The sequence below is a fragment of the Rhodococcus sp. NPDC019647 genome, assembly GCF_044389235.1.
In the GTDB taxonomy this organism is placed as follows: domain Bacteria; phylum Actinomycetota; class Actinomycetes; order Mycobacteriales; family Mycobacteriaceae; genus Rhodococcus_F; species Rhodococcus_F oxybenzonivorans.
In genome coordinates this window covers 1-455,191 of sequence record NZ_JBIRXS010000003.1, presented here as the reverse complement: position 1 = coordinate 455,191, position 455,191 = coordinate 1, and the positions used below count along the sequence as shown (strand labels likewise).

Annotated in this window: 437 protein-coding genes, 5 tRNA genes, 1 other RNA gene and 8 pseudogenes (1 of these 451 cut by a window edge); 204 read left to right on the top strand and 247 right to left on the bottom strand. The window is 66.0% G+C overall.

Translation table 11 applies throughout. From position 1 onward, the window contains the following. Positions 1-874 carry the 5' portion of an ROK family glucokinase gene (locus tag ACH49N_RS09745; protein WP_358271512.1) on the bottom strand. 131 nt of this gene lie to the left of the window's left edge, so only the first 874 of its 1,005 coding nucleotides appear in the window; its start codon is at positions 872-874; its stop codon lies off the left edge, out of view. Positions 875-1,020: 146 nt separating this feature from the next. Between ACH49N_RS09745 and ACH49N_RS09740 the strand changes: the two genes are divergently transcribed. Continuing rightward, complete coding sequence (locus ACH49N_RS09740) at positions 1,021-2,226, top strand: low temperature requirement protein A (RefSeq protein ID WP_358271514.1); 1,206 nt, start codon at positions 1,021-1,023, stop codon at positions 2,224-2,226. 42 nt (positions 2,227-2,268) lie between these two features. Here ACH49N_RS09740 and ACH49N_RS09735 read toward each other — a convergent pair whose 3' ends face one another. Next, positions 2,269-3,681, bottom strand: a complete 1,413-nt coding sequence (locus ACH49N_RS09735) for a hypothetical protein (protein WP_358271516.1) — start codon at positions 3,679-3,681, stop codon at positions 2,269-2,271. A gap of 19 nt (positions 3,682-3,700) precedes the next feature. Between ACH49N_RS09735 and ACH49N_RS09730 the strand changes: the two genes are divergently transcribed. Genes ACH49N_RS09730 through ACH49N_RS09715 form a run of 4 tightly spaced genes read left to right on the top strand, consistent with a single transcriptional unit; the run spans position 3,701 to position 6,912 of the window. Further along, positions 3,701-4,507 (top strand): S-methyl-5'-thioadenosine phosphorylase, encoded by an 807-nt coding sequence (locus ACH49N_RS09730; RefSeq protein ID WP_358271518.1) that lies wholly within the window; start codon positions 3,701-3,703, stop codon positions 4,505-4,507. Beyond that, positions 4,504-5,571 carry an NAD-dependent epimerase/dehydratase family protein gene (locus ACH49N_RS09725; protein WP_358271520.1) on the top strand — a complete coding sequence of 356 codons (1,068 nt, stop codon included), beginning with the start codon at positions 4,504-4,506 and terminating at the stop codon, positions 5,569-5,571. The genes ACH49N_RS09730 and ACH49N_RS09725 overlap by 4 nt, the downstream gene beginning before the upstream one ends. Continuing rightward, positions 5,564-6,238, top strand: a complete 675-nt coding sequence (locus ACH49N_RS09720) for a glycosyltransferase family 2 protein (RefSeq protein WP_358271522.1) — start codon at positions 5,564-5,566, stop codon at positions 6,236-6,238. The genes ACH49N_RS09725 and ACH49N_RS09720 overlap by 8 nt, the downstream gene beginning before the upstream one ends. Further along, a complete protein-coding gene (locus ACH49N_RS09715; protein ID WP_358271524.1) occupies positions 6,235-6,912 on the top strand; it encodes a DUF2064 domain-containing protein in 678 nt (225 codons plus the stop codon). The genes ACH49N_RS09720 and ACH49N_RS09715 overlap by 4 nt, the downstream gene beginning before the upstream one ends. Here ACH49N_RS09715 and ACH49N_RS09710 read toward each other — a convergent pair. The 3 genes from ACH49N_RS09710 to ACH49N_RS09700 form a co-directional block, all read right to left on the bottom strand. After that, on the bottom strand, positions 6,909-8,057 hold the full coding sequence (locus ACH49N_RS09710; protein WP_358271525.1) for an alpha/beta hydrolase: 1,149 nt from the start codon (positions 8,055-8,057) through the stop codon (positions 6,909-6,911). The two genes, ACH49N_RS09715 and ACH49N_RS09710, sit on opposite strands and share 4 nt — an antisense overlap. A gap of 37 nt (positions 8,058-8,094) precedes the next feature. Continuing rightward, positions 8,095-8,988: a phosphatase PAP2 family protein gene (locus ACH49N_RS09705; RefSeq protein ID WP_358272040.1), complete on the bottom strand. Its 894-nt coding sequence runs from the start codon at positions 8,986-8,988 to the stop codon at positions 8,095-8,097. Between the two features lie 153 nt (positions 8,989-9,141). Next, positions 9,142-9,933: a crotonase/enoyl-CoA hydratase family protein gene (locus ACH49N_RS09700; protein WP_358271526.1), complete on the bottom strand. Its 792-nt coding sequence runs from the start codon at positions 9,931-9,933 to the stop codon at positions 9,142-9,144. 79 nt (positions 9,934-10,012) lie between these two features. On the opposite strand from ACH49N_RS09700, the gene ACH49N_RS09695 reads away from it, so the two are divergent. From ACH49N_RS09695 to ACH49N_RS09685, 3 genes are read left to right on the top strand one after another with little or no spacing between them, the layout of a single operon-like run. Next, positions 10,013-10,624 (top strand): TetR/AcrR family transcriptional regulator, encoded by a 612-nt coding sequence (locus ACH49N_RS09695; protein ID WP_159918938.1) that lies wholly within the window; start codon positions 10,013-10,015, stop codon positions 10,622-10,624. Then, positions 10,621-12,258: an acyl-CoA dehydrogenase family protein gene (locus ACH49N_RS09690; protein WP_358271528.1), complete on the top strand. Its 1,638-nt coding sequence runs from the start codon at positions 10,621-10,623 to the stop codon at positions 12,256-12,258. Before ACH49N_RS09695 ends, ACH49N_RS09690 begins: the two co-directional genes overlap by 4 nt. 23 nt (positions 12,259-12,281) lie before the next feature. Further along, on the top strand, positions 12,282-13,277 hold the full coding sequence (locus tag ACH49N_RS09685) for a crotonase/enoyl-CoA hydratase family protein (protein ID WP_397504496.1): 996 nt from the start codon (positions 12,282-12,284) through the stop codon (positions 13,275-13,277). 64 nt (positions 13,278-13,341) lie between these two features. On the opposite strand, the gene ACH49N_RS09680 is transcribed toward ACH49N_RS09685, so the two are convergent. The 3 genes from ACH49N_RS09680 to ACH49N_RS09670 form a co-directional block, all read right to left on the bottom strand. Continuing rightward, positions 13,342-13,641, bottom strand: coding sequence for a DUF4193 domain-containing protein (locus ACH49N_RS09680; protein ID WP_358271531.1), 300 nt, complete (start codon positions 13,639-13,641; stop codon positions 13,342-13,344). Between the two features lie 422 nt (positions 13,642-14,063). After that, complete coding sequence (locus ACH49N_RS09675; RefSeq protein WP_358271532.1) at positions 14,064-16,451, bottom strand: glutamate--cysteine ligase; 2,388 nt, start codon at positions 16,449-16,451, stop codon at positions 14,064-14,066. A gap of 10 nt (positions 16,452-16,461) precedes the next feature. Next, on the bottom strand, positions 16,462-16,653 hold the full coding sequence (locus ACH49N_RS09670) for a hypothetical protein (protein ID WP_109326290.1): 192 nt from the start codon (positions 16,651-16,653) through the stop codon (positions 16,462-16,464). A gap of 110 nt (positions 16,654-16,763) precedes the next feature. Here ACH49N_RS09670 and ACH49N_RS09665 point away from each other — a divergent pair, with 110 nt between their 5' ends. Then, complete coding sequence (locus ACH49N_RS09665) at positions 16,764-17,774, top strand: LLM class flavin-dependent oxidoreductase (RefSeq protein ID WP_358271534.1); 1,011 nt, start codon at positions 16,764-16,766, stop codon at positions 17,772-17,774. Positions 17,775-17,780: 6 nt separating this feature from the next. Here ACH49N_RS09665 and ggt read toward each other — a convergent pair whose 3' ends face one another. Both ggt and ACH49N_RS09655 read right to left on the bottom strand, forming a co-directional pair. Further along, positions 17,781-19,766 (bottom strand): gamma-glutamyltransferase, encoded by a 1,986-nt coding sequence (gene ggt / locus ACH49N_RS09660; RefSeq protein ID WP_358271536.1) that lies wholly within the window; start codon positions 19,764-19,766, stop codon positions 17,781-17,783. 86 nt (positions 19,767-19,852) lie between these two features. Next, a complete protein-coding gene (locus ACH49N_RS09655) occupies positions 19,853-20,623 on the bottom strand; it encodes a putative protein N(5)-glutamine methyltransferase (RefSeq protein ID WP_358271537.1) in 771 nt (256 codons plus the stop codon). A 260-nt stretch (positions 20,624-20,883) separates the two neighbouring features. On the opposite strand from ACH49N_RS09655, the gene ACH49N_RS09650 reads away from it, so the two are divergent. Together ACH49N_RS09650 and ACH49N_RS09645 are read left to right on the top strand one after the other, a co-directional pair. Next, the gene (locus ACH49N_RS09650; RefSeq protein ID WP_317745195.1) at positions 20,884-21,291 is read left to right on the top strand and encodes a DUF732 domain-containing protein; all 408 of its coding nucleotides are present in this window, start codon (positions 20,884-20,886) and stop codon (positions 21,289-21,291) included. Positions 21,292-21,446: 155 nt separating this feature from the next. Next, on the top strand, positions 21,447-22,412 hold the full coding sequence (locus ACH49N_RS09645; RefSeq protein WP_358271539.1) for a pirin family protein: 966 nt from the start codon (positions 21,447-21,449) through the stop codon (positions 22,410-22,412). 59 nt (positions 22,413-22,471) lie between these two features. On the opposite strand, the gene ACH49N_RS09640 is transcribed toward ACH49N_RS09645, so the two are convergent. Together ACH49N_RS09640 and ACH49N_RS09635 are read right to left on the bottom strand one after the other, a co-directional pair. Next, complete coding sequence (locus ACH49N_RS09640; protein WP_358271541.1) at positions 22,472-22,822, bottom strand: hypothetical protein; 351 nt, start codon at positions 22,820-22,822, stop codon at positions 22,472-22,474. Position 22,823: 1 nt separating this feature from the next. Beyond that, positions 22,824-23,840: a hypothetical protein gene (locus tag ACH49N_RS09635; protein ID WP_317767692.1), complete on the bottom strand. Its 1,017-nt coding sequence runs from the start codon at positions 23,838-23,840 to the stop codon at positions 22,824-22,826. A gap of 230 nt (positions 23,841-24,070) precedes the next feature. Between ACH49N_RS09635 and leuA the strand changes: the two genes are divergently transcribed. The 3 genes from leuA to ACH49N_RS09620 all read left to right on the top strand — a co-directional run bounded on the left by leuA (position 24,071) and on the right by ACH49N_RS09620 (position 32,342). Continuing rightward, complete coding sequence (gene leuA, locus ACH49N_RS09630; protein WP_159918928.1) at positions 24,071-25,879, top strand: 2-isopropylmalate synthase; 1,809 nt, start codon at positions 24,071-24,073, stop codon at positions 25,877-25,879. A 445-nt stretch (positions 25,880-26,324) separates the two neighbouring features. After that, the gene (locus ACH49N_RS09625; protein ID WP_358271543.1) at positions 26,325-31,811 is read left to right on the top strand and encodes a biotin carboxylase N-terminal domain-containing protein; all 5,487 of its coding nucleotides are present in this window, start codon (positions 26,325-26,327) and stop codon (positions 31,809-31,811) included. Positions 31,812-31,964: 153 nt separating this feature from the next. Then, a complete protein-coding gene (locus ACH49N_RS09620; RefSeq protein WP_159918926.1) occupies positions 31,965-32,342 on the top strand; it encodes an SHOCT domain-containing protein in 378 nt (125 codons plus the stop codon). Between the two features lie 52 nt (positions 32,343-32,394). On the opposite strand, the gene ACH49N_RS09615 is transcribed toward ACH49N_RS09620, so the two are convergent. Continuing rightward, positions 32,395-33,288, bottom strand: coding sequence for a LysR family transcriptional regulator (locus ACH49N_RS09615; protein WP_358271545.1), 894 nt, complete (start codon positions 33,286-33,288; stop codon positions 32,395-32,397). Positions 33,289-33,360: 72 nt separating this feature from the next. Between ACH49N_RS09615 and ACH49N_RS09610 the strand changes: the two genes are divergently transcribed. The 5 genes from ACH49N_RS09610 to ACH49N_RS09590 all read left to right on the top strand — a co-directional run bounded on the left by ACH49N_RS09610 (position 33,361) and on the right by ACH49N_RS09590 (position 37,315). Next, positions 33,361-34,278 carry an EamA family transporter gene (locus ACH49N_RS09610; protein WP_358271547.1) on the top strand — a complete coding sequence of 306 codons (918 nt, stop codon included), beginning with the start codon at positions 33,361-33,363 and terminating at the stop codon, positions 34,276-34,278. Positions 34,279-34,303: 25 nt separating this feature from the next. After that, positions 34,304-35,557, top strand: a complete 1,254-nt coding sequence (locus tag ACH49N_RS09605; RefSeq protein ID WP_358271548.1) for a MurT ligase domain-containing protein — start codon at positions 34,304-34,306, stop codon at positions 35,555-35,557. After that, the gene (locus tag ACH49N_RS09600; RefSeq protein WP_358271550.1) at positions 35,550-36,260 is read left to right on the top strand and encodes a glutamine amidotransferase; all 711 of its coding nucleotides are present in this window, start codon (positions 35,550-35,552) and stop codon (positions 36,258-36,260) included. Before ACH49N_RS09605 ends, ACH49N_RS09600 begins: the two co-directional genes overlap by 8 nt. A gap of 288 nt (positions 36,261-36,548) precedes the next feature. Then, positions 36,549-36,992: an SRPBCC family protein gene (locus ACH49N_RS09595; RefSeq protein ID WP_358271551.1), complete on the top strand. Its 444-nt coding sequence runs from the start codon at positions 36,549-36,551 to the stop codon at positions 36,990-36,992. Beyond that, positions 36,989-37,315: a metalloregulator ArsR/SmtB family transcription factor gene (locus tag ACH49N_RS09590; protein WP_159918921.1), complete on the top strand. Its 327-nt coding sequence runs from the start codon at positions 36,989-36,991 to the stop codon at positions 37,313-37,315. The genes ACH49N_RS09595 and ACH49N_RS09590 overlap by 4 nt, the downstream gene beginning before the upstream one ends. A gap of 125 nt (positions 37,316-37,440) precedes the next feature. On the opposite strand, the gene ACH49N_RS09585 is transcribed toward ACH49N_RS09590, so the two are convergent. From ACH49N_RS09585 to ACH49N_RS09565, 5 genes are all read right to left on the bottom strand, one after another. Next, positions 37,441-38,919, bottom strand: a complete 1,479-nt coding sequence (locus ACH49N_RS09585) for an MFS transporter (RefSeq protein WP_358271553.1) — start codon at positions 38,917-38,919, stop codon at positions 37,441-37,443. Between the two features lie 76 nt (positions 38,920-38,995). Continuing rightward, a complete protein-coding gene (locus tag ACH49N_RS09580; protein WP_250766513.1) occupies positions 38,996-39,565 on the bottom strand; it encodes a TetR family transcriptional regulator in 570 nt (189 codons plus the stop codon). 17 nt (positions 39,566-39,582) lie between these two features. Beyond that, complete coding sequence (gene recR / locus ACH49N_RS09575) at positions 39,583-40,191, bottom strand: recombination mediator RecR (protein WP_109326261.1); 609 nt, start codon at positions 40,189-40,191, stop codon at positions 39,583-39,585. A gap of 9 nt (positions 40,192-40,200) precedes the next feature. Beyond that, entirely contained in the window at positions 40,201-40,515 is a 315-nt protein-coding gene (locus tag ACH49N_RS09570) for a YbaB/EbfC family nucleoid-associated protein (RefSeq protein ID WP_236603360.1), read from the bottom strand. Between the two features lie 157 nt (positions 40,516-40,672). Then, positions 40,673-41,107, bottom strand: coding sequence for an SRPBCC family protein (locus ACH49N_RS09565; RefSeq protein WP_358271556.1), 435 nt, complete (start codon positions 41,105-41,107; stop codon positions 40,673-40,675). 244 nt (positions 41,108-41,351) lie between these two features. Between ACH49N_RS09565 and ACH49N_RS09560 the strand changes: the two genes are divergently transcribed. Together ACH49N_RS09560 and ACH49N_RS09555 are read left to right on the top strand one after the other, a co-directional pair. Next, positions 41,352-42,803 (top strand): FAD-binding oxidoreductase, encoded by a 1,452-nt coding sequence (locus ACH49N_RS09560; RefSeq protein WP_358272042.1) that lies wholly within the window; start codon positions 41,352-41,354, stop codon positions 42,801-42,803. Further along, positions 42,800-44,101: a class I SAM-dependent methyltransferase gene (locus ACH49N_RS09555; protein ID WP_109326246.1), complete on the top strand. Its 1,302-nt coding sequence runs from the start codon at positions 42,800-42,802 to the stop codon at positions 44,099-44,101. The genes ACH49N_RS09560 and ACH49N_RS09555 overlap by 4 nt, the downstream gene beginning before the upstream one ends. A gap of 32 nt (positions 44,102-44,133) precedes the next feature. On the opposite strand, the gene ACH49N_RS09550 is transcribed toward ACH49N_RS09555, so the two are convergent. The 3 genes from ACH49N_RS09550 to ACH49N_RS09540 form a co-directional block, all read right to left on the bottom strand. Continuing rightward, positions 44,134-45,171, bottom strand: coding sequence for a type IV toxin-antitoxin system AbiEi family antitoxin domain-containing protein (locus ACH49N_RS09550; RefSeq protein WP_358271558.1), 1,038 nt, complete (start codon positions 45,169-45,171; stop codon positions 44,134-44,136). A 153-nt stretch (positions 45,172-45,324) separates the two neighbouring features. Continuing rightward, positions 45,325-47,463, bottom strand: coding sequence for a 3-hydroxyacyl-CoA dehydrogenase NAD-binding domain-containing protein (locus tag ACH49N_RS09545; RefSeq protein ID WP_358271559.1), 2,139 nt, complete (start codon positions 47,461-47,463; stop codon positions 45,325-45,327). Positions 47,464-47,491: 28 nt separating this feature from the next. Then, positions 47,492-48,706: an acetyl-CoA C-acetyltransferase gene (locus ACH49N_RS09540; RefSeq protein ID WP_159918915.1), complete on the bottom strand. Its 1,215-nt coding sequence runs from the start codon at positions 48,704-48,706 to the stop codon at positions 47,492-47,494. Between the two features lie 234 nt (positions 48,707-48,940). Between ACH49N_RS09540 and ACH49N_RS09535 the strand changes: the two genes are divergently transcribed. Beyond that, positions 48,941-50,584, top strand: coding sequence for an amidase (locus ACH49N_RS09535; protein ID WP_358271561.1), 1,644 nt, complete (start codon positions 48,941-48,943; stop codon positions 50,582-50,584). 9 nt (positions 50,585-50,593) lie between these two features. Here ACH49N_RS09535 and ACH49N_RS09530 read toward each other — a convergent pair whose 3' ends face one another. The 4 genes from ACH49N_RS09530 to ACH49N_RS09515 form a co-directional block, all read right to left on the bottom strand. Then, positions 50,594-51,268, bottom strand: a complete 675-nt coding sequence (locus ACH49N_RS09530; RefSeq protein WP_159918913.1) for a response regulator transcription factor — start codon at positions 51,266-51,268, stop codon at positions 50,594-50,596. Beyond that, positions 51,265-53,223, bottom strand: coding sequence for a sensor histidine kinase (locus ACH49N_RS09525; protein ID WP_358272044.1), 1,959 nt, complete (start codon positions 53,221-53,223; stop codon positions 51,265-51,267). The genes ACH49N_RS09530 and ACH49N_RS09525 overlap by 4 nt, the downstream gene beginning before the upstream one ends. Before the next feature lie 38 nt (positions 53,224-53,261). After that, positions 53,262-53,954 (bottom strand): hypothetical protein, encoded by a 693-nt coding sequence (locus ACH49N_RS09520; RefSeq protein WP_358271563.1) that lies wholly within the window; start codon positions 53,952-53,954, stop codon positions 53,262-53,264. A 65-nt stretch (positions 53,955-54,019) separates the two neighbouring features. Beyond that, the gene (locus tag ACH49N_RS09515) at positions 54,020-56,311 is read right to left on the bottom strand and encodes a DNA polymerase III subunit gamma and tau (protein WP_358271564.1); all 2,292 of its coding nucleotides are present in this window, start codon (positions 56,309-56,311) and stop codon (positions 54,020-54,022) included. Between the two features lie 221 nt (positions 56,312-56,532). On the opposite strand from ACH49N_RS09515, the gene ACH49N_RS09510 reads away from it, so the two are divergent. Continuing rightward, a complete protein-coding gene (locus ACH49N_RS09510) occupies positions 56,533-57,867 on the top strand; it encodes an ammonium transporter (protein ID WP_358271566.1) in 1,335 nt (444 codons plus the stop codon). Between the two features lie 3 nt (positions 57,868-57,870). Here the strand turns inward: ACH49N_RS09510 and ACH49N_RS09505 are convergent, their stop codons facing one another. The 3 genes from ACH49N_RS09505 to ACH49N_RS09495 form a co-directional block, all read right to left on the bottom strand. After that, positions 57,871-58,464 (bottom strand): HhH-GPD-type base excision DNA repair protein, encoded by a 594-nt coding sequence (locus ACH49N_RS09505; protein WP_358271568.1) that lies wholly within the window; start codon positions 58,462-58,464, stop codon positions 57,871-57,873. Positions 58,465-58,611: 147 nt separating this feature from the next. Further along, positions 58,612-59,895 carry an ArsB/NhaD family transporter gene (locus ACH49N_RS09500; RefSeq protein WP_358271569.1) on the bottom strand — a complete coding sequence of 428 codons (1,284 nt, stop codon included), beginning with the start codon at positions 59,893-59,895 and terminating at the stop codon, positions 58,612-58,614. A 41-nt stretch (positions 59,896-59,936) separates the two neighbouring features. Continuing rightward, on the bottom strand, positions 59,937-60,434 hold the full coding sequence (locus tag ACH49N_RS09495; RefSeq protein WP_236603359.1) for a CBS domain-containing protein: 498 nt from the start codon (positions 60,432-60,434) through the stop codon (positions 59,937-59,939). A 190-nt stretch (positions 60,435-60,624) separates the two neighbouring features. Here ACH49N_RS09495 and ACH49N_RS09490 point away from each other — a divergent pair, with 190 nt between their 5' ends. The 5 genes from ACH49N_RS09490 to ACH49N_RS09470 all read left to right on the top strand — a co-directional run bounded on the left by ACH49N_RS09490 (position 60,625) and on the right by ACH49N_RS09470 (position 64,083). Continuing rightward, entirely contained in the window at positions 60,625-61,668 is a 1,044-nt protein-coding gene (locus tag ACH49N_RS09490; RefSeq protein WP_397504495.1) for a histidine kinase, read from the top strand. Continuing rightward, positions 61,665-62,321: a response regulator transcription factor gene (locus ACH49N_RS09485; protein ID WP_358271575.1), complete on the top strand. Its 657-nt coding sequence runs from the start codon at positions 61,665-61,667 to the stop codon at positions 62,319-62,321. Before ACH49N_RS09490 ends, ACH49N_RS09485 begins: the two co-directional genes overlap by 4 nt. A 173-nt stretch (positions 62,322-62,494) precedes the next feature. Beyond that, positions 62,495-62,701, top strand: coding sequence for a hypothetical protein (locus tag ACH49N_RS09480; protein ID WP_358271577.1), 207 nt, complete (start codon positions 62,495-62,497; stop codon positions 62,699-62,701). A gap of 187 nt (positions 62,702-62,888) precedes the next feature. Next, a complete protein-coding gene (locus ACH49N_RS09475; RefSeq protein WP_358271578.1) occupies positions 62,889-63,161 on the top strand; it encodes a hypothetical protein in 273 nt (90 codons plus the stop codon). An 85-nt stretch (positions 63,162-63,246) separates the two neighbouring features. Beyond that, the gene (locus ACH49N_RS09470; RefSeq protein WP_358271579.1) at positions 63,247-64,083 is read left to right on the top strand and encodes a DUF1206 domain-containing protein; all 837 of its coding nucleotides are present in this window, start codon (positions 63,247-63,249) and stop codon (positions 64,081-64,083) included. Between the two features lie 27 nt (positions 64,084-64,110). On the opposite strand, the gene ACH49N_RS09465 is transcribed toward ACH49N_RS09470, so the two are convergent. Continuing rightward, entirely contained in the window at positions 64,111-65,409 is a 1,299-nt protein-coding gene (locus ACH49N_RS09465; protein ID WP_358271580.1) for an aminotransferase class I/II-fold pyridoxal phosphate-dependent enzyme, read from the bottom strand. Positions 65,410-65,452: 43 nt separating this feature from the next. Next, positions 65,453-65,547: signal recognition particle sRNA small type (gene ffs / locus ACH49N_RS09460), an RNA gene on the bottom strand. Positions 65,548-65,663: 116 nt separating this feature from the next. Here ffs and ACH49N_RS09455 point away from each other — a divergent pair. The 4 genes from ACH49N_RS09455 (at position 65,664) to ACH49N_RS09440 (ending at position 68,206) form a co-directional block, all read left to right on the top strand. Continuing rightward, positions 65,664-66,158 (top strand): hypothetical protein, encoded by a 495-nt coding sequence (locus ACH49N_RS09455; protein WP_358271581.1) that lies wholly within the window; start codon positions 65,664-65,666, stop codon positions 66,156-66,158. A 60-nt stretch (positions 66,159-66,218) separates the two neighbouring features. Beyond that, positions 66,219-66,306: transfer RNA gene (locus ACH49N_RS09450), tRNA-Ser, on the top strand. A gap of 145 nt (positions 66,307-66,451) precedes the next feature. Further along, a complete protein-coding gene (locus ACH49N_RS09445) occupies positions 66,452-67,408 on the top strand; it encodes an alpha/beta hydrolase family protein (RefSeq protein ID WP_358271582.1) in 957 nt (318 codons plus the stop codon). Between the two features lie 147 nt (positions 67,409-67,555). Continuing rightward, the gene (locus tag ACH49N_RS09440) at positions 67,556-68,206 is read left to right on the top strand and encodes a YoaK family protein (RefSeq protein WP_358272046.1); all 651 of its coding nucleotides are present in this window, start codon (positions 67,556-67,558) and stop codon (positions 68,204-68,206) included. Here the strand turns inward: ACH49N_RS09440 and ACH49N_RS09435 are convergent. Then, positions 68,181-68,696, bottom strand: a complete 516-nt coding sequence (locus ACH49N_RS09435; RefSeq protein ID WP_159918899.1) for a hypothetical protein — start codon at positions 68,694-68,696, stop codon at positions 68,181-68,183. The two genes, ACH49N_RS09440 and ACH49N_RS09435, sit on opposite strands and share 26 nt — an antisense overlap. A 157-nt stretch (positions 68,697-68,853) precedes the next feature. On the opposite strand from ACH49N_RS09435, the gene ACH49N_RS09430 reads away from it, so the two are divergent. Genes ACH49N_RS09430 through ACH49N_RS09420 form a run of 3 tightly spaced genes read left to right on the top strand, consistent with a single transcriptional unit; the run spans position 68,854 to position 71,798 of the window. Next, positions 68,854-69,663, top strand: a complete 810-nt coding sequence (locus ACH49N_RS09430) for a helix-turn-helix domain-containing protein (protein WP_358271583.1) — start codon at positions 68,854-68,856, stop codon at positions 69,661-69,663. Further along, on the top strand, positions 69,660-70,220 hold the full coding sequence (locus ACH49N_RS09425) for a TIGR03086 family metal-binding protein (protein WP_159918897.1): 561 nt from the start codon (positions 69,660-69,662) through the stop codon (positions 70,218-70,220). The genes ACH49N_RS09430 and ACH49N_RS09425 overlap by 4 nt, the downstream gene beginning before the upstream one ends. A 39-nt stretch (positions 70,221-70,259) precedes the next feature. Beyond that, positions 70,260-71,798: a metallophosphatase gene (locus ACH49N_RS09420; protein ID WP_358271584.1), complete on the top strand. Its 1,539-nt coding sequence runs from the start codon at positions 70,260-70,262 to the stop codon at positions 71,796-71,798. Positions 71,799-71,864: 66 nt separating this feature from the next. On the opposite strand, the gene ACH49N_RS09415 is transcribed toward ACH49N_RS09420, so the two are convergent. Further along, on the bottom strand, positions 71,865-72,338 hold the full coding sequence (locus ACH49N_RS09415) for a helix-turn-helix domain-containing protein (RefSeq protein WP_250765380.1): 474 nt from the start codon (positions 72,336-72,338) through the stop codon (positions 71,865-71,867). A gap of 9 nt (positions 72,339-72,347) precedes the next feature. Then, positions 72,348-73,214 (bottom strand): alpha/beta hydrolase, encoded by an 867-nt coding sequence (locus tag ACH49N_RS09410; RefSeq protein WP_358271586.1) that lies wholly within the window; start codon positions 73,212-73,214, stop codon positions 72,348-72,350. 242 nt (positions 73,215-73,456) lie between these two features. Between ACH49N_RS09410 and ACH49N_RS09405 the strand changes: the two genes are divergently transcribed. Both ACH49N_RS09405 and gluQRS read left to right on the top strand, forming a co-directional pair. Beyond that, positions 73,457-74,071: a TetR family transcriptional regulator gene (locus tag ACH49N_RS09405; RefSeq protein WP_358271588.1), complete on the top strand. Its 615-nt coding sequence runs from the start codon at positions 73,457-73,459 to the stop codon at positions 74,069-74,071. Between the two features lie 16 nt (positions 74,072-74,087). Continuing rightward, a complete protein-coding gene (gene gluQRS, locus ACH49N_RS09400) occupies positions 74,088-75,062 on the top strand; it encodes a tRNA glutamyl-Q(34) synthetase GluQRS (protein WP_397504491.1) in 975 nt (324 codons plus the stop codon). On the opposite strand, the gene ACH49N_RS09395 is transcribed toward gluQRS, so the two are convergent. Beyond that, entirely contained in the window at positions 75,028-75,627 is a 600-nt protein-coding gene (locus ACH49N_RS09395) for a DUF4190 domain-containing protein (RefSeq protein ID WP_358272049.1), read from the bottom strand. The two genes, gluQRS and ACH49N_RS09395, sit on opposite strands and share 35 nt — an antisense overlap. A 207-nt stretch (positions 75,628-75,834) precedes the next feature. Here ACH49N_RS09395 and ACH49N_RS09390 point away from each other — a divergent pair, with 207 nt between their 5' ends. From ACH49N_RS09390 to ACH49N_RS09380, 3 genes are all read left to right on the top strand, one after another. After that, positions 75,835-76,854, top strand: coding sequence for a hypothetical protein (locus ACH49N_RS09390; RefSeq protein WP_358271590.1), 1,020 nt, complete (start codon positions 75,835-75,837; stop codon positions 76,852-76,854). A 154-nt stretch (positions 76,855-77,008) separates the two neighbouring features. Beyond that, a complete protein-coding gene (locus ACH49N_RS09385) occupies positions 77,009-77,617 on the top strand; it encodes an RDD family protein (protein ID WP_358271591.1) in 609 nt (202 codons plus the stop codon). A 121-nt stretch (positions 77,618-77,738) separates the two neighbouring features. Beyond that, the gene (locus ACH49N_RS09380; protein ID WP_159918892.1) at positions 77,739-78,473 is read left to right on the top strand and encodes a queuosine precursor transporter; all 735 of its coding nucleotides are present in this window, start codon (positions 77,739-77,741) and stop codon (positions 78,471-78,473) included. Here the strand turns inward: ACH49N_RS09380 and tgt are convergent. Then, on the bottom strand, positions 78,455-79,705 hold the full coding sequence (gene tgt, locus ACH49N_RS09375; protein WP_358271593.1) for a tRNA guanosine(34) transglycosylase Tgt: 1,251 nt from the start codon (positions 79,703-79,705) through the stop codon (positions 78,455-78,457). The two genes, ACH49N_RS09380 and tgt, sit on opposite strands and share 19 nt — an antisense overlap. Before the next feature lie 159 nt (positions 79,706-79,864). On the opposite strand from tgt, the gene ACH49N_RS09370 reads away from it, so the two are divergent. Continuing rightward, a complete protein-coding gene (locus ACH49N_RS09370) occupies positions 79,865-80,731 on the top strand; it encodes a cyclopropane mycolic acid synthase family methyltransferase (RefSeq protein WP_358271595.1) in 867 nt (288 codons plus the stop codon). 9 nt (positions 80,732-80,740) lie between these two features. On the opposite strand, the gene ACH49N_RS09365 is transcribed toward ACH49N_RS09370, so the two are convergent. The 4 genes from ACH49N_RS09365 to ACH49N_RS09350 form a co-directional block, all read right to left on the bottom strand. Then, positions 80,741-82,696, bottom strand: coding sequence for an ABC transporter ATP-binding protein (locus ACH49N_RS09365; protein WP_358271596.1), 1,956 nt, complete (start codon positions 82,694-82,696; stop codon positions 80,741-80,743). Next, positions 82,693-84,426: an ABC transporter ATP-binding protein gene (locus ACH49N_RS09360; RefSeq protein WP_358271598.1), complete on the bottom strand. Its 1,734-nt coding sequence runs from the start codon at positions 84,424-84,426 to the stop codon at positions 82,693-82,695. Before ACH49N_RS09360 ends, ACH49N_RS09365 begins: the two co-directional genes overlap by 4 nt. Positions 84,427-84,536: 110 nt before the next feature. Next, positions 84,537-86,885 carry an MMPL family transporter gene (locus ACH49N_RS09355; protein ID WP_358271599.1) on the bottom strand — a complete coding sequence of 783 codons (2,349 nt, stop codon included), beginning with the start codon at positions 86,883-86,885 and terminating at the stop codon, positions 84,537-84,539. A 48-nt stretch (positions 86,886-86,933) separates the two neighbouring features. Next, positions 86,934-87,536: a TetR family transcriptional regulator gene (locus tag ACH49N_RS09350; RefSeq protein WP_358271601.1), complete on the bottom strand. Its 603-nt coding sequence runs from the start codon at positions 87,534-87,536 to the stop codon at positions 86,934-86,936. Positions 87,537-87,656: 120 nt separating this feature from the next. Here ACH49N_RS09350 and ACH49N_RS09345 point away from each other — a divergent pair, with 120 nt between their 5' ends. Beyond that, positions 87,657-88,472 (top strand): class I SAM-dependent methyltransferase, encoded by an 816-nt coding sequence (locus ACH49N_RS09345; protein ID WP_358271603.1) that lies wholly within the window; start codon positions 87,657-87,659, stop codon positions 88,470-88,472. Between the two features lie 16 nt (positions 88,473-88,488). On the opposite strand, the gene ACH49N_RS09340 is transcribed toward ACH49N_RS09345, so the two are convergent. Further along, positions 88,489-88,986 (bottom strand): Rrf2 family transcriptional regulator, encoded by a 498-nt coding sequence (locus ACH49N_RS09340; RefSeq protein WP_358271604.1) that lies wholly within the window; start codon positions 88,984-88,986, stop codon positions 88,489-88,491. 39 nt (positions 88,987-89,025) lie between these two features. On the opposite strand from ACH49N_RS09340, the pseudogene ACH49N_RS09335 reads away from it, so the two are divergent. Further along, positions 89,026-89,344 (top strand): annotated as a pseudogene (locus ACH49N_RS09335) (sterol desaturase family protein); the annotation flags it as partial. On the opposite strand, the gene ACH49N_RS09330 reads toward ACH49N_RS09335, so the two are convergent. The 5 genes from ACH49N_RS09330 to ACH49N_RS09310 form a co-directional block, all read right to left on the bottom strand. After that, on the bottom strand, positions 89,276-89,962 hold the full coding sequence (locus ACH49N_RS09330; RefSeq protein WP_358271606.1) for a YceI family protein: 687 nt from the start codon (positions 89,960-89,962) through the stop codon (positions 89,276-89,278). The pseudogene ACH49N_RS09335 and the gene ACH49N_RS09330 sit on opposite strands and share 69 nt — an antisense overlap. Before the next feature lie 135 nt (positions 89,963-90,097). Continuing rightward, on the bottom strand, positions 90,098-90,685 hold the full coding sequence (locus ACH49N_RS09325) for a DUF3618 domain-containing protein (protein ID WP_250765409.1): 588 nt from the start codon (positions 90,683-90,685) through the stop codon (positions 90,098-90,100). Further along, on the bottom strand, positions 90,682-91,107 hold the full coding sequence (locus tag ACH49N_RS09320; protein WP_159918882.1) for a phage holin family protein: 426 nt from the start codon (positions 91,105-91,107) through the stop codon (positions 90,682-90,684). The genes ACH49N_RS09325 and ACH49N_RS09320 overlap by 4 nt, the downstream gene beginning before the upstream one ends. Next, the gene (locus tag ACH49N_RS09315) at positions 91,104-92,003 is read right to left on the bottom strand and encodes a hypothetical protein (RefSeq protein WP_358271608.1); all 900 of its coding nucleotides are present in this window, start codon (positions 92,001-92,003) and stop codon (positions 91,104-91,106) included. Before ACH49N_RS09315 ends, ACH49N_RS09320 begins: the two co-directional genes overlap by 4 nt. 213 nt (positions 92,004-92,216) lie before the next feature. Continuing rightward, positions 92,217-92,882: a TetR/AcrR family transcriptional regulator gene (locus ACH49N_RS09310; protein WP_358271609.1), complete on the bottom strand. Its 666-nt coding sequence runs from the start codon at positions 92,880-92,882 to the stop codon at positions 92,217-92,219. Positions 92,883-93,094: 212 nt separating this feature from the next. Here ACH49N_RS09310 and ACH49N_RS09305 point away from each other — a divergent pair, with 212 nt between their 5' ends. Together ACH49N_RS09305 and ACH49N_RS09300 are read left to right on the top strand one after the other, a co-directional pair. Beyond that, the gene (locus ACH49N_RS09305) at positions 93,095-94,033 is read left to right on the top strand and encodes a metal-dependent hydrolase (protein WP_358271611.1); all 939 of its coding nucleotides are present in this window, start codon (positions 93,095-93,097) and stop codon (positions 94,031-94,033) included. Then, positions 94,033-95,178, top strand: a complete 1,146-nt coding sequence (locus ACH49N_RS09300) for a hypothetical protein (RefSeq protein ID WP_358271613.1) — start codon at positions 94,033-94,035, stop codon at positions 95,176-95,178. Before ACH49N_RS09305 ends, ACH49N_RS09300 begins: the two co-directional genes overlap by 1 nt. 53 nt (positions 95,179-95,231) lie before the next feature. On the opposite strand, the gene ACH49N_RS09295 is transcribed toward ACH49N_RS09300, so the two are convergent. The 4 genes from ACH49N_RS09295 to ACH49N_RS09280 form a co-directional block, all read right to left on the bottom strand. Beyond that, positions 95,232-95,322 (bottom strand) — tRNA-Ser (locus tag ACH49N_RS09295). Between the two features lie 56 nt (positions 95,323-95,378). After that, the gene (locus tag ACH49N_RS09290) at positions 95,379-95,570 is read right to left on the bottom strand and encodes a CsbD family protein (RefSeq protein ID WP_159918878.1); all 192 of its coding nucleotides are present in this window, start codon (positions 95,568-95,570) and stop codon (positions 95,379-95,381) included. Between the two features lie 138 nt (positions 95,571-95,708). Further along, positions 95,709-96,167 (bottom strand): nucleoside deaminase, encoded by a 459-nt coding sequence (locus ACH49N_RS09285; RefSeq protein WP_109326169.1) that lies wholly within the window; start codon positions 96,165-96,167, stop codon positions 95,709-95,711. Positions 96,168-96,177: 10 nt separating this feature from the next. Further along, on the bottom strand, positions 96,178-96,717 hold the full coding sequence (locus ACH49N_RS09280) for a tRNA adenosine deaminase-associated protein (protein ID WP_159918877.1): 540 nt from the start codon (positions 96,715-96,717) through the stop codon (positions 96,178-96,180). Between the two features lie 49 nt (positions 96,718-96,766). On the opposite strand from ACH49N_RS09280, the gene ACH49N_RS09275 reads away from it, so the two are divergent. After that, positions 96,767-97,735 (top strand): prephenate dehydrogenase, encoded by a 969-nt coding sequence (locus ACH49N_RS09275; protein WP_358272050.1) that lies wholly within the window; start codon positions 96,767-96,769, stop codon positions 97,733-97,735. Between the two features lie 49 nt (positions 97,736-97,784). Here ACH49N_RS09275 and ACH49N_RS09270 read toward each other — a convergent pair whose 3' ends face one another. Both ACH49N_RS09270 and ACH49N_RS09265 read right to left on the bottom strand, forming a co-directional pair. Further along, a complete protein-coding gene (locus ACH49N_RS09270; RefSeq protein WP_358271616.1) occupies positions 97,785-98,372 on the bottom strand; it encodes a putative glycolipid-binding domain-containing protein in 588 nt (195 codons plus the stop codon). Further along, positions 98,369-99,463 carry a hypothetical protein gene (locus ACH49N_RS09265; RefSeq protein ID WP_358272052.1) on the bottom strand — a complete coding sequence of 365 codons (1,095 nt, stop codon included), beginning with the start codon at positions 99,461-99,463 and terminating at the stop codon, positions 98,369-98,371. Before ACH49N_RS09265 ends, ACH49N_RS09270 begins: the two co-directional genes overlap by 4 nt. A 180-nt stretch (positions 99,464-99,643) precedes the next feature. Here ACH49N_RS09265 and ACH49N_RS09260 point away from each other — a divergent pair, with 180 nt between their 5' ends. The 4 genes from ACH49N_RS09260 to ACH49N_RS09245 all read left to right on the top strand — a co-directional run bounded on the left by ACH49N_RS09260 (position 99,644) and on the right by ACH49N_RS09245 (position 102,320). Then, positions 99,644-100,789 carry a DNA (cytosine-5-)-methyltransferase gene (locus ACH49N_RS09260; protein WP_358272054.1) on the top strand — a complete coding sequence of 382 codons (1,146 nt, stop codon included), beginning with the start codon at positions 99,644-99,646 and terminating at the stop codon, positions 100,787-100,789. Between the two features lie 19 nt (positions 100,790-100,808). Further along, entirely contained in the window at positions 100,809-101,222 is a 414-nt protein-coding gene (locus tag ACH49N_RS09255) for a very short patch repair endonuclease (RefSeq protein ID WP_208962884.1), read from the top strand. A 108-nt stretch (positions 101,223-101,330) separates the two neighbouring features. Beyond that, complete coding sequence (locus tag ACH49N_RS09250) at positions 101,331-101,597, top strand: hypothetical protein (RefSeq protein ID WP_236603355.1); 267 nt, start codon at positions 101,331-101,333, stop codon at positions 101,595-101,597. 66 nt (positions 101,598-101,663) lie between these two features. Beyond that, positions 101,664-102,320: a methyltransferase domain-containing protein gene (locus tag ACH49N_RS09245; protein WP_358271617.1), complete on the top strand. Its 657-nt coding sequence runs from the start codon at positions 101,664-101,666 to the stop codon at positions 102,318-102,320. 293 nt (positions 102,321-102,613) lie between these two features. Here the strand turns inward: ACH49N_RS09245 and ACH49N_RS09240 are convergent, their stop codons facing one another. From ACH49N_RS09240 to ACH49N_RS09225, 4 genes are all read right to left on the bottom strand, one after another. Then, positions 102,614-103,420: an NAD(P)H-binding protein gene (locus tag ACH49N_RS09240; RefSeq protein WP_358271619.1), complete on the bottom strand. Its 807-nt coding sequence runs from the start codon at positions 103,418-103,420 to the stop codon at positions 102,614-102,616. Between the two features lie 60 nt (positions 103,421-103,480). Further along, on the bottom strand, positions 103,481-104,791 hold the full coding sequence (locus ACH49N_RS09235; RefSeq protein WP_358271621.1) for a serine hydrolase domain-containing protein: 1,311 nt from the start codon (positions 104,789-104,791) through the stop codon (positions 103,481-103,483). 105 nt (positions 104,792-104,896) lie between these two features. Continuing rightward, the gene (locus tag ACH49N_RS09230; protein WP_358271623.1) at positions 104,897-106,465 is read right to left on the bottom strand and encodes an MFS transporter; all 1,569 of its coding nucleotides are present in this window, start codon (positions 106,463-106,465) and stop codon (positions 104,897-104,899) included. A gap of 3 nt (positions 106,466-106,468) precedes the next feature. Continuing rightward, positions 106,469-106,654, bottom strand: coding sequence for a hypothetical protein (locus ACH49N_RS09225; RefSeq protein ID WP_358272073.1), 186 nt, complete (start codon positions 106,652-106,654; stop codon positions 106,469-106,471). Between the two features lie 153 nt (positions 106,655-106,807). On the opposite strand from ACH49N_RS09225, the gene ACH49N_RS09220 reads away from it, so the two are divergent. Continuing rightward, the gene (locus tag ACH49N_RS09220; RefSeq protein ID WP_358271624.1) at positions 106,808-107,236 is read left to right on the top strand and encodes a DUF6325 family protein; all 429 of its coding nucleotides are present in this window, start codon (positions 106,808-106,810) and stop codon (positions 107,234-107,236) included. Between the two features lie 24 nt (positions 107,237-107,260). Continuing rightward, positions 107,261-107,593, top strand: a complete 333-nt coding sequence (locus tag ACH49N_RS09215) for an SHOCT domain-containing protein (RefSeq protein ID WP_358271626.1) — start codon at positions 107,261-107,263, stop codon at positions 107,591-107,593. Positions 107,594-107,602: 9 nt separating this feature from the next. Here the strand turns inward: ACH49N_RS09215 and ACH49N_RS09210 are convergent, their stop codons facing one another. Further along, a complete protein-coding gene (locus ACH49N_RS09210) occupies positions 107,603-108,508 on the bottom strand; it encodes a LysR family transcriptional regulator (protein WP_358271628.1) in 906 nt (301 codons plus the stop codon). Between the two features lie 114 nt (positions 108,509-108,622). On the opposite strand from ACH49N_RS09210, the gene ACH49N_RS09205 reads away from it, so the two are divergent. Next, on the top strand, positions 108,623-108,967 hold the full coding sequence (locus ACH49N_RS09205) for a nuclear transport factor 2 family protein (protein ID WP_244461302.1): 345 nt from the start codon (positions 108,623-108,625) through the stop codon (positions 108,965-108,967). A gap of 67 nt (positions 108,968-109,034) precedes the next feature. Here ACH49N_RS09205 and ACH49N_RS09200 read toward each other — a convergent pair. From ACH49N_RS09200 to ACH49N_RS09190, 3 genes are all read right to left on the bottom strand, one after another. Then, positions 109,035-109,107: transfer RNA gene (locus ACH49N_RS09200), tRNA-Arg, on the bottom strand. A gap of 41 nt (positions 109,108-109,148) precedes the next feature. Continuing rightward, positions 109,149-109,240, bottom strand: a tRNA-Ser gene (locus ACH49N_RS09195). A gap of 93 nt (positions 109,241-109,333) precedes the next feature. After that, complete coding sequence (locus tag ACH49N_RS09190; protein WP_358271630.1) at positions 109,334-110,059, bottom strand: dienelactone hydrolase family protein; 726 nt, start codon at positions 110,057-110,059, stop codon at positions 109,334-109,336. Between the two features lie 60 nt (positions 110,060-110,119). Between ACH49N_RS09190 and hisC the strand changes: the two genes are divergently transcribed. Next, positions 110,120-111,196, top strand: a complete 1,077-nt coding sequence (gene hisC, locus ACH49N_RS09185; protein WP_358271632.1) for a histidinol-phosphate transaminase — start codon at positions 110,120-110,122, stop codon at positions 111,194-111,196. Positions 111,197-111,286: 90 nt separating this feature from the next. Continuing rightward, positions 111,287-112,984: a 5'-nucleotidase C-terminal domain-containing protein gene (locus ACH49N_RS09180; RefSeq protein WP_358271634.1), complete on the top strand. Its 1,698-nt coding sequence runs from the start codon at positions 111,287-111,289 to the stop codon at positions 112,982-112,984. Here ACH49N_RS09180 and ACH49N_RS09175 read toward each other — a convergent pair whose 3' ends face one another. Then, entirely contained in the window at positions 112,985-113,992 is a 1,008-nt protein-coding gene (locus tag ACH49N_RS09175) for an alpha/beta hydrolase family protein (protein ID WP_358271635.1), read from the bottom strand. Between the two features lie 219 nt (positions 113,993-114,211). On the opposite strand from ACH49N_RS09175, the gene ACH49N_RS09170 reads away from it, so the two are divergent. The 8 genes and pseudogenes from ACH49N_RS09170 to ACH49N_RS09135 form a co-directional block, all read left to right on the top strand. Continuing rightward, positions 114,212-114,670 carry a YbaB/EbfC family nucleoid-associated protein gene (locus ACH49N_RS09170; RefSeq protein ID WP_358271637.1) on the top strand — a complete coding sequence of 153 codons (459 nt, stop codon included), beginning with the start codon at positions 114,212-114,214 and terminating at the stop codon, positions 114,668-114,670. Further along, a complete protein-coding gene (locus ACH49N_RS09165) occupies positions 114,667-114,981 on the top strand; it encodes a type VII secretion target (RefSeq protein WP_358271639.1) in 315 nt (104 codons plus the stop codon). The genes ACH49N_RS09170 and ACH49N_RS09165 overlap by 4 nt, the downstream gene beginning before the upstream one ends. Beyond that, positions 114,981-115,670 carry a hypothetical protein gene (locus tag ACH49N_RS09160; protein WP_358271640.1) on the top strand — a complete coding sequence of 230 codons (690 nt, stop codon included), beginning with the start codon at positions 114,981-114,983 and terminating at the stop codon, positions 115,668-115,670. Before ACH49N_RS09165 ends, ACH49N_RS09160 begins: the two co-directional genes overlap by 1 nt. 75 nt (positions 115,671-115,745) lie before the next feature. Further along, the gene (locus ACH49N_RS09155; protein ID WP_236603354.1) at positions 115,746-116,060 is read left to right on the top strand and encodes a metalloregulator ArsR/SmtB family transcription factor; all 315 of its coding nucleotides are present in this window, start codon (positions 115,746-115,748) and stop codon (positions 116,058-116,060) included. After that, positions 116,060-117,040, top strand: coding sequence for a TIGR03086 family metal-binding protein (locus ACH49N_RS09150; RefSeq protein ID WP_397504490.1), 981 nt, complete (start codon positions 116,060-116,062; stop codon positions 117,038-117,040). Before ACH49N_RS09155 ends, ACH49N_RS09150 begins: the two co-directional genes overlap by 1 nt. A gap of 23 nt (positions 117,041-117,063) precedes the next feature. Then, positions 117,064-117,855 (top strand): VOC family protein, encoded by a 792-nt coding sequence (locus ACH49N_RS09145; RefSeq protein WP_358271642.1) that lies wholly within the window; start codon positions 117,064-117,066, stop codon positions 117,853-117,855. 26 nt (positions 117,856-117,881) lie between these two features. After that, a complete protein-coding gene (locus ACH49N_RS09140) occupies positions 117,882-118,259 on the top strand; it encodes a TfoX/Sxy family protein (protein WP_159918855.1) in 378 nt (125 codons plus the stop codon). Between the two features lie 168 nt (positions 118,260-118,427). Continuing rightward, positions 118,428-118,679, top strand: a pseudogene (locus tag ACH49N_RS09135) (hypothetical protein); the annotation flags it as partial. A gap of 531 nt (positions 118,680-119,210) precedes the next feature. Here the strand turns inward: ACH49N_RS09135 and ACH49N_RS09130 are convergent. Then, positions 119,211-119,297 (bottom strand) — tRNA-Ser (locus tag ACH49N_RS09130). Between the two features lie 42 nt (positions 119,298-119,339). Then, entirely contained in the window at positions 119,340-119,822 is a 483-nt protein-coding gene (locus ACH49N_RS09125) for a MarR family winged helix-turn-helix transcriptional regulator (protein WP_109326123.1), read from the bottom strand. 123 nt (positions 119,823-119,945) lie between these two features. On the opposite strand from ACH49N_RS09125, the gene ACH49N_RS09120 reads away from it, so the two are divergent. Continuing rightward, positions 119,946-120,941, top strand: coding sequence for an NAD(P)H-quinone oxidoreductase (locus ACH49N_RS09120; RefSeq protein ID WP_358271643.1), 996 nt, complete (start codon positions 119,946-119,948; stop codon positions 120,939-120,941). Positions 120,942-120,997: 56 nt separating this feature from the next. Here ACH49N_RS09120 and ACH49N_RS09115 read toward each other — a convergent pair whose 3' ends face one another. Continuing rightward, the gene (locus ACH49N_RS09115) at positions 120,998-122,200 is read right to left on the bottom strand and encodes a cysteine desulfurase-like protein (RefSeq protein ID WP_109326121.1); all 1,203 of its coding nucleotides are present in this window, start codon (positions 122,198-122,200) and stop codon (positions 120,998-121,000) included. A 133-nt stretch (positions 122,201-122,333) separates the two neighbouring features. On the opposite strand from ACH49N_RS09115, the gene ACH49N_RS09110 reads away from it, so the two are divergent. The 6 genes from ACH49N_RS09110 to ACH49N_RS09085 all read left to right on the top strand — a co-directional run bounded on the left by ACH49N_RS09110 (position 122,334) and on the right by ACH49N_RS09085 (position 127,847). Continuing rightward, complete coding sequence (locus ACH49N_RS09110) at positions 122,334-122,915, top strand: bacterial proteasome activator family protein (RefSeq protein WP_358271646.1); 582 nt, start codon at positions 122,334-122,336, stop codon at positions 122,913-122,915. A gap of 48 nt (positions 122,916-122,963) precedes the next feature. Continuing rightward, on the top strand, positions 122,964-123,836 hold the full coding sequence (locus tag ACH49N_RS09105; protein ID WP_159918852.1) for an ABC transporter permease: 873 nt from the start codon (positions 122,964-122,966) through the stop codon (positions 123,834-123,836). A 12-nt stretch (positions 123,837-123,848) separates the two neighbouring features. After that, positions 123,849-124,772 carry an ABC transporter ATP-binding protein gene (locus ACH49N_RS09100; protein WP_358271648.1) on the top strand — a complete coding sequence of 308 codons (924 nt, stop codon included), beginning with the start codon at positions 123,849-123,851 and terminating at the stop codon, positions 124,770-124,772. Then, a complete protein-coding gene (locus ACH49N_RS09095) occupies positions 124,769-125,680 on the top strand; it encodes a glycosyltransferase family 2 protein (RefSeq protein WP_358271650.1) in 912 nt (303 codons plus the stop codon). Before ACH49N_RS09100 ends, ACH49N_RS09095 begins: the two co-directional genes overlap by 4 nt. A gap of 196 nt (positions 125,681-125,876) precedes the next feature. Then, a complete protein-coding gene (rsgA, locus tag ACH49N_RS09090; protein ID WP_358271651.1) occupies positions 125,877-126,911 on the top strand; it encodes a ribosome small subunit-dependent GTPase A in 1,035 nt (344 codons plus the stop codon). Positions 126,912-126,974: 63 nt separating this feature from the next. Then, positions 126,975-127,847 carry a TylF/MycF/NovP-related O-methyltransferase gene (locus tag ACH49N_RS09085; RefSeq protein WP_358271653.1) on the top strand — a complete coding sequence of 291 codons (873 nt, stop codon included), beginning with the start codon at positions 126,975-126,977 and terminating at the stop codon, positions 127,845-127,847. Here the strand turns inward: ACH49N_RS09085 and ACH49N_RS09080 are convergent. Next, the gene (locus ACH49N_RS09080; RefSeq protein WP_358271654.1) at positions 127,839-129,716 is read right to left on the bottom strand and encodes a glycosyltransferase; all 1,878 of its coding nucleotides are present in this window, start codon (positions 129,714-129,716) and stop codon (positions 127,839-127,841) included. The two genes, ACH49N_RS09085 and ACH49N_RS09080, sit on opposite strands and share 9 nt — an antisense overlap. An 81-nt stretch (positions 129,717-129,797) precedes the next feature. Then, positions 129,798-130,403: a helix-turn-helix domain-containing protein gene (locus ACH49N_RS09075; protein ID WP_109326108.1), complete on the bottom strand. Its 606-nt coding sequence runs from the start codon at positions 130,401-130,403 to the stop codon at positions 129,798-129,800. 92 nt (positions 130,404-130,495) lie between these two features. On the opposite strand from ACH49N_RS09075, the gene ACH49N_RS09070 reads away from it, so the two are divergent. Continuing rightward, entirely contained in the window at positions 130,496-131,452 is a 957-nt protein-coding gene (locus tag ACH49N_RS09070; protein ID WP_358271656.1) for an NAD(P)/FAD-dependent oxidoreductase, read from the top strand. Positions 131,453-131,469: 17 nt separating this feature from the next. Here the strand turns inward: ACH49N_RS09070 and ACH49N_RS09065 are convergent, their stop codons facing one another. The 11 genes from ACH49N_RS09065 to rfbB form a co-directional block, all read right to left on the bottom strand. Further along, positions 131,470-131,823 carry a gas vesicle protein K gene (locus tag ACH49N_RS09065; RefSeq protein WP_358271658.1) on the bottom strand — a complete coding sequence of 118 codons (354 nt, stop codon included), beginning with the start codon at positions 131,821-131,823 and terminating at the stop codon, positions 131,470-131,472. Then, positions 131,816-132,019, bottom strand: coding sequence for a gas vesicle protein (locus ACH49N_RS09060; protein ID WP_159918846.1), 204 nt, complete (start codon positions 132,017-132,019; stop codon positions 131,816-131,818). Before ACH49N_RS09060 ends, ACH49N_RS09065 begins: the two co-directional genes overlap by 8 nt. Beyond that, positions 132,016-132,804 (bottom strand): GvpL/GvpF family gas vesicle protein, encoded by a 789-nt coding sequence (locus ACH49N_RS09055; RefSeq protein ID WP_358271660.1) that lies wholly within the window; start codon positions 132,802-132,804, stop codon positions 132,016-132,018. Before ACH49N_RS09055 ends, ACH49N_RS09060 begins: the two co-directional genes overlap by 4 nt. Then, the gene (locus ACH49N_RS09050) at positions 132,791-133,192 is read right to left on the bottom strand and encodes a gas vesicle protein (RefSeq protein WP_159918844.1); all 402 of its coding nucleotides are present in this window, start codon (positions 133,190-133,192) and stop codon (positions 132,791-132,793) included. Before ACH49N_RS09050 ends, ACH49N_RS09055 begins: the two co-directional genes overlap by 14 nt. Next, complete coding sequence (locus ACH49N_RS09045) at positions 133,189-133,479, bottom strand: gas vesicle protein (RefSeq protein ID WP_358271662.1); 291 nt, start codon at positions 133,477-133,479, stop codon at positions 133,189-133,191. Before ACH49N_RS09045 ends, ACH49N_RS09050 begins: the two co-directional genes overlap by 4 nt. A gap of 6 nt (positions 133,480-133,485) precedes the next feature. Further along, positions 133,486-133,743 (bottom strand): gas vesicle protein GvpG, encoded by a 258-nt coding sequence (locus ACH49N_RS09040; RefSeq protein ID WP_358271664.1) that lies wholly within the window; start codon positions 133,741-133,743, stop codon positions 133,486-133,488. Positions 133,744-133,746: 3 nt separating this feature from the next. After that, positions 133,747-134,535: a GvpL/GvpF family gas vesicle protein gene (locus tag ACH49N_RS09035; RefSeq protein WP_358271665.1), complete on the bottom strand. Its 789-nt coding sequence runs from the start codon at positions 134,533-134,535 to the stop codon at positions 133,747-133,749. Then, a complete protein-coding gene (gene gvpJ / locus ACH49N_RS09030) occupies positions 134,535-134,942 on the bottom strand; it encodes a gas vesicle protein GvpJ (RefSeq protein WP_358271667.1) in 408 nt (135 codons plus the stop codon). Before gvpJ ends, ACH49N_RS09035 begins: the two co-directional genes overlap by 1 nt. Further along, the gene (locus ACH49N_RS09025) at positions 134,939-136,048 is read right to left on the bottom strand and encodes an SRPBCC family protein (protein WP_358271669.1); all 1,110 of its coding nucleotides are present in this window, start codon (positions 136,046-136,048) and stop codon (positions 134,939-134,941) included. Before ACH49N_RS09025 ends, gvpJ begins: the two co-directional genes overlap by 4 nt. Positions 136,049-136,052: 4 nt before the next feature. Then, positions 136,053-136,712, bottom strand: coding sequence for a hypothetical protein (locus ACH49N_RS09020; RefSeq protein ID WP_358271671.1), 660 nt, complete (start codon positions 136,710-136,712; stop codon positions 136,053-136,055). Positions 136,713-136,928: 216 nt separating this feature from the next. Beyond that, positions 136,929-137,933, bottom strand: coding sequence for a dTDP-glucose 4,6-dehydratase (gene rfbB, locus ACH49N_RS09015; RefSeq protein WP_358271673.1), 1,005 nt, complete (start codon positions 137,931-137,933; stop codon positions 136,929-136,931). A gap of 63 nt (positions 137,934-137,996) precedes the next feature. Here rfbB and rfbA point away from each other — a divergent pair, with 63 nt between their 5' ends. From rfbA to ACH49N_RS08995, 4 genes are all read left to right on the top strand, one after another. Next, positions 137,997-138,872, top strand: coding sequence for a glucose-1-phosphate thymidylyltransferase RfbA (gene rfbA / locus ACH49N_RS09010; protein ID WP_159918836.1), 876 nt, complete (start codon positions 137,997-137,999; stop codon positions 138,870-138,872). A gap of 1 nt (position 138,873) precedes the next feature. Beyond that, entirely contained in the window at positions 138,874-139,464 is a 591-nt protein-coding gene (locus ACH49N_RS09005; protein ID WP_358271675.1) for a dTDP-4-dehydrorhamnose 3,5-epimerase, read from the top strand. A 76-nt stretch (positions 139,465-139,540) separates the two neighbouring features. Further along, positions 139,541-140,584 (top strand): iron-siderophore ABC transporter substrate-binding protein, encoded by a 1,044-nt coding sequence (locus ACH49N_RS09000; protein ID WP_358271677.1) that lies wholly within the window; start codon positions 139,541-139,543, stop codon positions 140,582-140,584. 49 nt (positions 140,585-140,633) lie between these two features. Continuing rightward, the gene (locus ACH49N_RS08995; protein ID WP_159918833.1) at positions 140,634-141,143 is read left to right on the top strand and encodes a polyketide cyclase; all 510 of its coding nucleotides are present in this window, start codon (positions 140,634-140,636) and stop codon (positions 141,141-141,143) included. Positions 141,144-141,167: 24 nt separating this feature from the next. Here the strand turns inward: ACH49N_RS08995 and ACH49N_RS08990 are convergent, their stop codons facing one another. The 3 genes from ACH49N_RS08990 to ACH49N_RS08980 form a co-directional block, all read right to left on the bottom strand. After that, on the bottom strand, positions 141,168-141,452 hold the full coding sequence (locus ACH49N_RS08990) for a PLDc N-terminal domain-containing protein (protein WP_358271678.1): 285 nt from the start codon (positions 141,450-141,452) through the stop codon (positions 141,168-141,170). An 85-nt stretch (positions 141,453-141,537) separates the two neighbouring features. Then, positions 141,538-142,779: a reverse transcriptase family protein gene (locus ACH49N_RS08985; RefSeq protein WP_358271680.1), complete on the bottom strand. Its 1,242-nt coding sequence runs from the start codon at positions 142,777-142,779 to the stop codon at positions 141,538-141,540. Positions 142,780-143,036: 257 nt separating this feature from the next. Continuing rightward, complete coding sequence (locus ACH49N_RS08980; RefSeq protein WP_358271682.1) at positions 143,037-143,696, bottom strand: TetR/AcrR family transcriptional regulator; 660 nt, start codon at positions 143,694-143,696, stop codon at positions 143,037-143,039. 144 nt (positions 143,697-143,840) lie between these two features. Between ACH49N_RS08980 and ACH49N_RS08975 the strand changes: the two genes are divergently transcribed. From ACH49N_RS08975 to ACH49N_RS08900, 16 genes are all read left to right on the top strand, one after another. Beyond that, positions 143,841-145,379 (top strand): NAD(P)/FAD-dependent oxidoreductase, encoded by a 1,539-nt coding sequence (locus tag ACH49N_RS08975; RefSeq protein WP_358271684.1) that lies wholly within the window; start codon positions 143,841-143,843, stop codon positions 145,377-145,379. After that, positions 145,376-146,290 carry a metal-dependent hydrolase gene (locus tag ACH49N_RS08970; protein ID WP_358271686.1) on the top strand — a complete coding sequence of 305 codons (915 nt, stop codon included), beginning with the start codon at positions 145,376-145,378 and terminating at the stop codon, positions 146,288-146,290. The genes ACH49N_RS08975 and ACH49N_RS08970 overlap by 4 nt, the downstream gene beginning before the upstream one ends. Before the next feature lie 21 nt (positions 146,291-146,311). Further along, positions 146,312-147,406, top strand: coding sequence for a PDR/VanB family oxidoreductase (locus tag ACH49N_RS08965; protein ID WP_358272056.1), 1,095 nt, complete (start codon positions 146,312-146,314; stop codon positions 147,404-147,406). Then, positions 147,403-147,915: an SRPBCC family protein gene (locus ACH49N_RS08960; protein WP_358271688.1), complete on the top strand. Its 513-nt coding sequence runs from the start codon at positions 147,403-147,405 to the stop codon at positions 147,913-147,915. The genes ACH49N_RS08965 and ACH49N_RS08960 overlap by 4 nt, the downstream gene beginning before the upstream one ends. Further along, the gene (locus tag ACH49N_RS08955) at positions 147,912-149,396 is read left to right on the top strand and encodes an aldehyde dehydrogenase family protein (protein WP_358271690.1); all 1,485 of its coding nucleotides are present in this window, start codon (positions 147,912-147,914) and stop codon (positions 149,394-149,396) included. Before ACH49N_RS08960 ends, ACH49N_RS08955 begins: the two co-directional genes overlap by 4 nt. A gap of 2 nt (positions 149,397-149,398) precedes the next feature. Next, the gene (locus tag ACH49N_RS08950; protein ID WP_358271692.1) at positions 149,399-150,358 is read left to right on the top strand and encodes an SDR family oxidoreductase; all 960 of its coding nucleotides are present in this window, start codon (positions 149,399-149,401) and stop codon (positions 150,356-150,358) included. After that, positions 150,355-152,202: a fatty acid--CoA ligase FadD11 gene (gene fadD11, locus ACH49N_RS08945; RefSeq protein WP_358271694.1), complete on the top strand. Its 1,848-nt coding sequence runs from the start codon at positions 150,355-150,357 to the stop codon at positions 152,200-152,202. Before ACH49N_RS08950 ends, fadD11 begins: the two co-directional genes overlap by 4 nt. A 32-nt stretch (positions 152,203-152,234) precedes the next feature. Then, a complete protein-coding gene (locus tag ACH49N_RS08940; protein ID WP_358271695.1) occupies positions 152,235-153,404 on the top strand; it encodes an acyl-CoA dehydrogenase family protein in 1,170 nt (389 codons plus the stop codon). Between the two features lie 78 nt (positions 153,405-153,482). Then, positions 153,483-153,863, top strand: a complete 381-nt coding sequence (locus ACH49N_RS08935) for a helix-turn-helix domain-containing protein (RefSeq protein ID WP_159918822.1) — start codon at positions 153,483-153,485, stop codon at positions 153,861-153,863. A gap of 273 nt (positions 153,864-154,136) precedes the next feature. Then, on the top strand, positions 154,137-154,616 hold the full coding sequence (locus tag ACH49N_RS08930; RefSeq protein ID WP_159918821.1) for a MaoC family dehydratase: 480 nt from the start codon (positions 154,137-154,139) through the stop codon (positions 154,614-154,616). Further along, positions 154,613-156,304: an alpha/beta fold hydrolase gene (locus tag ACH49N_RS08925; RefSeq protein ID WP_358271697.1), complete on the top strand. Its 1,692-nt coding sequence runs from the start codon at positions 154,613-154,615 to the stop codon at positions 156,302-156,304. Before ACH49N_RS08930 ends, ACH49N_RS08925 begins: the two co-directional genes overlap by 4 nt. A gap of 82 nt (positions 156,305-156,386) precedes the next feature. Then, positions 156,387-156,692 (top strand): hypothetical protein, encoded by a 306-nt coding sequence (locus tag ACH49N_RS08920; RefSeq protein ID WP_109326075.1) that lies wholly within the window; start codon positions 156,387-156,389, stop codon positions 156,690-156,692. A 90-nt stretch (positions 156,693-156,782) separates the two neighbouring features. After that, positions 156,783-157,967 (top strand): alpha/beta fold hydrolase, encoded by a 1,185-nt coding sequence (locus ACH49N_RS08915; protein ID WP_358271699.1) that lies wholly within the window; start codon positions 156,783-156,785, stop codon positions 157,965-157,967. A 98-nt stretch (positions 157,968-158,065) separates the two neighbouring features. Further along, the gene (locus ACH49N_RS08910; RefSeq protein WP_109326073.1) at positions 158,066-158,875 is read left to right on the top strand and encodes an enoyl-CoA hydratase; all 810 of its coding nucleotides are present in this window, start codon (positions 158,066-158,068) and stop codon (positions 158,873-158,875) included. Between the two features lie 59 nt (positions 158,876-158,934). Beyond that, positions 158,935-159,342: a TIGR03618 family F420-dependent PPOX class oxidoreductase gene (locus tag ACH49N_RS08905; RefSeq protein ID WP_250765574.1), complete on the top strand. Its 408-nt coding sequence runs from the start codon at positions 158,935-158,937 to the stop codon at positions 159,340-159,342. Between the two features lie 29 nt (positions 159,343-159,371). Beyond that, positions 159,372-160,454, top strand: a complete 1,083-nt coding sequence (locus tag ACH49N_RS08900; RefSeq protein ID WP_358271701.1) for a trypsin-like peptidase domain-containing protein — start codon at positions 159,372-159,374, stop codon at positions 160,452-160,454. Positions 160,455-160,457: 3 nt separating this feature from the next. Here the strand turns inward: ACH49N_RS08900 and ACH49N_RS08895 are convergent, their stop codons facing one another. The 3 genes from ACH49N_RS08895 to ACH49N_RS08885 all read right to left on the bottom strand — a co-directional run bounded on the left by ACH49N_RS08895 (position 160,458) and on the right by ACH49N_RS08885 (position 163,111). Further along, positions 160,458-161,495 carry an alpha/beta hydrolase gene (locus ACH49N_RS08895; protein WP_159918816.1) on the bottom strand — a complete coding sequence of 346 codons (1,038 nt, stop codon included), beginning with the start codon at positions 161,493-161,495 and terminating at the stop codon, positions 160,458-160,460. A gap of 130 nt (positions 161,496-161,625) precedes the next feature. Continuing rightward, positions 161,626-162,501 (bottom strand): PIN domain-containing protein, encoded by an 876-nt coding sequence (locus ACH49N_RS08890; RefSeq protein WP_358271703.1) that lies wholly within the window; start codon positions 162,499-162,501, stop codon positions 161,626-161,628. 133 nt (positions 162,502-162,634) lie between these two features. Continuing rightward, the gene (locus ACH49N_RS08885) at positions 162,635-163,111 is read right to left on the bottom strand and encodes a GtrA family protein (protein ID WP_358271705.1); all 477 of its coding nucleotides are present in this window, start codon (positions 163,109-163,111) and stop codon (positions 162,635-162,637) included. Positions 163,112-163,210: 99 nt separating this feature from the next. Here ACH49N_RS08885 and ACH49N_RS08880 point away from each other — a divergent pair, with 99 nt between their 5' ends. The 4 genes from ACH49N_RS08880 (at position 163,211) to ACH49N_RS08865 (ending at position 167,690) form a co-directional block, all read left to right on the top strand. Then, entirely contained in the window at positions 163,211-164,644 is a 1,434-nt protein-coding gene (locus tag ACH49N_RS08880; RefSeq protein WP_109326061.1) for an FAD-binding oxidoreductase, read from the top strand. Beyond that, positions 164,641-165,402 (top strand): decaprenylphospho-beta-D-erythro-pentofuranosid-2-ulose 2-reductase, encoded by a 762-nt coding sequence (locus ACH49N_RS08875; RefSeq protein ID WP_159918813.1) that lies wholly within the window; start codon positions 164,641-164,643, stop codon positions 165,400-165,402. Before ACH49N_RS08880 ends, ACH49N_RS08875 begins: the two co-directional genes overlap by 4 nt. 11 nt (positions 165,403-165,413) lie before the next feature. Next, entirely contained in the window at positions 165,414-167,306 is a 1,893-nt protein-coding gene (locus ACH49N_RS08870; protein ID WP_358271707.1) for a galactan 5-O-arabinofuranosyltransferase, read from the top strand. A gap of 108 nt (positions 167,307-167,414) precedes the next feature. Further along, positions 167,415-167,690, top strand: coding sequence for a hypothetical protein (locus tag ACH49N_RS08865; RefSeq protein ID WP_159918812.1), 276 nt, complete (start codon positions 167,415-167,417; stop codon positions 167,688-167,690). Here ACH49N_RS08865 and ACH49N_RS08860 read toward each other — a convergent pair. Then, positions 167,687-168,388: an MspA family porin gene (locus tag ACH49N_RS08860; protein ID WP_109326058.1), complete on the bottom strand. Its 702-nt coding sequence runs from the start codon at positions 168,386-168,388 to the stop codon at positions 167,687-167,689. The two genes, ACH49N_RS08865 and ACH49N_RS08860, sit on opposite strands and share 4 nt — an antisense overlap. Before the next feature lie 215 nt (positions 168,389-168,603). Here ACH49N_RS08860 and ACH49N_RS08855 point away from each other — a divergent pair, with 215 nt between their 5' ends. Next, positions 168,604-170,409: a glycosyl transferase gene (locus ACH49N_RS08855; RefSeq protein ID WP_358271709.1), complete on the top strand. Its 1,806-nt coding sequence runs from the start codon at positions 168,604-168,606 to the stop codon at positions 170,407-170,409. Here ACH49N_RS08855 and map read toward each other — a convergent pair. After that, complete coding sequence (map, locus tag ACH49N_RS08850; protein ID WP_358271710.1) at positions 170,406-171,170, bottom strand: type I methionyl aminopeptidase; 765 nt, start codon at positions 171,168-171,170, stop codon at positions 170,406-170,408. The two genes, ACH49N_RS08855 and map, sit on opposite strands and share 4 nt — an antisense overlap. Before the next feature lie 51 nt (positions 171,171-171,221). Here map and ACH49N_RS08845 point away from each other — a divergent pair, with 51 nt between their 5' ends. The 4 genes from ACH49N_RS08845 (at position 171,222) to ACH49N_RS08830 (ending at position 179,419) form a co-directional block, all read left to right on the top strand. Next, positions 171,222-171,491 (top strand): helix-turn-helix domain-containing protein, encoded by a 270-nt coding sequence (locus ACH49N_RS08845; RefSeq protein ID WP_109326056.1) that lies wholly within the window; start codon positions 171,222-171,224, stop codon positions 171,489-171,491. Positions 171,492-171,598: 107 nt separating this feature from the next. Further along, complete coding sequence (locus tag ACH49N_RS08840) at positions 171,599-174,865, top strand: arabinosyltransferase domain-containing protein (protein WP_397504488.1); 3,267 nt, start codon at positions 171,599-171,601, stop codon at positions 174,863-174,865. Between the two features lie 91 nt (positions 174,866-174,956). Next, positions 174,957-178,280, top strand: coding sequence for an arabinosyltransferase domain-containing protein (locus ACH49N_RS08835; protein WP_358271712.1), 3,324 nt, complete (start codon positions 174,957-174,959; stop codon positions 178,278-178,280). A 95-nt stretch (positions 178,281-178,375) separates the two neighbouring features. Further along, positions 178,376-179,419: a hypothetical protein gene (locus tag ACH49N_RS08830; RefSeq protein ID WP_358271714.1), complete on the top strand. Its 1,044-nt coding sequence runs from the start codon at positions 178,376-178,378 to the stop codon at positions 179,417-179,419. Between the two features lie 26 nt (positions 179,420-179,445). On the opposite strand, the gene ACH49N_RS08825 is transcribed toward ACH49N_RS08830, so the two are convergent. From ACH49N_RS08825 to glf, 14 genes are all read right to left on the bottom strand, one after another. Continuing rightward, positions 179,446-180,990, bottom strand: a complete 1,545-nt coding sequence (locus ACH49N_RS08825) for an acyl-CoA carboxylase subunit beta (protein WP_109326052.1) — start codon at positions 180,988-180,990, stop codon at positions 179,446-179,448. Next, a complete protein-coding gene (gene pks13 / locus ACH49N_RS08820; protein WP_358272059.1) occupies positions 180,990-185,963 on the bottom strand; it encodes a polyketide synthase Pks13 in 4,974 nt (1,657 codons plus the stop codon). The genes ACH49N_RS08825 and pks13 overlap by 1 nt, the downstream gene beginning before the upstream one ends. Before the next feature lie 115 nt (positions 185,964-186,078). Further along, positions 186,079-187,974, bottom strand: coding sequence for a long-chain-fatty-acid--AMP ligase FadD32 (fadD32, locus tag ACH49N_RS08815; protein ID WP_250765602.1), 1,896 nt, complete (start codon positions 187,972-187,974; stop codon positions 186,079-186,081). 187 nt (positions 187,975-188,161) lie between these two features. Then, entirely contained in the window at positions 188,162-189,151 is a 990-nt protein-coding gene (locus tag ACH49N_RS08810; RefSeq protein ID WP_109326047.1) for an LLM class F420-dependent oxidoreductase, read from the bottom strand. A gap of 193 nt (positions 189,152-189,344) precedes the next feature. Continuing rightward, positions 189,345-190,325, bottom strand: coding sequence for a cutinase family protein (locus tag ACH49N_RS08805; RefSeq protein ID WP_159918806.1), 981 nt, complete (start codon positions 190,323-190,325; stop codon positions 189,345-189,347). Positions 190,326-190,331: 6 nt separating this feature from the next. Then, positions 190,332-190,898 carry a DUF732 domain-containing protein gene (locus ACH49N_RS08800; protein ID WP_358271717.1) on the bottom strand — a complete coding sequence of 189 codons (567 nt, stop codon included), beginning with the start codon at positions 190,896-190,898 and terminating at the stop codon, positions 190,332-190,334. A 107-nt stretch (positions 190,899-191,005) separates the two neighbouring features. Continuing rightward, positions 191,006-192,895 (bottom strand): alpha/beta hydrolase-fold protein, encoded by a 1,890-nt coding sequence (locus tag ACH49N_RS08795; protein WP_358271719.1) that lies wholly within the window; start codon positions 192,893-192,895, stop codon positions 191,006-191,008. 143 nt (positions 192,896-193,038) lie between these two features. Then, positions 193,039-194,034 carry an alpha/beta hydrolase family protein gene (locus ACH49N_RS08790; RefSeq protein ID WP_159918803.1) on the bottom strand — a complete coding sequence of 332 codons (996 nt, stop codon included), beginning with the start codon at positions 194,032-194,034 and terminating at the stop codon, positions 193,039-193,041. Positions 194,035-194,313: 279 nt separating this feature from the next. After that, positions 194,314-195,324, bottom strand: a complete 1,011-nt coding sequence (locus tag ACH49N_RS08785) for an alpha/beta hydrolase family protein (RefSeq protein ID WP_159918802.1) — start codon at positions 195,322-195,324, stop codon at positions 194,314-194,316. A 335-nt stretch (positions 195,325-195,659) separates the two neighbouring features. After that, positions 195,660-197,576 carry a flagellar motor control protein ZomB gene (gene zomB / locus ACH49N_RS08780; protein WP_358271722.1) on the bottom strand — a complete coding sequence of 639 codons (1,917 nt, stop codon included), beginning with the start codon at positions 197,574-197,576 and terminating at the stop codon, positions 195,660-195,662. Position 197,577: 1 nt separating this feature from the next. Then, a complete protein-coding gene (locus tag ACH49N_RS08775) occupies positions 197,578-198,483 on the bottom strand; it encodes a decaprenyl-phosphate phosphoribosyltransferase (RefSeq protein WP_109326037.1) in 906 nt (301 codons plus the stop codon). After that, positions 198,480-198,998 carry a phosphatase PAP2 family protein gene (locus tag ACH49N_RS08770; RefSeq protein ID WP_208962933.1) on the bottom strand — a complete coding sequence of 173 codons (519 nt, stop codon included), beginning with the start codon at positions 198,996-198,998 and terminating at the stop codon, positions 198,480-198,482. Before ACH49N_RS08770 ends, ACH49N_RS08775 begins: the two co-directional genes overlap by 4 nt. After that, on the bottom strand, positions 198,979-200,895 hold the full coding sequence (locus tag ACH49N_RS08765) for a glycosyltransferase (RefSeq protein ID WP_358271724.1): 1,917 nt from the start codon (positions 200,893-200,895) through the stop codon (positions 198,979-198,981). The genes ACH49N_RS08770 and ACH49N_RS08765 overlap by 20 nt, the downstream gene beginning before the upstream one ends. After that, on the bottom strand, positions 200,892-202,139 hold the full coding sequence (gene glf, locus ACH49N_RS08760) for a UDP-galactopyranose mutase (RefSeq protein ID WP_374432658.1): 1,248 nt from the start codon (positions 202,137-202,139) through the stop codon (positions 200,892-200,894). Before glf ends, ACH49N_RS08765 begins: the two co-directional genes overlap by 4 nt. A 147-nt stretch (positions 202,140-202,286) precedes the next feature. On the opposite strand from glf, the gene ACH49N_RS08755 reads away from it, so the two are divergent. Next, on the top strand, positions 202,287-203,396 hold the full coding sequence (locus ACH49N_RS08755; RefSeq protein WP_358271726.1) for a glycosyltransferase: 1,110 nt from the start codon (positions 202,287-202,289) through the stop codon (positions 203,394-203,396). Here ACH49N_RS08755 and ACH49N_RS08750 read toward each other — a convergent pair. Further along, a complete protein-coding gene (locus ACH49N_RS08750; protein WP_358271727.1) occupies positions 203,393-204,955 on the bottom strand; it encodes a SpoIID/LytB domain-containing protein in 1,563 nt (520 codons plus the stop codon). The two genes, ACH49N_RS08755 and ACH49N_RS08750, sit on opposite strands and share 4 nt — an antisense overlap. 237 nt (positions 204,956-205,192) lie before the next feature. On the opposite strand from ACH49N_RS08750, the gene ACH49N_RS08745 reads away from it, so the two are divergent. Further along, positions 205,193-207,325 (top strand): N-acetylmuramoyl-L-alanine amidase, encoded by a 2,133-nt coding sequence (locus tag ACH49N_RS08745; protein WP_358271729.1) that lies wholly within the window; start codon positions 205,193-205,195, stop codon positions 207,323-207,325. A 33-nt stretch (positions 207,326-207,358) separates the two neighbouring features. Here ACH49N_RS08745 and ACH49N_RS08740 read toward each other — a convergent pair whose 3' ends face one another. The 3 genes from ACH49N_RS08740 to ACH49N_RS08730 form a co-directional block, all read right to left on the bottom strand. Continuing rightward, positions 207,359-208,180 carry an HAD family hydrolase gene (locus ACH49N_RS08740; RefSeq protein WP_159918796.1) on the bottom strand — a complete coding sequence of 274 codons (822 nt, stop codon included), beginning with the start codon at positions 208,178-208,180 and terminating at the stop codon, positions 207,359-207,361. A gap of 55 nt (positions 208,181-208,235) precedes the next feature. After that, positions 208,236-208,364, bottom strand: a complete 129-nt coding sequence (locus tag ACH49N_RS08735) for a hypothetical protein (protein ID WP_358271731.1) — start codon at positions 208,362-208,364, stop codon at positions 208,236-208,238. Positions 208,365-208,425: 61 nt separating this feature from the next. Further along, positions 208,426-209,181 (bottom strand): lysophospholipid acyltransferase family protein, encoded by a 756-nt coding sequence (locus tag ACH49N_RS08730; RefSeq protein ID WP_358271733.1) that lies wholly within the window; start codon positions 209,179-209,181, stop codon positions 208,426-208,428. Positions 209,182-209,272: 91 nt separating this feature from the next. Here ACH49N_RS08730 and ACH49N_RS08725 point away from each other — a divergent pair, with 91 nt between their 5' ends. Both ACH49N_RS08725 and ACH49N_RS08720 read left to right on the top strand, forming a co-directional pair. Then, on the top strand, positions 209,273-210,151 hold the full coding sequence (locus ACH49N_RS08725) for a hypothetical protein (RefSeq protein ID WP_358272061.1): 879 nt from the start codon (positions 209,273-209,275) through the stop codon (positions 210,149-210,151). Positions 210,152-210,262: 111 nt separating this feature from the next. Next, on the top strand, positions 210,263-211,843 hold the full coding sequence (locus ACH49N_RS08720) for a Rieske 2Fe-2S domain-containing protein (protein WP_358271735.1): 1,581 nt from the start codon (positions 210,263-210,265) through the stop codon (positions 211,841-211,843). Between the two features lie 51 nt (positions 211,844-211,894). Here ACH49N_RS08720 and ACH49N_RS08715 read toward each other — a convergent pair whose 3' ends face one another. The 5 genes from ACH49N_RS08715 to ACH49N_RS08695 all read right to left on the bottom strand — a co-directional run bounded on the left by ACH49N_RS08715 (position 211,895) and on the right by ACH49N_RS08695 (position 215,739). Then, positions 211,895-213,079: an MFS transporter gene (locus ACH49N_RS08715; RefSeq protein WP_358271736.1), complete on the bottom strand. Its 1,185-nt coding sequence runs from the start codon at positions 213,077-213,079 to the stop codon at positions 211,895-211,897. Positions 213,080-213,189: 110 nt separating this feature from the next. Beyond that, positions 213,190-213,675: a bacterioferritin gene (bfr, locus tag ACH49N_RS08710; RefSeq protein ID WP_109326014.1), complete on the bottom strand. Its 486-nt coding sequence runs from the start codon at positions 213,673-213,675 to the stop codon at positions 213,190-213,192. A 77-nt stretch (positions 213,676-213,752) separates the two neighbouring features. After that, the gene (locus ACH49N_RS08705) at positions 213,753-213,935 is read right to left on the bottom strand and encodes a bacterioferritin-associated ferredoxin (RefSeq protein WP_159918792.1); all 183 of its coding nucleotides are present in this window, start codon (positions 213,933-213,935) and stop codon (positions 213,753-213,755) included. Between the two features lie 94 nt (positions 213,936-214,029). Further along, the gene (gene serS, locus ACH49N_RS08700) at positions 214,030-215,286 is read right to left on the bottom strand and encodes a serine--tRNA ligase (RefSeq protein WP_159918791.1); all 1,257 of its coding nucleotides are present in this window, start codon (positions 215,284-215,286) and stop codon (positions 214,030-214,032) included. 33 nt (positions 215,287-215,319) lie between these two features. Then, entirely contained in the window at positions 215,320-215,739 is a 420-nt protein-coding gene (locus ACH49N_RS08695; protein ID WP_358271739.1) for an ankyrin repeat domain-containing protein, read from the bottom strand. Between the two features lie 81 nt (positions 215,740-215,820). Between ACH49N_RS08695 and ACH49N_RS08690 the strand changes: the two genes are divergently transcribed. The 5 genes from ACH49N_RS08690 (at position 215,821) to ACH49N_RS08670 (ending at position 219,763) form a co-directional block, all read left to right on the top strand. Further along, the gene (locus ACH49N_RS08690; protein ID WP_358271741.1) at positions 215,821-216,927 is read left to right on the top strand and encodes a septum formation family protein; all 1,107 of its coding nucleotides are present in this window, start codon (positions 215,821-215,823) and stop codon (positions 216,925-216,927) included. Position 216,928: 1 nt separating this feature from the next. After that, complete coding sequence (locus tag ACH49N_RS08685) at positions 216,929-217,279, top strand: metallopeptidase family protein (RefSeq protein WP_109326000.1); 351 nt, start codon at positions 216,929-216,931, stop codon at positions 217,277-217,279. Positions 217,280-217,429: 150 nt separating this feature from the next. Next, positions 217,430-217,735, top strand: a complete 306-nt coding sequence (locus ACH49N_RS08680) for a PE family protein (RefSeq protein WP_159918788.1) — start codon at positions 217,430-217,432, stop codon at positions 217,733-217,735. Between the two features lie 34 nt (positions 217,736-217,769). Next, complete coding sequence (locus ACH49N_RS08675; protein ID WP_358271743.1) at positions 217,770-218,975, top strand: PPE family protein; 1,206 nt, start codon at positions 217,770-217,772, stop codon at positions 218,973-218,975. 38 nt (positions 218,976-219,013) lie between these two features. Next, positions 219,014-219,763, top strand: a complete 750-nt coding sequence (locus ACH49N_RS08670) for an ESX secretion-associated protein EspG (RefSeq protein WP_358271744.1) — start codon at positions 219,014-219,016, stop codon at positions 219,761-219,763. A gap of 17 nt (positions 219,764-219,780) precedes the next feature. On the opposite strand, the gene ACH49N_RS08665 is transcribed toward ACH49N_RS08670, so the two are convergent. The 4 genes from ACH49N_RS08665 to ACH49N_RS08650 all read right to left on the bottom strand — a co-directional run bounded on the left by ACH49N_RS08665 (position 219,781) and on the right by ACH49N_RS08650 (position 223,580). Continuing rightward, positions 219,781-221,175, bottom strand: a complete 1,395-nt coding sequence (locus ACH49N_RS08665; RefSeq protein ID WP_358271746.1) for a lipase maturation factor family protein — start codon at positions 221,173-221,175, stop codon at positions 219,781-219,783. A gap of 64 nt (positions 221,176-221,239) precedes the next feature. Then, positions 221,240-221,911, bottom strand: a complete 672-nt coding sequence (locus tag ACH49N_RS08660; RefSeq protein ID WP_358271748.1) for a histidine phosphatase family protein — start codon at positions 221,909-221,911, stop codon at positions 221,240-221,242. Continuing rightward, entirely contained in the window at positions 221,908-222,825 is a 918-nt protein-coding gene (gene pheA / locus ACH49N_RS08655) for a prephenate dehydratase (protein WP_159918783.1), read from the bottom strand. The genes ACH49N_RS08660 and pheA overlap by 4 nt, the downstream gene beginning before the upstream one ends. A 53-nt stretch (positions 222,826-222,878) precedes the next feature. After that, entirely contained in the window at positions 222,879-223,580 is a 702-nt protein-coding gene (locus ACH49N_RS08650; protein WP_358271750.1) for a hypothetical protein, read from the bottom strand. Positions 223,581-223,673: 93 nt separating this feature from the next. Between ACH49N_RS08650 and ACH49N_RS08645 the strand changes: the two genes are divergently transcribed. The 5 genes from ACH49N_RS08645 to ACH49N_RS08625 all read left to right on the top strand — a co-directional run bounded on the left by ACH49N_RS08645 (position 223,674) and on the right by ACH49N_RS08625 (position 228,042). Next, positions 223,674-224,438 (top strand): DUF2470 domain-containing protein, encoded by a 765-nt coding sequence (locus ACH49N_RS08645; RefSeq protein ID WP_358271752.1) that lies wholly within the window; start codon positions 223,674-223,676, stop codon positions 224,436-224,438. Positions 224,439-224,475: 37 nt separating this feature from the next. Continuing rightward, positions 224,476-225,288, top strand: coding sequence for a CPBP family intramembrane glutamic endopeptidase (locus ACH49N_RS08640; protein WP_358271753.1), 813 nt, complete (start codon positions 224,476-224,478; stop codon positions 225,286-225,288). Positions 225,289-225,552: 264 nt separating this feature from the next. After that, positions 225,553-226,776 (top strand): LCP family protein, encoded by a 1,224-nt coding sequence (locus ACH49N_RS08635; RefSeq protein WP_358271755.1) that lies wholly within the window; start codon positions 225,553-225,555, stop codon positions 226,774-226,776. Positions 226,777-226,800: 24 nt separating this feature from the next. Further along, positions 226,801-227,352, top strand: coding sequence for a ferritin (locus ACH49N_RS08630; protein ID WP_159918779.1), 552 nt, complete (start codon positions 226,801-226,803; stop codon positions 227,350-227,352). A gap of 144 nt (positions 227,353-227,496) precedes the next feature. Then, the gene (locus tag ACH49N_RS08625) at positions 227,497-228,042 is read left to right on the top strand and encodes a ferritin (RefSeq protein ID WP_159918778.1); all 546 of its coding nucleotides are present in this window, start codon (positions 227,497-227,499) and stop codon (positions 228,040-228,042) included. Positions 228,043-228,110: 68 nt separating this feature from the next. Here the strand turns inward: ACH49N_RS08625 and ACH49N_RS08620 are convergent, their stop codons facing one another. The 3 genes from ACH49N_RS08620 to ACH49N_RS08610 are packed head-to-tail and all read right to left on the bottom strand — an operon-like array spanning position 228,111 to position 230,788. Beyond that, the gene (locus ACH49N_RS08620; RefSeq protein WP_109325966.1) at positions 228,111-229,025 is read right to left on the bottom strand and encodes a DUF5926 family protein; all 915 of its coding nucleotides are present in this window, start codon (positions 229,023-229,025) and stop codon (positions 228,111-228,113) included. Between the two features lie 33 nt (positions 229,026-229,058). Continuing rightward, positions 229,059-229,820, bottom strand: coding sequence for a glycerophosphodiester phosphodiesterase (locus ACH49N_RS08615; RefSeq protein WP_358271757.1), 762 nt, complete (start codon positions 229,818-229,820; stop codon positions 229,059-229,061). Beyond that, positions 229,817-230,788: a DUF4328 domain-containing protein gene (locus ACH49N_RS08610; RefSeq protein WP_358271759.1), complete on the bottom strand. Its 972-nt coding sequence runs from the start codon at positions 230,786-230,788 to the stop codon at positions 229,817-229,819. Before ACH49N_RS08610 ends, ACH49N_RS08615 begins: the two co-directional genes overlap by 4 nt. A 461-nt stretch (positions 230,789-231,249) precedes the next feature. On the opposite strand from ACH49N_RS08610, the gene ACH49N_RS08605 reads away from it, so the two are divergent. After that, a complete protein-coding gene (locus ACH49N_RS08605) occupies positions 231,250-233,037 on the top strand; it encodes a hypothetical protein (RefSeq protein ID WP_358271761.1) in 1,788 nt (595 codons plus the stop codon). 17 nt (positions 233,038-233,054) lie between these two features. Here ACH49N_RS08605 and ACH49N_RS08600 read toward each other — a convergent pair whose 3' ends face one another. Then, positions 233,055-233,924, bottom strand: a complete 870-nt coding sequence (locus tag ACH49N_RS08600) for a S49 family peptidase (RefSeq protein WP_358271763.1) — start codon at positions 233,922-233,924, stop codon at positions 233,055-233,057. A 41-nt stretch (positions 233,925-233,965) separates the two neighbouring features. Between ACH49N_RS08600 and ACH49N_RS08595 the strand changes: the two genes are divergently transcribed. Together ACH49N_RS08595 and ACH49N_RS08590 are read left to right on the top strand one after the other, a co-directional pair. Then, positions 233,966-234,895 (top strand): LLM class F420-dependent oxidoreductase, encoded by a 930-nt coding sequence (locus ACH49N_RS08595; RefSeq protein ID WP_358271765.1) that lies wholly within the window; start codon positions 233,966-233,968, stop codon positions 234,893-234,895. 28 nt (positions 234,896-234,923) lie between these two features. Further along, positions 234,924-235,415 carry a metallophosphoesterase gene (locus tag ACH49N_RS08590; RefSeq protein ID WP_358271767.1) on the top strand — a complete coding sequence of 164 codons (492 nt, stop codon included), beginning with the start codon at positions 234,924-234,926 and terminating at the stop codon, positions 235,413-235,415. A gap of 12 nt (positions 235,416-235,427) precedes the next feature. On the opposite strand, the gene ACH49N_RS08585 is transcribed toward ACH49N_RS08590, so the two are convergent. Further along, positions 235,428-236,015, bottom strand: a complete 588-nt coding sequence (locus tag ACH49N_RS08585; RefSeq protein ID WP_358271768.1) for a hypothetical protein — start codon at positions 236,013-236,015, stop codon at positions 235,428-235,430. 106 nt (positions 236,016-236,121) lie between these two features. Further along, positions 236,122-237,093, bottom strand: a complete 972-nt coding sequence (locus tag ACH49N_RS08580; RefSeq protein WP_358271770.1) for an AraC family transcriptional regulator — start codon at positions 237,091-237,093, stop codon at positions 236,122-236,124. 81 nt (positions 237,094-237,174) lie between these two features. Here ACH49N_RS08580 and ACH49N_RS08575 point away from each other — a divergent pair, with 81 nt between their 5' ends. Next, positions 237,175-238,005 carry an NAD(P)H-binding protein gene (locus ACH49N_RS08575; protein WP_317766291.1) on the top strand — a complete coding sequence of 277 codons (831 nt, stop codon included), beginning with the start codon at positions 237,175-237,177 and terminating at the stop codon, positions 238,003-238,005. Next, on the top strand, positions 238,005-238,472 hold the full coding sequence (locus ACH49N_RS08570; protein ID WP_358271773.1) for an anthrone oxygenase family protein: 468 nt from the start codon (positions 238,005-238,007) through the stop codon (positions 238,470-238,472). The genes ACH49N_RS08575 and ACH49N_RS08570 overlap by 1 nt, the downstream gene beginning before the upstream one ends. Position 238,473: 1 nt before the next feature. Here the strand turns inward: ACH49N_RS08570 and msrA are convergent, their stop codons facing one another. Further along, on the bottom strand, positions 238,474-239,184 hold the full coding sequence (msrA, locus tag ACH49N_RS08565) for a peptide-methionine (S)-S-oxide reductase MsrA (RefSeq protein ID WP_358271775.1): 711 nt from the start codon (positions 239,182-239,184) through the stop codon (positions 238,474-238,476). Continuing rightward, positions 239,144-240,337, bottom strand: a complete 1,194-nt coding sequence (locus tag ACH49N_RS08560; protein WP_358271777.1) for an acyltransferase — start codon at positions 240,335-240,337, stop codon at positions 239,144-239,146. The genes msrA and ACH49N_RS08560 overlap by 41 nt, the downstream gene beginning before the upstream one ends. A 255-nt stretch (positions 240,338-240,592) precedes the next feature. Here ACH49N_RS08560 and ACH49N_RS08555 point away from each other — a divergent pair, with 255 nt between their 5' ends. Continuing rightward, the gene (locus tag ACH49N_RS08555; RefSeq protein ID WP_109334800.1) at positions 240,593-241,216 is read left to right on the top strand and encodes a superoxide dismutase; all 624 of its coding nucleotides are present in this window, start codon (positions 240,593-240,595) and stop codon (positions 241,214-241,216) included. Positions 241,217-241,339: 123 nt separating this feature from the next. After that, the gene (locus ACH49N_RS08550; RefSeq protein ID WP_358271779.1) at positions 241,340-242,776 is read left to right on the top strand and encodes an amidase; all 1,437 of its coding nucleotides are present in this window, start codon (positions 241,340-241,342) and stop codon (positions 242,774-242,776) included. Here the strand turns inward: ACH49N_RS08550 and ACH49N_RS08545 are convergent. Continuing rightward, entirely contained in the window at positions 242,761-244,125 is a 1,365-nt protein-coding gene (locus ACH49N_RS08545; RefSeq protein WP_358271781.1) for a hypothetical protein, read from the bottom strand. The two genes, ACH49N_RS08550 and ACH49N_RS08545, sit on opposite strands and share 16 nt — an antisense overlap. A gap of 216 nt (positions 244,126-244,341) precedes the next feature. On the opposite strand from ACH49N_RS08545, the gene ACH49N_RS08540 reads away from it, so the two are divergent. The 5 genes from ACH49N_RS08540 to ACH49N_RS08520 all read left to right on the top strand — a co-directional run bounded on the left by ACH49N_RS08540 (position 244,342) and on the right by ACH49N_RS08520 (position 249,463). Continuing rightward, positions 244,342-244,869: a peptidase gene (locus ACH49N_RS08540; RefSeq protein WP_109325944.1), complete on the top strand. Its 528-nt coding sequence runs from the start codon at positions 244,342-244,344 to the stop codon at positions 244,867-244,869. A gap of 315 nt (positions 244,870-245,184) precedes the next feature. After that, positions 245,185-245,883 carry a TMEM165/GDT1 family protein gene (locus ACH49N_RS08535; protein ID WP_358271783.1) on the top strand — a complete coding sequence of 233 codons (699 nt, stop codon included), beginning with the start codon at positions 245,185-245,187 and terminating at the stop codon, positions 245,881-245,883. Positions 245,884-245,983: 100 nt separating this feature from the next. Further along, positions 245,984-247,660 carry an FAD-dependent oxidoreductase gene (locus tag ACH49N_RS08530; protein WP_358271784.1) on the top strand — a complete coding sequence of 559 codons (1,677 nt, stop codon included), beginning with the start codon at positions 245,984-245,986 and terminating at the stop codon, positions 247,658-247,660. 14 nt (positions 247,661-247,674) lie between these two features. Then, the gene (locus ACH49N_RS08525) at positions 247,675-249,123 is read left to right on the top strand and encodes an ATP-binding protein (protein ID WP_358271786.1); all 1,449 of its coding nucleotides are present in this window, start codon (positions 247,675-247,677) and stop codon (positions 249,121-249,123) included. Continuing rightward, positions 249,116-249,463, top strand: a complete 348-nt coding sequence (locus ACH49N_RS08520; RefSeq protein ID WP_358271788.1) for a UBP-type zinc finger domain-containing protein — start codon at positions 249,116-249,118, stop codon at positions 249,461-249,463. The genes ACH49N_RS08525 and ACH49N_RS08520 overlap by 8 nt, the downstream gene beginning before the upstream one ends. 9 nt (positions 249,464-249,472) lie before the next feature. On the opposite strand, the gene ACH49N_RS08515 is transcribed toward ACH49N_RS08520, so the two are convergent. From ACH49N_RS08515 to ACH49N_RS08505, 3 genes are all read right to left on the bottom strand, one after another. After that, positions 249,473-249,826, bottom strand: coding sequence for a hypothetical protein (locus tag ACH49N_RS08515; protein WP_358271790.1), 354 nt, complete (start codon positions 249,824-249,826; stop codon positions 249,473-249,475). 59 nt (positions 249,827-249,885) lie between these two features. Then, the gene (locus tag ACH49N_RS08510; protein WP_358271792.1) at positions 249,886-250,476 is read right to left on the bottom strand and encodes a dihydrofolate reductase family protein; all 591 of its coding nucleotides are present in this window, start codon (positions 250,474-250,476) and stop codon (positions 249,886-249,888) included. A gap of 118 nt (positions 250,477-250,594) precedes the next feature. Next, positions 250,595-250,903 (bottom strand): type VII secretion target, encoded by a 309-nt coding sequence (locus ACH49N_RS08505; RefSeq protein WP_358271794.1) that lies wholly within the window; start codon positions 250,901-250,903, stop codon positions 250,595-250,597. An 80-nt stretch (positions 250,904-250,983) separates the two neighbouring features. Between ACH49N_RS08505 and ACH49N_RS08500 the strand changes: the two genes are divergently transcribed. The 7 genes from ACH49N_RS08500 to ACH49N_RS08470 all read left to right on the top strand — a co-directional run bounded on the left by ACH49N_RS08500 (position 250,984) and on the right by ACH49N_RS08470 (position 258,279). Next, positions 250,984-252,624, top strand: a complete 1,641-nt coding sequence (locus ACH49N_RS08500; protein ID WP_358271796.1) for an alpha/beta hydrolase — start codon at positions 250,984-250,986, stop codon at positions 252,622-252,624. Between the two features lie 122 nt (positions 252,625-252,746). Further along, complete coding sequence (locus tag ACH49N_RS08495) at positions 252,747-253,232, top strand: LppA family lipoprotein (RefSeq protein WP_358271798.1); 486 nt, start codon at positions 252,747-252,749, stop codon at positions 253,230-253,232. Positions 253,233-253,334: 102 nt separating this feature from the next. Beyond that, a complete protein-coding gene (locus tag ACH49N_RS08490) occupies positions 253,335-254,102 on the top strand; it encodes an SDR family NAD(P)-dependent oxidoreductase (RefSeq protein WP_358271800.1) in 768 nt (255 codons plus the stop codon). An 86-nt stretch (positions 254,103-254,188) separates the two neighbouring features. Continuing rightward, complete coding sequence (locus ACH49N_RS08485) at positions 254,189-254,818, top strand: methyltransferase domain-containing protein (protein ID WP_358271801.1); 630 nt, start codon at positions 254,189-254,191, stop codon at positions 254,816-254,818. A gap of 53 nt (positions 254,819-254,871) precedes the next feature. Further along, a complete protein-coding gene (locus tag ACH49N_RS08480) occupies positions 254,872-255,207 on the top strand; it encodes a hypothetical protein (RefSeq protein WP_159918752.1) in 336 nt (111 codons plus the stop codon). Further along, positions 255,204-257,489, top strand: a complete 2,286-nt coding sequence (locus ACH49N_RS08475) for a hypothetical protein (RefSeq protein WP_358271803.1) — start codon at positions 255,204-255,206, stop codon at positions 257,487-257,489. The genes ACH49N_RS08480 and ACH49N_RS08475 overlap by 4 nt, the downstream gene beginning before the upstream one ends. Beyond that, entirely contained in the window at positions 257,437-258,279 is an 843-nt protein-coding gene (locus ACH49N_RS08470; RefSeq protein WP_358271805.1) for a hypothetical protein, read from the top strand. Before ACH49N_RS08475 ends, ACH49N_RS08470 begins: the two co-directional genes overlap by 53 nt. Positions 258,280-258,319: 40 nt before the next feature. On the opposite strand, the gene ACH49N_RS08465 is transcribed toward ACH49N_RS08470, so the two are convergent. Then, entirely contained in the window at positions 258,320-258,994 is a 675-nt protein-coding gene (locus ACH49N_RS08465; RefSeq protein ID WP_358271807.1) for a YoaK family protein, read from the bottom strand. A 36-nt stretch (positions 258,995-259,030) separates the two neighbouring features. After that, positions 259,031-260,587: a TM0106 family RecB-like putative nuclease gene (locus tag ACH49N_RS08460; protein WP_358271809.1), complete on the bottom strand. Its 1,557-nt coding sequence runs from the start codon at positions 260,585-260,587 to the stop codon at positions 259,031-259,033. A gap of 162 nt (positions 260,588-260,749) precedes the next feature. Here ACH49N_RS08460 and ACH49N_RS08455 point away from each other — a divergent pair, with 162 nt between their 5' ends. The 5 genes from ACH49N_RS08455 to ACH49N_RS08435 are packed head-to-tail and all read left to right on the top strand — an operon-like array spanning position 260,750 to position 264,126. After that, positions 260,750-261,403, top strand: a complete 654-nt coding sequence (locus ACH49N_RS08455) for a DUF6474 family protein (RefSeq protein ID WP_358271810.1) — start codon at positions 260,750-260,752, stop codon at positions 261,401-261,403. Between the two features lie 19 nt (positions 261,404-261,422). After that, complete coding sequence (locus ACH49N_RS08450; RefSeq protein WP_358271812.1) at positions 261,423-261,941, top strand: hypothetical protein; 519 nt, start codon at positions 261,423-261,425, stop codon at positions 261,939-261,941. 45 nt (positions 261,942-261,986) lie between these two features. Continuing rightward, entirely contained in the window at positions 261,987-262,652 is a 666-nt protein-coding gene (locus ACH49N_RS08445) for a YcnI family protein (RefSeq protein WP_358271813.1), read from the top strand. Beyond that, positions 262,649-263,182, top strand: a complete 534-nt coding sequence (locus ACH49N_RS08440; protein ID WP_358271815.1) for a copper resistance CopC family protein — start codon at positions 262,649-262,651, stop codon at positions 263,180-263,182. The genes ACH49N_RS08445 and ACH49N_RS08440 overlap by 4 nt, the downstream gene beginning before the upstream one ends. A gap of 5 nt (positions 263,183-263,187) precedes the next feature. Then, positions 263,188-264,126 (top strand): CopD family protein, encoded by a 939-nt coding sequence (locus tag ACH49N_RS08435; protein ID WP_358272063.1) that lies wholly within the window; start codon positions 263,188-263,190, stop codon positions 264,124-264,126. A 33-nt stretch (positions 264,127-264,159) separates the two neighbouring features. Here the strand turns inward: ACH49N_RS08435 and ACH49N_RS08430 are convergent, their stop codons facing one another. Together ACH49N_RS08430 and ACH49N_RS08425 are read right to left on the bottom strand one after the other, a co-directional pair. Next, positions 264,160-265,077 (bottom strand): NADP-dependent oxidoreductase, encoded by a 918-nt coding sequence (locus tag ACH49N_RS08430; RefSeq protein ID WP_358272065.1) that lies wholly within the window; start codon positions 265,075-265,077, stop codon positions 264,160-264,162. A 131-nt stretch (positions 265,078-265,208) separates the two neighbouring features. Then, positions 265,209-265,853 (bottom strand): UdgX family uracil-DNA binding protein, encoded by a 645-nt coding sequence (locus ACH49N_RS08425; protein ID WP_358271817.1) that lies wholly within the window; start codon positions 265,851-265,853, stop codon positions 265,209-265,211. Between the two features lie 102 nt (positions 265,854-265,955). Here ACH49N_RS08425 and ACH49N_RS08420 point away from each other — a divergent pair, with 102 nt between their 5' ends. Together ACH49N_RS08420 and ACH49N_RS08415 are read left to right on the top strand one after the other, a co-directional pair. Then, positions 265,956-266,321, top strand: a complete 366-nt coding sequence (locus ACH49N_RS08420; protein WP_109325915.1) for a RidA family protein — start codon at positions 265,956-265,958, stop codon at positions 266,319-266,321. A gap of 138 nt (positions 266,322-266,459) precedes the next feature. Then, positions 266,460-266,987, top strand: a complete 528-nt coding sequence (locus ACH49N_RS08415) for a MarR family winged helix-turn-helix transcriptional regulator (protein ID WP_159918722.1) — start codon at positions 266,460-266,462, stop codon at positions 266,985-266,987. A gap of 36 nt (positions 266,988-267,023) precedes the next feature. Here ACH49N_RS08415 and ACH49N_RS08410 read toward each other — a convergent pair whose 3' ends face one another. The 14 genes from ACH49N_RS08410 to ACH49N_RS08345 all read right to left on the bottom strand — a co-directional run bounded on the left by ACH49N_RS08410 (position 267,024) and on the right by ACH49N_RS08345 (position 280,883). After that, positions 267,024-267,689, bottom strand: coding sequence for a TetR/AcrR family transcriptional regulator (locus tag ACH49N_RS08410; protein ID WP_358271819.1), 666 nt, complete (start codon positions 267,687-267,689; stop codon positions 267,024-267,026). A 42-nt stretch (positions 267,690-267,731) separates the two neighbouring features. Further along, complete coding sequence (locus tag ACH49N_RS08405) at positions 267,732-268,763, bottom strand: aromatic ring-hydroxylating dioxygenase subunit alpha (protein WP_159918721.1); 1,032 nt, start codon at positions 268,761-268,763, stop codon at positions 267,732-267,734. Between the two features lie 2 nt (positions 268,764-268,765). Further along, positions 268,766-268,981: a recombinase-like helix-turn-helix domain-containing protein gene (locus tag ACH49N_RS08400; RefSeq protein ID WP_159918720.1), complete on the bottom strand. Its 216-nt coding sequence runs from the start codon at positions 268,979-268,981 to the stop codon at positions 268,766-268,768. Positions 268,982-268,993: 12 nt separating this feature from the next. Continuing rightward, positions 268,994-269,953: a PDR/VanB family oxidoreductase gene (locus tag ACH49N_RS08395; protein WP_358271821.1), complete on the bottom strand. Its 960-nt coding sequence runs from the start codon at positions 269,951-269,953 to the stop codon at positions 268,994-268,996. 141 nt (positions 269,954-270,094) lie between these two features. Continuing rightward, positions 270,095-272,236, bottom strand: a complete 2,142-nt coding sequence (locus tag ACH49N_RS08390) for a catalase (RefSeq protein ID WP_358271823.1) — start codon at positions 272,234-272,236, stop codon at positions 270,095-270,097. A gap of 132 nt (positions 272,237-272,368) precedes the next feature. Continuing rightward, the gene (locus ACH49N_RS08385) at positions 272,369-273,103 is read right to left on the bottom strand and encodes an MBL fold metallo-hydrolase (protein WP_159918718.1); all 735 of its coding nucleotides are present in this window, start codon (positions 273,101-273,103) and stop codon (positions 272,369-272,371) included. A gap of 111 nt (positions 273,104-273,214) precedes the next feature. After that, on the bottom strand, positions 273,215-274,156 hold the full coding sequence (locus tag ACH49N_RS08380) for an ABC transporter substrate-binding protein (protein WP_358271825.1): 942 nt from the start codon (positions 274,154-274,156) through the stop codon (positions 273,215-273,217). Between the two features lie 40 nt (positions 274,157-274,196). Beyond that, positions 274,197-274,904: a class II aldolase/adducin family protein gene (locus ACH49N_RS08375; RefSeq protein ID WP_358271826.1), complete on the bottom strand. Its 708-nt coding sequence runs from the start codon at positions 274,902-274,904 to the stop codon at positions 274,197-274,199. Next, on the bottom strand, positions 274,901-276,055 hold the full coding sequence (locus tag ACH49N_RS08370) for an LLM class flavin-dependent oxidoreductase (RefSeq protein WP_159918715.1): 1,155 nt from the start codon (positions 276,053-276,055) through the stop codon (positions 274,901-274,903). The genes ACH49N_RS08375 and ACH49N_RS08370 overlap by 4 nt, the downstream gene beginning before the upstream one ends. Then, a complete protein-coding gene (locus ACH49N_RS08365) occupies positions 276,052-277,152 on the bottom strand; it encodes an LLM class flavin-dependent oxidoreductase (RefSeq protein ID WP_358271828.1) in 1,101 nt (366 codons plus the stop codon). Before ACH49N_RS08365 ends, ACH49N_RS08370 begins: the two co-directional genes overlap by 4 nt. Further along, positions 277,149-278,192: an ABC transporter substrate-binding protein gene (locus ACH49N_RS08360; protein WP_358271830.1), complete on the bottom strand. Its 1,044-nt coding sequence runs from the start codon at positions 278,190-278,192 to the stop codon at positions 277,149-277,151. Before ACH49N_RS08360 ends, ACH49N_RS08365 begins: the two co-directional genes overlap by 4 nt. Then, on the bottom strand, positions 278,189-278,995 hold the full coding sequence (locus ACH49N_RS08355; RefSeq protein WP_109334792.1) for an ABC transporter ATP-binding protein: 807 nt from the start codon (positions 278,993-278,995) through the stop codon (positions 278,189-278,191). Before ACH49N_RS08355 ends, ACH49N_RS08360 begins: the two co-directional genes overlap by 4 nt. Beyond that, on the bottom strand, positions 278,992-279,843 hold the full coding sequence (locus ACH49N_RS08350) for an ABC transporter permease (RefSeq protein ID WP_317766311.1): 852 nt from the start codon (positions 279,841-279,843) through the stop codon (positions 278,992-278,994). Before ACH49N_RS08350 ends, ACH49N_RS08355 begins: the two co-directional genes overlap by 4 nt. A gap of 5 nt (positions 279,844-279,848) precedes the next feature. Next, positions 279,849-280,883 (bottom strand): NrtA/SsuA/CpmA family ABC transporter substrate-binding protein, encoded by a 1,035-nt coding sequence (locus tag ACH49N_RS08345; RefSeq protein ID WP_358271832.1) that lies wholly within the window; start codon positions 280,881-280,883, stop codon positions 279,849-279,851. Positions 280,884-281,173: 290 nt separating this feature from the next. Between ACH49N_RS08345 and ACH49N_RS08340 the strand changes: the two genes are divergently transcribed. After that, entirely contained in the window at positions 281,174-281,923 is a 750-nt protein-coding gene (locus ACH49N_RS08340; protein WP_358271834.1) for an IclR family transcriptional regulator, read from the top strand. Between the two features lie 27 nt (positions 281,924-281,950). Here the strand turns inward: ACH49N_RS08340 and ACH49N_RS08335 are convergent, their stop codons facing one another. The 10 genes from ACH49N_RS08335 to ACH49N_RS08290 all read right to left on the bottom strand — a co-directional run bounded on the left by ACH49N_RS08335 (position 281,951) and on the right by ACH49N_RS08290 (position 292,716). Further along, positions 281,951-283,099 carry an MBL fold metallo-hydrolase gene (locus ACH49N_RS08335; RefSeq protein ID WP_358271836.1) on the bottom strand — a complete coding sequence of 383 codons (1,149 nt, stop codon included), beginning with the start codon at positions 283,097-283,099 and terminating at the stop codon, positions 281,951-281,953. Further along, the gene (locus tag ACH49N_RS08330) at positions 283,100-284,230 is read right to left on the bottom strand and encodes an FAD-dependent monooxygenase (protein WP_358271838.1); all 1,131 of its coding nucleotides are present in this window, start codon (positions 284,228-284,230) and stop codon (positions 283,100-283,102) included. Continuing rightward, the gene (locus ACH49N_RS08325) at positions 284,227-285,876 is read right to left on the bottom strand and encodes a thiamine pyrophosphate-binding protein (protein ID WP_358271840.1); all 1,650 of its coding nucleotides are present in this window, start codon (positions 285,874-285,876) and stop codon (positions 284,227-284,229) included. The genes ACH49N_RS08330 and ACH49N_RS08325 overlap by 4 nt, the downstream gene beginning before the upstream one ends. Continuing rightward, complete coding sequence (locus tag ACH49N_RS08320) at positions 285,869-286,651, bottom strand: SDR family oxidoreductase (RefSeq protein WP_358271842.1); 783 nt, start codon at positions 286,649-286,651, stop codon at positions 285,869-285,871. The genes ACH49N_RS08325 and ACH49N_RS08320 overlap by 8 nt, the downstream gene beginning before the upstream one ends. A 16-nt stretch (positions 286,652-286,667) precedes the next feature. Further along, on the bottom strand, positions 286,668-287,417 hold the full coding sequence (locus ACH49N_RS08315; RefSeq protein ID WP_250765992.1) for a 3-oxoacyl-ACP reductase family protein: 750 nt from the start codon (positions 287,415-287,417) through the stop codon (positions 286,668-286,670). A 2-nt stretch (positions 287,418-287,419) separates the two neighbouring features. Beyond that, positions 287,420-287,926 (bottom strand): cupin domain-containing protein, encoded by a 507-nt coding sequence (locus tag ACH49N_RS08310; protein WP_109325877.1) that lies wholly within the window; start codon positions 287,924-287,926, stop codon positions 287,420-287,422. Positions 287,927-287,940: 14 nt separating this feature from the next. Next, positions 287,941-288,723 (bottom strand): alpha/beta fold hydrolase, encoded by a 783-nt coding sequence (locus ACH49N_RS08305; RefSeq protein ID WP_358271844.1) that lies wholly within the window; start codon positions 288,721-288,723, stop codon positions 287,941-287,943. Further along, positions 288,720-289,649 (bottom strand): VOC family protein, encoded by a 930-nt coding sequence (locus ACH49N_RS08300; RefSeq protein WP_109325875.1) that lies wholly within the window; start codon positions 289,647-289,649, stop codon positions 288,720-288,722. Before ACH49N_RS08300 ends, ACH49N_RS08305 begins: the two co-directional genes overlap by 4 nt. Before the next feature lie 179 nt (positions 289,650-289,828). Next, positions 289,829-291,337 (bottom strand): aldehyde dehydrogenase, encoded by a 1,509-nt coding sequence (locus tag ACH49N_RS08295; RefSeq protein ID WP_358271846.1) that lies wholly within the window; start codon positions 291,335-291,337, stop codon positions 289,829-289,831. After that, positions 291,334-292,716 carry an MFS transporter gene (locus ACH49N_RS08290; RefSeq protein WP_358271848.1) on the bottom strand — a complete coding sequence of 461 codons (1,383 nt, stop codon included), beginning with the start codon at positions 292,714-292,716 and terminating at the stop codon, positions 291,334-291,336. Before ACH49N_RS08290 ends, ACH49N_RS08295 begins: the two co-directional genes overlap by 4 nt. A gap of 242 nt (positions 292,717-292,958) precedes the next feature. On the opposite strand from ACH49N_RS08290, the gene ACH49N_RS08285 reads away from it, so the two are divergent. Then, positions 292,959-294,107, top strand: coding sequence for a zinc-dependent alcohol dehydrogenase (locus tag ACH49N_RS08285; protein ID WP_358271850.1), 1,149 nt, complete (start codon positions 292,959-292,961; stop codon positions 294,105-294,107). 20 nt (positions 294,108-294,127) lie between these two features. Further along, positions 294,128-294,745 (top strand): hypothetical protein, encoded by a 618-nt coding sequence (locus tag ACH49N_RS08280; protein ID WP_358271852.1) that lies wholly within the window; start codon positions 294,128-294,130, stop codon positions 294,743-294,745. Here ACH49N_RS08280 and ACH49N_RS08275 read toward each other — a convergent pair. Both ACH49N_RS08275 and ACH49N_RS08270 read right to left on the bottom strand, forming a co-directional pair. Continuing rightward, the gene (locus ACH49N_RS08275; RefSeq protein ID WP_358271854.1) at positions 294,707-295,246 is read right to left on the bottom strand and encodes an MOSC domain-containing protein; all 540 of its coding nucleotides are present in this window, start codon (positions 295,244-295,246) and stop codon (positions 294,707-294,709) included. The two genes, ACH49N_RS08280 and ACH49N_RS08275, sit on opposite strands and share 39 nt — an antisense overlap. A 22-nt stretch (positions 295,247-295,268) precedes the next feature. Further along, complete coding sequence (locus tag ACH49N_RS08270) at positions 295,269-295,718, bottom strand: DoxX family protein (RefSeq protein ID WP_208962998.1); 450 nt, start codon at positions 295,716-295,718, stop codon at positions 295,269-295,271. Between the two features lie 132 nt (positions 295,719-295,850). Between ACH49N_RS08270 and ACH49N_RS08265 the strand changes: the two genes are divergently transcribed. Genes ACH49N_RS08265 through ACH49N_RS08255 form a run of 3 tightly spaced genes read left to right on the top strand, consistent with a single transcriptional unit; the run spans position 295,851 to position 297,993 of the window. Beyond that, complete coding sequence (locus ACH49N_RS08265; RefSeq protein WP_358271856.1) at positions 295,851-296,558, top strand: SOS response-associated peptidase; 708 nt, start codon at positions 295,851-295,853, stop codon at positions 296,556-296,558. A gap of 46 nt (positions 296,559-296,604) precedes the next feature. Next, a complete protein-coding gene (locus ACH49N_RS08260; protein WP_358271858.1) occupies positions 296,605-297,009 on the top strand; it encodes a nuclear transport factor 2 family protein in 405 nt (134 codons plus the stop codon). 24 nt (positions 297,010-297,033) lie between these two features. Next, entirely contained in the window at positions 297,034-297,993 is a 960-nt protein-coding gene (locus ACH49N_RS08255) for a nitronate monooxygenase family protein (protein WP_358271860.1), read from the top strand. 68 nt (positions 297,994-298,061) lie between these two features. On the opposite strand, the gene ACH49N_RS08250 is transcribed toward ACH49N_RS08255, so the two are convergent. The 6 genes from ACH49N_RS08250 to ACH49N_RS08225 form a co-directional block, all read right to left on the bottom strand. Continuing rightward, a complete protein-coding gene (locus ACH49N_RS08250) occupies positions 298,062-299,213 on the bottom strand; it encodes an acyl-CoA dehydrogenase family protein (protein WP_358271862.1) in 1,152 nt (383 codons plus the stop codon). Positions 299,214-299,234: 21 nt separating this feature from the next. Next, the gene (locus tag ACH49N_RS08245; protein ID WP_358271864.1) at positions 299,235-300,218 is read right to left on the bottom strand and encodes a nitronate monooxygenase; all 984 of its coding nucleotides are present in this window, start codon (positions 300,216-300,218) and stop codon (positions 299,235-299,237) included. 21 nt (positions 300,219-300,239) lie between these two features. Continuing rightward, positions 300,240-300,842: a TetR/AcrR family transcriptional regulator gene (locus ACH49N_RS08240; RefSeq protein WP_159926775.1), complete on the bottom strand. Its 603-nt coding sequence runs from the start codon at positions 300,840-300,842 to the stop codon at positions 300,240-300,242. A gap of 50 nt (positions 300,843-300,892) precedes the next feature. Further along, positions 300,893-301,654, bottom strand: a complete 762-nt coding sequence (locus ACH49N_RS08235; protein WP_159918694.1) for a 3-hydroxyacyl-CoA dehydrogenase — start codon at positions 301,652-301,654, stop codon at positions 300,893-300,895. A 41-nt stretch (positions 301,655-301,695) separates the two neighbouring features. Then, positions 301,696-302,889 carry an acetyl-CoA C-acyltransferase gene (locus tag ACH49N_RS08230; RefSeq protein ID WP_358271868.1) on the bottom strand — a complete coding sequence of 398 codons (1,194 nt, stop codon included), beginning with the start codon at positions 302,887-302,889 and terminating at the stop codon, positions 301,696-301,698. 139 nt (positions 302,890-303,028) lie between these two features. Beyond that, on the bottom strand, positions 303,029-303,829 hold the full coding sequence (locus tag ACH49N_RS08225) for a crotonase/enoyl-CoA hydratase family protein (protein ID WP_250766013.1): 801 nt from the start codon (positions 303,827-303,829) through the stop codon (positions 303,029-303,031). A 149-nt stretch (positions 303,830-303,978) separates the two neighbouring features. On the opposite strand from ACH49N_RS08225, the gene ACH49N_RS08220 reads away from it, so the two are divergent. Both ACH49N_RS08220 and ACH49N_RS08215 read left to right on the top strand, forming a co-directional pair. Next, a complete protein-coding gene (locus tag ACH49N_RS08220; protein WP_358271870.1) occupies positions 303,979-304,968 on the top strand; it encodes an NADPH:quinone oxidoreductase family protein in 990 nt (329 codons plus the stop codon). Next, entirely contained in the window at positions 304,965-305,750 is a 786-nt protein-coding gene (locus ACH49N_RS08215) for an enoyl-CoA hydratase (RefSeq protein WP_358271872.1), read from the top strand. The genes ACH49N_RS08220 and ACH49N_RS08215 overlap by 4 nt, the downstream gene beginning before the upstream one ends. Before the next feature lie 100 nt (positions 305,751-305,850). Here ACH49N_RS08215 and ACH49N_RS08210 read toward each other — a convergent pair. The 9 genes and pseudogenes from ACH49N_RS08210 to ACH49N_RS08170 all read right to left on the bottom strand — a co-directional run. Then, positions 305,851-306,708, bottom strand: a pseudogene (locus tag ACH49N_RS08210) (alpha/beta hydrolase); the annotation flags it as partial. A 102-nt stretch (positions 306,709-306,810) separates the two neighbouring features. Further along, the gene (locus ACH49N_RS08205; protein WP_159918689.1) at positions 306,811-308,364 is read right to left on the bottom strand and encodes a succinic semialdehyde dehydrogenase; all 1,554 of its coding nucleotides are present in this window, start codon (positions 308,362-308,364) and stop codon (positions 306,811-306,813) included. Positions 308,365-308,445: 81 nt separating this feature from the next. Beyond that, positions 308,446-309,426, bottom strand: coding sequence for a 2-hydroxyacid dehydrogenase (locus tag ACH49N_RS08200; RefSeq protein WP_358271874.1), 981 nt, complete (start codon positions 309,424-309,426; stop codon positions 308,446-308,448). Continuing rightward, positions 309,423-310,766, bottom strand: a complete 1,344-nt coding sequence (gudD, locus tag ACH49N_RS08195) for a glucarate dehydratase (protein WP_358271876.1) — start codon at positions 310,764-310,766, stop codon at positions 309,423-309,425. Before gudD ends, ACH49N_RS08200 begins: the two co-directional genes overlap by 4 nt. A 152-nt stretch (positions 310,767-310,918) precedes the next feature. Continuing rightward, a complete protein-coding gene (locus ACH49N_RS08190) occupies positions 310,919-311,929 on the bottom strand; it encodes a dipeptide ABC transporter ATP-binding protein (protein WP_358271878.1) in 1,011 nt (336 codons plus the stop codon). Beyond that, positions 311,922-312,950 carry an ABC transporter ATP-binding protein gene (locus tag ACH49N_RS08185; RefSeq protein WP_208963011.1) on the bottom strand — a complete coding sequence of 343 codons (1,029 nt, stop codon included), beginning with the start codon at positions 312,948-312,950 and terminating at the stop codon, positions 311,922-311,924. Before ACH49N_RS08185 ends, ACH49N_RS08190 begins: the two co-directional genes overlap by 8 nt. Continuing rightward, positions 312,947-313,957, bottom strand: coding sequence for an ABC transporter permease (locus tag ACH49N_RS08180; protein WP_358271880.1), 1,011 nt, complete (start codon positions 313,955-313,957; stop codon positions 312,947-312,949). The genes ACH49N_RS08185 and ACH49N_RS08180 overlap by 4 nt, the downstream gene beginning before the upstream one ends. 12 nt (positions 313,958-313,969) lie before the next feature. Next, positions 313,970-314,896 (bottom strand): ABC transporter permease, encoded by a 927-nt coding sequence (locus ACH49N_RS08175; protein WP_358271882.1) that lies wholly within the window; start codon positions 314,894-314,896, stop codon positions 313,970-313,972. Between the two features lie 67 nt (positions 314,897-314,963). After that, positions 314,964-316,544, bottom strand: coding sequence for an ABC transporter substrate-binding protein (locus ACH49N_RS08170; RefSeq protein WP_358271884.1), 1,581 nt, complete (start codon positions 316,542-316,544; stop codon positions 314,964-314,966). Between the two features lie 364 nt (positions 316,545-316,908). Between ACH49N_RS08170 and ACH49N_RS08165 the strand changes: the two genes are divergently transcribed. From ACH49N_RS08165 to ACH49N_RS08090, 16 genes and pseudogenes are all read left to right on the top strand, one after another. Then, a complete protein-coding gene (locus tag ACH49N_RS08165; protein ID WP_358271885.1) occupies positions 316,909-317,919 on the top strand; it encodes a 2-hydroxyacid dehydrogenase in 1,011 nt (336 codons plus the stop codon). Between the two features lie 389 nt (positions 317,920-318,308). Next, entirely contained in the window at positions 318,309-319,835 is a 1,527-nt protein-coding gene (locus ACH49N_RS08160; protein ID WP_208963016.1) for an ABC transporter substrate-binding protein, read from the top strand. Next, the gene (locus ACH49N_RS08155) at positions 319,832-320,836 is read left to right on the top strand and encodes an ABC transporter permease (protein ID WP_358271886.1); all 1,005 of its coding nucleotides are present in this window, start codon (positions 319,832-319,834) and stop codon (positions 320,834-320,836) included. The genes ACH49N_RS08160 and ACH49N_RS08155 overlap by 4 nt, the downstream gene beginning before the upstream one ends. After that, positions 320,833-321,639, top strand: a complete 807-nt coding sequence (locus ACH49N_RS08150) for an ABC transporter permease subunit (RefSeq protein WP_358271888.1) — start codon at positions 320,833-320,835, stop codon at positions 321,637-321,639. The genes ACH49N_RS08155 and ACH49N_RS08150 overlap by 4 nt, the downstream gene beginning before the upstream one ends. Beyond that, positions 321,636-323,099, top strand: a complete 1,464-nt coding sequence (locus ACH49N_RS08145; RefSeq protein ID WP_358271890.1) for an ATP-binding cassette domain-containing protein — start codon at positions 321,636-321,638, stop codon at positions 323,097-323,099. The genes ACH49N_RS08150 and ACH49N_RS08145 overlap by 4 nt, the downstream gene beginning before the upstream one ends. Before the next feature lie 181 nt (positions 323,100-323,280). Then, complete coding sequence (locus tag ACH49N_RS08140; protein WP_358271892.1) at positions 323,281-324,327, top strand: TauD/TfdA family dioxygenase; 1,047 nt, start codon at positions 323,281-323,283, stop codon at positions 324,325-324,327. After that, positions 324,324-325,310 (top strand): ornithine cyclodeaminase family protein, encoded by a 987-nt coding sequence (locus tag ACH49N_RS08135; protein WP_358271893.1) that lies wholly within the window; start codon positions 324,324-324,326, stop codon positions 325,308-325,310. Before ACH49N_RS08140 ends, ACH49N_RS08135 begins: the two co-directional genes overlap by 4 nt. Further along, on the top strand, positions 325,307-326,692 hold the full coding sequence (locus tag ACH49N_RS08130) for an alanine racemase (protein ID WP_358271895.1): 1,386 nt from the start codon (positions 325,307-325,309) through the stop codon (positions 326,690-326,692). The genes ACH49N_RS08135 and ACH49N_RS08130 overlap by 4 nt, the downstream gene beginning before the upstream one ends. A gap of 9 nt (positions 326,693-326,701) precedes the next feature. Continuing rightward, positions 326,702-327,772: a cysteine synthase family protein gene (locus tag ACH49N_RS08125; RefSeq protein ID WP_358271897.1), complete on the top strand. Its 1,071-nt coding sequence runs from the start codon at positions 326,702-326,704 to the stop codon at positions 327,770-327,772. Further along, positions 327,769-329,184 carry an MATE family efflux transporter gene (locus ACH49N_RS08120; protein WP_358271899.1) on the top strand — a complete coding sequence of 472 codons (1,416 nt, stop codon included), beginning with the start codon at positions 327,769-327,771 and terminating at the stop codon, positions 329,182-329,184. Before ACH49N_RS08125 ends, ACH49N_RS08120 begins: the two co-directional genes overlap by 4 nt. A 144-nt stretch (positions 329,185-329,328) precedes the next feature. Next, positions 329,329-329,748: an Hsp20/alpha crystallin family protein gene (locus ACH49N_RS08115; RefSeq protein ID WP_208963022.1), complete on the top strand. Its 420-nt coding sequence runs from the start codon at positions 329,329-329,331 to the stop codon at positions 329,746-329,748. Positions 329,749-329,773: 25 nt separating this feature from the next. Continuing rightward, positions 329,774-330,043, top strand: a complete 270-nt coding sequence (locus tag ACH49N_RS08110) for a hypothetical protein (RefSeq protein WP_358271902.1) — start codon at positions 329,774-329,776, stop codon at positions 330,041-330,043. A gap of 61 nt (positions 330,044-330,104) precedes the next feature. Next, positions 330,105-330,440: a J domain-containing protein gene (locus tag ACH49N_RS08105; protein WP_358271904.1), complete on the top strand. Its 336-nt coding sequence runs from the start codon at positions 330,105-330,107 to the stop codon at positions 330,438-330,440. Positions 330,441-330,526: 86 nt separating this feature from the next. Continuing rightward, entirely contained in the window at positions 330,527-331,021 is a 495-nt protein-coding gene (locus tag ACH49N_RS08100) for a hypothetical protein (protein WP_208963023.1), read from the top strand. A gap of 107 nt (positions 331,022-331,128) precedes the next feature. After that, positions 331,129-331,452: pseudogene (locus ACH49N_RS08095) on the top strand (MerR family transcriptional regulator); the annotation flags it as partial. A 626-nt stretch (positions 331,453-332,078) separates the two neighbouring features. Continuing rightward, positions 332,079-332,324, top strand: a complete 246-nt coding sequence (locus ACH49N_RS08090; RefSeq protein ID WP_358271906.1) for an ANTAR domain-containing protein — start codon at positions 332,079-332,081, stop codon at positions 332,322-332,324. Between the two features lie 64 nt (positions 332,325-332,388). Here ACH49N_RS08090 and ACH49N_RS08085 read toward each other — a convergent pair whose 3' ends face one another. Next, a complete protein-coding gene (locus tag ACH49N_RS08085) occupies positions 332,389-333,063 on the bottom strand; it encodes a helix-turn-helix domain-containing protein (RefSeq protein ID WP_358271908.1) in 675 nt (224 codons plus the stop codon). Between the two features lie 92 nt (positions 333,064-333,155). Here ACH49N_RS08085 and ACH49N_RS08080 point away from each other — a divergent pair, with 92 nt between their 5' ends. Continuing rightward, on the top strand, positions 333,156-333,644 hold the full coding sequence (locus tag ACH49N_RS08080; RefSeq protein ID WP_159918669.1) for a DoxX family protein: 489 nt from the start codon (positions 333,156-333,158) through the stop codon (positions 333,642-333,644). 65 nt (positions 333,645-333,709) lie between these two features. Here the strand turns inward: ACH49N_RS08080 and ACH49N_RS08075 are convergent, their stop codons facing one another. The 4 genes from ACH49N_RS08075 to dnaK form a co-directional block, all read right to left on the bottom strand. Beyond that, the gene (locus ACH49N_RS08075; protein WP_358271910.1) at positions 333,710-334,591 is read right to left on the bottom strand and encodes a metallophosphatase; all 882 of its coding nucleotides are present in this window, start codon (positions 334,589-334,591) and stop codon (positions 333,710-333,712) included. 99 nt (positions 334,592-334,690) lie between these two features. Continuing rightward, positions 334,691-335,866: a molecular chaperone DnaJ gene (gene dnaJ, locus ACH49N_RS08070; RefSeq protein ID WP_358271912.1), complete on the bottom strand. Its 1,176-nt coding sequence runs from the start codon at positions 335,864-335,866 to the stop codon at positions 334,691-334,693. A gap of 23 nt (positions 335,867-335,889) precedes the next feature. After that, positions 335,890-336,507: a nucleotide exchange factor GrpE gene (gene grpE / locus ACH49N_RS08065; protein ID WP_358271914.1), complete on the bottom strand. Its 618-nt coding sequence runs from the start codon at positions 336,505-336,507 to the stop codon at positions 335,890-335,892. Next, positions 336,504-338,354 (bottom strand): molecular chaperone DnaK, encoded by a 1,851-nt coding sequence (gene dnaK / locus ACH49N_RS08060; protein WP_358271915.1) that lies wholly within the window; start codon positions 338,352-338,354, stop codon positions 336,504-336,506. The genes grpE and dnaK overlap by 4 nt, the downstream gene beginning before the upstream one ends. 367 nt (positions 338,355-338,721) lie before the next feature. On the opposite strand from dnaK, the gene glgX reads away from it, so the two are divergent. Further along, a complete protein-coding gene (glgX, locus tag ACH49N_RS08055; RefSeq protein ID WP_358271916.1) occupies positions 338,722-340,830 on the top strand; it encodes a glycogen debranching protein GlgX in 2,109 nt (702 codons plus the stop codon). A 21-nt stretch (positions 340,831-340,851) separates the two neighbouring features. Here glgX and ACH49N_RS08050 read toward each other — a convergent pair whose 3' ends face one another. From ACH49N_RS08050 to ACH49N_RS08040, 3 genes are all read right to left on the bottom strand, one after another. Beyond that, positions 340,852-341,223: a hypothetical protein gene (locus tag ACH49N_RS08050; protein WP_358271918.1), complete on the bottom strand. Its 372-nt coding sequence runs from the start codon at positions 341,221-341,223 to the stop codon at positions 340,852-340,854. A gap of 72 nt (positions 341,224-341,295) precedes the next feature. After that, entirely contained in the window at positions 341,296-342,015 is a 720-nt protein-coding gene (locus ACH49N_RS08045) for a GAF and ANTAR domain-containing protein (RefSeq protein WP_317766149.1), read from the bottom strand. Positions 342,016-342,063: 48 nt separating this feature from the next. Continuing rightward, positions 342,064-343,491, bottom strand: a complete 1,428-nt coding sequence (locus ACH49N_RS08040) for an HNH endonuclease signature motif containing protein (RefSeq protein ID WP_358271920.1) — start codon at positions 343,489-343,491, stop codon at positions 342,064-342,066. 230 nt (positions 343,492-343,721) lie between these two features. Between ACH49N_RS08040 and ACH49N_RS08035 the strand changes: the two genes are divergently transcribed. From ACH49N_RS08035 to ACH49N_RS08025, 3 genes are read left to right on the top strand one after another with little or no spacing between them, the layout of a single operon-like run. Continuing rightward, complete coding sequence (locus ACH49N_RS08035) at positions 343,722-344,291, top strand: DUF6230 family protein (protein ID WP_358271922.1); 570 nt, start codon at positions 343,722-343,724, stop codon at positions 344,289-344,291. Continuing rightward, a complete protein-coding gene (locus ACH49N_RS08030) occupies positions 344,285-344,725 on the top strand; it encodes a DUF6114 domain-containing protein (protein WP_358271924.1) in 441 nt (146 codons plus the stop codon). The genes ACH49N_RS08035 and ACH49N_RS08030 overlap by 7 nt, the downstream gene beginning before the upstream one ends. A gap of 24 nt (positions 344,726-344,749) precedes the next feature. Next, positions 344,750-345,397, top strand: coding sequence for a nucleoside/nucleotide kinase family protein (locus tag ACH49N_RS08025; protein WP_358271926.1), 648 nt, complete (start codon positions 344,750-344,752; stop codon positions 345,395-345,397). Positions 345,398-345,406: 9 nt separating this feature from the next. Here ACH49N_RS08025 and ACH49N_RS08020 read toward each other — a convergent pair whose 3' ends face one another. Both ACH49N_RS08020 and ACH49N_RS08015 read right to left on the bottom strand, forming a co-directional pair. Further along, positions 345,407-345,793, bottom strand: a complete 387-nt coding sequence (locus tag ACH49N_RS08020; RefSeq protein WP_358271928.1) for a nuclear transport factor 2 family protein — start codon at positions 345,791-345,793, stop codon at positions 345,407-345,409. Then, complete coding sequence (locus ACH49N_RS08015) at positions 345,793-346,737, bottom strand: tyrosine-protein phosphatase (RefSeq protein ID WP_358271930.1); 945 nt, start codon at positions 346,735-346,737, stop codon at positions 345,793-345,795. The genes ACH49N_RS08020 and ACH49N_RS08015 overlap by 1 nt, the downstream gene beginning before the upstream one ends. A 225-nt stretch (positions 346,738-346,962) precedes the next feature. Between ACH49N_RS08015 and ACH49N_RS08010 the strand changes: the two genes are divergently transcribed. Beyond that, the gene (locus tag ACH49N_RS08010) at positions 346,963-347,739 is read left to right on the top strand and encodes an SDR family oxidoreductase (protein WP_358271932.1); all 777 of its coding nucleotides are present in this window, start codon (positions 346,963-346,965) and stop codon (positions 347,737-347,739) included. Between the two features lie 44 nt (positions 347,740-347,783). Continuing rightward, a complete protein-coding gene (locus tag ACH49N_RS08005; RefSeq protein WP_358271934.1) occupies positions 347,784-348,575 on the top strand; it encodes an SDR family oxidoreductase in 792 nt (263 codons plus the stop codon). 92 nt (positions 348,576-348,667) lie between these two features. Here the strand turns inward: ACH49N_RS08005 and ACH49N_RS08000 are convergent, their stop codons facing one another. The 5 genes from ACH49N_RS08000 to ACH49N_RS07980 form a co-directional block, all read right to left on the bottom strand. Beyond that, on the bottom strand, positions 348,668-349,498 hold the full coding sequence (locus tag ACH49N_RS08000) for a mycofactocin-coupled SDR family oxidoreductase (RefSeq protein WP_358271936.1): 831 nt from the start codon (positions 349,496-349,498) through the stop codon (positions 348,668-348,670). Further along, positions 349,498-350,307 (bottom strand): mycofactocin-coupled SDR family oxidoreductase, encoded by an 810-nt coding sequence (locus ACH49N_RS07995; protein WP_358271938.1) that lies wholly within the window; start codon positions 350,305-350,307, stop codon positions 349,498-349,500. Before ACH49N_RS07995 ends, ACH49N_RS08000 begins: the two co-directional genes overlap by 1 nt. 14 nt (positions 350,308-350,321) lie before the next feature. Next, positions 350,322-350,576: a hypothetical protein gene (locus tag ACH49N_RS07990; RefSeq protein ID WP_109325756.1), complete on the bottom strand. Its 255-nt coding sequence runs from the start codon at positions 350,574-350,576 to the stop codon at positions 350,322-350,324. After that, positions 350,577-352,244 carry an FAD-binding protein gene (locus ACH49N_RS07985; protein WP_358271940.1) on the bottom strand — a complete coding sequence of 556 codons (1,668 nt, stop codon included), beginning with the start codon at positions 352,242-352,244 and terminating at the stop codon, positions 350,577-350,579. A gap of 93 nt (positions 352,245-352,337) precedes the next feature. Beyond that, complete coding sequence (locus tag ACH49N_RS07980) at positions 352,338-352,850, bottom strand: flavin reductase family protein (RefSeq protein ID WP_358271942.1); 513 nt, start codon at positions 352,848-352,850, stop codon at positions 352,338-352,340. A 119-nt stretch (positions 352,851-352,969) separates the two neighbouring features. Here ACH49N_RS07980 and ACH49N_RS07975 point away from each other — a divergent pair, with 119 nt between their 5' ends. Beyond that, the gene (locus ACH49N_RS07975) at positions 352,970-353,698 is read left to right on the top strand and encodes a PadR family transcriptional regulator (protein ID WP_358271944.1); all 729 of its coding nucleotides are present in this window, start codon (positions 352,970-352,972) and stop codon (positions 353,696-353,698) included. A 6-nt stretch (positions 353,699-353,704) separates the two neighbouring features. Here ACH49N_RS07975 and ACH49N_RS07970 read toward each other — a convergent pair whose 3' ends face one another. The 4 genes from ACH49N_RS07970 to ACH49N_RS07955 are packed head-to-tail and all read right to left on the bottom strand — an operon-like array spanning position 353,705 to position 356,922. Continuing rightward, the gene (locus tag ACH49N_RS07970) at positions 353,705-354,433 is read right to left on the bottom strand and encodes a tyrosine-protein phosphatase (protein WP_358271946.1); all 729 of its coding nucleotides are present in this window, start codon (positions 354,431-354,433) and stop codon (positions 353,705-353,707) included. Further along, positions 354,430-355,251, bottom strand: a complete 822-nt coding sequence (gene phnE / locus ACH49N_RS07965; RefSeq protein WP_358271948.1) for a phosphonate ABC transporter, permease protein PhnE — start codon at positions 355,249-355,251, stop codon at positions 354,430-354,432. The genes ACH49N_RS07970 and phnE overlap by 4 nt, the downstream gene beginning before the upstream one ends. 1 nt (position 355,252) lies before the next feature. Next, the gene (phnC, locus tag ACH49N_RS07960; protein WP_358271949.1) at positions 355,253-356,038 is read right to left on the bottom strand and encodes a phosphonate ABC transporter ATP-binding protein; all 786 of its coding nucleotides are present in this window, start codon (positions 356,036-356,038) and stop codon (positions 355,253-355,255) included. Then, positions 356,035-356,922 carry a phosphate/phosphite/phosphonate ABC transporter substrate-binding protein gene (locus tag ACH49N_RS07955; RefSeq protein ID WP_358271951.1) on the bottom strand — a complete coding sequence of 296 codons (888 nt, stop codon included), beginning with the start codon at positions 356,920-356,922 and terminating at the stop codon, positions 356,035-356,037. The genes phnC and ACH49N_RS07955 overlap by 4 nt, the downstream gene beginning before the upstream one ends. A gap of 160 nt (positions 356,923-357,082) precedes the next feature. Between ACH49N_RS07955 and ACH49N_RS07950 the strand changes: the two genes are divergently transcribed. Then, positions 357,083-357,838 (top strand): GntR family transcriptional regulator, encoded by a 756-nt coding sequence (locus ACH49N_RS07950; RefSeq protein WP_358271952.1) that lies wholly within the window; start codon positions 357,083-357,085, stop codon positions 357,836-357,838. Positions 357,839-357,863: 25 nt separating this feature from the next. On the opposite strand, the gene ACH49N_RS07945 is transcribed toward ACH49N_RS07950, so the two are convergent. The 4 genes from ACH49N_RS07945 to ACH49N_RS07930 form a co-directional block, all read right to left on the bottom strand. Continuing rightward, positions 357,864-358,649 (bottom strand): IclR family transcriptional regulator, encoded by a 786-nt coding sequence (locus tag ACH49N_RS07945; protein ID WP_358271954.1) that lies wholly within the window; start codon positions 358,647-358,649, stop codon positions 357,864-357,866. Between the two features lie 163 nt (positions 358,650-358,812). Further along, positions 358,813-359,718, bottom strand: coding sequence for a biphenyl-2,3-diol 1,2-dioxygenase (gene bphC / locus ACH49N_RS07940; RefSeq protein ID WP_358271955.1), 906 nt, complete (start codon positions 359,716-359,718; stop codon positions 358,813-358,815). A gap of 36 nt (positions 359,719-359,754) precedes the next feature. Then, positions 359,755-360,936 (bottom strand): acyl-CoA dehydrogenase family protein, encoded by a 1,182-nt coding sequence (locus ACH49N_RS07935; protein WP_358271957.1) that lies wholly within the window; start codon positions 360,934-360,936, stop codon positions 359,755-359,757. Positions 360,937-360,964: 28 nt separating this feature from the next. After that, a complete protein-coding gene (locus ACH49N_RS07930; RefSeq protein ID WP_358272067.1) occupies positions 360,965-362,125 on the bottom strand; it encodes a Rieske 2Fe-2S domain-containing protein in 1,161 nt (386 codons plus the stop codon). A 218-nt stretch (positions 362,126-362,343) separates the two neighbouring features. On the opposite strand from ACH49N_RS07930, the gene ACH49N_RS07925 reads away from it, so the two are divergent. Beyond that, complete coding sequence (locus ACH49N_RS07925; RefSeq protein WP_358271959.1) at positions 362,344-362,829, top strand: hypothetical protein; 486 nt, start codon at positions 362,344-362,346, stop codon at positions 362,827-362,829. A gap of 73 nt (positions 362,830-362,902) precedes the next feature. Here ACH49N_RS07925 and ACH49N_RS07920 read toward each other — a convergent pair whose 3' ends face one another. The 3 genes from ACH49N_RS07920 to ACH49N_RS07910 all read right to left on the bottom strand — a co-directional run bounded on the left by ACH49N_RS07920 (position 362,903) and on the right by ACH49N_RS07910 (position 366,609). Beyond that, complete coding sequence (locus tag ACH49N_RS07920; protein ID WP_358271961.1) at positions 362,903-364,564, bottom strand: NAD(P)/FAD-dependent oxidoreductase; 1,662 nt, start codon at positions 364,562-364,564, stop codon at positions 362,903-362,905. A gap of 132 nt (positions 364,565-364,696) precedes the next feature. Then, positions 364,697-365,749: a ferredoxin--NADP reductase gene (locus ACH49N_RS07915; RefSeq protein ID WP_358271963.1), complete on the bottom strand. Its 1,053-nt coding sequence runs from the start codon at positions 365,747-365,749 to the stop codon at positions 364,697-364,699. A 98-nt stretch (positions 365,750-365,847) separates the two neighbouring features. Beyond that, positions 365,848-366,609: an SDR family oxidoreductase gene (locus ACH49N_RS07910; protein ID WP_358271965.1), complete on the bottom strand. Its 762-nt coding sequence runs from the start codon at positions 366,607-366,609 to the stop codon at positions 365,848-365,850. A gap of 111 nt (positions 366,610-366,720) precedes the next feature. Between ACH49N_RS07910 and ACH49N_RS07905 the strand changes: the two genes are divergently transcribed. Beyond that, positions 366,721-367,503: an SDR family oxidoreductase gene (locus tag ACH49N_RS07905; protein ID WP_358271967.1), complete on the top strand. Its 783-nt coding sequence runs from the start codon at positions 366,721-366,723 to the stop codon at positions 367,501-367,503. Between the two features lie 5 nt (positions 367,504-367,508). Here the strand turns inward: ACH49N_RS07905 and ACH49N_RS07900 are convergent, their stop codons facing one another. The 10 genes from ACH49N_RS07900 to ACH49N_RS07855 form a co-directional block, all read right to left on the bottom strand. Further along, on the bottom strand, positions 367,509-368,321 hold the full coding sequence (locus ACH49N_RS07900; protein ID WP_358271969.1) for a MaoC/PaaZ C-terminal domain-containing protein: 813 nt from the start codon (positions 368,319-368,321) through the stop codon (positions 367,509-367,511). Between the two features lie 2 nt (positions 368,322-368,323). Beyond that, a complete protein-coding gene (locus tag ACH49N_RS07895) occupies positions 368,324-369,502 on the bottom strand; it encodes a lipid-transfer protein (protein ID WP_358271970.1) in 1,179 nt (392 codons plus the stop codon). Next, entirely contained in the window at positions 369,499-369,933 is a 435-nt protein-coding gene (locus ACH49N_RS07890; RefSeq protein WP_358271971.1) for a MaoC family dehydratase, read from the bottom strand. Before ACH49N_RS07890 ends, ACH49N_RS07895 begins: the two co-directional genes overlap by 4 nt. After that, positions 369,930-371,042, bottom strand: coding sequence for an acyl-CoA dehydrogenase family protein (locus ACH49N_RS07885; RefSeq protein WP_358271973.1), 1,113 nt, complete (start codon positions 371,040-371,042; stop codon positions 369,930-369,932). The genes ACH49N_RS07890 and ACH49N_RS07885 overlap by 4 nt, the downstream gene beginning before the upstream one ends. Beyond that, the gene (locus ACH49N_RS07880) at positions 371,042-371,980 is read right to left on the bottom strand and encodes a MaoC family dehydratase N-terminal domain-containing protein (protein WP_358271975.1); all 939 of its coding nucleotides are present in this window, start codon (positions 371,978-371,980) and stop codon (positions 371,042-371,044) included. Before ACH49N_RS07880 ends, ACH49N_RS07885 begins: the two co-directional genes overlap by 1 nt. Beyond that, the gene (locus ACH49N_RS07875) at positions 371,977-373,143 is read right to left on the bottom strand and encodes an acyl-CoA dehydrogenase family protein (RefSeq protein ID WP_317766108.1); all 1,167 of its coding nucleotides are present in this window, start codon (positions 373,141-373,143) and stop codon (positions 371,977-371,979) included. The genes ACH49N_RS07880 and ACH49N_RS07875 overlap by 4 nt, the downstream gene beginning before the upstream one ends. Positions 373,144-373,337: 194 nt before the next feature. After that, positions 373,338-373,988 (bottom strand): GntR family transcriptional regulator, encoded by a 651-nt coding sequence (locus ACH49N_RS07870; RefSeq protein WP_317766104.1) that lies wholly within the window; start codon positions 373,986-373,988, stop codon positions 373,338-373,340. 116 nt (positions 373,989-374,104) lie between these two features. Then, positions 374,105-375,097 carry a transketolase C-terminal domain-containing protein gene (locus ACH49N_RS07865; protein ID WP_358271977.1) on the bottom strand — a complete coding sequence of 331 codons (993 nt, stop codon included), beginning with the start codon at positions 375,095-375,097 and terminating at the stop codon, positions 374,105-374,107. Position 375,098: 1 nt separating this feature from the next. Further along, positions 375,099-375,986 (bottom strand): transketolase, encoded by an 888-nt coding sequence (locus tag ACH49N_RS07860; RefSeq protein ID WP_358271979.1) that lies wholly within the window; start codon positions 375,984-375,986, stop codon positions 375,099-375,101. Further along, entirely contained in the window at positions 375,983-377,383 is a 1,401-nt protein-coding gene (locus ACH49N_RS07855; RefSeq protein ID WP_358271981.1) for an MFS transporter, read from the bottom strand. The genes ACH49N_RS07860 and ACH49N_RS07855 overlap by 4 nt, the downstream gene beginning before the upstream one ends. 241 nt (positions 377,384-377,624) lie before the next feature. Here ACH49N_RS07855 and ACH49N_RS07850 point away from each other — a divergent pair, with 241 nt between their 5' ends. Next, positions 377,625-378,398, top strand: coding sequence for an SDR family NAD(P)-dependent oxidoreductase (locus tag ACH49N_RS07850; RefSeq protein ID WP_250766225.1), 774 nt, complete (start codon positions 377,625-377,627; stop codon positions 378,396-378,398). 192 nt (positions 378,399-378,590) lie between these two features. On the opposite strand, the gene ACH49N_RS07845 is transcribed toward ACH49N_RS07850, so the two are convergent. The 6 genes from ACH49N_RS07845 to ACH49N_RS07820 all read right to left on the bottom strand — a co-directional run bounded on the left by ACH49N_RS07845 (position 378,591) and on the right by ACH49N_RS07820 (position 383,849). Further along, a complete protein-coding gene (locus tag ACH49N_RS07845; RefSeq protein WP_358271983.1) occupies positions 378,591-378,971 on the bottom strand; it encodes a nuclear transport factor 2 family protein in 381 nt (126 codons plus the stop codon). 96 nt (positions 378,972-379,067) lie between these two features. Then, positions 379,068-379,679 carry a malonic semialdehyde reductase gene (locus tag ACH49N_RS07840; RefSeq protein WP_358272069.1) on the bottom strand — a complete coding sequence of 204 codons (612 nt, stop codon included), beginning with the start codon at positions 379,677-379,679 and terminating at the stop codon, positions 379,068-379,070. 93 nt (positions 379,680-379,772) lie between these two features. After that, positions 379,773-380,936 carry an acyl-CoA dehydrogenase family protein gene (locus ACH49N_RS07835; RefSeq protein ID WP_358271985.1) on the bottom strand — a complete coding sequence of 388 codons (1,164 nt, stop codon included), beginning with the start codon at positions 380,934-380,936 and terminating at the stop codon, positions 379,773-379,775. A 186-nt stretch (positions 380,937-381,122) separates the two neighbouring features. Then, the gene (locus ACH49N_RS07830; RefSeq protein WP_358271986.1) at positions 381,123-381,779 is read right to left on the bottom strand and encodes a 3,4-dihydroxy-2-butanone-4-phosphate synthase; all 657 of its coding nucleotides are present in this window, start codon (positions 381,777-381,779) and stop codon (positions 381,123-381,125) included. A 77-nt stretch (positions 381,780-381,856) separates the two neighbouring features. After that, a complete protein-coding gene (locus ACH49N_RS07825) occupies positions 381,857-382,354 on the bottom strand; it encodes a flavin reductase family protein (RefSeq protein WP_358271988.1) in 498 nt (165 codons plus the stop codon). A gap of 208 nt (positions 382,355-382,562) precedes the next feature. Beyond that, positions 382,563-383,849 carry a helix-turn-helix domain-containing protein gene (locus ACH49N_RS07820; RefSeq protein ID WP_358271990.1) on the bottom strand — a complete coding sequence of 429 codons (1,287 nt, stop codon included), beginning with the start codon at positions 383,847-383,849 and terminating at the stop codon, positions 382,563-382,565. Positions 383,850-384,158: 309 nt separating this feature from the next. Here ACH49N_RS07820 and ACH49N_RS07815 point away from each other — a divergent pair, with 309 nt between their 5' ends. The 4 genes from ACH49N_RS07815 to ACH49N_RS07800 all read left to right on the top strand — a co-directional run bounded on the left by ACH49N_RS07815 (position 384,159) and on the right by ACH49N_RS07800 (position 389,528). After that, on the top strand, positions 384,159-384,731 hold the full coding sequence (locus ACH49N_RS07815; protein WP_358271992.1) for a VOC family protein: 573 nt from the start codon (positions 384,159-384,161) through the stop codon (positions 384,729-384,731). A gap of 59 nt (positions 384,732-384,790) precedes the next feature. Then, on the top strand, positions 384,791-385,681 hold the full coding sequence (locus tag ACH49N_RS07810; protein ID WP_358271993.1) for a fumarylacetoacetate hydrolase family protein: 891 nt from the start codon (positions 384,791-384,793) through the stop codon (positions 385,679-385,681). Next, entirely contained in the window at positions 385,674-387,440 is a 1,767-nt protein-coding gene (locus ACH49N_RS07805) for an FAD-dependent monooxygenase (protein WP_358271995.1), read from the top strand. Before ACH49N_RS07810 ends, ACH49N_RS07805 begins: the two co-directional genes overlap by 8 nt. 87 nt (positions 387,441-387,527) lie before the next feature. Continuing rightward, positions 387,528-389,528 carry an acetoacetate--CoA ligase gene (locus tag ACH49N_RS07800; protein ID WP_358271997.1) on the top strand — a complete coding sequence of 667 codons (2,001 nt, stop codon included), beginning with the start codon at positions 387,528-387,530 and terminating at the stop codon, positions 389,526-389,528. A 73-nt stretch (positions 389,529-389,601) separates the two neighbouring features. Here ACH49N_RS07800 and ACH49N_RS07795 read toward each other — a convergent pair whose 3' ends face one another. Further along, positions 389,602-390,306 (bottom strand): GntR family transcriptional regulator, encoded by a 705-nt coding sequence (locus tag ACH49N_RS07795; RefSeq protein WP_358272071.1) that lies wholly within the window; start codon positions 390,304-390,306, stop codon positions 389,602-389,604. An 81-nt stretch (positions 390,307-390,387) separates the two neighbouring features. Beyond that, positions 390,388-390,865 (bottom strand): annotated as a pseudogene (locus ACH49N_RS07790) (Lrp/AsnC family transcriptional regulator). Positions 390,866-391,136: 271 nt separating this feature from the next. On the opposite strand from ACH49N_RS07790, the gene ACH49N_RS07785 reads away from it, so the two are divergent. The 4 genes from ACH49N_RS07785 (at position 391,137) to ACH49N_RS07770 (ending at position 397,350) form a co-directional block, all read left to right on the top strand. Continuing rightward, positions 391,137-393,488 carry a transketolase-like TK C-terminal-containing protein gene (locus tag ACH49N_RS07785; RefSeq protein ID WP_358271999.1) on the top strand — a complete coding sequence of 784 codons (2,352 nt, stop codon included), beginning with the start codon at positions 391,137-391,139 and terminating at the stop codon, positions 393,486-393,488. A 43-nt stretch (positions 393,489-393,531) separates the two neighbouring features. Continuing rightward, positions 393,532-394,680, top strand: coding sequence for a 2-oxo acid dehydrogenase subunit E2 (locus tag ACH49N_RS07780; protein ID WP_358272001.1), 1,149 nt, complete (start codon positions 393,532-393,534; stop codon positions 394,678-394,680). Positions 394,681-394,720: 40 nt separating this feature from the next. Continuing rightward, positions 394,721-394,972 (top strand): DUF3263 domain-containing protein, encoded by a 252-nt coding sequence (locus tag ACH49N_RS07775; RefSeq protein ID WP_358272003.1) that lies wholly within the window; start codon positions 394,721-394,723, stop codon positions 394,970-394,972. A 515-nt stretch (positions 394,973-395,487) separates the two neighbouring features. Beyond that, positions 395,488-397,350 carry an acetolactate synthase large subunit gene (locus ACH49N_RS07770; RefSeq protein ID WP_358272005.1) on the top strand — a complete coding sequence of 621 codons (1,863 nt, stop codon included), beginning with the start codon at positions 395,488-395,490 and terminating at the stop codon, positions 397,348-397,350. Positions 397,351-397,401: 51 nt separating this feature from the next. On the opposite strand, the gene ACH49N_RS07765 is transcribed toward ACH49N_RS07770, so the two are convergent. Further along, positions 397,402-398,028, bottom strand: coding sequence for a TetR/AcrR family transcriptional regulator (locus ACH49N_RS07765; protein ID WP_159918611.1), 627 nt, complete (start codon positions 398,026-398,028; stop codon positions 397,402-397,404). A 118-nt stretch (positions 398,029-398,146) separates the two neighbouring features. On the opposite strand from ACH49N_RS07765, the gene ACH49N_RS07760 reads away from it, so the two are divergent. From ACH49N_RS07760 to ACH49N_RS07750, 3 genes are read left to right on the top strand one after another with little or no spacing between them, the layout of a single operon-like run. After that, complete coding sequence (locus tag ACH49N_RS07760) at positions 398,147-399,772, top strand: AMP-binding protein (protein ID WP_358272007.1); 1,626 nt, start codon at positions 398,147-398,149, stop codon at positions 399,770-399,772. Continuing rightward, the gene (locus tag ACH49N_RS07755; RefSeq protein WP_358272009.1) at positions 399,769-400,578 is read left to right on the top strand and encodes an enoyl-CoA hydratase/isomerase family protein; all 810 of its coding nucleotides are present in this window, start codon (positions 399,769-399,771) and stop codon (positions 400,576-400,578) included. The genes ACH49N_RS07760 and ACH49N_RS07755 overlap by 4 nt, the downstream gene beginning before the upstream one ends. Then, entirely contained in the window at positions 400,575-401,333 is a 759-nt protein-coding gene (locus ACH49N_RS07750) for an SDR family NAD(P)-dependent oxidoreductase (protein WP_358272011.1), read from the top strand. The genes ACH49N_RS07755 and ACH49N_RS07750 overlap by 4 nt, the downstream gene beginning before the upstream one ends. Before the next feature lie 91 nt (positions 401,334-401,424). Here the strand turns inward: ACH49N_RS07750 and ACH49N_RS07745 are convergent, their stop codons facing one another. Beyond that, complete coding sequence (locus tag ACH49N_RS07745) at positions 401,425-401,787, bottom strand: hypothetical protein (RefSeq protein WP_358272013.1); 363 nt, start codon at positions 401,785-401,787, stop codon at positions 401,425-401,427. Next, positions 401,784-402,260, bottom strand: coding sequence for a hypothetical protein (locus tag ACH49N_RS07740; RefSeq protein WP_358272015.1), 477 nt, complete (start codon positions 402,258-402,260; stop codon positions 401,784-401,786). Before ACH49N_RS07740 ends, ACH49N_RS07745 begins: the two co-directional genes overlap by 4 nt. Positions 402,261-402,334: 74 nt before the next feature. Between ACH49N_RS07740 and ACH49N_RS07735 the strand changes: the two are divergent. Continuing rightward, positions 402,335-402,655, top strand: a pseudogene (locus ACH49N_RS07735) (GMC oxidoreductase); the annotation flags it as partial. 14 nt (positions 402,656-402,669) lie between these two features. On the opposite strand, the gene ACH49N_RS07730 reads toward ACH49N_RS07735, so the two are convergent. Genes ACH49N_RS07730 through gnd form a run of 4 tightly spaced genes read right to left on the bottom strand, consistent with a single transcriptional unit; the run spans position 402,670 to position 406,488 of the window. Beyond that, positions 402,670-402,951: a WhiB family transcriptional regulator gene (locus ACH49N_RS07730; protein WP_159918606.1), complete on the bottom strand. Its 282-nt coding sequence runs from the start codon at positions 402,949-402,951 to the stop codon at positions 402,670-402,672. Further along, positions 402,939-404,594: a glucose-6-phosphate isomerase gene (gene pgi, locus ACH49N_RS07725; RefSeq protein ID WP_358272016.1), complete on the bottom strand. Its 1,656-nt coding sequence runs from the start codon at positions 404,592-404,594 to the stop codon at positions 402,939-402,941. Before pgi ends, ACH49N_RS07730 begins: the two co-directional genes overlap by 13 nt. Beyond that, on the bottom strand, positions 404,591-405,595 hold the full coding sequence (gene fgd, locus ACH49N_RS07720) for a glucose-6-phosphate dehydrogenase (coenzyme-F420) (RefSeq protein WP_358272018.1): 1,005 nt from the start codon (positions 405,593-405,595) through the stop codon (positions 404,591-404,593). The genes pgi and fgd overlap by 4 nt, the downstream gene beginning before the upstream one ends. Continuing rightward, positions 405,592-406,488, bottom strand: a complete 897-nt coding sequence (gene gnd, locus ACH49N_RS07715; RefSeq protein WP_358272020.1) for a phosphogluconate dehydrogenase (NAD(+)-dependent, decarboxylating) — start codon at positions 406,486-406,488, stop codon at positions 405,592-405,594. The genes fgd and gnd overlap by 4 nt, the downstream gene beginning before the upstream one ends. A gap of 188 nt (positions 406,489-406,676) precedes the next feature. Between gnd and ACH49N_RS07710 the strand changes: the two genes are divergently transcribed. Next, a complete protein-coding gene (locus ACH49N_RS07710) occupies positions 406,677-407,444 on the top strand; it encodes a DeoR/GlpR family DNA-binding transcription regulator (protein WP_358272021.1) in 768 nt (255 codons plus the stop codon). Positions 407,445-407,474: 30 nt separating this feature from the next. On the opposite strand, the gene ACH49N_RS07705 is transcribed toward ACH49N_RS07710, so the two are convergent. Both ACH49N_RS07705 and ACH49N_RS07700 read right to left on the bottom strand, forming a co-directional pair. Then, positions 407,475-408,167: a UPF0158 family protein gene (locus tag ACH49N_RS07705; protein ID WP_358272023.1), complete on the bottom strand. Its 693-nt coding sequence runs from the start codon at positions 408,165-408,167 to the stop codon at positions 407,475-407,477. Between the two features lie 94 nt (positions 408,168-408,261). Next, positions 408,262-409,962, bottom strand: coding sequence for an alpha/beta fold hydrolase (locus ACH49N_RS07700; protein WP_358272025.1), 1,701 nt, complete (start codon positions 409,960-409,962; stop codon positions 408,262-408,264). Positions 409,963-410,556: 594 nt separating this feature from the next. Between ACH49N_RS07700 and ACH49N_RS07695 the strand changes: the two genes are divergently transcribed. Both ACH49N_RS07695 and ACH49N_RS07690 read left to right on the top strand, forming a co-directional pair. Next, entirely contained in the window at positions 410,557-412,059 is a 1,503-nt protein-coding gene (locus tag ACH49N_RS07695) for an aldehyde dehydrogenase family protein (RefSeq protein ID WP_358272027.1), read from the top strand. A gap of 36 nt (positions 412,060-412,095) precedes the next feature. Further along, complete coding sequence (locus ACH49N_RS07690; protein ID WP_208963089.1) at positions 412,096-413,310, top strand: CaiB/BaiF CoA-transferase family protein; 1,215 nt, start codon at positions 412,096-412,098, stop codon at positions 413,308-413,310. A 98-nt stretch (positions 413,311-413,408) separates the two neighbouring features. On the opposite strand, the gene ACH49N_RS07685 is transcribed toward ACH49N_RS07690, so the two are convergent. Both ACH49N_RS07685 and ACH49N_RS07680 read right to left on the bottom strand, forming a co-directional pair. Next, positions 413,409-414,410, bottom strand: a complete 1,002-nt coding sequence (locus ACH49N_RS07685) for a LysR family transcriptional regulator (protein WP_358272029.1) — start codon at positions 414,408-414,410, stop codon at positions 413,409-413,411. Then, positions 414,397-414,939: a MarR family transcriptional regulator gene (locus ACH49N_RS07680; protein ID WP_358272031.1), complete on the bottom strand. Its 543-nt coding sequence runs from the start codon at positions 414,937-414,939 to the stop codon at positions 414,397-414,399. Before ACH49N_RS07680 ends, ACH49N_RS07685 begins: the two co-directional genes overlap by 14 nt. Positions 414,940-415,165: 226 nt before the next feature. On the opposite strand from ACH49N_RS07680, the gene ACH49N_RS07675 reads away from it, so the two are divergent. The 5 genes from ACH49N_RS07675 to ACH49N_RS07655 all read left to right on the top strand — a co-directional run bounded on the left by ACH49N_RS07675 (position 415,166) and on the right by ACH49N_RS07655 (position 420,047). After that, positions 415,166-416,317: an isobutyryl-CoA dehydrogenase gene (locus ACH49N_RS07675; protein ID WP_358272033.1), complete on the top strand. Its 1,152-nt coding sequence runs from the start codon at positions 415,166-415,168 to the stop codon at positions 416,315-416,317. A gap of 5 nt (positions 416,318-416,322) precedes the next feature. Next, positions 416,323-417,447, top strand: coding sequence for an enoyl-CoA hydratase/isomerase family protein (locus ACH49N_RS07670; RefSeq protein ID WP_397504494.1), 1,125 nt, complete (start codon positions 416,323-416,325; stop codon positions 417,445-417,447). After that, on the top strand, positions 417,444-418,358 hold the full coding sequence (gene mmsB, locus ACH49N_RS07665; RefSeq protein ID WP_358278095.1) for a 3-hydroxyisobutyrate dehydrogenase: 915 nt from the start codon (positions 417,444-417,446) through the stop codon (positions 418,356-418,358). The genes ACH49N_RS07670 and mmsB overlap by 4 nt, the downstream gene beginning before the upstream one ends. Continuing rightward, entirely contained in the window at positions 418,355-419,131 is a 777-nt protein-coding gene (locus ACH49N_RS07660; RefSeq protein WP_358278093.1) for an enoyl-CoA hydratase, read from the top strand. The genes mmsB and ACH49N_RS07660 overlap by 4 nt, the downstream gene beginning before the upstream one ends. A gap of 109 nt (positions 419,132-419,240) precedes the next feature. After that, entirely contained in the window at positions 419,241-420,047 is an 807-nt protein-coding gene (locus ACH49N_RS07655; RefSeq protein WP_358278091.1) for an ATP-binding cassette domain-containing protein, read from the top strand. A gap of 37 nt (positions 420,048-420,084) precedes the next feature. Here ACH49N_RS07655 and mddA read toward each other — a convergent pair whose 3' ends face one another. Beyond that, on the bottom strand, positions 420,085-420,867 hold the full coding sequence (gene mddA / locus ACH49N_RS07650) for a methanethiol S-methyltransferase (RefSeq protein WP_358278089.1): 783 nt from the start codon (positions 420,865-420,867) through the stop codon (positions 420,085-420,087). Between the two features lie 135 nt (positions 420,868-421,002). Next, on the bottom strand, positions 421,003-424,263 hold the full coding sequence (locus tag ACH49N_RS07645; protein ID WP_358278087.1) for a protein kinase: 3,261 nt from the start codon (positions 424,261-424,263) through the stop codon (positions 421,003-421,005). Positions 424,264-424,835: 572 nt separating this feature from the next. On the opposite strand from ACH49N_RS07645, the gene ACH49N_RS07640 reads away from it, so the two are divergent. Together ACH49N_RS07640 and ACH49N_RS07635 are read left to right on the top strand one after the other, a co-directional pair. Next, positions 424,836-426,635 (top strand): alkyl sulfatase dimerization domain-containing protein, encoded by a 1,800-nt coding sequence (locus tag ACH49N_RS07640; protein WP_358278085.1) that lies wholly within the window; start codon positions 424,836-424,838, stop codon positions 426,633-426,635. A 287-nt stretch (positions 426,636-426,922) separates the two neighbouring features. Then, positions 426,923-427,456 carry a helicase associated domain-containing protein gene (locus ACH49N_RS07635; protein WP_358278083.1) on the top strand — a complete coding sequence of 178 codons (534 nt, stop codon included), beginning with the start codon at positions 426,923-426,925 and terminating at the stop codon, positions 427,454-427,456. Between the two features lie 44 nt (positions 427,457-427,500). On the opposite strand, the gene ACH49N_RS07630 is transcribed toward ACH49N_RS07635, so the two are convergent. Beyond that, positions 427,501-428,139 carry an isochorismatase family protein gene (locus tag ACH49N_RS07630; protein WP_358278081.1) on the bottom strand — a complete coding sequence of 213 codons (639 nt, stop codon included), beginning with the start codon at positions 428,137-428,139 and terminating at the stop codon, positions 427,501-427,503. 135 nt (positions 428,140-428,274) lie between these two features. Here ACH49N_RS07630 and ACH49N_RS07625 point away from each other — a divergent pair, with 135 nt between their 5' ends. Further along, positions 428,275-429,264: a helix-turn-helix domain-containing protein gene (locus ACH49N_RS07625; RefSeq protein WP_358278100.1), complete on the top strand. Its 990-nt coding sequence runs from the start codon at positions 428,275-428,277 to the stop codon at positions 429,262-429,264. Between the two features lie 27 nt (positions 429,265-429,291). Here ACH49N_RS07625 and ACH49N_RS07620 read toward each other — a convergent pair whose 3' ends face one another. Beyond that, complete coding sequence (locus ACH49N_RS07620) at positions 429,292-430,989, bottom strand: AMP-binding protein (RefSeq protein ID WP_358278079.1); 1,698 nt, start codon at positions 430,987-430,989, stop codon at positions 429,292-429,294. Next, positions 430,986-432,179 carry an NADH:flavin oxidoreductase gene (locus ACH49N_RS07615; protein WP_159918577.1) on the bottom strand — a complete coding sequence of 398 codons (1,194 nt, stop codon included), beginning with the start codon at positions 432,177-432,179 and terminating at the stop codon, positions 430,986-430,988. Before ACH49N_RS07615 ends, ACH49N_RS07620 begins: the two co-directional genes overlap by 4 nt. 155 nt (positions 432,180-432,334) lie before the next feature. Between ACH49N_RS07615 and ACH49N_RS07610 the strand changes: the two genes are divergently transcribed. Continuing rightward, the gene (locus ACH49N_RS07610) at positions 432,335-433,996 is read left to right on the top strand and encodes a class I adenylate-forming enzyme family protein (RefSeq protein WP_358278077.1); all 1,662 of its coding nucleotides are present in this window, start codon (positions 432,335-432,337) and stop codon (positions 433,994-433,996) included. A gap of 73 nt (positions 433,997-434,069) precedes the next feature. Here ACH49N_RS07610 and ACH49N_RS07605 read toward each other — a convergent pair whose 3' ends face one another. The 3 genes from ACH49N_RS07605 to ACH49N_RS07595 all read right to left on the bottom strand — a co-directional run bounded on the left by ACH49N_RS07605 (position 434,070) and on the right by ACH49N_RS07595 (position 437,569). Further along, entirely contained in the window at positions 434,070-434,249 is a 180-nt protein-coding gene (locus tag ACH49N_RS07605; protein WP_358278075.1) for a hypothetical protein, read from the bottom strand. Positions 434,250-434,474: 225 nt separating this feature from the next. Then, positions 434,475-436,028 carry a serine hydrolase domain-containing protein gene (locus ACH49N_RS07600; protein ID WP_358278073.1) on the bottom strand — a complete coding sequence of 518 codons (1,554 nt, stop codon included), beginning with the start codon at positions 436,026-436,028 and terminating at the stop codon, positions 434,475-434,477. After that, positions 436,028-437,569, bottom strand: coding sequence for an alpha/beta hydrolase (locus tag ACH49N_RS07595; RefSeq protein ID WP_358278071.1), 1,542 nt, complete (start codon positions 437,567-437,569; stop codon positions 436,028-436,030). Before ACH49N_RS07595 ends, ACH49N_RS07600 begins: the two co-directional genes overlap by 1 nt. On the opposite strand from ACH49N_RS07595, the gene ACH49N_RS07590 reads away from it, so the two are divergent. Further along, on the top strand, positions 437,568-437,744 hold the full coding sequence (locus ACH49N_RS07590; protein ID WP_358278069.1) for a hypothetical protein: 177 nt from the start codon (positions 437,568-437,570) through the stop codon (positions 437,742-437,744). The two genes, ACH49N_RS07595 and ACH49N_RS07590, sit on opposite strands and share 2 nt — an antisense overlap. A gap of 691 nt (positions 437,745-438,435) precedes the next feature. On the opposite strand, the pseudogene ACH49N_RS07585 reads toward ACH49N_RS07590, so the two are convergent. From ACH49N_RS07585 to ACH49N_RS07510, 16 genes and pseudogenes are all read right to left on the bottom strand, one after another. Continuing rightward, a pseudogene (locus ACH49N_RS07585) lies at positions 438,436-438,661 on the bottom strand (acetyl-CoA C-acyltransferase); the annotation flags it as partial. Further along, positions 438,657-439,002, bottom strand: a pseudogene (locus tag ACH49N_RS07580) (enoyl-CoA hydratase/isomerase family protein); the annotation flags it as partial. The pseudogenes ACH49N_RS07580 and ACH49N_RS07585, both read right to left, overlap by 5 nt. Beyond that, positions 438,999-439,172, bottom strand: a complete 174-nt coding sequence (locus ACH49N_RS07575) for a CocE/NonD family hydrolase C-terminal non-catalytic domain-containing protein (RefSeq protein ID WP_358278067.1) — start codon at positions 439,170-439,172, stop codon at positions 438,999-439,001. The gene ACH49N_RS07575 and the pseudogene ACH49N_RS07580, both read right to left, overlap by 4 nt. A gap of 436 nt (positions 439,173-439,608) precedes the next feature. Continuing rightward, positions 439,609-440,100 (bottom strand): 3,4-dihydroxy-2-butanone-4-phosphate synthase, encoded by a 492-nt coding sequence (locus ACH49N_RS07570; RefSeq protein WP_358278065.1) that lies wholly within the window; start codon positions 440,098-440,100, stop codon positions 439,609-439,611. Between the two features lie 88 nt (positions 440,101-440,188). After that, the gene (locus ACH49N_RS07565; protein ID WP_358278099.1) at positions 440,189-441,415 is read right to left on the bottom strand and encodes an FAD-dependent oxidoreductase; all 1,227 of its coding nucleotides are present in this window, start codon (positions 441,413-441,415) and stop codon (positions 440,189-440,191) included. Continuing rightward, positions 441,405-441,611 (bottom strand): ferredoxin, encoded by a 207-nt coding sequence (locus ACH49N_RS07560; RefSeq protein ID WP_358278063.1) that lies wholly within the window; start codon positions 441,609-441,611, stop codon positions 441,405-441,407. The genes ACH49N_RS07565 and ACH49N_RS07560 overlap by 11 nt, the downstream gene beginning before the upstream one ends. Further along, positions 441,608-441,976: a PaaI family thioesterase gene (locus ACH49N_RS07555; protein WP_358278061.1), complete on the bottom strand. Its 369-nt coding sequence runs from the start codon at positions 441,974-441,976 to the stop codon at positions 441,608-441,610. The genes ACH49N_RS07560 and ACH49N_RS07555 overlap by 4 nt, the downstream gene beginning before the upstream one ends. A gap of 71 nt (positions 441,977-442,047) precedes the next feature. Then, the gene (locus ACH49N_RS07550; RefSeq protein WP_358278059.1) at positions 442,048-443,337 is read right to left on the bottom strand and encodes an acyl-CoA dehydrogenase family protein; all 1,290 of its coding nucleotides are present in this window, start codon (positions 443,335-443,337) and stop codon (positions 442,048-442,050) included. Beyond that, positions 443,334-443,822 carry a hypothetical protein gene (locus tag ACH49N_RS07545; protein WP_358278058.1) on the bottom strand — a complete coding sequence of 163 codons (489 nt, stop codon included), beginning with the start codon at positions 443,820-443,822 and terminating at the stop codon, positions 443,334-443,336. The genes ACH49N_RS07550 and ACH49N_RS07545 overlap by 4 nt, the downstream gene beginning before the upstream one ends. After that, a complete protein-coding gene (locus tag ACH49N_RS07540) occupies positions 443,819-444,760 on the bottom strand; it encodes a phosphotransferase family protein (RefSeq protein ID WP_358278056.1) in 942 nt (313 codons plus the stop codon). Before ACH49N_RS07540 ends, ACH49N_RS07545 begins: the two co-directional genes overlap by 4 nt. A gap of 77 nt (positions 444,761-444,837) precedes the next feature. Beyond that, complete coding sequence (locus tag ACH49N_RS07535; protein ID WP_358278054.1) at positions 444,838-445,971, bottom strand: hypothetical protein; 1,134 nt, start codon at positions 445,969-445,971, stop codon at positions 444,838-444,840. Further along, a complete protein-coding gene (locus tag ACH49N_RS07530) occupies positions 445,971-447,218 on the bottom strand; it encodes a cytochrome P450 (protein ID WP_358278052.1) in 1,248 nt (415 codons plus the stop codon). Before ACH49N_RS07530 ends, ACH49N_RS07535 begins: the two co-directional genes overlap by 1 nt. Before the next feature lie 10 nt (positions 447,219-447,228). Next, positions 447,229-448,569 carry an AMP-binding protein gene (locus tag ACH49N_RS07525; RefSeq protein ID WP_358278050.1) on the bottom strand — a complete coding sequence of 447 codons (1,341 nt, stop codon included), beginning with the start codon at positions 448,567-448,569 and terminating at the stop codon, positions 447,229-447,231. A 140-nt stretch (positions 448,570-448,709) separates the two neighbouring features. Next, a complete protein-coding gene (locus ACH49N_RS07520) occupies positions 448,710-449,495 on the bottom strand; it encodes an SDR family oxidoreductase (protein WP_358278048.1) in 786 nt (261 codons plus the stop codon). Positions 449,496-449,563: 68 nt separating this feature from the next. Continuing rightward, positions 449,564-450,439: an SMP-30/gluconolactonase/LRE family protein gene (locus ACH49N_RS07515; protein ID WP_358278046.1), complete on the bottom strand. Its 876-nt coding sequence runs from the start codon at positions 450,437-450,439 to the stop codon at positions 449,564-449,566. 2 nt (positions 450,440-450,441) lie between these two features. Next, positions 450,442-451,536 carry an LLM class flavin-dependent oxidoreductase gene (locus ACH49N_RS07510; RefSeq protein ID WP_358278045.1) on the bottom strand — a complete coding sequence of 365 codons (1,095 nt, stop codon included), beginning with the start codon at positions 451,534-451,536 and terminating at the stop codon, positions 450,442-450,444. Between the two features lie 1,214 nt (positions 451,537-452,750). On the opposite strand from ACH49N_RS07510, the gene ACH49N_RS07505 reads away from it, so the two are divergent. The 3 genes from ACH49N_RS07505 to ACH49N_RS07495 all read left to right on the top strand — a co-directional run bounded on the left by ACH49N_RS07505 (position 452,751) and on the right by ACH49N_RS07495 (position 455,098). Beyond that, a complete protein-coding gene (locus ACH49N_RS07505; RefSeq protein ID WP_358278043.1) occupies positions 452,751-453,584 on the top strand; it encodes a hypothetical protein in 834 nt (277 codons plus the stop codon). 453 nt (positions 453,585-454,037) lie between these two features. After that, on the top strand, positions 454,038-454,895 hold the full coding sequence (locus tag ACH49N_RS07500) for a branched-chain amino acid ABC transporter permease (protein ID WP_358278041.1): 858 nt from the start codon (positions 454,038-454,040) through the stop codon (positions 454,893-454,895). Continuing rightward, positions 454,892-455,098, top strand: a complete 207-nt coding sequence (locus ACH49N_RS07495) for a hypothetical protein (protein WP_358278039.1) — start codon at positions 454,892-454,894, stop codon at positions 455,096-455,098. Before ACH49N_RS07500 ends, ACH49N_RS07495 begins: the two co-directional genes overlap by 4 nt. The last annotated feature ends 93 nt before the right edge of the window (positions 455,099-455,191 follow it).

Here is a 455,191-nt window from a genome sequence, read left to right as displayed (position 1 = left end):
CGGCGACCGGCCGGTGTGCGCGTCCGGTGAGGCGGTTCTCGAACGCGGCGGCGGCAGGGGCCCGAAGCAGTTCGCCCGCTTCACACACCCCTCCGCCGATGATGAAGAGGTCGGGATCGAAGAACGCGGCGATGTCCGCCATGCCGTGTCCGAGCCAGGAACCGATCTCCCGAAAACACTCGAGCGCCGCTGCGTCGCCGTGCTGTGCTGCGGCGGTCACGTGGTGTCCGGTGATGGCCTCGGCGCGTCCACCTGCGCGGGCCAGGAGTTCCGCGGCGAATGCGGGCGAGACCACCGCGAGGTCCTGCGCCTTCCGCACGAGCGCGCGTCCGCTGGCGTAGCGCTCCCAGCATCCGTTGTTCCCACAACCGCAGCGGCGGCCGTGCGGTTCGACATTGAGGTGACCGAATTCCGCAGCCACTCCGAAGCGCCCGCGCTGCAGAACGCCGTCCACGACGATGCCACCGCCGATTCCGGTTCCGACCGTGAGCACGACAACGGTGTGACCGGTGCGTCCGGCCCCGAATCGCGCCTCGCCCCAGGCTGCGGCGTTGGCGTCGTTCTCGACGATGGTCGGCAGTCCGCAGGAGGCCTGGACGACTTCACCCAGAGGCTCGTTGCGCCAGGCGAGGTTCGGGGCGAAGAGCACGGTGCTGAGGTCGGCAGCCACGAAACCGGCTGCGCCGATACCGACCGCCTGCACGGGATACGTGGCCGCCAATTCACGCACGAGCTCGGCGATGGCGTTCTCGACCTCCCGCGCATCGTGGGACGGGGTGTGCCGGCGCTCCATCCGATGGATGACTCCGTCGCCGTCCACGACTCCGGCCGCGATTTTGGTGCCACCCACGTCGATGCCGATCGTCAGAGCCATGGTTTTTGTCCTCCATACGAGTGAGCGGTGTCACGCTGACAGTAGAGGAACTTAAGACCGACATCAATACATACTTCCGTCTTTTTACGAACAAAGCTGGTCTGGCCCGACTTCCGCGGTGTGCTACGAGGTGGCACCATTCATCCGTGACCTTCGCCCATCGTCTGCGTCCGCGCCTCGTCCAGGAGCGCGAGTCGGTTTCGACGCTCGAGCTGTTCTTCGACCTCGTGTTCGTCTTTGCGATCACGGGCGTCACCGGTTTCATGGCGGACGACCCCACCGGGGTCAATCTGCTGCGTGGCTCGCTGGTGATCGCCGTTCTGTGGTGGAGCTGGGTGGGATACGCGTGGATCTGCAACCTCGTGCGCGCCGACGAAGGAGTCGTGCGGGTGGTGATGTTCGGTGCGATGGGTGGCGTCTTCATCACCGCGCTGACCATCCCCGAAGCATTCGACGATCTGGCCGGTGGACTCGACGGCCCAGTCGTCTTCGCCCTCGGCTACTTCGTGGTGCGGTCCCTACATCTGCTGATGTTCTGGGTGATCAGCCGCGACGATCCGCAGCTGCGCGGCCAGGTTCTCCGGTTCACGCCGAGCATGTTGATCGGCACGACCTTTCTCTTGATCGCCTCCCAGCTCACCGGAAACGCACAGACCGTGATGTGGTTCCTGGCCCTCGCCGGTGACTACATCGGCACCCTCATCGGGGGGACCGGGTGGCGGCTGCGATCGGTCACCCATTTCGCGGAGCGGCACGGACTCATCATCATCGTCGCCCTGGGTGAGTCGATCGTGTCCATCGGCATCGGCGTCGCGGACCTCCCGATCTCCTGGGCCATCATCGTGGCGTCGCTGCTCGGCCTCGCGGTGTCGGGGCTGCTGTGGTGGTCGTATTTCGACGTGGCGTCCCTGGCCGTGGAGCACGCCTTCGAAAGGGCGACGGGTGCCCGTCAGATCCGGATCGCCCGCAACTGCTACAGCTTCCTGCATCTTCCGATGGTGATCGGTGTCGTGATGCTGTCGCTGGGACTGAAGAAGATCCTGTCGTATGTCGGCGACGGTAACGATCACCGGCTGACAGATCCTCTGTACGGCTGGCCGCTGATCGCACTGTTCGGTGGCGCCGCGCTCTACCTGCTCGCACTGGTGTGGTTCAAGGCGTACGCCACCGGGTCCGTGACGGTGCCCCGGGTGGTGGCGGCGGTCATCCTGCTCGCACTGATCCCGCTCGTCTGGCACGTTCCGGCCCTCGCGACGCTGGGGATTCTCACCGCGGTCCTCCTCGCGCTGATCGGTTTCGAAACGATCCGCTACGACGAGCCCCGCGACCAGATTCGTCACGCCCACCCGTGAGCACTTGTTAACACTCCGCGGTGGATATGTACGCACGGGCTGTCACCAGTTCGTGAAGAACAGATGATTGACGGCCAGTGCGCCGAAAGCCTGTAGTGCAAGCCAGAACCGGTGACTTGGCCGCGGCAACAGCGCGGGAGCGGCGAGCAGCCACACCGCGAACGGCAGCCAGATGCGTTCGGTTTCGGCTTTGCTCAGCGCGCTGAGGTCCGCGATCACCACGGCAAGCAGGGCGGCGACCACCAGCACGTTGACCGGGGACAGCTCCTTCAGCCGCGGCCACGTGAACACCCGAGGGAGCGCGGCAGGTACCGCCACTCCGACGGCGCACACGAGGGAGGCGAAGTTCGCCCATGCCCAGTACCGGAACGGCCGATCCGACGCGATGCCCTGGTAGTAGCGTTCCTGCACCAACACATAGCCGTCGAACCACCAGAAGCCGTACGCAGTGAACACTGCCGCCACCGCAAGGGCACCGAACATGGCGCCGGCCAGCGGCCTCGCCGTGCGGGCGATCACCAGAACGGCCACCGCGGGCAACGCCATCAGAACCAGGCCATAGCTGAGGTAGATCCCGAATCCGAGCAGCACGCCACCACCGACCGCGGCTGTGGTCGGACACCGGACCGCGCGACGGGCGGACAGGGCGAGCAAGACGATCCCCCACGCCACCACTCCCGCGAACAAGGCGTCCGCGGACACCGCCACCCAGATCGCGGTGGGCGCGAGCACGAGGAACGGGGCCGCGCGCCGCGCCATCGACTCGTCGCCCAGCGCCCGGATGGTGACGATCACGGCAGCGGCCGCGCTCGCCCCGACCACGACACACAATGCCGAGGCCCAGGTGCCGCCGCCGAGGCCGATCCGGTCGAGCCAGACGAACGTCAGGAGCGCACCCGGCGGATGCCCCGACACGTGGGTGGTCCACGATTCGGGTTGGTTGTCCAGAATCCGTTCGGTGAAGCCGCGCAGCGTCGCCGGGATGTCGGTGATCCGGGGAACCTCGTGCAGATACTCGTCCTCGGACGTCAATCTGCGAACGAACCCGCGCTGCCAGCCGTCCACCATCGCCAGCGACATCGCCCATGCGGCGGAGACGAGCCACGCTCCCAGCGTGAGGTGCCGCCACGACAGCCGCGAGGCTAGGCCGGGACCCCACACCGTGACCGCCACCGCGAGCACGATCGCGACCGGGGTCCCCCAGCCGACGTGCACGTCGCGGAACCCGAACAGCGGAGCGGCGTCCGCGAAGTCTCGCACGCTCTTCGCCGACCGGTGAACAATCGCTGTCATCGTCTCGTTGCCCAGGCGCGGGACGACGAACGCCGCGGCGACGAGAAGCAGCGCGAGCCCGGCAGCCGTCAGATCCCGGTACGCGAAGCGCCGTCCCGCTGCTCGCTGCTCGGGTCCGATGACGTCATCTCCTTCGGCGAAAGTCGCACTCGCGCCCAGCATAACGACGGAGGATGTCTCTATGACCGCAATGAGTTCCACCGAACGCCCGCGTGCGGAGGTTGCCGTCATCGGCGGGAGTGGCTTCTATTCCTTTTTCGACGAAGGAGCAGCGGAAGTCGAGCTCGTCACCCCCTATGGCAGCCCGAGCGCCCCCATCACGGTAGGCGAAGTGGACGGCAGGCGGGTTGCCTTCCTGCCGCGGCACGGTCGGCGTCACGAGTTCGCTCCCCACACGATCCCGTATCGCGCCAATCTGTGGGCGCTGCGCACACTGGGTGTGCAGCGGGTGTTCGCACCGTGCGCCGCCGGGAGCCTCCTCACAGATTGGGGTCCCGGAACGCTGGTGATCCCGGACCAGCTGGTCGACCGCACCAGTGGCCGCACCCAGACGTACTTCGATGGCGGCGGCATTCACGTGCAGTTCGCCGATCCGTACTGCGCCGACCTGCGCAAGGCGGCCCTGCGGACCGGCACGGTCGACGGTGGGGCGCTGGTGGTGGTCGAGGGCCCACGCTTCTCGACCCGGGCGGAAAGCCAGTGGTTCGCACGGCAGGGCTGGTCACTGGTGAACATGACCGGACACCCTGAGGCCGTTCTGTCCCGGGAGCTCGAGATGTGTTACGCCACCATCGCTCTGGTCACCGACCTCGACGCCGGGATCGATGCAGGGGACGGTGTGCGCGCCGTGGATGTGTTCGCGGAATTCGAACGCAACCTCGGTTCCCTGACATCACTGGTTCACAAGGCGATCGCCGCTGCGCCGGAAGGTCCGTGCGACACCTGTCGCGTGCACGAGGGCGCGACCTTGCCGATCGAACTGCCATGACTTCTCGACGAGTATTGCTCACGGGCGCAGCAGGATTCATCGGCAGCCACGTCTACACGGCTCTGCAGGATGCGGGACACGAGGTCGTGGCGGTGGACGCACTGCTGCCGTCCGCGCACGGCGCCGACGCGGACATTCCGGACGGTGTTCGGCACATCGATGTCCGCGACCAGGAAGCCATCACCCGACTGCTGAACGGCATCGACGTGGTGTGCCACCAGGCCGCTGTCGTGGGGGCAGGAGTGGACGCGAGCGACGCCCCCGCATACGCCAGTCACAACGACTTCGGAACGGCAGCACTCCTGGCCGCGATGAACGAAACCAAGTGCACCCGAATGATACTCGCGTCGTCGATGGTGGTGTACGGCGTCGGGCGCTATCGCAACCGGCGCGGCGATGACGTCGAACCGGCACCACGCCGTAGGACCGATCTCGACGCGGGAGTGTTCGACCACATCGATCCCGACACCGGGGAGCCGCTCGAGTGGGCCCTCGTGGACGAGGATGCGCCGCTGCGTCCGCGTAGCTTCTATGCCGCCGGCAAGGTGGCCCAGGAGAATTACGCACTCGCCTGGTCGCTGGCCACGGGCGGATCCGTCACCGCGCTGCGCTACCACAACGTGTACGGCGACAGAATGCCTCGCAACACGCCGTATTCCGGTGTCGCGGCGATGTTCCGGTCGTCTCTCGACGACGGCGACCCACCTCGGGTGTTCGAGGACGGACGGCAGACACGGGACTTCGTCCATGTCCGGGATGTCGCGGCGGCGAACATTGCCGCACTCGACGCGGAGTTACCGGAATTTGCGGCGTTCAACGTGTGTTCGGGCCAGCCGATCACGATCGGTGAGGTGGCCACGACACTGGCACGTTCCTGCGGCGGGCCCGAGCCTGTCGTCACCGGGAAATATCGCCCCGGCGACGTCCGGCACATCGTTGCCGATCCACGAAGAGCCGAACAGTTCTTGGAATTCCGGGCCCGGATCCGGCCGCACGACGGACTCACCGCCTTTGCCCACGCACCGCTGCGCAACGCCCGCTCGATGGGTTCTCCTCATGTCTGAGGGCGTCACCATCTCTCCCGCGGACGTCACCGTGGTGATTCCCTGCATGAACGAGGCGGGATCGTTGCCGGGTGTACTCGCCGGGATCCCGCCGGGCTACCGAGCGCTGGTGGTGGACAACAATTCCACCGACGGCACCGCTGACGTCGCCCGGGCGCACGGTGCGTCCGTCGTGACAGAGGCCAGGCCCGGGTACGGCAGCGCCGTCCACGCGGGCGTGGAGGCCGCACGGACGCCGGTGGTGTGTGTGCTCGACGGCGACGGTTCGACGGACCCCCGCGAGCTCCCCGCACTCGTCGCTGCCGTGGAATCCGGTGCGGATCTCGCCGTAGGCCGCCGCCGCCCGGTCGAACGCAGCACCTGGCCCCTGCACAGCCGGATCGGCAACGCCGTCCTCGCTGCCCGCCTCCGACGCCGCTACGGTATCCCCATCCACGACCTCGGTGCGATGAGAGTGGTTCGGCGGCAGGCCCTTCTCGACCTCGGCGTCGGCGACCGGCGTTCGGGCTACCCACTGCAGCTCCTCATTCTCGCCGGCCGCGCGCACTGGCAGATCACCGAATGTGACATCACGTACCGACCGCGCACCGCGGGGTCGTCGAAGGTGTCGGGGTCGGTCAAGGGGACGCTGCGCGCCGTCCACGACTTCTGGACAGTGTTGCGGTGAGCATCGGCGTGGCCGTTCTCGTGGTCGCGAAGGCTCCGGTACCGGGGTTCGCGAAGACTCGCCTCGCCCGGGAGATCGGCAACGCCGCGGCCGCAGACCTGGCGGCGGCGTCACTGCTGGACACCCTCGACGCGGTCACCTCGACCGGAGTTGCCCATCGTGTCGTGGCCCTGACCGGTGATCTCGCGCGGGCGACGCGGAGCAGAGAGATCACGGCAGCGTTGAAGGGCGTCACCGTCCTCGAACAGCGCGGCGGCAATTTTGCGGAACGCCTGGTCAATGCCCACGCCGACACCTTCACGATGACCAAATCACCGGTTCTGCAGATCGGGATGGACACGCCGCAGGTCACCGCGCATCTGCTCGGCGACGCGGCCGCACTACTTGCCGACGAGGCACCGACGTGCGTGCTCGGGCCTGCCGAGGACGGCGGCTGGTGGGCTCTGGGCGTACCCGACCCCGGGGTCGCGAAGGCGATCCTCCCGGTGCCGACGTCCAGTTCCGAAACCGGTCGGAAGACCTACGAGGCGCTGATCGCCGCGGGCGCGTCGGTGCGCCTGCTACCGACCTTGCGCGACGTCGATCACGCCGCCGATCTTGGACCAGTCGCGGCGCAGTGTGCACTGGGAAGCCGCTTCCGCACCTGTGAGTACTTATTAACATTCGGCGGTTAATAAGTACGCACGGGTGGGGACGGGAGGAGCGGCCGGAGGAACGGTGCGATCCGGTTCTCGATGGCCGCGTTGTAGGCGGCCGGTTGCTGGATGGGATTGGCGTGCCCGATCCCGTCGAGCTTCGCGACGAGCAGCGTGCCGTCCACGCCGCCGGACTGCTCGACGAGTATGCGCTGGGTGTAGTCGACGTCGACCACGGGATCGAATCGACCGTCCCGCGGGCGAACGAAAATGACTGCGGGCAGGGGTTTCCCATCCCGCTCCACGGCAAGCGACTTCAAATTGTCGATGGCACCGGAGGCGACGATTACCTTGAACTGGGACTCGATCAACCCGTTACTGGCGGCATCATCCGAGAACACCTTGTCGTGCAGGACCTCCTCGACGACGCTGCCGAGAGCGGACAGATCGACGCGCGGGTACCACGAGTTGCTGTCGAGGAAGCGGTCCTTGCGGGCGGCTGTTTCGACGAGCACGCGAAGGCTCCTGCTCTCCCGCGCGCCCGGCAACCAGCCGATCCACCGCAGCATGTCCTCCCCGGCGTCGCGCGCATCTCCCCGCACGGCGTGCAGATCGACGGGCGTGCAGTCGAGAACGACCCCTGCCAGCACGGTGTCGGTGTCCTCGTAGATGTGCTGAGCCACCTCCAGCGCGACCACCCCACCCATGCTGTGCCCCGACAGGATGATGTTGTCGGTTCCCGTGGCGGCGGCATGGTCGACGATCAGGTCGCTGATCACCTTGGTGTCGATACCGCTGTTGTCATATTCCACCGCCCACACCTGCCCGAGGTCGGTGTAGGCCGCGAGCGACCGTGCCGTATCCGTGGCGTCGACGTTGCCGAGCCCGACCATGTCGACCACTGCTGTTTTCTGATCGGCCGGATCTTTCGCCTCGTAGACGTCGTGGACGGCGGGCAGGGTCTGGGCCAGCCGCTCCCTCTCGGGTTGCACGTCCTGGACCCAATATTGCCCACCGACGATGAGCACGGGCACCATCGACAGTCCGAGCCACATCAGCATTCGGCGAGTGCGGCCGAAGCGGCGCCACGAGTGTCCCGGGCGGGATCGGCGCAACTGCATTTTCCGTCGGGCATCACTCCAGTCGCCGACGGTGGACGGGGGGCGAGGGACGTACTGTTGCATCTCTTCCGACGGTACGCGTGCCGGTTTCCTACGGTGGTCACGCAGCGAGGGAGACGTCCGTGCGTTCCCCTTCCCCGCGCAGTCCGGCCCGCCCCTCCCACATCCTGCACAGGACGATGGCGAGTCCGACGCAGGCCCAGCCGGCGAGCACATCCACCACATAGTGTTCGCCGCCGTAGACGAGCGCGAACGCCATCGCCAGTGGGTACAGCACGAGTGGAATACGCAGCCACCACCTGGTGGCGAGCGGCCACAACGCGATCGCGACCAGGAAAGCGAAACCGGCGTGCAGCGAGGGCATTGCCGCCACCGGATTGCCTTGTGCCTCCAGCCACCGCGTGCTCACGTCCAGCGGGACGATGCCGAATCCGAAGCCGGCGACCCGGCCCACCGGATCATCGATCGCGCCCACCTCGGCCGCAAACCACGGCGGCGCGGCCGGCAGCAGGATGTAGGTTGTCAACCCGAGGTACGAGAGCACCAGCACCCGCCTCATGTATTTCGCCCAGATCGGCCGGGAGTACGCGTAGAAGACTGCCGCGACCAGCCACGGCACGAGGAAATGACTGGTGTAGACGATGCCGGTGAGCAGAGTCCACCACGGCGGCACACCGTGCGGCCCGAGTAGCTGGTCCTGCAACCAGACCGTCGGGATCGCGCCGCCGAACAGCCAGCTCTCCGCGGTGACCAGTTCCGTGACGCGGATGGGCATTCCGAGTTCGTCGGCGACTCCCCGGCTGAGGTCGTACACCACCAGCGCGGCGATGAGCGGGAGCCAATCCGTCAGTACCTTCAGGTGTTCACGCCAGCTGCGGTCGATGGTGAAGGCAATCAGCCCGGCGATGATCCAGGCGGCCTGATAGAGACGATCGGTGGGCAATCCGACGAACCAGATCACCAGCACCAGCGCCGACAGGTACGAGAACCACACCACCTGCCGCAGTCGGATCCGGCGCCGCGACGTTTCCACGGCCTCGGTCGGTGCGGCCCGGAAGAACTGCTCCTTTACCCAGTCGTTCACGTGCACCCCACCTTCGAGCCCGGTTAATCGATGCTACGCACCTGTCATCGTCACCGGGCTCGGTCAGGAGCGATCCGCCTCGGGCGTGTCGAACGATCCGTGCCGCCCCGCGCCGGCGGCGAACCGCGACGCACCCTCGACTGTTCCGTTCGCCAACGAGGTTGCGCCGTGGCGTAGTTCCGCCAGGAGCGCGATCTCCTCGGAAAGGCCGTGCTGTTCGAGGACCGACAGCCGGTCTTGCCGCATGCACACCTGCGGGAAGGCAGCGATGTCGGCGGCGAGTTGCTGCGCCGCCGAAAGCGCGTCACCGGCCGGGACCTTCCGGTTGATCAGCCCGATCAGGAGGGCTTCGTCGGCGTCGACGGAACGGCCGGTGAGAATCAGATCCATCGCGCGACTCTCACCGATGAGCCGCGGGAGGCGAACGGTCCCCCCGTCGATCAGAGGGACACCCCAACGACGGCAGTAGACCCCGAAGATCGCGTTCTCGTCGGCGACCCGCAGGTCGGCCCACAGTGCCAATTCCAGTCCACCGGCCACCGCATGACCCTCGACCGCGGCGACGACGGGCTTGGACAGCCTCATGCGGGACACCCCCATCGGGGCGTCACCGTCCGGGGCGACCCGGTTCCCCCGGCCTGCGCTGATCGACTTCAGGTCTGCCCCTGCGCAGAACGTCCCGCCCTCACCGTTCAGAACTGCGACGGAGGCGTCTTCGTCGCGGTCGAACTCGCGGAAGGCGTCGGCGAGTGCCTCGGCGGTGGGCCTGTCTACCGCGTTGCGCACTTCCGGCCGATTGAGACTGATCGTCGTGACCGGGCCGTCCCGTCGGACGAGTACCACGTCGGAAGCCATCGGATGCGCCTTTCCTCGCTGGTCCGGCCGACGTTAGCACCCTTGACGGAAGAACGGAACGGGTGTTCACTTCTTCGATATGGCCTATCGGCGCACTCCTGCCGTTCAGGAAAGACTGGACGCTCTCCGTACCACCCTGATCGACTCCGCACTCGGGTTGATCGCCCGGCACGGCTACGCAGGGTGCTCCATCTCGGCCGTCGCAGCCGAGGCAGGAGTGGGCACCGGCACCGTCTACCGCCACTTCGCGAACAAGGGCGAACTGTTCGCCGAGGTCTTCCGGATCGTGTGCAGCCGCGAGGTGAGCGCTGCGGTCCAGGCCGGCAACTCCGCGCAATCCACCGAAGGGCGCTATGTCGCAGCCGTGTCGGCCTCTGTGCACACCTTCGCCGAACGCGCCCTGCGCGCACCGACACTCGCCTACGCACTGCTCGTCGAACCCGTCGACCCCCAGGTGGACACGGAGCGGCTGCTGTTCCGTGAATCGTTCCGCGATGCGCTGGCAGTCGCCATCGCTGCCGCCGTCGAGGCCGGGGAAATCCCGGATCAGGATGCGTCGGTGACCGCAGCCTGCATCGTCGGGGCCATCGGTGAGGCCTTGATCCTGCCGCTGGCCCGCGGAGCCGGCGACTCCGCCATCATCCCCGCCCTGCTCACCTTCACCCTTCGATCTCTCGGGAGCCCGACATGACCGCCACGCATGAGGTTTTCAATCAGGTGCCACCCCTCACCGACTTCGACGCGGCCTACTACCCGCCGATACTCGAAGCGCTGCAACGGGAGGGCGCACACGACGCGCTCGAGGAACTGCACGACCTCGGGCGGGTGGCGGGCAGCGAGGAAGCCCAGCGGTGGGGCGACCTCGCCGAAGCGCACCCACCCGTGCTGCGGACGCACGATCGTTACGGTCACCGCATCGACGAGGTGGAGTACGACCCGTCGTATCACCGGCTGATGACCACCGCAGTCGAGATGGGGTTACACGGCAGTCCGTGGACGGATCCGAATCCGCATGCTCACCTGATCAGAGCGGCGAAGATGGCGGTATGGGGACAGGTCGACGCCGGGCACGGCTGCCCGATCTCCATGACCTACGCCGTCGTTCCCGCGTTGCGTCACAACCCCGAACTCGCCGCACGATACGAACCCCTGCTCACCTCCCGCGTCTACGACCCGGTGTTGCGTCCGCCCCTCACCAAGGCCGGGCTGATCGCCGGAATGTCGATGACGGAGAAGCAGGGCGGCTCCGACGTCCGCGCGGGCACCACCCGCGCGGTGCCACAGTCCGACGGCAGCTACCTGCTGACCGGGCACAAGTGGTTCACCTCCGCGCCGATGTCCGACCTGTTCCTGGTCCTCGCGCAGGCCCCGGGCGGACTGTCGTGTTTCCTGCTTCCCCGCGTCCTCCCGGACGGTGGCCGGAACCGAATGCACCTGCAGCGCCTCAAGGACAAGCTCGGCAACCACTCGAACGCGAGTAGTGAGGTGGAGTACGACGAGGCCGTGGCGTGGCTCGTCGGTGAGGAAGGCCGTGGTGTTCGGACCATCATCGAGATGGTCAACATGACCCGCCTCGACTGCACGATCGGGACTGCCACCGGCATGCGGGTCGGCACAGTGCAGGCAGCGCACCACGCCGTGCACCGCAGCGCGTTCGGCGCCCACCTGGTCGATCAGCCCCTGATGCGAAATGTGCTCGCCGACCTGGCGGTGGAGTCGGAGGCGTCCACCACGGTCGCACTGTGGCTGGCCGCACTCACCGACCGCGCGACGGCCGGTGACGAACAGGCGACGATGCTGCGCCGGATTTCCCTGTCGGTGAGCAAATACTTCGTCTGCAAACGCGGGCCGATCCATGCGGCGGAAGCCCTGGAATGCCTCGGCGGCAACGGTTACGTCGAGGAGTCGCGGATGCCGCGGCTCTATCGGGAGGCGCCCCTGTTGTCGGTGTGGGAGGGCTCCGGCAACGTCGCCGCCCTCGACACCCTACGGGCGATGGCGAAACAACCGGAGTCGCTGCAGGTGTTCTTCGACGAACTCGACTCCACTGCCGGAGTCGATTCCCGGCTCGATACCGCGGTCGCCGAGCTGAAGTCGAGCTTCGGCGACCTCGACAGCCTCGAGCACCGCGCCCGCCGGGTCGTCGGCGACATGGCACTCGCCCTGCAGGGTTCACTCCTCGTCCGCCACGGACATCCGGCGGTGGCCGACGCCTTCTGCGTCAGCAGGTTGTCCGGAGACTGGGGCACCGTGTTCGGGACACTCCCGACGGGCATCGACACCGCGGCGATCATCGACCGCGCCACCCCCAAGGTGGGGTCGTGACCGACTACGAGAACCACGCCGGCATGCGTCCCGGCGCGTGGCGGGAAGGCTGGGACGAGGGAGCCGATTCGCTGTTCGCGGACCGGGAACAGGCCGAGGAACACACCGAGTACCGCACACTCACCTACGAGGTGACCGGGCGGATTGCGCGGATCACCTTCAACCGGCCGGAGCACGGCAATGCCATCACCGCGGACACCCCGCTCGAGCTCGCCGCTACCGTCGAACGGGCCGACCTCGATCCCCGCGTCCACGTCATCCTGCTGTCGGGACGAGGGAAGGGGTTCTGCGGCGGATACGACCTCGGAGTGTTCGCCGAGAGCGGCGGCAATCCGGGAGACGGACCGGACAGGACCACCGGCACGGTGCTCGATCCGATGGTGCAGGCGCGCAATCACAATCCGTTCGGCCACTGGGATCCGATGGCGGATTACGCGATGATGAGCCGTTTCAATCGTGGGTTCGCGAGTCTGCTGCATTCGAACAAACCGACCGTCGCGAAATTGCACGGCTTCTGCGTGGCGGGCGGCACCGACATCGCCCTCTACTGCGACCAGATCATCGCGGCCGACGACACGAAGATCGGCTACCCCCCGACCAGGGTGTGGGGGGTGCCTGCCGCCGGGATGTGGGCGCACCGCCTCGGCGATCAACGGGCCAAGCGATTACTGCTGACCGGTGATTGCCTGAGCGGAAAGCAGGCAGCCGAGTGGGGGCTGGCGGTGGAGTCTGCGCCCGCCGAGGAATTGGACCAGCGCACCGAGGACCTCATCGGCCGGATCGCTCAGATGCCGATCAATCAGCTGATGATGGTCAAGCTCGCCTTGAACAGCGCTCTCCTCGCCCAGGGGGTGGCCAATTCGGGCATGATCAGCACCGTGTTCGACGGCGTCTCCCGGCACACCCGTGAGGGATACGCGTTTCAGTTGCGTTCGGCCACCGCGGGATTCCGCGAGGCCGTTCGGGAACGGGACGAACCGTTCGGTGACCACAAGCGGCGACAGTTCGATCAGCCGTAGGCGCTGTGCCCGCGCGAACGACGGACGTGAGTGCCGAAGTACGGCACTTCGGCACTCACCTGTCTCACGCGCAGTCGCGGCAGATCAGCTGGCCACCCTCGTCCGAGGCGAGTCGGGAACGATGGTGCACCAGGAAGCAGCTACTACAGGTGAATTCGTCGGCCCGTTTCGGAACGACCCGTACCGTGAGTTCCTCACCGGACAAGTCTGCGCCGGGCAGTTCGAAGGACTCCGCCGTGTCGGTCTCTTCCACATCGACGACGGAAGATTGCGACTCGTTCCTTCTCGTCTTCAGTTCTTCGAGCGAGTCCTCCGCGAGTTCGTCGTCGACGGTAACCCGTGGTGCGTCGTAGTCGGTTGCCATGACTTCCTCCCTTCGGCTCGGGTCTCCCCTGCCGGACATTCCCGCGCTTGCGGGGCATGGTTGCTAGACAACGCACCGGATCCCGATTTTGTTCCCCAACCACCGGTCTATGTCATGCCGCTTGTGGTATGCCCGATCGGGGTACTCCTCAATCAGCCGACAGGAAAGTGATCGAGGCGATGACGAGCCACCGTGACGAGCCCCTGAACCGCGAGCCGGGACCGGTGCCACCGGGGCCCGAACCTCCCGAGCCGGAACCGCAGCCGCCGATACCGCCCACTCCGACGCCGCCTCATCCGTTCCCGCCGGAGCCCGGACCGGAACGTCCGCCCGAACCCGAGCGGCCACCCGAACCCGGACCGCAACCGCCAGGACCCCAACCACCCGACCCGATGCCGCCGTACCCGCCGCAGATGTAGGTCTCACTCGGTCTGATCGCCGAGCCGTGTCAGCGCCACCAGCGTGCGCAAACCGTGCATCATCGCGCGTTCGTCGAGCCGGAAACCGGGCTGGTGCAGTTCCTGACGTTCGCCGACGCCGTCCCAGACGCCGAGGCGGGCCATCGCACCGGGCACCTGCTCGAGGTACCACGCGAAGTCCTCCCCGCCGCTCGACTGCTCGGCTTCCGCGAGGTGATCGAACCCGACCACGGACTCGATCGCTTCCCGTAGATCCGCCGTGCAGTCGGGGTCGTTGACCACGGGTGGCACGCCCTGCAGGTAGGAGAGCTCGTAGCGCACGTGGTAGGGGGCGAGTAGTTCCCCGATCGTGTCGGTGACCAGGGGCTCGAGGTTGGCCCAGGTTTCGTGGGACGCACTGCGGAGGGTCCCGACGAGTTCCCCCGACTCCGGCACGGAATTGCCCACCTGACCGGCGGACACCTTCCCCCAGGTGAGGACCGTCGCTGTACGGGCGTCGATGCGGCGGTCGAGCACAGAGGCCAGCCCGGTGATGAGTACCGCACCGGCGTGGATGAGATCGCCCGTCAGGTGCGGGCGCGCGGTGTGTCCACCCTGCGACCAGAGGCGCACGGTCACCGATGCGTTCGACGAGGTGATGGGACCGCTCCGGGTGGCGAGCTTCCCGACTTCGAGGTTGGGGTCGCAGTGCAGGGCGTAGATCTTGGAGACACCCTCCAGTGCGCCGGCGGCGATCGTGTCGACCGAACCGCCTGGTGTGGTTTCCTCCCCCGGCTGGAAGATCAATCGCACACGGCACGTCGGTGGGTACTTGACGAGGACGGCGGCGGCGCCCATCAGCATTGCGGTGTGCGCGTCGTGGCCGCAGGCGTGTGAAACCCCGGGCACCGTGGATTGGAATTCGAGACCGGTCGCCTCGGTAATCGGCAAGGCATCCAGATCGGCGCGCAGGGCGATGCAGTGTTCCGTCTCGGGTCCGATATCGCACCACAGTCCGGTTCCACCGGGCATGAGGACGGGCTCCACACCGAGACTCTCGAGGTGATCGCGCACGACCCGAGTGGTTCGTCGCTCCTCGAACGACAGCTCGGGATGGGCGTGGAGATCTCTACGCCACGCGAGCAGCTGCTGTCCGTCGAGTTCTCCCGACCCGGTCCAGGTCAGCTCGGATTCGCTGTCACGCCGGGCGAATCGCGCGGCCCAGTGCCTCCGCGGGCGGGTCGCCACGCTCGAGTGCGAGCGTCCCGCGTGCACGCTCGGCACCAGGGTTTCGCCCTCGGGAAGCGGTGACACCCGGTCGGCCGTCTCGGCGAGAAGCTGGTCGACGACGTCGGTCAACCGATTCCGTCGTTGGAATGCTTGACGCTGACGCGCAGCCGAGCTACCCGTCGCGAGGGCGGCGGTAGACAGTTCGAGGACGGTGTCCCAGTCACCTGTCTCCTCGAGCTGGGGCCTCAAGGAGCGCACGAAGTCCTCGACGATGTCCGCAGCGGGCCGCGAGCGTGGAACCGTGACGTCTACCAAGTCCGCTTCCAGACCGGAACGCGCAGCCCGCCAGAGCGCCGCCCGAGTCATCGTCGAGACGATCTTCAGACCCTTGTCGCCGGCCCGCAGACCTTGGACCTCCCGTTCGACGAGGGCGCGGAAGAGGGCCGCAACAAGGATGACTGTGTCGAGTCGCGGGCAGCTGTCACACACCCGCAGTTCCAGCGTCGGAAGCTTGGCCGAGGGACGGATGTCGAAGTACGCCATGCCGGGGTCGCTGATCACGCCGCTCGACACCAGGTCGTCGATCAGGGTGTCGTACTCGGCGGCCGAGGAGACGGGCGCCGCCGGACCGGTACTCGGCCACCGCAACCACAGCAGGGTCCGCGCGCTCGCGTAACCGGTGTCCGAACCGTCGGCCCGGAACGGGGAACTCACACTGAGCGCCAGGAAAACCGGCAGGTAGGGAGCGATGCGGTTGGCCACCTGGACGGCCTCGTCCCGGTCGGGCACATCGACATGCACCTGGGTGCCGCAAATCAGTTGTTCGCGGGCGAGCATCTGATAGTCGGCCAGCATGCGCTGGTAGCGCAGTGACCCTGTCACCTGCATCTCCGTCGGAAGGGCGAGTGGCATCGATCCGGCGGCCGCCACCCCGACGCCGAGCCCCTCGGCCGCGTCGACGAGCAGCGAGCGGTGCCAGGCCAGGTCGGACCTGAGGTCGGCGAGGTCGGTGAACACACCACTGTTGACCTCCACCACACACCGCTGCAGCTCGTCGACGTAGGCGTCGTCGGGCAGTCGCGCCAGCAGTTCCGGCGCACGGGTCGTCAGGCGCCGGGTCTTCAAGTCGATGAGGTGAAATTCTTCCTCGACGCCCAATTTCCTTGGGCTGCTGGCGAGCACGGTGGTGTCTCTACTGCTTCGATACGCCCTCGGTGTCATCGAAGAACGACCATTCGCCGTCGTGCTCGACTTCCATCCGCCACCCGAGTTCGCTGTTGTCGGCACGGACATCGACGAACCACGCGTGCGCGTCGTCGGCTGCGTCGATTTCTCGGGTCTCTACCACGTCACCTTTGGGGTCGATTACTCGATAAGTCGCCATGGTTTCGGTATTCCCCGAGCGCGCCGATCCGAACCAACGTCGGAATATCCGGCAGGCTTCCACCGTTACCACACTGATTGATAGTTCAACTATCTAGAAGGAGTGCAGCCATGGAACTCGGGTTGACGACATTCGCCGAGGTCGGCCCCGGTGAGACCGGAACCGTCTCACCACGGCAGCGCCTGAAGAACCTGCTCGAGGAGGTTGTGCTCGCCGAGCAGGTCGGTCTCGACGTCTACGGCGTCGGGGAGCATCACCGAGCCGACTTCGCCGCGTCCGCGCCCGCCGTCGTACTCGCCGCCGCAGCAGCGAAAACTTCCCGCATCGCGTTGACCAGCGCGGTCACCGTGCTCAGCTCCGATGACCCGGTGCGGGTGTTCGAGGAGTTCGCCACCCTCGACCTCATCTCCGACGGTCGCGCCGAGGTAATGGCCGGTCGCGGATCCTTCACCGAATCGTTCCCCTTGTTCGGGTACGACCTCGCCGACTACGACGACCTGTTCGTCGAGAAGCTCGGGCTGCTCCTCGCACTCCGCGACTCCGAATCGGTGTCGTGGTCAGGACGATTCCGGCCGGCCTTGACCGATCAGCCGGTGTACCCGAGGCCCGAGCGTCCCCTGCCTGTGTGGGTCGGAGTCGGCGGCAACCCGGAGTCCGTGGTCCGTGCCGGGCTGCTCGGTCTCCCGATGGCGCTCGCGATCATCGGAGGCCGGCCGGCACGCTTTGCCCCGCTCGCCGACCTCCACAGGCGTGCTGTCTCGGAGGGCGGTCACGAATCGCAGCCGATCGCCGTCCACGCCCACGGTTATATCGCCGACACGGCCGAGCAAGCCGCCGACGACTTCTACCCGTCCTATGCTGCGACCATGACCGGACTCGGTCGCGAACGCGGGTGGGCGCCGATGGATCGCCAGTCCTTCGACGCCATGCAGGGCCCCGGCGGCTCACTGGTCCTCGGGAACCCCGAGCAGGTGGCGGAGAAGATCGTCGACATGCGCGAGACCCTCGGCATCGAGCGGTTCATGCTGCACCCCAGCGTCGGGCCGTTGCCGCACGACAAGGTGATGCGCGCCATTGAACTCCTCGGCACCAAAGTTGCGCCACTCGTCGAACAGGCGTGACGTGAGCTAGCCGGTACCGTCACCCATCACTGCACCCTCGCGTCGGGGATCGGCGCCGCCGACCCACCCGGAGTCGACGCGTTGCAGTGCACTGAGCCCGCTCGACTGCGGAGCAACCGAGACCTGGTGGCCCATCGCCCGCAACTGGGCGATCAGCGGGTCATCGGCGCCGTCCCGGGCAGCATTGATGTTCGGATGTTCACCGCCCACCCCGGTCACCGGGGTGTTGGCGGCGCCGAAGTCGACGCCCGAGACAGCCTGCTGCGGGTTCATACCCCAATCGAGCATGCCCACCAGTGTTTTCACGACGAACTGGATGATGACCGAGCCACCGGGTGAGCCCGTCACGAATTCGAGGTCACCTCGCGCGCCGTCCTCGCCGAGACCGAAGACCAGTGTCGGGGCCATCGAACTGCGGGGCCGCTTCCCCGGCTCCACCCGGTTGGCCAGCGGCGTACCATCCGGTCCGACGGGCTGCGCCGAGAAATCGGTGAGCTGGTTGTTGAGCACGAAACCTTCGGTCATGTGGAAAGCTCCGAACGCCGACTCCACCGTGGTGGTCATCGACGCGACGTTGCCGTACTTGTCCGCGATCGAAATATGACTGGTCCCGTGCTCCTTGTCCTGCGGCTGCACCCCGAGCGGCACCGGACCGAAGTCACCCGGCTTCGCGGTGCCCATGCTCTTGCCGGGATCGATGAGGTCGGCACGTTGCTTCAGGTAGTCGTCGTTCAGCAGGGTGTCCACCGAATTACCGGGCAGCGGAACGAAATCCGAGTCGGCCACGTACTTGTCCCGGTCCGCATACGCCAACCGCTCCGCCTCGGCGATGAGATGCACGGCCTCCGCGGTCGGTTTTCCACCATTGGCGTCGAGGTTCGTCGGCCCCACGGCGGACAGGTCGAAGTTCTCCAGAATGCCGAGGGTCGCCGCCACCGCCGTTCCCCCGGACGACGGGTTCGGCATACCGCAGACTTCGTGGTCACGGTACGGCGTACACAGGGCCGTGCGCTTCTTCGCCTGGTAGTTCGCGAGGTCGTCGAGCGTGATCTGCCCCGGGGTCCGTCCTCCCGAGGTCGTCGCCGTGGAGTCGACGATGCTCTGGGCGATCGCGCCGGTGTAGAAGGCATCGGCTCCGCCCGAAGCGATGGCCCCGAGCGTTTTGGCCATCGCGGGATTGGTCAGCTTGGTGCCCGCCGCCTTGGGGCTGCCGTCCGGGTTCAGAAAGTACGCCTTCGACGCCTCGTCGATTGCCAGGTCGGGAGCCGACGCGGCGATCTGCCCGGCCATGCGGGGGCTGATCTCGAAACCCTGATCCGAGAGGAAGACTGCGGGATCGAACAATTCCCGCCACTCATTTCTGCCATGTTCGCGATGTGCCAACTCGAGCATCCGGACGACGCCGGGCACTCCGATCGACCGTCCACTCGCACGCGCGTCGGGCTTCGGTTCGGTGCGGTCCGTGTCGCTGATCCAGCGGAGATAATTCTCCGTCGCCGCCATCGGTGCGACCTCGCGTCCGTCGTACGCCTCGACACTGTTCTTCTCCGCGTCGTAGTAGAGGAGGAAAGCACCACCACCGATTCCCGACGACTGCGGTTCGACGATGCCGAGCACCGTTTGCGCGACGATCAACGCGTCGGCCGCGGTTCCCCCTTCGCGCAGAACGTCGCAAGCCGCTTGTGTCGAAATCGGGTTGGCGGTCGACACCGCATACGACGCGGTGTCGACGGGCACCATCCCGGAGCGGTAGACCGTCGCGATCTCCGGATTGGTCGCGAGGTTCTGAGTGGTCGGCGGCGTGCCTGCCGGCGGCGGAGCTTGCCCGGCGGGCGGCGCTGCGGCCGTCGTGCCGTTGGGAACATCGGCACAGGTGGCCGCGGGGTCGCTCGGTGGCGCCTCGTCCGACGAACACGCCGCCACCATGCCGGCGCAGAGTGCTGCCGCCAGCGTTGCCCGGATTCCGATGCCGACTCCTGTGCCACGACCCATCTCGAGACCCTAACGAAAACTCCGGCCTCGGGAGAGCAGAACGCAGCTGCGCCCCGCGAGGTCGGTCCAGCATTGTGTCGAGGCGCTCACGCCCGCGTTCCGACGACGACGGTGGCGCCGAGCTCGGCGGAGGACTCGACTCGCGCGCTCAACCCCGCGTCGGTGAAGGCCTGGACTGTCCGCGTTGCCTGGCTCTCACTTGTTTCGATCAGGAGGTGACCGCCGGGGGCGAGCCAGTGCTGCGCCCCGGCCGCCACTCGCCGCTGAATGTGCAGGCCGTCGGCACCACCGTCGAGTGACACACGCGGCTCGTGCAGTCGCGCCTCGGGGGGCATCAACCGAATCGCCTCGGTCGGCACATATGGGGCGTTGGCCACCAGAACATGGACCTGTCCGCGCAAGGAAGCAGGCAACGGGTCGTAGAGGTCGCCCTCGAATACGCGCTCCGCGGGCATGTTACGACGAGCGCAGCGGACCGCGGCAGGGTCGATATCGACCGCAAACAACTCGGGGGAGTCGACAAGGGCGGCGAGCGCAACCCCGACCGCTCCCGACCCACAGCACAGGTCGACCACGACAGCGCCTTCACGCATCAAAGCCGCCGCCCGGTCGACGAGGAATTCGGTACGCCGGCGAGGCACGAAAACCTCGGCGTCGACCGCTATTCGCAGACCGCAGAACTCTGCCCAGCCGAGCACGTGTTCCAGTGGCACACCGGAAACGCGCCGCTGGACCATCGACTCGAGGTTCGTCCGATCACTCGCGGCCGCGAGGATCAACCGTGCTTCATCTTCGGCGAAAACGCAGCCGGCAGAGCGCAATTGATGAACGAGAGCATCTTCGACGGAAACTGACATGAGAGTGCCTTTCGGATTGCCGATGGGCGCTCTCTCGGCCACCTTAGGTCGGCACCACCGCGCGGTCGCGGGGTGAGAGCACCCGGACTGAACTGACGAACACGGGTCTCACCTCCTCGAACCACTCCAACTGGAGAGGGCAACACTACCTGCCGGGCACCCGGGCGAACAGGCGAACGCCGCGAACACACACCGCGTGCCCTCGCCGCACGGGCGATACGATCGTCGCCGCACCAGCCTCGAAAGGACTCCGTCACCACATGCGCCGCACTCTTGCTCTGACCGCCCTCACCCTCTGCTCCGCGACATTCCTGGCCGCCTGCGGTGGGGACAGCGCCGATTCCGCGGCACCGGAGTCGAGCACGACCTCCGCCGCTGCCAGGACCACCGCCGCCTCCGCACCGGGGAAGCGCATCTTCGCAGTCGCCGACGACCCCGCCACCGCCGCCGATTACCTGACCTACCTGAGGTCGATGAACCAGAACGTCACCAACGACGAGACCGCGGTGCACCAGGCCGGCGAAATCTGCACCGCCCTCGACGCCGGCAAACCCCTCGACCGGGTGCGCGAGGAGTGGACGCCCATGCTCACCGCCGACGGCGTCTACTACTACATCATCGGTGCGATCACCCGGTACTGCCCCGACCACGAGGGCGTCCTCAACTGAGGGCGCTTCGCGCCCGTGCGCCTTTCTGGTTGCTCCAGCTACCAGAAAGGCGCACGGGCGGCGGAGCCGCCTAAGCGGGAATACCTGCACAGCTCCGGTGTTACACCTCGTAAGGTAGTTGAAGAATCAATTACACGAGTTCGAGGAGATATCCGATGCCTGCCGTGACTGTCGACAACATCCTTGCCCTGCCGCGTATCGACGCCCCTGCCCCAAGCGCCGTCGACCGGCCGGTCCGCTCCCTGACCACGGCTCCGGTCGGGTACGAGGGCGAGGGCTTCCCCGTTCGCCGCGCCTTCGCCGGCATCGATCTGGCCGCGCTCGACCCGTTCATCCACATGGACCAGATGGGCGAGGTGAACTACGCGCCCGGCGAGCCGAAGGGAACGCCGTGGCACCCGCATCGCGGGTTCGAGACCGTGACCTACATGATCGACGGAATCATGGAGCACCAGGACTCCAACGGCGGCGGCGGCACCATCGGCGGCGGCGACACGCAATGGATGACGGCCGGTGGAGGCATCCTCCACATCGAGACCCCGCCCGAGCACCTGGTCATGAGCGGTGGGCTATTCCACGGCGTCCAATTGTGGGTGAACCTGCCCCGCGACAACAAGATGGCCGCACCCCGCTACCAGGACATCACCGGGCAGAAGGTGGCCCTGCTGTCCTCCCCCGACGGCGGCGCCCTGGTGCGGGTCATCGCGGGCGAGGTGGACGGACACTCCGGCCCGGGCTCGACATACACCCCGATCAGCCTGGTTCACGCGACCGTTGCCCCCGGGGCGAGCCTGACGCTGCCGTGGAATCCGGAATTCAACGCCCTTGCGTACGTCCTCGCCGGTGAGGGTCTGGTCGGTTCGGAGCGCAGGCCGTTCCGGATGGGGCAGACCGCCGTCTTCGGACGCGGCGACACCCTCACCATCGCCGCGGCAGACACCCAGGACTCGCGTACCTCCTCGCTGGAGGTGTTCGTCCTCGGCGGCAAGCCGATCCGCGAGCCGGTGGCTATGGCCGGACCGTTCGTGATGAACACGAAGGCCGAGGTAATGCAGGCGTTCGAGGACTTCCAGGCCGGTCGCCTGGGATCCATTCCCGCGGCGCACGAGACGCTGGGCTAGTTCCGGCCCGTCGCGGCGATCGAGGCAGGTGAACGCCGGACTGCGGTGTTCACCAGTCTTCAGTGACGCCGGATCTTCGCGTCGATGCGGCGGATTCGGAGATCGTTCTGCGGTATGCGGAAGGTCTCGATCACCCGCACGGTCACGAAGGTTCGGCCGAACAGTCCGGCGTCCAAAAGATAATCGGCTGTGACGTCGTCCCCGGCCACCGACCACGCCACCTCACGAACGGCGCGGATCAGACGGAACTGCGGACCTCGGGAGAGACTGCGCCGCAGATGGTTTCCGGAGAACGCCGTCTTGATTCCCGCCTCGTAGCGGACGGCCCGGGGATCGAAGGGCACCGCGTTCCCATCGTGACTGACCAGCGCATCCAGGTACGCCTGGGCCACCTCGACCTGAGTGTTCATGTCAGTAGTCGAACATTTCTGCCGCGGCGAGCACCAGCATTTGCGCGTCTTCGCAATCACGCGCCGTTGCCGCCACCGAGGCGGTCAGTCTGTTGCCGCGTCGGGCAATTTCGCTCATCGGGCTGTGCGGCACGTTGGTGTCGACAATTTCTCCGGGATAGAAGTAGTAATGGCATTCGAGCCCGTCCTCGAAGAAGGCGAACGACTCTCCGTCGATCTCGACCACCTCCGGTCCCCCGGTCCGCGGCGGTGGGGTGGACAGGGCGAACCGCACGGACGCCTCGTCGCCGCGTCCGAGGGTCAGGCGGCACTCGTACGGCCGACTGCCCGGGGCGAACGTCGCGATCTCGGGTTCGGTCACCTTTTCGACCACCCGGCACGGGTCTTGCTGCGCCAGTGGGATATTCGCGGTACCCCGCGGAGCCGAATGCAGCCTGGCCGTCACCGCCCCGAGGACGGCTCTCGCCTCCGCGCAGTCGTCACCGGCATCCGGCCTCACCACACCGGCAGTTCCGTCGAGATAGGAGACGTGACCCCAGCGCTCCGGCGCGGCGCCTCCCGGAACCGGTGGCAGCGAGAAGTAGAGCGTGCATGTACCGGGTAGCGGCGACAGCGCCGGGCGCACCTCGATGCCACCGGCGGCGCGGCCGCGGCCGACTCCCTCGGACGGTTCACGCTCCCCCACCACGACCTCGATCCAGGACGGATCGACCGGTGTACCGCCGGGCGGGATCACCTCGGCATGGCACGTCGACAGGTCGCCTGCCGGACCGTATGCGGTGAGTACGCCGAACGACGCCACCCCGGCTGCATCGAGCAGTCCGCACGGTTCGACGGCTCTGGCCGCCGCAGCCACCGCGAGCTCTGCGCGGACGAAGTCGCTGACAGGCCGGCCGTAGACCGGTGCACCCACCCCGACGACACGCGGCGAGCCGTCCACGTTCACCCCGCAGGACAGGGAACACGCTGCGAAAACGATGGCGAGAACCATCGGAGTGACCCGCGAGATGTGACGCACTGCACCTCCCTCGCTCGACGTGTCGAACGGCGGCACATCCGGAAACGTGCCGAACCCCTACACACGGAGAATAGGCTCAGGAGTAGAGTGCTCGTTATGCATCGCGCACTTCTCCTTGGTTGCCGCGACGGGGTCTGATCCAGACTGGCTTCCCGTCGCGGGGTTCTCGTGCGCCGGTCGACACAGCCGTTGGGCTCACAAAGTCCGCAACGAATCTGGAGATCAATCCCATGTCCCCCGCTGACGCTTTCACCACCGGAACGCGCACCATCACGCCGCCTTCCAAGCCTGCTCCCGCCGACCAGCCGGCGTGGAACACCCAGAGGAACTCGTCGATGCCGACGTTCCGGTATCGCTCGTTCGCCGAAGAAGTGGAACCGGTGTCGCTGCCGGACCGCACCTGGCCCGACAAGACCATCGACCGCGCCCCGCAATGGTGTGCGGTCGATCTCCGCGACGGCAACCAGGCTCTGATCGATCCCATGAGCCCGGCCCGCAAGCGGCGCATGTTCGAATTGCTCGTGCGGATGGGCTACAAGGAGATCGAGGTCGGATTCCCGTCGGCCAGCCAGACGGACTTCGACTTCGTCCGCGAGATCATCGAAGACGGCGCCATCCCGGCTGACGTCACCATCCAGGTGCTCACGCAGTCGCGCCCCGAGCTGATCAAGCGCACATTCGAGGCGTGCGAGGGCGCCGAGAAGGTGATCGTGCACTTCTACAACTCCACCTCCATCCTGCAGCGCCGAGTGGTGTTCAAGGCCGAGCGCGACGTCATCAAGAAGATCGCCACCGATGCGGCCGCTCTGGCCCTGGAAGAGGCGAAGAAGTACCCGGACACGCAGTGGCGCTGGGAGTACTCGCCCGAGTCGTACACCGGCACGGAACTCGAGTACGCCAAGGAGGTGTGCGACGCCGTCACCGAGGTCTTGCAGCCCACCCCCGAGAACCCGGTCATCCTGAACCTGCCGGCCACCGTCGAGATGGCCACTCCGAACGTGTACGCCGACTCGATCGAGTGGATGCACCGCAACCTGGCCCGCCGCGACTCCGTCATCCTCTCGCTCCACCCCCACAATGACCGCGGCACGGGTGTCGCGGCCGCGGAACTGGGCTATCAGGCGGGCGCCGACCGCATCGAGGGATGCCTGTTCGGCAACGGCGAGCGCACAGGCAACGTCTGCCTGGTCACGCTGGGTCTGAACCTGTTCACCCGCGGCGTCGACCCGCAGATCGATTTCTCGAACATCGACGAGATCCGCCGCACGGTGGAGTACTGCAACCAGCTGCCTGTCCACGAACGCCACCCGTACGGCGGCGACCTCGTGTACACCGCCTTCTCCGGCAGCCACCAGGACGCCATCAACAAGGGCCTCGACGCCATGAAGATCGATGCCGACTCCCAGGACGCCGACGTCGACGACATTCAGTGGGCGGTTCCCTACCTGCCGATCGATCCCAAGGATGTGGGCCGCACCTACGAGGCAGTCATCCGCGTCAACTCTCAGTCGGGCAAGGGTGGCGTCGCCTACATCATGAAGGCCGACCACGGGCTGGTGCTGCCGCGCCGGCTGCAGATCGAGTTCTCCCAGGCGGTCCAGCGGATCACCGACGGCGAGGGCGGCGAGGTGTCCCCGAAGGAAATGTGGGACGTCTTCCACGAGGAGTACCTCGCTCCGATCACCCCACTCGAGCGGATGAAGCAGAAGGTCACCGCGTCCGAAGAGGACGGCGGCACCGACTCCATCACCGCAACGGTCAAGGTGAACGGCAAGGAACAGGAGATCTCGGGTTCGGGCAACGGCCCGCTCGCCGCGTTCGTCGACGCGCTCGCCACCATCGACTTCGATGTCCGGGTGCTCGACTACTCCGAGCACGCGATGTCGGCGGGTGACGACGCCCAGGCCGCTGCGTACGTCGAGTGCGCCGTTACTGCGCCCGACGGCCGGAGCACGGTGGTGTGGGGTGTCGGTATCGCCACGTCGATCACCACGGCGTCGCTGCGCGCCGTCGTCTCGGCAGTCAATCGCGCTCACTGACCGATTCGTCCGTATCGCCGCGAGTGCGCCCCGTGCGTGCTCGCGGCGTTCGCGTTTTTCCAGGCCTCTGCGCCGGCGGACCGAACCGCTCGGTAACTTGAGGTGAAAGTGCGCTGCGGCGTGACGTTTTCGTCGTTCGCCCCGAAACTCACGACGTGACAATGCGTTACAGGTAACTTCTTGAACACTTGACAAACCGAACGTGACCCGCGCTGAAGTTACGCGCGGGTACAAAAAATCGACGTTATGCTCCAGTTCCCGGGCATCGGGTCCTGCAGAGTGGCAGGACCCGATGATCGCATTCGGGGCACCTCTGGAGGGGACAAGTGGGTTGTGCAGGGGTGCGTGTGTCCGCGAAGGCGGCACCCAGTCCACGGCGGATATGGCCTTGGCCATCGAAACACTCTGCGGATCAATGAGTTTTACGGAAACGGAGCGCTAACTGATGTTCAAGCGAATAGCGATTGTCAATCGCGGCGAGGCTGCGGTCCGCCTGATTCGAGCCGTGCGTGAACTGAATGCCGAGCACAACTACGGCATCACGACGGTTGCACTGCACACCGAGGCGGAGCGCCGCGCGATGTTCGTGCGCCAGGCCGACGAAGGTGTGTGCTTGCGCACAGTCAAGAGCGGAACGGCCTACCTCGACCACGCCGAGCTGGCCCGCGCCCTGCGTGAGAGCAAGGCCGACGCCGTGTGGGTGGGCTGGGGCTTCGTGGCCGAGGATCCCGCTTTCGTCGAGGTGTGCGAACAGCTGGGAATCACCTTCATCGGTCCGCCCGCTGAAGCGATGCGTCTGCTCGGTGACAAGGTGGAGGCCAAGCTCCTCGCGGAGAAGGTCGACGTCCCGGTCGCACCGTGGAGTGGCGGACCCGTCGCCACCCGCGCCGACGCACGTCGCCACGCCCAGGCGATCGGCTACCCGCTCATCATCAAAGCCCGCAGTGGTGGCGGTGGCCGCGGCATCCGCAAGGTGTGGTCCGAGGACGAACTCGAACTCGCGCTCGAGCGCACGCAGGGTGAGGCCCAGCGGTCGTTCGGCGACCCCGTCGTCTTCATCGAACGACTGGTCACCGATGCGCGCCACGTCGAGGTACAGGTCATTGCCGACAACTTCGGCAACGTCTGGGCTCCTGGTGTGCGTGACTGCTCCATCCAGCGCAAGAACCAGAAGGTCATCGAGGAGTCCAGCTCGCCGCTCCTCACCGCAGAGCAGTCGAATCACCTCCGCACCGTGTCGAGCGAACTCGTGCGTGCAGCCGGATACCGCGGCGCAGGCACTGTGGAGTACCTCTACCAGCCGGAGCAGAAGACCTTCACCTTCCTCGAGGTGAACACCCGGTTGCAGGTGGAGCACCCCATCACCGAGGCCACCACGGGAATCGACCTGGTGAAGTTGCAGATCCTCGTGGCCAGCGGCGAACCCCTCGTGGGTGACTGCCCGCCCGAGTTCGGCCACGCCATTGAAGCCCGGCTCAACGCCGAAGACGCCGCCAACGGATTCGCACCCGCCCCCGGCGCGGTGCAACTGCTCAAGTTCCCGCTCGGCAGCGGCCTGCGCGTCGACACCGGCATCGCGCAGGGCGACGTCATCCCGCCCGACTACGACTCCATGGTCGCCAAGGTCATCGCCTGGGGCCGCGACCGCTCCGAGGCACTGGCCCGGCTGCGCACGGCGCTGCGGGAGACCACGGTCGTGCTGCGCGGCGGCACCACCACCAAGTCCTTCCTGCTCGATCTGCTCGACCGCGAAGAGGTCATCACGGCGTCCGCCGACACCGGCTGGCTGGACCGCACCGACGCGGGCACGTCCAACGCGCCGTCCCGCACCGCTGATGTCGCGCTGATCGCCGCCGCCATCGACGTCTACGACGCCGAGGAGAAGCTCGAGCGTCAGGCATTCCTCTCGTCTGCCCGCGGTGGGCGGCCCCGCGCCGGCCACGCCATCGGCCGCAAGGTCGAGCTCAGCTACCAGGGTCAGGCATACGGACTCACCGTCACTCAGGTCGGCGCCCACCGCTACCGCGTCGACGGGGACGCCCCCGAGACCGAGGTCGAGGTGGACCGGCTCAGCGAGTTCGAGAGCCGCCTGGTGATCGGCGACCGCCGCCACCACGTCGTCTCCGTCGCGGGACGCGCCCAGTACCTCGTCGAGGTCGACGGCATCAGCCACCAGATCAGCCAGGACGAGGCCGGCGTCGTGCGCGCCCCCGCCCCGGCAGTCGTGGTCGCGGTGCCGGTGTCCGTCGGTGACGAGGTCGAGGTCGGCGCCACCTTGGTCGTCCTCGAGAGCATGAAGATGGAAACCGCGGTCCGCGCGCCCGTCGCCGGCCGTGTCCGGGAAGTGCTGGCCATGGTCAACTCGCAGGTGGACGCCGGAACGGCGCTGCTGCGGGTGGAGGAAAGCTCCGACGAGTCCACGGCGCAGCAGTCGCCCCGCGTCGAATTCGATCTCGGCGCCCCGGCACCCCACGGTGACGCGCGCCTCGATGCCCTTGCGCAGATCGATGCGCTCGGCGCGCTGCTCACCGGGTACGACGTCAGCGCGAAGCGGGCCGGCGTGCTGCTCGCCCAGTACGAGAAGCTGCGGGCACAGATCGCCGGCGATCCCGACCTCGTGCAGGCCGAGCTGGCGCTGCTCACCACGTTCGCCGACATCTGCGAGATCGGCCGTAACCGTCCGACGGTGGCCGAGGAAGACGGCGACGAGCGGGTGCACAGCCCGCGCGAGCATTTCCACACCTATCTCCACACCCTGGACGTCGAGCTCGAGGGGCTTCCGGAGTCCTTCCAGACCCGGTTGTCGCGCGCTCTGCGCCACTACGACGTCACCGATCTCGAGCGCACCGCCGAGCTCGAGGAAGCGGTCTACCGCCTCTTCCTCGCGCAGCAGCGAATGGACAATCAGGTTCCCGTCATCGCCGCACTGCTCGACCGCTGGCTGAACGACGGCAACGCACCCGGCCGCGCCCCGAGCGGACTCGGTGAGGTGCTGGACCGGTTGATCGTCGCCACCCAGGTCCGCTACCCGGTGATCGGCAACGTCGCCCGCAACGTCCGCTTCCGCTTCTTCGACGAGCCGCAGATCCGCAAGGCCCGCGAACAGGTGTACGACGGTGTCCGCGGCAGCCTCGAGTACCTCGCCGAGCATCCCGGCGCCGACGACTACCAGGAACGTCTCGAAGCGCTGGTCGCCACCCCGCAGTCGCTGACCGAGCTGCTCGGACAGCGCATCGCCCGCAAGAGCGCCACCGTGGGCCCGCTGCTCGAGGTGGTCACCCGCCGCTACTACGACATCCGCACGCTCGAAGACGTCGCAGCGTTCGATCGTGGCGGACGGCACTTCGTCACCGGCAACTTCGACCTGCTCGGGGAGCGTCTGCACCTCGTGTCGGCCGTCGCCGACTACGCCGAACTGCCCGGTGCGCTCACCGAAATCGGTGACGTCGCCTCGGAGACCCCCGACAATCTCGTCCTCGACCTGTACCTGTCGTGGTCCGAGCCACCGGCCGATCCCGACACGATGTCGGAGGACCTGCGCAAGACGCTGGCGACGCTGCCCCTGATCGCCTCCTGCCGCCGTGTCACGGTGTCCGTTTTCGGTGGCGTCGGCATCGACGTCCGCAAGTTCACCTACCGCCCGGACGCGGGTGTGCTCGCGGAAGAGACACTGATCCGGGACATGCACCCGCTCACCGGTCAGCGCTTCGATCTGTGGCGCCTGAAGAACTTCGAAGGCACCCGCCTGCCCGCGGCGGCGGACACGTTCCTGTTCCACCTGGTGTCGCCCGAGAACCCCACCGACGAGCGCCTCATCGCACTCGCCGAAATCCGCGACATCACCCCCGTCCGCAACGAGGACGGCCAGGTGATCGGCGTTCCCGCTGCCGAGCGCGTGCTCCAGTCCTGCCTCGACGGCATCCGGCGAGCTCAGGCGGCCCGTGGCAGCAAGCGCAAGCTCGACGCCAACCGCGTCGTGCTGTACGTGTGGCCGAAGATCGACGCTCCGGTGGAAGACCTGCAGGAATTCGCGCGGGTCGCGGCCCCGCTCACCGCGGGCGCCGGGCTCGAGGAGATCACCGTGATCGCCCGGCTCCAGGGCCCGGCCGGAACGGAGTCGCAGGAGAAGGCACTGCGATTCTCCTACCGCACCGGCAGCGGCGTCGTAGTCAAGGTCACCGACCCGCCGACCGAGCCGCTGCAGCCGCTCGACGCGTACACCCAGAAGGTCCGCAGTTCCCGCGCCCGCGGCACCGTCTACCCGTACGAGCTGATTCCCCTGCTCACCGGTCGCGACGGAACCTTCGTCGAGCACGACCTGGACGAGTCGGGCCGACTGGTTCCGGTGGACCGTCCGTACGGACAGAACCGCGCCGGCCTCATCGTCGGTCTGGTCACCGCCCGCACCGAACGGCACCCCGAGGGCATGACCCGGGTCGCGCTCTTCGGCGATCCGACCAAGGCGCTGGGCACCGTCGCCGAAGCCGAGTGCGCGCGTCTCGTGGCGGGCGTCGACCTGGCCGAGGAGCTGGGTGTGCCGGTCGAGTGGTTCGCGTTGTCGTCCGGGGCGACGATCTCCATGGACAGCGGCACCGAGAACATGGACTGGGTGTCCCGCGGCTTGCGTCGCATCATCACGTTCACGCAGAACGGTGGCGAGGTCAACGTGATCGTGGCCGGTATCAACGTCGGCGCGCAGCCCTACTGGAACGCCGAAGCCACGATGCTGATGCACACCAAGGGCATCCTCGTGATGACGCCCGACAGCGCCATGGTGCTCACCGGTAAGAACTCGCTCGACTACTCGGGTGGTGTCTCGGCCGAGGACAACTTCGGTATCGGTGGCTACGACCGCGTCATGGGACCCAACGGCGAGGCGCAGTACTGGGCTCCCAACCTGCCCGCGGCCTGCCAGATCCTGTTCGCCCACTACGACCATGCGTATGTGGTTGCCGGGGAACGGTTCCCGCGTCGGGCCCACACCGCCGACCCCATCGGCCGCGACGTGCGCACCTTCCCGCACGTCCACCCGTCGAGCGACTTCACCACGGTCGGTGACATCTTCTCGGCAGAGACGAACCCGGAACGCAAGAAGCCGTTCGACATTCGCACCGTGATGCGGGCGCTCGTCGACCAGGACCACCAGGTGCTGGAGCGGTGGGCCGACATGGCGGACGCGGACACGTCCGTCGTCATGGATGCGCACCTGGGCGGTTACCCGGTGAGTGTCATCGGCATCGAGTCGCGGGCCATCGCCCGTAAGGGATGGTCGCCGGCCAACGGCCCCGACCAGTGGACCGCCGGAACGTTGTTCCCGCAGTCGTCGAAGAAGACGGCGCGGGCAATCAACGCCGCCAGCGGAAGCCGTCCCCTCGTCGTGCTGGCCAACCTGTCCGGCTTCGACGGGTCCCCCGACTCGCTGCGGCACATCCAGCTCGAGTACGGCGCCGAAATCGGCCGCGCCATCGTCAATTTCGACGGCCCGATCGTGTTCTGCGTCATCTCCCGCTACCACGGCGGCGCGTTCGTCGTGTTCTCCGGGGCGCTCAACGACAACATGGAAGTTCTCGCGGTCGAGGGTTCCTTCGCGTCGGTGCTCGGTGGCGCGCCCGCCGCGGCCGTGGTGTTCACACGCGAGGTCAACTCGCGGGTGGCCGCCGACCCGACGATCCGGGAACTCGAGGCCAACCTGGCCGGCGCCCAGACCGACGCCCAGCAGGCTCACCTGCGCGTCGAGCTGGCCGCCCAGCAGGCTGCGGTCCGCAACGAGAAGCTCGGTGAAGTCGCCGCCGAGTTCGAGGCCGTGCACAACATTCAGCGCGCGCAGCAGGTCGGCTCCGTCGACGCGGTCATCCCCGCCGTCGAACTCCGCCCCTACATCATCGGTGCCGTCGAGCGCGGTATGCGACGAGCGGTGGAATCAGCGAGCTAGAACGACGCGACACGGCCGCGGCACCTTCGGGTGTCGCGGCCGTTTCGTGTACTGGGCCATCCCCATCTCACCTGTTTCGGATGACGCGGGCGGCGCGGGAAGCTGCGATAGTCGGCGCAGACTTCCTTCGACTGTGTGAAATGGAGCGCTGCAATGGACTCGTTCTGGGACTTCCTCTGGGTAATCATCACCACGTTCGCCTTCGTGGCCTACCTGATCCTGCTGTTCTCCATCATCACCGACCTGTTCCGCGACCATAAGTCGTCGGGCTGGGTCAAGGCCATCTGGATCATCTTCCTGTTCATCGTCCCCTTCCTGACCGCGCTGGTGTACCTGATCGTCAGGAGCGACGGCATGGCGCAGCGGTCGATGGCCGCGGCTCAGCAGGTCAAACAGGCCCAGGACAGCTACATTCGCGAGGTCGCGGGCAAGTCGTCGGCGGAGCAGATCGCGGACGCGAAAGGCCTGCTCGATGCCGGAACCATCAATCAACAGGAGTACGAGACGTTGAAGGCGAAGGCGTTGGGCTGATCCTGGCCCACTTCCCGAGGGGACCCGCTTTCGGGCGGGTCCCTGTGCCGTGTCAGTCCGTGAGCTCCGCCGCGACGTCCCGGAACGCCTGAAGCACCGTTGCGACGGCAGGAATGGCATCGGCCGCCGGGCGACGAGCCAGTTCGTAAATGCGCGCCGCCCGAACACCGGCGAGGGGCAACCGGACCACCAACGGGTGGGTCACAGCATGGCGGGCCAGCAGCGCGACGCCGTGCCCGCCGGCCACCAGTTCCTCGATGACCCGGAAATCGTTGATACGCATCACCACCCGCGGCTGCACTCCGGTTGCCGCGGCCACCGACAGCAGAACGTCATCGACGGGGAATCCGCCGCGCACGCTGATCCAGCTCTCGTCGGCCAACTGTTCCGGTCGCACCGACTTCTGCCCCGCGAAGCGATGCCCGGGCGGCAGGATCAGATCGATCGGCTCACGCATGAGCGGTTCGGCGGTCACCCGCGGTGACGACGTGTCGGCGGCACGCTCATCCCGGTGAGTGAGAACCACGTCGTAGTCGGCGAGCAGCGTCGGCACTGCCGACGAGGGCAGATCCTCGTCGCGCGGCTGCACGTCCACGCCGCTTCCGGCGAGGACGTCGAGCAGCCGGGGCAGCAGCAATGCGGCGCCGGAGGGAAACAGTGCCACCCGGACGCGGCCTCGCGGCGACCCCCGGTAGGCGTCCATCTCCGCTGCTGCCCGGTCCAGGGCGGCCAGGACGTCGTCGGCCCGCACCACGAGGGCCTGTCCGGCGTCGGTGAGCCGCAGGCGCCGGCCGTCGGGTTCGAGCAGGGTCACGCCTGCTTCCCGCCCCAGGATCTTCAATTGCTGCGATACGGCGGACGGGGTCATCGACAATGCCGCGGCAGTGGCGGCCACCGTCCCTCGGTCCGCCAGCTCACGCAGAACTCGCAGGCGGGTCGCATCCATGAAGTAAAACTACATGGACAATGCACTATAAAGTGCTTGTCCTGATGGTTTGGCAGGCTCACGATGGAGCACATGACCACCCGCGATCGGCTCCTCGGACTTACCGTCGTCGTGTTGTGGGGTCTGAACTTTCTCGCCATTCGCGCCGGTCTCGATCACTTCCCGCCGTTCTTCTTCGCGGCAGTGCGCTTTCTTCTCATCGCGATCCCGGTGGTCTTGTTCGTTCCGCGGCCGCAGGTCCCCACCACGTGGCTGCTGCTCTACGGCACCGGCTTCGGAATCGGGCAATTCACGTTCCTGTTCTGGGCCATGCACGTCGGGATGCCCACCGGGCTGGCGTCACTGGTCTTGCAGTCGTCGGCGCCGTTCACCGTCGTACTGGGCGCAATCCTGCTCCGCGAGCGACTGCGGCCGGTGCAGGTGGGCGGGCTCCTCATGGCGATGTCGGGGATGGCGCTCATCGGCTGGGACCGGTCCCAGCACGCCGCCCTCCTCCCCGTGGTTCTGACGTTGCTCGCCGGCCTGTCGTGGGCGCTGGGCAACCTCGGAAACCGGAAGGCGGCCTCCGACCAGCCGATGCGGCTGATGCTGTGGATGTGCGTCATTCCCCCGCTGCCCATGCTCGCACTCTCGTTCGCGGTCGAAGGACCCTCGTCCGGCTGGAACGCGCTGACGTCTTCGCTTCTCGGCAACGGCCCGCTGGCGCTCGCCGGACTCGCCTACATCGTGATCCTCGGCACCATCGTCGGCTCCGGCCTCTGGACGGCTCTGCTCAGCCGCTATCCGGCGGGCACCGTCGCACCGTTGTCCCTCCTCGTTCCCGTTGTCGGCATCGGGGCAGCGTGGCTGGTACTGCACGAAGAACCGAGCGTCGTGTCGCTGATCGGTGGAGCGGTGGTCATCGCCGGTGCGGCAGCCACCCAGGTGAGCGGCAAGGCACGCCAGGACCCATCTCCGCACGTCCGTCCACCGGCGCGAGTCGGCGTCTGACCGGACCCTGTGCAAAACTCGCGGAGTGAGTACTGGAACTGGGATCACGACACGCGGCAAGGTCGCCCTCCGGGCAGCAGCGGCCGCCTCCTGGGCATCGCAGAAGGCGGGACGCGGCAAGGGCTCGATGATCGGCGGATTGATCGCCCTGAAGATCGACCCCACGCTGATGGAACAGCTCGGTCGTAGCCGCCGCACTGCGGTGATCACCGGCACCAACGGCAAGTCGACCACCACCCGGATGACGGCTGCCGCGCTCTCGACCCTCGGCGAGGTGGCCAGCCAGGCCGACGGCGCCAACATGGACGCCGGGATCGTCGCGGCCCTGAGCAACCGGGTGCACGCACCCCTCGCCGCGCTCGAGGTCGACGAACTGCACGTCCCCCATGTCAGTGACGCGGTCGATCCCGAAGTCCTGGTGTTCCTCAATCTGAGCCGCGACCAGCTCGACCGCGTCGGCGAGATCAACATGATCGAGCGCAAACTCCGCGCCTGCGTCGCCGCGCATCCCGAGGCCACCGTCATCGCCAACTGCGACGACGTTCTCGTCACGTCGGTGGCCTACGACGCGAAGAACGTCGTCTGGGTGGCCGCGGGCGGCGGCTGGGCCAGCGACGCCGCCAGCTGTCCGCGCACCGGTGAGCCGATCGTCTGGGAAGGACCGCACTGGCGCAGTACCGGTTCCGACTTCGCGCGCCCCACCCCCGACTGGTGGCTGGACGAGGAGAACCTCTACGGGCCGGAGGGCCTGAAGATTCCCATGACGCTGGCATTACCCGGCCGCGCGAACCGAGGCAACGCGGCCCAGGCAGTGGCCGCCGCAGTCGCAATGGGCGCGAAAGCGGAGGACGCGGTCGGCGCCGCAGCCACCGTGCAAGAAGTGGCCGGCCGCTACAGCACCGTCGAAGTCGGGCCCCATTCGGTCCACATGCTGCTCGCCAAGAACCCGGCCGGCTGGCAAGAGGCGCTGTCGATGATCGACCCCACCGTCGACGGACTGGTGATCGCGGTCAACGGTCAGGTGCCCGACGGTGAAGACCTCTCGTGGTTGTGGGACGTGCGTTTCGAGCACTTCGAAGGCGTCAAGGTGGTGGCCGCCGGCGAACGCGGTACCGACCTCGCCGTGCGCCTCACCTACGCGGGCGTCGACCACACCCTCCAACCGAATCCCCTGCGCGCCATCGCTTCCTGCCCGCCAGGACGTGTCGAGGTGCTCGCCAACTACACCGCATTCCGCGACCTGAACAACGCCATCGCGAAGGAGGCGCGCAATGTCTGACTCCACGGTGCGCATCGGACTGGTACTCCCCGACGTCATGGGCACCTACGGCGACGGCGGCAATGCTCTCATCCTGCGGCAGCGACTGCGCATGCGCGGATACGACGCCGAGATCGTCGACATCACCCTGAACGACCCGGTCCCCGAATCGCTCGACGCCTACACCCTCGGCGGCGCCGAGGACTCGGCCCAGCGGCTCGCGACCCGCCACCTCACCAAATATCCGGGACTCCAGAAGGCCGCCGAACACGGTGCACCCGTGCTCGCGATCTGCGCCGCCATCCAGGTACTGGGCAACTGGTACGAGACGTCGAGCGGTGAACGCGTCGACGGTGTGTCGATGCTCGACGTCACCACCTCTCCGCAGGCCACCCGGTCCATCGGCGAGGTGATCACCAAGCCCCACCTCGACGGCCTGACTCTGCCGCTTACAGGATTCGAAAATCACCGCGGCGGAACGACTCTCGGCCCCGACGCGCGCGGCCTCGCCCGCGTGACCCACGGCGTCGGCAACGGGGTCGGCGATGGACAAGAGGGCGTCGTCCAAGGTTCCGTGATCGGCACGTACATGCACGGACCGGCGCTGGCCCGCAATCCCGAACTCGCCGACCTCATCTTGAAGCGAGCCCTCGGAGTCGACGAACTCCCCACCCTCGACCTTCCCGAAGTCGAACAGCTGCGCCGGGAACGCCTGCGCGTGTAGTCCAGCGGGAGTAGTGCCACGCTGCGCCGATCGAACCCTCTGACCCGGGACGGGTCCGAGGGCGGTTCCCTGTGCCGACAATGCCGCCCATTCGCCGTTCTGCACTGCGACGATCCCGGCGAACTACGGCGCGCTCGGGCGCGCTCGGGCGGCAGAAATCACACACAGCCTCTCCACAGGCTGGGGATAACCGTCCGTGATGTCACCTGATGCAACCGCAGGGTTGCAGAAGTCGGGTGTGCGTGCAACCATTGAGTTGCAGAAGCCGCGCGAAGGAAGGTAATCGACATGGATTCGACGAGCATCACCCGAAGCGTTGTGATCAGCGCCCCGCGATCGACAGTCTGGGCTGCCATCACCGACGCCGACAAGGTCGCCCAATGGTTCGGACAGCAGGCCGAGATCGACCTCGCCGTGGGCGGCAGAGCAGAGTTCACCTGGGACGGGCACGGAACGTCCCGTGCGATCGTGACCGAGGTCGACGAGCCGAACAGCTTCGGTTTCCGCTGGGCGGCCGACAGAGACACCGATCCTGTAGAAGGCAATTCGACACTGGTCCGGTTCACCCTCGCCGAGCACGAGTCGGGAACCGAGCTGACGGTGACCGAGACTGGATTCGACACCCTCGACCGCGACGCGGACGCACGGAACCAGCAGCGCGAAGGCAACATCCAGGGTTGGCACGCCGAACTCGACGAACTGGTCGCCTACCTGCATGGCGTGAAGGCATGACCGTGGGCACCTATACCGAACTCGCTTCGGTGTTCGCGGCCCTGTCCGACGAAACCCGCTGGGAGATCCTGACCGAGCTCGGACGGGCAGATCATTCCGCGTCGTCCCTCGCCACCCGACTGCCGGTGTCGAGACAGGCGATCGCCAAGCATCTCACCGCCCTGCAGGCCTGTGGGTTGGTCGAATCGGTGAAGGTGGGTCGGGAGGTTCGCTATCGGGCGCTCGGCGCCGAACTCGGCAAGACGGCCCGGACGCTGGAGCGAATCGGTGCCGAGTGGGACCGACGGCTGGCAGCTATCAAGAACATCGCAGAATCGATGTAAGGACCCCAGACAGGGGTTCGGCCGGGAATGCTTCTGCATTCTCGGCCGGATCTCTGCTTCACGAGTTTTCTCTGCTCACAGGTACATTTCCTCGATCCGCACTACTTACGATACCCCCGAGTGATCTACGTCACAAGAGGTTCCATTACATTTTTTTGCGCCCGGTCATGACCCGGCAACGCGAGCGAGACGGCGAACACCAAGACGGCCAACACCGCACACACCCCGTACGCCAGCGAGAACGACCCTGAAGTAGCGGACCCGCCCACCACGCCGGCCGCGAGAACCGACGCGACCACTGCGCTGCACATGGTGGTGCCCATCGTCCGCAGCAGGACGTTCACACCATTGGCCGCGGCCATCTGCGTCGCGGGTGCGGCGCGCACGATCAGCATCGGCAGCGTGCTGTAGACCAGTGCCGTGCCGATGGCCGCGACACCCAACGCCGTGATCACCAACCACAACTCCTTACCCGGCACAGCATGCAGCGAGTAACCGGCAACGAGACACACGGCGCCGGCGAGGATCGTCACCTTCGACCCGAACCGCGCGGTCACACTCGCCCCGACCTGGGCGAAAACGATCATCGACAGACTGGTGGGCAGCTGGCACACCGCAGCCTGCAGGATCGTCAGCCCGTATCCGGCTCCACTCCGCGGCGCCTGTAGCAACTGTGTCGTGATGAGCGCGTTGCCATAGAAGGCGAACCCGACGAGAAGTGCGGTTCCGTGCGGCAGGAGAACGGACCGGCGCGCAGAGACTCGCAGGTCTATCAGCGGATTCCGGTTACGCAACTGCTGGTAGCCCCACAACGCGAACAGAAACACCGAAGACGCGAACATGCCCAGCACCGCGGGACTCGACCAGCCCCATGAACTGCCCTGTGTGATCGGCACCAGCAAGCTGACCAGTGCGGCCGTCAGCCCGACCGCGCCGACCCCGTCGAAGCGTCCGCCTGAGCGCATCGCCGATTCGCGGATGAACAACGCCGCCGCCGTGGTGACCGCCAACCCGATCGCTGCGATCACCCAGAAGAGAACGTGCCAATGGGAGTATTCGGCGATGGCAGCCGCGAACGGCAGGCCCAGGGCCGTGCCGATGCCGAGTGTGGAACTCATCATCGCGATTGCGCGGTGCACCTTCTCCGGCGGCAGTTCGTCGCGGAGGATCGAAATACCGATCGGGATCACCGCGCCGCCGACGCCCTGCAGTCCGCGCGCGAAGATCAGCAGACCGATGTCGGAGGTCACCGCGCACAGCACTGCGCCCAACGTCATGATGACGAACGCCACCATCAGCATTCGCTTCTTTCCATACATGTCCGCGAGGCGCCCGAAAATGGGAGTGACCACCGCGCCGACGAGCAGAGTCGCCGTGATCAGCCAGGACACCGACGTCGTCCCGGCGCCGGTGAACGCCGGCATGCTCGGGAGGAGCGGCACCATCACCGTCTGCAGTACAGCTTGGAACACTCCGGCGAAGGCGAGAATGGGGAGAAGGAACCTCGATCCGACCGGGAGTGGAGGGGACTGCGGCTTGGCCGTCGTGCGTGCCGACAACGCCCGCGGCAACGAAGACAGTGGCCGTGGCAACGAAATCGTCACGCGTCACCCCCGCACAGTTGGTAAATGGCTGTTCACCACTCTAGGTGAACAGTCATTTACCACGCAAGCTGAACTCTCAGGGGTCGAGCAGCTGCTGCACCAGGGGGGCGTAGTGCGCCACCACCTCCTCCGGCGAACCGGAGGCATACTCCTGCATCATTTTGCGGCGCATAACCGCGAGACCGGTCAACATCGACATCACCAGTTCCGCGCGCAGCCGCGCATCCGGGCCGGTCAAGCGTGTCGCCAGCGCATCGATCATCTGCGACGAGTAGTTGGCACGCAGCTTGCGGCCCCGCTCCTCGCTGGCCCCGCTCATGAACAGAATGTTCAACGACAGCGGTTTGTACGATTCCATCGGGCGCGCGAACATCGACACCATCCGCTCGCCCAGCCCGTCCAGTGGGCCATTGAATGCCATGTCGGCGGCCCCCCGGAAATCGACGAGGGTGTCGAACAACTGCTCTTTGGACCCGAAGTATTTGATGATGAGCGGGGCGCTGACCCCCGCATCGTCGGCAATGTCCTTGAGTGTGATCTCCCGATAGGGCCTGGTGGCGAATGCCCGCCCCGCCGCATCGACGATGAGCGACCTCGACTGCTCGGCTGTGCGTTTCGCAGGTGCGGTCGCAGCGCGTTCGGGCATCGCGGTCGGCTCGGACGTCACAGTGTGCGTCTTCCGGACAACGCTCGGCCCAGGGTCAGTTCGTCGGCGAACTCGAGGTCGCCGCCCATCGGCAGCCCCGATGCGAGCCGGCTGACCGTCAGCCCCGGAAAGTCCCGAAGCATGCGCACCAGATACGTGGCGGTGGCCTCACCCTCGGTGTTGGGATCGGTGGCGATGATGACCTCGGAGACGTCGACCCCGTCCTCCTGATTCGCGATGCGCCCCAGCAACTCTCGAATGCGAAGCTGGTCGGGGCCGATACCCGACAGCGGGTCGAGGGCACCCCCGAGCACGTGATAGCGCCCCTTGAACTCACGGGTCCGCTCCACCGCCTGCACGTCCTTCGGTTCCTCCACCACACAGATCACCGTGCGGTCCCGGCGGGGGTCGGCGCAGATCCGGCAGTACTCCTTGTCGGATACGGTGCCGCACACCACGCAGAACTGAACGCCGTCACGGACCCGCTCCAAGGCGTTCTCGAGCCGCTGAATCTCGGAAGGTTCAACGCTGAGCAGGTGAAACGCGATGCGTTGGGCACTCTTCGGCCCGACACCGGGCAGCTTGCCGAGTTCGTCGATCAGGTCCTGGACCGGCCCCTCGTACACGCCGGACCTCTAGAAGCCGGGAAGACCGGGCAGGCCTCCACCCAATCCACCTGCCAGCGGACCGAGCTTCTCCGCCGCGATCTGCTGCGCCTTGTTCGACGCGTCCTCGATGGCGCCGATCACCAGGTCCTGCAACGTTTCGACGTCGTCGGGATCGACGACCTTGGGGTCGATCCTCAGACCGACTACTTCACCTGTGCCTTTGACGGTCGCAGTGACGAGTCCACCACCGGCCTGCCCGGTGACCTCGGCTTCGGCCATCTCCTGTTGCGCGGCCATCAGCTGCTGCTGCATCTGCTGTGCCTGCGCCAGAAGCTGCGACATGTCGGGCTGTCCACCTGGTTGCACTGACGTGGTCCTTTCTGCGGTTACCCTGCCAGCGTAGACGGTCGCCGCAGGCGTGGCGCCACGCCGACGAACCAGACAGCGCGCACGGCGGCCTCATCCCCCTACCCGGCAGGCGCCGGGCAGGAAGGGACGGTCAGGCGAGTTCACGCTCCAGGTTGGCGAGTACCGTTGCCTGGATCTTCTTCAGGCCCAGCGGGGCGAAGGTCTTCTCGAAGAAGCCGCCGATGCCGCCCGCACCCTTCCATTGCGTGGTGGTCGTGACGGTCGAGCCGGACCCGCTCGGTGCGACCACCCAGGTGGTGACGAGCGAAGAATTGGCATCCGTCTCCGTGATCGTGTCGCCTGCCACGGTGACGGTCGCCTTGATGTCACGCGACCGCTTGTCGGTGGCCTTCAACGTCCACTGCGCCACGGTGCCGGTGCCCTGCCCGCCTTCGAGAACGCGGTAGTCCCGGTAGTGCTCCGACAGGATGCGGGGACGCACCGTCTCGTAGTCCGACAAGGCCGCAAGCACCTTTTCCGGCGTGGCTGCGACGGTAATCGAACTGCTCGCGCTGACCTGGCCCACTGTTTGACTCCTCTAGTACGGTTCGTACGGCATCTTCCCTCACCATCCTGCCTCTCGAATGCGGACATCGGTGACGGCGCAGCAATCGATTGTGAGCTAGGTCACCGGATCGCTGTCACGACCCGCGCGTTGGTGAGACATTTGTGTGAATCTTCGGCCCGCCGCGGCGATATGCGTGGCTTCAATCCCCAGAGAGGGATAGCGTCAGGGTGTGGCTGCCTCTTCGGTTGAACTACTGAAAAGCATGCGGGAGGGTGGACGCCCCTCCCGTGCGCATCGCACATCGCCCCTGACCGGGATCGATGCTCACCGCGCCGGTGTCGAACGGTTACTCGCGTCGTATCGCGCGATCCCTTCGGACGCCGACGTACGACTCGCCAAGAAGACCTCCAATCTGTTTCGGGCCCGCGCACACACCACCGCCCCAGGACTCGATGTCTCCGGCCTCGGCGGGGTCATCTCCGTCGATCCGCGGGCGCAGACAGCAGATGTCGCGGGGATGTGCACGTACGAGGACCTCGTGGACGCCACCCTGCCGTACGGGCTGGCACCGCTGGTGGTTCCGCAGCTCAAGACAATCACACTGGGGGGCGCGGTAACCGGGCTCGGGATCGAGTCGACGTCGTTCCGCAACGGTCTGCCCCACGAGTCCGTGCTCGAGATCGATGTTCTGACCGGCAGCGGCGACATCATCACCGCCACGCCGGAGGGCCGGCACTCCGATCTGTTCTGGGGTTTCCCCAATTCGTACGGCACACTGGGATATTCGACCCGCCTGCGGATCCAGCTCGAGCCCGTCAAACGGTATGTGGCACTGCGACACCTGCGTTTCGACTCACTCGACGAGCTGCAGTCGACGATGGACCGGATCGTCGGCGACCGGACCTACGACGGAATTCCCGTCGACTACGTGGACGGCGTGGTGTTCACCGCATCCGAAAGCTATCTGACGCTGGGCAACCAGACCGACGAGGGTGGTGCGGTCAGCGATTACACCGGTCGCAACATCTTCTACCGGTCCATTCAGCACGCTTCGGTGAACCATCCCAAAACGGACAAATTGACCACCCGAGATTACTTGTGGCGGTGGGACACCGACTGGTTCTGGTGCTCGCGTGCGTTCGGCGCCCAGAACCCGACGATCCGCAGGCTGTGGCCGAAAAAGCTTCTCCGTAGCAGCTTCTACTGGAAGCTCATCGCGCTCGACCACAAGTACGACATCGGTGACCGTCTCGAGAAGCGGAAGGGCAATCCCCCACGTGAGCGGGTCGTGCAGGACGTGGAAGTACCCATCGAGCGCACCGCCGACTTCGTTCGATGGTTTCTCGACGAGATCCCCATCGAACCGTTGTGGTTGTGCCCGTTGCGCTTGCGTGAACCTGCGCCCGCCGGAGCGTCGTCGCAGCGACCGTGGCCTCTCTATCCTCTCGAACCGAAACGCACCTATGTGAACATCGGCTTCTGGTCGTCGGTGCCCATCCGGCCCGGAGAGCCCGAGGGGGCGGCCAACCGGCTCATCGAGGACAAGGTCAGCGACTTCGACGGACACAAGTCTCTCTACTCTGACTCCTATTACTCCCGAGCGGATTTCGAACGCCTCTACTACGGCGGCGATCGATACACCGAACTGAAAAAGCACTACGATCCCGATTCCCGGTTACTGGACCTCTTCTCCAAGGCGGTGCAACGTCGATGACAACTCTGAAAGCTCCCCGCACACAAGACCGGAAGCTGACCATCGCGGAGATTCTCGAGACTCTCTCCGACGGCATGCTCCCGTTGCGGTTCACCGCATACGACGGGAGTGCCGCCGGACCCGAGGATGCGCCCTACGGCCTGCACCTCAAGTCCACCCGCGGAACCACCTACCTTGCAACCGCACCCGGTGATCTCGGGATGGCCCGGGCCTACGTGTCCGGCGACCTCGAAGCACGCGGCGTCCACCCCGGCGACCCCTACGAAATTCTCCGGGTCATGGGTGACGAACTGCATTTCCGTCGTCCGTCGGCGCTGACGCTCGCGGCCATCACCCGTTCGCTCGGTTGGGACCTCCTACGGCCCATCGCCCCTCCCCCGCAGGAGCATCTCCCGCGGTGGCGTCGCGTCGCCGAAGGCCTGCGGCACTCCAAGGCGCGCGACGCCGAAGTGATCCACCACCACTACGACGTCTCGAACACCTTCTACGAGTACGTCCTCGGTCCCTCCATGACGTACACGTGCGCGTGCTACGAGAACACCGAGCAGACCCTGGAAGAAGCGCAGGACAACAAGTACCGGCTGGTGTTCGAGAAGCTCGGCCTCCAGCCCGGTGACCGGCTGCTCGACATCGGGTGCGGCTGGGGTTCGATGGTTCGGTACGCGGCCCGGCGCGGCGTCAAAGTCATCGGCGCCACCCTGTCGCGCGAGCAAGCCGAATGGGCGCAGAAAGCCATCGCCGAAGAGGGCCTGTCCGACCTTGCCGAAGTCCGGTTCTCCGACTACCGCGACGTGCCCGAAACCGGCTTCGACGCCATCTCGTCGATCGGCCTCACCGAGCACATCGGCGTCGGCAACTACCCCGCCTACTTCACCCTGCTGAAAGACAAACTGCGGGAGGGTGGGCGGCTTCTCAACCACTGCATCACCCGTCCCGACAATCGCAGTCAGGCGCGCGCCGGCGGCTTCATCGACCGGTACGTCTTCCCCGACGGCGAACTCACCGGCTCCGGACGCATCATCTCCGAGATCCAGAACGTGGGCCTCGAAGTCCGGCACGAGGAGAACCTGCGCGAACACTACGCACTCACCCTCGCCGGGTGGTGTCAGAACCTCGTCGACAACTGGGACGCCTGCGTCGCCGACGTGGGTGAAGGAACCGCACGCGTATGGGGCCTCTACATGGCCGGGTCGCGTCTCGGGTTCGAACGCAACGTCGTGCAGCTGCACCAGGTCCTCGCCGTCAAGCTCGGGCCGAAGGGTGAAGCGCATGTCCCGCTCCGCCCGTGGTGGTCCTAGGCGGCTCCGCCGCCCGTGCGCCTTTTTGGTAGCTAGAGCAACCAGAAAGGCGCACAAGCCCGGCAGGGCCTCTCGCCGGACCTCACCCACCCCTCACGCACCAGGACGGTCTCCACTTCGCGGGCCACCACGCACGCACTCGTCGTCACCTCGTCGAACCCGTAGACAAGCCGCGGCCTTCCCTGCAGTTCTGCTGCGTTGTCGCGTCGACGATCCCGGAAGGCGACCTCCGCCATGGCGTGCGCACGGCGACCGTCGAGTCGCACGATGAGCGGCACACCGTGATCGGAGTAGTCGCAGTCTTCGAAGAGGGTGCGTCCGTCCACGACCACCGGCGACTGCCGTCGGGCGCGCGGCAAACCGTGCGCGTCCTCGACGTCGGTGGCGTAGCGGTACTCGAGGATCGACTGGACGCCTTCGGCCAGGAGTCGCACCGCGTCCGCGAGTGCCTTGCGGTATCGGCGTGGCCGTCGCTCCTCCATACGTCGTCGGATGTCGCGCAAAGGGATCCGGCCATTGGTCACGAGAGCGATGAGCCGGGTGTACGCGTCCCGTGCCGTGGGTTCGGCGATCGCAAGGTCCAGCGCAGTGTCGGCGCGACTTGTCCGAGGCGGGTGGGTGTCGACCGCGATGTAATCGTGCGCGCGGGACCTATGGACGACGACGCCCGGATGCAGCGTTGAGGACAGAGCGATCGGATTGCCAGGCTTCCTCGAGGGCCGCATGCCCGTGTGGCTCTGGCACCGCGACGATTTGCCGTACGGCACCGTGATGTGGATCGGCTCGCCGTCGCGGGGAAGCGCCATCCCCCACTCCTCGGCTGCCGTCGCATGACTGAGCATCGAGTGGCCACCTCCGTAGAGCACTGCGGCGGACAGGAGCATGTCTCGGGTGAGTGGGCCGTTAGTGATGGCGTAGACGCCTTGCAGAACACGGCGCCACTGCCCGGAGTCCAGAAGATGGCGAACACGGCCGCGAGAGAAGCCGAACGGCTCGAGCTGGGGTTGCGTGACAATCCCGAACTGGGTGTCGACAAGTCGCTGAAAATCGGTGAGATCGATGTCGGTCATGCGGCACATCGTGTGCCGGGTATACGACGCCGACCCGACAAAAACGCGGTTATCCACGTCGCCTGTGGATAACCGCGAGGTTGTGGATAACCCGCCCCGTGCGCCTTTTTGGTAGTCCCAGCTACCAAAAAGGCGCACGGGCGGCGGAGCCGCCTACTTCAGCGACGCGGGCGGGGTGAACCGCTCACCGTACTTGGCGGCGAGTTCTTCAGCGCGCTTGACGAAGCCGGCCTGGCCGCCTGTGTAGCCCTGGATGTACTGCGACACACCGCCGGTCCAGGCGGGGAAGCCGATACCCATGATGGAGCCGATGTTGGCGTCGGCGGTGGTCATGAGAACACCCTCGTCGAAGCACTTCTGGGTTTCGATGGCCTCGATGAACAGCATGCGTTCGATGAGGTCCTGGAACGGGACGTCGAGCTCCTTGGAACCGAAGTTTTCCCGCAGGCCGGGCCACAGGCCGGTGCGCTTGCCGTCGGTGTAGTCGTAGAAGCCGGCGCCGCCGAGCTTGCCCTTGCGGTCGAATTTGTCGACCATCGTGTTGATGACGTCGCCTGCCGGGTCGGCGGGCAGTTCCTTGCCTTCGGCCTTTGCAGCTTCCGCGGTTTCCTTGCGGATCTTCTGCATCAGCGTGAGGTTCAGCTCGTCCGACAGCTGGAGCGGCGCGGCGGGGTAGCCGGCCTGCAGACCTGCCTGCTCGATGGTGGCCGGTTCGATGCCCTCGGCGAGCATGGCGATGGCCTCGTTGATGAACGTGCCGATGACGCGTGAGGTGAAGAAGCCGCGCGAGTCGTTGACGACGATCGGTGTCTTGCGGATGGCCTGCACGTAGTCGAAGACGCGGGCGAGGGCCTCGTCGGACGTCTTCTCGCCGCGGATGATCTCCACGAGCGGCATCTTGTCGACGGGTGAGAAGAAGTGGATGCCGATGAAGTCTTCCTGCCGCTTCACACCCGTGGCCAGGCCAGTGATCGGCAGGGTCGAAGTATTGGAGCCGAGCAGCGCATTCGGGTCGACGATGTCTTCGATCTCCTGGAACACCTTGTGCTTGAGTTCCTGGCTCTCGAACACGGCCTCGACGACGAAGTCGACACCGGCGAAGTCGGCCGGGTCGGCGGTCGGCTTGATCCGGTCGAGCAACGCCTTCGACTTCTCCTCGGTGGTCTTGCCACGCGACAGCGCCTTGGCCTCGATGCCTTCGGAGTACGCCTTGCCCTTGTTCGCGGCCTCGATGCTGACGTCCTTGAGGACGACGTCGAAGCCGGCCTTCGCGGACACGTAGGCGATACCCGCGCCCATCATTCCGGCGCCGAGCACACCGACCTTGGTGATCGGGGTCTTCTCGATGCCTTCGGGGCGGGAGGCCCCGGAGTTGATGGCCTGCAGGTCGAAGAAGAAGGCCTGGATCATGTTCTTCGCGACCTGGCCGGTGACCAGCGACGTGAAGTACCGCGCCTCGATGAGCAGCGCGTTGTCGATGTCGACCTGCGAGCCCTCGACAGCGGCCGCCATGATCGCGCGCGGCGCGGGCATGGGGGCGCCCTTGAGCTGCTTGCGCAGGTTCGCGGGGAAGGCGGGCAGGTTGGCGGCGAACGCGGGGGTGGACGGGGTTCCGCCCGGAATCCGGTAGCCCTTCTTGTCCCACGGCTGCACGCCGCCCTCAGGGTTGGCCTTGATCCACGCCTTCGCAGCGGATACCAGTTCCTCGACGGAGGACACGACCTCGTCGATCAGTCCGACCTCCTTGGCCTGGACCGGTCCACGCTGCTGCCCCTGCAGCAGTACCTGCATGAGCGCGTTCTGCAGACCGAGCATCCGGACCGTGCGCACGACTCCGCCACCACCGGGCAGCAGGCCGAGGGTCACCTCGGGGAGGCCGATCTTGACGCCCTTCACGTCCGCGGCGATGCGGTGGTGGGTGGCGAGGGCGATTTCGAGTCCGCCGCCGAGTGCGGCACCGTTGATTGCGGCGACGACGGGCTTGCCGAGGGTTTCGAGGCGACGCAGGTCCGACTTGATCGCGACGCTGTGGTCGTAGATTTCCTGGGCGTTCTCGGGCCCGACCTTGATCATGTTCTTCAGGTCGCCGCCGGCGAAGAAGGTCTTCTTGCCGGACGTGATGACGACGCCCGTGATGGAGTCCTTCTCGTCGACGAGGCGATCGACGGTCGCCTTCATCGAGGAGATGTAGGCGTCGTTCATGGTGTTAGCACCCTGGTTGGGGTCGTCGATGGTGAGCACGACGATGCCGTCGGCGTCCTGCTCCCAGTTGATGATGTTCTGCTCGCTCACTGCTTCAAGTCTCCTGTTGATCCGGGCGTCAGACGCGCTCGATGATGGTGGCGACACCCATACCGCCGCCGATGCACAAGGTGATGAGGGCGTACCGGGCGTTCCGCCGCTCGAGTTCGTCGAGCATGGTGCCGGTGATCATGGCCCCCGTAGCACCCAGCGGGTGACCCATCGCGATGGCACCACCGTTGACGTTGAGCTTCTCGTCGGGAATCTTCAGGTCCTTCTGGAACTTCAGCACCACCGATGCGAACGCCTCGTTGATCTCGAACAGGTCGATGTCGTCGACGGTCAGTCCGGCTGCGGCGAGGACCTTCTTGGACGCCGGGGTCGGACCGGTGAGCATGATCGTGGAGTCGGCGCCGGAGGTGGCGGTGGCGACGACGCGGGCACGCGGCCGCAGACCCATGTCCTTGCCGGCCTGCTCCGATCCGACGAGCACCAGCGCGGCGCCGTCGACGATGCCGGAGCTGTTACCGCCGTGGTGGACGTGGTTGATCTTCTCGACCCAGTGGTACTTCTGCAGCGACACCGCGTCGAAGCCGCCCATCTCACCGACACCGGCGAACGACGGGTTGAGGCCGGCGAGATTCTCCACGGTGGTGCCGGGACGCATGTGCTCGTCGTGGTCGAGGACGGTGATGCCGTTGATGTCCTTCACCGGGACGACGGACTTGGTGAAGTACCCGCCCGCCCACGCCTTCGCGGCGAGATCCTGCGAGCGGACGGCGTACGCGTCGACGTCTTCGCGGGAGAAGCCCTCGATTGTGGCGATCAGGTCGGCGCCCACACCCTGCGGCACGAAGTAGTTGTCGTAGTTGGTGGCCGGGTCGAGTGCCCACGGTCCGCCGTCGGAGCCCATCGGCACGCGGGACATCGATTCGACGCCACCGGCGATCACCAGTTCGTCCCAGCCCGACCGCACCTTCTGGGCGGCGGTGTTGACGGCCTCGAGGCCCGACGCGCAGAACCGGTTGAGCTGGACACCACCGACGGTGTCGGGCAGCCCGGCGTCGTTGACGGCGATGCGTGCAATGTCCATGCCCTGGTCGCCCACCGGGGTGACGACACCGAGGATCAGATCCGAGATGCGGTCCTCGTCGAGGTCGGGGAAGCGGACGCGGAGCTCGTCGATCAGGCCGGTGACCAGCGAGATCGGCTTGACCGAATGGAGCGAACCGGTCTTCTTTCCGCGGCCACGCGGGGTGCGGATGGCTTCATAAATGAATGCCTCTGTGGTCACTTCGGGTGTTCCTTCCTTATCTGCGTCGACGCCGACAGTGCACACGGCGCTCTGCGCGGGGCATACCCCGTCAACTTCACCTTAGAACCTGTTGCAAAACCCGAGGAAGGACCGAAGCGATCCAGGATCGTGACCCAGGCGATCACGGCTCCCCTTCTCCCATCGCGCCGAGGCAACAATTTCGTGCTGTAATGACGCGCGCCCGCACTCCCGCGACAAGAGAAGAGACCCCTCGTGCCGACCCCGCTGTCCCGGCGACGTCTCTTCGGGGCCGCGGCGGTGGGCGCCGTGACCGCAGCCGGGTTCGGCGGCCGATCCGCCTCGGCCCGTCGGCGTCTTCCGCCGCCGACGTCCGTCACGGAGACCGACCCCGCTCTGCTGAGTGCGATCGAGGCGGCGGCTCTTCTGCAGTCGCGTGCCCTGCACCCGCGGGATCTGCTCGACGCATGCCTGGCTCGCAGCGCGGAACACGACGGCTCGGTCGAGGCGTGGATCCGGATCTACTCGGAGCAGGCATACGCCGCGGCTGACCTGGCAGCGCAGCGACTGGCTACCGGATCGGCACCACTCGTCTGTGGATTGCCGATCGGCCTGAAAGATGTCTTCGCCGTGGCCGGGTTACCCCTGACGGCGTCGAGCGGCGCCCTCGCCGGCAACATCGCCGCCGGCGATTCGGGCGTGTGGCGGCGGCTCCGCGATGCGGGAATGGTCCTCATGGGACACCTGCACACGCATGAGTTCGCAATCGGGACCGCCACACCCCAGGTCGGCAATCCCTGGGGCACCGAGTACTCACCGGGCGGTTCCTCGGGCGGCAGTGCCGCCGCACTCGCCGCCCGGTTCACTCCGTGCGCTGTCGGGACGGACACCGGCGGATCACTGCGCATCCCCGCGAGCGCGTGCGGGATCACCGCCATCAAGCCGACCTTCGGCCGATGCAGCACCAGCGGGGTGATCCCGCTGACGTGGACGCGTGATCACACCGGACCGATGGGGCGCAGTGTCGCCGACGCGTCCCTGCTGCTCAGCTACATGGCGGGCGTCGACGTCGACGACCCCAGCACGTCGGTGGGACCCGACGTACCCGCGAACGGGTACCCGCTCTCCGCCGTGGGCGGCCCACAGCCGTTGTCCGGCATACGGTTCGGCCTCCCGAGCACGGCAACCGAGGAGCTGCCCGAATCTGTGGGGGTGTTGTTCTCCGCATTTCTCGACCTGATCCGTCGTCTCGGCGGGGTGATCGTCGACGTCCGGATGCCGACGGTTCCCACCGGACTTCTCACCGGTGACCTGGCCGAATTTGGTTTGTACCACCAGCAGTTCGTCGATCGGCTCCCGTCGTACAGGCCGGATTCGGCTGTTGCCGCGGCTGCGGCGGTCGCGAGTCTCGGCGTGCCGGTGGCAGACTACTTCTCGCTCGAACGCGAACGACGGCGTTACCAGCACGAGTACAACCGCATGTTCGCCGAGCACGCCTTGGACGTGGTTCTGCGACCCGGGGCCCTGACCGACGGAATCCGCCGCGACACACTGGCTGATACGAGCGTGTTCGCCGGCCCCAGGGAAAACTACTTCTGGGCCAATTACACCGGGGCACCCGTGATCTGCGTTCCCGCCGGCCGGTCCGCCGCCACCGGCATTCCGTTCGGCGTGCAACTCGGTGGTCTCCCGTGGGCCGAGGAGTCGCTGATCTCGACGGCACTCGAACTGCAGGAAGCAGATCCGGTGTGGCGCGACACCCCGCCACTCGTCTCGTCTCCCCGCCGGATTCCCGACGTCCGCGCCTCCCGCCCCGGGCCCGGGCCGAGTCCCACGAACACGGACGACTCCGGCCCCGGGTTCAGATTCGTGCCGACGACGTCCACCGCGGCCGTCTAACTGCCACACTCACGCATCGAGTCCGAGCCCGGCGTCCCGCGCGCGCACGATGGCGGCGGAACGGTCCGGCACACCGAGCTTGGCCAGCACGTTCGACACATGGTTGCGCACGGTCTTCGGACTCAGCACCAGTCGCCGGGAGATGCTCGCGTTGTCGTGCCCGCGAGCCACGAGGTCCAAAACCTCACGTTCCCGGTCGGTCAACTCGGGAAACACCGTCGGGCGCACCCGGTGTGAGGCCGCCATGAAGGTCATCGCCCGGGCGGCGACCGCGGCGCCCAGGATCATTTCGCCGTTCGCGACGGCTCGCACAGCACGTTCCACTTCGGCGGGATCGGCGCCCTTGACGAGATAACCCCTCGCCCCGGCACGCACCGAAGCGACGAGCGACTCGTCGTCCTCGTGCATCGTGACCACGAGCACCCGCAGCGCCGGATACGCCTGGACCAAACGGCGGGTGGCGTCCACGCCCGACCCGTCACCGAGTTCGAGGTCCATGAGCACCACATCGACTTCGGCGTCGACGACGTCGAGCGCTTCGGCGACGGAGCTGGCCTGAGCAGCCACCTCCATGCCGTCGAGTGTCGAGAGCAGCGCCACCATTCCTAGCCGGAACACCGGGTGATCGTCGACGACGACGACCCGGATGGGCGAGGGTGAAGGACTGGCAATACTCGCGCTCATAGTGGTGACAACGGTAGCCGGGCGGTGACCACTGTGCCTGTCGGACTCCCCGATTCGATGTCGAGGGTGCCGCCGAGTTCGCGGGCGCGCTCACGCATCGACCGGGTCCCCACCCCGGCACCTCCCGTGGGATCGAACCCACAGCCGTCGTCCCGGATCATCACTTCGAGGACGTCGCCGACTTCCGGATCCTGACCGAGTGTGGCGTCGACACGGCAACCGTCGGCGCCACTGTGCCGTCGTGCGTTGGTCACGGCCTCGACGATGATTCCGTACGCAGCGGCGCTGATCTGCGTACCGATGCTTGCCGGCGGGTCTGCTCGAATGTGCAGCGTGAAACCACTACGGGAGTGTGTTTCCGCCAATTCTTGCAGGGCGGGGAGAAGGCCGAGTTCGTCGAGCACCGGCGGAAACATGCTGCGGGACAGCTGCCGGACACCCTCGACCTGGTGGTCGAGTTCCCCCTGCAGCGAATCGATGAGCGCCGCTGCCGAATCGGGATCGCTGGTGAGCAGGTTCCGGGCCCCTTGCAGGCCGAGTCGGATGCCTGCCAGCGACGGTCCCAGGCCGTCGTGCAGTTCACGGCGGATCATCTGGCGCTCCTCGAGGCGAACCGACGCCAGCTGCCGCCGGGCCTCCCGCAGGTCGTCGGCCGACTGCATGACCACGAGGCCCGCCGTGACCACGGCAGACAGCTCGGTGAGCGATCTGCGCGTCCGCGAACCGAGCGTCTCCCCGGGAGGGGCGGTGACGATCATCGTGCCGAACACCGCTCCATGATGTACCAACTCCACCGACTCTGTGGGTCCCGTCGCGTGACCCCACACTGCGGCAACACCGCTGCCACGGCGAATGGATACCGATTCGAGTCGCAACGCGACACCCACACCGGCGGCGAGTTCCGCGAGTAGTTCCTCTGGTGACTCGGCACTGCCGAATCGCCGCCCCAGTGTGCGGACCGCTCGGGCCGGATCTGCGCCCTCGCCGTACACCAGGTGGTGCACTCGCCGCTGGAGCCACAACCGCGCGGGCTGCACAGCGACAGCGACGACTCCCGCCGCCACCACCTGCGCACCCACCGATTCACCCGCGGGGAGCAGCGCCGACACGAGCGTCGCCACCACGACGTACAACACCAGCAGTAGGACGGTGAGCGTCCCGGCCACCGTCGCACGGCTGACCGCCAGGTTCAGCCCCCACATGCGCTGCCGCAGAACGCACACCAGGATCGCGACCGGGTAGAACGCCTGCACGGCAAGGTGCACCAGTGGATTGAGCACCCACAGCCCGGGAAGCGACGCAGGCAGCGCGAGAGGAATGTACGCGGCCGTCATCAGACCGGTGCCCAGACACATCCATCCCAGACCCACCCGCTCGGCCTGCGGACCGTGTCGCCACCGCCAACCACAATCCGCCGACGCAAGCGCCCCGACGACGAGGACGGGAAGAAGCACCCAGATCGGTGGAATGTCGGTGAACGTTCGCGACCAGAAGTACCACGCGGTCGCGCCGATACCCGCCGCGACTCCTGCCTTCGCGATCGGCCCCAGCGGATGGTCGCGGATCAGCCACGGGACGATAAGGAAGAGGCTGAGTGTGCCCGGAATCCACGCCGTGTTCTGCAGCGGTTCCAGCACACCGACTCCCGGAAGCCCGGGACGGACCAGCGCGAGCTGCGAGTAGCTGTAGCTCAGCGCGGCGACGCCCACTCCGATCGCGGTGAGGCCGAGGAGGATCGGTACCGGGTGCACACGCCGAGCGAGGACGACCCCGCCCACGGTCCCGTACACCGCAGCGCCGACGACATCTACCAAGAAGAACAGCTGGTTCGAATCGATGCCCGGGTCTGCGCCGACGAACGCCACAACGGACAGAACCACCAGCACCCACGACGACACCGCCATGACTGCGGCGGGTACCGGCGCACCGCCGGTACCCGCCGACCCCTCGATCATTCGACATGCCCTCGTCTCGCTCATCGTGCGAACGAGTATCACTCACGCGGGGAGGGCGCGAACGCGAATCCCACCGCACTGACCAACACCCACAGCGGTCCGGTGAACCCGGCCATGTACTGCAGGGGTGACACGCCGATGAGGGCAGTCACCAGACCGAGGACCAGGCTGACCCAGCCGATCCACCGGGGTCCGGCGTGTCCGCGTAGTAACGCGGCAGCAACCGCCAGCGCGCTGACACCCGCGCCCGCCCACAACCACGGGATCGTCCCCATCCAGTGGGCTCCGATCACCGCGAACTCCGGCACCAGCTGATCCGTCTCACCGAGGCCGAACACCAGCTCCGTCGTCAGGCCGGTCCCCAGCAGGCACGCCGCCGACGTCAGGACCAGCCCGAACGCCGCAACCGACGGAAGGATGCTGTCCGTGGGTAGCGCCGCCCGCAGCCGTTGAGCCAACCCGGCTGCGAAGACGAGCAAAAGCAGCGCCGTGGTCATGATGGACACGTGCATCACGAGGATGCTGGTTCGCTGTCCGGCGAGGTGATTCATGATCGCTACCGCGTCACCTGCCGACGACTCCGCATAGACCGCGTCGATCGACATGCTCGCCTGGATGCCGAGAATGCCGGCCGCCCCCGCGAGAATTCCGACATACGCCCACCACCGGCCACGTCGTGCAACCGCCGGGACCTCGTTCTGCACGCCTTCAGGAACATTCACTGTGCTCATGGAAAGAGAATCGGTCACCCGGCGTCCCGGGCACCAGGGGCCGGAGTCCCGAACCGGCGGGACGATCAGCCCTCGAGCTTCTTCGCCCCGAGCATGTCCTTGAGCAATTCGAACGCCACGACCTCCGGGTCACGACGCGTGGACGGATCAGCGGGTTCCGCCGCCTCAGCGAACATCTCCTCTTCGTCTTCCGGGGTGGTGACAGGAGGGGTCGCGGATTCGTAGTCGATCGGGGGTGCAGGATCGTCGGGATAGTCGGGTGCCTCCGGCGGCGGAATGTCGTCGTCCGGTACGGACGACGAACGAGGCTGCGGCCGAGCGGTTTCTGCGCCTGCAGCTCGCGGCTCCGACGAAGGTGAAGTTGCACGCTGCGCGGTCTTGTCCTGGCTGGGCCGCGAGAATCGCGGTGTGCCGGCCGGCCGGGTGGGCGCCGAGGCGACCTTCGTGACCGGGGGCGGCGGGGGTGCCGGGGCGCCCGCCTGATACTCCACTTCCCAATCGCCGCCGAACATCTCGGCGAGCACCTCCGCGATGACCTGCGCGTTGTGCGGTGAGGCGATGCGTGCGCCCAGATTGGGAACGGGATGCGCGAGGATCAAGCGATTGCCCTGCACGTCGTGCACCGTCGCCGCCGACAGCATCGCCGGAAGAATCTTGTTCCGCTGGCTCACCTTCTCGCGCAGGCTGTTCCATGCCTCTCGCAACGCAGCGGCGTCGGGGCCGCCGGGCGCGTCCGCTTGCGCCGCGACCTCGGGAGCCGGGGTCGCATCGGGTTCGGTTACCGGTTGCGGCGTCGGTTCCGGCTCCGGAACGGGAGCGGGCTCGGGCGCCGGAACCGGGGCGGGCTCCGGCGTCGGCTCCGGAACGGGAGCGGGCTCAGGTGTCGGAACCGGGGCGGGCTCCGGCGTCGGCTCCGGAACGGGAGCGGGCTCAGGTGTCGGAACCGGGGCGGGCTCCGGCGTCGGCTCCGGAACGGGGGCAGGCTCGGGTGTCGGCTCGGGCTTCGGAACCGGGTGTGGCGCCGGTTCGGGTTCGGATGGCGCAGGCACTGTCTCGGCCGTCCTCATCGAGGGCCGCTGGAACTTGAGTTCGGGCTGCGGGGACGAATTGGCTTGCGCCGCAGGATCTGCCGTGGAAGTGTTCGGCGCCGCGGGCGCCTGGGCCGGATGTCCGGCCGCCGCAGTCGCCGGCGCCGCACCGGCCGGGGGCAGTCCCCGTTCGACTCGCTCGAGCCGCTGCAATACCGCGGACTCCGCGTCGGACGCCGACGGCAGAAGCATGCGGGCGCACATCACTTCGAGCAACAGACGCGGTGCAGTGGCGCCGCGCATTTCGCCGAGTCCGGCGTGGATCACCTCCGCGTATCGGGTGAGCGTTGCCGGTCCGATCCGCTTCACCTGTGCGCGCATGTGCTCGAGCACATCGCCGGGTGCGTCGACCAGGCCGCGCTCGGCGGCGTCCGGCACCGCCTGCATGAGGATCAGGTCACGCAGACGCTCGAGCAGGTCGACGGCGAACCGCCGCGGATCGTGGCCGGCGTCGATGACACGATCCACGGTTCCGAACAGTGCAGCGCCGTCACCGGTGGCCAGTGCGTCGACTGCGTCGTCGATGAGTGCCACGTCGGTGACACCAAGGAGCGCAAGCGCACGCGGGTAGGTCACCCCGTCGTCGCCCGCACCGGCCAGCAGCTGGTCGAGGATGCTCAGCGAGTCTCGCGGGGAACCGCCGCCCGCACGGATGACCAGCGGATACACGGGATCCGCCACTGGAACGTTTTCCTGCCGGCAAATCTTCTCGAGCAGTCCACGCATGGTCGACGGCGCCAGTAGCCGGAACGGGTAGTGGTGGGTACGCGAACGAATGGTCGGCAGCACCTTGTCCGGCTCGGTGGTGGCGAAGATGAAGATGAGGTGCTCCGGCGGTTCCTCGACGATCTTGAGGAGGGCATTGAATCCGGCCGTCGTGACCATGTGGGCCTCGTCCACGATGAACACCCGGTACCGCGACTCCGCGGGTGCGTAGAACGCGCGGTCGCGCAGCTCACGCGTGTCGTCGACACCACCGTGGCTGGCGGCGTCGAGTTCGGTGACGTCGAGGTTGCCGGAACCGCCCGGTCCCAGAGCCACACAGGAGGGGCACTGACCACACGGGGTGGACGTCGGGCCTTCGACGCAGTTGAGCGAGCGCGCGAGGATGCGGGCAGAGGACGTCTTGCCGCAGCCACGAGGACCGGAGAACAGATAGGCGTGGTTGATCCGTCCGGCATCGAGTGCGGTGCTCAGTGGTTCGGTGACGTGCTCCTGCCCCACCACCTCGGCGAAGGATGCGGGTCGGTACTTCCGGTACAGGGCCACGCGGAAAGACTACCGGCGGACCCCGACAGGTCAGGTGCGGGTGGTCGGGTCCACAGCCACACCCGATCAGTCGTCGTCACACCAGTCACTTCACACCCGGGACTCGTCGAATGAGTGAATTGCGTAACACGTTCGCAACGCGTCGGCAGCACACCGGAAACGGGTCACGGTCATCGTGACTTTCCGCGCACGGTTCCGTCCGAGCGTGTGAGGAGAATGTCGTGCCTGCAATCGACGCCGGAGCAACCGCCTGGCTGCTGATCAGTACCGCGCTGGTCCTGTTGATGACCCCGGGTCTCGCCCTGTTCTACGGCGGGATGGTGAGATCCACCGGTGTCCTGAACATGATCATGATGAGTTTCGTGTCGATCGCCCTGGTCACCGTGGCATGGCTGGTGGCGGGGTACTCCCTGATCTTCGGTGACGACATCGGCGGCGGCCTGATCGGCGGCTTCGAGCATCTGGGGATGGTGGGCATCGACCCCACCACGGTTCACGGGCAGGTTCCCGAGATCCTGTTCGCGACGTTCCAGCTGACGTTCGCGATCATCACCGCCGCGCTGATCAGCGGAGCGATCGCCGACCGCGCCAAGTTCTCGGCATGGATGGTTTTCGTCCCGATCTGGGCACTTCTCGTGTATGCGCCCGTCGCCCACTGGGTGTGGAACCCGGAGGGCTGGATCGCGCAGTTCGGCGCCCTCGACTACGCGGGCGGGCTGGTCGTCGAGATCGTCTCCGGCGCGTCCGGCCTCGCGTTGGCCCTGGTTCTGGGCCCGCGCCTCGGCTTCCGCTCGGAATCGATGCGCCCGCACAACCTGCCCCTGGTACTGCTGGGTGTCGGGCTGCTGTGGTTCGGCTGGTTCGGCTTCAACGCAGGCTCCGCCCTCGCCGCCGACGGCACCGCGGCCGCAATCTTCCTCAACACCCTCGTCGCCGGCTGCACCGGCCTGCTCGGCTGGCTCCTCGTGGAACAGAAGCGAGACGGACACCCCACCACATTCGGCGCCGCGTCCGGTGTCGTCGCCGGCCTGGTCGCGATCACGCCCTCGTGCGGAACGGTGAGCATGCTCGGCGCGTCCGTCGTCGGGGCGGTCGCCGGTGTGGTCTGTTCGTTCGCCGTCGGATGGAAGTTCCGCCTCGGCTACGACGACTCCCTCGACGTGGTGGGCGTCCACTTGGTCGGCGGCATCGTCGGCACGATCCTGATCGGCCTGCTCGCCACCGAAGTGATGACTGGCGGTGCGGAGGGCCTCTTGTACGGCGGCGGCTTCGCGCAACTCGGCAAGCAGGTAGTAGCCGTGGTCGTCGTCGCCCTCTACGCCTTCGGTGTCACCTACGCGCTGGGCAAGCTCATCGACCGCGCCTTCGGATTCCGGGTCAGTGCGGAGGACGAATCCTCGGGAATCGACCTGGCCCTGCACGCCGAATCGGCGTACGAGCACGGCGTCCTCGGCCACGGACCTGCAGGCGGCGGTCAGGGCAACAGTGTGTTCCCGTGGATGCACGAGAGCGAACGCCGTCGCCACCTCGACGAGGAACGGAAGGACTCCGAGTAGCGGCTACTTCTTCTTCGCGGCGGCTTCCTTCTTCGCCTCGGCCTTGGCGGCCTTCTTGAACTCCCGGACCTCGTGCAGGCTCTTCTCGTCGACGACGTCTGCGATCGACCGGCGGGAACCGTCCGTACCGTAGTCGCCGGCGGCTTCCCGCCAGCCCTGGGGTTCCACCCCGATCTGCTTGCCGAGCAGTGCCAGGAAGATTCGCGCCTTCTGGTCGCCGTAGCCGGGCAGCGCCTTCAACCGTTTCAGAACCTCTTTGCCGTCCGGATCGCCGTCGGTCCACAGCGCTTCGACGCTGCCGTCGTAGTTTTCGACGAGAAACGCGCACAGCGACTGGATGCGCGTGGCCATGGAACCGGGGAACCGATGCACCGCGGGAGTCTGTGCACAGACGGCGGCGAATTCTTCCGGATCCATCTCCGCGATGCGATGCACCTCGAGCCCGCCGAGACGATCCGCAAGCTTCTTCGGGCCCGCGAACGCCGTCTCCATCGGAACCTGCTGATCGAGCAGCATTCCGACCAGCAGGGCAAGGGGGTCACTCGCCAGAAGAGCGTCCGCCTCCGGATCACCGACGAGATTCAACGTGCGTGCCATGAGGTCGATCCTGCCACCACGCCCATTCGGCCGGGAGTCGACAGGTTCGATACATGAGTTGTCCACAGAGTTGTCCACAGCACTGCATTACTCACACGCGTAGGGTTTGAGGTTGCCCCTACTTCAGGCTGGCGTGCGCCCCCGTGGTCAGAAGTAGCGGAGCCACACGTACCCCCATGCCAGGGTGGTACTCAGCAGGGTGACGATTATTCCGTACTTGGTGAAATGCCAGAAGGTGATGGGATGCCCTGCGCGGTGCGCAATACCGATAGCGACGACGTTGGCACTGGCGGCGACTGCCGTGCCGTTGCCGCCGAAGCATGCGCCGAGAGCGAAGGCCCACCACAGCGCACGTCCGGTTTCGGCGTCCGGCGCCTGACCGGCCATGCCCTCGACGACGGGGGCCATTGTCGCGGTGTAGGGGATGTTGTCGATGAACGCGCCGAGGATCGCGGATCCGAAGATCAGCGAGGTGGCAGCCGAAAAATAGTTGTCGCCGAACGCTGAGACGGCGGCAGTGCCGACGGCTTCGACAATGCCGGTGTGCACCAGGCCGGCGACCATCACGAACAATCCGATGAAGAAGACCAGGGTCGCCCAGTCCACTTCGGGCAGTACTTCGGCCACGTCGATATCGGTCACCACCAGCATTGCGCCGGCCCCGACGAGAGCAACGATCGACGGCTCGACATGCAGCACCGAATGCAGCCCGAATCCGATGATGACGAGACCGAGCACCGCCAGCGACCGCATCAGCAGCCGAGTGTCTTTGATCGCGCGTCGTTCCTTCAGCGCCATCACCTGACCCACGTGCACCTCGTCGGTGCGTAGCGCGGAGCGGAACAGCACCCTGGTGGAGACCACGAACAGGGCAAAGATCACGATCACGGCAGGAGCCATGTGAATGAGAAAGTCGTTGAACGTCAGGCCTGCCCGGCTTCCGATGATGATGTTCGGCGGGTCTCCGATCAAGGTGGCGGCGCCGCCGATGTTCGAGGCGAGCACTTCGGCGATGAGATAGGGCTGCGGGGCGATGCGCAGGCGCGCGCACACGACGATGGTCACCGGTGCAATGAGCATGATGATGGTGACGTTGTCGAGGACCGGCGATGCGATGGCCGTGATCAACATCAGCATGACCATGAGCCGGAAGGGTTTGCCGCGGGAACGTTTCGCCGCCCAGATCCCGAGGTAGTCGAACACGCCGGTTTGTTTGATGACGCCGACGATGATCATCATTCCGAGTAGCAGGAAGATGACGTTCCAGGCGATCCCTTCGTGCTCGGAATAGAACACCTGCTCGCCGGGGATAAGCCCGAGCACGGCCATCAGGGCCGCGGCGACGAGGACCGTTTTGACCTTGTGTGCACGCTCGGTCGCGATGAACCAGAGAGACCCGACGAAGATCGACAATGCGAGTACGGGGGCCATCGCTCAAACCTGCCGTCGCGACCGGGTCTGCTGGGTCGGGATCAGTCACCGGGCCCGGCGACCGCCAGGCTGGTCAAAAGCCGCTCCAGCGTTACCGCGCCGACCAGCTTGCCGGTCTGGTCCACCACGGCAATCAGGGGGCTGTGCTTCTTCGCCATGACGGTGGCGATCTCGAGCAGCGTCGCCTCCGGAGGCACACTGGTCGGCTTGGCAATGGGATTGGGCAGGCAGTCACCGACGGTCAGCCGGCCGGCCTCCCGCCAGAACAGGTCGGCGTGCATTTCATCGATCGTGCGGACCAGGGCGGGGTCGTCCTGATACGACTCGGGAATGGCGAGCCGCAGCACCTGTGTACCGGGTAGAACGGCGATCGGACGGTCCGCGTCGTCGACAACGATCAGCCCCGGCAGCCGGTTGACGACCATCAGTCGGACCGCATTCGACACCGGATCATTCGTCCGAACGGTGGGTGGGCTCACCGCGATCTCGTGTGCTTGCATGGCTTCGTTCCGTTGCGTGCAGGCTGGAGTGGTCGTCATCATCATCGTCCTCGTTCTCGAATCAGTTCGCTGACCTGTCGTTCCACCGCGGCGAGTCGATGCGCGATCGTCGTCCGATTGATGTGCATAACGCCTCCCTGCTGGAGATGTCTCGAGTGTTCACGGACCACCGATCCCGCCGCAATCGGCCGCAACACCCATTTCTGTGGGTGAACGACATGTATGGACAATGCCGTCGCTGTGCGGTCACTCTGGTGGGGTGAACCGTCGCGTATCGGTCGTGAGCAGGTTTCGGGGGCGGACACGGACACCCGCCGGGGCGCTGTTCCGGCGACTCTTCGTGATCAACGGACTGGTCTTCACCCTCGGAACCCTCGCGCTCGCGCTGTCACCGGCGACGGTGTCGGCCCGCATCAGGTTGACCGAGATACCGGTGCTCGTGGTGGGGCTGGCTGTGATCCTCGCTGCCAACGCGTTTCTGTTGCGCTCGAGCCTCGCCCCGTTGGACAACCTCGCCCGCTCGATGAGCCGGGTGGATCCGCCACACCGTAGCGACCGCCTCGACGATCGCGGGAACGGCGATCTGCACCATCTCATCGCCTCGTTCAACGCCATGCTGGACCGGCTCGAAACCGAACGGAGCTCGGCGACCGGGTCGGCACTCGCAGCGCAGGAAGGTGAGCGACAGCGGATTGCGCGGGAGCTGCACGATGAGATCGGCCAAAGCCTCACCGTGGCTCTACTCGCCCTCAAACGCGCGGTCGACAAGGCGCCGATCGAGCTGCGCGGCGACCTGCACCACGCCCAGGAGGCGGTGCGCGCCAGCCTGGACGAGGTCCGGGGCATCGCCAGCCGGTTGCGCCCCGACGTGCTCGAGGACCTCGGACTGCACAGCGCACTTAACGCCCTGTGCAGTGAGTTCACGCAGGCGACGCGGATAGATGTCGTCAAACACATCTACCCCAGGCTCGCCCGCCTGGATCCGAACATCGAGCTGGTCTGCTACCGCGTCGCGCAGGAGGCCTTGACCAATATCGCCCGCCACGCCGGGGCCCAGGAAGTACGCCTGGACCTGCACGTCGCCGACGATCACCTGATGTTGTGCATCGAGGACGACGGCAAGGGCGGCGCCGTCGCCGACGGGGCAGGGATCAAGGGGATGCGCGAACGTGCCCTGCTGGTCGGCGGCACGCTCGGCATCGACTCGCCGTCCGGTGAGGGGACGAAGGTTCGGTTGGTCGTCCCCTTGCGCGTGGAATCGAGCGTGCGATGAATGGTCGAGGTGCTCGCATACTGCTCGCCGACGATCATGCGATGGTGCGGAGCGGTCTGCGGATGATCCTCGACGCCGAGCCGGACCTCCAGGTGGTGGTCGAGGCCGCGAATGGATATGAGGCAATCGGTGCGCTCGACGACACCCTGGTCGACCTTGCGATTCTGGACATCGCGATGCCGCGGATGACGGGGCTGCAAGCAGCGCGAGAGATCAACCGGTCCCACCCACAGGTTCGGATCCTCATTTTGTCGATGTACGACAACGAGCAGTACTTCTTCGAAGCACTCAAGGCCGGCGCGTCCGGTTACGTGCTCAAATCTGTGGCCGACCGCGACCTCCTCGAGGCCTGCAGGGCAACCCTGCGAGGGGAGCCATTCCTCTACCCCGGTGCGGCGACCGCCCTCATCCGCGACTACCTCCACCGGGACCGGACCGGAGAATCACTGCCGGCCACCATTCTGACGCGCCGTGAGGAGGAAATTCTGAAACTGATCGCGGAGGGCGACACCACCCGGGAGATCGCGAACACCTTGAGCATCAGTGCCAAGACAGTCGACCGGCACCGCGCGAACATTCTGCAGAAGCTCGGACTGCGGGACCGACTCGCGTTGACACGTTACGCGATCCGCGCCGGGCTGATCGAGCCGTGACTGCGCCGGAAAGGTGGCCGACGCGCAACCTCGAGTGCGGCCGGGTGGAACGACTCGCCGTGCCCAAAACCGTGCGCTCGTGTGCGGGAGCAGATTAACTGGCGTACGGGTCGCGCAACGCAAGGGTGCGCGGCCTCAACCATGGAACCAAAACGAGTAGTGGAGGTCAGCACATGGCAGGTATCGCGTCGAAGTTCGACAAGGCCTACGAAGCCCTTCCGGTCGAGGAACTCGCACAGGCCCCGGTCGCTGCGCTCGAGGGGGTGAGCGAGTCCGACGCCGAACATCTCGCGTCGGCGTTCAACATCAAGACCGTCGCCGACCTGGGCACCAACAAGTACTTTCTCTGGGCGCAGGCAGTCGCGAAACTCGCCGAGTAAACGCTCGCCGGGCGCGGTCGCTGTATGGCCTGACCCGGTATGACTTTATGGGGGGTACCCCCGCAGACCCTCGAGACTGCGGGGGTATTTCCGTGAACCGGACCGTCTCGCATCTCGACAGACAGCGTCGCTCATGCGGAAATGTGCATATGATCCGAGGTATCCGCCGAGCGAGAGGGTGAGGACAATGCCCGAAAACACGAGCGAGAAGAAACCGGCGCCCGCAAACATCGCTGTGGGTGTGCGGGTGCTGGTACGCCGGCAGTCCGAGGAGGCACAGACCGGTCATGTCATCGAGGACTACGCCGCATTGACCGACGTCGAACGTGGGCACGAATGGGCGCCTGTGCATCGATGGGCCATCGCCCTCGACGACGGACGCCTGGTTTTCGCCGACACCGACGACCTCACCATCGATCCCGGCGCACCCCAATCCGGGACGCAACCTCCGCGCCGCTGACCACACCGCGTGTCGGCGCGGCCGTTGCCGGGTACCTCTAGGTTCCAGGGACTGCGGTCCATTCGCGCGACCCGAAGGACACCCGATGGCCCAGAACGAAGCCAACCGAGCCAGCGGATTCAGTGGAGCAGTCGATCGGGCGACAGACAGCACCACCTTCGAGCGGGTTGCGCGTGCCGGACACGTGATGAGCGGATTCGTCCATCTCCTCGTTGCGTACATCATCATTCAGCTGGCGTTCGGAAACGGTGGCGACGCCGACCAGTCCGGGGCGCTGGGCACGCTCGCTTCCAAACCGGGTGGCCGATTCGTCCTGTGGGTAGCCGCGGTGGCGTTCGTCGCAATGGCTCTGTGGCGGCTGGCCGAGACCGTGCTCGGACCGCATGTCACCGAGGGATCCCAGGGTGATCCGGAAGGTCCGTCGCTGCTGGACCGCGCGAAGGCGTTCGGCCTGGCCCTGGTCTACTTCGCTTTCGCCTTCTCTGCGGTCCAGTTCGCCCGCGGCGCCGGGAAGTCGAGCGGTCAGCAGAATGCGGGACTCAGCGCTCGGCTCATGGAGTCAGGGGCAGGCAAGGCCCTTCTCATCGTGGTCGCTCTCGTGGCCATCGCGATCGGCGGGTATCACATCTACAAGGGAGCGTCGAAGAATTTCTGCGACGATCTGAAAGGTCAGCCCTCGAAGCTCGTGGAGCCGCTCGGCGTCATCGGATACGTCGCGAAGGGGCTGGTGATCGCCGGTGCGGGAGTTCTCGTGATCGTGGCCGTGCTGAGGTCCGACCCTTCCAAGGCCACCGGCCTCGACGGCGCAGTCAAAACCCTCGGTTCGGCGCCGTACGGTCAGGTGCTTCTCGTCCTCGCCGCACTGGGCATCGCCGCCTACGGTGTGTACAGCTTCGTGATGGCGCGCAACGCCCGGATGTAGCCGGGCGCACCCCTAGTACTGCAACGACTAGGAGTGCGATCCGTCCAGGCGCGCCTCGGTGGCCGCGAGGAGAACGCAGGTCGCGACGCCGTTCATCGCCTTGCCCAACTCCTCGGTGGACGGGAAGCTCGGCGCGAGCCGAATGTTCTTGTCCTCCGGGTCGATGCCGTACGGAAACGCGGATCCGGCAGCGGTGAGCGCGATACCCGCTTCCTTCGCCAGGGCGATCACCCGCTTGGCCGTGCCTTCGACGACGTCGAGGCTCACGAAGTAGCCACCCTTCGGCTCCGTCCACGACGCCACCTTCGACGCCCCCAGACGGTCCTCGAGGATCTTCAGCACCAACGCGAACTTCGGTGCCAGGAGCTCACGGTGCTTCTCCATGTGCGCCCGGACACCGTCCGCGTTGCCGAAGAATCGCAGGTGACGAAGCTGGTTGAGCTTGTCGGGACCGATACTCTTCTTGCCGAAGTACTTCTGATACCACGCCAGGTTCTCGGTAGAGGCACCGAAGAAGCTGACACCGGCGCCCGCAAACGTGATCTTCGAGGTCGACGCGAACACCAGCGGACGGTTCGGGTGGCCGGCCTCGGCGGCCATGCCCAGGATGTCCAGCGACGGCGCCGTCTCCCCGAACAACGGATGCACCGCATAGGCGTTGTCCCAGAACAACCGGAAATCCGGGGCTGCGGTGGGCATCGTGGCCAACGTCCGCGCCACTTCCTCCGAGTACACGACACCGGTGGGGTTGGAATAGTTGGGGACCGCCCACAAGCCCTTGATCTGCGGGTCTCCTGCCACAAGCCTGGCAACGAGGTCTGCATCGGGGCCGTCCGGTCGCATCGGCACCGGAATCATTTCGATGCCGTAGGACTCGGTGATCGCGAAGTGGCGATCGTATCCGGGCGCCGGGCAGAGGAACCTGACCTTGGGCTCCTGCGACCACGGTCGCGGGGAATCGGGATTTCCGTGCAGCAGCGAGAACACCACCGCGTCGTGCATGATCTCGAGGCTCGCGTTGTTTCCGGCGAGGAGATTTTCGACGGGAATGCCGAGCAACTCGCCGAAGATGGCCCGCAGTTCGGGCAGCCCGGCGAGGCCTCCGTAGTTGCGGCAGTCGGTGCCGTTGCCGTCCCGGAAGTCGCCGTCACCCGGCAGCGTCAGAAGCTCCGCCGACAGGTCCAGCTGTTCGGGAGAGGGTTTGCCACGGGTGAGATCGAGCGTGAGCTTCTCGGTCTTCAGCTGCGCATAATTCGCAGTTTGACGCTCGTGCTCGGAAAGTAGTTCCTCATGGCTCATCAACCCGATCTGGGTCTGGTTGGGCATCAGGAGCGGCCTTTCACCGACGTGATGAGTCGGGTATGCGAAAGATAGGGGACCCCGCGCACCCGGCAGAGCCCGTTGACCCTTGCTGCCTTCCGGCCCTGGGGGAGTTCACAGGATGCGCGCCGCGCGGGATCCACCACAGAGTGTAGACGGCCCCGAATCGCCGCAGGGATCCACCCCGGAACCGGGGCCCGGTGCTACGGTCGCCACCGCATTCGGCCACCTCGGGCCGAAAGACCGATGGGATTTGAGGGATGTATCGGAGTAGGGCCGCGCGGGCGGTGGCACTCGGCAGCGTCGTGGCGGCGCTGTCGGCGTGCGGAGGGGGCGGCGACGAGCCGACCTCGGACGACGCAGTGCGCTGGGATGCGGTGGACCCGTGCACGTTGGCCGACGAGGCAACGCTGGACCCGTTGCTGACGGCCGACGTCGGCAACGGCACGCCGGTCGAGGCCGACGAGCGTCGCAGCTGCACGTGGGGCCGGCCCGAGACGCTGAACACCGTGACCGTCACCACCACAGATTCCGCCGCCCCCGACAAGCCCCTGCGCACCATCGAGGTGCTCGGAAAAGAAGGTCGCGCCCTCGCCGAGAGCAAGTACCAGTGCATCCTCGAGTTCACCACCGACTCGGGCACCCTCCTGATCGACACGACTTTCGGCCTGGACGCCGTCGCAGACCCGGACACCTCGTGCAACCGGTCGGTGCCGCTGGCCGAACACTCGCTGACCCTGCTGCATTGGGCGTAGAACCGCGCTTTCACCTGGTCGTTTAACACCGAGGCGGGGTCGTTGGGTATGCTCCTCCACGGAGGATTCGCCTAGTGGCCTATGGCGCTCGCCTGGAACGCGGGTTGGGTTAACGCCCTCAGGGGTTCAAATCCCCTATCCTCCGCCACAGGAACCCCTGTGAACTGCCGAAAAGCGGTTCACAGGGGTTCTTTTCGCTTCACATCCAGGCCTTCTTGAATACGCAGAGTAGTTATCTTCCTGTTATCGTTCGTGGCGCAGTGTGTGTCGGTACGAGATAAAGGGACAATTCCATGGCGATTCGTCGCACCCGCGCGTTGATCGTGGGCCTCGTCGCAGTGTTGGCGTCGGGCCTCGCATCCGCTTTGACCGGAGCCGGCATCGCCCATGCCGACTCGGCCCTGATCTCGGTGTATTCACCCTCTATGGACAAGCACATTCCCGTGAAGGTGCTGAAGGCCGCGGGCGGTGGTCCTGCCCCTACCCTGTACCTGCTCGACGGGTTGCGGGCGCCGGACAACAACAACGGCTGGCTGATCGAGACCGACGTGGAGAGCTTCTTCGCCGGCAAGCACGTCAACGTGGTCATTCCGTTCGGCGGCGGCGGCACCTTCTACTCGGATTGGCAGCGCGACGATCCCAAGCTCGGCCGCGTCAAGTGGGAGACTTTCCTCACCAACGAGCTGCCCCCGGTGATGGCGTCGCAGTTCGGCAGCGACGGGGTGAACAACGCCGTGGCCGGTCTGTCGATGAGCGGCACCTCCGCGCTGAACCTCGCCATCCATCGTCCCGACTTCTACAAAGCGGTCGCCTCCTACAGCGGATACCCGACGGCCAGCTCCCCCGGCTTCGCCCAGGGTATTCAGGTTTCCGTCGCCCAGATGGGCGGCAACGCATCGAACATGTGGGGCTTCTGGCCGTCACCGGCGTGGATTCGCAACGACCCGCTGCTCAACGTCGGCGCCCTGCGCGGCAAGTCCGTCTACATCTCCTCCGGTGCAGGCGCCGCGAGCGATCCCACCGTCGACCCGGACAGCGATCACTTCGACCCGGTGAAGTTCTCGCAGACCGTTCCCCTCGAGACCGCCGCCGGCCTGAGCAGCAGGACCTTCGTCCCCGCCGCGCAACGCGCCGGCGCCAAAGTGCAGACGCGCATTACCGATGAAGGCCTCCACACCTGGAACTACTGGCAGGACCGGCTGCACGAGTCCTGGGCCGGCACGATCGCGCCCGCCCTCGCCACCTCCTGAGCCGAGCGTTCCCTCGCCTGACCTTCCACCACAGTGGCCCCCGATCTCGGATCGGGGGCCACTGTCATTTCAGGCCACGGTGTTTCTCAGCCACAGTGTTTCTGCACGGTGTTGGATAGTGCTGTGCCGATCGACGACAGCAGGCGGATGCTCACCCTCGCCGTCGTTCTGTCCGTCCTGGCCGGATACGTCGACGCTCTCGGGTTCATCACCCTCGGTGGGTTCTTCGTCGCGTTTATGAGCGGCAATCTCACCCGCTTCAGCGTCGGATTCGCCGAAGGAACCTGGGCGCATGCGCTGACGGCCGCAGCCGTCATCGGCGTGTTCGTCCTGGGGACCGTGCTGGGTGCAACAATCGTCCACCTCGCCGACCGGCGGAACCTGCCGGTGAAGAGCACCGTGCTCGCGGCGGTGTCGGGCCTGCTCCTCGCAGGGTCTGTCGCCGCGAGCCTCGATGCGAGCACGGTGGCGGTCGGCGCCATGCTGCTCGCGATGGGGGCCGAGAACTCCTTCTTCCAGCGCGACGGCGAGGTGACCGTCGGACTCACGTACATGACCGGTGCCCTCGTGAAGATGGGCCACCGACTCGCGGCCGTCATGTTCGGCGGCTCCCGCTGGGCGTGGCTACGTCACTTCGCGCTGTGGATCGGGCTGGTGGTGGGCGCGGTGACGGGCACCCTCGCCCACCGCTGGGTCGGATTGGACGCCCTGTGGTTCGCGGCGGTGCCGGCCACTGCGCTGACCGTCCTCGTCCACCGGACGGTGGACCGCGCTACTCGCCGCCGGCGGTCGTCGTGACGGGGTTACCCGAGGAGTCGAGGGTCCACCAGACACTGCCCACGGCTTGTCCGAACGCGTCCCCGGGCTCGTTGTCGTCCTTGTAGCGGTACACCGGCCGCCCGTTGACGGTCAGCTGGTGGGTACCGTCCGCCGCCGGGATGGTGTCGACGACGACCTCCTGCAAACCCTGGACGACAGGATTCTCGGTGACGCTGGTGACCGGCGGCCACGATTCGAGGCAGGGGCCACGGCACGAACTCGCACCGGACCCGACCTCGTCGTTGTCGTACACGTACACCGTCATCCCGCCGGTATCGACGACCACTTCACCGATGGTCGTCGGGCCCATCTTCAGAACGGGTTCACCGGGGGACGCAGGTGGCGACGTCGGAGTCGGCGACACGGGTGCGTTTCCGCCCGTATCGCCGGAGTCGGTGCTGTCGTACGCGCAACTCGAGAAAGCCAGGCTGACGGCGGCGATTGCGGCCAGCGCCCATGTTCGTCTCATGGAGTCCTCGTTCTCTGTGACGGCGGTATGGCGGGCCTCCGGGGAACCTCGACGGACCCGTGCCTACAGTTCACCTCGAGTTGTCCGCCGGTGCGGGCAGTTTCGCGTGATGCCGCGACAGCGGCAGATGTCGGTGCGCGTGACTACGCTCCCTGTCATGGGCTGGTACACGCCGACCTCACCGTCGTCCGATCTCACCGACACCCTGGTGTGCGGTTGGTCGGCGCGCACCGAGGGCGAGCACCTGCTGGTGCCGGACGGTTGCATGGACATTCTGTGGATTCGCGGGATCGGCATCCGGCTCTGCGGTCCCGAAACATCGGCCTGGTCGTTCACCCTGCCGCCGGGCACCGAATCGGTGGGCGTGCGTTTCCGGCCGGGCGCTGCTTCGCCACTGTTTCGAACCCCGGCGTCCGAGGTACGCAACATCCGCGTCGGGCTGGGCGACGTCCTCGGCCCGAGCTGGGAACGAACACTCACCGACCGGCTGGACAACGCGGCGGGAAGCGACGAGCGAATCACGTTGTTCGAGAACGCCGTGCGATCCTTGCGCGGCAGCCGACGCGAAGCGGATCCGCTGATCGGCCACGTGCGCCGGGCGCTGGCTCGTCACTCCTGGAACGTGGGCGCGCTCGCCGACGCCACGTCAGTCACCGAACGGCAACTACAGCGGCGGTGCAACGACGCGTTCGGATACGGCCCGGCGACCCTGCGCGGAATCCTGCGGCTTCAGCGGTTCATGGCGCTGGCCCAGTCCGGAAAGCGAAGGAGCCTGGCCGAACTCGCCGCCACCTCGGGTTACAGCGATCAGGCGCATCTGTCCCGCGAGTGCCGCCGGATCTCCTCACTGACCCCCTCCGACCTGCTTGCGAGCGAGGCACCCGGCTGGCACGGCAGCGCCTCCGTCGTCGATGTCGGAAATGTTCAAGCCCTCGACCGCTTCGGAGGGGAAGAATCGGCAGCATGACTTCGACAACGGACACCCCCGCCGCCCATTACCGAGATCTGGCCGAGAAGTTCACCGCTCGCGTCGAATCCGTGCCCGCCGACCGCTGGAACAATGTGTCGCCGTGCGAGGGCTGGACCGCCCGCGACCTCCTGCGCCACGTAATCGACACCCAGCGGTACATCGTCACCGTGGTCGACCTCGAGCTGCCCGCCGGCCCTTCCGTCGACGAGGATCCGGCCGCCGCGTGGGCGGCCACCCGCGACGGCATGCAGGAAATCCTCGACGACCCCGAGCGCGGAAGCCGCGAATACGAAGGACACTTCGGCCGCACCACCCTCGCCGACACGGTCGGCAGCTTCTACTGCTTCGACCTGGTGGTCCACGGATGGGACCTCGCGCGGGCCACCGGCCTCGACGAGACGATCCCCGCCGATGACCTCGCGTGGGTACGCACCGTCGCCGAGCAACTCGGCGACAACATTCGCATGGCAGGCGTGTGCGGGCCGGCCGTCGAAGTGCCTGCGGACGCGGACGAGCAGACCCGACTTCTGGGCTTCCTCGGTCGCAAGGCCTGACGATCGGCGCCGTCCCGGCCACACTTGTAACCTCAGGTCATGGGTGTGCCGGGCAGGTTAGCCACGTTGATGGCCGTGTCGCTGGTTGCCGGTGTGCTCAGCGGCGACGGGGTTGCCGGCGCAGAACCGGAACCGCGCGGCGCCCAGGGCCTGGCGTCGCGCGGGCTGCTGAGTTCGACTCCACTGCACTCCGCGGTCATGTTCGCCGGCATCACCGACGATCTCACGCCGTCCGGTCGTGTGCCCGGCGACGAATCGGACCGCACATCGGCCACCACCCACCGCTTCGACGAGTACCCGTACATGCGATACGAGGTCACGTTCGCGCCGGGCACTCTTGCCAACGAGGTGGTCTGGGAAGGCCGTTCGATCAACCTCGACGACGTGGCACTGCATGTCTGGGATGAGCAGGCGGACAGCTGGGGTGAGCCGGTGGCCACCGCGCGACCCGACGTTCCGGGCGGTCCGGTAAGGCTGAGCACCCGCATCGAGGGTGCCGATTCGGCACAGATCCTCGTCATCGACAGTCCTCGCCGCGACCATTCCTTCCGCGATGCCAACTCCGAGGCCGACCAGCAATTCGCAGATCCGGCGTCCTACGACTTCGCAATTCAGCACATCACCGACACCCAGTACGTGTCCCGGGACAATCCCGCGGTGTTCGACAGCATGACCCGCTGGACGGTCGACAATGCCGCGGACCGGAAAATCGCGTACTCGATGCACACCGGTGACCTGGTCCAGAGCTGGATTCGGCCGGGGGCGCCTGACACTCGCGCCCGCCCCGAATTCGAAGTGGCGGACAAGGCGATGTCGACTTTGGAAGACGCCGGCATCCCGCACGGCGTCCTGCCCGGCAATCACGACAATCTGTGGAATGTCGGCGGCCGCCTGATCCCGGGCGAGCATGAGAAGAACCACGCCCTCTACAACGAGTTCTTCGGCCCGTGGCGATACCGGGACAGGCCGTATTGGGGCGGGTCGGTGACGGACACCGACAACTCGGCTCATTACGACCTGCTCGACCTCGCAGGTGCGAAGTTCTTGATGCTGTACATCGGCTACAACCCGCCCGAGCGGGTACTGCAGTGGGCGGAGGACGTTCTCGCCGCGCATCCGGATCGCAATGTGATGATCGGCAGCCACTACTACCTCGACGAAGACGGCTCCCTGCGGATGAGCGGCTTCGGCGACATCGGCGGAAGCGCCGGACAGCAGATCTGGAACCGGCTCGTCGTGCCGTTCGACACGGTGTTCCTCGTCCTCGCCGGGCATGTCGACGGGCAGACGACGGTCACCGACAGAAAGGTCGGGGACACCGACCGCACCGTGGTGGAATTGCTCGCCGACTACCAGAACTTCCGGGTCGACAACCGCCGGGAGACCGGCTTCCAGCGGCTGCTCCAATTCGACTTCGACGGCGGCACCCTCGCGGTGACCACGCACTCCCCCGCGTTGAACAGTTTCCGCGTGGAAGATTTCGACCCGCAAAGACGCTACGAGCCCGGTGACGGTGATTTCGTCACCGATGTGGAGTTGCGGGCCGACATGCCCCGCGCCGTCATTCCGGCCACCTGACGTGCACGTCTGGCTCGAGGCGCACATCGATTATCCGGGTCCCTCTCCTACCCCCTTGCGCGCGAGCTAACCGGCAGAGAGGGGGTCTGTTCGTAGTCCGGGCCCCGGCGGCAGTTCCAGCTCGGTGCCGGAAACAGTCTCGCCGCACTGCTCGCACACCAGCTCGGCGTGCAGCTGACCACCGCACTCACGGTGCCGGGTCAGCCGCGGTAGGCCGTCCGGCCCCGACCGGTGCCGGTCGCCCCAATGCATGAGTCCGACCACCGGCGTGCAGAGTTCGAGGCCGACCGCGGTGAGCCGGTACTCGAAGCGAGGCGGACGCTGCTGATACTCGACGCGCTCCAGCACACCCGCCTCCACCAACCGCTTGAGCCGGTCGGTGAGCACGTTGCGGGCGACGCCCAGGCTGTGCTGGAACTCGTCGAAGCGGCGCAGGCCGAGCATCGCGTCGCGCACTATCAGCAGTGTCCATCGCTCGCCGAGAACTTCGAGCGTGCGAGCGATGGAGCACACCTGGCCGTCGTACGTGCGGTTGAGCATCCGCCGATTCTACGCCGACAAGGTTGCGTGACGATACTCGCCCGTCATGAGGTCGGCGACCAGCGCGGGCTCGTCGACCTGGACGTAATGCCCGGAGTTTTCGATCAGATGCAGGTTGTTGTCGGGGAACTGCCCGGCGAATCGCTTCGCCAACCGCGGATTGAGGAACGGGTCGCTGACGCCGAAAATGATCCGCACAGGACGGTGGAAATGCTGCAGCTGGCGGGCCTTGAACCGCCGGGAAACCACCTGGCCGAGCATGCCGGAGGTGTGCCGCCAGAACGCCGGACGTGACGCGCGAAACTGCTCGAACAGCTGCGGGACGAGTTCGGCGCGTGCGTCGCCGTCGCGGATGAATGAGCCCACCTGGTAGTGGAAGAGGCGCCGCTCGAGGTCGGGTCGCATCGCCGACAGCCGACGGGCGATCGCGTTGAGCCCGGGCGTCGAGTACAGCACGATGGCATGTGGCCGACGAAGGCCGATCGTCCACTCGTAGTAGGTGTTGAGCAGGACGAGCTCCTCGACCCGCTCAGGGTTCCGCAGCGCCCAGTCGATGGCCGGCGGACCGGACGCGTCGTGCGCGACCAGCACGACTCGCTCGTCCGGCAAGCTGTTGACCACCGCGTCGATGTCGCCGACCTGGTTGGTCGCGGTGTACGGGTAGCCGGACGGTTTGTCCGATTCGCCCCACCCGAGGAAGTCGAATCGCACCACGCGCCGGCGACCGGCAAGGTGCGGCATGAGGCGGTCGTAGAGGTGCATGCTGTCGGGAAAGCCGTGCATGAGCACCAGTGGTGCTCCCGGTCCGTCCGTGATTTCCGCGTGTATCCGGTGCTGTCCTCGCCGGACCAAAAGCGGTGTTGTCGTCGTATCCATCAGGGTCTGCTCCACCTCAATGTGAGTTGTTTCACGCAACTCGCCGACCGTAGCATGAGTCTCATGAAGAAACTAACCATTGTCATCGTTGCCGGCGAACCGGAAAATGTGCTGCCGCGTGACCGTGCGGCCCACGTTTCCGGCCTATGAGTAGCGCTGAACCCACTGGTCACACGCGACACTTTGCGACACAGGGGCACCTGACACGTGTATTGATTCAATACGCAAGTAATGTTCTATCCATGCGCGAACGCCGATACTCCTCGACCAGTCCAGAGCACCTCGCGGCAGCCCTGTTCGATGTCGCGGCCCAGGCAGGCCTCGAGGGTGCCAGCGTTCGGGAGGTGGCCAAGCGGGCGGGCGTGTCCATCGGCGCCGTGCAGCATCACTTCTCCACCAAGGACGAGATGTTCGCCTTCGCCCTGAGGACTCTCGTCGACAAATTGCTCACCCGTCTGGCGGACGTGGATCAGGGCGGCGACCCCGCCCGCGGCCTGTTCTCGGCCTTGTCGCAGCTACTTCCGCTCGACGAGGCCAGGTCCCGCGAGGCCCACGTCATGGCCGGGTTCGCCGTCCGGGCGGCCACCTCGGCCTCGCTCGCCGAGATTCGCCGCACGACCCTGTTCACCATCCGTACCAAGCTGTCCGCGGTGTTGATCGGCATGGGCGTCCACGAGGCCGAAACACGCGCGGCGTTGCTGCTCGCCGCCGTCGACGGCCTCGCGCTCCACGCACTCGGCAGCCCCGCCCTGTACCCGCCGGAGTACCTCGAGCACGCCCTCGACAACCAGATTGCCATGGTTCTGCAAGGCGCCGAGGTCGTCCCGACGACGTCGTCGATCGAACTGGCCAGCTGACCCCACCGCCTCGCCGATGTCCCAGTCGCCGCACCCGATAACGCCGCCCTCCCAGGCGGAGCCGAACAACGCCGCCGTCGGTGCGGGCCGATTCGCGCCCAGCCCATCGGGAGACCTGCACCTCGGGAACCTCCGCACTGCCCTGTTGGCGTGGCTGTTCGCGCGGTCGACCGGCCGTCGTTTCCTGATGCGCGTCGAAGACCTCGACCGCGTCCGCCCGGGCGCCCGCGAGCAGCAACTGGCAGATCTCCGCGAACTCGGCCTCGACTGGGACGAGGACCTCGTCGTGCAGTCGGACCGGCTCGAGCACTACCGGGACGCGGTCACCCGACTCGAGTCGGCCGGCCTCACCTACGAGTGCTTCTGCACGAGAAGGGAAATACTGAAGGCCCCGTCCGCACCCCACGCACCGCACGGTGCGTATCCCGGCATCTGCCGAAACCTGACGCGAGAAGAACGCGACGCGCGGCGGGCCGGTGGCCGTCCCCCCGCCCTGCGCCTGCGCACCGAGGTCGGGTCGTTCACGATCGACGATCTGCTGCACGGCAGCTATTCCGGGATGGTCGACGACCTCGTGCTGCGGCGCGGTGACGGCACACCCGCGTACAACCTCGCGGTGGTGGTCGACGACGCGGCCCAGGGCGTCGACCAGGTGGTGCGCGGCGACGATCTGCTGTCGTCGGCGCCCCGTCAGGCCTACCTGGCCGGACTGCTCGGACTGACGGCGCCCCAGTACGCCCACGTCCCCCTGGCCCTCGACCAGGAAGGCCGGAGACTGGCCAAGCGCTCCGGTGCCGTCACGCTCGGCGACCAAAAGGCTTTGGGGCGCACCCCCCGTCAGGTACTCGCCATGCTGGCCACCTCGTTGCGGCTCACCGCTCCCGACGAGGAAGTGGACCTGGCCGGGCTGCTCGACCGCTTCGAACCGGCTCGGCTGCCGCGCGAGCCGTGGGTGATCACACTCCCGACGCCGCCGCCGCAATCACCATGACGAGGAAGAACAGAATCCACCCGAGGATGTACGCCGCGCCGAGGGCGATACCGGCGATCGCGAGTCCCCGGCCCTGTTCCCCGGACCGCTTGATCTGACCGAGTGCGACGACCCCGAGAATGATGCCGACGATGGCGCCGAGACCGTAGACGCAGCCGCCAACGATCGAGACGACCAGCGCGGCGATCGCCAGCCCGTTGGTTCCAGGCTGCTGCGCATACGGCGCGCCATACGCATTCGGGGGCCCGTACCCCGGAGTCGGGGCACCGTACTGGTTCGGGGCGGCATACTGATTCTGCCCGCCGTACTGTGCCTGGCCGCCGTACTGGTTCGGTGCCGCGTATGGGTTGGGTGTCCCGTACGGCTGAGGCGAACCGCCGTACTGATCGGTGCCACCGTACTGGTTCGGCGTGGCAGGGGGATTGGGGCTTCCGTACTGCCCCTGGCTCTCCGCCGCCGGCGACGTTCCGTAGGCGCCCGGCTGCTGATAGTCGGGATACTTCTCGGTCGGCGCCGAATACGTGGGGTTGCCGGAGGCGTCGACCCCGTATCCGTCCCGCGGCAAACCCGGTACCTCGCCGTAGCCGGGCGGGTATTGGCCGCCGTCCGGATTCGAGTTGTCCGATCCCCCAGAATTAGTCACGTTTACCAGCGTAAGGCATGAAATCGCCTCGAGAAGAAGCGGTCCAAAGGTGGGCAAGTAAAGGTTCGTCCACGTAGTGTCTATTCGCACTGTCATACGCAAGCACTCAATTCTTGCTGAGGGGAACACATGACGACTGGTGGATACGACCCGAACGACAAACCAGAGGGCGGTGATCAGGGCGGATACCCTCCGCAGGGCAATCCCCCACCACCTCCCGGCGGATATCCGCCGCCCCCCGGGAATTACCCACCGCCGCAGCAGGGACCACCTCCCGGCGGATATCCGCCGCCCCCCGGCGGAAACTACCCGCCGCCTCCCGGAAATTACCCGCCTCCGCAGCAGGGCGGGAATTACCCACCGCCGCAGCAGGGGGGAAATTATCCACCCCAACAGGGCGGAAATTACCCCCCGCCGCAGGGTAATTACCCACCGCCTCCGCAGGGTCCGCCGCCGGGTGGATATCCGCCGCCTCCGCCCGTAACGGGTTACGGCGCCCCCGGCCAGACACCGGGACAGCTGTCGGTGGGCAACGCGATCAGCTACGGCTGGAACAAGTTCAAGGACAACGCGCTCATCTGGATCGGGATCATGCTGGTCGCGGCGGTCATCCAGGTCGTCTTGAACCTGATCTTCGGCGGGTTCAGCACGTCCTCCGACCTCTCCGACACCTTCACGGTGTGGCGAATCATCGGAACGCTCGTCACCACGGTGGTCGGTTACCTGATCAATGCCGCCCTCGTGCGGGGAGCGCTCCACGAGGTGGACGGCAACAAGCCTGCCTTCGGATCGTTTTTCCAGTTCACGAATATCGGTGCGATCATCATCGCGAGCCTCATCGTCGGTGTGCTGTCCACCATCGGTTTCATCCTGCTCGTCATTCCGGGTCTGATCGTCGTCTTCCTCACGTGGTGGACGCTGCAGTTCGTGATCGACCAGAATCAGGACGCCGTCACTGGTATCAAGTCCAGCTTCGGAATCATTTCCCAGAACGTGGGACCGCTTCTCCTGCTGGCTCTCGCCTTGGTCGGTATCAACATTCTCGGCGCGATTCCGTGCGGACTCGGACTGCTCGTCACGATTCCCCTCACGATCATCGCCTCGACGTACGCATACCGCGTGCTCACCGGTCGTTACGTCTCGGCCTGACGGCCTGAACTCACCGCGGGTGAGCGTGCTTCCCGTCCACACGACGGCAAGCGCGCTCACCCGTTTCACTATCCGTCACAGGAACCCCACTTCCCCATGCGTAATGTGCTCGGCGTCATCCGAGACACACAGACTCGAGATTCGAGGGGGAAATATGACTACTGGCGGATTCGATCCGAACCAGGGGCACCAACCGTTCGGTGCCCAGCCGCAGGGGGAGCACCGGTACGGGCAGCAATCCAGTGAGCAGCAGTTCGATTCGGGGCAGGCTTTTGGTACTGCACCGTTCGCCCAGCCCGATTTCGGGTTCGACACGTCCCGCCCGGGCGAGCTGCTTCCACGCCTGGGTGCGCGCGTAATCGACGGCCTGATCGTGGGCATTCCCACCGCCATCGTCACGACGATCATCTCGCTGGCACTCGGTTCGGTTCTCGGTAGCGTCGTCGGTGCCCTTCTCACCGCTGCCGCAGTGGTCGGGTACTTCGTGCTGCTGGAGACCACGCGCGGGCAGACCCCGGGAAAACAGCTCTTCGGCCTTCGGGTGGTAGGACCGAACGGTGGACTGCCCACACAGCAGCAGTCGCTGATCCGGAACAGCTTCTACGTCCTTTCGGCGCTCGGCGGTCTGCCGCTGATCGGGCTCGTGTTCGGACTCCTCGGCGCGGTCGCGGCCATCGTCATCGGTGTGACGATCAACAGCAGCCCCACGAAACAGGGCAAGCACGATGAGCTCGCCGGCGGTACTCGCGTCATTCAGGGCTGACCGCTGCCACTGGTGTCGCGCCTGCGGGTGAACGTACCTTTCGTCGCTTCAGATCGGACAAAAGGTACGTTCACCCGATCCTGATTCGCGCCACTCCACCCGCAAGTGCTTGGATTGCGGCGTGACAGCCTCAGATCAGCACGTAGAGCAAGCCGACCATGCGACGTTCGCGCACGTCAGTCGCGGGTACTACCCCACCTTCGTCGCATTGTTCACCGCGACGCTGCTGATCTCGAATATCTGCGCGACCAAGGGGGTCGCATTCTTCAGTGATTCGTCGCTGACCCTCGGGCCGCTGCAGATCCTGCCCGTCATCACCGACGGCGGCTTCTTCCTCTTCCCGCTCGCCTACATCGTCGGCGACGTCCTCAGCGAGGTATACGGGTTCAAGTCGACGCGTCGGGCCATCTATCTGGGATTCGGCGCCCTGATTCTCGCCGCGTTCTGCTTCTGGCTCCTCATCGAGCTCCCCGCCGCCGATTTCTACGAAAACCAGGACGCCCTCAGCGCCGTCGTCGGTGTCTATCCCCGACTGTTGCTCGCCGGACTGGCCGGTTACCTGGTGGGCCAGATGCTGAACTCGGCGACGCTGGTCCTCATCAAGGAGCGCACCAAGGAAAAGCACCTGTGGGCGCGGCTGATCGGCTCCACCGTCGTCGGGGAATTCGCCGACACGCTGATCTTCTGCTCCATCGCAGCCGGCGCCATCGGCATCACGACGTGGACCGACTTCGTCAACTACGTGATCGTCGGTTTCCTGTGGAAGACCTTGGTGGAGGTGCTGGTCATGCCCATCACCTATCGGGTCATCGCCTACGTGAAGAAGCGTGAACCGACCTACGTCCTCGCGGCGTAGAAGCGGCCCAGGGTGTCGGCCTTGAACTCGTCGAAGTAGCCGCCCTCGATGCTTCCCCGGATCTGGTCGACCAGCCGCACGGTGAACCGTTCGTTGTGGATGGTGCAGAGGGTCGACGCCAGCATCTCCTTGGCCTTGAACAGGTGATGGAGGTACGCCCGCGTGTAGTTGGCGCAGGTGTAGCAGTCGCAGTTCTCGTCGATCGGCGTGAAGTCGCGACGGTTCTTGCTGGTGTTGATATTGAAGCGGCCGTCCGGGTGATAGATCGCCGCATTGCGTGCCACGCGTGACGGGTTGACGCAGTCGAAGGTGTCGGCGCCGTTCTCGATGGCCACGAAGAAGTCGTCGGGTTCGCTGATGCCGAGCATGTGCCGGGGTTTGTGCTCGGGCAGTTCCTCGTTGCACCAGCGGACGATGGTGCCGAGGTTCTGCTTCTCCAAAGCGCCGCCGATGCCGTACCCGTCGAATCCGCGTCCGCTTTCCCCGCGAATCGACTCGAGTCCGCGGCAGGCCAGCCTGCGTAGATCCTCGTACTGAGCGCCCTGAACCACACCGAAGAGGGCCTGATAGGGACGGTGCGCCCGCTCGGCCGTGAGCTTCTCGTGTTCGGCGATGCACCGCACCGCCCACGCCTGGGTGCGCTCCACGGACCTCTCCTGGTATCCGCGGGTGTTCAGCAGGGTGGTGAGCTCGTCGAACGCGAACATGATGTCGGCGCCGAGCTGATGCTGGATCTGCATCGACACCTCGGGCGTGAACCGATGCCGCGACCCGTCCAGGTGCGATTTGAAGGTGACGCCGTCGTCGTCGACGGTGGCCAGACGTTCCTTGCCCTTCGCGATCACGTCGTCGGAGCGCACGCCGACGGCCTCCATGGCGAGGACTTTCTTGAAACCCACCCCCAGCGACATCACCTGGAAGCCACCGCTGTCGGTGAAGGTGGGGCCGTCCCAGTTCATGAACTTGCCCAGCCCCCCGGCCTCGTCGACGATGTCCGGTCCCGGCTGCAGGTACAGGTGATAGGCATTGGCGAGCACGGACTGCGCGCCGAGGTCCTTCATGCTTTCGGGCAGCACCGCCTTCACCGTGGCCTTGGTGCCGACGGCCACGAACGAGGGTGTCGCGATGTCCCCGTGCGGCGTGTGAATGGTCCCGGTCCGGCCCAGCCGGCCCTCGAGTCGCGTGCCGACGGTAAAGAACGGATCGGGCGGGGTGGGGACTACAGCATTCACTGGTGTATCCAATCACGGCCGGCCGTGCGTACTTCCTCACCTCCGGTATGCGCGGGTGAGTCAGCCGGGAAAGTTTGGGTATCCCCTCGGCAGAGTCGGCGCGAGGAGTCCTCCGGATCGCCCGGGAGGCGGCCGGCCCGAGGAGACAAGGGGTCAGGTATGTCGCACACAGCGTTGAAACCCTTCTATCGGCAGGTGCAGTCGCACTACGACCTTTCGGACGACTTTTTCGCACTGTTCCTCGACCCGACCATGACGTACAGCTGCGCGTACTTCGAACGCGAGGACATGACTCTGCAGGAGGCTCAGCGCGCGAAGATCGATCTGTCACTGGGCAAGTGCGATCTGCACCCCGGAATGACCCTTCTCGACATCGGGTGCGGCTGGGGCGCGGCGATGTTGCGGGCGATGGAGAAGTACGACGTCAACGTCGAAGGCCTCACGCTCAGCCGTAACCAGTACGACCACGTGAGCAGGCTGCTGGCGGACCATCCCGGTCCCCGGACGGGCCGAGTCCATCTCCGGGGATGGGAGGAATACCACGAAAAGGTGGACCGCATCGTCAGCATCGGCGCCTTCGAACACTTCCGGCGTGAACGGTACGACACCTTCTTCTCCAACTGCCACGACATGCTGCCGGACGACGGCCGGATGCTCCTGCACACGATCATCGGCCATCCCCTGTCGGCCCTGAAGGAGATGGGTATCCCGGTGACCCGCGAGAACGCCCTCTTCCACATCTTCATCAAGCGGCAGATCTTCCCCGGTGGCCAACTGCCCCAACCACAGTGGATCGAAGAAGCCGTCGACAAGGCGAACTTCCGGATCGAGCGGATTCAATCCTTGCAGCAGCACTACGTGCGGACGCTCGAGCACTGGGCCGACGCTCTGACGGCACGTCGCGCCGAGGCGATCGAGCTGTCCTCATCGGAAATGTATGAACGGTTCATGAAGTATCTTTTCGGCTGCGCCGCCCATTTCCGATCCGGGCACATCGACGTCATGCAGTTCACCCTCGTCAAATAGGGAGACCGGTCAGACGTCGGCACCCACGAACTGGCTGTTGTACAGCCGGTAGTACGCGCCGCGGGCGATCAGCAGATCTTCGTGGCTGCCTTGCTCGACGATGCGTCCGTCCTCCATGACGACGATCAGATCGGCGTCGCGAATCGTCGACAGCCGGTGTGCGATCACGAAGCTGGTGCGGTCGCTGCGCAGGACCGCCGTGGCGTGCTGCACCAGCAGTTCGGTACGGGTGTCCACCGAACTCGTCGCCTCGTCGAGGATCAGGATCGACGGCTGCGAGATGAAGGCGCGCGCAATCGTGATCAGCTGCTTCTCACCCGCGCTGATGTTGCTGCCTTCCTCGTCGATGACGGTGTCGTAGCCGTCGGGCAGCGAGTGGACGAACCGGTCGACGTAGGTGATCCGTGCCGCCGCGAGGATCTCCTCCTCCGTGGCGTCGGGTCGGCCGTAGGCGATGTTGTCGCGGATGGTGCCCCCGAACAACCAGGCGTCCTGCAACACCATGCCGATCCGGGACCGCAGGTCGTCCCGAGACATCTCGGCGATGTCGACACCGTCGAGGAGGATCCTGCCGCCGTCGAGGTCGTAGAACCGCAGAATAAGGTTGACCAGCGTGGTCTTTCCCGCGCCGGTCGGCCCCACGATCGCGACCATCTGTCCCGGCTCGGCCACCAGTGACAGGTTTTCGATCAGCGGCTTCTCCGGTGAGTAACTGAAGGAGACGTTCGAGAACTCGACGTGTCCCTTCGCCAGCTCGGGGGTCCGGGCGTCGAGCAGATCCGGCTCTTCCTCGTCCTCGTCGAGGATCGCGAACACCCGCTCGGCGGAGGCCACACCCGACTGCATGAGGTTGACCATGGCGCCGATCTGGGTGAGCGGCTGCGTGAACTGGCGGGAGTACTGGATGAACGCCTGCACGTCACCCAGACTCATCGTGCCGGACGCCACCCGCATGCCGCCGAGGACGGCGATCGCCACGAAGTTGAGGTTTCCGAGGAACATGATCGCGGGCATGATGAGGCCCGAGATGAACTGCGCCCGGTAACTCGCTTGGTACAGGTTTTCGTTCTGTTCCTCGAACCGGGCCTCCACCTCTCGGCTGCGGCCGAACACGGTGACCAGTTCATGGCCGGTGAAGGCCTCTTCCACCTCTGCGTTGAGCGCCCCGGTCGATTTCCACTGCGCGACGAAATGCGTCTTGGACCGTTTCGCGATCTGCGCTGTTACCAGCACCGACAGCGGGACGGTGAGTACGGCGATGAGTGCGAGCAACGGCGAGATCACGATCATCATCACCAGGATGCCGATCACGGTCATGGCCGACACGATCAGCTGGCTCATCGTCTGCTGCAACGACTGCGACACGTTGTCGATGTCGTTGGTGACGCGACTGAGTAGGTCACCGCGGGAATGGGAATCGAAGTAGCGCAGCGGAAGCCGGTGGATCTTGCGTTCCACCTCGGCGCGCAGGTTCTTCACCACTCCCTGCACGACGATGTTGAGGAGGTACCCGGACAGCCACATGAATACGGACGACCCGACATACAACGCGAGGACGATCGCGAGAACACGACCGAGTGCACCGAAGTCGATACCGACTCCGGGTACCACGGCCATGCCGGACACCATGTCCGCGAACGTGCCCTGCCCGTCGGCCCGCAGTGCGGCGACGGCCTGGTCCTTCGACATTCCCGCCGGCAACTGCTTGCCGACGATGCCGTCGAAGATGATGTTGGTGCCCTGACCGAGCAGGCGCGGCGCGATGGAGGTGAGCACCACCGCCACCCCGGCGACCAGAATGACGGTGCTCACGGCGATGCGATGCGGCCGCATCCGCCCCAGCAACCTCTTGGTGGACGGCCACAGAGCGTGCGGCTTGGAGCCGGGCGCTCCCGGCGCGACCGGCCCCGGGATCCGGGGGCCCGCCGGCTTCTCGGCGGTGGCGGTGCTCGTGCGATCGCTCATAGGGCTTCCTGAATCGATCGTTGGGATTCGACGATTTCGACGTAACAGGGGCAGGTGTCGAGCAGGTGGTCGTGGGTACCGATTCCGACGATGGCGCCGTCCTCGAGCACCACGATCTGGTCGGCCTCCACGATGGTCGACACCCGTTGCGCCACAAGGATCACGCAGGCGTCCGCCGTTTCCGGTTCGAGTGCGGCGCGCAGGCGAGCGTCGGTGGTGAGGTCGAGAGCGGAGAACGAATCGTCGAAGAGATAGATCGACGGGCGGCGTACCAGAGCCCGCGCGATGGCCAGTCGCTGTCGCTGCCCACCCGACACGGTGGTGCCCCCCTGCGCGATGGGGGTGTCCAGGCCCTCCGGCATCGCCCGGACGAAGTCGGCGGCCTGCGCGATCTCCAGCGCGTGCCACAACTCCTCGTCGCTCGCGTCAGGTTTGCCGTACCGCAGATTGGTGGCGACGGTGCCCGAGAACAGATACGGCCGTTGCGGAACCAAACCGATCCCCGACCGCAGAACGTCGAGGTCGAGGCGCCGGACGTCGATATCGGAGACGGTGACGGTGCCGGCCGTGGCGTCGATGAGGCGGGGGATCAGCGAGAGCAGCGTGGTCTTACCGGATCCGGTGCCGCCGATGATCGCGGTGGTTTTGCCCGGTTCTGCCCGGAAGCTGATGTCGCGGAGCACCGGTTCGTCGGCGCCGGGGAACTTGAATTGCGCGTCGCGCAGCTCCACCACCCCCGGATGCTCGATCCGGGTGACAGGTTCGGCCGGCGGGACCACGGTCGACTCGGTGGCCAGAACCTCACCGATGCGTTCTGCACACACCGTCGCCCGCGGTGCCATCATCGCGATGAACGAGGCCATCATCACCGACATCAGGATCTGCATGATGTAGCTGAGCATCGCCGTCAGCGAACCGATCTGCATACTGCCGCTGTCGATTTCGTGCCCGCCGAACCAGATGACGGCCACGCTGGTGACATTGGCGATCACCATGACCAGGGGAAACATGATCGCGGTGAGGCGGCCGACGCGCAGGGCGGTCTGGGTGAGTTGTTCGTTGGCCGTCTCGAAACGTTCGATCTCGGAGCGTTCACGGACGAACGCCCGGACCACGCGGATGCCGGTGATCTGCTCGCGCAGGACGCGGTTGACTCCGTCGATCCGGGTCTGCATCTCACGGAAGGCGGGCACCATCCGCGAGATCACGAACCCCATGGACAATCCGAGGACGGGCACGGTGACGGCGAGGATCCAGGCGAGCCCGACATCCTCGCGTATCGACATCGCTATGCCGCCGATGCACATGATCGGCGCCATCACCAGAATGGTGCAGCTCATCACGACGAGCATTTGCACCTGCTGCACGTCGTTGGTGTTCCGGGTGATCAGCGACGGTGCACCGAAGCGGCCGAATTCGCGGGACGAGAAGCTACCGACCTGATGCATCACCGCCCGGCGCACGTCACGCCCGAAGCCCATGGCCGCGCGCGCACCGAAGTACACGGAACCGATGGAACACACGATCTGGACGACGGTGACGAGCAACATCACGCCACCCGTCCACAGGATGTAGCCGATGTCGCCCTTCGTGACCCCGTTGTCGATGAGGTCGGCGTTGAGGCTGGGGAGGTAGAGCGCGGCCGCCGTCGCGACCAGTTGGAACAGGACCACCAGCATCAGTTCCCGCTTGTACGGGCGAAGGTAGGTGGAGAGCAAGCGGTTCAGCATGGGCTGCGATCCTGACGCGTCATCATGATCTTCGAAGGTTACCGGGCCTACGGCCTCGTGCGCCTTTCTGGTAGTTGGGGCTACCAGAAAGGCGCACGGGCGCGGAGCGCCTACCGCGTGGGCTGCAGCGCGTCGTCCGACTCGGGGAGCGCCTGACGTAGCTTCTCGCCCTCGATGTCGACGTTGGGCAGGATCTTGTCGAGCCACTTGGGCAGCCACCAGGCCTTGTCGCCGAGCAGCGCCATGACCGACGGGATGATCACCATCCTGACCACGAAAGCGTCGAAGAACACGGCCACCGCCAGGGCGAAGCCGATCGACTTGATGAACGAGTTGGGTTCGGCGATGAAGGCGGCGAACACCGACATCATGATGACGGCCGCTGCGCTGACGACGCGGGCGCCGTGGTTGAAGCCGACGGTGACGGCCTGCTTCGCGGTCGCACCGTGGACGTACTCCTCACGCATCCGGGTCACCAGGAACACCTGGTAGTCCATCGCGAGCCCGAACACCACTCCGATCAGGAAGATCGGCATGAAGCTCACGATCGGCTGCGGGTTGGCGATGAGGCCTCCCCAGCCTTCCTGGAACACGGCGACCGTGGCACCGAAGGTGGCGGCGACGCTGAGCAGGAAGCCGAGCGTTGCCGTCAGCGGCACCAGTATCGAGCGGAACACCAGCAGCAGCAGGAGGAAGGCGAGACCCACGACCACGGCGAGGTACGGAATCAGCGCATCCTGCAGCGTCTCGGACACGTCACCTTCGAGGGCGGTCTGCCCGGTGACGCCGTAGTTGACGCCGATCGAATCGTGCAGTGCGGTTTCCGCACCGCGAATGTTGTTGACCAGGTCCATCGTTGCCGGGTCACTGGGTGCACTGGTCGGTGTCACCAGGATTTGCGCGGTGTCACCCGCCCGGTTCACGCCCACGATCTGAGCATTCGACACGTCGTCCTGCGCCGAGATGGTGCTCACCACTTCGTCGAACGCGGCAGCCGGTGTGCCGGAGGTGAGGTCCTTGGCGTCGACGACGACGAGCAGGGGACCGTTCTTGCCGGGACCGAATCCTTCGCCGACCAGGTCGTAGGCCTGCCGTGAGCTGGTGGCGGGGTCGCCTGTGCCCTCACTCGGAAGAGCGAGGCTGAGTCCCGTCGCGGGAATGGCGAGTGCGCCCAGCAGCACGACACCGGCGATCAACGGAATGGCGGGTCTGCGCACCACTGCGCTGATGTACCGCAGCGCGAAGCTCGGCTTACCCTCGTCGTCTTCGAGGTCACGACTCTGCAGAAAGGGAATCTTTCCGGCAAATGCCTTGCGCCCGAACAACCCGAGGATGGCAGGCAGCAGTGTGAGCGCGATCATGACGGCGATGAGCACCGTGAACGCGGCAGCCGCACCCATGTCCGTGAGGAACGGGATTCCGACGACGCGCAGCGCGATGAGCGCGATGATGACCGTGAGACCGGCGAACACCACGGCGGAACCGGCCGTGCCGACGGCACGTCCCGCCGCTTCCGAGCGGTCCGACGTCAGGGAGAGTTCGTGTCGGAAACGCGACACGATGAACAGGGAGTAGTCGATGGCGACCGCGAGGCCGATCATGATGGCCAGGGTGGGCGTCATCGAACTCAGGTCGGTGAACCCGGTGGCCACGGTGATTCCGAGGCTGCCGATCATGATTCCGATGATCGCGGTGATCAAGGGGAGACCGGCTGCGACGAGCGAGCCGAAGGTCAAGGCCAGAACCACGGCCGCCACACCGATTCCGACGAGCTCGGTGGCGCCGCCCGGCGGTTCGGCATCGTTGGCGGCCGATCCACTGATCTCGACGGTCAGGCCGGCGTTGCGGCCGGCGTCAGCCGCCGACGAGATCTGTTCGCGCAGAACCTTGTCCACGTCGCCCATGTCGCCCTTGAAGGGCACCTCGACGTAGCCGACGGTCCTGTCCGCGTTCAGCGGTGACAGCGCCTGTGCGTTCGCGACGGCCGTCTCTTCGCTGATCTCCTTGTCCGCGGCGGAGGACTTCGCCATGTCGAGGAGCTGCGTGTTCGCCTCGACCGGGTTGACCAGTGCCTGCGCGGCGTCGGCTCCCGAAGCGACTGCGGGATCGACCTTGGCTGCATCCTGGACCTGTTCGATTCCCCGCACCTTGGCGAGCACGGCGTCCATCGCCTGCCGGCTCTGTTGACTCTCGAGGGTCTGTCCCTCGGGTGCGGCAAAGACGAACCTGGCGCTCACCGCTTCCATGGGGTTGTTGCCGGCCGCTTCGGGGAAGCGCTCGGCCATCAAGTCCTGTGCCTGCTGCGCCGGGGTGCCGGGAATGGAGAACGAGTCCTTGGTGGGACCCGACAGGGTTGCCGCCCCGACACCCATGAGGACGAGGATCACCAACCAGACGCTGATGACCGCACCTTTTCGCCGGTAGGCGAATCTGCCGATCCGATAGAGATAGGTGGCCACTGGAGGCTCCTTCTGAGTCGGTGGAACGAGGGGTTCGGGCGCAACCGGTTACGGCTGCGGGATTCCCTGACGGAGTTGACGCATGGCGTCGCGGACCAGTTCTTCGGGTCCGCTCGCACCCGATTTGCCGCTCATCCACAGATCGAGCGACACCTTGCATGCCGAGCCGACTGCCATGTGCAGCAGGTTGGGGTAGAGGTCGGTGTCGATATCGGTGCCCGTCCGTTCGGCGATCACCTCACCGACCAGGCGGGTCACCCGAAGGTGCACTTCGAGCTTCTTCGCGAGCAGCGCGGGGCTGGTCTCGACGAGCTCCATCATCACGACGGTCTCTTCGAGAGGTTTCGCAGGATCGGTGACGATCTGGACCACCACGTGTTCGAGGGAATCCCAGATCGGCTCGTCTTCCGGACGAGCGCGGAGCAGGTTCACCCAGTCGTGAACGGACTCCTCGAAATGCGCCAGTACCGCCTCTTCCTTGCTGGAGAAGTAGTTGTGAAACGTCCGAGTCGACACACCCGCCTCGGACGCGATGGCGTCGGCGGTGACGCATTCGATGCCCAGCGCCCGGGCCAGGCGCGCGGCGGCACCGCTGAGAGCCGCGCGAGTAGCGGCTTTCTTACGGTCCCGCAGTCCCATTTCCGAAATCACCCCATCCACCGTACAGAACTTGCAGAGCTCTGCAATTTTGCAGAGGAGTGCAATTTCTATGACGTTGACCACTCGACCGTTCGGCTGTGCTCGCCGTCACCGCTGAACTACCGTGGATTCATGGCAGATTCGGCCGTGCCGCTGTCGTTCCGGTCCGACGAAATTGACCGAAACGCCCTCGAACAACTCGCCTCCGTCCTCGACATCCAGGCCGAGCGGCCGGGAATCCGACGTCTGCGCGCCTGGTCCCACGACGCCCTCCATCTCGAACCGGGTGAACACACGCTCGACATCGGCTCCGGAACCGGATCGGAGACGCGGGCAATGGCTGATGCCGTCGGCGCGTCGGGGCGAGCAATCGGGCTGGACCCGAATCCCGGAATGGTGCTCCTCGCGCGCGAACGAACGGAGGCCGCGCGGTCGACGGCGCAGTTCGTCGTCGGCACCGCCTATTCCCTACCCTTCGCGACGGGCAGTCTGGACGCCGTGCGCTGCGAGCGGGTCTTCCAGCATTTGACCGAGCCGGAACGAGCGGCAGCGGAAGTGGCGCGCGTCGTGAAACCGGACGGAAGAGCCGTGATCCTCGACAGCGACTGGGGAACTGCGATACTGCATCCGGGCGATCCCGACGTTCTCGCTCGCATCACCGACGTGATGCTGACCAACACCGCCAATCCGTATTCGGGCCGGCTCCTGCCCGGTCAGTTGACGCGGGCCGGCCTCGTCGTCGAGGACACAGGTTCGCAGGCACTGATGCAGGAACCCGGCGATGCCACGGGTCCGCTGGTCACGATGATGATCGATGCGGCGGTGGCCGAAGGTGCGATCTCCCCCGCCGAACGGAAAGCCCTTCTCGAGCAGCTGGAGTCCGGCGCCCACACCGGCGACTTTCACATGTCCGTGACGATGTTCGGGTACCTCGCACGCAAGCCCTGAGCGGCGGCCCGCACGATCAGCCGCGCTGTGCGTCCTCGGCCGCCGGTGCAGCCGCACGGGGGCGGCGCTCCCACGCGCCGGGATCCGCGGTGAGTGCGGTGAGGAAGTCCGGGAGCCGCTCCTCGGCGATGTCGGCCACACTCACGTTCTCGAGTACCGCACGCAGGTTCACTCGCACGGCGATCCACACGTCTTGCAGCTTGGCCGCCGGCCCGCCGTACTCCACGTCCTCGGGCCTCTCGCCGCGCACCGAGGCCAGCGGGCCCTCGACGGTACGAATCACGTCGGCGATGGAGATGTCCGACGCCGGACGGGCCAGCCAGTAGCCGCCGTCGGGGCCGCGCCTGCTGTTCACGAGCCCCCCGCGCCGGAGGTCGGCGAGCACGGCTTCGAGGAATTTGTGCGGAATGGTCTGCGCGTGCGCGAGAAACTCGGCTTTGGACGGTGACGGCCCGGCCGCGGCCAATTCGATGAGCGTCCGCACGGCGTAGTCCACCTTGGCGGTGATGTGCACACCGAATTCCTATCACCTGAGTATGAAAAGGAGCAAACCTGCCACGGCTGCGACCCCGCAGTATCTCGACCGCAATTACGCCGGAATCCGCATCGTGTGGGACAGGATGTTCGGCACCTTCCGGACCGAAAACCACCGCCCCACTTATCGACTCACCAAGCCGGTCGGGACGTACAACCTCTGGAAGCTGCAGACCCATGAGTACGCCGCGATCGGGCGGGACTGGCGCAACGCGCGGTCGTGGCGAGACAAACTCGGCTACGTGTTCGGGCCGCCCGGATGGGCACCGTCAGGAGCGCGCCAGGCTGATCAGGAAGTCCACGGTACCGCGGCCGTCCACGGTCACGAAGCCCAGTGACGGTGGCTGCACTCCGAAGTCCGTCCAGGTGACCGGGATGCTGCCCGAGGCGATCAGGTCGTCGCCGGAACGCAGAACCTCGATGTCCACCGTGACCGGGCGCGACTGCCCCTTGAGCGTCAGGGTGCCCTGGGCGGTCACCGTCCCCACCGAACCGTCTTCGGGAAGACCGGACAGGTCGACCGGCTCGTCGACGGTGAATGTGGCTGTCGGATGGGTGTCGGTGTCCATCACGTTGCCGCGGAACTGACCGTCTCGACGCGGCTGATCGGTGGTGATGTCGGCGACCTGCACGCTCACCTCTCCGGCGGTCAGCTTCTCGCCCTCGACGGTGGCCGAACCGGCGACCTCACCTGTGGAACCGACCACCGTCACGCTCGCGCCGTTGAGGATTTCGTGGACGGTGTATCCCGCGGCGGTCTGGTTCGGTGCCTCACCGGGTACGACCGTCCACTGCCCGTCGACCGACCCGGAAGCCGCCTCGGCGCCCTCGGTCGACACCGATGCCGCCGGCGCGTCGTCCTCGGCGATGAACTGACCGTATGCCCACGGGCCGACCAGGACCGCGAGCACGAGAACGGCAACGACTCCGCCGATGGCCCACCACAGCTTCTTCATGCAGACAGGGTAGTTGCAGCTTCAATGGCTGTCACTCGGTTCGCGCGTTGGAGTCGCTGGTGCATCGCCGAACCCACCGGGACATACGCGTGCCCCGCTCGGGTGGGAACCCGAACGGGGCGACGGTATTCCGGGTCAGCGTTGCTGTTCTCGGACCGTATCCTTCGCATCGGCCGCACGGCCCTGCACGTCCTGGGCGGCGGACGTTCCCTCCGACTTCACGGTGTCCGCGGCATCGGCCACCGTCTCCTTGACCGCCTGGGTGGCGTTCTGGGCGGGTTCCTTCAGGTTCTGGGCCGCGTCCTTCGCGACGTCGGTCAGTTCCTGCGTGAGGGGCTCGGCCTTCTCCTTCACCGCGAGAGCGGCCTCCTGTTCGCGCTCACTCGCGGGAAGCATCGATGCCACCAGCAACCCGGCACCGAAGGCGATCAGTCCGGCCGCCAACGGGTTGCCCTGCGTGTGCTGGCGCACCGCGCGCGGAGCTGACTGCGCGGCGTCGGCGGCGGAACTCTGCGCGTCGGCGAGGCTGGAGCCGGCGTCCTGCGCGGACCCCATCACGCGGTCGCGCACGCCGCCGACCGCGCTGGTCATCCTGCCCACCTTTCTCTTCGCAATGGTGGTGGGGTTCGCTTCCCGAGCGAGGGTGTCCACGTCGGCGCTGAGATTGCGGCGGGTGCGTTCGATGTCGGCGCGGATACGGTCGGGGTCCTGGCTGGTGGTCATGGCGACTCCTGGGGGTGAGGGGTGAGCGCGTCGGGAATTTTCTTGGCGGTGTCGGTGGTCTGCGGGAGGCCACGCGCCTTCTTCAGTGCCGCGCGGCCGAGTACGGCCAGAACGGCGGCGATGATCGCCCACACGAGCATGACGACCAGCGCGGACCAGCCGCGTCCGATCGCGTTGCCGAGGCTCCACCATGCGGCAATGGACAGGAAGAGCACCGCAAAGTGCGCGGCTACCGCGGCGCCGGCCAGCATGCCCGCGCCCTTACCGACGCGATTGGCGGTCTGCGTCGCTTCGGCTTTCGCGAGCGCCACTTCTTGACGCATCAGGACGGTGAGATCTTCGCTGACGTTCGACAGCAACTCGCCGATGGAGGGCGGCTCTGTGCCGTTTCCTTCGGTGTGGGATCCGTAGGGTGCGCTCATCGCGTCACGTCCGGGCCGGCCGGCGGGTACCCGGTCTCGGGGTAGCCGGATTCCTGCGTGTATCCGGGCTGCTGCGAGTACCCCGGCTGCTGGGTGTAGCCGGGCTGCCCGGTGTATCCCGGTTGGGCGTACCCCGGTTCCGTGTATCCGGGCTGCTGCGAGTACCCCGGCTGCTGGGTGTAGCCGGGCTGTGGCGAAGGTGAATATTGGGAGGGCGGGTACTGCGGCGGCGCGTCATACAGACGCTGCGGCTCCGGAGGAAGTGCTCCCGCATCCGGAACCTCCGGCGGCCACTGTTCACCCTGACCTGCGCGGGCACGGTTCGGCGCGGCGGCACCACTATCGTCGTTCGCCGCCATCAACGAACGGCCCAGTCGACCGGCGAGCAATCCGGCGCCGGCGGCGAGAGCGAGGAAGGTGCCCGGTTTGCGCCGCGCGAAACGTGTCACTTCATCGAGAACGTGCCCGGGTTCGCGGTCGTCCAGCCACGAGGCGATGGCGTGTGTTTTTTCGGCGACCTGCTTCGTGAGATCGGTCGCCATCCCGGACTGGTCCGAGTTCCTCGCCATCGATCCGAACTCGTCACCGAGGGCCCGAAGACCCGACGCCACTCGCTTCTGCTGCGTAGCCGCCTGATCAGTCAATTCGCTCCGTGTTTGCTGCAGAAGGTCTTTAGCCTGCTGCGTCGCCTCGCCGGCGACATTCTGCGCTTGTTCACCTGCGACACCGGCGACGTGCTTACCCGCCCCGGCCGCATCACTCGCGACCTCACTCGCCTGCTGCTTCGCGACGTCCGTCGTCGACTCGTCCTGTGTGCGCGTTGTGGGCGTGTGCGTCGTGGGACCGGCCCACGCACCCGCTTGGTCTTGTGTGGGGTTACCACCGGGAATAGTCATGTGTTGGCCCTGCCTCCTGCGTGAACGTGTGTACGCGTCGGTCCGTCCGAAGCGGACGTGTTGTTGCAGTTACCCCACACCCTCGACCCGAAACAGGCAGCGGCACATCGATCCAGGATCTCGGAGAATATGTCGGCGTACAGAGAATTCACCGGCGAAAGGTGAGATCATGCGGCGTCGAACTCGGCAACGCGCACGAAGTAGCCACGCTTGCTACTGCAGGAACCGATAGCCGCCGCGGGCAGTGCTGTCGGCAGCACGTCGAGTCGGTGCGACGGGCTGCTGCGGGGCGATCGCAGGCCCCATCCAGCGCCGAAGATATCGCCGCATCTCATCGTCGCTCCTCGGCGGATTCCCCGGGGAAACGAAGAACGACTGCATGGTTCGTAGGACGTACTCGACGAGATCCGCGAGAGCGGGGTCGTCGTACCCGCAGCCCTCCCAGTCGACGTCGAAGCGCTTGATCATCGTCATCCCGAAGGTGCGCGCCTCGTGCGAGGTGATGCCCTCGGGATCGACGTTCGAGTACGAGCTCGACAGCAGTATGCCGAGGTGGGGTGTGCGACGCACCTCGGTCAGTGTGTACACCACTGCCTCGATCATCGCGTCGACCGGATTCTCGATGCCTTTCACCTGCCGGGTCAGGCGATCGAGAAATCCGTCGACGGACGCGATGGCGGCCGCCCTCATCAGTGCGTCGGCGCTGGGAAAGTATCGGTAGACCGTCTGGCGGATGACGCCGAGCGACTCCGCCACATCCGCGATGCTGATCGCCGAACCCGTTTGTCCGATCAATTCGACTGCGGCGACAACGATTCGGCGGGACGCTTCGTCATCGTCACCGGGTGGACTACCGCCCCAGCCGCGCCTTCGTGCCACTGCCGCTTCCTCGGATCGAGTTCTGTCCGTCGGGCGCGCAGAACCCACGGCGGGAGCGCGCCCATCCAGATGAACGGCGACGCTACCACAGAGCCCCCGCCGCCGTTTCGGACCTGAGCCTCGAAAGTAATCATACAGATATGGCGCCGTATGTATGATCGTCGCCACTGAGGCTTCCACCCAGCCCGTTTCGAAAGACGAGGTATCGCACAGTGACCGATCTACAAGTCCGAAAGATGCGCTTCGCGTTCACGGATTACGACGTCCCGTTCGTGTGGAACGAGGAGAATCCGGCCTTCTCGAGCATGGCCAACGCGGTCTCGTTCCTGGCGATCGGCTTCGAGAAGATGATCGTGAAAATGATTCTCCAAACCAAGCCGCTCATCACCGATTCTGCAGTTGCCGAGGAGGCGGACGCCTTCATGCGGCAGGAAGGGCAGCACTCGACGGCTCACCGCCAGCACGTCAAGGCACTGATCGATCGATACCCGGGACTTCAGGAAACCCTGGACGAGGTGATCGGAGAATTCGACCGGCTCACCGCCCAGACCTCGCTCAACTATCGACTGGCGTACACCGCCGACTTGGAAGCGACCTTCACTCCGGTGTTCAAGCTGATGCTCGACAACGATTCCACTCTGTTCCGGCCCGGAGACGACCGGGTCGCGTCCCTGTTCATCTGGCACTTCGTCGAGGAAGTGGAACACCGAAGTTCTGCGCTCATCATCTTCGATTCCGTCGTCGGGAGTGACATGTACCGGATGCGGATGGCCCCGTCGATCTTCCGGCACGTGCTGAAAGTGATCCGGATCGCCTGCGAAGGCTTCAATCGGCACGTCCCGCTCGAGGATCGCAAGGTCGATGCGCTGTCGATGTTCGCCTCGTACCGGCGTCAGCAGAACCTGCGCAAGCGGTTGCCCCTGCTGCGCGCCGAGGACAACGGCCCGATGATGCGCGCGTTCGACGATCTCCCGCTCGGCAAGCAACTCACCGCGTTGGTGGGCATCATCCGCAGCCAGCTGCCGCGGCACAACCCGGATCACGAGAAGCTGCCCGCACTCGCCGACGTGTGGTTCGAGCGCTACGAGGCCGGCTACGATGTCACGCACTGGTATTCCGCCGACACGGCCGCGTCTTCGGAGGCGCGCTGATGGCCGATCATTGCTCACCCACATTCGACCAACTCGCATCGGCGCTCGGCTTCTCGTGCGAGGAAGCCGGTGGGCTCGTCGAGGTCCGTAACCCACTGGCGTTGGAAAACTGGACACTGCCTGTCCTCGAGCTCACCATCGTTCTCGGCTCCGTGCTCGCGCTCGTCGTCGCGATCGTGCGCTTGCGACGGATGGGCGATCCCACCAACCTGGTGCTCTGGTTCGGCGCAACCGCTTACCTGTTCATAATCGAGCCGCCGCTGTACTTCCCCGCCGCCTTCGGCATCGAGGACCACGTGGACACGATGTTCGCGCACAACGTGTTCACCGTGGAGTTCCTCTGGGGCCGACTCCCGCTGTACATCATCGCGATCTACCCGCTGATGGCCACGATGGCCTTCGAGATCGTCAGAATGCTCGGTGTCTTCCGCCGGTACGGAGTGCTCGCCGGCGCGGTCTGCGTGGGCTTCGTCCACCACGCCTTCTACGAGATCTTCGACCATCTCGGACCGCAACTGCGGTGGTGGGAGTGGTCGACCGAGAATCCGATCAATCAACCGCTGTTCGATTCCGTGCCACTGCCGAGTGTCGTCGTGTTCGCTGCGCTGTGGCCGATGTCGCTAGCATTCTGCGTGCAATTCTTCGTCGGCCAGGGCCGGCGCTTCTCCGGTCTCGAACTGGTGTGGCGCACAGTCGTCATCGGTGTCCTGGCGTCCCTGGGCACGTTCATCCTGCCGCTCCCGGCGACGGTCTTCGGAATGGGCAGCACCACCGCCCGCGCCGTTCTCTACGCAGCGGAACTTCTCGTCGTCACCGTCGTCGCGATCTGGATTCTCGTCCGTCAATGGATGCGGCTGCGTGGGGAGAACACGGATGGTCCCGCATACACCAACCACTTCGTCCAGCGCTACAGCGTGGTGTACCTGAGCGTGATGGCGCTGCTCTGGGCCACGGCGTTGCCCGACTACTTCGGGGCGGTCGACGGCGTCACGGACAACGGCGACCCGGTGGGCAACCTCTGGTACACACTCGCCTGCTTCACCGTCGCGGTCCTGTGCGTCGTCGCCACCTTCACCGTGCCGCGCAGAAATACCGCAGGGAGCGACACTGCTTCCGCCAGCGCACCCGCCGCAACAGGCCCGTAAACGCGAGAAAGCCCCTGACCCGGTCTCGAGGACCGGATCAGGGGCTTTGCCCTTGGCGGTGGCGGAGGGATTTGAACCCTCGGACGGGGGTTACCCGTCACACGCTTTCGAGGCGTGCTCCTTAGGCCGCTCGGACACGCCACCGCCGGTGACTTTACCGGATGTGACGCCCGAGCCTGAAATCGCCAGGTGGAGCCGCTTTACGTGAGCTTGTCCTTGAGGTTCGACGCGGCGTCCTTGACCTTCTCGCCGGCGTCCTTGACCGCGGACGACGCCTGATCGGCCTTGCCCTCGTCGCGCAGGTCCTTGTCGTTGGTGGCCTTGCCGGTGGTTTCCTTCGCCTGACCCTTGAGGTCTTCGGCCTTGTTCGATGCTTTGTCTGCGATTCCCATGAGATACCTCCGTGAATCCGTTTCGGACCCGGTGCCGGGCCCGGCGGCGCCTCGTTCGGCGCCTGTCTCCAGAGAAGCACGGATCGCGGCGACCCGGCTACACACTGTCGAGTACCCCACGAAAACGTTTGAAACCGGTCAGCGCCGTTCTCGGAAGAAATCCTCGAGAATTCCAGCACACTCGTCTTCGAGAACACCCCCACGGACCTGCGGCCGATGGGTGAGCCGGCGGTCGCGGACGACGTCCCAGAGGGAGCCGACTGCTCCCGTTTTCGGTTCCCACGCGCCGAAGACGACACGCGACACCCGCGCGAGCACGAGCGCTCCGGCGCACATCGTGCACGGTTCGAGGGTTACGGCCAGCGTCGTGCCCTCGAGGCGCCACCCGTCGCCGTAGACCCTGGCAGCCTCCCGGAGCGCCATGATCTCCGCGTGTGCTGTCGGGTCCGACATCGCCTCGCGTGAGTTCACCGCACGCGACACCTCGACCCCGTCGGCGTCGAACACCACGGCGCCCACTGGTACATCGGCGTCGGTGGCGGCGCGCGCAGCCTCGATCGCCACGCGGATCATCCGCTCGTCGTCCTGGAGTGTCACCGGACGAGAACTATCGCGGAAGTTTGTCGAGAACCCCCGACAGCTCCGTGGTGAAGCCGAGCCGCTGAGCGATCATGCCCAGCTGCTCGTCCGGGTACAGGTCGGTTTCGGCGGTGATCACGGCCAGCACCGGTTCGGGGAGGCCGAGGTCGGCGAGGAGCGAGAGATCACCCTCCTCCCACGGCTCGACGTCATCGAGGTCGTCTGGGTCGATGTCCGGCACCTCGATGTTCAGCGCATCCAGGACATCCGCTGCGATGTCGTAATCGATGGCCGCCGTGGCGTCGGACAGCAGCAGTCGCGTGCCCGACGGCGCCGGCCGCAGAATGATGAAGAATTCGTCGTCCACGTCGAGTAAACCGAAGAACGCGCCCGCGCTGCGGAGGGACCGTAATTCCTCCTCCGCGGCGCTCAAACTGGTCAGAGCAGCCGAGCTGAGGGCCTTGACCTTCCATCGGCCGTCCTCGTGTACTACCGCGACACCGAAGCCCTCCAGATCCTCAGCCCGATCCGACGAGGCGCTGTTGTTTCCCGCGCGCTGTGCACCCATGAGCGCAACGGTAGCCCGCGGGGTGCCGGTAAATGAAGTCCGTACTCGAATGTGCCAACCTGAGCAGGTGTCAGATACCGCTTCCGCACCTCCGGTGTGCGTCCTGGGCCTCGGTTTGATCGGCGGATCCCTCCTCCGTGCCGCAGTACGGGCGGGCCGCGACGCGTGGGGCCACAATCGCTCCGCGCAGTCCGTCGAGGCCGCGCGGGCAGACGGATTCGACGCCGACACCGATCTGGTCGCCGTGCTCCAGAGGGCGTCGGCGGAATCGGCGCTCATCGTGATCGCCGTACCCGTCCCCGCCGTGGCAGCCACCTTGACCGCGATCGCCCTCTACGCCCCGAACTGCCCGATCACCGATGTGGTCAGTGTCAAAGCTGAAGTCGCGGCCGCGGCGGCCCGTCAAGGACTCGCAGACCGGTACGTGGGCGGGCACCCGATGGCCGGAACGTCGGCGTCTGGGTGGAGCGTCGGCAGCGCCGACCTGTTCCGGGAGGCGGTGTGGGTGGTCGGCACCGACGACGGCGTCGACCCAGGAATCTGGAAGCAGGTGGCGCAGCTCGCCTTGGACTGCGGTTCCGTCGTCGTGCCCGCCGAATCCGCCGAACACGATCGGGCGGTGGCCCGGATCTCGCACCTCCCGCACCTGCTCGCCGAAACCCTGGCCGTGACCGGCGCGGCGGGTGGGCCGCTGGCACTGGGGCTGGCTGCGGGGTCGTTCCGGGACGGCACTCGCGTCGCCGGAAGCGCACCCGGTCTGGTCCGGGCCATGTGCGAGGGAAACCGGAGTGCGCTGCTCATCGCCCTCGACGAGGCGCTGGAACTGCTGCAGAGCGCGCGAACCGAACTGGCCGAGGAGTCGTCCACGGCGACGCTCGTCGACGCCGGACATGCCGCCCGCACCCGATACGACAATCAGGAGACCTGGGACATCACCGGCATCGTGCCCGGCGACGACGGCTGGATCGAGGCGATGCGCGACGCGGGCCGCCGCGGGGGGCGGCTCCGCCGCCTGTGAGCCTTTCTGGTTGCCAGAGCTACCAGAAAGGCGCACAGGCGCGAAGCGCCTAAATCCGTTCCGCCAGCCCCGGGTAGTTGAGGATGAACCCTTCGGCGTCGACGGTGACCGACGAGCTGGATACCGGAGACAGGACGTGAATCCCGTCCGGACCGCTGCTGTAGGTGAGGATGGCGCCCTCGACCCGGAGGTCGAGGAGGTTGACGTAGACGACGGGCACCTGAATGTCCTCGGAGCCGAGATGCATCCCGTACCGCCGGATCGGCAGAGTGTTGAAGAAGGGGCTGAGCACCATGTCCACGTCGAGGGCACCGTCGAATGTGGAGCGCTGATGGTGGGCACCGTGCTGCACCATCCACGTGCCTTCCTCGTCGCGGCTGATCGACATCTGCCGCTCACCTGCGGCGACAGAGGTGCGCAGCGACAGCCGGCGGGTGACGCCGCTTTCGTCGGTGACGAGGTCGTAGGAGGCGCTGAACGCGGGGTGCTCGGGACATGCGCCGCCGATGATGCGGCCGGCAGCCTTGATGCGGTCACCGCTGAGCTGGACACGCACAGATTCCATACGGGGTGCGTTTTCCGCCCGCCACGTCAGTACTGCAGGCCAGGACGGGGCACCGGAGTCTTGGATGCTCACCTGTCTACGGTAATCGACGAGGGCTCGCGGGGTGGCAATGGGCCGAGTTTCGTTGCAGCAGAGTTGCCGAGATCGGCTGCACGGGCCCGATCCATCGCCGCGATGCGCGCGGAGAACACGATCAGGGCACCCAGGCCGACGGCCACGTTGAGCAGCGCGCCGAATTCCTGGGCCACGAAATCGAACACCTCCGTGAGCAGCACGGTGACCAGCGCCGCGGACCGCAGGAACTGCAACGGCCACATCTTGCCGTTGCGCAGTCGCACCGTCGCGCTCCAGCACAGCACGAATGCGATGGCCGAACCGACGAGCTGACCGACGGTGGCGATGTCCGCTCCTGCACCGCGCAGGTCGTCGTCGAGGGTGGTGACGGCGCTGATCAGACCGAGCGTGGAGAAGACGGTCAGTCCGACGGCAGCCGTCCACAGCATACCCGGGCCCTTCGCGAACTCGGGTGTGGCACGCCGCGCGAGTTCGCGCACCGACGGCACCACCCGGCCTTGCCGATCGGGACAGCGGTCGAGCAGATCGGCAACGCACGCGACTGTCGACGCATCCGCTCCCGCCTCCACCGCGCGGCGGAGTTGAGCGATGGCCTGCTCTCGCCGCACCCGGTCCAGCCCGCGGTCGAGGCCGCCCAGGGCAATGGCGGCAGCGTTGGCGACGTCCTCTGTGACGGTGGGCGGGCGCACGTCGTGCAGCCACCGATTGAGCAGCAGCAACACCACGATCACCACGTACATGATGGCGACGGACGGGCGGTAGAAGTAGTCGTTGGTCTTGGTCACGAACTTGCCGATCTCGTCGAGGAACAAGCCGAAACCGATGCCGCCGACGACGACGGCCACCACGCGCGGTTTCCGGCCGAGGAACGAGAACACCGTCACCAAAGCCACGATCATGCCGAGCCCGCCCCAGAGCACATGCGCGATGTGCAGAGAAGACCCGCCGACCTGGGGATAGCCCGTCAGATGCAGGTAGGCGCGGGTGAGCAGGATCGTGAGGATGCCGATGATGACGAACGCCTCGACGAGACCGCTGCCCTGGGCGTCGCGCACAAACAGCGACCTCTCGCGAAACCCGGGAATCATCGCGCCTCCCTGCGTACCCACCCACCCGAAGTCTAGGTGGCTCCGCCACCCGTGAGTACTTGTTAACGCCCCGCTGTTAACAAGTACTCACGGGTCGTTGGTCAAAGTCGGTGCAGATCTCGAGTAACGTTCTCGGGTGACTGGTTCGTGAGGAAGGGTGCCGTGACGTCAACCGGGAGCATGGTGGGCCTGTTCGCCGGTATCGGCGGGCTCGAGTTGGGTCTCCGAGAGCACGGCTGGAACACCGAACTGCTCTGTGAGATCGATCCGGGCGCCCAGGCGGTTCTACGTACCCGATTCCAGGACGTGCCGGTGCATTCCGACGTCACGAAGCTGCGGTCCCTCCCCCAGGACATCGAATTGGTCGCCGCCGGTTTTCCCTGCCAGGACCTGTCCCAGGCGGGGCGGACGGCCGGGATCACCGGCTCGCGTTCGAGTCTGGTGGACGAGGTGTTCCGACTGGTCAAACGCCGCAAGGGTCCCCGCTGGCTGCTCATCGAGAACGTGCCGTTCATGTTGCAGCTCGGTCGGGGCGCCGCTATGAGGCATATCACCGACGCCCTAGAGGACCTCGGGTACATGTGGGCGTACCGGGTGGTCGATGCCCGGGCCTTCGGACTTCCGCAGCGACGTCAGCGGGTCCTGATGCTCGCTTCGCGGACCGACGACCCTCGTCCGGTGCTGTTCGGTGAGGATGCCGGCGAGCGCCCGGTGGGTGATCCGGCCGACTATCCCTGCGGCTTCTACTGGACCGAGGGCACCCGTGGGCTCGGCTGGGCGGTCAATGCGGTCCCGACGCTCAAAGGTGGCTCTTCCGTCGGGATCGCCAGTCCACCGGCCGTGCGGTTGCCGTCGGGCGAAATCGTCACTCCGGGGCTGATCGACGCCGAACGGCTCCAGGGATTCGATCCCGACTGGACCGCTCCGGCCGCGCTCGTCCCCGGCTTGCGCAACAGCCATCGGTGGAAACTCGTCGGCAACGCCGTGAGCGTGCGGATGGCGTCGTGGGTGGGTGGACGTCTGGTGGCGCCGGACGCCTATGAGCGCAGCGTCGAGACTCCCCTGAATCCCGGCGACGCGTGGCCCGCTGCGGCGTGGGGGATGAACCGGCAGGCATTTCGGATGCACATGTCGACGTGGCCGGTCCAAGAACCCTACGAGGATCTCAGCGGGTTTCTCGAGGACACCCGGCTGTTGTCCGCCCGCGCGACTGCAGGTTTCCTCAAACGGGCGCGGATGGGCAACCTGCGTTTCATTCCGGGCTTCATCGACGACGTCGAAAGTCATCTCGACCGTATGGGCGGGTTTCCGCAGGCTGCGGCCTGACGGACACCAGGCGTTCGCCATGCCCTCCACCGATCCCGCCACCAGCGCCCGGATGCGGGCGCAGCGGCGGCGAGATACCGCTCCCGAATTGGGATTGCGGCGGGAGCTGCACCGCCGCGGGGTCCGATACTTCGTGGACCGGGCCCCGATGAAGGGCATCAGGCGACGCGCCGATCTGGTGTTTCCACGCCGCAAGGTGGCGGTGTACGTGGACGGCTGTTTCTGGCACAGCTGCCCGAAGCACGCCACCTTCCCGAAGAACAACGCCCAGTGGTGGGCCGACAAACTCGCGGGGAACGTCACCCGCGACCGAGATACCGACGCTCGCCTCATCGAGTCCGGCTGGACGGTGGTGCGCATCTGGGAGCACGAGGATCCCATCGAGGCCGCCGACCGCGTGCAAGAGGCTTTGGGCACCGTCGAACTGCCCTGAACCGCTCGATGCGAAATTTTGCACCCTCGGGGGTCTGGCTGCCCGGGAAAGTTCGGTGCAGGATGGGGTCATCGGAAAAATCCCACGCCTTACTCCCGGAGGAGCATCATGATCCGCCAGTTCTTCGCGGCGGCCTCCATTGCGCTCGCAGCGGCTGCCGTACCTTTGCTCGGTGTCGGTCCGTTCGCGGCGGCCGCACCGGGCGACACCTACATCAGCAATCCCGTGACCGACCCGGCGGATCAGGCGTTCTGTGACGATCAGGCAGCACTCGCCAACAACCTGTCGGCCAAGGGCGACTACGCGCGCGCCGACGGGGTCGCCTCTTCGGCGAACATGAGCGGTTGCCGCATCTTCACATTCCAGGCCTCGTAGTCGCCGCGGATTGCCGGTTCGGCAACAGAACTTTCCTCTTGCGCCGGGTGCCCGCACAGTGGAGCCATGACGCACGTACATGAGCACGACCCCAGCGATTTCTACAGCCAAGAGTTCTGGGACGAGCGGTACAGCTCGACCGGTGCGGTGTGGAGCGGGAACCCCAACCAGCGCCTGGTGGAACAGACAGCGACGCTGACCCCGGGCCGCGCTCTGGACGTCGGCTGCGGCGAGGGGGCGGACGTCATCTGGCTGGCCTCGAACGGCTGGGATGCCACCGGAGTCGACGTGTCGACGGTGGCGCTCGAGCGCGCCGCCGCACGGGCAGCAGCGGCCGGCGCTGCGATCGCGGACAACACCACTTGGCAGCAGGTCGACATTCGATCGTGGGAGCCGCCCACCGAACAGTTCGATCTGGTATCCGCGCAGTTCATGCAACTGCCGGAGCCGGCCCGCGGCGAGCTGCACCGTCGCCTGGCCGCGGCCGTGCGGCCAGGCGGGCACCTGCTGATCGTGGGTCATCACCCCACCGATATGCACGCCTCGGTGGGCAGGCCCGATGTGCCGGACATCATGTTCACCGCCGAACAGGTGGCCGCCGTACTGGACCCCGAGAACTGGGAGATTCTCGTGTGCGCGGCCCCGGCGCGCGAGATCACCGACCCGGACGGAAACCTCGTCACCATCAAGGACGCGGTCCTGCACGCGGTCCGGCGTCACTGACCACCGTGCCTCTACGGTGGGGCAATACGTAGCTCCCTTGCCCGGAACGAGGAACGATGGCCGATCTGTTCGTCAATGGGGCGGATGGCTCGGCCATCGCCTGCTGTTCGGTGTGCCGACTCTGTTGTTGCACATGGTGGGTCGCACTATCTGCCCGGCGATCCCGACTACGACCGCATGCGGGTCACCATGAACGCCGCTACAGCGACTGCCAGAACAAGACGACCTGCCCCATACCGGTTGTGGCTCTTACCCCCTCGCACTGATCTGGCTACGGGACAAATCCCAGATATTTATCCGCCGAACTCGTGGACGTGCTCCGCTGCCCACCGGGTGAAGGTGGTGGCCGGTCGGCCGACGATGTCCTCGAATACAGAATTGGCCTGCTGGGGATGATCGACGAGGGTCGCCATGCCTTCGAGATACCACCGCGCGTACTCACCCATCGCGGGGGTGAGGACTTCGACCCCCTCCTCGAACGAGACCTGCCGGTACTCGATGTTGCGGCCGAGGGCCGCACCCAGCCGGCGAACCAGCTCCGCACGAAGCAACGTCTCCGGCCCCGTCAGCTCGTACGACTTGCCGATGTGTCCGTCCTCGAGCAGCGTCACCGCCGCCACCTCGGCAATGTCGTCCATGGCGATGGGGGCATTGCCTGCCGTCGGGAACGGCTCGCGAACCACCCCGGCGTCCTTGATCTGCGGCGCGAGTATTCCTGCGTTTTCCATGAATTCGCCGGGCCACAGATGGGTCCACGGTATGCCGGACGCCTCGACCGCCCGCGCCACGTCACCCCAGTGTCCGTCGTGCGGACCGGACAGGTCGACGACGTGACGGACTCCGGCACGTGCCGCCACGGCGAGCACGTTCTCGACGGTGTCGGGCGTCGGCGCCAGATACACGGACTCGACGCCGTCGAATGCGGCGGGAAGGGTGTCGAGCTTACGGAGATATCCGTGCGCGACCTCGACTCCCGTGGGCAGGTGCGCCTTCTCTGGATGGTTGGTGAGTGCCCGCACTTCGGTCGCACCCCGCGCGAGAAGATGATCGACGAGCATCCTGCCGATATTCCCGGTAGCCCCGGTCACCAGAATCGTCACGGCACCACCGTACGCGCCGGCGGACGTGGGTTCCGGAGATCTCGGTGTCGTGGTTTGCGATCAGCTGGTGGGAGCCGGGGCGGACGTCGACGGCTGCGGCGTCCCCGGCGTAGTCGAGGGCGCAGACGTGGCACTGGGATCCTGCACGTCGGCGCGCAATCGGTAGACGTGATCGGGTGAGATGATCTCCGTAATGGCAGTAGCCAGCGCTGTACTCGGCTCGCTGCCCTCGTAGGGAACGTCGGTGTTGATCATGATCGCGAGCGTCATTTCCTTCTCCGGCAGATACACGCTGACCGTCTGATAGCCGGGGATGCTGCCGTTGTGCCCGATCCAGCCGGCGATGTCGAAGATGCCCAGGCCGTATCCGACATCGGTCGACAGACCCGGCGCCGTCACCGTCTGCAGTCGCTGCTCCTGGGTTGCCGATTGCAGCAGCGTTCCCGTGGCCAACGCGGGGGCCCAGATGTGCAGGTCCTCGAGCGTGGAGATCATGGCACCCGCGGCCCACCCCCAGGACGGGTTCCAGTCGGTGGCCGTTGTTTCCTTGCCGTCCGCCGTTTGCTCGGTGTAACCCTGCGGATGCGGTTCGGGGATGGCGTTCGAGTTCGGGAAGCTCGTGTCGGCCATCTCGAGCGGGTCGATGATCTTCTGCGTCACATAGTCGGCAAGCGACATTCCACTGACCTTTTCGACGACCAGTCCCAGCAGCGTCGTGTTGGTGTTGGAGTACTCGAATCCCTGCCCCGGCGGGAAGGTCGCGGGCTGTGCGTATGCGTAGCCGAGCAGCTGCTGGGGAGTGAAGTTCGCTTTCGGGTCGGCGATCAGGGCCTTCTGGAAGTCCTCGTTGGCCGAGTAGTTGGCCAATCCGCTCTGCATCCGCGCCAGCTGGCGGATCGTGATTTGATCACCCAGGGGAACACCATCGATGTACTTCCCGATGGGGTCGTCGAGGCCGACCTTTCCCTCGTCGACCAACTGCAGTACACCAGTGACGGTGAAAGTCTTTGTCACACTACCAATCCTGCTGTAGAAGTCGGTTTCCATCGGGGCGCCCGATGACTTGTCGGCAACACCGAACGCCTTCACGTAGTTGCCGTCGGCGCCCCATACTCCCACCATCACCCCGGGAATCGAGGCCCTTGCCATCGTATTCTCGATGGCCTCGTCGAGACGCTGCGCGACAGCGGAATCGATCTGCGTGCCATCCCCGGCCGCCGACGTGCCCGCCTGCGTCGTCTGCGTCACCGACGTGGTCGATCCGGTGGAGGAGTCGTCCGAACACGCTGCCGTGGCGACCAGCAGCACAGCCGCTGCGGCCGCGACCAGCCCTCGCTTACGATTCGCCTTGGTCACGACCCGAGCTGTCATCGTGCTGGTCCCCTCGTCGATGTGCCGATTGTCGGGAATTTACCCCGCCGCCACCGGGCGAATGTACCTTTCGACGCTTCCACCGCGCCGAAAGGTACATGCGTCCTATGTGCCGCGCTGTTCCGCGTACTCCGCCATCAATCGCTTCTCCTCCTCCCGGTGCGGATAGAAGAAGAACACCACCACAGCGCCCGCGCCCACCACCAGGATTGCGGCGAGGTACGCCTTGGTGTCCCCGTCGAGAAAGGCGTCGCGCGCGGCAGCGATGATCTGGTCCGCGTATTGGGGATACCGTTCGGCCAGCACTTCTGCACTGGAATACGACTTTGTCAGCGCCGCTTGCGTTTCGGGCGTCACCTGACTCGCATCAGGCGATTCCGCGATCGCCGACGACAGCGACTTGGCGTACCCGGCGGTGAGTACCGCGCCGAGGATCGACTGCATGATCGCACCGCCGAGGTCACGCTGAAGGTCGGAGGTGCCGGACGCCATCCCCGCCCGCGACACCGGCACCGATCCGGTGAGCGAACGCGACGCCGGTGTGCCCGCGAACCCGACTCCGATTCCGACGAACGCGTACGCCACCCCCACCTCGAGGTAATGAGCGTTCTCGTTCCACAACAGCAACGCGACGAGTAATCCGAGGACCACGAACAGGTATCCGAGCAGGAGAGTGAAGCGCGCACCACGCGATTCGACGAGCTTCGCGGAACGAGGCGCGACGATCACCATCGCGACCGCCGCCGGAATGATCGCAGATCCCGCAGCCAGCGTGGAGTAGCCGAGCACATTCTGCAGGAACTGCTGTCCGATGAACATGGCCCCCATCAGCGCACCGAACACGATCACCCCGCCCACGGCGGCGACCCAGAATGTGGGCCTCGCCGCCACGTGGAGGTCGAACAACGGGTGCGCCGCGCGGCGCTGCTGCAGGAAGAACGCCGCACCGGCCGCCAAGGCGATCACGCCCAGCCCGATGGCCGTCGCCCCGGCGCCGTCGACCGGCGCGAAGTTGATCGCGAGGATGAGCGCTGCGATGAAGACCACCGAAATGACACCGCCGAGGTTGTCGACCGGGTCGGTGGTCTCGTTGACGTGGGCGGGCACCCAGACGGCGGCGCAGACGAGAGCGAGGCCGGCGAGGGGCAGCGTCACGAAAAATACCGAGCCCCAGTGGAAGTGCTCGAGGAGCGCACCCGACACGATCGGGCCGAGCGACGAGATCGCCCCGCCGAGAGCCGACCACAACGCGATGGCCTTGGTGCGCGGTGGACCCGACCACAGGGCAGTGATGATGGCCAGCGTGGTGGGGAAGGCGAGGCCCGCGGAGATCCCTCCGAGAACACGTGCGAGGAACAGTATTTCGACACTGCCCGCGAACCCGGCAATCGCCGACGCCGGCAATGACAGCGCCATTCCCAGCACCAGCATCTGCTTGCGCCCGTACCGATCGCCGAGCGCACCGAGATAGAGCACCGAGGCCGCCAGACCCAAGGAGTACGCCACCGCGACCAGGTTCAGCTGGGTTTGACTCGCATCGAAGGCGCGACCGATGTCGGGCAACGCGACATTGGCCACCGAAAGATTCAAGTTCGCTACGGCGGCAACGAGTATCAGCGTCGCCAGGATAAGCGTTGCCCGGGCCGGCGCCTGTGTCGATGCGGTTCTGGTCACCGGTCAGCTCCTCCGTTTGTCGTCGCTCGTCGCTGCACTGTCGGTCGCACCCGCAGCGACGAGCACCGACGCATTCGCCGCGGTCATGTCACCCGATTCGACGGCTACCCCGGTGACGTCCACGATCACGGGCACTGACCGCACAGCGATGATCAGCGCCACGAACGCTGAGGCATCGAGTGAAGGCATACACCACCCCGTCTCTTCCGGCATTTCATCCAACAGCGCTGTCGACGAGCTTCGCAGAGGCCGGGCCTGCCGACATCACCCGTCGTGGATGATGCGCACCCTGCCGCCTGTCGCGAACATCGACATCAGAACATCCCCGGCACAGGGAGAGACATGACGAATACAGCTGCTGACGTCGGACCGGTCGCGTTCCTGTTCCTCACGTTCCCTGGTGACCGCGCCGACCCCGCGGTGATCGAGTCGTTCCGAGAGCTCGTCGAGCAGGGCACCGTCACCATCCTCGACCTCGTCTTCCTCGCCAAGTCGGAGGACGGGACGCTGCGACAGGTGGAGGTGGACGAAGAGCTCGACAATGTCGGTCTCGCCGCATTGTCCATCGAAGCCAAGGAGCTCATCAGCGACGAAGACCTCGATGTGGTCCGCGAATCACTCGAACCGGGCACGTCGGCGGTGGCCCTGGTGTACGAGCAGACGTGGGCGCGCAAGCTGGCCGCCGCTTCCCGTGAAGCCGGCGGCGAGGTGGCGCTCCATCTGCACATTCCCCGCGAAGTGGTCGAGACCGCGATCGCCGCGGCGACCTGACATCCCAGAGAACGGAGTACGCACATGGTGTTTCGAGGTCCACGTCGTGTGGGACGGCCCGGCCTGCTCGGTGTGGTGGCCAGGACCGCGGTGATCACCGGCACTGCACGGGCGACGTCCAACGCGATGAACCGCCGCGCAGCCAACAAGGATGCGGAGCAACAGGCTCGCGCCGACCAAGCTGCCCAGCAGGCGTACGCCGAACAGCAGGCGGCGCAGGCACCGCCACCGGCCCCCGCCTCCGCGGGCGGCGACGACCTCGTGTCGCGTATTCAGGAACTCGCGCGCTTGAAAGATGCCGGCGTTCTCACCGATGAAGAGTTCGCCGCAGCGAAGGCGAAGCTTCTGGGCTCGTGACCCCGGCCGCTACCGCGGCACGGGAATCTGCGGCGCGTCTGCGTCAGCGAACGCACGTCGGGTGTGCTTGACCAGTTCGCGAACTGCAGGACTCGCAGCGCTTTTCCACACCAGTGCCAGCACCGCCGGGATCTCGACGTCGTCGAGGACGAGCGCCGTCAGCCCATCGAAGGCGGCGGCCATCGATTCGCTGAGGATTGCGACCCCGAGTCCGCGGAGCGCGAGATCCGCGACCGTGTCCGGGGCACTGGCCTGCAAGGCGATACCTGGCCGGATATCCGACGCGGCACACGCCTGGTCGAACACGGTCCGGATTCCTGTTCCGGCGGGCATACATACGATCGCATGGTCGCAGAGTTCGGCCAGTGCCACGCTGGTTCGACCCGCGAGTGGGTGATTCGGCGGTACGGCCGCCACCAACCGTTCGCGAATGATCGGAAACGCCTCGAGCCCGTCGGGCGGTGCGGTGGCCGTGCCGACGAGTGCCAGGTCGATGTCGCCGCCACGGACTTGGTCGACGAGCTGATCGGAGCTCTCTTCGAGAAGGGTGATCTCGACGCCGGGGTGCGCGTCGTGGAACGTCGCCAACGCGTCGAACAGACCTGTGAGGGTACAGGCGGTGACCATGCCGACCACCAGGCGTCCACGGACCAGCTGGTTCACGGCGTCGACGGCGTCGCGCACCGCGGCGGCGGCGGCCAGTGCCTCCCTGGCATGGACGAGCGCGGCCTCTCCCGCCGCCGTCAACGTGGCCGTCCGAGTCGAGCGGTCGATGAGCGTGGCCCCGAGGTCGTGCTCGAGTTGGCGGATCTGCGCGCTGATACCCGACTGACTGATGTGCACACGCAACGCGGCCCGGGTGAAGTTGGCCTCTTCTGCCACGGCGACGAAGTACTCGAGCTGACGCAGTTCCATAACCTCTGATTCTAGAAGTGAGCAGAACTATCTGTTGGACTTCCGCTCCTTCGGGTACGACGCTGGGTTTACTAGAACGATTCGAACGAGAGGACTGCTGTGTACGAGAAGGCCATGAAACCCGAGGACCTGACCCGCCTGTTCGTCGAGCGGAGCAATGCTGGTGACGCAGCCGGAGTCGCGGCACTGTACGAAGAGAACGCTGTTATGGCCTACCCGCCCGGAAGTCGGACCGTCGGCCGCGAGGCGATCCGGCAGTTGTGGGAATCCGTCCTCGCCCATGCGCCGCACTTCGAGCCGGAAACTCCCCTACCCACCCTCATCAGCGAGGACATCGCTCTCACCGCCACCCCGCCAAAGGACGGTTCGGGGGCGCGCGCCCAGGTGGTGCGTCGCCAGCCCGACGGGTCGTGGCTTCGCCTGCTCGACCAGCCCGAGTTCGTGCCGCCGACCGCCTGACGCCGCCTCGAGTGCGACCGCAGACACGAGAAACCCCCTCACCACTGTGGTGAGGGGGTTTCTGTTGTGCGCCCGAAGGGATTCGAACCCCTAACCTCTTGATCCGTAGTCAAGTGCTCTATCCGTTGAGCTACGGGCGCAAGTCTTCAGTTATATCTGTACCGGCCAACTAGCACCGGCGTGGCGGAGGCGAGAGGATTTGAACCTCCGGTCCCTCGTAAAAGGGACAACTCATTAGCAGTGAGTCCCATTCGGCCGCTCTGGCACGCCTCCCTGGGGTGGTTCCGATCCCTTCGGACCGCCGGAGCGAAAGATTACACACCTTTCCACGACAAGACAAAACGGCTGGTCAGAGCGGCGAGCGGGCTATCTCAGGTTGCTGTCGAACCAGTCGAAGATTCTGCGTTGAGCGTCGACGATGTTCTCGACGCCGGGGGCGTCGTCCTGCCCGTCGGGCACCTGGAGTGGTTCGTCCGCCCGGTGCGCCAGTCCGGCGTAGCTGACGACGAGGGCCGCGACCGATGCCTTTCCCGTCGCATCCCGCAGCTGCTCGACGTGCTCCGGCGGGGTGGACGGATCGTCCTCGCCGTACAGACCGAGCCACGGAGCTTGCAGCAACGGCGCCGCGTCGATCAGGGCGGGGGCATCGTCGGACAACGGCTCGACGATGCCGCGGGCGGAGACGCTGACAGCGGCTCCGATCGGCCGGTTGGTGGCTACGAGCAGCGCGGCGGTTCCGGCGTCGTCGAAACCGAGAACCCCGACACAATCGGAGAGGACGCCGCGGCTCGTCAGCCAGTGCACGGTGGCGTCGAAGTCGGCGAACAGCGACTCGCCGAAGACCTCGGTTGCGCTGTGCGCGGGACGACCGTGGAAGAGGTGCGGCGCCGCCGCCACCCACCCTTCCTCGGCCAGTGAGCGCATCAAGTCGAGGAGCGGCTCGCTGAACACACGCGACTCGTGCAGCACCACAATCGCGCCACGTGCGGGGCCGTCCGGCTCTGCCACGGTGAGCGGAACCCGCGCCTGCGGATCGGCCGGTGAGCCGCCGACCGCCTGCAGGACCGCAGTGTCCCTGAAGATTCCCGACATGTCCCCACCTTGGCACGGACTGGCCGTCGACGCACCGGATCGGAGGCGCATAATCGCCTGGTGACTCCGCGAACAAGGGCAGACCTCGACACGATTCCGGCCTACGTACCCGGCAAGAACTTTCCGGGTGCGATCAAGCTGGCGAGCAACGAGACCACTCTCGGTCCGCTGCCGAGTGTCCGGGACGCCATCGCGGCAGCAGCGGGCAACGCCAACAGGTATCCGGACAACGGTCACGTGGCCTTGATCGAGGCGCTGGCAGGCCACCTCGGCGTTCCCACCGACAACATCGCCGCGGGCAATGGTTCGGTCAGCCTGTGTCAGGAACTCGTCCAGGTCACCTGCCAGGATGGTGACGAGGTGATCTTCGCGTGGCGCTCCTTCGAGGCGTACCCCGTGGTGACCCAGGTGGCCGGCGCCGTTCCCGTGACGGTTCCACTGACCGCCGACTTCGGCCACGACCTCGACGCCATGGCGGCCGCGGTCACCGACCGCACGCGGCTGATCTTCGTCTGCAACCCGAACAACCCGACGGGTAACGCCCTGACGAAGGCCGAGCTCGAACGGTTCCTCGACGCCGTACCCGATCGTGTAGTCGTGGCACTCGACGAGGCCTACTTCGAGTACAACAGATCCGACGCAGACGGCATCGAGCTGTTTCGTGGACGCCCCAACGTCGTCGTGCTGCGCACCTTCTCGAAGGCCTACGGGCTGGCGGGTCTCCGCGTGGGTTACGCCGTGGCAGATCCGACGATCGTCACCGCGCTCGGCAAGGTGCACATCGCTTTCGCTGTCAACACCGTCGCGCAGGCCGCCGCCATCGCATCGTTGGCCGCCGCCGACGAATTGCTCGCCCGCACCGACAGCGTCGTCGCCGAACGGAACCGCGTCCGCGACGGCCTCCTCGACGCCGGATACGACGTGCCGGAGTCTGCGGCCAACTTCGTCTATCTTCCGCTGGGAACCGAATCCCGACCGTTCGGCGCGGCCAGCGCAGAAGCGGGTGTTCTGCTTCGGCCTTACGGCGACGACGGGGTACGGATCACTATCGGCGACCCCCAGGAAAACGACGCATTCCTTACCTTTGCGACGAGCGCAGAGGCCCGCTCGATCGCAAAGGTCGGTGTTCGCGCGTAAGTCCTGAGATGTAAACGTTACGTGCAGGTATAGCTCCCGTGATGCTCCCTTGCCAGACTCAGTGCGGTTTGCCGAAGGGAGCCACCCACAATGCGCCATCGCGTCGCGGCCCGGAGTGCTGTCGTGGCCGCCGCGGTGTCGTTGGCACTCGCCACCTCCCTGACCGCCGGCCTTCCCGACGTGCAGGCGCAGGAGCCGCCGGTGTCATTGCGGTTCCTCGCCTTCAACGACCTGCACGGCAGTCTCACACCTCCCCTCGGCGTTCGTAGCGAGGTGAAGCAGGCGGACGGATCACGGGTGCCCGCGGGCGGCGCCGCATATCTCGCGGCATACGTCGATCAACTCCGTGGTCAATCCCCGCACTCGTTGCTGTACTCGGTGGGCGACAACTGGGGATCGTCAGCTCTCGAATCAGCTGCCTTTCACGACGAGCCGACGGTGCAACTGCTCAACCGGATGGGCGTCGACGCCTCCGCCATCGGCAATCACGAACTCGACGAGGGGTACGCCGAGTTCCTGCGACTCCAGCGCGGCGGCTGTCACCCCGTGGACGGTTGCCGTTTCGACGACACGTTCGAGGGCGCCGATTTCCCGCTGTTGGCTGCGAACCTGCAGTTCGAGGACGGCGCACCCGCGACGTTGCCGTTCGCGGTGAACTACGTCGAGGGCATCCCGGTAGGGGTGATCGCGACGATGCCCGCCGATACCGCACACATGGTGACGTCGGGCGGTGCGGACGGGCTCCGGTTCACCGACGAGCTCGCGGCCGTGAACCGGACGGCAGACCTACTCGACTTCTTCGGGGTGCGGGCCATCGCCCTCCTCATGCACCGAGAGACCGAGGTCGACCAGGACAATCGGCCCGACGAGTGCGACGTGGAGTCCCGCCGCACCCATGACGTGGCCTTGCGCGCCTCCCCGAAGGTGGACGTCATCTTCACGGCCGACGGGCACCAGCAGTACAACTGCACCTTTCCCGACCCGGCCGGAAACCCGCGGGTGCTGATGCAGGGCGCCTCGCACGGCCGTATCGTCTCGGTGGTCGACGTGGCGATCGACCGCACCACCCGCGACCTCCTGCGGGATCGCACGTCCTCGTTCAATCAGGTGGTCACGCACGACATACCTCCCGACCCCGACACTCGGTTGCTTGTCGACCGAGCGGGCGAACGGGCGGGCGAGGTCAGCCGAACATGGGTGGCGTCGCTGCAGCACGACCTCACCCGGGAGACGACGGACAGCGGCGAGTCTGCGCTGGGCAACGCTGTCGCCGATGCCCAGCTGGCCGCCGGAACAGCGTTCGGCGCTCAGGTTGCACTGACCAATCCCGGCGGTCTCCGCGCAGACCTGGTCGGAGACACCGTCACCTATGGTCAGGTGTATGCCGTCCAGCCCTTCGGTAACTCGCTCGAGGTTCTGACGCTTCCGGGCGCCACCCTCCGCAGCGTGCTCGAGCAACAGTTCCAGCCCCGCGGGGATGGCAGCGTTACCGAGCGAATCCTGTCGCCGTCGAGTTCGCTGACGTACACGATGGATCGGTCGGCGACTGTCGGCAACCGCATCTCGGATATCCGCGTGAACGGAGAACCGGTGTCGCCGGATGGTGTCTACCGGGTCGCGATCAACAGGTTCCTCGCCGACGGCGGGGACGGGTTCGATGCCTTCCGCACCCACACGGAGGCTGTCCACGCGGGTTGCGATCTCGACGCCTTCATCACCTATCTCGGCGCGGGCTCGCCCGTGTCACCTCCGCGAACCGATCGGATCGCGGTGGTCGGCCGGCCCTGATCAGATGCCGAGCGCGCCCCTGAGCACCGGCCACGACGTGCGGAGCTCGTCCTGCCAGTACGGCCACGAATGCGTGCCCGAGTTGCGGTAGACGAAGGTGGCGGGAATGGCGAGCGCGTTCAGCCGCTGCTGGAACGTCTGCGTGCAGAGGTTCGCCGCCGCTTCGAGGGGCCCGCCGACCGCGATGGTCGAGGCCAGGTCTCCCCCTGTCGCCATCTCGTACGGTCCGGGAAGGCCGTTACCCGTCGAGATGTAAATCTGCTTGCCGCGCAGGGCTTCGGCATTGACCGTCGGGTCGTGGGCCGCCCAGGCCGGGTCGAAGTCCGGTCCCCACATGTTGGCCGGGTTACCGCCCTTGAAAGCGACCGTGCCGCGGACCGAATCACGTGAACTGGGCTGAGTGTTGTCGAGGCAGCCGCTGTAGGCGGCGAGGCCACGGTAGAGGTGCGGGTGGCGGGTCATGAGGTTGGCCGCACCCATGGCACCCATGGACACGCCGGCAACTGCGTTGGTTCCGTTTCCGCTGAACTGGGCATCGATGATCGGTGGCAGTTCGTCGGCGAGGAAGGTTTCCCACTTGTTGACGCCGAGGGTGGGGTCCGGCAAATGCCAGTCGGTGTAGTAGCTCGCGGTGCCGCCCACCGGCAGGACCACGTTCACCTTCTTGTCGGCGAAGAACTGGACCACGTCCGTCTTCTGCGTCCAGGTACTTTCCCGGAAGTCGGACTCGGCGCCTGCGCTCACCCCGTCGAGCAGATACAGCGACGGGCGCGCAGCGCCACCAGCCGGATGCAGCACCTGCACCTGAACCACCCGGTTCATGGCGGGCGAGTTCACGAAGATCGCACTGCGGGTAGGGGTGATCTTCACAATTTTGTCGACACTGGCAGCACTGCTCGCCCGGGGGGCCGCCGGAGAAGGCGTCGGATCGGCCGTAGCAGTGAACGCCGGCCCAGACAGGGTCAGTGACACTGCCACTCCGACAGCAGCGAATGCTAGGCGACGCATAAAGAAATCCCTCTTCCCGGACCGTGTGAATCCCGATTGCACAGTACAAAGTGCGGCCGGTCAAGCAGAGCTTAAAGGTTTTGTGATTGCTGTGTGATTCGGGTGCGTGCGCTTGTGGCCAGACCGATATGAGACCGAGGGGAACCGATTGCGGGATTGCTGCGTCCAACCCCGTGAGCAGGCAATGACGCCGAGCTGACCGCATGGGGGAGGAACTCGATGGTCGACCAGGCCGCACGCCACGAACTGCGTGCCCGCAACGAAGAATTGCGTCACCAGATCGATTCGATGCTGGACGCCGTGCGACGGCAGGCCGACAGCCTGGCCCGGGCGAAGTCCGAGGTCGAGCGCATGAGGGGCTCGCGTACCTCGGGCAACGGAGTGGTCCGGGTCTGCGTCGATGCCGGCGGAAACGTGACGGCGGTCGAACTGTCGCCGGACGCGTTCAAGCGCACCAGCCCCGAGGCGCTGGCGTCCTCGATGGCAGAAGCGGCACGTCTGGCCTTGGCGGATGTACGCGAGCGAACTGCCCAAGTCCTGGCACCCGTATTCGACGCCCGCGCCGACCTTCCTTCCATCTCCGAACTGATGCCGGATGCTCCGCGCCCGGGTGAACCGCCGCCTTCCGCCGACGAACCCGGATGGAACGCCTCGATCCTGCGCGGAGCGGACCGATGAGTCGAGCACTGTGGGTCGACCCTCACCATCTCCGGATCGTGGCGCCACAATTCGATGCGCTCGCGGACACAGCCGACGCCCTGCTGACCGAGCTGACTAGCACGCTCGACGCCGAAAGAACTGCGTGGGGCACCGACGAGGGTGGGACGGCATTCGCCCGGCACTACGTTCCCGGGGCGGAGTCAGCGGTCCACGCCGCCTTGTCCCTCGTCGCGCTGTTCTCCGCGATCGGTGACGGGATGCGAGTGACGGCCGAATCCTTCGAAGCAACGGATACGCGGTTCTCCCGGCGACTGGGCAAGGCTTTCTGATGGGCATCGAACTTCCCGAGGTCGTGAAGCCGGTGGCCTGGCTGGCGTCCGGTTCCAGTTGGCCCGCGGCCGACGAGACGTCACTGCGCCGACTCGCCGACGCCTGGGGCACCGCCTCCACGGGCCTGAAGAACCTTGCGGCGGACGGTGACGCCGCACTGCGCGACGCGTTGTCCGCCGTCGAAGGCGACGTCGCCACTGCCATGTCGCAGCACTGGCAGAAGTACGGCGGAGACGCCGGCGCCCTCCACGATCTCGCGGCACGGTGCGAGAACCTGTCCGCGATGTGCGAGTCGACGGCGACCGAGGTCGAATACGCGAAATTGTCGATCATTGCGGCACTGGCCATATTGCTGGCGGAGCTCGTGGCGATGGCCGCCGCAGCGGTTCCGACGCTCGGCGTGAGCGCTGCAGGTGCAATGGCGGCGGAAGCAGCAACGCAGGTCACCATCCGCATGATCATTCGGGATCTGATCATTGCGGTTCTCGAACAAGCCGCAGTCGCTGCAGCACAGAGCGTCGCGCTCGACGGCGGAATCCAGACACTGCAGATCGTGACCGGTGGCCGGAACGAATTCGACGTCGGCATGCTCACAAATTCACTGATCGCGGGAGCCGCCGACGGTGCCACCAGCGCACTGTTCGGCGAGTTCGGGATCGAGGTGCACGAGCCAGCGACCGAACGCTGATTCGGTCGACTCGTGGCGACATCTGCACCGAGTGACCCATTGCACAATGCGTTAGCCGCGACTAACGTATTGGGCGTGCTCGACCAGTTGGAAGTTGCAGCCGAGCCAACCCGGAGACGCTTGATGCATCTGCTGACATCTGGGGAACAGACCGTCAACACGCTTGCGGCGCACTTTTCCGCGAGCCGGTCGGCCATTTCTCAACATCTTCGGGTGCTCATGGACGCAGGGCTGGTCACCGCACGTAAAGACGGACGTTTCAGATACTACCGGCTCGATCCACAGGGCCTTGCCCAACTCCGCACGCTGTTCGATTCGTTCTGGATCGACGAACTCGACCGGCTCGTCGCGGACGCCACCGAGGAAGCAGCTTCCAAAGGAGACCGCTGATGCCATTCGACAAAACCGTTGTCGTTCCGCTCGATCCGGACGCCACCTTCGCACTCGTCACCGAGCCCGAACGGTTACGCAGGTGGCAAACGGTCGCAGCGCGGGTCGATCTCCGAACGGGCGGCGGATACCGCTGGACCGTCGTGCCCGGACACTCGGCCGCGGGAACATTCCAGGAGGTCGACCCCGGCCGGCGAATTGTCTTCACGTGGGGTTGGGAAGAGAGCGAAGACCTTCCGCCCGGCACCTCGACCGTCACCGTGACCCTCACTCCTACCGCAGGCGGAACCGAGGTGCGACTGGTTCACGAAGGGTTGAGCGACGAACAGGCAGCCCGCCACGCCGAGGGCTGGACCCACTACTTCGATCGCCTCGCCGCAGCCGCCGTCGTGGGCGACGCCGGACCTGACGAATGGGCGGCGCTCCCGCAGCCTCTCGACGAATTGTCGAGCGCAGAGGCAACTCTGGCGGTCGTGCAGCGGGCGCTACGCGATCTCACTGCCGACGACATGTCCGCCCAGACGGTGTGCACCGAGTTCACCGTCGCGCAGCTCGCCGACCACCTCGCCGGATCGATCACGACCATCGGCTCCGCCGCCGGTCCGAAGATCGACGACGAACCGGGAAAACCGGCAGAAACCAGGATCGCCGACGAAGCCCAACAGGCATTGGAAGCGTGGCGGCGCCGCGGACTGGACGGGACCGTGACCATCGGGGGGAACACAGTCCCGGCACCTATCGCCGTAGGAATATTGTCCATCGAATTCTTGGTGCACGCCTGGGATTTCGCAGCAGCCGTCGACCGGAACGTCACCGTCGATCCTGCACTCTCCGAGTACGTACTCGGACTGGCACACACCATCATCCGGCCGGAAGCCCGGGGTGCCGTCGGATTCGCCGACCCGGTACCTGCCGAACACACCGCCGACCCCTTCGAGCGTTTGATCGCCTTCACCGGTCGCCCACTCCCGACGGCCTGATCTCCTCACCGAAAGGAACCGCCATGCCGATCAAAACGAAATACCCGCAAGGAACCCCGAACTGGGTGGATCTCCAAACCAGCGATCAGGACGCGGCCAAGAAGTTCTATGCGGAACTGCTCGGCTGGAAATACGACGACCTGCCGATGCCCGACGGCCCCGTCTACTCGATGGCATCCGTGCGCGGTGAGAACGTCGCCGCCATTGCGCCACTACAACCCGACGCGGCCCAGGCCGGGGCGCCGGCGAATTGGAACACCTACATCGCAGTCGACGACGTCGACGAGACGGTCGCGAAGGTCCCCGGCGCCGGCGGCCAGGTCGCGATGCCGGCGTTCGACGTGGGGGAAGCCGGCCGCATGGCCTTCGTCACCGACCCGACCGGGGCGAGTGTCGCGCTGTGGCAGGCGAAACAGCACATCGGCGCCGGCCTCGTCGGAGACCCGGGCGCCTGCCTCTGGAACGAACTGAACACCACCGACGTCGACACGGCGGTCCGTTTCTACAACAGCATCCTCGGGACCACCACCACACAGATGTCCATGGGACCCGACTACACCTACACCCTGTTCCAGGTCGGTGACGAGCAGGTCGGCGGCGCCGGTGCACCGCTCCATCCGAATACGCCGAACCATTGGCGCGTGTATTTCGCAGTGGAGGACGTCGACGCCAGCGCCGCAAAGGTGGTCGAACTCGGCGGCGCGATCGTCGAAGAGGCCATGGACATTCCGACGGTCGGACGGATGGCCGGAGTCGCCGACCCCCAGGGCGCCGTCTTCAGCATCATGACCCCCGAAGAGCGCCCGGAACAGTAGATCCGGGCGCTGCGAAAGGACTGTCCATGGAGATGCCGAAGCCGACGGAAGCAGACAAGGAATTCTTCCGGTCACTGATTCCCGACCGACCCGGTGTCCAAGTGAAGCCGATGTTCGGCAACCTCGGCGCCTTCGTCAACGGCAACATGTTCGCGGGACTTCTCGGACCGAGCGTCGGGGTCCGGCTCCTCAGCGAGCAGGCGAACGACGAGCTGTCGTCTGCGGACGGCGTCGGCCCGTTCGGACCCGGAGAAAAGCCGATGCGCGAATACCTCGCCCTGCCGGACCACTGGCGCGACACCCCGGATCAGGCCAGGCGGTGGCTCGAACGCGCGCTCGCGGAGGTAGCGGAACTGCCGCCGAAGGCGCCCAAAGCGCGGAAGACTGCACGCCCCCGCGGGTAGAGGAATGAGAAACGGCCCCGACCCGGCACGTGTGGTGCCGGTGCCGGTGCCGCTTTCGAACACCCCACCAACGTCAATTTTTATTGAACTTTGACTCCGGGCCCGCATGGAAACGAAAGTGCACCTGAAGTCAAACTTCTTCATACTTTGACATTGGACAGTTGCGAGTCGGCGGCGTTTGCCGTGTCGGACGGAGTCAACGTGAAGGCGCTACAGAGGATGCTCGGTCACGCGTCGGCAGCGATGACGCTGGACGCGTACGCGGACCTGTTCGACGACGATTCCGAGGCCGTGGGAAGCGCCCTCGAAAAGCGCATAGAAAAGCCCCTCACCTGCGGCAACAGGCGAGGGGCCTTCGGCGGACAATTGACAGGGCCCGCTATCCGGGCGAACCATGATTCGGGTCGGGGTGACCGGTGATCGACGAGAGGATCCCCCATGTACCCGTCTCCGCTGACCACTCCGCTGTCCTATCTGCTCGGTGATACGTACTGGTACACGGTGTATCCGCTGGAAACGCTCTTTCATCAGATCTTCGGCTGACCACCATGGATAACTGGTGGTTGTACTACAGCCCGTTTCCGCAGCCCGTCCGCGAGTGGCTGTGGATGGTGGTTCAACAAATCTGGTAGACCCACATCATTGAACGGATCGACCCCCGATGCTCAGCTGGTTCATGTACGTCCCGATTCCAGGATTCCGCGAGTTCTACGCGTCTGTAATCGCCCCACTACTCGGCTAAAAGCGGAACGGAGTGACCGAAACCGGTGGCAGACCCGGGAAGAGCGGCCGGGCCAGGCGTGAATGTGAAGGCACTTCAGCGGATGCTTGGACACGCGTCCGCCGCGATGACTCTCGACAGGGCCGGGTGTGCCGACCGGCAACTGACCCGTGGAAAAGAAGCGGCCCCGCCCCGGCACGTGTGGTGCCGGGGCGGGGCCGCTTCTTCGGCGGAAGCGGAGGGATTTGAACCCCCGGTGGGTTTAACGCCACGCTCGCTTTCAAGGCGAGTGCATTCGGCCGCTCTGCCACGCTTCCGTGCGCGATCCTATCGGTAACGGTGTCGGCGATTGCAACCGGTCAGCGGTCGCCGATGGCTTTGTCTACCCGCTCGAACACCTCGGCGAGTACTTTGAGCTGCGATTTGGTGAGCTGATCGACGAGGTTGCGCCGGACCCCGGCTACGTGGGTGGGTGCCGCCTCGGCCAGTCGCGCCCGACCCTCGTCTGTGATGACGGCGAGAACACCCCGGCCGTCCTCCAGGCAGGTGTCCCGGGTGACCATGCCTTGCGCTTCCATGCGCCGGATCTGATGCGTGAGGCGACTGCGCGAGGACAGGACCCCGTCGGCGAGATCGGACATCCGTAGTGAACCGTCGGGCGATTCGGACAGCAGCACGAGAATTCGGTAGTCGGCGAGCGACAGATCGTGCTTTTCCTGCAGATCCCTGTTGAGGACGTCCATGAGCCGCTGGTTGCCGTCCATATAGCCGCGCCATGCGCGCATCTCGGCCGGGGTCAACCAATTGGTCTCGACTTCGGCGTCGGAGGTTTCTGCTGTCACAGGTTCATATTCTAGTAGCGTGACGTTACTTTCCAGTAGCGTCGGGGCCCCAATCCCTCGATTTGACAAGCGGGATCGCAGGCAGGGACCGTGCGTCGCCTCCATTCGCTAACGTCGTCCTTCATGTATGCGATCACGATCGATCAGCCGGGTGGTCCGGAAGTCATGCGATGGGCGGAGCAGCCCGATCCTGAACTGCTACCCGGCCACGTTCTCATCGATGTGGCGGCTACCGCCGTCAACCGCGCAGATCTCGCCCAACGCCAGGGGTTCTACCCGCCGCCACCCGGTGCCAGCGACATTCTCGGCCTCGAATGTTCCGGCATTGTCGCTGAGGTCGGCGACGGCGTCTCGGAGTGGTCCGTCGGCGACCACGTGTGCGCCCTGCTCGCGGGCGGTGGTTACGCCGAACGGGTGGCCGTCCCCGCGACCCAGCTACTACCGGTACCGAAGGGCGTCGATCTCCTCGTCGCCGCTTCCCTACCCGAGGTTGCCTGCACGGTGTGGTCGAACGTGGTGATGCGGGCCGGGTTGTCGCGCGGTGACGTCCTGCTGGTGCACGGTGGCGGCGGCGGCATCGGCACCCATGCCATCCAGGTGGGTGTCGCGTTGGGCGCACGGGTGGCAGTCACGGCGGGATCCGAGGCAAAACTGGAACGCTGCCGCGAGCGGGGTGCCGACATCCTCGTCAACTACCGCGAAGACGACTTCGCCGAAGAAGTGAAGAAGGCGACGGACGGACACGGCGCCGATGTGATTCTCGACAACATGGGCGGCTCGTACCTCGGCCGCAACATCGACGCGCTGGCGTCGGACGGACGGCTCGTCATCATCGGCTTCCAGGGCGGACGCAAAGGCGAGCTCGATCTCACCCGACTGTTCGCGAAGCGCGGCAACATCACTGCCACCGGACTACGCGGCCGTCCAGAAAACGGGCGCGAGAGCAAGGCGGAAATCGTCGCCGACGTCCGAAACCGCCTGTGGCCACTGATCACCGAGGGCGCGATACAACCCGTGGTGTCGGCCGAACTGCCGATCACCGAGGCGCCGCGCGGCCACGAGCTGCTCGACTCGCCGGAGACCGTCGGCAAAGTGATTCTCACCATTCCGCGGCACTGACGCCCTCGGGCCGCCCCGCCGCTGACCCATCAGTCAGCGGCGGGGCGGTGCGTACGTCAGCCCAGCGAAGCGAGTTCGCCGACGAGCTGATCGATCTCGTACCGCGTGGTGTACGGGGCGAGGCCGATGGTGACCGCGCCGCCTTCGTCGTTGACGCCGAGGGCGTCGAGGAGTCGGGATCCACCGTGGACGCCGCTGACCGTGGCGATGCGTTTGTCGGCCAGGTGAGACGCCACCTTGTCGGCGGAGACTCCGGCGACGGTGAAGCTGAGGGTGGGTACCCGGCTGGGTGACCGGCCGATGACCATGATCTGCGGGAGTCTCTTGAGCGACGACATGAGGTGGTCGAAGAGGGTGTCCTGGTAGTTCTGCAACGAGCTGATGGACGTCTCGAGCTTTTCCCGGCGTGATCCCGTGGCGGATTCGTCGAGTCCGGCGAGAAAGTCGATCGAGGTGGTGAGCCCGGCGAGCAGGGCGAACTGGTGTCCCCCGACCTCGAGTCGTTCGACGCCGCGTGCATAGGGGTTGAGCGAGACGGCGGGGATGCGGTCGAGGAGGGTGGGGTCGCGGAAGACGAGGGCGCCGACCTGCGGCCCACCCCAGGAGGTGGCTCCGACAGCGACGACGTCGGCTCCGAGCTCGTTGATGTCGACGTGGGCGTAGGGAGCGGCGCCGATGGCATCGACGACCATCAGGCCGCCCACCTCGTGGACGCGATCTGCGGCGACTCGGACGTCGGGCGCGGAGCCGACGATCGGGGATGCCGCGGTGAGGGCGACGAGCCGCGTTGTGGTGGTGATGAGGTCCTGGAACTGCCAGCTGGGGAGTTCGCAGGTCTCGATCTCGACCTCTGCCCAGCGCACCTGGGCGCCGTAGCGGCCGGCCACGCGGAGCCAGGGCGCCACGTTCGCTTCTTCGTCGAGACGGGAGAGAACCAGCCCGGTTCCGAGTCCGAGTCGTGTGCTCAACGACTCGGCCAGCCAGGCGAGCAGGACGGCGCGGTCGGGGCCGAGGACCACCCCGGCAGGATCACCACCGACCAGGTCGGCGACGGCGGCGCGGGCGGCGTCGAGCACTGCGGCGCTCCGCCGGCTGGACACGTGACGGCCGGTCGACGAGGAGGCGGACGCCCGGAAGGCCGTCGAAACGGTGCGCGACACCGCGTCGGGGATCTGCATGCCGGCCTGAGGATCGAGATGGATCCAACCGTCGCCGAGTGACGGGATCAGTCCCCGTACGCGGGCAACGTCGTAAGCCATGCCCGACACTCTAAGACCCTGAGTCAATACGGTCGAAGCCAGCCGCCTCTTGTTGTGGTGTGCAACAAACCCTGAATGTGGAGAAATCGGACGCACCCGCGCATGCCCGAGCGCGAACAGACAAGATGGAGTCATGACGAACTCGGAGAATGAACACGTCCTCGTGATCGGCCCCGACGGTCAGCCTGTGGCCATACCCGTCGAAGAGGCCGCGAAGCGATCCGCCGACGCCGAAGCCGGCGCCGAGGACAACGCGAAACCGGAGTCGGTGGCCGACATGGTCGAGCAGCCCGCCAAGGTCATGCGGATCGGGACGATGATCAAGCAGCTCCTCGAGGAGGTGCGGGCGGCACCGCTCGACGACGCCAGCCGCACTCGGCTCAAAGACATCCACAAGTCGTCGATCAGCGAGCTCGAGCAGGGGCTCGCCCCCGAGTTGTGGGACGAGCTCGAGCGCCTCACGTTGCCCTTCACCGACGACACCGTCCCGTCGGACGCGGAGCTCCGCATTGCGCAGGCCCAGCTGGTCGGCTGGCTGGAGGGCTTGTTCCACGGAATCCAGACCGCACTCTTCGCCCAGCAGATGGCCGCACGCTCGCAGCTGGAGATGATGCGTCAAGGCGCCCTCCCACCGGGCATCAGCATCGGCAACCCGCACCCGCCGCAGAACCACGGCGAGGGACACCAATCGAGCGGTACCGGCCAGTACCTGTAGCAACGGGCGGCGCAGCGTGGAAGTCGACTCCCGGTAGGCTCGGTGCCCGTGTCAGCATCCGCTATCGAATCCGAGGCCGCAGGCGTTCCGCATCCGGTGTCCGACTCGCAGACCTTCCGTCGTGCGTTCAAGGACCTCCGGGACGGCTTCGCTCAGCGAGAGCTGTGGCTGAGCCTCGGCTGGCAGGACATCAAGCAGCGGTACCGCCGGTCGGTGATCGGCCCGTTCTGGATCACGATCGCCACCGGCGTGCAGGCTGCGGCCATCGGAATTCTGTACGCCGCGCTCCTGGACATCCCGCTGCCGGAGTTCCTTCCGTACGTGACGGTGGGACTGATCGTCTGGAACCTGATCAGTGCCAGCATCCTCGAGGGCTCCGAGGTCTTCATCGCCAACGAGGGCCTGATCAAGCAGTTGCCGTCGGCGTTGAGCGTGCACGTGTATCGGCTGGTGTGGCGACAGTTGCTGCTGTTCGCCCACAACCTGTTGATCTACGTGATCATGCTCGTGGCATTCGGCGTGTGGCGCGACTTGACGTGGACTTCGCTGGCCGCGATCCCGGCCCTGGCGCTGATCGTTCTCAACGCGGCGTGGGTGTCGATCATGTTCGGCATCTTCTCCACCCGATACCGGGACATCGCGCCGATCCTCTCCAGCCTGACGCTGCTGCTGTTCGTGCTGACCCCGATCATGTGGACCACCCAGAGCCTCGAGGCGCAGGGCGGTCAGGCCGCCGAGCGGGTCAAGCTCGCCGAGCTGAACCCGTTGTTCCACTATCTCGACATCGTCCGGGCGCCGATGATCGGACAGGACCAGCAGGCATACCACTGGTACATCGTGCTGGCCATCACCGTTGTCGGGTGGGCCGCCGCCATCCTCGCGCTTCGCAAGTACCGGGCCCGCGTGCCCTACTGGGTTTAGGGGTCTGAAGTAATGACAGAACATGTGAGTATCGAGACGCGGGATGCCTGTGTCGACTTCCCCATTTTCGACGCCAAGTCGCGGTCGCTGAAGAAAGCCTTCCTCGGCAAGGCCGGCGGCTCCATCGGCCGGAACAGTTCCGACGTGGTGGTGGTCGAGGCCCTGCGCGACATCACGTTGTCGCTGAAGGAGGGTGACCGGATCGGGCTGGTCGGCCACAACGGCGCCGGAAAGTCGACGCTGCTGCGACTGCTGTCGGGCATTTACGAGCCCACCAGGGGCAGCGCGAGCATTCGCGGTCGCGTGGCGCCGGTCTTCGACCTCGGTGTCGGCATGGACCCCGAGATCTCCGGCTACGAGAACATCATCATCCGCGGACTGTTCCTCGGTCAGACCCGTAAGCAGATGCTCGCGAAGATGGATGAAATCGCCGAATTCACGGAGCTGGGCGAGTACCTGTCGATGCCGCTGCGCACCTACTCCACCGGGATGCGCGTGCGTGTCGCGATGGGCGTGGTGACCAGCATCGACCCCGAAATCCTTCTCCTCGACGAGGGTATCGGCGCCGTCGACGCGGAGTTCATGAAGAAGGCCCGGGTCCGGTTGCAGGCGCTCGTCGAACGGTCCGGGATTCTGGTGTTCGCCAGCCATTCCAACGAGTTCCTCGCCCAGCTCTGCGACACCGCGATGTGGATCGATCACGGCCGGATTCGCCAGCAGGGTGGCATCGAGGACGTCGTCCGGGCGTACGAGGGGGACGACGCGGCCGACCACGTCCGGCACGTGATCTACGAGCTCGAGCGGGAGAAGGCCGGCTTGACTGCTCCGTCCCGTTCGTACGAACGGGACGCTGGTAGCGCTGGACCGAGCGAACGTCCCGTTCCTACGGGGACAAGTGCGGGCACGAGCACCGGCACGGAGGCGGAGTCCGCGTGAGCGCTCCCGCCGAGCGGATCATCGGCGTCGTCGTCACGCACAAGCGCCGAGAGCTGCTCGCGCAGTCGCTGAAGGTGCTGGCGTCGCAGACGCGGCCGCTCGACCATCTGGTGGTCGTCGACAATGCCGCCGAGGACGAGGTGCGGACCCTCGTCGAGTCTGCGGGTATTCCGACCAGCTACCTGGGGTCGCGGCACAACCTCGGTGGTGCGGGAGGCTTCGCACTCGGCATCCTCTACGCGTTGTCGCTGGGCGCCGACTGGGTGTGGCTGGCCGACGACGACGGCCGCCCCGAGGGCGACGAGGTGCTCGAGACCCTGCTCGACTGCGCGACCCGGCACGGGCTGGCCGAAGTGTCGCCCGTGGTGTGCGACATCGACGACCTCGACCGCCTGGCGTTTCCGCTGCGCCGCGGGGTGGAATGGCGGCGGCTTCGTTCGGAATTACACAAGGACGGTGACGACTCCGCCGATCTGCTGCCGGGCATCGCCTCCCTGTTCAACGGCGCGCTGTTCCGTGCGTCCACGATCGACGCGGTCGGGGTTCCTGATTTGCGCCTGTTCGTACGCGGCGACGAGGTGGAGGTGCATCGCCGGCTGGTGCGGTCCGGGCTGCCCTTCGGAACGTGCCTTCAGACGGCGTACGTGCACCCGAACGGCGCTGAGGAGTTCAAACCGATCCTCGGCGGCCGGATGCATACGCAGTACCCGGACAACGAGGTCAAGCGCTACTTCACCTACCGCAACCGGGGATACCTGCTGTCCCAGCCGGGAATGCGGAAGCTGCTTCCCCAGGAATGGGTGCGGTTCGGGTGGTACTTCCTCGTCACACGGCGCGACGTGCAGGGACTGCGCGAATGGATGCGACTGCGGAAGCTGGGACGCCGGGAGCGTTTCGAGCGGCCGTAAAATCGGTTGCCCGACGTTCTGCCGGGTGGGATCCTGATTCCCGAACGGTCCGGAAAGTGTCGCGAAGGAGTGAGTGTCCGATGATTGTCTCGTCGGTCGATGCCGCGTGCGTCCACACTCCCCCTTCCTTCGCCTGACCGAACCCTGATCGTGGTGGTCCGGTCGGCACTTCACCGACCCGAGGATTCCACTCATCATGTTCAACCCTGGACAACTCCTGGCTTACGGCTGGAACGACACCCTTCCCTTCGACGACTACACCACCGGGGGTTCCGAGCCCGGGCGCGTGATCCGCGTCGACCGCGGACGTTGCGACGTCGCAACGTCTTCGGACATCATTCGTGCCGAGAATGGCCAGCACGCGCTCTGCACCGGCGACTGGGTCACTGTCCGTGCGAGCGGTGACGCGATCGTTGTCGCCGACCTGCTTCCGCGGCGCAGCGCCATAGTCAGGTCCGCCGCCTCCGGCAGATCCGACGGCCACGTGCTCGCCGCGAACGTCGACACGGTGGTGATCGCCTCCGCTCTCGACGCCGACCTCGATCTCGGCCGCATCGAACGACTGTTGGCACTGGCCTGGGAGAGCGGCGCGAGGCCGGTGGTCGCTCTCACCAAAACGGATGCGGCCGAGGACGTTTCCACCGCAGTCACCGCCGTGACTGCAGTCTCGCCCGGTTCGGTAGTGGTTGCGGTGAGCGCCGAGACCGGCGACGGCGTCGCTGCTCTGACCGCAATGATCGACGGCACCATCGCCCTCATCGGACCGTCCGGTGCGGGCAAGTCGACGCTCGCCAACGCGTTGCTCGGCGCGGACCTGCTCGCGACGGGCCGTGTTCGCGAGGGCGATCACAAGGGTAGGCACACCACCTCGCACCGGGAACTGCTGCCACTTCCGCAGGGTGGCACCCTGATCGATACGCCGGGCCTGCGCGGTGTCGGCATGTGGGACGCGGCGGACGGCATCGACAAGGCGTTCTCCGAGATCGACGACTGGGCCGCGCAGTGCCGGTTCCGGGATTGCTCACACGAGACCGAGCCGGGTTGTGCGGTGCTGGCCGCGGTCGAGCGCGGCGAGCTTCCCGAACGACGACTCGAGAGCTACCGCAAGCTGATTCGTGAGAACGGCTGGATCGCGTCACGGGCCGATGCCCGGCTACGCGCCGAGCGGGAACGGGAGTGGAAGATCATCGCCCGCGGGCATCGCCGGATGTATCGAACCCGCGGTCACTGACACCTGCCCAACTCGCATCCCGGTTCGGCCCTGAGCCGGGATGCGACCTGGCAGCATGGATACATGTTCGAGGGATTTCGGCGAAAGGCCAGACTCAAGCTTCAGCGCGCCGTGTATGAGGTGGTGGCCGAATCGGATCGGCGTTCTCGCGAGTTGCACGAGAACCAGCACGATCAGACGCTGGCCGAGCTGTCCGCCACCAACAAGGAACTCTCGCGCGTCCTGTCGGAACTGTCGGATGCCCGGATGGAGGTATCCGACGTTCAGCAAAGACTCGGCGAACTCGAACAGCAGGCTCGTCGCGACATCACCCAGGCCCTCGATGTCGGAGCCACCAACCAATCGGCGGCGTTCGTGCTCGAGCACATGCCGAAAGCTCCCGTGTTCTGGAATCCCCACGACACGCTGCGGTACGGACTGTCCCAGGTGCAGATTCCCGGGATGGCGCTCGAGTTCGGTGTCGCGTCGGGGACCACCCTGCGGATCATCGTCGAACAGCTCAAAGATGCCCAGCACGAGGTTTTCGGCTTCGACGTGTTCTCGGGACTGCCGCAGACCTGGCGCACCGGTTTCCCGGCGGGCGAGTTCGCCCAAGAGAAGATGCCCCGGGTACGCGGCGCCCAGCTGGTCCCGGGACTTTTCGAGGACACGCTCGCCGATTTCCTCGACACACATCCGGATCCGGTGGCTTTCGTGCACCTCGACGCCGACCTGTATTCGTCGACCAAGACGGTGCTGGACCGGATCGGCCTCCGGCTTGTCGCCGGAACGGTGATCGTCTTCGACGAATTCTTCAACTATCCGGGTTGGCAGGAACACGAATACCGGGCGTGGAAGGAATTCGTCGACCGCACGGGAATCGGTTTCGAGTACCTCGGTTACACGGCCAACCACGAGCAGGTGGTCGTGCGCATCACCGAACCGATATCACGATGACGCCTGGTTCATCTGCTCGTAGAGCCGGGTCCAGTTTTCACGGCTGGTGAGGGTGGGCATCTCGACACGGAACGCCTCCGCGACGGTCGGCGCCTCCGCGCGGAATCGTTTCATCACTCCGGCGAGGCGGCCACCCATCTCGGCAGCGAGCTCCCTGTCGTATTTGCGTTCGCGCACACCGGCTTGCGACGCGTCCGTGACATACACGTGGTCGAACCGTCCGACATGCCACCACCGTGCGTCCTCGTAGGAGATCGCGACGGGCCCGCGTTCGAGGCGTCCGCGAAGGTGGGCGGCGGCTCGTTTCGCGAGCACCAGATCGTCCCAGCCTGCCTTCGGAGGCGGATCGGCTCGACGGAACCGGACGCCCGCCGGCAACTCGGACACCGGCCTGGTGATGGTCTCCGGGAACCGGGCGCGCTCCTTGTTGATCATGGCGAGAGCTGCCTGCCCACCATCTGCGAGGGCATTCGGGCCTTCGAGGAAGCCCTCGATCGCCCGCAGCTGCGTGTGCGCGAGGCCGTATTGCAAGCTCACGATCGAATGACTGATTTCCCGGCTGAGCTGCTTGGCCAGGGATGTCGGCGCGAATCCGGGGTCGAGGGCAGCGGTGATCAGCCCGTTGCGGGTACTGAAGTAATGCGCGAAGCCGTCGACATCCTTCCAATAGAAATCGGCGTGCCAGACCCCGGTTGACGGCAGGGTGATCGTCGGGATGCCCGCCCGGCCGGCCCGCAAGCTGTATTCGACGTCGTCCCACTGGAAGAAGACGGGCAGCGGCATCCCGATCTGCCGGACCACTTCGGCCGGGATGAGGCACGACCACCAGCCGTTGTACTCGGCATCGATGCGGCGCTCGGGCAGTTTCTTCAGAACGTTGCTGTTCCGGACTCCGTATTTGTCGGTCGGTAGCCCGCGCCGCAGCGTCGTCAAGTCGGCGCGTTCCCCGGACGCCAACAGGTAGTTCGGGTTGTACAGGAACAGCATCTGGGCGCCGATCAGCGCCGGGTCGGTGGTCATGTTCGCGAAGGCGCTCAGTCGCAGCACGCTCTCCGGCTCACACAGAACGTCGTCGTCCATCAGAAGGACATCGGCATGGGGACCCGCGGCGGACGCCTCGTAGAGTCCCCGACTGAACCCGCCCGCGCCGCCGAGATTGGCCTGGCGAAGGTAGTGCAGCCGGTCGCCGAACTTCGGGGCGACCTGCTGGAACAATTCGCGGGTTTCCACCGGATCGGTGCCCTGGTCGACGACGTACACCGCGTCGAGGGAAGAGAGCACCCGCTCGTCGGACGCGAGAGCAGCGACGGTGTTGGCGCAGTCGTCGGCCCGGTTGAAGGTACAGATCGCGATGGCCACCGGCCGGACGGTCTCGGGCGAGGCCACCGTCCATTCGATGTCGGCAACGGTGACGCCGCCTTCGAGCGCATCGAACTGCAGCCACAAGGCGCCGCCGTCGGCGAACTTGTCGAGTTTCGCGGTGAGGGTGACGGTGCCGGAGCCGGTGATCACCTCGGCGGCGATGATGCGTCGGTGCCCGCCGATGTCGGAGGCCAGGAGCTGCGCCCGGCAGTGGTCTGCGGCGTCGATCCGCGCTGTGGCCGTGACCTCGGCGGCAGTGGTCCATCGCTGCCAGTAGCTGGCCGGGAACCGGCCGAAGAAGGTGTTGGTGTGGACGGTGGCGCCGGCGTGCAGATGCAGTGCGAATCGGGTGCGGGTGGATCCACCCCGCTTGACCACTGCGTAGAGGTCGTCGTTGACGATCGGTGAGGTGCCCGTGAACGGTCCTCGCTGCGCGACGAGTCGATCGGACACCGCCCGGTGCTCGGTCAGCTCGACGTCGGAAACGGAGGCGTTCGCTGTATCCACCCGGGCAGGGTATCGCGATCGAACCCTTCGCCGCGGCTCAGCCCGCCTTTCCGGCTGGGGTGGTGCGCGCGGTCGTGCCGGTCAGAGCGCCGCATCACCTGCGGGCCGGGCCCGGACGTGGGCCCGCTCCCCCTGCGGTCCGAAAAGGCTCAGGATTTCGACCGGCTCGGGGCCAGGGTTGCCGAACCAGTGCGGTACATGCGTGTCGAACTCGGCCACCTCACCCGCGGTGAGGATCACGTCGTGTTCTCCGAGCAGGAGGCGAAGCCGCCCGGAGAGGACGTAGAGCCATTCGTATCCCTCGTGGACTTGCAACTGCGGTTCGCTCGGCGACGGCTCCCGCGCCGGGATGACATGCTTGAACGCCTGGATTCCGCCCGGTCTGCGGGTGAGGGGAATGATCTTCGTGCCGAAACGCTCGATCGGCCGCAGGTGGACCCGCGGGTCACCGGTGGCGGGCGCGTCGACGAGTTCGTCGAGTGGAAGCTGGTGCGCTCGGGCGAGGAGCAGCATCAGCTCGAGCGTGGGTTTGCGCTGACCGGACTCGAGACGGGACAGGGTGCTCACCGAGATGCCGGTGGCGTCCGACAGCTGCGCCAACGTTGCGCCGCGCTGCTGACGGAGTGCCTTCAGTCGTGGACCCACGGCGTCGAGGACACCGCCGAGGTCGGGAATGTCGTCGCTCATACCCTCATCTTGCCATCCCGGCAAAAGAGTTTGTCAATGCTGCACGGAGTGCTGGAGAGTTCGATTCCGAAGCCCGAACGAAGGAGGACGCAGTGAAGGACAAATACGACGTGGTGATCGTCGGTGGTGGCGCAGCAGGACTGAGTGGGGCACTGGCCCTGTCCCGGGCGCGGCGGTCGGTGCTGGTGATCGATGCGGGCGCCCCGCGCAACGCCCCGGCGGGGCACATCCACAATTATCTGGGCCGCGAGAGCACTCCCCCGGCCGAATTGCTCGACATCGGCCGCGGCGAGGTCGTTTCCTACGGAGGCGAGGTGGTGACCGGCACCGTCACCTCCGCCGTGACCGCCGAGGACGACGGCTTCCGGGTCACCCTTGCCGACGGACGTTCGGTCTCGGCCCGGCGACTGCTGGTGACCACGGGGTTGGTGGACGAGCTGCCCGACATTCCCGGCGTGTCCGAACGTTGGGGCCGCGATGTGCTCCACTGCCCGTACTGCCACGGGTGGGAGGTGCGGGACCAGCCGATCGGCATTCTGGCGAGCAGCCCCTTCTCGATTCACCAGGCACTGATGTGGCGGCAATGGACCGACAAGGTGACGCTGTTCCTCAACGACGCGATCGAGCCAACCGGTGAGGAGTACGAGCAACTCGCCGCCCGGGACATCTCCGTGGTCGACGGAAAGCTGTCGGGCCTCACGGTGACCGAAGATCGCCTCACCGGTGTCCGGTTGCACTCCGGTGAGGAATTCGCCTGCGCCGCAGTGGTGGTCGCGCCGGTGTTCACCGCGCGTGCCGACGTGCTGACCACACTCGGACTGGAGCCCGTGGAGCAGCAGATGGGCGGACACGTGGTGGGCACCTATATCGCCTCGGATGCCATGGGCGCCACGGCCATTCCGGGCGTGTGGGTCGCGGGAAACGTGGCGGACCTCAAGGGGCAGGTAATCGCTTCCGCTGCAGCGGGACTCAATGCTGCGGCGGCGGTCAATGCCGATCTGATCGCGGAGGACACCCGCCTCGCCGTCGCAGCGAGAGCCGGGCGGTAGCCGGACGGGCGTACCCGTCACTCGTGGGACAGCAGAGGTCCCAGCGGCCCGAGATCGATGTTGAGGTCTTCGGGCGTCAAGCCGAAGTGCTCGCGCAGTTCGGCCATCCGCTCCTCGAGGAGCATCAGCGTCGTGCCGATCCGCTCGATCTGCTCGTCGCTCAGGTCACCGTTGTCCACCCGGCGCAGTGCCTGGCGTTCCATCAGCTGACGGAGCAGTTCCACGAGAGTGAGCACGAGGGTGACGAGGCCGCGTTCGACCGACTCCGGGTCGGCGTCGATACGCTGCGGCAGGACACGACGCCCCTCGCCCGTCAACGCGTCGAGCTCGGCAGGCGGTGGGGTGTCGCTTCCAAGTGGGGTGTCACTCATCGCCGGCTTCCTGCACTTCCGGCACCAGGGCACTCACCGAGGCGATCAGCGTGCGCAGCGAGATGCGGACCATGTCGACGTCGGCGAGCGACAGCGTGATCTCCCCGGTAATCACCACCCCACCGCCGAGCACTCGATCGAGGAGGTCGACCAGGGCGATCTGCCGCGTGTCGTCGGCAGGAACCATCTCGCTCATGGGTTCACCTGCTCGATGGTGGCGAAGGAGTATGGAGGCCACGGGCCGGTGAGTTCCAGGGTGATACCGGGATGTTCGGCGTCGAGTCGGGTGACGAGCGCACCGAAGTCCTGCGCCCGCTCGTCGTCGACGAGGTAGGTGCCGTTGAAGATCATCCAGGCACGCTTTCCGGTCAGTGCCGGATCGGTGACCCGCTGTCGCCGGCCGTCGACAGCCTTCTCGACGAGCGCGGCGTGGATTTTCGCGGCGTGCTCGGACGCCTGCCGTTCGACGTTCTGCCGCGCGGCCAGTTCCGCACGCCGGCGCAGCAGATACGCCGTTCCCTTGCCGGGACCGCCCTGCGCAACGCGCTCTTCCGTCGCCGCCTGAGCCAGCGTGTCGGCGTCCCCGTACGCCTTGACGCCCCACTCGCTGCGACCGGTCACTCGCTCGAGTGCGGCAGCGAATTCCTCCCGCCGATCAGCGAGCAGGCCACGAACCCGGTCGTCGTCGAGATACAGGGTGGCGAGTCGCAGCGGAACGGTGGGACCGCAACGCAATACTGCGGCCACCACTCGGTCGTGTGCCCTGGCCGTGGCCGCCAGCCAATCGAGGTCCTCGAGATTCCGTTGCAGGGAGTCCTCCCCGAACTCGCTGAGACTGACCGACCCCACCACCGCGACCAGCCCCTCCGAGGCGACCGCTCGCACCGGTTCACCGGCCACGCCCGTAACGCCCTCCAGTTGGGCATCGCCGACGCCGTCGAAAGTGATGCCGTACAGCCAAACCCCGTCACTGCGCGTCATCGTCGGTGTCCTGACGTTGCCCCTCCACCTCGATCGACTCGGCACCTCCCAATGCGGGCGACACCGAACGATCGGACTCGAGTTCGGCGATCCGTTCACGCAGCCGGGCGTTCTCGATCTCGATGCTGCTCTTCGAGCCCGTCAGCCAGGGATCGTGTTCCCACCAGTCGATGCCCACCTCCTTCGCCGTTTCCAGCGAGGCGATGACCAACCGCACCTTGATGGTCAGCAGTTCGATATCGAGGAGATTCACCTGAATGTCGCCGGCGATCACCAAACCCTTGTCGAGGACCCGCTCGAGGATGTCGCCCAGGTTCGTCGACTGATGGCCGCCGCCGAGGCCGCCGCCCTGCGACATCGGCCCGGAACCGCCCCCCGCGACGGTCATGAGGCTGCGCCCCCGTTATTAGTGCTGCCCCGCATGTAGCGCCGAGTCCGGCGGTAGGACAACAGTTGTCCGTCCAGATCCAACACCACCTCGTACAGCGCGAGCATGTCCGCGGACGACGGGATGCGCCTGTCTTCGACCACCTCGATCTCGACGGTCCACCCGTCGTCGCTGGGCATCACGGACGTGGCCCCGAGAGGCTGTTTCCCGGTCAGCTTCGTGATGTCCCGCAAAGCGACCTGGGCGATCTCGGGTGCCGGCAACGGTGGAGGCTGATCCTCTGCCATGATCGGTCACTCCTTCTGGCGGTTATGCGGGCTGGTCGCCGTCCCGGAGGTCATTCGATCGAGGATCGCCTGCTGCGCCTGTTCTTCTTCCTCGGCCGTGATATCGCCCCGTTCCCGTGCTTGCTCCAGCTCCTCGAGTTCGCGGCGGGCCGTCGCCGGGTTGTGCATCTCCTGTTCGACCTGACGTTGAATCACCTCGGCCAGCGAAATCACGCCCCGCACCGGCGCCAGAGGCAGAGTAAACACGAACGACAGCAGGCCCATCGCTCAGCCCTCCGGTGTCTGCGTCACCACGAAGTCGTAGGGTGCGAGCGGGCCGAGCACTCGCATCTCGACCCGGCCTTCCCACTGTTTGGCGAGTTCTCCGACGGCCTCTTCCAATTCACCCTGCCTCTCGACTTCGACTAGCACCGCCACTTGCGCAGCATCTTCCTCGTGCGTCGGTTCCCGGACGTTGACCGAGTCGGCCAGCGGCGTGAGTGCATCCACCACCGTGCGGGTGTCCTGCTCCCGTTTGGCCGCGATGGAATTGTTGACGATTTCACCGAGCGCCATCCGGGCGTCGCGGGTGGCGTCCTCCGGCTGATCACGGATGGTGTCGCGGAGGTCGCTCGCCTGCTGATTCTCGCTGATCACCTCACGGAGGATCGTCTTCTCGACGTACCGCCCCTTCACGACGTACTGTGCCTTGCCCTCGAGCTCCTGCAGCGCCGCCGCGAACTCGTCCTCGTGTTCGGCGAGCAATTCCTCCTTCACCGCGTCGGCGTCCGTCAGGACCGCACCGAACCTCAGCGGAAGCACCGGCGCCACACGGGAAGTACCGTCCAGAATGTGAGCGTGCACCCGCAGATCTTCCGGTTTGCCGAGCGGCCGATCCACCGACACCTCGCTGACGAGCGCCGCGATATCCCCCTGCTTCACGACATCGACCTTCGCATCGCACATACCGACGGCATCTGCTTCCGGCTCCACGTCTGCCGGGACGATGCCGTACACGTAGACACCTTTCGTGCCTTCCCGTTCCGGCGCGTCGGTAGTCTGATCCGAAGTAGTCATCACCGGTCTCCCCGACTCGATTTTCGCGTCACTCGCTCCGGTTGTTCCTGTTCACCTCCGAGGAGATCACCGAGTTTCTCGCCGGCGGCCTCGAGAGCGCCGCGGGTCTTCGACTTGGCGCCTCCCTCCGTGACGTCCTGGACGAGGTCCGGCAGGCCTTTCGGCTCGTTGTCACCGATCTCGAGCCGATTGACCGCCTCGGCGAACCGCAGATAGGTGTCGACGCTCGCGACCACGACACGTGCGTCGATGGTCAGCAACTCGATGCCGACCAATGACACACGGACGTAGGCATCGATCACGAGGCCCTTGTCGAGGATGGTGTCGACGACGTCGGCGAGGCTGCTCGAACTGGGTCCACCGCCCACTCCACCGCCGCCGCCGGCCGGTTGGATCGCCGTGGTCATCGGGTCGCTCCTTGCTTCTTACCGACCGGGGCTGTCGAGCGCCTGCGGGCTCGCCGCTTCGGCGGCGGCGCCTCCTCTTCCTCGGGCTCCGGTTCGGGTTCTTCGACTTCGTCCTGCTCGGTGTCGTCCGCGTCCGACTCTTCCGGTTCCGGCTCGTCCGGTTCAGATTCTTCCGCCTCGAGCTCGTCCTCGTCGAAGTCGAACTCGTCGGCTTCCGCCTCGTCTCGCCCGGTGTCGTCCGGTTCCTCTTCCTCGGATTCCTCCGGCTCGACCACCTGGCTGTCGCGGATCTCTCCGGGCCAGCCCTCGACTTCATCCGGGTGCAACACCGTCTGGGTCATGACGTGACGCCGGAAGTGTTTGAGTTCCAATCGCACTCGCCGACCCTGTGCACGCCAGATGTTCCCGGTCTTCTCGAACAGGCCCTTGGGGTGGTATTCGAGAACGACGAGGATGCGGGTGAGGTCCGGCGTCAGTTCGTGGAAGGTCACGGCACCGTCGATGTAGCCCTTGGCGCCCTTCGAGCGCCAGATGATGCGCTCAGCGGGGACCTGTTCGATGATGGTCGATTCCCACGTCCGCCGCGACCAGAAGACTTTCGCCTTCCACTCGAGCTTCTCGTCCGATACCTGCTCCACTTGTTCGAGCTTCTTCATGAACTGCGGGAAGTCGGTGAACCGAGTCCACTGGTCGTAGGCGAGCTGCACCGGAACACCCACATCGATTTCTTCGATGATGTTGGTGAGTTTGAGCTTCTTGCCCTTGCCGCCGCCGCCACCACCGGTGATCGCTTCCTTCAGGTCGGACGCTTTGTCCTTGACGAACTGTGTGGCGCCAGAGGCAGCGGACTTGACCGGGGATTCTCCCGCGGCCAGTTTCTCGGAGCCGGTGACTGCCGCGAGGAGCCCGCCACCGCCGCCTTCGGCGTACTCGTTGAGCCGCCCGGAGGTGGACAGAACCTTGCTCGACACGGACGTCAGCGCCCGTTCCGCGACGGTGCCGACCAGCTTCTGTACCGCATCCTGCAGTGGGGACGACGCAGAGGCGCCTTTCTTCCCGCCGGACGACGCCGTGTCCTTCACCTTGTCAGTCAGATTCGTAGTCATCGATTTACCTCCGCCCGCGGCGAACCGGCGCCGCATCGGTGGGGGCCTGGGCCCTCGTCTTACGACGGCGCGGCGCAGGCTCGTCGCCCTCATCGGCGGCCGACTCGGAACGAGACTCGCCGTTTCGAGAGCCGGCTCCACTTGTCGCCCGGCGACGTGCGGTCGGACGGCGGACGGCGGGCTCGGGCTCCGGCTCCGGCTCGTCCTGCTCGTCCTCGATCTCAGCTTCCTCGTCGGCGTACTCGTCCTCGAGCTCCGCGTCGACGGTCGCTGCATCGACGTCGTTCTTCCGGGAACGCCGCCCCCTCTTGCGAACGACATCCCCCACACCGGCAACGTCCGCGACGCCGCCCACGGTGTCGGTGACACCCTGACCGCTCGATTGCAGGCGGCTGTTCAGCGAATCGATCCGCTGACTGGCCGCCGTGACCGCCGCAGCCCTCGCGGCGTTGAGCAGTTCCCCTCGCACCGATTCCCCGATTTTGGCGACTTCCGGGGAGCTGGCGAGCATCTTGGTGCCGCGTTCGAGCAGAACTCGCGGCCCTCCCGGAAAGCGTCCGGTCGCGCCGGCGGCTGCGAGCATCAGTGCCATCTTCATCTTGTGTGTGCGGCCGAGCATGTATCCCGCGCCGACAGCTAACGCCACCTGGCCTTTAGCCTTCATTGTCGAACCCCTTTGTCCGATTATTCGCGGGCACCTCGTGGTCGGCTTCGACTCGTCCTGCAGAACCGCTCGATCGGGGTGCGCCCTTCCGGTCTACCCCACCTGATGGACGCTCAACCACGATGCACATGCGATCTTTACTGCAACCGCGGGTACTACCTGCGGTTTCGCCGAGGAGCAACCTGATACGAGGCTCGGTCGCCGGAGCACGCGAACTCAGCCGATGACGGATTCCTTTGCAGAATAAACCTTTTCGGCATATTCCTTCTGCGCCCGCCACCACGGTTCGTTGTCGCGGTACCAGCGCACGGTGGCTTCGAGTCCGCCGCGGAAATCGGCGTATCGAGGTGTCCACCCCAGCTCGGTGCGGAGCCGCGTCGAGTCGATGGCGTAGCGGAGGTCGTGCCCGGGGCGGTCGGTGACGAAGTCCAGGTCGTCGATATCGCGGCCGAACAGCTCGAGCAGCGTTTCGACGACCGTCCGGTTGTCTACTTCACCGTCCGCACCGATTAGGTACGTCTGGCCGATGCTGCCCTTCTCGAGGATTGTCCACACTGCCGAGTTGTGGTCGTCGACGTGAATCCAGTCGCGCACGTTGCGGCCACTGCCGTACAGACGCGGCCGGACCCCGTCGATGAGGTTGGTGATCTGCCGCGGAATGAACTTCTCGACGTGCTGGTACGGGCCGTAATTGTTCGAGCAGTTCGAGAGCGTGGCCCGCACGCCGAACGACCGTGTCCAGGCCCGCACCAGCATGTCGCTCGACGCCTTGGTAGCCGAGTACGGGCTGGACGGGTTGTAGGCCGTCGATTCGGTGAACCGCTGTGGGTCGTCGAGCTCGAGGTCGCCGTACACCTCGTCCGTAGATATGTGGTGATAGCGGACGTCGTGGGCACGCACCGCCTCGAGCAGGGTGAACGTCCCCATCACGTTAGTGCGCAGGAACGGCGTGGGGTCGGCCAGCGAGTTGTCGTTGTGTGATTCGGCCGCGAAATGGACCACCGCGTCCGAGGCCGCGACCAGGCTGTTCACCAGCGCACCGTCGGCGATGTCACCGTGGACGAATTCGATCCGATCCGCGACCGGGTCGAGTGAGCGTCGGTTGCCGGCGTACGTCAGGGCGTCGAGCACGGTCACCTGCACGTCGGGCCGCTCGGCCACCGTCAGATGTACGAAATTGGCGCCGATGAACCCCGCCCCGCCGGTCACGAGAAGCCTCATGGGCACCAAGGGTAGCGGCGGCGCCGAGTTTTCATCCGCGGCGAACACTGGAACACTGCGCACATGCGCGGAATCATTCTGGCCGGTGGCACGGGGTCGCGGCTGCATCCCATCACTCTCGGGGTGAGTAAGCAGCTGGTACCTGTCTACGACAAGCCGATGATCTACTACCCGCTCTCCACGCTGATGCTGGCCAACATCCGCGACATCCTGATCATCACCACCCCTCACGACGAAGAGCAGTTCCGCAGGCTTCTGGGCGACGGCTCCCAGTTCGGTGTCAACCTCTCGTACCTTGTTCAGAAGGAGCCGAACGGCCTCGCCCAAGCCTTCGTCCTGGGCGCCGATCACATCGGTGACCAGCCGGTCTCCCTGATTCTCGGGGACAATATCTTTTACGGACCCGGTCTCGGTTCCCGTTTGAACCGGTTCGAGAACATCGACGGCGGGGCAGTGTTCGCCTATTGGGTCTCCGACCCCAGTTCGTACGGTGTGGTGGAGTTCGACGAGCGCGGCAGTGCCACCTCTATCGAGGAGAAACCGGCCACCCCGAAGTCGAACTACTCGATTCCCGGGCTGTACTTCTACGACAACGACGTCGTCGCCATCGCGCGGGGCCTCACCCCGTCGGATCGCGGCGAGTACGAGATCACCGACGTCAACCAGGCGTACCTGCAGGCCGGGCGGTTACAGGTGGAGGTCCTGCCCCGCGGAACCGCCTGGCTCGACACCGGCACCGTCGACTCCCTCCTCGAGGCTTCGAACTTCGTCCGCACGCTCGAGCACCGGCAAGGACTGAAGATCGGCGTTCCCGAGGAGGTCGCCTGGCGGCGCGGGTTCATCACCGACACCGAATTGGCCGAGCGTGCAGCTACTCTCGGTAAATCGGGCTACGGCGACTATCTCCTCGAAATCCTCGAACGCGGCAAGGACTGGTGACGTGGAATATCGGGAGCTGACGATCCCCGGGGCGTGGGAGATCACGCCACGACAGTTCGGTGACGACCGTGGCGTGTTCCTGGAGTGGTTCAAGGGCTCCGAGTTCGAGGCGGCTGTCGGACACCGACTCGAACTCGCGCAGGCCAACTGCTCGGTGTCCGCCGCCGGCGTGCTGCGCGGCATCCACTTCACCGACACCCCACCGGGTCAGGCGAAATACGTCACCTGCGTCACAGGTGCGTTCCTCGACGTCATCGTCGACGTGCGCGTGGGCTCCCCCACCTTCGGGCAGTGGGATTCCGTGGTGATCGACGATGTGGACCGTCGCGCCGTGTATCTCCCCGCAGGTCTGGGCCACGCAATTCTGTCGCTCGAGGACGCGTCCACGGTGATGTATTTGTGCTCCCTCGAGTACACCCCCGAACTCGACCACGACGTCCATCCGTTCGACCCCGAACTCGCCATCGACTGGCCCGCCGTCGGACGTGACGGCTCGCCGCTGAACTTCCAGCTGTCCGGCAAGGACTCGGCCGCGCCGACGCTGACGGATGCAGCAGAGGCCGGGGTCCTGCCGGTCTATGCGAGCTCCTGAGGGCGGATCCGCAGCCGGATCGGCACTGGTTTACCCTCCCGACGATAGGGTTCCCTAACTACCTCCAGGAGTTGCCATGTTCGCCGGTCGAGGCAAGCACTACGCGAGCGCACTGATCATCGGCGCGGTGTCGCTCACCCTGGTGGGGTGTTCGGGCGGCGGTGACACGGCAGCACCGTCGACGCCGCCCACAACCGGCCATGCGGAGGCCGGTGAGGTGGCCGGTGAGGTGGCCGCACCCCGGACCCTTCCGGACGGTATGGGCAGCGGCGCATCGGACGGCGAATTCCCGCGGACGGTGACCCACTTCGCCGGGGAGACCGCCGTCGACTCGGAACCGCGGCGCGTCGTCGTGATTTCCACCGGTCAGGCCGATGCCCTGCTCTCCCTGGGTGTCGTGCCCGCGGCATCCACGCGAGCGGACGGCGCCGAACTCGTCCCGGAATACCTGAAGGATGCTTATCCGCAACACCGAGTCGCGCTCGACTCCGTCGTCGACGTCGGCGCCCGGTTCACCCCCGACTTCGAGGCCATCGCGCGTCTCGAACCCGACCTGATCCTGATGAACACCGCGGGCAAGGACGCCGAAACACTGTACGGCCAGTTGTCGGCCGTCGCCCCGACGGTCGCCACCCAGGGCACCGGGGTGTACTGGAAACAGGACTTTCTTCTCGCCGCCGATGCTCTCGGACGTACCGAACAGGCACAGACCCTGCTCGACGGATACCACGCGGAGACAGCTGAATTCGGCCGCTCACTCGGCACAGCCCCGACAGTGTCCTTCACACGCCAGAACGGCAACCGGTTGCGGATCTTCGGCATTCCGTCGTTCACCGGCAGCATCGGCGAGGACGCCGGTCTCGGCCGCCCGCAGTCGCAACAGTTCGACGACACCTCCCGTGACATCAGCGAGGAGGAACTGACCGTCGCGGACGCCGACTGGCTGTTCTACGGGGTGCAGGGCGACGCCGCCACCCTGACGAACGCACCATTGTGGTCGCAGCTCGAGGCCGTGCGGTCGGGCCGGGCGATACCGGTGGACGACGACGTCTTCTACCTCAACACCGGCCCGACCGCGGCCCGGAAGGTGTTGGAGACTCTCAAAGCGCACGTGGGGTAACCGGGCCCTGCGCCGGACGCAGCACCAGCCAGGGTGAGAAGATGCCTGGATGACCAGCGACACGAACGAGACCGCCCCGGTACGCGAACGACTGGAAGTTCAGCGGGCGATCGCGGCGAAGCCGGCGGACATCTTCAGCGTGCTGTGCGACCCGAACGGGCACGTGGCCATCGACAGTTCCGGCATGTTGATGTCCGCCGAGGGTGAACCCGTCACCGCGGCAGGTGACAGCTTCGTCGTCCACATGGACCGTGATGCGCTGAACGACGTGGATCTCGGTCTGTACGACGTGACCGTGACGATCGAGACCTTCGTTCCCGACCGCGAGATCTCGTGGAAGGTCCTCGGCCGGATTCGCCCGCAGATCGGCCACGTGTACGGCTACCGCCTCGAGCCGATCGAGGAGGGCACGATGGTCACCTCGTTCTACGACTGGTCGTCCATCGACCCCGTCTGGCGGGACGCCGGAATCTTCCCGGTGATTTCCGAGACTGCTCTGCGCGCCACTCTGGGGATCCTCGCCCGCACCGTCGCACCCGGGTTGCCTCGGCCGCTGTAGCCGGAGTTCCGGTGGGCGGCGAGGTTACTCCTGCGGAGGCCGCCGGTTCTCTCGGCGTTGCTCCTCGGCACGTTCACGGCATCGGCGCACGAACTCGGCCTCCTCCGGGTCTTCGGGCAGGCGCTCGCCGGGGTACTTCTCGGGCCGCCCCGCTACCAGCCAGAGGATCGAGCCGACGATCGGCAGGAGCAACACCACAACCAGCCAGCCGTCTTTCGACAAATTCCGGACCTCGTTGTCGTCGGTGGTGATCGCATCGGCGAAACAGAGGACCCAGAGGATGAATCCGAACAGCGCGACGTACAACATCAGCGTTCTCCTCGCCGGCACGCCCGAACACATGGTGCGCCTCCCTCCATCGAACAACTGCCGCGTTGTCACCGCAAGGGTCGGTTCACCCCGTCCACTCGATCCGGTCGGCGAGGGCGAGCAGCGCACGCTTGCGGTTCGGGTTCGATTCCCCGATCCAGGCGATGCGCCCGTAGACGTATTCACGAAAGTGCGAGCGCCCCTGCCGGTTCTGCAGATCCGGGCCGGTGCGCAGGGAGTTGAAGAGCAGCGCACGCAGTTGGTCGTACTCCGTGCGGGCGGCCTGCGCGTGCGAGTTGACCACGAGTCCCGCCAGGTGCTGCCGTCGGTGCGCTCGCATGATCCGCGTCTTGCGCGGATGTACCGAGAACCCTTCGTCCGCCGCGATCCGGCCGACGGCGGAGATCAGGCGATCCGCCGCGAGGTCGACGCCGGAGAACGCGAGATCGTCGGCGTACCGCGTGTATTCGGCTCGGGATGACCGCGCCAGTCCGGTCAGCCGTCGATCGAGCCGATACGCGACGAGATTCGCGAGGGCCGGCGACGTCGGCGCCCCCTGCGGCAGGTGTGACCCCCGTAATCGGCTCGCCGTGTCGAACGGAAGCCTCGCGAGAACGTCCGGTGGAGTGGAGGTGGTGCAGAGCCCCGTCAGCACACGCGACACCCGTGGCGGATATCCGAGCGAGTCGAAAACCGCCCGCACCCGAGCCTGGGAAATCGACGGAAAGAACGCGCGCAGATCGATCCGCACCACCACGTCTCGACCCGCATGCGGGGCCGCGAAAGTGTGAACGCTGCGCCCGGGCACGAAGCCGTGCGCGGCGGCATGCGGAGGTACTCGATCGAGGAGACCCCGCAGGATTCGGCGCTGCACCTCGCGGAGCCGTTCCTTGGGTGCTTCCAGCAGTCGGTGATCCGACCGTATTCGGTAGCGGTAGTGCTGCAGGGTAGGCCCCTTGTTCCGCAGCCACTCACCCGGATCGGCGAACCAGTCCAATTCCGCCGGGGTGAGACCGACCGCCTGCGCTACCGCGAACGTGTGGGTCCACTTCGGAACGTCGAACCTCCACTCGTGGTCAGGTTGCTCTACCACCGGAGCCGGCTCGTCGATGTGCGGCAGTTCCGACAGCAACCGGTACACGCTGTCGACCCCCTCCACCGGAGGAGTGGGCAGAAGGTCGAACAATCGTGTTGCGATCCGGTCGGCGTCCGGGGTGCCGATCTCCTCGAACCGCTGGGCAATCCCGGCTCGCGTCCAGGAACCCGACGTCGCCACCGCGGCGAGGCGACGCGCCACAGCCGGGGACAGGGCGCGACGCCCTGTCATGCGTGCGACGGTGAGAGGCGACCGATACCTGTCGTCTGCGGCGCGCCGAAGCACGCGGAGCGTGCGGTCGTGCGTCGGACGGTGCCTCCGGTGAACAATGCAGAGCCAGGGGTTACCCCTGACGTGGTCGCAGCCGGCGTACCGGCTACCCCACTCTCACCTCTGCACCGCCGCACCCCGTGAGGATGCCATACCGTTCAGGCGCTTTCACGACGTTCCCGGCGCGGACGCGATAGCAACCTACACCGAGTCCTGAATTACGGGCGCCCTGCCGGCGTGCTGTCGACGCCGATCTGCGCCTCGATCACCAGCGAGACGTGCTCGACTATGCGCCGCTTGGAGATTCGTGAACTTCCGGTGAGCCAGTGCTGATACAGGAACGCGAGAGCACCGAAGATGGCGATCGAGTTGAGCGCGATCGTGGTGGAGTCGTGTTCGGCGCCGCCGGCCAACGTTTCCAGCGACGCCGCGATCGGCGCGGTGAACTCCTTCACCAGTTGCTCGCCGCGCTGCGCGAGCTCCGGAACGCTCTGGGACTCGACGAACATGATCCGTCCCCGACGCCGATCGGTGGCCACGTAGTCGGTGAAGGACCGCACGACGTGTCTGATGAGATCCCGGGGTTCCGACGGGGACGTGCGTAGTGCGGCGATCAAGGTGTCCCGGGCCCCCAGAACCACCCGATCGAGAACGGCGACCAGTAATTCGTCCCTGTTCTTGAAGCTCTCGTAGAAGTACCTCTCCGTGAGACCGGCGCGGCGGCAGGTGGCGCGCATCGTCGTCGCGGCAGCACCCTCCGTGCCCATGATGTCCAGACCGGCCTCGATCAGCTGCTCGTGACGTGCGGCCCGGCGATCCTCGGGCTCGCGGCCCCGCCATTTCCGGGGCGCGCCGCGAGCGGTCTCGGTCTCGGTCATGCCTCCATCGTCTCATCACCGCGCACCCGGGCCCTTCCGGCGGGATCGTTCGTACGCGATGTTGACATCATCTGCTGTTGACATTGGTTGATGTCACTTCTACTGTCAGGTCACACGGCGGCATCGACGAGGAGGACGCCCCACATGGTCAGCTCTGCACAATCGATTTCCACCGCGGTCGACGACGACGCTCGCGCGAAGGTGCACGTACTTGTCATCGGCGCAGGCTTCGGTGGCCTGGGAACGGCGATGAAGCTGAAACAAGCCGGTATCGACGATTTCGTCGTGCTCGAGCGAGCGAACGAGATCGGTGGAACCTGGCAGGTCAACACCTACCCGGGCGCACAGTGCGACATCCCGTCGATCCTGTACTCGTTCTCGTTCGCGCCGAATCCGAACTGGACGAGGCTCTACCCGTTGCAGCCCGAGATCCACGCCTACCTGCGTGCCTGCGCGGAGAACTTCGGAATAGTGCCGCACCTGCGCCTGAACCACGAGGTACGTGAGGCGACCTGGGACGATGCTGCCCAGGTCTGGCATGTGACGACGAATCAAGGCCGCTGGGAGGCCCGCATTCTGGTGGGGGCCATGGGACCCTTCAGTGAACCGGCGGTCCCGGACCTACCTGGACTCGACAGCTTCGACGGCGCGGTGTTCCACTCGGCAGCCTGGGATCACGAGCATGATCTGGCCGGCGAGAGAGTTGCCGTCGTCGGAACGGGCGCGTCGGCAGTGCAGATCGTCCCCCGGATTCAGCCGATCGCGCGGTCGATGACGGTGTTCCAGCGGACTCCGACCTGGATACTCCCGCATCCCGACCAGCCGATGACCGGTTGGCCGCGAAGACTTTTCGAACGTATACCGCTCTCGCAGCGACTGGCACGGACTGGACTCGATCTGGTGCAGGAGGCCATGGTTCCGGGGTTCGTCTACCGGCCCGCACTGCTGAAAGGTCTGGCTGCGCTCGGTCGCGCGCACTTGAATCGCCAGGTCCGAGACCCGGAACTGCGACGCGCACTCACTCCCACGTATGCCTTCGGGTGTAAACGTCCGACATTCTCCAACGCCTACTACCCCGCTCTGGCACAGCCGAACGTCGACGTGGTCACCGCGGGAATACGGGAAGTGCGACCGGGCGGAATCGTGACCGCCGACGGCGCACTGCACGAACTGGACACGATCGTGATGGGCACCGGCTTCAGGCTGACCGACAACCCGGCCTTCGACGTGGTCCGCGGGCGGGACGGCCGCACGTTGGCCGAGGCCTGGAACGGCAATGCCCGCGCATTTCTCGGCACGACGATCAGCGGCTTCCCCAACTTCTTCATGCTCCTCGGCCCCAATTCCGTCACATACACCTCGCAGGTGGTGACGATCGAGGCCCAGGTGGAGTACATCGTCAGCGCTCTCCGGCAGATGGACTCGCAGGGCATGACGAGCATTGACATCCGCCCCGAGGTGCAACAAGCATTCGTCGACGACGTGGACAGGCGTTTGCAGAAGTCGGTGTGGAACGTCGGCGGCTGTACCAGCTACTACCTGAGCGGTGCGGGCCGCAACTTCACCTTCTATCCGGGGTTCAACCACAGCTTCCGGGCGCGCACCCGGCGGGCGGACCTCGCCCAATACGTCACCCGAAGAGCAGGAACCCCGTCACACCCGACCGTGAGGACAGCAGGATGATGACTTTTCCCCGAATCGGCCGGAAACCGGTGGTCGACCCCGCGGGCGCGCGCCGGTACACGGACGAGTCTCACGCGATCACCGCCCGCGACGTCGAGTTCACTTGGGAGGGAGTGCCTTTGCACTACGTTCCCGGCGAGCCGATGGCCACGCACGTCATCAACTTCATGCACCTGGTCCTTCCCGAAGGTGAGCGGGCGATGTCCGCGACCCTTGCCGAGGCACTGCCCCTGATCGAGGACGAACGACTCCACGAGGAAGTGGTGGGTTTCATCGGCCAAGAGGCAACCCACGCCACCTCGCACAAGGGCGCGCGCGAGCATCTCACGGAACTCGGCATGGACATCGGGCCCATGGCACGCAAAATGGACTGGCTCGTCGATCGAATCTTGGGTGACCGTGGGTTGTCCGGCCGGGCGAAGCGGGCATGGTTGTGCGAGCGACTGGGCCTGTTCGCCGCGATGGAGCACTACACCGCCGTCGTCGGTGAGTGGTTGCTGACCGACCCCGCGCTCGAGAGGGCCGGGATGCACCCGGTGATGCTGGACATGGTCCGGTGGCACGGAGCGGAAGAGGTCGAGCATCGCAATGTCGCCTTCGACGCCTTCATGTACGTGGACGGCAGTTACGCCCGGCGGGTGCGTACCGCTCTGATTGCCAGTTTTACCCTGATCCTGCTCTTCCTGACCTCGATGAACTACCTGTTCCGCGCCGACCCGTCGACGGACAAGGGCCGTTTCTGGCCGTTGCAGCTGATCAGCGCGATCAGACGCGGATTGGTACCCAACATCACCTTCCTGGTGACGGAGATTCCGCCGTACCTGCGCCCCAGCTTCCACCCGTCGCAGATCGGCGACATGGACGTCGCGATGCGCTACCTCGCGCAGTCCCCTGCCGCCAACCGCTCCTAGCGAGAAAGACCACTCATCATGATGACCACCTCGGAACGGGCATCGGGGCCGGACTCCCCCGCACGCGAGTTCGAGCCCACCCGCGCACTCCGGTTGGCGGCTCGGGCAACCGTCGCCTACCGGACCTTATTCGCGGCCAGCCGCGCCGCCTCGTGGCTGTCGCGTCCGAAGCCGGTGCGCAACACAGGGTTCGACATGAGTCTGGTGATCGAGCAGGTGAGAGTCGAGGCGGAGGGCGTCATCGGCGTGACCTTGGCGTCGCCGGAAGGACATGCGTTGCCGTCCTGGATTCCGGGCGCGCACCTCGACCTCTTCCTACCGTCCGGCCGGCAGCGTCAGTACTCCTTGTGCGGTGACCCCGACGATCTGTCGTCGTACCGCATCGCCGTCCGCCGTATCGACGGCGGACTGGGCGGTTCGGCGGAGGTCCACGATTCGCTCGAGGCCGGGGATATCGTCACCGTACGCGGTCCGCGCAACGCCTTTCCGTTGGTTGCTGCGGACTCGTACCTTTTCGTCGCGGGCGGAATCGGCATCACGCCGATCCTGCCGATGGTGAAAAGGTGCCACGCACGCGGACGACCCTGGCGGCTTGTCTATCTGGGCCGCTCGCGCGACACCATGCCTTTTCTCGCCGAACTCGCGCTTTATGCCGGTTGTGTGGAGATCCGGCCCGACGACGAGAACGGCCCGCCCGATATCGCCGAGATCCTCACCGCCGCGGCCCCTGGCGCAGCCGTCTACCTGTGTGGACCACCGCCACTGACGAGCACCGCGCGTCGTGTGATGGGTCAGCTCAATCCCACCGGCTCCCTTCACACCGAACGGTTTTCGGCTCTGCCGGTGGTCGGCGGGCAGGAGTTCGACGTACACCTCGCCCAGCGGGGAACGACTGTGTCGGTGGGCGCCGACGAAACCGCGCTGGCCGCGATCCGCCGGGAAGTACCGGGTGTCGCCTACTCGTGTCAGCAGGGCTTCTGCGGTACCTGTCGAGTGCGGGTTCTGGCCGGAGATGTCGAGCACCGCGACCGCACGATGACCGACGCCGAGCGACAGGACTCGATGCTGATCTGCCTGTCACGCTCGGCCGGCGGATCTCTGGTGATCGACCTGTGACGCGCTGGTACCCACTCGCCGCCGCCGACGACGAGTTCCTGCAGACCGCCAGATTCCGCATCGTGCACGTCGTCTACCTGTCGACGGACCCTGCGCACGTGTGGAGTGTCCTCACCGCCCACGACGCACTGGTGTCCTGGTCGCGGCTGATCACGGCGAGCGACTGGACCTCGCATCGGCCCTTCGGTATCGGCACCACCAGAACCGTGACACTCGGACACGGGGCCGCTGCCCTGAGAGAACGCTTCTACCGCTGGGAGGAGGGCAGACGCATCACGTTCACCGCCGAAAGCGCGTCCAGGCCCGGAATCCGGCGGTTCGCCGAAGACATCAGCCTCGACGCGCACCCCGACGGCACCCGGCTCACCTGGACGTTCGCGGTGGAGGCCGCACCCGGGCTCACGCCCTTCCTCGCGCTGTCCCTGCCACTGCTGCGCCGGGTGACGCGCGGATGGGCGCGCGGCCTCGCCCACAAGGCACTCGACCACCCGAAGGGCGCGACCCGATGACCACTACCATGCCCGCACCTGCCACATTCGAGGTGACCAGTCCCGCCACGGGACAGGTGGTAGGCGTTCACCCCCTCGGCTCGACCCGCGACGTCGAGGACGCCGTAGCCCGTGCGCGTGGCGCCGCCGACTGGTGGGCATCACTGGGATTCGCTGAACGGGCCCGCAGGCTCGATGCCTGGCGTGGCATCATCGCCCGGCGGGCAACGGAACTCGCAGACCTCGTCCACCGGGAGATGGGGAAGCCACCCGCAGACGCGATGCTCGAGATCGCGATGGCGTTGGAACACCTCGCGTGGGCGGCGAAGAATTCCGGCAAGGTACTGGGGCGTCGCTCGGTACGCTCGAGCGCGCTCACCGTCAACCAATCGGCCAGCGTCGAATACCTTCCCCTCGGGGTGGTCGGTGTGATCGGGCCGTGGAACTACCCCGTCTTCACTCCACTCGGATCGCTGTCGTTCGCCCTCGCAGCCGGAAACACGGTGGTCTACAAGCCCAGCGAGTACACCCCGGGCGTAGGCGTGTGGCTGATCGAGGCTTTCACCGAAGCGATACCGGAATTTCCAGTGCTGCAGGTCGTTACCGGAGATGGTTCGACCGGCGCCGCGCTGTGCCGGTCAAAGGTGAACAAGATCGGATTCACCGGATCCACTGCGACCGGCAAGAAAGTAATGGCCGCGTGCGCCGAATCGCTCACCCCCGTCCTGATGGAATGCGGCGGCAAGGACGCCCTGATCGTCAACGCCGACGCAGACCTCGATTCTGCCGCTGACGCCGCTGTGTGGGGCGGGCTGTCCAATGCCGGGCAAACCTGCCTCGGGGTCGAGCGGGTATACGTGCACGACAAGGTATTCGACGAGTTCGTCGATCAGGTCGTTACCCTCGCCTCCCGCATTCGCGCCGGTTCCGACACGGATGCGCACATCGGCCCGATGACGATGCCCTCGCAGGTCGACGTGATCCGTCGCCACATCGACGATGCGCTCGACAAGGGCGGGCGGGCGGTTCTCGGCGGGCCCGACGCCGTGGAGGGCCGGTTCGTGCAACCCACCGTTCTCGTGGACGTGCCGGAGGACAGCATCGCGGTCACCGAGGAAACCTTCGGCCCCACCTTTGTCGTGTCGAGGGTCCGAAACATGGACGAGGCTGTGGAACGGGCCAACGCGAGCCGATACGGCCTGGGTGTCAGCGTTTTCTCTCGGAAGCACGGCGAGGACATCGCACGGCGAATTCGCACCGGCGCCGTCTCCGTCAATTCCTACGTTCTCTACGCAGCCGTTCCCGGTCTGCCCCTGGGCGGTGTCGATGATTCCGGATTCGGTCGGGTCCACGGCGCGGACGGCCTGAGGGAATTCACTTTCCCACGGGCGATGACCAGACAGCGATTCCCGTCCGTGCTGCCGCTCACGACATTTCGGCGTACACGCCTGGTGGACTCTCTCGTCCGCGTCCTCATCACCGTGCTTCACGGAAGGAACTGACGATGGCGATCTTCGAGAAACGAACTGCATACGCTCGCACGTTGCGCGACCTGGGCCTGCCGTTACCCGGGAAGGGGGCTGAGTACGACGTCGCCGGCAAGGTCGTCCTGATCACCGGCGGGGGCGACGGCATCGGACTGGCCTCGGCGCGCGCGCTGCACGCCCGCGGCGCAACCGTCGCACTGATCGATAACAATCCAGCGGCCCTCACCGACGCCGACTGCGCACTGGGACAGGAACGGGTCCTGACTCTCATGGCCGACGTCCGCGACCGGGCCGGCATGAACGCAGCCGTGCAGGACGTGATCGAACAGACCGGGCGGCTCGACGTCGTCGTCGCGAACGCCGGTGTGACACCGCCACCGGGCACTCTCCGCCGAATCGACCCCGCCGCTTTCGATCGGGTCATCGACATCAACATCACCGGAGTGTTCAACACCATTCGTCCGGCCGTCGACGAAGTGATCGAACGACGTGGTCACATCGTCGTGGTGTCGTCTGCGGCCGCGTTCGCGCCCGGCCTCGGCGGGGCGTCGTACATGATCAGCAAGGCCGCCGTCGAGCAACTCGGCCGCGCCCTGCGCCTCGAACTCGCAGGTTACGGCGCCTCCGCCGGTGTCGCCTACTTCGGCATGGTCGACACCCAACTGGCACGCGCAACCCTGGACGACGACGAGCTCGGCCGAAAACTCGACGCCCGCCTGCCGCGGCCGTTGCGCCGCCGCATCAGTGCCGAGGACGCCGCGACCGTCATCGCCGACGCCATCGCCCGCCGTGCCGGCCGCACCCTGGCACCCGCGGCCTGGCAACCGTGGGCGCTCGGACGCGGACTGGTGAATGTCCTCGCCGACGGTTACCTCGTCGCCGACCGCGACTGCCACGAACTCATCCGTGAACTCGACGCCCGACCCGCCACCTCCACCACTCCCGGATCACCCACCGCCAGCAGGAAGATGCCATGACCCCGACTCGAGCTCCGATCACCCTGTGCGAGGCCTTCCAACGCGTCGCAGCCATCGCCCCCGACTCGGTCGCACTCCGGACCGTGGGCGGCAACGAAGTACTCACCTGGCGGGACTACGCGGAACAGGTACGGGACGTGGCGGCCGGGTTCGCCGGGCTCGGCGTCGGACGCGGGGACACCGTGGCACTCATGATGGGAAACCGCCTCGACTTCTACCCGGTGGACGTGGGTGCCCAACACGTCGGTGCCACCTCGTTCTCGATCTACAACACCTCACCGCCGGACGCCATCGCCCATGTCCTCCGCAACGCGGGAGCGAAAGTGGTCGTGTGCGAGGCGCAGTACGTCGAACGGATCAGAGAATCCGGCGTGCAGCCCTCGCGGATCGTCGTCGTCGATGTCGACTCGGGGAGCGCACCCACCGGAACCCTCTCGCTGGACCAGATGAAAACTCTGCGTCCCGCTGACTTCGACTTCGACTCGGCCTGGCGAGCCGTGCAACCGGACGACGTTGCCACGCTCATCTACACCTCGGGGACCACCGGAAAGCCCAAGGGCGTCGAATCGACCCACGCCGCATTGCTGTTCGAGGCCGGCGCAGTGCGCGAGATCCTGCCGATCGAATTCGGCGACCGGATCACCTCGTTCATGCCCTCCGCGCACATCGCCGACCGGATGACCTGCCTCTACTTCCAGATGGTCTTCGGCACCGAAATCACCGTTGTCGAGGACATCTCACAGATCGCCGCCGCCCTCCCCGATTGCCGGCCGACCATCTGGGGTGCAGTCCCACGCGTCTGGGAAAAGCTCCAGGTCGCAGTGGAGCGGGCGGTAGCCGACGAGCCGGAGGAAACCCGGCGCCAGGGATTGCAATGGGGCCTCGCGGTGGGCGCCCGCCGGTTTGCGATGCTGCGGGCCGGCCAACCCGTACCCGAGGAACTCGAAGCCGAATTCGTTTCTGCAGATACGCGAGTGCTGGCACCTCTGCGGGCGCAACTCGGATTCGACGCCCTCCGGTGGGCCGTATCGGGCGCGGCCCCCATCCCCGCTGACACCCTGGCATTCTTCAGCTCGCTCGGTCTGAACATCTCGGAAATCTGGGGCATGTCGGAACTGACGTGCATCGCGAGCGCCGCCGCGGCGGACCCCACCAGACTGGGAACGGTCGGCAGAATCATCCCCGGCATGGAGATGCGGATCGCCGACGACGGCGAACTCCTCGTCCGAGGCCCGCTGGTCATGCAGGGCTACCGGGGTGAGCCGGGGAAAACAGCGGAGGCAGTCGACGCGGACGGCTGGCTGTCCACGGGAGATGTGGTGACCGTCGACGACGACGGATATCTCACCATCATCGACCGGAAGAAGGAGTTGATCATCAACTCTTCGGGCAAGAACATGTCGCCGGCCGGGATCGAGAATGCGATCAAGGCCCAATCCTCGCTCATCGGGAACGTGTCCACCATCGGTGACGCACGGCCGTACAACACCGCGCTGATCACGTTGGACCCCGACGGCGCAGCCGGATACGCGGCACAGCTTCACGTGGAGGCGGATGCCGCGACTCTGGCAGCACACCCCGCCGTCATTGCCGTGGTTGCCGACGCGGTCGCGGCAGGAAACAGCCGCCTCTCACGGGTAGAGCAGATCAAGAAGTTCATTGTTCTGCCCTCTTTCTGGGAGCCCGGCAGTGACGAATTGACCCTCACCATGAAGCTGCGACGCACGCCCATCGCCGCAAAATACGCGCCCGAGATCGAAAACCTCTACGCCCAGCCCGTGCCTGAGGGCGTCCAGGTAGCCACGCTGCACCGGGCGGACTCTGTGCCCGCAGTCGCAGGCTGAGGGCAACTCTCCACCGATGTCGAAAGAAGACGATGACCATCTCTCCTGCTTCCACACTGACGAACTCCGCCTGGATCGACGAGGACCTCGGCGCCGTAGCCGAACTCGCACGCAACTTCTTCGCCAGGGAGGTGATTCCGCACCAATCCCGCTTCGCACAGCAAGGCTTTCCCGACCGGGAGGTCTACCGCACTCTTGGTGACCTGGGCCTGTCGGGCATGTCGATTCCCGTCGAATACGGGGGTGGCGGCGGCACTTTCGCGCACGACGCTGTTCTGTTCCATGAACAGGTTCTGGCCGGTGACCATTCGCTTCAGCTGGGCGTGCATTCGGGAATAGTCCCGCACTACCTGAACGCCTACGGGACCGAAGACCAGAAATTGCGGTGGTTGCCCCGCCTCACGAGTGGCGAATGGGTGGGTGCGATCGCCATGACCGAACCCGGAACCGGATCTGACCTCCAGAGCATCACGACCAAGGCGGTGCGGGACGGCGACGACTACCTCCTCACCGGTACCAAAACCTTCATCTCGAACGGCTACAACTGTGATCTGGTGATCGTCGCCGCCAAGACCGACACCGCACTCGGCGCGAAAGGAGTGTCGCTGATCGTCGCCGAAGTCGACGACAACACTCCGGGTTTTACGCGGGGACGAATCTTCGACAAGGTGGGACAGAAAGGGCAGGACACCACCGAACTGTTCTTCGACGGCGTCCGAGTGCCCGCCGAGAATCTCCTCGGTCCGACCGAGGGTGCCGGCTTCGTCCAACTGATGCAGCAGCTTCCCCAGGAACGATTGATCTGCGGTGTTGCCGCAGTCGCTGCGATCGAACGAGCGGTCGCCCTCACCGTGGAGTACGCGAAGTCCCGGACGATGTTCGGCAAGACCCTGTTCGACCTGCAGAATACCCGCTTCGAACTGGCCGAGTGCGCCACAATCGCCCGGGTGTCGCGCACCTTCCTCGACGACTGCATCGTCAAGCATCTCCGCGGTGAGCTCGACGTCCCCACCGCCGCAATGGCCAAATACTGGCTCACCGACCAGCAGTGCTCCGTGATCGACCGCTGCGTACAGCTTTTCGGGGGATACGGCTACATCCTCGAATACCCCATCGCCCAGATGTACGCCGACGCCCGGATCCAGCGCATCTACGCCGGATCCAACGAGGTCATGAAGGAACTTATCTCTCGCACGCTCTAGGCGCTCCGCGCCCGTGCGCCTTTCTGGTAGTCCCAGCTACCAGAAAGGCGCACGAGGCCGAAGGCCTAGAATGCACTCATGGATCGAGAGGCTCCGCGCGGACTGACGCTTGGTGAGTTGATCAGGCGCCAGCGGGAGATGGCCGAACTCCCGATGCGTCAGTTGGCTGCGATGGTGGGAATTTCGAATCCGTACCTGTCACAGATCGAGCGGAACCTCCGGGAGCCGAGCGACCGTGTCCTGCAGGCCATCGCCGATCAGCTTCATCTGTCCGCTGACATGCTGGTGTCGGAGGCGTCGCGAGCCCAGAAGGACTCCGCCTCCGCAGTGATAACGGCGATCCGGGAGGACCCGGACCTCACCAATGCGCAGCGTAAGGCGATCGAGGAAATGTACGAGGCCTTCCGGCAGCTCACCATCGCCAAACGGAAGCGTCCGAGCACCGGACCACAAGACTGAGTGCGTCACGCACATCACCGACCACCCACGACTGTGCCGCATGTCACATGGACTGGTAAACATAGGTGTGACGACGAGTCCCCGCAGATAGAGACGCCATATGGACCGGCTCGTGCAGCCATGAAAGTACGCCGACGCAACTGACCGTGCAGTATACCCCTCGGTAATATGCAGTTCAAACGTTCCTGTGTCAACGTGTGATCAGGCGCCACCGGCGCCGTCCCACTCTTCGCCTCTGCGGGATCCGCAGCAAGATCACCTCACAGGAATACCGTGCAGACAGAACACACCACCGCGCGCGCCGTCGCACTCGAAGACCTCCCCACCCTCGTCGGTATTGAACTCGGCACGTCGAGTGCCGTACAGATCACTCAGCAACAGATCAACATGTTCGCCGATGCGACGAATGATCACCAATGGATCCACACCGATCCCGAGCGCGCGAAGGAAGGTCCGCTCGGGACGACAATTGCGCACGGATTTCTCACATTGTCGTTGGCACCCAGTTTATTCTGGCAACTGATCGATGTCGTCGACAGCGAGCAGGTGATCAATTGCGGTATAGGCAATGCACGGTTCACGGCGCCCGTTCCCGTCGGTTCTCACCTGCGTTTGACCGCTGAGGTCACCACCGTGAAAGCCTGTAGGGGCGGCTATCAGGTGACGTCGGCCCTGACCATGTCCGTCGACGGCTCCGAACGTCCGGCGTGCGTGGCGGATATGACGATTCGATTTTTGGGGAGCAACGTGTGATCGACAACCTGCACAAGAAGATCGCCTCGCGGATCGACCCCATCGGCTGGGGCCCCGCGGTGGCGTCCGTCGCCGGCCGTGCAGCAAAGAATCCTCAGGCCGTCGTCGCCGCGTCGACGAACTACGCCACTCACCTCGCCCACATTCCGGCGGCTGCTGTTCGAGTGTTCAACGACGTCGACGCCCAACCTCCCGTCCCGGTCGACCCGAGCGACAAGAGGTTCGCAGACGCGGCGTGGCGCGAGAATCCCGCGTTCTTCTCTCTGCACCAAAGCTATCTCGCGACTCGTGAACTCGCGGAAGACCTCACAGAGGCGGGCGCGGGAGACGAACTACAGGACGCCAAGGCACGGCAAATCGTGAACTTGATGCTCGACGCCCTGTCGCCCACCAATTTCCCGCTCACCAATCCGGGTGTACTGACGCGCGCGTTCGACACCGGCGGGGCGAGCCTCGTTCGCGGTGCCCTTTTCGCTGCCGAGGACGTCATCAAGCGGAAGGGGCAGCCGGTGAAAGTCGATCGGGCCGCCTTCACTCTCGGTGACAACCTTGCAGCCACGCCGGGCAAAGTCGTTTTTCGCAACGACTTGATCGAAGTGATCCAGTACCAACCGCAGACCCCCTCCGTGCATGCGGTCCCGATCCTTGTCTCCCCACCGTGGATCAACAAGTACTACATACTCGATCTCGCGCCGAAACGCAGCCTCATCGAGTGGGCGGTCGCGCACGGGCGCACAGTCTTTGCGATTTCCTACCGCAATCCCGACCGGTCCATGATGGACATCACGATGGACGACTACTACCTTCGCGGGTTCGCTGCCGCCATGGACGTCGCCGAAGAGGTCACCGGTTCGGGGAAGATCGACATCCTCTCCATCTGCCTCGGTGGCGCTATGGCCGCGATGGGAGCGGCCCGTCTCGCTGCAACCGGGGACGACCGCATCAACTCACTGACGATGTTGAACACGCTGCTCGACTACAGCGAGGTCGGCGAGCTGAAGCTTCTGGTCGATCCAGACACCCTCGATCGTGTCGAGATGCGTATGCGGCGGCAGGGCTTTCTGTCCGGCGAAGAGATGAGTGGCACCTTCGACCTGATCAAGGCCAAAGAGTTGATCTTCAGCTACTGGGTCTCGCGCTGGATGAAGGGCGAAAAGCCGGCCGCGTTCGACATCCTCGCGTGGAACGAGGACAAGACCAGGATGCCCGCCACGATGCACTCCCAGTACCTGCGATCCCTCTACGGCCGAAACGAATTATCCTCTGGGGAATACGTATTGGACGGTCAGCGGCTGGATCTGACGAAGGTAACATGCGATTCCTACATCGTCGGTGCCGTCAACGACCACATCGTGCCGTGGACCTCGTCGTATAAGAGTGTGCATCTACTCGGTGGAGACGTGCGTTTCGTCCTCACCAACGGGGGCCACATCGCCGGTGCGGTCAATCCACCGAACAACCGGTGCTTCTTCCATACCGTCGGCGCACCCGACTCGAGCGAACGCCGGACCATGCCCGCAAATCCGGCGGACTGGCAGATTTTGTCCGAGAAGCATTCCGGCTCGTGGTGGGAGGACTGGACACAGTGGTCAGCTTCTCGCGCGGGCGACATGGTGGCACCGCCGGCAATGGGCAGTGCCAAGCATCCTGTCCTTGCCGAGGCCCCGGGAACGTACGTCTCCCAGTAATCAGGCGACAGACGTGTTAGCAATCAGATTGCTAACCTGCTAATGTTCTTACTGACGTTACCCCCACCCAAGGAGTAAGAACGTGACCACAGCCAAGACAGTCACCGACGCCACCACCGCAGCGGCTGCCGGCCTCAGCAAGGCACTCGACGAATCGACCGAGCGGATCTCATCCCTCAACGAGAAAGTGGTCGACGCCGCGAAGCAGAGCGGAAACCTCTCTCTCGACACCTACGAGAAGGCGCTCGGCAGTGTCCTCGAATTCCAGGAGAAGATCGGCACCAGCAGCAACGTCGAGTGGATCAGTAGCCTCACGAAGGCACAGGTGTCCCTCGTCAACGGGATCAGCACGGCGTTCACCGACGCCGCACGCTCAGTGCTGAAATAACGTGAAAGCAGCGATGGCCGGGATGACACATCCCGGCCATCGTCGTCTGCCAGTGAAAGCACGCACATGCACGCGACAGGAGCCAGCTGCATGACGAGAGCAGGGAATAGGCCCTGGAGAGACCTCGCTCTTCTCCCGCTCGAGGTGGGGGCGGCGGCAGTCGAGGGATGGTCGGGGTACTTGGCAGGACTCTGTCGACGAAGGGCGAATCCGTTCGACATCGCCGACGACGTTCTTTCGTTCTGGATTGCGGTGAGCTCGCGCGAATGCCCGAAGTGGGCGCATCACAGTGACGTTGCTCGTCGGGGTCGACTGGCCGATTGCCGGAACTACTCCACCGACGGACCCACCGACCAGATCCCGACCTTGGTGATCCCACCCCACTCGGGTCGCGCCTCCTCGATCGTGGACTATGCGGACGGACGGAGTCTGATGCACACGCTCCGCGAGGCCGGAATCGACAACCTCTACTGCCTCGACTGGCACGGCCGCAGTCCCGACAACATCAACGCGTCGATCGACGACTACCTTGAATTGCTCACCGAGACAACCGACTTCCTGGGCGGCAGGATCAACCTGGTCGGCTTCAGCCAGGGTGGATGGCTTACCACGATTTTCGCGGCACTTCATCCCGCCGCGGCCCACTCACTCGTCATCGCAGGTGCGCCGATCGATTTCCACGCCGGACGACCGCACGTCGTCGAGGTGATGGGCAGCTGGTTGCGTGATCCGAGCGCCGCATGGCTGCGGGCGTGCGCCGTAGCAATCGCCGGATTGCAGTATCGACTCGGTGAAGCGGCCGGCGTCCCCCTGGGGAGACCCACTGCGGAGTTCGAACACGCCATGACGCTGCTTGCGCACATTGATGAACCGGAGTCCGTGGAACGCTATCTCGAGCGTAGACGGTGGTTCGCATGGTCGCAGCAGTTACCGGACCGATTCCGCGACTGGATGATCGAGGAGCTGTTCCTGACGAATCGGCTGATCTCGAACGAGCTCCGCGTGAAAGCGGGAAAGGTCACGCTCGAGTCGATTTCGTGTCCCGTCTTCTTGATAGCGGGCTCCGATGACGAGTTCACACCACCCGAGCAGGTGTGGGCGCTGGAACGCCACATCTCCACCCCACCGGAGCACATCACGCGGCGTCTCGCGAACGGTGGGCACCTGAGCTTGATCATCGACCCCGCCGTACTCGAGGAAGTGTGGCGGCCGGTGATGCGCTCGGTGGCGGCGCTGTCAGCAACGTCGGAGGTCGACCACTCACCGTCACCATGAACGCGCATCGGGAGAAGTCGCAGCAGAGCCCCGACAACTGAAACGTGTTCTAGTATGGAGGGCGACCGGACACCGGTATCGCCCGCCTAGGAGACGCTGTGAGCTTCGTTCTCGTCGACCATCCACGGCCGGGCGTCGCCCTGGTGACGCTCAATCGCCCGGAACGCATGAATGCGATGGCGTTCGACGTCATGGTGCCGTTTCGGGAAACGCTGGAACGGATCAGCCACGACAACGCGATACGAGCTGTCGTGGTCACCGGCGCCGGAAAGGGGTTCTCTTCCGGCGCGGACCAGACGTCCGCGGGCAGCCCGCCGCACATCGACGGCCTGACCCGGCCGACCGTCGCCCTGCGTGCGATGGAGATGCTGGACAACGTCGTGCTTGCGCTTCGCCGCATGCACCAGCCGGTGATCAGCGCAGTCAACGGTGCCGCCATCGGCGGTGGGCTGTGCCTCGCGCTCGCATCCGACGTCCGGATCGCCTCGGATGCCGCCTATTTCCGGGCCGCCGGGATCAACAACGGGCTCACCGCGAGCGAGTTGGGACTCAGCTACCTACTTCCTCGTGCGATCGGCTCGTCCCGTGCCTTCGAGATCATGCTGTCGGGCCGAGACGTCCACGCCGAGGAAGCCGAGCGGATCGGCTTGGTGTCGCGGTGTGTGCCTGCCGACGACCTACTGGGCGCGTGCTTCGACCTGGCCGAGCGGATGGCGACGTTCTCCCGGCCGGGCCTGGAGCTGACCAAGCGCACCCTGTGGTCGGGACTCGACGCGGCATCGCTGGAGTCCCACATCCACCAGGAAGGTCTCGGGCAACTCCTCGTGCGGCTGCTCACCGACAACTTCGAGGAAGCCACCGCCGCACGCAAGGAGGACCGCACTCCCCGGTTCCGCGACACCCGCTAGGGGTAGTCGGGGTATCTTTCGCACTGGAACGTGAGCGCACCACCCGACGAGAGGTCACCATGCCGAAGCCTCCCCTCCCGCAGGAAGCCGCGGAGATGTTCGCGCGGCCCAATTACGCCACCATCACCGCCGTCCGACCGGACGGGCAGCCCGTGTCGGTGGCCACCTGGTACCTCTACGAGGACGGGAAAGTGCTGGTCAACATGGATTCGGGGCGCAAGCGGCTCGACTATCTGCGCCACGATCCGCGGGTGAGCCTCACTGCGATGGACCCACAGGACTGGATCACCCACGTCAGCATCCAGGGCCGGGTAGTCAAGCTGGTCGACGACGAGAATCTCGACGACATCGACCGCATCGCCCGGCACTACACCGGCAACCCGTATCCGGTCCGGGACCGGGCACGGGTAAGCGCGTGGATCGACATCGACACCTGGCACGGTTGGGGATCTCTGAAACAGTCGTGAGCCGCACCCCTCGACGGAGGTAGCCGGGCATGCCGAGCTCCCGCACCGCATCGGTCGTCGCCGTGGCGGTGGCGGTGGCCGGCGGTGTACTCCTGAACCCGCTGCCGGTTCGGGAGGCGGGCGTGCCCACGGTGAGCGTGGCTCAGCCCGCCGCCCCCGCCCCCGCCCCACCTCCGCCGGTCGTCCTCACCCCCGAGGAGATCGAGGCACGCGTCGTACCGGTCATCGTCACGCTCGTCGCGGATTCGGGACTCGTCGACACCGCAGGTACGGGCATCGTGGTGACACCCGACGGCATCGTTCTCACCAATCATCATGTGATCGACGGCGCACTCGACATCAGCGCGGTCACCCTCGCCGACGGTGCCGAATATGTGGTGGACGTCCTGGGCTACGACAGCTCGCGCGACATCGCGGTGCTCCAACTCCAGGGCGCGGATTCGCTGCCCACGGCAACGCTGGCGACCTCGCCCGCCACCCGGATCGGTGACCCCGTGACAGCCGTGGGCAACGCCGAGGGCAACGGATATCCGGTGCCGGCAAGGGGCTTCGTCACCGACGTGGGCCAGTCGATCACCGCGAGAAGCTCGACGGACGGTTCCCGGAACCGGTTGAGCGGCTTGATCGAAGTGGACGCCGCAGTGCGCCCGGGCGACTCGGGCGGTCCCCTCGTCGACGCCACCGCCACCGTGATCGGGGTCAACACCGCGGGCAACGCGGACTCCGATCCGTCGACCCCTCCACCCGCGCAACCACGTTCGTATGCCGTCCCCATCACCACCGCGATGGCCGTCGTCGATCAGGTCCGTGCCGGCAGGACGTCATCCACCGTACACGTCGGCGACACAGCACTTCTCGGCATCAACGTCACGAACAACGAGCGCGGCGCCGAAGTGCTGTGGGTCGGCATCGGGACCCCGGCAGACGACGCGGGACTCGAGATCGGCAGCATCATTACCGATTTCGATGGAGCACCCGTCCGCTCGTCGACCGAACTCAGCGAACGCATGAACGCGAAACACCCCGGCGACACGGTGTCGGTGCTCTGGCTCGACGACCGCGGGCAGTCGCAGGCAGCCACCATCGTCCTCGACGAGGGCCCGCCGCGCTGACCGTCACGCCGTGGCGCCCTGCACCATCCCGTCGTCACGCCGGACACGGACAGCCACGAATCTGGCGATCCGCCGCAGCACCGCACGGCTTTCCGGCAGCCCCGGCCACAGCGCCGGAAATGCATGCACCTGCCCGTCCCAGATCTGCAACGTGGTTGCCACCCCCGCGGCGCTGAGCCGGTGCGCCATCAACTCCGAATCAGACCGTAACACTTCACCTTCCGCGGCGATCAGCAACGACGGCGGCATTCCCACCAGATTGCCGTTCACCGGCGACAACGCGGGGTCGAGCACGCCGTCGACCTCGGCTCCGAGCTTCCCGATGGTGACCAGCGCCTCGATCGGTGCGAACACGTCCTTGGCCGCGTTGACGTGTACCGACTTCTCCGCGCAGTCCAGATCGAGCAACGGGGACAACCCGATGAGTCCGGCAGGCAGATCGACGCCCTCCTCACGGGCTTTCAGCGCCGTCGCGAACACCAGAAACCCGCCTGCGGAATCACCGGCAAAGACCGTCCCGCCCGCCCGGGCACCGTTCTCGAGCAGCCACTTGTACGCCGTCAGGCAGTCGTCGACCGATCCGCTGATGTTCGTGTCGGGCAACTGCCGGTAGCCCACGTGCATCACCGGCAGTCCGGTGAGTTTCGCGATGGTCGCCACCACCGGCCGGTGCGTATTCAGGCCACAACACAGAAATCCACCCCCGTGAAGGTAGAGAACGACGCCCTCACTCAGGTCCGGCGAGACTCCGGGAGCCCGCACGACCTCGGCGTCGAAGCCGGGCAGTCGAACCTTCTGGCGGCGAATGCCGGACGCGGGCCGCATTCCCGCGGCGAGGTCGAGCAGTGCCGCACGACGGATGGCGGACTCGTTGATCGGGGCCATTCGGACGACAGGGCGGAGAAACCAGCGACAGGCCTGGTAGAGGAGCTGGGATTCCATACTCGGCCCGGCGAGTCGGGCACCGGGCCGGTACTGCACCGTCGGTTTCCCGATCCGCTGTTCCGCAGGTGTGTGGCGGTCGTTCGGCACAGAATCCATGCCCGCTCCCTCGTCGCCGACGCCCGTCTTCGTTGACGGGCGTCTCTCCACGGTAGAAGTATCGGGCGCCGCGTTTGTCCCACATCGGCGCATCGGCATCGAGTCGTGACCAGCCGGGTAGCGAGCCGGATCAGCCGAAATCGACGTCGTCGAGCTCCTCGACGATGCTCACGCGCCGGGTGCGCCCCCCGATCATCTTCCCGAAGCCGCGGCGCCCACCGTTGTCTGCCTTCCCGGACGGCGGAATGCGCTGAGGTGCGGCGCGTGGGCGCGGCACGATGACCGGCGGCGGACCCGGTACCACCGGGCGCTCCTGTTCCACCGGGGGCCACTGTTTCTCCGGAGGCACAGGAGGCGGAACCGAACTTTCCAGGATGACCGGTTCGGGCTCCGGGCTGGGTAGTTCCTCGGTGCGGAGGTCCACGTCGGCCAGGCTGGTGGCCCACCACACACGCCCGTCCAGTCGGCGTTCCCGCAGTTCGGCTGCGATCTCGTCGTGCCATACCGGGGGCTCACCGCCCCCGAAAGATCGGGTGTTGGCACTGACCCACACGACACCGTCCGGGTGACGATCAGCCAGATCGAGGACAGTCAGCCAGTTCACCGTCGCCGCGTAGCCGTCGTACCTCTTCTTCTCCCGGTAGGGGCGCCGGCGCTGGACGGCGCGCTGGGCAATCTCCACGTGCGAGCACCCCACCGGCTCGATCACCTCGACGCCGATCTTCTCCAATTCGCGGGCGAGGGCGACCACGTACCCGCCGGCCTTCGCACGGGCCACATCGACGAACAGGGACAGGTCGTCCCGCAGTCCGAGCCGGTCGTACATCCTGGCCTGGACGGTGAGCGCTTCGATCATCGCCGCCGACTCCCGCTGGTACCGGTCGGCGATCTCGAGCAGAACGAGCCGGGGAACCGCGACCCGGACACCCCGGTCCACGGCCGTGCGCACGAAAGTCTCGAAACGAGAATCTCGCGTGACCGCCGATGTATCGAGAACGATGAGCATTGCCCGATTGTGCAGGAGAATCCCGCCCGCGCAGCCGCTGTCGCCGGGTCGTTATGCAATCTCGATCACGACGAAAGCACCGTAGGCTCGATCACGACGAAAGGACCGCAGGAACGGTCTCGAGGCCGGGCGGTCAGCGGATTTTGAAGATCACCGCGCGCTGGACGACGAAGTTGATGACCGTTGCCGTTCCCTGCGCTATGACGAACGCCAACGGCAAGCGCCACCACTCGTCGGGGAATGCCTGGTACATGACCCAGTTGAGACCGACCTGCACCGCGAAGGTCACCGCATAGAGGATCACGACCGCGACGAAACGGGCCCGGCTCGGCTCCGCTTTGAACGTCCACCGGCGGTTGATGAGATACGCCGTGGTGGTGCCGGCGATGAAGCTGATCGACTTGGCCACGTTGACGGGCAGTCCCACCAGTTCGAGGAGCAACCAATACAGGCCGAAGTCGACGATCGCCGACAACCCGCCGGTCAGGACGAACCGCACAATCTGCGTCTTCAGGTCCAGTGCGTCGTCCGCGATGTTCTCGGTGACGGGAATCTCGACCGGGAGGGGAACGTGATGTTCGTGCTCGTGACTCGGCTGGGTTTCTGACACGACGACGAGAGTAACCACCCGTGCGTACTTGTTAACCCCCCACTGTTGATAAGTACGCACAGGGCCGGTGGGTCCTACCGCCAGGTAGCCTCTATCTCGATGTCCACGACAGCAGAAGAGACGCCCACCCAGGCGCTCCCCACACAGACCCGCACCCTCACCGGCTGGGGACGAACCGCGCCCACCACGGCGCAGGTGCTGTCCACTCCCGATGTCGACGTGATCGCGCGAGCGGTCGCCCAGGTCGCGGAGAAGAACGAGTCGAAGCCCTCTCACCTGCAGCGCGGGGTGATCGCCCGCGGCCTCGGCCGCTCGTACGGCGACCCCGCGCAGAATGCCGGCGGCCTGGTCATCGACATGAATGCGCTGAACCGCATTCACCGCATCGACCGTGAGACCCATCTCGTGGACGTCGATGCCGGCGTCAATCTGGACCAGCTGATGAAGGCCGCCCTGCCGTTCGGCCTGTGGGTCCCGGTGCTGCCCGGCACCCGCCAGGTCACCATCGGCGGCGCCATCGGCTCCGATATCCACGGGAAGAACCATCACAGCGCGGGTAGCTTCGGCAACCACGTCGTGTCGCTGGATCTGCTCACCGCCGACGGTCAGGTGCGCAAGCTCACGCCGAAGGGCGGCCGCAACGACCCCAAGGGCGCGCTGTTCTGGGCGACGATCGGCGGCATGGGCCTGACGGGCATCATCCTCCGGGCGACCATCAAGATGACGCCGACCGAGACGGCGTACTTCATCGCCGACGGCGACGTCACGGGCAGCCTCGACGAGACGATCGCCCTGCACAGCGACGGCAGCGAGGCGAACTACGAGTACTCGAGCGCGTGGTTCGACGCCATCGCGGCGCCGCCGAAGCTCGGCCGCGCCGCAATCTCCCGCGGATCTCTGGCCAAGCTCGACCAGCTGCCGGAGAAGCTGCAGAAGAATCCGCTGGCGTTCGACGCACCGCAGTTGATGACGTTCCCCGACATCTTCCCGAACGGGCTGGCCAACAAGTTCAACTTCTCGTTGATCGGCGAGCTGTGGTTCCGTAAGTCCGGGACCTACCGCGGCAAGGTGCAGAACTTGACGCAGTTCTATCACCCGCTGGACATGTTCGGGGAGTGGAACCGCGCGTACGGTTCCAACGGCTTCCTGCAGTACCAGTTCGTGGTGCCGCCGGAGGCAGTCGACGAGTTCAAGGCGATCATCCGCGACATCCAGAAGTCGGGGCATCACTCGTTCCTCAACGTGTTCAAGCTGTTCGGTGAGGGCAACCAGGCGCCGCTGAGTTTCCCGATCCCCGGTTGGAACATCTGCGTCGACTTCCGGATCAAGCCGGGCTTGAACGAGTTCGTCACCGAGCTGGACAAGCGCGTGCTGAAGTTCGGTGGACGCCTCTACACCGCCAAGGATTCGCGGACCACCGCCGAGACCTTCCACTCCATGTACCCGCGGATCGACGAGTGGATCGCCACCCGCCGCAAGTACGACCCCACCAATGTCTTTGCCTCCGATATGTCCAGAAGGTTGGAACTGTGATCAACGCCGTCGGGAACCCGCAAACCCTCCTGCTCCTCGGTGGCACCTCCGAGATCGGTCTCGCCATCTGCGAGGAGTACCTGAAGAAGGCTCCGATGCGGGTGATCCTCGCCGCTCTGCCCGGCGACCCCGGCCGGGACGCCGCAGTGGCGCAGCTGACGGCTGCCGGAGCGAACGCCGTCGACGTCATCGACTTCGACGCCGTCGACACCGAGAGCCATCCGAAAGTCATCGACGAAGCCTGGGCGAAGGGGGACGTCGACGTCGCCATCGTCGCGTTCGGCCTGCTCGGTGACGCCGAGGAACTGTGGCAGAACCAGCGCAAGGCCGTCCAGATCGCCGAGGTCAACTACACGGCAGCGGTGTCGGTGGGCGTGCTGGTCGGCGAGAAGATGAAAGCGCAGGGCTACGGCCAGATCATCGCCATGTCGTCCGCCGCAGGCGAGCGTGTGCGCCGGTCGAACTTCGTGTACGGCTCCACCAAGGCCGGACTCGACGGCTTCTACCTGGGCCTCGGTGAGGCACTGCGCGAGTTCGGGCCCCGCGTCCTCGTGATCCGTCCCGGTCAGGTCCGCACCCGGATGTCCGCGGATGTGAAGGAAGCCCCGCTCACGGTGAACAAGGAAGACGTGGCCAAGCTGGCCGTCGCGTCGGCGGAGAAGGGCAAGGAGCTGGTCTGGGCGCCGGGCGCCTTCCGGTACGTGATGATGATCCTGCGGCACATCCCGCGACCGATCTTCAAGAAGCTGCCCATCTAAGCTTCGCCCTCGTGACGGAAGCACGCGTAGCCCCCGCCCGTCGGGCACTGTCGACCGCCGCCGAGATGTTTTCGGCGGCGGTCGTCGCCGCAGTGGTCGCGGCGGTCGGACTCGTCGCGTTCGCGCGAGTGCAGTGGCCGGCCTTCAGCTCGTCCAATGTGACGCAGGCCGTCACCACCGTCGGCCAGGTACTGGCCGTCGCCGGTATCGCCGTGTCGGTGCTGCTCGTGCGGCGCCACCGGGCAGTGCGGTTCGCGAGGCTGCTGTCGTGGGCGAGCCTGTCCGGGTTCGTGACGGTCACGCTCGGCCTCCCGCTCGCCGCAACCCGGCTGTACCTCCACGGCGTCTCCGTCGATCAGGAATTCCGCACCGAGTACCTGACACGGCTCACCGACTCCCCCGCGTTGCGCGACATGACGTACGCGGACCTGCCGCCGTACTACCCGGCGGGGTGGTTCTGGGTCGGTGGACGGGTCGCGGACCTCCTCGGTATGGACGGCTGGGAAGCGTTCAAGCCCTACGCCATCGGGTCGCTGGCCGTGGCTGCCGTGGTGGCACTCGTGTTGTGGAGCAACCTGATCCGGCACGACCTGGCGATCGTCGTCTCACTCGCGACCGCAGCGCTGGTCGTGGCATACGGTTCTCCCGAGCCCTACGGGGCGATCATCGCACTCCTGATCGGGCCCGCCCTCGTTCTCGCTTGGGGTGGGCTGCACCGGGTGTCCGGGCGCGGCGGCTGGGGCGCGGTGATCGGCACCGGACTCTTCCTCGGTCTCGCCGCAACCTTCTACACGCTCTACCTCGGCCTGGCCGCCTTCGCGGTGACCCTGCTTGCGGTGCTCGCCGCCGCACTCCTGGTGCGATCGCAGAAGACGTGGCGGGGGGCGATCGACCCGCTTCTCCGGTTGGCCGTGGTGGCGGTGGTGTCCGGGCTGATTGCCCTCCTGGTCTGGGGTCCATATCTCCTCGAAGTGATCCACGGCTCGCCTGCCGCGTCGGGAACTGCGCTGCACTACCTGCCCGAAGCGGGGGCGCGTCTCCCACTGCCGATGATCCACTTCTCGCTGACGGGCGCCCTGTGCCTACTCGGGACCATCTGGCTGGTCGGCCGGGCAACCACGTCGCGTCGCGCGCAGGCACTCGGGGTCGGGGTGGTGGCCATCTACGTGTGGTCGATGATGTCGATGGCTCTCGCCGCTCTCGGCAACACCCTCCTGTCCTTCCGGCTCGAGCCGGTGTTGATCGTCCTGCTCGGTGCGGCAGGTGTGTTCGGATTCGTCGAGTTCGCCGGCTGGCTCCTGCTGGCCACGAGCGACAATCCCCGAGTTCGTGGCGCGATTCTGGTGATCGGCGTGCTGGGCGGGTTCTCCTTCGTCCAGAACATTCCCCGGCACCTCGATTCCGACATCGCCGTCGCCTACACCGACACCGACGGCAACGGTGAGCGCGCCGACAAACGTCCGCCCGGTGCGGCCGCGCATTTCGCCGCGGTGGACGAACTCGTGCAGGAGCAGGTCCCGCGCGAACGTGACGACACGGTGGTCCTGACCGCCGACACCACCTTCCTCAGCTTTTACCCGTATCTCGGGTTCCAGGCACTGACGTCCCACTATTCGAACCCGTTGGCCGACTTCGCCGGTCGCGCACAGACCATCGCCGACTGGAGTGAACTCGACACTCCCGACCAATTGCTATCGGCCCTCGACGCATCGCCGTGGCGCGCGCCCGACGCCTTCGTCTTCCGCCAGGGCCCCGACGGGTACACCTTGCGCCTCGCGGAGGATGTCTACCCCAACGATCCGAACGTTCGCCGCTACACGGTGACGTTTCCGAAGGAACTGTTCGACGACCCCCGATTCACGGTGTCCGAGACCGGACCCTTCGTGGTGGTCACCCGAAACTGATCGGTCGGTCCGCGTTTATCCCGGCTCGAGCGAGGGAACTCCGCACCCAGTCCAGGAGCGGAAGCATCCGCCCTTCGAGGGGAGTGCAGGTTGCGGCGAGGAGCGGTCATGCCCGATGCAGGAAGGCCGCCGCGCGACCTCTCCGGTCCCGAAGATCATGTGCTCGGCACGGGGGGTGGTGAGGTTGCAGTGCACGCCGGACTCGCATTGACGATCGGGGCGATCCTGGGTGTCTACGTGGGGCACTGGGCGCTGTTCGTCCTCGCACTGATCGGGGTGTCGTTGTGGATCACCAGTGGTGTCGTCGTCCAGACCACACGGCAGAGGCCGCCGGACGTCGGTCCGGCGGCCTCCCACAGTCACTCGATCGAGCGTGCTGCCTAGTTGAGCTTCTGCGGCACACCGTAGGTCATGACCGAGTCACCGTTCGCGGTGACGGCCATCGCGTACGGCCGGATGGTGACCGGACCGATCGCACCGGAGATGAACCCGTGCATACCCTGCATCCGCACGAGAGCGGAAGGTCCGTCGAACTCCTGGCCTTCGAGGAACGGGACGGTGGTGATGCCGCCCGGCTCGAGGTCGATGTCGAGTTCCTGCGACGGGATGATGGAGCCACCGATACCGGCGGCCGTACCGGCATTCAGTCCGAGTTCCAGCTCGGGAACCAGCCCGAGATCGATTCCGTTGTTCGATTCGATGAACCAGTCGAGATTGGGCGTGTTGAGGACGATCGTCGCACCGGCGAGCGCCACCGGGTAGCCGATCTGATAGCCGAGAGTGAGCTGCGTGTCTTCGAACTCCGCGGCGTTCGGCCCGGTGATGTTCACCGCGGCGTAGCCGTCGTGGAAGAACTCGACCGACGTCGGCACGCCGTCGAGCGGGGGAACCGTGTGGTAGGAGGTATCTCCCTGGAGGACTTCGATGCGATTGCCACCGGCGTCGACGACGGAGCTGGAATTGTCGACCCCTGCCGAGGCAGTCCCATTGCCCATAACCATGCCGAGCACTGCAATTCCTGCAACAGCCACTGCGCGCGTGAACCGTTTGTATCCATACCGAGATGTGGTGATGTCCGTCATGCCGACCCCATTCAGAGTGCACTGCAACCGATACGAAAAAGCAAGCTGAGCGTAACCACAGGAAGCGAACAATATCCCCGTATTGATCAGAAGTTCACAAATGAACTTCCTGTGACATGGGCAACACTTCTGCCGTCACGCCCCGAATACCCCATCAGACCCTCCGGTACCCTCGGTCGATCGACATCGACCCGGATATTCGGAGGCGCGCCTGCGTGACTGAGATACTCACCGACGTCGGAACGCCGCAGCGGTCACTGAGCACTCCCACCGAGACCCCCGGCCCCGTACGCTCTCGAATTCGCCCCCACCCCGCCGATGTCGCTGCGGTGGCATTCTTCGTCGGCCTGGCGGTGTTCGTACTGGTTCGACAGTGGAAACATCTCGGGACCGGCTACCTCGTCCGCAGTGGCCAGGACCAGACCATGTGGGAATGGTTCTTCGCCGTCGCGGCGCACTCGGTGGTGCACCTGGAGAATCCACTGTCGAGCGACCTCCAGAACTATCCCCTCGGCGTGAACCTCATGGGCAACACGGCGATGTTCGGCATCAGCATTCCCCTGGCGCCCGTCACCCTGTTGTTCGGCCCCGGTGTCACGTTCACCCTCGCGCTCACGCTGGGGCTGTCCGGCACGGCCATCGCCTGGTACTGGCTGTTCTCCCGCCACGTCGTCGCCTCGCGGTTCGCTGCGGCCGTCGGCGGCGTCGTCTGCGGATTCGCCCCCGCCCTCATCTCGCACAGCAACGGGCACCCCAACTTCGTCGCCCTGTTCCTCCTTCCTTTCATCGCACTCGGCGTGATCCGGCTCGGCAGTGGACGACGTCCGGTGCGGGACGGTGTCGTCCTCGGCCTGCTGATCGCGTACCAGATCTTCCTGGGTGAAGAACCACTTCTGATCTATGCACTGGCCTTCACGGTGTTCGGGCTCGCGTTCGCAGCGACCCGTCCCCGCGCCGCTGTGGCGTCGGTACGCAAGGGCAGCAAGGGATTCGTCATCGCAGGCGGCGTCGCCCTGTCCATCGCCGCCCTGCCCCTGTGGTGGCAGTTCTTCGGGCCGGACAGTTACCGCGCGCTAGAGCACGGTCCGGTGGGCAACGACACGGAGGCGTTCACCGGTTTCCCCACTTCCTCACTGGCGGGAGCCCCGGGAACAGCCGAGTTCAGCATGAACTCCACCGAAGAGAACGCCTACTTCGGCTGGCCGCTCCTGATTCTTCTCACGCTGTCGGGATTGTGGTTGTGGCGGATGCCGCTCGCGCGCGCAGCCACTGTGACCGTTGCGGCGATGGCCGTCCTGTCACTCGGGTCCACCCTCACCATCGGCGGAATCGATACGGGAATTCCACTGCCCTGGAAGTACGTATCGCATCTTCCCCTCCTCGAATCCGTTCTGGAGTCACGCTTCGCCATGGGTTGCCTCCCGGCGGCGGCGCTCCTCCTCGCGCTCGGCACCGACCGCGCCCTCGCGTCCGCGCGGGCCGGGGAGCGGACCATAACTCTGCTGTGGATCGGCTGGCTCGCCGTCGCCCTGCTTCCGCTGGCGCCCACACCCCTTGCCGTCGTACAACGGGACACCGCCCCCGATTTCTTCGCCGAAGGAACCTGGAAGCAGTACGTCACCGACGGATCGGTGGTGACCGTGCCGCTCCCGTCACCGGAGAATGCGCGGATGCTGCGCTGGCAGACCGAGCAGAACCTCGCCTTCCCCATCGCCGGGGGGTACTTCGTCGGCCCAGCCGGCAGTGATGCGAAGGGTAAGTACGGGCCGGACGACCGCCCGACCGCACTGCTGCTGGCGTCGGCGCAGAAGTCCGGCAAGGTGCCTGACATCGACGAGCAGACGCGGACCCAGGCGATGGCGGATCTGCGCTTCTGGAACGCCGACGTCCTGGTGCTCCCACACACCCGCAACGATCGCGTTCTGCGTGAGACGGTCCGCCTGCTCATCGGCGAGCCGGCGACGCCTGTGGACGGCGTCTGGGTGTGGGACGTCCGCGCCCTGACGCGGGAAAGCGGTTAGCGGGTCAGCACTTCCGGTTCGTCCTCGCCGATCGCCACCGTGTGTTCGCTGTGTGCTGCGCGGGCTCCCGTCGCGGTGCGCAGCGTCCACCCGTCGGCGTCGCAGCGGTAGTCGTCACTGCCGTCCGCGATGAGCATCGGTTCGATCGCGAGAACCATTCCTGGCTGCAGCAGCAGACCCTTGCCCGCGCGACCCTCGTTGGGCACGTGTGGATCCTCGTGCATACGCCTGCCGATGCCGTGCCCACCGTGATCGGCGAGCATTCCGTAACCGGCACCGCGCGCATACAGTCCGATGGCCGCACCGATGTCACCCAACCGGTTTCCGGGACGCGCAGCCGCAATCCCATGAGCCAGTGCCGCTTCGGTGGCCGCGACAAGTGCGATGTCCGCCAGGTCCGCCGTGCCGACGACGAAACTGATCGCGGCGTCACCACACCATCCGTCCAGCCGCGCCCCGCAGTCGACGCTGATCAGATCACCGTCGCGGAGTCGATAGGGGACCGGGATGCCGTGCACGACAGCATCATTGACACTCGTGCACAAAGATCCAGGGAAGGGAGAGGGCGCCCAGCTCGGGTGGTAGTCGCGAAACAGCGGCACCGCTCCCGCCCCGACGATCAGGTCGGTGGCCAGGGCGTCGAGGTCGAGCAGGCTCACCCCGACCGCGGCCGACTTCCGTACCGCGGCCAGTGCCGCAGCAACCACCTGCCCCGCCGCGCGCATCGCCTGCACCTCGGCTGACGTCTTCAGCTCGACCACGACCCACCCTTACCTGTGTGCAATTTTTATACCGGTATTACTATATGGCACATGGTGCGTGTGCCGTTGACAGCCGAAGAACTCGAACGCGGGCAGAGACTGGGCGAGCTGCTGCGCGCCACCCGGGGAGACAGAAGCATGGTCACCGTCGCGCTCGACGCGGGCATCTCGGTCGAAACGCTGCGCAAGATCGAGACCGGACGTATCGCCACTCCCGCATTCTTCACCATCGCAGCAGTGGCCCGGGTCCTCGGCCTGTCGCTCGACGAGGTGGCCGATTCCCTCACCCCTTCGGTGACCGGAGGCATGGCCGCGTCCTGACGCCGGTCGGCCGCCTCGGACTCGGGTCTCCGGTGCACCGCACGACGTGAGGCCGGTACGCCGTGGGGACGGAGCACCCACGGGGAGTCACCGCCTACCATCGTCGTGTGCCGTCCGAAGTAGCAGAGAAGCCCACACGTTCGCCGTCGGAGCGGCGGCCGCTGCCCGACATTCGAAGCATCCGCACTTCCCGGCTCATCGCGATCGTCACCGGCCTGCTCGGTTTCGTGCTGGCACTCGCCATCCCGTTGCTGCCGGTCGAGCAGGACGCCGCCTCGATCGACTGGCCGCAGGACGGTGTTCTCGGCAGCGTCGACGCCCCTTTGGTGTCCTACGCGCCGCTGAACATGCAAATCTCCGTGCCTTGTTCGGCTGTGGCGCAGCTCGGCGAGGGCGGCGGCACCCTGGTCTCGACGCTGCCGAACGGCGCGCCCGACTTCGAGTCGGCCGGCCTGGTGGTGCGGGCGGCCGCCGACGGCACGGTGGAGGTCATCACCCGGGGCAACACGCTGATCTCCGCGACCGGCGCCGAGGTGCAGGGCTGCGACATGATCGAAGTCACCTCCGACCACCAGCGCACGTCCGCCGAGGTGACGGGTACCGCGGATCCCGTTGCAGGGTCGGTCGAGGGTGACGCCCGCCCGCAGATGGTCGGTATCTTCACCGATCTGCGCGGCAGCATCCCGGACGGCTTGAACGTGCACGTCGACTTCGACTCCCGGTTCTCGTCGAGCCCGACTCTGCTGAAACTTCTCGCGATGATCGTGTGCGTCCTCGCGACCCTGTCGTCGCTGTACGCGCTGCACCGGGTGGACGGCATCGACGGCAGGCGCGCCCGCCGCTTCCTGCCTGCCCACTGGTGGAAATTCACCGGCGTCGATGCCGTGGTGATCGGGACGTTGCTGCTGTGGCACGTGATCGGAGCCAATACGTCCGACGACGGTTACCTGCTGGGGATGGCCCGGGTGTCCGAGCAGTCGGGTTACATGGCCAACTACTTCCGCTGGTTCGGGGTGCCGGAAGCACCGTTCGGCTGGTCGTACGAGCTTCTCGCGGCCCTCGTCAAGGTGAGCACGGCGAGCATGTGGATGCGGCTCCCCACTCTCCTCGCGGCGCTGCTGTGCTGGATGGTGATCAGCCGGGAAGTCATTCCCCGCCTCGGTGTCGCGGTGCGGCGCAACAGGACTGCCCTCTGGACGGGCGGGCTGGTCTTCCTCGCGTTCTGGCTGCCCTACGACAACGGCCTGCGCCCCGAACCGGTGATCGCGCTCGGCGCCCTGCTCACCTGGTGTTCCATCGAACGCGCCATCGCGACCGGACGACTGCTTCCCGGCGCGGTGGCCGTGCTGATCGCGGCCTTCTCCCTCGCCGCGGGTCCGTCGGGTCTGATCTGCATCGCCGCGCTGATCGCGGGTGCGAGGCCCATCCTTCGCATCGTCATCGCGCGGGGTCACCGCGTGGGGTTCGCGTCGCAGATCTTGCCCGTCCTCGCTGCGGGCACCGTTGTGCTCGTAGCGGTCTTCGCCGATCAGACACTGGCGACCGTGCTCGAGTCGACCCGCGTGCGGACAGCCGTGGGCCCCAACGTTGCCTGGTTCGACGAACGGGTGCGCTGGGACGCGTTGCTCGGCATCTCCCCCGACGGCTCGCTCGCACGCCGGTTCGGTGTGTTCGTCATGCTGCTCTGCGTCGTCCTCTGCGTGATGCTTATCCTGCGCAAGGGCAAGGTGCCGGGCACGGCGATCGGCCCGTCACGCCGCATTCTCGGCATCGTCTTCGCATCGCTCCTGCTCATGATGTTCACGCCGACCAAGTGGACCCACCACTTCGGCGTGTACGCGGGGCTGGCCGGATCGGTGGCCGTGCTCGCCGCGGTCGGCGTCGGGGCCCGAAGCATCCGCTCCAAACGCAACCGCACACTGTTCGCCGCGGGCATCCTCTTCATCCTCGCCGTCGCCTTCACCGGATCCAACGGCTGGTGGTACGTCTCGAGCTACGGAGTCCCGTGGTGGGACAAGCCGCCGATGCTGGCCGGGAAGGGTTTCTCCACCCTGTTCCTCGGTCTCACCGTGCTCGCGTTGCTCCTCGCCGCCTGGTACCACGTCCGCGAGCCCTACAGGAAAGACACCGAGCCCGATGGGAAACGTGCGCGCGTACTGGCTCCGTCACCGTTGACCATCGCCGCCGGTGCCGTTGTCTTGTTCGAGGTGTTGTCGCTGCTGAAGGGTGTGGTCGCCCAGTACCCCGGCTACTCCATCGGGAAGGCGAACATCGAGTCGATGACGGGCGGCACCTGCGCCCTCGCCGACGAGGTACTCGTGGAGACCGACCCCAACGCGGCACTTCTGCGTCCGCTGGCCCCGATCACCGACCCGGACGGAGCCGGCGCCTTCGCTGCCACCGCCGCCGACGGTTTTACGGCCAACGGCATCGCCCGCGACCTCACCGCCGACTCCGAGAAGATCAGCAAGGGCGGGGCCAACACCGTCGATTCCGACACCGATGAGACGACCACCGGCACGAGTTCCGGTACCGGCGGTGGCACCGAGGCCACCGCCGGCGTCAACGGGAGCACCGTCACGCTGCCGTTCGGTCTCGACCCCGCCCGCACGCCCGTCCTCGGTAGCTTCCAGACCGGTGAACAGCAGCCTGCCGCCCTGACGACGGGGTGGTACGGCCTTCCCGAGCGCACCGACGACGCACCGATCGTGACCCTGTCCGCTGCCGGACGCATCCGGTCGGTCGATGCGGACGGTGTCGTCACGCCCGGGCAGATCCTGAAGGTGGAGTACGGCTCCACCGGCCCCGACGGATCCGTCACCACACTGGGCAGCATCGATCCGATCGACATCGGACCGTCGCCGTCCTGGCGAAACCTACGTGTGCCGCTCGAGTTGCTGCCCGCCGACGCGAATGCCGTCCGGCTCGTCGCCGAGGACCCGGATACCGACCCCGGCCAGTGGCTCGCGGTCACTCCACCGCGGGTGCCGAAGATGCAGACACTGCAGACGGTGGTCGGATCGACCGATCCGGTGCTGTTGGACTGGGCGGTCGGGCTCGCATTCCCCTGCCAGCGCCCCTTCGACCACCGGTACGGCGTCGCGGAGGTGCCGCAGTGGCGGGTTCTGCCCGACCGCATCGGCGCCGAGTCCACGAACGCGTGGCAGGACAGAATCGGCGGTGGCCCGCTGGGGTGGACCGACCAGCTGCTGTCGGCGAGCACCCTCGCGACCTACCTGTCGAACGACTGGGACCGCGACTGGGGCTCCCTCGAGCGGTTCACGCCGCGCGATGCTGCCACGACCCCGGCACAGGTGGACACGGAAGAGGTCACCAGGTCCGGCACCTGGTCGGCAGGACCCGTTCGCTACTAGTTTGCACACTCGTTACCGACGGGTAAGTTCTTGCTTGGCGTAGGGAACCGCCGATATGACTCCTCAGGTTCCTGACATACCATCGACAACCGTGCCCGACGCCGTGACAATCCCTGTGTCCGAACCCGCAGCTGCCCCGCCGCCTGCCCGGCAGGACCGACGGGGCGAGTACCGGACCGCTCGTCTGGTCGCCGTCGTCACCGGCCTCATCGGGTTGGTGCTGGCGTTGGCCACCCCGTTCATGCCCGTGGAGCAGAGCACCGCAACGGTCAACTGGCCGGAGAACGGCCAGGTCAGCGACCTCGAGGCACCGCTGATGTCGCAGGTACCGGTCGCCCTGTCGGCCACGATCCCGTGCTCCGCCGTCGCGGAGCTGCCCGAGCGGGGCGGCATCCTGCTCTCGACCGCACCCGCGCAGGGTGACGGCGCCGCGTTGAACGCGATGTTCGTGCGCGTGTCGGACAAGTCCGTCGACGTCCTCGACCGCAACGTCACCATCGCGACGGCACCGCGCGAACAGGTGCAGTCGGGCGCCTGCTCGGAGATCCGCATCACGTCCGACATCGACACCACCTCGGCGGAGTTCGTCGGCCTCCGCACCCCCACCGGGGTTCCCATCGCCGGTCAGCTGACCGGCGATCTGCGGCCGCAGGTGGTCGGGGTCTTCAGTGATCTCCCGAACGGCGCGGCCCCGGCCGGCCTCTCGTTCACGATGGACGTCGATTCCCGGTTCTCGTCGAGCCCCACGCTGATCAAGCTCGTCGCCATGATCGTGGCGCTCCTGACCACGGCCATCGCCATGGTCGCCCTCGGCAGACTCGACGGCACGGACGGACGGGGGCACCGCAACTTCTTCCCGTCGCATTGGTGGAAGTTCACCGGCCTCGACACCCTCGTCGTCGGCACCCTCGTCGTCTGGCACTTCATCGGTGCCAACACGTCGGACGATGGATATCTGCTCACCATGGCGCGGGTGTCCGACCACGCCGGATACATGGCCAACTATTTCCGCTGGTTCGGTGTCCCCGAGGCCCCGTTCGGCTGGTACTACGACGTCCTGGCCGCGATGGCGAAGATCTCGACGGCCAGCCCCTTCATTCGTCTGCCCGCCCTGATCGCCGGAATTCTCTGCTGGCTGGTGATCAGCCGCGAGGTGGCTCCCCGCCTCGGACGCTCCGTGCGCCGCAACAAGGTGGCACTGTGGACCGGGGGTCTCGTCTTCCTCGCGTTCTGGCTGCCCTACAACAACGGCCTGCGTCCCGAGCCCATCGTCGCCCTCGGTGCACTCCTCACCTGGTGCTCCATCGAGCGCGCGATCGCGACCGGGCGGCTCCTGCCCGCAGCCGTTGCCGTGCTCATCGGTGCCTTCACACTCGCGGCAGCCCCGACCGGCCTGATGTGTGTGGCCGCCCTCCTCGCCGGCACCCGGCCGCTGGTCCGCATCATCGTCAAACGTCACCGACAGGTGGGGACGCTGCCGTTGCTGGCGCCGATCGCCGCCGCCGGCACCATCGTCCTGGTCGTGGTGTTCGCCGATCAGACCCTGGCGGCCGTCCTCGAAGCCACCCGGGTCCGCACTCTGATCGGCCCCAACCTCGAGTGGTACAAGGACTTCCTGCGCTACTACTACCTGTTCGTGCCGACCGTCGACGGATCCGTCGCTCGCCGGTTCGCGTTCCTCACCATGATCCTGTGCCTGCTCACCACACTGTTCATTCTGTTGCGGCGCAGGCGAATTCCCGGTGCCGCCACCGGACCGTCGTGGCGCCTGCTCGGAGTGGTGTTCGGAACGATCTTCTTCATGATGTTCAACCCCACCAAGTGGACCCACCACTTCGGGGCGTACGCGGGCATCGCCGGTTCACTTGCAGCGCTCACCGCCGTGGCGGTGTCGGCGTCCGCGCTGCGATCGCGCCGCAACCGCACCATCTTCCTCGCCGGACTGCTGTTGATGCTCGCGCTGACCTTCGCCGGCATCAACGGGTACTGGTACGTGTCGAGCTTCGGGGTGCCGTGGTTCGACAAGACGGTGTCGCTGGGTGGCCGCGAGTCGAACACCCTCTTCCTCGTCCTCTTCGGACTCGCGGTGGCCCTCGCCGCCTGGCAGTACCTGCGTGAAGGTTTCGCCGCGCCGCCCGTCCGGCCCAACACCGAAAAGGGCAGGCGCATCAGGAAGTTCGCCGCCGCACCGCTCACCGTCATTGCCGGGGTCATGGTGCTGTTCGAGGTGGTCTCCCTGCTCAAGGGCGCGGTGTCCCAATACCCGGCGTATTCGCTGGCACGATCCAACTTCGACTCCGTTGCCGGTCAGACGTGCGGCCTCGCCGAGGACGTCCTCGTCGAAGGCGACACCAACGGCGGCAATCTCGCACCCATCCCCGACCCCACGACGCCGCTGGCCGACCCCGCCGATCCACTCGGCGGCGCCGCGCCCACCGGCTTCTCCCCCAACGGTGTGCCCGCCGACCTCACCGCCGATTACGTCGAGGTCAAACAGGGCATGGGCAACACCGACAACCAGAGCGTCGGCCCCAGCTTCGAGACCGGCGGCAGCGCCGGCACCAGCGGCGGCACCGGCCGCACCGGCGTCAACGGCAGCACCGCCAAGCTGCCGTTCGGACTCGACCCCAGCACCACCCCGGTCATGGGCAGCTACCAGGAAGGCGTCCAGGAACCGGCCACATTGTCGTCCAGCTGGTACGCGCTTCCCGAGCGAAGCGATAACTCCCCGCTCGTCGTCATGTCGGCCGCCGGACGTATCTGGTCGGTCGACCCGACCGGCGCCACCACCTACGGGCAGTCCCTCCTCGTCGAGTACGGCAAGCGTCAGCCCGACGGCACCGTGCAGATCCAGGGCACCTACCTGCCCAAGGACATCGGGCCCGCGCCGTCGTGGCGGAACCTGCGGGTCCCCATCGACGAGCTCGCCCCCGACACCGACGCGGTCCGGATCATCGCGAACGATCCCAACCTCACCGGCGACCAGTGGCTCGCGTTCACCCCGCCGCGGGTTCCGACGCTCGACACGCTCAACTCGACGATCGGCAGCACGCAGCCCGTTCTCCTCGACTGGGCCGTGGGGCTTCAATTCCCATGCCAGCGACCGTTCGACCACCAGAACGGGGTCGCGGAGATGCCGAACTACCGCATCCTCCCCGACCGGCCACTCGCCGTCAGCTCCACCGACACCTGGCAGTCCGCCGAGAACGGTGGCCCGCTCGGGTTCACCGGACTGCTGGCAGGCGCCACCGCCATCCCCACCTACATGCGGGACGACTGGGGTCGGGACTGGGGCTCGCTCGAGCGTTTCGACCGGTACTACCCGGATGCCACCGCGGCCACCGTCGACACCGCCACCAGCACCAGGTCCGGACTGTGGTCGCCCGGCACCCTGCGGGTCTACGACAGCCCGTAGCGAGTTATCCACAACTTCCGGTTCATCCACAGGGCAAAAGTGCCACCTGCACTTTCCCGGAGGTGACCCCGGCAGGGTCCGGCATGCTCTGATCCATGCGACGTGGAATGTGGGCCGACGACCTTTCTGCCATCACCGCGATCAGCCGGGACGCGGTGGTGCGGACGGCCGAGCTGGAACGGCTGGGCATCGCGAAGGGAACCATCTCCGCCCGCTGCGGTGAGCGTGGCCCGTGGCAGCGCATCCTGCCCGGCGTGGTCCTGCTGCACGACGGACCGCCGACGACGCTGCAACGGAACCTGGCGGCGCTCGAGTACGGCGGGCCCGACTCGATGTTGTCCGGGCACGCGGCGCTCACCGCTCTCGGGTACAGCCGGTCGGCGTCGAGAAACGATGTGCTGCTGCTCGTTCCGCCTGTCTGCCATCGACGTGACTGGGCGTATGTGAAGGTCGAGCGGACGTGGCGGATGCCCACCCCGGTCCGGCGTGGACTGCTCCGGCTCGCACCTCCCGAACGCAGCCTCCTGGATGCGGCGCGGCGGACCCTGCTACCCGACAGGTGTCGTGCGCTGCTCGCCGACGGAATCCAGCGCGGCGGCGTCACCGTCGACGACCTGGCGCGCGAACTGGCGTCGGGCAGCCACCGCGGAAGCCAGGTGCCGCGCGCGGTACTGCGGGAGCTCAGCGAAGACGCGCACTCCGTCGCCGAGGTTCACGCCCGAATGTTGTACGGCTCGAGTGACCTTCCGCCACTGCAGCAGGGCGTCGACGTGCTCTCTGCGACGGGGCAGTGGCTCGCCCGCCCGGAGGGGTGGCTCGACGACGTGGCCCTGGCATGGGAGCTCGACTCGCCGAGGTATCACTTCTCCCCGGAACTGCACGAGGCCACCATCGTTCGGCGGGCGCGCATGCAGCGGGAAGGCATCGTCGTGGTCAGTCACTCGCCCGAGCAGATTTCGGCGGCACCGGCGACGGTGCTGGCAGACCTTCGCGCCGCCCGGTCGCTCGCAGCTTCTCGTCCGCGTCCCTCGGTGTTCGCCGTCACCGGGCACACTCAGCGGTCGCCGGGACTTCCCGCAGGGTTCGGCGGTGGCGACGGCGCCGAACCGATGTCACAGCAATCGAATCGGACTGTGTGACATCGGCCTTGATCGCCGCGGATCAGCTAGAGAGGCATCAGATCGTGCTTGCGCGGATTGCGCTGCACCGTCTTGTCGCGCAGCATCGTCAGCGCCTTACGGATCTCGAGCCTGGTCGTGGAGGGCTCGATCACCGCGTCGATGTAGCCGCGCTCGGCGGCGATGTACGGCGTTGCGATGTTCTCGTTGTAGAAGTTGATCAGCTGACGCCGGACCGCGGGTGCGTTCTCGCCGGCGGCCTCGATCTGACGGCGGCCGATGAGATCGACGGCACCCTCGGCGCCCATGACGGCGATGCGGGCGGTGGGCCACGCAAAGTTGATGTCGGCACCGAGCTGCTTGGACCCCATGACCGCGTACGCGCCGCCGTACGCCTTGCGGATCACGACGGTCACCTTCGGCACCGTCGCCGTCACGAACGCGAAGATGAACCGGCCGCCCCGCTTGATGACGCCGATCCGCTCCTGCTCGAGACCTGGAAGGAATCCCGGGGTGTCGACGGCGAACACCAGCGGGATGTCGAAGGCGTCGCAGATGCGGATGAAATGCGCGGCCTTGTCCGAGGCCTGGGCATCCAGGGCGCCCGCCGCGACCAGCGGCTGGTTCGCGATCACGCCGACCGTGCGTCCGTCCACGCGGGCGAAGCCGGTAATGATGTTGAGCGCGACCTGCCCGCCGATCTCGTGGAACTCGCCGTCGTCGAAAATCCGCAGCAGGATGTCGTGCATGTCGTAGCCGGCGTTGTCGGCGTCGGGAATGAAGGTGTCCAGATCGCGGTCCGAGTCCGTGATCTCCGGTTCGAGACCCGGGTTGACCACCGGCGGCTGCTCCATGCAGCTCGACGGCAGGAAGCTGAGGTACTTGCGAACCCACTCGAACGCGGCCTTCTCGTCGGCCGCGACATGGTGCAGGTTGCCGTACTGCGCCTGGTTCCGGGCGCCACCGAGTTCTTCGAGGCTGACGTCCTCGCCCGTGATCTTCCGCACCACGTCGGGTCCGGTCACGAACATGTACGACTCCTCGGTGGCCACCAGAATGTCGGTGTTGATGGGGGCGTACACGGCCCCACCGGCACACTTGCCGAGGATCATCGAGATCTGCGGGCACATCCCGGACAGCGGCTCCTGCCGGCGGCCGAGCTCGGCGTACCACGCCAGCGAGGTGACCGCGTCCTGGACTCGGGCGCCGCCGGAGTCGTTGATGCCCACGCAGGGGCAGCCGATCTTGGCCGCGAATTCCATGATGGCCGCGACCTTCCGGCCGAACATCTCACCGACGGAACCACCGAACACGGTCTGGTCGTGCGAGAACACTGCGACCGGGCGTCCGTCGACGGTGCCGTGGCCGGTGACGACGCCGTCGCTGTACAGGGCGTTGGGGTCACCGGGCTGGCGCATCAGTGCGCCCACCTCGATGAAGCTCCCGGGGTCGAGGAGCATGTCGATGCGGTCCCGTGCGCTGGGAATGCCCTTCTTCGCACGTTTGGCGATCGCCTGCTCTCCCGCCGGTTCCTTGGCGACGTCGAGCTTTTCGCGCAGCTCCGCCAGCTTCTCTGCGGTGGTCGTGGTCACTACTGTGCTCCGATTCCGACGGCGTGGATGGCCGCCAGCTTCTTGGTGAGATCGGCCCCGACCTTGGCGATGTACGGCTCGTCGACGATCTGCAGGTGGTCGCCACCGACGTGGATGATTTCCAGGTTCTCCACCGCGTCACCCCAGCCGCCGTCGGGCTTACGAGTCTTGAAAGCGGGCTCGAGCTGCATGACGTCGTCGTGATAGCGGTCGGCCATGTACAGGACCACGTCGCCGTCGTACTGCTCCAGCTCGGCAGTCTGGATGGCCCGATTGTCGAGCCACGACGTGCGCTGGTGCTCGATGATGCCGCCGGGGATCTTGGTGCCGCTCAGCTTCAGCAACTCGGTGAGGATCTTGACCTGTTCCTCGTCGCTGCCCGCCGCCGCGAGCTTGTCGTACGGCAGCGGGTAGTCGACGTTGTAGGTCTTCTTCGCGAACGCCGCGTAACGCTGCCAGCGCTTCCGGATTTCGTCCGGAGTCTCCGGCACCTCTTCACCCGCCATGACGGTGTCGATCAGGCCGACGATCCGGACGTCGGCACCCTCGGCCCGCAGCAGCTTCGCCACCGCGTACGCCAGCACACCACCGAGCGACCAGCCGTACAGCACGTACGGCCCGTTGCCCTGGATCTCACGGATCAAGGGAAGGTACTCGGCGGCCCGCTTCTCGATCGGACCTTCCGTGCGCTCGAACCCGTACATCGGCGTGCCCTCGGGCAGTCGCTTGAGCAGCGGCTCGTACACGACGGTCGAACCACCGGCCGGATGGAACACGAATACCGGTACGGCAGTGGACCCTTCGGGACGCGCACGCAGTGTGCGCACCAACCCGTCGATCTTGCCGGAGTCCTCGAGGAATCCGCGGACCACATTGGCCAGCTCCTCGATGGTGGTGGCATCGAGGACGTCGTCGAACGTGATGTCCCCGTTCGCACGCTCGGACAGGCGTGCGGCCAGCTTCTCCGCCACCTCGTCGCCGACGATCGGCAACGTGTTGAAGATGCCTTTCGCGGACTCACCGGTGACAACGGCCCACGTCGCAAAGGTCAGTCGCTCGGCCGCATCACGCGGTGGGACGTCCGAACCCGTCGCATCGGCGAACGCTTCCTTGCTGTCCATCGAATTGCCGTTCGCGACAACGCTTTCCTGTGAGGCGGGGTCGGTCACCGCCTCGGACACCGGCGCGGCGGGTTCGGTCACAGACTCCGAAACATTGGCGGCCTCCGCGGCCTCCGCGGCCTCGGCGGCCTCCCTCTCGGCCTTCTGCTTGTCTGCGAGCGCCTGCACCTCTTCACGGTTCTCCACCGCGTATCGCAGGTACTTGCCCACCTCCATGAGGTTGGCGTCCTTGACGGCTTGCAACTGAAGCTGCGGGATGTCGAACTCGTACTCGACGCGGTTCTTGATGCGCACCGCCATCAGCGAGTCGAGGCCCAGTTCGATGAGCGGGATCTCGGCAGGCAGATCCTCGGGTGAGTAACCCATCGACTCCGCAACGATCAGCGCCAGGCGATCATCCAGCGACTGCGAACCGTTCGGGTCCCATTTGTCCCCGATGTCTTCGACGACCTCGGGCAGTTCCTCCACCGGCTCGGCCGCCGGCGCCGCGGTAGCGACAGGCTCCGGAAGCACCGCTCCCGAGGAGACCGCAGCATCGAACAGCAGCGTGAAACCGGACGCGGTCCGGGCATGCACCTGAACGGACGCACCACCGGGATGGGTGGTGAGCGTGGTGGTGAGGGTTCCGTCCGCCGGAACGTCGGCATGGGAAATCGACGCAGTCAGAGCAACATCCGACAGCACCTGGGCCGCGGCGGCGGTGACCAACGCGGGCAGGTCGGTGACGGCATCTGCCTGGACTTCCCACACGTGGCGGCCGTCGGGCAACGACACGTGCGCACCGGGAACTCGGTTGTTGCCGCTCGACGTGATGCGGCTGTGCACCCAGTACGGCTTCCGGAGCCACGCCGTGCGCGGCACGGACGCGTAGTCGCCGGCGGGCAGCAACGACGACAGGTCGACCGCGTGTCCGTGGACGTACAGCTGCGCCAGCGCGGCGAGCACACCGAGCGACTCGTCTTCTTTGCGTTTGAGCGTCTGGATGAGCTGCATGTCGTGCAGACCGGCGTCGAAGGCCGTGGCCGCCACCGACATCAAGGCCACCGGGTTCGGGGCGAGCTCCACGAACGTGGTGTGCCCGCTTCCGACGGCGAGGCGCACGGCGTTGGTGAAGTACACGCTGTGCCGCAGACCCTTGGTCCAGTACTCCTCGCGGTGGATCGGCTCAAGGCCGGCGCGGTAGAAGGTGTCCTGATCGACCGACGAGTACACGCCGCACTTCAGCTTGGTGGGTTCGATTCCGGCCAGTTCGGCGGCCAGCTCGCCCAGCAGCGGGTCCACCTGTGAGGTGTGGCTCGCGCCCTTCGTCTGAAGGACCCTGGCCATCTTCTCTTCACCCTCGGCCCGCGCGACGATTGCGTTGACCTCGGACTCGGGTCCGCCGATCACCGTGTGGGTCGGGGCCGCGTACACGCAGACCTCGAGGTGCGGGAAGTCCGGGAGAACGGTCTCGATCTCGGCCGCGCTGTACTCGACGAGCGCCATCAGGCGGATGTCGTCGCCCTCGAGCGTGGCCTCGGCCTCACCCATCAGACGCGATCGGGCGCAGATCACCCGGACTGCGTCCTCCAGCGGCAGACCACCGGAGATGAATGCCGCCGCGGCCTCGCCCATGGAGTGACCGACCACGGCCTCGGGCTCGGCGCCGTGATGGCGGAGCAACGCCGCCAGGCCGATCTGGATCGTGAAGATGCCCACCTGCGACGTCTCGACGTCGTAGTCGACGCTGTCGTCGAGGAACTTCTCCTTCATGGAGTAGCCGGCCTCGTCCTCGATCAGCGCGTCCACTTCGTCGATGGCCGCAGCGAACACAGCATTCTCGAGATACAGCTGCTTGGCCATCTTGCGGTGCTGTGAACCGAAGCCCGACAACACCCACACCGGGCCCTTCGACGACGGTGAATCAGCCGAGAACACACCATGTCCCGGCTTACCCGCGGCGACCGCACGCAATCCGGTGATCGCCTCGGAACGCGTCTTCGCCAGCACCACGGCCCGAGAACGACCGTGATTGCGGCGCGCGAGGGCACGAGCGACATCGGCGAGGGGCGTGGTGCTGCCCGCTTCCGTCTCGAACCAGTCGGCGAGATCGGCGGCGGCACGGCGACGTCGGGAGGGCAGCGCGCCCGACACCGGAAGGACGACGGTCTGCTCCACAGCCGCGGTCTCTTCCACAGCCCCGGTCTCATCGACAGCCGAGGTCTCATCGACCTGCGCGGCGACGTCTGTCGCGTCGGCGCTGTCGGCGCCGGTGGTTTCCTCGTCCGCAACCGGCCCGGTGTATTCCCGCACGACGACGTGAGCATTGGTGCCACCGAAACCGAATCCGGAGACACCGGCCACCGCGGATCCCGAGTAGCGCGGCCAGGCCGCACCTTCCGGGATGACCTGCAGGTGTGCCTTGTCGAACGCGATGTACGGGTTGGGTCCCGCATAGTTCAGGGTGGGCGGCAGGGTGTCTTCCTGCATTGCCAGCACGACCTTGATGAGCCCCGCCGCACCGGCGGCCGCCTCGAGATGGCCGAAGTTGGTCTTGGCGGACCCGAGGAGCGCAGGCTTGTCGTCCGCACGTCCACGCCCGACGATGCGGCCGAGCGCGTCGGCCTCGATCGGATCACCGAGGATGGTGCCGGTGCCGTGAGCTTCGATGTAGTCGACAGCCGAAGGATTGATGCCGGCGTCGCGGTATGCGTGTCGCAGCACATCGGCCTGAGCGTCCGGGTTCGGTGCCGCGAGACCATTGGAGCGGCCGTCCTGGTTGACCGCGCTACCGGCGATCACGGCCAGAACCCGGTCACCGTCGCGTTCGGCATCTTCGAGGCGCTTCAGAACGACGAGTCCGCCGCCTTCTGCCCGGATCATGCCGTCGGCGTCAGCGGAGAAAGCCTTGATGCGCCCGTTGGCGGCCATCACACCGAGCTGGTCGAACCCGAGGGTCCCGGGGGGCGCGATGAGCATGTTGACGCCACCGGCAAGCGCGACGTCGGATTCGCCGGTCCGCAGCGAACGCACCGCCTGGTGGACGGCGACCAGCGAGGAGGAGCACGCCGTGTCGAGCGCGACGGAAGGCCCGCGGAAGTCGTAGAAGTAGGAGACACGGTTCGCGACGATCGCCGTCGACGTGCCGGTCAGCGCATACGGGTGGGCGCCGCCCTCGGCACTGACCGCCAGCATCTGATAATCGTTGGCCGAGCTGCCGATGAACACACCGACCTGCTCGCCCTTGAGATCGCTCGCGGGAATGCGGGCGTGCTCGAGAGCCTCCCAGGTCAACTCCATCGCGAGGCGCTGCTGCGGATCGACGTTGACGACCTCGAGCGGAGACATGGCGAAGAATTCCGCGTCGAAACCCTTCACGTCGTCGAGGTAGCCACCCAGTGTGTTGGCCTTCTCGACCGCCGCCTTGATCTGCGGGTCGGCGGTGAATTCCTCCCACCGGCCCTCGGGGAGGTCGGAGATGCCGTCGCGGCCCTGCGCGAGCATCTCCCACATCTCGACGGGGGTCTCCCCCGCTCCCGGGAATCGGGTCGAGAGCCCCACGATCGCGATGTCGTGCGAGTCCGACGTCGGCCCGGACGCGTAGTACGCGGCATCGGCCGAATCGTCGATCTGCTCGGGCTCACCCTCGATGATGCGCGTGGCGAGCGAGGCAATGGTCGGATGCTGATAGGCGACCGTCGCGGTGAGCGTCACTCCGACCAGTTCCTCGATCTCGCCGCTCAAGGCGACGGCATCGCGGGACGAGAGGCCGAACTCTTCCATCGGGCGGTCGTCGGTGATCTGGGCGACCGGCTGGCCGGTGGCGTCGGCGACCCAGTTACGGAGCCACTCACGCAGCTGCGCAACCGTCATGTCGCCGGCAGACCCCGCCGCCCGGTCCGCATCGCTCGTGGTCGCACTCGCGCTGCTACCCCGGTCTTCATTCAATTCAGCCATCAACTCACCAAGCTACCCGTCAGAAAGTGGACTAGTCGGAAACGCTATCGGGGAACGCCGTCTGCGTGTATCCGCCACGCAGGGTCCCTTCGATGTAGCTCGCCTTGCAGGCGCGGCGGGCGATCTTGCCGCTCGACGTGCGCGGAATCGATCCCGCCGGAACCAACAGAATGTCCCGTGCGGTCACACCGTGCCTGCTCGAGATGGCTGCCCGCACCGTGTCGGAGATGGGCTGGGGATCGGCCTTGCCGGCGCCGGGAGCACGCTCGGCGACGATGACGAGCTGCTCCGAGGAATCGTCGGGATCGAACGACAGCCCCGATTGTGTGTTTTCGAACACGACCGACGGCAACTGGTTCGCCGGGACGGCGAACGCGGCCACGAAACCCGGCCGCAGGGCGTTACTCGCCTCCTGCGCGGAGAACTCGAGATCCTGCGGGTAGTGGTTGCGGCCGTCGACGATCACGAGGTCCTTCACCCGGCCCGTGATGAACAGCTCACCGTCGATGTAGACGCCGAAGTCCCCGGTCCGCATCCAATTGGCATCCTCGGGTGTGCCCTCGGCGTGGCTGCCCTCGACGAGCCGGTTGGTCAGCTTGTTGTGGAACGTTTCCGCGGTCTCGTCGGTGCGACCCCAGTAGCCGGTGCCGATGTTCTCACCATGCAGCCAGATCTCCCCGACCCGGTCGTCGGGCTGCTCGATGCCCGTCTCCGGATCGACGATCGCCGCCCACTGGCTGCGCGCCACGTATCCGCACGACACCTGCGGGATCGCGTTCTCGGCGTCCTGATCGACCTTGACGACGCGTCCCGCATTGAGTTCGTTGCGGTCGACGTAGATGACCCGGGCCTCGTCCGAATGCCGGGTCGCCGACACGAACAAGGTGGCCTCGGCCATGCCGTACGACGGCTTGATCGCCGTCTTGGGCAGACCGTAGGGCGCGAACGCCTCGTTGAACTTGCGCATCGACGACGTCGTCACCGGCTCGCTGCCGTTGATGAGGCCGATCACGTTGCTCAGGTCGAGGCTCTCGCCGTTCTTCGGCAGACCGCGGGCGGCCGCGTGCTCGAAGGCGAAGTTGGGGGCAGCGGCGAAGGTGCCCGCGCCGTCCGAAACCGCGGCAAGCTCCTTGATCCAGCGGTACGGACGCTGCACGAAGGCACGCGGACTCATGATGGTGATGTACTTGCCGCCCAGCGCAGGCAGGATGACCGTCAGCAGGCCCATGTCGTGGAACAGGGGCAGCCACGTGACGCCGCGCGAGTTCTCGTTGAGCTCGATGGAGTCGACCATCTGCAGGGCATTGGTGCCCACGGCACGGTGGGTGATCTCGACACCGGCGGGAACACGCGTGGAGCCGGACGTGTACTGCAGGTAGGCGATGTCGTCGAGGTCGATCTCGGGGCGAACCCAGCTGTCGCCGACGCTGTCAGGAATGGCGTCGACCGCGATGATGCGAGGGCGTTCGGCTGCGGGAAGTGACCGGAAGAACTGGCGAACACCCGCGGCGGAGGAGGTGGCCGTGAGGATCGCGGAGGGCTTGCAGTCACCGAGGACGGCGTGGAGGCGGTCGGTGTGACCGGGCTCGTCGGGATCGAACAGCGGCACCGCAATGGTGCCGGCGTGGATTGCGGCGAAGAACGAGATGACGTAGTCGAGACCCTGCGGCGCGAGGACGGCGACACGGTCGCCCGGCTTGGTGACCTGCTGGAGGCGGGCGGCGACAGCACGCAGGCGATGACCGAACTGTTCCCAGGTCAGCTCGTGGGCTTCACCGTCACGGTCCCGCGAATAGTCGATGTAGCGGTACGCCAACTCGTCCGAGTTCTCTCGCGTGTGACGCTGGACATAGTCGACCAACGTACTGTCCGAGTCGAGCCGGATATGGCCCTTCTCGTCGATAAAATCATCGAACTTCGCGTTCATTCCATCTCCTCCGAAGCGATCACACAGGCACGCCACCGGCATGCCTGCGCCCCAGACTTCCTTCGCCGAATCGGATCTTGTACAACTCGTGGGGAATCACGCGAAACGCGACTCACCCGAATAAGTGCATCGATTCCAAACCATCGATATGTTACAGATTGGCATCGCCGCCCTCGCTACGCTGCGTCTACTCGCCCTTCAGTTGCGAGATGATCGGCGCGAACGCATCCATCTGTGTGGGGAACACGCCGACGTAGGACATTGTCGTCTTCTCGCGCACCATCCGGATCTGATCGGCGATCTCGTCGAAACTGCCGATCGCCAGGTAGGGCGAGTTGAGGATGTCCTCGACCGAGAGCTTGGCGTCCACCTCGATGTTGGGTGGAAAGCCCTGATCGAGCGCCGAGAGTGCCATCTCGGCCGTCTGCTCCCGGTCGTCGGTGATGACGATGGTCGTGATCGTCCAGTTCAGCTCGATGTCGTCGAATCGCTCACCGGCCGCTTCGCGGATCCGCTCGACCCGTTCCATCGTCTTCTCGAGCGTGACCCCCGACAGCAGCAGCTTGCCTTCCTTGCTGGTGGGGGTGGCGACGGAAATGATGTCCGCGTACTTGGCGGCAAGAGCCAGCATCTTGGGGCCGCCACCGCCGACCGCGATCGGCGGGCGCGGGCCCTGGCGGGGCCGCGGACTGCCGGTCAGGCCCTTGATCTGGTAGTACTTGCCGTCGAAGTTGCATTCCTGGCCGCGCAGCAGCGTGTCGAGAATCTGCAGCGACTCCTCGAGCTTCGCGATGCGCACGCCGGGTCGCTCGTAGTCGATGCCACCCTTGTCGAACTCTTCTTTCATCCACCCGGCGCCGATACCGAGTTCGAGGCGTCCACCCGACAACACGTCGATGGTGGCCGCATCCTTGGCGAGGATCGCCGGGTGCCGGAAGCCGTTGGCGAGCACCGCGGTGCCCAAACGGATCTTGTCGGTGGCTATGGCCAGCGCACCGAGCGCGGCGATCGGCCCCACCTGATTACCCAGGTGATCAGGGATCATGAAGCTGTCGAACCCGAGTTCCTCGGCTTTCTGGGCCAGTTTGACGAACCGGCGCGCGCCGCCCTCGTCTGCGTTGCCCTCGCCGCCGGCCGCGAATCGGAACTTACGGGGCGGGCTGGCCTCGGAACTCATGTATCGCTTCTCCTGTGGTGAAACGCCCGCGCAACAGGACGTGAACATCGGTGGGATGGGCACGGGTGGTGCCGCAACAGTGCAGCACTCTACCGGTGCCGAGAAACGCACACTACCGGCGAGTACGAGGCGTGCGTCTCTGTTTGGGACGATTTCCGGATCAGGGACCCCGGCATACCCACCAGTCACAAACTCAACTGTGCGGCGGCGTCGGCGCGGCGGCGATCTTCTCCGCTGCCCACCGCGCCATCCACTGGGTGGCAGTGGTGCCGTTTCCGTCCACGACGTACGAGTTGTACAGCGCGTGGACAGGGTTGTTGTTGTACTCGAGCAGGCGCAGCGCGCTGCCGATCCAATTGCCCGGCGCCAAAGCCCGGGCGGGTGCGTCGCAGATGCCGTCCGACGGTGCACAGATCTCGACCGTGCGGTCGGCCAGTTCCCCGAACCCACCGGGACGCGGTCCGGTCATCGTGATGCCCGGAATCTGCAGCCCGGCGAGCGACAACTCCGCGCCGACACCGACGACCGGAGCACCGATATTCGTGGCGGCCGAGGGGTCCCGGCGGCCGTCGGCGATGAGTCCGACACCGAGCACGAGGTCTTCCGGGACCGGACCGTCACCGGCGCCGATGCTCGACGCGATGTCGCCTGCGATCACCGCACCCTGCGAGAAACCGGTCAGCAGGAAGCTCGTCAGCGGGCATTCGGCGTGGCGACGGATGAGAATGTCGTTGGCGGCTGCCATCCCTGCGGCCCGGCTGTTGTTGTACGACTGCTGGCCGTCCGGCGGGAACGCGACCGGATTGGAGAACTGGGCGACGTACGGAACCGTGTAGACGTCGGCCCGCGACGGCGGAAACTGTTGCTGCAACGGCCGGGACACATTGAGCATCAGCGACGCCGGGTTCGCGGACGGGTTGTACGGATCATCGGTGGGGCTGGACTCCCACGTTCCCGGGACGACGACGACCTGGACGTCAGGGCAGCTCGCGGATTGCGAATCGGGCCGATCGGGACCGGGCGGGCTCGGGATGGGTTCGGGGAGCCGCCCCGCAAGGAGATACCAGAGTGCGATCAGTGCCAGCAGAACCACCAGCAGGAAGGCCGCCAGCAGTACGAGCTTGCGCAGGAGGCTGCTCTTCTTCTTCCGCGTTCCGCGCCCGGTCCCCGTCATCGGCGTTTACTTGCAGTAGGTGGCGTGCGCGACGTCCACGTAGGTCTGCGCGTCGGCTATCGCCTGCTCCTGGCTGAGCTCCTTGCCCGCCGCAGCAGCCTCGGAGCCCACCATCGCCGTGACGAACACCATCGTGTCGGCGTCGCTCTTGCCTTCTGCCTTCGACTGGCAGATGAAGTCGGCGGTGCTCACGGCCATGGTGCCGTCGGCCGCCGGTTCGATGCCCTTGTCCTTCAGCGCGGCGAGGAACCGCTGACCGTCCGCGCTGACGGGAACCTCACTGGGCCCGGGGAAGTCACCGGGAACTTCTTCGGGCTGCTCCGGCGGCGCGGTCGCCGCCTGGCCGGGGCTCGTCACCGGCGCCGACGAGGTGGCACTTCCACTGGGAGCAGGCGCCGAACTCTCGGTGGCACTGGACGTGGCCACTGCCGTGGTGGTGGTCGCGGACGGAGTGGACGTCGCCGTGGAGTCGTCGCTGCCGCATCCGACGAGCAATCCGCTTGCTGCAACTGCAATCGCGCCGGTCGCCAGTGCTCGTGCGAAGGTGGTGCTGATACGTGAATGCTGCGGCATCTATTTCCGTCCTAGTTTTCCAAGTCGTTGTCTCTCGACAGGGTACAGACGCAGATCGGGCGGGAACCCGGTCCGCTGGACCGGTCCCGCCCGCTGCACTACGCGCATCAGTGCACTTCGGCCTTACCGTCGATCAGGGTGATGTAGCCGGTCTGGAAATTTTGCTGCACACCGCCGGGGATGACGAATTTGTCACTGATCGGGAAGCCGATCCGGCCGGCTTCGTAGCCGACGCTCTTCCAGGCGTCGAAGATCGGGCCGTTCTCGATCGCCCAGGCGCCGGACAACGGGCTCCAGTAGATGTTGCCGCCCTCGAACTCGTTGAACCGGCCGCCGTCCTTGACGGCGATCTGGCTGGTCTTCGGGAACCCGAGCCATCCGCCTTCATACCCGAGCTCGGCGTACTTGCCCATGATCATCCCCTGCACGCGGTGCGTGCCGTGGACGGGGCTGTAATACATGGCGCCGATCTCGAAGCCCTGCACGACACCGTCCTTGCCGGGGGTGGGCACCTCGTCGGCCACCGGGTAACCGAGCGGCCCGCCCTCCCAGCCCTGGCGTGCCCACTCCGCGAGAATGGCCCCGCGGATGGCATGCGCACCGGTTTGCGGTGTCCAGTAGATGGACCCGTGCTCGAAGTGATTGAAACGACCGCGACCGTCCGGTGTGCCCAGCTCGGGTGTGGTCGGGTAGCCGAGTGGCCCTGCCGGACCGCCCGCCGCCTGGTAGGCGCCGCCGATGACCCCGGCAACCGGATGCGTGCCCGTGTCGGACTTGGCGAAGATCCTGCCGAAGCGGAAGTCCTGCACCGTGCCGCCCGCGAGGCTGTACTCGGGTGTGAGGCAGTCCCCGATCCACGGGCTGGCCGCCGCGACCCCGGCAATGGAGCCACCCGTGCCGCACACCGGCTTGTCTGCCTCGATGCCCACGGCGGCGGCGAGCTGCGGCCACAGCTGGTGCAGCTCGAACTGCCAGTACGGCCACGAATGCGTCCCGGACGGGCGGTAATTGACCTGCGCGGGAATGCCCAGCTTGTTGAGCTTGGTGGCGAACGTCTGCGAGGTGAGGCGCGAAAGAATTTCCAGACCCATGCCCGCGTAATTGGTGCTCACGCCCGGAATGCCCGACGGCTGGTCGTACGGGCCGGTGGTTCCGCTGCCGCTGGAGATGTACAGGCTGACACCCTTGAGCTTGTCGGCCAGGAGGTACGGGTCGTGCTCTTCCCACGCCGAGCTGGTCGGAGGTCCCCACATGGCGTTCGCGTCGAACCCGCCGGCATCACTCATGGCGTACGCGACGGCCTGCGGCATTCCGAGCGCCGTGGTGGTCAGCATGCCCGACAGTGACGCGGCGAAGTCGAAGAATCCCTGGTTGCGAGCGGCGAGGAACATGGCCGACGTCCCGCCCATGGACAACCCGACCACTCCACGCGTCTGGGTGGTGCGCCAGTCGCTCTGGAGGATCGGCGGCAGTTCCTTGGTGAGGAACGTCTCCCACTGGTAGTTCTGGCCGTTGTCCTGCGCCACCCAGTCGGAGTAGAAGCTGGACTGACCGCCCACGGGAAGGACGACGTTGATGTTCTTGTCCGCGAAGAACGATTCGGCGTCCGTTTCGAGTGTCCAGCCGTTCTCGTTGTCCTGCGCCCGCAGGCCGTCGAGCATCCAGACCGACGGGAACTTCTCGGTCGGCTTGGAATTCCAATCGCGGGCGAGCAACAACTGGACCTGAATCGGCACACCCATGGACGGAGAGTTGACCCACAGCGCGACCCGGCGGTCGGACAGCCAGTCGACGTGATGAATGGTCGCGCCACTCGGCGCCTGCGTAGCCACCGGAGCCGCATGCACGGCAACCGGCGCAGCGGACGCGGTGGCGGTCGAGGTGAACCCGACCGCCACCGGCACCACGAGCACAGCGGCGAGCGAGGTGAGGACCCTTCCGCGGACCACTCCGGCCGACACACGCTGACGTTCTGCCCTGAGCAGGCCTACTCGCATGGCGTTCACTCTCTCTCTGCGCGTCGAGGCCACAACACGGAACACTGCCTCACGTTCCGGTTCTTTCTACACGCAATCAACTGACGAGTGGGGGCGCCGCGCTGTTACCGCTGGTGCAATTGTTACTTCCGAGCTATTTCCGGCTAGCCGATGGTGTTGCTGAGATCCGGTGCCAGATCATGGATCTGCTGCTGCCAGTACCGCCAGCTGTGGATGCCACGGGGCGGGAAGCTGTAGGTGACGTTCTTGGCACCGATGGTCGCCATCCGCACCTGGAAGGCGCGGGTGTTGGCCAGCGACAACGCCTCGAGGCTCGCGCCGGTAGTGGCGTTGAACACGTCCATGACCCCGGTGGGAGCGGCGCCGCCGGGGGCGGGGATGCCGTTCGCGGCGGAAACCCAGACGCGGGTGCCGTTGTCGCGGAGCTTGTTGGCGAAGACGAACGGGTCGTTGCGCAGCCACGCGGGGTTCCACGGCGGGCCCCACATCGCGTCGACGTTGAACCGGCCGGCGTCGAGCATCGCGACCCGGATGGCTTCACGCATGCCGGGAGCGGAGATGTTCAGGTACCCGGAGAGCGAACCGGCGTAGTTGAACTGGTCCGGGTGGTACGCGGCGAGGGTCAGAGCGGCGCTGCCACCCATCGACAAGCCGATGACACCGTTGCGGGTGGACTGGAACCCGAGGCGGTCCGCGAGCGCATTGCGGAGTTCCTGCGTGAGGAAGGTCTCCCACTTGTAGGTGGTCTTCTGACCGTTGAAGGTCGAGTTCGACAACCAGTCGGAGTAGAAGCTGGACTGGCCGCCGACCGGCTGCACGACGTTGATGTTCTGCGCGGCGAGGAACGGCCCGGCGTCGGTGTTGATTTCCCAGCCGCTGAGGTCGTCCTGGGCGCGGAGGCCGTCGAGCAGGTACACCACGCGGCTGGTGTTGCCGTCAGCTGCACGCCAGATGCGGCTCTTGACCGGGCCCATGCTCGAGTCGACCCAGAAGTCCTGGGCTGCAGGGTCGAAGGCCGCGGATGCGGTCGCGCCGCCGCCCACCATGGTCACGCCCAGCGGCAGTGCTACTGCCAGAGCAATCGCGGCGGCGGTGCGTCTGGCCCACCCGCTCGTTCTCGTCGAACCCCCAACTCGCATGAAATCGTCTTCCCTTCGGTTGATCCCTCGCGCGCCGCGGACGCGGCAACCACTCGAACTCTCGTGAAAATCTCACGTACAGACGCCACCCGCGCAGCGATCGCTGCGCGGGTGGCGTCTCGACGGGATCACCTTACTGACAAAACATGTCGTTGCGCACTCCCGGGTACGCGAATTCCGACCGTTCCCCCGGTTCGGGACTACTTCTGACAGACCCGGTCCGAACGACGAGTGCCGTCCCACCCGGAAGGTGGGACGGCATTCGATGTCGAGCTCAGATCACCAGGCGCCGAGCGTGTCCAGGATCTGTCCGCGGGCCTTCCACAGCTCCGAGCTCCAGTACGGCCACGAGTGTGTGCCGTTGGCGGGGAAGCTGAAGTGGGCGGGAACACCGAGGGTGGCCAGGCGAACCTGGAAGGCGCGGGTGTTGGCCAGCGCGAGCGCCTCGAGTCCCATGCCGTTGGCGGTGTTGTAGTAGTCGATCGGTGCACGCGGGTGGTCGAACTCACCGGGCAGACCGCTGGCGGCCGAGATGTACATCGACAGACCCTGCAGACGCGGAGCGAACACGAACGGGTCGTTGCGCAGCCACGCCGGGTTCCACGGCGGGCCCCACATCGCGTCGACGTTGAACCGGCCGGCGTCGAGCATCGCGACCCGGATGGCTTCACGCATGCCGGGAGCGGAGATGTTCAGGTACCCGGAGAGCGAACCGGCGAACTTGAACTGGTCGCGGTGGTACGCGGCGAGCGTCAGAGCGGCGCTGCCACCCATCGACAGGCCGAGAACCGCGTTGTTGGTGCGGGAGACACCGTAGTTCGCGAGGAAGTTGGGAAGCTCCTGAGTCAGGAAGGTCTCCCACTTGTACGTGACGGGCTGGCCGTTGAAGTTGCTGGGCGCGTACCAGTCGGAGTAGAAGCTCGACTCGCCGCCGACCGGCATGACCAGGGTGACGTTGTCGTTGCGGTACTGGTCCAGCGCGTTGGTCTCGAAGCTCCACGCGTTGCGATCGTTGCGGGCACGCAGGCCGTCGAGCAGGTAGAGCGCGGCGCTACCACCACGAGCTGCCCACTGCACCTGGACCTTGATGTTCCCCATCGAAGAAGGAACCCACAGCTCCTCGTATCCACCCGACGGTGCGGTGTGGACGGGGGCGGCGTGAGCGGGTGCTGCCACGGCGACGGCTCCACCAGCGACTCCTGCGGCCACAGGCAGTACCAGTGCGGCGGCACCTACTGCCATCGCACGCTGCTTGAGGCGCTGAGACAACCTCGTTCTGGCAAAACGCATGGATACTGCTCTCTCTCTTCGTCTGCGGACTCCGCCAAGGGGCGGCTCCGGCGGATTCCGTCGGGGAACAGGCGACCTGCCGGCCCGGATCGACTCCGGATCGGCAGCGGACCTCTTCCAAGTCACACTGCGCTCGGTGGACTGTATGTCACACAAAGTTCCCTGACAAACGCTCGCGGAGCATTTGCCGGGGCACTTTCTAGACCACCGTCACCGATGACTCATCATCGACGTACATCGTGACCGAAGCGCCCGGCGTTACACAAACGAGATGTGACGTTCTGGCATCGAGATCTGCAGGTCGGCCACCGGAGACCGCGCCTGCCCGATTCGGCCTATTTCACCGGTTCCGGAAAAGGTGGCTCGAGATTGCACCGCTGAATTTCGTACGCAGGCACACGCTCGAAACGGTAACTCGCGAAATCCAACGCATCCTTGAAATTCTGCTTGAAACGCGGCCAGGTCAGTTCGGACCTATACGAGGTCAACAGTTCCTGTGTCTCGGGGCAGGACAGCGCCACGCGCGCTTCCGTCACCCATTCCTCGTCGAGGAATCCGGGCATCCACGGGTGCTTGTCGATCATTCCCGTGTCGACGACGACCCAGTCGGGATAGAGGTTCTTGTCGTGTCCGATGCGGCCGTCGTCCAGACGTTCGGTGTGGGCCGCGAGCGGATACGCGAGGCCCATCTGGTCGAGAACCTTCACATCGAGCCCGACGTTCATGCTCGTCATGCCGAGGTTGAGGAAATAGACCGTGTGGCCTGCACCGTCCTCTGGGATCGGAAGGGGCGGAGGAACGACGAACCAGTACGTGTAGTCGGGCGCCGCGATGAGCAGGCCACCGTCCGGGGTGTCCGCAATGGTTTCCGCCATGGCCCGCATCCGGGGGTAATCCAGATAATCGTCGGCACGAATGGGATGGGCGTGACCGGTATTGAGCACGTAGAACGCGCGCTCGTCGACAATTCCGGATCGCCCGACGACGGCGCCTTCCGGCATTCCGGTGGTATTGGACGCGAAGAATGCCCACACCACCGTGCCCACCCACAGGAATGCCATCGCGAAGAACAGTGAGGTTGCGCGATTTCTCCCCCACGACACCTTCTCGGGAATTCGCACCGGAATAACGGCGACCGGGACGAGGAAACAGAACAGCACGGGAAGGAGAACGCGCCCGTGCATGAAGTCGCCGCCGACACGCAACGAATAGAGACCCAGAATGAATCCACTGCCGAGAATGAATGCAACCACCGCATTCTGCGTCCGGAGCCGGGCGCGTAGGCGTTGGACACGGCTGCCGGAAGTGTGAGCAACACCATCGCCGAGAGACTTGCTGCGACCCCGCCAGGCGAGCACCGCGCCGACGAGAAGGAACAGCAGCGGGAGCCACAGAAGGTACGGGCCGACAAGATTCCACAGATACGCGAACCCCTGCGACCACTTGGCGCCACCGGCGTCCTTCGACACCGCCGTGTTGGGATACGGGAGCGCGTAGTAGCCCATCCGCCAGATCTGGTACCCGACCGGCACGATGCCGGCCACGAACACCATGACGGTGCGCGCCACCCAGGTCAGTCCAGGTGCGAGGAAGATCATGGCCAGCGACAGGGCGCCCAGAATAGCCAGTTCGGGTCGCACCAGCGGGCCCATTCCCGCGATGAACGCGAGAATCAGCACAGATCCGGTGGAGGGTGCAGCAGCCTGGCTCCAGCGGATCAGCAGCAGCCACAGCAGCGCGATCCAGAAGATGACCAGGCAACTTTCGAGGCCGGACGTGGCGAAGTCGCGCGCAGGCGGAACCGCGATGTAGACCAGGACACCGGCAGGCAGGAGGAACAGCGTTCCGCCCGAGCCGAACGATCCACCGCGATAGAGCCGGGCCGTGCCCAGCATGGCGAGCACGATGGCTGCCGTGGACAGAACCAGGGCAATCGTGAGAACCACGTACTCGAGCCGGCTCTGGGTGAGCCAGCCGAAAGCGTAGACGATGTAGGTCCAGGCGGTACTGGTGTTCGCCTCGACGCGTTCACCTGCGTTGAAGACGGGACCGTTGCCCGCGAGCAGGTTGCGCACGGTGCGCAGGACGATCAAACCGTCGTCCGCGATCCACCGACGCTCCCAGGCTCCCCAGAACATCAGGAGAGCCGAGATGGCCACACCCCCGAGGAAGACCACCCTCGAGAGGATGGCCTTCCGGTGGCGTTCGGTCTGCTCCGCGGCGGCATCCGAGTGTTCGGTGCCTCCTACCACGTCAGACGAGGTAGACAGCGACACCCACCACTCCGATCCAGGCGATGGCGAGGAGTTGGAGCACGCGGTCGCCCAGCGCGATCTCCTCGGGCTCTCCCGCCTCGCCACCGTCGACGTCGACCGCGTAGCGGAGGATCGCGATGGTGAACGGCACCATGGAGATGGCGTACCAGTTCGTATTCTTCAGGTCGTCCTGCTGGAAGGCCCACAGTCCGTAGCAGAGCACCACGGCCGTGGCGCTGAGGGTCCAGACGAAGCGCAGGTACGTAGTGGTGTAGTTCTCGAGCGACTTGCGGATCTTCGCCCCGGTGTTCTCTGCGAGCTGCAGTTCCGCATACCGCTTACCGGCGGCCATGAACAACGATCCGAACGCCATGACCAGCAGGAACCACTGCGACAACGCGATCTCGGCGGCCACACCGCCGGCGATGGCGCGCAGCAGGAAGCCGGACGAGACGATGCAGATATCCAGTACGGCCTGATGTTTGAGGCCGAAGCAGTACGCCAGCTGGATACCGATGTACACGGCCATCACGACGGCGAGCTGCCAGTTGGCCAGGAACGACAGGGCGATGGCACCGACCAGGAGGACGACCGCCATGGCAAACGCCAGGTTGACCGGGAGTACGCCGGCCGCGATGGGACGGAATCGCTTGGTGGGGTGTGCGCGGTCCGCTTCGACATCCATTGCGTCGTTGACGAGGTAGATGCCGGATGCTGCCATGCAGAACACCACGAATGCGAGCGCGACCGGCAGCAGGACGTCGGGCTCCGTGGCCGTTCCTGCCGCGATGGGAGCTGCCAGCACCAGGACGTTCTTCACCCACTGGCGGGGGCGAACTGCCCGGACGATGCCTGTGGCCAGGGATGTCGGGGGTCCGGTGACGACTGCCGGTTCCTCGCTCATTTTTCTCCAAACTTCTGCTCGGCCTTGAGTACCGCAGCCGCAGACGCGGCCCCCAGGGCAGATCCGGCGAGCACATCGGTCGGGTAATGCACTCCCAGAACGAGCCGGGAGAGCAGCATCGGCGGTACCAACAACGCAGGCAAGGGTAGCCCGGTGAGTCGGCCGAGCAGCACAGCAGCCGCCGTCGTGGACGTGGCGTGCGAGGACGGGAAGCTCAGTTTGCTCGGTGTCGACACGTTGACCTGGATGGACGGGTCGATCGGCCGAGGCCGGCGGACCACGCGCTTGATCGCGATCGACGCCGCGTGGGCGCCCACCGCGCCGACGGCGACTCCCGCCCACTGACGCCGGCGGGGCTTGTCGAGCGCGGCGCCGATCCCGGCGACGGCCACCCAGCCGAAGGCGTGCTCACCGAAGTGAGACATCCCACGGGCGGTGGCGACGACCCCCGGCTTGCCCGCGATCGTCGACTGCACGGACCGCAGAATCTTCACCTCACGAGATGCCGAAGACACGTTCCCACCTCTCCTTGCTGGTCAGGGCAGGAACAGCGTCCTGGTACTCACGTTTGAGATCGGGGAACCGCTGAGCCAGTTCACGGCGTAGCCGCAGGGCTTCCTTCAGCAGCGCGAGGGCCTGCTTGGGGTTGCGCTTGCGGTAAACGACTCCTCTGCCGTCGGCGGTGGTGACCGTGACGCCGTCCACCTGTGAGAGGAGGAACCAGCGTGCGTCCAGCGTCGGGACATTGAGCTGCGGCCGCTCGTGGTGTTCCGTGTGCGCGGGCTTGACGTTGTGAACCAGACCCTTGCCGAGGCGCACTATTTTCGCCAGCGGGTTGGTGGGCAGACCGACGGCGCCGACCTCGGCCCCGGAGGGCAGCGGCAGGCTGGTCGACGACGGCAAGACAACGGCGTCCGGGAATTCCTTGCGCATCGCATGGACGTTGCCCAGCGCGGTGGGCAGCAACTCGAAGATGTGCTCGGGTCCCTGGAGGAAGTCGGCGATGGCCTGGTTCTGAATGGCCACGGTCGAGTATTCGAGGCACAGCAGGTGCTTGATGGTGGCCTTCACGCTGTTGACCACGAGGCCGCGGACGCTGCCCGGCATATGCAGGGCAGCGACGACGAGCCGGTTCCGCAGGTGGAAGTACGCCTGCCAGTCGATGGCGTCGTCCTTGTCACTCCACGCCATGTGCCAGATGGCGGCACCGGGCATGGTGATGGTGGGGTAACCCGCCGCGCGGGCACGCAGCCCGTACTCGGCGTCGTCCCACTTGATGAAGAGCGGGAGCGGCTGACCGAGTTCCTCGGCCGCCTGGCGGGGGATCATGCACATCCACCAGCCGTTGAAGTCGACGTCGATGCGGCGGTGCAGCTTCTTCGAGTTCTCGCGGTCGCTGAGCGGGTACTTGGAGAAGTCGTGGTCGTATTCGACGTTGGGCGCGGCGGTCCACATGAAAATGCTGCGATCGACCACTTCGCCCATCGTGTGCAGGTGGCTACGCTCCTGAAGGTTGAGCATCTGGCCACCCACCAGCATGGGGGACTTGGCGAACCGGGACATCGCGAGCGCACGCAGAATCGAGTCGGGCTCGATCTCGATGTCGTCGTCCATGAAGAGGATGTGCTGGCAGTCGGTGGTCTTCAGGGCCTCGTACATGATGCGGCTGTAGCCGCCCGAACCACCCAGATTGGCCTGGTCGTGAATGACGAGGCGATCACCGAGAGCGGCGGCGGCCTCTTCGTACCCGGGCTCGTCCACGACCTTGCGCGTGCCCTGATCCGGGACGATGACGGCCTTGACCACATCGAGCACCAGCTCGTCGGACGCGAGCGCTTCCAACGCCTTCACACAGTCGGTGGGCCGGTTGAACGTGGGGATGCCCACGGCCACGGTGCCCTCGCCCGGCGCATCGATCGGCGCGAACCAGCCGGCGCTCTCGAGCACGACCTCGGTGTCGGAGGTGATGTCGAACCAGATCCAGCCGCCGTCCTCGAAAGGCGCCAACTCGATCTCGAACTCCATCGCGGCGTCGCCGTCGAGAAACTCGCGTCCCTCGACGTGGATGCGGGACGAGTCGGCCTTCGAGCGGTACACGTCGACACGGCCGTGGCCGGACAGATCCAGCCGCAGCACCACCGACTTCAGGATGGTCCAGCGACGCCAGTAGCTCGCCGGGAAAGCGTTGAAGTAGGTGCAGAACGAGGCCTCGGACTCCGCGCCGACCGACAGCGACGTCCGCGACAGCGGGTGGGCGCGACGACTGTTGGTCTTCGCTTCCTCCACGTAGAGGGTGCGCACGTCGAGGGGCTCCCCCGGCCGGGGCACGAGAATGCGCTGCAGCAACGACTTGCCCAGCAACGACGGGTCCTCGGTCCCCTTCTCGGCCTCGAGCAGGTGGCGGGCGCTCATTCGGAGTCTCCCACGAGTTCCGCACCGGATTCGAAGTGCGGTCGAAGGGAGTTGTCGAACATCGACAGCGCACTCGCGATCGCCATGTGCATGTCCAGGTACTGGTAGGTGCCGAGGCGTCCGCCGAACAACACCTTCTTCTCGGCCATCTCCGCCTTGGCCCGGTCCCGGTAGGCGGCGAGTTTCTCGCGGTCCTCGCGGGTGTTGATCGGGTAGTACGGCTCGTCCGCACTCTCGGCGAAGCGCGAGTACTCGCGCATGATCACCGTCTTGTCCTTCGGGTAGTCCCGCTCCGGGTGGAAGTGGCGGAACTCGTGGATGCGGGTGAAGGGCACGTCGGCGTCGTTGTAGTTCATCACCGGTGTTCCCTGGAAGTCGCCGGTCTCGAGGACCTCGGTCTCGAAGTCGAGCGTGCGCCAGCCCAGCTCCCCCTCCGAGTAGTCGAAGTACCGGTCGAGGGGGCCCGTGTAGACGACGGGGGCGTCCGGGTTCGCGGCCCGTAGCTCGTCACGGACGTCGAAGTAATCCGTTTCCAACCGGACCTCGATCTTCGGGTCCTTCGCCATGTTCTCGAGCCACGCCGTGTAACCGTCGACGGGCAGGCCCTCGTACGTGTCGTTGAAGTAGCGGTTGTCGAACGTGTACCGCACGGGCAGTCGAGTGATGTTGCCCGCAGGCAGGTTCTTGGGGTCCGTCTGCCACTGCTTGGCGGTGTAGTCCCGGACGAAGGCCTCGTACAGCGGGCGTCCGATCAGGGAGATCGCCTTTTCCTCCAGGTTGGACGCTTCCGCCGGGTCGATCTCGCTGGACTGCTCGGCGATCAGCTTCCGCGCCTCCTCAGGGGTGAAGAAGCGGCCGAAGAACTGCGACACCAGGCCGAGGCCCATCGGGAACTGGTACGCCTGCCCCTTGTGCAGGGCGAACACCCGGTGCTGGTAGTTGGTGAATTCGGTGAACTGGGTGACGTAGTCCCACACGCGCTTGTTCGAGGTGTGGAACAGGTGTGCGCCGTACTTGTGGATCTCGATGCCGGTCTCCGGCTCGGCCTCCGAGTAGGCGTTTCCGCCCAGGTGGTGGCGGCGGTCGAGCACCAGCACACGCTTGCCCAGCTGTGTTGCTGCACGCTCGGCGATGGTCAGTCCGAAGAATCCGGAGCCGACGACGATGAGGTCGTATCCGGCCGCGCTGTCGCGCTCCGTCTCGGCCTTCGCGGGGGCAGTGGTCTCTGGGTTTGCAGCGGTCACGGTGAACCAGGGTAAGCGACTCGGCCCCCCGTGCGCGGCCACGGGGTGCACGGACACCCTCGCCATGCACGAGGAGTTCTCCCGGTATTCACCGCTTCTGCGGACCTCGTTGTTCCCGCCGTCGCGCCGATCCAGCTCAATGATCGGGTGCGCATCGTCCAGTTGGCCAACTTCTACGGACCGCGGTCGGGCGGGCTCCGCACTGCCCTGCACAACTGGGGGCGTGGCTACGCCGAGCGCGGCAACGAAGTGATCCTTGTCGTCCCAGGTCAGCGGGACAGTGAGGAGGTTCTGCCGGGTGGGGTTCTGCGGATCACCCGGGCGGCCCCGGTGATCCCGGCGACGGGCGGCTATCGCATCGTCAATCCGCGGCGCGTGGCCGACGTCGTGCGAGGACTGCGACCCGACGTCCTCGAGGTGTCCGATCGGCTGACGTTGCGTGGTTTCGGCGGATGGGCCCGCGACCGCGGCATTCGCAGTGTCGTCGTTTCACACGAGCGTCTCGACCGTCTTCTCGGCCAGTTCGCACCGCGTCGTCTCGCCACCGGGTGGGCCGACACCGCGAACCGCCGCATGGCGCGCAACTACGACGCCGTCGTCTGCACGACGGACTTCGCGAGCGAGGAGTTCCTCCGGATCGGGGCACCCAATCTGCATCGGGTGCCGCTGGGGGTGGATCTGGCGATGTTCCATCCCGGCAAACACGATCAGGGCATGCGCGACTCCTACGCCGGGCCGGCGCAGCGCTTCCTCCTGCACTGTGGCCGCCTGTCCGTGGAGAAGCAGGTGGAGCGGAGCATCGAGGCGGTCCGCTTGCTTCGGCGCGAGGGGCACGACACCCGCCTCGTCATCGCCGGTGACGGACCCCGGCGCGAAGCACTGAAGTCCCGGGCACGCGGACTCCCGGTCCACTTCACCGGGTTCATCAGCGACAAGTCGCGGCTCGCCGCCCTGTTCGCCTCGGCCGACGTATCGCTGGCACCCGGCCCGCACGAAACGTTCTGCCTGTCGGCGCTGGAGTCGCTGGCAGCGGGCACCCCGGTAGTTGCGTCACAGTCCTCGGCGCTGGCCGAGATCATCACACCGGGGTGCGGCGCCCTGGCGAGCAACCGCGGCTCGGCCTTCGCGGAGGCGGTCAGCAGCGTCCTCGAGATTCCCGCGAATACTCGGCGGGCGTCCGCCAGGCGCCGGGCCGAGGATTTCGGCTGGGCCGAGTCCGTCGACGGAATGCTCGCGGTGCTCGGGGACGACCGCTAGCTGCCGCCGGTCGGGATCCAGTCCCGGAGCACACTCGCGTCGATCACCTGCGCACCCAACTTCTCCGTCCAGATGATGGTTCCGTTCTGATACATCCGGAATTTGCCCGCCTCGGACGGCAGCATCATCTCCGGGCCGACCGGTGCACCGAGCGTGCTGTTCACTCCGCCCAGTTCCTTGTACTTCTCGGCGATCGGCGATCCCGGGGTGGTGCCGACGGTGTCATCGTCAGCGAGACTCGGGTCAGGTTCGCCCGGCACCGGCGGCACTCCCGGTATCCCGACCCCCTCGCCCACCGTGAACCAGTCGGACTTCAGTTTCAGCTTGGCCCGCGCCTGCGCCCCCGTCACCTCCGTAGTACCGGCAGAACCGACTACCTTCACGCCGGTGACCCGACCCCCGTCGACGCCGAAGTTGTTGCGTGTCACCACTTCGAAGGTGTGGAGTTCGCCCACACCAAACGCGGTCGCGATATCGCCGGCCGTCAGCGTGACAGTCCAATCGTGGTGCGGCGACGCGGTGTCGCCCTGGTCCTCGACCGCCGGGAACTCGCCACCGGCCGTGAATCCGCCTGTCGACGAGGAAAATTCGGCGGCAACGGCCTTGTTGTCCCTGACGAGGATCATGCCCTGAGTCGAACGCACGGCATCCGTGGTGCGAGGATCCTCCACCGCGGAGCCGCCATAGACCTGGCAACTCTGGGTGTCGCAGGTCCGCGCGTAGGCCTCCCGACTCTCGGCGGCAGCGTACGAGCGTGCGGCAACCGCCTGTGCCCGAAGAGCTTCCGCACCGCCGGTATCGGCCCACTCGGCCTTCGCCTCGACGGGCACGACCCCGAGCAGGTAGTCCTCCATGCCGAGGACGTTGACCGTGCGCACGGCTGCGCCGTCCAGCGCGACACCGAGCGCACCGCGGTACGGCGTGTCGCCGGCACAGAAGGTGAGGTGTTCGTTCGACGGACGGTCGGGCCCGAGATCGACCGGGTCCACCCACGGGTGGTCCGTGACGTCCTGCCACAACACCTCCCCGGCGCAGCCCCGGGTCACGACGACGTTGGCGCCACCGCCCGCCGTCGGCGTGAGATGCACGGCTTCACCCGGCCCGACGGGCTTACCCGCCACGACCGCACCGACAGCGGAATACACGTCGAGTGTCTGATCGTCGCGGCCCTGGAGTCGCACGCTGATCTGGGCGTCGGCGAGCGTGCCGAGGGTGGTTCCGCCGTAGTAGTGGGCGAGGATGCGCTCGGCTGCCCATCCCTGGTCCTTCGCGTATCCGTAGGCGCCCCACTGGCCCATCCCGCGACCGTGCCCGTTGCCGTGGCCGGAGAGCGTGAACGGAGTGTCCGAGGCGACCGACTCCCGGATCTCCGGCTCGGCCGAGCGGAAATGGACCGCCATGCCCGCAGCGCCCACCACGAGGAGAGGAGCGATACCGAGCGCCGACACGCGCGCCACCGAAGACGTCCATCCGCGCCGAGCGGGACGTCCCGCGATGTACCGCCTTTTCCGTGTCCAGGCAGTTCTCCCTGCGCGGATCCCGAATTCGGTCTTGGACATCAATGCACTCCTCATCGCTGAAACAACGAGCTCCGAAGCGCGGTGAGTGCCTTGCTCCGGCGGGTCCGAAGAATTCGGGATAAAGTCTCAATGTAAGGTTGAGCGTTATGGACCTGTGTGACTAGTGTGGCAAGAGTGATTCGAGTTGGCAACATCAGTCACACAGGTCACATCGGCATCACAAGTTGCAGATGAGCGAGGCCTGCTCGCAGGAAACTACAACTGAGGAGAGTCCCCTTGCCGCACCGCCGACCGAAGCCCTCGATCGTCCTCGGGGCTGTCGCTGCTCTGGCTGTCGCAAGTCCCGTTGCGGTCTACGGCATCAGCAGCGCCCCCTCCGACGTCCGCTCCACCAACGAGACCTCTGCCTCCGCGGTGTCCACGGAGATCGCCCAGGTAGTGCTCTCCCAGATTCCCGACATCGTGATTCCGCTGAAGGAACTCACGGGGCTGAACCTGCCCGACGTCAATATCGGCGATCTGCGCAACGTGAAGATCCCGCCGTACATCCAGATTCCGAGCAATCTCCCCCTGCCGGCCGGAATTCAGATCCCCAACCTGCAGATCCCCCTGAAGCTTCCCGCTCCCGGTGATGTCTCCGACCCGGCGATCCTGCCGCCTGCCGACCAGCAGCCGGGAGCCATCGTCAAGGAAATCACCCGGGACACCCCGTTCAGCATGGTGGCGCTCACCTCCGAGACCGCGGCGTCCGCGGAGTCGAAGGTCCGCGCCCTGCGAGCCGACGGAACCTGGGGCGACTGGTTCTCCCCCGACATGATCGACACGCGGCGCACCGACAGCACGGCGTCGAACGGCACGGTGGCCACCGAACCGGTGTACGTCGGGTTGACGAAGGCCATCCAGATCCTGACGCCCACGTCTGCGCCGGCATCCGCCGCCGAGCCGGTACCCGCTCCGGTCGCGCCGCAGCCTGCACCTCCGGCGGCAGCGGCGCCCGCGGGTGCTGCGCCGCTGGGGTACACACCCGCTTCCGTCGACCGGCCGCTGCGCCAGCAGCCGGCCCAGACCGGTGCCGACGACGTCACCGCCGTGCTCATCGAGCCCGGCAGCGGACCGGGCGACGGAGCCCTGAGCGACATCGCGGCACCGATCGGCGGTTCCGGACCCAAGGTGATCACCCGCTCCCAGTGGGGCGCCGACGAGTCGATCCGTTGCGACGAACCGACGTACGACGACTTCATCGGTGGTGCGACGGTGCACCACACCGCCGGCGCCAACGACTACTCCAAGGCCGAGTCGGCCGAAATCGTCCGGGCGATCTACGCGTATCACGCGCAGACGCTGGGCTGGTGCGATGTCGGCTACAACGTGCTGGTCGACAAGTACGGGCAAATCTTCGAAGGTCGCGCCGGTGGCCTGGACCGTCCGGTTCAGGGCGCGCACGCGGGCGGGTTCAACGAGAACACCATGGGCATCGCGATGATGGGTGACTTCTCGTCCGAGGATCCGCCGCAGGCGACGATCGACTCCGTCGGCAAGTTCCTCGGATGGAAGCTCGCCAAGGCGGGACTCGATCCGCTCGGCCAGACCACGATGTACTCGGAAGGCACCGAGTTCACACCGTATGCACAGGGTGAGGCCGTCGACCTGCCGGTGATCTTCGCGCACCGCGACGTCGGCAACACCTCCTGCCCCGGTGATGCCGGGTACTCGCACATGGACGAGATCCGTCAGATCGCGGCCGCGAATACCGGTGGCGGCGGCGACAGCGCATCACTCGCCTCGGGACCTCCCGCGGGCGAGACCCCGCCTGCGTCCGCGCCGAGAACGGATGCGAGCGCGAGCCTCGGTGCGGGCATCCCGGCCCTGGTCAACGAAATTCTCCGGCTGACGGACCCCTCCCCCGTCGCACAGAAGTGGGTGGCCGAAGGCGGTGACACCGGCCCCCTCGGGCAGGCCGTCACCGGACTGCTACAGGCGAAGGCCGGCAACCAGGGTGCGAAGTTCACCAACGGAGCCATCTACACGTCACCCAACGGGGGTGTGTGGTCGGTTCTCGGACAGATCTTCAAGACCTGGCAGAACCTGGGCGCCGACAACGGCGAGCTGGGATTGCCGACCTCCGACGAATACCCGATCCCGGGTGGGCTGCGCACCGATTTCGAGAACGGCTCACTCATCTTCAACGAGCTCACCGGCATCGTCACCAAGGTGTTGAAGACCTACAACGACGCCTACGCGGAGGCGTACCGCGACGGCGCCCGGGTCGACGCCGCGGCGCCCGCCGCACCGCCCGCGGATCCGGCACAGCTACCCCCGGCACCTGCTCCGGCCGCACCTGCACCTGCACCGGTCGAGCCTGCGCCGGCCGCTCCGGCTCCGGCTCCGGCTCCGGCTCCGGTGGGCTGACGGAACTGCATCACCCTCTCGGGCGCTGGTGGTCTACGACCACCAGCGCTCGAGTACTTTTGCCACACCGTCGTCCGAGTTGGTGGCGGTGACCTCGTCGGCAGCCGCCTTGGCGTCCGGATGCGCGTTCTCCACGGCCACTCCTCGACCCGCGAGGTTCAGCATCGGAATGTCGTTGGGCATGTCACCGAACGCGACGATCCCCGACGCCGTGACCCCGAGCTCCTCCATCACGATCGCGAGGCCGGACGCCTTGCTGATCCCCGACGCCGACAGCTCGATCAGACCGTTGTCCGTCGAAAAGGTGAGGTCCGCGCGGGCGCCGAGGTGAGGCCGCAGGACGTCGACCATCGCCTGGCTCGACATTCCGGGCACTCTGATCAGCAGCTTGACGGCCGGCGCTGCCAGAACCTCGTCCTCGGACATCTCGGTGTTGTCCGGGTTGAGCCACGCATGCTGATAGCCGGGAGAGCTCACGAACTGGGGTGTGGCGGCGTCGTGAGCGCTGACGCCCACACGTTCCGCCGCCAGCCCCGCACCCGGCAACATCTCCAGAGCGATCTCCGACAACCAGGTGAGGGTGTCCACGTCGAGCGTCGCGGCGCTGAGGACTCGGTCACTGTCGGCGTCGTAGATGACGGCGCCGTTGGCGCAGACGGCGAGGGGCGCATAACCCAGGCCCTCCACCACGGGATGGATCCACCGCGGCGGGCGGCCGGTGGCGAGGACGAACGGGGTTCCCGACGCCACCACCGACTGCACGGCGTCACGGGTGCGGGCACTGACCCGTTCGTCGGGCCCGATCAGGGTGCCGTCGACATCGGACGCTACAAGGGTCGGTCGGTCTGGGCTCACCCGGTCATTCTGCCTGCACTGTTCTTCCCCGTGCCGAGCGGCCGCCGGGCGCGGGCTACCGGTGGTGTCGCAGCTCGGTCTCGCGGTGGTCCATCTCGGTGGCTTCCTCGATCGTCGGGGCACTGCCACCGAGACGTCTCGGGACCCGATACGCCCCGGCCGGATGCTCGAAGCCACTCTTCACGTGATGCAGGATGCCTTCATCCGCGTGTGCAGCGTCTCGACAAAGACAGGTTCCACCCGATCTAGCTCCCGGACTCCCGGTCCTGTCGAGCCTGCGCCCTCTTCTCGACGTCGGCGGCGTCCAACTTGTCGGCCTCTTCCAGCGTCGGCGCGCTGCCGCCGAGTCGCGCGGGCACCCAGTAGGCGCCCGCGGGATGGTCGTAATCCTTCTGCAGGTCGGCGAGCATTTCCTGCATGGTGGTGTGGAGTTTCTTCGTCAATTCGGCGGCGGGCTCGAACGGCGCGATGGGCTCACCGACAGCAATCGAGATGGGGGTGTTGGTTCGCCCGAGGCGCTTCGGGAAACCCTTGGTCCACACGCGCTGCGCACCCCAGATCACGATCGGGATGATGGGCACGTCGGCCTCGATCGCCATCCGTGCGGCGCCCGACTTGAATTCCTTGATCTCGAAGCTGCGACTGATCGTGGCCTCGGGATAGACGCCGACCAGCTCCCCGCGGCGCAGCCGGTCGACGGCAGCCCGATACGAATCCGAGCCGGCCCCGCGGTCGACGGGAATGTGTTTGAGGGCCCGCATGATCGGGCCCGAAATCTTGTTGTCGAACACTTCCTTCTTCGCCATGAAGCGGATGTACCGCTTCACCCTGCGCGCCGGGAGTCCCGCATAGGTGAAGTCCATGTAGCCGGTGTGATTGATCGCGATCACCGCCCCACCCGTCGCGGGAATGTGCTGATCGCCCTTGACCGTGAACTTCAGCCCCTCGAAGGCGAATACGGTGCGGGCAATGCCGATGACGGTTCGATAGACGGGTTCCACAATCGGCTAGCGTAGCCGGGTATCGGCGATCTGGCCCGCAGTCGGGGACGGACGCTCGGCGGGGAGTTCGGCAGGAGGGCGTGTGAAGGAAATGGGCCGCACGGGCAGGGGGGCGTTCGCGCCCGCACACACATTCGCCCTCGTGGTCGGGATCCTCGCCTCGGCGGCGGCCTGCGATTCCCAGTCCGGCATCCCCGTGCGCGCCGCGGAGGCAGACGTTGCGACGGCAGAAGTCGCGGCGGCAGAAGTCGCGGCTGCCCCCACCTCCACCGCCGACAGTCCCGGCACCGTGCCTCCCACCTCGACCCGGCCGGCCCCGCAGGTGGTCGTCGGTGAGGTCCCCGGCAATCCCGAAGCCGCCGACGCCGTCCGTGCCTGGGCTCTCGACCTCGTCACGGATCCCGAGGGGCTGACCTCGACCTGCTGGACGCTGCCGCCGGCTCAGATGGCCGAACAGTACGAGGACACCGGCGCAGTGCTGCGGGCCCTCGCGCAATCCGGTGTCGACGGGCAGTTCTCCGTGTCGTGGACAGGTGGCGGCACCACCGTGTCGGTCAAGCGGAGCGAGATCGCGTCGGGGTACGCCTGCCCGCACGTCCATCCCGCCGGGACGGCCGACTTCTACACCCCGGCGGACGCCGAACACGCGGTGGCGAGGTTCCTGTCGCGGGAGGCGGGACGACCGGTGAGCCCGGCCGACACCGAGGCCGCCTATCCCCTGATCTGCCCCGGGTTCAGTCCGTGGGACCCGTCCGGGTCGGGGAACGGCGGACAGCCACCGCTGAAACAGGACCCCGACGTTCTGGCCGGCACCACAGCGTTCGCGGCAGACGACATGACCACCACACCGGTCCGCGGCGACTACGTGAACGTCACGGTCCCGGTCACCGATGTCTCGGGTGTGACGAAGACCAAGCAGGTCACCTTGTCGATCGGCCAGGACGGCTACTGCCTGGGCGAAGTGACGTAGGCGGCTCCGCCGCCCGTGCGCCTTTTTGGTTGTTGGGGCTACCGGAAAGGCGCACAGGTGGCGGAGCCGCCTACCCTGGAACAGTCGCTCAGCTCTTCAGGAGGCATACCAGTGCAGGTCACCAGCGTCGGCCACGCCGGATTTCACATCCAAACCGAGGCAGGATCGATCCTGTGCGACCCCTGGGTGAACCCCGCGTACTTCGGGGCGTGGTTCCCGTTCCCGGACAACACCCAGCTCGACTGGGACGCCCTCGGCAACTGCGACTACCTGTACGTATCGCACCTGCACAAGGACCACTTCGATCCGGAGAACCTGAGCAAGCACGTCAACAAGGACGCCATCGTTCTGCTCCCCGACTATCCGGTGCCGGACCTCAAACGGGAACTCGAGGCACTCGGATTCCATAAATTCTTCGAGACCGAGGATTCGGTCAAGCACAGGATCAACGGGGCAGGAATCGAGGTCGCTCCGCAGGCCCCGCTCGCGCCGGGCGACCTGGACATCATGATCATCGCCTTGCGGGCGCCCGCCGACGGACCGATCGGCGACTCCGGTCTGGTGGTGTCCGACGGCGAGACGACGTGCTTCAACATGAACGACGCCCGGCCCGTCGACATGGACGTCCTGCATGACGAGTTCGGCAAGATCGACATCCACCTGCTGCAGTACTCGGGCGCCATCTGGTACCCGATGGTCTACGACATTCCCACCAAGACGAAGGCCAACTTCGGCAAGCAGAAGCGTCAGCGCGGCATGGATCGGTGTCGCAGTTACATCGAGCAGGTCGACGCCACCTGGGTGGTGCCTTCGGCAGGTCCGCCGGTGTTCCTGGACGACGAGCTGCGTTACCTCAACGACGACCGCGGCGACGAGGGAAACATCTTCCCCGACCAGATCACGTTCCTCGAGCAGATGAAAATTCACGGCAACGACGGCGGGATATTGATGATCCCGGGGTCCACCGCGGATGTGAAGGGCAGTGCGCTCACCCTGACGCACCCCATTCCCGATGCCGAGGTCGACAAGATCTTCGCCGACAAGGCCGCGTACATCGAGGACATGGCGCAGCGGATGGCTCCGGTCCTGGCCGCCGAGAAGGCGGGTTGGGCCCCGGCCGAAGGCGAACCGTTGTTCGAGGCGCTCAAGGCCAAGTTCGAGCCGATCATGAAGCAGTCCGACCTGATCTGCGACGGTATCGGCTACCCCGTCGGTCTGGTGATGGGTGACGAGACCGTCGTCCTCGACTTCCCGCAGCGCATCGTCCGTCCGCGCGGGGAGAAGGACGGCAAATACCGCTACGGCTTCCGTATTGCGCCCGAACTGGTCCGCACCGTGCTCCGGGACGACGAACCCGACTGGGTGAACACCATCTTCCTGTCCACCCGCTTCGAGGCGTGGCGGGTCGGCGGATACAACGAGTTCCTGTACACGTTCTTCAAGTGCCTCACCGACGAGCGCATCGCCTACGCCGACGGCTGGTTCGCAGAAGCCCACGACGACTCGGCGTCGATCGAGCTCGGCGGCTACGAGATTCAGCGTCGCTGCCCGCACCTCAAGGCCGACCTGTCCAAGTTCGGCGTCGTCGACGGCACCAATCTCACCTGCAACCTGCACGGCTGGCAGTGGGACCTCGAGTCGGGTCGCTGCAAGACGTCGAAGGGCCACGAGTTGCGGTCCAGCAAGCTCTGACCGCTCGGGCGAATGAACCTTTCGGCGCATCTGAGGCGTCGAAAGGTACATTCACCCGGCGGTGGGTGTGTCCGGCCGAACCGGTGGCAGCCACCGGCGCACCAGGACCGCCGACAGCAGCACCGGAACAGCTAGTGCGGCAACGAGTGTGGTGACCGAGAACCAGGTCGAGCCGACAGCGAAACCCACGTAGATCAGTAGTGCGGTGATCTCGCCGAAGAGCCCCGACACCGAGGTGACGGTTGCCCGCGCCGGACCGGTGATCGCGTCCTGCACACGAGCTTCCGACACGATCATGGCATTGCCGAGGATGCCGTAGCCCACGCCGATTGCCGCGAACCCGGCGACACCACCCAGAAGGGCTCCGACACCGAGCAATACGGCACCCGCTGCGATGACACGGCTCATCGTCACCGCTCGCATCGACGCCGTCCGGCCGGCCGCCGCGGTACCCACCACTTGGCCGGCGACGGTGATGGCCACCAGCAACGGCACAGCTGCCGTCGGGGTGCCACCGTCGCGGGCGAGCAGGCCGAAGTACTCGTCGAAGGCGAGGAATCCGACGAGTACCGACGACAGCACCACGCCTCGGCGGAGCACCGTGTCGTGCGACACCTCCCCGACCCCGTCCCGGAGCATCCCGGCGTAGCGGGACAGCAGTCCGCGCCCGTCGGCCACTTCCCGTGTTTCGTCCGCGTCGACTGCCCTCCGCGCAGCGGGAAGCAGTAGTGCGAAGCCTCCGTGCACCACCGTCGCAGCGACACTGGCCCATCCGACCAGTGTGTAGCCGCCAAGAACGAAGAGCGGCGCGGCGGTCAGCGTGGCGACGAGGTTGCTCGCCATGGCGCCGGAGTTGGCGTAGCCGAGGAGCCGGGCGAAGCTCTCCGATTTCCCCCGCGAGGCAAGTTCGTCGTACAGCAACGCCTCGAACGTTCCCGACTGGATGGCACCACTGATACCCCACAGCACGAATCCGGCTGCGAAGCCTGCATACGACGGCGCCACCACCCAGGCGGTGAATCCCGCGGTGTACAGGGCGGAGGCGAAGACGAGCAATCCACGCCGGGACACGGTGTCGGCCCAGGCGCCCGACGGCACCTCGGCGACGAACGATACGACGGACCAGATGACGAGTAGCGACGAAATCTGCCCGACGCTGAGGCCGTGGTCGGCGAACAGCAGGTCGTAGAGACCGAAAAGCGGAATGAGGTCACGCGTGGCGGTGTAACCGACCACGCGGACGGTGAGCGATCGCTGGGAGCTGGGTCAAGGCTGAGCGGCGGGGTATCTCACGCGCCCATTTTTACACAGAGCGCCCAGCGAGTCGCGCGGTTTTCGTCGATCGACTACCCGGCCGTCGGTGGCTGATCGACGAGCTGGGCCATGTACAGCTGGTCGCCCATCTTGTCCATCAACTCGATCTGTGTCTCCAGATAGTCGATGTGCTCCTCTTCTTCCGCGAGGATGCCTTCGAGCAGCTTCGCCGACGTCGCGTCGCCCTTCTCCCGGCACATCTGAATTCCGGGGCGCAGGCGTTCGACCACCTCGAGCTCGACCGCGAGGTCGGAGTGGAACTGCTCTCGCAGGTCCTGTCCGATGCGCAGCGGAAGCAGCTTCTGATAGTTCGGTAGCGCCTCGAGAAAGAGGATGCGGTCGGTCAAGATCTCGGCGTGAATCATCTCTTCGATGGATTCGGCACGCGTCTTGGCCGCCAGTTTGGTGAAACCCCAGTTGGCCTGCATCTTCGAGTGCAGGAAATACTGGTTGATTGCCGTCAACTCACTCGTCAACTGTTCGTTGAGAAGAGCGATTACCTCGTCGTTACCGCGCATGACAACCTCCGGTCGCCGGGACTAATGCGACCGTATCAGGCTCGACCACTCTCCGCAGCGGATCGTGGTGTCAGTTGTCAGGCAGCTGTGCGATTACGCTCCGCGTACGCACAGAGAATTTCTTCGAGGCGGTTGACGCAGGTTCCACACCCCCATCCGGCTCCACATCGCTCACCGATGGCATCTGCAGTGTCGGCACCGTCGTGCACATGCTCGTGCACCTCGGTTTCGGTGACGGCCTTGCAGATGCACACGAACATGTGGCTCTCCCTTACGCGAACTATCTGATTAGGTAAGGGTTACATCATTCGGGCGGAGATGCAAGGGTAGCCTTGCATAACGGACAGTATTCTTTTACGGCTTCAATACGTCCGTACCGACGAAGGGCACCAGCGCCTCCGGCACTCGTACCGTCCCATCGGACTGCTGGTGGTTCTCCAGGATCGCCACGATCCACCGCGTGGTGGCCAACGTGCCGTTCAGAGTGGCGGCAGTCTGCGGCTTCCCGTTCTCGTCGCGGTACCGCACACCGAGGCGCCGCGCCTGGAACGTCGTGCAGTTCGAGGTGGACGTGAGCTCGCGGTACGCCTGCTGGGTGGGCACCCACGCCTCGCAATCGAACTTGCGGGCAGCCGAGGAACCCAGATCGCCCCCGGCGACGTCGATCACCCGGTAGGGGACGTCGATTGCAGCCAGCATGTCGCGCTCCCAGGACAGCAGGCGCTGGTGCTCGGCGTCGGCATCCTCGGGCTTGCAGTAGGTGAACATCTCCACCTTGTCGAACTGGTGGACCCGGATGATTCCGCGGGTGTCCTTGCCGTAGCTGCCTGCTTCTCGGCGGAAGCAGGTCGACCAGCCCGCGTACCGCTTCGGGCCTGCGGAAAGATCGAGGATCTCGCCCGAGTGGTATCCGGCGAGCGGGACCTCGGAGGTTCCGACGAGGTAAAGGTCGTCGTCGGCAAGGTGGTAGATCTCGTCCGAGTGGGCGCCGAGGAATCCGGTGCCCGCCATGATCTCGGGGCGCACCAGCACGGGGGGAATCATCATCTGGAACCCGTTGGCCATTGCCTTCTGCGCGGCGAGCTGCAGCATTCCGAGTTGCAACATGGCGCCGAACCCGGTGAGGAAATAAAACCGGGCGCCGGACACCTTCGCGCCGCGTTCCATGTCGATCAGTCCCAGCGACTCGCCCAGCTCGAGGTGGTCCTTGGGCTCGAAGTCGAACGTGGGGACATCGCCGACCGTGTCCAGGGTGACGAAGTCGTCCTCGCCGCCGGCCGGGGCGCCGTCCTGGACGATGTTGGAGATCGCCCGGTGTGCGGCGTCGAGCGCGGCCTGCGCCTCGTGCTGCTCCGCCTCGGCCTGCTTGACCTTGGCCGCGAGTTCCTTGGATCCCTCGAGCAGCGCGGGCCGTTCCTCGGGGGACGCCTGGCCCACCTTCTTACCGAAGGCCTTCTGCTCGGCGCGCAGAGTGTCACCGGCAAGTACCGCGGCGCGACGGGACGCATCGGCCTCGAGCAGCGCGTCGACCAACGCAGGATCTTCACCGCGGGTGCGCTGCGACTCGCGGACGGCGTCGGGGTTCTCGCGGAGGAACTTCAGGTCAATCACGGTGTCAAACCCTACCGGGCGCCTCCGGAGCGCTCATTCGGGTTTCGGTTCCAGCAGGCTCAGGAGATCTTCCCGGCCGAACATGCGCGCGGCGTCCACCGCGGTGGGGTGCCCGGCTGTGGGGTCGGCACCGCCCGCGACGAGGGTGCGCACCACCCCGTCCTCACCCTTGAACAACGCCCCTGCCAGCGGTGACTGACCCTTGTCGTTGAGTCGGTTGACGTCGGCACCGCGGTCGATCAGAGCCTGGACCGCCTCGGCATGGCCGTGGTAGGCGGCCAGCATGACGAGGGTGTCGCCGTTCTGGTTGGTGAGGTTCACCGGGACCTCGGCGTCGATGTACGTGGCCAACGCCACTGCGTCGCCCGCGCGTGCGGCATCGAACACCCGGCCCGCGAGTTCCTGGAGTTCCGGATCCACAGGTTCGGCGGAGGGCTGCGAATGGTCGTTCATGGCACTCGAAGCTACCCCGCCGCGAACCTGATCGAAGGAGTTGTTCTGCTTCTCGCACCGGAACGGGCATGATGGAAAACGATGTCCTCAGATCAGCCGAACGGTGCCGAACCGCAGCCCGGGAACGCCGGGCAACCGACCAAGGCACCCCGTACCATGTCCGCGACCACGACGCGTCGCGCGCTCGCTGCTGTCGCGATCGGCGCCGTGGTCGCGGCGATCGCGACCTTCGCGATCGCAGGTGGGTTCGACCGCAGCGAGAATCTGCCCACCCACTCGGGCGATCCCGGACCCCAGGCCACCGCGTCGGTGGAAGGGGAGGCTTTCGCATCGGCGGTCGCCGGCGACTGCCTCGACTGGACACCGTCGAACGATCCGAAAGAGGATCGCAAGGACGTCGCGAAGGTCGACTGCGCCGAGGAGCACCGTTTCGAGGTGGCGGCCCCACTGGACCTCAGTGTCTACCCGGGCGCAGAGTTCGGGCCGGGGTCGCGTTACCCGGGCGCCCTGCGGTTCGCCGAGCTGCGGGACGAGCACTGCGTGCCCGCCGTCGAGACCTACCTGGGTGCACGTTTCGACCCTTACGGGAAGTTCAGCGTCGGTCTCATGTTCCCCAGCGAGGCAGGCTGGACCGCCGGGGAGCGCACCCTGCGGTGCGGTCTCCAATTCTCCGGCACCGCAGGCACTTTGCTTCCTTTCAGTGGGCGGGTGGCCGAGCAGGACCAATCGAATGTCTGGGATCCCGGCACCTGCATCGGCATCAATCAGAATGCCCCCACCGATCCCGTCGACTGCGTGCAGCCTCACGCGTACGAGGTGATCTCCGTGGTCGACCTCGGCACCCAGTTCCCGGGTTCGATGCCGTCGGTCGAAGACCAGGACAAGTACCTCGAGGGCGTGTGCACCCAGGCGTCCAACGAATTTCTCGGCTCGGCGGACGCGTTGCGGAACAAGACCCTCACCCTGTTCTGGGACAACCTGGAACTCGACAGCTGGCTGGCGGGCAGCAGGCGCATCAACTGTTCGGTGGGCAAGGAGACCGACACCGGCGGCTTCTCGACCATCACCGGGTCCGCCAAGGGCGACATCCTGATCAACGGCGCGGCGCCGGTACCGCCACCGCCTACTCCGGAGGGCAGGTCGATGCCGACGCCGCTTCCCGGCGCAGCTCCGGTTCCCGGGCCCTGACGTGCCGGTTCTGATGACGCCCGACCGATTCGAGGAATTGGTCGGGGACGCGCTCGATCTGATTCCGCCTCAACTCGCGACCGCAATCGACAACGTCGTCGTCCTCGTCGACGACCGCAACGAGGACGATCCGCATCTTCTCGGGCTGTATCACGGAATAGCGCTGACCGAACGGGACAGTCATTACGGCGGTTCGCTACCCGATACGATTACCATCTACCGCGACGCCCTCCTCGAAATGTGCAGTTCGGAGGAGGAAGTCGTTCACGAAGTGGCCGTCACCGTGATCCACGAGGTTGCACACTACTTCGGGATAGAAGAAGATCGCTTGCACGAGCTCGGCTGGGGATGAACGGTTTTCCCGGGAATTTTTTCTCGGGATCGGGGGGAACCGAAGAGCGCGTGGCGGCGTCCAAGGAAGTAGGGACGCTGCACCATGCAGTTCGCTTCCCGGGGGGCAGCTGCCTTCCGCACCCGCCTAGGTCAGAAGGAGTTCGACGCAATGCCAGCTCTGCACGTCGCACCCGAAGCTCTTGTCGCCGCCGCCGTGGAACTCGACGCGCTCGCCGCGCGCCTCGAGGCTTCGGTCGCACTGAACTCCGCAGCAATCCGGGTACTCCCGTCGGGGAGCGAAGAAGTCTCCCTCCATGCCGCCGGTTACTTCAACACGGTCGCAGGAACGTTCACTCCTGCTGTCGCACAAGGAATTCTCGAGATGCGGGAGACCGCGAACACGCTCCGCACCCAAGCCGCTCTGTACGCCGCCGAGGACCTTGCCCTGGGCGCGTCGCTCGCTGCGGGCATGTGACCGGAACGTCTCGAGACCAGTAGGAGAATCGCACATGACCATGGGACTGACAGGTGTCATCTGGTTGCCCCGCGGCGCCACCGTCAACTCGACCACGCTCATCGCGGGCGCAGGCCCTGTGCCGCTCAGCGTGGCGAGCGCTGCGTGGACTGCGCTGTCCACCAGCTTCGTCGACGCCAACCTCACGCTCGTTCGGGTGATGGCCGAGCTGGCCGCCGGCTGGCAGGGCGTATCGGCCGTGGCCGCACTCGCCAAGATCACGCCGTTCACGGTATGGACGGCCGAGTGCGCCGAACTGGCGGCAGACACCGCCGTCAAGGCCGGACTCGAGGCGGGCGCATACACGACGGCCGCGCTCATCATGCCCAGCATTCCCGAGATCGTGGCAGTCAAGACCGCGAAGGCCACCGCCTACTCGACGGGCGGTGCCCTCAACGGCTCCGCGGCAGTCGCCGAGGCCGCCGACCGGGCGATGGACATCCGGGCAGGGCTCGTGATGGAGGGGTACGAGGCCGCATCCAACATCCTCGCGCTCAAACGCACGTACAAGCAGCCCCCGCGCATCGTCACCAAAGCCGATTCAAAAGAGGTCGGAACCTTCGAGGATGTCCCCCAGGACGGTAACTTCGACCCGACACGGGCCGCTGCCGCCGCGCTGATGGCGGCCGGTCAGAATCCCGCGGTCACCACCGCCGCATCGCAGGTCGGCAGTATCGCCGGTACCACCGTGTCCACCGCCACGTCGGCGGCGAGCAACATCGGTGGGGCGGCGCTGTCCGCAGCCACCAGCTCGGCGGCCACCCCGATGATGGCTGGTGCGCCGATGCTGTCGGGTGGCTCGTACAGCGGTGGCGGTGCAGCTTCCACGTCGACGGCGGCGGCACGGACGTCGGCCGGTGCGCTCGGCGCCGGGACGGGAGCCGGCGGTACGACTCTTCCCGAGGGCTGGGGAAAGACAGATGCCCTGGGCCAGGGTGCTCGGCCCGGAGCGCCCGCGGCCACACCCGGCGCAGTGATCGGAGACGTCCGGACCGACATGAATCCCGCTACCGCGGCACGTGGAGCAACGGGTAGCGGACCCATGATGGGCGGGCGCGGCGCGGGTACGGCCGGTTCGCAGGACAACGAAGAACGGGACACCCCCGATTATCTGAAGAACTTCGAGCACTTCGCCGACGGACGTACGGTCATTCCTTCGGTGATCGGCGCCAACCCCGACCACCCGGAGAGCGGACGTTGATAGACCTGGGCACCCAGGCGGGACCGACCCTGCCGGCGGTGACCCTGAGCCTCGACGAGATGGATGTCCTCGTCGACCGGCTCGCGCTCGACGTCCTGCCGGTGGTGCTCGACGCCGGCCCGCGGTACGACTCGTACGAAGCCAGGGACACAGCGTTTCGCGACGCCGTCGCCGGCCTCACCGCCCGGGATCTCCTCCCGGGCGGTGAGGTTCGCGCCGAGCTTGCTGCGGGACTGCAGGTTCTTGCCCGCCCGCGGTGGGAAATAGCTCTGCGCTGGTACGTCGACGGAAGCATCTCGCGGTTGTGTGTTTCCCGGGGCGACACCATGTCGGTGCTCACCATGCGCGCCGGCGACACCTACGTGGTGCAGGACGCCGGCGTCGACATCTTTGCGCCGGTCATCGCTGCCCTCGGCACCGCGGAGCCGATGGACTTCGGCGTGGTCAACGCACCCACTGCCCAACTCGGTGAGGTGTTCGACGCGGGGGGCGACGGTAAAGCTCTCGCTGCCGGCCTCACCGCACTCGGTGTCGCGCCGCCCGACGCCACCGCGGTGGGCACCGCGATGGCAACCTGCAACACCTACGCCGAAATCGTGGGAATCGTGTACGGCGACGGGCAGTACGACCCAGTCGGTGGTCCCGTCACCGTATTCGACACGCACAAGGGGCGAATCGTCGGCACGTCCAGCGTGTCCGCGCACGGCGTCGCCTGGTCTTCTCTGAGCCCGGGTACACCACAACGTCTGCGCCAGGCCCTCGAGTTCCTGGCCGACAGATTGCACTGAGTTCAGATTGCACTGAGTTACACCGGTTCACGCTTCCACCACGCCCCCGTCTCGCGGCGCTCCTTCCACGTGGTGAACCGGTAGCGGTACAGACGCGCACGCACATGTTGAGGTGGGGCGTCGGGGAAAGGATTGTGGCGCAGCAGTTTCAGCGTGTCGCGGTCGTTCCTCAGCAGCCGCTCCACGAAGGCGGGAAACCATGGATCGGCGTAACCCGGCGAGATCGGAATGAACCAGAACAACCAATCGAGCCGCAGATGGTACGGCGCGAACTGCCGTGGCCGGCGATTCACATCGCCCGGTTTTCCCTTGAACTCGTATTCCTTCCATTCGGACTGCGCGGTGATCGCCGAGTCGGATGTCCCCTCCACGATCACTTCGTACCGAACCTTGGTGACGCTGCCGAAGGCGCCGTAGGTGTTCACCAGATGCCACGAGTTGAACGACGCATTCATCCGCTGACCGTGCGAGATCATGTTGCGGATCGGCCAGTAACTCAGCACCACCACCAACGCTGTCACGGCGACCACCAGGACGACGAAATACAGCGGCGCCGACGAACTTCCCTCCGGGAGCGATACCGGCACAAGCATCTCGAACACGCTGTCCGGGATGACCGACAGGGCCAGCACGATCGTGATCCAATTCAGCCAGGAGAAGTTACCGCTCGCCACGAGCCATAGTTGAGTGACGATCATGACGGCCGCGGCGATCGCCGCCACCGGCTGGGGCGCAAACAGCCCGAATGGCATCACTAATTGCGCGAAATGATTTCCCAACACCTCGAGCCGGTGAAGTCTTTTCGGCATTCGGTGGAAGTACCAGCTGAGCGGTCCGGGCATCGGCTGGGTTTCGTGGTGATAGTAGAGGCAGGTGAGATCACGCCAGCATTTGTCGCCGCGCATCTTGATCAGTCCGGCGCCGAACTCGAGCCGGAACAATAACCACCGCACCGCGATCAGCACCAGAATTGGCGGACCGACGGAGGAGTTACCGAGGAAAATCGCCAGAAATCCGGCTTCGAGGAGTAGCGACTCCCAGCCGAAGCTGTACCAGATCTGCGAGACGTTGACGATCGACAGATAAAGAATCCACAGCACCAACCACACCAGCATGCAGGCGGCAAGCGGCATGAATTGCGTCGCACCCAGCAGAGTCGCGAGTGCCAACCCGGCGCCGGTCCAGGCAACTCCCGCGAAGAACCGATCCGAGTAATGGAAGTGAAAGACACTCGGTGCACGTGCGAAGGGGACGGCCCGCAGGAACCGCGGAATCGGCATCATGCCGTCACTACCGACGAGCGGCCTGAACTGATGCACCGCGCCCAGGAAGGCGACAAGGTAGATCGCCGCGAGCCCCTCGGTGACGAGCAGCCGCCCGAGGGAATAGTCTTCGGCTACGAACCATTCCATTGCCGTCACTCCTCGAGGACGGTTTTCTCCATCGTCGCGCAGCGGGTGGAAGTCCGCAACGCATTCACCCCATCGGGTCGTCGGCCCCGGGAATCACGCGATGTTCGAACGGCGGCTCGACCGTTCCCCACCGCACACATTCCCAGCCTCCGCCGAGGGTCGGTACCAACTCGACCGACTCCGTGTTCGCGAGGTGGTTATTGGCTGCGAACAGCCCGGGAACATCCGCCAGCTGTGCGGCGACGAGGCGGATCGCGGCGCCGTGGCTGACGAGGACGACATCTCCCGATCGGTCGGGATCGTCGAGATACTCCGCGCGCAGGGCATCGACGACCGGCACGTAGCGGTCGAGGATGTCGTGAGCGGATTCGCCACCGGGTACGCGGGCGCCCAGCTCACCCGCGTGCCACAGGTGGAAAGTCTTCATGAACAGGGCATGCGATTCATCGTCACGGCGATCCTCGAGTTCACCCGCCTGCGCTTCGTACAGCCCCTCGCGGGTCTGGGCGGAAAGCCCGGTGGCACGTTCGACCGCACCCGCCGTCTGCCGGGCTCGCAGGGCCTCTGAGTTGACGAGCGCAGCGAGCGACGCACGGGCCGCGAGCCGGGCCCCGAGAGCGTCGGCCTGCGCCTGCCCCTCCGGTGTCAGCGGTGCGCCGGGCAGCCGGGTGTCGAGTCGGCGTTCGACGTTGGCCTCGGTCTGTCCGTGCCGTACCAGAATCAGCTTGCCGCTCACAGTTCCCTGTCTCCCTGACGGATTCGTTCGATCCAGTCCGCCGCGTCTCCGTCGGACGGCGGGGGCGGACCACTCGGGTTCGCGGCCGGCCACGAGCCGAGGAACCGCACGGTCGACTTGCGGTGCAGCGCGCGGAACGCCTCGGCGACCAGCGGATCATCGAGGTGACCGATGCAGTCGACGAAGAACCGGTAGGAGCCGGGTTCGGTGCGAACGGGCCGGGATTCGATGCGGATGAGGTCGATTCCGCGAGTGGCGAACTCGGAGAGAACGCTGACGAGCGATCCGGGTTCGTTGTCGGGCTGCAGAACGGCGGAGCTTCGGTCGCTACCGGTGCGCGGTGGAACCCGCGTCGGGGCGGTGACGAGCACGAACCGCGTCCGCGCGCCGGCGACGTCCGCGACACTGCTGGCCAGTGTGTGCAATCCGAGACGCCTGCCGGCCAGCGCGGTCGATACCGCGGCGTCGGCGAGACCGTGCGAGACATCCTCGGCCGCACCCGCATTGGACGAAGCGGTCTGAATCTCGGCGTCGGGGCAGTTCTTCTCCAGCCAGGTCCGCACCTGGCCGGCGGCGACGGGATATGCGCGCACGGTCCGCACCTGGTCGAGGCGATCGATGCCGGGTCGACCCAGAATTTCGAACGCCACGTCCAGTTCGGTCTCGGCGACGATCTGTAGCCGTTCGCCCAGGGCCAGGGAGTCCAGAGTGGGCACCACAGCCCCCTCGACAGAGCTCTCGATGGGGACGACGGCACCGTCGACGACACCGTCGCGTACCAGCTCGAGCGTGGCCGGGGGGCTGGACGCGGCGACGCGTTCGACCGGCCCGTCGAAGGCGCCCGCGCCCTCGAGTTCGGCGAGCGCCATTTCCGTGAAGGTTCCCGAGGGTCCGAAGTACGCGATCTTTGGCACGCCTATGAGATTACGCAACGAGAGTTGACGGCCCGGCGCTATGCGGTGAATCTTTATCGCAACCCGGCTGCGGCGAGTTCGCGACTCACCCGGACGGGATCGCTCACCTCGATGCCCAGCAGCACTTCCCGGACTGCCTCGGCCGCCTCCGGACCGAGCGCCGCAAGCTTCTCCGCGGTCGGGTCGGCGAGAGCCGACCGGACGTTGTCTCCGCGCAGCGACGCGACGGTGCCGGACAGCAGGGCGAGCACCTCGGCGGCGTCACGCGCTCTGGCGACGTATCCGACATCCGCATGCGCGAGGACCGCCAGGAAATCGGCCACCTCACCGATGGAGAATCCACTGCCCAGGCCGGGGATGCGTCCGGCATCGGCGAGTTGCTGCGCCGATTCTGCGAGCCCGAGGTCGCCGTCGCCGACGAACACGGCGAGCGGCGAGGGCAGTCGCAACGCGAGTGCGTCGCCGAGCTGCGCGGCGGGACAGTCGAGGTGGAATCGGACCGCCTCGTAGGACGCCTGTTCTCGGGTACGCAGCTCGGCGGGGTCGATGTCGAGGCCGACGATGATGCGGCCCGCGTCGGTGCCGTGGCAGCCGATCAGAGTGGACGCAAGAACCACCCGGGGCCCGACTGTTCCTGCGACCGTGTCCGCGGGGTCCGCGGATACTGCGGCGGTGGGTGCCGCGCTGAGCAGGCCTTCGAGCAGCGACTGCGGTCCGCGCGAACGCGGAACTCCGAGGGAAAGAGGAATTGCCACGTTCACACCGTAATCCTGCGGTGGTCTTGCCAACCGACGCACGTCACATTAGGTTAGGTTTACCTCAGTACCGCTGCTCCCGAAGGAGGCTCCATGCCCGTCACGACTACCGGACCGACCACCGCCGAGCGTGTGCGTAGTTCGTGCGCACGGACCCAGGAGGCAGTACTCGCTGTCGAGGGCAGCGCTCCTACGGTCACGTCCGTCCACCACCTGCGCGCCGGCGGAGACGTCGTCGTCGCGGTGCCGACCGACTCGGCGGCAGCCACCCTGTCCTGGCTGGCCGGTGGCGGCGGAATCCCCGCGGTCCTGGAGCTGACCGACAACTCCCCGCTCCCACTCCGCGAGCCCGTGCGATCACTCGTCTGGCTACGGGGCACCCTCCACTCCCTGTGCGAGGCGCACACCCGCGCCCTCGCGGACGAGGTCGCCTCCGAATACCCGCATCCCGGGCTCCTCGACGTCGGGCACGACGCCACGCTGTTGCAGCTACGGCTCGAATCGGCCGTCGTCGCCGACTCGACCGGCGCCGAACCCGTCTGCCTTCCCGAATTGCTCGCGGCCAGGCCCGACCCGTTCTGGGAAATGGAAACGGCCTGGCTTCAGCACCTCGACGAGGATCACACCGACCTCATCGACCTGCTCTCCCGCAAGCTTCCGCCGCACATGCGGCAGGGACGCATCCGTCCGCTCGGCATCGACCGCTACGGGTTGCGGTTGCGCGTCGAGAGCGACAACGGTGACCGCGACATCTGGATGCCGTTCGCGAATCCGGTGGACGACGCCCTGTCGCTGAGCCGGGCGATACGACTGCTCGTCGGATGCCCCTTCGTCAACGGTCTGCGCGCCCGCGGCTGATCGGCAAAACCACGGACCCGCGCGCTAGCGTTGCCGCGTGATCTCGCGGACAACGCTCGACTCCTGGATACGCCCCGCATCACCCGAGATGCCGGTGGTGCCGGCGAGGGAACGCCGCGGGCTGTGGATCGAAATCACGATCGTCCTGCTCGTCACCTTCGGGACCAGCGGGTTGTCGGGATTGCTGTCGCTGACCGAGTCCCTGCTGACGCCCGGTGACCTTGCCGACCAAGCGGTCGCGCTGAACATCGCGCGCGCGGAGAACCAGTTCATCGATGCGGCACGGCAGCTGCTCGGTGTCGTGAAACTGCTGTCCTGGGCGGCGCTGGGTCTGTATCTCCTGTGGCGTGGCGGCATCAGCCTCGCCTCGGTGGGGCTGGGGCGGATCCGGTGGCGTCCCGACGCTGTACAGGGTGTCGGGCTGGCCGCGCTGATCGGGCTCCCCGGGCTCGGCTTTTACCTGCTGGCGCGCGCGGTGGGCGCCAACCTGACCGTCGTCCCCAGCACGATCGGTGACCATTGGTGGCGGCTTCCCGTCCTCGTCCTCTGGGCGATCGCCAACTCGGGGGCCGAGGAGGTACTGGTCGTCGCCTATCTCGTCACCCGACTGCGGCAACTGGGGTGGAGCGAGAACTCGTCCCTGCTCGCGTCGGCCCTGCTGCGTGGCACCTACCACCTCTACCAGGGCTTCGGCGGCGGGCTGGGCAATGTGGCGATGGGTGTGGTGTTCGGCCGGTACTGGCAGAAGACCGGCCGGCTGTGGCCACTCGTGATCGCGCACGCCACCATCGACTCGGTGGCTTTCGTCGGCTACGCGGCCCTGCGTGGCCACGTCGGCTGGATTCCGTAATCCTTCGAGACCAGTAAAGTCGTGCGGGTGACCGGCGACGCACCCTATCCACCGCTGCCGCCCCGCCCGCCTCGGCGGACGCAGGGCGGCGGACCCGCGCCGCAGTCGCCGAACCGCCGGACCCCACCTCCCGGCCCGCACGGTTCCGCCCCGCCTCCGCCTCCTCGCGTTCCGCCACGAGGATCTCCGGGACCGCCGCCGCCGCGACCCCGGCACCCGGCGCCCCGCCCCGGCCCCGCAGGTCCGCCTCCGGAAGGAACCCAGGTGATCCGGCGAGACGGGCGAGGCACCCCACCCGCCCCGCAGCAGGCGTGGTCGCAGGCGCCCGAACCGCGATTGTCGCGGTCCGCGCCTCCTCGCCCGGACGGCTACGCGCCAACCCAGACGCCGCAGCCCTATCGTGAGCCACCGCAGTATCGCGAGGCGCCGCAGTACCGACAGGCGTATGTCCCGGATCGGCGCCCCCCTCGCAACCCGCCGCCCCCGCTCGCGCCTCCCCGCAACCCCGAACCACCGCGTCAACGCAGACCCAGACGCCGGCGAAACTGGGGCAGTCGCATCGGCATCCTCTTCCTGGTGTTGGTTCTTGCCCTCGCCGGCATGACTTACTACCTGGATACCTCCCTGAACCGGGTCGACGCCCTCGCCGATTACGACGGCCGGGTCGGCGACACCCCCGGCACCAACTGGCTGCTGGTCGGGTCGGACAGCCGCACCGGGCTGACACCGGAACAGGAGCAGGAGTTGTCGACCGGCGGCAACAGCGGTCCCGACCGCACCGACACCATCATCGTGATGCACCTCCCGAGCAGTGGCGGGCCGGCGACCATGGTGAGCATCCCCCGCGACTCCTACGTGTCCATACCGGGCTACGGCAACGACAAGATCAACGCGTCGTTCGCATTCGGTGGCCCGCAATTGCTGGTGCAGACGGTCGAGGAAGCGTCCGGGCTGCACATCGACCACTACGCCGAGATCGGGTTCGGCGGTTTCGCCGGGATCGTCGACGCCATCGGTGGTGTCGAGATGTGCCTGGATGCCCCCATCGACGATCCCCTCGCCGGCATCAATCTGGCGCCCGGCTGCCAGGAGCTGTCCGGCTCGGACGCCCTCGGATTCGTCCGCACTCGCGCAACGGCGCTCGCCGACATCGACCGTATGAACCACCAGCGGAAGTTCATGGCCGCGCTGATGGCGAAAGCCACAAGCCCGGCAACGTGGTTGAACCCGTTCCGGGTTTGGCCGCTGATCACCGACACAGCCAAATCGTTGCGCGTCGACGAGGGCGATCACATCTGGAACCTTGCAATGCTCGCCTGGGCCGTGCGCGGTGACATGGTCACCACCACGGTCCCGGTGGCCGGATTCGAGGATGTCGACGGTTCGGGGAACGTACTGGTGTGGGATGACGAACGGGCCTCGCAGTTCTTCGGCGCTCTCGCCGAGGATCGGCAGGTTCCCGCCGAACTGGTCACCACGGGCCAGTGACGCCGCATCCGTAAACTGAGCCGCATGACACAGTCGGCGCCTACGAAGCCCAGTGAATTCCACCACCTGCTGCAACAGCAGATCCGCAACGAATTCACGGCGTCACAGCAATACATCGCGGTGGCCGTCTACTTCGATTCCCACCATCTCCCGCAGCTGGCGAGGCGCTTCTATACGCAGGCCACCGAGGAACACCGCCACGCGATGATGATGATCCAGTACCTCCTCGACAATCACGTCCCCGTGACCGTTCCGGGTATCGACGACGTGATCACGGATTTCGACTCCGTGCGGGCACCGGTGGAACTGGCGCTGAAACAGGAAGAAGCGGTCACCGAGCAGATCACCAGACTCGCCCGCACCGCCCGCCACAACGGGGACTACCTCGGCGAGCAGTTCATGCAATGGTTCCTCAAGGAGCAGGTCGAGGAAACTGCAGGCATGAACACCTTGCTGACCATCGTCGACCGCGCAGGCAACGATGTGTTCAACATCGAAGACTTCGTTGCCCGGGAGATGAACGCCGCCCCGCGCGCCGATTCGACCGCTCCCAAGACCGCAGGTAGCGGAGCCTGAAGGCACCCCGGATAAACCCGAAACGGTGCGCCATAATTCGGCGGAATTCGCGCCGAATTAGGCCGCATTAAGTTTGGGAACCCTTGCCATAATTAGGCAGAACTTGCATGACAATGCCGTCTGACCAGCTATATCGTGTGTCTCATGACTTCCGTTGACGCGCACAAGACAAAATTCCACGCCCTGCTGCACGACCAGATTCGCAACGAATTCAACGCGTCACACCAGTACACCGCGACTGCCGTCTATTTCGATAATGCGGACCTTCCTCAGTTGGCCAAGCACTTCTACAAGCAGGCCGTCGAGGAACGCAATCACGCGATGATGATCATCCAGTACTTCCTGGATCGCGGAATCAACGTGGAGCTGTCGGGTGTCGACGCCGCAAAGGGCAACTTCGAGAATGCGCGTGAGCCGATCGCGCTGGCTCTGACGCAGGAGAAGACGGTCACCGAGCAGATCGTGCAGCTCGCGAGCACCGCCCGCGAAGAGGGCGACTACCTCGGCGAGCAGTTCATGCAGTGGTTCCTCAAAGAACAGGTCGAGGAGGTCGCCAGCATGACCACCCTGCTCGCCATCGCAGACCGCGCGGGCGCCAACCTGTTCCATCTGGAGGACTTCGTCGCTCGCGAGATGAGCGTCGTCGACGACACCGCCGGAGCGCCTGCCGCTGCCGGTGGCGCCATCTAGGCGGCTCCGCCGCCTGTGCGCCTTTCTGGTTGCGGTGACTACCAAAAAGGCGCACGGGCCCGGAGGGCCTAGCGCAACGTGACCTGGCGACCGCGGAGGCCGTCGCGGGCGCGTCGCTCGTCGGTGGTGAGCGGAGCATCGACGGCCAGCGCCTGCGCGAGTCGGTCACCGAGCTCGACCGTGGCGGCCGCCCACTCGTTGGGGTGCTTCTCTCGATCCAGGTCGAAGACCGGAACGAGAAGGCCGTGCGTCCGGAAAGAGCCGGCATAGCGCGACCCTTCACCCAGGTGCAGCCCGCCGGTGGCGTGGACCCGCGCCAGCGCCAGCATCAGGTCGTCCTCGTTTTCGGGACGAACCCAGCGGATGTGCGCCTTCTCCCCGGCATCCACCCACCACGCTGCCACGACGCCTTCGGCTTCGACCCGCGCGGACGGCATGATTGCCGCGTTGGCGTGCTGCACCGTGGTCGCGACCTCGGGTGCCGGTTCCACCCCTTCGGGGATCCACCAGTTGAAATCCTGGTGCACCGTGATGTCGAGCAGAGCGTCCGCGTCGATCACCTCGGCCGGTGCGGGGGTGTCGGCACCGGGGTTGGCGGAGGCCAGCGATTCTCCGGCCGCGGCGTCTCGAACCCACACGACGGAGGCCGCCAGGTCGGCACCGAGGTCCGCAGAGTGTGCCTGGACCTGCACACCGACGAACCCGGTGGCGTCCTCGCCTTCGTCACGGACGAGCGCCGCCACGGCACCCGGCAGGACGGTCGCCAACGTCACCGGACGCGAGGAGTCCTTCACCGGCAGCGGTGCTGTTGCCGAGGGGACGAATTCACGCAGCGCGACGAGGTCGCATTCCGCGGCGAGGCCTTCGAAGGGGCGCGTCACGGCCGCGGCGGCACTTTCCCGTTCCGCCTTCCGCTGCGCGAGCTTTTCGGCGCGGGCACTGTCGGGCTTCGGTCCACTGTTTCTCTTGCTCTTCTTTGCCACGACGCCAAAACCTACACGCCGGAAGAGTCTCGGTCAGGAGGCCAGCCAATTCTTGGTGCGCCCGGGGTGGTTGGTAGCCACCCAGCTGACACCGAGTTCGCGACACAGAGCGACATCGGTCCGATCGTCGACGGTCCAGCAGTAGGTGGCCCGTCCTGCGGCCGCGGCCTTGTCGACCATGTCGGGGTGCTCGTGCAGGGTCTTGACCGAGGGACCCACCGCGGTGGCGCCGACCGTCGTGGCCGCTCCTCCGCCGAGATAGCGGGCCGACTCCCCCAGCAGCACGGTCGGGAGCATCGGCGCCGATCTCCGGATCCGCCACACGGCTCCGGCCGAGAACGACATCACGACGGCGCGCGAGTGGTCGGCCGACGGCGGGGACGCGATGCCGAACCGCTGCAACTCGGCCAGGACCTTGCTCTCCACGAGCCCCCCGAACCGGACGGGATGCTTGGTTTCGATGAACACCTTGACCGGCCTCGCCGAGTCGAGAGCGAGCTCGATGAGCGCACTCAATTCGAGAAGATCGGCGGGCTCGTCGGCGGTGCCGTAGTTGTATTGGGCCAGCTCGTCGCGCGTCATCTCACTGACGACGCCTACGCCGTCGGAGGTGCGATCGATGGTGCGATCGTGGACGCACACGAGGTGACCGTCCTTCGTGAGCCGCACATCGCATTCGAGCCCGTCGGCACCCTCTCTCAGCGCAAGTTCGTACGCGGCGAGAGTGTGTTCGGGCTTGGCTGCGGATGCACCACGATGCGCGACGACGAGCGGTCCGCGCCGATCGGGGCTCACGAGGCGAGCGCTTCCTGATCAGGTGTTCCCGAGTTCTTCGCCGGTGGTTCCGATTCGGACGGCGGATCGGTGGCAATCACCCAACGGGTGACCGCTTCCTTCGTCCCCTTCAGAGTGCGGCCCTCGAGTCTGCGCAGGACCAGCAGGGCGAGCAGCGCGGTGGCCGCCGCGACCATTGCGGTGAACGCAGACAGGAGGACGCCGTCGGCCATGGCCTGCAACCCGGGACGGGACCGCCAGAACCAGTTGAAGACGAGGAGGACGACACCGAAGACCCACATGGCCCACCAGGCGCGCACGAGCGCGACAGCTCGGGGATCTCGCCGGACGACCTCGAGTAGGAACACACCCGGCATCACCAGATTGAGGCCGGGGACGGCGCAGCCGACGATCAGTTCATCGGCGGAACGCGGATCCGACCTTCGCTCCCGGGCGAATGTGCGGCGGCGGATCCGCAGCAGCCAGCACACGCCACTGATGCCGGACAGCAGGGCGAAGAGCATTCCACCGGCTTGGGTGACGAAGACGGCGACGTCCGAGACGGCGAGCACGGTCGGGTCGACCAAACGGGTCCTGTTCCAGACGAGGACGGCGTAGCGACCCAGTTCGGCCGGCACGGCCAGCGCGTACAGGCCGACGGTGACGATCAGGAAGGTGGCGGCCTTGTCGGCGAGTGCTTCCGGCCAGTTCCTCCCCCCACGAGATGCATCGACGTGGTCGTGAAGTCCCCAACGCGGAACGTCGGTGTAGCGGGGTGTCGGACTGGGCGCAGGAGGATCAGCGGCCAGCCCCCCACGCCGGAGCGGTGATCGCGCCACCCAACGGAAGCCACGCTGATCGGGAGAAAGCTGCTGCTCCGTTCGGATCGGTGCGAGGAGCACGCCGTGACAGCGAGGACACCACTGTGCCGGGGCACCGAGAACTGGCCACCGGCCGGCGCATCGTGCGCACACCTGAATGACGCTCATGCCGTCCGCACCCACTTCACAGTTCCGATTCTGTCACGACCCACCTGTTGGGGTCGGGCAGCGACCGATTCGTCCTTTTCCCACCAATTTTGTGAGCTGCACCACGGGGATTCTCGAGTTATCCACAGTTTCCACAGGTTCATCCACAGTTATGAACACTGCTCACACCGCGCAATTCCTGGTCAGAAGGCGTGGACAATCTCCGTTGTTGACAGCCTCGACATGAACGGTCCACAACCGTGGATGAACTTGACACCGCAGGTCGGTGAACGATGCGATTCGGCTGGGCGACGGCGCGGCCCGGAATTACCCCTCCATGCCGGGTTGCCCGCGAAGCAACCCGAAAACTCCGGACCGACCGTCTTTTCCCCCACCGCGTGCCGGGGCAGATTTTCCCCGACACCTGATCTGACGCAGCCCGGCGCCGTTTGGTTCCACTCGATCTGTAATCTCGGAAAACGATGACGGACGACGTCGGATCGCGGTGGCAGCTCGGACCCGCCCGCGTCCTCCACCTGGCTCTGGGCCTCATCGCCGTATCGCTACTCGTCCGGTCGTGGGTGGCAGCTCGCAGCGACTTCTACTGGGACGATCTGATCCTCAGTGGGCGGGGCGGGAGCCTGCCGCTCCTGTCAGCCGACCTTCTTGTCTACGACCACGACGGTCACTTGATGCCCGGTGCCTTCCTGGTCGCCGGGGTCGCGACACGAATCGCGCCCTACCAGTGGATCCTGCCGATGATCACGATGATCGTGCTTCAGGCGGCGGCGTCCTACGCGGTCTTCCGGTTGTTGCGCAAGATCCTGGGACTGCGGCCCGCGGTGCTGATCCCTCTGGCGCTGTACCTGTTCACGCCGTTGACGGTGCCCGCGTTCGCGTGGTGGGCGGCGGCGCTCAACGCACTACCTCTGCAGATCGCGCTGGCCTGGGTGGCGGGTGACGCACTGGAGCTGTGCCGGACGGGACGACGCAGATACGCGATCTCCGCCATCCTCGTCACCGTCGCGGGGTTGCTCTTCTTCGAGAAGTCCGTGGTGGTGCCTTTCGTGGCGTTCGCGACCGTGGCGTTGCTCGCGCACGTCGACGGTGCTCCTCGACCGCTGTGGTCCACACTGCGGCGCGGCGCTCCCCTGTGGATCGGTTCGGGAGTGGTGCTCGGTGGGTGGGCGGCGCTCTACCTGTTCACCGTGGAGTCACAGTTCGAGTGGGCAGGACCGTCTCGGGCGTTCCAGTTGTTCCACCACGCAACCTCACTGGGTCTCGTGCCGACGCTGCTCGGGGGGCCGTGGACGTGGGACCGCTGGATTCCGAGTCCGCCGTGGGCGTCTCCGTCCCCGGCTCTCGTGGTGGTGAGCTGGCTGGTTCTTCTCGCGGTTGTGGTCGCGACGATGCGATCGAAGCGTCGCATCGGTGCGGTGTGGATTCTCACTGCCGGGTATTTCTTGCTGTCGGTGGCCGCGATGGTGGTCACCCGGTGGGGAGCCGACACCACTTACGAGCTGGCCCAGACTCTGCGTTATTTCACCGACACGGCGGTCGTGCTGGCGATCGGTACCGCGCTGATCGTGCGGGCACCCGCACGGGGGCCCGTCCCGGTCCCGTTCCTCACCCGGCCGGTCGTGGCGGCGACCGTGGTCGCCGCGTTCGTGGTCGGCAGCCTGTGGTCGACGTACACGTTCACGCGGAGCTGGGCGGAGAACCCGACCACCGACTACCTGACCACGGCCCGTGCGTCCTTGGCCGAGCATCAGGATGCAGCCCTGCTCGAACAACCGGTGTCGATCTGGGTGCTGCTTCCGGTGGCGTATCCGAACAATCTCGTCAGCCGGGTCTTCGCGCCCCTCCCGGACCGGCCGGCATTCGCCGACAGCACCGACCGGCTACGGATGCTCGACGACTCCGGAAAGTTGGTCGATGCGCAGGTGACGTGGGTGCGGTCGCTCGAGCCGGGGACGGTACCGGACTGCGGGCATCTGGTAGACAAGCGCAGCTTCGTCCCAGTCGCTCTCGACGGCCCGCTGACGGGATGGGAGTGGACGGCCCAGCTGAACTATCTCGCCAGTGCGGACGGTGAGCTTTCCGTGGCCATGGAGGTCGGTGATCCCGTGCGGGTGCCGGTGCACCGCGGACTCAACTCGGTGTACGTGCGCCTCACGGGCGGCGGGCAGAGTCTGCGGGTGAAGACGCTGACTCCTGACCTGTCGGTGTGTGTGGGTGTGGGCCCGGTCGGGGTCGTCGTACCGAAGTAGCCGGGCGTCCCGGGAGATCAGAGGCCGTACCGGGACCAGGCGACACGGGCCCTCGCCGCCCCGACCACGGCTGCCACGGCGTTGTCCCATCCGGCGGCGGGCAGACCGAGTTTCGCGAAAAGTGAGCGGCGCGGGCCCGTCAGTTCGATGGTGGCGTCGGGGAATCGCTTCTCCACCACCTCGCGTAGGGTGCCGATTCCGTCCACGACGCCGAGTTCGACGGCCCGTCGGCCCAGCCACACTTCGCCGTTGAACAGCTCTTCCTCGGTCGCCTTCAGCTTGTCACCGCGGCGTTCGATCACCCAGTTCCGAAACTCGTCGTGGATGCCCTCCTGGATCTGCTCGAGCCACCGCACGTCCTCCGACTTCTCGGCGAAGAACGGGTCGAGGCGGGCCTTCGCCTCACCTGCGGAGTGCAGCCGTCGCTCGATGCCCATACGGTCGATCAGTTCGGAGAATCCGAACCCCGCCGAGATCACGCCGACGGAACCGACCACCGACGTCGCGGTGGCATAAATTTCGTCGGCGGCACACGCGAGCCAATATCCGCCGGACGCCGCGACATCTTCACAGAACGCGAGCACCGGCAGTTCGTGCTCGGACGCGAGCTGCCGAATGCGGGCGCCGATGTACTCACTCTGCGTCGGCGAACCACCGGGACTGTTGATGAGGAGTGCCACGGCCTTGGCGCCGTGTGCGGTGAAGGCCCGGCGAAGCGGTTCCTCGACCGACTCCGCGCTCAGGACCCGCCCGAAACCGGCGCCTCCCGACGCGATCATTCCGTGCAGGCGCACCACCGGGACCACGCCCGCACCGCCGCCACCGAGTGCGTCGGGCAACCTGTCGGCCAGCGGTTTCGGCAGGGAGAGCGGGATCTTCTTGGCCATGAATTCAGCGTACCGACGGCGCATCGGGCAAAGTGGCTGCCATGGAGTTGCGAATCTTCACCGAACCTCAGCAGGGCGCTACCTACACCGACCTTCTGGCGGTGGCGCAGGCCGCCGAACAATTCGGCTATGGCGCGTTTTTCCGCTCCGATCACTACCTTGCGATGAACAGCGAGGGCTTGCCCGGCCCGACGGACGCGTGGATCACCTTGGCCGCTCTGGCCCGGGAGACCTCCACCATCCGGCTGGGCACCCTCGTCACCTCCGCGACGTTCCGCCATCCGGGACCGTTGGCCATCTCGGTGGCACAGGTCGACGACATGAGTGGTGGACGCGTCGACCTCGGGATCGGCGCCGGCTGGTTCGAGGAAGAGCACAAGGCGTACGGCATCCCGTTCCCTGTTCTGAAAGAGCGTTTCGAACGACTCGAGGAGTCGCTGGCGGTGATCACCGGACTGTGGCGCACACCTCGTGGTGAGTCCTTCTCGTACAGCGGGAAGCACTTTCAGATCGAAAACTCACCTGCCCTTCCCAAACCCCGACAGCCGCAGGGCCCACCCGTCGTGATCGGCGGTGCGGGCAAGAAGAAGACGCCGGCTCTGGCCGCGAAGTACGCCGACGAGTTCAACGTTCCCTTCGCCTCCATCGAGGACACGCGCGACATCATCGAGCGAGTCCATCTCGCGTGCAAGGCCATCGACCGCGACCCCACCGAGTTGGTGTACTCCAACGCGCTGGTGTTGTGCTGTGGCCGCACCGAGGAGGAAGTGTCCCGACGGGCCTCGAACATCGGGCGTGAGGTGAGCGAACTGCGGGAGAACGGACTCGCCGGGTCGCCCGCCGAACTGGTCGACAAGATCGGCCATTACACCGAAGCGGGATCGCAGCGGATCTACCTGCAGACCCTCGACCTGAGCGACCTCGACCACCTCGAACTGGTCGCGAGCGAGGTACTTCCGCAGCTGAGCTGAACCAGGACAACTACAGCACAATCAAGGTATGAGGTTGCTGCTTCTTGCCGACACCCATGTGCCCAAGCGTGCGCGGGATCTTCCCGCCCTCGTCTGGGAGGAGGTCGACAAGGCCGATGTGGTCATTCACGCCGGGGACTGGGTGGACGTGGCGCTGTTCGATGCCCTCGAGGAACGGTCCACCCGGCTCGTCGCCTGCTGGGGAAACAACGACGGCGACGACCTGCACGCGCGGATGCCCGAGACGGCTGAGGTGACACTGGAGGGGGTCCGCTTCACCGTCGTGCACGAGACCGGGGCGTCCACCGGCCGGGACAAGCGGATGTCCGCCGCCTACCCCGACACCGACGTTCTCGTGTTCGGGCACAGTCACATTCCGTGGGACACGGTCTCCGACACGGGTCTGCGCCTGCTCAATCCGGGGTCACCCACGGATCGGCGTCGTCAGCCGTTCTGCACGTACATGACGGCCGAGGTTCGGGACGGGGAACTGCGCGAGGTCGAACTGCACCGACTGTGACGGGCTGCCCGGTCAGTGGCGGGTGGTCGAGTCCAGGAACTGCCGGAGGTCGCGGTCCCACTGGGCGTCGCGGGCACGGTTGAGGGACGCCCGGGTGATGAGGAATCCGGACATCGCGATCATCATCACCACGAACCAGGTGAACAGGCCGGCGATCACTCCGGCTACTCGTGCGGCCGACGCCGACATCGGCTGGGTGGTCAGGTTCCCTTCGCCGTCGACCCAGATCTGTTCCTCGGCGCCGGCGGGAGTGGCGGGATCGACGGTGATGTCGGCGCGGCGGGTCTGGTCACCCCACGTCCACTTGGCCGGGGCTGTGTCGACTCCGGACGGTGCGACGTCGGAGGACATCGTCACGCCTGTGGAGTCGGCGAGGGTGGTCGCGGTGACGGTCCGGAACTCGGAGGTCTGCTGCTCGGCCAGCACTTCTTGACTGGCGGCGGTCTTCGCACCCGCGAAGATGGCGAGCGGAAGCATCGCAAAGGCGAGCACGATCACTGCAAGCGTGAGAAGGTTCTCGATGCGGTCGGAACGTCGCATCAGAGGGTTGCGCCGGGCGGAGCCGGGCCGCAGCGGCAGCCCTCCCGCTCGAGAGTTCATCCACATGTCGTTCCGGTCCTCTCGCCGACAATCTCCTACTTCCAGGGTCGTACGCTTCGCAAACAAGATCAAGTCATCGAGGTGTGTGCTTGGGCACTGTGTGGTATTACACCTCCACTGATACTCCTCCCGGGGCTCGTCCGCATAGGGCCAGTTCCCGATGTTCTTTGGGGCTCATGCCCCGTACTCGCTTGAATGCCGCACTCAGCGCGAAACCGCTGCCGTACCCGACTCGCTGCGCAACCGCGGCCACGGTGGCGTCGGGCTCGCGGAGCAGGTCGGCGGCCAGAGCAAGCCGCCAGTGGGCCAAGTAGGTCATCGGCGGCTCCCCGACCAGTTCGGTGAACCTGCGGGCAAGGGCAGCCCGGGACATCCCGGTCTCGGCAGCAAGCGAAGCGACGGTCCACGGTTGCGCCGGATTGTTCTGCAGGATGCGCATCGCCTTGCCGACCACCGGATCGGTCTGTGCCCGCACCCACGACGGCGCCTCGACCGCAGGCCGGGCGAACCATGCACGCAGCACAGCGATGAGCAGTAGATCGAGCAACCGGTCGAGAACCGCTTCCTGGCCGGGCTCGTCGCGCACCACCTCGTCGTGCAGAAGGGTGACCAGCCGGGAGTCCCAGTCGGTGCGGCGTTGCACCACCAGCTGGGGCAGCGCCGACAGCAGGCGGCGGCTGATTTCGCCGGGCGTCGTATACGTTCCGGTCAACAGCACGGTGCGGCCGCTGGGGTTGTTTCCCCACGTCCGGACGCCCAGATCCATCGATTCGGCGAGCGGTTCCCCGTGCAGCGTCGTGCAGCTCTGGTCGGGATTGATGACGACGCGCGGCGCCCTCGCCGGGTCATCCGCGACGATGTAGCGTTCCGGTCCACGCACGACAGCGATGTCCCCCTCGGTCAACCGGATGGGTTCGCCGGCGTGGGGGGAGATCCACGCCTCGCCGCGCCCCACGGCCACGAGACTGAGCGGTGCACGGTCGTCGATCTGCAGCGACCACGGTGGTTCCATGATCGAGCGGAGCACGAAGGCTCCGGTGGCCCGGGGACCGCTGATGAGACCGGCGAGGGGATCCATGGACGCGATCGTAGACGCTGACGTATGGATGAGCGCTTCTCGACCATGGATAGTCTCACCACTTCCGCCTTGACTGGACGCATGACTACGACAACTTCCACCCTCGTCCTGACCGGCACCGGCAAGATCGGCGGTCGTGTTCTCCGCGGACTCGCCGCCGCGGGAGCGCCCGCCCGCAGTGGTTCACGATCCGGCCACCCGCCCTTCGACTGGGACGACGAAGACACGTGGACGCCCGCGCTCGAGGGCATCACCTCGGTGTACATCGCCTACTACCCGGACCTCGCCGTGCCGGGGACCGCCGAAGTGGTCGAGAAATTCACCGAGACTGCGGTGGCGGCCGGAGCGCAAAGGCTGGTTCTGCTGTCCGGCCGGGGCGAACGGGAGGCGGAGCGGAGCGAACAGGTGGTGCAGAAGTCGGGCGTGGAGTGGACCATCCTCCGCTCGAGTTGGTTCAGCCAGAACTTCAGTGAAAGTTTCATGGCCGACGCGTTGCGCACCGGAACTCTCACTCTGCCCGTCGGCGACGTCCTCGAACCCTTCGTCGACGCCGACGATCTCGCCGACATCGCCGTCGCCGCACTCACCGAGGACGGACACGCGGGCGAGTTGTACGAGGTGACCGGCCCCCGCTTGATGTCGTTCGCCGACGCCGTCGCCGCAGTCTCGGAGGCAACGGGGCGCGACTTCCGTTATGTCACCACCACTTCGGCGGACTATGCGTCACTGCTGGCCGCGGCGGGGCTGGCCCCCGATGCGATCGGTCTGCTCACCTACCTGTTCGAGGACGTTCTCGACGGGCGGAATGCATATCTCACCGACGGTGTGGAGCGTGCTCTCGGACGGGCACCGAAGGACTTCGCCGACTACGCCCGCGCCGCGGCGGCAGCGGGCGTCTGGAAGGAGAGGTGATGGTGCGTTCCCTGCTGATCGTCACGGCTGTGGGGGCGGGGTTGATCGGCGGTGTGATGTTCGCGTTCTCGACGTTCATCATGCCGGCGCTGAGCCGCCTCGAACCGCGACAGGGCATCGCGGCCATGCAGGTCATCAATCGTGCAGCGCCGAATGCTTTCTTCATGACCGCGTTGTTCGGTACGGCGGTGACCTCGATCGCGCTGGCCGTGGCGACGGTGGTCCGGCACCACGCGTCGGCGAGCTACGCAGTGGTTGCGTGCGTTCTCTATCTCACCGGGATCGTGTTGACGTTTGCCTATCACGTCCCGCGCAACAACGCGCTGGACGCGGTCGATCCCGGCGGGAACGACGCAGCGGACGTCTGGGCAAACTACGTGCGCGGGTGGACCGCGTGGAACCACGTGCGCACGGTCAGTGCACTGTCGGCCTCGGCGGTCCTCGTGTGGGCGGCGACCGGAACCTGAGCTACGACGGCGGAAGCACGTCCGTCTGAGAGGGGACGTCGTCCTGCTTCAGCACTCCGACAGGGCAGCTGACTCCGGTGGCGTGCACCGGGCAGTAGCCGCCGGGGTTCTTGGCGAGGTACTGCTGGTGGTAGTCCTCCGCGTAGAAGAACTGGGTGAGCGGGGCGATCTCTGTGGTGATTGCCCCGTAACCGGCTTCGGCGAGGCGTTTTTCGAAAGCCTCGGCCGTCGCTTCCGCGATCTCGACCTGCGACTCGTTCATCGTGTAGATCGCGGACCGGTACTGCGTGCCCTGGTCGTTGCCCTGCCGCATGCCCTGGGTGGGATCGTGATTCTCCCAGAACTCCTTCAGAATTTCGGCGTAGGAGATGACGTGCGGATCGAACACCACGAGCACGACCTCGGTGTGCCCGGTCCGACCGGAGCAGGTCTCCTCGTAGGTGGGATTCGGGGTATAGCCACCTGCGTATCCGACAGCGGTCGTGTACACGCCGTCGAGCTGCCAGAACTCTTTCTCGGCGCCCCAGAAACATCCCATCCCCAGCACCGCGGTCTGCATTCCTTCGGGGAACGGCGGCTGCAGCGGATGACCGTTCACGAAGTGCGTCGCCGGAACCGGCATCGGCCGATCCCGGCCGGGGAGCGCACCCTCGGCGGTGACCATCGTCGACTTAGCGGTTGCCCGACCCAGCAGCTCGTCGTACCAAGACATGACTCGATGCTACGCGTGCAGTCGCAGGCGTCTCCTCGACCGATGTCGCCGTTTCACCCGGGTCCGGAATGCGCGCGGCGACCCACCGCGAGGCAGGCAATTCCACCCATCGGTACAGCGCCTCCGAGATCAGCGCGGTCACCAGGAGGAAGACGACGATGGCGCCGGTCGCGCCGAAATGGCCGACGGTGTGCTCGTACACCCGGTACAGAACGAGCGTATGGACGAGGTAGATCGCGTAGCTGCGCGTCGCCGTCCAGCGGACGACGACCCAGTGGGCGGCCGGGCCGTCGTACCGGCCGACGAGCACGACGCACGCGGTGACGACGGCGAATGTCCACAGGTAGTGCTCCCCTGCCCAGTACACCCGGAAGTCGGTGGCAAGGTGGATCACGTTCACCTGGGCGAGCCCGGCGATGATGATCCATCGCGGCTCCGCGAGCCTGGACCAGCCGAGGTAGATGAGTTGACCGAGGAACACGGCGGGCAACGTCGCGGCGATCTTGGACAGCATCGGCACCGTGTAGGGCTGCGGCACGTACAGGTTGTACAGCAGGATCAGCGAGCAGATCGCGGCGCCGGCGAGAGGCATCGCAATGGGCGTGGCGCGTAGGACCGGCCGCGCGGCGACGCAGGCGACATAGAAGAGAATCTGCACGGCCAGGGTCCACGTGACGCCGAGAACCGCGACTTCCGGTTTGAGGAAGAATCCGCCGAGCAGAAAGCTCAGGAGGGCGTCGACGTTGGAGATTCCGTCCTGTCCACTGAACATGCCGTTGATTCCCAGGCGTACCAGGACGACGGCGGCGAGAATCGCCACCCAGAATGCGGGCAGGATTCGCCCGAGCCGGTTGAACAGGAATCGCCCGGGCGGGTGACGAATAGCCGAACGGGTGATCAACACACCGGTCAGCATCATGAATACGGCGACACCGAGAAAAGACAAATGCTGATTCAGTCCGGCCCGTTCGATGAATATCTGATAGACGACGTCGATGAACCACCATCCCGTTCCGAGATCGTCGATCAGATAGAACGAGATGTGCGAATAAATGACGGTCAGGACCGCGAAGAAACGCAGCAGATTCGCGCCCGTGAGCTCCACGCGCGGTGCGGCCGCGTGTGAATCTGCAACAGGTATCAGCAAAGGCACCGCGACAGCTTAAGGTTCCGTTCACCGGGCAGACGAATTTTCACGACCGCCGGATCCGCCGTGTCAGATTTTTTTCGGGTAGCCGAACTTTACTGTGAGGGAATCGCCCCCTGTGCCCCGGTGTTGCGCACGGTGTACCAATGAGATTGGGTATATACCCGAGAACGATTGGAAAAGGCGGGTGCGTGACGCATGCTCACGCGGCGTTCGCACCCGGAAGAATCAGGGCCACACGCCCGCAAAGAAGGGACCCTCGTGTCTGAATACACGCTGCCGGAACTCCCCTACGACTACGCAGCTCTCGAGCCGCACATCTCCGGCAAGATCATGGAGCTGCACCACGACAAGCACCACGCCACCTACGTCAAGGGCGCCAACACCGCCCTCGAGAAGATGGCCGAAGCCCGTGAAGACGGCACCATCGCCGACAAGGCGCTGCTGCTCTCCCGCAACCTGGCCTTCAACCTCGGTGGACACACCAACCACTCCATCTTCTGGAAGAACCTCTCGCCCAACGGTGGCGACAAGCCCACCGGCGAGTTGGCCGCCGCGATCGACGACCAGTTCGGTTCGTTCGACAAGTTCCAGGCGCACTTCACAGGTGTCGCGACCACCCTGCAGGGTTCGGGCTGGGCACTGCTCGGCTACGACACCATCGGCCAGCGCCTGGTCATTGAACAGATGACCGACCAGCACGGCAACATCACCGCCGCGCTGATCCCCGTGGTCATGCTCGACATGTGGGAGCACGCCTTCTACCTCGACTACCAGAACGTCAAGCCCGACTACGTCAAGGCTTGGTGGAACATCGTGAACTGGGCAGACGCCGAGGAACGCTTCACCCGCGCCCGCACTCAGGGCGCCGGCCTCATCGGCTGATCTCCTCTCTTCTCTCACGAGCGCACAGAACGCCTCCGGGCATTCTGTGCGCTCGTGCCGTTCCGGCGCCCTCGCCACTCCGGAATTCGTCCGAGTTGGCCGTGCGTCCAATAGCCTTGATCCGTGACCGACAACAGCACGCCACGCAAAGACTCCGCCGTCCACGCCTTCCGCGACGATGCGCTGGGCGATCTGGACGCCACCGGTATCGCGGAGCGGATCGCGTCCAAGGAAGTCTCGGTCCGTGAGGTGACCGAAGCGGCAATCGCCCGCGCCGAGTCGGTCGAACCTTCACTGTGCGGGCTGGCGTTCCCCGACTTCGACCGCGCCCTGACAGAATCAGGGCGCCCCCACGAAGGCGTGTTCGCCGGGGTGCCGACGGTCATCAAAGACAACGTCGACGTCGCCGGCCAGCCCACCCAGCACGGCAGTTCAGCGTTCGCCGCCACACCGGCCCGGGCCGACAGCGACTTCGTGGCGCAGTACCTCTCGACCGGGATCGTCTCGCTCGGAAAGAGCCGGCTACCGGAATTCGGGTTCAGTGCCTCGACGGAATTCATGGATGCAGAACCGGTGCACAACCCGTGGAACCTCGCGTACTCCCCCGGCGCCTCGTCCGGTGGTTCGGCCGCGCTCGTCGCGTCCGGGGTGGTTCCGATCGCCCACGCGAACGACGGCGGCGGCTCCATCCGCATTCCCGCCGCGGCCTGCGGGCTCGTCGGACTCAAGCCGTCCCGGGGTCGCACGGTGCCCGATGCCATGGACAAGACGCTGCCCGTCAGGATCATCTCGCAGGGCGCCGTCACCCGGTCGGTCCGCGATACCGCTCGGTGGATGGCCGCGGCCGAACGCTACTACCGCAATCCGACGCTGCCGCCCATCCGATTGGTGGAGGGGCCCAGCACCACCAGGCTCCGCATCGGCGTGGTCGTCGATTCCGTCACCACGTCTCCCACCGACGACGAAACGCGAAAGTCGGTTCACGCCACCGCCGACCTGCTCGCCGAGCTGGGACATCACGTCGAGGAAGCACCGATGCCGGTGAACCAGTCCTTCGTCGACGATTTCTGCACCTACTGGGGATTCCTCGCGTTCGTCATTTCCAACAACGGCAAGCGGATGCTCGGAGCGGATTTCGATCGAGCCGCTACCGACAACCTGACACGCGGACTGGCTGCGATGTACCGGAAGAAAATGGCCAGAACACCCCAGATGCTGTACCGGCTGCGTCGTACGTATCGCGAGTACGCCCGGGTGTTCCAGACGTACGACGTGGTGCTCTCACCCACCCTCGCACACACGACACCCGAACTCGGATACCTCTCCCCCAGACAAGGTTTCGAGGAACTGTTCGACAAGCTCATCGCCTACACGGCGTTCACGCCGCTCAACAACGCATCCGGTGGCCCTGCCATCTCGCTGCCGCTGCACGAGACGTCGCAGGGGCTTCCGCTCGCCTCGCATTTCTCCGCGAACCACGGGGACGAGCGCACCCTGCTCGAGTTGGCGTTCGAGTTGGAGCAGGCAACTCCCTGGCGACGCATTCAGGATGCGCGCTGAAAGTTACCTCTTCGCAGGCTCATCCACACAACAATGCCGGCGAGTAGCACCGTCGTGCACCCGAATCCGACGGCCAGGTGACCGGCGGTCAGGATCGGGGTCGGCGCACTGACGCTGCGTGACACCGCGACCGGGTCCGCGAGAACGGTCGCCAACTGCGTCTGCTGGGCCCCGGACCGGGCAGGCATGGCGGCCACCCCGGCATTGAGATCGGTCGACAGCTGCCCCGACAGTGCCTTCAATTTCGCGAAGCCGTCGACGATCTGCGTGGTGGCACCGGCCAGCAGCTCGGGAGCCTGATCAGCGATCGGGACGATGCCGTCGTTCAGTTGGCGCGCGCCACTGCTCAGTTCGGCACTTGCGTCGGTCAGCTGTCCCATCGCCATCCGGACGAGTTCACCCAGGTCGGTGTCGGGGCCGACTTGCTCACCCAGAAGCCCCGGGACCGAAGTCAGCTGGCCTGAAAGCAATCCCAGGTCCGCACTCACCTGCTGTAGGGCCGGAACCACCTCGGGCGCGACGGGAGTGGCCGCGAGAACGCGGATCGCCGCATCGATTCTCGTGCGCATCTGCACGGCACTGTCGTTCGCTTCACCCAAGGTCAGTCCCAGCGCACTCAGCCGATCTGCCAGGTCGTTCGCCGTTCCGGCCGTCTCGTCGACCACACCCGCCACCTGATCCGCCACACCGAGGAGTTGCACTGCGCCCGATCGCGCCGTCTCGAGGTACGGCAGCAGCGTGTCGGCGCCTGCGGTGAGTTGCTGTGCCGCATCGTCCGCCGCGGATGTGCCCGCCGCGAGAAGTCCGGCGGCCATCCCGGCCTGCTGAAAGGTAGTCCGCGACTTCGACATGTCGGCCAGCAGGTCAGTGACACCGTCGGCACCAACCTGAGAAGACACCACCTCGGACAGTGTGAGGGATGCCACCTCGTCGGAGCCCTCCACCTCGAGACCGAGGGTGGCCTGCCGCGGTTTCGGACCCCAGATCGACGACACGGCGGCACTGAAATCCTCGGGCACGGTGACTGTGGCGAAATAGTTGCCGGTCTCCGCCTCGTCCGCCGACACCACTCGCCAGTCGAAATCCTGATTCGCTTCGAGATTCTCGATCAGCGATTCGCCGGCCCGAACTGCCTCCCCCTCGACCGTGGCACCCGCATCCGCGTTCACGATCGCCACCGTCCGGCTGTCGGGCGCGTCACCGAGAAACAGGGCGCCGAGGCCGGCCGCGGAGACGGCGACGAGCGCGGTCAGGCCGAGTGCGGCGGTGCGCCGGGGCGTGAAGAACTGTCGCATCGTGTCGGTTGCGGCGTGGTGGCCGGCGGATTTCCCTGGGCGCTCAGACGTCATTCCGGTGAGGGTAGGGGGCTTTGATAGCGGGGGGCTGTGGGCTTTCTGAGGGTTCTCTGAGGAACGAGCGCCGCGTGCCGCCCGGTGAGCACTCCTGTGCGTTAGCACTCGTGTGCACTTGTGTGCCAGGCATTGTTCGGTGCATTCTTCAAGTACCCAACGAGGTGTGCGCACGAGGCATGTTTCCAGCACGTCATTCACACCGAGGAGGCAGAGATGAACAGGGACGGCTATATCGGCATCTCGCCCTTCCAGGCCGCAGGTACTTTGCGCGGATTCGTCATTTCGGGGCGTTGGCCCGACACCACCAAGGAATGGGCGCAGCTGCTTGCCCTCGCAGTCCGGGTGGCGTGCATTCCGGGGCTTCTGCACACCACCACGGTGTTCGGCGCCCGCGAGGATCTGCCGGAGGAACCGGAGCCCGAGACCGTCGGCCTCGTGGTTGCCGAGGGCACCGTCCTCGGTGAGTTCGCGCTCGCTCCCGGGCGGTTCGCGGACCATCAGCCACCGGCGTTGATGATGCTGCACCCACCGTCGGAGACCACGCCGTCGTTGCCGGAATGTGCAGGCGCGGCATCCGGTTGCGTCCTGCTTCCCGGCCTGCCTCACCTGGGTCTCGACCACCGGGCGGCGTGGGTGGAGGCGGAGGCGGACGGCACGGTCACCTCCATGGTCAGCCGAGTCGGCATCGACCCGATCAGCGACCCCGACACCGCCGTTTTGGCGATGCTGCTGGCATCGTGAGGGTTCCCGAAACCTCACGACGAGGTTTCCCAAACTTATTGTCGCCTTTGCGTTTTCGGATCCGCCCCGCTAGCGTGAAGGTCAGCGAAGGGGAGTAGCCCCCAATCGCCAGTGTCGACATATCGGTACTGTGACGCGAGTCACCGGACCCGGCCTGGTGAACCGGCACCGACGTCTCTCGGTGCCGGTGGGCGAGACCTTCGGCCGAGTGGGCGCGTCAGCGCCTGCCACGCCGGGGGACCCACCTGTCAATCCTCCGACCGACTGCTGGAGGAGGGTTTTTGCGCCTCCGACCGACTGCTCTAGGAGGATGTTGTGCTGGCCGCCGTGCTGCTGAGTTTCGGGGTGATCTTCGTCGCCGAGCTGGGTGACAAATCCCAGCTGATGGCGATGACGTTCGCGCTGCGCTACCGGTGGTGGGTGGTGATCTCGGGCATCACGGTCGCGACGACGGTGGTGCATCTGGTGTCGGTCGCCGTGGGTCACAGCCTCGGAGTCGCCCTTCCGACCGGCGCGATCAGTGTGGTCGGTGGGGTCGCGTTCCTGATCTTCGGTGCGTGGACATTGCGCGGTGACCGCCTCACCGACGAGGAGCAACTCAAGGCCGGCCGCACCGCCCGCTCCGCGTTTCTGGCGGTGACATCCGCGTTCTTCCTCGCCGAACTGGGCGACAAGACGATGCTCGCCACCATCACCCTCGCCACCGACCACGACACGGTCGGCGTGTGGATCGGCTCGACTGTCGGCATGGTGGCGGCCGACGCCCTGGCCATCCTGCTCGGCGCTGTCCTGGGCAAGCACCTGCCGGAGAGAGTCATCCGCATCGGTGCTGCGGTGTCGTTCTTCGCCTTCGGGGCCTGGTTGCTGCTGGCAGGTCTGCTCCCGGGCAGCGCGGCCGGCCCACTCGCGGCCGGCGCCGTCGTCGTCACCGCCGTCGCTGTCGCAGCGGGTCGTACCGTGTGGTCCCGTCGCCGGACGCATGCTCCGGTGAAGGATCAGGAGTTGCTGCACTGACCGCAGTCCGGTGCCTTCCCGGCGAGTCGACAAGGTCACGCAGTCCGCGCGATACTCGACGCGAAAGTTGCTCTATGTTCTCCGCGGACGAGAGGCGTGTGTGAACCAGCCCTTTGCGAGCGCCAAACCCGCGCTTCTCACAGTCGACGACGATCCCGGAGTGTCTCGCGCCGTCGCGCGGGACTTGCGGCGCCGGTACGGCGAGAAGTACCGCATCATCCGCGCCGAGTCCGGCGAATCCGCACTGGAAGCGCTGCGCGAGCTGAAACTGCGCGGCGACCCCGTCGCGGTCATTCTCGCGGATTACCGCATGCCGGCCATGAGCGGAATCGAGTTCCTCGAGAAGGCCATGGACCTCTACCCGGTGGCCCGGCGCGTGCTGCTCACCGCATACGCGGACACCGATGCGGCGATCGAGGCGATCAACGTGATCGACCTCGACTACTACCTGCTCAAACCCTGGGACCCGCCGGAGGAGAAGCTGTATCCGGTGGTCGACGCGCTGCTCGACGCCTGGGCGTCGTCGGAGCGGCACCCGGTGGAGGAAACGAAGGTGATCGGCCACCGCTGGGCTGCCCGGTCGTCGGAGGTGCGCGAGTTCCTCGCACGCAACCAACTCTCGTATCGCTGGTACATGTCGGACGAACCGGAAGGCGAGCGACTCCTCGCCGCCGCAGGTGCCGACGGACTGCGGTTGCCTGTCGTCATCTGCCCGGACGGTGACGTCCTGGTCGAGCCGGCCGACACCGAGCTGGGCAATCGGCTGGGGTTGCGGACGTCACCGTCGGAGAACTTCTACGATCTCGTCGTCGTCGGCGGCGGTCCCGCCGGGCTGGGCGCCGCGGTCTACGGCGCCTCCGAAGGCTTGCGCACCGCGCTCGTCGAGCGGACGGCAACCGGCGGTCAGGCAGGTCAGAGCAGCCGCATCGAGAACTACCTCGGATTCCCCGACGGCGTGTCCGGCGCCCAGCTGGCCGACCGCGCCCGTCGCCAGGCAACTCGGTTCGGGGCCGAGCTGATCACCACGCGCGACGTGGTGGCTCTCGAGGTGAACGGCTCGGCGCGCACGGTGCGATTCGCCGACGGCCACACCATCGACGCGCACACCGTGATTCTGGCCACCGGGGTCTCCTATCGGCGCCACCCCGCGCCCGGGATCGACGAGCTCACCGGACGTGGGGTCTTCTACGGGTCGGCCGTCACCGAGGCGGCCCGCTGCGCGGATCAGGACGTGTACATCGTGGGCGGCGCCAACTCTGCCGGGCAGGCCGCGATGTACCTGGCGCGGGGCGCCCGCACCGTCACGATCGTGGTCCGGGCGAAGTCGCTCGAAGACTCGATGTCGTATTACCTGATCCAGCAGATTCAGCAGAACCCGCGAATACGCGTCCGGCCGTGCACCGAGGTGGTCGGAGTGGAAGGCGACGGTCACCTCGAGAGGATCCGGCTGCGCGACAATGCCGGCGGGTACGAGGAGACCGTCGATGCCGGGTTCCTCTTCCTGTTCATCGGGGCCGCCCCGCGCACCGAGTGGCTCGATGGTGTGGTGATTCGCGACGAGCACGGATTCGTGGTGTCCGGCCCGGATCTCGTCGTGGACGGGAAGGCTCCGAGCGGCTGGCCACTCGACCGGCTTCCGCACCACCTCGAAACCAGCGTCCCCGGAATCTTCGCCGCGGGCGACGTTCGGTCGGAGTCGGCCAAACGGGTGGCGTCGGCAGTCGGTGAAGGGGCGATGGCTGTCATGCTCGTGCACCGCTACATCGGACAACCGTGACCGGGGGGGAGACCGTGACCACACTTTCCTGTTCCCCGGAGGAACTGAGAACGCTCTTCCTGTTCGAGAAACTCGACGATCGCCAGCTCGGCGAGCTGTGCGCAAGCGGTCGCGTCGAGCTGATCGAACCGGGTCCCGTCTTCGCCGAGGGCGATGCCGCGACCTGCTTCTACGTGCTGATGGACGGCGAACTGGTCCTCGGCAAGTTGTCCGGGGGCGAGGAGATCGAGGTCAACCGAACCTCTCAGCGCGGCGTGTATGCCGGGGCTTGGCAGTCGTATCTCGGCGATCGCGCACCTCAGACGTACACGACATCGTTGCGGGTCACCACGCCGTCCCGGTTCTTCGTTTTGGACGCCGACCGCTTCGGTGCCCTGATGCACGAGTGGTTCCCGATGGCAGTTCACCTCCTCGAAGGGCTGTTCTTCGGTACTGAGAATTCCCGTCAGATCGTCGACCAGCGCGAGCGGCTCCTCGCCCTCGGCTCACTGTCTGCAGGATTGACGCACGAGCTCAACAACCCGGCGGCCGCCGCAGTCCGGGCGACGGCCTCGCTCCGCGACCGGGTGTCGCACATGCGGCAGAAGCTCGGTGTCATCGCGTCCGGGGTGTACGACCGGCAGGCACTCGCGACACTGATCCGGTTACAGGAGGAAGCGGCTGAATTGGTGGCGAAAGCCCCCACACTCACACCGCTCGAAGCCGCGGATCGTGAAGACCAGCTCGGCGACTGGTTCGACACGCATGGCGTCTCCGGCGGCTGGGACCTCGCTCCCACGTTCGTGCAGGCAGGCCTCGACATCCCCTGGCTCGAGCGGATCGTGGCGAGCATCGACGACGACGCGGTGGTCGAGAGCACGATCCGGTGGCTCAACTACACCATCGAGACAGAGCTTCTGATGAACGAGATCGCCGATTCGACCGCCCGGGTGTCGACTCTGGTGAATGCCGCGAAGCAGTACTCCCAGATGGACCGTGCCCCGTACCAGCGCGTCGACCTTCGCGAATTGCTCGACAGTTCGCTGGTGATGCTGCGACGCAAGATCGGCGACTCGGTCGCGGTGGTGAAGGACTACGACGCTTCCCTGCCTCAGGTTCCTGCCTATGCGGCGGAACTCAACCAGGTGTGGACGAACCTCATCGACAATGCCGTCGCCGCGATGCAGGGGCACGGCACTCTCACCGTCCGCACCCGGCGAGACGGCGACATGGCGCTCATCGAGATCGGCGACACCGGTCCCGGTGTGCCGGAAGAGATCCGCTCGCGCATCTTCGAACCCTTCTTCACCACGAAGCCCGTCGGAGAAGGCACCGGCCTGGGCCTCGACATCTCCTGGCGCATCGTGGTGAAGAAACACCGCGGCGATCTCCGCGTGCACTCCGAGCCGGGCAATACCCGCTTCCAGGTTCGCATCCCGATCGAGCCGGAAGTGACACCGATGGAAGGAGACTCGCATGGGTGAAGTGGAAGGCATCGACACGAGCGTCGTACCGAGCGGTACCGGCTGCGTCGAATGCGACGCCGCCGGTGGGTGGTGGGTGCACCTGCGTCGCTGCGCACTGTGCGGACACGTCGGATGCTGTGACTCCTCACCGGCGCAGCACGCCAGCCGGCACGCCGCCGACACCGGCCACCCGGTGGTGCAAAGCTTCGAGCCCGGCGAATCGTGGTTCTGGAACTATGCCACCGATCAAGTGTTCCAGGGCCCCGAACTGGCTGCACCGCAGCATCATCCGCTCGAGCAGACCATTCCGGGCCCCGCCGACCGCGTGCCGCAGGACTGGCAGAAACACATCCACTGATCTGCCGAGCTAGAGACCGGCACCGTTCACCTGTGCCGCGGTCGCGGCGTCCTGTTCGTCGTAGCGGGCAAGCGTCGCCTCGAACGTCGCCTTCATCGCCGCGGCGTGGCGTACGTGCGCGGCGAGAACACTGACCGCGGTGTTCTCGTCCGCCACACCCGAACCGCCCACGGCCGTCGCCCGAAAGCGCTCTGCCAGCGCCGCGGCCGACCGCAGATGCGTTTCGCCCAGACCGAAGTTGTCGGGCGCGAGTTCCCGGTACGCCCGCAGTCGCAACTCCGCTATGTCCGACTCCAGCGCGTCACATGCCGCGATGCAGCGCAGCAGCGCCTCGCGATCGACTTCCACCTGATTCCCGGTCATATCCGTCCCCCACCGTTTTGCCTGCGCCTCCCGTGCGCACGCGAAGACAACCTACCCGCCTACTCCACAGGCCGGTAGGTGCACACGTGCACGCCCGTGTTGCTCGTGACCGAGGAGACCAGCTCGAGAGTCCGGAGCCCGCCGTTCTCGGGGAAGATCGACTTGCCGCCGCCGAGGATCACCGGCTCGATCATGAGCCGTAGTTCGTCGAACAGGCCTTCACTCAGGAGGGTCCGCGCCAGTGTGGCGCTTCCCATCACCAGCAGCGAGCCGTCGCCGCTCTCCCGCAGCTTCCGGATTTCCGCGACAGCCTCGTCACCGGGAATGCGGGTGGTGTTCTCCCAGGTCAGCTCGTCGTCGCCGAGTGTCGAGGACACCACATACTTCGGGATGGCGTTCATCTGGTCGGCGAACGGGTCGCCTGCCCGCTCCGGCCACGCCGCGGCCATCGTCTGCCACGTGCGCCGCCCGAACAGCAACGCCTTTGCCCCGCTCAACGCGTCGTCGAAAGCGGTGCCCATCGCCTCCGGATCGAAGAACGGATGCGACCAGCCGCCGTGGGCGAAACCACCGTCGGTGTCCTCGTCCGGGCCGCCGGGCGCCTGCACGACACCGTCCAAACTGATGAAGTCCATGATCACAACGCGCACGGGACTCACTCCTCTTTTTCGTTACGGGGATGACGAAGGGATAGACCATCGAGCCGTTCGAAACTCATCGCGCCCACTGTAACCACGAACAGAACGGTGTCCGGGCCTTTCTCCGCACTCAGGGGAGGAGGCGCGACACGGCGTCGGTAGTTGCCCTGTCCTGCCCGTCATAGCGGGCGGCTGTACCGGCGAGGTTGTCGGCGATTCTGGCGAGGTCACCGAGAAGCGCCTCTCGCCGCGTATCGAGATAAGCGCAGAACTGCGGGAAAGCCGCCCGCGACGTGGCACCCCACGCCGCAGATGACCGGGCGATCACCCCGTCGATGGCCGCGAGCGCCGTATTCGCCTCGGTGAACATCCCCTCCATCTGCCCTGCTGCGACACGCAGTTCCACGACGTCGACGTTCACTGTTTGCCACTCCCCCACGACATCCCCCTTTACGAATCCGGCCGTGCTCCGCTACCTTACGTGCACAGTGGCACCCGGGGGGGACCGTGGATCTGAAGATGATTCGTGAGTGGGACACCGTCGCGCTCGAACAGTTGGAACAGGCTCTGTCGGCACGCATCACCGCCATCGACGACGTGCGGCGGCGGATTACCGAACTCGGTGATCTGGGCGGTTGGGAGGGCGAAGCCGCGCACGCAGCACGACGTGCTTTTCAGGTGGCAGTGCAGGACCTCGCCGACGAGAGTGCGGTGATCGGCGCGGTCCGGCGGGTCACGGCGGACACGTTCGACGCTGTTCTGCACGTCCAACTAGAGGTCGCCGCGCTGATGGCTACGGCCGACGACAATGCGTTCGTGGTGTCCGATTCCGGCGCGGTCATCGATGCGCCGAATTCTTCCGAACGGCGACCGCACGAGTTCACAGTCCGGGCCGACCTCGAGGCGAGTGCGCGGGCGCTGCTCCTTCAGGCCGAGGACATCGACGCCGACGCAGCCCACGTGCTCACTCACGCGATGAGCGGTGTCATCGGAGATCGGGGCGCCGGAGACTTCGAAGCCGGCGATCAGCAGGGCAGACTCTCTGCCCCGGCGCCACCGCAGAACGCCTCCCCGCTGGAGAACCGGAAATATTGGGACGCAATGCCGGAGTCGCAGCGCAGGGAAATACTCGAGCGCCATCCCGAGTGGGTCGGAAGCAGTGACGGCCTCCCCTCTGCGGCGCGGCATCAGGCGAACGTCAACCAGTTCGACGACGAGCGGGTCCGGCTGACAGCAGAACGCGACCGGTTGCGGTCGATTATCGACGACGCTCCGTTCGGCGGCGCATTCACCAATGATGATGCGGCGCTGTGGTACACCGAACAGAAGCTGAGAGATCTGCGCATACTCGAGCAGGTTGTCGCGAAGAATCCGGACGGCCGGCTGATGCTGCTCGACCTGAAATCTGGAGAGCGGGGCATGGCGGCCTTCGCGGTGGGTGACCCCGATACCGCCGAGCACATTTCGGTGACGGCGCCCGGACTGAACACCACCATCGACGACTCGTTCGAGGGAATGGTCGGCGAGGCACGTTCGTTGGGAGACAACAGCGTCGAGCAGTTGCGTCTCCAGGGCCGGCACGACGAGACGGTCGCGACGATTGCGTGGTTGGGATACGAGCCGCCGCAGACAATGGGACCGGGGACTTTCGACACGGTTCGAGGCATGCTGGACGTGACACAGAGCGACCGGGCCGCTGCCGGAGCGGTCAAGCTCGCCGCCTTCTACGAAGGGGTGAATGTCGCCTCTCGACAACCGGATCCGCACCTCACCGCACTCGGACATTCGTATGGTTCCTACACGACTGGCATGGCACTCCAGGATCCCAGTCCCGGCCAGCCGGTCGATGACGCAGTGTTCTACGGTTCTCCCGGCGTCAACGCCGATGACGAGTCCGACCTCGGGTTGCGCGACGGGCACGGATACGTGATGGAAGCCGCCGACGACCGATTCGTCACCGAGGTAGGCAAGACGCACAGGTTCGGCCCCGATCCGGGCACAGTGAGTTTCGAACAACTCTCGGTCGACGCAGGAATGAGCCCGGACGGAATTTTTCGCGACGGCGCTCTGGGGCACAGCGAGTATCCGCACCGGGGAACCATGTCCGAGTACAACATGTCGGCAATCGTGGCCGGGCTGCCGGAGAGGGCAGTTCGGTGATTGCCGACCGCCGTCGCCCGGCTCACCGGGCCGCCGCAATTGCCGTAGGGATTTTTCTGACGGCCGTCACAGGATGTGGTGCCGTCACAGGCTGTGCTGCTGTCACAAAATATGGAGGTGCAATGACAGACAACCCGTACAACGGCACTGCCGCCGACATCGCGGCCGCAGAGGGGCGGATGCGCCAGTGGCCTCCGCTCGAGGACACGGAAGCGACGGTCGCGAGCGTGGTGCACCAGATCGCTGACGCCGCCGCAGCCATCGTGCCCACGCTTCGCTGGGTGTCGGCGGGTGACCGGAATCAGGGAAGCTGCTCAGTGCCGTTTGCGAGTGCCGCCGGGATGTCGGTCTTTCTTCCCGACATGTACTCGACGAGTCCCATCCCCGACGCCGAGTGGCCGGCGGTGCTCCAGGCGGCTCGAGACATCGCGTCGGCACATGGATTCGCGGACATCGAGGTACGGGCAGATCGACCGGGAGACCATAACGTGCGACTCCACAGCGGTGACGGCAACGAAATTCGTCTCGGCACAGCGCGAGCCGCCCTCGTCAGCGGCCGAACAGGGTGCCGCTACCTGCGAGCGGAGTTCGGGAATTCCACGGGGTAGCCGGTCGGGCACACCTGGCCTCTGCTGCTATGAGCTGGCCGCGTTATGGTGCAGGTCACCAGGGTTGACCAACTCGGGTCGCCGGAGAGAAGGATTCGAACAGTGGATATTCAGGGAACCGCCGCACTGGTCACGGGAGCAGCGTCGGGCCTCGGTGCCGCCACCGCCAAGCGTCTCGTCGACGCCGGAGCCACCGTCTTCGGCCTCGACCTGCAGCAGTCCATCGAGCGCGCCGGCGACACCGTCCCAGACGGCGTGGCCCTCCTCGCCACCGACGTCACCAGCGGCGACGAGGTTCAGGCCGCGATCGAGAAAATCGTCGAATCGGGACTGCCGCTGCGCATCGTGGTCAACTGTGCCGGTGTCGGCTGGGCCGGGCGCATCCTGTCGAAGAAGGGCCCCCACGACCTCGAACTGTTCCGCACCGTCATCACCGTCAACCTGCTCGGCACGTTCAACGTCATGCGACTGGCCGCCGACGCCATCTCCAAGACCGACACCGTCGACGAGTCCGGGCAGCGCGGCGTCATCATCAACACCGCGTCCGTCGCCGCGTTCGAGGGCCAGATCGGCCAGATCGCGTACTCCGCGTCCAAGGGTGGCGTGCACGGCATGACCGTCCCCGCCGCCCGCGACCTCGCCCAGTTCGGCATCCGCGTCAACACGATCGCCCCCGGCATCATCGACACCCCGATGCTCGCCGGCGTCACCGACGAGTACCGCAAGGGACTCGAGGCCGGGGTCCCGTTCCCCTCACGCCTGGGCCAGCCCGCCGAATACGCGCAGCTCGCTCAGATGATTGTCGAACACGACTACCTCAACGGTGAGACCATTCGTATGGATGGTGCGCTGCGTATGGCCCCGCGGTAGGCGGCTCCGCCGCCCGTGCGCCTTTGTGGTTGCTCCAGCTACCAGAAGGGCGCACGGGGCGCGAAGCGCCCTGATGGGAGGATGGCATGGGTTTCTACACTGATCGGATCGTTCCGCGGCTCGTCGACATCAGCTGTGGAGTGAAATTCACGGAGCCGACGCGCCGACGGGTCTGCGCCGGACTGCACGGGCGCGTTGTGGAGATCGGCTTCGGTTCCGGCCTCAATGTCCCGTTCTATCCACCGGATCTCGATTCCGTGAGCGCCGTCGAACCAGCCGATCTCGGCTGGAAGCTGGCCGCGAAAAGGCTGAGCGGGTCCCCGGTAACTGTCGACCGCGCCGGTGTGGACGGTCAGTCGCTTCCGTTCCTGGACAACAGTTTCGACAGTGCTTTGTCCACCTGGACGATGTGCACCATTCCCGATATCGACGCCGCACTGCGTGAGGTGCGCCGAGTGCTGAGGCCGGGCGGAACCCTGCATTTCGTCGAGCACGGCCTCGCCCCCGACGCCGGGGTCCAGAAGTGGCAGCACCGGCTGGAGCCCATCCAGAAGACCGTGGCCGGTGGTTGCCACCTCACCCGCGACATCCCTGCCCTGCTCACCGACGCCGGTTTCGACATTCGGGAACTCGACGTCTTCTACGAGAAGTCCACTCCCAAGGTGGTCGGCGCCTACTCCCTCGGGTACGTGGCCGCACCGCCCGCTAGGCTCTAACGCTGACGGTGGGGGGAGCCGGCCGAAGTGGCCGGCAGTCGAAGGGGGCCTTTGTGGGGACGTTGAAAGCTGATTTGGACCAGCTCGAAAAGCTGGGCGCAGTATTGCGCGGCCTGGCCGGGGAGGCAGGCAGTTTACGAGTCGGCCCCGCGGCAGGCCCTTTCATGTCGAGCCCGGGCGGCGTCATGAGTTCCGTCCTCGAGGCGTGCAGCATCTCGGGCGACCTCATCGAGGGATCCCTCGTTCCCGCTCTCGAGGAGCGTCTCGGCGAAACCGGTGACGTGATGATCAACGTCGCCCGGGAATACCGGGATCAGGACGACGCGTCCGCCGACCGATTCGTCGCTGCGTACACAGACGCCACGGGTGACTGGAACGCAGAAGGATGACCGTCACCCGCACACAGCTCGAATCGTGGGATCCGTCGATGCTGACCGAGGTCGGTGACGCGTGGATTGCGCTCGGCGTCAGGGTAGAGGACCTGTTCGGCCGTTACGTCGACGGCGTCACGAAGGTGAACGACTCATACTGGGAGGGCAAAACCGCAGAGGCCGCCCAGGGTCGGGCGAATGCCGACAAGAAGACCGCCCTCGCCCTCGTCGATCACCTCGAGGCGCTCGCCAACCGGGCGAGGCAGGGTTTCCACGAAGTGGATGCGCCATTGCAACGCGCCCGGATGGCGATCCTCGGCGCAGAAGCAGCCCAGTTCCGCGTATCCGAGGACTTGGTCGTGACGGATCCGGTCAATTCCGAGGCGGACACCGACCGAGCGAACGACATGGCCGCTTGGCAGCGCGACCTCTCCGACGCAGCGACGGCGACAGTGAATGCCGACAGAACTGTCCGGGACGCCCTCAACACGGCGCGTGACGGCCTGCGGGCGGCCTTCACGTCCGCCGCCGCACTCGGTGCAGACCAGGGTCGCACCGATGCGGCCGATCTCGTATCCGACCCGGGCGGGTTGACCCCGGAGCAGGTCCGGAGGCTGGGCGAGGCGGGTGCCCTGACGCCCGGACAGCTCGATGCAGTGAACAGCGGAAATGCCGCTACCATCCCCGCGTCCCAGATGGAGTACCTGAACCAGGTGAGCCGGTCGCTCGACGGGAGAAGTCCGCAAGAAATCCAGCACATCATGGAGAAGCTGCCGCCCGACGCCCAACGCTCTCTCGCGAACTCGCTCCAGCTCATCTCGAACGAGAAAGTCACCGCCACCGTCACCGGCGACTCCGAGGTGCCGACCAAGGGCGGCGGAGCCCTGCTGCCGGACAAGCTGCGGGAGTCGCTCACCCGGGACGACCTCGTCATCCGCGACTTCAAGATGGTGGGTTCCTCGGGCGCCTCCAGCGTCGAACTCAACGGTGTCGCGGACAATCAGGCCATCGCGAAGATCGTCGAGGCCGGTGATCCGCAGTACCAGGTCGGCAGCGGCCTCGATCAGCACCTACTCGACGTAGGTCGCCAGTACCTCGACGCCCAGGTCGCGCACGAACAGAACCCCAATCACAAGTTCGAGTACTTCACCGTCGACGGCCGCGGCACCGAGAACACGGCCATCACCGAAAGCATCTTCGCGGCCGTCGCGGACGACAAGATCGCCGTCGAGAATGCGGTCACTCATCCCGACACCGGCCAAGGACTGGTTCGCGATGTGCTGCTTCACAATTGGTCTGACAATGGGCAGGCAGCCTCGACGCTCTTCGAGTTCGGGGCCCAGGATGCAGTCGTCGAAGACCCGAACAACCCGGCGGACGTCGCCACCGCCACCCGCACCGGAAGCATCATGTCGGCCGTCGCGGAAAATATGAGCACCGACTGGGACACGCTGAGGAACATTCCCGGTACCGAAGGCCAATCCGTCGGGCAGGTCAACCCGGACCTGCTTCGGACCGTGTCCCACAGCATGAGCCCGTATGTCGGAGACCTCGCCGGTGCCGGGAGGCCCGAGACACCCGGATTCGATATCGGCACCTGGGCAGATCCCGCCGACAACAACCACTTCGGCGGCTCGTCGAACGTTTTCGCGGTCCTCAACACCGACCCGGAAGCAGGAACACATTTCACCCAGTCGTCGATGCAGGAAATCCTCGCCGCAGAGGGTCGGTACGCGCACGACCCCTCGGCGCCCCTCTCCGGTGGCGACCTCTCCACAGCGGGTCGAATCCACGGCCTCATGGATAGAGGACTACTCCTCTCGACCGAGGACAGCTACAGCGACAAAGCCGAACAGGCGCAAGTCATCTACGATCGCAAAGCAGCGGCGTACGGCGCCCTGACGAGTCTCGGAGGCCTCGGAATAGACAGACTCCCGGGCGGTGAATACATCAACACCATGATCGACGCGGGCGGCGACCCTCTGAAGGACGCCATCATCGGCAAGGCACCCGGTCCGGCACCATCCGTCGCCCTCGAAGCCCCCGACTTCTACCGCGATTACTACAACATTCTCCAAGCGACGCCTGAACTTCCCGAGTCGTTTCGGCGGGAGTATTCGTGGGCGTTCGATGGGTCCGGGAATCTACTGCCGTGGGATGACGTGCGGTCGAAGCCCGACTTGGCCTTTAGTATGAAAGATGGCTACCAAGATATGTTCAATCAGCTCGGAGACCCTGCCGACGGCAATGGCCAGCGCATCCGCAATGGCTACGACGACGTCGTCCGCAATGACGGTTAATCGGGGCGCGCTGACCGTGTGCGGCGCGGTGGCGACGCTGATTTTCGCATCAGGATGCGGGACGGAGGCGCGCAATGAACCGGAACCGGCACTAGGCGCGCAGGACCGAGAAGTATGGTATTCCCACGTTTGGTCAGCCGATCCGGGGATTGATCTACTTGGCCGTGGTGCCGAATTAATACGAGCCACTTACGAGGCCGGCAATTACACGACCTTCGTGGGTCTCGAGGACTCGTATCCGGGGTTCGGTAGAGCGGTGGGTGGCGAAGCCCACCACACCGATCCTGACATCGAATACTTCATGACCTCACGCACAGTCGAAAGCGATACGCAAGCCGAGGGAACAAGTTTCGGGCACATCACCGCCTATCAGGCCACCGAAACTTCGGTTGCCGCAACGGTCTGCCATTACTACCTTTTCCCGGAAAGCGGTACGAACATTTCGCTCAACCCGCTCAAGATGGCATTCCGTATCCAACTGGAGCGAGCCGGGGCGGACGCCGGGCAAGCCGGCATCCCCGATACCGACCCCGCCCGGAAGGACCCGCGCGCACACCGAGTACCGACATGGAATGTGTTCGGCGATTGGAAGATCATCAGGCTTCACTACCTGCGCCAGTTGAACGGGGACGTCATCCCTCAGGGCTGCACCGACTGGTGGCGGCAGCAGTTTCCGAACTTCAGCCCGAACGCGGGCGGCAACCTCGTCCCCCCACCCGGATTCGAACCTCCCACCATGCCGGTGGCCGTGCAGTATCCGGAGTGGATCGGTCCCGCGACACCGGAGTAGGCGACGTCACCGCCCTGGAGTACAGGTACTCGTCACTCGCTCAGAGTCGGCGGCGTCGCCGGTCGTCGATGTAGAACAGCACGAGTGCTCCGCACAGGAGGGCGGCGGGGATCCAGGCGGCGGCTCCGCCGAAGTAGCGGGTGGCGAACGCCCCGAGGACGGCTCCACCGGCGAAGCTGCCGACGATGGCGGCGTACACCCGCGTGTGCCGGCGCGATTCGGGGACCTTCTCGATGTATCCGGCGTACGCCGACTCGGTGAAGCGCATGAGGTTGCCCGTGGTGGCGACAGCGATGTACGACAGCGAGCCGATGGTGCGGAACAGACCGAACTGCATGGCCGCCACGAAGGAGATGGGTACGGTCACCGCCGCGTTGGGGACGTTCGCGGGAACGAAGGCGACCGCGACGAGGACGATGATCTGCGCAACCATGGCGATCCGGATGGGGTGATCGAAGACGCTGTGGGCGAGTTCGCCTTTGAGCAGGTGTGCGAATGCGACACCGACGATGAACGCGAGGATCGGCCACAGGTGTGCCCGTGCGGCGTGGAAGTGCCGCTCCGACAGGTCGATGGCCATGAGGATGACGTTGCCGGTCTGGGCGTTCGCGAAAACTCCGCCGCGGCTGATGTAGGTGTAGGCGTCGAGGAAGCCGCCGGCGGCGGTGAGCAACAGAGCGAAGCGCAGCGTCGTGGATGTCTTCGGTACTTCCACCTGACCACCCCTACCCAGTCGGACTCGTCTTGCAGCCTAGAGGTCGGACGCGAGCGGGATCTCCTTCTCGGCCCGATCCGACATCCACTCCCGCAGCACTTTCGTGGCGATCACATCGTCTTCGTTGTATTGCAGGAGTCGCTCGCGCTGGGTGAGGTCGGGTTCACCGTCGTAGCCGACGGCTTCGCGGTACCAACTCATCGAGGCCTCACCGCCGGCGTCGGCGTCACGCCACCTGAAACCTGCGACGGGAGCGATCTTCTTCAGTCCTTTGCCGCCCGGGCAGATGAATTGGTCGCTGACCGCTTGGTAGATGTCGACCCATTGCGGGCTGTCGATGAACTCGCGGATCTCGGCCTCGGTCGGGATGCCCGGGACTCCGGCGAATCGGCGGGCCGAATCGAGCAACCACTTGTCCTCGGCCGCACGTGAGTAGCAGTAGGCGGCGAACGTCTTGCCGCTGAGGGCTGCCGCCTCCCGTTCGGCCATCAGCCACGTCCAGAACTCGGCGAACGACCGCGCCTCGTCCTGTGTCGGTACGGGGTCCCAGCTGACGAACGGTCGATACACCGACACCCCGTCCATGTTGAGCAACGTTCCCCACAGGTAGGCACCGTGTTCCTGGTAGCTCTCCATGTCGACGTCGACCTCGATGTCGGCACGGGTCACCCGGATCTGCGGAAAGCGCCGAACCAGTGGCGCACCCGCCAGCCAGGCTTTTGCCGTCACCACAGCGTCCTCGAACGCACCGTGCGGCCAGTCCTCGAGCGGTTCGCGGTCCCAGGCGGCAAGGTCATCGATGGTGTGACAACCGGCCTCGCGCAGCATGTCGGCTCGCGACCCGGTGGCCACCAGGCTCACGTCGTGCGTCAGCGTCAACTGTTCTTCGCAACCGGGCCACCAGGGGCACGACCGGCATTCGCCGATCCGGGACGGCACCGTCGCCGATTCCCCCCGCGCCACGGACAGTCGGTCGGCGAAGCGCTCGTCGTAGTCGGCGAGGATGGTGCTGAGATCGTGCACGAAGATCACGTCGGAGCCGTATCCGATCGCCCCGGCCAGGAGGGCCGGACTGGCCAACCCGTGCCGCTCGAGCATCCGGTACACCTGTGCCACACGCATCTGGTCGCGGACCTGGCTGCGGGGCTTCCTGCTCGGATCCTCGCGCGGCTCCCACTCGAACATGCCGGACGTCGTCGCGCCCCGACCGGGATCGGTGACCTTGTGGTTCACGACGATCACGGGGATGTACCCGCCGCGGTCCGCGTCCCGGATGAGGATCTCGCAACGGGCTTTGCGGCCGGTGTCCCGTTCAAGCGGCAGCACGGCGCCCCAGATCCGGTCCGCGCCCGCCCTGCACGCGGCCACCGTGTCTTCGGCACGGGTGCGCATGCTGCGTACGGCGTCGATCACTACCCACCGCTCGGGATCGTGTTCGACGAGAAGCCGACGAATGTCTTCGCGGCGGGCGGCGGCCGCATCCTGTCGCTGACGGACGCCGATGTCCTCCGGCGCAGCGGCCAGGGCTGCGGGGAAGGCTGCGTCGAGATGCACACGGTGACGACACCGCGTCAGTGCGCTGGCATCGATCACCGGCCCGGGCACCTGTCCGGGAGAGGCGCCGGGTTCTGTTTGCTGACCGATATGGGAACACACGATGACGAAGATTATGTGCTCCCCTAGGCTGATCCCGAAGCACCGGATGCAGTTGGTAGCGTGGGCTGCGCAGAAACACCAGGAAAAGGGGTCTTTTCGATGGGGTTGTTGAAGAAACGTAAGTCCCGAGCCACCCGTAAGGCAGAAGCGAAGGCACTCAAGCACAAGGCGGGAGTGGAAGCGAAGCTGAAGGCACGCAACGAACGCAGGCGGGACAAGGCCGCGTTCAAGTCCGCGCGCAAGCTCGAAGCTGCCGAACTGAAGTCACAGAAGAAGATCGAGAAGGCCCAAATCGCTACCCTCAAAGCTCAGGAGAAGGCGGCCGCCCAGAAGGGCTTCACCGTAGCCGCCGTTCGCAAGTATCTCGGTGTCGCGCGGCTCCTCACGCCCGTGCTGCTTCCCATCGTCTACCGCGCCGCAACCGTCGTGCGCGGCCAGATCGACGCCAGGCGCGCCGATCGGATGGGCGTCGGCATCGACCAGCTCGCCAACTACACCGGTCACGGTGCCAAGCTCAGCGCCCGCATCGCCGGTGCCGAAAGCTCCACCACCGAGATTCTCGGTCAGAAGCCGGACGACGCCGAGACGCAGAAGTTCGCCGGCGCAATCCGCGAGCGCCTCGGTGATCTGAATACCGCCGTCCGCGCGGCAGAGCAGATGCCCCAGGCTCGCCGGAAGGCCGCTCACCAGGCCATCTCGTCCGAACTCGACGGTGTCGAAGCGGATCTCCTCGCCCGCCTCGGCGTGCGCTGACCGACTTCGACGCACTTTCATGTCCCCCACCCGCTCCGACGCGACCGGCACCCTCAGAGGCGCGGCCGTCGGTGCGCTTTCGGCCGGTCTCGCGGTCGCGGCGCACGGCGCGGGTGGGGGCGGATTTCCCGCATCGGCAGCACTGACGTTGCTGCTCCTCGCCTGTAGCGGCGTGGGCGCGATCACCGCGAACCTGCCGCCGCGTTTCCACAGCAACTCGGCCCTTCTCGGCGCGCTCGGTTTCGGACAGGTCGCCGGCCACCTCACGCTCGCAGCCACAGCACACGTGCACGCAGTTCTCCCCGCTGCACCGATGCTGCTGGCGCACGCAGCCGCCACCGTCGTCTGCGCGTTGCTCATTGGCAGCGCCGAACGGCTCTACCGTTCGCTGGTCCACGTATGGCGGGTGGTGTTACGCGGGGAGCCTCGACCCGTCGCGGTCGCTGCTGCCCTCCCTCACCCCGTCCCCCGCAGAAATCCCGTCGACGCACTGCTCCGAGCGAGCATCTCCCGTCGCGGTCCCCCTGTTCTGGTCTGAACCTTCATCTCACTTCGCCTTCAGACCAGTAAGGACCTTCTTTCGATGAACTCCCTAGTTTCGCGTGCCCTTTTCACCGCCGGCGCCGCCGGTGGTGCCATGTTGCTCACGGCCGGTGTTGCCGTCGCACACGTGACGGTCGCGGCTCCGGGCGCCGAACAGGGCGGCTACTCCGTCCTGACGTTCCGGGTGCCCACCGAATCCGAAACGGCTTCCACCACCGCGCTCACCGTGACACTTCCGGGCCTCAAATCGGCTCGCACCGAACCGCTGCCGGGCTGGACGGCCGTCGTCGCCAAGGACCCGGGGTCCAAGCTCGCGACCTCGGTGACGTGGACGGCCGATCCCGGTGTCGGAGTGGCGCCCGGCCAGTTCCAGCAATTCGTGCTGTCGGCCGGACCTCTGCCCGAACAGGACGAGGTATCGTTCCCGGCAGCACAGACCTACAGCGACGGCAACGTCGTCAACTGGGATCAGCCCGCCGGCCCGGACGGTGCCGAACCGGACAAGCCGGCACCCACGCTCACCCTCGCGGCCGCCAGCGGGGAAGACGGCAGCCACGACGCCGTGTCCTCGTCGGCCGATGACCACGGGGCGGCGGCCGAGGGAACCGACGACACCGCCCGTTGGCTCGGCGGCGTCGGACTCGTCCTCGGCGCGCTGGGTGCGGCCCTCGGTCTCGGCGCACTGGTTCGAAGTCGTCGCTCATGACGGCGCGCGCAACGCTCACCTCGGTGAAGGTAATCGCCGTCGGACTGCTGGCGATGCTGGCGAGCATGCTCGGTGTCGGCTCCGCCGCCGCCCATTCGGTGGTGCTCAGTTCCAACCCGGAGAACGGTGCGCAGATCGCGGCAGCGCCCGAACGGGTGAGTGTCACGTTCAACGAGGCGCTGCAGGAGTCGTTCGCGTCCCTCACCGTGGTGGGCCCCGATGGCAACCTGTGGACCAAGGGCGACCCCTCGGTCGAAGGGGCCACCGTGAGCGCGGAGCTCGGTGAGCTGGGTCAGGCCGGTGACTACACCATCGCCTTCCGCGTCACCTCCGCCGACGGACACCCGGTGAGCGGAACCCGAACGTTCACGCTCACCCAGGCGGGGTCGGGCACACCGGGCGCCGCCGCCGACAGCTCAGGTGATTCGGGCTCCGGAGGCATCCCACTGTGGCCGTTCGTCGGCGCGGGTGTGCTCGTGTTCGGTGCCGGGCTGTGGTTCGCACTCCGCACACCGCGCGAGCGGAATTGAGCAGGGTGGGCACGGCGCGGCAGTGGTGGCTGCTGTTCGCCGTGCCCACCTCGCTCGCGGGTGTTGCCGGTGGGTGGGCGCTGGCTCGACCGGAAGACCCCAGCCCGTCGAGCGCTGTGCGGGCTCTGTGCTTGATCCTGGGGTCGGTGGTCCTGGGACTGGCCGCACTCGCGTGGTGGGGCCGGACGGACAGCCGTCCCCTCGTGCAGGACGCCAACCTGTGGCGACTGTTGACGGCCGTGGCCGGATCATGGATGGCCGCCGAGGCGGTCGTGTTCGCCATGACGGCGGCGGAAGCCGACGCCCTCCCGCTGTCCGGATTGACGGTCGGCAGGTTCGGTGCCTACGTCACCGACATCAGTGCCGGACGTATCGACCTCGCCGTCTTCGCGTGCACGGCCGCAGTCACCGCATGGTCGCTGTTCGCTTTCCGGCACCCCGGGGCTCGTATTCCCGTTGCGGTCGCTGTCTTGACGGCCTTCGCCATCGTCGCGCGCCCGGTCACCGGGCACATGTCGCAGCAGGTCCTCGGTTCGGTACTCGACGCCGTTCATGCCCTGGCGGCCGCCACCTGGTTCGGCCTGTTGGCCGCCTTGGCACTGACGCTCCGTTCACGGGGCGACTGGTCGAGGTGGCTGCCCCGGTACTCGGACGTCGCGGTGTGGTGCGTGTGTCTGCTCACCCTGACCGGTGTCGTGGACGCTGCTGTCCGATTGGGCGGGGTGTCGGCTCTGACCGACACCGGCTACGGCCGCATCGTGGTCGCCAAGGCCGTGGTGCTCGCGGCACTGCTCGCACTGGGGTGGTGGTGGCGCCGAACCTGGGTCGGCCGAGCCTCCGCGCACCGGATGAGCGCAGACGACTCCTTGCGGCGCGCCGCAGTCGAGGTGGTGGCGATGGCGGTGGCCTTCGGTCTCGCCGCCGCCCTCGCCACCACTGCCTGACCCCCCCTGTGAGTACTTATTAACAACGGGTTGTTAATAAGTACTCACAGGGGTCAGAACGAGCTTCCCCCGGCTGCCGCCCTTCTCACCCTCACGGTGGGCGTCCGCAGCACCGGCGAGGGCAAAGGTGCGGGCGGGTGGAAGCGCCAGTGCTCCGGCCGCGGCCGCACTACCGAGGCGTCGCAGGATTTCGGCGCTCCAGTCGTCGGAGGTGCCGGAGGAGAAGGTGATACCGAGCTCGAAGGCCGCCCCGTCGGACAGCGTCACGATCCGCTCGGTACCGCCGCGCAGCTCGACTGCGGCCGGCAGCCCCCCGACTCCGGCATCGAGGACGGCGTCGACACCCTGCGGTGCGAGTTCACGCACCCGCTGGGCCAAGCCGTCACCGTACGTCGTCGGGACGACGTCCAGTGCGCGGAGTGCGTCATGGTGGCGTTCGCTGGCGGTGCCGATCACCGTGACTCCTCGTTGCCGGGCTAATTGCACGGCCAGGGTTCCGACTGTTCCCGACGCCCCGTTCACCAGAAGTGTCTCGCCCTCACGCAGGTCGAGCAGTCGCAGTCCGCGATCGGCGGCTTCCCCGGCCACGGGAATCGTGACGGCGTCCGTCCAGCTCAATTCGCGCGGTTTGGGAACGATGACGGTGGCGAGCACGTAGTCGGCGTAACCGCCGGTGTCGGACCAGCCGAACATTTCGTCCCCGACCACAGCCCCGGTCGCAGACGGACCGATGGCATCGACGACGCCGGCCACCTCACTGCCCGGAACTTTCGGGAACTGCACCGACATCACCTCGGCCATCGAACCTGACCGCACCTTCCAGTCGATCGGGTTCACCCCGGCGGCGCGGACAGCGAGGCGCACCTGGTTCCCCGTGGGTTCCGGAACGGGAACGTCGACCACTTCGAGTACGTCGGGACCACCGTAGGAGGAATAGGAGACGGCCTTCATGGTCTGCTTCGGATTCGTCATAACCACCATGCTGTCTCGCGGGGCGGTCCCTCGCCTACCCCTGTGAGTACTTATCGACAACGGGTTGTTAATAAGTACTCACAGGGGGCCTCACAGCTCACAGCAGGGCCTCACAGGGCAAGGGCTGCCTTCTTCAAGTCCTCGACGAGTCCGGAGAACGCCTCGTCCCGATCCGGTCCGCGCAGGACGGCGGACGGGTGGATGGTGACGAAGACGTCGGGATCGCCGGAAACGTCCACTTCACCGTCGAGATGCAGCCGCTCCCCGCGGTGCTCGGTGAGCCGAAACGACGGCCCGAGCAACGCCTGGGCGGCGGTGGCGCCGAGGCACACCAGGACATCGGGCTCTACCGCGTGCAGCTCGGCGACGAGCCACGGCCTGCACGCCACGATCTCGGTGCGGTTCGGCTTCTTGTGGATGCGGCGCTGACCGCGTTCGGCGGGTACGTACTTGAAGTGCTTGACCGCGTTGGTGACGTAGGTGAGATCCCGGTCGATGCCCGCCGCTTCGAGGGCCTTGTTCAGCAGCTTGCCCGCGGGCCCGACGAACGGTTGCCCTGCGCGGTCCTCCTGATCACCCGGTTGTTCGCCGATGAGCATCATCCGGGCGGAGCGCTTGCCGGCGCCGAAGACGGTCTGCTCGGCGTCGCGGTAGAGATCGCAGCCGCGGCATCCTCCGGCGGCGTCCGACAACGCGTCGAGGTCGACGGTGTCGGGCACGAACGGCGCTGCCGACTGTTTCGTGGCTCGTGGCATGCGGGTCGAGTACCCGCGGGCGGGGTATTCATTCGCCGGGCCTGCCAGTTAGTTTAGCGCTAAGATATACTGAGTCGACGCCTACTTCGAAAGCGAGTCCCCATGTCCATGACTGAAGTCTCCGCCCATCACCCCTACAGCCCGGCCGTGGTCGCGGGCGGATTGGCCTTTGTTTCGGGTGCCCTGTCCGTCGACGCCGAGGGCGTTGCCGTACCCGGGCGCACCGAAGCTCTCGACGCCGCCGTGGACCGGATGGTCGATCGCCTCGCCACCGTGGGTGGACAGCTTCAGGACGTCGTGAAGCTGACCTACTACGTCACCGACCTGACCCTGCGCGAAGAGGCCAACCGGCAGTTCGAGCGCATCTTCGACGAACCGCGCCCGGCCCGCACCTTCCTCGAGGTGAGCAGCCTCCCGTACGGCGCGATCGCCGAGATCGATGCCGTCGCCGCAGTCGGTGGCCGCTGAGCGACTCCCCCGAACAGACGACCGCGGGTCCCCGTCCTCGACACACCGGACGGGGACCCGCGGCGCGTCCCCTCCTCCCGGCAATCCGATACCTTGGGACTCAACAGTTCAGGACCACAAAGTTCAGGAGGCGCCCCGGTGACGCAACGCCCGGTTCCCGACCGTGACGCCGTCGACGACATCGTCGATCAGTGGGCACACCAGTGGCCTGAACTGGATGTGAGTCCACTGAAAGTTCTGGGCCGCTTGCACCGTTCGTACCTGCGTTACCAGGCCTCGCTGGCTGTCGTGTTCGAAGAGCACGGCATCAACATGGCGTCGTTCGATGTGCTCGCCGCGCTGCGGCGTTCGGGTCCGCCCTACCGGATGACGTCCGGGCAGTTGGCGGAGTCCGCTCTCGTGACCACGGGTGGCGTGACCCTCCGGGTCGACCGGCTGGAGAAGGCGGGTCTCGTCGAGCGTGAGCGGGACGCGGAAGACCGCCGGATCGTGTACGCACACCTCACCGACGAGGGCCTTCGGGTGATCGAGAAGGTGGCGGAGGCACACTTCGCGAACGAGGCGCGAATTCTCAGTGGGATGTCCGCGACGGATCAGGCGTCCCTCGCGGAACTGCTCCGCAAACTCGAACATTCGATCGTCGACAACCAGACGCCCCTCACCTAGGGAGACAACCAGACGCCCCTCACCTGGGGACCTGGCTCAGCAGGCCGGCCTCTCGACGAGTTCGGTGTCGCAGTCGAATCCGATGAAGCGTTCGGCTGCGGCCGTCATCTCGACGATGAACCGACGTTGCTCGTCCGGGGAGGCGCCGATCAGGTGGGCCGCTCCCCGCCACTGCGCATCCGACAGCTTGCGGGCGAGCTGGGCGGCCTCGGCGCAGGGCCGTGCGATCCCGGCCTCGTCCAGCCCTTCGATGAAGCGGGTGTACCGGGCCAGGATCCGGGTGTGCGCCTGCGACAGCTGCTCGCCGACCACGGGGTCGACGGCCGCCCGGGCTTCGATGACGGTGAAGAGCCGGCCGACGCTGTAGACGGTGTCGATGAATGCGGCAGTGGCCGCGCCCAGCACGGTACGAGGGTCGGCGTCCGGCGGTACCGCGGTGCGCTGCGCTTCGAGGAACTTCTCGAACACGGCGGCGGCCACCGCATGAAATGCGTCTTTCGTGGACCGGAAGTGCCGACGGAAGTCTGTCACCGACCTGTCGGCGTTCTCCGCGATGACCGCCTCCGTGGTCTTGTCGTATCCGAGCTCCGCGAAGCAACGACCCGCCGCCTCGATCAACGCACACCGATCCGCAACGCCGTCGTTTTCGTGCACCGCTCGCGCCTCCTCGTACCGGCCGGCTCCCGACGTGTCGGCCGTCACACATTCTTGGTTGACACTTCATTCAAGTCAACCCGCGCGACCTTACGCTCCGGCGAGCGCCTCCGCCTGCGCTGCGGCCTGGCTCCGGTAGAGACGGCGCAGGCGAATGACCCCGAGGTCGTGCTGGTAGAGGTTCTCGGCCTGGTCGGCGTCGGCGGCCATTGCCTCGAGCATGACCCGGTCCTGTTCGAGAACCGCCCAGTGCCGCTCCTCGAGTTTCGTGCGGTAGAGGAAGCGCCAGACGTCGCGCTCCCAGCCCTCCACCCGGCGGTACCGCCAGAAGAAGACGGCGGTGGTCTCGGCGTCGATGGGCGTTCCCATTCCGACGATGCCGAACGATCCGCCGGGGCCTGCGGTGGGCGGGTACGGGATTTCCAGGTCGACCCAGTCGACTCCGGTCCGGCAGAATTCGACCCAGTCGAAGTTCACGCCCCGCTGGTCGGTCTTCTCGAAGAAGAACCCGCGATCGGTTTCCCGGATCCGGAACTTGGCGGACGTTTCCCCGCCGAACATCGAATGCGACTCGCGGTGCAGGAACGCGCCGTGCATCGGATCGAGCAGGTTCTCGAGGGTGAAGCGCCAGGGCGCCTTCCATTCCGCGTAGCAGAGGAAACGGGAAATACCGTCGTCCACGAGGCGTTCGGGGAGTTCGAGGGGACCCGGTTCGGCGTCCGGATCGGTGCCGAACCATGCCAGGACGGCGCCGGCCACCTCACGCACCGGGAGGCTGGTGACGAGCCGCTTGCCCTCGAGATTGCACCCGGGCATTCCCGGCACGGACACGACGGTTCCGCCGCCGTCGACCTGGACCCCGTGATATTTGCAGGCGACCCGGTCACCGAGGTGCTGTCCCTGCGACAGCGGTGCTCCGCGGTGCGGGCACCTGTCGGCGAGCATGCGGAGGCTTCCGTCGGACTGACGAAACAGAAGCCAGTCCTCGCCGAGGCGTCGCACCTTCTTCATGTCGCCGCGCGCGACGAAGTCCGAGGGACAGACCGCGTGCCATTGGTTCCGCATGCCGGTGGCGAAGATTTCGTCGCCGGTCAGTGCCGTCTTGTTCAGTCGATTCACCATGTTCAGGCCGCCATCCGTCGCATCTCGTCCGTGAACGTGTCGGGGGTCCACGGTTCCCCACTCGGGCTGCAGATACCGAGGTCGTTCAGCCCCTTCACCAATCCCTCGAGGTGGTGCACACCGGTACCGAAGACCTCTTCGATGGCACCGGCAAGCTTGAGCTCGTACGGAGTGGGGCCCGCGGTGCCGGCCTGCCGTGGTTGCAGGTAAAGACTCATGGTTCTTCCCTTCTAGAGGTCCAGCACGAGCTCGTCGGAGCGGGCGCGGGAAACGCAGATCATCATGGTTGCCCCGGACTCCTGCTCGGCGCTCGAGAGCAGCGAGTCACGGTGATCGGGGGTGCCGCACAGGACACGGGTTTCGCAGGTACCGCAGATGCCTTCCCGGCACGAGTTGGGGACGTCGACACCGGCTTCCTCGAGCGCGTCGAGGACGGTCCTGTCGGCGGCGACGGTGGTGGAGATGCCCGACCGCTCGCAGACGACCCGGACCGGTCGGTCACCGGCCAGCGTGTCGGCGGGTATTTCCTTGGCTTTGAAACGTTCGAGCTGAATGGACCCTTCGGGCCACGCGGAGGCGACGTTCTCGATGGCGGCGAGCAGGCCTTCGGGTCCGCACGCGTAGACGAGGGTGTCCTCGCGAACCTCGCCGAGGAGAGCGTTCAGGTCGAGGATGCCGTCCACGTCTTCGGTGACGACCTGCACCCGTTCGCCGTGCGCGGACAGTTCGTCGAGGAACGCCATCGACGCGCGGGAGCGTCCGCCGTAGTGCAGTTCCCAGTCGGCGCCCATCCGTGTGGCTTCGCCGATCATCGCGAGGAGCGGTGTGATTCCGATTCCACCGGCGACTAAGAGGTAGCGGGGAGACGGAAGGAATTCGAAGTTGTTTCGCGGCGGGCTCACGTGGACGGTGTCGCCGGGACGCAGCGTCTCGTGAATGTGCCGGGACCCGCCGCGACCGTGCGCCTCGTGCAGGACCGCGACTCGGTATCCGGTCTTGTCGTCGGGATCGCCGCAGAGGGAGTACTGCCGCACGGTGCCGCCGCTCAGGTGCAGATCCAGATGGGCACCCGGGGTCCACTCGTGGACGGCCCCGCCGTCGGGCCGTTCGAGGCGGAGCGAGACGACGCCCGAGGACTCGACCCGCATCTGACGGACCATCATGGGGATGGTGTCTGCGTCTGTTGTCATCGATACTCCTGCACTCGGGATTTCCTTAGTGCTCAATAATTTAGCACTAAGATGTATCGTGCGCCACAGTTGCAGGAATTTCGTTCCTACGAACGAACGGTGACCCGGCCGTAGGGCCGGGTCACCTGGTATTGCTGTCGATCAGACGGTCCGCTCCCATACCCGGTGCGACCGCATCAGCGTCGTCATGCCGTCGAGCAGCCCCTCGGTCTCGTCCGCCACGACGATTCCGGGGGTATCGGCCGAGATGCCGGCGCTGACGAGCAGATCGCGGCCGGCAGGCCACCCGCCGATCGCCTTGCAGTGGCGGAATGCCTCGGAGACGAGCACCAGAAGCCGGGGATCGGACGGGGATGCGGCGAGGAGGATCGCGTCGAATTCCACCGAACGCATCGTCAGGAACGTGCGCGACACCGGTACCGCCTCCTTCCCCGACCCGAGTTCACCGCCGTGGGGTCCGATGACCAGCGGAACCATCCCGCCCGCATCGATCGTCTTCACGGCGGCGGCCACCTCGGCGAGGTCCGACGTCTCGTCCGCGACGATGCCGATGATCCGGCCGTCGACCGGCCACTCGGCGCCCACCTGGGACAGCGCGGGACTGACGATCGGCGGCGCCTCGTGGGCGACGGTCGGCTCGGGGGCCGGGAGTCCGAGCCCGGCAGCAACCTCCGCACACAGGCCGGTATCGATCTCGGCGAGAACGCGGAGTGTCCGCTCCTTGATGGCCTGCTCGTAGCACTTCCCGAGTTCGAACGTGTACGCCTGCGCGACGTGGGCGCGTTCGATGTCGGTGAGGCTGGCGTAGAAGAGCCGGGCCTGCGAGAAGTGGTCGTCGTAACTTGCGGGGGCACCCCGGAGTTTCGTCGACTCCGGCATCGGCACCGGCACCTCGACGAAGGCACTGGTGTCTGCCCCGGCCAGGAACGGGCACCCCCCGTCGAGCGAATTGGGCCGGTACGGCGCGACCCCGGGATGTACTCCGGTCTGGTGCATGCCGTCGCGCAGCATGTCGTTCACCTCGGTGTGGGGACGGTTGATCGGTATCTGCCCGAAGTTCGGGCCACCGAGCCGGCTGATCTGTGTATCGAGATACGAGAACAACCGGGCCTGCAGCAGCGGATCGTCGGTCACGTCGATGCCGGGAACGAGGTGGCCGGGATGGAACGCCACCTGCTCCGTCTCGGCGAAGAAGTTGGTCGGGTTCGCCGTCAACGTCATGACGCCGATCGGCTGCACCGGAGCCAATTCTTCCGGCACGATCTTGGTGGGGTCGAGGAGGTCGATTCCGTCGAACATCTGGTCGGGAGTGTCCGGGAACGCCTGGATACCCAGCTCCCACTGCGGGTAGGCACCGGCTTCGATCGCATCGGCCAGATCGCGTCGATGAAAGTCGGGGTCCATGCCGTTGATGATCTGCGCTTCCTCCCAGACCAGCGAGTGCACGCCCAGCTTCGGCTTCCAGTGGAACTTCACCAGAGTGCTTTCGCCGTCTGCATTGATCATGCGGAAGGTGTTGACGCCGAAGCCTTCCATCATCCGATACGACCGCGGGATGCCCCGGTCGGACATGTTCCACAGCGTGTGCGCCGTCGCCTCGGTGTGGAGGGACACGAAGTCCCAGAACGTGTCGTGGGCGCTCTGGGCCTGCGGAATTTCGCGGTCGGGATGCGGTTTGCCCGCGTGAATGATGTCCGGGAACTTGATTCCGTCCTGGATGAAGAAGACCGGAATGTTGTTTCCCACCAGGTCGAAGGTGCCCTCGCTGGTGTAGAACTTGGTGGCGAAACCGCGGGTGTCCCGGACGGCGTCTGCCGAACCACGCGAGCCGAGAACAGTCGAGAACCGGACGAAGACGGGAGTTTCGACGTCCTTGCCGAGGAAGGCGGCCTTACTGATCGGCTCGGCGGCGCCGTAGCCGCGGAACACACCGTGCGCAGCAGCGCCCCGGGCGTGGACCACCCGCTCGGGAATCCGTTCGTGATCGAAGTGGGTGATCTTTTCCCGCAGATGGTGATCCTGAAGGAGGGTCGGTCCCCGCTTCCCCGCTTTGAGGGAATGGTCCGTGTCGTACAGACGCGCACCCTGCGCGGTCGTGAGGTACTCGCCCTTCTGTCCCCTCGCCGTCTCCGCACCCTTGACGGGCTCACCCGTCGCGGTCCGCAATGCAGGCGACCGCTGATCGGATTTCGGTGGAAGCGGCTCTTTGGGCTCGGTCGGCTCGTCGACCGACGGTGTTCCCGATCCGGGTGTTCCTGGGATCAGCGGCTTCTTCTCGGACACGTAAGTTCCCCTTCGCTGTCGCTCGAGCAAGGCCGGTGCCGCATCGCTGTTGTACGGCGCCGCTCTCGAGGCAGAGTGCCCAGACGGGAGCCGCGCAACCCATCCCCTGGTCGCACCCGTGGGACGCGGGGGTCAGTGCCGGCCGGCGTACCGTTCGCGTTCGGCTTCGAACCGTTGCTCGTAGGCGGAAGCGAGGTCGTGCAGCGCCTGGACGCAGTCGCCGGTGAAGGCCGGTGCATGCATGGGTGCCAGGGTTCGGGGTTCGAGATCCGCCAGTGCGCGGATGGTCGGTTCGAGCGCCGGTGTCAGGCACGTCGCCCTCCCGTTGTCCTCTCCCTCCAGCGCCGGACCGAGCAACTCCTCTTCGGTCAGGGCGGGATGATGACCGAACGCGGTAAACAGATCTCCGCAGAACAGGGTCGACGTCGTCTCCTCGAACATCAGTCCCGCATCCCAACCGTGCGGGACATGCGGAGTGTCGATGTGACGCACCCGCCGCGTCCCCGTCTCGAGGACGTCGCCGTCGTCGAGGGGCCGCGGCATACGGTCGGCCAGGTCGTTCACCTGCACGAAGCAGCCCATCGCCCCGTGCGCGACCTCGGCGTGCGGCGCCACCCCGAGCCACGAGTTCATCGCGCCGCACTCGTCGGCCTCGACGTGGCCGAACGTGATCCATCGCAATCGGTCGAGTGGGATCAGCCGCGCGACCGCCTCGGATGCCGACGGGAAGAGGAACCGCTGTCCGGTGTGGAAGAGGAGCGGCTCCTCACCGTCGACGAGGAACTGGTTCATGATCAGGTTCGCGTCGTCGATGTACGTCGACATGCGGTAGATGTCGGGTGCGATCTCGGTGATCGTGGTGTCCATGTCCGGCCTCCGCAAGGGGTGACGGTGTCCTGGAACACCACCCTCCCCCTCCCCGTTCGCGGAGACAAGGGAATCGGCACGACTCGCCGAGTTGCGTGCCCGGAGCCCCGCCTACACGGCGGCGCGATCGGCGGTGACCAACTCGCCGATCTCCGGGACCACGGCGTCGCGGACCCGGATCGACCGCGGGAGGAGTCCGTTGGCCAGCAGGAGGTCGGCGGCGCGTTGCTGTTCGTCCAGGAATTCGTCGGTCACCGGGTGGATGCCGAAGGGCCGGCCGCGCAGCGCCGCCTCCCAGGCATCGAGACTGGCGGTTCCGCCGCGCCGCTCGACGTCGTCGACGAAGAACTGCGCCGCTTCGCGCGGGTGTGCCTCGATCCAGGCGTCCGACTCCTGCAGCGCCTCGACGACGGCCCGCAGCTGTTCGGCGTTGTCCTCCGCGAAGTCGCGGCGGGTGAACCACAGCGAGGGGTGGCTGAAGAGTCCGTCCGTTTCGACGAGCGTGCGCAGTGCGTGCTCGGCTTCGATCTCCGCCAGCCCCGGGTATGCGCCGACCCACCCATCGATGGTTCCGCTGACGAGTTCGGCGCCGCCTCCGCGCACGTCGGTGTCGACAGGAACGATGTCGGACCAGGTGAGCCCTGCCCGGTCGAGCGCGAACAGGAGCAGCGTCGTCTGCCATGAGCCGTGTGCGATGCCGACGCGCTTCCCGCGAAGATCCTCGACGGCGTCGATGCCGGACTCCGCCTTCACGACGAGGCGGCCGTTCTCGATGCGGGGCCCGGAGATGCCGATGTAGACGAGGTCGCGGTCGTGCGCCAGGCCGGTGATCGGCGGGGTGAAGCCGGTGCCGATGACGTCGTATCCGCCGTCCTCGAACAGCCAGTCGGAATGCAGGGTCGGAAGGGCGTTGGTGGGATCGACGGGCGGCTTCGACGGAAGGTCACGCAGATCCACCCATTCGACGTCGGGTAGCCGACGCTCGAGGATTCCGGTGTGCCGCAGCACGAAGAGCGAGTTGTTGTGCGGGAAGTATCCGACACGGACTGTCATGGCCGTTACCTGTTCTGTTCGGTTGAGGAAGGTGAGGACATCAGAGGAGGCCGCGGCGGCGGGCCTCGTCGGCCAGCCCCGAGCGTCCCCACTGCACGGCGAGGTTCGAGGGGTCGAATTCGACCGAACCACCGAGAGATTCGGCGATGGCCTGGAATTGTGCGCCCTCTTCGAGGAGAACGACGAATTTCGCGAGCTCGAGCAGGCCGCTGCGGCCGATCACGTTGACACCGCCGTTGGCCTCGAAGATGGCCACGAGGTCCGGGTCGTCCTGCAGACGTTCGAGGATGAAGTCGCCCGCCGACTGCGAACGATCGATGTGCGGCGGAATCTCACGCGAGAGCGTCAGCCGCTGTGACGCCGCATACCGGATCGGCAAGGTGCGATGGGTTTGCGCCCAGCCGCCGAGCCACGGTGTGTGAATGTGGACGACGCTGGTGATCTCGGGATGCTGCCGGAAGACGGCGGCGTAACCGGTGACGAATCCGGCGGAACCGTTACCCGACAGCACGTCCCCGTCGAAGGTCGCCACGACCGGTGACACGTGGGGATCATCCGCCCACGGGCCGGGATCGTTCAGCGCGACGGCGATCTCGGTGCCCGGGACCCGTTCGACGAAATTGACGGTGCCGTTGGCCGACACGGTACCGGTGCTCCGGAATACGGCGAAGGCCTTGTCTGCGTCGCGCTGCGCTGCCTCCACGAAGGTGGTGACGTCGGAGTTCACGCGATTCTCGGTTGTAGTCATGGTGTGTCCTGTCCGAAAGTGGGAAGTGGTTGGCGTTGCAGGAGGGGAAGAACTTCTTCACCGACGCGGTATGCCTCCTCGAGGTGAGGATTGCCGGCCAGGATGAAGGCGTCCACGCCGAGCTCACGCAGTTCGTCGAGACGTTCGGCGACCTGCTCGTAACTGCCGACCAGTCCGAATGCGGGGCCGCCTCGGATCAGGCTGAAGCCACACCAGACGTTGGGCTGGACTTCGAGGTCCCGGTAGCCGGTGATGTGTTCGGGTACCCAGCCGTTGATGCGGGCCGCCCCGACGGAATCGCCCTGCGCCGCCCGGTTTGCGGCATCCTTGTCGACGAAGGCCCAGCCCTTCTCGATCTCCGCCCAGGCCGCTTCTTCGGTGTGGCGGGCGACGATGTCGATCCGCACCGCGAATTTGGGGGTGCGCCCGAGTTTCGCGGACTGCTCTCGTACGCCGTCGAATTTTTTCCGCAGGTCTGCGTACGGCTCGAGCCAGGACAGGTAGTAGTCCGAGTGCGTGCCCGCGGCGGCGACGGCCGCCGCGGACGAGCCGGAGAAGTACACCTCGGGGAACGGTTGTCCGGCCAGACCGGGAGCCAGGGCAGCACCGGCGGTGCGGAAGAACCGGCCGTCGAAGTTGAATGGCTCTCCGTCCCACACGCCTCGGAGGACGTCGAGGAACTCGGAGGTCCGGGCGTAGCGGTCGTCGTGATCGACTTTGTCTCCCCACCACAGCTGAGGGGCACCGCCACCGCCGCTGATGATGTTGTAGACCAGTCGCCCACCGGTGGCCCGCTGCAGGCTCGCCGACATCCTGGCCGCCTGTACCGGGTGCAGGAACCCGGGCTGGAAGGCGACCATGAATCGGTACGTGGTGGTCTCGGCGGCCAGCGCGGACGCGGTTGCCCAGGGGTCTTCCGTCATCGGGAAGGACGGCAGCAGACCGCCCAGGAAGCCGGCCGACTCGGACGCCTTGGCCACCGCGGCCATGTGGTCGATGTACCCGTAGCCGTCGAGTTCACCGTTCCGGATCGCCGGCGCGATGTTGCCGGGACCGTATCCGCCCGCGTCGCCACGGTTGTAGCGCCGCGGCGTGCGCAGTGACGCGTGGTCGCCCTCCATACCTATGCGCCAGTAGAAGTCGATACTCATGCGTGTGCCTCCTGACCGGCGAGGGTGCGTCCGGCGGGGTCGACGAGATGGAGCAGGTGTTCGCCCGCCCGGTGAAGTTCCTCGATGTGCGGTCGGCCGGTGAGGACGAAGCCGTCGATATGCCGGAACGACGACAACTCGCGGGCCACGTCCTCATAGCTGCCGATCAGGCCGATGGGCTGGTCGTAGCCGAGGCGGTCGAACCCCGACCACTGGGAGTTCTCGCGTGCGAGAGCGCGGCTGTCGCCGCTCACACCGTCCGGGTGCGCCTCCCGCCACAGCCGTTCGACGCGCGCCCACGCCTCGTCCGTCGTCTCACGCGCGATGATCGGCAGCCGCAACAGCTTTCGCACCGACCTGCCCTGCTCGAGTGCACGGTCGGCCAGGGTGCGCGCGGACGTCTCGTACCCGGTGTCGGTCAGCACGAATTGGTGGACGTCACCGTGTTTGGCAGACAACGTCACAGCCTCGTCCGAATTCCCGGTGAGGTGCACGACGGGGAAGGGAAGCCCGGAGAGGATGCCGCGGAAACCGCCGTCGATCACGTCGTAGTGGTTCCCGGCGAACTCGTATCCGGTGCCACCGAATCCGCCCGGAAGAACCTCGCTGTCGTTCCACACGCCGCGAGCCACGGTCAGGAACTCGTCCGCACGCGCGTAACGATCAGGACCGGTCACCCGGTCGCCGCGGGCGCGGGCGTCGGCCGGGTCGGTCTCGACCTTCAGTCGCCACTCGAGCCGTCCACCGGAAAGCCTCTGCAGGGTCGCGGACATCTTCGCCGCGTACACCGGAGTGCCGAACGCGGGATGGAATTCGACCGCGACCCGCGCGTGCCGGGTCTGCCGCAGTGCCGCCGCGGCCACCACCCAGGATTCTTCACCCGACGGGTCGTAGGGCGCGATCACTCCGTCGACTCCCGACAGTTCCGCGGCGTGGATCACCTGGGCGAGTTCGTCGAAGGGGCCGAGCTTGCCCGGACGCAGGTCGGTGGCGACCGTCGCCGGACGATCGGCCCCGAAGCCGCCACGAGTGTTCAACTCGGATGCGACCCGGCGCCCGTCACCACGGGACGGCAACTCCCAGTAGAAGTCCGTCACGTCGTGGGCTCCTTCTCCGCGGCGAGCTGTGCCTTGGCCTGCTCGAGGGGTTCGCGCGCCACCCAGGATTCGAGGTCGAAATCCCGGGCGAGGAAGCCGTGGGCGTACAGGAACTGTTTCTGGACGCCGAGAAGGTCGACCCGCTCCTCGGACAGGTTCAGGTGGAGCCCTTCGTGGAAGTTCTCGCCGTACGCCGCGACGACGCCTTCCGGCCCGGACTGTGTCTCGGTCTGGAAGACGGCACGTACCTGTTCCACGTTCGCCGCCGCCCAGTCCGCGGCACGCAGGCTCTCGGCGAGGAAGCCGATCACGATGTCGGGGCGGTGTTCGAGGAGGTCGGCGTGCACGGTGACCGGGCGTGGGGTGCCGTTGTTCACCCGATCCCGCAGCGAGGCAGTGGAATCGAGGTCGACCGCGACGACCAGGCCGTGCTGCCGAGCCACGTCCTGGGCGCGGGCGCCCTTGACGTAGACGGCATCGACATCACCCGCCAGCAGCGACTCGATGCCCCAGGTGGTGTTGCGGTCGGGATTGGCGGTGCGCACCTGCGGAGCCGCCGTCGTCGCAACCTCCACCAGCTTTACGTCCGCGAAGGACAGCCCGCCGAGGCGCAGCGCGGAGGCGACACCGTGCAGTGCCATCGCACGCGGGAAGCTCCGCGCCCGGTCGGCGGCCCAGGCGGGGATGCCGACCCGCAGCCCGGCCAGCTCGGCGGCCGCGCGGATACCGGACTCCGGCCGCACGAGAATCGCCTGCGCCTCGTCGATCCAGGTGAGTCCGATCAACCGGGTCGGTGAACCTTCGGCGCGTGCGGCGAGGGCCGGCACGTTGCCGCCTTCCCGGATGAGGCCGGGTAGGCGGTGATCGAAATGTCGCACGGCCAGTTCGGGACCAGCGTCCTGCAGGACACCGAATTCGACTCCGGCGGCGTCCGCGGTCCGGCTGAGCCAGCCGAGATTGTTCGCGAGGCCGCTCGCCGTGGGCACCGGGCAGCGGGTGTACCAGAGGGTGTCGAGCGCAGGTCCGGTCGTCACAGTCATGAGTTGTCCTTATCTGGTGGGGAATGGCGTCCCACTCCCAGTTGGGCGAGGAAGGTCGCGCGGTAGCGGAGCGAGTCGGGATCGTTTCTGTCCCGCGGACGGGGGAGATCGATGTCGACGTCCACCGCGAAGCCGCCGTTGTCGAGGATCAGCACCCGGTCGGCCAAGCGCACCGCTTCGTCGACGTCGTGCGTGACGAGCAGAACGGCCGGGCGGTGCCGGGCCACCAGGTCGCCGACGAGGTCCTGCATCTGTAACCGGGTCAGCGCGTCGAGCGCGGCGAAGGGCTCGTCGAGCAGCAGCAGTTCGGGTTCGCGGACCAGGGCACGGGCGAGCGCGACCCGTTGTGCTTCGCCGCCGGACAAGGTGGCGGGCCAGGCTCGCTGTTTGTCGCCGAGATTGACTTCGGCCAGCGCACGCTGGGCGTTTTCGCGGGTGACGCGTGACCGACGTTGCCCGACCGACACATTCGCCAGGACACGCTTGGAGGGGATCAGTCGCGGTTCCTGGTACACCACCGTGCGTTGCCGCGGTACCAGAACGTCGCCGCTGTCCGGTGGCTCGAGTCCCGAGAGCAGTCGCAGGAGTGTCGTCTTGCCGGTGCCGCTCGGGCCGAGCAGGACCACGAACTCGCCGCGGGTGATCTCGAGGTCGATTCCGGCGAGTACGTGCTTGTCGCCGAACGACTTCCGCACACCCTTCAGCGACACGGCAAGGGGCGACCCGGCTCGTCGTTCCGCTGCGGTGGTCGCGGTGCGTTCGCGGGGGGCGAGCGGCGGCAACGGCGCCTCGGTGGTGTTCATCGGGTCACCGACAGTTGCCGCCACGGCATCGCGAACTTCTCGATCACCCGGACGACGGCGTCGAAGATCAAACCGAGAACCGCATACAACACGATGCACAGAACCATGTAGTCGGTGCGGTTGTATTCCTGCGCGAGGGTGACGAGGTACCCGATGCCTTCGCGGGTGCCCACCTGTTCGGCGGCGATGAGCCCGGTGATGCTGAGTGACAGGCAGATACGCAACCCCATCAGCACTCCTGGCAGTGCGGTCGGCAGGATTGCGCCGAACACCAGCCGCCAGCCGGTGAGCCCGAACCCGCGGGCGGCCTCGACCATCTTGCGGTCGACGCCGCGCACTCCGAGGTAGGTGTACGCGTACATCGGGGCAAGGGTCGCCACGGTGATGAGGACGACCTTGAACGTCTCGTCGATGCCGAACCACGCGATGAACAGCGGAACGAGCGCCAGGAACGGCACCGCCCGGTTGATCTGCATCGTGGAGTCGATGAGCTCCTCACCGAGCGCGGAAAGTCCGGACAGCACTCCGAGCACGAGCCCGATGACGACGCCGCAGCCCACACCCAGCGCCGCGCGTTGCAGCGAAGCGATACCGAAGTCGAGTAGCTGGCCCGACTCGTACAGCTCCGCGAAGGCCAGCCACACCGCAGGCGGTCCGGCGAGGATCTCGGGGCTGAGGATGCCGGTGGAAGACCCGATCCACCACCCGGCCACGAGCAGCGCGGGGACGAGGAATCGGAGGGGAATCGAGATCCACCGGGGCCGTTCCCGGGTGCGGCGATAGCGGGGTGTCTCCAGTGTCAGGGTTCCCGGTGCCGTGTCGCGCGCGGGTTCCGTCAGGGTCACCACCGAACTCACTTACCCTCGGCCGACGCGCTGTCGAGTGCGGCAGGGAGATCGAAGATGACGTCACTGCCCTTCAGCGGCCGCTGGATGACTCCGTTAGCGGCGAACAACGCCGCGATGGACTCCAGGTCGGCGGCATCGGCGGCCGTCGGGTACCGGAAGTTGGTGATGCGGCCGCCCAGCTCGATCGCGTCGTCGAGTCGCTGACCCGAGAGCGCCCGCGGCCCGGTCTTCTCGAAGACGTTCTCGGACGACGCAGGGTCTTGGCGCTGCTTCTCCGTGAGCTGCTGCGTCACTTCGAGGAACTTCGCGACCACCTCGGGATGTTCCTCGAGCACCTCGGTACGGCCGGCGATGATGGTGCTGTCCACCGAGCCGATACTCGCCTCGGTGACGATTTCGACCGCCCCCTTCGCCTTCGCCTCCTGGTACGGGATCAGGAACGACGCCCAGGCGTCGACCTGCCCGGTGGAGAACGCCGACGCGGCGTCGGCCTGCTGCAGCGGCACCCGCTCGACGGAGTCGATGGGAACGCCCGCCTCGGTCAGCGCCTTCAGGGTGATGTACTCGCCCTTACCGGCAGGGTTCACCGCGATCCGCTTTCCGGCGAGATCCGCGACGGTCTTGATCCCGGATTCGGGTCGGGCGATGATGCCTGCCTGATCCTTGTTGTACGGGTCGGAGGTCGCGAAGATCCGCACGCCCACATCCTTGGACAGCGCCCCCACCACCGGGCTGTACGCGCCGGTCTGGATGTCGAGTTCACCGGTGTTGAAAAGTTTGAGGTTGGAACTGAATCCGGGTGTGGTCTTGACCCATTCGATCTTCGCACCGAGCGGTGCAAGGGCATCATCGTAGGTTCCGTCGCGCTTTCCGACAGCGATGGCGCCCGAGTTGCCCGGATCGAAGACCTTCAGAGTGACGTCCGCACCGGCAGCGGCTCCTCCGGGCTCCTCGGAAGACCCACACGCCACCGCCAACCCGGCCAGCGGGATCATGGCGAGCGCGGCGGCGGCTCGTGGCAGTCGGCGTAAGCGGGACATGTGGGGAACTCCTTCAACGGATGAATCGTCAGGTGTGACGACCGTTGACGCTATGTCCCCCGCCCCAGATTTCCTCCTGTTTGTTTTCTACAGATCGGAAACCTTGACAAGTTCCGGAAACCCAGTTCACCGGCGTGCGCTGGGGATTCGGCACATGCGGGCGCCGCCATTTTCCGGCAGGCGGAAAGTATGGTGCCTTCTGCGCCGGACGCCGTTCCGGCCCGTGCGCCTTTCTGGTAGCTGGGACAACCAGAAAGGCGCACGGTTGCATTGCCACGAAAGGACCTTTGGTGACCGACTCACGTGCTGTGGGAGTTCGGACGGTGTCGCGGGCCCTGACGATGCTCTCCTGTTTCGGCGGGGGTGAGGAGCTGGGCGTCTCGGAGATCGCCAAGCGCCAGGACCTCGCAGTGAGCACCACCCATCGCCTGCTCCAGTCCCTGGTCGATGCCGGCTTTCTCGACAAGGATGCGACGTCGGGCCGGTACCGCCTGGGAAGCGCCCTGGCCGCGTACGGTCAGATCTCTTACCGGCAGCACCGCATCTATCTGTCCGAGCCCTATCTCGAGCAGTTGGCGGCCACCACGGGGGCGTCCGCCTCACTGGCCATGCGGCACGGTCACGACGTCGTGCTCTTGGGCTTCAGCCGGTGGCGGAAAAGTGACGGGCATGTGCTGCAGGGTGTTCGGCTTCCCCTGCACGCCAGCGCCTTGGGCAAGGTGTTCCTCGCGTGGTCGGACACCGACGACGCCGAACTCGCCTCGCTACCGCGGACGGCCACCACGTCCCGCGCGATCACGGACGTCGCCGGTATTCGAGAGGAACTGCACCGCACCCGTGAGCGTGGCTACGGTTTCAACGACGAGGAGCTGACCCCCGACTTCCGCACCATCGGGTTGCCGATTCGCGACTCCGACGGAGTCGTCCGGTTCGCTCTCGGACTACGCGGACCCACCGAACTCATGATCGACCAGCGCATACCGTTCTTCGTGGAACTCGCCCGCGTCACAGCCGGGGAGATCGCCGCCGTTCTGTTGTGAGAGGGCAGGGCGGCAGACAAGAATCGCTCAGCGACGCTGCCCGACGCCGACCTGCACCAGATCGTGCCCGACGGTCACAGTGCCGGAATACGTCGATGACACGCCGCTGGTCCATTGATCGTCGGTGACCTGACGGGGGTCGCCCGGTCCGATGTGCGAGAGCACCACCTGGCGGACTCCTGCTTCGGTCGCGACACGTCCTACGTCCTGAGCGGTGGTATGTGCGTGAATCATGTGCTCGACGAGGGCGGGACCGGAGGTGGCGGCGTAGAAATCGACGTCGATCACCTCGTGGACCAGGATGTCGGATCCCGTCGCGAGCCGAACCACGTTGGGTGACTTCGCGGTATCACCGGAGAACGTCACCGCTCCGTCCTCGGTGTCGAAACGGTACGCGTACGACGGGAAGACGGGCCCGTGTGGCACCAGCGTCGCGGTGACACGCACCCGGTCGTCTTCGAATACGGGGAACGGCTCCATGTCCGGCGACGTGTTGTCGGCGGACGCCCCCGCCGACACCGGGGGCAATACGTCGTGCAGGGTGAGCCGCTGCCCGTAGTCGGACTGCGCACCCTTCTCGGCATTGCGAATGTTGATGTCGTAGGCGTACGCGTCGAGCACTCCGGAGAACAGCTGGGTCAGGCCGGGAGCCGGCGCACCGGGACTCTGGACGGGAATGCTCGCGCCACCGCGCGGGACTGGCAGCTTTCCCGCCGATCCGGGACCGTACACCGGCACGACGTTGCGGAAGGTGTACGACGGAGTGCCGCCCGGAAGCCAGAAGACGTTGAACAAGTCGGCAATGTGATCGCTGTGCATGTGTGTGATGAACACTCCACCCAGAGAATCCGCATCGATACCTGCCTGGATCAACTTTCGACTCGACCACGGACCCGCATCGATGAGATACGGCCTGTCCCCGACGACGAGCACGCTGGCTGTGCCGCTACGCCCAGGTACCGCAATGGGTCCCGCCGCTGTTCCCAGCAGAATCAGCTTCGTCGTGTATCCGTCGACGTCGCCGGACAGCTCGTAGGCGTCCGGTGGCGTCGCACCACTCGGCTGCGCGTCCGAGATGTGTGACGCACAACTCGTCGCTGCGACGGCCGCCGCAGCGGAGCCGAGCAGAGCCAGTGCACCTCGTCTGGAGATCTGGTGCCGTCGTGATGTTTCCATTCACGCTCCTGCCCGCACGGTGGCCGGCTCGAGCGGCACCCGCCAGGCGTCGTACTCGTATACCCAGTCGCCGTTGCCTGCGACTTTGAGCCATTCGTTGGACCGGGAGCCGCGCTGGATGCGTGAGGTGCGCTGCAGGCGGGTGTGCTGATAGGTCTGCAGCGCGGCCGCGGGTTCGTCGAACATGCCGAGGCAGCGGGCCAGTACCACGGCGTCTTCGATGGCCATGCCGGCGCCCTGTGCCATGAACGGCATCATCGGATGTGCCGCGTCGCCGAGGAGCACCGAGGTTCCGTCCGTCCACGACTCGAGCGGGTCACGCACGTAGAGAGCCGATTTCAGGACGTCGTCGCAGGCGTCGAGCAGGGCTCGTGCGTCGGGGTGGAAGCCGCGGTAGAGGTCCCGCAGCTCGGTGACCGAGCCCGGGGTGGTCCAGGATTCCTCGGTCCACTCCTCCTGACCGCAGGTGGCGAAGACGAAGATGTCCTTGCCTTGGTTGAGGGGGAAGGTGACGATCTGCGTCGATGGATCCGGTCCCCACCACTTGGTGAAGCAGTCGAGGTTCGGGAGCTCGCCGACGCGTTCGGTGGGGACGACGGCGCGGAACGCCACGACTCCGGTGAACGTCGGCTGGTCCCGCCCGAGGAGAGCGGTCCGGACCGCGGAGTGGATGCCGTCGGCACCCACGATCACGTCTGCGGAAACCATACTGCCGTCGGCGAATTCGATGCTACCGTCGCCGACGCCGCTGACCCGCCGGCCCATTTCCACGACACCCGAGGGCAGCCGATTCTCGAGGGCGGTCATGAGGTCGCCGCGGTGCATCGTCAACTGCGGTGCACCGTACTGCTGCTCCGCTGTATCCCCCATCGGCAGCCGCGACGTTTCGACTCCGGTGTCCCACGTTCGGCTGAGCCGGAACTGGGGCCGGGCGGCGGACTCGCGGATTTCTGCACCCACGCCCAGTCCGTCGAGTGCGCGGACCGCGTTCGGGGTGAGGTTGATGTCGGCGCCGACGCGGGCGAACTGCCTCGTCTGCTCGTAGACCGTGACGTCGAGACCAAACTTGCGGAGGCCGATCGCCGTGGCCAGTCCCCCGATTCCGCCACCGCACACCGCGACCGTGGTCATTTGACGTCCTTTCCGGGCACTGTGACGGGAGGTGTGAATGGTGCGGGCATGTCGCCGTACGCGGCGAGGTCCACCTCGACGATCACCGGCGCCTGCCGCGAGACCGCGTCCTCGAGCACGGCATGGGCTTCGGCGGCACCGCCGATCCGCAGGTACGGCACCCCGATCGACTGGGCGAGGAGCGGGAAGTCGGGCGTGACGAGGTCGACCGCGTAGGTGTCGTCACCCCCGCCCTTCTGCATGTTGCGGAGCACGCCGTAGCCGCCGTCGTTGAACACGAGCAGCACCAGCCACGGCTTCTCCTGCGCCATGGTGAGGATCTCGCCGAAGTGGACGGCCAGGCCGCCGTCGCCGACGAGCGCCAGGGTGGGCCGGGTTTCGTCGGCCAGTGCGGAACCGATTGCCATGCCCAGGCCCTGCCCGATGCCGCCGCCGCGGGGGAAGACGTTGGACTTGGGGTCGAACATCGGGAGCAGCCGGTTACCCCAGGAACTCGACGCAATGGTGACGTCGCGGGCGATGACAGAATCCTGTGGGAACGCGGCACGCACGGCGTCGCACAGTACGGCGTGATCTCCGAGTCCTGCGCGCTGCTTGCTGCGGACGAGTTCGCGGGTGGTGCGGGCACGTTCGGTCCAGGCGGCGTCGACCGGAGCCAGATCGGTGAGTGTCCGAAGGAATGTTCCGATGTCGGCGGTGACACCGGCCTGCGCGGGGTACACGCGGCCGAGCGCGGCGGCATCGACGTCGACCTGCACGTGCACGGCGGGGACGGGCATGGAGTAGTCGCCGGTCTCGTTGGACCGGAAGTGGGTGCCCAGCGACAGCAGCAGGTCGGCGTCCTGGAGGAGTTCCCGGCCCACCGGCGTGTTGCCGTAGTTGCCGATGCACAGCGGATGGTCCTCGGGCACGGCTCCACGACCGGAGTTGCTGGTGAGTAACGGGACTCCCCACCGCTCCACCAGTTCGGTCAGCTCGGCACCGGCTCGTGCGACGCCGCCGCCGGCCCAGATGACGGGGCGCTCGGCCGCAGCCAGCAACGACAGTGCCGCAGCGAGTTCGTCGGCGTCGGGAGTCCGGGGGCTCTCCTGCGCCGCCTCCATAACGTCGATGTCGTGCTGGGCGTACTGCAGGTCGATCGGCCACTCGATGCTCGCCGGGCCTCCGGGCGTTGCCAGAGCCTGGGCGACCGCCTCCCGCAGCGTCTTTCCTGCACTGTCGGTGTCGAGGATGGTGGCGGCATGCTTCGACGTCGCCGTCAGCATCCCCAGCTGATCCTTGGTCTCGTGGATGAACCCGCGACCCGAGCCGAGGTACCGGCTCTCGACGTTGCCCGTCAAATGCAGCACCGACGTTCCGGCACTGAGCGATTCGATCAGCGAGCCGGCCGCGTTGCCGGCACCGGTGCCGGTGCTCGTCAGGGCGCAGCCGAGTCCGCCTGTGGCCCGGGCATACCCGTCGGCCGCGCTGACCGCGGTGGCCTCGTGCCGGACCGGCACGAACCGCAGGTGCTTGCTGACCGCCTGCACCAGGGGCTGATTGTGGACGCTCACGATGCCGAACACGGTGTCGACACCCGCCTCGCGCAGCACCTGGACGAGCAGGTCGCCCCCATTTCCTACGGACATGGTGTTCCTCTCAGACATAACGGGCGACGCCTCCGCAGACGTCGAGGCTGGTGCCCGTCACATAGGACGAGCGGGGAGACAGCAGGGTCACGATCATGGCGGCCACCTCGTCGGCGCGGCCGAACCGGCCGAGTCCGATACCGCGGTCCTGGGCGATCTCCGCCTCCCATTCGGCGAAGGTGGCGTCGGTACCGGATTCCTCGTAGCGGCGCCGCCACTGGCCGGTGTCGACCAGTCCCAGCGACACCGAGTTGACGCGGATGCCGTCGGTGGCGAGTTCCAGCGACAGCGACTTGCTGAGGTTCAGCAGTCCGGCCCGGGCGGCGCTGGTGGTGACCAGCCGCGGCTCGGGCTGCCGCGCGAGCACCGCCGAGATGTTGACGATGGCCGCGGCGTCGGACTTGCGCAGCAGTGGCAGGGCGGCCTCGACGGTGTTGAGGACGCTGGAGAACTTGAGGTCGAGTTCGTCGCGCCAGTCGTCGAGGGTTGCCTCGCCGCGCGGGACCATGCGGGACTTGCCTGCGTTGTTGACCAGACCGTCGAGTCCGCCGAACCGCTCGACCCCCGCCTCGACGAGTGCGGCGACCGCGGCCGGGTCCCGGACGTCGCAGGACGCGGTGAGGACGCGGTCGCTTCCGGGCAGCGGTGCTATGACGGAATCGAGCCGGTCGCGGTCGCGGGCACAGGTGACGACGTTGGCACCTTCCTCGAGCAGCATCGCGACGGTGGCGAGCCCGACTCCCGAGCTTCCGCCGGTCACCAGGTAGGTGCGGTCTTTCAGTTGCAGGTCCACGACGTGGTCCCCTTCTCTAGTGCAGGACGAATCCGCCGTTGACGACGAGTTGCTGACCGGTGATGTACGACGCCTCGGGTCCCATCAGGAACGCGACGGCACCGACCAGATCGGACGGTTGCTGCGGCCGCTCGAGTGCCCGGTTGAGGCGGTACAGCTCGTGCCGGTGCTCCGGAACCTTCTGCGCCGATTCGCTTTCGGTCAGACCGGGCGAGACGGTGTTGACGGTGATGCCGTGCGGGCCGAGGTCGCGTGACATGGCCCGAGTGAGGGCAGCCACCCCACCCTTGGACGCAATGTAGTGCGCGAGACGGGGTGAGCCGTACAGGGCGGCGTCGGAGCCGATGGTGACGACTCGTCCGCCTCCGTTCCCGATGATGGCGGGAATGATCGCCCTGCTCACGAGGAAGGTGCCGCGCAGGTTGACGCCCAGCACCTTGTCCCACTCGTCGATGTCGAGTTCGTGAATCGGTTTGCCGCCCACTCCATCCGCGAGGGCAGCGTTGTTGACGAGCCCGTACAGCGGCCCACCGGAGGTAACGGTGGCCGCCATTGCGGAGACGGATTCGGCGTCGCGCAGATCGACGTGGACGAACTGTGCTTTCACGCCGTCGGCGCGCAGGCTCTCCACCGCCGACTCTCCCCAGTCCTCGCGAATGTCGGCGAGCCACAGGTCGGCGCCGTCCTCACCGAGCCGGCGGGCGATGGCCAGACCGAGGCCACGCCCGGCACCGGTGACGACGATGGATTTCCCGTCGAGATTCACGATCAGTCCCGTGTCACACCGTGCATGGCCGACGTCTCGGGGTACGTCGGGATCTGCGGCTTCTGCGCGCCGATGATGACGCAGAACAGGGCGTCCTTGTCGCCGTTGTTCTTCAGGCTGCGCGGAACCCCGGCCGGGACGACGATCATGTCGCGGTAGCCGAGGGTGCGCTTCTCCACCTTGCCGTCGCGGTGAACACCGACCTCCACCTCACCCTCGAGGACGAAGAAAGCCTCTTCGGCGTCGTGGTGGGTGTGCTCGGGGCCCTCGGCGCCGGGCGGAAGGAGCATGTTGGAGAAGGTGAATCCGCGCGACGGGATGGTCCGGTTGTCGTTGTCGTGGTTCCCGGTGGCTCCGGAACCGACGTAGCGGATCTGTGCGCGCTTGAACTGGTCACCGGCCTTGGCCTGGAACCCGAGGGTGTCCCAGTCCTCGTGGCGGGAGCCACGGGTCAGGATCAGCGAATCGGTGAATTCCTTCAGGTCGGCGGTGCCGTAGTCGAGTGTCATGTCGTGCTCCTTCTCTAGAGGTGGTTGCGTAGGCGTTCGGTGATGAAAATGAAGGATTCGACCCAGGCGTTGAACGCGTCCGGTCGCTCCTGGTTCGCGAGATGTCCTGCGCCCCTGACGGTCACGAAGACGGCGCCCGGAATACCGCCGGCCAGCACCTGGCTCGCAGGAATTCCCGTCACGGTGTCCTCGTCTCCACTCAGGACCAGTGTCGGGATGTCGATCTTCGCGAGATCGGTGGTGTGATCGGTGGCTGCCATGGAGTCGGCGGCGTACCCGTAGCCGGGGAGCCGGATCGACGCGGCCATGATCGCCGTGGCCTTCGCTGTCAGTTCGGCGCCGGCCGTTCCGGACAACAGGCGTGGGGCACGTTCCGCCGCAAAGGCTTCGGCGCCTTGCTGAGCGAGCGTTGCAGCCCGGGTCCGCATCCGGCCGGCAGCCTCGTCGTCGGCCGCCGAACCTACGGTCGAGCTGCCGAGCAGGAGGCTGCGCACGAGGTCGGGATGACGCAGGGCCAAGCGGGTCGCGATCACCCCGCCCCACGACATGCCCAGGACGTGCGCTCCGGCGTCACCGCAGCGGTCGCGGATCACGTCGGCCGCTGCGTCGGCGTAGTCGTCGAGGTCGAACGGACGGCCCGGGTCCTCACTGCGGCCGTACCCGGGAGCGTCCCAGGCGAGCAGTCTCAGCGAGTCCGACAGTTCGTCGAACTGCGGAGCGAAACTGTCTGCACTGCCACCGATGCCGTGCAGCATCAGCAGTGCGGGGCCGGAACCGGATTCGACGACGTGCGTCACGACGCCCGCCCGAGGTCGAACCGCTCGAACGCGCCGGGGTCGGGGATGCCGGCCATGTGGTCGCGGACCTGCTTGGACGGCGGGCCCGCGGTGCCCCACAGGTCGGAGAGTTCCGGCACCCGTCGCCACACCTTGCAGAGCCACCGGTCCTCGTCGACCTGCGCGATGCCGGAGGTGTATTCGCACACCAGGCCCGCCGGGTCGGCGAAGTACGAGAAGGTGTTGTCGCCGGGGCCATGCTTGCCGGGACCCCACAGCGGCACGGTGCCATGGTGCCGGAGCCGCCCGATGCCGCGCATGAAGTGGTCGACGGTGGGCATCTCGTAGGCGACGTGATTCACCGACGTCCACTCGGCTTGATTGAACGCGATGCTGTGATGGTCGGTGTTGCAGCGAAGGAACGCCATCTGGTGCTCGGACCAGTCGGAGACCCGCATGCCCAGGACGTCACAGTAGAACTTCACCGCGGCATCGATGTCGACGGTGTTGAGGACTACGTGGGTGACGCCCACCGGGACGGCGTCCTCCCGGCCGAGCTTCGGGACCGCCAGCGCATCGGCGAGCAGTTCGACGACCCGCCCCTCGGGGTCGACGAGGCTCACACCGTATCCACCACCGAGGTCGTCGACGGGGCCCGGCCCGCTGACGATCGGCACTCCCCAGGACTCGAGCCGGCGGGCGGCCTCGTCGACCTCTGCGGGTGTGGCGACTGCGAAGGTGATGCGGCCGAGGCCGTTCCGCTCGGCCTGGGTGAGCTGCAGCGCGTGGTGGTGCTCACCGGTTCCCCGCAGCCAGGCGCCGGTCGCGCCCTGATCGACAACGCGAAGGCCCCAGACCTCCGAATAGAACTCGGTGGATTCCGTGCTGGCCTGCGTCCGCAGCTCCACGGAGCGCAGGCACCGCAGCCGGGCTATGGGTTGATTCATCGCGTGCCTCCAGTTGCTTAGGTCTCAATATCTTAGCGCTAAAGTATTAGCGCGTACAGAGCTGAGGGGGGAGATTTTTCTGTACGCCCTATCTACGAGCGGGTCGCTCAATCAGCCCACGAGCGGGTCGCTCAGTTTGCCCACGAGCGGGTCGCTCAGTTTGCCCACGAGCGGGTCGCTCAGTTTGCCCACGGGTTGGGTTCTTCGTCGAGGCCCCAGTAGATGCTCTTCTGCCGCGAGTAGGCGGCGATACCGCTGCGCCCCTTCTCGACTCCCAGCCCGCTTTCCTTGACGCCGCCGAACGGCGTGGAGATGCTGAACTGTTTGTAGGTGTTGATCCACACCGTCCCGGCTTGCAGTCGGCGGGCGAGTTTCCAGGCGCGGCGGTAGTCGCCCGTCCAAATTCCCGACGCCAACCCGAACACCGAATCATTGGCCTGCGCCACGAGATCGGCCTCACCGTCGAACGGCAGAACCACCAGCACCGGCCCGAAGATCTCCTCCTGGCACGTGCGTGACGTGTTGGGGAGCCCGTCGATGATCGTCGGCAGGTAGTACGCGCCGTCGCGGAGCCGTTCCTCGTCGGGGATCGCCCCGCCGCACAGCACCCGTCCGCCCTCTTCGCGAGCGAGGTCGACGTATGCGGCGACGCTGTCGCGGTGCTTGCGGTGCACCATCGGCCCCACCTGGGTGTCCGGGTCGCGGCCGGGACCGAGTCGCAGTCGCTGCGTCTTGGTCACCAGTTTGTCGAGGAACTCCTCGTAGATGCGGCGGTCGACGAACAACCGGGATCCGGCGATGCAGCTCTGCCCAGTGGACGAGAAGATTCCGTACATCACGCCGTTGACGGCCGCGTCGATGTCGGCGTCGTCCAGCACGATGGTCGGCGACTTACCGCCCAGCTCGAGCGAGACGGGCATCAACTTCTCGGCCGCGGCATGGGCGATGGCGCGGCCGGTGTTGGTGCCGCCGGTGAACGTCACTTTCCCGACACCGGGGTGGTGGACGATCGCGTCACCGACCACCGAGCCCTTGCCCGGGAGCACCGACAGCAGTCCGGCGGGCAGACCGCTGTCGTCGAGAATTCGAGCCAGTTCCAGCGACACCAGCGGTGTCCACTCGGCGGGCTTGAGGACGATGGCGTTGCCCGCGGCGAGGGCGGGCGCGATCTTCTGGGCGTCGCTGGCCACCGGCGAGTTCCAGGGTGCGATGGCGCCGATCACGCCGATGGGTTCGTGGACGCTCATCGTGAGGTAGTTGCCGCGCGGCGTGGTCAGGTCTTCGTCGGCGGTCTCGAGGACCGCAGCGAAGTACCGGAACGTACCCGCGGCACTGCCTACCAGCGCAGTGGTTTCCGCGACGGTCTTGCCGGTGTTGTAGCTCTGCAACAGTGCCAGCCGGGACGTGTTCGCCTCGATCCCGTCGGCGATGCGGTGCAGGAACTTCGCCCGCTGATGCGGCAGCAGGCTGCGCCAGGCCGGATCCTCGGCGGCGGCGCGACCCCGACGGACCGCCTCGTCGACGTCGGTGGTCGTGGCCTGGTGCACCACCTGCAGGACCTCGCCGGTGGAGGGGTCGGTGACCTCGAAGGCCGGTCCGGTCCCCTGCCGCCAGGTTCCGGCGACGAAGATGCGATCGGCGATCGGAGCGAACGGTAGCGTCGCTTCACGGAAGTCGAGTGCGGTCACTGTGAGATCTCCTCGAGGGTCTTCTCGCGGGTTTCGACGGCGAAGAAGCCGACCACGAGGGCACCGATCAGGGCGACGACCGCGAACATTCCGAACACCATGGGGAGGGTGCCGCCGCCGCCGAGGATGGCGCCGACGACCAGCGGTCCGACGATGATGCCGAGGCGACCACTCGCGCCGCCGATGGCGCAGCCGATGGCCCGCATTCGGGTGGGATACAGCTCGGCGGTGTAGACGTACAGCGCCATGTTGACGGCGAAAACGAACAGGGCCGATCCGGCGGACCAGAACAGCACCTTGGTTGCGGTGTCCGCACCGGTCGCGGCCAGCAGGAACAGCAGCGACGAGCACAGGACCATCGATGCGGTGATGCAGATGCGGCGTCCGAGGTTGTCGATGAGGAACGCGACAAGGACACAGCCGAGCAGACCGGCGACGCTGGTGACGATGCTGTAGTGCAGCGCCGTGTCGACGCTGACGTCGAATGCGGAGTGGTAGAGCGACGGCAGCCAGGAGGCGATGCCGTAGTTGACGAAGTAGGCGCATCCCCAGATCGCGGCGAGCATCAGCGTGCGGCGCAGGTAGACGCCCTGGAAGGCTTCGATGAACCGGCCGCGGCGGACGTCGACCGCGACTGCGGGCAGCGGTTGCGGGGTAGGCAGAGTCTTGCCGTACTTGTCGGTGATCTCACGTTCGATCTGCGTCATCGCCTTGTTCGCGTCTTCGAAGCGTCCGCGGGAGGCCAGCCAGCGCGGCGATTCGGGGAGTTTCCACAGCAGCGGCAGCAAAAGGATGGGCAGCGCGCCGAGGGCGAACAGGATCTTGTAGCCGAAGTTCGGCACCACCCAGGCCGACACGACGGCCGACATGACGAGGCCCACGGGGAAGATGACCTCGTAGAGGAGAACGAAGCGTCCTCGTTTGTGGGCCTTGGTGATCTCGCCGATGTAGCTTGCGGCCACCGGGACCTCGGCGCCGAGGCCGATACCCTGCACAAATCGGAAGACGAGGAAGAGCATCAGGCTGTCGGTGAACGCCATTCCGAGACTCATGACCGCATACAGGGCGAGTGAGGCGATGATGACGTTGAGGCGTCCGACGCGGTCGGCGAACCAGCCGCCGGCGAGTGCGCCGACCAGCATGCCGATACCGCCGATCGCGATGACCCAGGCGATCGAGGACGGAGTGAGGTTCCACTTGGGAGTGAGAACGGGAAGCGAGTAGGCGATCATCAGCTGGTCGAAGCCATCGAAGAACGTGACGGCTCCGACGATGACGCGCGCCTTGATGTGCCACCTGCTCATGGGCAGGCGTTCGAGTCGGGCGCTGATCATCTCAGCTGTGGCAGCCATGGCGGGCGATACCGTCGTCATGAGCATCCTCAGGGTTGTGTCGAGGCATTTACTTAAGCCCTCAAAGGCTTACCGCTAAGATGTAATCTCACGCACAAGACTTTCGTCAACCCTTGACTTTGGAAGAAACATGTTGTTCACATCCATTCATCCGCCGTGAACGCTGGGCCGCCCCGCCGCGCCCGTCTGTTTTGTTTGGGCCGTCGCGGGTACTTGCTCCCGCGACCGGGGCCCCTCCAAGGCTATCGGGCGCGAATGAGGAGGCGTAGATGAGAGCGATGGTGTATCGGGGGCCGTACAAGGTCCGCGTCGAAGAGAAGGAAATTCCACGCATCGAGCACCCGAACGACGCAATCGTGCGGGTAACCTTGGCGGCGATCTGCGGGTCGGACCTACATCTGTACCACGGCATGATGCCCGACACCCGGGTCGGCATGACGTTCGGCCACGAGTTCATCGGCGTCGTCGAGGATGTCGGGGCGTCTGTACAGAACCTGCAGCGCGGGGATCGGGTGATGGTCCCCTTCAACGTGTACTGCGGCTCGTGTTACTTCTGCGCACGCGGCCTCTACTCGAACTGTCACAACGTGAACCCGAACGCCACCGCCGTGGGCGGCATTTACGGGTATTCCCACACGTGCGGTGGTTACGACGGTGGGCAGGCGGAGTTCGTGCGTGTGCCGTTCGCCGATGTGGGTCCCGCCAGAATTCCCGAATGGATGGACGACGAGGACGCACTACTGCTCACCGACGCGCTCGCCACCGGCTACTTCGGTGCACAGCTCGGCGACATCGTCGAAGGCGACACCGTGGTGGTATTCGGCGCCGGGCCGGTCGGGCTGTACGCAGCCAAGTCGTCCTGGCTCATGGGTGCCGGGCGAGTGATCGTGATCGATCACCTCGAGTACCGGCTGGAGAAGGCTCGCACGTTTGCACACGCCGAGACCTACAACTTCGCCGACTACGCCGACATCGTTGTCCACATGAAGAAGATCACCGACCATCTCGGGGCCGATGTGGCCATCGACGCCGTCGGCGCCGAGGCCGACGGCAACTTCGTTCAACACGTCACGGCCGCCAAGTTCAAGCTGCAGGGCGGTTCCCCGATTGCCCTCAACTGGGCGATCGATTCCGTCAGGAAGGGCGGGACGATTTCTGTGATGGGCGCCTACGGTCCGATGTTCAGTGCCGTCAAGTTCGGTGATGCCATGAACAAGGGGCTGACGCTTCGCATAAACCAGTGCCCGGTGAAGCGCCAGTGGCCCCGCCTGTTCGAGCACATTCGCAACGGTTATCTGAAGCCCAATGACATTGTGACGCATCGCATCCCGCTGGAGCATATTGCCGACGCCTACCACATCTTCTCGGCGAAGCTCGACAACTGCATCAAACCGGTCATCGTGCCGAACGCCGGCTGATCGAGGAGGAGGACAACATCATGGCGTACACAGCCGACACACCGAAGACTGCCCTGACGAGCGACGAACTGCGCGCGCGCATTCCGGGATGGGGTGTGGACCTCGACCCCAAGGACCGGCCCGCGGTACCGAAGGAGCGTTTCGACCCCGGCGCGACGGGCGCCCACTGGGATTTCCCGGAGTGCCAGGAGGAGAAGTGGCCGCGTGAGCGGTCGATCGAACACCAATTCCTGACACCCGTATTCGGCACCTCGTGTCCTCCCAAGGGCCTCTCCGGCGCCATGCGGAAATTCGCGTTCCGATACAGCGAGGGCCGGTCCGCGCACTGGCTCATCCTGCTGGCCGCCGACCGGGTCGATGCGGTGGAGAGCCATCTGGCCTCGTTCGTGAGTTTGCACCCCGACAATCCCATCACCCAGACGGGTATTCGCAGCGAGTTGTCCCATCACGGTGTGTCGTCCCGACTCGGGAAGAAACGCGTCGACCTGAACCACCAGTGGATGGACCCGTTCATCGTCGCGGCGCCCTGGGTTCTGTCCGCAGCCGGGGTCGCCTACGCCGTGACAGGCGCCCTGCAGAATGTCCGGCGACGCTCTAGGTCACACGGGCACGAGTGGCCGGTGCGGCTCCGGCGGTAACTCGAGGGAAACAGCGTCACCGGGCCGGACGTCGCCGCCTTCGAGGACGATCGACATGATGCCCGACTTGCGGACAATCGTGCCGTTCACGTCCCGGTCCACCGTGTGCGACAGGAGACCTGCGCGGAACGCCTCGATCTGCTTGCACGGATTCCTCAGACCCGTCACCTCCACCACCGCCCGCGCGCCCAGGTGAAGACGAGTTCCTGTCGGCAACGCGAGCAGGTCGATACCGCGGGTGGTGATGTTCTCGCCCAGCTGACCGGCCTGGACCTCGAAGCCGAGGGAGTTCAACTCGTCGAGAAACTCGGCGTGCATGAGGTGCACCTGCCGCAGATTCGGCTGCGTGGGATCACGCCGCATCCGGTAACGGTGTCGGACGGTGACGCCCTGGTGAGCGTCACCGTCCACACCGAGTCCGGCGAGCAGGTGGACGGCGCTCTCGTTCGACTTGCTGAACGCGTGCCTGCCACTCCGGCTCACGGCCGTGATCGTTCCCACGCACTCCGACCCTACCGACCTCTCACCGCCGGATCGGCATGATCGTGCGGACCCCGGCGTCGCGCAGCCACAGCCCGCCCCACACGAAGATGCCGACGTAGACGGGGAACAGGATGGTGCTGAACAGCGGTTGCTCGGTGAGCATGTTGGTCGCCACCGCGCCGCCGAGATATCCGGTCAGGAGGACGGCACCGAGGATGCTCGTCGCCGGAACCAGGTACAGCACGAGGCACACCAACATCACGATTCCGATCACGACGGCAATGTTCTCGTCGAAACCGAGTTCGGCCATCGCGTCGCGGACGGACTGAATGTTCGCGATGTGGATGATCGCGTCGAAAAGCAGAAATGCGGTGACCAGACCGGTGATGATCAGTCCGGCGATCCTCGCCTTCCGCCCGACCGGTGCCGCGTTCTCGGCAGAACCGAGCGGTCCGGCGGTCTTTGCGGTGGAATGTGGTGTCGAGGTCATGGCGATCTCCGAAGGTAGAAGGTGACGGGCGGGGAGCGTGTTCCGTTCCCTCGAAAAGACAGACTGCCGGGCCGAGGAAAACTCATCGCGGCTCGCGGACCGGGGCGAGAACCCGAGCGAGGAGACCGAAAAGTGTGCGGACGGTACGCCAGCACCACCACGGACAAGGAACTGCGGTCCATCTTCGAGGTCGCCGAGATCGTCGGTGAGGAGCTGGGTCCGTCCTACAACGTCGCTCCAACCCAGCAGGTCCGGGTCGTGCTGGAACGCCCGCCGCGTGCAGAACCCGACGCCGACCCCGTCCGTCAGCTCCGGACGGCGAAGTGGGGGCTGGTGCCGCCGTGGGCGAAGGACGTCAAGATCGGCAACAAACTCATCAACGCCAGATCCGAGTCGATCACGGAGAAGCCCGCATTTCGGAAGGCCGCCGCCCGACGGCGTTGCATCATTCCCGCCGACGGTTACTACGAGTGGTTGAAGCGAGACGACGGCACCAAGATTCCGTACTTCCTGCACGGCGACGGGGTGTTGGCGATGGCCGCCCTCTACGAACTGTGGCCCGACCCCTCCCTTCCGGAGGACGACCCGAACAGGTGGCTCTGGACCACCACGGTGCTCACCACCCAGGCCACCGACGTCCTCGGCCACATTCACGACCGTTCACCGGTGGTCCTGCCACCGAGCTTCCAGGAACACTGGCTCGACCCCACCCTGACCGAGCGCGAACAGGTCGACGCCCTGATCGCGTCGATTCCCGAGCCCCGTCTCGAGCCGTACGAGGTGAGTACCGCCGTCAACTCCCCGCGCAACAACGGACCCGAACTGCTCGAGCCCGTGTGACGGGTCCGTTCTAGCGCTCGTTCAGGTGGCATGTCATGCTGGCCGGATGAACGCCGAACTCCCAGTGGCCCCGCGCCTCGTCACCCGCTGGCACCAGGTGGTCGACAACCACGACCTGGGCGCCCTCGACGCCCTGATCGCGGAAGACGCGGTGTTCTCCTCCCCCGCCGTGTTCACACCGCAAGAAGGAAAAGCGAAGGTCCTCGCATACCTGCGCGCGGCACTCACGGTGTTCACCGACACCGGCTTCCACTACCGCGAGGAATGGTACGCCGACCACTCCGCCGTCCTCGAGTTTGCCACCGAACTCGACGGCGTCCATGTGCACGGCGTCGACGTAGTGCACTGGAATGACAACGACCAGATCACGTCGTTCACGGTGATGGTCCGTCCGGTGAAAGGTCTGCAAGCGCTCATTCCGCTGATGGCCGCCCAGCTCTCCCAGTCCTAGAAACCCGCACAGCAAGGAGCTTTCATGAGTCTGCCCACCATTCTCCGAGACCGGTTGCGCCTGCCCGTCGTGGCCTCGCCGATGTTCATCGTGTCCGGTCCCGACCTGGTGATCGCCCAGTGCACCTCGGGTGTGGTCGGCTCTTTCCCGTCCCTCAACGCCCGGCCGCAGCCGGTACTGCGCGAATGGCTCACCCGCATCACCGAAGAGCTCGCCAAGCACGACGCCAACAACCCGGAGTCGCCGTCCGCGCCCTTCGCGGTGAACCTGATCGTCCACAAAAGCAATGACCGGCTCGACGAGGACCTCGCCACCGTCGTCGAGTTCGAGGTCCCGATCGTCATCACCTCCCTCGGCGCCCGCACCGACGTCAACGACGCCGTCCACTCCTACGGCGGCATCGTTCTGCACGACGTCATCAACAACAGGTTCGCGAAGAAGGCCGTCGAGAAGGGTGCCGACGGCCTGATCGCCGTCGCCGCGGGTGCGGGCGGACACGCAGGCACCCAGTCACCGTTCGCGTTGCTGCAGGAAATCCGCGAATGGTTCGACGGCCCCGTGTTGCTGTCCGGCTCGATCGCCCACGGACGTTCGGTACTCGCCGCACAGGCCGCCGGCGCCGACCTCGCCTACATCGGGTCCGCCTTCATCGCCACCGAAGAGGCCAACGCCGACGCCGCCTACAAGCAGATGATCGTCGACTCCACCGCCTCCGACATCGTCTACTCCAACCTCTTCACCGGCGTGCACGGAAATTACCTGCGCGGCAGCGTCGAGGCGGCCGGATACGATCCCGCAGCCCTCCCGGTGTCGGATGCCGGCGCAATGGATTTCGGTACCAACGAAAAGTCGGAGTCCAAGGCGTGGCGCGACATCTGGGGTGCTGGTCAGGGAATCGGCGCGGTAGACGCAGTCGTCCCGGCGGCCGAGGTCGTCGAGCGGCTCACTCGGGAGTACGCCGACGCGAAGTCCCGCCTGCTCTAGGCGCTTCGCGCCCGTGCGCCTTTCTGGTTGTTCCTGCTACCAAAAAGGCGCACAGGCGGCGGAGCCGCCTACTGTGACGCGATATCGCGCCCGATGATTTCCTTCATGATCTCGGTGGTTCCGCCGTAGATCGTCTGGATACGGCTGTCGACGTACGCGCGGCCGATGGGGTACTCCATCATGTAGCCGTAGCCGCCGTGCAGTTGGACGCAGCGGTCGACCACTCGCTTCTGTAGTTCACTGGCCCACCACTTGCCCTTGGACGCGTCGACGGCAGTGAGTTCGCCTGCGTTCAGGGCGAGTACGCACCGATCGATGTGCGATTCGGTCACCTCGATCTCGGTGAGCATCTCCGCCAGCGCGAACCGGGTGTTCTGCAGATCGCCGATCGGCTTGCCGAACGCCTTCCGCTCGAACACGTAGTCCCTGGTCCACTGGTATGCCGCCTTCGCCGCGGCGATCGCGTTGACCGCGATCGAAATACGTTCGAGGGGCAGGTTTTCCATGAGATGGACGAATCCGCGCCCCTCAGTGCCGAGCAGATTGGTCGCGGGCACCCGCACGTCCTCGAACACGAGCTCCGCCGTATCCTGACCGGCCAAGCCGACCTTGTGCAGCTTGCGACCGCGACCGAAGCCGGGCATGCCCCGCTCCACGACGAAGAGCGAGAACCCCTTGGAACCGGCGTTCGGGTCGGTGCGGGCGACGACGATGACGAGGTCGGAATGAATGCCGTTGGTGATGAACGTCTTCTGGCCGTTGATCACCCACTCGTCGCCGTCGCGCACCGCGGTGGTCTTCACGCCCTGCAGGTCGCTGCCGGCGCCGGGCTCGGTCATCGCGATCGCGCCGATCAGCTCACCCGCCGCCATGCCGGGCAGCCACCGTTGCTTCTGCTCGTCGGTGCCGAGGTTCACGATGTACGGGATGACGATGTCGTCGTGCACGCTCAGGCCCGACCCGAATGACGTCGTCGCCGTGCGGGCGATTTCCTCGGCGACGACGTACCGGAACCGGTAGTCGGTGACGCCGGCGCCGCCGAACTCCTCCGGCGCACCGAGTCCGACGAGTCCGGACTTGCCGGCCGCGAGCCACGCCGATCGGTCGATCAGCTTGTCGGACTCCCACCGTTCGTAGTGGGGCTCGATCTCCCGGGCGAGGAACTCGCGCACGGTCTCCCGGTACGTCTCGTGATCCTTCTCGAAGATAGTGCGTTGCATGGTCTCTCTCCTAGGAATCGGTCACACGCCGACGGAAACCGACAGGCCCGCGAGACGTTCCGCGATCAGTGCCTCCGCCTCGCGGACGATGCGTTCGACGAGTTCACCGGCAGTGGGGATGTCGTGGATGATGCCCTGGACGGTGCCGACGGTCCAGATACCCGCGTCGGTGTCGCCGTTCTCGAACACGGTGCGCCCGCGGGCACCGGCGACCAGCTCACGAACGTCCTCGAACTTGCCGCCCCGATCGAGGATCTCCACGACCTCACGGCTCACGGTATTGCTCGCGACACGCGCAGTGTTACGCAGCGGCCGGAAGATCAACTCGGTATCGGTCTCCTTGCCCGCGACGATCGCTTCCTTGATGTTCTGGTGGATCGGGGATTCGGCGGTGCACATGAAGCGGGTACCCATGTTGATTCCGTCGGCGCCGAGGGCGAGTGCCGCGACCAATCCACGCGCGTCCGCGAACCCGCCCGACGCGACCATCGGGATGGTGATCTGTTCCGCGGCGGCCGCGATGAGCACCAGCCCGGGGATGTCATCCTCACCGGGGTGGCCGGCACATTCGAAGCCGTCGATGCTGATGCCGTCGACGCCGGTGTCCTGGGCCTTGATCGCGTGCCGCACGCTGGTGCACTTGTGCAGCACCTTCACGCCCGCGGCGTGGAAGTCGGGTAGATGGGGGGCGGGGTTGGAACCGGCCGTCTCGACGATCTTGATTCCGGATTCGATGATGACCTGCCGGTACTCCTCGTAAGGCGGCGGCGTGATCGCCGGCAGAATCGTCAGGTTCACACCGAAGGGCTGGTCGGTGAGCTCGCGGGTGCGGGCGATCTCCTTGACGAGGTCCTCCGGAGTGGGCTGGGTCAGCGCGGTGAGCAGGCCCAGCGCACCGGCGTTGGCGACGGCGGCGACGAGTTCGGCGCGGCCGACCCACTGCATGCCGCCTTGAACGATCGGATGGCGGACGCCGAAGGTTTCGGTAAACGCTGTGGAAAGCATGGGACGGCTCCTCAGAAACGGTCAGTGGGCGGGTCGGTAGCCGACGGTGTGGAGAGCGATGTCGACGTAACGCTCGGCGACCTGCTCGGGGGTCAGTGCCCCACCGAGCTGGTACCACCGCGGAATCGACTGGAACATCCCGAGGAGAGCGCGCACGGTCTCCGCTACGTTGGTGGCCGAGAACGCACCTACGGCAACACCCTCGGACACCACGTCGATCACCATGAGCTCGAGGCGTTTTCGCGTGGCCGCGTACCGACTACGGCTGTCCACGGAGACGTGCCGCAACTCGGTGTCGAGGCCGACGTGCCGCACCCGGTTCGTCATGTACAGGACGATCGCCTCGACGACGTTGGAGAATTGCGCGACCACATCGTCGCCGGCCTCGCGGGCGGCTGCCTCGGCGCGGTCGTTGAGTTCGCGCATCTGCAGTTCGAACAGTGCCACGAGAACAGCTTCCTTGCTCTCGTGGTGGTAGTACAGGGCGGGGACGGTCACCCCGACACGACGGGCGATTTGCCGCACCGTCGTGCCGTGGTAACCGTTCTCGTTGAACAACTCCAGTGCCTGCTCGAGGATGGGCGTCAGCGGCAGGGCCTCGAAGGTCCGCCAGTCGGCGAACATCGACTCCGTGGTGATTGTCCCGTTCTCGCGCAGGTTCACAGGGTTGCCGATCAGCGCGGTGCCATGCGGATGGCGCCGTCGAGACGGATGGTCTCACCGTTGAGCATGGGGTTGGACACGATGTGCGCGGCCAGTGCGCCGTACTCGGACGGGTCGCCCAGACGCGACGGGTGCGGCACCTGGCCGCCGAGGGACTGCTGCGCGGCCTCGGGGAGGGAACCGAGCAGCGGGGTCTTGAACAGGCCCGGTGCGATGGTGTTGACGCGGATCAGCAGCGAGGCGAGGTCGCGGGCGATCGGCAGGGTCATGCCGACGACGCCGCCCTTCGAGGCGGAGTACGCGGCCTGGCCGATCTGGCCCTCGTAGGCGGCGACGGAGGCGGTGTTTATGATGACACCGCGCTCGCCGTCGATCGGCTCGTTCTTCGAGATGCGCTCGGCAGCAAGCCGGATCACGTTGAACGTGCCGATCAGGTTGACGGTGACGATCTTGGTGAAATCGGCCAGCGGAAACGCGCCGTTCTTGCTGACGGTCTTGATGGCGTTGCCGATGCCGGCGCAGTTGACGGCCACCCGCAGCGGGCCGAGGGACTCCGCGACGTCGAGGGCAGCGGACACGTCGGCCTCGCTGGTGACATCGCCCGCAGCGAAGCGGACGCGGTCGCCGAGTTCCTTGGCGACGGTCTCACCGTTGGAGGAGGGCAGGTCGACGATGACGACGCTGGCGCCGTCGGCGAGCAGGGCCTTGGTGGTAGCGAGGCCGAGGCCGGAGGCGCCGCCGGTGACGAGAGCAACGCTGTCGTTGACGATCATGTTGTGCCTTTCGAAATTCAGGGGTTGTGAGGAAACGGTGATCAGATGCGTTCGATGATGGTGGCGTTGGCCATGCCCGCGCCCTCGCACATCGTCTGCAGGCCGTAGCGTCCGCCGGTGGCCTCGAGCTGGTTGACCAGCGTGCCGAGCAGGCGGGTCCCCGAGGAGCCGAGCGCGTGGCCGAGGGCGATGGCACCGCCGCGCGGGTTCAGCTTGGCCGGGTCGGCACCGAACTCGTGCGCCCACGCCAGCGGCACCGGCGCGAAGGCCTCGTTGACCTCGTAGGCGTCGATGTCGTCGATGCTCAGCCCCGACTTCGCGAGAATCTTCTTCGTCGCCGGGATCGGGGCGGTGAGCATGAACACCGGGTCATCGCCCGCAACGGAGAACGAGTGGAACCGCGCCCGCGGCGTCAGGCCCAGCTTGGCGGCCATCTCTTCACTCATGATCAGCGCACCGGACGCACCGTCGGTCAGCGGGGACGAGTTACCCGGGGTGATGTGCCACTGCGCCTCGGGGAACCGGGCCGCGTACTTCTCGGAGTAGAAGGACGACTTCAGCCCGGACAGCCCCTCCGCCGTGGTCGAGGCGCGCACGGTCTCGTCGACGAGGTGCGTCACCGTCTCACCGGCCGCGTTGGTCACCTCGATCGGCAGGATTTCCTTGTCGAACAGCCCCTTCGCGGCTGCGTCGGCGGCGCGGCGATGCGACTCGGCCGAGTAGGCGTCGAGGGTGTCGCGGTCGAACTTCCACTTGGCGGCGATCAGTTCGGCGGAGATGCCCTGGTTGACCAGGCCCTCGGGGTAGCGGGCCGCGATGCCCGGGCCGGACGCGTCCTGCCCGAGGGTCGTCGTGCCCATCGGCACGCGGGACATCGACTCGACACCCGCGGCGATCACGATGTCGTAGGCGCCGGCGATGACGCCCTGCGCGGCGAAGTGCGCCGCCTGCTGGCTCGAGCCGCACTGGCGGTCGATGGTGGTGGCCGGGACCGAATCGGGGAAGCCGGCCGACAGCACCGCGGTACGCGAAATGTTAAGAGCCTGCTCGCCGGCCTGACCGACGCAGCCGCCGATCACGTCGTCGACCTGCGCGGGGTCGATGCCGTTGCGCTCGACGAGGCTGCGCAGCACGTGCGCGAGGAGTTCGACCGGGTGGGTGCCGGACAGGGCGCCGCCCGGCTTGCCCTTACCGGAGGCGAGGCGGACGACGTCCACGATGACAGCGTTGGTCATAGGAGTTCCCTTTCGAGGAGGAGAAAAAGTGGTTGCGGCCCGGTGTCCGGGGTCGACAGAACACCGGGCCGAGTTCTTGTGCCGTGAGTACTTGTTAACCGCCCGCGGTTAAGAAGTACTCACAGGCCCGAAGGGCCCCTCAGCGGCCCTGCCACACCGGCTGGCGTTTCTCGGCGAACGCGGTGGGCCCTTCCTTGGCGTCCGCGCTGGAGAACACGACGGCGAGCGCGGCGTTGTTCGCCTCCCACGCCCGGTCGCCCCAGTCGTCTTCGGTGGCGGTCCGGTGGATCATCGCCTTCGATTCGCGCACCGACAGCGGCGCGTTCGCGGCGATCTGCTCGGCGAGTTCGAGCGCGACGTCGAGGGCGGTGCCGGCCGGGGCGACCCGGTTGACCAGACCCAATTCCTTGCCCTGCGCCGCGGTGATCGGCTCACCGGTGAGCGCGATCTCCAGCGCGACCTTCTTCGGAATCTGCTGCTGCAGACGGATCACTCCGCCCGCGGCCGCGAACAATCCTCGCTTGACCTCAGGCAACCCGAGGGCCGCCCCTTCATCGACGACCGCGAGGTCGCTGGCGAGCACCAGTTCGGTGCCGCCGCCCAGGGCGAACCCGTTGACCGCGGCGATGGTCGGCTTGCTGATCCAGTGCTGCGCGTATCCGGCGAAACCCCACTCCGGATGCCCCTCCGCGGAGATGGCCTTACCTACGGAGAGTTCCTTCAGGTCGGCGCCCGCGCAGAACGCGCGACCGGACCCGGTGATCACGACGACGCGCACCTCGGGGTCGTTCTCGGCCTGCTCGAGCAGATTACCCACCGCGGTCGACAATGCGCCGTTCACCGCGTTGAGGGCCTTAGGGCGGTTCAGCGTGATGATGCCGATGCCTCCACGCCGCTCCCACAATGCGGCTGCCTCCGTCGTCTCCGTCATTTCCGGCACGTCACACCCTTCGACTCACGCATGATTACTGATCGCTCGTTAAAGTTAGTACCACGGCGACGAGACACGGTCAATGGCCAGCTTTACCTAGCGCACGTTAAGTTGCGTCTGGTATGGATAGTCCAGGGACCGACGGAGGAGATCACCACGTGTATGCCCAGCAACTGACTGCTCAATCCGGACCGAGCGGTGTCCGGCTCGCCGAGATCGACGAACCCGACGGGTCCAGTCTCGTCGTAGTCGATATGCACGCCGCCGGGGTGGCCTTTCCCGACCTGTTGCAGACCACGGGCAGCTACCAGGTGGTGCGCGACCTTCCGTGCGTGCTCGGTGTCGAGGGCGCCGGAGTGGTACGAGACGCTCCGGAAGACAGCGGTTTTCACGCCGGACAGCGGGTGGCGGTACTCGCCTCCGGCGGCGCGTGGCAGCAGACCGTGGCCGTGGAACCCCACTCCGTGTTTCCGTTGCCCGACTCGGTGTCGCTCGAAGCCGGCGCCGGTTTTCTCCTGAACTACCTCACCGTGCACTTCGCCCTGGACGAGCGCGCGCGGTTCCGCGCCGGCGAAACGGTTCTGGTCCATGGCGCCGCCGGGGGTGTCGGGGTGGCCGCACTCCAGGTGGCGGCTGCTCTGGGACTCGAGACGATCGCCGTGGTCAGCACCGAGGAGAAGGCCGGCATCGCGAAGGCCCACCGCGCCGACCACGTCGTCCTCCTCGACGGGTGGAAAGACCGTGTCCGGGAAATCACCGGCGGCCGCGGAGTCGACATCATCCTCGACCCGGTGGGCGGCGACCGGTTCACCGACAGTCTGCGCAGCCTCGCGCCCAACGGGCGACTCGTGGTCCTCGGATTCACCGGCGGCGAGATCCCCACGGTCAAGGTCAATCGCCTTCTTCTCCGAAACATTTCGGTCCTCGGGGCCGGGTGGGCCGAGTACGTGCGCACCGATCCCGGCTACACGAAGCGGCAGTGGGCCGCCCTGGAACCGCTGCTCGAATCCGGTGCACTGCAGATCACCGAACCCACCATCTATGCGTTCGAACACGCTGCCGAAGCCCTGCGCGCCCTCGAAACCCGCTCGGCCGCAGGCAAAATCGCGCTGTCACTCCTCCCCCACGACACCGAAGGACCCTCATGACTTCCGACCTACCCGGTGTGGACGCGACCGTCGACAACGGCGTCCTCCGCATCACGCTCGACCGGCCCTCCCGCATGAATGCCGTCACCACCGAAACACTCGACGCCGTTGCGGACGCGTTGGACAAGTTCTCGGGTGACGCCGAGGTGCGGGTCGCGGTACTCACTGGGGCCGGCCGGGCGTTCTGCACGGGCGCCGACCTTACGACGAGTACCGACGTGTCGGGCCCGCCGTCGACCGCCACGATCGACGCCGCCAATCGCGTCGTCGCCGCGGTCCGGGCGTTCCCCTGTCCCGTGATCGGCGCCGTCAACGGTCCCGCAGCCGGCGTCGGTGTCTCCCTCGCGCTGGCCTGTGATCTCGTTGTTGCTACCGAATCGAGTTACTTCCTGCTGGCATTCACGAAGGTGGGTCTGATGCCGGACGGAGGCGCCACCGCCCTCGTCGCCGCATCGATCGGCCGAGCCCGCGCCATGAGAATGGCCCTACTGGCCGAACGTCTTCCGGCGAGGGACGCCCTCGACGCCGGTTTGATCTCGGACGTCTATTCCGACGACGAGTTCGCCGCCTCGGTGGATGCCCTGACCCGACGTCTCGCCGACGGACCACCGCAGGCCTTCCACCTCACCAAAGACGCCGTCAACGATGCCACGCTGACCGAACTCGACAGCGCCTGTGCCCGCGAGCGCATGGGACAGGAAGTGCTGCTCGCCGCGCCCGACTTCGCGGAAGGCGTTGCGGCATTCCAGGAGAAACGGCCGGCAGTGTTCGGCCGGGCCTGAGGAGCTTCGAGACGGTCGGCGGCCTGCGCTCGCCCACAGTGCGGATCAGGAATTCGATCTGGTCGGCCACCACCTCCTCGAAGAGATCACCGAAGTAGACGTCGAAGTGGCCGCCCGGGTACTCGCGTACCTCGGCATCCGGGGTCTTGGCCGCGGCTTTCCGAGCGCTACGCGTGAAGGTGACGACGTCGTTGTCGGCGATGGCGAAGAAGACCGGACAGGCGATCTGCGCGACCGCCCTCGTCGGCCGGTAGAGCGCCGCCTGCAGCGCGACGCGTCCGGGAGTTTCGTTGCGCCACGTCGAACCGGGCGGGTCCATGGCGCGATATCCCGCCTCCGCATCGGGGGTGGTGATGGCCGCGAACGACCCCGGCGGCCCGACCACGGGGAACATGTGCGGCGGCCGACGTCGTAACTGCGCGAGCCGATCCCGCAGGTAGGCGACCGACATGCGGGCCAGCCCCGCGATGCCGAGCCTGCGAAGGTTCGTCAGCCCGTCGACGTACGGCACCTGCGACACCACGGCCGCCACCCGGTGATCCCGCGCGGCCGTCGTCAGGACGAGACCGCCGGCCAGCGAGGTGCCCCAGATCGCGATGCGGTCGGGGTCGATCTCGGGACGACTGCGCACGTAGTCGAGAGCGCCGGCCCAGTCGACGAGCTGACTGTCGAGGTCGAGGAGTTGCCGGGGTTCTCCGTCGCTGGCACCGAAGTAGCGGTAGTCGAATACCAGTACCGCGAATCCCGCGGCCGCGAACCGCTCGGCGTAGGCGTCGAGTCGTTGTTCACGCACGCCGCTCCAGCCGTGCGCCAGCACGACACACGGAAGTGCCGCCGAAGTGGGCGATGGGGGGCGGTAGAGCCAGGCGGCGCAGCGCTGTCCACCGGAGGAGAACTCCACGTTCTCACGCCGGATGCCAGGGCAGGGGTGTTCGGCTGGTGTCGGCCGAGAATTCATGAGGGGCGCCTCCGCGGGTGTAACCATCACCCACAGCCTCCACCCGAGCGTCCACCGACGACAGGCACCCCAGGGTGGTGAACGACCACCCTGGGGTGAGAGTCAGCGTCCCGGCACGTACTGCAGCGCCTTCACGAACGGCGGCATGATCTTGGCCCACACCTTGGGCGGCAATCCGCGTGGTCCGCCGAGATTGAGAATGCGGGTGGTGGCGATGGTCTGGGGTTCGGTGTACTTGAGGAGCCCGTCCGCACCGTGGCGGCGCCCGACCCCGGACACTCCCATGCCGCCCATCGGCGCGCCTGTGCTGCCCCAGGCGGGGGCATAGCCCTCGTCGACGTTGACCGTTCCGGCGTGAATACGCGCCGCGATGGCCTCACCCTCCGCCTTGGTTCCCGCCCATACGCTGGCGTTGAGCCCGTATTCGGTGTCGTTGGCACGTTCGATCGCCTCGTCGACGTTCGCCACCGGGTACACCGACACCAGCGGTCCGAACGTTTCCTCGCGGTAGCACTCGGCGTCCTCGGGAACTCCGGTGAGGACGGTCGGCTCGTAGAACAGCGGTCCGAGATCGGGGCGCGCCTTGCCGCCGGCCACCACGGTGGCACCCTTGACCACGGCGTCGTCGACGTGGCTGGACACCGCCTTCACCTGCGCCTCCGACACCAGGCTGCCCATTTCGATGCCGAAGTCGTAGCCGGCGCCCAGTGACATGTTGCGCACCCGCTCACCGAACATGCGGGTGAACTCGGGGGCGATGGATTCTTCCACGTAGATGCGCTCGATCGAGATGCACAGCTGGCCCGAGTTGGAGTAGCAGGCGCGCACGGCGGCATCGGTGACCTCGCGGAGGTTAGCACCGGCCGTGACGATCATCGGGTTCTTGCCCCCGAGTTCGGCCGAGAAACCGATGAGCCGGCGACCGGCCTGCTCGGCGAGAAGCTGCCCGGTCTGCGAGGACCCCGTGAACATCACGTACTCGGTGTTCTCGACGAGCGCCGTGCCGACGACCGAGCCCGGCCCGGGGACCACCGCGAACAGGTCACGCGGAAGTCCCGCCTTGTAGAGCAGGTCGACGCAGGCCAGCGCGCAGTACGGCGTCTGACTGTCCGGCTTGAGCACCACCGCATTGCCGGCGAGGAGGGCCGCGATGGCGTCGGACACCGCGAGGGTCATCGGGTAGTTCCAGGGAGAGATGACGCCGACGACGCCCTTGGGCTGGTATCGCACCACGGTCTTGGTGAGCACCGGCAGCATCCCGGAGACGCGGCGGGGGCGGAGCAGCTTCGGTGCGACGCGCGCGTAGTGGCGGGCCGTCATCGAGATGTCGAGGATCTCCTCCTGGGCGGCCGTTCGGGACTTTCCGGTCTCTGCCTGCGCCATGTCCATCAGGGCGTCGCGGTTCTCGAGCACCAGTTCGCGGTACCGGTGGAAGATGGCGGCCCGTTCGGTGACCGGCCGCTGTGCCCAGTCCTTCTGCGCGACCCGGGCACGAGCGATGGCGTCCACGGCGTCCTGGGCGGTACCGATCGGGACGGTCGCCAGTTCCTTGCCCGTGAATGCCTCGACGACGGAACGGGTCGGACGATCCGCCGCCTCGGGGATGGCGATGAGATCAGCGAGCCGCGCGAATGTGGCGGCGGACGGAACAGGCATGACGTACCCCTACTGGTTAGTAGTTTCTGCGGTTACACATAACCTACCTGTTCCGTGGGCCAAGTCACAGGCCCGGAGGTTCTAACCGGGGCGGACGGTGCGCAGAACGGTCTGCCCGGCGTCGAGCCGGCGGATGTTGTCGGTGATGTCCCGGACCCGTCCGACGAAGGTGTGCCGGGTGACGCCGGAGGAATGCGGTGTCATGAGAAGGTTCCGCAGTTCCCGGAACGGGTGCGCGGCCGGGGCGCCCCGGCCGTTCGGGCCGGGGTCGGCGTACCAGACGTCTACCGCGGCCGAGGCGATGACGCCCGTCGCGAGAGCGTCGTAGAGCGCCTGTTCTTGGATCAGCGGGCCGCGGCCGACGTTGATCACCACGCCACCGGCTCCCAGTGCCGCCAATTCCGCGGTGCTGATCATCCCGCGGGTCGCGGAGTTCAGCGGCGCCGACACCACCACGATGTCGGACTCGAACATCAGGCGCAGCAGCGACGAGTGGTCACCCGCCCACACGAGTCCTTCCGCACCGGCGTCGACACGTCCCCGGCCGGTGACGGCGCAGCCGGACGAACCGAATGCTCGAAGCAGGTTCCACGACCGCCTGCCGATGTGACCGAACCCGACGAATCCGATGCGCGCGTCGTGCATCGACGCCGGCTGCGGGATCGCGTCGTCGTACACGGAGCTGGCCCATCGGTCGCCGCGCAGCGCACGATCCTGATCGAGCAGTCCGCGTCGCAGCAGGACCGCCGCCGACACGATGTATTCGGCGATGGAGTCTTCGTGATGAAAGGTGTTGGCCACCAGGGTGTCAGTGGGGAGGGCATCGAAGTCGACCTTGTCGGTGCCCGCGCCCGCTACGTGCACCAGACGGAGTTTCGGTGCGGCGGCGGCCATCGCGGCGGTGAACCGGCCACCCACGTACACGTCGGCGTCGGCCACATCGGCGACGATCGCCGGTTCGTCGAACCTCCGATGCCAGGACACGGAAGCCCCGGACGGCAGCCCGGATTCGAACAGCTCCTTGTGTGGCAGCAGGTTCCGGTCGCCGACGACGATCTTCACCGGCCGCGTACCAGTGCGGGCCGCTTGCTGTCGAAAGTCCAGTTCGGCACGAGGAACTGCATGCCCACCGAATCGTCTCGGGCGCCCAGACCTTCACGGAGATACAGTTCGTGCGCCGCTTCCACCCGATCCATGTCGAGCTCCACACCGAGACCGGGCGTGGTCGGCACGGTCAGGTATCCGTCATCGATGGCGAACGGCGCCTTCGTGATCCGCTGCCCGTCCTGCCAGATCCAGTGCGTGTCGATGGCGGTGATGTCACCGGGTGCGGCCGCTGCCACATGGGTGAACATGGCGAGGGAGACGTCGAAGTGATTGTTGGAATGCGAACCCCACGTCAGCCCCCAGGCGTCACACAGTTGCGCCACCCGAACCGAACCCGCCAGCGTCCAGAAGTGTGGGTCGGCCAGGGGAATGTCGACGGCGCCGGAGCGGATGGTGTGGCCCAACTCCCGCCAGTCGGTGGCGATCATGTTCGTGGCCGTCGGCAGTCCGGTTGCCCGCTTGAATTCACTCATCACTTCGCGACCGGAGAAAGTGCCCTCGGGACCCACCGGATCCTCCGCGTACGCGAGGACGTCACGCAATCCCCGGCACGTCTCGATCGCTTCCGCCAGCAACCAGCCGCCGTTGGGGTCGAGCGTGATGCGTGCGGAGGGGAACCGTTCGGCCAGCGCGGTGACCGCCGCCGCCTCTTCGCGCGGGGCGAGCACCCCACCCTTCAGCTTGAAATCCTCGAAACCATAACGTGCATGGGCCGCCTCGGCGAGGCGGACGATGGCATCCGGGGTCAGCGCCTCCTCGTGCCGCAGACGAAGCCACTCGTCGGACTCGCCCTCACCGGACAGGTAGTCGAGGTCGGTCGCCGTCCGATCGCCGATGAAGAAGAGGTACCCGAGCGCCTGCACGCGGTCCCGTTGCTTGCCGTCACCGAGCAGGCCCGCGACCGGGACACCGAGGTGCCTGCCGAGGAGATCCAGCAGGGCCGACTCGACCGCGGTCACGGCGTGAATCGCCACACGCAGGTCGAACGTTTGATTGCCGCGTCCGGCGGCGTCCCGATCCACGAACGTCCGGCGCATGTCGGCGAGGACGGCGTTGTACTCGCCGATGCTGCGACCCGTCACGATCGGGCGGGCGTCCTCGAGAGTGCGCCGGATCGGTTCACCGCCGGGCACCTCTCCCACGCCGACGTTGCCGTCGGAATCGGTGAGGATCACCAGGTTGCGGGTGAAGTACGGGGCATGCGCGCCGGAGAGGTTCAGCAACATACTGTCTCGACCTGCAATCGGGACCACACGCATGTCGGTGACGACCGGCGTGGTGCTCGTTGTACTCATCTCCGAAAACCTTCCTTCACAGCGCAGCGCCGCCCGTGAGGCGCCTCACAGCCAAAACTCTAAGTGGCCCGATTGATACATGTCCAAGACTTGTTGAGCATCGAACGATGCACATCGTGCATCACGTCAGCTGTCGTCCCCGGCCGCCCCGCTCACCCGACCGCGAGTGGCATGCCCAGTTCCGCACGACCGCGGGGGTGGTGACATTCGGCGACGTGGTGTGCCTCTCGCACGTCAACGGCCTTCGGAGGGATCGTGCTCGCGCAGATGTCGGTCGCGTGGGCGCAGCGGGTGCGGAACCGGCAGCCGGACGGCGGGTTCAGCGGCGAGGGCACCTCGCCGTCGAGAATGATCCGGTGTTTCCGCGAGGCGGCGTCCAGCTTGGGCGCCGCGGACATCAGCGCCTCCGTGTAGGGGTGCGCCGGCCGGTCGAACACGGCGTCCGTCGCACCCGTCTCCACGATCCGCCCGAGGTACATCACCGCCACCCGATCGGCGACGTGCCGGACCACGGACAGGTCGTGGGAGATGAACACGTACGAGATTCCGAGCTGCTTCTGCAGATCGCCCAGCAGGTTCAGCACCTGGGCCTGCACCGAGAGGTCGAGTGCCGACACCGGTTCGTCGCAGATGACGACGCTCGGGTTCAGGGCCAGGGCGCGTGCGATGCCGAGCCGCTGACGCTGCCCGCCGGAGAACTCCTGCGGATACCGGTTCTCGTCACTCGCCCGTAGCCCGACGAGCTGCAGCAGTTCCCGCACCCGCGCGGTGCGGTCCCGACCCGACTTGTACAGATCCTTGTGGGTTCGCCACGGTTCCGCGATGATCTCGCCCGCCGACATGCGGGAGTTCAGCGAGGCGTACGGATCCTGGAACACCATCTGCACGCGGCGGCGTAGGGCCAGTAGATCCTTGCCCCGCAGCGAGAACGGGTCGACTCCGTCCCACGTCACCGAACCGGAGTCCGGGCGCTCGAGCATCATCAACGTGCGGGCGAGAGTGGATTTGCCGCAACCGGATTCGCCCACCAGGCCGAGGGTTTCACCGCGAGCCAGGTCGAGGTGGATGCCGTCGAGTGCGCGTAGCTGGTTCTTGCCTGCCTTGTTGGCGGGGACCTTGAAAGTTTTGGTCAGCCCCCGCACCTCGAGTATCGACTCAGACACCGGTTACCTCCTCGGGGAAATGACATGCGGATCGGCGACCGGCTCCTCGGACCTTCTCGAGCGGTGGCCGGGTTGTGCGGCAGAGATCGCGGGCCAGCGGGCACCGGGCCTGGTAGACACAGCCCGAGGGAATGGAATGCAGGTCCGGCGGTGTGCCGCCGATGGACTTCAGATCTTCTCCGCGCACCGCGCGCACCGGGACCGAATCGAGTAGGCCTTTGGTATACGGGTGGCGCGGGTGGGCGAATACCTCGGACACCGGGCCGGTCTCGACCACGTTGCCGGCGTACATGATTGCGACGCGGTCGGCTTCCTCGGCGACGAGAGCGAGGTCGTGGGTGATGAGGACGACCGCCATGTCGTGTTCGCTGCGCAGGTCGCGCAGCAGGGACATGATCTGTGCCTGCACGGTGACGTCCAACGCGGTGGTCGGCTCGTCGGCGAGCAGTACCGACGGGCTGAGCGCGACGGCCATGGCGATCAGCAGTCGCTGGCGCATGCCCCCGGAGAACTGGTGCGGGTACGAGTCGGCGCGGGAGTCGGGTTCGGGGATGCCCACCCGGCGCATCAAGGCGATCGCCTCCCGACGAGCCTGTTTCGCCGTCATACCGCGGTGAAGCCGAAACGGCTCTGCCAGTTGCTTACCGACGGTATAGACCGGGTTCAGCGCGGTCAGTGCGTCCTGGAAGACGATGGCGAGTTCGGTGGCGGCCAGGGCGCGGCGGGTCTTGGTGTTTGCGGTGACGAGGTCCACCTCCCCGAGGCGCACCGAACCGCTGGTGATGTCCGCGATCGGCTCGAGCAGACCGACGAGCGCCTGGGCGGTCATCGATTTGCCACACCCGGATTCGCCCAGCAGGGCGAGCGTCTCACCACGGCGGGCGGTGAACGACACCGTGTCGACGGCCCGGACGGTCCCTGCGGGGGTACGCAGGTCGACGGTCAGATCCGAGACCTGGAGGGCCACACGGTCGGTCTCTGCGACCTCGGGAGATTCGACGGCTGCTGCGGGTGCGCTCATGAGACAACCTTTCGGGTGGGGAGAAGGCGCGAACGGCGCGAGCGGGGCACGGTCAGGCGCCAGCGCTGACCCGGGTCGGTGGCGATGCGCGCCCACGCCGCCAGTACGGTGGCCGACACCGTCGTGATCACGATGGCCAGTCCGGGGAAGAACGACAGCCACCACGCGGTCTGCAGGTACGTGCGGCCCTGCGACACCATGAGGCCCCAGCTGATGTCCGGTGGCTGGATGCCGATGCCGAGGAAGCTCAGTGACGATTCGGCGAGCATCACGTAGCAGAAGTCGAGGGTCGCGACGGTCAGGAGAGTCGGCAGGAGGATCGGGAACACGTGCCGCCTGATGATTGCTCCGCTGCGAGCGCCGAAAGTCCGTGCGGCGTCGACGAACAACCGGCTCTGCAGTTCTGCCGACTCGGCGCGGGCGGTGCGCAGGTAGATCGGAATGCGGGTAATGGCCAGCACCAGAACGATGTTCGCCGCACTCGGTGAGAAGACGTACAGCACCACCACGGCCATCAGCAGGGAGGGGAAGCTCATGATGACGTCGGCGACTCGCATCGCCGTCGTCTCACGCCATCCACGGTGGTAACCGGCCCACATGCCGACCAGCGAGCCGATGACGCAGGACAGCGCGACCGCTGGTAGTGCCACGAGAAGAGTGGTGCGGCACGCGACGACGAGCCGGGCGAGCATGCTGCGGCCGAGCGGATCGGTGCCGAGGATGTTCATCCAGCCGTTGGTCACGTCGAAGGGCGCGAGGGTGGATTTCTCGAGGTCCTGGTCCGTGGCCGCGTCACCGACGAGCCAGGGACCGAAGACGGCCACCAGGAACACGAGGACCAGGATCGCCGCGGCCACCGTGGCCATCCGGTCACGCAGCAGCAGCCGCCACAGCGGCATCTTCCCTGCCGCGGATTTCTCCGGCCTGCCGGGCGCGGTCGGGACCGGTTCGCTCGGCAACGGGACTGCGGTGGGCTCGTCCACCCGGGGAGGGTTGTCGATGGACATGTCGGCGGCCTCCTAGACCTTGGACTTCTCGCGGACACGCGCGTCGAGAAGCGCATACCCGGCGTCGATCAGGATGTTGAGCACGAAGATGCTGACCGCGGTGACGAGGACCGCGGCCTGCAGCACCGCGAAGTCGCGCTGCAGAATCGCGTCGATCATCAGCTTGCCGATGCCGGGCCACCCGAAGATCGCCTCGACCACCACGGCGCCGTTGACCAGGCCGACGGTGAGGTCGCCGGCCACCGTGAGAGCGGGTGCGGCCGCGTTGCGCAGCGCATGGTGGGTGACCACCCGCAGGTCGCCGGCGCCCTTGCTGCGGGCAAGACGTACGTATGGTGCGGAGAGCGCGGACACCATCGCACCGCGCACCACCTGGGTGAGCACGCCGAGCGGTCGGATCAGCAGGGTGGCGATCGGCAGGATCCACGACAGGGCACTGCCCGTTCCCGACGTGGGGAGCACGCCGAGCACCACGGCGAAGATCCACACTCCGGTGATGGCGAACCAGAAGTCGGGGATGCTGGCGGCGGTCATCGACAGCAGGCTCGACACCCGGTCGGCCGGCGAGTTGGGCCGGTACGCGGCCCAGCACCCGATCACGACCGCACCGATCACCGCCAGCAGCATCGTGAAGAACGCGAGCTGGAGGGTGGCGGGGAAGGCCCGGAGCGCCATGGCGGCGGCGGATTCGCCCGTCCGCAGCGACTCACCGAAGTCGAGGTGGACGACCCCGGAGAGATAGTCGAGCATCTGGTTCAGGACCGGCTTGTCCAGACCGTTCTCCGCGGCGAACTCCGCCCGCTGATCGGGTGTGGCCGACACCGGCAGGTACAGGTTGGTCGGATCACCGGTGAGACGGGCGAGGAGAAACACACCGAAAAGCACGACGAGCAGTGGAACGAGACTGGTGTACACGCGTCGGCGCAGGAATGCGAACACGGGTCACCGCCTTTCGGACGGTATCGGTCGGGACATCAGGATTCCTCCGGGTGGGCTGGGGAGAGGGTTAACTGCTCGCATCGGTGTCGGCGCGGGTCATCTCGCTCAAGCGCATCTCGTCTCCCGTCGCCGAGTTCGGCTCGTACCGGACGGACGGCGACTTGGCGAGCACCGCATTCATGTGCGCGATGTACGCGAACTGGCGGAGCTCTGTCGGTTCGTCCGCGAGAACCGCCGCGAAGGCGTCCTGGCGGGCATCCCCGACGAGCGCTTCAGCCGCGTCGATCCGCGCGTCGTATGTCTCTGTGCCGAAATAACTTTGGTAACCGTCACTGCGCATGTACTGGTCGACGGTGAACTGCGCGTCACCCGCCTGGTTGCCGTGCTGGATCATCAGCAGCACCGGACCGGCATCGGGGAACGGGCGGATCTGGTACTGCATCTGCCCGGCCGTGTCCATCATCTCGATCTTGACGTTGAGACCTGCCTCGCTGAGCGAGTTCTGGATGACCTCGATGGTCTCGTTGATCTTCGGGAACTGACCGGTGCGGCCGATCAACCGAATTTCCTTGTCGACCGGGACGCCGTCGGCCTTCGCCTCGGCGACGAGGGCGGCCGCCCGGCCGGGGTCGTACGGTGTGGGCTGCAGATCCGGATCGAACCCGACGATGCTGCTGCCGACCAGCTGCGCTGCCGGATCGCCGAGCCCTTGGAAGAGCGCCTTGACGATGCCGCTGCGGTTGACGGAGTAGTCGATCGCCTCACGGATGCGGTAGTCGTCGAGCGGCGGTTCGTTCGCCTGCATCCGCAGCGCCGTCGTCTCGTTGTTGGGGTAGGCGACCCCCAGGTCACCAGCCCCGTCTTCCGGGCCCAGGTAGGTGGCGAGTTCCGCCTCGTCGTTGGTGACCATGGCGGCGCGCACACTGCCCTCCGTGCGCCACTGATAGATCGCGCGCGCATACTCGGGCATCGCACCCCAGTAGGTGTCGTTCCGGACCAGCGACAGGCGCTGGCCGTGGTCCCAGTAGTCCACCCGGTATGGACCCGTTCCGATGGGTTCCCGCACCTTGTCCTGCGAGTCCGTGGTGGTGGGCACCATCTCCACGAACGAGATCCGCAGCGGAAGGATGGGATCGGCGGTGGGCGTCGTCACCGTTACCGTTCCGGGGTCGACCGCCGCGACCACCAGCGGGTCGTCGCCGAAGACGTACCCGTCCACATCGCAGCCGATGGTGGAGTTGACGGCCCGGTCGATCGAGAAGGCGGCGTCCGCGGCGTCGAACACGCTGCCGTCGCTGAACGTCACGCCGGGACGGATGCGGAACGTCCACACGTTCCCGGACGTCTGCTCCCAGGACTCGGCGAGTTTCGGTTCGAGGTCGCCCGTGTCGGCGTTGCGCTCGACCAAGGGTTCGGTGATGTTCGACCGCACCACGACACCGGTCGAGGTGAGGGACGCGTCGCAGGGTTCGAGCGTGGGCGGCTCCTGGGGGAGCACGATGCGCAGCGTGTCGGGGCTGGCGGCATCGCTGTGGTTCGAATTGGCCACCGAGCAGCCGGCGGCCAGCGCCGACACCGTCATCGCGGCTGTGGCTGCAATGGCGGCGCGATAACGGGTTCCCTGCTGCAACGAACGTGCAGGGCTCATGGTGTCCTCCGTAGGATGTGTCGCGACTGTCCGCGAATGAAGAGGGCCCGTCTGTGACGGTAGACACACGCTAGAAGCGGCCCGGAACAGCGTCAACAGCGGTAAGTCGAGGTTGCTGCGCCAAAAGGCCAGGTGAGCCCCATCACACGACACCCGCCGAGGAGACTGCAATCACCCCCGGGCAGGCCCGTGACCGGCGGATATCCGGTGGCGCTCCCCCTTACCGTGGTCAGAGAGGCCGTCAATCATGCCGTTTCGGTATCGGTCCATGTTATTTACGTGTTGGACAGGCATTGGGACCCGGCTTAACGTTCGAGTGTCCCGATGCGTGGAGACTCGCTCCACCTCGTGCGAGGAGGACTGAATGGCGACGGCAGAGGCTTCTCCGAATTCGATTGCGGCCCAGGATGTTCACCTCGGCCGAGTACTGATGGTCGGACCGCTGAAGCCCTCCCTCGCGGCGACGCTGACGGAGCGGTACGACGCACTCGACCTGCCCATGGGCGAGGGGCGGTCGAACTTCCTGCGCGAGCACGCCGAGTCCGTCACTGCGGTGGTCACGTCCGGCCGGACCGGAGTCGATGCGACGTTGATGACCGCCCTCCCCCGCCTCGGGGCGATCGTGCACTTCGGAGTCGGTTACGACACAACAGATGTCGCGCTCGCCGCGGAACGCGGCATCGGAGTGAGTAACACTCCGGACGTCCTCACCGACTGTGTTGCCGACACCGCGGTCGGGTTGCTGATCGACACCCTTCGCGGGTTCTCGGCCGCCGACCGCTACGTGCGGGCGGGGCGGTGGCCCGTGGACGGCAACTTCCCTCTCACCCGCAAGGTGAGCGGCACCCGGGTCGGCATCGTGGGACTGGGGAGAATCGGCTCGGCGATCGCCACCCGACTCGAAGGATTCGGTTGCTCGATCTCGTACCACAACCGGCACGAGGTGCCCGGCTCTGCGTACACGTACGTCGGGTCGGTGGTGGACCTCGCCGCCGCCGTCGACGTACTCGTGGTGGCAGCGGCGGGAGGTCGGGGCACCGCGAAGCTCGTCGACCGCGCCGCGCTCGAGGCGCTCGGTCCCGACGGCTATCTGATCAACGTGGCCCGCGGCACGGTCGTGGACGAAGAGGCACTCGTCGAGTTGCTCACCCAACGACGCCTCGCGGGGGCGGGTCTCGACGTATTCACCGACGAGCCGCACACTCCCGAGGCGCTGCTGGCGCTCGACACCGTCGTCCTCCTTCCCCACGTCGCGAGCGGCACCGTCGAAACCCGAGCCGCCATGGAGGCGCTCACGTTGCGCAACCTCGACGACTTCCTCACCTCGGGCACACTGACCACCCCCGTGGTGCAGCCGAAGGTACTCACCCGCTGAGTGACCGGGCGCGTACATAACGTTCGGGGCGACCGGAGGCCGAGGCCGGCTACCCGGTGATGCGAAGTACGGATTACCGAAGTCTCGGTTTCCGTCACCCGAAGTCGAGTGCTGTGAGTTCGATCACAGTCGAACTCCGAGCTGCCATAACCTTGTCACTCGTCCAGTTCCGCGCCCGACTTGAACGCCGTTCGGGATTTTTCCCGCTCAGCCAGGCATCGCGTTGCGTCGACGGAATGGGAGGCGCACCGGAAACAGTCGCGACTGCACCCATGCGAGACCCCGGCGGCGCATCCCGCCGGAAACACCGCCCTGTTTACAGGCGCCGACAAGTTAGGTTATGCATTCCATGCTTTGTTGGTGTTCGTTGAACTCGAAGGTGTGCACACGTGACTTTCTCCCGTCGGCAATTCATCTCTGCCGGACTCGGCACGACGGCGTTGATCGCCCTTGCTGCCTGTAGTTCCTCCGAGTCTTCGGAGGGATCCGGAAACCCCAGTTCCGGTGGCACGTTGCGGGTCGGTGCACTGGGGCAGCCGTCGAAGATCGAACGCGACCCCCATCAGACGCTGAGCAATGACAGCGACTTCCTGATCACCTCGCTGGTATACGACGCCCTCACCGTCCCCGGCGAAAACCCCAACGTGGCACCGCGCCTTGCGTCCGAATGGACCCAGCTCGAGGATCTCCGCAAGTGGAAGTTCACGCTCGCCGAGGGCGCGACATTCCACGACGGAACACCGGTGACCTCCGAGGACGCGGTGTGGTCGCTGCGGCGCCTGCGAGAAATCGCCGGCGAGACCAAGGTTCCTGTTGCCTCCGTGGAGGACATTGTCTCCGACGGCCCCTCGGCCGTCGTGATCACCACCGCCGCACCGAACCGCGAGCTTCCCCTCCTGCTGCGGTTGATGACGTTCGTCGTGAAGAAGGACACCACCGACTTCACCACGCCGGTGGGTACGGGACCGTTCAAGCTGGAGTCGTACCGCGACGGGAACGCGCGCCTGGTACGCAACGAGAACTGGCACGGTGGCACCCCGCTCCTCGAGGCCATCGAGGTGACGCGCTTCGACAGCACCACGGCGATGGCCAACGCGGTGATTGCTCAGCAGATCGACCTCGCTTCCAACGTCGGAGCCGTGGCGGGCCGCACCGCCGACGGGCGCGACAACCTCACGGTGGTACGCCGTCCCAACGACGTCGTGATCCCCATCGTCATGCGCACGTCCGACGGTCCGTTCGCCGATCCCCGGGTGCGTGAGGCACTTCGACTCGCCGTGGACCGAGACGCCATGGTCAAGCAGGTGACGTCCGGGTACGGCACCGTCGCCAACGACGTGCTGGGCACCGGCGATCCCACCTACGACTGGTCGCTGAAACAGCGCAGCCGCGATATCGAGAAGGCGAAGCAGCTGCTCCGCGAGGCCGGCTTCGATACCGGCCAGACATACACCCTCTTCACCAAGGAGGAAGCTGCAGGCGAGGTCGACTCCGCGAAGCTGTTCTCCACCCAGGCCCGGGACATCGGTGTGACGATCGACGTGGTCACGCAGGATGCCAACGCGTTCTACGACGAAACCTGGCTGAAGGCTCCGCTGTACACGGCGAACTGGGGCACCAACGACTCCGTCATCTTCTTCGCCAGCAAGGTGATGTATTCGGGCACCAAGTGGAACGAATCCGGGTTCCGCGATCCCGAGTTCGACGCCGCCTACCTCGAGGCGCTGGCGGCTCCTGACGACGACACCTACGCCAAGGCGAGTCGCACTCTGCAGGAGATCGAATACGCACGGGGCGGTTACCTGGTGTGGGGCATGGCCGACGGAGTCGACGTCGCCTCCTCGAAGGTCCAGGGCCTGCCCCAACTCGGCGGATACGGACGCGTACAACTGGAAAAGACCTGGCTGTCGAGTTGAGCGAGTCCACCACCACGGCCGCGTCGGCCGCCACAGTCGTGGCGGCCGACGCCCGTCGGTTCACCACCCTCGGGACACGGGTCTCGGTGGTGCTCGCCCAACGGGTGTCGATCCTGGTACTCGTCCTGGTCCTCGTGTTCGTCGCCATCGATCTCCTCCCGGGCAGCGCGGCACGCGCAGCCCTCGGCCGCGATGCCACCGAGGAACAGATTTCGGCTGCCGAGCAGTCCCTGGGACTCGACCGGGCTCTGCCGGTGCGATTCCTGATCTGGTTCAAGGGGCTGCTCACCGGTGATCTCGGAACCACCGTGCGTGGCACTCCGATCACCGAGATACTTGCGTCCAAGTTCCCGAGCACGTTGCTGCTCGGGGGGTTCGCACTGGCTCTGACCACGATGGCGGCGCTGCTCGGTGGTGCTCTGTGGGCGTTGCGCCCGCGCAGTGCCGGCGCCCGCGTCCTGTCACCGGCCACCACGATGGTGATCGCGGTTCCCGAATTCGTCATCGCCACCCTGCTCGTCCTTGCCTTCTCGCTGGGAACCGGCTGGTTTCCCGCCGTGACGATCACCGATTCGGCAGGCGGCCCCCTGGACTCCTCCATGCTGGTGCTGCCCGTCATCGCTCTCGCAATCCCCCAGTCCGGGTGGAATATTCGGGTGACGCGTGCGGCCCTGCACGAGGCCGCGCAGGCGCCGCACGTGCTCGCCGCCGTCCTCGACGGCCTGCCCCACCGGCACGTACTGCTACGCCATATCCTGCCGATCGCGCTGCCGACCATCGCCACTTCCCTGGCCACCTCCGTCGGAATGCTGCTCGGGGGCGCGCTGGTGGTCGAAACGATCTTCAACTATCCCGGCATCGGCTCCGTCCTGTCCGGTTCGGTCGCCGACCGTGACGCGGCACTGGTCGCTTCGGTGGTCGCACTGACCGGTGCCGCTATCACCTGTGTACTGCTGGCCGCGGACCTGTTGCGCGCGTGGTCGGTCCGGGGGCGCGCATGAGCCGGCCCTGGATGCGTCCTGCGTTGCTCGCGCTCCCCGCTGCCGCCGTCATCGCGCTGGCCGTCCTCGGCCCCTTCTTCGCACCGCACGCGGTGGACGCCGGTGTCGACATTCCCTACGCCGAGCCGTCCGCGGCGGCGCCCTTGGGCACTGATCACCTCGGCCAGGACGTCCTGACGCACCTCCTCGTCGGGGGGTGGGGACTGCTCGTGCTCGCCGCGGTGATCGCTGTCCTCGTCACGGCGCTGGCGGCCGTCATCGGTACCGTAGCGGCCCTGCGGCCCCGGGTCGGCGCAATCATCGAACGGTCCACCGACGCCCTGATGCTGCTTCCGCCGATCCTCGCGATCCTGCTCGTGATGCTGTCGTGGCCGACTTCGGGCGCCGCCGGCCTGGTACTGATCGCCGTGGTCGTCGGCACCCCCTACACTGCAAGGGTTTTCGCCGCCGCCGCCAGTGGTGTCGCCGCGTCGGGATACATCGAAGTCGCCGCCGCGAGTGGCGAGCGCCTGGCGTATCTCGTATTCCGCGAAGTCCTACCGAACCTGCGCACCACGGTGACCACCCAACTCGGCCTCCGCTTCGTGGAGGCGATGTACCTCGTGAGTACTGCCGCATTCCTCCAATTGCCGACGGCGCTCGGGGATTCCAACTGGGCTCTGATGGTCCGGGAGAACAGCTCCGGGGCCCTGCTCAACCCGTGGTCGGTTCTCGTACCCAGCCTCGCGATCGGGTTGCTCGCGGTCAGTGTCAATCTCGCCATCGCCTCGGCCCGGACCGGCCGGCAGGGGGTGCAGGTATGACGGATCCGGCAGTGGTCGCCGAGCACCTGACCATCACCGCCGCCGGCACGGCGACGCCGCTCCTGCAGGACGGGTCGATCACCCTGCGCCCCGGCACGGTCACCGCAATCACCGGTGAATCCGGATCGGGAAAAACAACACTGCTGCAGGCAATCGTCGGATACCTTCCGCCCGGAGCCCGCCGCGAGTCCGGCAGTCTCCGGGTTCTGGGGCACGACGTACTGACGTTGGAGCCCGAACCGCTGCGCCGACTCCGCCGGGCACACCTGGCCTTCGTGGGACAGGATCCCGGATCTGCCCTGAACCCCACCATGCGAGTGGGCGCGCTGCTCCGTGAAGTCGCCGCCACCCGCGACCCCGACGAACCGGCCCGCGTTCTGGAGCGTGTGCAGTTACCCGCATCGGTTCTGCATCGCCGTCCGGGCGCCCTCTCGGGCGGCCAGCAGCGGCGGGTGGCGCTCGCCCGGGCCCTGATCCGAGGTGTCGACGTGCTCCTTGTCGACGAACCGTTCGCCGGATTGGACGGGCGTGTGCGGCACGAAGTCGCCGACGTCCTACGCCGTCTCGCCGATACCGGTGTCGCAGTCGCGGTGTCCGGTCACGACACCACAATCTTGCACGAACTCGCGGATCACACCGTGCACCTGGGCGTCCCCGTCACCACCAGGGTGCACACCACTGCCACGACGGCAGAGACTCCACGCGGTTCCGCCGTGCTGTCCGCATCCGGCCTCGGTCTCGTCCGTGGCGGAAAAGGTGTTCTGGAGGGCGTGGATCTCTCGGTCCACCCAGGCGAGGCGACCGCAGTTCTCGGCGAATCAGGAGCCGGGAAAACGACTTTGGCGCGGGTGCTCGCCGGCCTCGAACCGGCGGCGACCGGAACGATGCGACTTCACGATGCCCCGCTCCGACTACCGATCGCCCGCCGGCCACGGTCGCTGCGCGGCCGGATACAGCTCATCCCGCAGAACCCGCTGTCGACACTCAATCCCGCTCACACCGTGGGACATACCCTCGCCCGGCCCTTGCGGCGTCGGGGTGTCCGCGGAAGGGCCCACCTCGACAGCACGGTCACCGCACTGCTCGCCACCGTGGGGCTCACCGGGGCATTCGCCGCTCGTTACCCTTCCGAACTTTCCGGCGGTCAGCGCCAACGCATTTCGATCGCGCGCGCACTGGCTGCGGAACCCGACGTCCTGATCTGTGACGAGGTGACATCCGCGCTCGATGCCGCCACCGCGCAGTCCGTCATGGATGTGCTTCGCGGGACGATGCACGAGCGACATACGAGCTTGATCGTGATCACTCACGATCTGGAACTCGCGGCCCGATACTGTCGGGACGTACTCGTGATCGACGACGGACGGGTAGTCGAATCAGGCTCATATGCCGCGGCCGACCGGCTCCGCCGACCCGTCGAATCCAAAGGTAATCAATCGTTAAACCACACTGCCACATAGGAATACGTTGATCCGTCCAGTAGTGTGATCTGCCGCACAGAAGGTTTCGGTTGGCCTAAAATGAGGTTAGCCTTCCCATACACTGATTCCGGCCGTGAGCCTTTTCGAATCGCGCACTCACACAACACTTTCTTCTCAGCAACGGCGGTTCTCGATCGTCTGACCGAAAGTTGGATACTCCATGCCCACAGCATCAACACTGACCACGCGTGCCATCTCTGTTGCCGGAGCGGCGGCCACTGCAGACCTTCTCGCGGCGGTGGTGTCGGCGTACGGCACCGTCGACAATCCCGATCTGATCGGTGAGGCAGCGGACATCGCGAAAACGCTGCCCGCCGAGGTTCGCGAGGCGTGCACCATGGAGCCGCGCGGACTCGGATTCCAGGTGCTGTCCGGGTTCGAGATCGACGATCGGGCAATCGGTCCCACCCCCGCGCGATGGAACGACGTGGACCCCCACCGGACGGCCGAGTGGGACGTGCTGATGCTGCTGCTCGCGCATGTCGTCGGCGCCCCCTTCGGGTGGTCCGGCCAGCAGGAGGGTCGCCTGGTCAACAACATCGTGCCGTCTCCGGGACACGAGACGGAACAGACGGGGGCAAGCAGTACCGTCCTGCTCGAACCACACACCGAGGACGCCTTTCACCCAGGACGGTGCCACTTCCTTCTGCTCGGCGGGATGCGTAATCACGACCGGATCGGCACGACCATCTCCTCGGTCCGGGAAGTGGAACTCGAACCCGCCGAGTTCGTCGAACTCGCCAGCGCCACGGTCCCGATCCTCCCGGACGCCTCCTACGAGACCAACCCGGCGGCGGGCGTGCCCACGGCAGTACCCGGCGCCAATGCTCTTGCGCTGCCGACACTCTGGGTCGGTGAGGACGGGCTGTGCCTGCGTTACGATCCGGCCTACACACCACTCGACACGGCTCCCGAACGGTATCGGCGCGCCTACGCCCGACTGTCCGACGAACTCGCACGCCATGCCCGCACGATCTCCCTCGACGCCGGGGAGGTGCTGATGATCGACAACGACGTCATCGTGCACGGGCGGGTTCCCTTCACACCTCGCTACGACGGCACGGACCGGTGGCTCAAGCGCATCAACGTGCGGGTCCCGGGCCGGCATCGACCCCCGGCCGAGGACTTCGAGGACGGGTACGGTGAGGACGTCGTCGACCCGTCGGGAGTTCATCCGATCTACTCCGTCAGGAGCGCGAGCCGATGAGCGTACCCCATCCGATCCTGACGCTGACGGCGAGCGATCTCGACAAGGTCGAGGTGTCCCCCGGTGAGGTGCTCGCCGCGGTCGAGCAGGCGTACAGCGCTCTGGCGGCGGGAGAGTCGACGAATCCCGGGAAGCTCACCGTCGCTCCCGCCGACAAACATTCGGTGGCCTACTCGATGCTCGCCCGGGACGGGCAGAGCTCCACCGTGGCTTTCAAGAGCTCGTACAAGTTCGACCCGGACCGGAATCGTACGAGTAAGCGCTACTACACCACGCTGTCGCTGTACGACGACGCCACCGGACTCCCGATCGCCCTGATGGATTGCGGACGCATCGGCGCCCTGCGCACACCGGCCGTATCGGGGCTGATCATCCGGGCCTGCGCGGCACCGAGCGCGTCCACCGTCCTCGTCGTCGGTTCCGGAACGCAGGGGCGGTTCGCGCTGCCATTGGCGCTCACCGCACACCCACAGTTCACCCACCTCGAACTCTTCGGCACACATCCGGACGGAATTGCCGCGGTCCGAGAAGAATTGGCTCGTCAGTACCCGGACCGCACGATCACGGTCAGTACCGACCTCGAGGCATCCGCCCGCCGGGCCGACGTGATCCTCGCTGTGGCCGGTGAAGCGACGCCCGCGCGGATCGAAGCCGACTGGCTCGCCCCTGGCGCGCTCTCCATCCTCGTCGGTTACGGTCTGTCGCCGTCGACCCTGTCGGGCGCGGATTACGTGGTGGCCACCAACGCCGAACAGATGCGTACCACCGGTACCGACATGGCCGGCCCGGACGGTGTCCTGCGTTCGGTGGATGCTGAACTGCCCGACATTCTGGCCGGCCGGGCGCTGCCCCGCCTTTCGGCGTCGGACCGGGTGTTCGCCTACAACAGCGGACTCGTGGTCACCGACATCGCGCTCGGGCTCCTGTTTGCACACAAGGCATGTGAGCAGGGCCTCGGCAGCCCGTTGGAGTTGTGGTCATGACCCGAAGCATTCTGCGGTCGGTGCGACTACCGGCATTGACCACCCCCTGGACCGACACCGTCACCGCCGACCGGTCGCTGTTGCGCGCCCTCGTGCGGGGATTCGGCGGCGGGCCCGTGCATCTTCTCGACCCGGCACAGTTTTCGCGCAACGCCCGCAGCTTCGCGGCCGTCTTCGACGAGGCAGGGGTCGACGGGACCGTCTACTTCGGGAAGAAGGCCAACAAGGCGAACGCCTTCGCCGATGCCGTCGCCGACCTCGTCACCACCGACCGCCGCGCCGGACGTTCGGGCACCTTCGGTATCGATGTGGCCAGCGCCGGAGAATTTCGCCAAGCCCTCTCGGCGGGAGTGCGGGGCAGCGATCTGTTGATCACCGGCCCCGCCAAACCGGCCGAACTCCTCGCTCTGGCCGTGCGGCACGACGCCGTCGTCACCATCGATTCCCCGAGCGAGCTCCGGGCACTCGCCGATCTGTCCGACGGACTGGGCGTGCGGGTCCTCTTCCGTGTTCTTCCGCAACCGGAGACCAGCCGATTCGGGATGAACGACGACGAATTGCGGTATGCCGAACAGCTTGCGCTCGATCGCTCGGCTGACGTGACGATGCTCGGGTACAGCTTCCACCTCTCCGGGTACAGCATTCCCGAGCGTCGCGATCAGGCCGGCCAACTGGTCGAACGCCTCCGTGCCGCCCGCGCGCAGGGGCTCGCTGCCGGAACGATCAGCCTGGGGGGTGGGTACCCCATCAGCTATGTGCCGCAGGAGGACTGGCAGCGATTCATGGGCGAATCGGCCCACGAATTTCATGCCGGTAAGCGCTTCGACAGCTACTACCCGTACCACTCGGCGATCACCGGAGCGCACGCCTTGCGGGCCATCCTCACCGAACCCGCACCGGGACGGAAATCGCTGGCCCAGTTCAGCCAGGACCACGGCATCTCATTCTTCGCCGAACCGGGTCGCGCCCTGTTGGACCGCGCCGGGATCACCGTGTTCCCCGTGCTGGGAGTCAAGGAACGCGATCCCGGAATGATCGTCGTCAACGGCACGAGCCTGAGCCTGTCCGAACAGTGGTTCGACACCGAATTCCTCCCCGACCCTCAGCTGGTGTCCGCAACGACGCCCGCCGAGGACCGGATCCCGTTCTTCGCGTCGGTCGGGGCCGCGACCTGTCTGGAATCGGACATGCTGACCTGGCGAGTGATCGAGTTCCCGCACCGACCCGCCCCAGGCGATTTCCTGGTGTACCACAACACCGCGGGCTACCAGATGGACTCGAACGAATCCGCGTTTCACGACACCCCCGTCCCGCCCAAGGTCGTCATCACATACGTCGACGGCCGACCCGCCTGGGAACTCGACCGTCCCACCAGCAATTAGGAGAAGACAGTGGAGACCATTGCCACTACCGCCCGCGTCGTCAGCCGAGTGTCGGATCTGATCGGTTCCACTCCCCTGCTACAGCTGTGCACCCTCGAAAACGGGACACGCTATCTCCTCAAACTCGAGCAGTTCAATCCGACCGGGTCCATGAAAATCCGGATGGCGCGCCAGATGGTGATCGATGCCGAGGTCGCGGGGTTGCTGCGTCCCGGAGGCCACATCATCGAATCCACCTCGGGCAACACGGGACTGGGGCTGGCTGTGGTCGCGGCGGAACGCGGATACCGCTTCACCGCCGTCGTCGACAACCACGCCAGCGCCGAGAAGCTGCGATCCATGCGGGCGATGGGCGCTCACTTGCACTTCGTCACCGAGGACGGCGAAACCGAGCTCGCCACCTCGGCCCGTGAGGACCTCGCCGAGCAGATGGCCGCGGCGGATCCGGAGGGGTGGTTTCCCGAGCAACACAACAACCCGAGCAACGCCGTGGGCTACCGCGCCCTCGCCGCGGAGCTCCTCGACGACGCGGCCTCGCCGATCGACGCCTTGGTCTGCGCGGTCGGAACCGGCGGCTCACTGTTCGGGACGGCGCGCGAACTGCGGCGGCTCGGGCAGTCGACCACCGTCATCGGCGTCGAACCCGTCGGTTCCATCGCCTTCGGGGGACCCGGTGGGCCGTACCACCAGTCGGGCACCGGCACTCCTCCCGGGGCCACCATCGGAACCGCAGTCGATTACTCGCTCCTCGACCAGGGCGTCAAGGTGTCCGATGTCGATGCCTTCGCGACCGCTCGGGCTCTGGCCCGGCGGAACGGGCTCATGGTCGGTGGTTCGTCCGGCGGCGCCATCTTCGCCGCACTCGATGTTCTCCCGACGCTGCCCGCCGGCAGCACAGTCGTCACGATCGTCTGCGACGGTGGCGAGAAGTACCTTGATACAGTTTTCGACGACGAATGGATGACACGCCACGAGCTCCTCGACCTCGCCGCCGAGCTGCACGTGGACGAGAAGCTCGATGCGGCCGGAGTACCGGCAAGCCGGTCCGCCCGCGAGCAGTCGCCGATCGAGTACGCATGACACACGGAAGCACAGGAACCATCGCGCCCACACAGAATTACCGGCAGACCAGTCGCGAACTCGCCTATCTCTCTGCGCCGATCGCCCTGACCCAGCTCGCGCAGGTGGCGCTCACCACCACCGACACCGTCATGATGGGCTTGATCAGCATCCAGGCCCTCGCGGCAGGCGGTCTGGCCATCACCTTGTTCAACCAGTTGCGCACCATGGGCGTCGGGCTGGTGACCGCCGTCGGCAACCTCATTTCCGGGGCTGTCGGCCGCGGTGAACGGACAGGCGACACCACACCGTCCGAGGCCACCGCGGAGGAAGTTCGCGACATCGTCCGGTCGAGCTTCCTCATCGCCACGGTCGCCGGAATCCTCGGCGGCATCCTGCTAGTCGGGCTCGGTTACGGTCTCCGGTTCGTCGGCCAGGACGCCGAGGTTCTCGACATGGCGTTGCCGATGCTCATCGCGCTCGCCCCGGGCCTGGTGCCGTGCTTGTGGTTCCAGGTGATTCGCCAGTTCACCGTCGGCATGCGGCGGCCCAAGGCGCTGCTCGTCATCACCATCCTGTCGGTGCTCTTCAACATCGCCCTCAACTGGGCCTTCATCTACGGCACCTTCGGGCTTCCCGCCCTCGGCCTGCCGGGCATCGGTGTCTCCACCTCGCTGGTGTACCTGCTGACCTTCGGGATCTTCGCGGCCATGGTGCGCCGCGACGACGTGCTGTCGCCGATGCTCAGCTTTGCCATCCACCGATCCCGGCCCGAGACCGTACGGACGATCCTCCGCCTCGGGGTCCCGATCGCCGGAACCTACGGCAGCGAGGCGGGTCTGTTCTCGGTGACCGCGGTGATCATCGGCAGCTTCGGCGCTCCCGCTCTGGCCGCCCACACCGTGGTCAACCAGCTCACCTACATCGTCTTCCAGGTGTCGGTGGGCATCTCACACGGTTCGTCGATCCTGGTCAGTCGATTCGTCGGACTCGGTGAGGCGATCAAATCGCGTCTGACCGCCCGAGTCGCCTTCTCGCACGCGGCAATCGTCATCGCCGTCGTCGGTGTCGTGTATCTCCTGGCACCGACCTGGGTGCTGTCGCTGTTCATGGACACCTCGGACACCACGGCCGTGTCCATCGCGACGGTGCTCCTCGCGATCGCGATCTTCCAGCAGTTCGCCGACTCCGCCCAGAACATCGGTATCGGACTGCTGCGCGGGGTGGGCGATACGGCCTCGAGTTTCGGTATCACCCTCATCGGGTACTGGCTGGTGGGTTTGCCGGTGGGCCTTCTGTTCGCCTTCGGGTTCGGCCTCGACACCTACGGCATGTGGATCGGCTTGTCCTGCGGATTGCTGACCGCGGCGATCCTGTTGCTGCGCACGTTCCAGCAGCGTCTACGGACGATCGAGACTCAGCCCGCTTCGTGAGACCGGGAGGATCAGAAAGGGACTCCCACCAGGAATTTTCTTCCCAAATCTCTTGCTTTCAACTACGACAGATGCTATAACGAATCTACAGCATCTGCTGCAGGTAACCTGTCACAACGAGAGGGTTTTCTGGAGGTGGACACGATGTTGATGCGCACAGATCCGTTCCGCGACCTCGATCGTTTGACCCAGTCGATCCTCGGTACCGCTGCCCGCCCGGCAGTGATGCCTATGGACGCCTGGCGAGAAGGTGAGAAGTTCATCGTCGAATTCGACCTGCCGGGAGTGGACGCCGATTCGCTGAACCTGGACGTCGAACGCAACGTTCTCACCGTGCATGCCGAACGGCCGAGTCGGGACGAGAACAAGGAAATGGTCGCGGCCGAACGGCCACGGGGCGTGTTCAGCCGGCAACTGTTCCTCGGCGAGAACCTCGACACCGACCGGATCGAGGCCCGCTACGACGCCGGGGTGCTGACCCTGACCATCCCTGTCGCCGAGAAGGCCAAGCCGCGCAAGATCGAAATTGGCACCAACACAGAGAAGAAGGCAGTCAACGCCTGACCCTGACCGGGGAGGGGCGATCGCGATGACACCGGAAGACAACAGTCCCTACATTGTGGAGCCGACCAGCTGCGAGATTCGGCCGTGGTCGGAGATCGAGTACCACGTACTCCTCGCCGACTCCGACCGCCTCCTCGCCGAGGCGCTCACGCCGCAGGCCGTCGTCCTGCTCGGGTTGGTGACTATGGGTACGACCGGTTCGCCTCGCCCCCTCCCACTCCCATCGGCGCCCTGGACTCCGTCCACGGCGCCGATACCGGAGATCCGTGCCAAACAGCGCTCCCCTCCGACGTGACGAAGAGTTGGGGAGTGTGAAAGCGGGCGGGTGGAGGTGACGGCAAGGAGATACGCCGATCATGAACACCCGCACCGACTTCTACGACATCCTCGGGCTGCCACGCACTGCAACCCAGAGCGAGATCACCAGCGCGTACCGGCGCAGATTGCGGCAGTTCCACCCCGACACCCGCGAAGCCGCACTCGACGCCCAGCCTTCCGACGAGTCGCTGCAACACCTACTGGCCGCATACGCCGTGCTCCGTGACCCGCTCCGTCGCGCCGAATACGACCGGCAGAGCCTGGTGGCGCCACCGAGCGCCGGGATGCCACCAACGATTATTCGCGTCCGGCACCACGCATCGAGCGACCCGACACCGATGTTCCGGGCCGGTCCGGTCCGGCGTCACCGTTGACGACTGTGCGGTAACGAACGCCTGATCCGACCTGCCTGATCCAGCCCTGGATGCGTGTTCCCCATCGAGATGGGTATTCGTCGCTCATGGCTTCGGACGGCGGTGGCCGGGCGTATCCGGAGGCAAGGTTTGTCGCCGGACATCTGATCGCGCTGGTCGCCGATCGAGACTACGCGGCGCTCTCTGCGGAGTTGTCCCCGCTCGTGCAGTCGCCCGGGAGTTCGCTCTCTCGGCCGGCCCTCTACGGGGATGTACTGACCTGGATTGTCACCGCGCTCGCGGACGTGGTCGTCGCGCGCCTGGGCGCGGCGGCGGATGGGGAATCCTTCGTCCTCGAGGTCCGAACCACCGCCGGCCGTACGGTCGGTGCCGGCGATCTGCCTCCCGGACAGGGCCGGGTAGGGCGGTCGGTGCTGGCGTTGTTGGCCGACGATCGCGCCGCCGCCCGTGCGCAGCTCGCGGCGGCCGAACGCGAATCCGATCCAGCGGTGCGGGCCACCACTCTGGTCGAGGCCCTGGTCTGGCTCAACGCCATGCTCGACGCCGAGACCTCCACCTTTCCCGACCTGCCGCCCCGGTGACGGCGAGAGACCAGATGCTTGCAGCATTTAATGTAGGTTTATTGCAGCGCGAGGGGTATTATCGGGTAAATCGAAGGCAGCGAGAATTCCACTTCCGAGGAGGTGTTATGCCGAGGAAAATCCTTCCGAAATCCCGGCGCGGCCTCTACGGCATCTCCGTCGCCTCCGAACTGTCGGGCATCGCGGCCCAAACGCTGCGCTTCTACGAGCAGTACGGACTGGTCACACCGGCACGCACGAGCGGAGGTAATCGCCGCTACAGCGACTACGACCTCGCACGCCTCCAGCGGGTCTCCGAGCTGATAGAGGCCGGCGTCAACCTGGCCGGGATCGGCCGAATTCTGGACCTCGAGCGTCGAACCGAGAAACTTCAACGGGACAACACCCGCCTCGCTGCCGACAACGCCCAGCTACGAGCAGAAAGGACACCGACCATGGACATCGACCTCTCCGATGCCGTCCCGGAAGCCGACCAGCTCGAGCAAGCACAACCCGCCGACCCCATCGATGCAGGGAGCCGCTCGATCGCCGACGAGCAGCCCGTGACTTCGCGGTCGTCGTGGGACGCTCCCGAGGCCGACAGCTTCGAACAACAGCAGTCGGCAGCCCCAGTCGCGGAGCTGATACCACCCACCTCCGGCAGGTGGGACGCCCCCGAGGCCGACGTGTGGGAACAGGCTTTCACCGTGCCCATGGACGACGACCGTGAAGTCGCCGACGAATAGGTCGTCGACGCAGTAGAAAACTACCGGAGGAACAGCCTCGCACACGGCCTCACGGCATAACCTCGAGACCATAGCCGCGACGAGGCCATCGCCTGCGAACCACTCGAGACGGCCTTGCAACGAGTGGCTCACACAGCCGTCACGGCACTCCCCGAGGCCGATGCCGCCAGCGTCACCCGCCTCGTCGATGGCGTTCCGGACACAGTTGCCACGACCGACGCCGCTGTCGCCGCCATCGACGAACGCCAGTACGCCGCTGGCCGTGGGCCCTGCCTACAAGCCGCCCACACACGAGAGCCGGTTCGCGCGGTCGTCGGCCGACACCGAGAAGAATGGTCCGAATTCACCTCCGCCGCAGAGGCGGCCGGAATTCACGCCTACCTCTCGGTATCGCCAATGCACTCCGCTGGCAGCGCGCACACGACCAAGTCCTCCAGCTTCAGAATGCGCTGAGGTCACGCGCCGACATCGACCAGGCCAAAGGCGTACTGATGGCCATCCACGGAATCTCGAGCGACCAGGCATTCGAACGGCTCGCCAAGATCTCCAACGCACCAACACGAAAGTTCACGAAGTAGCCCGGAACTTCATGCGCAACTTCACCGCGCCGTCGTCGTGATCGGTTCGGGTCGAGGCAGACAGTCAGGACTCCGGAGGGTCGACCACTACACAGCACCGGTCGGGTCGCGGATCGAGTACCGCCCGCGCACCGGGTTCGGCGCTTCCGGCGATCATCCCCTCGACGAGCCGTAAGTTCAGCCCGCACACCACATCCAGATGGTCCTGGGCGACGAGATGGAACGGGCAGTTACGCAACTCGACTCGGCCGTCGCCATCTACCTGCGGCAGGTATCCGCAGCTTCGGAGCGCTGCCAGAAGGTTGCCCCCGGACTCGGCGGCAGATCGGCGTCCGGCATCGAGCGCCGCCTCGTTCACCGCGTTCCGAACGGCTCCGCTGGCATCCTGTTCCACGGAGGAGACGAGCAACCGGGCGAGCAGTTCGTAGTCCCGCGGCGGCACGCTGACGGCCATCTCCTTCGTGGCCCGGGCATACAACTTCGCCGGACGCCCGGCCCCGGGACCGCTCCGGCCCGCCGGCCGCTGGTAACTGATGGTCAACAGTTCGGCATCCGCGAGCTTGTCGAGGTGATAGGCCGCGAGGGTTCGACCGATCTCGACGGCCGCGGCCGCTTCCTCGCGGGAAACTGGCGTGGCGCTTTCGGTCACGTACTCGTACAGCTTGCGCCGCAACGGATCGTCCAGATTACTCAAAGCCGCCAGAGCCGCCGGCGCAGCCGATCGGGCTGTGGAGGACATGCCTCGACTCTATCACCAAGAACTATTGACAAATAGGTGCGGGCGGGCGGATTCTAAAAACAGTTCCTATTACTTTTACAGAAGGATCAGTGATGAACGCCCCGACGCCACGCTCCTCGTCAGCAGTCTCTGAACATTCCCTCGGTGCCGCCGTGCAACGCGCACGCAGCGACCCTGCCTATGGCGCATTTCTGTTGCTACGCATCGGCTTCACCGTGCTGCCAATCGTCATGGGCCTCGACAAGTTCACCAATTTGCTCACCACCTGGGAGAACTACCTGGCACCCTGGATCGTCGACATCGTCCCCCTCAGCGCCCACCAGACCATGCTGGTGGTCGGAGTGATCGAAATCGTCGCCGGGATCGCTGTCGCGATCAAACCGCGATACGCGGCCTACATCGTTGCCGCCTGGCTCGCCGGGATCATCGTCAACCTGCTGAGCTACCCGGGCTTCTACGACATCGCACTGCGCGACTTCGGGCTGATGCTCGCGGCAGTGACCCTCGGCCGACTGGCCTACGTGTACGACCCGGCGTGGCACCGACGCACTGCACCGGCCACGAACTTCGCAGCCGCGTAACCGGACCCCCTCAGTTCCCCGCCCACTCGACGAGTCCCCGGGCCCGTCGGGTGGACACCCCACGGTCAGGCCGGAGTTTCTCCTCGGCGCCTGGGCCCCCGAACCCGATTGAGCGGCCGTGTGGGGGTAACGGCGTCCGCGTCGGCGAACGGATTGACCCGCCCGTCGCCGGACGCGGGTGTCACCGCGACGTGCCTGCCGAGCGCCGCCACATCGACGACGACCATGTTGTTATCGATCGGATCGCTGTTGCGGCCCAACCCGTCGATGACGGTGCGATAGTCCCCGGCGTCGAGCAGGCTTTGGTAGCGCTGATGAAAATGGCCGTGCCACAACCGAATCGGCCGAACCGCGTCGACGATCATCCGAAGTCGATCACGGTTCTCGGCAGTCTCGCGCAACTCGTCGGGTGGCACACCGGCCTCACGACGAGCCGACCCGGGGACGGCTATTCCGGCGGGACAGTCATGGCAGAACATCACCTCGGCACCACCAGCGGCGGTGATGGTGCCGACCTCGTCGGCGCTCAGGGCTTCCTGCGGCCACCACGAGGTGTGCGGGGTCCGCAGTATCTTGTCGAGCGAGCAAGCCCCGCCGACAGCCAGGCACCGCAGCTGACCCCACTGCCAGCGCAGCCCGCGCGGCAGGTGGACGATGCGTTCCCGCAGATACCGCAGGCCGTCGTCGGCGATCGGTTGTTGCAACAGCCAGTCGAAGTCCTCGTGATTGCCATCGACGAAACCGAGGACCAAGCCCTCCTCCGCGAGGGCGGCGTCGAGGTTGTCGAGGTATGCGGGGCGGAATGTGTAACCGAAATCGCCGAGCTGGACGATCACATCGGCGGCGCGGGCTCCCGCACGGGCGATCGCGCCGACGGCGTAGTCGGTGTCGGCGTGCCAGTCTCCCGCGACCGCCACCCGCCGTGGGGTGGCCAGGAAGCTGTCCACAGCCCACCTCCGTTCCGGAAATCCCCCATCATCGTGTAGGAGATACCCATTCCGCCGGCGCACCAACCTCGGTACCGAGTGGGGTGATCGTCATGAGCGTCATCCGCGACCGGGCCAGTGGGCGCGCGGATCGAATCCCGCGGACTTCTCCTCTTTCTCGTACGTGCGCAGCGCATCGACCGCATGCTGATCCAACCGGGGCGGCACGGCGACCTCCACGGTCACCAACAGATCTCCGGGTGGTCCGCTGCGGCGTGGTACGCCACGCTCACGTAATCGGAAGGTCCGACCGGTCGGGGTACCCGGCGGAATCTTCACGCTGACACGACCGTCGAGAGTGGGAACCGAGATCGTTGTGCCCAGGGCTAATTCGCTGAACGTCGCCGGTACGGTCACCGTCAGGTCGTCACCGGCACGGGCGAACACGGGGTCGGGATCCACCTTCACATTCACGTACAGATCGCCCGACGGCGCGCCTCGCAGACCCGGCTCACCCTGTGCGGGAAGCCGGATTCGTTGCCCGTCACTCACCCCGGCGGGGATGCGCACCGAGATGGTGCGGGTGCGGTTCGCGACCCCGGCTCCGTGACAGTCCGAGCACGGTGAATCGACCACCGAGCCGGTGCCACGGCACTCGTCGCAGGCGTCACTGAACCCGAACCCGCCTTGGTTCCGGTTGAGCACGCCGGAACCACCGCAGTAGGGACACCGACGCGGATGAGTTCCCGGACGAGACCCGCTGCCGTGACAGGTGGTACACACCGTCGGTCCACTGATGCGCAAGGGTACGACCGCACCGTTGACCGCATCCCGGAAGGACAGATGTGTCTCTGTCTCGATATCGCTACCCCGACGTGGGCGCGCCCGGGTGGTCTGTCGGCGACTCCTGAACAGATCACCGAACACGTCACTCATCGAGCCGGCATCGGCAGTCGTGAAGTGCGATCCGTTCCCGAAAAGATCGCCGAGGTCGAAATCGCTCATTCGGGAGGTGCCGGTCGGGCCTGGGCGGAATCCCGTGTTACCGAACATTCCTGCCTTGTACAGCCGCCGCGTCTCGTCGTACTCCTTACGTTTGGCAGGGTCCGACAACACGGCGTGCGCCTCACTGACCGACTTGAACCGTTCCTCGGCGCGGGAGTCGTTCGGATTGGCGTCCGGATGCAGCTCGCGGGCCAGCTTCCGGTACGCCTTCTTGATCTCGTCCGCCGATGCACCAGAGGAGACGCCCAAATCGGCATAAAAGTCCCGCTCCAACCATTCCTGCTGCGTCACCGGGCATCCTCCTTCCACAGTCCCTACGATCGGTGAGCGTCCACCACGGTGACCATCGCCGTCCGTAACACCTTGCGGTCACCGAATTTGTAGCCGCGGCGCAGCACACTTCCTACGACGAGCTCGTGCCCGTCGCCCTCGTGCTGAACTGCCTCGTGCAGAGTCGGATCGAACGGATCGCCCTCCTCGCCGAATGCGGCCACCCCCAGGTCCGCAAGCGTTGCCCGGATCTTGGACGAGATAGCGCGCAGTGGTCCGTGCTCGAGGTCGCCGTGGCTGCGTGCCCGGTCGAGGTCGTCGAGAATCCCGAGGAACTTCTCCGCTACGGAAGCCTTCGTGATCTCGGCCGTGACCTGCCGATCGCGTTCGACCCGCCGCCGGTAGTTTGCGAACTCGGCCTGCAGTCGTTGCAGATCGGCGGTCAGCTCCGCCACTCGATCCTCGCCGGGCGCGCCCGTCTTCCCACCGGCGGCCGCGCCCGACTTCCCACCGTCGGCGGACTGGCTCCGGCCGCCGGTGACCGGGGGTTGCGAGGGCGTGTGCTCTCGAACCTGACCGGTCTCCGGATCGACCCGGCGTTTATCAGTGATCGAAATTGGTTCTCGCGGTGGTTCTTTCCCGTTGGTGCGCTCAGTGCTCATCGCGCATCCTCCCTCCCGGGTTCGTCCACCACCTCCGCATCGAACACCTGCTCGGATCCATCGGGCCCCGTGGTCCCGTCGCCGCCGGGCGCGCCGCCCTGCTGCGCCTGGGTGTCGTACAGTGCCTGACCCAAGGACTGGGACTCCGTGGCCAGCTTCTCGACCGCGGACTTGACCGCCCCGATGTCGGTGCCGGCCAGAGCATCCTGCACTTCCTTGATCGCCGACCGCACCTTGCCCTTGACGTCCTCGGGAACCTTGTCCTCGTTGTCCTTGATGAACTTCTCGGTCTGGTACACCAGCGACTCGGCCTGATTCCGCGTTTCGGCCTCCTCGCGCCGTCGGGAGTCTTCGGCAGCGTGCGCCTCGGCATCCTTGATCATCCGGTCGATCTCTTCCTTGGACAGACCGGAGCCCTCCTGGATCCTGATGGTGTTCTCCTTGCCGGTGCCCTTGTCCTTCGCGGTCACGTGCACGATGCCGTTGGCATCGATGTCGAAGGTGACCTCGATCTGCGGCACCCCGCGCGGAGCCGGCGGAATGCCCGCCAACTCGAACGAACCGAGGAGCTTGTTGTGCGAGGCGATCTCGCGCTCACCCTGGAACACCTGAATCTGCACCGACGGCTGATTGTCGTCGGCCGTGGTGAAGGTCTCGGACCGCTTGGTCGGGATGGTGGTGTTGCGCTCGATGAGCTTGGTCATCACCCCACCCTTGGTCTCGATGCCGAGCGAGAGCGGCGTGACGTCGAGGAGCAGCACGTCCTTGACCTCACCCTTCAGGACACCGGCCTGCAGGGCAGCGCCCACCGCGACGACCTCGTCCGGATTCACACCCTTGTTCGGTTCCTTACCGCCGGTGAGCTCCCGGACCAGGTCGGAGACGGCGGGCATGCGGGTGGAACCACCGACGAGCACGACGTGGTCGATGTTCTTGACCGCAATACCGCTGTCCCTGATCACCGATTGGAACGGGGCCCGGGTGCGGTCTAGCAGATCGGAGGTGATCTTCTGGAATTCGCTGCGCGAGAGCTGCTCGTCGAGGAACAACGGGTTCTTGTCCGCGTCGACGGTGATGTAGGGCAGGTTGATCGAGGTGCTCTGCGAGGAGCTCAGCTCGATCTTCGCCTTCTCCGCCGCCTCACGCAGGCGCTGCAGCGCCATCTTGTCCTTGGTCAGATCGATGCCGTTCTGCGCCTTGAACTTCTCGACCAGCCAGTCGACGATGCGCTGATCCCAGTCGTCACCACCGAGGTGGTTGTCACCGGAGGTGGCGCGAACCTCGACGACACCCTCGCCGATGTCGAGCAGTGAGACGTCGAAGGTGCCGCCACCGAGGTCGAACACCAAAATGGTCTGTTCCTTGTCGCCCTTGTCCAGGCCGTAGGCGAGCGCCGCGGCGGTGGGCTCGTTGATGATGCGCAGCACGTTCAGGCCCGCGATCTGGCCGGCTTCCTTCGTGGCCTGCCGTTGCGCGTCGTTGAAGTAGGCGGGAACGGTGATCACGGCGTCCGTGATGTCCTCGCCCAGATACGACTCGGCGTCACGCTTGAGCTTCATCAGAACCCGGGCACTGATCTCCTGCGCTGTGTACTTCTTGCCGTCGATCTCCACCGTCCACGGCGTGCCGATCTCGCGTTTGACCGACCGCACCGTCCGGCTGACGTTGGTGACCGCCTGGTTCTTGGCGGGCTGGCCGACCAGCACCTCACCGTTCTTGGCGAAGGCGACCACCGAGGGCGTGGTCCGGGACCCTTCCGAGTTGGCAACCACCACCGGGTCGCCGCCCTCGAGCACTGACACGACCGAGTTGGTTGTACCGAGGTCGATACCGACCGCGCGTGCCATTTTTCCTCCTCAGTTATGAAAAGACTGCGTTTATCAGAGTTGAGCCTGTTGGACTCAATTTTCCGACTCCCGAGCTGGTCAGTCAAGGTTTCCGGACCTGCCGAGTCGGTCCGAGTCCGTCGAGCCCGCGCAGTCTCGACGGAGCCGGGCGGGTCTACGAGCCCAAGATGCGGAATGGGTCCGATTGCGCCATATCGGCATGTCGGCGGATTGGCAATGCCATCGTCCTCGACCTCCTCGTCCACGAGTGAATGCGAAAGCGTGTGCAAAGTTGAGCGCATCACACTCAGGTTTTATTCCCCTTCGGCCCGGAAACTCGGCCGAAAGACGCCATCATCTACACCCGACCGACCACCGAAGGGGATTCATGCTGCTTCGTCCGGGCTCCGCCTACCCCCTGGGGGCGACGTACGACGGGTCGGGCACGAACTTCGCCCTGTTCAGTGAAGTCGCCGAACGGGTGGAGTTATGCCTGTTCGACACCGCAGGCACCGAAACGAGGATCGAACTCGTCGAGTTGGACGGCTTCATCTGGCATGCCATCCTCCCGGGCATCGAACCCGGCCAGCGCTACGGGTACCGCGTGCACGGGCCCTTCGATCCGGGCGCGGGAGCCCGGTGCAACCCGAACAAGCTTCTTCTCGACCCCTACGCCAAGGCGATCGACGGACGGTTCGACTGGAATCAGTCACTGTTCGGCTACGACTTCGGCTTCCCCGACAGCCGGAACGACGAGGACTCCGCAGCGCACATGCCGAAATCTGTGGTGATCAACCCCTTCTTCGATTGGGGCACCGATCGCCCTCCACGGCATGCCTACGCGGACACCGTCCTCTATGAGGCCCCCGTCAAAGGGCTCACAGCGCTGCATCCGGCCGTACCGGAGGAAATGAGAGGCAGCTACGCGGCCCTCGGACACCCGGCCGTCCTGGGACATCTTCGCAGTCTCGGGGTGACCGCACTCGAGCTGATGCCGGTCCACCACTTCCCCGACGACGCGCTTCTGCAGGAGCGCGGATTGTCGAACTACTGGGGATACAACACCATCGGCTTCTTCGCGCCGGACGCCAAGTACGCGATGAGCAGATCACCTGCAGGCCAGGTCCAGGAATTCAAGGCGATGGTCCGGGCCGTCCACCAGGCGGGGATCGAGGTCATCCTCGACGTCGTCTACAACCACACCGCCGAAGGCAATCACCTCGGTCCGACCCTCGGCTTCCGCGGGGTCGACAACGCCGCCTACTACCGTCTCGTGGACGACGACCGGCGGTACTACATGGATTACACCGGGACCGGAAACACCCTCAACGTGCGCCATCCGCACGCGCTGCAACTCCTGATGGACTCACTCCGATACTGGGTACTGGAAATGCACGTCGACGGCTTCCGCTTCGATCTCGCCGCCTCACTCGCGCGCGAGTTCTACGAGGTCGATCGGCTGGCGAGTTTCTTCGAGCTCGTGCAGCAAGACCCGGTGATCAGCCAGGTGAAGCTGATCGCCGAGCCGTGGGACCTCGGTCCCGGCGGGTACCAGGTGGGCAACTTCCCACCCCAATGGACCGAATGGAACGGCCGCTACCGCGACACCGTCCGCGACTTCTGGCGGGGCGAGCCCGGGACGCTCGGTGAGTTCGCGTCCCGCATCACCGGCTCCGCCGACCTGTACGAGCACACCCGTCGACGGCCGGTCGCCTCCATCAACTTCGTCACCGCCCACGACGGATTTACGCTCCGCGACCTGGTGAGCTACAACCACAAACACAATGACGCCAACGGCGAGAATAACAACGACGGCGAGAACCACAACCGCTCCTGGAACTGCGGTGCGGAGGGCCCGACAACCGACCCGGAGATACTCGCGCTCCGGGCGCAGCAGAGCCGGAACTTCCTCGCCACCCTCCTGCTGTCGCAGGGTGTGCCCATGCTCAGCCACGGTGACGAACTGGGCCGCACCCAACACGGCAACAACAACGCCTACTGCCAGGACAACACGATCACCTGGGTCGACTGGGCCGCCACCGACGAGGACCTCCTCGCGTTCACCCGGCGGCTCGCGCAGCTACGCACCCAGCACCCAGTGTTCCGGCGGAGACGGTTCTTCGAAGGCCGCCCCGTGCAACGACGGGGCGACAACCTCCCCGACATCGCCTGGCTGCGCCCCGACGGAAGCGAGATGACCGAGCAGGACTGGCTCGTCGACTTCGGCCGTACCGTAGGAATCTTCCTCAACGGCAACGCTATTCCCGACACCGACGACTACGGGTTACCCGTCACCGACGACTCGTTCCTGCTGTACCTCAGCGCTCATCACGACGGCATTACCTTTCCCTTGCCGTCGATCGAGTACGGAAAGTCCTGGGAGCTCGTCGTCGACACCCGACTGCCCGAGGCCGAACAGCCGAAGGCGATATTCCTCGCCGGAGCCGACATCGAGGTCGGCCCACGCGCACTGTTACTGCTCAGGCGAATCGACTGAACCGGGCCCGCACTGTCGGTCCTACCTCGCCAACCGGAAACCTCCGACCTGATTGCCGTTGATGTACGTGGCGCCGGTGTAGGAGCCGTCCCCGTTCGCCACCATCGTGTCAGTGAGGAATCCGAGACCCGAGGGGCCGTAATCGATGACGGTTCTGCCCGCCGCATCTTCGTAGTAGTTGCCGCTCAGACCACTGAGACCGAACACGAAATTGTTGGTGACCGTGCCGTTCCGGAAGGTCTTGCCCTTCCAGATCAGTCCGCCTCCGGGCGCGTCGGTGGTTCCCTGATAGGTTCCGTCCGGGACAGGTTCCGCGGCAGCGGTACCCGCTCCGACGAGGATGATGCCGGCCGACAGTGCGGCCGCGGCGATGCCTGCTGCGAACTTGCGCATAATTTCTCCTGAGCGTGTAGGGACCCGACTCGTCGGACCGCTTACCCACCTTCGGCGCCCCACACACAAGGTTCATCCGCGCTCACCACGAGGCTCCTCGGGAGGAAATGTCACACGAGCGGCAATGATGTCTTCCGCAAGCGCGGTGATCCTGCGCTCCTCGGCGAAGGCCATCGCCCGCAGCCGGGAGATCGCATCAGCCGGCGAGATACGTAGCTGGCCCGCCATCATGCCCGCCGCGACGTGCACATTGCCGTGGGGGAACAACGCCGGATCGGTCCAGACCGACGGGTAGCGAGTGGGGTCGAGCTCCTCGAGCACGGTCGGACCGAGCATCGCGGCGCAGTCCTCGGCCGCGCGGTACTGGGCAACGTCGAGCGTCCGGGGCTTGTCGCTGTACAGCTCGAGGACACCGACTCGTCCCCCGTTCCACAGTCCGAGCGGAAAGGCGTAGATGCCGCGGACCCCGAGCGCGACCAGCTCCGGCGCGAACGCCGGCCACCGCGCGGATTCGGCCGGATCGGCCATATCGGCGTGAAGCTCGGGCCTGTGGGAGCGGTACGCGGCGAGGCACGGCCCCTCGCCGAGGGTGAACTGCAATTCGTCGATGCTCTCGGCGGTCGAGTCGGTGGCGTACACCAGGTCACGAGTGGTGTCACCGGCGAACACGGCGACTGCCGACCCATCCACGCCTACCGTGTCGAGGCACCCCTCGCACAAGGCACGGGTGCGGCCGAGCAACATCAGCGCAGGATCGTCGTTGCGATGAGCTGGATCCTCTCCGTGCGTCATTTCTCCAGCGTGCCCCGGCACACTGTCGGGCAAACGCCCTACCTCCCATCAGGCCGACTCGTCGTACGCGACGGGCAGGTCCCCGGCCATCGGGTCGACGTCCGACATCGGTATCGGGAGAGCCGGTGCGGTCGACTTGTAGCGGTGCCCGGTCGGGGTGAGGAAGTCGTACGCGTGCACCTCCCCTTGCGTCCGCTTCGGCGTGGCCGCATGCCAGCCGGCGGCCTGCTTCGCGTAATTGCACGCCGCACACAATCCTGCCCCGTTCTCGAGTGTCGTCGGCCCGCCCTTGTGCCACGACCTGATGTGGTCGTGGTGCCGGATCGGCGCATCACACCAGGGCGTGCGGCACGTGCGGTCGCGCAGGTCGATCATGCGCGCCAGTCCCACTGGGAACTTCCGCGCCTGCGACTCCACCGCGGTCAGCGACCCCGACTCCGGGCACGCGTACACCCTCCGCAGCAGCATCATTGGCTCAGCAGACGGAGCTGTGCCCGTGGTCTCCCGACCTCCGGCTGCTTCACGACCCCCAGTCTCGTGACCCCCGGCTGCCTCGCCACCTCCGCTCTTGCCGACCCATTCCCGAGCCAGTGCGGCCGGCACGGGGCCGTACCCCTGCAGGTGCGCCGGCTCTGACCCGCCGGCGAGCAGGGTGTGATCGGACATCACCAGATTCACCGTGACCGCACATCCCGAAGCGGCCCCGGCGCCGGTGACCCGTTCGAAGAGCAGGTCCGCCATGATCTGACCCCGACTCCGCCCGTCCCCGGCTGCGATGAGCGCGGCTGCGTCCCGCGACAACGTCGTCTGCACCGCAACACCCTGCTTTACCGGCAACAAGGCGCTCACATACGCCATCGTGTCCGGTGCCGGACGGCAGGAGACCCGCCGATCGGATTCCGCCCGCCGGGCGCGGCGCACCACCGCTGCCGCGTCCACCTCTGCGGCCAATGCTCGGGCCTTGGCCGCGACCGCACGGTCCCCGAGGCCGTCCAAGGTGGCCGGGTCTTCACACAATCGGCGGTCCAAGACTGTTCGGTCTTCCCGGGACAGGCAGGCTGTCTCCTTGACGAGCAACGTCGCTCGCCATTCACTGAGCAGTCCGCGTTCGAGCAACCGCAGAGTGAAGGGCATTTCGTGTACCAACGCCGTCGCCATGCCCAGGTGCCGGTTCCCTCGCCAGGGTGAGTCCCGTCGCGCGAGTCCCACCTGCGCCGCGATTCCACGCCCGCGCTGCGACACAGGGACTTTCGCCGATTCGGCCGCTTCCTGTTGCGAGGAAGCGAAATCGGCGGTTACCCGAGCTTGCGCCCCCGCACAGGCCGCTTTCAATTCTTCCAACGCCCGCAGTAGATCGACCCGCACACCGTCGTCACAGTGGCGCTCGACGACGCGTAAGCGGTCCACCACCGCGCGCACGTCGGCGACACCGACCGCCCCGGCATCGCGTGCATCAACTGAATTCCCACCCGCCATCGAACCCCCCAATTCGAACGTATGTTCTACCTTAGTCCTCCCATTGATTCCACCGCAAGCCCCGTCGACTTTGCGGCACGATTTGCCAACTGTTAGCCTTGCGGCCGCGGTTGAGCATGCAGCCCGGGGACGGAGCCCGCTCCCTTCCCACGCCGGCCAGCTCACTCAGGAGATTGATGACCGCCACCATGCCCAATTCCGCTTGTGCACCCCAGAGTCGGCGGTAACGAATGGGAGCGCTGCGTAAGGGACGCTTCGCCGTGATCGTGTCCGGCGGGTTGCTTGCCGCCACGATCCTGGGTGCCGGGATAGCCGACGGACAACTACCCATGAACGTCGCGCTGTCGGGTCAGAGGTTCGTCGGGACGATGTCGGCGGTGGAGGGCGAGAGCATCACCGTCTTTCCTCGCCAGGTCGCAACGAAAGCAGGGCAGTTGCCCACGGTCGCGATCCTGATCGAGTCCGCTCGACTGACCGACGTGTGCCTCTCGACGGTCGCACACGGCCTGCCCCTGGTCGGGGACGTCACGATGTTCCTGCGGGTCCCGGGTGACGGCACGACAGCCCGCGACCTCGTCGTCGATGCGTCCGTCCTCGGTGGTTCGATCGGAATCTCGAACGTCGAGATGGGCGCCGATGTTTCGGCCACCGGCGACGTGCAGGGTGTGGTCACGTCGGGGATGGTGGCCGCGGAATCGTCGATGACGGGCGCCCGCCTGGAAGGAGTGTCCCTCACCGCGACGTCACTGTCGTTGCGCGACTTCACGATTACCTCGGAGATGGGTGCGAAAAGTTGCTGACGGCTGAACCACCGCTCACCCGAAGGGAACGCTTCCGGCATTGGCGCCGCATGCGCCCGTTCGCGGGCGCGGTCATGCTCACTGTCTCCGCTGTGTTCCTCCTGCTTCCCGCCTACACCACCGTCGAGGTCGGTGATCTGCTGATTTCGATCAGCACCATCTCGGGAGTGTCCACGCTGTTCCTCGGTGCCTCCATGCTGTTGTGCGCAGGTTCGGTGCTGGTGCGGCCGAGGACGCGGGTCGCGGCAGGTGGAGGTGCCATGCTCCTCGCTCTCGTTGCGCTTCCGGCCGCCAATTTCGGCGGCTTCGGCGTCGGGACGCTCGTGGGTGTTTTGGGTGCCGCCGCCACCCTCGCCTGGACGGATCGTTCCGGCGCGCCACCGGCTGAGACGACAGCACCGCGAAGACCGCAGACTAGTCTCACCGCAGACTGACCGGCACGATCAGACGGGCGCACCATGGACAACCACGCGGTCGCGGGTTCCGCCGACCCCCACGAGCTGGCCCAGCGTGTGCTCGGACTTCGGGTGCCGGGGCAGCGCCTGATCGTCGGGGTGACGGGACCGCCCGGCACCGGGAAATCGACGTTGGTCACCGAGGTTGTGGCGGCCCTGCCGAGGCGGGTTCGGACGGTGGTGGTCCCGATGGACGGTTTCCACCTCAGCAACACCGTGCTGCGCGCGCTGGGGTCGGTGGATCGCAAAGGTGCCGTCGACACTTTCGACGATGCCGGGTTCGCCGTTCTGCTGGAGCGGCTGCGCAGCCGCGACGAGGACGTCGTCTATGCGCCCGACTTCGACCACGCCTTCGGCGATCCGGTGGCTGCCTCGATCGCAGTGCCGCGCGCCGTCGATGTGGTGTTCACCGAAGGCAACTATCTGCTCGCCGCTTCAGGTGCCTGGCCGCGCGCGCGTTCGGTGATGGACGAGGTCTGGTATCTCGACACCCCACGCGAGCTCAGGTTGGCGCGTCTGATCGATCGGCACCGCGCGGCAGGTAAATCGGGTCCCGCGGCCCACGCCTGGGCTCACGGCACCGACGAGATCAACGCGTCGATGGTGGCCGAAACGCGCGGGCGCGCGGACCTGATCATCTACAACAGGTGACGGACATGCTCAGAGCTCGGTCATGTCCGACGGCGACCAGTACGCCCGCATGCTGGTGATGGCTCCGCGGTCGTCGAAGGTCATGACGTCGATGGGTTCGATGGCGTAAGCCTTACCGTCGATTTCTGTGACGACACGGAAATGGAAAGCCGCATTGTTGCCGCTCACCCGGATCGTTCGCGGTTCAGTCTTGCAGTCGACGCCGTCGAGGGCGCTGTAGAAGGCTTCGATCGCTTCGCGCCCCACCCGAACCTCGCCGCCCACCGGGTCCTCGAGGGTGGCGTCCTCCGCATACAGTGCGGCGATGCTGCGGGACGGGCCCGAGGACACGGCGTCGAGGTAGTTGGTGACGGCGGTCCGGATAACGTCGGCGGTGAGAAGTTCCTGATGTGTCATCAGTTGTTTCCGTTTCTCGGTTGTGGCGCCGGTGCGGTGATCAGTTTGTGCCGCAACGTTTCGATGGTTCCTCGGCTCAGTCCCAGTCCTTCGGTGAGGTAGCGGTCGACTGTGCCGTACTTCTCGGCGAGCCGGCCGAGCCCCGCCTCGAGATAGCTGCGGTCGACCCCCAGCAGAGGCTTATAGATCTGCGCGACGGCCTCGCCTCGAGAAGCCACGATCTGGTCGTACGTCACCTTCATCGACGCGGCCGTGTACTCGTTGGTCAGCAGGTAGTCGTCGAAGATGGTGCCCTCGGGCACTCCCGCGATGGACAGCAACAGCGCGGACGCCCAACCGGTGCGGTCCTTACCTGCCGTGCAGTGGAACAGTTGGGGCCCGGCCGTGCGGGCCATTTCGGTGAGCAGCTGGGCGAATCCCGCTCGGGTGGCCGCGTCGTCGACGAAGCTGCGGTTCATATCCTGCATGAACGCCACCGCATCGGCGGGTGACTTCAATTGCGCCACTGCGGCGCCCAGATCGCCCGAGAGAATGGGGATGCCGAGGTAGCGCGGTCCGGCGGGGAGCCTGTCCGGCTTCGCGGCTACCTCTTCGACCGTGCGGACGTCGTAGACGGCGGTCAGGCCGAGGCCGGTGAGCACGGCGAGATCCTGGTCGTTGGGCACGAGCGCGTTCGAGCGGTAGAACACACCCCTCGTGACGTGGTCGCCCTCCGCGGTGGCGTACCCCTGCCCGGTTCCGCCGACGTCCCGGAAGTTGTCGACCGACGCCAGACGCGGTGTTTCGACGACGGGTCGTGCATTGCCCAGGGAACCGAAATCGGGGAGGCTGATTCCCGGTGGTGAGAGCGGCTGCGCTGACACGGCCGCGGGACCACCGAGGCCGGTGAACAGGACGCCACCGGTGATCAGCACAGCGGCGGTGGATTTTGCACTTCGAGACATGAACAGCCTTTCGTCGGAATGTCGCGAGATCCGCTTCCGTCCGGCTTGCGCGGAACGTCAGCGGGTAATCCACATCACAGTGCCCCGGCGTTTCCCGTGGCTACGAGTTATTCCGATGACCGGGAGAACCCGTTCCCCGGGCGGAGACGCCCGCAGCAGACTCGGGCCATCGGCACCGGCGTGCCGACGAACGGAATTTGTCACGAGACGAGGATGTGAGCTGAGATGACCGAGATCCCACAGCAGGTAGCGGGGAAGGTCGTGATCGTCTCCGGAGCGTCGCGCGGGCTCGGTGCCGCGTTCGCCACCCGGATCATCGACGAGGGCGGGAGCGTGGTGGTAGCGGACGTCCTCGATGACGAGGGACGCGCCACCGTCGACAAGCTGGGCGCACGCGCCCGATACGCCCATCTCGATGTCACCGACCGTCAGCAGTGGCAGGACGCGGTCGACCTGACGGTCAGCGAGTTCGGCCGGGTCGACGGCCTCGTCAACAACGCAGGCATTTCGGCCGGGCAGTACATCGAACACGAGACGGCCGAGAACTTCCGCCGTGTCCTCGACATCAACCTCACCGGTGTCTTCAACGGCATCCAGGCCGTGATTGCACCGATGCGGGCGGCCGGGGGCGGATCCATCGTCAACATCTCCTCCGCAGCGGGCCTCATGGGCTTGGCCCTCACGGCCGGATACGGCGCCTCCAAGTGGGGCGTCCGTGGACTGACCAAGATCGCGGCGGTCGAACTGGGCACCGACAAGATCCGAGTCAACTCGGTTCACCCCGGTATGACGTACACACCGATGACCGCCGACCTCGGAATACAGCAGGGCGACGGCAACTATCCCAATACCCCGATGGCGCGAGTGGGCGTACCCGAGGAGATTGCCGGCGCCGTCAGCTTCCTCCTGTCCGACGCTGCCGCCTACGTCACCGGCGCGGAACTGGCGGTCGACGGCGGCTGGACCGCGGGACCGACAGTGAAATATGTGATGGGCCAATAACTTCTACTAATCAGCACCATCCGATCACACCGAGGAGTATCGACATGAATCGTTTCGCAGAGCGCCGGGTGCTGGTGACGGGCGCCGCCTCCGGCATCGGGCAGGCCACAGTCCTCCGCCTGCTCGAGGAAGGCGGCACCGTCGTGGCCGCCGACGTCTCCGACGACGGCCTGAAGCGCACCTGGGCGCTGGCCGAGGCGAAGGGCACCGCCGGGCGTCTCGACACCACGACCATCGATATCGGCGACGAGACGTCGGTGATCGACGGCGTGCGTGAGAGCATCGACAAGCTCGGCGGGCTGGACGTACTCGTGAACGCGGCAGGGATTCTCCGTGCCTCGCACACCCACGACACCTCCCTCGACCTGTGGAACCAGGTGATCGGCATCAACCTCACCGGCACGTTCCTCGTGGTCCGCGAATGCCTGCCCTCGCTGCTGCGGTGCGAGCGCAGTGTGGTCGTGAACTTCAGCTCCACCTCCGCCGCGTTCGCCCATCCCTATATGGCCGCGTATGCGGCGAGCAAGGGCGGCATCCAGTCGTTCACCCATGCGTTGTCGCTCGAATACGGCAAGCAGGGCCTGCGCGCGGTCAGCGTCGCCCCCGGCAGCATCAAAACCGGAATCACCGACGCCACAGCAGGTTATGTGCCCGCAGATGCCGATTGGGCTCTATTTTCCAAGCTCTCCCCCATCCTGCCCACCACCCTCGAATCCGGCGGCGCCGCGATGGGGGGACCAGAACAGGTTGCCGGGGTCGTCGCCATGCTCGCCTCCGACGACGGTGCCTTCATCACCGGCACGGAGATCCGCATCGACGGCGGCACGCACGCCTGAGTGCCGACCTTACGGAACGGCGGTTCGGCGCGGGCAGCTCAGTTAGCGACTGACGCTGCCCGCGTCGCTATCGACTGACGCTGCCCGCGTCGCTATCGACTGACGCTTCCCGCGTCGACCGGCAGGGCCACGGACGTGATGTACCGCGCCTCGTCCGAGGCCAGGAACAGAGCGGCGTTGGCGACGTCGACGGGTTCGATCCACGGGATCGGCAGCATGTTCATCGTCGCGGCGGCCGCGGCGAACTCCTCACGAGTGGGATGCTCGAGGTCGGGCCGGAACACCCGCCGCACCATGTCGTTCTGAATCATGTCCGTGTCCACGTTGGTGGGGTGCACGCTGTTGACCCGAACCCGGTGCGGCGCGAGCTCCTTGGCCAGCGAACGCATCAATCCCACGACACCGTGCTTTGCGGCGGTGTAGTGCGCGACTCCGACCAGGCCCCGCAGGCCCGCAATGGAACTGGTGAGAATCATCGCACCACCGCCGCGCTCGATCAGATGCGGCGCCGCAGCCTTGCAGGTCTGCCAGACGCCGGTCAGGTTGACGTCCAGCATGGTCTGCCAGGTTTCGGTGGTGAGGTCCAGCGCGGCGCCCGAGGACGTGATACCCGCTGTGGCGCAGACGAAGTCCAGCCCGCCCAGCTCGGCGGTGGCCGCCGCGACGGTCTCGGTGAGAGCCGCTCCGTCGCGCACGTCCACCCTCGCGGTCACGATTTGACGGCCGGTGTCCCGGACCAGCTTTGCGGTCACCTCGAGGTCCTCGGGACTCGCCGGGGGTGTCACCACAGTGTCGACCGGTCCGCACAGGTCGACGGCGATGACGTCGGCGCCCTCCTGGGCGAACCGCAGTGCCTGCGCCCGCCCGATTCCCCGGGCGGCTCCGGTCACCAGAACGACGGTGTCTTCTACACGACCTGTCATCACGACACTTTCTGGGTGAGTCCGGCATCGACCACGAGTTGGGTGCCGGTGATGTATCGGGATTCGTCCGACGCAAGGAACAGCAGCGCATTGCTGACGTCGCGTGAGTCCAGCCACGGCACCGGAAGCAGGTGGTTGCGGGTCAGCACCGGAATCACGTCGTCCTCGGTGGGATTGTCGAGGTCGGGCCGAAGCCGGGACATCGTCGCCGGGTTCAATGTCATGCGGGTGCCGACCGCACCGGGGTGCAGCACGTTCACGCGGATGAAGCGGGGGCCGAGTTCGTTGGCGAGGGTCCGCGCCAGCCCGACCACCGCGGTCTTGGACGCCGAGTAGTGTGCGGCGCCGGCGACGGCCTTGATACCGGCCGTGGAACTGACCACGACGACGGAACCGCCGCCCTCGGGCATCGCCGGGACCGCGGCCTTGACGGTGTTCCACACTCCGGTGAGGTTGACGTCGAGGGACCGATTCCAGACGTCGTCCGCGATGGTCCACGCTGGTCCCGGATTGTCGGCGATGCCGGCGTTCGCGACCACGACGTCGATGGCACCCAGCTCGGCGACACCGGCGTCGACCGCCTCCTGCAGGGCCGCCGGGTCGCGCACGTCGGCGTGTGCGACCACCACGCGTCGCCCGAGTTCGCGGACAAGTCGGGCAGTCTCCGCCAGACTCGCGGCCGGCTCGTCTCCGGGAAGGTCGACGGCGATGATGTCGGCGCCTTCCTCGGCGAGCCGGACCGCATGACTGCGTCCCATGCCGTTGCCGGCTCCGGTGATGAAGGCGGTCTTTCCTGCCATCCGCGCCATTCGTCCGCTTCCTCCTAGTCCAGGCGTCCGGGCGTCGGATAGCTGCGCAGCGACAGCCCTACCCGTCCGTCGTCCACGGCGTCGTCGATCGAGCCGCGCAGGGCCCCGCAAGTGGGGATGAACATCGAGTGCTCCCCTGCCGCAGCGAGTTGCGCGAACTCCGGGCAGGACCGTTCGGCGTCACCGAGCCATTGCACACTGGTGTGCGCTTCGCTGTACTTTTCGACGAGTACCGAATTTCCGCAGCGACGGCATTCGACGGGCAGCATTCAGCTCACCGCCCCGGCGGCGTGGCGCGCCCCGATCCACCCGAACACCATTGCGGGCCCGATCGTCGCACCCGCGCCGGCATAGTCGTTGCCCATCACCGACGCCGACGTGTTGCCGGTGGCATAGAGTCCCGGAATCGGGTTGCCGCCCCGGTTCAATACCTGGCTGTGCTCGTTGCACACCAGACCGCCCTTGGTGCCGAGGTCACCCGCCTCCATTCGCACCGCGAAGTACGGAGCCTTCTCCACCTCGTCCAGCGTCGGATTGGGCAGACGCGGGTCTCCGTAGTAGCGGTCGTACGCGCTGTCACCGCGCCCGAAGTCGGAATCGACTCCCGCACGGGCGAACCCATTGAACCTGTCGATCTCGGCCGCGAAGGCGCCGGCCGGAACACCCATCTTCTCCGCCAGCGCGGCGACGGAATCGGCCCGCAACATCAGCCCCGTCTCGAACCACTCGACCGGGAACTTCTGGCCGGGCATCACACCGCCGAACTGGTAGCGGCTCTTGGCCTTCGAGTCGAAGACGAACCAGACCGGGTCGTGCCTTCCGGCGATCTGGTCGTGGACGAACGACACGTACGGCGACGCCTCGTTGGTGAAGCGTCGACCGTTCTGATCGACGATCAGCGACGGGGGAATCGAGCGCTCCGACACCAGGACGTGCATGATGCCGTCGGGACGCCGGAACGACGGCATCCACCAGGCGTCGTCCATCAGGTCGAGTGCGGCGCCCACCTGCTCCCCCGCCACGATCCCGTCACCGGTGTTGTCGGGTGAGCCTGCGCTGTAGTTGTCCTTGCCGCCTTCACGCAGGTATTTCTTCCGCAACTGCTCGTTCTGCTCGAAACCTCCGGTCGCCAGCAGCACACCGCGGCGGGCCCGGATTTTCAGCTCACGCTTCCCGGCGTCGACCACCGCACCGGTGACGGCGCCGGAGGCGTCCGTGACGAGGCTTTTCAGCGGGGAGTTGAGCCAAAGGGGAACGCCCGCCTCCTTCAGCGCGAGCCGCAAGCGGCCCACGAGGGCCTGCCCCAGTGTTTCCATTCGCCTGCGCCGCACCATGGCGACGACCGAGCGCCAACCGACACCGAGCGCGGTTCTGCGGCCGGCCCACGTCCGGAAGAACATGTTGAGGTGACGGAACTCCGTCGACGTCATGTACAGGCCACCGGGCATCGCCAACGCGTTGGGACGTTGCAACTCGCGATCGGAACCGAGCAGGTTCATGTCGAATGGCAGCGGCTCGACGGTACGACCCTCGGCGCGCCCACCCACGTTCTCGGGGTGGTAGTCGGAATAGTCCTTGCACCAGGAGAACCGGAGATGAGAACTCGCCTGTTCCAGGAACCGCATCATCGCCGGGCCCTGTTCGATGTAGGCCTCGAGGCGTTCGGGCGGGACGCTGTCACCGACGATCGAGTCCAGGTACCGCCGGACCTCGCCCGGATCATCGCTCATACCCTCGCGGAGCAGAACCGGCGAGTTGGGAACCCACAGGGCTCCGCCCGAGAGGGCCGTCGAACCGCCGTACACCGAGGCCTTTTCGACGACGAGGGTGTCGAGTCCCCGTCCGGCACCGGCGAGCGCGGCAGTCATGCCACCCGCGCCGCTGCCGATCACCAGAAGATCGACTTCCCGGTCCCATTCCTGCTCGTCTACGCTCATCGTGCACACCTTCCGAAGTGGTCTCGATCACACTCTGCCGGTGTCGATTCCGCTTTCCCACAACTCTTCCCGCGGAGCGGGAGACGCATCCGTCTATCCGGCGAAGAGTCCGAGTCCGCCGCGGTAGACCAGCAGCGGCGGTGCATCACGCAACGCGCGCAGGCCGGTGACACGTGCGACGACGATCGTGTGATCGCCCGCATCGTGTTCGACTTCGACGGTGGCCTCCACCTGGGCGAGAGCACCGTCCAGCGCGGGTGCACCGTTGTCGGCATACGACCACCCGACGTCGGCAAACTTGTCTCCCCCGCTGGTCGCGAAGGTCCGGCACACGTCGCGCTGGTCGTGGGCCAGCACATTGATGCAGACGCGCTCACTCGCTCGCAGGTGAGGCCAGCTCGTCGACGTGCGGGCCGGGCAGAACGACACGTACGGCGGTTCGAGCGACAGCGAGACGAACGACTGGCACGTGAAACCGTGCGGGCTCGCGCCGTCGTGGGCAGTGACGACGGTGACGCCGGTGCAGAAGTGCCCGAGCACGGACTTGAAATCGGACGGCGCGAAGCCGGGAAGGACCGAAGGTGCAGGTTCGTCGGTTCGCGTCATCGTGCCTCCTGTATATGGACGTGTGGTGCATTCAGCCTGGAGGGCGCCGCCCTCCGCCGGAACGGTCCGTCCCACCCAGCGGCAGGCTTTCGTAGGTCGGTGGTTGATAGGCTCCGGACATGCCTTCGTCCGACCCCCCACAGAGCTCCGGTTTCGCCGGCCTTCGGTCGACGAGTTGGCCGGTGCTCGGCATCTTGTCGTTCGGCGAGGAGCTGTCCGGATACGACCTCAAGAAGTGGGCGTCGTACAGCGTGCGCTTCTTCTACTGGAGCCCGTCGTTCAGTCAGGTGTATTCGGAACTCAAGAAGCTCGAGGAGCTGGGGTACGTCACGTCGCGGACCGTCGTCGACGACGAGTCGCGCGTGAAACCCAAGCGCCTGTACAAGATCACGGACACCGGTATGGCCGTTATCCGCAGCTGGGCGCGTGAGGCCCCGATCGATCCGCCGGTGCTCAAGCACGGTGTGATGCTGCGGATGTGGCTCGGCCATCTCACCGAACCCGATCACCTCAAAGAAGCTCTTCGCGAGCACATCTCGTATGTGGAGGGCATGAGCCGACAGGCCGGCCTCGACGCCCGCGACTCCGAGGTCGAACCGACGTGGGCCTTCGCGCACATGGTCAACAAGTGGTCGGAGCGCTATTACGCAGCCGAGGGCGAGCTTGCGAAACAGATGCTCGCCGACATCGACGAGGCCACCCGGAAGATCCGGGGCGAGGACACCCCGGAGCACCCCGGTGTTCCCAAACCCACTGAAACACATGCCATCCGCAGATCCCGCGCCGCCCTGCAGGAGTACCAGGCTGCCATGAAGGCGGCGCGGGACGCAGAAGAGGCGGAGGGCTGACCCGACTCAGCGTCGAGTGTCGTCGTTTTCGGTGAAACGGGCAGTCCAGCGTTCGAGGGCGTCCTCGGTGGCTCCCCGTTGCAGGAGCCAGGTCCGCACTCCACCGGGTTCCGCGTCCCACGTGTCGAGAACACCCTGGATCGCCTCGGGAGGGGCGCCGACCAGGTCCCGCTTGGTGGGATGAACCCGCCCGAGTTCCGGCGCGAATCGGGTGATCCTGGCGAGCACCGCGTCCATGTGGTCGTTGGTCGCCGTGTAGTCGTCGACCACCTCCGCTGCGCCGACACCCGCAACACGCAGAAGCATCGCGACGGCGATGCCGGTCCGGTCCTTCCCAGCGGCACAGTGGAGGAGAATCGGGCCGGGTGCGGTGGCCGCCACGTCGAGGATCTCCGCCAGTTGTGCGCCGGCTCGGTCGAGCACCCTCAGGTAGAGATCGGCGAGACGGAAATTCGGATCCGGCCGGGCGACCTCCCCGTCCGACATCAGCGCGATTCGGTGGACCACCGTGTCGGCCGAGTCGAAAGGATGCACGCGTGTCGCCTGTTCCCGGGGACTGCGCAGATCGACGACTGTCCGCGCGGGCCACTCCGCCACGCCGGTCGGCGTTGCATCACCGTCAACCGGAAGTGCGCTGCGGTAGAGCACCCCGCTGCGGGTCTGCAGCCCGTCGGGGAGCGGTAAGCCACCGAGGTCACGCAGATTCGGTAGGACGGCGGTCTCGGCGACGGTCATGTGAGCTTCTTCCGTAGATGGGAGGCGACGCGATCGAGGGTAACCACCACCACGAGAACGACGAGAACGATGGTGAGGACACTGCCGTATTCGAAGAGGCGGAGCTGCTGCGTCAGTTCCATTCCGATACCGCCCGCACCGACGATACCGAGAAGGGAGGCAGCGCGGACATTCCCGTCGAGCATGAGCAGTGTGTAGCTCGCGACGGTCGGTGTGCTCTGCGGCAGGAGGACCCAGCTTATGCGCTGCGCCCGGCTCGCCCCGGACGCCGCGGCGGCTTCCCACGCGCGCATGTCGGTCGTTTCGAAGATGTCGGCGAACAGGCGTGCCATCCCGGCGGCGGAACCGATGATGATTGCCAGCGTTCCCGCGAGTGGGCCGAGTCCGACGGCCGAGACGAACAGCAACGCCCACATCAGCTCGGGAATGGCGCGCGTGAGGTTGATCGAGCTGCGGGCGGCGTGGTGAAGCCAGGCCTGGTCGAACACCGAGCGTGCCGCGAGCAGCGCCCACGGTATGGCGAAGAGCACGCCGACCGCGGTTCCGATGACGGCGATCGCCAGGGTCTCCCCCATGAGGGCAATCGCGGTGGGGAGGATGGCGAGGTCGGGCGGGAACATCCGTCCGACGAAATCGGCAATGTTGGGGATGCCGTCGAGCAGAGCGGCCACCGAGAATTCGGTGGCACCTGCCGCCCAGAGAAGGACGGTCAACACGATGACCACCCCGACCGCGGTCTGCCAGGACGGTCTCCGCAGAGCCGCCAGGTCGGCCGTGCTTTCGACTGCCTTCGGCTTCGGTTCGGTATCGAGTGTCATCTCACTGCACCCCCACGGGAGAACGAGCCGGATCGGTGTAAAGGAGATCCAGGTCGGACGAGGACACGTCACCCACCGGTCGGTCGAACACCAGGCGGCCCGCGCGAAGCCCGATCAGGCGGTCGGCGACATGCCTGGCCAGGTCGACGTCGTGCAGGTTCAGGACCGCGGTGAGCCGTTCGACGCGCGCGAGACGGACGATGTCGTCGACCACCCCGCGTGCGAGCACGGGATCGAGGTTCGCGACCGGTTCGTCCGCCAACAGCATGTCCGGCTGCTGGGCGAGGGCTCGCGCAATCGCGACTCGCTGCCGCTGTCCACCCGACAGTGCATCGGCGCGTTTACGCAACTGCTCGCCGAGGCCGAGTCGCCGTACGCTCTCGACGGCGATCTCCCGGTCGCTCCGCCGAACGAAATGCAGGAGGCTGGGCAACACCGGCTGGTACGCGAGGCGCCCGATCAACGCGTTGGACAGCACCGTCGCGCGCTCGACGAGCTGAAACTCCTGGAACACCACACCGACCCGGGCATGTGCGCGACGCCTGGCCCGACCGCGCAGCGTGCCGCGGTCCTCGCCGTCGTGCAGAACGCGGCCGTCCGTCGGAATCTCCAGCCCCGCCAGGCAACGCATCAGCGTCGACTTCCCGGCGCCGCTGCGGCCGAGGACCGCCACGATCTCACCGGCGTGAACCCGCAGCGACACAGACTGGAGGGCGGTCGTACCGTCCGGATAGCGGTAGCTCACGGCGTCCGCCTCGAGTCGCGGAGACATAACGACGTCGCTCATTTCCGCGACAACTCCTCGAGATCCACGCCGAGCTCGCTGGCGGCGTCGCGGAAGAGGTCGAAATCGGCGGCGGTCGCTTTTTCGAAGCTGGTGGCCTTCACCACGCCGAGCGCCGCCGCATTGTCGCCGTCGACGAAGGAGTCGACGATGCCCTGTTCGAGGCCCGGATCGAGGTCCTTGCGGGCGATGATGACCAGCGACACCGGGATCGGGTCGGATTCGGCGACCACCCGTTGCGTCGAACCGTCGATGACGCCCTTGTCCACCATCGTCTGATACGACGATCGAGCATCGGCGGCGCAGTCGACCGAGCCCTGCTTCACCGCGAGTTGGGCGGTGTCGTGGCCACCCGCATAACTGCCCTCGATGTCGGTGTCCGGGTTGATGCCGGCCCGCTTCAGCAGGAGCTTCGGGATGTAGTTGCCGCTGGTCGATCCGGCGTCGACGAACGCGATCTTACGTCCCCTGAGATCGTCGATCGAGTCGATGCCGGTGTCCGTACGACACACGAACACCGAGGTGTACGCGGCGCCCTTGGCGACCACGAGAGGCGTGACACCGGCAACTGCCTCGGCCAGCGGTGTCGGGAACGGGCTGAATGCGGCCACATCGATCAGTCCCGAACGCATCGCCTCCACGATCGACAGGTAGTCACTGGTGGGCTTGACCTCGACGGGCTTACCCGAACCGGTGGCGATCAAGTCGGTGATCGGCGCGAACTTCGCCTGCAGGTCGGCGTTGGCCTCGGAGGGCGGTAGGCCGACCTTCAGGACCGCGGGTGCACCGCCATTCGCGGCCGAATCGCCGCACGCGGCGGCGCCACAGACGGTCAGAGCGCAGATCGCTGCCGCCAGGGCTCGGCGCAGTCTCGGGTTGATGCTCACGGGAGGCCTCTCGAATCTGTCAATGGGGTAATCGAAGATTCATCTAGACAAGTAGACGTTCGCACCCATCGAGGTTTCGAGCAGATGAACCGTTTCCCAACAGATAAATCGAGCCTCGCGGCGATCTCCTCGACAGACCGGACTCATCTAGACTTCCGGCATGCCGAGCACTCTTCGTCGCAGCAAGGTCCCCCTCTACCGGCAGGTGCAAGAGGTGCTGGAGCGCCGGCTCGACGGCGGATCGCTTCGCCCGGGCGACAAGTTGCCACCTGAAACCGAACTTGCAGCCGAGCTCGGCGTCAACAGGCTGACGGTGCGCCAGGCCATCGGTGAACTCACCCGGGCGGGCCGCGTCGTCGCACGGCAGGGCGCCGGAACGTTCGTCGCGCAGCCGCCGCAACATTTTCCGATCGAGCTGACGCCCAGCTACATCAACGATCCGGACGGCATGAGCCACGCCTTCGCCGCGGTCGGGCGGCACGTCACCGAGTTCCTCGTCTCGAGTGAGGTGGTTCTCGGCGGCACCGCCCCCGAAGCCGAGGAAAATCTGCCCGGCTGCCGGCTCCGCCGCATCGACACTGTCCTCGCGGTGGACGGCGACCCCTGGTTCGCCAACGCTTACTGGTTGGACGACAAGCGCTTTCGCGGTATCACTCGCCTCCTCGGCGAGGGAACACCGATCTACTCGGTGTGGAATGACGCGTACGGAGTACGCCTTCGGGCCGCGTGGCGTTCGTTCGGAGCCGGCGCGGCCACGCCGCGGGTCGCGGAGCTGCTCGACATCCCCACCGGCGCCGCCGTCGTCCTACGCGACGGGCTGAATCTCGACGAGGACGGCAAGGCCACCGTCTACATCAACCGCTCGTGCCGCAGCGACCGAGTGCGGTTCGTGGCCAACTACGTCGCGGAAACATAAATCTGCTGCCCGACAAAGGCCGAGTTCAGGCGGAATGCCGGCCTGCGCTCGGCGTCGCGGTCGCCATGTAGTTGCGCCACGTTCCCTTGGCCGCCATGCGGATCGGAGCGGTCAGCCGGTGGTCGAGCTTGATCTGGCTGCTGGGTCCGCAGACGGAAATTGCCGCCACCACGTTGCCCTCGGTGCCCACGGGCACGGCAACGCAGCTGACCCCCACAAGGTCCTCTTCCCGGTCGTACGCCGCTCCGCGTTCACGTGTCTTCTGCAGCTCCGCGCGAAAGGCCGCCGGTGAGTCGATGCTGAACCGCGTGCTGCGCGGCAGACCGGCGTCGACGACGCGATCGACCACGTTCTCGGGCGAATGGGCCAGCAGCACTTTGCCCACGCTCGTACAGTGCGCGGGCTGGCGGCCGCCCACCCGCGACGGAAGGCCGACCCCGAAGCGTCCGGCGATCTTCTCGAGATAGACGACGTCGATGCCCTCGAGTATGGCGAAATGGACGGCATGGCCGGTGAGGCGGTGCAGTTCGTGCAGGAAAGGGAGCGCGGCACGGTGCAGTCGGTCCTGGTGCACGGCGAGGGACCCGAGCTCGAACAGTCGCATACCGAGTTCGTAGTCGCGACCTTCACGTCTCAGCCACCTGAGCTGCACCAGCCGCTCGAGCATCCTGTGCGCGGAGGAACGCGGCAGTCCCGTGCGGCGCACGATCTGGGCGAGGGTGAGCCGTCCCGGACCGTCGAAGGCGTCGAGGAGGAGAGCGGCCCGATCGAGGCCGGCGGTGGGGGTTGCGGGGCTGAGTGTCGTAGTCATGGGGACCTCCGTTGCGCCGCTGTGCTGGAGAACGACGCGTTGTGTGACTGGCGACACTTACTATAAATAGGCATATACCTATTTGCAATACGCCAGCCGGTTCGGACAGGCAAAAGGCCCGGTACCACGTCGATCGACGCAGGTACCGGGCCTCGAGCAGCCGCTACATCGCGGCCAGCGGTTCGCTTCCGGACCAGTCATGGCCCCAGTAGCTGTCGGCGGTGATCTCTTCGGCCGAGTAGTACTTCTCGTCCACCTTCTTGCCCTCGGTGCCGAACTCGATGTCCCAGCCGCCGGGGGCACGCACGTAGAACGACACCATCTTGTCGTTGGTGTGCCGGCCCAGCGTGGAGGAGACGGAGAACCCGTCCTTCACGACCCGGTCGAGGGCTTGTCCGACGGCGTCGAGTGTGTCGACCTCCACCATGATGTGCACCAGTCCCGGGGCGCCACCGTGCGGTGCGGGGCACAGCGCCAGGCTGTGGTGCCGCTCGTTGACACCCATGAAGCGAACCCGCATCGGGCCGAACTCGGGCGGCGCCGGGATCCGGAAGGCGCCGCGGGGCAGGAACCCGAGCACGTCGGTGTAGAAGTCGAAGGCCCCATTGATGTCCATCACCGGCAGCACCACATGTCCGAGTCCCTGCGCGCCGGTCACGAACTTCGCGCCGAACGGGGTGACCACCGGAGAGTGATCGAGGACGGCACCGTGGAAGATCTCGATCGTCGCCCCGGTCGGGTCCTGGAAGGTGACCACCTCTTCGACGCGGCGGGCGTCCGCTTCTTCCACCGACAGCGGCTTCACCGCGATCCCGGCGCCTTCGACCGCTTCCTGCACGCGCAGCAGGCCAGCATGATCTCGGACCTCCCACCCAATGGTGACCACTTCGTCGGTGTCCCCCGGCACGACGACGATGCGGGCGGCACGCTCGTCCATGCGGAGATAGAGGGCATCCGGGTCCGGGCCCTTGCCCTCGGCGAATCCGAGGACGTCGAACGCGAACGTGCGCCACCGTTCGAGGTCGTTGGTCTGGATCTTGATGTAACCCAGTCCCTTGATATCGGTCATAGTGTCTGTCCTTCTTCGTGTTTCGGTAAACGCCGGTCAGATCATCGACTTGAGGTTGTCGGCGGGGTCGAGGCCGAGCGAGCTGAGCGCCGATGCGTGGTACACGGTGCTGGGGACATGAATGGCGTGAGCCAGTCCGGCGTGTGCGTCCCGCCAATACCGCTGCAGCGGCTTGTCCATGCGCAGAGCGTTACCGCCGGACCGCGCGAAGATCTGGTCGACGGCGGTGACCGCCCGCCATGCGGCGCGGACCTGCGTCCGGCGACCGGCCGCTCGGTCCTCGAAGCTGACCTCCTTACCGGATTCGACCAGGTCCCAGATCTTGTCGACGTTCGCGAGGAGCTCCTGCCGCGCCGCATTGATGTCGGCCGCGGCCTCGCCGACGGCGAACAGCACGTAGGGGTCGTCCTTGATCGCGGTGCCCTGGGCCCCGACACGGTCGCGCTGGTAGTCGAGGTGCGCGGCGAGGGCGCCCTCCGCTATTCCCACGACGGCCGAGGAGATGCCGAGCGGGAACATCGTCGACCACGGCATGTTGTACAGCGTCTCGGTGCGGCCGAACTTCTGCACCGCGGTGCCGTTCATGACCTCGTCGGCGTCCATGGCCCGGTAATCGGGGACGAAGGCGTTCCGGACGATGATGTCCTTGGAACCGGTGCCCTTCAGCCCGACGACATTCCACGAATCCTCGACGATCTCGTAGTCACTGCGCGGAAGAATCATGTGCAGCATCTTCGGCGGCAACGCCATCGCGCCGTCCTTGTCGCCGAGCATGGCGCCGAGGAAAATCCAGTCGCAATGATCGGTGCCGGACGAGAACTGCCAGCGCCCGTTGAAGAGGTAGCCACCGTCGACCGGTGTCGCGATGCCGGTGGGCGCGTACGGCGAGGCCATCCACGTGTCGGTGTCCCGGCCCCACACCTCCTCCTGCACCTTCGGGTCGGCGAACGCCAGTTGCCACGGGTGGACGCCGACGATGCCGCACACCCACCCGGTGGCGGGGTCGAGGGCGGCGGCGGCCATCACCGTTTCCGCGAATGCGCGTGGATGTGCCTCGAATCCGCCGTAGTTCGCCGGTTGCAGAAGCTTGATCGGCCCGGCCTCGCGGAGCTTCTTCGCGGTGTCGTCGGGCAGCCGGCCGATACGCTCGGCCTCGGGAGCCTGGTCGCGGAGCTCATCCGCGATGGCCATGATGTTGTCGAGAACCTCGTAGGTCATCGTTCGTGTCCTTTGTCTCTGAGCCCGCTCAGGCGTGGGTGTCGAGCGGCACGACGCCGTTGGCGAGGTTGTCGGCAACCTCCGCCTCCCAGCTCTGCACCGCCCGGGTGGTGTCGATCTCGAATTCGAAGCGCTTGGTCATGTCTTCGGTGATGTCCTCGACATCCACGTAGAACTGCTGGTACCAGCGGCGCAGCTGATACACCGGCCCGTCTTCCTCCGACAGCAGCGGGTTGTCGATACGCGACTTGTTGAGCCAGATGTCGACGTCCTGCTTGAACCCGAGTTCGACGCCCTCGGCGAATTGGGCCGCCATGCCGTTGGCCATCTCGTCCGACAGGCCCTCGGGCTTCTTGACCATGGCGCCCCACTGCAGCACGAACGAGTTGGACGTCACCGGATAGTGGCAGTTGATGAGCACAGTCTCGATCATCATGCCGTTCGCCTCGCTCCACAGCTTGTCGATCATGTAGGACGGGCCGAAGTACGACGCGTCCGAGCGCAGCGTGGAGTTCGGATCGTCGTAGCTGGTGCCCACCGAGATGTCGTGGCGTGGCGTCGACTGCATGTACTGGGTGGCGACGTGCCCCTCGAACACATTCTTGAAGTAGCGCGGGAACGAGAAGTGGACGTAGTAGAAGTGCGCCATGTCGACCACGTTGTCGACGATCTCGCGACAGTGCGAACCCTCCACCAGCAGGGAGTTCCAGGTCCAGTCCGTCCACTCCGAAGACCCGACGCCGTCGATCTCGGGGATCGTCACGTCGGCCGGCGGCGGGTTGCCCTGCGGGTCGTTCCAGACGTAGAGCTGTCCGTTGCGCTCGAGCGTGGTCCAGGCCCGGGTGCGTGCGAGAGGGGGCACGCGGCGCGCGTAGGGAATTCCCGTGCACTTGCCGTTGCCGCCCCAGCGCCAGTCGTGGAACGGGCAGGCGATGGAGTCACCCTTGACGGTGCCCTGCGCGAGGTTGCCGCCCATGTGCCGGCAATACGCGTCCAGCACACTGAGGGCGCCGTCGGAGGTCTCGAACACCACCAGGGACGTGCCGAACGCATCGACCTGATGCGGGGCGCCGTCCCGGAACGTCTTGGCCAAACCCAGGCAATGCCACCCGCGAGCGAATCGCGTGGGGGCAGAGCCTACCTCGATCATCCGAACTTCGTCACCGTCTACGGCACCATTGCGCACCATGTCTACCTCCGCCTCGCTGTACGTCAAGAACACCCTCGGGGTGTGGTGCAGCTCATAGTCGGCTCGTCGCGTCCAGTGCGGTACCCAGCTCTCCCACTGAGCGAGAATCTTTCGCAAAGAACCCGGTTCCCCTCCCGTTGACAGGGAACGCGGCCGTCGCGCGGGCCCAGCACGATTAGCGTGCACTTCACGCTAATCCCTCGACATCGGGAGGACCGATGGCCGCCGCCACCACGACTCACACCCGCACAGCCTGGATTCGGCACCTCTGCGACGGCTCTCGCACGCCCGGCACAGCTCTTCCGGCAAGGGCCGTCGAGCAGGACTACGTCTTTCTGCACCCGGATCAGATGTGCGAGGACCTGCGCCTGCAGTCCCGGACGGACGGCACCGAGGTGCTGGTGCAGGGCCGGGATTCCGACGAGAGGCTCGTTGTCGAATTCTGGTCCAACGTCGTCGGTTCAGGGCCCGCCGACGCCGCAGCCGACCTACTCGAGCAACACTGTGGCGATCGGCATTTCGGAACCTTGCGCCGGTTCCGTACCCGTATTCGGCGAGAGATCACCACCGGCGCCCGGTATTCCGCTGCCGTGCAGCAGACCTACGTCCAGGACGGCGCCCGAATGGTGGACGTCACCGTCACGTGCACGCTCGGCGGTGACGTGCTCGCTCAGGCCTGGGCCACCTACGCGCTCCCCGAATAACTTTCGCGCTTTCCCCCACGAAATGGTCAGCCGCGCAGACAATTGCCTGCGCGGCTGACCATCGTCTCGGCAACTACCCCACCCGGTCGGCCAACCGAGTGCGAGACCGGCAGAAGTCGAAACCCCGAAATCCGTCGTCCGCGACTTCGGCCAAAATCTTGCCGTACGCACCGAAGCCGCCGATATACGGCATGAAGACGCGAGGCTTCCCCGGAATGTTCGCGCCCATGTACCACGAATTGGCCAGGGGGAAGAGAGTGGCGGACGCCAGCTCCCGGCAATGCTGCACCCAACGGTCCGTAGCCGGGACGGTCGCCTCGATCGCGTCGTGGTCGTTCTCCCACAGGTGCTCGATGCACGCCGCGATCCAGTCGATGTGCTGTTCGGCACCCAGCACCATGTTGGCCAGCACCGACGGGCTACCCGGGCCGGTCACGACGAACATGTTGGGGAACCCCGGAACACCGACTCCGAGATACGTCTTAGGCCCTTCGCTCCAGTACTCGGCGAGGGACACACCCGCCCGTCCCACAATGCGCATTCGATCGAGGGCGCCGGTCATGGCGTCGAAGCCGGTGGCGAACACCAGCGTGTCGAGGGTGTACTCGGTGTCGGTGGTGGAAATGCCCGACGGGGTGATGGACTCGATCGGTGTCTCTTTCAGATCCACCAGCGTCACATTCGGGCGGTTGTAGGTTTCGAAGTAGTGGGTGTCGGTGACGATGCGCTTGGTACCGATGGGGTGATCGTTCGGGATCAGCTTCTCGGCAATCGCCGGGTCGTCGACCAGCCGGCGAATCTTCTGCTCGGCGAATTCGCGTGCGGTGGCGTTGGCGGCATCCGTCTTGGTTTGATCGGGAAAGGTTTTCGCGAACAGGACCCCACCCAGCTTCCAGCGCTCCTCGTAGGCGGCGCGGCGTTCCTCCTCGGACACCTCCAGCGCAGACTTCGGATGCGCGTTGTACGGCGAGCCGCCGCCACTCTCGCGGGAGAGCCTGCGACGTTCGGCGTAACCGGCCTTGATCGCGCGCCGCATCTCGTCGTCCCACGACATATTGCCCGCGGGAACGCTGTAGTTCGCGCTGCGCTGGAACACGTAGAGGTGGTCCGCCTGCTCGGCGATGAGCGGGATCGATTGGATCCCCGACGACCCGGTGCCGATCACCCCGACCTTCTTACCGGTGAAATCGACCCCCTCGTGCGGCCAGTGACCGGTGTGATGGGTGTCGCCCGAGAATGATTCGCGCCCGGGAATGTTCGGCATATTGGCGGTGGACAAGGCACCCGTCGCGAAGATGCAGTACCGGGCCGTCAGGATGTCGCCGCGGTCGGTGCGCACCTCCCATCTCAACGATTCCTCGTCCAGCTCGGCCGACGTCACCCGGGTCTCGAACAGGAAGTGGTCCCTGAGGTCGAAACGGTCGGCGACGTGGTTGATGTACGCCAGGATTTCGGGTTGCGTGGCGTACTTCTCGGTCCAGTTCCACTCCTGCTCGAGCTCCGGGGAAAACGAGTACGAGTAGTCGACGCTCTCGACGTCGCAGCGGGCTCCGGGATAGCGATTCCAGTACCAGGTCCCGCCCACACCCGCGGCCGTTTCGATACCCCGGACGGTCAGGCCGAGGCTCCGCAGTTTGTACACGGCGTACAGTCCGGCGAATCCGGCGCCGACGACCACCGCATCCACGGTGTCGATCCGGTTCACACGAGCAGCATCTTCGGTGCGTGCACTCACGGGCGCGCTCCTCTCCCAGTCGATGGACATAGCCGGCAAAACGCCTGACTGGGACGGTAGGTGGAGACGGGCAGGGCGCCCCAGCCCCGTTCCCGGTGAGCGGTCCCCACGCCTGGCCGACGCTGGGTGTACTCAGAATTCGATTCGGAGGTGTTCGCTGACGGGTCGTGCCTGGCAGGCGAGAATGTAGCCGTTCGCGATGTCTTCGGGATCGAGTATCGCGGCGCTGTCCATCGAGACCTCTCCCTCGATCACCGTGCACGCGCACGAACCACATTCGCCCTCACGGCACGAGTACGGGACTTCGAGCCCCTTGGACAGCATGACGTCGACCAGGGTGGCTGTGCGTGGCCAGCTGAGGTTATGGGTGTCGCCGTCGAGCTGCACCTCGACCGTGGCCGTCGACCCCTCGTCACCGACCGGAATTTGCTCGACCTCAGGCGCGAACGGATCACCCGACAGCGAGGTGAACACCTCCGCGTGCACCTTGTTCCGCGGCATGCCGACGAGCGCGAGCGCCTCGTGAATTGCGCCCATGAACGGTCGTGGACCGCACACATAGGCTCGGCGGTCGTGCCACCGATCCGACAGACTCGCCAACTGCCGCGCAGTGGGCAGGCCCTGCACGCTCTCGAGCCAGTGCACGACGGTGAGCCGATCGTCGTGGCGGGAGGCAAGCTCGCGCAGCTCCGCTGCGAAGATGATCGACCTCTCGTCCCGGTTCGCGTAGAAGAGCATGACCTTGCCGCTGCCCTGGCTCAACGCGGACTTCAGGATCGACATCACCGGGGTGATCCCACTGCCCGCGGCGAACAGGAGCACGTCCTCGTCGAGATCGACCGGTGTGAATGCTCCTGCCGGCGGGAGAACCTCGATTCGGTCACCGACGTCGACGTGATCGCACAGCCAGTGGGAACCGTAGCCGTCCGCGGTGCGCTTGACCGTGACCTTCGGGAGGTCGTCGGTGAACGGCGAGCTGGCCAGCGAGTAGCACCTCGCCACCGAGCCGGATCGATCGCTCGGAATACGCAGCGTCAGAAACTGGCCGGGTCTGTAGGCGAATTCGTCTCGCCGTTCGGGCGGAACGTCGAATACCAATGATCGCGCCTCGGACGTCTCCTCCACCACAGCGGCGACGGTCACCACTACTGATCGTGAATTGCGCGGTGTTGTAACGGTCGTCATCGCGACGGTGCCCTCTCGGTATGGGAGTTCGATCCTGCCGAAACTAGCGGAGACCGGCGGCTACGGCCGTGGGCTTTCCCGGTGGGCGGGATCAGCCGTCAACCCCACCGGGACTGGCCACCGTCCAGCGGGATCGTCGCCCCGGTGAGGTAGCCGGCGTCCTCACCGACCAGGAAGACGACGGCGCGCCCGATGTCGGTTTCGGCGTCACCGACCCGACCGAGCGGAATACCCGCCACGAACTCGGCCGCCTCCTCCGGATAGTCGTTCATCCAGCGTTCGAGGGCCGGGGTCTTCGCGTGCGGCGCGACGGAGAGCACCCGGATGCCGTCGGTGCCCCATTCGCAGGCAGCCGACCGGGTCAGTGAGCGCATTCCCTCCTTGATCGAACCGTAGGCGCCGTAGTTGCTCGCGTCCCAGCGCACCGCCGCCGAGGTCACCAGATTGACGATCACGCCGCCACCGCGGACCTTCATGTGCGGATGGCACGTCTGCATCATGCGGAGCGTCGCGAGCGGTCCCGTCGCGAACGACCGCTCGTACTCCTCGTCCAGGACCGACAGGATCGGGCCCGGCTTGCAGTCGTTGGCGTTGTTCACCAGGATGTCCACTCCACCGAAAGCGTCGACGGTGCGTTCGACGGCGGCCACGATGTCGTCCCGTCTGCTGACGTCGCAGACGACGGGCACGCTGCGTGCCCCCAGCGCCGTGAGGCGTTCGCAGGTGCCGACCAGTTTCGATTCGGTTCGGCCCGCGACCGCGATGGCCGCTCCTTCCTTGGCCAGGGCGAGGGCGATCCCCTGTCCGATTCCCTGCCCCGCGCCGGTAATCAACGCGACCTTGCCGTCCAGCTTGCCCATACCCACTCCTGTTCGCCTACTATCGGTTTCGGTGCCGTCGGCCGACGGCCATTCTCATTTTTCGCTGAGCGTCGGTGTTTCTCACGCTCGCTCCGTCCCAGAGGACTTCTCGTGACTCTTCCCTCCCCACTCGATTTCCGGAACCGCGCCGTGGTCGTCACCGGCGGCACCAAGGGCATCGGATTCGTCATCGCCCAGTCGTTCCTCGAGGCGGGCGCCGACGTCCTCGTCTGCGCGCGCACTCGCCCGGATGTGCTTCCGGCACACGGCGACCGCACCGCGGCTTTCCGCGCGACCGACGTGCGCGACGCCGACGACGCCGCCGCGCTGATCGACGACGCCGTCACCCGGTTCGGCCGCCTGGACGTGCTCGTCAACAACGCGGGCGGCTCCCCCGACGCCGACGCGGCCACCGTCTCGCCGCGCTTCGTCGAGAAGATCATCGCCTTGAACCTGTTGGCGCCCTTCACTGTCGCCCAGTCGGCCAATGCCGTGATGCAGCAGCAGCCCGAGGGCGGTGCCATCATCAACATCGGAAGCGTCTCCGCTCACGACCCCCAGCCCGGCACGGCCGCGTACAGCGCCGCGAAAGCCGGTCTGCTCGTCCTGACCAAGGCGCTCGCGCTCGAATGGGCCCCGAAGGTGCGGATCAACCACATCACCACCGGGCTCATCCGCACGGACAGCGCCGCGACGGTCTACGGCGACGACGGTGGAGCCGCCGTCACCCGTACTCTGCCCATGGGCCGGATGGCGGTGCCGTCGGACATCGCGGGCGCCTGCCTGTTCCTGGCGAGCCCGCTGGCGTCGTACGTCAACGGTGCCGATCTCGCCGTTCACGGTGGTGGCGAGTACCCGGCCCGCTTCCTCGCCACCCACCCCGACCGCTCGTGACGCCGCTAGCCGAACGCCGCGCGGGCCCCGGCGATCACCGGGTGCCCGCCGTGGACGAGCTCGAACGACGCGGCAGCCGCGTCACCCCACGCCCGCAGAACCGGTGAGTCGCCAGGGAACACCGGGGCGGCGAACCGGCCCTCCATTTCCACCAGGTCCGCGGGGTGTACGCCCAGTTGCCGCGCCAATTCGAGGGTACTCGCCGCCAGTGTGCACAACCCGTGCATGATCGGCCGGGGCTGGCCGATCCGGGCGGCCGCCGCCGGGTCGATGTGAATGTGGTGCCGGTCCCCGGTCAGCCGGTACAGCGCCGCCTGATTTTCTGCAGTGTTCACCACCGCCTCCACGGTCGGCTCACCCTCTGGCCGAGCCGGTTTCGACGGCCCACGCTCCCCGCCGAATCCACCCGTCCCTGGCGCGAACAGCGACCAGGTGGCGACGAAGAAGTCGGACTCGACGCGCACCTCGAACACCGCCGCCGACCCCTTGTCCCACACCTCACCCACCGATGCCGACAGGGCGATGTCACCGCGGCGTGGGAGCGGCGCGCGCACCGTCAGGTTCTGCGAGCCGTGCAGCGCGGTCTTCGTGTCGAAGGCACCACGTGATCCCAACTCGTCCGGTGCCCACTGCGCGAGAGTCAACGCGAAGGTGGGCAACACCCGCAGCCGGTCCTCGAAGACGAGGTCCAGTTCGGTGGCGCGGGCGCCCACCGCCAGCGCATACAGAATCGCGTCCCGCTCGTCGTAGGCCACGGTACGAGTGCCGAGGTCCTCGCCTCGCCACGCCGCCGCAGACCTGTTTTGTGTGCTCGTCATGTTCAGTCCTCACTGCTCAGGATCAGGCCGCTGGTCGGTACTGCCGTGCCGGCGGTCACCAGCACATTGCGAATGTCGTCCGGTTGAGTGGTCGAGGTTCCGCGGATCAGCCGGACTGCCTCCGCGATCCCGTTCACCCCGTGCAGGTACGCCTCGCCGATCTGCCCACCGTGGGTGTTGGCCGGCAGACGCCCTCCCACCTCGAGGTTGCCCTCGCGGATGAAGTCCTTGGCCTCGCCCGGCTTACAGAAACCGAGCTCCTCGAGCTGTGGCAACACCAGCGGGGTGAAGTGGTCGTAGAGGATCGCGGCCGAAATATCCTCTGACGTCAGACCACTCTGCCCGTACAACTGCCGGGCCACCAGTCCCATCTCGGGAATTCCGGTGATGTCGGGCCGGTAGTAGCTCGCCATCATGTGCTGGTCCTTGCCGGAACCTTGAGCGGCGCCCGCGACGAAAGCGGGTTTGTGCGCCAGGTCGCGAGCGCGCTCCGCCGACACGATGACGAGCGCCTGACCGCCATCGGTTTCCTGGCAGCAGTCCAGTAGGTGCAGGGGTTCGGCGATCCACCGCGAGCTCTGATGGTCCTCGAGCGTGATGGGCCGTCCGTAAAACCAGGCCGCAGGATTGTCGGCGGCATGCTTGCGTGCGACCACCGCGACTCGCCCGAAATCCTCACTGGTGGCGCCGTACTGGTGCATGTAGCGGCGCGCGAACATGGCCACCCACTGCGCCGGCGTCGACAGTCCCTGTGGTGTCAGCCAGGCATATGCGGCCCGGTCGGCGGTGCTGTCCATGGGCCGGTCGTGCTGGCCGAGTCCGTACCGCACCCCGGATCGTTCGTTGAAAGCGCGATAGCAGACCACGACGTCGGCGATTCCGGTGGCGACGGCCATCGCCGCCTGCTGCACGGTCGCGCAGGCGGCGCCGCCGCCGTACCCGATGCGGGAGAAGAACTTCAACTCTCCGATGCCCGTGTTGCGGGCGACGAGCACCTCGCCGTTGGTTTCCGCGGTGTAGGTGGACAGCCCGTCCACCTCTGCGGGGTCGATGCCGGCGTCGGCGAGTGCCGCGACAATCGCCTCACACGCCAACTGGAGTTCGCTGCGTCCGGAGTTCTTGGAGAACTCGGTGGCGCCGATGCCGACGATGGCGGCCGCGCCCGACAATGGGCTGATCACTGAACTCCTCCCGCGGCCCGGGCGACGGTGACGGTTCCGGTCACGTGATCACCGAGGCTGTTGGCGCCGCGCACCTTCACGGTGACCACCCCGGCCTCGTTCGAGATCACCTCGCCGGTCAACGTCAGTACGTCACCGGGATAGTTCGGGGCACCCAGGCGAATCGTTATGCGTCGCAACGACGCCTGCGGTCCCGCCCAGTCGGTCACGAACCGCCCCACCAGGCCGTTGGTGGTGAGGATGTTCATGAACACGTCCTTCGAGCCACGCTCGACGGCCAGTGCGGGGTCGTGGTGGACATCCTGGAAGTCCCTGGTGGCCAGTGCGGTGGCCACGATGAGGGTGCGGGTCAGCGGAATTGCCAGTTCGGGCAGGCTCGACCCGACCTCGACCTCGGTCAGCGGGCGGAGGGCACCAGTCGCGGTGCTCATGCGACCACCTCGACCCCGGATGCGAGCAACGCACCGAGCCGTGCCAGGTCGGAGGCGGAGCCGCCGAGGGTGGCCGCGAGTTGTTTACCCCACAGCAGGTGGCGGTGCACCGGGTAGTCCGTGTCCACGCCGATGCCGCCGTGCACGTGCTGGGTTCGGTGCACCACCCGCTGACCGGCGTCGGTAGCCCACCACTTGGCCACCAGCACCGCAGTTCCCGGGTCTTCACCGTTCGCGAGGAGCCACACGGCTTGCCACAATGTCACCCGCATCGCCTCGAGATCGATGTAGCAGTCCGCGAGTTGATGAGTGACGGCCTGGAAGGTGGCGAGTGGGCGACCGAACTGGTTGCGTTCGTTCAGGTAGGTCACGGATCGACGCACCGCCCCCTCTCCGACACCCAGTTGCAGTGCGGCAAGGGCTAGTTCGACCCTCTCCTGAAGCCAGTCGGGTGTGGTGCCGTCCGCGGGACCGAGAAGCTCCGCGGGTGTCGCGTCGAACGTGACGTTCGCGCAGATTTCGTGGGTGGTCGATGCACCCCGTTCGGCGGTCACTCCCTCCGACCGCGGGTCGACCAGGAACAGCGCCGCACCGGACGGGGTCGTGGCCGACACGACGACCCGTTCGGCAGCGTGCATCACCGGGACCGCGGCTTTCGCTCCGGTCAGCCGCCATCCGCCGTCGACTTCGGTGGCCGTCGTCGACGGGACCCCGTCTCCGTAGGGCCCGAATTCTTCGATTCCGATGGTGAGGAACAGGCTGCCGTCGGCCGCGGAGGACACAAGGGCGTCCCGTTGGTCCGGTGTCCCGTACTCGCAGATCGCGAGCGCGCCGAGCACGTGTGGCCACAACGGAACCGGGGCCACGTGCCTGCCCTGCTCCTCGAGGAGGACGTAGAACTCGGGCAGACCCATACCGCCGCCACAGAGATTCTCCGGGAGCGCGATTCCGAGGAGACCGGTGGCGGCCAGTTCACGCCAGAGGTCTCCGTCGATGCGCTCCGCGGAGGATTCGACCTGCTTGATCCGCTCGGGGGTTGCCTTCGCTGCAAACACATCGGAGGCAAGTCCGCGGACCGCCTGCTGTTCCTCGCTGAAGGTGAAATCCATCAGTGCTCCCTCGATCGTTGGGGCCGGAAGGCGGGGAGCGTAAGTTCGGGATCGGCGTCGATCCAGTCGAGCTCCACCGGCATTCCGATAAAGACGTGTTCGGGTTCGACGTCCGTCATGTTCGCGATCAGGCGTGTGCCCTCTTCGAGCTCGATCACCGCCACGATCAGGGGGTAGTCGAAGGCATCGATCTTCGGGTGGTGATTGACGACGAATGTGTAGACGGTGCCGCGACCGCACGCGTCGACGGTGTTCCACTCCGTGGAGCGGCACTGCCCGCACATGGGTCCGGTCGGATGCCGCAACACACCGCACCGGGCGCAGCGCTGGATCACGAGGCGGTGCTCGCGCGCAGCCTCGAACCAGAACGCGTTGTCAGCGTTGAGGGCCGGGCGCGGACGAAGAGCACGCGGGGCCGCTTTCGGGGTGGGCCGGAAGCGGAGAGTCCGCCACCGCTGGGTGCCGACGACGACACCGTCACCATTTCGGTACGTCTTGAGGGTGGTGACGAAATGCCCCGCTCCGAGACCCGTCTGCTTTTCCTCGGAGACGGCTTCGACCACCTCCGTCGCGCTCACCCGCTCCCCGGGACGCAGCTCGACGAAGAACTCCTGATCGGAATCTGTCGCCACCACCGAGGTGAACCCCGCACTGTCGAAGGTCTCGATCAGCTCGGTCCAGACGTCGGACGGATCGGCACCGGACATCTTGTCGGCGTACGTGCGCATCGTCCACACCTGCAACATCGACGCCGGGGCGATGGCGCCCTCACGTCCGGTGTCGCGTGCGGCGTCGTCGTCGAGGTAGACGGGGTTGGAGTCACCCATCGCCTCGGCCCAGTGCCGGATCATCGGAGTGTTCACCGGGTCGGGACCCCACGTGGCCGGGACTATCGTCCGGCCTTCGAAGGCGCGTAACCGGGCGAGTAGGTCACTCACTTCGCCCTCTTCTCGCGCACCAGGCCGAGACCTCGAGTGCCCACCATGTCCCGCAGCACTTCGTTGACTCCACCACCGAACGTGTTGACGACGCTCTGCCGGGAAATCTGCTCGATCTGCCCCGCCAGGACGGCCCCCGGCGAACCGGGGCGCAACCGGCCGGCGGCACCGAGAATTCCGAGCAGCGCCCGGTACACGTCGACGTGCGTTTCGGTGCCGTAGGTCTTGGTGGCGCCCGCGTCGGCGCCCGACAGTGTGTCGTTCGCGACGGCGGCCGTCATCTTCCAGTTCAGCAGACGCATCGCCTCGAGCTTGGCGTGGGTGCGCGCGAATTCGATTTGCACCCAGGGGATCTCGAGGGCGCCGTTCGCCCTGGCCCAGTCGAGTACCTGATGCCACAACCCGAGTGTGCGGCCACCGAGGGCCGCGAGGCCGATGCGCTCGTGATTGAGTTGGGCGGTAATCAGCTGCCACCCGCCGTCGACGGCTCCGACCACGTCCTGATCGCTGACGCGGATTCCGCTGTAGTAGGTGGAGGTGACCGTCAGACCGCCCACCGTGGAAATCGGTGACCAGCTGAACCCGGGGTCGTCCGTCGGCACGATCAGAATCGAAATACCCCGGTGTTTGGGCGCTGTCGTATCGGTGCGGCAGGCGAGCCACACGTAGTCGGCCGTATTGGCCCCGCTGGTGAAGATCTTGTTGCCGTCCACCACCCAGGAGTCGCCGTCGCGGACCGCCCGCGTCTGCAACGACGCGAGGTCCGTGCCGGCGCCGGGCTCGGTGTATCCGATGGCGAAGACGATCTCACCGGCCAGGATGCCGGGGAGAAACCGTGCCTTCTGTTCCTCGGTGCCGTACTTCATCAAGGTGGGGCCGACGGTGTTGACGGTGACGAAGGGAAACGGCAGTCCTGCCCGTTGCACCTCGTCGAAGAACACGAATTGCTCCTCGACCGACCGGCCCTGCCCGCCGAATTCGACGGGCCAGCCGATACCCAGCCAACCGTCCTTGCCGAGCAGTCGCACGATCTCGCGGAAATGCTCCCCGCCCACGCCCTCCTCACCCGCGATACGCCGCTTCTCCTCGGGCAGCAGTGCCGCGAAGTAGGCGCGCAACTCCCTCCGGAGTTCCCGCTGCGCGGGCGATTCCCTCGAGTCCATCAGCGTTCTCCTCATGCCTGTCGCTACGTCCGTTCGCGTGGCTGCAGCGAACGTCGTTCTGGACGCTAACCAGCGCCCAGGCGCCTCGGTGGCGATGTCTCGGTCACCGGGAGGTGGGCATCGCAGAGGTCGGGGGCCCGCTGGAATTGCCGGGCCGGCCTGCGTGGTGGAGACGAGGATTCGTCGGGGGGTGTTCAGGCGACGAGGTTCGCTGCTGCCCAATCCATGTGGGTCTGGATTGCACGGGCGGCGTCATCGGCGTCACCGGTTTCGATGGCGTCGACGATGGCGCTGTGGCGGCCGACGTCCATGTTGCCGACGGCGCGATCGAGGCCTGCGAACATGATCGACATCCGGATGGACCCTTCGAGGGAGATCCACGAGTGCACCAGTGTGTCGTTGCCGGTGAGAGCGCACATGGTGCGGTGGAAGTTCAGATCGGCCTCGATGCGGGCTTCGAGAACGGCGGTGTCCATGACCTCGAGGGCAGCGCGCAATTCCGCGATGACGGTGGTGCGGTCGGTCAGGCCGGCGAGTTCCCGGACCGCCAGCGCCTCGAGTGCTGCGCGAACGGCGAAGATGTCGCGGATCTCCTTGGAATCGAGATGCCGGACATAAAGGCGACCGCGCGCGCCTGCCGTGATCAATCCTTCTTGCTGGAGCTGCCGCATCGCCTCGCGAAGCGTGCCGCGGCTGATCTGCAGCTTCTCGGACAGTTCGGTCTCCACGAGGGGGCTGCTCGGCGCGAGTTCCCCGCTGGTGATCGCGACCCGCAGGGCGGCGACGGCTTGCTGACGGAGACTGGTCTTCTCCAGCCCGAGCAGTGCGGCGGGTTGTCCGGCCATGGTTGCCTCCGTGGGATCAGCGATCAACTGTCGACAAAGGTCTGTTGACAGCAACCTGTTGACAGCCATCGTACTGCCCCCGCCGCCGGGCCTACGGCGAGGGCCGTACGAGTTGGTCATGCCAGTTCGCCCAGAACCTTGGCGACGATACGGTCCGTGCTGAGGCCGTACCGTTCGTGCAGGGTAGGCAGGGCGCCCGCGTCGAGGAACTGGTCGGGCAGGGCGATCGGAACGATACGTTTGCCGAGTCCGGCAGTGACGACGGCGGCGGCCACGGTTTCGAAGAGACCGCCGATCACGGTGTGGTTCTCCAGGGTGACCACCAGCCGGTCGGTGTTCACCTCGGCGAGGACGGTCTCGGCGTCGAACGGTTTGATCGTGGGTGTGTGCACGACCGCCACGTCGACGTTGTGCTCGGCGAGTCGGTCGGCGGCCTGCAGCGCGCGCATCGTCATCAGCCCGCTGGTGACGAAGACGACGTCGTTGCCGCCGCGGAGCACCTTCGCCTTGCCGAGCTCGAAGCTGTAGTCGTACTCGTCGAGCACAGTCGCGACCTTCCCGCGCAGCAGCCGCAGGTAGGTGGGGCCGTCGGAGGCGGCGAGTTGCGGGACGGCCTGTTCGATGTCCACCGAGTCGCAGGGGTCGACGATGGTGAGGTTGGGGATGCCCCGGAAGATGGCCATGTCCTCGGTCGCCTGGTGGCTGGGACCGTAGCCGGTGGTCAGGCCGGGGAGTCCGCCGATGATGTTGACGTTGAGATTCGGTTCGGCGATATCGAGGCACAGAAAGTCGTAGGCGCGGCGCGCGGCGAACACCGAGTACGTGGATGCGAACGGAACCAGCCCGGTCTCGGCCATCCCGGCGGCGGCGCCGAACAACAGTTGCTCGGCCATCCCCATCTGGAAGAACCGGTCGGGGAACTCCTGCGCGAAGATGTGCATGTCGGTGTACTTGGCGAGGTCGGCGGACAGGCCGACGATCTTGTCGTTCTCCCGTGCGGCTTTCACGAGGGCGTGTCCGAACGGCGCCGTGGTGGTCTTCTGGCCGTCGTCGACGAACGAGGCGATCATCGCCGACGTCTTGAGCTTCGGCTTACTGGCGGTGGTCATCTCAGGCGTCCTTGTCGTTGAAGCCGGCGGTCAGTTGGTCGCGGCAGATCTGCCACTCGTGTTCCTCGATGCGCATGAAGTGCGCCTTCTCCCGGGTCTCGAGCAGGGGCACGCCTTTACCGACCTTGGTGTCGCAGAGGATGATCGACGGCTTGCCGTCGGATTCGGCGGCGGCGTTGTCGAACGCACGCACGAGGGCGGTGACGTCGTTGCCGTCGACGCGCTCGACGTGCCAGCCGCACGCCGCCCACTTCTCGTGTATCGGTTCGGTACTCAGCACGGTCGAGGTTGCCCCGTCCGCCTGCAGGGCGTTGATGTCGACCATCGCGGTGAGATTGCCGAGCCGGTGGTGGTGGGCGCCCATCGCCGCTTCCCACGTCGAGCCCTCGTCGAGTTCTCCGTCGGAGAGGAAATTGAAGATGCGGGCGGTGGAGTGCTGGTGCCGCAACCCGAGCGCCATGCCGACCGCGATGGTCAGTCCGTGTCCGAGGGAGCCACCTGAAATTTCCATGCCGGGGGTGTAGGTGGACATCGCCGACATCGGTAGGTGCGAGTCGTCGGAGCCGTAGGTTTCCAGTTCGCAGCGCGGGATGATGCCCGCTTCGGCGAGGGCGGCGTAGTGGCCGATGGCGTAGTGGCCGGTGGAGAGGAGGAAGCGATCCCGGCCTTCCCAGTGCGGGTCGTCGGCGCGGTAGCGGAGTTGGTCGGCGTAGACGGTGGCGAAGATGTCGGCGGCCCCAAGCCCCTGCCCGACATACCCCTGGCCCTGCTCCTCACCCATGTCGATGATGTTGTGCCGCATCCGGTAGGCGAACTGCTCGATGGTGGCAATCCGCGATGCTTCACGGGTGGTGGCGTCGGCCGCGGCGGTGGCGGTTGTGGTGGTCACAGGAGTTCCTTTTCCTTGCGGATCGTGTTCGTCGTGCCGGTATTCGTGGTTGTGGTGGATGCGCAGGCGCTTTTGGAGTCGGCGCTCGCCACCGCCTCGTGAGCGAGGCGTCGTTCGGTGGGTCCCCAGGTTTCCTTGGTGATCAGCGCTGCCCAAAGTCCGATCAGGGCGTATGTGCTGAACAGCAGCGCCGGCCCCCACCAGCCGAAGGAGACGAACAGCAACGTGGTGACGAAAGGCGTGAAGCCGGAGACCATCGCGGAGATCTGGTAGGCGAGTGAGGCTCCCGACGATCGGCGGGCGGCGTCGAACAGTTCGGGGAACCAGGCACCCTGCGCACCCGCCAGCGAGTTCTGGCAGACGGCGTAGGAGATCACGATAGTGGCGATGATGAGAATGAACAGGCCCGTGTTGACCAGCAGGAACATCGGGGCACCGAAGAGGGCCGCGAACGCGCAGGATGCGATGTAGAGGGGTCGGCGTCCGATGCGGTCGGTGAGTCGGGCCCAGGCCATGGTGGCGAAGATGCCGATCGCGGACGCGATGCAGAGGGCGACAAGCGTTTCGGATTTTCCGGCGAGACCCTCATTGTGCAGGTAGGAAATCATGTAGGTGATCGACACCGCGTAGCCCGCGGTCTCGGCAACACGGAGTGCGATGCCGCGCAGGATGTTGCGCCAGTCGTACTTGATGGATTCGAGCACCGGCGACTTGACGATCTCGCCCTCGTTCTTCACGTCCTCGAAGACCGGTGACTCGGGAACCTTCGACCGAATGACCAGCCCGACCATCACCAGGACAATACTCGCGAGGAAGGGCACGCGCCACGCCCAGTCGCCGCCGAGGTGCACGCTGAACAGGAACACCAGATTCGCGAGTAGCAGCCCGACGGGGAAGCCGGCCTGCACGATGCCGGTGTATTTCCCTTTCGACTTCCATGGGGCGTGTTCGTAGCTCATCAAGATCGCACCGCCCCACTCGGCGCCGAAGGCGAGACCCTGGACGATACGGACCAGAACCAGCAGCACCGGGGCAATCAGCCCCACCTGCGAATAGGTCGGCAACAGTCCGATCGCGAAGGTCGCCAGTCCCATCGCGATCAGCGAGGCTACCAGAACCGGTTTACGGCCCAGCTTGTCCCCGAGATGGCCGCCGAGCACCCCGCCGAGGGGGCGTGCAGCGAAACCGACACCCAGCGTCGCGAAGGCCGCGAGTGTGCCCGTGACCGGATCGGCACCCGGAAAGAAGGCCGTACCGAAGTACAGCGCCGCGGCCGTGCCGAACCCGATGAAGTCGTAGGTCTCGATGACCGCCCCCACCGAGGAGCCGATTGCGACGCGCTTGGCGTCCTTCGTGCCGTGGACAGGACCTCGCATCCTGAGTGTTTCGGTACTCATGGGTGACTCCTCTTCGGGCTGCCGGTTTCTACGATTGCCGCCGACTTGTTGACTGTCAACATTGGCGTCTCAACAGTGTGATCCGAGCCACGTCGATCTGTCAACCGTCATCCGGCGACGGTTGACTGTCAACAGTTGATCGGCCTACTGTGGTGGCAGTCACTTACCGCATCGTCGACCGGTTCCCGCTTTCCATCGCATCACCCGGGAACGGTCAGCTTTCCAACAACGAGGAGCGATCATGTCGTCCATCCAGCGCACCGCCGTCGTCACCGGCGCCACTTCCGAGCGTGGCATCGGTCTCGCCACCGCCCGCCGCTACGCCGAAGAGGGCTGGGCGATCGTCGTTCTCGACCTCGACGGCGAGAAGTCCGCGAAGGTCGCCGCCGAGATCGGCAACGAGTTCGGTGTCCCGACCTTCGGTCACGACATCGACGTCGCCGACGAGAACTCGGTCCAACGGGCGCACGACGCGGTCGCCACCGAAGTTGCAGCCGGGAACCTCCCTGCTGTGGGTGCGCTCGCCAACATCGCCGGCATCACCTCACCGGTACCGTTCCTCGAGACGACGCTGGAACTGTGGAACAAGGTGATGGCGGTCAACGCCACCGGCACCTACCTCGTCACCCGCGCGTTCTTGCCGGCCATGATCGACAACGGCTGGGGACGAGTCGTGAACATGTCGTCGGTCTCCGCCCAGCGCGGTGGCGGAGTTTTCGGCAAGGTGCCCTACTCGTCCGCGAAAGCCGCGATCCTCGGTTTCACCAAGTCCCTCGCACGCGAACTCGGCGACAGCGGAGTCACCGTCAACGCCGTCACCCCGGGTGCGGTCGACACCAGCATCCGCGTCGGTAGCACCGCCGAAACGGAAGCGGCACTGTGCCGCGACATCCCCCTCGGCCGGGTCGCCACCACCACCGAGGTCGCCGCGGTGATCACCTTCCTGTCCTCCGAGGACGCCGCCTACCTCACCGGCACCACCGTCGACATCAACGGCGGCAGCCACCTGCACTGAGTTAGCGGGCGTTACCGCGTCCGCTTTCTTCGCTCCGGACGGTGAACGTCGCCGAACCCGGATCCTGAGCCAACTGCGGCCATTGGACCAGATCGCTACCTGTCCGATCTGTCCCGCAAGGGTGAAGCCGGCTCGACGCCCGGTGTCGCTTTCAGGATGCCGTCCCCCTAGGGTCGGCAGGCACCGGACGCCCTATTTCGTGCTGCCCGAAACAACGGGACTGGGGTCCATGAAGATCAGGTACTCGGTCACCTTGTTGTTCTCGACGCGGGTGCGCGTGACGGCCGGGAGTGTGAAGGATTCACCGTTCTGCAAGGTGTAGGTGACCTCCACCCGGAGCGCGGCCACGTTGCCTTCCGACCATTCTTCGAGGATCTCGTGGCGCATCGACACCACCGAGGTCAGGTACTGCGCTACCCATGCTTGGATCGCGCTCTTGCCGATGACGGGGGCGTTGTTGCCCATCCGGAAGACGCAGTCGTCGGAGAAGAAGTCGAAGAACGCTGCGATGTCGGTGTCGGCGGCTTCGAGAAGTTTGCGGGTGGTCTCGACCTCGGTTGTGGCTGTGGTCATCGGACTCTCTTTCTCTGGTGTTGTGTGGGATGGCCCCGCACTGTGTGGGGTCGATCTGGACTGGATTTGGCCCTATCGGCGAGCGGTCTACAGCCCTCAGGCCCAGCGGACGGTCTCTGCGGGGTCGAGTCTGGGGAGACGCTCGAACCACGGATTCTCGCCGGGGTATCCGATGTTGACAACCAGAATGGACCTCCAGGAGGTTCCGGCGAAGAGTTCCGCGTCTATTCCTGCGGGATCGAAGCCGGCCATCGGCCCGGCCGCCAAACCGGCGGCGCGGATGGCGAGGATGAAGTACCCCGCCTGCAGGGCGGCGTTGAAGTTACCGGTGCGCTCGCGCAACGCGTCGTTGTCGGCGAAGACATCACGGATTTGCGGCCGGATTGGCAGCAGCCGGGGCAAGTGCTCGTGAAATTCGCTGTCTACCGTGAGAATTGCGGTGACGGGGGCTGACGCCGTCTTCTCACGGTTACCCTCGTCGAGATGATCGAGCAGTCGGCGGCGCGCGGCGTCGGTGCGGATGAACTGCACGCGCATCGGCTGGGAGTTCGCTGCCGTGGGCGCCCAGCGCGTCATTTCCCAGATCTGTGTGAGTTTGTCATCGCTGACCGGGATCGGGGCGAAGTTGTTCACTGTTCGTGCGCCCGCAAACAGCAGGTCTCTGGCTGCGTCGTCGAGACATTCGATCGTCGAGTTGCTGTTCACCAGTGCTTTTCTCCTGATCTTTTGCAGACGGTGGTGCGGGAACGGGGATCGGGCACCTGCGCGATTACGCGATTGCCCGTCCCGGCCAGCATCCGGTCAGAGGAGCGGATCGGATACGGGAAGTTCGAGGGTGAACCGGCCGATGGTTTCCGAGGCCGTGTCGATGTCGAGGAAGGCGTGCACCGACAACACGGACAGGTCACGGAAGAACCGCTGGATCGGTGCGGAGGTTCGGTATCCGTCGCCGCCGATTCCGCGCACCATGTCGTTGAGGGCGTTGCGGGCCAGGTCCGCCAAATATGCCGCCTTGAGCTTCATTTCGGCACGATCGCGGGGGTCGGACTGCTCGGGTCGCTGCGCGGTGAGGCGCTCGAAGAAGGCGTCGAGGAGGGTTTCGGCGGCGTCCGCCGCGGCCAGCGCCCGGCCGAGGCGCATCTGGGCGGCCTGCTTGCCTGAGGCCTTCTCCTGGCTGATTGTTCCCTGCCGGTCCTTGGTGCGCTGGACGAACGCGTCCGCCGCACCGCGTAGCGCACCGACGACGACCGGGGTGACCTCGGCCATCGCGAACGGCAGGAAGGGCAGGTGGTACATGGGATTGGGGTGGATCAGCTGCCCGGGAGCGGTACCGGCGAGTGCGAGGGCGAACGGCCCGGTGCGGTACTCCGGGACGAACACGTCCTCGACGCTGATGTCATTACTGCCGGTTCCGGACATGCCGGCGATGTACCAGGTGTCGAGGATCTTGACGTCCTCGCGGGGCACCAGGAACCACAGCGGGCTGGGGGCGCTGCCCTCCTCGAACACCACACCGGCGAAGGTGAACCACTCCGCGTGCACCGACCCGGAGTTCCATGCCGTCTGCCCGGTGATGCGGTAGCCACCGTCAACCTTCTGCACCTTCCCGAGCGGGGCCGCGGTACCCGCGGTGAGGGTGTAGGGCTTGTCGGCGAACACTTCTCGTTGGGCCTGTTCGGTGAAGATGTTCACCCGCCAAGCCGCTCCGATGTAGAAGGAGGTGACCCACCCGGTCGACGGGCAGACCGCGCTGATGGTGCGGACGATATCGGCGGCGACGTCGAGTCCGAGTTCGAGTCCGCCGTACTCCTTGGGGGTCAGCGTGGCCAGAATTCCCGAGTCGATGAGGTCGGTGATCGTCTCGTCGAGGGGAGCACGGTTCTCCTCGGTCTTCTGTGCGCGTTCGGTGAAGGCAGGTACCAGGGCGTGCACCCTGTCCATGAGTTCGGTGCGGGTGATGTCCATTGTTTCCTCCGATGTGTGGGGTGGTGTTTCTCAGCGTTTGGGGAATCTCTGCGTAGCTCTGCGCATGCAGAAACCGCGCCTGAGGTATGTGAATGCTGGCTTGGTCGAATGTGTCTGTCGCGCACGGCACGACGCTGGGCAACACCACCTGTGAGTACTTGTTAACCGCCCGCGGTTAACAAGTACTCACAGGTGGTGGGTCAGTGAAAGTTGTTCCTCGGGGTCCGGACCGGCGACGAGCGTGAGCCCGTACCGGTCGGCAAGGATCTCGGCATCGCCTCGATTGCCGACGTCTGTCGGGTCGGCGATACCGTCGAGGTCGGCGAACACCGCTCCCGAGTAGTGAGATTCAGCCGTGTCGGTGAGCGTGAGGGCGACCGACGCGGCGGTCAGGCGCGTACGAAACTCTGTGGGTGTCACGCGCACCGGGATCAGGTGCCCAGGCCTGGTGAGATCGCCCGGTTCCGTGGCCGGGTCGGCGAGGATGCGGGCCGTGCGCGCCCGGTCAACACCAGAGATCCCGGTGGTGATGCCGGCGGCGGCGTCGACGGTGACACATTGGCCGTGGCCGAGCGTGGAGATGGCCCGAACCGTGGGGGTCGCTTCCGGCAGTACGAGACGGTCACAGATCCGTTCGTGCAGCGCCACCTGCAGAAATCCTGTGGTGTGGCGGATCAGGAAGGCCATCTGCTCGGTGGTCGCGGCGCCGGCGCACCCGACGAGCACGACGCGGCGGTGATGGCTCAGGATGATCAGCTCGCCGGCGGCGAGTGCGCGACTACCGGCTGCGATTGTCGACCATGACCGATGGTGCGTGGCGCGGGGCGCTAACGAGGTCGTCATGGCGTGCCTTCCTTTGCAGATTATTTCGGTGGTGCTGTCGAAGTGCTCTGGCGGCGGCGTAATCGAGGCCGGTAGTGTTACGCGGATTCCAGCGCCGAGTGCGTGCCGAATACGCGGCGGTGATAGGTGAGCGGGTCGCTGTAATTGTTATCTGCCGCAACGACGTTGCCGAGTACGACCACATGATCTCCGCCCTCGACGAACTGCTCGACGTGACAGGCGATCCAGCCGGCGGCGCCGGCGATTCGGGGAAGGTCGTGGTCGAGGTCCCACCGCACGCCGTGGAACTTGCCTACTCCGCCCTTCTTCGCGAACTTCAGCGCGGTTCCTTGCTGGTCGCGGCCCAACACGTTCAAACCGAACTTCTTCGATGCCGTGATCAGTTCGAGCGTCTCCGATCCGCGGTCCAAGGAGACCAGGACCATCGGGGGTGTCATCGACAAAGAGGTGAAGGCGCTGACGGTGGTGCCGAAGGGCAGGCCGCCGTCCATGGAGGTCACGACGGCGACCGGAGTGGCCACGTGTGCCATCACGTCCTTGAACGCTTCCTGGACAGGACTCGAGGGGGTATTCATGGCAAATTTTCCTTCTGTCGACTGCGGCTGTCAGCGCAACGATCCGTGGAATCCAAACGGGACGGGTGCTGCTGGCCTTCGGGCTTCACCACCCGCTGTGTTCTACACCACAAGTAGACCGCATCAGTTACCCAGTTCGCACTACTGCAGAGCCCAGCGTTGTCGCCGACTTTTGGTCTCTGGACCAGCCGAGGGTCGGGCTATCGACCTACGGTCGTTCCCACTGAGCGATGGGGGCGTCTTTGAGCCACTCGTAAATGCGGAGCGCGGCACGCAGGTCCGTGGTCGATCCATCCGAAGGCGAGCACAGGCTCAAGGCCTTCTGCACTCGGTAGGTCACCGTGTTCTTGGAAATATGCTCTGCCGAAGCGACTTTGGCAAGGCTGTGGTCCATGTCGAGATAGAGGCTCAAAGTCGACCGCAGGTCGGCCATCCGGGGGTCTTCGCCGGCGAGCGGGCCGAGCAGGCGGGAGGCGAACTGCACCGCGGCTTCCGGGTCGGCGAGCAGGAGCACTTCCAGGCCGATGTGCTCGTGAGCGGTGGTGGTGGGCGGATGGCCCGAACGGAGTCGAACCAGTCGCTCGACGGCCCGGGCCTCGAGGTGGCTTCGGCGGAATCCTTCCATCCCGGAGCCGAGTTGGCCGGCGACGACGAAGGTGTCACCGAAGTCGGGTAGGGAGGAGGTCAGGGCTCTGGTCGGATCCGGGGTGATCGCCCCCCACGCCCAGATCGCTTGGAGACCGATGGGTATCACCAATGATGCTGTCGGCGTACCCCAGTGCCGGAGCACCGGGTCGACGACGGCCCGCAGGTCGTGGCTCGAGTGCGGGCCGCTCCAGGCGATAAGCGCCACGTGGTGCCCACCGAGTGGGTAGCCGAGGACCTGTTCGGCGTGGGCGAGTTCGATGGGGTCGGCGGCGATGATCTTGGTGACCAGGTCGAGCCGGGCCGCCGACACCCCCGCCGCCCAAGCGCTCTGCTCATCGAGGAATGCCGCGGCGGCCACACCGGTGAAGTCGTCGAGCACCTCGAAGAGGAGCAGGGAGATGCGGCGAATCTCGGCGCCGCTCTCGGTCGGCGGTATCAGCCGGGTCGCTGCGTCGAGAAGTGCGGCCGCCAGCACGGCATATCCGACGCGGATGGTCCGGAGCAGATCGTCGAGCTCCAAACCCCGCCGGGCGAAGTCTCTGGCGATGTCCTCCACTTCAGCGCTGGCCAGAGTGGGTTCCGACTCGCCGATACCCGCGGTCAGCGTCAGCGCCCGAAACGCGGTCGCCGTGGTGGCTCGCCGAATCGCGTCCAGGGGTGGCGCTCCGTCGCCCATTGCAGGAACTTTCCGAGAGATTTTTGCGGCAATATCCTGGCCGACTTCGACGGCCCAGGTCACCGCGCCGTCGCCGAGGACGGTTCGAACGCGTTCGGCGTCCGGGCTGAGCCACTCGAGCTCCGATTGCGGGGCGCGTGTTCCCGAAAGTTGACCAGTCCAGTGCTGCACCCGACATCCTTTCCGACCGTCTCAACGCTACAGCGAACACATCACCCAAATTGGGCTGTGAACCAATTTCCCTCCAACTTCCTGTTGCCCAGCCACTAGCCATCCTCGACCGATTCTCGTGAAAATGGGAAGACCACAACGTGACGGGGACCACAGCAATGGTCTCTACGAGGGTTCGCGGCAACGCGAGCTGTTATCAAATATAGCCCGGTAGGAATCCACCTTAGCTGTGGAACGGCATTTCGAATCCGGATCTCACACACATCCCTCGCGGTCACCCGACCGTGATTGGAATCGAAGGAGTCAACGATGACCGCCACCCCCAAGTTCGCGCACGTCGTCTTGCAGACGAGCCGATTCGAGGAGATGCGCGACTGGTATTGCACCGTGCTGGATGCGCACGTGGTTTACGAGGGGCACGGTCTGTGCTTCATCACCTTCGACGAGGAGCACCACCGCGTTGCGCTGCTCGGCGCCCCGGTGCAGCTCGAACCCCGCAATCCGGGTGCTGCGGGCATGCACCACACCGCGTACACCTTCGACACTCTCGAGGATCTCCTCGATCGGTACGACTCGTTGAAGGAGAAGGGCATCGAGCCGAAGGTGCCCATCCAGCACGGCGTCACGACGTCCCTGTACTACCAGGATCCGGACGGCAACTTCGTCGAGCTGCAGATCGACAACTTCACCACCCCCGACGAGGCGACGGCTTACATGAACGGCCCGGAGTACGGCGGCAACCCGGTCGGGGTGTCGTTCGTCCCGGAGCGGATGCGGGAAGCGCTCGCCCAGGGCACCCCGGTCTCGGAGATCACCACCCACTCCTGGGCCCGGCAGACCAGCCCGGACCTGCCCGACCCGATGGCGGCACTGACCAGCTGACCGCCCTCGAGGCCGCTCAGCCCGACAGATCAGCACTTCCCCTCACCGAAGGACATTTCATGCGTGTGGCAAACCAAGCCGGCCGGCTCCAGGTCGTGGCAGACGGGATCGCCGTCGACGTCGAGGCGGCCAGCGGAGGCCGCTTCTCCGCCGAACCCCAGCAGATTTTCGACCGGTGGGACGAGTTCACCTCATGGGCAGCCACGGTGGACTTCACCGACGGAACACCGCTTGTCGAGCCAGAGCTGGGTGCTCCGGTTCCCCGGCCGGGTCAAATCTTCGCCATCGGCGTGAACTATGCCGATCACGTCGAGGAGTCCGGGCTGACCCTGCCCGACGCCCCTTTCGTGTTCACCAAGTTCCCCGCGTCGATCACCGGCCCCTATGACACCATCGAACACCCCGGCGGCTCGGTCGATTTCGAAGTCGAACTCGTGGCGGTCATCGGCAAGGAGGCCCGACACGTCCCCGTCTCCGAGGGCTGGGATTATGTCGCCGGGCTGACCCTCGGCCAGGACCTGTCCGAGCGGGACCTTCAGTTGTCCGGTCCGCCGCCGCAGCAGTTCGGCCTCGGCAAGTCGTTCGCCGGATTCGCCCCGATCGGACCGGTGCTGGTCACCCCCGACGAATTCGAGAACCCGGACGACATCGAGGTCAGCACGGTCCTGTCGGGCGAGCTGATGCAGAAGTCGCGCACCCAGCACCTGATCTTCCCGATCCCGGTCCTCGTGTCCTACCTGTCGTCGATTCTGCCGCTGCGCCCCGGCGACCTCATTTTCACCGGCACCCCCTCGGGTATCGGCTTCACCCGTGACCCGAAACGGCTCATCGGTGTCGACGACGAACTCGTCAGCCGTGCCGACACCATCGGCGAGATGCGGCACCACTTCGCCGCCGCAACCCGCCCGCACCCACTCACCACTGTTTCCAGGAGCACCAGCCATGTCTGAGATCACCGTTCCCGTACTCATCGTCGGCGGAGGCGGGTGTGGACTGACCACCTCGATCCTGCTGTCCGAGCACGGCATCGACCACCACCTCGTCGAGCGGCACACCAGCACCTCGCACCTGCCCAAGGCCCACTACCTCAACCAGCGCACCATGGAGGTGCTGCGCCAGGTCGGCGTCGCGGACTCGATCTACGAGGTGGGCACCCCGCCGAAGAACATGGGCAAGACCCGGTGGGTCACCTCGCTCGGCGGCGACGGCGAACTGGACGGGCGCACCCTGTACACCCTCGAATCGTTCGGCGGTGGACGACTCGAGAGCGCATACGCGGTCGACAGCCCGTGCCCGTCCACCAACTACCCGCAGATCCGGCTCGAACCCCTCCTGCGTGAGCACGCGGAGAAAAGGGCACCGGACTCGATTCATTTCGGCCGCGAACTCGTCTCGTTCGAGCAGGACGAGAACGGAATCCACGCGGTCGTCCTGAACCGCGACACGCAAGAGACCTACACCGTCCACGCCCAGTACATGGTCGCCGCGGACGGTGGCAAGACCGTCGGCCCCGAACTCGGTGTCAAGATGGAGGGCCCGACCGGGATCCTCGACATGGTCAGCACCCACTTCACTGCCGACCTGTCGGAGTGGTGGGAGGACGACGTTCTGATCACCTGGTTGCTCAACCCCGAGGGCGCCGGGTCCTGGAACAGCGGCGCCATGGCCGCCATGGGCCCCACGTGGGGCAAGCATTCGGAAGAATTCGTCCTGCACTTCACCTTCCGCCCGGACGATCCGGCCCGGTTCGACGAAGAGGCGATCGTTCCGCGGCTGCGCGAGCTCCTCAAGCTGCCCGACCTCGAACTCGAGGTGCACAAGGTCAGCCACTGGATCCTCGAGGGCGTTCTCGCCGACAAGTACCAGGTCGGCCGAATCTTCCTTGCCGGTGACGCTGCCCACCGGCACCCGCCGACCACCGGCTTGGGTCTGAACACCGCTATCCAGGACGCCCACAACCTGGTCTGGAAACTGGCCTCGGTGATCAAGGGTGACGCCGCCCCCGCCCTGCTCGACACCTACGAGCCCGAACGCCGGCTCGTCGGTATGCGCAACGTCGACTGGGCAATGTTCACCTTCCTCAACCACATGGTCGTCGACGCCGGCCTCGGCCTGATTCCCGGCCAACCGCTCGAGGCCCAGGTCCAGGTGTTCCGGGACTACTTCTCCGACACCCCGATGGGCGAAACCCGCCGCGCCCGTGCGGCCGAGGTGATCAACACCCAGCGCACCGAGTTCCAGGCCCACGACCTCGAGATCGGCTTCGCCTACCGCGACGGGGCCCTCGTCCCGGACGGCAGCGAGGCACCGCCCCGCGACCCGATGGGCCACAACTACCACCCCACCACCCGCCCCGGGCACCGCCTCCCGCATGCGTGGCTCGAGCACGACGGCCGGCAGATCTCCACCCACGACCTCACCGGCAACAACGCGCACTTCGTGCTCATCACGGCCGCGGACGGCGCCGCCTGGTCCGACGCCGCCCGGTTGGCCAAGGACAAGTTCGGGGTCCAGATCAAGGTCGCCCAGATCGGCGACGGTGCCGACTACACCGACCCCACTGGCCGCTGGGCCGAACTTCGCCAGACCGACGACACCGGTGCGATCCTGGTCCGTCCGGACAACCACGTCGCCTGGCGCAGCACCGGCGGCGCCGCCGACCCTGCCGACGAGCTCACCCGGGCCCTCGGCACCGTGCTCGCACGCTGACATCACCGCACGAAAAGCCTTCCGCCACGGGCAGTCCAGGACACGCCGCCTGCCCGTGGCGGCGGGAGCCGGAAAGGACGCACAATAATGACCGCGCCAGGACGTGAAGTGTTGTGGACCCCGCCGCCCGAGCGGGTCTTCGCCTCGAACATGAGCCGGTACCAACAATGGCTCGCGGCGGAGAAGATCGTCTCCACCACCGACTTCGACTCGCTGTGGTGTTGGTCGATCAGCGACCTCGAGAAGTTTTGGCTTTCGATCTGGGAGTACTTCGACGTGATCGCCTCGGCGCCACCGCAGACGGTGCTCGCCGACCCCAAGATGCCCGGGGCGCGGTGGTTCCCCGGCACCCGACTGAACTGGGCCGAAAACCTGCTTCGCCATACCGATCAGGCCGGGCCGGCGATCATCTCGGTCGACGAAACCGGGACGACCGGGGAACTCTCACGGGCCGAGCTGGTCGCACAGGTCGCCAACCTCGCCGCGCACTTCCGGAAGATCGGGGTGCGCCCCGGCGACCGGATCGCAGCGATGCTGCCGAACATCGCGCCCACCGTCGTCGCGGTGCTGGCCGCGGCCAGCGTCGGGGCGGTGTGGTCGTGTTGCGCACCGGATTTCGGTGTGAAAGGACTGGTCGACCGGTTCGCGCAGATCGAGCCGACCGTGCTGATCGGGGTGGACGGCTACCAGTTCAACGGTAAACGCGTCGACCGCCGGGACGTGTTCTCCGCCCTGTTGGACCAGCTCCCGACCGTGCGGCACGCCATCATGGTCGACAACATCGGGCTGCCCTACGAGGGGGAGCACCGGCAGAGTGTCGCCGACTACGCCGATGTGGTCGTCGGGAATGCCCAGCCCGAGTACGAGCAGGTGGCGTTCGATCATCCGCTGTGGATCCTGTACAGCTCCGGCACCACCGGCCTACCCAAGGGCATCGTGCACTCGCACGGCGGAATCCTTCTCGAAGCCCTCAAAGCAAACGCGCTGCACTACGACCTCGGCCCCACCGACCGGGTATTCATCGCCGCCAGCACCGCCTGGGTGGTGTGGAACATGCTCGTCGACACCATGGTCACCGGCGCGACGATCGTCACCTACGACGGCAGCCCCACTTCCGGGCGACCCGACCACCAATTCGAGATCTGCGCCCGCTACGGCGCCACCCGTTTCGGCACCGGTGCCGCCTATCTGACGTTGTGTGAGAAGGCCGGCACCCAGCCCGGGACCGACTTCGACCTGTCGAGATTGCGGTCGATCATGTCGACCGGTTCGCCGCTGCCCGACACCACCTGGCGGTGGATCTACGACACGGTCAGTCCGAATGTGCACCTGGGATCGGACAGCGGCGGCACCGACGTGGCCACCGGTTTCATCGGTGCCAACCCGCTCTCCCCTGTTCGGGTGGGGGAATTGCAAGGCCCCTACCTGGGGGTCGATGTGCAGGCCTGGACCGAGTCCGGTGAAGCGGTCGTCGGCGAGGTCGGGGAAATGGTGATCACCGCACCGATGCCGTCCATGCCGATCTACTTCTGGAACGACCCGGACGGAATCCGCTACCGCGAAGCCTATTTCGAGGTATACCCCGGGGTGTGGCGGCACGGCGACTGGATCACCATCGAAGCCGACGGCGGCTGCATCGTTCACGGTCGATCGGACTCGACGATCAACCGCGGCGGTGTCCGGATGGGATCGGCGGACATCTACCAGGCCGTCGAAGCGCTTCCCGAGATCGCCGAGGCCCTCGTGATCGGCGCCGAGCTCCCCAACGGCGGCTACCACATGCCGCTGTTCGTGGTACTGCGCGACGGACACGACCTCGACGAGTCGCTCGTGGAAAAGATTCGCACCACGATCCGTCGGGAGGCCTCACCCCGGCACGTGCCGGACGAGATCATCGACGTGCCGGCGATTCCCACCACCCGCACCGGCAAGCGGCTCGAGATTCCCGTCAAGAAACTGATTCAGGGAATAGCCCCCGAGACCGCGATCAACCGCGCCACCGTCGCCGACACCGACGCCCTCGACTGGTACATCGACTACGCGGAGCGATTTCAGCACCACCGCGCCGAAACCTCCACGCTCACCTGAGGCTCTGTGGCCACCGAGGCACCGGCCGCGGCGGCCGCAGAACAGGCCTGAACATGCGCCGAGGCGGCAGTGTTCAGGGCGCGATCGGGTCGAGCGCCCGCAGCGCGATCTGTTCGTTGTCGTCGAGATGCTGCCGTGTCGCCGCGGCGACCTTCCTCATATTGCGGGTGCGCACGACGGTGAGTATCTCCGAATGCGCATGTCCCCGCCGCTGGTGCTCGTCCGGTTCCGCCTCACGGCCCGAGAAAGCCAATCGGACATACCGTTCGGCGGCATGCCACAGGCCGCCCAGCACGCGTAGGTCCCATGCGGTGGCGGCGGGACGGAGCAGCTCGTAGTGGAAGGCGTGGTGTGCCTCATAGATGTCGTCGAGGTCGAGGCTTTCGTCGCCGAACATGGCCACGTAGCCGTCGAGGCGACGTAAGTCGGAATCGTCGAGCATTTTGCAGGCGCGGCCGGCGATTTCCGGTTCCAGCTGACGGCGCAGTCGATAGATACCGTGCAAGTCGTCGTGCGATAGCGGGGCGACCATCGCGCTTTTCCCGGGGCGGGTCACCACCAAACCCTGCGCTTCGAGCTCTTTGAGTGCTTCCCGGACCGGGATGAAACTCACCCCGAGCTGCCCGGAGATCTCCCGCAGCGAGAACGTCTGTCCCGGACGGAGTTCACCGGAGAGGATCGCGCGCCGGATTTCCTTCGCGACCTGTTCGGGAACGGAGGTCGGAGTCAGCGACCGCACCAGCGGTTGCGGGTTTCTCGTGCTCGCTGTCACGACCATCTCCGTCTCGTTCGACATTGGGCCACCAGGGACCATGTTATAACACCGGGTCGGCGGCCTCAGGGAGTAGATGGACCGGTGTCAGTCGATGAGCTTGTCGACCAACGGTGCGATCCGGTAGTCGACCATCTCGCGCATGACCAGGGCGGTGGTCGTGCGTTTGACCCCCTTGATTCCGAGGATGTCCCCCGCCACCCGATACAGATCGTCGGCGTCCCGGACGGCGACGTGGATGAGGAGATCCGCGACACCGCTGAGGCCGAGGACCTCGAGCACCTCGGGAATATCGTCGAGCGCCGCCCCGACACGAGCCAGTTTGCGCTGGGTGACGTTGGTCAGGATGTATGCCTGCAGCGGGTAGCCGAGGATCGCCGGGTCGATGCGGCGCTCGAAAGTGCGCAGCGCGTGCGAGTCGTCGAGCTTGCCCATTCGGGCCTGAACGGTGTTGCGTGAGAGTCCTATCCGGTCCGCCAGGGCGATGGTCGTGGCCCGCGGCGACTCGGCGAGCGCGAGCAGTAGTCGGGCATCGATTCTGGTCTGCTTTGTGTGTGCTTGGCATTTTGCCAATTCCACCTTCCCTCGAGTGCCCTGCCGGTGTGCATTCTGCTCATCCTCGGCACCGACTATTGCGCAGGCGGCAAATTCCTGATCCACTGTTATAACAGGTGGGCGGCGGTCAGACCAGACCAGCACCGCCGCATTCCGAAACCGCATCCGACCGCACGCACCCGTCACCGGTCGAGCGGATTGCTCCTCGGCCACCCCGTCGGAGCCGTTCTTGTAGTTGCGCTCGTCCGCAGCGATTCGCACATGTGAGGAAAGAGAATCCGATGCACAACACCCTGCCCGTCGCCCCCGGGACCGCGACCCGCGTCGCAGAAGCCGGCGGTTCGGTGGACCTGGAGACACTCGAAGCGATCCAGCAGCGAGTGTTGTGGCTTTCCACGTCGATGATCCATCACGCCAACCGGATCCGGCCCAATCCCACCGGCCTGAAGGTCGGTGGTCACCAGGCGTCCTGCGCGTCGATGGTCTCGATCATGACCTCGCTGTGGTTCGAACAGCTCCAACCGGGTGACCGGGTGTCGGTCAAGCCGCACGCCTCCCCGGTGCTGCACGGCATCAACTATCTACTCGGGGAACTCGACGAGAAGTACCTGACCACCCTGCGCGAATTCGGCGGCCTGCAGTCCTACCCCAGCCGGTCCAAGGACCCCGACACCGTCGACTACTCCACCGGCTCGGTCGGCATCGGCGCCACCGCCCCGATCTGGGGGGCCATGGCCCGCCGCTACGTGCAGACCACCACCGGCGGGGCCGGGACCGGTCGCCAGTACTCCCTGGTCGGAGACGCCGAACTCGACGAGGGCGCGGTGTGGGAGGCGATCCTCGACCCGGGTATCGCCGACCTCGGCGAGGTGGTGTGGATCGTCGACCTGAACCGCCAATCCCTGGACCGAGTGATCCCGAACATCGCCGCGAACCGGTTGGAGAAGATGTTCGACGCCGCCGGGTGGCAGGTGATCACCGTCAAATTCGGCAAGCTACTCGAAGAGTTGTTCACCCGCCCCGGTGGACAGGCCCTGCGCACCCGGATCCTGGACATGCCCAACCCGGAGTACCAGCGGTTGCTGCGGTGCAGCGCCGACGAGGTCCGCACCCGCCTGCCCGGCGACGGCCCCGGAAGCACCGAGATCAGCGGCCTGATCGCCGGCCTCGACGACGCCACCCTGATTGCGGCCATCCGCAACCTCGGCGGCCACGACCTGTCCGCGCTGACGGCCGCGTACCGGCAGATCGACGACACCCGGCCCACGGTGATCATCGCCTACACCATCAAGGGTTACGGGCTTCCCACCCAGGGACACCCGCAGAACCACTCCTCGCTGCTGTCGGTCGAGGAATACGCCTCGCTCGCCGCCGATCTGGGCATGGATCCGGCGAAGCCGTGGGGCCGGTTCACAGCCGACTCCGCCGCGGGGAGGCGGTGCGCGAGTAACGCGGAGCGGCTGCGCAGGGACCCGGTCCAGAATGCGCCCGCGCTGACGATTCCCACCGACATCGGCCGCACCCCCAAGGGCACCGCCACCACCCAGGCCGCGCTCGGGCGGGTGTTGCTGGACCTGACCCGCGAGGCACCGGAGGCCGCGAAACGGGTGGTCACCGTCAGCCCGGACGTGAGCTCGACGACCAACCTCGGTGGGTGGGTCAACAAGGTCGGTGTGTGGTCCGCGTCCGAGCGTCGCAACTGGTTCGACGACGACCGCGAGACCATCATGCACTGGAATGAGCGGCCCACCGGGCAGCATATGGAACTCGGCATCGCCGAAACCAACCTGGTCGGACTGATGGGTGAACTCGGCGCCACCTGGAGCCGGTGGGGACAACCCTTGTTCCCGATCGGGGTGATGTACGACCCGTTCGTCGAACGGGCGCTCGAACCCTGGTCCTACGGCATCTACGCGGGCGGACAATCGATCCTGGTCGGCACCCCCTCCGGTGTCACCCTCGCCGCCGAAGGCGGTGCGCACCAATCGATTAAAACCCCGTCGATCGGCCTGGAACAGCCCGGGTGCATCAGCTACGAACCGGCCTTCGCGATCGACACCGAGTGGACCCTGCTGGCCAGCATCGGCCGGCTCGGCCGCCCCGACGGCACCTCCGCGTACCTGCGGCTGTCCACCCGCCCCGTCGATCAAACCATGGCCGCGGTGCCCACCGACCCGGCGGCCCGCGAACGCCGCCGCCGGCAGGTGGTGGCCGGCGGGTATCCGCTGGTGCGCCGCGACGGTGCCCAGGTCACCATCGTCGCCATGGGCGCGATGATCACCGAAGCCCTCGCGGCCGCCGATCGTCTCGCCGAACAGGGCATCCCCGCCGACGTCGTCTGCGTCACCAGCCCCGGGTTGCTGTTCGAAGCGATCCAGGCACGGCAGGGCCGCGGGCCCGGTGACAGCTGGATCCTCGACCAACTCTTCCCCGCCGATCGCGCGACCCCGATCGTCACCGTCCTCGACGGGCACCCGCACACCCTGTCCTTCCTCGCCGGCATCAACCACGTGCGCAGCACCTGCCTCGGGGTCAGCAAGTTCGGGCAGGTCGGCTCCCTCGACGACGTCTACCGCTACCACGGCATCGACACCGACAGCATCGTCCGGGCCGCGCTCGACATCCTCCCCTGACCACCGAGACCCGCACGCCCACAGGCCAGGAGCACACCACACCATGACAACCGAACAACTCGAAGGCACCACGGTGCGGATGCCGGCGCTCGGGGAAAACGTCGACGAAGGCACCATCACCCGGTGGCTCAAACAACCCGGCGACCGCATCGAAGCCGAGGAACCACTGCTCGAGGTTGCCACCGACAAGGTCGACACCGAAATACCGTCCCCCGTCGGCGGAATTCTCCAGCGTATCCTCGCCGACGAGGATGACGTGGTGACCGTCGGCGCCGAGCTCGCCGTCATCACCGATTCGTCGGACGGTGCGGCCGCCACACCGACACACGCTTCGCCGGTTCCTCCAGTTCAGGCACCGCCTGCGGTTTCGGCACCCACCGCAGCTGCGGCGCCTCCGGTTTCGGCGCCGACCGTTCCCCCGGCGCCGAAACCGGAATCCACCCCCGTTCCCCCGGCGCCGCGGGAACAAGCTGCTGCGGCCGGCTCCGTCACCGAGAAGCTGCCGCGGATACGGCGCACCATCGCTCAGCGGATGGTCGAGTCACTACAGACCTCGGCCCAGCTGACCACGGTCCTCGAGGTCGACGTCACCGCGATCGCCCGGCTGCGGGCCGCCCACAAGGACGACTTCCTCGGGCGCACCGGACTCAAGCTCTCGTTCCTGCCGTTCTTCGCCAAAGCCGCCGTCGACGCGCTCACCGAGCATCGGGTCCTCAACGCCTCACTGAACCCCGACGTCACCGAGGTGACCTACTACGACCACTGCCACCTCGGCATGGCCGTCGACAGCGAGAAGGGGTTGATGGTGCCGGTCATTCGCGATGCCCAGAACCTCGGGATCGAGGGGCTCGCCCGGGCGATCGCGGACAAGGCCGAGAAGGTGCGCACCGGAAAGATCACCGCAGACGAACTATCCGGTGGCACGTTCACTCTCACCAACACCGGTAGCCGGGGTGCGCTCTTCGACACCCCGATCATCAACCAACCCCAGACCGGCATCCTCGGTGTCGGTGCAGTGATCGAGCGGCTGATCCCGACACGGCAGGACGGCGAGCTCCGCATCGACGTGCGGTCGATGGCGTACCTGTCGATTTCCTACGACCACCGCATCGTCGACGGCGCCGACGCCGCCCGATTCCTCACCACCGTCAAGAACCGACTCGAAAACGGCTTCACCCCAAACGATCTCTGACAGGACACAGCACACCCTCGGGGGACGACAAGGAGACATGATGACCCGAGACGATAAGGCCATGCTGGCGTTCGCCACCAAATGGTCCCGATTCGGCGGAGGAGACGAATACATCCTCCCCGAGTTCGGCATCACCCCAGTCGTGTTCTACAAACGCCTACTCACGATGGTGACGTCCACCCTGATCAACGACGTCGACTTCGCGACCCGGACATACTTGAGGGACTTCTGCTCCGGCAAACTCGCCCGCCCGGCTTCAGGCACTGCCGCGGTGACACGCGTGGCCGTGTGATCCACACCGGTGGCCGCCCCACAATGGCGGCCACCGGTTGCCGGATAACTCGGTGCGAGAGAGTCTCTCCGAACATCTTCGGTGGATTACTCGTTCCCGGTTGGATCGGCAGATTCTTCTGCCCTGCCGACCCTGACGGCCGATCACGTTCAGTCCGCGGCAATTTCGTCCGGCAGCATCACCGGTGGGCAGGATGACAACCGGAATCCGAATCAGCATCAGCGTCGGCGTGCAGATTGCTCACTCTCATGGGTGCTGGTTGCCGGATCTGCCGGTCGCTGATTGACTGAGAACGCGCAGGCACGAGAAAGACACGCCGTTTCTCGATCGCCTACCGGGAGAGCTCACGAGGCCGGAGACCCGGACAACGACACCGCCGCACGGTTTTCGACGCATCGTAAACGGCGGGGTCCGACCCGTAACCGCAAACCGTGCGCACCATGTGCAGCACGGATCCGACTCGAGGACTTCTTGTGCAATCTTCTGTCTCCGCTCCGCAGCGAACCCTCCCGGCGATGTGCGACAGCGAGCCGCCCAGCCGGATTGCCGCAGCAGCCACTGCTCTCCCCGAACACCACCCGATCCGGGTGACGGGCGCCCAGGCGGTGGTGCGCTCACTCGAAGCGCTCGCCGTCGAGGTGGTCTTCGGTATCCCGGGCGGGGCGATCCTGCCGGTGTACGACCCGCTGATCGATTCCCAGCGGCTGCGTCACGTGCTGGTGCGCCACGAGCAGGGCGCTGGACATGCTGCCACCGGGTACGCCCAAGCCACCGGCAAGGTCGGAGTGTGCATGGCAACGTCCGGCCCGGGCGCGACGAACCTGGTCACCCCGCTCGCCGACGCGCAGATGGACTCGGTGCCGGTCGTGGCGATCACCGGGCAAGTGGGACGCGGCATGATCGGCACCGACGCCTTCCAGGAAGCCGACATCTGCGGTATCACCATGCCGATCACCAAGCACAACTTCCTGGTCACCGACCCCAAAGACATCCCCCGCACGCTCGCGGAGGCATTCCGCATCGCCGCCACCGGGCGCCCCGGCGCGGTGCTCGTCGACATCCCCAAAGACGTCCTGCAGGCCACGACCACCTTTTCCTGGCCGCCGGCGACTCACCTGCCCGGCTACCGGCCCGTCAGCAAACCACACGGCAAGCAGATCCGTGCCGCCGCCGACCTCATCGCCGCCGCGAAGGCGCCGGTCCTCTACGTCGGTGGGGGTGTGATCAAGGCCGAGGCGTCGGTCGAGCTGGCGCTGCTCGCGGAGCTGACCGGGATTCCCGTCGTGACGACGCTGATGGCCCGCGGAGCGTTTCCCGACAGCCATCGCCTGCACTACGGGATGCCCGGCATGCACGGCACCGTTGCCGCCGTCGCGGCGCTCCAGAAGAGCGACCTGCTGATCGCGCTCGGTGCCCGGTTCGACGACCGCGTCACGGGCGAAGCGGCCTCGTTCGCCCCCGGCGCCCGAGTCATCCACGCCGACATCGACCCCGCCGAGATCGGCAAGAACCGATTCGCCGACGTGCCGATCGTCGGTGACTGCAAGCAGACCATCACGGCACTGATCGACGTGATACGTTCCCGCCGAGGCCAAGGTCGACCAATCGACCTGACCGGCTGGCGCGACTATCTCGACGGGATTCGCCGGACCTACCCGGTCAGCTACGACCGCCCACGTGATGGAGCCCTGTCACCGGAGTTCGTCATCGAAGCTCTCGGCAAGGCTGCCGGTCCCCATGCGATCTATTGCTCCGGCGTCGGCCAGCACCAGATGTGGGCCGCCCACTACATCAGCTACGAAAAGCCGCGCACGTGGCTCAATTCGGGCGGTCTGGGCACGATGGGTTATGCGGTGCCGGCGGCGCTGGGCGCGAAACTCGGTGCACCCGACCGTGAGGTGTGGGCAATCGACGGCGACGGCTGCTTCCAGATGACCAACCAGGAACTGGCCACCGCCGCTATCGAGGGCGTCCCGATCAAGGTCGCCGTGATCAACAACGGAAACCTCGGCATGGTCAGACAACTCCAGGAAATTCACTACGGCGGCCGGTACTCGAACGTCGACCTGGCCACCCATTCGCGCCGCATCCCCGACTTCGTGCAGCTCTCCGAGGCACTCGGGTGCGTCGCACTGCGCTGCGAACGCGAGGAAGACGTTGACGCGGTGATCGCCCAGGCCCGGGCTATCAACGACCGCCCCGTCGTCATCGACTTCATCGTCGGTGACGACGCCCTGGTCTGGCCCATGATCGCCGCCGGCGCCAGCAACGACCAGATCATGGCGGCCCGAGGAATTCGGCCGCTGTTCGACGACACCGAAGAAGCCGCCGAGACAGCCACCATCCATGAACTGCTCGAGGGGATCGACGGCCACTAGAAGGCGGGATCGGAGGCCGGGCGGACTTACAGTATCCGCCGGTGAACGCCCTCAGTCGGTGCGAAGCAGGCCGTGGAGCAGGAGGTCGCCGAGCTCGCCGAAGGCATCGGCGGCGGACAGGCCGGTGCGCTCGAGGAGCACACCGGACTGGACGGCGTCGATCGCCAATGCCACCAGCTGGGCAGCGAATGCGGCGTCGGTGGCGCGGAAATGCCCGGCTTCGACGCCCTCGTCGATCAACTCGTGCACCCGCTGCGCGGCCTGCGCGGTATTGCGGCCGTAAATCTCCGCCGTCGGTGCGTACGACACCATGTCGTCGTAGAACGCCCGCGAGTTGCGGCGCATCGCCGAGGCGACGCCACCGAGATACGTCGTGATCCGTTTACGTGGATCGGACTCGTCGGCAACGGCGGCTTCGATCTCGTCCGCGGCGGCGCCGAAGAAGTGTTTGGTGGCGGCGATGACAAGTTGCTCTTTCGTCGACGCCACGCTGTAGAGGGTGGCCTTGGAGCACCGCAACCGCTGAGTCAGGTCGTCGACGGTGACCGACGTGAACCCCTCCGTCAGGAAGATCTCCTCGATCCGCGCGAGCAGTTCGTCCCGGCGGGCGGTGTCGACGCGTCGACGCCGCGGGGTGTTCAATGTCGCGCGGTTCGGCGTCGCTCCTGCACGTGCCATGCGGTCGAGTGTTCCACAATCCCGGACCCCTCGAATCCAGAGGGCTTCCCTTCCCGCCGCGTTTTGGGTACATTGCTAGGTACTTTATTACCTCATAGATTACCCGCTAGGAGTTGTCGTGTCTGTCGATGTCGACGCGCGAGTGCGCGAGATTCTTTCCTCGTATTCCGGCGAGGACGCGAACGTGGCGTGGCTGCTGTGTGATCAGCACCCACCCGAATCCCTGGCACTCACGATCGTGAACGAGGATCTGTCCACCACGCGACTGACCTATGGTGACCTCGCCGACTCCTCGACCCGCTTCGCGCAGGTGCTCACCGAGCGCGGGATCGGCCGGGGCGACCGCGTGGCGACCCTGATGGGCAAGGGCACCGACCTGGTCACCGTGCTGCTCGGCATCTGGCGGGTTGGAGCCGTCTACGTCCCGCTGTTCACGGCGTTCGCCGAGGACGCGGTGACCTCCCGCCTGACGAACTCGGACACCAAACTGGCCGTGGTCGACGCACAGTACCGGTCCAAGGTCGCTGCCAGTGATGGCTGGGAGGTGCTGGTGGCCGGCGGCGCCGAGGACGGTCTGACCGCGGCCATGGCATCGGTGAGCACCGCGGCCCGGCCGTCCGTCGCGGTCGGTGGCGACGGCCCGCTGGTGCACATGTTCACCTCGGGCACCACCGGCACCCCCAAGGGCGTCGTCCATCCGGTCCGCTACATCGCCGGGTGGCAGAGCTACCTCGAAAACGCACTCGCCGTCGGGGAGGACAGCGTGTTCTGGTGCGCGGCAGACCCGGGATGGGCGTACGGGCTCTACACCGCGGTCATCGCGCCGTTGGCCGCGGGAGTTCCCACCATCCTGACCCGCGGCGGCTTCTCCGCCGCCTCCACCTGGCAGGTGCTCTCCCAGTTGCAGGTCACCGACTACGCCGCGGCACCGACCGTGTACCGGGGCCTGCGCGCCGAACCATATTCGCGGCCCGACACACTCGCGTTGCGCCGCCTCTCGAGCGCGGGTGAACCGCTCACCCCCGAGGTGAACCTGTGGGCCGAGAAGGAACTCGGCCTACTCGTCCACGACCACTACGGACAGACCGAACTCGGCATGCCCGCCGGATTTCCGCACCACCCCGACCTCGCGGTCCCGGTGGTCGCCGGGGCCATGGGAGTCGCGCTGCCTGGATGGGAGCTGACCGTCCTCGACAACGACCGCGACGAGCCCGCACCCGCCGGCACCGTCGGGCGGCTCGCGGTGGTGGTCGCCGACAGCCCGCTGATGACCTTCACCGAATACGCGGCCGGACGCGGCGACGCCGGCCGATTCACCACCGACAAGAACTACTTCCTCACCGGCGACACCGCCGGCATCGACGCCGACGGAATCCTGCATTTCTCCTCCCGCGACGACGACGTCATCATCATGGCCGGTTACCGCATCGGACCTTTCGACATCGAATCCGTTCTCGCACAGCACCCGGCCGTGCGCGAGTGCGCCGTGGTCGCCGCACCCGACGAAGTGCGCGGGGAAGTGATCGAGGCCTTCGTCATCCGGAAAGCCGAGTCCACCGCCGCCGAGGAGGAGCTGGTCCGCGAGCTGCAGCAGTGGGTCAAGACCAAGTACGCCGCTCACGCCTACCCGCGCCGGGTGCATTTCGTCGACACCCTTCCCAAGACCCCGAGCGGAAAGATTCAACGGGCCCAGCTCCGCCAGCAGCGCCGAGCGGAACTGGCCCGACAGGAAGCACACTCATGACCGACACCCCCTCACCACTGGTCGTGACCCAGCACGGCCCCACCCGCATCCTCACCCTCAACCGCCCCGACCGGCGAAACGCCCTGAACGACACCCTGATCGAGGCACTCGACACCGCGCTGTCCGCCGCCGAGACCGACCGCGACACCCGAGCCGTCGTCCTGCGCGGCGCCGGCAAGAGCTTCTGCGCCGGCGCCGACCTCCAGCATTTTCTTAACCTGCACTCCCGCGGGCAAACCCCACTCGGCTTCCTGCGCAAGGTTTCGGCCCTCGCCACCCGACTCGAGGCCAGCCGGTTGCCTGTCGTCGCAGCGATCCACGGGCACGCCGTCGCCGGCGGACTCGAACTCGCGCTCGCCTGCGACGTCGTCATCTCCACCCCCACCGCACTCATCGGGGACGGCCACGTCCGCAACAACCTCCTTCCCGCCGGCGGCGCCAGCGTGCGCCTGCCCCGCAAGGTCGGCGACTCCATGGCCCGCTGGCTTGCCCTGACCGGCGCATTGCTCCCGGCGACCGAACTGTCGCACACCGGATGGCTGCACGCGGTCGTCGACCACGACCACCTGCACACCGCAGCCCTGACCGCCGCCACCGAACTCGCCGAGCATGCCGGCCCCGCCCAATCCGCCTACAAAACGCTGCTCGCCGACCTCACCGGGCTCGACGACACACGCGGCCTCGCTCATGAACTCGACGCCTTCGATGCCCACTGGCAGGCCAGCGACGTCCCCGCCGCCCTGAACAACTTCCTCCACGGCAAAACCACCACCAACTCCCTTCCCGCCCCGACAGGAACACGATGAACCGCTACACCGATCAGGTCGTCCTCGTCACCGGCGCAGGACAAGGACTCGGTGCCGCCATGGCACACCGGTTCGCCGCCGAAGGCGCCACCGTCGCGATCGCCGAGATCAACGACACCGCCGGACAAACATTGGCCGCCGAGCTGACCGCCCGCTACGGCCGCCCAGCCACCAGCCACCCCGTCGACGTCGCCTCCGCTGACCAGGTGCAAAACTGGGTCGACACCATCGCCGACACCCACGGACGAATAGACGCCCTGATCAACAATGCCGGCATCATCCGCGACAACCGGATCGAGAAGATCACCGTCGAGGACTGGCACGCCGTCATCGACGTCTCACTCACCGGATCGTTCCTCTGCGCCCAAGCCGTCCTGCCACACATGCGCGCCCGTACCTACGGACGGATCGTGTCATTCAGCTCGATGAGCTGGCGCGGGAACTTCGGCCAAGCCAACTACGTCGCCGCCAAGGCCGGCATCGTCGGCCTCACCCGCACCATCGCCCTCGAAGCCGCACGCGACGGCATCACCGCCAACGCCATCGCCCCCGGACTCATCGAAACCCCGATGCTCGCCTCCATGAACGGACCCGCCCGCGACAAACTCGTCTCCAAAGTCCCCCAAAAACGCACCGGCGACCCCACCGACATCGCCGAAGCCGCCGCCTACCTCTGCTCCCCCGCCGCCGGCTACGTCAGCGGCATCGTCCTCGACGTCGACGGCGGCCTCGGCATCGGATCCTCCATCCGATAGCTCCGATCGAGCGCTCACCAGCGCCTGGGCTGGGTGGGCGCCACCACTCTCAGCCCATCACCCGGAATCCGACTCGACAAAGAAGCCATGCCTATTCGGTTTCTTTCGGGTGCCCGGGCTCGCAGCGCTCGAGCAGGACCCGGCCGGCGACCTTGTCCCCCCTCGGAGCCGGATCGAGGAAGAACCAGATCCGCCCGCCGTTGGTCACTTTGTACTGGTAGCGGGCGAAGTTACGTCCGTTGTACCTCCCGTAGGCATAGTCGCCTTTGAGCTGATACAGCCGCGGCGTCTGCACTGTCGGTTCCCGGGTGAGGGTGTCCCACGTGTCGACCGTGGCGTTGCGGGCAGTGGCCAGCAGATCGGTCCACCCTTTCTCCGCATCACGCGTGGCGAACACCAGCTGCCATTCGGTACGTTTGGCCGGACGAGGAACCGCTCCGCCCTTCTTGCTCACGCGTCGCGGCCCGGTTCCGTGACCACCTCAGGAACGTCGAGGTACTCCAGATCGGAGCCGTCGGCGGTCAGGCGCGGGTCGGCATACGCCTCCGCTGTGGCCTGCCATGCCTCGAGCAGAATTCCGAGCCGATCGAAGCGGGCCACCGCGATGCAGGCCCGCGCGATGTCCTGGAACTCGGCGATGAACTCCGCGTGCAACCCCGCCGGCAGCAACCCGATCCACGGCAAAGCCACCGCAAGGCGGGTGGCGACCCGATCGAGCGCCGCCTCGTCCAGAGAAGCAGCGAAGAGCTGCCCGACCACGCCGAGGGTGCTCAATTCCGCGCGGCTCGCCGATTCCTGGGTCAACCGCAAAGCCGGAGCGTTCCGACGCGTCAGCACCACCTCACCAGTGTCCTCGAGAACGCCGAGTACCTCCTTCGGTGCCCTCAAGAAATCGGAGAACGTGGTGGTGGCCGGCGACTTGCTCATACCTACCATTACATCAGAACTAGTTCAGATATTCCACCTCGTCGGGAGTTACCCAGGCCCACCCGTTCGCACGTCAGACCGGCGTCATCGATCCGTACCACCGCGTGTTCAACTTCCCGGGCCTATCGATCGTCGACGGGTCCGCAGTGAGCGCAAACCTGGGCGTCAATCCGTCACTGACTATCACCGCACAAGCTGAGCGCGCATTCTCGTTCTGGCCCAACAAGGGCGACGCCGACCCGCGGCCGCCCCAATCCGAGCCATACCGTCGGCTTGCCCCCATCACACCCCGGTCGCCGGCCGTTCCAGCACACGCCCCGGCAGCGCTGCGCCTGCCACTCACTGCGACCAAAGACTCCCCGGGAGGCTGCAAGCTTGCTCAACAACCCGGATGAATTGAGCCGCGTAGTCAGCGAACTGACCTTCGCAGCTTCTTGCGCTCGTCCTCGGTGTAACCACCCCAGATGCCATGGCGTTCGGAAGATCCGAGTGCATATTCGAGGCACCGGTCCCGCACGGGACACCGCCGGCAGACCTGTTTGGCCGCACGTACTCGACGCGCACGGGGTTCGCCTCGTTCGTTGTCGGGGTGGAAGAACACCGCGGGGTCGGTGTCCCGGCAGGCCGCGGACAGCTGCCAGTCCCACTCCTCGGCGATGGGGACGGGCAGCCGCACCGTCAGGGCAGGCAACTGCGTTCCTTCCTCGATCGTCGGTAGATGCGGATCAGACTGGCGGTGGAGCTGTCCCCGGCCTGAGCAGGTCCGTCCTGGTCCCAGAGGGCAGGTCCCAGTTCCAGAGCCGACGTCTTACCGAGCTCGACTCCCCATTGATCGAACGAGTCGATTCCCCAGACGACGCCTTGAACGAATACCTGGTGTTCGTACAGGGCGATCAGTTGTCCGAGAGTCGATGGGGTGAGCTTCGTGCCGAAAATTGTTGTCGAAGGCCTGTTTCCGGGCATCACCTTGTGTGGGACGAGATCGGCGGGTGTCCCATCTTCTGCGATCTCGGCGTCGGTCCTGCCGAACGCGAGAACTTTCGATTGTGCGAGGAGGTTCGCGGTCAGCACATCGTGCATGGAGCCGATGCCGTCGATTGTGGGTAGATCCTCCACCGGCTCCGTGAATCCCACGAAGTCGACGGGGATCAGATGTGTGCCCTGGTGCAGGAGCTGATGGAACGCGTGTTGCCCGTTCGTGCCTGGCTCTCCCCAGAAGACCTCGCCGGTGAAGGTGCCGACCGGAGTACCGTCCGCCCGCACCGATTTGCCATTCGATTCCATGGTCAGTTGTTGCAGGTATGCCGGAAACCTGGCCAGGTCGTTCGCGTACGGCAGCACGGCCCGCGAGTCGGCGCCGAAGAAGCTCGAGTACCACACACCGAGCATTCCGAGGATGACGGGCGCATTCGATTCCAATGGTGCAGTACGGAAGTGCTCGTCAATCGCGCGCATTCCGCCGAGGAACTCGGTGAACCGTTCCCGTCCGATCGCGATCATGACCGAAAGTCCGACGGCGGACCCGACCGAGTACCGTCCGCCCACCCATTCCCAGAAGCCGAACATGTTATCCGCGGTGATGCCGAATTCCGTGACCCGTGCAGTGTCGGTAGACACCGCGACGAAATGGCGGGGCACCGCGTTGTCCCCCAGTGCGCCGGTGATCCAGCGCCGGGCAGCGGATGCGTTCGTCATCGTCTCCAGCGTGGAGAAGGTCTTGGAAACAACGACGAACAGTGTGGTGCGCGGGTCCAGGTCGGTCAGATTCGACAGCAGGTCGGTGGGGTCGATATTCGAGACGAACCGTACCTCGGGCCCGTCGACGTAGTGGCGCAAGGCGCGATAGGCCATGGCCGGACCGAGGTCGGATCCACCGATCCCGATGTTCACCACCGTACGAATGCGCTCGCCGGTGGCCCCGCGCCACACGCCGGATCGGACACGATCGGTGAACTCACCCATCCGCCCAAGCACCGCGTGCACGTCCTCGATCACGTTCTGTCCGTCGACGATCAGCTCGCGCTCGGGGTTCGCGCGCAGAGCAGTGTGCAGAACAGCCCGGTCCTCGGAGGTGTTGATGTGTTCGCCGGTGAACATCGCCTCACGGTGGCGTTCCACTCCGGCGGCCCGGGCGAGGTCGAGTAGCAGGCCCACCGTCTCGCGCGTGACACGATGCTTGCTGTAATCGATGTAGAGATCGCCGGCCGTGACGTTCAGATCTTCGCCCCGATGGGGGTCTGCGTCGAACAGTTCCCGAAGGTGCGTGGCCGCGACTTCCCAGTGGTGATCGGACAGTTTCTGCCACAGCGGTGTAGTGGTGACGTTGTGTGTCATGCGAGTCCTCGCAGCCGGGGGGCAAGGTCCTTCTCGAACAACTCGAGGAACCGCTTCTGGTCGTGTCCGGGCGCGTGGAACACCAGATGATTCAATCCCGCGTCGAGATACGGCTTGATCTGCGCGACCGCCTCATCCGGATCCGACGCCACGATCCACCGCTTCGCGACCTGCTCGATCGGCAACGCATCCGCCGCCTTCTCCATCTCGATCGGATCATCGATCGAATGCTTCTGCTCCGCCGTCAACGACAACGGCGCCCAGAACCGGGTGTTCTCCAGCGCCAACTCCGGATCGGTGTCATAGGAAATCTTGATCTCGATCATCTTGTCGATCTCCGCGACATCGCGCTCCGCCTTCGCCGCCCCCTCCGCCACCGCCGGCAACAACTTCTCCGTATACAACTCCATCCCCTTACCCGACGTACAAATGAACCCGTCCCCACTGCGCCCCGCATACCGGGCCACCACCGGACCACCCGCCGCGATATACACCGGAATCCCGTCCTCGGGCACGTCATAAATCGACGCCCCCTTCGTGGAAAAATACTCGCCCTCGAAATCGACCCGATCCCCGAGCCACAACTCCCGCATCAACCGCACCGACTCCCGCAACCGCGCGAACCGCTCCTTGAACTCCGGCCACTGCCCCGCAAAACCCGTCGCGATCTCGTTGAGCGCCTCACCGGTACCCACCCCGAGCATCACCCGACCCGGATACAAACACCCCATCGTCGCGAACGCCTGCGCCACCACCGCCGGGTTGTACCGAAACGTCGGCGTCATCACCGACGTCCCCAACTGCAACCGCTCCGTCCGCTCCCCCACCGCCGTCATCCACGCAATCGAGAACGGCGCATGCCCACCCTCGTGCCGCCACGGCTGGAAATGATCCGACACCGTCGCCGAATCCATCCCGTGCGCCTCCGCCAGCACACCCAGCTCCACCAACTCCCGCGGACCGAACTGCTCCGCCGACGCCTTGTATCCCAGCTTGATCACGACTGCACCGCCTCCATGCTCCGAACCTGATGTCCACCGAATTGTTGCCGCAGAGCCGAAACCGCCTTCATGGCAGGTGAATCCGGCTGGCGGGAGGAGAAACGCGCAAACAGGGCAGCGGAGATGACCGGGACCGGCACGGCGTGGGAGATGGCCTCTTCGACCGTCCAGCGCCCCTCGCCCGAATCTTCCGTGTACCCGGATATCGAGCTCAATCCCGGGTCCTGCCGAAGCGCAGCGACGAGAAGGTCGAGTAGCCAGGAGCGCACCACGGTGCCCTGCCGCCACGCACCCATCACAGCGTCGGGGGCAGTGATGCGGGGTTCGGCGGCCAGGAGTTCGTATCCCTCGGCGTACGCCTGCATCAATCCATACTCGATACCGTTGTGCACCATCTTGGCGTAGTGGCCGGCGCCGACCGGCCCCGCATGCACGAAACTGTCCTCCCGCTTCCCTTCGGGCGTGAGCGCATCAAAGATCGGCATGGCGCGTGCAACATCGGCATCGTCCCCGCCCACCATCAGCCCGTAGCCCTCGTCCAGGCCCCATACTCCGCCCGATACGCCGCAGTCCAGATAACCGATTCCGCGCTCACCGAGCACAGCGGAGTGGAACTCATCGTCCGAGAAGCGCGAGTTTCCGCCCTCGATTACGAGATCTCCGGGCCCGAGCAGCTCGCTCAGCTCGGCGATCACTGAGCGGGTCGGCTCACCGGCAGGAACCATCACCCACACCACCCTGGGGCCGCTGAGGCGAGTGACCAATTCGGCCACCGAGTCGACGTCACGCACGGTGGGATCGAAATCGAAGCCGACGACCTCGTGACCCGCGGCACGAACACGCTCGCGCATGTTTCCGCCCATCCGCCCTAGACCTATCACACCCAACTGCATCGGGAACTCCTTGACGTTTGCTCGACCGCCGACCCAAGCCACAGACCCACGGCTGCACGATATCGCGCAGCAATTGCGTGCAATCATGCCGTTTGCGCGATCGGACTGTCAATAACCGCGCATAAGAAGGTAGGATCCGGGCAGACCTGATCCGCGTGTGCATCGAGCCGAGTTTCAAGGAGTGTTTCTTGTCCGCAACCACACGACGTGGCGAAATACTCCAACGCCTTCACGTCGACGGATATGTAGAGGCGAAGGTTCTCTCACGCGAGCTCGGTGTCGACGCGTCGACGATTCGGCGTGACCTCGACACGTTGGTTCGTTCCGGCCAAGCCGAACGAACGCACGGCGGAGCGCGGCCCGTCACAGGCGCATCCTCCGAAATCCCCTACGCGGTAAAGAAAACCGAGCGACGACCCGAGAAGATCGCCATCGCACGCCGCGCAGCGCAGCACGTGGCCGATGGCGACACGGTTATCCTCGACAGCGGGTCGACCACCTACCAGGTTGCTCTGGAGCTTCGTCACAAAGCTGATTTGACGATCATCACCAACGACCTTCGCATCGGCAAGTACGTAGCCACCATCCCCGCCGTACGCCTGCTGGTCACCGGTGGCGAGCTACTCGGATCCGTCTTCACACTCGTGGGCGAACGCGCCGTCGACTTCCTCTCCGACTACTCGGCCGACTGGGCCTTCCTCGGAGCAGACGCCATCGACCCGGCTGCAGGTATCACCAATACCAACACGCTCGAAGTGCCGCTCAAACGAGCGATCATCTCGGCCGCGGCGCGCACCATCGTTCTCGCCGACAGTTCGAAGTTCGGACACCGTGCCCTCGCCAAAGTCGCAGCGATAGACGAGGTCGAATCGATTCTCACCGACTCCGGACTGCCGAGTGATCAGGCCGAACAGTACGGCGGCAAAGTCGCCCGAGCGATGATGCCCGACGACTGACGGTTGCGGGTCCTGACGCTGACGGCATAGTCACCGCTGCGTGAACTTCGTCCGGTAGCCCTGATCCGCAAGCCATCGGCGTGCACGTCCGCGCGTGCGTTCGTCCGAGAGCAGTTGGTAGCGGTGGAACTCGTCGGGCATCTGTACGAGCACCTCTCTGAAACGGCGAAATGCCCCGCGCCCGGAGATTGCGATAGTCAGCCGGTCGGCGAGGCCGGTATCGGTAAGCGAGTCGATGAACAATTCCATGTCGCGGTACCCGGCCCGCGATCCCGTGCACTCCACGTACAACCAGCGGTCGGGGTCATCCGCGTCCTCGTCGAAAGTCTCGCCCGCTACTATTTCCGGCCACGTGTCACCGGTCCTGAGATCGATCCGGCCACCGCCGTAGACAAAATCACCTTCGAGCATCGATCCGAGTTCTTCGAGGTCGACCGCGAGCGGCCGGAGCAACGGTGGCGGGCACATCTCCAACGCGGCCTCCAACTGGTCGGCAAGCACGTCGTCACCGGTCCAGTCGCGCAGGCGTAGCGCCGCTGAACATTCGGCCGCCACGTCCCGCGCGCCATCCTGATGATCGGCGATCGCGCTGACCAGTCCGTCACCCACCATTTGCAACACATCATCGGTCAGGCGCCCGCGCACGAGGTCCACGACGCCGCTGCGGGCGTACAGTGCTGCCCGCAGCGCAGTCAATGTTTCCGCATCCCACATGAGTTCCATCAGTATCGACCATAATTGTGCGGCTGACGTCGGGTCGCGCAATCGTGCGACCCGACCGCACCGTCATGCAGGCCGGGCGATCCCTGGCCGCCCTTTACACGGGAATACCGGCTTTCAGGTCGCGCACGTAGAGACCGGGTGCGTCACCGAGGACGGTGTGCTCGTCGCTGCCCAGGCGGGTACTCGCGGTGATGCGCTCGCCGGCCCGTTCCGAGACCCAATCGGCCCAGGATTCCCACCAGCTGCCGGTCTTCTTCGTCGCCGCATCGAGCCACGCCTCGGGATCGGGTCCCGGCTCTCCGCCTTCCCAGTAGTGGGACTTCGGGTTGCCGGGCGGGTTGACGAGGCTGGCGATGTGCCCGGAGAAGCTGAGCACGAACTTGGTGTCGCCCGACAACAGTTGGGTTGTGCGGTAACAGTTCTTCCAAGAAGTGAGGTGGTCGGCAATCGCGCCGGAGACGAAGGTGGGCACGGTGATCCTGCCGAGGTCGACGGGCGTGCCGAGCGCCGTCATCGCTCCCGGCGTCGCAAGGGTGTTGTTCTCGAAGATGTCGAGGAACTGGACGTGCAGCGCGCCGGGCAGGTTGGTGCCGTCGGCGTTCCAGGAGAGGATGTCGAAGGCCGGCGGCGTCCGTCCCATGAGGTAGTTGTTGACCACGTAGTTGAAGACGAGGTCGTTCGGGCGCATCCACGTGAAGGCGCTGCCCATATCGCGTGCCGAGATGATGCCGTTCCGCCGGGACCGGCCCTTCACCAGCTGTAGCAGTCTCGGTCCCGAGAACGCCGCGAGCCCCGCCGGGTCTGCGAAGTCGAGCATTGTCACGGCGTACGACATGCTGTGCACGCGGGTGTCCCCGGTGGCGGCGAGGTGGTTGAGTAGGGCGGTGGTGATGAGACCGCCGGCGCAGAAACCGATCACGTTGACGTCATCGCTTCCGGTAATCTCCCGGACCTCGTCGATCGCGTCCGACACCCGTTGCGCGTACGTGTCGAGGTCCCAGTCACTCTGTTCTGCTTGCGGATTACGCCACGCCAGCATGAACGTCTGCAGTCCGCGGGACACAGCGTGCTCGACGAAGCTGCGGCCGGGACGCAGGTCGAGGAAGTAGTAGCGGCCGATCGGCGGCGGCACCACGAGCACGGGGCGCTCGTACACGGTCTCCGTGGTCGGCGTGTACTGCAGCACCTCGGCGACCTCGTCGCGGGAGACGACGGCACCCGGCGTCACGGCGAGATCGACGCCGACCGTGAAGGCGTCGGGATCGACCATTCGCGGCATCCCACCGTTGTGGCGCAGGTCGGACACATAATTGCGGGCGCCACGAACCAGACTCATCCCACCGGTGTCGAATGCTTCCTTCACGGCCGCGGGGTTGGTGGGCAAGTAGTTCGTCGGTGCGAGCGCGCTGGTGAGGACGGTCGATACGAACGCCGCTTCCCGCGCGTGGCGGTCATCGACTCGTCGGCCCAAGTCTTCGACGACACTTTCGACCGCGTCGACGGAAGCAAGGTAGGTCTGTTGCACACGGCGGTAGATCGGATTGTTCGTCCACGCCTGATCGGTGAACCGCCGATCGCCCGCGGCCGGCCCTACATCCGAGCTGCCCACGGTGATCTTCGTCAGCTCGCGCCCGAGGCGAAGCGACTCCTCGAGGACCACGCGGCCCTGCCCGACGACTCCCGTCACTGCGTTCAGCGCGTTCCGTGCGCCGAACCCGCCGCCGGCGCGGTCCTCCCCCTCGGGGGCGGCGTCGGGTATCACGAGTGCGATCTTCGGCTCCGCTGTCTTGGTCAACGGTTCTCCTTCGTCTGTACCTGGACACCAGCACCCCGTGGCGGGGATAAGTCCCAGTGTGGACCGCAGCATAAACACCTTTATTGGTTACTCGCGCGTAATCCAGAATTTCGAGCAAGATCATTTTCGACACCGTTGGTACTTGTGTCGAATTCACGCACTCGAGACGAAGTCGTGACCGAATTACGTTCGGCAGAGGGCTTTTTCGCGTCGCGATTCACGAATATATGAAACCGCCGGGTACGGGTAAGCATTCGGCGGCGAGTGTTACTGCGCGCTCCGCAAAAAGGTATTCCGGAACGCCTCATCACCGATAAGAACCACGGTGAGGTTTTCGGCACCCCTTTCGATGCCAGCCCGCTCTCGGACACCGGACGGGCACCTGCGGATGTGCGGGTGCCCGCCCGCAGTGGTGGCGCATTTTTGCGCACCCGGGTAGCGGATCTGGTGATTGACCGGCGCGGACTCGCACCGCATCGTGGATGTATCACCCGCCGCCATCGGAGTTTCGACGGCGATTCATTGACTCACGTCCTGCCCGACGCATGAGCCGTGCTCATGCTGCCCGAGCACGATACAGCTAGGAGACGCCAGATGACTTCCACCCAGACCTCCCTCGCGGACCTTCAGATTCCCGAAGCTCGCGACTACCCGATGTTCGTCGACGGGGCGTGGGTGGAAGCTCTCGACGGTCAGTGGAGTGAGGTGACCACGCCTATTCTGCGGAAGCACGTGATCGGCCGTGTCCCGACCTCGAGCGCCGAGGACGTCGATCGCGCGGTGCGTGCTGCCCACAAGGCCTTCCCACGTTGGAAGTCTCAGCACTTCACCGCCCGCGCCCGGATTCTGTCGAAGATCGCCGACGCCATCGACGCCCGCGCCGAGGAGCTCGCCCGGCTGACCGCCCTCGACACCGGAAACGCGCTACGCACCCAGGCTCGCCCCGAAGTGCAGACCCTGGCGAACCTGTTCCGCTACTTCGCCGGTGTCGCCGGCGAGATCAAGGGCACGGTTCTGCCCGCCGGGGATGACCAGCTTCAGTACTCCCGCCAGGAGCCGCTCGGCGTCATCGGCTGCATCCTGCCCTGGAACTCCCCGTTGATGATCGCCGGATTCAAGATCCCCGCCGCCCTGGTAGCGGGCAACACCGTCGTGGTCAAGGCCGCCGAAGCAGCCCCGCTGAGCGTGCTGCTCCTCGCCGAGATCTGCGCCGAGCATCTGCCGGCCGGTGTCCTCAACGTCATCACCGGAAAAGGCTCGGTGGCCGGCGAAGCGCTGGTCCAGCACCCGAACGTCGACAAGGTTTCCTTCACCGGCTCCACCGAGGTCGGGCGACACGTCGCCCGTGAAGCCGGTGGCCGCCTCGCACACGTCTCCCTCGAACTCGGCGGTAAGAACCCGTCGATCGTCTTCCCCGACGTCGATATCAACGACGACTTCATCAACCAGCTGCTGCTCTCGACCCGCGTACACAGGCAGGGCCAGAGCTGCACCGCCGGCTCCCGCCTGTTCCTACACCAGGACATCTACGACAACGTCCTCGACCGCCTCGTCACCACCCTGGCCGGGCTGAAGGTCGGCAACCCGTTGGACGACGCCACGGACATGGGCGCCATCATCAACGAGGCACAGTTCGCGTCGGTCTGCGGTTTCCTCGACGACGGCCTCAGCTCGAACACGGTCTCGACGGTCCTCGACGGCTCCCCCGACAAGGTCGGCAAATCCGAGGGCTACTACATGGGCCCGACCGTGTTCTCCGGAGCCGACAACTCCTGGCGCCTGTCCCGGGAGGAGATCTTCGGTCCCGCCCTCGTCGCCATCCCGTGGACCGATCACGCCGACGTCGTCGCGATGGCCAACGACTCGCACTACGGGCTCGCCGCCTACGTCTGGACACACAATCTCGATTTGGCGCTGTCCACCGCCCACGCCCTGGAAACCGGGTGGGTGCAGGTCAACCAGGGTGGCGGCCAGATGGTGGGCCAGTCCTACGGCGGCTACAAGCAGAGTGGCCTGGGCCGCGAAGTGTCGCTCGAGGGCATGATCGCCGGTTTCACCCAGACCAAGCAGGTCAACGTGCGCCTGCGCACACTCTGACCCCTCGCTTCCTTACCCTGGACTGAACGGAATTCCATGACTGTCGGACCACTGAACGACATCCTCGTGCTCGACCTTTCCCGCGCACTCGCCGGCCCGATCGCCGCCATGATGCTCGGCGATCTCGGGGCCCGGGTGATCAAGGTCGAAGCCCCCGGCACCGGCGACGACTCCCGCACCTGGGGACCGCCGTTCGTCGGGCCGCAAGACGACCCGCAGTCGTCGTACTTCATGTCGGCGAACCGGAACAAGGAATCGATCGTCCTCGACCTCAAGAGCGAGGACGGGCGCGAGGCGCTGCGCAGGCTGATCCGGCGGGCGGACGTGCTGATCGAGAACCTCCGGCCCGGAGCCTTCGACCGCCTCGGCTTTCCGACCGACGTGCTCGAGGAGCTCAATCCACGGCTGATCACGTTGTCGATCACCGGATTCGGGCACGACGGCCCGGAAGGATCCCGCGCCGGCTACGACCAGATCGCCCAGGGCGAGGCCGGCCTGATGTCCGTAACCGGAACCCCGGACGGCGAACCCACCCGCATCGGGGTCCCGATCGCGGACGTGCTCGCCGGCGTGCACGGAACCGCGGGGGTGTCGGCGGCGCTGGCATCCCGGGAAAAGACCGGCAAGGGCATGGTGGTGCGCACGTCGCTGCTGGCCGCGGCGGTCAGTGCCCACACCTTCCAGGGCACCAAGTGGACGGTCGGCGGACAGGTCGCCCAGCGGTCCGGCAACCACCACCCCCAGATCGCACCCTACGGCAGCTTCCGGTGCGGCGACGGATACGTGCAGATCGCGGTCGGCAGCGAAGCGATCTGGGCGAAATTCGCTCCCGTCGCCGGGCTGTCGGCGGATGACCCCCGGTTCACCGTCAACCGGGACCGGGTCGCCAACCGCGACACGCTCATCGCCGCTATCGAAGCGGACTTCACCAACCGCACCAGGGCCGAAGTTCTCGCCGCCCTCGAAACGGCCGGTGTGCCTGCGGGATCGATTCGTACCATCGACGAGGTCTACGAATGGGAGCAGACCCGTAGTCAGGGACTCCTCCTCGAGGTCGACCACCCAGTGGTCGGGCCGGTGCAATTGCCGGGTCCCTCGCTGCGTATGGAAACCGCGGACGGACAGTCATTGGTGCGTACTCAGCACGCTCCCCCTCCGGTACTCGGTCAGCACACCGAGCAGATCCTCGACTGGATCGGCAGCGGCAGTCTGGTCGACCAGTTCGACTCAGAGGTCACCACGCGGGCGTAACAAATGCGGTAGTCGGTGGGCGGCGTTGCAGGAGAAAGTGTCCTGCAACGCCGTCCATACAGCGCCCGCCATGTGACCGACCCCTACGGAGCGTGCGGTCACTGTGACCTGTCGGGGCCCGCGGGTTTCGGGTGTCGCGGTTCCGGGAGCAATTCGTCTCGGCGGCTGAGGATTTCTTCTTGGAGTACGCGTCGAACTGCTTGCACGGCCGGGTTTGTCAGGCTTGCCCTGCGCGCCGCGATGGAAAAGGAGAGGCGGACGTCGACCAGGTCGGCCATCACCCGGCGAAGGTCGGGATGCTGGTCGGCCATGAAAGCGGGAAGCAATCCGATGCCGCCGCCGGCACGTGTTGCCGAAACATGCGCAAAGATATTGGTAGACATGAATTTAGCAGTCACTCCGGGCAGGTGCCGCTCGAGGTCGAGGTCTCCCACCTGCAAGAGGGAGTCGACGAAGAAGATCAGCGGGTGGGCTGTCAGCTCGTCCATGGTGGCGGGTTCACCGTGATCGCGTAGATATTGTTCGCTGGCGTACAGGCCTAGCGAGTATTGGCAGATACGTTCCGAGACAAGCCGACTGCTGATCGGGGTTCCGACAGCGACGGCAATATCGAATCCCGCCGGTTGCAAATTCAGTTGCCTTGTGGCGGTGATGAGTTCCACAACGAGATTGGGGTGGTTCATGCGAAGTTTAGCCAGGGCCGGGGCGACGAACATCGGTCCGAACCCGTCCGGGGCAGTGACGCGGATGGTTCCGCGGAGCGTATTCTCACTGATGCCGGCCACGACATCCGCGGTTTCCTGGACTGCTTCCTCGATGAGCCGGGCCTTTTCGGCGACGGACCGCCCGACGTCGGTCAATTCCCAGCCGTCCGCGCTGCGCTGCAGCAGACGAACTCCCAGAGCCTTCTCCAGTGCATTCACGCGCCGCGAGACAGTGGTGTGGTCGACACCCAGGTCCTTTGCCGCCGATCGACGGCGCCCGCTCCGTGCGACCGCGAGCAAATACCGAAGGTCATCAGATCGAATGCCTCTCGCATCGATCGTGACCGGCGGGGCAGCATCGGCATTCCGACCGTCGTGGGCGTCAGCGCTGGTCATCGCGGCCGTTCCCTCGGACGCTCTCGGAAGTGTGAGCCGACGGCGCGGCGCCTTGCCGCGCCTGTGCGTGCGACGTTGCGACGAGCAGCGTGTGTAGGTCGATGCTCAGACGGCGCAGCACTTCAGGGTCCACGGCGGAGACATCGTCGACGACCCGTGCGGCCGACAGCGCCGCAGCCCGGCCACGATCGGTGATGGTCACGAGAGTCTCGCGTCGGTCGACGGGGTTGGTCGAACGGGTGACCAACCCGGTGCGCTCCAGTCCGTCGATCAAGGACGTGATCGTGGTGGGATGCCGGTCCAGAGTGCGGCACAGAAGCGCTGTGGACATGACGCCGTTCGGTGCCGCATCGACCAACGACAGGACCTCGTACCGAGGAAAAGACAGCTTGAACGGACTGAGGGTGGCATCAAGCTTGCGAACGATCAGTTTCTGCGTCTGTAGTACCGCCGCGATCAGTGCTGTCCCCGAAACTTCCGTTGACTCAGAGCAAGATCGCTCTGTTGCGGCCGGTTCAGTAGCGGTCACGAAAGGTCTCCTTTTCACCAATGCTTGACGACGAACTGCACGTCTGTGGCCGGCAATCAACCCAGATGAGACCAATTGCCCTGGCACTCCGACCTCCGGGACGACTTCCCATCCCACACTCGGAGGAGCCGGCTTTTCGCCGCCCGTGACGGACGAGGACTAGCAATGTTCGTGGATGTCCAACTATAGTACTTCCAACTTCTCCGATCTGAAAGGGTCGAATCGTATGTTTACCTTGACCGATGACGAGCGGGCGATCAGTGAGACGGCCCGTGACTTCGCGGCCGAGCATCTGGCGCCGTATGCCGTGGAGTGGGATCAGACCAAGCATTTCCCGGTCGATGTGCTGCGGAAGGCGGCGTCGTTGGGGATGGGCGGGATCTACATTCGCGAGGATGTGGGTGGCTCGGAGCTGACCCGGGTGGACGCGGCCCGGATCTTCGAGCAGCTCGCGAGGGGGTGCCCGTCGATCGCCGCCTACATTTCGATCCACAACATGGTGACGTGGATGATCGACAGGTTCGGCACCGAGGAGCAGCGCCGTGCGTTCGTGCCGGGGTTGTGTGCGATGGATCAGTTGGGTAGTTACTGCCTGACCGAGCCGGGTGCCGGGTCGGATGCGGCGGCGTTGAGCACCCGGGCGGTCCGCGACGGTGATTCTTTTGTCCTCAACGGGGTCAAGCAGTTCATCTCCGGGGCGGGGACGTCGGATGTGTATGTGGTGATGGCCCGCACCGGAGAGGGTGGGCCGAAGGGGATTTCCGCGTTCATCGTGCCGAAGGAGTCGGCGGGGCTCTCGTTCGGGCCGAACGAGGTGAAGATGGGCTGGAACGCCCAACCGACCCGGCAGGTGATCTTCGAGGATGTGCGGGTGCCGGCGGCGAATCTCCTCGGCAGCGAGGGGGGTGGGTTCCGGATCGCGATGGCCGGGTTGAACGGGGGCCGGCTCAATATCGCGGCGTGCTCGGTCGGTGGTGGGCAGGCCGCGCTGGAGAAGGCGGTCGCGTATCTGGCGGACCGGAAGGCGTTCGGTGCGCCGCTGCTCGAGTCGCAGGCGTTGCAGTTCCAGCTCGCCGACATGCGCACCGAACTCGAGGCGGCCCGCACCCTGTTGTGGCGGGCCGCGGCCGCCCTCGACGAGGGCGCCCCGGAGGTGGTGGAGCTGTGCGCGATGGCGAAGCGGTTCGCCACCGACACCGGTTTCGAGGTCGCCAACAAGGCGCTGCAACTGCACGGCGGGTACGGGTATCTGGCCGAGTACGGCATCGAGAAGATCGTCCGGGATCTGCGGGTGCACCAGATCCTCGAGGGCAGCAACGAGATCATGCGGGTCGTCATCGCCCGCAGCATCGTCGGACATAAAGGAGCGGCAGGGTGAGCGACCTGAATTCGGAATCTGAGGTCATTGTCGACACGCGGGACGGTGTGGGCCGGCTGGTGCTGAATCGGCCGAAGGCGATCAACGCCCTCAACCACGGCATGGTTGGGCAGATCGCGGCAGCCCTGGCCGCGTGGTCCGACGACGATCGGGTGCGGGCGGTGGTCCTCACAGGGGCCGGTGAACGAGGCCTGTGCGCGGGCGGGGACATCGTGTCGATCTACCACGACGCCCAAGAGGGCGGCACCGGGTCGCGGGAGTTCTGGCGGGACGAGTACATCCTGAACGCGGCCATCGCCCGCTACCGGAAACCGTATGTGGCGATCATGGACGGCATCGTGATGGGCGGCGGCGTCGGGGTCTCCGCGCACGGCAGCGTCCGGGTCGTCACCGAGCGGTCGATGATCGGGATGCCCGAGACCGGGATCGGGTTCGTCCCCGACGTCGGCGGCACCTACCTGTTGGCCCGCACCCCCGGCGAGTTGGGCACCCACATCGCGTTGACCACCGCCCGCCTGAGCGCCGGGGACGCGATCGCGTGCGGATTCGCCGACCACTACCTCCCCTCGGCGAAGATCGACAGCTTTATCGAGGCACTCGCGCAGTCCTCCGTCGACGACGCCCTCGCCCGGTTCACCGAACCCGCCCCGCCCTCGGAACTGTGGGCGCAGCAGGGGTGGATCGACGCCGCCTACTCCGCGGGCAGTGTTCCCGACATCGTCGCCCGCCTGCGCGGCAGCGGGGTGCCGGAGGCGGAAAAGGCCGCCGAGCAGATCCTGTCGAAGTCGCCGACCGCGTGCGCGGTCACCCTGACATCGTTGCGCCGGGCGAGGGCGGCGGGCAGCCTCGAGGAAGTCCTCAACGAGGAGTTCCGGGTGTCCGTGGCGTGCCTGTCCTCCCCTGATCTGGTCGAGGGCATCCGCGCGCAGGTGGTGGAGAAGGACCGCAACCCGCAGTGGTCCCCCGCCACCCTCGACGAGGTGACCGACGAGCAGGTCGAGGCGTTCTTCGCCCCGCTCGGGGACCTCGAACTCGGCCTCACCCCACCCACCCCCACAGCCACAGCAACAGCCACAGCCGTTCCGGCTGCTTCGGCCAGCGATACGCGTCCAGGAGGGACTGCATCATGAGCACTATCGGATTTCTCGGACTCGGCCACATGGGTGGTCCGATGGCGGCCAACCTCGTCAAGGCCGGGCACACGGTGGTCGGTTTCGACCTCGCGCCCGCCGCCCTCGAACAGGCCACCAAAGACGGGGTCACCGTCGCCGAGTCGGCCGTCGACGCCGTCCGTGAGGCGGAGGTGGTGATCACGATGTTGCCGAATGGCAAGCTCGTCCTCGGCCTGTATGCGGAGATTTTGCCGGCCGCGAAGCCGGGCACCCTGTTCATCGACTCGTCCACCATCGACGTCGCGGACGCCCGCGCCGCGCACGACGAGGCCGTCACCGCCGGGCACCGCTCGGTCGACGCCCCCGTCTCCGGTGGGGTCGTGGGCGCGGCCGCGGGCACCCTCGCGTTCATGGTCGGCGGTGCCGATGAGGACTTCGAGGCCGCGAGGCCGCTGCTCGAGGTGATGGGCAAGAAGGTGGTGCACTGCGGGAACCCCGGAAACGGGCAGGCCGCGAAGATCTGCAACAACATGATCTTGGGGGTGTCGATGATCGCGGTCAGCGAGGCCTTCGTCCTCGGCGAAAAGCTCGGACTGAGCCACCAGGCCCTGTTCGACGTCGCCTCCAACGCGTCCGGTCAGTGCTGGGCTTTGACCACCAACTGCCCGGTGCCCGGACCGGTACCGACCAGCCCGGCCAACAACGACTATCAGCCCGGTTTCGCGGCCGCGTTGATGGACAAGGACCTCGGTCTCGCCGCGACCGCGCTGACCACCAACGGCGTGGAGGCCGACCTCGGGCTGCGGGCCGCCGAACTGTATCGCCGGTTCCACGACAGTGGGCACGGCGGCGAGGACTTCTCGGCCATCGTCAACGACATCCGCGACCGCTCCACCGCACAGACCGCGCAGGCCGGGGGGAACCAGTGACCGACTTCGAGACCATCCTGCTCGACCGTCAGGGCCGGGTCGGGATCATCACCCTGCACCGCCCGAAGGCCCTCAACGCCCTGAACTCACAGCTGATGCGCGAGGTCGTCGCCGCAGTGGAGGAGTTGGACGCTGATGCCGAGATCGGGGCCATCCTGATCACCGGATCCGATCGGGCCTTCGCCGCCGGCGCCGACATCAAGGAGATGCAACCCAAGTCGTACATGGACGTCTACCTCGACGACTTCTTCTCCGCCTGGGACACGGTGGCCGCGGCCCGCACCCCCACCATCGCCGCGGTCGCCGGATACGCGCTCGGCGGTGGATGCGAGTTGGCGATGCTCTGCGACATCCTGATCGCCGCGGACACCGCGAAGTTCGGGCAACCCGAGATCAAACTCGGGGTCATTCCCGGGATCGGTGGCTCGCAGCGGCTGACCCGGGCGGTCGGTAAGGCCAAGGCGATGGAACTGTGCCTGACCGGCCGGAACATGGACGCCGAGGAAGCCGAACGCGCCGGACTGGTCTCGAGGATCGTCCCCGCCGCGGACCTGCTCGACGAGGCCCTGCAGACCGCGACCACCATCGCCGACATGTCGCTACCGGTGGCGATGATGGCGAAAGAAGCCGTCAACCGGTCCTTCGAAACCACCCTCACCGAAGGAATCCGCTTCGAACGACGAGTCTTCCACTCCACCTTCGCCACCGAAGACCAAAAAGAAGGCATGACCGCATTCGTCGAAAAACGCCCACCAGTCTTCAAACACCGCTAATGAGGCGACTCCGCCGCCCGTGCGTGATCCGCGAGTGCATAGACTCGTTAACCACTCACGGGCGCGGAGCGCCCATGTTTTGTGCATCCCTGCGGAAAGGTGACAACTAATGGAGAATTCCGTTCCCGTCGTGAGGGTCGAATCCGTCGACCTGGTCCGTGACGGTAGGTTCCTCCTGCGCGACGTCACACTGCAGGTTCGACGCGGCGAACACTGGGTTCTGTTGGGCGCCAATGGTGCCGGTAAGAGCACGTTGCTCTCGCTGCTCGGAGCAACCGCGCACCCCACGGCCGGCACCGTCCACGTTCTCGGTCACCGGCTGGGCCGGGTCGATATGCGGGAACTGCGAGCGCACATCGGTCATGTGAATCCGCGCCACGTGGTCCGGGCGCCGCTGACCGTGCGGGACGTCGTCCTCACCGGCCTGACCAACACCCCCGAGTTTCCTCCGCGGTGGGCACCGACCGACGCGCAGGTTGTGCGCGCGGAGGAGCTCGTCCACGCCCTCGGGATGGGGGCACGGTTGAATCTGCTGTGGCCAACCTTGTCCCAGGGTGAGCGTGGCCGCGCCCTGATCGCCCGCGCCCTCATGGCCGAACCCGAACTGTTGCTGCTCGACGAGCCGGCGACGGGCCTCGATCTTGCGGCGCGCGAACAGCTTTTGACTTCGCTCGACGATCTGCGCGCCCAGGACCCCGACCGCGCCAGCATTCTCGTCACCCACCACCTCGAGGAAATCCCCACAACGACCACACATGCCGTTCTCGTGCGGGAAGGTGTGATTGTCGCGCAGGGCCCGGTATCGGACGTCCTTACGACCGCCAACATCAGTGACTGCTTCGACCACTCCATCACCATCTCCAACGAGCACGGACGCTGGGTGGCGCAGACACGGGTCCCCGTAGCCGTCGGCTGAGTGGTTGGAACATCGCCGTCGCCGACGGCCGCTGACGCTACCGCACTCGGGAGCGGATCCGCGGGACGAGCATCGGCACCCGCGTGCGGTAGGTGCGATAGTCGTCGCCGAACGTATCGACCAGGTCATGCTCCTCGAAGCGCACCGCCACCAGGATGAACCCGGTGGTCCCGACCGCGAACAACAGTCGGCCCCAGGACATCGTCGGCGCCACCCAGAACGCGATCACGAAACCCGCGTACAACGGGTGCCTGATCACCCGGTACAGCATCGGTGTGCGAAAGGCACTGGGAAGTGCGGACTGACCGCTCTGGTTCCGCAGCACCTGACGCAGCCCGAAGAGATCGAAGTGGTCGATGGCGAACGTTGCCGCCAGCACGAGAGCCCATCCGCCGAGCGACACCGCATACAGTGTTACGCGGATCCAGGTGGTCTCGACGTTCCAGATCTGCTCGGGCAGCGGACGCCACTGCCACATCAGCAGCGCCAGCGCCGCCGTGGCGAACAGTACATATGTCGAGCGCTCCATCGGCTGCGGGACGATCCTCGTCCAGCGTCGCTTGAACCAGGGCCTGGCCATCACCGAATGTTGCATAGCGAAGACTGTCAACAGCGCCAGGTCGATGACCACGGCGACCACAACGGGAGCGTCAGGACCATCGTCGATCGTGTGAGGCACGACGAGCCCCTCGACCCATCCGATCGCATACACGAACACGATCAGAAATGTGGCGTAGACCACCATTCCATAGGCGGTGATCAGGGTGCGGGCGACTCCCCGCGTGTGCGGCGCCCGCGGCTTTTCGACCATCTCGGCCATAGTGTTTCTCCGATCGCTGGATTTTCCGACGCACCGAAGTCTCCGCTCGAGCGAGGAGTGCAACTAGGAACCCTGGGGTGAAACTCACTGCACCCCTGTGACGTCTGAAGAAGAGTCACATCTTGGATCGCGCGCTCAGAGATCTTCCGTGCGTGTTTCGACGACCCATGCCGCGATCTGTGTGCGTGAAGTGAATCCCAACTTGGTCAGAATATGCTCAACGTGCCCCTGAGCGGTGCGAGGGGAGATCACCAACCGGGTGGCGATCTCTTTATTCGTCAGTCCCTCGGCGATCAGCTGGGCGACCTCACGCTCGCGCTTGGTCAGGTGTGCGGCGGGAGCCGCGGGCTGAGATTCAGTAGGAAGCTGCTTGCCTAACGTGTAGGCGACTGCGGCGTCGAAACTCAAGCCGGTCCCGTCCCGATGGGCGGCCGCGTAAGCCTCTTTGCTCAGGGCGTGTCGGGTCGAGCGTTCGCACTCTTCTTGGTACTCGCTCATATTGGGCAAGACGACGATTGGACTTCCCACGGAGCGACTGAGCTTCTCTGAGGCTCCCAGCAGTACGACCGCGCGCCGCGCGTTCTGCTCTTCGGCGGCGATCCATGCCAGCGCCTGCAGGCTGAAGCTGGCGTTGAGCCTGTCGTTCACCTCGAGGTCGGCCTGCAGTGCCTGTTCGAGTAGTCGAACCGCTCTTTCCCGCTCCCCGCGGCGCCATACCGCGACCGCCAGCCCCCACAAGCAATACGACCGAAACACCGATTCACCCCGTGCATCGGTGATCACCAGAACGCGTTCATAACCTTCGATGGCGTGTTCGGCGTCGCCGAGGAACTCGTCGGCCAAGCCAAGGCCGATGAGCGCTGCAACCTCGACGATATCGTTGCGCCCGGCGTAGGTTCGAACAGCATTCTCGAGATGGGCGCGTGCGTCGCGAGGTTGTCCACCGAACAGGGCGGCATAGCCGAGCGCACTGTCGATGTGTGCGCGTGTCAGCGGGTCCCGTGTCCGAGCGGCCAGTGCGTGTGCATCCTCCACCAGTGCGGCCGCCGCCTGTAGATCCCCCTGGATTCCCGCCATCATGCTGCCGACATAGAGCGCCTTGGCGTGATCGGCGGTCGGCCCCGCCGGTTGACGGGCGAGAAGCCGGTCGAGCCACCGCCTGCCTTCAGAGAACAGACCCCTGGACAGCCAGAACGGGTACAGGGCGGCAACGATCCGGAGCCCCGAGTCTGGGCTCTCGGAGACGCAGAATTCCAGGGCGTCCCGAAGATTCGGGTGCTCCCGCACGAGTACGGTGATCAACGCGAGCTCGCGGGAGCTGATCCACTGCGATTCGGCGTTGAGTACCAGGCGCTCACACCAGTCTCGGTGTCGCTGACGCAGTTCGGCTTGCTCGCCGCTCTCCTGCGCCTTTTCTCGGCCGTAATCGCGCACGGTCTCGAGCATGCGGAACCGCATTGTCGCACCGGCCGGCTCCCGTATCAGGATCGACTTGTCGACGAGGTAGGTCACCGTGTCGAGGATCTCCTGCACGGGCAGATCTGCGCCGCACACTTGTTCGGCGGCGTCGAGATCGAAGCTACCGGCGAAGACCGACAGCTGCGCCCACAGCCGCTGCTCCGCCGGTGTGCACAGGTCGTAGCTCCAGTCGATGCACATCCGGAGCGTTTGTTGTCTCGACGGCGCGTCCCTGCTGCCCTGGGTCAACAGTACGTACCGGTCGGTCAAGCGTTGCAAAATCTGTTCCGGTGTCATCACCCGCAACCGGGCGGCGGCAAGCTCGATCGGTAACGGGAGCCCGTCCAGTCGCTGGCAGATCCGCGCGATGGTCACCCTGTTCTCCTCGGTGACCTCGAATCCCGGGATCGCGGCGGCTCCGCGTTCGGCGAACAGGGTGACCGCATCGTTGCCCGCCATCCCTCGCGGTAGATCGTCGGGATCCGGGACGCCTAGCGGTGGCACAAGCAGCACCGCTTCCCCGCTGATGCCGAGTGGTTCGCGACTGGTGGCGAGAATCCGCAGCCGTGAGCACGTTCGAAGCAGGGTCTCGGTGAGCTTGGCGACCGCGGACACCAGTTGCTCACAATTGTCGAGTATCAGCAACTGTTCGCGCCCGGCGAGGAACTCGACGAGCACCTCGGGTATGGGTCGCGCCGATTGGTCACGTAATCCCAGCGCATTCGCCACCACACCCGCCAACAGCAACTCGTCACGCAACTCCCCGAGCTCCACCAGGGTGGTGCCGTCGGCGAAGTCTCGGCGCACCTTGCCGGCGATACGAAGCGCAAGACGGGTCTTTCCGACCCCACCGGTGCCGGTCAGGGTCAGCAGCCGCGCGTTCGACAACGCGTTCCTCGCCTCGGTCAACTCCGTGTGGCGGTCGACGAAGCTGGTCAACTCCAGCGGGAGTTGGCCCCCTCGCCCCGAATCGGCCGACCACGACGGTGCAGGCCAACCACCTTTTCCGGGAGGTGCGTCGGTCGCTGCCCCTGGCTCGGCGGTATGCACAGCGATCTCGTCGACCGCGAATCCATGCCGTAACTGGGCCTCGCGCAGATGTTGACTCAGCTCCGCGGCAGACGGGCGAGTCTCGGGATCACTGGCCATGGTCTTTTCGATGATTGCACTGACGTCCTCGGGAACGCCGTGCTCGCGTGGGTCCGGTACCGGCTCGGACGTGATCCGCACAAAGTGTGCCATCAATTGCTCGCCGCTGCGGCGTTCGAACGCGGCATGGCCGGTGAGCGCCGCGAACAGGGTGGCACCGAGCCCGTACACGTCCGCGGACGTGCTCGGCGGGCGTCCGGCCACGACTTCGGGGGCGATGAACGCCGGTGACCCGGTGACGACCCCGGTGGTCGTCTCGAACCCGCCGGTGATGTGTGCGATGCCGAAATCCGTCAATGCCGGCTCGCCGTAATCGGTGAGCAGTATGTTCGCGGGCTTGATGTCGCGATGGAGGATGCCGACCTTGTGCGCGGCTTCCAAGGCACCGGCCATCTTCACCCCGAGCCGGAGCACATCGGCCAGCGGAAGCGGGCCGTGGCGCCGGATTCGGGCATCGACAGAGCCCCGGGCGCAGTAAGGCATCACAATGAACGGGCGACCATTGTCGGTGACGTCGGCATGGAGAATGTTGACGATGTTGGGATGACCGGTCAACCGGCCCGCCGCCCGTTGCTCTCGCATGAACCGTTCCCGGTTCTCCTCGTCGAGATCCGCAGTCAGTACCTTCACAGCCACCGAACGCTCGAGCGACGCCTGCGTGCACCGGTACACGATCCCGAACCCGCCACGACCGATCTCGACAGCATCCTCGAACCCCGCCGCCGCGAGTTCCGCCGTGACCGCACCGGACACGTCGCGTTGGGTCGCGAATGGATCCCCGTTATTCATCGACACATCTCTTCACGGTGCACGTCGAACTGCCCGAGAACCTCTCGAGTAGCACCTAAGGATATCGCCAGGCGGCTCACCGCGGTCGAATCCGACACCGCAACATCAGGCCGGTCGATCGACGCGGGCGCACTCGCTTACTCCAAGGCGGCCGGCGCGCCGAGTGCACAGGGCGCGAGTCGGACGGCAAACGCCCGGGTCCGAGGGGCTCGAGTGTCAAGCAGCGGCCAGCTGTAGCTGGGCGCAACCGCGGTCTCGTTGTCAGTCGTAGTAGGCGCCGGCGTCGAGCGATGCTTCCACCGCCGAGACGTCGACGCCCAACTACGCGGGTAAAAGCCGAATCGACTGTCGGATAAAGCAATTCCGGACACCCTCCATTCACATGCGATCACGCTCGAGTGATGAGACGCGATGACGAGGTGGGCACACGGCACTGTGACCGACCGGAACCAGACCTCCTACTGTCTCGGTCGACTTCACCTGGGAAGGGTGATGCCAGGGGCGCCCCCGAATCACGAGACTGGGGGCCGTGGGTGCGAAACCCACCACGACCCATTTTGCGAGGAGTGCCGATGTCCGCCGATTTCGCCGATCGCACCGATTTCGACAATGCCAACCGTGGTCTTGTCGCCGTGCTCGAACCTGCGCAGGTCCGCGCCGGTGACGGCCGGGTGGTTTACGACGCCGAGGGCTTTGCCGCGGCGACCACCGGTGACTGTCCCGACACGGTGAACCCGAGCCTCTGGCGCCAAGCACAGTTGACTGCGATCCACGGACTGTTCGAGGTCACCGCGGGGATCTATCAAATCCGCGGCTACGACCTGTCGAACATGACGCTCGTCGAGGGCGAGACCGGGGTGGTTGTGATCGACCCGTTGGTCTCCGCCGAGTGCGCCGCGGCCGGGCTCGCGCTGTATCGCGAGCATCGTGGCGACCGCCCGGTGACCGCTGTCATTTACACCCACTCCCACATCGACCACTTCGGTGGCGTACTCGGTGTCGTCGACGCCGACACCACCGTGCCGATCGTCGCTCCCGAGCACTTCCTGGAGCACGCGGTCTCCGAGAACGTCTACGCCGGCGGTGCGATGCTGCGGCGCGGCATGTTCCACACCGGGATGGTGCTCCCCGTCGGCGCGACCGGCACCCTGGGGGCGGGCCTGGGGCCCAGCACATCGAAGGGAACCGTGGGACTGCTCGCACCCACGCTCGATATCACTCACACCGGGCAGGAGGAGATTCTCGACGGCGTCCGCATGGTGTTCCAGGTGACGCCGGGAACCGAGGCGCCGTCGGAGATGAACTTCTTCTTCCCCGACCATCGCGCGCTCTGCCTGGCGGAGAACGCGACCCACAATCTGCACAATCTGCTGACGTTGCGGGGCGCGGAGGTGCGTGACGCACGCAACTGGTCGCGCTACCTCACCGAGGCGATCGAAATGTTCGCCTACGACTCGGACGTCGCCTTCGCCTCGCACCACTGGCCGACCTGGGGCACCGACGACCTGATCGGTTACCTCACCGAGCAACGCGACCTCTATGCCTACCTCCACGATCAAACGCTTCGCCGCATCAACCAGGGTCAGGTCGGCACCGAGATCGCTGAGAACTTTCCGATGCCGCCCGCTCTGGACGCCGCGTGGCATACACACGGCTACTACGGCTCGGTCAGCCACAACGTGAAGGCGATCTATCAGCGCTACCTCGGTTGGTACGACGGCAACCCAGCTCACCTGTGGCTGCACCCTCCGGAGGTGGCAGGCGCCCGATACGTCCGTGCGATCGGTGGGATCGATGCCGCTGTTGCGAGGGCCAGGGAGTTCGCTGACGAAGGCGATCTACGTTTCGCCGCCGAACTCGCGAGCCATGCGGTGTTCGCCGAGCCGAATCACGCCGGCGCCAAGGAAGTGCTCACCGACGCGCTGACCCGACTCGGCTACGGCTCCGAGTGCGCGACGTGGCGGAACAACTTCCTCGTCGGCGCAAGCGAGGTCGATGGCCCGCCGCATCCGGCCGAGGTCAGTGCAGCGGGCATGGCCACCGCGCTCACCATCACGCAGATCTTCGACAGCATCGCGATTCGCATCGACGGTCCGCGGGCCTGGGATGTGACGGCGGCGATCCGCTGGCACTTCACCGACGTGGACGAGACCTACCGCATGGAGTTGTCCAACGGTGTGTTGATCCACTACCCGACAAAGCGGTCCGATCCGGCCGACCTCGTGGTGAAGCTGACGAAGCCACAGTTGCTCGGCCTGCTAGCCGGATCCGGAACCGACACCATCACGATGGAGGGCGACGCGAGCGCCATCACCAGGATCGTCGAACTGACCGACGCCCCCGACCCGGCCTTCACCATCGTCACCCCGTGATCACGTCGAGTACCACCGATCGATTGCCTGAAGCGCATACAGTTCGACCACCTAATTCCCCTGTGGCGCTTGCTCCTCAGACGAAGGTGCGGATCGGTCGGTTGCCCACGCGCCCGGTTCGGTGGGCTTGCAATTCGGTCTGAGTGCCGACGCGACCCAACACCGATACTCACTGACACAGCGAACAACGGGGCCAACTGTCTTGCTACATCGTCCAACTGGTGGACATACTTGACGTGATGACAATCCCCATTACGTGTGAGAGCCTCCGGAAGGGTGCGATTCCGATGCCAGCGAACCAGCCCGCCTCCTCCCCTGTGCAGCTCTACGCCGACTTCCGCCGCCAACACCCCCACACCGCGATCCCGGTTGACTACGTCACCGAAAGTGGGTTCCACCTCGGTCGTTGGCAACACCGCCAGAGGGTGGCGCGCATGCTCGGCACCCTGCCACCGCACCGCATTGCGGAACTCGACGCGATCGGGTTCGTGTGGAGCGACGACGACACCCCACTGCCGACCGTGTCCCGGATCGACGGCAAGCGACGGCGAATGCTCACCGAAATCGCTGCGTACCGCGAAGAGCACGGGAACGCACTGGTTCCCGCGAACTACGTCACGGCGGACGGGGAGCAGGTCGGTCAGTGGCTCTATCGGGCTGTGAAGAAGTGGCGGGCCGACGCACTCCCGGACGACGAGCGCGGCCCGCTCACTGTTCTCGGGGTCTCCCCCAGTCCGCGCCCGCGGGGACCGCGCACGTCGGCCCAGCGCACCGGATCGGCAGTCCGTCACCCTGGCCGGCGGCCACCAGCGCGGATCTGAGCACCAATCCGGCTGGCTGCACGCATGTTCGCCGGCCACTCTCGTCAGGTGAGGGCGACCGCCGAGCGTCCGTCGATGGCCGATTGCACCAGGTTGCTCTTGGGCAGCGCCGAGTCCGACGTCAGCGCTTCAATCCACTGCGCAGTGGTCGACACGGCAGCGAAGTTCGACTGCAGCAACACCATCAGTGCCGTGTGCAGGGACTCAGCGGAGATCGTGCCGGCCTCGTTGGCCAGATTGATGGCACCCGTGGCGTCGGACAGGATTTCAGTGGCGAACCCGAGCCCTTCCGCCTCCACCGCTGTGGCGAGGTCGCAATTGTTGGTCATGTATCCGACGATCGTGAGGGTGTCGACGTCGTGCGCGTGTAACCATTGCGCCACATCCGTACCGGCGAAGACGCTCCCGTACTGCTTGTGAACCCGCTTGGTAGCCGGATCGATGCGCCGTTCGATCTCCGGATGCAGCGACCACCCTACGGTGCCCTCGACGAAAACGGGGGCGCCCTGCGGCATCTGATGCTGCACAACGAGAACCGGAATCTCACGCGTGGTGGCTGTCTCCACAGCGTTCACGATGTTGGCGAGTGACTCCGCACGCGGTGGGTACTGGATCTCGAGTGGTCCCTCGAAGTACTCCTGCTGGACATCGACGACGACAAGGGCGCGGCGAGGTGCGGTCATAAGTTTCCCCTTCGTTGATGGCGTCGCGCCGCCATGGTGTGGACGCGACCCGTCCCAGTGTTCGGCACATCGGTTTCCTCTACGAGTGGCATGGATGCATACTTTCGATGGAATCAGGCCAACCTCGGAGGCATGATGCGTATCGCTGTCTACGCGTTCGACGACATCACGATGTTCCACCTGGCGGCACCGCTGATGGTGTTCGGCGAGGTGGGCCGCCTCGGGCTCGCACCCGACTGGCAGACGCGATTGTGGTCGGATCGTGCAGGAACCGTTCGCACCATCGAGGGATACCCGATCGGCGAGGTTGCAGGCCCGGACACCGTCGAGTGGGCCGACATCGTCGTCATCCCTTCCTGGCCTCAGTCCCTCACACCGGTCAACGACGAGTTGAAGACTGCAATCACGTCCGCGCATGCCCGCGGCGCTGCCATTGTCGGTCTGTGCCTGGGCGCTTTCGCTCTCGCCGACACCGGCCTGCTCGGGGGACGTTCCGCGGTCACGCATTGGGAGGTGATGCCCCTACTCGCTGAACGCAGCATCGGCAGCAAGGTCGACTCCTCGGTGCTCTACATCGATCACGGTGACGTCCTTACCTCGGCGGGGACGGCCTCGGCGATCGACGCCTGCCTACACCTGGTTCGCAAACACCTCGGATCTGCCGTCGCTACCCGGATCGCCCGTAGCCTGGTCGTCGCCCCTCACCGGGAAGGAGGGCAGGCACAGTACATCGATCGCCCCCTGGCTCAACCGGTATCCGACACGACCATGGCCGAAGTGCAGGAATGGGCACTCAGCCATCTCGACGAGCCGCTCACCGTGGACCGACTCGCCGACCAGGCGCGGATGAGTAGACGCAGCTTCGTACGTCACTTTCAGCAATCCACCGGAACGACCCCAGCACGCTGGATACTCGAACACCGCCTGCAAGAAGCTCGGGCATTACTCGAAACAACCGACTGGGGAATCGACTCCATCGCCGCGAAATGCGGCTTCGGGAGCAGCGTCACCCTTCGGCAGAGATTTGCCACAGCATTCGCGATTTCCCCCTCCGCGTACCGGCGGCAATTCGCGGGCCAGCGCGGGAACATGGCCGACACGACACTCACCCGACCCGAGATATGACCTCCCGATTTTGTGCCCACCTCACCGTCACACCCGCAGGAACCGTTGCCGCCCGTGCGTGTGGAATTCCTGCTCCAGCGCGGTCTTCTCGCTGTCGGTCATTTCGTGGTACTCGGGAGCGCCGCGTCCCACCCACCGGAAGACCGGATCGTCACACCGCCAAAATTCTTCCTGCAGAGCACGTTTGAGCACCTTGTTCGATCCGGTCACGGGCAGGTCGGTGGACACGCGGATGAAGCGCGGCGCGGACTTCGTACCCAGGTCGTCCTGGCCGGCGAGGAAGGATGCGAAGTCCGCGGGGTCGAAGTCGCTGGGGTCGGACATCTCGACGGCGGCCATCACCTGGTCGCCCGACCGCGGGTCGGGAACGGCGTAGACGCCGGTGGCGATCACCTTGGGATGGCGACGCAAGATCCGTTCCACCATCAGCGCGGAGGTGTTCTCCCCGTCCACCCGGATCCAGTCACCCTTGCGTCCCGCGAAGTAGAGGAACCCCTCCTCGTCGAGGTAGCCGAGGTCACCGGTCCAGTACCAGCCGTGCCTGATGCGGTCCGCAACGGCATCCTCGTTTTTGTAGTAACCCTCGAATCGCCCTGCTCCGGCCTTGTCGACCATCTCACCGATCGCCTCGTCCGGGTTGAGGACGCGGCCGTGCTCGTCGAGCCTGGCCCGGGCCTTCTCCTCGAGGCTGTCGGGGTCGACGATGACGATGTTCTCGTGAGCGGGTCTGCCGAGAGCACCCTCGGGTGCGGCGGGGTCGAGCGTCACCGAGCCGGCGCCTTCACTGGAGCCGTACCCCTCGTACAGTTCGGCGCCGAACCGTCGAATGAACTCGGCCTTGTCCTCCGGCGAGGCTTCCGTGCCGAAACCCCGTACGAGCGTGTTGTCGGAATCGTCCGGCAACTCCGGCGTGGCCATCAGGTACGCCAGCGCCTTGCCCACGTAGGTGAAGAAGGTGGCGCCGAAGAACCGGACGTCGGGCAGGAAGCCCGAGGCTGAGAACTTGCGCGGCAGACACACGGTGGCCCCGTTGGCGAGTGCGGGCGCCCACAACGCCATCAGCGCGTTGCCGTGGAACAGCGGCATGCAGCAATAGTCGACGTCCTCCCGCACGTGACCGTACTTCACCGTGTTGGAGTAGGCGAGGCGCGCCAGGCGACCCTGGCTGCACCGCACGGCTTTCGACGTGCCCGTCGTGCCGGAGGTGAACAGCAACAGAAACAGCGTCGAGGCGTCGATCGCCGGGTCCGCTGCGGGGTGTTCCACCCGGCAGGACGCCACCCGATCCGCGTACCTCGGATCGTCCACGAGGAGAAATCGGTCTTCGGACAATCCGAGGTCGAGACCGGTGAGCTGCGCCTTGCCCGCGGCATCCGTGACGATCAGCTGGCAGTCGACGTACCGGATCTCGGCCTCGAGTTCGGCCCCGCGGCGGGTGGGGTTGATGCCGACGATCGTCGCTCCCCCGAGCGCCGCGCCTCCCAGCCAGAACAGGAACTCGGGGGTGTTCTCGAGCAGCACACCGATGTGGAACGGACCGCCGCGCCGAAGCGACGCGGCGAGTGCAGCACGCGCCGCGCTCTCGTGAACCACCGCGTCCCACGTCCAGTCCTGCTCGCGGGTGCGGACTCCCAGCCGTTCGTCATCCAACCGGTCGAGCAGCATCTGGGCGATCGTTGTGCGTTCCAACTCGAGCTCTCCTCTCGACGGCGTGTGCGTGGTCATGGCTTCCGGAGCACGCAATGGGTGCCACCGTAGATCGCCGTCATGCACTTGTTGCAGTGATTGCACAGACCCGGTCTGTGGGTCTCCGCGGTGATGCGGTTGACCAGATCGGGCTCACGCAGCAGTGCACGCGCGATCGCCACGAACTGGAAGCCCTCTTCCATCGCGAGGTCCATGCTCGCCTTGCCGGTGATACCGCCGAGAAGCACCAGCGGCATGGTGACGGCCGCACGGATCTGACGGGCGTCGTCGAGCAGGTAGGCGTCGCGGTAGGGGTACTCCCTCAGGAAATGCTTGCCGACGAGCTGGATGCCGAGCTTGGTGGGTTGGGGCATGGCGGCCGCGAATTCGCGCAGCGGCGCATCACCTTTGAACAGGTACATCGGATTCAGCAGCGAGCTGCCCGCCGTCAGTTCGAGTGCGTCGAGCGAGCCGTCCTGCTCCAGCCACTGCGCCACCTGGATGGCCTCGTCCACCCAGAAACCGCCCGGCACACCGTCGTCCATGTTCAGCTTGGCGAGGATCGCGATCCGATCGCCCACCGCGTCGCGGACGGCCCGCGCGGTGTCACGGGCGAGCCGCGCACGGTTCTCGAGGCTGCCGCCGTATCGGTCCTTGCGCCGATTGGTCCGGGGGCTCAGGAACGAGCTGATGAAGTAGTTGTGCCCGAAGTGCAGCTCGATCGCATCGAAGCCGGCCTCGATGGCCCGCTTCGCTGCGTCGACGTGCTGAGCGGTGATCCGCTCGATGTCGGCGACGGTTGCCGCTCGCGCCAAGGTCTGCGTCGTCAGACGGAACTGGGTGCTCGGCGCCAGCGCGGGGGCGCCGTTGTATTTGGCGCCGGCCACCGGCCCCGCATGCCCGATCTGTGCAGACACCGCCGCCCCCTCCGCATGGATGGCGTCGGTCAGCTTCCGCAGTCCCGGCATCGCGTCGTCACGCCAGGTGATCTGGCCGGGAGCCGTGCGCCCGTCGGCGGCGACGGCGCAATAGGCGACGGTGGTCATGCCGACCCCGCCCGCCGCCGGCTGCCGATGAAACTCGATCAGTTCGTCGGTGACCAGACCCTTCGGCGTGAGTCCCTCGTACGTCGCGGCCTTGATGACGCGATTGCGCAGAGTGATCGGCCCGAGCTTGGCCGGCCCGAGTGGATCGACCTTCACGGTGGGCGGGTCGAGATCTATGGTCATTAGGTGTCCCTCCAGCTGCGATTCGCTGACGAACGTAACGGCGCGGAGGCACCGCGGATCGGGCCAGTCTCGGTGAGTGGTAACCACGGCCGAAGCCCTGCCACGGCGTGCCATCTTGTGTCGGTACGAGTGCCCGAGGACGAAAGGCCGGCCCCATGACTGCCCCTACAGATCCACAGCTGCACCTGGATCAGGTGATGTCCCGCCTCACCGGGCCCGGTGGCCGGTTCGAGATCGTCGAGGAGCCCGTACTGGGCACCCGCATGCCGGTGATGAAGAACCGCGGACGGGCGGTCGGCGACCTGCTCGCCACCTCGTTGCAGTGGGGAGACCGGGACTACCTGGTGACCGCTGGCCGCCGGCTGTCGTACACCGAGCACGCGGCAGCGGTGGCGGCACTCGCGACCGCGCTGCGCGATGAGCACGGTGTCCGCAAGGGCGACCGGGTCGCGATCCTCGCCGCCAACACTCCGGAATGGGTGATCGCCTTCTGGGCCACGCAGGTGCTCGGCGCCATCAGCGTGGGACTCAACGGCTGGTGGGTACCGCGCGAGGTCGAGTACGGGCTGACACACAGCAGCCCCACCGTCGTCATCGCCGACGCGAAGCGGGCCGAGACGCTCGCCGCGGCCGGAACGGAAATCCCGGTTCTCACCATGGAAGACGATCTGCCCCGACTCTTCGACCGGTACGCGGGCGCCCCGATGCCCCACACGGACGTCGACGAGGACGATCCGGCCGCCATTCTCTACACGAGCGGCACCAGCGGCCGCCCCAAGGGCGCATTACATTCGCAGCGCAACATCCTTGCGGTAGTCGACTACCACCGGTTCAGTGACGCGGTGGTCGCCGAGTTCACGGGTGCGTCCACCGACCCGGCCGTCCCGAGCCCGCGGCGCTACCTGTTGACGTCCCCGCTGTTCCACATCGCGAGCCTGCACAACCTGGTGGTGCCGCGGCTCGCCACCGGCGGCGCCGTCGTCATGCATCAGGGCGGATTCGACGTGGACGCCGTGCTCGCCCTGATCGAGCGGGAACGGGTCACCAACTGGGGCGCGGTCCCCACCATGGCGTCGAGGTTGGTCGAACACGACAACCTGGAGAAGTACGACCTGTCCTCGCTGACGGCGTTCTCGCTGGCGTCGGCGCCGTCGTCGGTCGCCTTCAAGGAACGGCTGCGGGAGAAGGTGCCGTTCGCCCGGGACGCGCTGGTGGACAGCTACGGTCTCACCGAGTGCAGTACGGCCATCGCCGTGGCCGCCGGTCCCGAACTCGAGCAGTACCCGGGCACGCTGGGCAGGCCGATCATCACGGTCAGCATGGAGATCCGCGATCCGTACGGGAAGTGGCTCCCGGACGGAGTCGAGGGCGAAGTGTGCGTGCGCAGCCCCTTCGTGATGCTCGGCTACTGGGAGGACGAGGCCGCCACCGCCGCGGCAATCGCGCCGGGCCGGTGGTTGCGCACCGGCGACTACGGCGTCGTCGAGAACGGCCGGCTCCGGCTGACGGGACGTCGCTCCGATCTGATCCTGCGCGGCGGCGAGAACGTCTACCCCACCGAGGTCGAACAGTGCCTCGACGAACATCCCGGTGTCCTCGAGTGCGCGGTGATCGGCACGCCGCACGAGGATCTGGGACAGGAAGTGTCGGCCGTCGTAGTGCTACGGCCCGGTGCCACGACCACCGAGGCGGAGCTGCGGGACTACGCGGCCGAACGTCTGTCGTACTTCAAAGTCCCGACCCGCTGGCGAATCACCACCAACCTCCTGCCACGCAACGCGACAGGGAAAATGCTGCGCCGCGACATCGCGGTCTGATCCCCCTCGGGAACGCCGAATGCCCTAGCGGTGCAGAATAACTGCGCCACTGGGGCATTGGGCGAAAAAGAGATCAGCGAATGAGGTTGCCGAGATCCACCGGAATCTGGGCACCGGTGATGTATTTCGCTTCGTCGGCGAGGATGATGCACGGCAGTGAATTCATGTAGATCGGCCCGAGCGTGGACGTGAAACGGCTGATCAGCGGAGCGTCGGGCGGTAACAGCACCCGACAGATGCACGACGCGGACATGTGCGTCGCCTAGCGTTGTGTTACAGCCGATTCGCTTTGGCAGTAACCAATAATGTCCACTATGCCGCCGGCACTGGATCAGATGACCGATCCGGCCCCCACGCTTGGTTCCCTTGGTGGGTGGCTGCGTTTCCGAGGAAATTGGCGAGAACCACAACGAAAGCCAGGAGTGTGAACTGATGCAATTTCGCATTGCGCCAACGTTTCCCGGGGTAGATCGGCTAATTACTGCAGGTGCCGGTAGAGCCGTCCGTGGTTGCTGAACCAGGCGACATTCCCATCGGACCCCCGAAGGAAGTTGGATCGGGTGCCGGTGGGTTCGAGGTCTGGGCCGAGGTCGAGCCCATAGTCGGTTTTGTAAAGCGCAAGGCCGAGATCCGGGACTGTCTGCTCATCCGGCAGGTAGGTGCCATCCGGGGCGTCGCTCATGTTCCCGACGAGCTGGCCATCTTTGCCGCGGAAGTTGATCACGACGGTACCGAGGGTGCCCGATCGATCGATGTCGTCAGTGGCATATGCCCCCTCGTAGGGTGCCAACTCGGCCGTGCTCAACTTGTGGGGCGTCGCGGGCAGGTTACTGATTCCGGCAAAGCGGCGGAGCGACCAGTCCTCGGCGAACAGTTCGTTGAGCAGTTTCCCTCCACCCTCGGAATTGGTGAGCACGGTCATGGCGAAGTTACGGCTGGGCACCATGAAGAACCCGGATCGTTGACCCGCCCAGGTCCCGCCATGTTGGACGATCGTCTCATTCTCCGCGGACGGCCGCAGCATCCATGACACTCCCATACCGGTGAGTTCGACCTGAAGCGTGCCGCCGACACCGGGATTGGAACGCATCGCGATGAGCGAGTCTCTGCTCATCAACCGATCTCCCTTGGGTGTAGTGCCGTCGCCGAGGTGGAAGCGCGCGTAGCGCACCTGATCCCGCACGCTGGAAATCAACGATCCGGTCGGGTTGCAACTGCGCGAGAAGAACCAGAAACCTGGATCCACAACGGCTTTTCCGTCGTCCACGTTGTGTGAGGCGGCGATATTCCGGCCGATTATCTGGTCCGAGAAGAAGCGGGTGTGACTTAACTCGAGCGGGTCCAGCAGCATCTTCTGGACGGCGTCCTCGTAGACCGATCCAGTCACGACCTCGACAATCCGCCCCGCCACAACCAGCCCCGCATTGTTGTAGGCGAAGACCGTGCCCGGCGGGGTCTTCTGTGGGAGCCGGGTCATCGACGCCACAAACTTGGTTATCGCGTCGTCGCCTCGACCGAAGTCCTGGAGATCGTCACCGAGCCAACCCGACGTGTGGTTGACCAGTTGTCGCACCGTCGCCGTGGCGCTCGCTTCTGGATCGGCGACCGCGAAATCGGGCAGATACTGGCGTATCGGTGCCTCCAGATCGACCTTGCCCTCGTCGACGAGGCGCATCACGGCCGTTCCGGTGAACGTCTTCGTCGTGGAGCCGATCCGGAACAGGGTGTCGCCGTCCACCGGTGTCGGGTGGTCGACATTGGTGACCCCATACCCCTTGATGTACTCCTCACCGTCGGCAATGACGCCAACCGCAACCCCGGGGATCGCGTAGTCCCTCATCGCCTTGTCGATCTTGGCGTCGAGCTCGTCGAACGCCTCCTTCACGTTCGCCGGGACGCTGATAGCTGTGGTCGTCGACTCCTTCGACGAACATGCCGGCACTACGAGCACCGCCAACCCGGCGACCGCCCCGCCGAGCACCGCCCGGCGCGACAACTCAGGGCCACCGACGGCGAACACCTCGGTCGTCATCAGCGTGGCGGGAGAATGTCGTATGCCGGCAGTGGCGTCCTGTCCGTGCAGGATGTGTCCGGCTTCTCCGGATTGTCGAAAAACGACGCGATTATCTCGGCTCCGCACGGTGGCTCTGCATACACACCGTGTGCAGCTCCCGGCACTACCGCGACTATGGATCGCGAGAGATCCTTCGCGATGTAGTCGCCCCACACCGCTCCGGTCTGCCCGTCGTAGGATCCCGACAGCACAAGCGAAGGGATGTCACTCACGGTGATGTCTCGGATCGAGTCAGGGGCCTTCGGCACGTCCCACACTTCGCAGGCGTCGCGCAGAAACGGCAGCTGCGGCGCTTGGGCCCGAACGGACTCCGGCAGTTCAGGGAATTCCTGTTCCGCCTGTTGCATTGACTGCTCGACGGTCTCGAACGGGATCCATTCACGGCACCAAATGCTCAGGGTGAGGCCCCAATGGAGGATGCCCCTCTCCGGATGCCCCCACACCTCGGCCCAACGCGACGCAATGGGCTGCGCATTCCCGTGTGCGAGCTCATCGACCGTTGATGGGAACTCTTTCGGTAGATGGGTAGCCACGGGGACAAACCAGTTCAGCAGCATTCCGCCGTCGACGACGACCTTAGTCTCTCCTGCACCCTCAACGTTGGCCGTCGTGGTGATGGGCTTCGCTTCGAGCTCCTTGACCAGCCGGATGAACGTTGCCCCCAGGTCAGGATAGCGCTCTGTGCATGCCCGCTGGTCCTCGCACGCCTTGACCATGTTGTCGAATGCTTGGCGAGCGCTGGCCCAGGTCCACCCCAGGGCACCAGCCGATGGAGGCGTCACTCCGTCGAACACGATCGACTCGACAGCGTCGGCGTCGTGACGCATGTAGATCAGCGCAAGGTCGGTACCGTACGAGTGGGAGAACACATTCCACTTCTCGAGGCCGAGTGCCGTGCGTAAATCAATCAGGTCATAGGTGCTCTCGGTCGAATTGAACGCCGAGAGGTCCACGGTGGGAGCCAGGCGGTCGTGGCACTGCTTTACCGCTTCTACGTACGCATCCCGTGTGGACTCCGCGTTCCATGCCATTCCGATCCTCCGGGCGAAGAACTCGAAGATCTCCGGGCAGGGCAACGGCTTGCTGGACGTCATATTGCCGCGCTGTCCCATCAGGATCAGATCGCGGTCACGGTTCAGTGGGACGTCCGGGTTGATCGGGGGATCGGTGACTGCGTCCTGACCGGGCCCGCCCATGAGAAAGACGATCGGAGCCTTGGTCGGCGGCTGCGTTTCCGACGGAACAATCGCTACTGCCAAGCGCAAGGTTCCGCTGTCGTCTTCGGTGCGGTTCACCGGTACCACCAAGTCACCGCAGCGAGCATTGTCCAGCAGTGGGACCGGATTCGGCGTCTTCGCGCACGGACCCTCGACAAACTCCGCCGGCGGATGAGCCACAGTCGTCGGTGGCGAACTGGACGGATCGGAATTGTTGCTACACGCTGAGCTGACGAGAATCGAGACAAACGCAATCGCCGTTATCTGGTTCACAAACCGCATGTCGACCACCCTGAATGGCGACCGCCCGAACCCTGTGTTCGGGCTCGGCCCGAGTATTCACCCAAATAAATCCTGGCACACCCCGATACCGGAAGCTCGAGAACCGATGAAATCCGGCGATCCTTTGCAGACGCTCGGTGATGAATCGAACCGTGCGATCGGCCAGCTCGGTTGAGAACTCCCCCGCGGTGGTCACGATGAAGGCAGCCCGTCCAGTCGATTGTCCCTACGCGCGCCCAGCGTCCCGCTCGCGATCCTCTCACCGGACACTCGAACAGGACACTCGAAACGCTCCCTCACTCGAACGGCCACCAACGTGGAATCTGACGCGGCTCCCCGATCGGGCCCCATCCACGGGCGATATTGGTTCCCTACGACCGCAGAACTTGGCCCGTGCGAGATGGAACAGCGCCAAGATGAGGCGGCCGAGGCCGCAGCCGTCCGAAGGCGCAGCCGCCGGTCGAGCAACCCCCTGCCTCCCGATGCAGGGACTGCGATCAGGTTCTGCAGGACAGCACTCCGCCCTGCCCGGTCTGCGGCTCGCTAATCGAGTGATCAGCCCGCGCTCCGCAGCGATGGCCCTGGCAGTGCTGATCGCCAAATGTGCTTGTACGATCTTTTCGAGAGACCGATAATTTATATTATGTCCGGTTTAGCGGTCGAAGATCATTGCGTGGAACCGAATTACGGGCGCTTCGCCTCGGAGATTGTTTGGACTTCAGGGTCGGGTTGTCGCGCCCTTTGGCCGCCGCAACCACCTCCAGCACCCTGACACCGCCAGTGAAGTTGTCGACACCATGACCGACACGCCCTGTTCGCAACTCAACGAGACCTGGCCCGCACATTGTTGTCAGAAGTCAGGCGCTCTCACCCTTGCGGGCGGGAATCTCGACGGGGACGACCTCGTCGTCGCGGATTTCCGTTGTCCAGGCCTTGGCCGCGAGCTGGTGGGAGCGGACGGAGAACGCGTCCTGGTCCTCGCGGTCGATGACGTCCTTGTCATTGTAGGCCCCGGGTGAGCAGTCCCATCGGCTGGTCGGTGAATGCGTCGTGCAATCCGTCGAGTGCCAAGTGGTCGACGAGGGTGACGTTGCGCCCGCTTCTCCTTGAACGCCGCCAACGCCTCCGGCATGTTCGCGCACCGGGTGAGCAGCGCCTGGCGGTTCTCCAACTCCAGTGCGGCCGCGTACGAGGCCCCTTCCTGGTTCCGCTGCAGTGCACGGTTCGACATCCGGACGCCGCCCGGGAGTTCGTCGCGATAGTCTCGGCCACCGCGACGGCTCGCCGAACAGGCCTTCGCTCGGCGCCACCCGGTTCGCCAGCCCGATCCGGCACGGACGCGTCGCTCGATATTGCGGCGACCCCTCCGCGCCGACGAACCACGCCGTGTACGCGATCTCCGCCGCCCGCCCCGGCCCGACCAGCCGGGTCAGCTACCCCCACCGTGGTGCCCGGTGGTGTCGGCGACGACCATGTCCTCCAGCGTCTCGGAGGTGATGACCCCGCCGGTGTTGGAGTTACGGTCGTAATGCGGGAAGTTGCTGCCCGACATGTCGAGGCGGATGCGGTGACCGGGCAAGAACACGTTCGAGGTGACCGACATCGGCACGGTGACCTCGTAGACCTCGCCCCGGGGTAACCACCTCGGGCTCGGAGAGGCTGTTGCGGTAGCGCAGCCGCAGGATTCCGTCGCACTTGCCACCTGCTCCGTGGGGCCATGGCGTTAACAGCCCGCCCGCAGTACTGCGGATCGCCGCCCGCGCAATACCATACGGCGCAGAGCTGTTCGTCGACATATGGAGCCATTCCGTCGCCCCGGTTGCCGTAAACCAGCACTGCGTGATTGGCGCCGGAAAACCTGTCTCGGTATGCGTACCGGGTGGCGGGTATTCTCTCCAAAACCGTCTTGCCGCAGAATTCAACCATCGCCGCCCGGCGGAGCGCCACAAGCTCTTCAGTGGTCGTCACACACAATCCGTACTTTCGGGCAAAATCGTGCGCGTCTTCCCGCGAGGCCATCGCCGCGGGATCGCTCGGACTCACGAGTCCACAGAAACCCCCACACGAGACACGCCAGCTTCACCCATAAGGTCTACGACCACCTCGGCCGGTCCACGATGCTCCAATACTCCACCCCGGCGGGCTCGAGCTCCGAGAACATGTCCAGGCCTGGTCAAATCCCCTGGGAGCGTGGATGCAGCGCCGAGTAGACGGATCGTTCGACTGCGGTCCGTCGCCGAGATCCCGGTACCGATGCCCTCGGCTGCATCGACGGCAACCGTGTAAGCAATATCGGCGCATTGCGCCTCCTGCGCCATGATCGGCATGTCGAGCCGTTCGCACTTCTCAGCAGGAAGCGCGACAGTCAACAATCCTGCGGTGTGATTCATTGCGAACGCCACCAACCGCGTCGTCGCATGCTCGGCCGCAAGAACCAATATCGGCGGGCGCCAGTCTTCCGTCAGTTCAATGACTACAATTGCCTCGCCATGGGAAAGAGCTGTCAGCGCCTGGATATGGTTGTTACGCACCACTCGACACCTCGCTCGAGGTACCGCCGAGGCCCCATTGCATCACATCGGATGTGTGCATGTGGATTGCCCTTCCCTTGGTGATTAGTCACGACCGAAGTGTCGCTGCTTCAGCATAAGTCGAGTTCTGAAACACCTTGCTTTCGACAAATTCGTCTACGGCGGTTTTCTTGATCAGTGCCCGGCGTGCGGCCATTGCCGCCCGCGGCCATCGCAGGGTGACCACCGCGGACACGATCCCGGAATTCTCGTACACCACCGCCGTCCGATCACCTTCAGACAGCGACCGCGCCGGCGCACCCACTGGGCGACCCACCACTTGGAGCTGGAGATCGTATTGGTCCGACCAGCAGTATTCCACGGGTTGGTAGGTCCGGCGGGATGCCGGATCGGCGATATTGTGGGCGACTACCGCTGCTTGCTCTGCTGCATTGGTCCAGTTCTCCAGCCGTTGGTGCACACCGTCTCGTCGCGGGCGTGAAACGTCACCGACCGCATAGACCGAGGGCAGCCCCGTGGGCGCCTCGTCTGTGATTGCCCGGCAGTAGTCGTCGCAGAGCACACCGTCGTCTAGCAGGATTTGTGAGTCCTGCAGCCATTCGGTCTTCGGACTGACGCCGGTGCCGACCAGCAGCACAGCTGCTTCCAGCACCCGATCATCGTCCAGAACCACCTGCCATTCTCCGGGACCACCGCTCACCTCAGCCACTGAACTGCCGAGCGCGAAAGTGACACCATGGCTTTCGTGAGCAGCTCTGACGATGCCTCCGACATGCTCACCGGCCATGCGCAGGAGTGGGGTCGGCATGACATCAACGACGGTTACGTCCACATTCCGGCTGCGTGCCGTTGCGGCCACCTCCATACCGATGACACCGGCACCCACCACCACCAGTGGCCCGCCCGCATCCAGGGCGGCGCGGACTCGTTCGGCGTCCTCCAAGGTTCGAATCGTACCGTCTCCCCGCCAAGGGAAGGGTCTCGGCGCCGAGCCGGTAGCAATCACGACTGTCGAGTACGGGATCGTCGACCCATCGCACAATTGCACTAGTTGTGCCACGGCATCCAGACCGACGGCAGCCACACCGGTACGGAGTTCAACATCGAGCCCCTCCGGCCCGATCAGATCTAGCTTCACCGACTCCGAGCCGATTTTCAGGTATTCCTTCGACAGCGGCGGCTTGTCATACGGTGCGTCGCGATCGGGGTCGATCAACACGATGGTTTGATCCGGCATCAATCGACGCAAGGACTGTGCGGTCCGGACTCCTGCCACCGATGCCCCGACGATGACAACCGGTGCGTCAGTGTTCATCGTCACGCCGAATGCTCAGCGCCTGGACCGGGCAACTGGAGACTGCTTCCGCCACACGTTCTAGATCGGTAGCAGGAACCTGATGACGCAAGAGCAGGACAAGTCCGTCATCGTCCATATCGAAGGTGTCGTCGGCTGCGATGACGCAGTTGCCGTAACCCTGGCAGGCTGCCAAATCAACCACGATCTCGTTCATGTTGTTCTCCCGTTCTCTGCATACAAATCGACCTTGGGAAGGGTGATCCATAGTCCGCTGGCTGTGGCGGCCACTTGGTCGTGCTGGCGGATTTCACCCTCCACACGGATTTTCCTGCCGTCGATGTCGGCACAGCGGCCGCGCACTTCGACATCGGTGGGCAAGCGGATCGGTGCGAGATAGTTCACGGTCAGGCTGGCAGTGACTGACGGCGGTCCCCATTGCTCGCATGCCCGACCGAGAACCTCGTCGAAGAGTGCGGCGAGAAGACCGCCGTGCGCCGCGCCGCCTGCCCCTTCGTGGACATCGCGCAGGTGCGCGAGCCCGACGACGGTATCGTCGTCGGAGGACCAAATCAGTCCCATACTCTCGGAATTCTCGGTGCCACAGCAGGCGCACCAAGGGTTCTTGTGTCGCGAGTCTTGCATAGTCATACCTAGTTTCCGACCGACACGGTGCTACGCTCCGCTAACGCGTCCGGAAAGAGTTGCAATCCCCGCTTCCGCAGTGCGGGTTGTGAATCGCTCGGAATCTCCCGGGGTTTGACGTCGCGGGTGAGCAGACGGGCGACGGTTTGCTTATGCACCTCGTCAGGTCCGTCGTAGATGCGGGCGGTACGGGCATATGCGTACATCCGCGCAAATGGCAGATCCGTTGAAACGCCGAGGGATCCATGCACCTGGATTGTTCGGTCCAGGATGTCCCGCAACACCTCGCCGCCGTGGTACTTGAGCATCCCGATCTCAGCGCGCGCTTCCAGCGCTCCGACGGTATCCAGTCTCCATGCGGTATGAAGCCCGAGTAGCCGCGCGGCGTTCAGTTCCGCCGCGGATTTCGCGATGAAATCCTGGATGAACTGTTTTTGGGAGAGTTCTGATCCATGAACGCTGACCGACACCGATCGCTCGATCATCGCATTCAATGCCCGGCGTGCCATCCCCATCCATCGCATATAGTGATGCACGCGTCCCGGCCCGAAACGCTTCTGAGCGAGAATGAACGCCTCGCCTCGAGACCCGAGTAGATTCTCGGCCGGCACCCTCACGTCGTCATAGACGATCTCACAGTATTCGTGGAGCGGCCCGTTGTGGTCTGGGAAATCGATGGTTCCGATCGGCCTCGTGTGCACTCCTGGTGTATCGGTCGGAACAATGATCAACGATTGCCGGTGGTGCTTGTCTGCGTCCGGCTCCGTAACACACGACACGATCTGAAACATACTTCGCCGGGCGTTGGCGACGAACCACTTTCGTCCATTGACAACCCAGCGATCTCCGACAAGGCGCGCCGCCGTCACGTGCTGTGTGGGGTCCGAGCCAGTCCCCTGCTCGGTCATGCAGAATGAACTGACGACTTCACCGTCGTAGACGGGCTTCATCCAGCGTTGCTTTTGTTCGTCCGTTCCAGCCATCGCCAGAAGTTCCACGTTTCCCGAATCCGGCGGCTGATTACCGAAAGCCAGCGGGGCCAGCTCGCTCTCGCCTAGAATCTCGTGCATCATGGCCAGCTTGACCTGTCCCAGTCCTGGGCCGCCAAGATCCGGTCCCAGGTAAGTGCCCCACAGACCTCGAGCTTTCACCCGGTCCTGGAAGGGCCGGACAGCTCGCATCGCCTCATCGTGGGTGAGTTCCAGTGCGTCCAAGGGGAGGAGCTCCTCCCGAACCAGGTTGCGCATCCAGTCGAGTTCGGCTTCCCACCGCTCGTCGATTTTGAAGTCCCAGGTCATTGCTTCTCCTTCGTGATAGTGGAGCCGACGGCGTGTTCTGAGTTCGTCCCATTCACAGCGCTACTGGGAAAGACCGACTGCCATCGACTGCGAGCCTCCGCTTCTCTGCGGAGCAGATTGCAGATCGCGATAATCGCCGAAGTTGCCTCCGTCGAACCGAACCCGGCCGATTCGGTCCGCTGCCCGTGGAGACCGGCGAGAGCGCGATCAGCCTGGGCAAGCAGTGCCTGGTGACCCTCCAACTGGGACCTTTCGTCCCGGGGAACTGTCGATGATCGGATGTCCGGTCGATCGAGGAGGTCTGCGAGATCTCGGTCGATCTCGGCGTACGCGGAATCTCGTTCCGTCAACTCGCGGACGCACTCGTCGAGCAGTTTCGCTGCTGCCTTGACCTCGCCACCCAAATCGGCTGGAACTTCTTTCAGGACTGTGTGCTTCAGGAAGTCACGTACGGTGGCTATTGCGTCGAGGGGTTCCCGGCTCATGATGTTGCCCCTTCGATCGCGCCCAACCGGGCGGCTATGTGGACCTCGCAATGGGCCACCGACCTACCCAACTGGGCCAGCATCGGGCTCGACCCAGCCTCCTGTGCCTCCTGGCCCTGGCGCCGGAGAATCATGGCAAGTTTCACCCAGCTGAACAGCTCCCAGTACGCGAACCGTTCCGGGTCGATCTCGGTACCAGACGAATTGGCGTACTGATCGAGAAACTCCTGAGAATCGAACAGGCCACCGATCACGTCCCAACGGGTGGTCCACAGCCGCGTCCACGCAAGATCTTCGAGCGGATCGCCCACGTGACACAGTTCCCAATCCAAGATCGCCGTCATCCGGCCTCCCTCGACGAGAATATTGTTGGCCTTGAAGTCGCCGTGGAGTAGACATACAGGCCCGTCGGCAGGTCGGAAGGCGTCGAGTCTGCGTGCCGCCGCCTTCAACAGCGGGACGTCGATTGCGGTGTCGTCAGCAAGGATCGGCAAAATCCACTGGTGCAACTGCGAATCGACGTTGTACTCGTAGCCACCACGGTACGGGAATACGCGGTCGGCGTCGATCCCGTGTATCCGCACCAGACTGTTCATCAGTTGCACCCGGAGTGCCGAACGCACACTCTCCGAAAGTGTCGACATCGCCTTCCGCAGGTCCACACCGGCTGCTCGTTCCATCACCATGAAAGCCATGTCGCCGGTCTCGGACGGCGCCGGGTACGGACGCGGCACCGGCTGACCCGCCTGGTACAGCGCGGTCATCGCCAAGTGCTCCTCCCGGAGGCTCGCGGCCAGCTTCTGTTCGCCGAACTGGCCTCGGTAAACCAGCCCGACGGTGTCGCCGGTCCGATCACCGATCCTTACGTCCACCGCCCAGGTCTCTCTGGACGCCCCACCGCTCAACCGGCGGGGTGTCGACACCATCGTTGCCGGCATAGAGAGAGTGTCAAGATAACCTCTGAGCTCTTGCTCAACTTTCGAACCCGCGCTGGAGGCGGTCTCTGTCGTCGACCTCATTGTCCGAATCCGTAGCGGTCGTAGCGCCCATACACCTGGGTCTCAAACAGTCCGTATCCAACCTCGCCGCGGCTCGTCTCGAAGCGGCAGACCACATGGGCAGGGCCCAGCCGTGATCTGTCTCCCTTCTCGCTGACATCAAAGCTGACGACGTCGGACCAGTTCTCGCCCATGTACTTTCCGTGCCGCCACGGGTCGGGTCCGCCGTATCCGGTTCCGGCACGCATCCAACCCTGGGTCAAAGGTTCGACCTTCACGGTCGTGCGTTCGCCGTTGGGGTCCTTCCATGACACGCTTCCTCTAATGAAGTCGCGCGTGTCGGGATCGAATTCGAGATCGTGTTCGAGCTGTTCGAGCTCACGGATGCCGGAGAATCGGACTTCGCGAGCAGCGTTTCCTGTCCGTCGGCCGTCACTGGTTTCACCGAGGGTGAAATGGACGGTGTGGTCCTCGAACTGCATGGGCGCCCAAATCCACAGCGCAGCACGCTTGTTCTGTTGTTGCTTGGCCTGCAATATTCCACGTGGCTCACGTTCCAAACCGATGGACCGTACGCCCCAGGCCCGGTCCCGTGCGCCCCACCACCTGTCAGGAGTGACCTCATAGCTGGTCCCCCGCACCTGCAACGAGCCCGACCACTTGCCGGTCTGCACAAGGCGGCTGCCTTCCTGGATGATCCTGCCTACCGAGCGCTCGAAGTGACCCGGTTCCGCGAACAAGGGTGTAGCCGCCTCCCACTCGAGGTCGAACTCGACCTCCCCACTGTGGGGACGGCACTCGATCCGGAAGCTCCGTCCCGGTTCCAGGATGGTCAGGTCGATCGGACCGACCCGTGTCGTGTCGAAGCGGTTGTTTCCGAGCTCTCGTGAACCGCGGACCGTGTGCTGTTCACCATTGATTGCGACCGAGGCGAACGCGTCCAGCACGCCGAGATTCGGATACGAACCCAGCCCGAACATCAGATAGAGCTCATCACTCGACGAATGACCGGAGATCCAGTGCCGATCATAGAATCTACGGTCGCTGGTCGCCACATAGCGTAGCAATTCGGGAGTCTGGTGGATCAGAAAGTCGTCGCCCCCGTCGACCATTGCTGTGGCCAAGTCGGTGTGTTCGGAATCCGAGGTCATCAGACTGCTCCTGTCAACGCGTGGCCTGCCGACACGGGCAATTCGTCCAGACTTCGCGCGAGAAAGACTGGCTGCCAGGTCAGTCCGGTGTTCGTGACGGCCAGATGCGGGTATGCATCGAAGAGCCTCGGCAGTGCGATGGACGCCTCGAGCCGGGCAAGGGACGACCCCATGCAATGGTGGATTCCGTGGCCGAATGCAATATGCGGATTATGATTACGCTCGATGTTCAGCGTGTTGGGATCGTCGAATACCCGAGGATCACGATTCGCGGAGGCCAGCACAGAGAATACGCGCTGCCCGGGCTCGATGATCTCATCTCCCACTTGGACGCGGCCAGCCGACCAGCGGACTACCGCCTTCCCCGGACCGTCGAATCGAAGGAGTTCTTCGATGGCAATCCGGCGCACTTCGTCATCACCGTCCCGGAATTTTGTCAGCTGATCCGGGTGCCGGAGCAGGGCACGAATGCCATTCGCCAGCAGATTCGCGGAGGTTTCGTGGCCGGCAAACAGCACCAAAGTGCATGTAGCGACGACTTCGGCGTCGGACAGGGTGTCGTCGTCCACCTGCGCGGCAGCCAGCCGTGTCATCAGGTTGTCAGCGTTCCCGCCCCGATTCCGTTCGAGGAGCTCGAAGCAGTAGGCTCCGAGCTGTTCCATGCCTGCCGCTGCCTTTGCGTGCCGATCAGGGTCGTTCAGACCCGCCGACACCAGGGTACCCACATCCTGTGACCACGCTTTGAATCGGTCCCGGTCCTCAGGCGGCACACCCAACAGCTGGGCGATCACGATGGCGGCGAGCGGATCGCTGTAATCATGCTTGACGTCGAAATGACCCTTCGCGGGAAGCTTTTCAAGAAGGTCGGTGCACAAACCATCGATCGGTTCGGCCAACGCCTGGAGAGTCTTCGGTGTGAACGCCTTGAAAACGAGTTTCCTCAGACGCGTGTGGATCGGTGCATCATTGAAGACAAGCCAGTTGGACAACATCTCGAAGGCGGCCCGCACTCTGGGGTCGGTATCGGGACCGGCGAGCTTCCGCTCGATGAACGGACGAATACGGTCGGAGGTGAAGACTGGGTCACTCAGGACAGCACGAACCTCGGGGTGGCCGGTGACTAGCCAAGATCCATAATTGGGCATGAACGCAATCGGAGCCTGATCGCGCAGGCGGGAAAAGTACGTGTGCGGGTCCGCGAGGGCTTCTTCGCAAACCAGGTCGACATCGTCGAAGGTCGTATTCATTATATTTCGCCTACTTTCGGTGATCTACTACCCTGCGGGCCTTCAGCGCAGCTCGCGGTAGCGTGTCGGGTGGTACAAGCTCAACGGGTACGCGAATCAGGCAGTGGGTCGTCAGAGCCGATTCCAATCGCTTCCCGAGATCGGCTTTCTCCGATTCAGGCATTTCCCGGTCGGCAATTTCGACTTGGACCAGTAGTTCGTCGAGGTGGTTTCGAGTACTGACCTGGATCCGAAACTCTGCCCCTACTTCCGGAAAGCTACGAAGCACATGCTCCACATTGGTGGGGTAGACGTTTGCTCCCCGAATGACCAATGTGTCGTCGACTCGTCCCATCAGGCCTTGCGGCAAGCGAGGGTAAGTTCGTCCACAAGGGCATGGCTCGCGAGTCAGGTAACTTCGATCTCCGACGGCGAAACGGATCATAGGCTGGGATCTGCGGTGCAGATGGGTATACACCAGGTGTCCGACTTCTCCCTCCGGCACAGCGCGATACGGGTCATCCGCTTCGACGATCTCTGTCCAGATCTCGTCGTTGTAGAGATGGAGGCCCTGCATCTCAGTGCATTCGGTACTCGTGCAGAACGGGAACATCTCGGAACTGGTTCCGGAGTCACAGGCACTGATCAGGCCCCACTCGTCGATGATCCGCTGCTTCGTAGCCGGAATCGAACCGCCCGGCTCCCCTCCCAGCAGTGCGCGTTTGAGTGGCGACTTCGCCGGATCGTAACCGAGGTCGCGGGCAGCATCTGCGAGTCGAATCAGATACGAGGGGGTACCTTCGATCACCGTGCAGCCCATTTTGTAGATCATCTCGACGTGGGCCTGTGTAGTGGCTGCACCCATCGGTAGCAACTTGGCACCGACGCTCTCGGCAGCGTGCAGCATTCCCCAGCCCCCGAAGAAAAGGCCGAAGGGAAAGGCGAAGAGAACGATATCGTCGGGCCGGACTCCGATCGACCAGTGTGTCAGGGCGTAGATTTCACGGGATTGCTCCCACTCCTCGCGACTGACTCCATACATCGTCGGTGTCCCGCTGGTCCCGCTGGACCCGTGGATCCGGAATATCTCTGACGGGTCGATGCCGAGGTAGGAGCCGAAGGGCGGATATGCTGCCTGGTCGGCGACAAGCATCTTCTTTGTGACCACCGGGCACGAAGCAGTGAAGTCGGCGAACGTTTCGACCTTTGTGTGGTCGAATCCGTGCTTGTCCCACAAACGCCGGTAGAATGGAATCTCCGCATAGCACCGGGCCAGCTGGTTCTTCAGCGCCTCGAAGGACGCCTTGTCGCGAATTCCGGGATCCATCGTCTCCCGCTCGCGGTCCCAATAGGGGGAATTCGGGTCTTGCATAGTGACTTCCTCGATCCGATGAAGGTTGTGCCGCTTTCGCTTCGGCAAGGGTGTGGGATTTCACAGGCCGGGCGGCCGCGCTCCCGTCTCTCCTAGGCCGACATCAGCCTTCCGACGTTCCGGCAGCGCCGATCCGGCCATCAGAGACTGATGCTGAGTCCGCCGTCGACAGCGATCGTCTGCCCGGTGATGAAAGAACTCGACGAGTGCATCAGGAGCTTCACGAGGCCATCAAGCTCATCGATTCTCCCCATCCGCCCCAGCGGGACCGCTGATCGCATCCGTTCGGCACCCTCACCCTCGACGTACTCCGAACCGGACATACCGGTCACGAACGGGCCAGGTGCAATCGAGTTGACCCGGATGCCATACCTTGCCCACTGGGAGGCGAGATCCTTCGTCAGGCCGATCAACCCGCTCTTGGCCGCCGCGTAACTCGCATTCGGTTGCCAAGAAACCGGAATAATGCCCACCACCGATGAAATGTTGATTATCGATCCAGCTATGTTCTGTTCGCGCATCGCCGCTGCCGCGTCTCGCGCCAACGCGAACGGGGCGACGAGGTTGATCTGGATGATTTCATCGAAGTCGGTGGTCGACTCCCGCAGCGCGGGCTGTACCCGCGCTGCAGCGGCGTAGTTCACGAGACCGTCGATACGGCCGAATCGTTCGTGAGCCGCGCTGATCAGATGTTTGCGATGCTCCTCGTCGGTGAGGTCGCCGGGTACCACCAGCGCAGCTGATGGCAGCCCGGCGGCCAGTTCACACAGAGGCTCTGAATTCCGCGCGGTCAGCACCACGTTGGCGCCGGCATGAGACAGGGCCTGCGCCGCATGGTGTCCCAGTCCGCTACTGGCTCCGGTAACGAGGATGACGTGGCCCGAAAGCGATGGCCCGTCGTGGGATCTCCCGCACTCCTGCGTCATCGAATCTCCTCTGTGCTCATGGTGTTTACCTCACTCCGGCCAATCTATTGGGATGTACCGACACCGGTTCAGGGTGAACTTGCCCCCGGAATGTCGACGATGACTGTCTCGATCCGCGACTTCGCCCTTCCCTGCGCCAGGTCTTCCAGGCTGGTATCGGCGGTGAGGCAGAACAGTGTTCTGCGGTTTTCGCCGCCGAGCGTGCAGGACACCGCTCGCCGGTTGCCGGTGGCAATCCGATGTGTGACCGTGCCGTCCTCGAGTCTCAGAAACTCATGGCTCAGGAAGCACGCGACCCACACCCCACCGGCGGCGTCCACTGTCAGGCCATCCGGAAGCTTGTCCGGCAGGTCGCTGTAGACCCGGCGGTTGGTGAGCGTGTGATCGACAACATCCCAAGCAAGCAACCGATGGGCCACGCTTTCGGAGGTGACCATCGTTGCACCGCCCGGAAGCAGGCCACAACCGTTGGGCAGGTCGAGATCGCCGGAGTTAGTGACACTGGCCGACCCCGTCGGGGACACCAGAACAATGTTCCCCGGTTTGGGTTCAGCACCCCGGACGCTGTCGTAGCCGATGTTGCCGACATAGCTCCATCCGTCGCTGTCGGTCATCATGTCGTTGAGGATGCTGTCGTCCCCTACCAAAGGCGTGAGATCGGCATGCACCTCTAGCGACCCATCGTGTTCGAGCCGCATGACCTTCCGATCCTGCATGGACACGATGAGAGCGCGGCCGTCCGGCAGGAACCCTATTCCCGAGGGCACACCTTCTACGACGGCGACCTCGGTTGCGGACCCGTCGGGCGTGACAGTGTAGACCCGCTGACGGAACAGATCGGAGACCCACAGTCGATCACCGTGCCAGCGTGGTCCCTCCAGGAAGTCGAACCCGTCGCAGAGCACCTCGGTCGTCAGCTCTTTGAGGTTTGCGGTGACCCCCATGGTCAGACTCCGATGACAGTCTTGGTGGTCATCTTGCGGAGTTCCGGGATGACCTTGTCGGCGAACAGCCGGACACTTTCCCGGACCATCGGGAACGGCATTCCACCAAACGACGGTTGAATGGTCGGCGAGTACTCACCGAGGACGTCCATTCGCTCTCGGTAGAGTTCGATGATCTGCTCTGGCGTTCCGAAAACTTGGGTATCGGGATAGCCGGCGGCCGCGGCCTCCATGCCGGCCGCCTGAATGATCTCCGCATCTTGCTGGTAGTTCTCGTAGCCCTTGGTCGAGCGCCAGTGATTGCCAGCCATGTCGTAGTGCTGGATTATCGAGGTGAAGTGGCGCGTCATATACTTGCGCGCGACACGCTCGGCTTCCTCTGGATCTTGGTGGCAGTAGCAGGCGTCCAACGTCATGACCGGCGGCGGCTGTACCCCATGGTGTTCACGGTAGAGTCTGCGCCATTCGTTGACCGACTCCGCATGCTTGGACACTTCGTACTGAATAAAGGTCATCATCGTGGCGCCGTTTTCCGCAACAGGCGGGACCGAGGTCGGGGACATTGCAACACCGAAAATTCGGTCTTCCCACGGGCGATTCGGGTCCGGCGCCGGGCGGACTTCGACCCGCGGCTGAGGGTAGTACGGTCCGTCGCCTTCCACTATCCCGGTCTTGAGGCCACGAATGATCATGGGTGCCGCCTCATCGAACCTCGCCCGGGACGATTCCATGTCGATTCCGAAGCCTTCGTACTCGACAGCGGCCAGCCCTCGTCCCATGCCGAACACGGCGCGCCCATTCGACAGGTGATCGAGCATGAGGAGCTTCTCCACGACCCGAAGCGGACTGTTCCAGGGCAGAATCACCGCGCCGGTGCCGAGCTTGATCCTACTGGTTCGACCGGCAAGATAGCTCAATGTCTGGAGGTTGTCGGGGCTTTCGGCGTATACGTCGAAGTGGTGTTCCGGCACCCATGCGCAGTCGAATCCGACCTCTTCGGCCAGGACGCCGAGTTCGGTTTCCTGCCGAAACATCTCGGCGTCACTCATGCCCTCATGGAAATTGGCGTAAATCATCAGTAGGCCGATGTTGTCCATGGTGGGTAGACCCTCTTTCCAGTGGTTGCGGTAGTGAAGACGTAAGGGAAAGGTATCGGATATGTGATGTGGCCCACTTCCGCTGAAACTACTGAATCGCGACAGCGGTGTCCGTAATTTTCCGCAAGGGACGAGCGTCCACAGCAAGCACCGGAGCGGTGCGGGCGTAAATCACGGCTGCGGGCCGTATTTCTGGATCAGTTGTGAGCCTTCATTTTCCGAACCGATCCCACAGTCGACGGCCTGCACCTGCGATTTCCGGACATAGTCGACGGGGGACGCTCGCCACGCGTGTGTTCCGGTCTTGCACGTCGGATCGGTCTACCGGGTTGCGGGAACGGATTGCCGCGCGACCAGGCGCGTACCGGCGTCATGCGGGTGGGCGACGGCACCGAGGCGCCTGCATATAGGCGGTGGAATGCTGACTGGTACGCGGTTGGATGCGTTGTTCATCGATCGAGGTTCGCCTTGGCAAAACTTGCCTGCGTGTCGCTTTGAATCAACGGGCGGTTCACTGGTGGGTTCGCCACCGACAAGGCATTCCACTCTCTGGCCGACGGGCAGATCCTTGCCGATGTTCGGAGGATGGAGTACAACAATGACCATCGAAACAGTTCGCCTGACATAAAATCTTCTGGGTGTTCCAGGCATACTGGGCGACGTTCGAGTAAGACGACAACCACAGCTTGCGCTGCCGATGGACCTTGGACACAGGACCGGCCATGAGGTCGTCGGCATGAGACGCAGCAGCCAACGTGTCAGAGCGTCAATCTCTTTGACTAAAGAAGCGTTCGGTGTAGATGGCGATGTCGAAAGCGATCATGGCGTGATGCGGTGACGTGGCAGACAGCCCTAGCAGGTCATCTACTTTTCTGCACAGACAAAAATGATTCGGTCCGAATTGGATCGAGTCCTAGCGGAGGAAGGAAACCATGATCAGTTCTGGTGACGATTATCTGATCCATCAAACTCCGGAGCTGCTGCGATACGTCGCGACAAGTGATCGCAGATTCTTTGATCGGCACATGTTGTGCGGGTTTTCACGAGAGGGCGGGATCTACTTCCAATTGGGAATGGGCTCATATCCCAACCTGGGTGTGATCGATGCGTTCGCCTCAGTGTCGCTCCCTGGTCGACAGACCACGACACGTGGTTCGCGTGAGCTGGGCTTGGACCGGTTCGACACGACGTCGGTTGGTCCGATTGGAATCGAAATGCTTGAACCGAGCAGGAAGTTCCGGTTCACCTGCTCGCCGGAACACGACGGCGGTGTCCAGATGGAGCTGGAGTGGACGGCCGCGGTCGGCCTGTTCGAGGAACCCGCCCACTACACCCGAGCGTTCGGACGGGTCATCAGCGAAGGCACGCGGTTGGTACAGACGGGCCTCTGGGAAGGCCATATCGTAGTAGACGGTCAGACGTTCGACGTTAACCATGAGGGATGGAGCGGCGCTCGGGACCGCGCGTGGGGTGTCCGCGCGATCGGATTGGAGCGCGAGCCTGACGGGATCATGCAAGCTCACCGTGACGAGGTCCACCGCGAGCGTGCTGCATTGTGGATCTGGTCGCCCATGCAATTCGACGACTACTCGATCCACTTCGCCATCGGCGAGAACGCTGAGGGCCGACGGGCGGTGGACACCGTGCGGCGCATGCCGTCAATCGAATCGGGACTCGATGTCGAGGTCTTGCGCGGAGCCGAACATGACTTGAAGTTCCATCCCGAGACGCGCGAGTTCGTCTCGGGATCGGTCAGTTGGGAGGAAATCGACGGCAGCGTGACCTCGGTCGAAATGACACCAGTTGCGCGGGGCTGGATGCGGGCCGGAACCGGCTACGGTGGGCCCGACGCTTGGCGCCACGGTAAGTACATGGGCGAAATGTGGAGCGACTCGGTGTCGTACGACACCACGGACCTCTCACTGACCCAGCGCCTCGGACCCACGCATGTCGTGTGTCGCATGGAGTCGAGCAACGGCGACCAAGGTATGGGTCTGTTCGAGACCCAGGTGTACGGCGCCTATCCTCGTTACGGGTTCGACAGGTGACCGAAATCGATTCGAAGCCGCCGATCACCACGACGCTGGTCGTCCGGAAGCGACAGGGAGCGTATGCATTCGCGCCGCAGTGCGGTCGGAGTCTGACCGCTCAACGGCACACCAGCGGCGCGTCGCTCAATACCTGAGAACGCGATGCCGAGTTCGTCTGCGACACCGATCCGAGTGTCCGCTTCCTGCTCGCACGATGTGATGCCCACTCCCCCCGCTGTTGCAGCGGGACGTCGCGGCATCCGAGGTGGCGGCTGGTTGGCGGGACGGTAAGTGCTCGACGCTACGAACGCTGATACTGGTTGAGAGCACACGGACACCGTGATGCTGACACTCTTTCGTGCCGAGAATCACTCGGCACGACAAGACATCTCTGATTTGATGCCGATTCCGGAACAACCCTGCGGGGACAAACCATCCTGCGGGAGCCATCGACAAAGGATACGTGTGTGTATGTCCGACTTTCTCAGTATGGCGGTAGCTGGTGTGCTGATCGGCAGCCTCTACGGCATACTTGCGCTTCCCTTGACCTTCGTCTGGAAGACAACCGGCGTCTTCGACTTCGCAGTCGGGGCGTATGTTGCGGTCGGCGGCATCGTCGCCGCTGAGATCGGGATTCCTTATGGACCGATCATCGGCGTGTTTGCGGCTGTTGCTGTCTCGCTGATACCGGCAGGTCTGTTCCTTTTGTTCAAATGGCGTCAAGCCGACGGCGATGGTCTGGGAATGGGCCTTGCCACTTTCGGGCTCAGCCTGGCTGTCTCGGCGGGCGTGCTTGTGTGGTACGGGACATCGCCGAGATTCCTCAGTTTCGTCGAAGGTTCGTTCATCTGGGGTGAGATTGTCGTCAACAAGTCGCGTCTCATCGCAGGTGTCGTCGCGATGGTGGTGCTTATTGTTGTGCTGGTCGCCTTGAGTCGAACGTCGCTCGGCCTCAAGATTCGGGCCGCCGCAAGTTCTTCGGACCATGCAGCGCTGCTGGGTGTTCCGGTGCGATCGATGCAGTGCGGTGCGCTGATCGTGAGCGGCCTGCTGTGCGGAGTAGTGGGCGTCCTGGCCGCGAGCACGATCGGTCTGGCGTACACCAGCACCCTGCAGTTGAGTGTGCTTGGATTGAGCGCTTCGGTGCTGCTGGGATTACGCGGCCCAGGAACCGCATTTGCCGGGGGGATCGTATTGGGTCTCATTCAGTCCCTGGCGCAGGGCTATGTGGGCGGACACATAGCCGGCGTGATACCACCACTGCTCATCCTCCTTGTCCTCGCCACCGGGCTCACTACGCGCGGCACCATGATTGGAGCTCGACCGTGAATTTCACCTCTTCCCTGTTGCGGCACCACCAAGCTCCCACGGCACTGCTCGTCGTGATGATCGCCTGCTTCGGACTACTCTTCTCCGGCGACGGCAGCCTCATGGCGACCGCGATCATCACAGGCATCTACGTGCTGATCGCGTTGCCTCTGGGACTGCTATTCGGGCATGGCGGATTACTGTCGGTGGCGCAGGCTTCGTGAGATATTGTCAATACCTGTGGATGAGTGAGTTTCATGCGACCTCCGATCCGGTGCTTGCGGGCTCGACCGCCGCGGAGTTGGGGCTGATGTCTG

What these genes read in the sequence shown, in the direction of transcription:
- ACH49N_RS09735 (WP_358271516.1), bottom strand. Translation starts at nt 3,681, where the DNA reads ATGCTGGGCGCGAGTGCGACTTTCGCCGAAGGAGATGACGTCATCGGA.
- ACH49N_RS09730 (WP_358271518.1), top strand. Translation starts at nt 3,701, where the DNA reads ATGACCGCAATGAGTTCCACCGAACGCCCGCGTGCGGAGGTTGCCGTC.
- ACH49N_RS09725 (WP_358271520.1), top strand. Translation starts at nt 4,504, where the DNA reads ATGACTTCTCGACGAGTATTGCTCACGGGCGCAGCAGGATTCATCGGC.
- ACH49N_RS09720 (WP_358271522.1), top strand. Translation starts at nt 5,564, where the DNA reads ATGTCTGAGGGCGTCACCATCTCTCCCGCGGACGTCACCGTGGTGATT.
- ACH49N_RS09710 (WP_358271525.1), bottom strand. Translation starts at nt 8,057, where the DNA reads ATGCAACAGTACGTCCCTCGCCCCCCGTCCACCGTCGGCGACTGGAGT.
- ACH49N_RS09700 (WP_358271526.1), bottom strand. Translation starts at nt 9,933, where the DNA reads ATGGCTTCCGACGTGGTACTCGTCCGACGGGACGGCCCGGTCACGACG.
- ACH49N_RS09695 (WP_159918938.1), top strand. Translation starts at nt 10,013, where the DNA reads ATGGCCTATCGGCGCACTCCTGCCGTTCAGGAAAGACTGGACGCTCTC.
- ACH49N_RS09690 (WP_358271528.1), top strand. Translation starts at nt 10,621, where the DNA reads ATGACCGCCACGCATGAGGTTTTCAATCAGGTGCCACCCCTCACCGAC.
- ACH49N_RS09685 (WP_397504496.1), top strand. Translation starts at nt 12,282, where the DNA reads ATGCGTCCCGGCGCGTGGCGGGAAGGCTGGGACGAGGGAGCCGATTCG.
- ACH49N_RS09680 (WP_358271531.1), bottom strand. Translation starts at nt 13,641, where the DNA reads ATGGCAACCGACTACGACGCACCACGGGTTACCGTCGACGACGAACTC.
- ACH49N_RS09670 (WP_109326290.1), bottom strand. Translation starts at nt 16,653, where the DNA reads ATGGCGACTTATCGAGTAATCGACCCCAAAGGTGACGTGGTAGAGACC.
- ACH49N_RS09665 (WP_358271534.1), top strand. Translation starts at nt 16,764, where the DNA reads ATGGAACTCGGGTTGACGACATTCGCCGAGGTCGGCCCCGGTGAGACC.
- ggt (WP_358271536.1), bottom strand. Translation starts at nt 19,766, where the DNA reads ATGGGTCGTGGCACAGGAGTCGGCATCGGAATCCGGGCAACGCTGGCG.
- ACH49N_RS09655 (WP_358271537.1), bottom strand. Translation starts at nt 20,623, where the DNA reads ATGTCAGTTTCCGTCGAAGATGCTCTCGTTCATCAATTGCGCTCTGCC.
- ACH49N_RS09650 (WP_317745195.1), top strand. Translation starts at nt 20,884, where the DNA reads ATGCGCCGCACTCTTGCTCTGACCGCCCTCACCCTCTGCTCCGCGACA.
- ACH49N_RS09645 (WP_358271539.1), top strand. Translation starts at nt 21,447, where the DNA reads ATGCCTGCCGTGACTGTCGACAACATCCTTGCCCTGCCGCGTATCGAC.
- ACH49N_RS09640 (WP_358271541.1), bottom strand. Translation starts at nt 22,822, where the DNA reads ATGAACACTCAGGTCGAGGTGGCCCAGGCGTACCTGGATGCGCTGGTC.
- leuA (WP_159918928.1), top strand. Translation starts at nt 24,071, where the DNA reads ATGTCCCCCGCTGACGCTTTCACCACCGGAACGCGCACCATCACGCCG.
- ACH49N_RS09625 (WP_358271543.1), top strand. Translation starts at nt 26,325, where the DNA reads ATGTTCAAGCGAATAGCGATTGTCAATCGCGGCGAGGCTGCGGTCCGC.
- ACH49N_RS09620 (WP_159918926.1), top strand. Translation starts at nt 31,965, where the DNA reads ATGGACTCGTTCTGGGACTTCCTCTGGGTAATCATCACCACGTTCGCC.
- ACH49N_RS09615 (WP_358271545.1), bottom strand. Translation starts at nt 33,288, where the DNA reads ATGGATGCGACCCGCCTGCGAGTTCTGCGTGAGCTGGCGGACCGAGGG.
- ACH49N_RS09610 (WP_358271547.1), top strand. Translation starts at nt 33,361, where the DNA reads ATGACCACCCGCGATCGGCTCCTCGGACTTACCGTCGTCGTGTTGTGG.
- ACH49N_RS09600 (WP_358271550.1), top strand. Translation starts at nt 35,550, where the DNA reads ATGTCTGACTCCACGGTGCGCATCGGACTGGTACTCCCCGACGTCATG.
- ACH49N_RS09595 (WP_358271551.1), top strand. Translation starts at nt 36,549, where the DNA reads ATGGATTCGACGAGCATCACCCGAAGCGTTGTGATCAGCGCCCCGCGA.
- ACH49N_RS09590 (WP_159918921.1), top strand. Translation starts at nt 36,989, where the DNA reads ATGACCGTGGGCACCTATACCGAACTCGCTTCGGTGTTCGCGGCCCTG.
- ACH49N_RS09580 (WP_250766513.1), bottom strand. Translation starts at nt 39,565, where the DNA reads ATGCCCGAACGCGCTGCGACCGCACCTGCGAAACGCACAGCCGAGCAG.
- ACH49N_RS09570 (WP_236603360.1), bottom strand. Translation starts at nt 40,515, where the DNA reads ATGTCGCAGCTTCTGGCGCAGGCACAGCAGATGCAGCAGCAGCTGATG.
- ACH49N_RS09560 (WP_358272042.1), top strand. Translation starts at nt 41,352, where the DNA reads ATGCGGGAGGGTGGACGCCCCTCCCGTGCGCATCGCACATCGCCCCTG.
- ACH49N_RS09555 (WP_109326246.1), top strand. Translation starts at nt 42,800, where the DNA reads ATGACAACTCTGAAAGCTCCCCGCACACAAGACCGGAAGCTGACCATC.
- ACH49N_RS09550 (WP_358271558.1), bottom strand. Translation starts at nt 45,171, where the DNA reads ATGACCGACATCGATCTCACCGATTTTCAGCGACTTGTCGACACCCAG.
- ACH49N_RS09530 (WP_159918913.1), bottom strand. Translation starts at nt 51,268, where the DNA reads ATGAGCGCGAGTATTGCCAGTCCTTCACCCTCGCCCATCCGGGTCGTC.
- ACH49N_RS09525 (WP_358272044.1), bottom strand. Translation starts at nt 53,223, where the DNA reads ATGATCGAGGGGTCGGCGGGTACCGGCGGTGCGCCGGTACCCGCCGCA.
- ACH49N_RS09520 (WP_358271563.1), bottom strand. Translation starts at nt 53,954, where the DNA reads ATGAGCACAGTGAATGTTCCTGAAGGCGTGCAGAACGAGGTCCCGGCG.
- ACH49N_RS09505 (WP_358271568.1), bottom strand. Translation starts at nt 58,464, where the DNA reads ATGGCACGCACGTTGAATCTCGTCGGTGATCCGGAGGCGGACGCTCTT.
- ACH49N_RS09500 (WP_358271569.1), bottom strand. Translation starts at nt 59,895, where the DNA reads ATGGCCCCCGTACTCGCATTGTCGATCTTCGTCGGGTCTCTCTGGTTC.
- ACH49N_RS09495 (WP_236603359.1), bottom strand. Translation starts at nt 60,434, where the DNA reads ATGACGACCACTCCAGCCTGCACGCAACGGAACGAAGCCATGCAAGCA.
- ACH49N_RS09490 (WP_397504495.1), top strand. Translation starts at nt 60,625, where the DNA reads ATGCCGTCGCTGTGCGGTCACTCTGGTGGGGTGAACCGTCGCGTATCG.
- ACH49N_RS09485 (WP_358271575.1), top strand. Translation starts at nt 61,665, where the DNA reads ATGAATGGTCGAGGTGCTCGCATACTGCTCGCCGACGATCATGCGATG.
- ACH49N_RS09480 (WP_358271577.1), top strand. Translation starts at nt 62,495, where the DNA reads ATGGCAGGTATCGCGTCGAAGTTCGACAAGGCCTACGAAGCCCTTCCG.
- ACH49N_RS09475 (WP_358271578.1), top strand. Translation starts at nt 62,889, where the DNA reads ATGCCCGAAAACACGAGCGAGAAGAAACCGGCGCCCGCAAACATCGCT.
- ACH49N_RS09470 (WP_358271579.1), top strand. Translation starts at nt 63,247, where the DNA reads ATGGCCCAGAACGAAGCCAACCGAGCCAGCGGATTCAGTGGAGCAGTC.
- ACH49N_RS09465 (WP_358271580.1), bottom strand. Translation starts at nt 65,409, where the DNA reads ATGCCCAACCAGACCCAGATCGGGTTGATGAGCCATGAGGAACTACTT.
- ACH49N_RS09455 (WP_358271581.1), top strand. Translation starts at nt 65,664, where the DNA reads ATGTATCGGAGTAGGGCCGCGCGGGCGGTGGCACTCGGCAGCGTCGTG.
- ACH49N_RS09445 (WP_358271582.1), top strand. Translation starts at nt 66,452, where the DNA reads ATGGCGATTCGTCGCACCCGCGCGTTGATCGTGGGCCTCGTCGCAGTG.
- ACH49N_RS09440 (WP_358272046.1), top strand. Translation starts at nt 67,556, where the DNA reads ATGCTCACCCTCGCCGTCGTTCTGTCCGTCCTGGCCGGATACGTCGAC.
- ACH49N_RS09435 (WP_159918899.1), bottom strand. Translation starts at nt 68,696, where the DNA reads ATGAGACGAACATGGGCGCTGGCCGCAATCGCCGCCGTCAGCCTGGCT.
- ACH49N_RS09430 (WP_358271583.1), top strand. Translation starts at nt 68,854, where the DNA reads ATGGGCTGGTACACGCCGACCTCACCGTCGTCCGATCTCACCGACACC.
- ACH49N_RS09425 (WP_159918897.1), top strand. Translation starts at nt 69,660, where the DNA reads ATGACTTCGACAACGGACACCCCCGCCGCCCATTACCGAGATCTGGCC.
- ACH49N_RS09420 (WP_358271584.1), top strand. Translation starts at nt 70,260, where the DNA reads ATGGGTGTGCCGGGCAGGTTAGCCACGTTGATGGCCGTGTCGCTGGTT.
- ACH49N_RS09415 (WP_250765380.1), bottom strand. Translation starts at nt 72,338, where the DNA reads ATGCTCAACCGCACGTACGACGGCCAGGTGTGCTCCATCGCTCGCACG.
- ACH49N_RS09410 (WP_358271586.1), bottom strand. Translation starts at nt 73,214, where the DNA reads ATGGATACGACGACAACACCGCTTTTGGTCCGGCGAGGACAGCACCGG.
- ACH49N_RS09405 (WP_358271588.1), top strand. Translation starts at nt 73,457, where the DNA reads ATGCGCGAACGCCGATACTCCTCGACCAGTCCAGAGCACCTCGCGGCA.
- gluQRS (WP_397504491.1), top strand. Translation starts at nt 74,088, where the DNA reads ATGTCCCAGTCGCCGCACCCGATAACGCCGCCCTCCCAGGCGGAGCCG.
- ACH49N_RS09390 (WP_358271590.1), top strand. Translation starts at nt 75,835, where the DNA reads ATGACGACTGGTGGATACGACCCGAACGACAAACCAGAGGGCGGTGAT.
- ACH49N_RS09385 (WP_358271591.1), top strand. Translation starts at nt 77,009, where the DNA reads ATGACTACTGGCGGATTCGATCCGAACCAGGGGCACCAACCGTTCGGT.
- ACH49N_RS09370 (WP_358271595.1), top strand. Translation starts at nt 79,865, where the DNA reads ATGTCGCACACAGCGTTGAAACCCTTCTATCGGCAGGTGCAGTCGCAC.
- ACH49N_RS09365 (WP_358271596.1), bottom strand. Translation starts at nt 82,696, where the DNA reads ATGAGCGATCGCACGAGCACCGCCACCGCCGAGAAGCCGGCGGGCCCC.
- ACH49N_RS09360 (WP_358271598.1), bottom strand. Translation starts at nt 84,426, where the DNA reads ATGCTGAACCGCTTGCTCTCCACCTACCTTCGCCCGTACAAGCGGGAA.
- ACH49N_RS09345 (WP_358271603.1), top strand. Translation starts at nt 87,657, where the DNA reads ATGGCAGATTCGGCCGTGCCGCTGTCGTTCCGGTCCGACGAAATTGAC.
- ACH49N_RS09330 (WP_358271606.1), bottom strand. Translation starts at nt 89,962, where the DNA reads ATGAAGAAGCTGTGGTGGGCCATCGGCGGAGTCGTTGCCGTTCTCGTG.
- ACH49N_RS09325 (WP_250765409.1), bottom strand. Translation starts at nt 90,685, where the DNA reads ATGACCACCAGCCAGGACCCCGACCGTATCCGCGCCGACATCGAACGC.
- ACH49N_RS09320 (WP_159918882.1), bottom strand. Translation starts at nt 91,107, where the DNA reads ATGAGCGCACCCTACGGATCCCACACCGAAGGAAACGGCACAGAGCCG.
- ACH49N_RS09315 (WP_358271608.1), bottom strand. Translation starts at nt 92,003, where the DNA reads ATGACTATTCCCGGTGGTAACCCCACACAAGACCAAGCGGGTGCGTGG.
- ACH49N_RS09300 (WP_358271613.1), top strand. Translation starts at nt 94,033, where the DNA reads ATGGCCGATCATTGCTCACCCACATTCGACCAACTCGCATCGGCGCTC.
- ACH49N_RS09290 (WP_159918878.1), bottom strand. Translation starts at nt 95,570, where the DNA reads ATGGGAATCGCAGACAAAGCATCGAACAAGGCCGAAGACCTCAAGGGT.
- ACH49N_RS09280 (WP_159918877.1), bottom strand. Translation starts at nt 96,717, where the DNA reads ATGGGTGCACAGCGCGCGGGAAACAACAGCGCCTCGTCGGATCGGGCT.
- ACH49N_RS09275 (WP_358272050.1), top strand. Translation starts at nt 96,767, where the DNA reads ATGTGCCAACCTGAGCAGGTGTCAGATACCGCTTCCGCACCTCCGGTG.
- ACH49N_RS09265 (WP_358272052.1), bottom strand. Translation starts at nt 99,463, where the DNA reads ATGATTCCCGGGTTTCGCGAGAGGTCGCTGTTTGTGCGCGACGCCCAG.
- ACH49N_RS09260 (WP_358272054.1), top strand. Translation starts at nt 99,644, where the DNA reads ATGGTGGGCCTGTTCGCCGGTATCGGCGGGCTCGAGTTGGGTCTCCGA.
- ACH49N_RS09255 (WP_208962884.1), top strand. Translation starts at nt 100,809, where the DNA reads ATGCCCTCCACCGATCCCGCCACCAGCGCCCGGATGCGGGCGCAGCGG.
- ACH49N_RS09250 (WP_236603355.1), top strand. Translation starts at nt 101,331, where the DNA reads ATGATCCGCCAGTTCTTCGCGGCGGCCTCCATTGCGCTCGCAGCGGCT.
- ACH49N_RS09245 (WP_358271617.1), top strand. Translation starts at nt 101,664, where the DNA reads ATGACGCACGTACATGAGCACGACCCCAGCGATTTCTACAGCCAAGAG.
- ACH49N_RS09235 (WP_358271621.1), bottom strand. Translation starts at nt 104,791, where the DNA reads ATGACAGCTCGGGTCGTGACCAAGGCGAATCGTAAGCGAGGGCTGGTC.
- ACH49N_RS09225 (WP_358272073.1), bottom strand. Translation starts at nt 106,654, where the DNA reads ATGCCTTCACTCGATGCCTCAGCGTTCGTGGCGCTGATCATCGCTGTG.
- ACH49N_RS09220 (WP_358271624.1), top strand. Translation starts at nt 106,808, where the DNA reads ATGACGAATACAGCTGCTGACGTCGGACCGGTCGCGTTCCTGTTCCTC.
- ACH49N_RS09215 (WP_358271626.1), top strand. Translation starts at nt 107,261, where the DNA reads ATGGTGTTTCGAGGTCCACGTCGTGTGGGACGGCCCGGCCTGCTCGGT.
- ACH49N_RS09210 (WP_358271628.1), bottom strand. Translation starts at nt 108,508, where the DNA reads ATGGAACTGCGTCAGCTCGAGTACTTCGTCGCCGTGGCAGAAGAGGCC.
- ACH49N_RS09205 (WP_244461302.1), top strand. Translation starts at nt 108,623, where the DNA reads ATGAAACCCGAGGACCTGACCCGCCTGTTCGTCGAGCGGAGCAATGCT.
- ACH49N_RS09190 (WP_358271630.1), bottom strand. Translation starts at nt 110,059, where the DNA reads ATGTCGGGAATCTTCAGGGACACTGCGGTCCTGCAGGCGGTCGGCGGC.
- ACH49N_RS09180 (WP_358271634.1), top strand. Translation starts at nt 111,287, where the DNA reads ATGCGCCATCGCGTCGCGGCCCGGAGTGCTGTCGTGGCCGCCGCGGTG.
- ACH49N_RS09175 (WP_358271635.1), bottom strand. Translation starts at nt 113,992, where the DNA reads ATGCGTCGCCTAGCATTCGCTGCTGTCGGAGTGGCAGTGTCACTGACC.
- ACH49N_RS09170 (WP_358271637.1), top strand. Translation starts at nt 114,212, where the DNA reads ATGGTCGACCAGGCCGCACGCCACGAACTGCGTGCCCGCAACGAAGAA.
- ACH49N_RS09165 (WP_358271639.1), top strand. Translation starts at nt 114,667, where the DNA reads ATGAGTCGAGCACTGTGGGTCGACCCTCACCATCTCCGGATCGTGGCG.
- ACH49N_RS09160 (WP_358271640.1), top strand. Translation starts at nt 114,981, where the DNA reads ATGGGCATCGAACTTCCCGAGGTCGTGAAGCCGGTGGCCTGGCTGGCG.
- ACH49N_RS09150 (WP_397504490.1), top strand. Translation starts at nt 116,060, where the DNA reads ATGCCATTCGACAAAACCGTTGTCGTTCCGCTCGATCCGGACGCCACC.
- ACH49N_RS09145 (WP_358271642.1), top strand. Translation starts at nt 117,064, where the DNA reads ATGCCGATCAAAACGAAATACCCGCAAGGAACCCCGAACTGGGTGGAT.
- ACH49N_RS09140 (WP_159918855.1), top strand. Translation starts at nt 117,882, where the DNA reads ATGGAGATGCCGAAGCCGACGGAAGCAGACAAGGAATTCTTCCGGTCA.
- ACH49N_RS09120 (WP_358271643.1), top strand. Translation starts at nt 119,946, where the DNA reads ATGTATGCGATCACGATCGATCAGCCGGGTGGTCCGGAAGTCATGCGA.
- ACH49N_RS09115 (WP_109326121.1), bottom strand. Translation starts at nt 122,200, where the DNA reads ATGGCTTACGACGTTGCCCGCGTACGGGGACTGATCCCGTCACTCGGC.
- ACH49N_RS09110 (WP_358271646.1), top strand. Translation starts at nt 122,334, where the DNA reads ATGACGAACTCGGAGAATGAACACGTCCTCGTGATCGGCCCCGACGGT.
- ACH49N_RS09100 (WP_358271648.1), top strand. Translation starts at nt 123,849, where the DNA reads ATGACAGAACATGTGAGTATCGAGACGCGGGATGCCTGTGTCGACTTC.
- rsgA (WP_358271651.1), top strand. Translation starts at nt 125,877, where the DNA reads ATGTTCAACCCTGGACAACTCCTGGCTTACGGCTGGAACGACACCCTT.
- ACH49N_RS09085 (WP_358271653.1), top strand. Translation starts at nt 126,975, where the DNA reads ATGTTCGAGGGATTTCGGCGAAAGGCCAGACTCAAGCTTCAGCGCGCC.
- ACH49N_RS09075 (WP_109326108.1), bottom strand. Translation starts at nt 130,403, where the DNA reads ATGAGCGACGACATTCCCGACCTCGGCGGTGTCCTCGACGCCGTGGGT.
- ACH49N_RS09065 (WP_358271658.1), bottom strand. Translation starts at nt 131,823, where the DNA reads ATGAGTGACACCCCACTTGGAAGCGACACCCCACCGCCTGCCGAGCTC.
- ACH49N_RS09060 (WP_159918846.1), bottom strand. Translation starts at nt 132,019, where the DNA reads ATGAGCGAGATGGTTCCTGCCGACGACACGCGGCAGATCGCCCTGGTC.
- ACH49N_RS09055 (WP_358271660.1), bottom strand. Translation starts at nt 132,804, where the DNA reads ATGACGCGCAGTGACGGGGTTTGGCTGTACGGCATCACTTTCGACGGC.
- ACH49N_RS09050 (WP_159918844.1), bottom strand. Translation starts at nt 133,192, where the DNA reads ATGACCGTCGCGGGGGGCGGTTCCGGGCCGATGTCGCAGGGCGGCGGC.
- ACH49N_RS09045 (WP_358271662.1), bottom strand. Translation starts at nt 133,479, where the DNA reads ATGGCAGAGGATCAGCCTCCACCGTTGCCGGCACCCGAGATCGCCCAG.
- ACH49N_RS09040 (WP_358271664.1), bottom strand. Translation starts at nt 133,743, where the DNA reads ATGGGCCTGCTGTCGTTCGTGTTTACTCTGCCTCTGGCGCCGGTGCGG.
- ACH49N_RS09035 (WP_358271665.1), bottom strand. Translation starts at nt 134,535, where the DNA reads ATGACTACTTCGGATCAGACTACCGACGCGCCGGAACGGGAAGGCACG.
- gvpJ (WP_358271667.1), bottom strand. Translation starts at nt 134,942, where the DNA reads ATGACCACGGCGATCCAACCGGCCGGCGGCGGCGGTGGAGTGGGCGGT.
- ACH49N_RS09025 (WP_358271669.1), bottom strand. Translation starts at nt 136,048, where the DNA reads ATGACTACGAATCTGACTGACAAGGTGAAGGACACGGCGTCGTCCGGC.
- ACH49N_RS09020 (WP_358271671.1), bottom strand. Translation starts at nt 136,712, where the DNA reads ATGAAGGCTAAAGGCCAGGTGGCGTTAGCTGTCGGCGCGGGATACATG.
- rfbB (WP_358271673.1), bottom strand. Translation starts at nt 137,933, where the DNA reads ATGAGGCTTCTCGTGACCGGCGGGGCGGGGTTCATCGGCGCCAATTTC.
- rfbA (WP_159918836.1), top strand. Translation starts at nt 137,997, where the DNA reads ATGCGCGGAATCATTCTGGCCGGTGGCACGGGGTCGCGGCTGCATCCC.
- ACH49N_RS09000 (WP_358271677.1), top strand. Translation starts at nt 139,541, where the DNA reads ATGTTCGCCGGTCGAGGCAAGCACTACGCGAGCGCACTGATCATCGGC.
- ACH49N_RS08995 (WP_159918833.1), top strand. Translation starts at nt 140,634, where the DNA reads ATGACCAGCGACACGAACGAGACCGCCCCGGTACGCGAACGACTGGAA.
- ACH49N_RS08990 (WP_358271678.1), bottom strand. Translation starts at nt 141,452, where the DNA reads ATGTTGTACGTCGCGCTGTTCGGATTCATCCTCTGGGTCCTCTGTTTC.
- ACH49N_RS08985 (WP_358271680.1), bottom strand. Translation starts at nt 142,779, where the DNA reads ATGACAGGGCGTCGCGCCCTGTCCCCGGCTGTGGCGCGTCGCCTCGCC.
- ACH49N_RS08980 (WP_358271682.1), bottom strand. Translation starts at nt 143,696, where the DNA reads ATGACCGAGACCGAGACCGCTCGCGGCGCGCCCCGGAAATGGCGGGGC.
- ACH49N_RS08975 (WP_358271684.1), top strand. Translation starts at nt 143,841, where the DNA reads ATGGTCAGCTCTGCACAATCGATTTCCACCGCGGTCGACGACGACGCT.
- ACH49N_RS08970 (WP_358271686.1), top strand. Translation starts at nt 145,376, where the DNA reads ATGATGACTTTTCCCCGAATCGGCCGGAAACCGGTGGTCGACCCCGCG.
- ACH49N_RS08965 (WP_358272056.1), top strand. Translation starts at nt 146,312, where the DNA reads ATGACCACCTCGGAACGGGCATCGGGGCCGGACTCCCCCGCACGCGAG.
- ACH49N_RS08955 (WP_358271690.1), top strand. Translation starts at nt 147,912, where the DNA reads ATGACCACTACCATGCCCGCACCTGCCACATTCGAGGTGACCAGTCCC.
- ACH49N_RS08950 (WP_358271692.1), top strand. Translation starts at nt 149,399, where the DNA reads ATGGCGATCTTCGAGAAACGAACTGCATACGCTCGCACGTTGCGCGAC.
- fadD11 (WP_358271694.1), top strand. Translation starts at nt 150,355, where the DNA reads ATGACCCCGACTCGAGCTCCGATCACCCTGTGCGAGGCCTTCCAACGC.
- ACH49N_RS08940 (WP_358271695.1), top strand. Translation starts at nt 152,235, where the DNA reads ATGACCATCTCTCCTGCTTCCACACTGACGAACTCCGCCTGGATCGAC.
- ACH49N_RS08935 (WP_159918822.1), top strand. Translation starts at nt 153,483, where the DNA reads ATGGATCGAGAGGCTCCGCGCGGACTGACGCTTGGTGAGTTGATCAGG.
- ACH49N_RS08915 (WP_358271699.1), top strand. Translation starts at nt 156,783, where the DNA reads ATGACGAGAGCAGGGAATAGGCCCTGGAGAGACCTCGCTCTTCTCCCG.
- ACH49N_RS08905 (WP_250765574.1), top strand. Translation starts at nt 158,935, where the DNA reads ATGCCGAAGCCTCCCCTCCCGCAGGAAGCCGCGGAGATGTTCGCGCGG.
- ACH49N_RS08900 (WP_358271701.1), top strand. Translation starts at nt 159,372, where the DNA reads ATGCCGAGCTCCCGCACCGCATCGGTCGTCGCCGTGGCGGTGGCGGTG.
- ACH49N_RS08895 (WP_159918816.1), bottom strand. Translation starts at nt 161,495, where the DNA reads ATGGATTCTGTGCCGAACGACCGCCACACACCTGCGGAACAGCGGATC.
- ACH49N_RS08890 (WP_358271703.1), bottom strand. Translation starts at nt 162,501, where the DNA reads ATGCTCATCGTTCTCGATACATCGGCGGTCACGCGAGATTCTCGTTTC.
- ACH49N_RS08880 (WP_109326061.1), top strand. Translation starts at nt 163,211, where the DNA reads ATGTCCACGACAGCAGAAGAGACGCCCACCCAGGCGCTCCCCACACAG.
- ACH49N_RS08865 (WP_159918812.1), top strand. Translation starts at nt 167,415, where the DNA reads ATGCCCGATGCAGGAAGGCCGCCGCGCGACCTCTCCGGTCCCGAAGAT.
- ACH49N_RS08860 (WP_109326058.1), bottom strand. Translation starts at nt 168,388, where the DNA reads ATGACGGACATCACCACATCTCGGTATGGATACAAACGGTTCACGCGC.
- ACH49N_RS08845 (WP_109326056.1), top strand. Translation starts at nt 171,222, where the DNA reads ATGGTGCGTGTGCCGTTGACAGCCGAAGAACTCGAACGCGGGCAGAGA.
- ACH49N_RS08830 (WP_358271714.1), top strand. Translation starts at nt 178,376, where the DNA reads ATGCGACGTGGAATGTGGGCCGACGACCTTTCTGCCATCACCGCGATC.
- pks13 (WP_358272059.1), bottom strand. Translation starts at nt 185,963, where the DNA reads ATGACGGTTGCGCAGCTGCGTGAGTGGCTCCGTAACTGGGTCGCCGAC.
- fadD32 (WP_250765602.1), bottom strand. Translation starts at nt 187,974, where the DNA reads ATGAACGCGAAGTTCGATGATTTTATCGACGAGAAGGGCCATATCCGG.
- ACH49N_RS08810 (WP_109326047.1), bottom strand. Translation starts at nt 189,151, where the DNA reads ATGAGTTCCGAGGCCAGCCCGCCCCGTAAGTTCCGATTCGCGGCCGGC.
- ACH49N_RS08805 (WP_159918806.1), bottom strand. Translation starts at nt 190,325, where the DNA reads ATGACGGGGACCGGGCGCGGAACGCGGAAGAAGAAGAGCAGCCTCCTG.
- ACH49N_RS08800 (WP_358271717.1), bottom strand. Translation starts at nt 190,898, where the DNA reads ATGCCGCAGCATTCACGTATCAGCACCACCTTCGCACGAGCACTGGCG.
- ACH49N_RS08795 (WP_358271719.1), bottom strand. Translation starts at nt 192,895, where the DNA reads ATGCGAGTAGGCCTGCTCAGGGCAGAACGTCAGCGTGTGTCGGCCGGA.
- ACH49N_RS08790 (WP_159918803.1), bottom strand. Translation starts at nt 194,034, where the DNA reads ATGCGAGTTGGGGGTTCGACGAGAACGAGCGGGTGGGCCAGACGCACC.
- ACH49N_RS08785 (WP_159918802.1), bottom strand. Translation starts at nt 195,324, where the DNA reads ATGCGTTTTGCCAGAACGAGGTTGTCTCAGCGCCTCAAGCAGCGTGCG.
- ACH49N_RS08775 (WP_109326037.1), bottom strand. Translation starts at nt 198,483, where the DNA reads ATGAGCGAGGAACCGGCAGTCGTCACCGGACCCCCGACATCCCTGGCC.
- ACH49N_RS08765 (WP_358271724.1), bottom strand. Translation starts at nt 200,895, where the DNA reads ATGAGCGCCCGCCACCTGCTCGAGGCCGAGAAGGGGACCGAGGACCCG.
- ACH49N_RS08750 (WP_358271727.1), bottom strand. Translation starts at nt 204,955, where the DNA reads ATGTCCAAGACCGAATTCGGGATCCGCGCAGGGAGAACTGCCTGGACA.
- ACH49N_RS08725 (WP_358272061.1), top strand. Translation starts at nt 209,273, where the DNA reads ATGGGCCGCACGGGCAGGGGGGCGTTCGCGCCCGCACACACATTCGCC.
- bfr (WP_109326014.1), bottom strand. Translation starts at nt 213,675, where the DNA reads ATGCGCGGTAACGACGAGGTAATCGCTCTTCTCAACGAACAGTTGACG.
- ACH49N_RS08705 (WP_159918792.1), bottom strand. Translation starts at nt 213,935, where the DNA reads ATGTTCGTGTGCATCTGCAAGGCCGTCACCGAAACCGAGGTGCACGAG.
- ACH49N_RS08695 (WP_358271739.1), bottom strand. Translation starts at nt 215,739, where the DNA reads ATGAACGACCATTCGCAGCCCTCCGCCGAACCTGTGGATCCGGAACTC.
- ACH49N_RS08690 (WP_358271741.1), top strand. Translation starts at nt 215,821, where the DNA reads ATGTCCTCAGATCAGCCGAACGGTGCCGAACCGCAGCCCGGGAACGCC.
- ACH49N_RS08680 (WP_159918788.1), top strand. Translation starts at nt 217,430, where the DNA reads ATGCCAGCTCTGCACGTCGCACCCGAAGCTCTTGTCGCCGCCGCCGTG.
- ACH49N_RS08675 (WP_358271743.1), top strand. Translation starts at nt 217,770, where the DNA reads ATGACCATGGGACTGACAGGTGTCATCTGGTTGCCCCGCGGCGCCACC.
- ACH49N_RS08665 (WP_358271746.1), bottom strand. Translation starts at nt 221,175, where the DNA reads ATGGAATGGTTCGTAGCCGAAGACTATTCCCTCGGGCGGCTGCTCGTC.
- ACH49N_RS08645 (WP_358271752.1), top strand. Translation starts at nt 223,674, where the DNA reads ATGCCCGTCACGACTACCGGACCGACCACCGCCGAGCGTGTGCGTAGT.
- ACH49N_RS08630 (WP_159918779.1), top strand. Translation starts at nt 226,801, where the DNA reads ATGACACAGTCGGCGCCTACGAAGCCCAGTGAATTCCACCACCTGCTG.
- ACH49N_RS08625 (WP_159918778.1), top strand. Translation starts at nt 227,497, where the DNA reads ATGACTTCCGTTGACGCGCACAAGACAAAATTCCACGCCCTGCTGCAC.
- ACH49N_RS08610 (WP_358271759.1), bottom strand. Translation starts at nt 230,788, where the DNA reads ATGAGCGTCATTCAGGTGTGCGCACGATGCGCCGGCCGGTGGCCAGTT.
- ACH49N_RS08605 (WP_358271761.1), top strand. Translation starts at nt 231,250, where the DNA reads ATGACGGACGACGTCGGATCGCGGTGGCAGCTCGGACCCGCCCGCGTC.
- ACH49N_RS08600 (WP_358271763.1), bottom strand. Translation starts at nt 233,924, where the DNA reads ATGGCCAAGAAGATCCCGCTCTCCCTGCCGAAACCGCTGGCCGACAGG.
- ACH49N_RS08595 (WP_358271765.1), top strand. Translation starts at nt 233,966, where the DNA reads ATGGAGTTGCGAATCTTCACCGAACCTCAGCAGGGCGCTACCTACACC.
- ACH49N_RS08590 (WP_358271767.1), top strand. Translation starts at nt 234,924, where the DNA reads ATGAGGTTGCTGCTTCTTGCCGACACCCATGTGCCCAAGCGTGCGCGG.
- ACH49N_RS08585 (WP_358271768.1), bottom strand. Translation starts at nt 236,015, where the DNA reads ATGAACTCTCGAGCGGGAGGGCTGCCGCTGCGGCCCGGCTCCGCCCGG.
- ACH49N_RS08580 (WP_358271770.1), bottom strand. Translation starts at nt 237,093, where the DNA reads ATGGATCCCCTCGCCGGTCTCATCAGCGGTCCCCGGGCCACCGGAGCC.
- ACH49N_RS08575 (WP_317766291.1), top strand. Translation starts at nt 237,175, where the DNA reads ATGACTACGACAACTTCCACCCTCGTCCTGACCGGCACCGGCAAGATC.
- ACH49N_RS08570 (WP_358271773.1), top strand. Translation starts at nt 238,005, where the DNA reads ATGGTGCGTTCCCTGCTGATCGTCACGGCTGTGGGGGCGGGGTTGATC.
- msrA (WP_358271775.1), bottom strand. Translation starts at nt 239,184, where the DNA reads ATGTCTTGGTACGACGAGCTGCTGGGTCGGGCAACCGCTAAGTCGACG.
- ACH49N_RS08545 (WP_358271781.1), bottom strand. Translation starts at nt 244,125, where the DNA reads ATGACGTCTGAGCGCCCAGGGAAATCCGCCGGCCACCACGCCGCAACC.
- ACH49N_RS08540 (WP_109325944.1), top strand. Translation starts at nt 244,342, where the DNA reads ATGAACAGGGACGGCTATATCGGCATCTCGCCCTTCCAGGCCGCAGGT.
- ACH49N_RS08520 (WP_358271788.1), top strand. Translation starts at nt 249,116, where the DNA reads ATGGGTGAAGTGGAAGGCATCGACACGAGCGTCGTACCGAGCGGTACC.
- ACH49N_RS08515 (WP_358271790.1), bottom strand. Translation starts at nt 249,826, where the DNA reads ATGACCGGGAATCAGGTGGAAGTCGATCGCGAGGCGCTGCTGCGCTGC.
- ACH49N_RS08500 (WP_358271796.1), top strand. Translation starts at nt 250,984, where the DNA reads ATGATTCGTGAGTGGGACACCGTCGCGCTCGAACAGTTGGAACAGGCT.
- ACH49N_RS08495 (WP_358271798.1), top strand. Translation starts at nt 252,747, where the DNA reads ATGACAGACAACCCGTACAACGGCACTGCCGCCGACATCGCGGCCGCA.
- ACH49N_RS08485 (WP_358271801.1), top strand. Translation starts at nt 254,189, where the DNA reads ATGGGTTTCTACACTGATCGGATCGTTCCGCGGCTCGTCGACATCAGC.
- ACH49N_RS08475 (WP_358271803.1), top strand. Translation starts at nt 255,204, where the DNA reads ATGACCGTCACCCGCACACAGCTCGAATCGTGGGATCCGTCGATGCTG.
- ACH49N_RS08470 (WP_358271805.1), top strand. Translation starts at nt 257,437, where the DNA reads ATGGCCAGCGCATCCGCAATGGCTACGACGACGTCGTCCGCAATGACG.
- ACH49N_RS08455 (WP_358271810.1), top strand. Translation starts at nt 260,750, where the DNA reads ATGGGGTTGTTGAAGAAACGTAAGTCCCGAGCCACCCGTAAGGCAGAA.
- ACH49N_RS08450 (WP_358271812.1), top strand. Translation starts at nt 261,423, where the DNA reads ATGTCCCCCACCCGCTCCGACGCGACCGGCACCCTCAGAGGCGCGGCC.
- ACH49N_RS08445 (WP_358271813.1), top strand. Translation starts at nt 261,987, where the DNA reads ATGAACTCCCTAGTTTCGCGTGCCCTTTTCACCGCCGGCGCCGCCGGT.
- ACH49N_RS08440 (WP_358271815.1), top strand. Translation starts at nt 262,649, where the DNA reads ATGACGGCGCGCGCAACGCTCACCTCGGTGAAGGTAATCGCCGTCGGA.
- ACH49N_RS08430 (WP_358272065.1), bottom strand. Translation starts at nt 265,077, where the DNA reads ATGAAGGCCGTCTCCTATTCCTCCTACGGTGGTCCCGACGTACTCGAA.
- ACH49N_RS08425 (WP_358271817.1), bottom strand. Translation starts at nt 265,853, where the DNA reads ATGCCACGAGCCACGAAACAGTCGGCAGCGCCGTTCGTGCCCGACACC.
- ACH49N_RS08420 (WP_109325915.1), top strand. Translation starts at nt 265,956, where the DNA reads ATGTCCATGACTGAAGTCTCCGCCCATCACCCCTACAGCCCGGCCGTG.
- ACH49N_RS08405 (WP_159918721.1), bottom strand. Translation starts at nt 268,763, where the DNA reads ATGGTGAATCGACTGAACAAGACGGCACTGACCGGCGACGAAATCTTC.
- ACH49N_RS08400 (WP_159918720.1), bottom strand. Translation starts at nt 268,981, where the DNA reads ATGAGTCTTTACCTGCAACCACGGCAGGCCGGCACCGCGGGCCCCACT.
- ACH49N_RS08395 (WP_358271821.1), bottom strand. Translation starts at nt 269,953, where the DNA reads ATGACAACAGACGCAGACACCATCCCCATGATGGTCCGTCAGATGCGG.
- ACH49N_RS08385 (WP_159918718.1), bottom strand. Translation starts at nt 273,103, where the DNA reads ATGGACACCACGATCACCGAGATCGCACCCGACATCTACCGCATGTCG.
- ACH49N_RS08380 (WP_358271825.1), bottom strand. Translation starts at nt 274,156, where the DNA reads ATGACAGTCCGTGTCGGATACTTCCCGCACAACAACTCGCTCTTCGTG.
- ACH49N_RS08375 (WP_358271826.1), bottom strand. Translation starts at nt 274,904, where the DNA reads ATGACTACAACCGAGAATCGCGTGAACTCCGACGTCACCACCTTCGTG.
- ACH49N_RS08370 (WP_159918715.1), bottom strand. Translation starts at nt 276,055, where the DNA reads ATGAGTATCGACTTCTACTGGCGCATAGGTATGGAGGGCGACCACGCG.
- ACH49N_RS08360 (WP_358271830.1), bottom strand. Translation starts at nt 278,192, where the DNA reads ATGACTGTGACGACCGGACCTGCGCTCGACACCCTCTGGTACACCCGC.
- ACH49N_RS08355 (WP_109334792.1), bottom strand. Translation starts at nt 278,995, where the DNA reads ATGAACACCACCGAGGCGCCGTTGCCGCCGCTCGCCCCCCGCGAACGC.
- ACH49N_RS08345 (WP_358271832.1), bottom strand. Translation starts at nt 280,883, where the DNA reads ATGTCCCGCTTACGCCGACTGCCACGAGCCGCCGCCGCGCTCGCCATG.
- ACH49N_RS08335 (WP_358271836.1), bottom strand. Translation starts at nt 283,099, where the DNA reads ATGGAAACATCACGACGGCACCAGATCTCCAGACGAGGTGCACTGGCT.
- ACH49N_RS08330 (WP_358271838.1), bottom strand. Translation starts at nt 284,230, where the DNA reads ATGACCACGGTCGCGGTGTGCGGTGGCGGAATCGGGGGACTGGCCACG.
- ACH49N_RS08325 (WP_358271840.1), bottom strand. Translation starts at nt 285,876, where the DNA reads ATGTCTGAGAGGAACACCATGTCCGTAGGAAATGGGGGCGACCTGCTC.
- ACH49N_RS08310 (WP_109325877.1), bottom strand. Translation starts at nt 287,926, where the DNA reads ATGACACTCGACTACGGCACCGCCGACCTGAAGGAATTCACCGATTCG.
- ACH49N_RS08300 (WP_109325875.1), bottom strand. Translation starts at nt 289,649, where the DNA reads ATGAATCAACCCATAGCCCGGCTGCGGTGCCTGCGCTCCGTGGAGCTG.
- ACH49N_RS08290 (WP_358271848.1), bottom strand. Translation starts at nt 292,716, where the DNA reads ATGCTCATGACGACGGTATCGCCCGCCATGGCTGCCACAGCTGAGATG.
- ACH49N_RS08285 (WP_358271850.1), top strand. Translation starts at nt 292,959, where the DNA reads ATGAGAGCGATGGTGTATCGGGGGCCGTACAAGGTCCGCGTCGAAGAG.
- ACH49N_RS08280 (WP_358271852.1), top strand. Translation starts at nt 294,128, where the DNA reads ATGGCGTACACAGCCGACACACCGAAGACTGCCCTGACGAGCGACGAA.
- ACH49N_RS08270 (WP_208962998.1), bottom strand. Translation starts at nt 295,718, where the DNA reads ATGACCTCGACACCACATTCCACCGCAAAGACCGCCGGACCGCTCGGT.
- ACH49N_RS08260 (WP_358271858.1), top strand. Translation starts at nt 296,605, where the DNA reads ATGAACGCCGAACTCCCAGTGGCCCCGCGCCTCGTCACCCGCTGGCAC.
- ACH49N_RS08255 (WP_358271860.1), top strand. Translation starts at nt 297,034, where the DNA reads ATGAGTCTGCCCACCATTCTCCGAGACCGGTTGCGCCTGCCCGTCGTG.
- ACH49N_RS08250 (WP_358271862.1), bottom strand. Translation starts at nt 299,213, where the DNA reads ATGCAACGCACTATCTTCGAGAAGGATCACGAGACGTACCGGGAGACC.
- ACH49N_RS08245 (WP_358271864.1), bottom strand. Translation starts at nt 300,218, where the DNA reads ATGCTTTCCACAGCGTTTACCGAAACCTTCGGCGTCCGCCATCCGATC.
- ACH49N_RS08240 (WP_159926775.1), bottom strand. Translation starts at nt 300,842, where the DNA reads ATGTTCGCCGACTGGCGGACCTTCGAGGCCCTGCCGCTGACGCCCATC.
- ACH49N_RS08235 (WP_159918694.1), bottom strand. Translation starts at nt 301,654, where the DNA reads ATGATCGTCAACGACAGCGTTGCTCTCGTCACCGGCGGCGCCTCCGGC.
- ACH49N_RS08230 (WP_358271868.1), bottom strand. Translation starts at nt 302,889, where the DNA reads ATGACCAACGCTGTCATCGTGGACGTCGTCCGCCTCGCCTCCGGTAAG.
- ACH49N_RS08215 (WP_358271872.1), top strand. Translation starts at nt 304,965, where the DNA reads ATGACTTCCGACCTACCCGGTGTGGACGCGACCGTCGACAACGGCGTC.
- ACH49N_RS08205 (WP_159918689.1), bottom strand. Translation starts at nt 308,364, where the DNA reads ATGCCTGTTCCGTCCGCCGCCACATTCGCGCGGCTCGCTGATCTCATC.
- gudD (WP_358271876.1), bottom strand. Translation starts at nt 310,766, where the DNA reads ATGAGTACAACGAGCACCACGCCGGTCGTCACCGACATGCGTGTGGTC.
- ACH49N_RS08185 (WP_208963011.1), bottom strand. Translation starts at nt 312,950, where the DNA reads ATGAGCGCACCCGCAGCAGCCGTCGAATCTCCCGAGGTCGCAGAGACC.
- ACH49N_RS08180 (WP_358271880.1), bottom strand. Translation starts at nt 313,957, where the DNA reads ATGTCCATCGACAACCCTCCCCGGGTGGACGAGCCCACCGCAGTCCCG.
- ACH49N_RS08170 (WP_358271884.1), bottom strand. Translation starts at nt 316,544, where the DNA reads ATGAGCCCTGCACGTTCGTTGCAGCAGGGAACCCGTTATCGCGCCGCC.
- ACH49N_RS08165 (WP_358271885.1), top strand. Translation starts at nt 316,909, where the DNA reads ATGGCGACGGCAGAGGCTTCTCCGAATTCGATTGCGGCCCAGGATGTT.
- ACH49N_RS08150 (WP_358271888.1), top strand. Translation starts at nt 320,833, where the DNA reads ATGAGCCGGCCCTGGATGCGTCCTGCGTTGCTCGCGCTCCCCGCTGCC.
- ACH49N_RS08145 (WP_358271890.1), top strand. Translation starts at nt 321,636, where the DNA reads ATGACGGATCCGGCAGTGGTCGCCGAGCACCTGACCATCACCGCCGCC.
- ACH49N_RS08140 (WP_358271892.1), top strand. Translation starts at nt 323,281, where the DNA reads ATGCCCACAGCATCAACACTGACCACGCGTGCCATCTCTGTTGCCGGA.
- ACH49N_RS08135 (WP_358271893.1), top strand. Translation starts at nt 324,324, where the DNA reads ATGAGCGTACCCCATCCGATCCTGACGCTGACGGCGAGCGATCTCGAC.
- ACH49N_RS08130 (WP_358271895.1), top strand. Translation starts at nt 325,307, where the DNA reads ATGACCCGAAGCATTCTGCGGTCGGTGCGACTACCGGCATTGACCACC.
- ACH49N_RS08120 (WP_358271899.1), top strand. Translation starts at nt 327,769, where the DNA reads ATGACACACGGAAGCACAGGAACCATCGCGCCCACACAGAATTACCGG.
- ACH49N_RS08115 (WP_208963022.1), top strand. Translation starts at nt 329,329, where the DNA reads ATGTTGATGCGCACAGATCCGTTCCGCGACCTCGATCGTTTGACCCAG.
- ACH49N_RS08110 (WP_358271902.1), top strand. Translation starts at nt 329,774, where the DNA reads ATGACACCGGAAGACAACAGTCCCTACATTGTGGAGCCGACCAGCTGC.
- ACH49N_RS08105 (WP_358271904.1), top strand. Translation starts at nt 330,105, where the DNA reads ATGAACACCCGCACCGACTTCTACGACATCCTCGGGCTGCCACGCACT.
- ACH49N_RS08100 (WP_208963023.1), top strand. Translation starts at nt 330,527, where the DNA reads ATGGCTTCGGACGGCGGTGGCCGGGCGTATCCGGAGGCAAGGTTTGTC.
- ACH49N_RS08090 (WP_358271906.1), top strand. Translation starts at nt 332,079, where the DNA reads ATGGTCCGAATTCACCTCCGCCGCAGAGGCGGCCGGAATTCACGCCTA.
- ACH49N_RS08085 (WP_358271908.1), bottom strand. Translation starts at nt 333,063, where the DNA reads ATGTCCTCCACAGCCCGATCGGCTGCGCCGGCGGCTCTGGCGGCTTTG.
- ACH49N_RS08080 (WP_159918669.1), top strand. Translation starts at nt 333,156, where the DNA reads ATGAACGCCCCGACGCCACGCTCCTCGTCAGCAGTCTCTGAACATTCC.
- grpE (WP_358271914.1), bottom strand. Translation starts at nt 336,507, where the DNA reads ATGAGCACTGAGCGCACCAACGGGAAAGAACCACCGCGAGAACCAATT.
- dnaK (WP_358271915.1), bottom strand. Translation starts at nt 338,354, where the DNA reads ATGGCACGCGCGGTCGGTATCGACCTCGGTACAACCAACTCGGTCGTG.
- glgX (WP_358271916.1), top strand. Translation starts at nt 338,722, where the DNA reads ATGCTGCTTCGTCCGGGCTCCGCCTACCCCCTGGGGGCGACGTACGAC.
- ACH49N_RS08050 (WP_358271918.1), bottom strand. Translation starts at nt 341,223, where the DNA reads ATGCGCAAGTTCGCAGCAGGCATCGCCGCGGCCGCACTGTCGGCCGGC.
- ACH49N_RS08045 (WP_317766149.1), bottom strand. Translation starts at nt 342,015, where the DNA reads ATGACGCACGGAGAGGATCCAGCTCATCGCAACGACGATCCTGCGCTG.
- ACH49N_RS08040 (WP_358271920.1), bottom strand. Translation starts at nt 343,491, where the DNA reads ATGGCGGGTGGGAATTCAGTTGATGCACGCGATGCCGGGGCGGTCGGT.
- ACH49N_RS08035 (WP_358271922.1), top strand. Translation starts at nt 343,722, where the DNA reads ATGGGAGCGCTGCGTAAGGGACGCTTCGCCGTGATCGTGTCCGGCGGG.
- ACH49N_RS08025 (WP_358271926.1), top strand. Translation starts at nt 344,750, where the DNA reads ATGGACAACCACGCGGTCGCGGGTTCCGCCGACCCCCACGAGCTGGCC.
- ACH49N_RS08020 (WP_358271928.1), bottom strand. Translation starts at nt 345,793, where the DNA reads ATGACACATCAGGAACTTCTCACCGCCGACGTTATCCGGACCGCCGTC.
- ACH49N_RS08015 (WP_358271930.1), bottom strand. Translation starts at nt 346,737, where the DNA reads ATGTCTCGAAGTGCAAAATCCACCGCCGCTGTGCTGATCACCGGTGGC.
- ACH49N_RS08010 (WP_358271932.1), top strand. Translation starts at nt 346,963, where the DNA reads ATGACCGAGATCCCACAGCAGGTAGCGGGGAAGGTCGTGATCGTCTCC.
- ACH49N_RS08005 (WP_358271934.1), top strand. Translation starts at nt 347,784, where the DNA reads ATGAATCGTTTCGCAGAGCGCCGGGTGCTGGTGACGGGCGCCGCCTCC.
- ACH49N_RS08000 (WP_358271936.1), bottom strand. Translation starts at nt 349,498, where the DNA reads ATGACAGGTCGTGTAGAAGACACCGTCGTTCTGGTGACCGGAGCCGCC.
- ACH49N_RS07995 (WP_358271938.1), bottom strand. Translation starts at nt 350,307, where the DNA reads ATGGCGCGGATGGCAGGAAAGACCGCCTTCATCACCGGAGCCGGCAAC.
- ACH49N_RS07990 (WP_109325756.1), bottom strand. Translation starts at nt 350,576, where the DNA reads ATGCTGCCCGTCGAATGCCGTCGCTGCGGAAATTCGGTACTCGTCGAA.
- ACH49N_RS07985 (WP_358271940.1), bottom strand. Translation starts at nt 352,244, where the DNA reads ATGAGCGTAGACGAGCAGGAATGGGACCGGGAAGTCGATCTTCTGGTG.
- ACH49N_RS07980 (WP_358271942.1), bottom strand. Translation starts at nt 352,850, where the DNA reads ATGACGCGAACCGACGAACCTGCACCTTCGGTCCTTCCCGGCTTCGCG.
- ACH49N_RS07975 (WP_358271944.1), top strand. Translation starts at nt 352,970, where the DNA reads ATGCCTTCGTCCGACCCCCCACAGAGCTCCGGTTTCGCCGGCCTTCGG.
- ACH49N_RS07970 (WP_358271946.1), bottom strand. Translation starts at nt 354,433, where the DNA reads ATGACCGTCGCCGAGACCGCCGTCCTACCGAATCTGCGTGACCTCGGT.
- phnE (WP_358271948.1), bottom strand. Translation starts at nt 355,251, where the DNA reads ATGACACTCGATACCGAACCGAAGCCGAAGGCAGTCGAAAGCACGGCC.
- phnC (WP_358271949.1), bottom strand. Translation starts at nt 356,038, where the DNA reads ATGAGCGACGTCGTTATGTCTCCGCGACTCGAGGCGGACGCCGTGAGC.
- ACH49N_RS07950 (WP_358271952.1), top strand. Translation starts at nt 357,083, where the DNA reads ATGCCGAGCACTCTTCGTCGCAGCAAGGTCCCCCTCTACCGGCAGGTG.
- ACH49N_RS07945 (WP_358271954.1), bottom strand. Translation starts at nt 358,649, where the DNA reads ATGACTACGACACTCAGCCCCGCAACCCCCACCGCCGGCCTCGATCGG.
- bphC (WP_358271955.1), bottom strand. Translation starts at nt 359,718, where the DNA reads ATGACCGATATCAAGGGACTGGGTTACATCAAGATCCAGACCAACGAC.
- ACH49N_RS07935 (WP_358271957.1), bottom strand. Translation starts at nt 360,936, where the DNA reads ATGACCTACGAGGTTCTCGACAACATCATGGCCATCGCGGATGAGCTC.
- ACH49N_RS07930 (WP_358272067.1), bottom strand. Translation starts at nt 362,125, where the DNA reads ATGGTGCGCAATGGTGCCGTAGACGGTGACGAAGTTCGGATGATCGAG.
- ACH49N_RS07925 (WP_358271959.1), top strand. Translation starts at nt 362,344, where the DNA reads ATGGCCGCCGCCACCACGACTCACACCCGCACAGCCTGGATTCGGCAC.
- ACH49N_RS07915 (WP_358271963.1), bottom strand. Translation starts at nt 365,749, where the DNA reads ATGACGACCGTTACAACACCGCGCAATTCACGATCAGTAGTGGTGACC.
- ACH49N_RS07910 (WP_358271965.1), bottom strand. Translation starts at nt 366,609, where the DNA reads ATGGGCAAGCTGGACGGCAAGGTCGCGTTGATTACCGGCGCGGGGCAG.
- ACH49N_RS07900 (WP_358271969.1), bottom strand. Translation starts at nt 368,321, where the DNA reads ATGACGAGCACACAAAACAGGTCTGCGGCGGCGTGGCGAGGCGAGGAC.
- ACH49N_RS07890 (WP_358271971.1), bottom strand. Translation starts at nt 369,933, where the DNA reads ATGAGCACCGCGACTGGTGCCCTCCGCCCGCTGACCGAGGTCGAGGTC.
- ACH49N_RS07885 (WP_358271973.1), bottom strand. Translation starts at nt 371,042, where the DNA reads ATGGATTTCACCTTCAGCGAGGAACAGCAGGCGGTCCGCGGACTTGCC.
- ACH49N_RS07875 (WP_317766108.1), bottom strand. Translation starts at nt 373,143, where the DNA reads ATGGACTCGAGGGAATCGCCCGCGCAGCGGGAACTCCGGAGGGAGTTG.
- ACH49N_RS07870 (WP_317766104.1), bottom strand. Translation starts at nt 373,988, where the DNA reads ATGGCCGGACAACCCGCCGCACTGCTCGGGCTGGAGAAGACCAGTCTC.
- ACH49N_RS07865 (WP_358271977.1), bottom strand. Translation starts at nt 375,097, where the DNA reads ATGACCACCGCCAGTAAGCCGAAGCTCAAGACGTCGGCGATGATCGCC.
- ACH49N_RS07855 (WP_358271981.1), bottom strand. Translation starts at nt 377,383, where the DNA reads ATGAGTACCGAAACACTCAGGATGCGAGGTCCTGTCCACGGCACGAAG.
- ACH49N_RS07850 (WP_250766225.1), top strand. Translation starts at nt 377,625, where the DNA reads ATGTCGTCCATCCAGCGCACCGCCGTCGTCACCGGCGCCACTTCCGAG.
- ACH49N_RS07845 (WP_358271983.1), bottom strand. Translation starts at nt 378,971, where the DNA reads ATGACCACAGCCACAACCGAGGTCGAGACCACCCGCAAACTTCTCGAA.
- ACH49N_RS07835 (WP_358271985.1), bottom strand. Translation starts at nt 380,936, where the DNA reads ATGGACATCACCCGCACCGAACTCATGGACAGGGTGCACGCCCTGGTA.
- ACH49N_RS07830 (WP_358271986.1), bottom strand. Translation starts at nt 381,779, where the DNA reads ATGACGACCTCGTTAGCGCCCCGCGCCACGCACCATCGGTCATGGTCG.
- ACH49N_RS07825 (WP_358271988.1), bottom strand. Translation starts at nt 382,354, where the DNA reads ATGAATACCCCCTCGAGTCCTGTCCAGGAAGCGTTCAAGGACGTGATG.
- ACH49N_RS07815 (WP_358271992.1), top strand. Translation starts at nt 384,159, where the DNA reads ATGACCGCCACCCCCAAGTTCGCGCACGTCGTCTTGCAGACGAGCCGA.
- ACH49N_RS07810 (WP_358271993.1), top strand. Translation starts at nt 384,791, where the DNA reads ATGCGTGTGGCAAACCAAGCCGGCCGGCTCCAGGTCGTGGCAGACGGG.
- ACH49N_RS07805 (WP_358271995.1), top strand. Translation starts at nt 385,674, where the DNA reads ATGTCTGAGATCACCGTTCCCGTACTCATCGTCGGCGGAGGCGGGTGT.
- ACH49N_RS07800 (WP_358271997.1), top strand. Translation starts at nt 387,528, where the DNA reads ATGACCGCGCCAGGACGTGAAGTGTTGTGGACCCCGCCGCCCGAGCGG.
- ACH49N_RS07795 (WP_358272071.1), bottom strand. Translation starts at nt 390,306, where the DNA reads ATGGTCGTGACAGCGAGCACGAGAAACCCGCAACCGCTGGTGCGGTCG.
- ACH49N_RS07785 (WP_358271999.1), top strand. Translation starts at nt 391,137, where the DNA reads ATGCACAACACCCTGCCCGTCGCCCCCGGGACCGCGACCCGCGTCGCA.
- ACH49N_RS07780 (WP_358272001.1), top strand. Translation starts at nt 393,532, where the DNA reads ATGACAACCGAACAACTCGAAGGCACCACGGTGCGGATGCCGGCGCTC.
- ACH49N_RS07775 (WP_358272003.1), top strand. Translation starts at nt 394,721, where the DNA reads ATGACCCGAGACGATAAGGCCATGCTGGCGTTCGCCACCAAATGGTCC.
- ACH49N_RS07770 (WP_358272005.1), top strand. Translation starts at nt 395,488, where the DNA reads ATGTGCGACAGCGAGCCGCCCAGCCGGATTGCCGCAGCAGCCACTGCT.
- ACH49N_RS07765 (WP_159918611.1), bottom strand. Translation starts at nt 398,028, where the DNA reads ATGGCACGTGCAGGAGCGACGCCGAACCGCGCGACATTGAACACCCCG.
- ACH49N_RS07755 (WP_358272009.1), top strand. Translation starts at nt 399,769, where the DNA reads ATGACCGACACCCCCTCACCACTGGTCGTGACCCAGCACGGCCCCACC.
- ACH49N_RS07750 (WP_358272011.1), top strand. Translation starts at nt 400,575, where the DNA reads ATGAACCGCTACACCGATCAGGTCGTCCTCGTCACCGGCGCAGGACAA.
- ACH49N_RS07740 (WP_358272015.1), bottom strand. Translation starts at nt 402,260, where the DNA reads ATGAGCAAGTCGCCGGCCACCACCACGTTCTCCGATTTCTTGAGGGCA.
- pgi (WP_358272016.1), bottom strand. Translation starts at nt 404,594, where the DNA reads ATGACACACAACGTCACCACTACACCGCTGTGGCAGAAACTGTCCGAT.
- gnd (WP_358272020.1), bottom strand. Translation starts at nt 406,488, where the DNA reads ATGCAGTTGGGTGTGATAGGTCTAGGGCGGATGGGCGGAAACATGCGC.
- ACH49N_RS07705 (WP_358272023.1), bottom strand. Translation starts at nt 408,167, where the DNA reads ATGGAACTCATGTGGGATGCGGAAACATTGACTGCGCTGCGGGCAGCA.
- ACH49N_RS07695 (WP_358272027.1), top strand. Translation starts at nt 410,557, where the DNA reads ATGACTTCCACCCAGACCTCCCTCGCGGACCTTCAGATTCCCGAAGCT.
- ACH49N_RS07690 (WP_208963089.1), top strand. Translation starts at nt 412,096, where the DNA reads ATGACTGTCGGACCACTGAACGACATCCTCGTGCTCGACCTTTCCCGC.
- ACH49N_RS07685 (WP_358272029.1), bottom strand. Translation starts at nt 414,410, where the DNA reads ATGACCAGCGCTGACGCCCACGACGGTCGGAATGCCGATGCTGCCCCG.
- ACH49N_RS07675 (WP_358272033.1), top strand. Translation starts at nt 415,166, where the DNA reads ATGTTTACCTTGACCGATGACGAGCGGGCGATCAGTGAGACGGCCCGT.
- mmsB (WP_358278095.1), top strand. Translation starts at nt 417,444, where the DNA reads ATGAGCACTATCGGATTTCTCGGACTCGGCCACATGGGTGGTCCGATG.
- ACH49N_RS07655 (WP_358278091.1), top strand. Translation starts at nt 419,241, where the DNA reads ATGGAGAATTCCGTTCCCGTCGTGAGGGTCGAATCCGTCGACCTGGTC.
- mddA (WP_358278089.1), bottom strand. Translation starts at nt 420,867, where the DNA reads ATGGCCGAGATGGTCGAAAAGCCGCGGGCGCCGCACACGCGGGGAGTC.
- ACH49N_RS07645 (WP_358278087.1), bottom strand. Translation starts at nt 424,263, where the DNA reads ATGAATAACGGGGATCCATTCGCGACCCAACGCGACGTGTCCGGTGCG.
- ACH49N_RS07640 (WP_358278085.1), top strand. Translation starts at nt 424,836, where the DNA reads ATGTCCGCCGATTTCGCCGATCGCACCGATTTCGACAATGCCAACCGT.
- ACH49N_RS07635 (WP_358278083.1), top strand. Translation starts at nt 426,923, where the DNA reads ATGCCAGCGAACCAGCCCGCCTCCTCCCCTGTGCAGCTCTACGCCGAC.
- ACH49N_RS07630 (WP_358278081.1), bottom strand. Translation starts at nt 428,139, where the DNA reads ATGACCGCACCTCGCCGCGCCCTTGTCGTCGTCGATGTCCAGCAGGAG.
- ACH49N_RS07625 (WP_358278100.1), top strand. Translation starts at nt 428,275, where the DNA reads ATGCGTATCGCTGTCTACGCGTTCGACGACATCACGATGTTCCACCTG.
- ACH49N_RS07620 (WP_358278079.1), bottom strand. Translation starts at nt 430,989, where the DNA reads ATGACCACGCACACGCCGTCGAGAGGAGAGCTCGAGTTGGAACGCACA.
- ACH49N_RS07615 (WP_159918577.1), bottom strand. Translation starts at nt 432,179, where the DNA reads ATGACCATAGATCTCGACCCGCCCACCGTGAAGGTCGATCCACTCGGG.
- ACH49N_RS07610 (WP_358278077.1), top strand. Translation starts at nt 432,335, where the DNA reads ATGACTGCCCCTACAGATCCACAGCTGCACCTGGATCAGGTGATGTCC.
- ACH49N_RS07605 (WP_358278075.1), bottom strand. Translation starts at nt 434,249, where the DNA reads ATGTCCGCGTCGTGCATCTGTCGGGTGCTGTTACCGCCCGACGCTCCG.
- ACH49N_RS07600 (WP_358278073.1), bottom strand. Translation starts at nt 436,028, where the DNA reads ATGACGACCGAGGTGTTCGCCGTCGGTGGCCCTGAGTTGTCGCGCCGG.
- ACH49N_RS07590 (WP_358278069.1), top strand. Translation starts at nt 437,568, where the DNA reads ATGTCGACCACCCTGAATGGCGACCGCCCGAACCCTGTGTTCGGGCTC.
- ACH49N_RS07595 (WP_358278071.1), bottom strand. Translation starts at nt 437,569, where the DNA reads ATGCGGTTTGTGAACCAGATAACGGCGATTGCGTTTGTCTCGATTCTC.
- ACH49N_RS07575 (WP_358278067.1), bottom strand. Translation starts at nt 439,172, where the DNA reads ATGTCGGTCACCTCGAACGTGTTCTTGCCCGGTCACCGCATCCGCCTC.
- ACH49N_RS07565 (WP_358278099.1), bottom strand. Translation starts at nt 441,415, where the DNA reads ATGAACACTGACGCACCGGTTGTCATCGTCGGGGCATCGGTGGCAGGA.
- ACH49N_RS07560 (WP_358278063.1), bottom strand. Translation starts at nt 441,611, where the DNA reads ATGAACGAGATCGTGGTTGATTTGGCAGCCTGCCAGGGTTACGGCAAC.
- ACH49N_RS07555 (WP_358278061.1), bottom strand. Translation starts at nt 441,976, where the DNA reads ATGGGACTGATTTGGTCCTCCGACGACGATACCGTCGTCGGGCTCGCG.
- ACH49N_RS07550 (WP_358278059.1), bottom strand. Translation starts at nt 443,337, where the DNA reads ATGACCTGGGACTTCAAAATCGACGAGCGGTGGGAAGCCGAACTCGAC.
- ACH49N_RS07545 (WP_358278058.1), bottom strand. Translation starts at nt 443,822, where the DNA reads ATGAGCCGGGAACCCCTCGACGCAATAGCCACCGTACGTGACTTCCTG.
- ACH49N_RS07540 (WP_358278056.1), bottom strand. Translation starts at nt 444,760, where the DNA reads ATGCCGGCAACGATGGTGTCGACACCCCGCCGGTTGAGCGGTGGGGCG.
- ACH49N_RS07535 (WP_358278054.1), bottom strand. Translation starts at nt 445,971, where the DNA reads ATGACCTCGGATTCCGAACACACCGACTTGGCCACAGCAATGGTCGAC.
- ACH49N_RS07530 (WP_358278052.1), bottom strand. Translation starts at nt 447,218, where the DNA reads ATGAATACGACCTTCGACGATGTCGACCTGGTTTGCGAAGAAGCCCTC.
- ACH49N_RS07525 (WP_358278050.1), bottom strand. Translation starts at nt 448,569, where the DNA reads ATGCAAGACCCGAATTCCCCCTATTGGGACCGCGAGCGGGAGACGATG.
- ACH49N_RS07520 (WP_358278048.1), bottom strand. Translation starts at nt 449,495, where the DNA reads ATGACGCAGGAGTGCGGGAGATCCCACGACGGGCCATCGCTTTCGGGC.
- ACH49N_RS07515 (WP_358278046.1), bottom strand. Translation starts at nt 450,439, where the DNA reads ATGGGGGTCACCGCAAACCTCAAAGAGCTGACGACCGAGGTGCTCTGC.
- ACH49N_RS07510 (WP_358278045.1), bottom strand. Translation starts at nt 451,536, where the DNA reads ATGGACAACATCGGCCTACTGATGATTTACGCCAATTTCCATGAGGGC.
- ACH49N_RS07505 (WP_358278043.1), top strand. Translation starts at nt 452,751, where the DNA reads ATGCTTGAACCGAGCAGGAAGTTCCGGTTCACCTGCTCGCCGGAACAC.
- ACH49N_RS07500 (WP_358278041.1), top strand. Translation starts at nt 454,038, where the DNA reads ATGTCCGACTTTCTCAGTATGGCGGTAGCTGGTGTGCTGATCGGCAGC.